A 434,602-nucleotide genomic window follows, 5' to 3' on the forward strand; every position below is an offset into this window, starting at 1 on the left:
TGAGGGAGGAGCTGGTGTAAGCATGAACGAGTTCCAGAGACGGGTGGATGAGCTCATAGAGGAGTTCGGCGGCTACTGGGAGCCTTTCCAGATGCTCGCGGCGCTGGTGGAGGAAGTTGGAGAACTCGCCGATGAACTGCTGAAGGTCGAGGGGGTTAAGGGAAACGGCGGTCGGGAGGGGCTCGAGGAGGAACTCGGCGACGTTCTCTTCGCGCTCGCCTGCATAGCCAACCACTACGGAATAGACCTACTGGAGGCCCTCGATAAGAGCGTTGGGAAGTACCGTGAGCGTGACAGGGAACGGTGGTCCAACCGCACGTGATGCTTCCAGAGGTATGGTCCATAAAACTTTACATAATGTAACGCTACAGGATTAAATTGTGCCAAATTAGGTCATAAAATAAATGACCAAATGATTAAAAATCTTCCAAATTATCGAAACATTTTTATAATGGATCCCGTACATTCTTATAATGGATCCCGTTAACTCCCAGTGTAAGTTGGGGGTGTGGAGACATGGTGGATAAAATAACCGAAATTGACGTGAAGATCCTGAAGCTCCTCGCCAAGAACGCCCGTCTTACCTACAAGGAGCTCGCTGAGATCCTTGGCACCACAAGGCAGAGGGTATCCCGGAGAATGGACCGTTTGGAGAGGAAGGGAGTCATAAAGAAGTACACGGTGATACCCGACTACGATGCCCTCGGCTACGCCCACGTCATCCTGGGAATAACCATCAAGCCCTCTGTCAACGTAGATGAGGTGATCCCCGCCCTTCTCGAGGACGAAAACGTCAAGATAGTTGAGCGCGCCCTCGGTTCGCACAACCTCGTCGTGCACATCGTCGGACCCAAGGACATGAAGGAGATCGAGAAGACCATAACGGACGTGTCCAGGAAGATACCCGGAATAGACGAGCTTGACATAACCTTCGTCACGGAGATACTTAAGTTTGATGTCCTTTGACATCTCCCCACTTTTTATCAGAGGGAAAAGAGTAATAAAGCATACCTCGCACTCTTCCAGGGTGTCAGAGATGCTCGAGAAAGTGGCAGTGGACGTAGCAGTGGTCGCGGGACTCGGTGTTGGTGCGTACATTTTCAGGGCCCTTGACGTTAAAGGTACGGTTGCCGCCGCACTGCTTGGGCTTCTGGTCATGGAACTCGGGGGGTTCTATCCGTTCCTTGCCCTGCTGACCTTCGTTATTCTCGGCGTCCTGGCCACCAGGTATAGATTTCATGAGAAGAGCCTCCTGGGCGCCGCCCAGAGCAGGGGTGGGATAAGGAGCTGGGGGAACGTTCTCGGCAACGGTCTGGCGGCCCTGATCTTCCTCACCTTTGAGTACTTCTCCCGCCAGGACGTCTTCTGGGCTGCGAGCTTCGCGGCGATAGCCACGGTCAACGGCGATACGCTGGCGAGCGAACTCGGCAAGGTCTTTGGGAAAAACCCGAAGCTCATCACGACCCTTAAACCCGTCAAACCAGGCGTTAACGGGGCGATCTCCTGGGCGGGGGAGCTCTTCGCCCTCCTTGGATCGGTAGTCATTGCCTTACTTGCCATTCCCCTGACGAAGGCGAAGGTTACGATGCTGCTGGCGGTTACCATCGGCGGGTTCATCGGCGTCAACCTGGACAGCCTCATCGGAGCGACCCTCGAGAAAGAGGGGATAACGGACAACAACTCGACCAACTTCCTCGCGAGCCTCTTCGGGGGCTTCATCGGCGCGGGCCTCTTCCACATACTGGCGTGAAGTTTTAAAGGTCGGCGGATGATGAAACGGCGGATTCCCGAGCGGTGAGGATGACCTTAGGGCCTGACGCCGTGGCGTTTTGGAATCAGTCTCCTTCCTCCAAGTTCCGGGCGTACTCCTCGTAGATCTCCCAGAGGGAAACGAGCGCCGCCGGGATACCGTGCTCCGTGGCGAAGGTCATGTAGGGGGCGAGGTCAACGACGTAATCGGCGAACCTGAAGAGACCGCGCGGGATGCCCTCCCTGGAGCCGACGAAGATGACCACCTCCTTAGCGTAGAAGGCGTCCCTCGCGAGGTCGGCCTTGACCTCCGCGAGCGTCGGACCCTTGGGGTCGGTTATTATCAGCAGCCTCTTGGGCCGTCTCTTGTCGCGAACCACTTGGTAGAGGTCCCAGACGCTCACGGGAACCTTCTCGACCTTCCAGGGGTAGGCCTCGCGCTGTATCCTGTGCCTGCTCTCCTGCCCAATCCTCACGCCCTTCAGGAACTCGGCCAGCTCGAAGGCGTCCATCTTCTCCTTGGGGGCAATTATCAGCTCCTTCACCTCGAAGGCCTGCGCCGCCCTCCCTATCTTCTCGCCGAAACTCCTGCAGGCTTTGTAATCCCCCCAGTAGGGCATCTGAACGAGGGTGACCTTGCGGAAGAGCTTCCTCGCGTCTATCTTATCCGGGGTGAACTTCCGGAACTCCTCGCCGGGAAGGACGGATACGTAAGCCCTGTCACCTATTATCTCCACCTGAACGACCTTATCAGGCCAGCTCAGGTTCACGTCGGAGTTCGTGAGTTCCCTTATCCTCGCGCCGAGCTCGCGGTTAACGTCAACGCTCGTGAAGCCGTGCTTCCCACGCCTCTTGGTCTTCACGGCGAAGGTCTCATCCTCACCGATGAGGGAGGCGATTTTTTCCGCGGAGGAGACGATGGCCTCGAGCTCCGCCGGAACCTCGACGAGAACGGGGATTATCCTCTCCACCTCGGGGATCTCGAGTATCCTCTCACCCGCCCCTTCATCTCCGGCCTCGACTATCACGAGCCCCGAGTATCCCATGGGAGATATCCAGATCTTCGCATCGGGCAGGGCTTCCTTAACGTAGTTCGCGGCAACGCCTTCCATACCCCTCTGGGTTTTGACGATGAACTTCATAACGGCACCCCCTCTGGAGAAAAGATCGCAGGTTTAAAAGCCTGCCGAGAACGGCTGCACAGAAGAGGAGTTGAGAGGCCCTCAGGCCTCCGGCTCGGCGAGGACCTTTATCTTCCTTATCTCGGCCCTCTTTATCGGGTATATCCTCCTGGCTTCCTTGGCTATCTCCGCGGCCATCTTGCCACTGACCGCCTCGAGCACGAAGTCCCTGTAGTTGAGCTCCTCTGCCTTCTTGTAGATGATGTCCCTGATTATCTCCCTGATGGCCCTCTCCTGGCTGGTCTGTATCCTCCTGTAGGCTATGACCATGCCCATGACGCGGAGTTTGTAGCCGTCCTTGGTGGTGACGTTGAAGATACCGTCGATCCTGGTGGTTCTCCTCCTGACGAGCGAGCGGATGTAGCTCCTCGCGAGGGTGTGGCCCTTGAACTTGGTGTAGGCGTTCTGCCCCTTGACGTCGTAGATCTGGAAATAGAGCTTGACCTGGCCCTTGGTGAAGTCGCCGGTGAGGTCCCTGAGGGTGGTCTCTATGACACGACCGATGACCTTTTCGGGCTCGTCAGCGGGGGTGAGTCCTATCTCTTTGCTCCCGAAGAAGTCCGGAGCGTAAACCACGTACCACTCTTTCATCTTCCACTTATCCTTGGTGGCAGCAGCCCTCTTCCTTGGGTTACCCTTCGCCATCTTCACACCTCCAGTTCACACGTTTTCGGTAACATCTTCGGCGATTTTGACTGAAAACACCAAATCATCCAGCGCTTTGATGAGTGTCTCAATCTCACCCGAGTATTTAACCTTTGTTATGACGTCCCCATCTTCCCATCGGGTTATCACATTTAAACTTTTCTTCAGGCCGTCGGGAAGGTTCGCGTTGTCAACCTCCAGTGCCTCTGCTATGGCCTCTGCCCTCGTGGCTTCGCCGTAGTGCCAGACTATCTCTGCCTTCGCCTCAATCCTCACCGTCGTTACCTCCGATCTGCTTTCTGAGAGCCTCGTTGAAGAGCCTTATGAACTCGTCGATCTTTCCCCTGGGGAAGCGGATTCCCGCGGCTATGGCGTGTCCGCCGCCCTCTCCACCGAGTTTCTCGGCGACCTCCCTGAGCGCCTCTCCGAGGTGGTAACCCTTCGCCAGCGCCTTCTCCGTGGTCCTGGCGGAGCCCTTCACGAGGTTCGGATCCTCGTCGCTGTCGGCGAGCACCACGACGGGCTTCTCCGGGCTGGCGAGACCGGCGTTTATCGCCATGTTGGCGGCTATCCCAACGAGGGTGTCCCTGATGTTTCTGCCGGCGTAGAAAACGTAGGCGTGTTCTCCCTCCTCGGCCATGCTCCAGTTCTGGATGAGGAACTTCCTGGCCTCTATCTGCTCCCGCTTGTAGTCGTCCAGCATCTTCCTGGCCCGTTTGAAGGCTTCCTCGTCGCCGAGGCAGATGGCAACGCCCAGCGTTCCCGCGTTGAGCCTTCCGGTGGCGTTGAGGAGCGTCGCGAACTCCCTCGCCTCGTGCCTTGGATCGCCCTCGGGGTAAAGCGGGCTCACCACGACGTCCCCGATAAGCCTGTCTATGGCCTCCTTGGGGGCACCGTGCTTTATCAGGTGTATGACCAGCGCATCGTGGAGCCTCCTCTTCTCCTCCTCGCGGAGCTGCCAGTACCTCATGTCCGGGTCGAAGTCCCTGGAGCGAAGCCACTCGATGGCCTTCCTCTCGTCCCCGGTTATCTCTGGAATCTCCGGGTTGGTGGCGTAGGCCAGCATCTTGTAGAGCGGGCGGCTCTCCCTTCCGAAGAGGCGGAGCTCCTTTCTGACCTCGAGGATACCGAGCTTCTTCCCGTCTTCGATTATATCAAGGTTGAGGCCGTGGAAAGTTCCGTCTATCTCCTGCATGTCTCCGACCGCGCCCACGAGGGCAAGGTACGAAAGGTCTTTGTTTTTCCCGTCCATCTCCTTCGCAACGAAGTAGGAGACGCCGGAGCCGCTGAGGTCCCGAACGCTGTTGGCACCGAAGGGAACGGGGTTCACGAGCAGGTGCGAGTCCGTTGAGAACCCCTCCCTCTCGGGCGGGTGGTGGTCGGCAACGACGACCGTGGCGAAGTCGAGGTACCGCTCTATCAGGCTTATGGAACCGCTCCCGAGGTCGGAGAAGACGTACACCTCCCGTTTTTCCGAAGCGAGTTCCTTTATGAGCTCTTCGCTGAGCTGCTTGACTATGCTGAGCTGGAAACTCCCGCCTTCCCGGGCAACGGCCCTGGCGAGAATCGCCCCGGCGGTGATACCGTCGGCGTCCCGATGGGATATCAGCCGGATGGTGTGCCCTAACTCTACGTGCATCCTGATTAGCTCCGCTCCCTCGCGGACCCTCTCCAAGAAAGCGCCCCTGTCCATTTTACCACCTTATAAGAAGGAAAGGGGGTCAGCGAACCAGGAGCTTGGCCTGCTCCGGGTCGTAGCGCCACTTGGCGGGCAGCTTTCCGGTTCTCCTGTAGTACTTGACGAGCCTCCTTATCTTGCTCTCGGTGAGCTGGAGGCCCCTCATTGAGTGCCTGTCCTTTGGGTGCATCTCGAGGTGCTTCCTGAGGTTGACGGCCTTCCTAATGAGGGCCATGAGGTCCTCCGGGATCTGCGGCGCGAGGCCGTTCTCCTCGAGGATCTTCGTTATCTTCTTGCCCGTGATGAGCTTGACGCTCGGGATGCCGTACTGGTCCCTGAGGATGGTCCCTATCATCGCCGCGCTGTAGCCTTCCTTCCTGAGCTTGACGACGAGCCCCTCGACCTCCTCCGCCGTGTACTCGACCCAGGTCGGCGGAGCGGTCCTCGGTGGCCTCTTAGAACCGGACTTACCCCTCTTTCTCGCGTGCATCCTTGCCATACCTTACACCTCCCGGTGACGGCCAGCTCCCGCCAGCCGCCCCTTCGCATCGGCGTAGAGGAAGGAGTTTAAAAAGTTTCCGTCAGTGGCAGTCCACAGCCCCGCCCTCTTTTCCTGTCCAGCTACACTTGTCAACGAGATTCCCGTCCGCATCGTAGAGGTAGGCGGTGTCACCGTTGTTGTTCCATACCGCGCTTCCCCTGCCCCAGTAAAGGTCGGTGGCGGTGTCCTCGCCGCTACCTGTGTGAACCTTAACGCTCGCCCCAGCCTTCAGGATAAAGCCAGAGGGGAAGGTATAGACGTGGTTCTTCTCGTCCATCAGTTTCCATCCGCTCATGTTAACGTCCTCAAAGAGCTCTCCGTTCGTTATAACGACGTATTCGCCCTCCACATCGTCCCCGGGCGGATCGTACTCCACGCGGGAGATGAAGACGTGGTGGCCCCCGAGGTCCCTCGGTAGGATCTCGCTCACCGCATATATCGTAACGAGAACTATCCCGAGCGCAACGGCGATCATTAACAGATACTCGATGCTCGAGGCCCCCCTTTTCATGCCCTCCACCGCATTTTCAGAATATGTTTCCGTCGGTAATAAGGATTTCTTTGGCGCCCGTTGTCATGAGGCAACACGTTCACCAAAAACCAGAGAACGTTGCTTTTAAGTTCAGGCCCGCAACAGGGCCGTAAACTAACTGCCTGGTAACTGGTAAAGAATCCCGAATTCCTCGGGGCAGCAGAGGGAACTTCGCCGTGTTAAAAGGCCTCATAAAATGGACCCTGCATATGATGGGAATTGAGAACCGCAGGAACCCAGAATGGCTGGTAGCGGGGGGAGGATTTGAACCTCCGACCTCCGGGTTATGAGCCCGGCGGGCACTCCTAGCTGCCCCACCCCGCTGCTCGACCCGTAGTTAGTGAACCGTGGAGGGTTTATAAATCTTGCGGCGGGCGAGGACTTATAAGAAGAGAATCCCAATCGGGTAAGGGTGATGGAATGTACCTGACGAAGGAGGAAGAGCTCATTCTAACCGGCGAATACGGTTACGCCCTCCAGAAGGCGATGGAGATCCTCGTCGCCCTCGGCGAGATCTACGGTGCCGACCGGCTGATTCCCATCAAGAGTGCCCAGGTCGCGGGAGTTTCATACAAGAACATCGGCAACGCTGGAATCGAGTTCCTGCGCGACTTCGTCGACGCCGGGGCGAGGGTGAGCGTCTACACGACACTCAATCCAGCGGGAATCGGCAACGACGAGTTCATGGAGAAGCAGGCGGAGGTCCTCGAGCTCTACAGGAGGATGGGGATCGAGGCAACCTCCACGTGCACCCCCTACTACGGCGCCAACCTCCCGAAGTTCGGCGACCACTTAGCCTGGAGCGAGAGCTCGGCTGTTTCCTTCGCCAACTCCGTGATAGGCGCGAGAACCAACAGGGAGGGCGGACCTTCGAGCTTGGCCGCCGCCATCGTCGGGAAAACGCCGAACTACGGCCTACACCTCGACGAGAACCGAAAGGCCACCGTGAAGGTCAAGGTGGAGGCCGGGGTTAAAACGTTCGTGGACTACGCGGCGCTCGGCTACCACCTCGGGAAGAGCCTCGGAAACGACGTGCCCTACATCACGGGACTAAAACCCGAGATGAGCGAGTACCTCAAGGAGATGGGCGCGGCCATGGCCGCCAGCGGTTCCATAGCCCTCTACCACGTGGAAGGCGAGACACCCGAGTGGAGGGGCGCGGTGGTCGATAAGGTCGAGACGGTAACGGTTGAGGACTCCGATTTGAGGGCCGTCAGGGAGGCCTTCAGCGACGACTGGAGCGGGATAGACATGATTCTCATCGGCTGTCCCCACGCTTCCCTTCCGGAGATAAAGGAGGTTGCGGAACTCCTCAGGATGCGCGGGAAACCGCTCAAGATACCGCTCTTCATAACCGCGAGCAGGGCGGTGAAGGCCCTCGCCGATGCCCTCGGGTACACCGGGACGATAGAGAGGTACAACGGGAGGATCATACCCGACTCCTGTTTCGTGGTCTCGCCGATAAAGGGCTGGTACCGTGGTGTGGCCACCAACAGCGGGAAGAGCGCCTTTTACTTCCGCTCCTTCGGCTTCAGCGTGCGGCTGGACGACGTGGAGAACCTAATTAAAGAGGCTCCGTGAGGTGGGATCATGAAGCTCAGGGGAAGGAAGATAGTCGGTGGAAAGGCCGAGGGGGAGCTGATAGTCTCTCAAAAGCCCCTTTCGTTTCTCGGTGGTGTTGACCCCGAGACCGGCATAGTCACGGACGCCGAGAGCGACATACGGGGCGAGAGCGTGGCAGGGAAGGTACTCGCGTTCCCGCGCGGTAAAGGCTCGACCGTCGGCTCGTACGTCATCTACGCGTTAAAAAAGAACGGTAAGGCGCCGAAGGCCATAATCGTCGGAGAAGCCGAGACGATAGTCGCGACTGGCGCGATAATAGCCGGCATCCCAACGGTGGACGGGATAGACGTATCAAAGCTCAAGACCGGAAAACGCGTCCGCGTCGATGCCGACGACGGGCTGGTCGAAGTTGAGGAACAGGGTTTTTAAGCCGTCCACACTACTTGGCCTTAGGGGAGTCAAATGGGAAAGGGGATCTACGAGTGCGTCAACTGCGGCCACAGGGAGGTTCTGGACTCCAACGAGCCCATCATCGAGAAGGGCTGTCCTGTATGCGGGGGCGACATGGTCCTCGTCAGCTTTCAGGCCGAGACGCAGGGGCCCGCCTTCGAGGTAGCCCCCCCTCTAAGGCCCACGGGCCCGCCAGAAGCCCTCGAGAAGAAACTCAAGGAGTTTTACTCCCTCGAACTCGAGGGGGTGGAGGGCGACGTCTTCGTTTTCAAAGTTCGCGAGGTTCTGGAGAGGAACTTCGAGAAGGTTCTCGGAGAGCTCGAAAAACTGGGCTACTGGGCCGCCCTCAAACGACGCCATGGGGACCCCACCCTCTTCGTGTTCCCGGCGGGCGAGATCAAAGAAGATAGAAAGTGGCTTCCGTGGGTACTTCTGATAATCACCATCTTCACGACCTTCCTCGCCGGCTACTCCCTCTCGCTGAGCTACATCCAGACCCTGAACGACTACGGCCTCCCCGGGATAAGGAACCCCTACGTCAACGCCCTCGCCTTCTCGGTGAGCGTCATGGCGATACTCGGAACCCACGAGCTCGGCCACAAGATAGCCGCGGCCTACCACGGTGTCAGGGCCACCATGCCCTACTTCATCCCCTTCCCGAACATCCTCGGAACGCTGGGGGCGGTGATACGGGTCAAATCTCCCCTCCCAACGAGGGACGCCGCCGTAGACCTCGGGGTCAGCGGTCCCATTGCAGGGTTCCTCGTGGCGATCCCGGTCAGCATAATCGGCCTCAGGCTCTCCGTCCCGGTGCCCCAGCACCTGATTCCGCCGGCGGAGCAGGGAATATCCTTCGGAGAGAACCTCTTCTTTTTGCTCATCGAGAAGTACCTCGTCACGTTCCCCAAGGACAGCGTCGTGTTCCTCCACCCCGTGGCCATCGCCGGCTGGGTCGGGATCCTGGTCACGTTCCTGAACCTCATCCCCGCGGCCCAGCTGGACGGGGGGCACATCGCCCGCTCCTTCCTGAGCGACAGGGCCCACAGGTACTTCACCATGGCCGTCGGCCTCCTCCTCGTGGGCATGAGCTTCCTCTGGGTTGGCTGGCTCATCTGGGGAACCCTCGTCCTATTTATGGGCTCTGTGGGCAATCCCGGGGCCCTCGATGAGGTTTCCCCGATCTCAAAGAAGCGGCTCGCACTTGCGGTTCTGGCGGTTGTGATCTTCGTGCTCTCCGCGACGCCGGCTCCCCTATCGGTCAGCGGATAGGCCGTTTTTTCCTCTCCTTCAGTATCTGCTCTATGTCGTAGTAGATCGAGTCCCTCGACACCCCGAACATCCTCGCTATCTCCGAGATGTTGAGAACCTTCGGGTTGTAGTTGAAGCTTTTGAGGACCTTAGCGAGAAGTTCCCTGCGCTCTTTGAGCTGGTATTCGTTAAACGGCCTCGTTTCAAGAGGGGCGTTATAGACGATGACCCCGACCGCGTACGTTCGCCTCGTCACGGGGGTTGTGTAGGTTCCAACCTCGAAGTCCAGGACCTGGGCCCCCTCGGGCAGTAACGTGTTCAGCTTTTCCAGCGCCTTCTGGATCGCGTCCTCCTTGCTCTTTCCGTGCGCGTAATCGGCAAGGACACCCTTTCGAGCGTTGCCGCGGGGATCGAGGAGGAGGGTTATCGTGAGGTTCATGAAAGCTCCGAAGGTGAGATGGATCTTTGATGATTTTATAACCCCTGGTTTAAACGATAGGAGATTCCTTGATTTGACTACCACATTGTTTACACAATCCTCAATATCAACTGATTCGGATTGGATAGCCACCAGCTCCACACGATCACCCCTGCGCTTTCCACATTATTGGGGAGATTTCACGTAAATTTGAGGAAAAAACTATATAAGCTTTTCAGCCAAGAAGGGTATGAAGTAACTCTCCGGAGGTGAAATGAAATGAAGAGGAAGGCGCAGGGTGCCATCGAGTACCTGTTCATGATTGCGGCCGCCCTGATAATAATTCTGATAGTGGTCAGACAGCTCCAGGGCAGGGGAAGCACCGCCAAAAGCACTATCAACACGACAGAGGGGGAGATAAACAAGACCCTCGAGAATATGAAGGGCAGCTGATGGGCAGCGGTAGTTGAAGTTTTTATTATTTTATTTAATTTGATTATTCTATTCTTTCGAATGTTAACTGATGGGGTGGGATAATGAGAAGAAGTGCACAGAGTTCACTTGAGTACATATTAATGTTCGCGACAGGGTTACTTTTGGTGTTATTTGTAGTCAAATTTCTGAAAACAGACCCCCATCGGACAGGCAGCCAACTTCTTGAGAATGAAATTAGCGGAGTATCCCAGGCTCTTAGTGAGCTTCAAAATGGGGGTTAACCAGTAAGCTCAACCTCAAACCCGTTCCCGGTTATTTTTAATTCGGTTTGGGAAACTTTTTGAACCGTGGCATTAGCCCCTGCAATTTTAAGATGAAGGTCCCCGCAGTACACATCCACTGGAGCGTTTGTTTCCTGGTGGAGTTTTAGGTGTCTTGCCCCGGCAAAAATTGTTATCTCATGGGTGAAATTGAACACAAGTGGCAAACTCACCGAGGATAAAAGGATCTCGCTCCCGTTTAGAGACAGTTCAAACGTTGTCTGCTCAGAGGGAACATTGGAGTATTGTGTTACAAGGTATGTGCCATTATTGAGATTGAGCCTCATCAGAGTGCGGAAGTCTAAGGTTACATTATGATCAACCGCATAAAGCTCTGCAATTTCCGTTGAGTTTACCCAAACAATCACCCTACCATTATAAGTGCCTATATAAAGTGGACCTTTGGGGTTGCTGACAATTGATTGTGAATACATTTCCAAGACATCTTTGTTATCATAAGACTCGCCGTATAACAATGCTGAGCTCATTCTCACCGCCGATATAAAGCTCCGAAGTTGATCTCTGAATTCCTTGTTAACCCACTTGTAATATGCCCAAGTGCTAATGACGAAATGTTTAACCCCCTCCTCTTTAAAGATCTTAAGCATCGTACTGGAGTTGAGACCTTTGAGTAAAATTAAACCAAACGCATCAGTGTAATATGGAACGGTATTTGTGCCCAAGTAATATGTATTCATTGGATTCAGAGAATAAGTTGTCTCTGGATTGATGTTCACGGAGGAAAGGTAGCCCCTGAGGTCATCCCTCATCGTTTTTGTGTGAACTGCATAGTTAAACTTTAGATTTCCGTGGGGATACTGGTAAATGATTCCAAAATCCGCCACCAAGAACAATAGGATAATGAGAAATTCCAGAATGTGCGTATGTTTCCTGTGTACTATGGTGGGAAGAGCGTAAAGAATGTCTGCAAGCAGGATATTCACTAACAATAAGAGAGGCAGGATAAATCTGGCTGTGATGATAGATGGGGACACCCCAAAATACACAAACGCTGTTATCATTGACAGGACAACTATGGATCTGCCAAGCGGAGATATGGGAACCTTCTTGGAAAATGCCCATATGGCCAATACCAAGAGTGCCAATAAAACAACTGGAAGAACGAACATCCAGAACTCCAGAGTGTTCCTATAAATGTCCTTGAAAAGGTCACTGGCAAATACAAAGAGATTTATTATCGGAAAATGTCTCCTTCCCTGTATCAGATACGTCTGAGATAGATAGTCTGGGCTAATGGCTATTCCCAAAGATCCCTCTACTACTATTTTTGGCAAAAAGACTGCAAAAGCCAGAAGCAGGACGCGTTTTAGGTTATGAAGTGAAAAGCTAATCATATCCCTTACTTGGGGAAGGTACGAGGAGTTGAATATTTTTAAAGTCAAACTACCCCAAATGAGGAGAAGGATCATTATGGGGATAATCTGGTCCCAATAAGTAACTCTATGAATAACCGGCACCACAACGACAGCTCTAACGTACCAGCTCGGCCATAGAATGATCGTGGCCATCACCAAAAGAGTCATTACGAGGTAAGCTGTCGCCAGTATAAAGACCTGACGTCGGTTGAAGATAACCCTCACCGCTCCTTGAAGGTGTGAAACAATGAGCTCGCTCCTGCTGAACAATATCACGATGTAGAGAGCAAGTGCATACGGGAGGATGGTGAACTTGGATGCACTCCCGAGGCCTGCCCAGAATAATGCTATGTATGCATATTTATCATTTCCTGTTTTTTCGTACCGAATAAAATGGTAAACGGACAGCAGCGTGAAAAATTCAATAGACGATTCATGGAAGACCAAGGAGTTCACTTCAATCAAGAGAGGATCGAGGGTTAACAATCCCGAGAGAATAAGACCCAATTTCCAGTCTCTAATCTCTTTGCCGATGTAGTATGCCACAATCAGTGACAGAAGACCAAAGAGAACTGATAGCATCCGGCCGGCTACATAACTGTCTCCGAATACCCGTAACCAGAGGGAAAGGAGGTAATAATAGAATGGAGGGTGGACTGCGAAGATATCTCTGTATGGTAGATAGCCATGGTTGATCAATCGGGCAATTAGAAGATACGTACCCTCGTCATAGTCGAAGTATTCACTCATAAACGTGAATGCACAGTAAATTCGCATCAGGGCATAGAGTGCCAATATCAATAGCATGCCCATCCACTGATGCGCTCTTCTCATTATCATCCCTCACTCTTTGATTAATCACTAAATTCAGAGAGCTTATTAGGAATAATCATTCTTTCCTCCATTTCTTTGTTTCTATTACGTTCAGAGTTCTAACTGAACGTCTACTGGCAATGGATAGACATCGTCGCCTGGATTATCAATATCCTGCCGCATCAGCCCAACACAGATTTCAGATTATTTATAAACTTGCCTACCTCTAATTTCATCTTTTTAAGGGCTCTCGCGGAAATCAACATCAGTGCAATATCATCAGATCACCCAATCACTCTTCCGCTGGTGGTGAAGCTCCATTGCCTACTATTCGAAATTATCAGGCAAAAAACTTAATACACCCAAATAGATAACCCAACTTTAGAGGTGATACCATGGGCTTCCTTTCATTCGGCTCGAAGAAGGGCAAGATCAAAAAGCTCATAGAGGAAGAGCGCTTCGACGAGATCGTACCGATGGTTGTAAAGGACAAGAAGGCCCTGAACGCACTCATAGAACTCCTGGACGACCCGGCCCCGGGTATACGGGGGGACGTGCTTCTACTGCTGGGGAACGTGGTCGAGCAGAGAAGCGACGTTATCGAATCCCGGGTGGGGACGATATTCCCGAAGGCCATCGAGCTGACAAAGGATAGGAACCCCTACGTGAGGGAAAACGCGATGGTACTGTCCTACGAACTGGCCCGCAGGTTCCCGGGGGCCATGAGGGGTCTGAACGATTCCATAGTCAACACCGTAATGGAGGAACTCCGGGACGGTGACAAGAACACGAAGGGGTTTATCCTGATGCTCCTCGGCGAGCTGGGGTCGAGTGAGGCCAGGAAGTACCTGGGGGATCTCATCGAGGGAGTAAGGGGATACGTTGAGGAACTCGTGGACGTCGAGGACAAGGTCATACTGCCCTTCGAGGGTAAGAAGTGGGTCTCGCTTGGGGAGATAGCCAAAGAAACCCTCGAAAAGCTCTCTTGAGGTGTCTTCATGATTGGGGCGTTGCTGTTTCTAATCCTGCTGGTGGTGGCCGTTTACCTGATCATCAAACTAACGGTGGCGATCCTGAAGTACCTGATAACCAACGCGGTCGTGGGTCTAATACTCCTCTGGATACTCAACACCATTGGGGTAACGCACGTCCGGTACACCCCCCTCAACATCCTCATCGTGGCCGTGGGCGGCGTCCTTGGGGTTCTTCTGCTGGTTATCCTCTCGTGGCTGTAGTCCTTGCGGATTTCCACCCCCGTCTGACCCCATCTAAATCTTTATAAGTTCCCTTTCCGTGCCCCTTCTGGAGCGAGAAAGCTTTGGAGGGTGATGCTCATGTCTCACAAGTCAGCCGAGATGTACGAGCTCAAGAAGAAGGTGGAGGAACTGAAGGGTTATCGAGGTCGGGCGACCGAGCTCGTGAGCCTTTACATCCCCGACGGTTACGACATAAACAAGGTCATGCAGCAGCTCCGAGAGGAGTACGGGACGGCCCAGAACATAAAGTCCAAGTCCACCCGAAAGAACGTTCTCGGGGCCCTTGAGAGGGCGATGCAGCACCTAAAGCTCTATCGAACGACACCGAAGAACGGCCTCGCGCTCTTCGTCGGCAACGTCAGCGAGCAGGAGGGGGTGAGCGACATAAGGCTCTGGGCAATAGTTCCCCCCGAGCCCCTCAAGGTTCGCCTCTATCGATGCGACCAGACGTTCGTGACCGAGCCCCTCGAGGAGATGCTTCGGATCAAGGACGCTTACGGCCTGATAACCGTCGAGAAAAACGAGGCCACGATAGGACTCCTTCGCGGCAAGCGCATCGAGGTGGTAGAAGAACTGACCTCCAACGTCCCGGGTAAGACCCGAGCCGGTGGTCAGTCGGCGAGGCGTTACGAGCGAATTCGCGAGCAGGAAACCCACGAGTTCATGAAGCGCATAGGCGAGCACGCCAACGAGGTCTTCCTCCCGCTCCTCGAGAAGGGTGAGCTGAGGGGCATAATCATTGGGGGGCCCGGGCCGACCAAGGAGGAGTTCGTCGAGGGCGAGTACCTCCACCACGAGCTCAGGAAGAAGATAATCGGTGTCGTGGACATAAGCTACCACGGTGAGTACGGCCTCAAGGAGCTCGTGGAGAAGGCCAGCGACATACTCAAGGACCACGAGGCCATCAAGGAGCGACACCTCATCCAGAAGTTCTTCAAGCACCTCGTGAAGGACACGGGAATGATAACCTACGGCGAGAGGGAGGTCAGGAAGGCCCTTGAGCTCGGCGCGGTGGATACGCTCCTCATAAGCGAGGGCTACGACAGGGTTCGCGTTAAGGCGGTGTGCAACAACTGCGGCTGGAGTGAGGAGAAGACGATGAGCGAGGAGGAGTTCCACGTGTACAGGAAGAGGCTCACCCACTGCCCCAAGTGCGGGAGCCAGAACATCGGCTTCGAGAAGTGGGACGTCGCCGAGGAACTCATAAAGATGGCCGAGGAGAGCGGTGCCGACGTCGAGGTGATCTCGCTCGACACGGATGAAGGCCAGCAGTTCTACAAAGCCTTCGGTGGCATCGGGGCGTTTCTTAGGTACAGGATTCAGTGAGAGGGTAACCCCGTTTGTATATTCCTTCTACCGTAAATTCATAACCCTTGGAACACCCACGCGGCTTTTGGGGTGGAGAACTACTCGAGCCCCCTTTACGAGGAATTTACGATGAGATAGAGCTGAAGCCTTTCAGCAGGGAAGTGTCGGAGGCGTTTCTGAAGAGGGGTTTCGAGGAGGTTGGGCTGACGTTTCCGAAGACGAAATAAGGGAGCGGTCAACGAGCCCGATCGCATTCCCGGGTGGCCGGTTGAATTCGGGGAAAGAAAACGAGCGATACGGAATAATCGATCCCGTGGTGGAAAGAGTATTAAAGAAGTGACTACATCCTCTCCGGGGCCTCCACGCCGAGCAGTTCGAGCGCGTTCCTCAGGACTACCTTCACCGCGAGCACGAGCAACAGCCTCTCCTCGACCACTCCGCTCCCGGCCTTGAGCACCGGGTGATCCATGTAGAACCTGTTGAAGAGCGAGGCGAGCTCGTTGGCGTACCACGGGATCAGGTGGGGTTTGATGTCCCTTCCGGCGCTCTCCACGACCTCGGGGAACTTGGCGAGGAGCTTTATGAGTTCCTTCTCCCTGTCCGTGAGCCTCGAGAAGTCGGCCCTCTCGAGCAGGACATCCCATGAGGTATCTATCCCCTGCTCCGCGGCCTTCCGCAGGATCGAGGCACAGCGGGCGTGGGCGTACTGGATGTAAGGAGCGCTCTCCCCCTCGAAGTTGAGGACGTCCTCCCACCTGAAGGTTATCACCTTGTCCGGGCTGTACTTGAGCAGGTTGAAGCGGACCGCCCCGACGCCCACGGCCTCGGCTATCTCATCCTTCTCCTCGTCGGTCAGGCTGGGGTTCTTCTCCTCCACGAGCTCCCTTGCCCTCTGGACGGCCTCGTTGAGGACCTCGTCGACGGTGAAGCCGACCCAGGTCCCCTTCCTGCCGGAGAACTTGCCCTCGGGCCGGACGACGTGCTCATACGATAGGTGATGGAAGTTCTCGGCGGAGTCTTCGAAACCGAGGAGTTGCAGGGCGTACTTCACGGCCATCTGCGGGTGCCTCTGCTCGGCGCCGATGACGTTGACAACGATGTCCGCGCGCCCGAACCTTCCGGGCATCTCCTCCCCATCCGGAGCGGTTGTCCAGGTCTCGTCGTCCCAGGGCCTGTAGAGCATGTCGGCGCTCACCTTTCCGAACTTCCAGAGGTGGTAGGCTATGTCCTTGCCTGTGTAGGTCGCGGTTCCGTCGCTCCTCCTCAGGACGAGGAACGGGTTCTTCATGTCGGGGAAGAGTTTCCTGAGGTCCATCACGAAGGCCCCTTTGTACTTGCCCTCCGTGACCCAGAAGAAGTTCCCGTTGTTCTCGATGAGTTCGTAGGCCTCCTCGAAGATCCCGCTCCTCACTATGTCGCTCTCCCAGCTCAGCAGGTCGTAGCTCACGCCCATGCGACGGGTGGTCGCCATCTGGGCCCTGACGACGCGTTCCGCGAGCTTCCTGCCGATTTCGGCGATCTCGTTATTTCCTTCCTCCAGCTTCTTCATCAGCTCGCGAACCTCCCCTTCAATCTCGGGGTTCTGGGCCATGCGTTCGTTGACCTCGACGTACAGCAGACCCATCACGTGGTCTATGAAGTCCTCCTTCAGGCCCCTCTCCCTGAGCTCCGCTTCGAGCCTCTCGAACTCGTCCCTCAGGGCCAGGTAGCCCCAGAGAACCTGGGCGAACTGGACGCCGAGGTCGTCGATGTAGTTCTGGACCTCCACAGTGTAGCCGAGCTTTCGCATTATCCTGGCGGTGGTATCGCCCAGAACCGCGTTCCTCGCGTGGCCCATGTGGAGGGGCTTGGTCGGGTTCACGGACGTGTGTTCCACCACCACTTTCTTTCCGGCCCCGACGTTCCCCTCACCGTAGGCCTCTCCCCCCTCGAGTATCTCGCGGACGAGTCCCTTCCCAAAGGTCTCGTAGTCCAGGTAGAAGTTCACGTAACCGTTCACGGCCTTAACCTCGGCCACCTCGTCCGGCAACTTCCCCCTTAACCTCTCGACCAGCTCCTCGGCGATGAGCTTCGGTGCCCTCCTGAAAACCCTCGCGAGCTGGAATGAAACGGCAGTTCCAAAGTCTCCGAGCTCGATGCTCGGGGTGTCGTCGAGGGTTACCTCGCCGTCCCACTCCTTTCCTGCCTCGTCCAGCATTTCCTTTAGGGTTTCCTGAAGGATGAGCCTGATCCTCTCCTTAACCCGGGCGTATCCCATTCCGATCACCGGGACAACTTGGGCCCAACCTTTAAAAAGTTCTCCGGAGAATTTACTTTGGGGATGGGTATGAGACACCACGTTGGGGAGCACAAGGCTAAGAAGGGACTGATAAGGATAGAGTTCGACGAGAGGGACGGGAAGGCTGAGAGAGTCAGGATCACCGGGGATTTCTTCATGCATCCGGAGGAGGCTGTTCAGGAGCTCGAAAGGAAGCTTGAAGGGCACAGGCTGGAGGAACTGGAGCAACTTATAGACGAGTTCTTCGCGGTTAGGATGGACTTGGAGACCCCCTACGTTAACGTCGAGGACTTCAAGATAGCCCTTAAAAACGCCCTGAAGGAGTGAGGTGAAGCCATGTCCCGGCCCAACGTGGAAATGCCGTGGAGAACCTTCGGTTACCTGCTTCTCCTGTTCCTCGCGGCTTTATTAGCCGGGTATCTCTTCGCCACCGGGAACCCCGATGCGGCCACGGAGGGCGTTAGAAAACTGGCCGGGCGGATGGGGCCCCTCTCGAACTCCAGCTTCCGGAACTTCATCAGGATATTCACGAACAACTCCCTGGTGGCCCTCTTCATGTTCCTCTCGGGCCTCTTCTTCGGCCTGGGACCGTGGGTGATAATGGCGTTCAACGGTTTCATGGTCGGTCTCGTCGTGGAGGCCGTTCAGAAAAGCGGCAGGCTCTCAACCCATCAGATAATCCTCGGCCTCCTGCCCCACGGGGTCATCGAAATACCGGCGATAGCCCTCGCAGGGGTCTCGGGCATCGTCTGGTACCGGGAGCTGATAAGGGGCGAAGGAGAAACAGGGGAGAGGTTCAAAAGGGGAGCGAAGGAGGGTGCGAAGATACTCGCGGTTTCAGTACTGCTCCTCCTCATCGCGGCCGCCATCGAGGCCTACGTAACCCCGCGCGTTGCCGGCCTCTGAGGCCGCCTTTGATGTTTCTTCCAGTTTCACCGCCCTGAACGTTCCCAGCTCCTCGTAGGTTTCTATCTCCTTGAGGATGACGTCCATGGGGTTCTCAAGACCGCTCACGACGCTCCTTATGTAGGCGCGGTAGCTTCCGTTCATCTCGATCATGCGTTCCGCCGTCCTGGCGACCTCCACCGGATCCGTTGAGTGGAACTCCAGATCGTTCTCCACGAGCCACTTGGTAACGGCGAGAAGCTTTCCCGGGTAGGTTGAGATGGTGGGGGTTCCGAGGGCTATGGCCTCCCTGTTCATTGTTCCCCCCGCCCCTATCATGAGTTTGGCATAGTAGAGCAGGCTGAGGCTGTCAACGGGTCTCTCAGGCATTATCACGTTCTCAAAGCGTTCAAAGCTCTTCCTCTGCTCCTCGGTTCTCGGGAACAGCACCACGGGCATCTCCGGCAGGAGAGGAACCACGTCCTCGAGGACGCTCCTCGGGGGTCCGTGGAAGTAGTTGGCCTTCACCGGCTCGGCGCGCATAACTATGTACCCCCCGGCCTTCAAACCGAGTTCCCTCAGGACACGTCTGTTCGGAAGGAAGCCGTAGAGGTGGGCCAGCTCGGAGAAGCCCTTTACAGGGCGCATGCCGTTGGGGTCGGCACCGCATCTTAGGAGTTCGTAGGCGTCTATGGCGGTTGGATAGAGGAGGAGGGTAGTGTAGGGCAAGATTAGCTTGTTCTGGGCGACGGCGGTGTCGTTGTCGACGAAGCCAATTGATGGTATCTGAAGGCCGAAGGCAACCCTCGGTGCCTCGGTGGAGTGCTTGTAGAGTGCCAGGTCGGGTTTTTCCTCGATGATGAGCTTGGAGAGTTTGTACATCCTCTCACTGCTCGCAAGAAGCTTGCCCTCGAGCGTCGCACCACCGTGCTTTCCCACAACGTAGTAGTCGATTCCGAACATGTCAAGGATACCGGTCAACCCGTCGAACTCCCGGGCCGTGACGAGAACCTCGTGGCCGGCCTTCTCGAGCTCCCTTATTATACCCTTGAAGAAGTGAACGTGAGGAGCGTTCGTGATGTCGATCCATACCTTCATCCCATCCACCGTTTTACTGGACAGTTCTGTTCAATATAAGGGTTTCCCAAAAACGGTTGAGAAGCCTTCTTTTTGAAGCTTTTTAAAGGTGTCAAAAGGCGAAAGAACGTTTAAGACGCTTTCTTTCGATGAAATTGAGGACATGACGGTTCAATGCATCCCTACGGGAAAGGAAGGGAGGATGGATAGGTTTCGAGTTTTGTAACCCCTGAAATCGGTTCGGAAACCGTTTTCTGGAAAAGACTTTTATTCGGTGTTACCACCCAGGATAAAGGGGAAGGAGCATGCTGGAGAAGATAGAGAACAGAACAGCGGAGATAGCCGTAGTCGGTCTGGGTTACATCGGCCTTCCAACGGCCATAACCTTCGCCAACGCCGGTTTCCGTGTCACGGGTTACGAAATACGGAAGGAAGTCGTGGAGAGGATAAACTCGAGAAAGGCCCACATCGTCGAGCCCGAGATAGACGAGCTCCTCAAGAAGGCGGTCGAGAGCGGAAACCTCCGCGCCACCTCCGATCCCGATGATATCAGGGGTAAGGACGCCTACATAATATGCGTCCAGACGCCCCTAAACGAAGATAAGACCCCAAACCTCGGTTACCTCGAGGACGCGGTGAGAACCGTCGCAAGGGCCATGAAGAGGGGCTCCCTGATCGTAATCGAGAGCACGGTCCCCCCTTTGACCACCATCAAGATGGCAAAGCTCATCGAGGAGATAACCGGTCTCAAACCCGGGGAGGACTTCTACATGGTCCACGCCCCGGAGAGGGTGATGCCTGGGAGGATTTTCGAGGAGCTCGTCTATAACTCGCGCATCTTCGGTGGGATAACCCCTGAGAGCGCGGAGCTCGCCGAGAGGCTCTACCGCTCCTTCGTGAAGGGGCGGACCTTCAAAACGAGCTCAACGGTTAGCGAGGTCGTCAAGCTCATGGAGAACACCTTCAGGGACGTCAACATAGCCCTGGCCAACGAGTTCGCCTACCTCGCCCACCAGTACGGCATAGACGTCTTCGAGGCCATCGAGCTCGCCAACACCCACCCCAGGGTCAGGATCCACACGCCCGGGATCGGCGTCGGGGGCCACTGCCTGCCGAAGGACCCCCACCTCCTCGTCTGGCCCGCGAGGGATGACTTTGGCCTGATAAGGCTCGCGAGGGAGATAAACGACGGCATGCCACTGCTCGCGAAGGATCTCCTGTTCGATGCCCTTAAGACGGTCAACCTTCCTCCCGAAAAGGCGGTGGTCGCGGTCCTCGGACTGGCGTACAAGGGGGACAGCGACGACACGAGGAACTCCCCGGCTCTGACCTTCGTGGATGAGATCAGGGACGAGGTTGCGGAGGTCAGGACCCACGACCCCCTCGTCGGTGGAACCCATGAAAACCTTGAGGACGCGCTGAGGGGGGCGGACGCGGCCGTCATCGCCACAGACCACACCGCCTTCAAATCCCTCGACTGGGAAAAGCTCGGAAGCCTGATGAGAACGAAGATCCTCGTCGACGGAAGGCACGTCGTTGAAAATCCGCCCGTGGGCTTCGTATTCAAAGGCGTAGGGAGGGGCGGGTATTGAGGCCGGCCTTCGTCTTCGGAACGAGGCCCGAGATAATCAAGCTCGCCCCGGTTGTGCGGGCCTTCGAGGAGAGGGGCGTGGAGCCCCTTTTGATCCACACGGGCCAGCACTACGACTACGAGATGAGCAGGGTCTTCCTCGAGGAGCTCGAGTTGGACGGCATCGATTACCACTTGGAAGTCGGTTCCGGTACTCAGGCGGAGCAGACCGGAAAGGCCATGGTGAAGATAGAGAGGGTCTTGATGGACGAAAGGCCGGACGTCGTGCTCGTCCAGGGCGACACCAACACGGTCCTGGCCGGTGCCCTTGCGAGCGTCAAGCTCAGGATACCCGTCGCCCACGTTGAGGCAGGTCTCAGGAGCTTCGACAGGACGATGCCGGAGGAGATAAACAGGGTTCTGGCTGACCACGCGAGCGAGGTTCTCTTCCCGCCGACCGAGGATGCAAGGAGGAACCTCGAGCGTGAGGGGATAACCGAGAACGTTTACGTCGTGGGCAACACCATCGTTGATGCGGTCCTCCAGAACTCGGAGATAGCTGAGAGGAAGAGCGACGTCCTCGAGAGGTTCGGCCTCAAACCTAAGGGTTACGTCCTCATAACCGCCCACAGGGCCGAGAACACCGAGAGGGGAAGCCTGGAGAGACTCGTCCGGATACTCGAAGACCTCCCGATGAAGGCCATCTATCCCATGCACCCGCGCACGAGGAGGAGGCTGGAGGAGTTCGGCCTCTGGGGGAGGGTTGGCTCCATCGAGAACCTGATCGTGACCAAACCCCTCGGCTACCTCGATTTCCTGAGGCTGGAGCGGAACGCCTTCGCCGTGATGACGGACTCCGGTGGGGTGCAGGAGGAGAGCATAATCCTCAACGTGCCGTGCCTCACGCTCCGCTACAACACGGAGAGGCCGGAGACGGTTAAGGCGGGGGGCAACGTCCTCGTCGGCCTCGAGAGGGAACGGGCGGTGAGGTACCTCCGCAGGCTCATGGAGGACGGGGAGTTCTACAGAAGGATGGCGGAGGCCCCGAATCCCTTCGGCGACGGAAAGGCAGGTGAGAGGATAGCGGAGATACTGCTAAGGCTCCACGAAAGAGGAGAGCTGAGGGTTAAGGGCTCAAGGTTCATCTGAGGGCTCAAGAGTTTGGGCCCATTCTTCGATTTCCCTTCCAATTTCTCCCGCCAGAACGTCCCAGCAGTCCCCACCGGCCAGTTTGCCGTGTCTCACCTCGAGGACGTTCCAGTATGCCACCTTCAGCGAGTAGGGACTTTCACTTGCATAGGCGGTGGAGTTGGCCCTTTGGAAGAGGTCCGTGGCGAAGTTCCTCAGGTCATCTGTCCTGCTGGAGTCACCGGAGTATTCCCTCTCCACGGAGAGGTAGCTTCCGACGTCACCGCTGGAGCTCATGTAAACGAGCACGCTCGCGTAGCAGTTTCTGTAGTAAATCCTGTTTTCATGTCCGTAAAACGGGACGGAGATTAATTACCCTAAAAAGTTATCGCGTCAGACCTCGGTTCCGATGTAAATGCCGTGCCTCGTCCTCACTATCCTCACCCTTATCCTGTCCCCAACCGCCGCGTCCGTGTTGACGACCTCTATAAGGCGGTCCCTCGCCCTGGCGAGCATCTCGCCCTTGATCCTGCCCGGCAAAACCACCTCAGCCTTGACCACCTCACCCGGACGAAACGCCAGGGGGATGAACTCGCGCTTCTCCATCCCGAAGTGCTTCGGCTTCAGAACGAGGGGTCTCATCCCGGTTTTCTCCTCGAGCTTTCTGAGCCAGGCGTAGAACTCCTTGAAGGGAACCAGTTTTGCTATGGTCGGGTTCCTCCCGAACTTGTAAGGGATGTAGTTCTGGAAGCCGAGGGCCGGCCAGCGCTTTCCCGCCCCTATCCTCCTCGCGAACTCGACGAAGGCCTCGGCCTCGTCGTCGTTTATCCCAAAGATTATGACCGGTGCTATGAGAACGTCTATCCCGGCGTTGACCAGGGCCTCCGCCATGTCGAGGACGTGCTCGAGGTCGTAGCTCTTCATACCCATCAGCATCTTCGCCTTCTCCGGGTCGAGGGAGTGGAGGGAGAGGTTCACCCGGTCCAGCCCGGCCTCGGCCAGCTCTTCAACGAGCCTGTCGTTGAGCAGGGTTCCGTTGCTCTGCATCGAGATAACCGAGACGTTGGGGTGCTCGCGGAGGGCTTGCACCAGCTCCACCCTGAAGGGGTAGATTAAAGGCTCCCCCTGGCCGTCTATGTGGGCCTCGAGCCCCCTGCCCTTTATTCGCGCGACCTCGTCGAACCACCTCATCAGGTAATCGACGTCAACGACGTAGTCGAGCTTTCTCGTCCTCGAGTACGGCCCCTCGTCAACGGAGCAGAAGATGCAGCTGAGGTTGCAGCCGCTCACTCCCCTGACCTGAATCAGGTTCGTTCCCCTGTCTATCAGCCCGAAGGCGTTGTAGCCGAGGAGGGGGACGTCCATGCCCCCGTGGATGTAAAGGACCTTCCTTCCGGTGTAACGGTTCCTGAGGAGTGCCCCGAGGTTGTTCTGGATGTAGATGGCGATGTACTTCTCGAGACCGGGGTAATCCGTCTCGATCACCATGGCGCCGTCCTTCGCCGTTATCTCAGCTGATACCCGGTATCTCCGCCTGATGGCCCTGAAGAGCTCTTCCTTCTCAAAGTCCGCGTAGAGGGTCTCTCGCCAGATCAACCTGATGGTCTCACCGGTGTCCTCAAAGCTGGCGTTGGGGAGCCTGACTTCTACCATGTTCCCGAGTTCCCGGGGAATCTTAAAAAAGCGCCGATGGATAAAAAATCCGGCCTTGATGAAACTTCGGGGCCTTTCTTCCCCAAAGGTTTTTAAAGGAAGGCCCGCTGGAACCATGCGGGCATGGAAACATTTTAATATCATTGGATTAAAGGGTCTATTGATGAACTGATATGGGTGAGGATGATGTGGGGGAAGATAGAGCACTACTTCGATGAATACCCCGTCAGGAAGCAGATAGCCAAGACACTCCTCAGGTACGGTCTCAAGGTCTCGGAGGATATGAAGATCAAGGCCGGGGACATAGAGGTCCCGTACACAAAGATCGCGAAGGCCATCGACGTTGACAGACGCGTTGTGAAGGAGACCGTGGGGATGATACTCAAGATACCCGAGCTGAAGGAGATATACACCAACCTCGAGCCGACGGTCCACATGAAGCACGTTGGCAGACACGTTGGATACGGCGTCATCGAGATAGAACCGGAACCGAGGGCCATAGGAATACTCGCGAAGATAGCCCAGAAGATAGCCGAGAAGGGCATCAACATAGTCCAGGTCGTCGCAGAGGATCCCGAACTGTACCCCGAGGCAACGCTCACGATAATCACGGAGAAGCCCATCCCGGGGGACCTCATCAACGAACTCTCCAAACTCGAGGGCGTCAAGAGGATATCCATCTACTGATGGCCCCCTTCTTTTTATGAAATCTTCCATATGAAATCTTCCTAATTTTCCCATTCGCCGTACTCAGATTTGGGAACTTTGTGGCGTTTTCAACTCCTGCGCCGTGAAGAACCCTTTTTAACATCAGAGGACAAACCTGGGGCCCCCATTTTAACCAAACGTTTTAAACCTTTGTTCTTCGTAGGTAACGTTTATAAGCCATTGTTTTGAACCAAAAATTAGCTTCGTTTAAAACTCTGTGGAAGCACTTCCATCAACCTGTGGAGGGTTGCCGAATGGGAGAGGCAAGCAAAATAAGCCGCTATCTGTACACGGTTATCGTGCTGTTCCTTATATGGCTGTTCCTGACGGCCAGTTTGGACCCGCAGGAGCTGGAAGTTGGCCTGCTGCTGGCACTCATCGTTGGTGCCTTCACCTACGAGATATTCACCACCAGCGGCCTCGCGAACCTCCATCCCAGGAGGGTCGTCTACGCCATAGCCTACGTTCCCTACTTCCTGTGGGCCATGATAATGGCGAACCTCGACGTCGCCTACAGGGTTCTGCATCCCAAGAGACCCATAAACCCGGGGATCGTTGAGTGCAAAACCGTTCTCAAGAGCGACGTGGGAAAGCTCGCCCTCGCGAACTCGATAACGCTAACGCCCGGAACCATCACCCTTGACGTCGACGATGACAGGTACTTCATACACTGGATAAACGTCACGGACGACTCCGTTGAGGGCGCGTCCATGAACATAACCGCCCCCTTTGAAAAGTTCCTGAAGGTGATCTTCGGATGATAGGGATAAACGTCTACCTCGCCCTGATAGCGATAGCGACGCTCCTCAGCATGTACAGGGTCTTCGTGGGTCCCACCACTGCCGACAGGCTCGTCGCGGTTGACATCATGACGACCATAACCACCGGACTAATGGTTCTCTTCGCGCTCTACTACAAGCGGATGATATTCCTCGACGTCGCGCTCGTTTACGCCATACTCGCCTTCGGTGGAGTCATAGCCTTCGCGCGCTACATGGAGGGAGGCCTATGAACGCGCTCACGGCCACGGGTGAAGCTCTCGTCCTCATCGGAACGTTCTTCTACTTCCTATCGGCCCTCGGTCTCATCAGGATGCCCGACGTCTACAACAGGATGCAGACCTCCACCAAGAGCGCCACCCTCGGCTCGCTCGGTGTTATGCTCGGCGTCGGAATCTGGGCTCTCGGAACGGACTTCGGAAACGTCGCCTGGCTCACCAAGACCATAACCATCGCGATCTTTCTCCTGCTGACCAACCCGATAAGCGCTCACACGCTCATAAGGGCCGCCTACAAGAGCGGCATCCCCCTGTGGGAGGGCAGTGTAGTTGACAGGTACCGCGAGCACCTCGAGAGCAGGAAGGCAGAGGTTGAAGAAGCGGAGAAAACCCCCGAGGAGGGTGGTGAGGAATGAACGCGATAGCCATTATCGAGTACCTAATAGTTGGTATAATGATACTCTCCGCGGTACTCGCGGTGGAGTGGAGGGACCTGCTGGCGGCCGCCGTCGGAATGGCCGCGGTGAGCCTGTTCGCCTCGATACTGTTCTTCATGTTGCAGGCGCCGGACGTCGCGATGACGGAGGCGGCTATAGGCGCGGCCCTCAGTGCGGCGGTGTTCATCTTCGCGATAAAGAGAACCCAGCGCTTTGAGACGGAGGAAGAGGAGAAGCCCGGCTGGTGGGTGAGGTGGTGAAGATGCTCAAGCGCTCGCTTGCGATACTCACGCTCCTCATAATCGGCTACTGGCTCGCCCAGGGCCTCGCAGGGGTGCCCTTCGGCCAGGACAGGATGCTCGTCGGACACTACTACCTCGAGCACGTGAAGGAGCAGACCGGCGCGGTCAACGCGGTAACCGCCATAGTCGTCAACTACCGTGGTTTCGATACGCTCGGTGAGGTCACCGTCCTGTTCATAGCCTCAACCGGTGTCGCCGCCCTCCTCTGGAGGAAAAAGAAGAAGAGGAGCGCCAAGACTGAGGGCTCTGTGGTCCTCACAACCGGAACGAGACTTTTGGTTCCCTTCGTGATACTCTTCGGTTCGTACATCTTCATCCACGGGCACCTCACCCCGGGCGGAGGATTCCCCGGTGGAGCCACCATAGCGACGGGCTTCCTCCTGCTGTACATGGCCTTCACGACCTACGAGATACCCCACAGGGGCTTCGAGAAGACCGAAGGAATCGCCGGAATGAGCTACGTCCTCGTGGGCCTCATCGGCCTTGGAATAGGCGGTTACTTCCTCTTCGACTGGATATGGCAGACCTGGCAGTTAGGCACTGACAACATCGGCAGGCTGTTCAGCGGCGGCTTCATACCGATAATCTACATCCTGATAGGAATCAAGGTCGGCACGGAGCTCAGCGGAATCATCGACAACATGGTGAAGGAGGAGGTGAGCGAATGATCAGCGTCTACTACTTCGGTGCCATCTCGCTCATCCTCATAGGCCTCTACGCCGTCCTCGTCAAGAAGAACCTGCTCAAGATACTCATAGGGCTGAGCATAATGGAGACCGGTGTCAACCTTCTCCTCATCAGCATCGGTTACGTCTCGGGGAGGAGCGCACCAATACTGAGCGAGGGGATCGGGCCGAACCAGGCAGTTGACCCGATACCGCAGGCCCTCGTCCTCACGGCCATAGTCATAGGCGTAGCAACCACCGCAATGGCCCTTAGCGTCGCCATGCTGATTTACGAGAAGTATGGAACGCTCAACATCGAGGAGATAAGGAGGTTGAGAGGATGAACGGACAGTACGCCTCCCTGCTCATAGCTTTGCCTCTCATAAGCGCGTTCTTCGTGCCCCTGATCAAGGGCGCCGGAAAGAACGCCATCAAGTCATACCTCGTGCTGATAACGGCCCTTCAAACCGGAGTGGCCGCGTGGGTGTTCCAGGAGGTTTACTCCACAGGGAAGCCGATGATCGTCATGGCGGGTGGCTGGAAACCGCCCGTTGGAATCAACCTCTACATCGGCCACTTCGCGGCGCTGTTCGTGCTGATAGTAGCGGCCGTCAGCTTCCTGATGGCGATCTTCAGCTTCAAAGCGGTTAACGTCGAGCCGATAGACAAGTACGCCATGCTGTTCCTGCTCCTCATGCTCGGTGCGACGGGCATGATAGCGACGGGCGATATCTTCAACCTCTTCGTCTTCATGGAGATAACCTCAATCAGCGCCTACGCCCTCACGGCCTACAACAAGACCGGAGAGGCGGCCGAGGCCTCGATGAAGTACATAGTCCTCGGCGGAATCGGCTCGAGCTTCTTCCTCGTAGGAGTGGCTCTGATCTACGGCGCCCTCGGAACCCTCAACATGGCCCAGATAGCCCAGCTCGCCTCAACGCTGAACCCGACCGTCGCCCAGGTGGGACTGGCGCTGGTAGTCTTCGGCCTGGCGGTTGAAGCCGAGATCTTCCCGCTCAACGCGTGGGCACCTGACGCCTACCAGGCGGCACCCCACCCGATAACGGTGATGTTCTCGGCCTTCGTCGTCAAAGCGGGCCTCTACGCCATGGCCAGGATCGTCTACCTCATGAAGGACGTCGGGAGCTGGAGTTCGATCCTCAAACTGCTCGTCATCCTGGCGACCCTCACGGTCATCGTTGCAGAGCTTGCCGCACTCAGGCAGAGGAACGTCAAGAGGATGATAGCCTACTCGAGCATATCCCAGATAGGTCTTATCGCCCTCGCCTTCGCTCTCGGAACCCAGAGCGGCGTCGATGCAGGGGTATTTCACATGATAAACCACGCCATAGTCAAGGCCCTCCTCTTCTTGGCCGTGGGCTACGTTGCGGTGGCCCTCGGTGGGGCGGAGATGGAGAACTTCAGGGGGCTCGGAAAGAGGATGCCCGTCACGGCCTTCACCATATCCGTTGGCGCCATAGCCACCGTCGGGGTACCGCTGTTCAACATCTTCTGGAGCAAGATAAGGATAATACTCGCGACGCTCTCGGTCGGCTACACCTGGGCCGCCGCGCTCGTTCTGGCGGCGAGCGTTGTGGAGGCGGTCTATTACTTCAGGCTGCTCCACGTCATATGGTTCGAGGGGACCGGCGAGAGGATGCACGAGAACATGGCGATGGGCATCATGTTGCTGTTCCTCGCCGCGCTGGTTATCGTCATTGGGGTCTATCCAAGCTACGCCTGGAACCTCGCCCAGAAGGCTGGAAACGACATCTTCAACGTCGCCCAGTACGTTAAGAACGTACCACTGATGGGGGTGGGAGCATGAGCAACGAACTCCTTATCATACTTCTTAGCCCATTAATAGCGGGAGTCCTGGCATGGGTGCTCGATATAAAGGGAGTTAGAGAACTCATCGGCCTCGTGGGTGCCGCCGTGCCGGTGGCCTACCTCGCCAAGCTTTACTCAACTGTTACAAATGAGGCCATCACCTATTCGATCAAGGTGAGCGGTTTCAACCTTGGATTCCAGCTCAACACCATAACCTGGTACTTCGCGGCCATAGCCTCACTCGTGGGGCTCGCGATGGCCCTCGGCATGGTCTCCACCTCAAAGAGCTCCTACGACTGGCTCTTCGCGCTCATGAGCTACACGGGAGTCCTCGGGGTCTTCCTGAGCCAGGACTTCGTGGGCTTCTTCCTGTTCTGGGAGATAATGACCTTCGCCAGCTTCATGATGGTCCTCAAGAGGAACAGGCACGAGTCACTAAAGTACTTCGTGCTGAGCGTCATTGGAGCCTACTCGATGCTGATAGCGATAGGCATCCTGTACGCCAAGACCGGAGCCCTCGACTTCGCCACGATAGGCAAAGTTCTCTACATGGACGCGAGCCTCGGAACGATAGGCACCGGTGAAACGGCCCTCATCTTCGGGCTGTTGCTTGCGGCCTTCGGTGTCAAGGCGGGTATGTTCCCGCTCTATGTCTGGGCACCGGGAGCGTACAGCGAGAACGACCAGAGCTACACCGCCTTCTTCAGCGGCGTCCTCAGCAAAGCCGGGGTCTACGGTTTCCTCCTGCTCTACATGCTTATGTTCTACAAACTCTACGCGGCCCTGGGGACGTTCCACGGACACATGACGTTCGCGTACATAATAGCCTGGCTGGGCGCCATAACCGTCGTGGTGGCGAGCTTCCTCGCGGTTCTCCAGGAGGATATCAGGAAGCTCTTCGCCTACTCGTCCATCGGGCAGGTCGGTTACATACTGCTCGCCTTCGGAATCGGAAGTGGCCTCGGCTTCGCTGGAGGTCTCTTCCACGTGCTCAGCCACGCGGTCTTCAAGGGCCTCTTCTGGCTGGTGACCGCGGCCATAATCCTCAGGACTGGAAAGACCCAGTTCAAGGACATGGGCGGCCTCGCCGAGAAGATGCCCTACACGTTCGCGATGGGCATGATAGCGGTCCTGAGCCTCGCGGGCATCCCCCCGATGGCGGGCTTCGCGAGCAAGTGGCTCATCTACGAGGCGGCCATAAGCGCCCACATGCCGCTCGTCGCTGGTTCAATATTCCTCGGAAGCGCCCTGGCCTTCGCCTACGTCGTCAGGTTCCTCTACGCCGTCTGGTTCGGCCAGAGGCCAAGCGACCTTGAGGACGTTAAGGAAGCTCCACTCCCGCTCCTGATAGCCATGACGGTACTCGCCATCCCGAACGTGCTCTTCGGTGTTGCACCGGGAATTGTCACGGGGTACATCAACAAGATGCTCGGAGGAGAAGTCGTTACCGGCAACTACTACAAGCTGGTCACGCCCACGGGAACCTACAACGCCCTGCTCATAGCGATAGTCCTTGTAATCGGTTTAGCCATAGCCGGGCTTGTATACCTCTACGGGGCAAAGGTGAGGAAGATAAAGGTGACGAACACCTATCAGTCGGGTAACCCGGTCACCGAGGAGTTCAACCTCAGCATCAGGAAGAACTTCTACAGGCCGCTGGCAGAGGCCCTCGGTTTCTGGCTCAGGTACAGCTGGGACAGGTTCTACGAGCGCCTTGCCGGTGTGGTGGAGGATTTCGCGGATACGCTGAGGGAGAGTTCCTACAACGGCAACGTCCAGAGCTACTCGTGGTACCTCGCGATAATACTGCTGATACTCGCGCTGTGGGGGGTGTTGTGAATGGTCAACTGGATGCTCAGCCTTGAGGTCATTGGGATACTGATCTACGCCACCATCGTGGGATTCATATTCATGGGTATCGAGAGGAAAGCGATGGCGAGGATACAGCGCCGCGTCGGACCGCCCATTTACCAGCCGATAATAGACACCCTCAAACTGCTCGGAAAGAAGGAGAGCGTGAGCCACGGCATCATCTACGACTTTGGACCGGTGTTCGCCCTCGGGGCCACCATCCTCGCGCTCCTCTTCCTCCCCATCGCGAACTTCAGGCTCTTCAGCACCAACGCCGATTTGATAGTCGTGGCCTACCTCCTCGAGGTGCCGATGCTCGGAATAATGCTGGGTGCCATGAGCTCAGGCAACCCCTACTCCGCCCTCGGTGTTCAGCGTGGCCTGCTCACCATGGTGGCTATGCAGCTGCCCTACGGTCTGGCTTTAATAGCCCTCGTCCAGCACTGGGGAACCTTCAAGCTTAACGAGCTGGTGGCGCTCCAGCAGGCCCACGGGTGGAGCATCCTGGTTCCGGCACTGTTCCTTGCCATGATAGTCTTCGACATAGTCTTCCAGGCGATGCTGGGCCTCGAGCCCTTCGACATCATAACAGCCCCGGCGGAAATCTCCATGGGTCCGATGGTCGAGTACGGCGGCAAGCATGCGGCCCTGCTCTTCACCCAGCACGCGGTTCAGCTCTTCGCGGAGACGGCGTTCTTTACAATACTCTTCCTCGGCGGTGCAAGCAACCTCCTCGAGCTCTTCATCAAACAGCTGGCGGTGCTCTTCATAGCGATATTCGTGGCCAGCATCTACCCGAGGTTCACCATCGACCAGGCCGCGAAGTTCTTCTGGAAGTGGCCGACGATACTCGGAATAATAGCCGTCCTGTTGACGATGTGAGGTGATGTGGATGGGCGAGATGGAGAATAGGAAGAATGACGGGTTCATCAGCTACGAACTCCAGGAGTTCAAGGTCTTCGAGCCCCTGTTCAGGTGGGCGAGGAAGAAGAGCCTCTGGATAGTGGCATTCTGTACGGGCTGCGGCGGTATCGAGATGCCGCCCTTAGCTACCGCCCGCTACGACTTCGAGCGCTTCGGAATAATGCCCAATCCGGCTCCGAGGATGGCTGACCTGTTCCTCATCACGGGCTACGTGACGCCGAAGACCCTCAAGAGAATCATCATCACCTACGAGATGATGCAGGACCCCAAGTACGTCCTGGCCCACGGCTCGTGCCCGATAAACGGCGGCGTCTACTGGGACTCCTACAACGTTGTGAAGCAACTTGACAAGTACATTCCCGTTGATGTCGTGATAGCGGGTTGCATGCCCAGACCGGAAGCGGTAATGGACGGAATAACCGAGATAATGCGCAAGATAGAGGACGGAACCGCTGACGGGTGGAAGAGGTACAGGGAGAACTACGAGTGGTATAGGAAGAACCAGGACGAGCTCTTTGGAGAAGGCTGGCGTGAGAGGGAAGCCAGGAGGTGGCTGGCATGGATATGAACGAGAAGCCGAAGGTCGAGGAGAAGGTTGAGGAGGTCCCGAAGCTTCCCGACACGAAGGAAGGTAAACTGGTCGCCGAGATACTCGAGAAGGCTCCCTACGTGGAAGGAAGTGTTAAACGCGAGAGGCGCGTTGAGTTCAAGGTCCCCGCGGACAGGATAAAGGAGTTCCTCGAGGTCGCAAGCGGGAAGTTCGAGATGCTCATGCAGATAAGCGTCGTCGACTGGCTCAAGGAGGGGGAGTTCGAGCTCGTATACCAGCTGTGGAGCGTAAGCGAAAGCGTCCACGCCTTCGTGAGGACGAGGATACCGAGGGAGAACGCCAGGATGCCCACGGCCATGGGCATCTGGCCGGTGGCGGAGACCTACGAGAGGGAGGCGCATGAGTTCTTCGGGATAATCTTCGAGGGCAACCCGAGGCTCGGTCCCTTCATCCTTGAACCGAGGGAGTACGAGAAGCACCCGCTCAGGAAGGACTTCAACATGCTGGGCTACGTCAAGGCTATTTACGGCGAGGATTTCGACAGGTACGATGAGAGCAAGACCAACTACGTGATATGAGGTGGTGATCATGGCGAATTTGGAAGTCCCGAGGGAACTTAAGGAAGAGGCAAAGGCGCACGACATGTACCTTCATCCGATAGACAAAGACACCTACGAGCTGTTCTTCGGTCCGCAGCACATGGCCACCGAGAACTTCAGCATAATCCTCAAGATGGACGGGAACAGGATTGAGAAGGCCATCGTCAACCCCGGCTTCCTTCACAGGGGCTTTGAAAAGCTGGCCGAGCAGAGACCGTACTTCACCAACATCGCCCTCCTCCTCCGTATATGCGTTCCGGAGAGCGACGTTCCCGAGAACATCTACTCCATGGCCGTCGACGAGATAGTCGGCTGGGAGGTTCCTGAGAGGGCGCAGTGGATAAGGACGACCGTCCTCGAGATGGCGAGGATGAGTGCGTGGATGTTCTGGATAATGGGCTTTGGAAACGAGATAGGCCTCTACACCGCCGGACAGTGGGCGGCCGCTTACCGTGAGAGGTTCATGCGCCTGTACGAGGAACTCACCGGTGGAAGGGTCTACCACATCTACACGGTCCCCGGCGGCGTCAGGAGGGACATACCGGGCGACAGGTGGCTCAGGCAGCTCCGCGACACCGTTGAGTACATCAGGTCCAAGCTCAAGGACTTCGACGAGATACTCTTCGACAACTACATCACCTTCGCGAGGACGGAGGGCGTCGGTGTAATGGACAGGAAGTTCGCGCTGAAGCACGCGGTGACCGGGCCAAACCTCCGCGCCACGGGCGTTCCCTATGATGTCAGGAAGGACGACCCCTACCTCCTTTATCCGGAGCTCGAGTTCGAGGTCCCGGTTCTGAAGGAGGGAGACAGCCTCGCGAGGGTTCTCGTGAGGAGGTACGAGATGGAGCAGGATCTCTACATCCTGGAGCAGCTCCTCGACATGGGGCCGCCCAGCGGGCCCTACATGGTGAAGGACGCGAGACTCAAGGCATTGCCGAGGTTCAGACCACCTAAAGGGGAGGCCTACGCCCATGTCGAGAGCACCAAGGGCGATTTCGGAGCGTACGTGGTCAGCGATGGGACGCACAAGCCCTACCGCGTCCACATCCGCGGCCCGAGCCAGAGCCACGGCGTTACCGTGCTTGAAGAGCTCCTGAAGGGAGCGCGCCTCGCGGACGTGCCGGTCATACTGAAGACCCTCGACAACTGTCCGCCGGACATAGACAGGTGATGAAGATGGAGAGCGTTGAGAAGCCCAAGGTTAGGGTCGTCGGCGAGGAGAAGGTCAGGCTCAAGAAGTCATTCGTAAAGCCGTGGATGGGCGTAAAGTACCTCTTCAAGAAGCCGGTCACCATAAAGATACCCTTCGAGAAGATAGAACCGGCACCGAAGTACAGGGGATTCCACACCCTTGACTGGAAGAAGTGCGTCGGCTGTAACTTCTGCGGCCAGATATGCCCCGCAAGGGCCATCGAGATGACGTGGATCGAAGGGGAGAAGAGGCCGCATCCAAAGATAGACTACGGAAGGTGCACGTTCTGCCAGTTCTGCGTTGACGTGTGCCCGACCGGGGCTCTGGGGTTCAGCGAGAACTACTACCTCACCACCGGCGGCTTCGAGGAGGACCTGGAGCTCTACGACTGGGTGCCGATAAACCCGAACAAGGTAAAGGAGCTCAACGAGAAGTTCAGAGACTACCGCTTCCCGGTCGAGAGGATCGAGAAGCGCGAGGACGGCACCCGCATCTACCGCCTGCGCGACGGAGAGAAGATAGAGTTCAAGGTACTCGGCTACGGCATCAGACCGCCGAAGAAGCCGACACCGACAAAACCCGCAAAAACGGCCGAGAAAAAAGACGAAACGTCCGCAAAGACCGAAGGAAAGAAGGAGTGAGCTTTTCTTTTCTCTTTCCCACCTCCATATTTCAGCATAACCTTTTAAAGTTATAATTCAACTTATTATCGGTGGTTACATGGGTATGGAGCTGAGAAACGAAAAGAACCTTGGGCTTATAGGTTCCATCTTGGTTCTGGTAGGTGGTTTCACGGGCGTTATCCCTTACTGGGGGACGATAGCGGCCGGTATATCGCTCGTCGGGGAAATACTCGTGCTCATAGCCCTGAATGGAATAGGCGACAAGCTCGGAGACGACAGACCCTTCAGGTACTACCTCTACTCCGTGATAGCGACGATAGGCATACTCGTCGTTGCGGTGATTCTGATAGTAATGGGCGTTCTTGCAATGGCGAGCACGGGCATGACCTTCAACGAGACTCCGGAGCAGGTCCTCGGGGCCATTGGAATGGGAATGATGTTCATTGGACTTGCGCTCGTACTTGTGGCCGTCGTGGTCGGTTTCTATTACGCCGTGAAGACATGGAGGGTCACCTACGAGCTCACGGGCGTCGAGGAGTTCGATGAAACGGCCACCTTCATAAAGTGGGGCGCCATAACCGCGGTGATCCTCGTGGGAATTCTTCTCCTCCTCGCTGCGGAAATCTACCAGATAATAGCCTTCGCGAACCTGCCGGAGGAGATGGAGAGGGAACCCGAGATTACCCCTACCTAATTTTTCCACTTTTTCAGGTAAACCTTTTAAGAACAAACGCCGTTTTATTTTTGGTGATGCCTTTGGGTATAGACGTCAGCGGCGAGCGGAACCTCGGGCTGTGGGGTTCCGTGCTGGCCCTGCTCGGTGGCTTCGTGCCCTACCTGAGAAGCATCCTCGGGCTAATTGGGTTCGTCATGGTCTTGATGGCGCTCAAAGGGATAAGCGATAAGGTCGGCGATGACAGACCCTTCAGGAACTACCTCTTCGTCTTCGTGTCTGGGGTCGCGGTCGTCGTCCTCATCCTCTTCCTGATCTTCGGGAGTCTCTCCGGGCTCTGGAGGGCCGAGATCCACGAGGAGACGCACTGGGGAGCTCCTGGTGGAAGTACATCGGCAGACTACGAGATGCACGTTCCGCTCCCCATCATCAGCGGCATCGTCCTCCTCTTTATCCTCATGGTGGTCGTCATGGCCTACTTCGAGATAAAGACATGGGAGGCGATGTACGAGATAACCGGCACCAGGGAGTTCGGGGACGCGGCCAACTGGTTCAAGTGGGGGGCTGTAACCTCAATCGTGCTCGTCGGTCTCCTGCTCCTGTTCATAGCCAGGATATTCGTCATACTGGGCTTCCACAGCATGCCCGATGAACTGGAAGAAAAAGGAACCACAGATTTCGCCATCGACTCTCCGATAGCTTGAGGCCGCCCGGCCTTGTTCTTATCCGTCCAAGAAAATTGGAGATAGGGTCAGAGTACCCTATCGAGGACTATCGCCGTCAGGGCGCCGACAGCCATCCCTGACTCCAGTATGCTCGATACCACCTTCGGGAAGGCCGCGAGGAACTCCGGCGGAAGCTGGGGGGCGCCCAGACCCGCTATGAGCGCCGCCGCGAGGATAAGGGTGTTCCTGTCCGTGAACTCGACCCTCTCCTTTATCAGCCTCAATCCCGTGACGCTTATCATCCCGTATAGGGCCAGGGTCAAACCGCCGAGAACCGGGGCGGGCATCGAGGCCAGCACCCCCGCGAACTTCGGGAGGAGGGAGAGGAGTACCAGCATAACGGCCCCCATCTGCACCACGTACCTGCTACCCACCCGGGTCAGGGCCACAACACCTATGTTCTCGGAGTAGCTCGTCGTTCCGCAGGCCCCGAGGACGCCCGCCACGGAACAAGCCAAGCCCTCGCTTCCTATGCCCCTCGCTATTCTCCCCTCGGTTATCTCGGAGCCGGTTACGGCCGCTATGGCGTGGTAATCGCCGACGCTCTCGATTATGCTCACCATGAAGGCGAAGAGGAGCAGGACTACCGCGGTGGTGTCGAAGACGGGAGCGCCCCACGGGAAGGGCCGCGGAATGCCCACAAGTGGCATGTCCCGTACAGTCCCGAAGTCCACGAGGCCGAGTGGAACGCTCAGCAGGTAGCCAACCGCCGCGCCCACAACGACGGGCATCGCCCTGAGACTCCCCTTTGCCCTCAGCGCCACGAAGACCGTCGTCAGAAAGGTCACCGCGGCCACGAGGGTTGCCCTCGGAATGGTCCCCCCTGACGGATCCGCGTAGAAGTTGAAGAAGTTCTTGACGGCGACGTCGGCGAGGCTGAAGCCGATGAGGGTTATCGTAACGCCCGTGACCAGAGGGGTGAAAAGTTTCCTCACCTTCCCGATTATCCCGAGCCACCCTACGGCGGCCTCGATGAGCCCCCCAACTATCAGGGCGCCCTGGACGGCGGCCATTCCGAGGCTCGAACCTATGGTTATCAGCCCGGGAATGAAGGCGAAGCTCGACCCCTGGACTATGGGATACCGCGACCCGATCGTCGTCTGGAGTAGTGTCGCTATTCCCATCGCCAGCAGAACCGCCTGGATCATGAGGGCAACCTCGGAGCCACCAAGGCCGATGGCACCGCCAACGACGAGCGGTACCGTGACGGTGGCCCCGAACATCGCCAGAACGTGCTGGAGTCCGAAAACCAAAGCCTTCACGGGCTCGACTCTTTCCTCAATTCCAACCTTTAGAACCTGACTTTCAACAGCTTCCATCCTTTCCATTGAAGCCCGCTCATCCTGTGTAAAAATTAGTTTAAAAAGCTTTCGGAAGAGATGAAAATAAACAGAAAAATGTTAATCACCATCCCTGAACCTTCGTCAGAACCTCGTCCGGGACCCTGCCCTCCTCAACGTCACCTACGGCCCGCTCCAGCCTGTCCAGGCCCTCATCGAGGAGCTCCTCCTCTATCGTGAGCGGTGGCTGTATCCTCAGGACGTTGCCCTGGAGGAAGGCAACTATTAGACCGAGCTCGTAGGCCCGCCACACAACCTTTCTCGCCTCTTCATAGGCCCTTTCCTTCGTTTCCCGGTCCTTGACGAGGTCAACACCGAGCATCAGACCGAGGCCGCGGACGTCGCCTATGAGCTCGTGCTCCTCCTTCATCCTATCCAGCCGCTTTTTCGCGCGTTTTCCCAGTCTCTCGGCCCTCCTCAGAAGGTCTTTCTCCTCAATTTCCTCGATAACGGCCAGGGCCGCCCTGCTCGCCACGGGGTTTCCGCTGAGCGTGAACGCGTGCCCGAGGGGCGGCAGGGAATCGAGGATTTCTCCCCTACCGATTATCGCGCTTATCGGGAGTCCCCCGCCGAGGGGCTTCGCCAGGGTTATTACGTCAGGTTTAACTCCGAAGTGCTCTATCGCGAACCACCTCCCCGTTCTCCCGAGTCCGCTCTGAACCTCGTCAACCACCAGGAGGATACCGTGTTCATCGAGGATCCTCTTCAGCCTTTTGAAGTAATCCTTAGGAGGAACGATCATGCCGGCATCGCCCTGTATCGGCTCGGCGAAGAGGGCGGCAACCCCGTCCGCGTAGACTTCTCCCTCGAACTTGGATTTCAAGTAGTCGAGGCACTCAAAGTGACAGCTCCCGGGCTCTTTGCCGAAGGGACAGCGGTAGCAGTTCGGGTAGGGGATGTAGTGAACGTCACTCAGCTCGCCGACGATGGAGCGAACCTCGAACTCGAGGCCGGTTACGCTCATCGCACCGTAGGTTGAACCGTAATAACTCCTGAGATAGCTCAAGATGGCCCTTCTCTTAGTATAAGCCCTCGCGAACTTTATCGCGCCGTCGTTGGCGTCGCTCCCTGTCAGTCCAAAGCTCACCTTTGGATTCTCAACCGGCGCTATCTTTGCCAGCTTCTCGGCCAAAAGAAGGGGCTCAAGGGGAAAGCCGTAGATGAACGTGAAGTGGATTAACCTTTCCGCCTGCTCCTTTATCGCCTCTACAACCCGCGGATTGTTGTGACCGACGTTCTGAACCGCCGCATCGCTCAGGAAGTCTATGTAATCCCTGCCTTCAACGTCCCAGACGAGGGCGTTCCTGGCTTTGACCCCGACTATGGGCGCGTACGTTACGCGCGCCGCCCTTGGAAAAACCCGTGAATAGCGCTCCAGAACCTCCTCCTTACTCGGTGAACCCATACCCTCACCGTACTGCTATACGCGTTTGAAATTAATATGGATTTCGCCTAAATTTTACTGATTTAGCGGAAATATTTAAAAGATTATCAATAAATCAGCAAAAATGGTGGTAAATAATGCTGAATAATGGGCATATCGACGAACTCGACAGGAGGATACTCCACGTCCTCCAGGAGGACGGGAGGGCGAGCTACTCCGAGATAGCCAGAAGGCTCAAGGTCCCCGAATCAACGGTGAGGCTTCGCGTGAAGAAACTCCGAGAGAAGGGCGTCATCAGAAAGTTTGCGGCGCTGATAAACCCCTTCAAGGCCGGTTACACCATAGTCGCCTTCATAGCGGTGGACGTTGAGCCGAGCAAAATCAAAAAGGCCGCTGAGGAGCTGAGCAAACTGCCAGAGGTGGACGTCCTCGGCATAGCAACGGGAGCGCACGACATCCTTATGCAGGTGACCGTGAAAGACCTTCAGGAGCTGGAGAGTTTCCTCATAGAAAAGCTCGGAAAGGTGGAGGGAATAAGGAGCACGGAAACATCGATCCTGACGAGCGTGAAAAAGTGGGGCTACGCGAGGGTGTTTTAGGTAACCCTCTCCAGCCCGTCCTTCTTCACTATGTAAGTGTCCTCATGCTTTATCGCGCCCTCGGGGATCATGAGGGGTGAGTGTATAACCGTCAGAACCATGTTCTCCCGAACCTTCGCGGCCCTCTGGGGAACGACTATCGTGGCTATCGGCGGCTCCTCTATGAGGAGACCGACGCCGTGGGTGTAGCCCGCTATGTAAGAACCGCCAAAGCCCCTCTCCCTGTAGAACTTCTCGAGCTTCCTTTCCACCGCGTTCAGCGTAACGCCAACCCGGGTCTCCTCGAGCGCCATCCGGTATGCCTCCTCCTTGACCTCTATGGCCTTCTTAACCCTCTCGCCCGGCTCCCCGACGACGAAGGTCCTCGCGGTGTTGGCGTAGTAGTGGTTGTAGTCGGCGCCTATGACGACCGTAACCACGCCGTTTTCGGGAACCTTGAGGTCTCTGAAGGGCTCGGCGTGGGCCCTCGGCGTCGTCGAGACGTAGACCTTCGGATCCTCGCTCCCGCTGAGCATGAGCTCCCTGACCACCTCAGCCGCCACCTCAAGCTCGCTTAGTCCGGGTTTTATCGTCTCCTCCGCGACCTTCATGCCCCTTGCCGCTATCCTCCCGGCACTCCTGATGTTGTCGAGCTCCCACTCGTCCTTCACCATTCTAAGCCTCATGGTCAGGTCGAATACGTCAACGACCTCGACCGTCGGGTTGAGGCGCTCGAATATCTTCAGGAATATGAGGTAAGCGTCCCTCTCGATCCCGAACTCGAGCCCGACCCTCCCAAAGCCGTTCCTGCCTATCCAGCTTACGACGCCCGCCATGAGCTCCTCGGCGCGCTGGAACTCCACGACGTTCTCTATCCAGCTCCTCTGCCTGAAGAGCTCGGCCTCACCCTTGACGGTGTAGACGATGGGCTCCCCCTCAGCCGGGATAAGGAGGCTCGGCCGCAACCACTTGATCCCCGTGAAGTATATGAAACTCGAGAGGGTTCTTATCACCGCTCCGTCTATATCGTTCTCCCTCAGGAGCTCCTGAAAGCGCTCAACGCGCCTTTTAAATATCTCGGGTTTTCCCATCATCATTCACACCCGTATTATGTTAGGTGGTTTCCCTTTTAACCTCAACCCTCCAGTCGAGGAGCCTCTTCTCACCTTCAATCTTCCTGTACTCGGCGATGTCCATCGTCATCTCAAGCGTCCCCATGTAGTTCCCGCCCTTATCGAAGAGCGGCACGTACTTGATGTAAACGTACTTCGGACCGAGGTGGAGCCAGAAGGTCGCCTCGCTCTTCCTGCCCTCCTTGAAGGCCCTCAGGATCCTGTTGACGATATGGACGCTCTTCGGCGGGTGGCAGAGCTGGACCGGCCTTCCGAGCACGGAGAGGGTTCTGTCGAATATCCTCTCGCCGGGTGAGAAGAACCTGACGCGGTCGTCCCTATCGATGAACGTCACGTCAACGGGGAGTGCCTCGAATACCGCCCTGAGCTCTTCGACGTTCATATAACCAGTGCCCATGTCTACGTCGCCCTCGCGCTTGAGCTCCGATTTATCGAATTCCAGCGGTTTTCCCTTCAGTGCCTGCTGGACCTCCTTTGGAAGGCCTAGGAGCTGTTCAACGCTGAGCTCCGGGTCTATCTCCCAGGGATGGAGGGGCTTGACGTCCTCGCCGGGATCCCATGCGGGCGGGTTAACCTTGTAAAAGCCCATCTCCTCTTCCTGCTCCCTGATGGCCTTCCACTCGCCGTCTGTGAGTAGGGCCTTGAGGGTTGGGTAGTAGATGTTATTCTCCCTGAATACCATATCGCTGAGAGCGAAGGAGAGCTTCCCACCTTTCTCCACCAATCTGGAGGTGAACTCGTCCCAGGGGAGCTCGTTCTTCCTCTTCAGAAGCTCCGCAAAGTGCTTTATCATAAACCTTATCTCGTCGTGTTTCGTCCAGAGGACGGTGGCTATCGCGGTAAGTCCCCTGCGCTCGATGTACGGGAAGATCAGCATCTCCTCCCTGTTGTAGTGGGTGAAGCCGACCCCCCTGAGGTCACTGATCAGCTCCTCCAGAACGCCAAGGATCTCCTTCCCCATCCTTTCGTCCTTCGTCGAAGCTAATGTTCTCGCGTAGAGGTTCAGCATCTCGGCGTCCTTCATTATCTCCTTATTCTCAGCGTAGAGCGTCTTGAGAGGGTGGCCGTCCGGCAGGTCCCTCTCCTCGAGTTCGTCCGTTCCGGCCACGGACTCCCTGAAAAGCTCGACGTGGAGGTCGCACATCTTCGCTATGTCCTTGGCAGAGACGCCCTCCTTAACGAGTTCCTGCTCTACGATTGGAATCTCAAGGGGCGAGATACCGCTCAGAACCTGGCGGAACTCCTCTTTAAGGGTGTTAACGTCTTCCCCGTTGTGAATCCTGAGGATGAGCTTCTTCAGTTCCTCCTTCTTGTGTTCACGATTGTTTAGTAATTCGGTCACTTTATCACCTTCATGACAAGTGTCATATTAGGTACTTTTAAGTGTTTCTGGACATAGTTGCCCAGCAACGTTTATATGTCGCATGTCATAAAAGGAACGGTGATAAAAGATGATGCTCGACGTCCGTGGAGTACAGCCTCCCCAGCCGGCGATTAGGATTGCGGAGGCCCTAGGTAAGCTCAAAGTAAGAGAGACCCTCGAGGTGATAGGCGACAGGCCCTTCGTCGATTTCATTCCAGGGCTCGAGGAAGCGGGTTACGAGATCGAGGTTAAGGAGGTCGGAGGGGCGTTCGTCCTCAGGGTAACGAAGACCGAGAACTCAAGGGAGCTCTCGATGGAAGTCAGGGAGTGCGACGATAAGCTGGACGAGATAACGGAGAATACCAACGTGGGCAAGCTCCTCAAGGCCTACCCGGAGTCGTTGAGGGTACTCGTGAAGTACGGTTTCTCGCCCCTCGAGACCCCCGGGACGAGGAGGAGCCTCGCAAAAACGATAACCCTGAGGAAGGCGAAGGAGCTCATCGGGATGAGCGACGGGAAGTTTGAGGAGATGATGGAGGAACTTAGGGCCATCAAAAGGATCAAAGCCTGAACTTTTCCTTGATTCTTTAATTATTGAAATAGCTAATTAAACACTTCCATTTTTCAAGAGGTAGGAAAGGAGAAAAGGGAGAGGAGATCAATCTACATCCTTCGCAAAGGCGGAACCCTCCTCCACTTTACCCCCTTCCACATCATATCCTGAACGTCAGCCCCGGGTTGTGGTGAGTCCGATAGCAAGGGACCCTTGGAATCCCAAAATCTCGTGGAAACCCTTAAATATTCCATCCGTCATAAACTCTACCATGAGGACCAACGCCTTCGAGGTGGCCTCGCGCTACGTTTACCCCTCGCTGAGAAGGAGACTCGTCGAGATACTCCGCGAGAAGGGGCTCAAACAGGTAGAGATAGCGGAGTTGCTCCACATAACCCAGTCCGCCGTTTCTCGATACCTCGGGATGGACAGGGGCGCGCTGGTGGACGTTTCCCGATACCCCGATATAGACGGGGAACTCCGGTCTCTCGTGGAGGAGGTCATCGAGAGAAAGCCCGATGAATACTATATTCACAGGCGTTTGGTTGAGATCTCCCTGGAGATGCTCGGAAAGGGTTACGTCTGCTCTTTCCACTCAAAGATCGACCCCGAGGTAAACCCCGAGGAGTGCCGCGTCTGCCTCGAACTTTTCGGGTGATCTAAGTCCCCTCGGCCCGGCTAAGACAAAGTTTAATACGTTTTGAGGAGATTCTCAATGAGGTGGTTGAAATGAAAAGGGCCCTCGTTACACTCACGCCGCCTGAGGGCAAGAGGCTCATCGCCAGGGCCGTTGCGGCGATGCCGGAAGTTCAGGACGCCCTCAAACACGGTTTCGTGTACATAGCCACGGGTACCACCGCGGCCTACGTGGCCGAGGAGATACTCGGCGAGGACATCGAGAAGGAGAAGTGGACGGTCGGAGTTATAAGCAGGGGTAGAACCTGCGTCACACCGAAGGAGACCTGGCCGAAGCACCTCGTCCTCTACAGGGGCGAGCCCTTCGACGACCCGCTCGAGGCCCTCAAAAGGATGGGGCCGAGGGATGTCTTCATCAAGGGCGCCAACGCGATAGACATCAACTGGAACGTGGCGGTTTTCGCGGCCGCCCCCGACGGCGGGACGATAGGGAAAACCTACGGCTGGACGATAACCAAGGGGGTCTTCACGATAACGCCGGTGAGCCTCGAGAAGTTCGTGCCGACGCCCGTGGAGGAGAGCGCCAGGCTCACGGGCATACACTCCTTCGACTGGGGGACGGGCCTCTACGCGGCGCTCGTGCCTATACCCCACTCCCACCCGGTTACCGAAGTTGAGGCCTACAGAATTCTTGCGGGCGTTGAGGCCATCCCGATAGCCGCAGGAGGTGCCGGGGAAGCCGAGGGGAGCGTTACCCTCGTCCTCGAGGGGGACGAGGAGGCGATGGAGCGGGCGAGGGAGGTAACCAAAGAGGTTAAAGGGGAACCCTACCTCAGGCCCTACACGGAGGACTGCTCGGTCTGCCCCTTCGCAAAGATATGCGGCCCTGGAAGCGGTGCCCTCTGAGATGGTGCCGGTGAAGCGCTTTATGGCTTTCTTTTTATCGACCCTTTTAATGGCCCCGCTCGTCATGGCGGAGGGTGAAGGAGAGCTGGAGGCGGGATACGGAGGACTGACCGCCCTCGGGGTGGGCCTCATAGCGGTTGGCGTGGTCTATTACTCGCTGACGAAGCGGAAGCTCCTTATAGTCCACAAAAAGTCAAGCGAGTGGGGATTTGAGATAAGACCCGCCCATCCCTACGTAACGGTGTTCGGTCCCGTTTATCCCATCACCATTCACCACTTCCTCACGATAACGGGGACGCTGCTGGCCTTCGTCCACTTCCTCTCATCCCCCACGTACAGCGGACTCCGCGGGGGCACGGGTCTGGGTATGGCCATTCTCCTGATACTCCTGAACCTGAGCGGTTTCTTCGGTAGATACGTCTACGGAAGGATTCTCATCGCGGCAAAGAAGCACGACAGGAGGAAGGCAAGGAGGTTCGTCGGGCTGCTGGGCTACTGGAAGACGGTCCATACGGCCCTTGCCGTCCTGTTTGCGATACTGCTGGCGGTGCACCTCGCAATCGGGGATTGACTTCGATGAGGCTCCCTTCATAGAATCCTTTTAAATTCCCATGAGTTCCGTTATTCGGGGGTGAGGGTATGGACGAGCTCGAGATGATACGGAGAAAGAAGATGCTTGAACTCATGAAGAGGGCGGGAATGATCGAGGAGAAGCCAAAGGGGCCCAAAGTCGTCATCGAAGTTATAACGTCGCCCGGCTGTCCTTACTGCCCGATAGCCTGGGCAATGGCTCAGGAACTCGAGAGGAAATACAAAGGGGTCGTGGCGAGGGAACTGAGCGTTGCGACGCCGGAAGGCCGGAGGAAGGCGATGGAGCACAACATCCTTGGAACGCCGACGATACTCATAGACAACCGCGTGGAGTTCGTGGGGGTGCCTAACTTCGGGGAGTTCGAAAGGCGGGTGAGGGAAAAGCTTGGCCTAAGGTGACGCCCCCGAGAGAACCCAGAGGCCTATGGCCACCAGCAGGGCTCCGGCCACAACCGAGAGCTCCCTGCTCCTCCTCACCATCGCCTGGGAAAAGCGCTTGCTCTCGGTTACGCTCCCCATCGCCAGCAGTATGACGACCAACGGAAGGACAAAGACCACGTTGTAGAGGGCGAGGAGGAGGAAAGCGAGCGCCTTCCCGGTCCGCGAGATTATTATCGCGTAGACGAGGTAGCTACCAGCGGAGCACGGCAGGAGGGTGGTCGAAACTATAACCCCCAGCGTGAAGGCCCCCAAGGCCGTTGCATCGCTCCTGAACATCCTCCTTCTGATCTCACCTTTATCCCCGATGCGGGAGCGCTCCATCAGGCCCGTGACCATCGTGTATAATCCAAAGGCTACCGCCGCTATTCCCGCGACCCAGAGGGGGAGATGGCCGGCGAAGTAGAGCAGGCCGACGCCGAGAAGGTAGTAGGAGACGTAAACGGCCAGGATAAAGGCGGCGCCGATGAGGTAAAGCCGTCCCTTCGACACCTCCCTGACTGAGAGCGCTATGAGGAGCATCGTGTATATCACGAAGGTGCAGGGGTTAATGGAGTCGCTCAGGGCCAGGGCGAAGAACTTGGGGATAAATCCCACCATCCCGAGGAGGTAGAGCGCGAGCGAGCCCACTCCAAAGGATGCCAGAAGGATAATCGCCAGTCCCTTCACCTCGGCCTTCATGAGGGTCAGTTATCGCCGGGTCTTTTTGTGGATTTCGAGAACAAAAAGTTGGAAACGAAAGGTTAGCGCCGTTTCCTCCGTAGAGGCGTGAAACGGGGGCGAGAGAAGCCCCCAGAAAGTCTCCTTCCAATCCCACCGAAGCACTACCTGAAATTCTTCAAGGTCTGTTTACGGACCACCTGATTCCGGTAAGTCTTTTATAGAAGCCAGCTTCAATTGTCCCGGTGGGAACCATGGAGAGACTCGAATACAAAGCGGAACTCGAATGGGACGGAAACGTGGGAAGCGAGGCCAGGGTCAGGGAATTTGCCTTTTTCATAGATACGAACACCGATGGGAACAACAGGGGTCCGAACCCGACGGAGATGCTCCTCTCCGCTATCGGTGGATGTTTGATGGTCAACTGGGGGAGGCTCATTAAGAAAATGCGGCTCGATGTTAAAGCCCTGAACGTTGAAGTTAGGGGGTGGCGCGGCTTAGAAGAGCCTCAGCTGAAGGAGATTACTTATAAAATAACCATAACCACGGGAGAAGACGAGAAGAAGATTCTAAGGGTGAAGGAACTCGCCGAGAAGTACGGGACCGTGTTCAACACGGTTGGGGCGGAGAAGATAAAGGGGGAAGTTGAGATAGTCCGGCCTTGATCCCCTCATCCCCTTAAAAGGCCCTCGATTATCAACTCCGCCGCCTCGTCCTCGGTTAATCCCTTCGCCATGAGCTGAACGAGCTGGGCCTCGTTTATCCTGCCTATCGATGCCTCGTGGGTGAGCTCCGCCTTGTCGTTCCTCACCCTGAGGAGGGGTATCGTCTGGACGTCCGCGTTTCCCTTCACCACCTCGTGGCACTCCACGTGCCCCTTTGCGTAGTCACCAATGCCGTAGGCCTCGTTTATCACGTTTGCCTTTGCATCGTCAAAGGCTATAACGGTGCTCTTCAGGTTTGCTCTGGAGGATTTCCCGTTGAGGCGGGCTATCTCTTTTACCTCGACGGAGTCGTCCTTAACGGCCTTTATCTTCGAGACGAGCTCGGCAACGGCGTAATCATCGAGGTTAACGTTCATCTCGAGCTTGAGTTCCTTCGCGCGGTGTTTGCTCAGGGAGAACCTTCCGACGTACCCTCCTTTCTTCCCGACCTCCACATCGGTCCTGCTTATCATCCTGACGCCCTCGCCGTGAACGTGCTCGTCCTCGTAAATAACAGTCGAACCCTCGCCGATTTTAATCGTGGCGTAGGCATCGTGGGTGAAGTCTTTGGCGTAGGGGAAGATGCAGTGCGAGAGGAACTTAACTTTTGAGTTCTTTCCGGTGGTTATATCAAAAATCACCCTCTGATAGCCCTCGTTCTTCAGGAAGCCGGTGCAGAGATGTACCGGGAAGGGGAGCTCAATGTTATCATCGATCTTCACAGTCGCCTTGACGCCGTCCTCTATCTCCTCGCCGACTATCTCAACACCCTCAACGTTGTTCACTCCAAGTATTTTGTCCCCGCTGATTATTATCGCCGCTATCCTGTTCCCAAAGAGGGAGGTATCCAGGCCCTCATTCTCGTAAACCTCGACCAGGGCCTCGTACTCCTTCACCCTATCCATCTTAATGACCATCTCTCATCCCTTCCAGAAGCGGACATTTTCCACATGCCCTCTTGTAGTACTCAACGACCTCCTCAGAAAACCCTTTCCGCACAACCCTTCCCCCGCAGAGGAAGTAGCTGAAGTCGGTTTTCCTTGCGATTTCCTCGTGGTGCGTGATCAGAATCACCGTCGTGCCCGTCTTCTTCAAATATCTCAGGGTTCTGTCTATCAAATCACTCGCAGTTATATCCAGTCCTGAGTCAGGTTCGTCGAGGATGGCGTACCGCGGTTTCAAAAGCAGGATAGAGGCGAGCTCGATCCTTTTCCTCTCCCCTCCGCTGAGCCCCTTGTCCACGAATCTGCGGAGGTAGAGGTCATAGGACAGCCCAACTATCTCAAAGACTTTCCTCAATTCATCCTCAGTCACTTTCAGCTTTTCCCCGAGGGTGAGGTATTCCCCGACGGTTATCCCTTCATAGCGGGCCGGTTCCTGCCAGAGTAAAGAAATCCCAAGTTTGGCTCTCTCCGTCACACCCAGATCGGTGATGTCCCTCCCATCGAGCAGAACCTTTCCCTCGCTCGGCTTAATTACCCCCATGAGGATGCGGGCTATTGTGGATTTCCCGGCCCCGTTGGGCCCCAGAATGGAATAGCTCATGCCCTCCTTGAATTGCATGTTAACCTCGTCGACTATCCGCCTGCCGTCTATGGAGTAGGTAACGTTTCTGAGGATCAGCATATCCATCAATACGTTCTCATATGAAGAGGGTTTTAAATGTTTGGAAAGCCCCCGGTTGGGAACCTTCGGTTGAAAATAATTACATATGAAAAAATTTTTAAACAAGGGTTTCCCAGTTATTAGCGAGGTGATAACAATGAAAGGAATGAAAGGTTTAATCCTCTGTGTATGTCAGGGCACCTGCCCATCCTTTCAAAAGATGAATGTCTTTGAGATCCTGAACCACTTTAGAAGGGAGGGGAAAGTTGATTTTGTGGCAATACACCCGCAGCTTTGCGCCACGGACGGGGACAACTTCTGGAAAACCCTCCTAAAGAACGGAGAAGACATAGAAAAGCTCTTTGTAGCGGGTTGCGACCCTGTTATGCAGAAGAAGATGTTCGGATGGACGTTTAAGGAGCTTGGCTTTGATGAGAAAAAATTCATTGGCATTGAGATCAGGAACATGACCACTGACGAGGCCATTAAAGCGATAGAGGAAGCTATGCCCAATGGAGTTAAGGAGTGAGGAAACATGGCCAAGAACTGGTATCCCATAATAGATTACGAAAAGTGCATTGAATGCTTAACTTGTGCCAACTTCTGCCCCCACGGGGTCTACGAGGTTCCCTCCAATCCCGGAAAACCCAGAGTTGCCAACCCCGAAAACTGCGTGGAGTTTTGCAGGGGCTGCCAAAGAATCTGCCCGGCGGGAGCGATATCCTACTCCGGCGACTCCTGAGACCTCTTTGTTTTTGATTTTCAAGACCACCGCTCATTGCAATCAAGATGTTCATGGCATAGCTGAAGTTGTGAATCCAAGAGAACAGGACTATCCGAAATTAGATTTGTGATGAACAGGAATTAAAAGTCAAGTGTTAAGTCGGAAGCAAAAATGAGGGGCATGCACGGAGCCCTAAGAGGACTCAGAAGAACTTCCCGAACATGTACTGCGGGATGGGGCAGAAGATTAATCTCCTCGCCCAGAGGCAGTCGGCGCAGCTCGGTTCGTTCCCCCAGCAGTCGATGTCGCTTGTCTTCACGAAATCGCACGCGTCCCTGAGCTCGCAGTCGGTGCACGAGGGGTACATGTAGTTCTTCATGGTAAAACGGAACCAGGTGTATTTCTCGCTTGTCCATATCTCCGCGAGGCTCTTCTCACGGACGTTGCCGAAGGAGTAGGCGTTTACCTTCTTCTTCCTGCCGAAGATGTACTCATAGTAGGTGTGGAGGAACCTGTAGCACGGCGAAACCTCCCCGTCCCACCTCACGACGGCGACGTTGTTCTCGTCGAAGTCACACTGCCTCTCGGTCTTGAGCTCGAACTTTGGTATCTTTATGTAGAGCCCGGAGTTGGCTATTTTCTGGAGCTTGTCAACCACGGGCGTCATGTCAACGCTCCCATCGTAGACTATATCCTTAACTTGTTCCTCCGCCATGGGAATGAGGTTCGAGACGAGCATTGCGTCAACGTTCAGATCCCGTAAGTACCTCGCGAGCGCCGGAAGATCTTTGTAGTTCTCCTTCGTCACGACGACCTCAACGCCTATGCTTGGTTTGTGGGTTCCCATCTCTTCACGATACTTCACGAGCTTCCTAATCTTCTCCGCAGTTAATGCAGATGTTATGTGACCGAGGGTTATGGCGTTGGCGGCCGTCGGGACCGTGTCCATTGAGAAGTAGACGAGGTCGACACCGAGCTCCGCGAACTCCCTCAGCATCTCATCCGTCAGCAGGGTTCCGTTGGTGCTCATCCCGAGGGCAAAGCCCCTCCTCTTCACCTCGCGGACCATGTCCATGAAGCGCGGGTGAACCGCCGGCTCCCCTATCCCACCGAAGTAGATCATCCTGAGGTTCGGGAACTCCCCCGCATCGTCGAGTATCTTGAGGAAGAGCTCATAGTCCATGTCCCCCTCGGTGTCTTCCCAGTACTGCTTGAAGCACATCTCGCACTTGAGATTGCACCTGCTCGTTATCTCTATGTAGAGGTACTTCATGTCGAGCCTGGGTTTCACGATGACCTTACCGTCCCAGAGGGTGAAGGTGTACTCCTTTTCCATTTCAGCCCCCTCCGGCAGGGGGGAAGATGCTCACAACGTCGTTCTCCTCAAGCGGTGTCTGCAGACCCTGAAGGTGCTCGATGTTCTTCCCGTTGACCAGTATCATGAAACCCTTCTCGAGCTCCTCTTTGAAGCCGGGATACGTCGCGTAGAGCTTTTCCAGAAGCTCCCCCACGTTCCCCGCGGGGACCTCCAGGATCCTCCGTCCAGTTATCTCTATAAGAGTGGCAAAAACCTTGACTTTAACCATGGCCTACCACCGTTTTATGAAAGTGGAATCCCAACTTAAAAAAAGTTTTCGAGTGAAAAAATTTTTAAAAGGGCCAAAAGCGGGATCAGAGGAACTCCCCGATGCCGAGTTCCTCGGCCTTCTCCTTCGGAACCCTTCCGTCCTCCGTCCAGCCGCGGAGCTTGTAGTAGCGCGGTAGCATCTCCTTGAGCCTGACCACGTGACCCTTGTTCGGGCCCTCCGGCATGGGCTCCTCGAGGAAGCGCTTTGGAAGGGAATCATCCCTCTCCGGGTCGAGGCCGGCCTTGAGGTTGAAGATGCGCTCGGCGTTCCATATCCTCTCGCCTATCTTGAGGTAGTCCTCTGTGGAGAGGTCCCAGCCGAGGGCCGCGTTGAGCATGTCGCGGTAGTCATCTGCTCCCAGGCCGAAGGTCGTGAAGAGGCACAGACCGGCCGCATCGATGAGGGCGCTGAGGTCCTGGAAGAGTATCAGCATCTTGACCTTATCATCGCTCACATCATGGGGATCCATCTTGTAAGGATAGCCGAGGATCTCGGGGCTTATCATGTAGTTCTTTATGTGGCATCCACCGCGGTTGTTGGTCGCGTAACCGAGGCCGTGCCCTTCAGCACCGCGCGGGTCATAAGCCGGAAGCTCGAGCTTCTTGACGCTCATGGAGTACTCGGGGTGTCCGTAGCTCTCCGCGAGGCGGTAGCCACCCTCGGCGAGCTTATCCCCAAATCCCTCTCTCCTCGCGAGCTTATCGATGTAGTAGTGGAGGACCTCCGTGTTGCCCCACCTGAACGGTGGAGCGTCCCCAAGCTCCTCGTCCTTTATGAACCCCTTCTCGTAGAGCTCCATCGCCGTTGCGAGGGTTCCACCGGTTGAGATGGTGTCGAGACCGAGCTCGTCGCACATGTGGTTTGCCTCGATTATGCTCGCGAGGTCGTTTATACCGAGGTTCGCCCCAAGGGCCCAGGTGCTCTCGTATTCCGGCCCCTCGGTGACTCCAACGGTCGGAAGCTTGTTGACCCTGCCACAGCCAATCGGGCACGCGTAACACGGCTGGTTCCTGATCAGGTACTTCGCCGCCATCGCCTCACCGCTCTGCTCGTAGGCGTGCTCATAGACACCCGTCTGGAAGTTCCTCGTTGGGTAAAGGCCGTTTTCGTTGATTATGTTGACGAGAACCGCGGTACCGAACTTCGGGAGTCCGCCTCCCGCGACCGGGTCGTTCCTCAGCTTGTTGATCTTCTCCCTAACCGTTAGCATGAACTTCTGCTTGTCCGCTACCGGCACGGTCTTGCTTCCCTCGACGGCTATGGCCTTCAGGTTCTTGCTTCCCATCACGGCACCGACGCCCGCCCTGCCTGCGGCCCTGTGTCCATCGTTCATGACCGCAGCGAACTTAACGAGGTTCTCTCCAGCCGGACCGATCGAGGCTATCCTGAGCCTCTTGCTTCCGATCTCCTTTCTTATCGTCTCCTCGGTCTCGCTCACGAGCTTGCCCCAGATGTGGGACGCATCCCTGATCTCGACGTCATCGTCCTTTACGTAGATGTAGACGGGCTTCTCGGCCTTGCCCTCCACGACGATGGCGTCCCATCCGGCGAACTTGAGCTCCGCTCCGAAATATCCTCCCGAGTTGGACATCGTTATGAAACCCGTTGCTGGGCTCTTCGTGACGACGTTATACCTACCTCCGGTTGGAGCGCTCGTCCCGCTCAGCGGGCCCGGGGCTATTATCAGCTTGTTCTCCGGGCTCAGCGGGTCGACCTTTGGATCCATCTCCTTGAGGAGGAGATATATCGCAAGCCCCCTGCTCCCGAGCCACTTCTTGGCCAGCTCCTCGTCGTACTCCTCAACCTTCACCTCTCCGGTGGAGAGGTTTACGCGCAGAAACCTTCCCCAGTTGCCATACATGGGCATCGCCATATAGATGTGAACATTCATGCCTAATAACTTTTGGCGAAAATGAACAATGTCACGAGAATATTCGAAGTTAAACATTATCGTTAACGCCAGACGTTGGCACCGGAGGAACCTCCAGGGCCAAGTCCAGCAGTCCATAGAAAACTCAAGGAAATAATTCAAAAAATCATGGAATCAAAGGAGCCCCTCTATCAGCTCCCCGACGTTCCCCCTGGCCTTGCCGCGGAGCCTCTCGAGGTGGCCACTCAAAGCTTCGCCGATGCCGTGGACGAACAGGCTGAGCGCCTCGTCGCTGTCCAGGCCCCTCGAGCGGAGGTAGAAGAGCGCATCCTCGTCGAACTGCCTCACGGTGGAGGAGTGGAACGCGGCCTCGACCTCACCGGTGTCCACCTCGAGCATCGGCACGCTAACCCCGAGCGAGCCCCTGTCCATCACGGTGACCTCCGAGACCACGCCGCTGGACGCGTTTCTGGCACTCTCGAAGACCTTCGCGGTGCCCCTGTGAACCGTCCAACCGTTCTCGTAGGAGAAGCCGTGAACCCTCGTCTCGCTCCTGCTCCTTTTACCGTACTGAAGGACGTTGGTGACGTAGTCAACGGCGTTACCTACCGCCATCGGCATGCCCCTGAGGATGAGCTCGCTTTCCGGCCCCTCGAGGGAGTAGTCCTCGCGGTGGTGGCTCATCTCCCCACCGCTTACCACCGTGAACGCCCTGACCCGGCTTTTGCCGCCGAGGCTCGCCCTGAGGAGGTAATGAGAGAGCCCCCTGTGCCTTCCAACGGTCAGGATCTCAAGCTCCGCATCCTTCGCCTTGAGCTCGACCAGGAGGGACTTCGTGCCCCCTTCGGCCATGTCGTAGATTACTATCGGGGCCCTGACGTTCTCGGCCTCGATGCTGATGTGGTGGCTGACGAAGGCCTTCCCCGAGAGGTGGGAGACTATCACGAGCGGCTCAAAGAGGTCCCGGGTGATCCTGAGCCTGTAGGCTTTCTTGAGGGCGTAGAAGTGGAAGCCGAGTATCCTCGACTCCCCCGGCTGAGAGAGGCCCAGCGTCCCCTCGTCCAGCTCAACTCCAGCTGGAAGGCTGAACTCAGCCCCGCTTCCCGAAAGGAGGACGTTACCCTTCACCGGAACCTCTCCCGGCTCCGCTTCCGTCGGGAGTCTGAGCGGTGAGTTCTCCTCAAAGAGTTTCCACTTGGTGTAGCTCTTAATCGTCGGGCTGTCGCCGTACTTCTGGTACTCGAGCCTCTCGAGAAGCTCCTGAGTTACCCCAAACATCATCCGACACCCCCAACCTCGCTGAACTCAAGCTCTATGACCTTCTTGAGGACCTGAACGTACTCGAAGGGCAGTCCCTCGAGGACCTCACTGATGAAGCCGATGACTATGAGGCTCTTCGCCTCCTCCTCGCTTATGCCCCTCTGGTTCATGTAGAAGAGCTTGTCCTCGCCGAGCTTTCCGGTCGTCGCCTCGTGGATTATGCTCGCGCCCGGCTCGTCGCTCTGGTTGTGCGGGTAGGTGTAGGCCTTGCTCTCCTCATCGAGGATGAGCGAATCGCACGAGACCGCCGCCGTCGAGTTCACGGCCCCCTTGACTACCCTCACCATCCCGCGGTAGATGTTTATCCCGCCGTTGGCGCTTATGCTCTTTGAGACTATCTTTGAGCTCGTGTTCCTGGCGAGATGCCACGTCTTGGCCCCGGTGTCCTTCAGGTAGGGACCGTTGCTGAGCGACACAACGTACTGGGCAGTCCTCGCCCCCTCTCCCTTGAGGACGCTTGAGGGGTAGGTGTAGGTTACGTGGCTCCCGATGCTCCCCTCGACCCACTCGACGTAGGCGTTGTCTTCCACGATGGCGCGCTTGTTGTTGAAGTTGATGACGTTCCTGCTCCAGTTCTGTATCGTCGTGAACTTGACTGTGGCGTTCTTGTGGGCGTATATCTCGACCATGCCGTCGTGGAAGGAGAAGCCCTTGTACATCGGTGCGCTGCAGCCCTCGATGAAGTGGACGTAGCTCCCTTCATCCGCGATTAGCAGGGTGTGCTCGAACTGCCCCTCCAGAGCAGAGCCTATGACGAAGAAGGCCTCTATCGGAAACGGAACCCTGACCCCCTTCGGGATGTAAACGAAGGCCCCTCCGCTCCAGAGGGCGTGGTGTAAGGCTGAGAACTTGTGGTCCCCGGGCGGGAACACCTTGCCGAAGTACCTCTTCACGAGGTCCGGGTACCTCTGCACGGCCTCCTCCATGGGCATCATGATTATGCCCTTCTTTTCGAACTCCTCCTTGAGCTGGGAGTAGACGCTCTCGCTGTCGAAAACGGCCGTGAGACCGGACAGGAACTTCTTCTCTATCTCGGGGATGTTGAGACGCTCAAATGTTCTCCTGATGTTCTCGGGCAGATCATCCCAGTCCCTGACCTCATCACTCACTTCGGGCTTTGAATAGAGGGAGAAGCTTTCGAGGTCAAGTTCGTCTATCCCGACCACCCATCTGGGCATCGGGAGCTTCTGGAACAGCTCGAGAGCCTTGAGGCGGTGCCTGAGCATCCATTCCGGCTCGTTCTTTATGCGTGACAGCTCCCTGACCGCGTCCTCGGTTAGCTCGCCGCGGAGCTCTATCTCCTTGGGATACGGGACCGCGGTGCCGAGGATCTCCTCGAGGGAACCGGCCTTCAGTATATCCTCAAGCTTTGAGCGCTGTTCCATTTTCGGTCACCGCCGCGAAGCCCCTCTCCTCTATAAGCTTCACGAGTTCCATTCCGCCGGAGACGGCGAGCTTTCCATCCTTCAGAACGTGCACCCTCTGGGGGTTCAGGTACTCCAGGATCCTGCCGTAGTGCGTGATTAGAAGGATGGAGGTCCCCTCGCTGTGCAGTCTGGCAATTAACCCCGCGATCACCTTGAGGGAGTCAACGTCCACACCGCTGTCGGGCTCGTCGAGGATCAGCAGTTTTGGCTTCACAAGGTAGGCCTGGAGCATCTCCAGCTTCTTTCTCTCCCCGCCGGAAAAGCCCACGTTGAGCTCCCTCGAGAGCATCGTCTTATCAAAACCGAGTTCCTCCACCGTCTTGAAGACGAGGTCGTAGGCCTGAACCTCGTCCATACCCCTGAGGTTCTTCAACGCCCTCTGGAGGAAGTTTATGACCTTCACCCCCTCGACCTCAACCGGCTGCTGGAAGCTGAGGAAGATGCCCTTCCTAGCCCTCTCCTCGGGTTTCGCGTCCGTTATGTTCTCTCCCTCAAAGAGTATCCTCCCCTCTGTGACGTTGTACCGGGGATGCCCCGCTATCGTCAGGGCAAGGGTTGACTTCCCCGAGCCGTTCGGGCCCATGACGACGTGGAGCTCGCCGGCCGGGAGTTCTAAATTCACCCCTTTGAGGATTTCCTTTCCATCCACCTCAACGTGAAGATCTTCCACCTTTAACATGACCATCACCGTCCATTATCTACACATTCTTGTGTAAGAGAAGTCAGTTTTAAAAGTTTTCTACCCATCCCTGGGTAGCCAAGGGTTGGTGAACTCGGGAGAAGGGGATATAAAAATCGACGCCGCCCACGTTAAAGTGTTATCAGGGCCGTCTTCCCGATTATCTCTTCCCGGGCCTTTCCGCTCTTCAGGTCTTCGATCAGTTTCAGGACCCTCCGCCTTATCTCGTCCCTTACCTCACGGTACTTCTCTATGGGCTTTCCGTAGGGGTCGTCGAGGCCCCAGTCCCAGGTTTTTTCTGGTGGAGCGTAGGGACACTTGTCGAGGCAGCCCATGGTTATCACGATGTACGCTTCATCGGCCATCTCCCTCGTGTAGAGCTTGGGCCTCTGGCCGTCGAGGGATATCCCTATCTCCTCCATCACGGCCTTCGCCAGCGGGTCTATCGTCTCTGCCGGTTCGGTTCCGGCGCTCATGGCCTTGAAACGTGGGTCATCGTTAAAGTGGTTGAAGAACGCCTCCGCCATCTGGCTTCTTGCGGAGTTTTTAACGCACACGAAGAGAATGGGCTTCTTCACGTTATCATCGCCTTTCCCTTGAGGAGGTGGTTTAAAATTTTTCCGGGCTGGGTTCCCACCCGAAACAGGAAATAAAAACGACAGGCGGGAATTTACTCCCCCGCCATCAAAATCCCCGGGAGCTTTGGAGCCCTCGCGCCAAGTTCCCTGTCGAGCATGAGGAGTACCTGCGGGCTATCCCCGGCGAACTTGAGCTGATCCAAAACCCTCTTTACGTTGGCCTCCTCCTCGACCTGCTCGTTGATGAACCACTCGAGGAAGGCCCTCGTCGGGTAGTCCTTCTCCTCCTCGGCGAGGGCGGCGAGCTCGTGGATGGATTTGCTTATGAATTTTTCGTGCTCGTAAGTCGCTTCAAAGGCCTTGACCGGTGATTCCCACTCCTTCGGCGGCTTGGGGATCTCACTCAGCTCCACCCTTCCGTTCCTCTCGTAGATGTAGTTGTAGAACCTCAGGGCGTGCCCGAGCTCCTCCTCTGCCTGGGCCTTCATCCAGCTGGCGAATCCCTCGAGGTTCATGTCCTCGAAGTACGCCGCCATTGCGAAATAAAGATATGCTGAATACAGTTCCCTGTTCAGCTGCTCGTTGAGGGCCTTCAACATTCTTTCACTCAACATCTTCCATCACCACCATTAATTCTGGTCTCGAACTATTTAAGGCTTAGTTCAAACCAATCCCTCCCGTTCCAGCACCCGGATCACCCGCTGAAACTCCTCAAGCTTCCCACCCGTGACGACCCTTTCCGGCCGGAAGGGGCAGTCGCAGTGGGGATACTCAAGGAACGCCTCGTACGTCCCTATCCTCCTCGCTATGGCCACTATCTCCTCCTTGTCCATCCCAAGGAGGGGTCTATGAACGGGAAAATCGACGCTCATCGTCTCAAAGTAGAGGTTGGTCAGTGTCTGCGACGCCACCTGCCCGAGGCTATCTCCCGTCACCACACCGAGCGCCCCCATATCCCTCGCTATCTCCGCAGCCCTCCTGAGCATCGCAACCTTGCACACCACGCACGTCCATCTCTGCATCCCCACCTCGGCGAGTGCCCTCACGTAGGGCTTGAGTATCTCAAAGTGGTTCTCGATTACGAGTTCTATCGGCTCCGGGGAGTAGTCCTCGAGGACCTCAACGACCTTTTCCACAACGCTCCTCGCGTTCATGCCCTGGTCAAAGTGAACCGCCACGATTTCGGCACCGCGTTTGAGCATGAGGAAAGCGGCAACGGGGGAATCTATGCCCCCGCTCAAAAGAGCCACGACCTTCCCTTGAGTGCCAACGGGCAAACCGCCAACGCCCCTAATTTTTTCAAAAAATACGTAAGCCTTCCCGGCAATAATCTCGATTCCGATGACGAGGTCGGGGTTCTCGAGGTCCACCTTCCATCCAAATTCATTCACAACAAACGCTCCAATCTCCCGGTTCACCTCAACGGACGTTCTCAAGAAGGTTTTATCAAGCCTCCGGGTCTCAACTTTAAAGCTCTCCGGTGATTTGTCCTTTAAGGCTCTACGGAGGTATTCAGGAATTTCCTCGTACTCCATCACCCTCGCGGGAGATACGGAGACCACGCCGGGCACTTTGGCGATTATTCCGGCCGCCTCGTCAGGGGCGTCCACGAGTAACCTTCCCCTGATTATTTTGACCTTACATTTCATCCCTTTTCTCCGGAGTGCCTTCTCTATGTTTTCCTTAAGTTTTCTCTCGAACTCCCTTCTCTTGCCGCCTTTTATTGCTATCTCTCCGTAGCGAACGAGAAGCATTTCAACCACCCAGATAGCGGGCGAAGAAGTTCTTTGCCTCCTTCCCGTCCTCGACACCGCGGATTACCATCCTCCCCGTCTTGAACACCAGTATCTCAGCGTAGTCGTCCTCGAACTGGATGAACTGGCTCGTCTTCAGGTACTCGATGCCGAGCTTTTCGAGCCTCTCCGCGAACTCGTCGAGGTCTATGCTCATTCTCTCGGGCGGCGTCACCTGGATAGAGCCGTCACACATGCGCTCGACCTTTATCCGCTTTTCGAGGAACGTGAGTTCTTTCCTCACGCAGGCAGGGCAGTCCTCCCTCCTCGGTATCCTTATCTTCTCGAAGTCCATGCTCCTGAGGTCAAAGAAGAACAGCTCGCTCCCCACCTCCTCGCCGAGCAGGATCTTCGCGGCCAGCGCGACGGCCAGGGAAGCGGCGAAGCTCGGGACGTAGCTCATTATGCCGGCCATCGCACAGGTCGGCATGGGTCTCTCCGGGAGTTTGGGCATCAAACAGCGGAAGCAGGTGGTTTTTCCCGGAATTACCGGCATTACGTTGCCGTAGGTCGAGAGGACGCCGACGTAAATCCACGGCTTGTTCTCCCTTATGGCGTAGTCGTTTATCACCATGCGGGTGTAGATGTTGTCGGTTCCGTCTATTATGAGGTCTGCCCCGTCGAGCAGGCCCACCGTCCCGGGGTTGAGGTCCTCGAAGTGTCCGACGACCCCAAAGCGCTCCCTCAGAGCCTCCACCTTCGGCTTCCCGACGTCCTCTTTGGTGTATACCGTCCTCGGGAGGTCGCTCTCGTCAACAAAATCCCTGTCGATGACGATGATCTTCCCGACACCGAGCTTGTGGAGGAAGTAAACCTCCCAGCTCCCCAGCGCGCCGGCCCCGACTACGGCGACGGTGCTCTCACCCAGCTTCCTCTGGCCTTCAATACCAATGATTGGGAAGTGTCTCGAAAAGTCCATCTCTACCTTCATGCTCCCACCACATTCCCCTTGGGCGGGAGGATAAAAAGGGTTTTGGAAACCAAAGGTTGAGGTTCAGAAAGACCAAAAGAAATTTCTACCCCGACAACTAACCCACGGAGGGGATCAAAAATGCATCGCTTCAACCCGAAACATGCGCACGTCCTGAACTCCGGGTGGAGGCAGAAAGTTTTTCCAGCGGAGGAGGTCGTGGAGTTCGCCCTCAGCGAGATGCGGAGAAAAGAAGTCGCCGTGGACGTCGGCGCCGGCACCGGCTACCTCACCGTGCCCCTTGCGAGGGCCTTTGGGAAGGTCTACGCCATCGAGATAAACCCGGAGATGGCGGGGAAACTTGAGGAGAGGCTCAGACGGGAGGGTTTAACCAACGTGGAGGTGATGGTGACGGGGGAACCGCCCGAGCTGGAGGACTTTGACCTGGCGGTTTTCTCAAGCGTTCTCCACGAGATGGAGGACCCCCGGGAGTACCTCCGCTGGGCCGGAAACGCCCTCGTCCTCGTCGCGGAGTGGAAAAAGGAACCCATCCCCTTTGGACCGCCCGTGGAGGAGAGGCTCTCGCCGGAGGAGGTCATGGAGCTTGCCGAAAACTTCGAAGTGATAAAATACCGGGAGCTCGAGTACCACTACCTGATGCTGCTGAAACCGAAGGTGTGAGGTGGTAACATGGAGTTTTTTGAGGTTCTCAGAAAGAGGAGGAGCGTAAGGAGGTTTCAGGACAAACCCGTACCGCGTGAACTCGTGGAGAGACTCCTCGAGGCGGCGTTCTTGTCCCCGAGTTCCTTCAACAAAAGGCCGTGGCACTTCATCGTGATCGATGATAGGGAAAAGCTCAAGGCCCTGTCAAAGGCCAAGCTTGGGGCCGCAGGTCTGGCCACCGCACCGCTGGCGATAGTGGTGACGGCCGACGAGAGCCGGAGTGACGTCTGGGTGGAAGATGCAAGCATAGCGGCGGAGCACATTCAGCTGGCCGCCTTCGACCTCGGACTGGGCTCCTTCTGGGTGCAGATAAGGAACAGGATGCACGATGAGGGAAAGACCGCCGAGGACTACGTGAGGGAACTGCTCGATATACCGCCGAACTACCGCGTCCTCTGCATTGTAGGAATCGGCTACCCGGCGGAGAAAAAGCCACCCCACGGGGACGAGGTCTTCGAGCCGGAGAAGGTGAGCCGGAACAGCTTCGGCAAACCCTGGAAGTGATTCCAGGGCGAAGTATTGCGGTAGCGTAGAGTACCCCTTTCAGGTTTGCAGTATGGAAAAGATAAACGTTATAACGTGCACAGGAGTAGATGGCCCGGTGATGGCAATGGTCAAAGCACTTGTCATAATATCGAGCGACGATGATAAAGCCCTCGTTGGCTTCATGTGGGCCACCAACGCCCTCAAACACGGGTGGGTGGAGGATGTGGAGGTTATCCTCTTCGGTCCCATCGAGAGGGCGGTGGCGGAGGGAGACGGGCGCTTTCTCCCGTGGGTGGAGAAACTTAAGGAATCCGGAAAGCTCCCGATAGCGTGCAGGAGACTTGCCGAGATGGAGGGCTTTGAGGTCTCCCTAAAGAAGTACACCAGAGTCGAGTACGTGGGAAAGATAATAGCGGACTACCTCGAGAAGGGCTACGTCCCGATGACGTTTTAAATCCCCTCTTCAATCCTTTTCAGGTGAGAATAATGCGCAGGATGCTTCTGATGCTCGCGGTTCTGTCGCTGTTCGTGGGGCTCGTAAGTGCGGGGACTGTAAAGTACGGAAATCTATCTTTCCACGAGGTCGATAATTCTAAGGAACTTCAGGAACTCGTTTCATCACACAACGGGGAGTACTTCTTCCTCTTCTACAACTCCCAGACCTGTCCCGCCTGCGGATACATGAAAACGGACGTCTTTCCAACACCAACCGCCGAAAAGGCGTTGAAAAACCTCGTCCTGGTGTCCATCGACGTTTACAGGGGGCGGGAGATAACAACGCTCCGGTACAGGGTCTACGACCCCGTGCTGGTCATCCAGCCGGAGAACGCCGGCTACTACAAACCCCAAAAGCCGGGGGAGGAGATAAGCGTCGGCGTTCCCGGGACTCCGACGATGGTGATCTTCAAGGCCGTCAACGGAACGATGGTCCTTAGAGGAGTGGCCGTCGGTGCCCTGAACCCCCAGGGGCTGGCTTACTTCGTCGATAGGGCAACAGGAGGTGAGATGAAAAGAACGCCCGCCAGGCCCACCTCGGATACCGGCGGTTCATCAGAACCAAAACCCTCAAACGGGAAGACCAACCTCGGCCTGGCCGTCCTGCTTCCGGTGTTCTCGGCCGGGATCCTCAGTGTCTTCTCTCCCTGCGTTCTTCCCGTGATAATCGGAACCCTCTCGCTCACATTCGCGAACAGGAACGTAGGAGCCGTAGTGGCGGGGATGGTCGCGTCCTTCGCCCTTCTCGGTGCCCTCGTTGGTGGTCTCGGGGAGTACGCCGCACAGATACAGGGGGCGCTTTACCTCCTCGGCGGGCTTGGTTTCATCGTTGTGGGCGCGAGCCTCGTCAGCGAGAGGGTGAGCGAAAGGATAGAGCGTTTTCTCAGCTTCTCCCCAGCGGATGGGGTGGCCAGGAAGAGGGGATTGGTCTACGATTTCTTCCTCGGCTCCGCGCTGGGGGCAACGTGGCTCGGCTGTATCGCGCCCTACGTGGGCTTTGCCGTTATAACCGCCGCCCTAAGCAGGAACACGCTGAGCGGGGTAATCGTGATGGGAACCTACGGGCTCGGTATGGGACTGACCGTCTACCTGCTGACGGAATCTAAGGAGCTCGGTGGGTGGGTAAACAGGAAGTTCCTCTCGGGGAGGCTCTCCCTGAGCGGCGGAGGAAAAGTCAGGTGGGAAATAGCCCTTGGAGTGACACTGATCGCCCTGGGCTTGCTGATGCTTACGGAGCTCACCCCACTCAAGCTCTGGAGCGGCCTTTTTGAATCGCTCTCTAAGCTGTGAGGGACGTTAAAAAAGAAGTCAACCAATCCTCCTCAACCTTATCATCCCAAACAAATTCTTAAAACCACTGACAATCAAATCAATAAGGCTCCCATCATCACTGTAGTAAGTACCCACATAACCCCCTCCTTTTTTATATTCTTCAATTCTGGCAATAATCCAGCCTGGGGCATAATACTCACTGAATACTGGCTTTGGGTTCTTAATGAACTCTGGTGGGTTCTTCTTTTCAATGAATGGGTTGATGCTCATGACTTTCTGGAGCCTGCCCTCCTTGGCCAGCTTCTCTTTAAGCATGTTATAACTGACCACTTCCCACCATCCATACACATCCTCAGCCTTCACTTTGAAAGTCTCCACTTCTCCATTTCCAAGAGGAACAGTGTAAGTAATGTATTCTTCTCCTCCAGTTAAAGCAGTCACATTCTTTCTAAGTATTACATTGTGAATGTATGGGTCTTCAGGTGTTGGAAGCTCCATAAGAGAAATCACAACATATAAATTACCAAACTCATTAAATGCATCAGGGGATTTCCCATCATAACCATGCTTAAACCAGTAGAATAAGCCTCCACTATGGTGTTTAAAGTCACTGTAAATGTACCAGAAGAGTGCCTCATCAAGACTGTCAAACTGAATCATGCCAGCAGGAACATACACTTTAGTCCCCCCATCCACAGCAAAAATGCTCTCAGAAGTTCCAAGATAATATTCAAAATTTTGAACAGATGTGATATACTTAACTCTTGCCTCTTTAGTATATAAATACCTTTTGTAAGCAGATGAGTTGATGCCATCTGAGTATATGTAAAAGTAATTTGTAACAGCCCATTGGCTATAAATTTCCCACTTTCCAGTGTCAGGATAATAAACAAGTAAGTCAACATGGCCAACACCATAAACATTACCATCCTTGTCTGAAGGAAAAATGCTAAGTTCAAAGTATTTTGCATTTATCCCCATTAGCTTATTCAAATGATAAAGCATTGAATACTCAAACAAGTCAGTACCATCACAGTCAATACTCTTTCCCTTAATAGCATCACTTGGCAATTTAGGAGATGTATCTGAGTATGAAATTCTCCAGAACATACTGGTGCTGCCAATGATGTAAGTCCTCATGACTTCTGGAGTGTAGGGAAGCCCAAGCTCATTAAGGTCATAAAACATCCACTTTAACACATCCCTCTTGTCAACACCCATCCACTTGTTAGCCTCACCTCTTATATCCAAAATTTTGGAAAGAATCTCAGCATCATCCTTAGTATACCTCCCATACATTCCATCCAGACTAATCTTAAAAGTATCAAGAACCAATTCACTATTTAAATCCTCAGCAAGCTTTTTAGAATCAAAGTACTCCCAGAGTGAATGGTGTGTGCCATTGCCATGAATTTCAGGTTTTGAGTTTACTGGTGATTTGGGTGGGTTCACAGGCTTTAAGAACTCATACTCATTACCCATGAATTCAAACTTACTCAAAGTGTAACCTTCAGGTGGAGCAGGAACAGCAGACCTCTTACCAAACATTACAATATCATAGTCATTATTATTCTATTCTCAAAAGGCACTACAATAAACTTACCCACATGATAAAAAGCACCCATCACACCATTAGCCTCAACATCATCAGCAGTCAATGAAGCAGGAGCAGTAACATTACCCACTATGAGAAACACAATAAACATAACAGCAAACAACTTCACCACATACCTGAACATTGCCATCCCATTGTTTGACAATATCTTGAAACTTATATACTTTATCTCCAGGGCATGTTTTTTTAATGATGGATCCAAACTTGCAACCAGTAGGGCCTGCCGGATATTCTCCCACCACTGAAGGTTCCGGGATTCTTTTTTAGGATTCCAGAAGAAAATTATATAAACATAATTAGCAAACCTTATAATGTCAAAAGTCGAACTTATGGGGAGTGATGTCACATGGTGGAGTTCAAGGAGGACGTTTCTATAGTTCTCGGCGGAGCGGCCGGGCAGGGCATCCAGACCGTCGAAGCTATTCTGACGTACGCGCTCAAGCGCTCGGGCTACCACGTCTACGCCAACAAGGAGTACATGTCCCGCGTCAGGGGCGGCATAAACACGACGGAGATAAGGGTCTCGTCCAGGCGTGTCAGGGCCTTCGTGAGGAGGATAGACATCCTCGTCCCATTCAAGCAGGGCGTCCTGAGCTGGGTCAGGAACAGGCTGTCGGAGAGCACCGTAGTTCTCGGGGAGAAGGGCAACGTCGAGGAGGACTTTTTAGGTAAGGTAAACCTCGTCGAGGTGCCGCTGACGAAGCTCGCCCTCGAGACCGGCAGTCAGCTCTACCTCAACACCACCGCCGCTGGCTTAATCGTTGGGCTCTTCCACGGCGACTTCGAGGCGGTGGAGGAGTACGTAAGGAAGCGCTTCGAGAGCAAGGGCGAGAACGTGGTCAGGAAGAACATAGAGGCGGCCAGGAAGGGCTACGACCTCGGGGTTAAGCTCTGCGACGAGGGAACCATCAGGGTAGAGGTCGAGAGGGACGAGAGGGTTAAGGACGAGATACTCCTCACCGGAACTGAGGCGGTGGGGATAGGCGCCCTCGCGGGTGGCATGAACTTCCTGAGCTTCTACCCGATGAGCCCGTCAACCGGCGTTTCCACCTTCGCGGCCCAGCACGCGGAGGAGTTCGGGATAGTGGTCGAGCAGGTCGAGGACGAGATATCGGCGATAAACATGGCCCTTGGGGCGTGGTTCGGTGGAGCGAGGGCCATGGTGAGCACATCTGGCGGAGGCTTCGCCCTCATGAGCGAGGCCATGAGCCTGGCGGGAATGGCGGAGAACCCCGTTGTGGTGCACCTCGCCCAGAGGCCCGGGCCCGCAACCGGTCTGCCCACGAGGACGATGCAGGGCGACCTGAACCTCGTTCTCCACGCCGGACACGGCGACTTCCCGAGGATAATCCTCGCCCCCGGAACGCTGGAGGAGGCCTTCTACCTGAGCGCCGAGGCCTTCAACCTGGCTGACAGGTATCAGGTTCCCCTGATAATCCTGACCGACCAGTACTTCGTTGACACCTACTACAACCTGTCCAAGCCCGACGTTGGGAAGGTGAGGTTCGAGAGGTACATCGTCGAGGCGAAGCCCGGCTACCGGCGCTACGAGCTGACAGAGGACGGGATCTCCCCGAGGGCAGTTCCTGGTTACGGCGAGGAGGTGGTTGTCGCCAACGGCAACGAGCACGACGAGTGGGGCGACATAACCGAGGACGCGGAGTTAACGGTTAAGATGCAGGAGAAGAGGGCGAAGCTGAAGCTCGGGACCATAAGGAAGAACGCGCCCCTGCCGAAGCTCATCGGAAGCGAGGACGCGAAATACATCGTCGTCAACTGGGGCTCGACGTTCCACGTCGTCGAGGAGGCCATAAGAGAGCTCGGAAGGGACGACGTCGCCCAGCTACACTTCAGCTGGCTCTATCCATTGAACCCGGAGGCGAGGCGGTTCTTCGAGGGCAAAACGGTGATAGTGGTGGAGAACAACATCACCGGCCAGTTCGCTGACCTGCTTGAGAAGGAGCTTGGAGTTGAGGTCCATCACCGCATCCTGAAGTACGACGGGAGGCCCTTCTCCGTGGAGGAGGTTCTTGAGAAGCTCAGGGGGGTGGTAGAATGAACCTTCCAACCGGCTCCGAGATATTCGAGCCCAAGAGGCCGGGGAGCGAGGACGTCGCCTGGTGCCCCGGATGCGGTAACTTCGGCATAAGGAATATACTCATCTCCGCTTTAGCCGAGCTCGGGTTGAAACCTCATCAGGTCGCCATCGTCAGCGGTATCGGGCAGGCCGCCAAGATGCCCCACTACATCAACGCCAACGGTTACCACACGCTCCACGGCAGGGCGATCCCGATAGCCACCGGCCTGAAGGCGGCGAATCCCGAGCTGACCGTCATAGCCGAGGGCGGGGACGGCGACATGTACGCCGAGGGCGGCAACCACCTGCTCCACGCCACCAGGAGGAACCCGGACATAACCGTCCTCATCCACGACAACCAGATATACGGCCTCACCAAGGGACAGGCGTCGCCGACGACGATGGTGGGCATGAAGACGCCGACCCAGCCCTGGGGTGTCTTCGAGGAGCCCTTCAACCCCATCGCCCTCGCGATAGCCATGGACGCCTCCTTCGTGGCGAGGACCTTCATGGGCTACTTCAGGGAGAGCGTCGAGATAATCAAGAGGGCGATTCAGCACAGGGGTCTCGCCGTAGTCGATATCCTGCACCCCTGCGTCAGCTTCAACAAGGTGAACACCTACGCCTGGTACAGGGAGCACACCTACTGGATGGAGGACGGGCCATTCGACAGGGAGGAAGCCTTCAAACGCGCCATAGAGACCGACCCGCTTCCGCTCGGTATATTCTACGTGAAGGAGAAGCCCACATTCGAGGAGAGCGTTCCAGCATACGGGGTCGAGAAAACACCATTGTGGAAGCGTGAGCCGAAGCTCGACCTCGTGGACGGCTTTTTGGAGGGGAAGAAGCTCTAAAAAGCTTTCATTTTTTGTTTCTTTCGGGTTTGAGAAACCGGAGGTGCACAGTCATGGGGGTTGCTGAAAACGCCCCGGATTTCGTTCTGAAGGATCAGAAGGGTGAGGACTTTAGACTGAGCGATTTCAGGGGAAAGAAGGTCCTGCTGTCGTTCCATCCACTGGCCTGGACCGGTATATGCGAAAAGCAAATGAAGGCCCTCGAAGAGAACCACGAGCGCTTTGAGAGGCTCAACGTCGTCCCGGTCGGGATAAGCGTTGATCCCGTGCCGAGCAAGAAAGCCTGGGCCGAGCACATGGGACTTAGAAAGCTCAGGATTCTGAGCGATTTCTGGCCGCACGGCGAGGTTGCGAAGCTCTACGGGCTGTTCCGCGAAAAGGAGGGCTTTTCGGAGAGGGCGAACGTCCTGATAGACGAAGAGGGAAAGGTGGCGTTCTTCAAGGTCTACCCGATAACGGAGGTGCCCGACCTGAAGGAGATATTCACCCTCCTTGAGGGAGAGTAAAATCCTTCGAACCGGATTACCCAGCTCTGTCCTTAACCTTCCGTTGGGAAAGCCTTTTTATGCCCCCGCACCAAGTAGGTTCGGTGGTGGAAATGCCGAGGATATGGGTCGAGAAGATACTCGACGAACCCGAACTCTACATAATGAGGATCGATGACGACAGGATAAGGTACTTCGAAGCCACGTGGGACATCCCCGAGGGGATAACCTACAACGCCTACCTGATGAAGACGGGCGATGCGGTCGTTCTCTTCGACGCGTGGAAGGGGGAGTACACGGAGGAGTTCCTCGAGACGCTGAAAAAGCTGGTCGATCCAAAGGAGATAACCCACATCGTAACTCACCACACCGAACCCGACCACAGCGGCGCCATCCCCGCGCTTCTTGAGGCCAATGGGTACAGGGCCAAACTCATAGGAACCACCTTTGCCAAACGCTTCATGGAGGGCTTCTACGGGAAGAAGGTCGTCGAGAACTTCCACGCCATCAAGGACGGCGAGGAGATGCGGATAGGGGGACGGACATTCCGCTTCATAACCGTCCCCTGGCTCCACTGGCCCGACACCATGATAACCTACGTCGTCGAGGACAAACTCATCTTCAGTTGCGACGCGGGCGGCGGCTACGGGATGCCCGATGCAATAGACGACAGCGACGAAAAGGTCGTGCAGGAGTACCTGCCCCACGTGACGAAGTACGTCGTTACTGTCATCGGCCACTATCACAAGTACATCGTCCAGAACATCAAGAAGCTCAGGAGCCTCGGGATAGTCGAGGAGGCGAGGATGATACTGCCAGGCCACGGCCTGATATGGCGGAGGAGCCCGACGAGGATATTCGAACACTACGAGGCCATCGGAGCCGGAAAACCGACGAAAGGCAAGGTCCTCGTCGTATACGACTCCATGTACGGCTTCGTCGAGAAGAGGATGAGGATAGTAATCGAGGAGCTCAAGAAGAACGGCCTTAACCCGGTCGTTTACAGGTTCACGGACAAGGAGGCACCGGCCGTGAGCGACGTTCTCGGAGAAGTGCCGGACAGCGAGGCTATAGTCATAGGCGCTTCCACCTACGAGGCCGAGATACACCCGAGGATACGCTACACCCTTTACGAGGTACTCGATAAAGCGAACTACGAGAAGCCCGTCCTCATCGTTGGAGCCTTCGGCTGGGCTGGCGTGGCCGGCAAGAAGATAGAGACCCTCATCTCGAGGAGCAAGTTCGACCTCGTTGACACCGTCGAGAGCCGCGGCATGCCCACGAAGGAGGACGAGGAGAAGCTCAGGGAAGGCGTCAGGAAGCTCATCACCTGGCTGGCCTGAACCTTTCATTTTTCTCGTTTCCCCAAGTATGCTTAAATACCACGGATAAGATAACTAAGTGTGGTGATGCGTATGGAAGATATTCTTGAGAAGCTTGCCGGACTTTCCCTCCGGGAAGTGCTGGGCTATGCGATTGCCTCGGAAGAGGGGGCAAGGGACTTTTACACACACCTCGCGTCAAAGAGCGGCGCCCTCCTCGGGGAGTTCTTCAGGGACCTCGCCAGGGCCGAGGAGAACCACAAGAGGATACTCCTCCGGCTGTATAGCGGACTCTTTGGAGAGGAAGAATACCCCGTCCCAGAGGGGATCCCCCTCGCGGAGACGAGCGTGAAGGTCGATACAGTCGCAAACCTCATAGAGGCCATGAGAGTTGCCCTCGAGAACGAAAAGAACGCGGAGAGGATCTACTCCCACCTCGCCGAGAGAGTCCCGGAAGAGAGGGGCATATTCAAATTCCTGGCGGCCCAGGAAAAGGCCCACTATGCGGCAATACGGAGCCATACGGAGTACCTGGAGGACGTGACCCAGGGAGAGGCTGAGTACGTGAACGCGCCGGTTGAGTTCCTCAACACCCAGCTGGAGCTCTACCTCGGCCCTCACACCAGGCCGTGAGGTGGTAGTGTGGGGGTCGTCGTAGTCGGCAACGGACCCGGTGGCCTCGAGCTGGCGAAGAACTTAAGCGGAGAATTCGACGTGACCATAGTCGAGAGGGAGAGCCTCCCCGGTTACTCCAAACCGATGCTGAGCCACTACATAGCTGGCTTTATCCCCGAGGAGAAGCTCTTTCCTTATCCCCTTGACTGGTACGAGAACCGGGGAATAAAACTCCTTCTCGGTACAGAGGCGAGGCTCATCGATAGATCCCGGAAGGTTCTCGTTACAGATAGAGGTGAGGTGCCCTACGATGCCCTCGTGATAGCGACCGGTGCAAGGGCCCGGGAGCCCTCCGTTCCGGGGGGAGAGTACATCCTGACGCTCAGAACCCTCAGCGATGCCAAACGGATAAGGGCGCGCCTCGAGGATGAGGGCGAGATAACCGTCCTCGGCGGAGGTTTCATAGCGCTCGAACTCGCCGGGAACCTCGCCAAAGCTGGCTACACCGTGAAGCTAATTCACAGGGGGAGAACCCTTCTACGCTTGGATGAAGAGCTGAGCGAAATCATAAGGGCGAGGCTCGAGAACGCTGGAGTCGAGTTCCACCTTGAGACGAGCGTCCTCGGGGCCGACGAGACCGGGCTGAGAACTGATAAAGGCTACATCCCCGGAAGGCTGAAGGTCTGCGCCTTCGGAATAGTCCCCAACAGGGAACTGGCCGTGAGGAGCGGCATCCACGCCGGCAGGGGAATAATGATTGATGACCACCTTCGGACATCCGCAAAGGACGTCTACGCGGTGGGGGACTGCGCCGAACTTAACGGCTTTATCGGTGGAACGGCCAAGGCGGCCGTGGAGCAGGCGAGGGTTCTCTCGAGGATACTGAAGGGTGAAGACGAACGTTACGAGCCCTTCCGCTCGGCGTTCTTCAAGTTCGCCGATTTAAACGTCGCCATCATCGGAAAGACGGAGGGGCGCGGCGAGTGGCTCGATGGGAAGGCCAGGGTTTTCCGCGAGGGGGAAAAAGTCGTTGGAGCCGTCGTTTTCGATGACCTAAGGGAGGCAATGAAGCTCGAAAGGACCATCAAAGAGGGTTTACCCGTTAACTGAATCAAGGGGTTCATTAAACCTCTGGTTTGGAAAATCGTTATATACCCCCTGCACCGAAATACCAATGCAACGACTCTGCAGGTGGGACTTATGGTTGTGAAAAAGAAGATGACCCGGAAGTTTCTGGAGGAAGCCTTCGCCGGCGAAAGCATGGCCCACATGAGGTACCTCATCTTCGCAGAGCAGGCGGAGAGGGAAGGGTTCCCCAACATAGCCAAGCTCTTCAGGGCCATCGCCCACGCCGAGTTCGTCCATGCCAAGAACCACTTCAGGGCCTTGGGAAACATCGGGAAGACCCCCGAGAACCTTCAGGCGGGCATTGACGGCGAGACCTACGAGGTCGAGGAGATGTACCCCGTCTTCCACAACGCCGCCGAGTTCCAGGGCGAGAAGGAAGCGGTTAGGACGACCCACTACGCCCTCGAGGCGGAGAAGATACACGCCGGGCTCTACGCCAGGGCCAAAGAGATGGCCGAGAGCGGGAAGGACGTCGAAATAAAGAAGGTCTACATCTGCCCCGTTTGCGGATACACCGCCGTTGACGAGGCCCCCGAGTACTGCCCGGTCTGCGGGGCACCAAGGGACAAGTTCGTGGTCTTCGAGTGAACTTTTCGCTTTTTCATTTCTCGGGTTTGAGGCGCAAACCTTATAAGGTTGGACTAATAACATTAGGGTGGTGAAAGGAAATGGCCAAGTGGAAATGCATAGTCTGTGGATACATCTACGACGAGGACGAGGGCGACCCCGACAGTGGGATCGAGCCCGGAACCAAGTTCGAGGACCTCCCTGACGACTGGGTCTGCCCGCTCTGCGGGGCCCCGAAGGACATGTTTGAAAAGATAGAGTGAGGTGGTGGAGATGCTGAGCGGAACCATAAAGAGTGGTGATTGGACCGGGGAGAAGCACGTCCCCGTTATAGAGTACGAGAAGGAGGGGGACCTCGTCAAGGTCGAGGTTCAGGTCGGCAAGGAGATACCGCACCCGAACACCCCCGAGCACCACATCGCATGGATAGAGCTCTACTTCCACCCCGAGGACGGAAACTTCCCGATACTCGTCGGCAGGGCCGAGTTCACGAACCACACCGACCCGCTCACCGAGCCGAGGGCGGTCTTCTTCTTCAGGACTGGCAAGAAGGGCAAGCTCCAGGCCCTGAGCTACTGCAACATCCACGGCCTCTGGGAGAACGAGGTCGCGCTCGAGTGATCTTTCGTTTCGCCCCAACCCCGTTCTATTTTTGTCTTTCCGGAAGGTTTATCTACGGCGCCGTTGAAGTATCCTAAATCGTTACGGGATGAAGATGATGAACCCATACCACGTTATCATGAGCATCGGGGGACTCCTCGTCCTCACGGGCATTTTTCTAACCTGGAACCTATCCCGGGAGATCGAGAGGTTCCGACTTGGGACCAGGCGCGTCTCAGCCTTCATGTTCCTCGGCGGCCTTCTGACGGCACTGGCGTTCGTTGAGCTGATGGCCGGAATGGGAACGGAGACGATGGCACTTCCCGCCATCCTCGGGCCGGCACTGATAGTCTACGCCCTCTCTGAGAGCGGTCTCGTGAGGGCAAAGCTCGAAATGCTCCTTCAGGTGGCCGTAATAGTGGGCTCGCTCGTGCTGGGCGGGAACGGGACCCTCTACCTAATCGAGTCGTTCTCGGCGATGGCCATCGTGGTTCTCATGGACGCGGTGGCGTTCTACGTCCACACGCCCGAGCGGTACGGAAGGCTCGCGAGGCTCTCGGCATGGACGTTTACCCTCTTCGTACCGTTGAACATGCTGGAACCCGGAAACGTGGCGGCCATGGTGCTGTACCTCTCCTCGACGGTTCTCTGGGTCTCGATACTCGCTGGACTCCACGGCGTCCTGAGGGAGCGCTTCCCCAGAACTGTCCAGGAAAGCTTATAACCGTGCAATCCAACGTTCACAGGGTGAGAAGATGAAGGTTTACATGCCGGGTAGGGAGTGGCCGGAGCACTACAGGGCCGTTTTAAACGAGCTCGCGGGGATAATCGACCCCGTAACCGGGGGGGACATCCTGGATTCAGGGGTCGTTGCCGGTCTGGAGGTTGGCGATGATACCCTGAAGGTCTGGCTCAACTTCGAGAGCCACGCGGAGTACAACATGACCGGGGAGAGCGCGATAGCTTACTCAAAGATAATCGGCGACATAATCGAGCGCTTCGCCCTTGTGAAGTTCCAGAACGTCTACGTTTACGACCTCAAGAACAATCCGGTGGGGGTTTTTGAGAACAGGGGGAGATACACCATCGAGGAAGTAACCCCGGAGAGGGTGTGACATGGGCCTTTTCGGATTCCTAAAGAAAAAGGCGCCCGAGAGGGGACCCAAGAAGGAACTGCCCCCTGAGGTCTCGAGGGTCGTTGAGACCCTCCGGAACGTTAAAGATCCTGAGACGGGACTGGACATAGTGGATGAGGGCCTCGTTTACGGACTGACCGTGAACGGCGATGAAGTTGATGTTTTCCTCCTCCTGGCCCGCTCAACGCCGGAGTGCCACTTCTGCCAGGTGCTGGCGGTAAACGTTCAGAGGAGGATCCTCGAGGACACGGTCCGGATTCTCAAGGAGGAAGGGTTTAAGAGGGTTAAGATCTATAATGAACTCGGACTGCTGCTTGAGGAGGGATAACTATGGTTCCAGAACTTGATGAGGGGCTTCCCCTCGAGAGGATTAAGGACTTCTCCCTTGAGGAACTCCTCGGGATGGCCATAAAGGCCGAGATAGGCGCCAGGAAGTTCTACGAAAGCCTCGCCGAGAGGATTGATATCGAGGCCCTGAAGGAGAAGATCCAGTGGCTGGCAGGGGAGGAGGGCAAACACGAGGCCCTGCTGAGGAGGATGTACGGGACGATGTTCCCGGGGAAGGAAGTCGTCTTCCCGAAGGAGCACATAGGGCCCGAACTGAGACCCGTCGCCAGGGAGCTCCATGGCGTACAGGACATCATAGACCTCATCCGCTGGGCCATGAAGGCCGAGGAGATAGCCGCCCACTTCTACGAGGAGCTTGAGAAGATAGTTGACACGGAGGAGAAGAAGAGGCTCATGCGCTACCTCAGCGACATGGAGAAGGGCCACTACTACACCCTCAGGGCGGAGTACGAGCTCCTCCTCGACTGGGAGATGTACGGCCAGATGATGCACGTCGGCCCGTGATCGGGCGTTTTTTGAATTTTATCGAAATTTTGTAAACCGTGAACCATCTAAGGAAAATTTTAAAGAAGAGCGGTTCACTCTTTATACTTCGCTATCAGCTCGGCCAGAATCCTGTGGTGCTCCCTCTCGTTCTCGACGAGAGCCTCGGCGATACCCTTGAAGAGCGGGTGGGTCATCTTCTCGGCCATCTTCTGGTAAGTTTTTATCATGTCCTTCTCTATCTCGAGGTGCATCTCGGCGAAGCGCTTGACGAGGGCCCTCTGCTCTGGGGTGAGCTCCACCTCCTTAAGCTCTGAAACGGCCCCTTCTCCGGCGAGCTTCTCCAGCTCCTTTTGGGCCTCCAGAATGGCCTGCATCAGGTGCTTGTGGATCACCGTGTCGACCGCTATCCTGCCGACGCCCTCCTCTACCTTCGTATACCTGAGACCCTGCCCTCGGATGAGGCCGAGCCCATCGGTGTAGCTCGCGGCGGCCTTCTTTTCTATCTCGTAGGCCTTCTTAACAAGGGGTTCAACCATGGACATCACCATAACCATATGAACATCGAACCCTAATAACGTTTTTCATTGGCCACAACGGTTCATCAAGATGAGTTCAATGGACGGGAATCGAAGGAACGGCACAGAAAAGGGAAGGGAGAGCTCACAGTTCAACCTTTATGCCCGTCTCCTCCTCGACTTCCTTAAAGCCGCCCTTCATGTACCTCGCGAGCTCCTCGTCGACGGTGAAGAGGGCCGCAAGGAACTCCCCAAAGTGCTCCTTCTCCTCGTTGGCAACGTCGTGGAAGATGTGCCTTATCCTCTCGTCCTCTATGTGATCGGCCAGCTGTTCATAGAAGCTTATCGCGTCGAGCTCCGCCTCAACGGCCCAGCGCAGGGCCTGGGCGATCTCCCTCTTTGAGAGGGGCCTGTCCTTCGGGAGTTCAAAGGGGTACTTCGCGAGCATGGTATCACCTCCCATCAGTCCACCTCGAGGCTGAAGTCCTGGTAGTCCATCCATATGCCCGTCTTCATGACGGCGTCGTACTGGGCCTTCAGGAGCTCGTAGTGGGCCTTCTCAACCTTAGCCAGCTCCTCGAAGACCCGCCTTACTGCCTCGTGCTCCGCCTCCTTCGCCGCCCCCTCATAGAACTCCCACGTGAGCTTTTCCTGCTCCATCCCTATCTTCACCGCGTCGACCTCGCTCAGGCTCTCCCCGTCCGTGCCGGGGACGAGCTTCTCCAGCATGGCCTTATCAACGGCCGGGAGCTCGCACTCTTCCACGAGCTTCTCGACGAACTTCTCCTCGAAGATGTCCCAGTGCTCCGCCTCCTGCCCCGCGAGGAACAGGAACATCTTCCTCGCCCTCTCGTCCTTCGCCCTCTTCGCGAGCTTTATGTAGAAGTTGAGCTCCGCCTTCTCAACCTCGAGTGCCAGGGCCAGTGCCTCAAGTTCGTTCATGGTATCACCAAAAGGTTTTAGCCCCCCTGGCCTAATTAACCTTTGGGGGTAAAGGTGAGGATCGAACGGGTGGAGGAGCCACTGGCCCTCAAGGAGGAACTGGTTCACTTCGTCTTCCGCGTCTACCGCGGGACGGGTGGCGCTTACCCAGCGCTGGAGTGGGTGGAGGAAAAGCCCTCCGTGGACGACTTCGAGGGATTCAGGAAAGTGTACGAGCCCTTCCTGGAGTTCCGGCTCGGGAAGGAGTTCGATGAGCTCTACATCCTGAGGGACAACGAAGGGAAGATAGCGGGAACGGTGGCCCTCGTCTACAACCTCGAGGGGAAGGACATCCCGTGGGTGCCCGAGGAGATAAAGAACGAGAGAACCGGGCTGATAGAGTTCTTCATGGTCGACCCAGCCTATCAGGGCAAGGGCTACGGCTCAAAACTCCTCGAGTTCGCCGTGAGAAGGTTAAAAGCTCTCGGCAAGACCCCCTACGTGGTAACCTTCCCGGAGCTTGAGGCTTATTCATACTATATGAAGAAGGGCTTCATCAAGGTGATGGACTACAAGGAGTTTGTTGTTCTGAAAAAGGGTTAAAGAACAAAAAGCCGGCGTTACCCGAGAACGAAAAGGTATAACCCCAGAGCTATCTGAAGGAAAAGAAGCAGGATAGCGGAGAGGGCGATAGCCCTGTGGGTGTTCCTGGAGAGCTTCCCTTTCAGGAAAAGCTTCCCGCTGAACGCCGTCAGGACCACGTAGGCGTAGATCACAAGCCCAAGGGCTCAGTGGGGTGTGCGAACGCCCCCAACGGTGTACAGCATGTAGGCGACTCCGATGGTCAGCAGGAGAACCGCACTGTAAACCATCAGGTGGTGCACCTTAAGCCTGTGGTCACGGGCGTAGTACGCACCCAGCAGGAAGAGGAGGAGGGCGGAGATCTGGACTATCGCGTGAACCTGGAAGGGCTCCATCGTCATCCCTCCAGGGTTAATTTGCCGTATCCCTTGGCGATGTTGTGCTTCGCAGTGAAATCGTCCGAATCGGCCATGGCGTAGATGAACTTCACGGTCTTCCCGGGCGTTAGTACCTTGTCGTATTTATCCCCCGTGTTGAGCTTCCTCTTGAACTCTATGACGGTGTAGCCGTTCTCCTCCCTTCCGGCTTTTTCGAGTATGTCGTCACTTCCCCCGAGCTTTGTATCGGGAGGATGCGGGCCGTAGGTTCCGGTGGAGTACGCATCGATCACGACTACCCCTCCATCCTGAACCCACCGATTACCATGTCAGCGTCCTTCATGGCGTAACTCGGCTCAAAGCCAATCGCAACCCAGCCCGTTGTTTTTCCCTTAAGAGCCATGTAGAGGTACTCACCGTCGTTCCTCCAGTAAACCTCCAGCTTTCCTTCCGCCAGTGAAAGGCTGCGGGAGTATTCGTTGGCCCCGATAACCCCGTCGGTCTTCCAGGGGGAGAGCGCCTTAGTAACCGGGGGTGTATTTGTCCCGGTGGTTGGTGTAGTGGTCTGCGCCGTGGCCGGCGTAGTGCTCGACTGTGAACTCCCCATGCACCCCGCCACCAGAACCACCAACAGCAGGGCAAATATTGGGAATACCTTCTTCATGCAATTCACCTGATTCGTTCTTTGTCTTTATTCTACTTAAGATTTTCCATTTGTGTTACATTTGTACCCAATTTATACCCAAATAATGTAACATAACTAAAAAATACTTTTATATTAATAAAACGAATAGTTCCACGAAGGAGATGTTAAGAATGAACGAAAAGTTTTGGGCAATGCTTGTTGTGGGCCTCGTGATCGGGGGTCTCCTCGGCTACGGGCTCGCGCCCAAGGGAGTAAGCCAGGCCGAGTACCAGAGCGTCGAGAAGAAGGTCTCGGACCTTCAGAGTCAGCTCAGCGACCTTCAGGGAAAGGTTCAGGACTATCAAAGCCAGGTAAACCAGCTCCAGAGCGAGGTTTCGAAGTATAAAGCCGAAGCAATGGCCCTCGAAAACAGGAACTACACCGTGATGATAGCCTACGACGGGAAGGTCGGTTACTACCTCACCGACGGCAACGGTCGGACCCTCTACTACTTCGCAAAGGACGTGCCCGGCTCGGGCAAAAGCGCCTGTTACGGGGCATGCGCAGAGAAGTGGCCCGTATTCTACACGGACAAGCTCGTTCTTCCGCAGGGCCTGAAGGCCAGCGACTTCTCGGTGATAACGAGGGAAGACGGCAAAAAGCAACTCGCCTACAAAGGATGGCCGCTCTACTACTTCTTCAAGGACGAAAAAGCCGGCGACATAAACGGTGAGGGAGTTAAAGGTGTCTGGTTCGTGATGAAGCCCGACTACACGCTGATGATAGCCTACAAGGAGGGTATAGGGACCTACTTCGTTGACCCGAAGGGGATGGCACTCTACTACTTCGCAAAGGACGTAAACGGGAGCAGCGTCTGCTACGGTGACTGCGCCCAGAAGTGGCCTACATTCGGTCCGGAGCACGTCTCGGTGCCATCAACGCTCGACTTGGCGGACTTCAGCTACGTTGAGAGGGAAGACGGAACCTATCAGCTGGCATACAAAGGATGGCCGCTCTACTACTTCTTCAAAGACGAGAAACCCGGGGACACCAACGGCGAGGGCGTCAAGGACGTCTGGTACGTCATGAAACCGGACTACGCCGTGATGATAGCATATAAGGAAGGCCTCGGAACGTACCTAACCGACGACGAAGGCAGAACGCTCTACTACTTCGCCAAGGACTCGGTTAATATGAGTGCGTGCACGGGTGGATGCCTGGAGAAGTGGCCGCCATTTTACAGGGCGAACCCGGTTGCCCCGTCGGTCATCCGGGGATACTTCGGGGAGCTCGACGCCAACGGCACGAAGTTCACGACCTTCAGGGGCTACCCGCTCTACTACTTCTTCAAGGACGCGAGGAGGGGTGAGACGAACGGACAGGGTGTAAAGGACGTCTGGTTCGTCGTGGATCCGTTCAACTTCCCGTGAGCCAAACCTTTATTTATTTTTTAATTAAACAATGAAACATGGACAGAGACCTCAGAAACCTCATCCTGTGGCTCTTCGTGGGATCAAAGGGCGGGCCGACCCGGGCAAGGATTCTCTTCCTGATAAGAGAATCGCCGATGAACGTTCATAGAATAGCCAAGGAGCTTGAGCTCAACTACCGAACCGTCAAGTACCACCTGGAGCTGATGCGGGAGCACGGCATCGTCGAAAGGGTCGGGAACGATTACGGGGCCATATACGTGCCGAGCGAGGTTGTGGAGAAGAACTGGGGAGAGATAGAATCCATATTAAGGAGGAATGGTCTATGATGGGACCTTACTGGATCGGGAACATATTCATAGTCTTAATTGAACTCGCACTGGCCCTCATGCTACTCAGGAACTACCACCCCCTGAGGAGAACGGGGATAGGGAAGAGACTCTTCGGGGTGGCCCTCGTCTTCGTCTTCCAGAGCATCCTGGCGATAGTCTTCTACGTCCACTGGGCCGAGATGGGGTTTGGAAAGAGCGTCGCCGGGCCGTTGCTCGTCCTCTCGCTGAGCGGCCTGGTTGGAGTTGGATTACTCTATTCGATATCGAGGATGTGAGGTTATGAGAAAAGAAATCTTTGCAGTTCTGGTTCTTCTCCTCCTGCTCGGCGGTACCTACCTGTTCAAGGGCGGGGGAGAAAAATCCGGGAACGATAATACTAACCCTCCTGACCAGATGACGGGGGTTATTCAGGTTACGGGACTGGTCGAGAAACCCTACAACGTAACCTACGAGGGGCTCTCAAAGCTCCCCTCGCGGGAAGTTAACGCGCCGCTCTACTGCGTCGGTGCGCCGGGAAAGGTACTGAAAAACGGAACCTGGAAGGGCGTTCCGTTGAAGACCCTGCTTGAGCTTGCGAAGCCGACCGGAGGGGCGTTCAAGGTGGCCCTCTACGCGAGTGATGGCTACACGACCGACTTCTACTTCGACACAGTGATGAGGGAGGAGGACATAATCGTGGCCTACGAGTTCAACGGCAAGCCGATAACGCCGAGGGTGGTAGCTCCTAACAGGTGGGGCTACAAGTGGATAAAGGGCCTCACCAGGATCGAGCTCGTGAGCTACGACTTCAAGGGCACGTGGGAGAGCTCGGGTTATCCTGACGATGCCCGCATAACCGGGGACTCATCGCCGGGCAGGTGAGGGCATGAGGGCAAAAACGGCCGTGGCGATAGTTGAGTGGACCTCCCTTCCTTTGCTTCTCTTTGCGGGGCTCATGGTGATAAGCGGCTACGGGCTGACGAGCGAAGCGGCGAGGAACGCCTCCCTCGGCCTTTTGACATTCTCCCGCTCCCGGGTCATCCACCTGAGCAGGATGGCAAGGCTGAGCTTCGTCTCCCTCCTCCTGCTCCACACCTACGCGGGGACGGAGATACTGGCGAAGAAGGTGGAGAAAAGCAACGGAAGGCTCGCGAGACTCGTGGAGTACTCCGTGCTCGCCTTCCTGCTCTACGTCGGCTGGATAGTGTTTAACGGGGAGCTTGACTGAGTAAAAATAGAAAGCGAGGGCTCAGAAGTTGAAGTTTATGTCCTTCATCAGCTGGTCGTAGAACTCCTCCCTGTAGACGTCCGGGTAGCGGGTTATGTAGTCGTACTGCTTGCGGAGGATGTTGTAGTGGTTCCGTTCCATGTCCGCGAGCATCTCGAGGAGGAGCTTCGTCTTCTCGGTGGCGGCGTAGCCGGCGAGCTCCCTGTAGAGCTTCTCGCTGACGAGCTCGGCCTCCATGGCTATCTCGTAGATCTCGTCGAGGTTGACGTCGGGCTTCTTAATGGCCTCGGCCATCTTCTCCGCTACCACCTTGAACTCCGCCATGACGTCTATCTCTATCTTCCGGGGTTCAGCCTTCTCACCCTCGAACCTCTCGGCCATCCTCTCGACTATCTGGCGGTGTTTGTCCTCCTCCTTCGCCAGAAAGAGAAGCTCGTCCCTTATGATGTCGCTCTTGGTCAGCGAGGCGAGTTTTTCGTAGGCCTCCTTGGCCCTTATCTCGGAGTTTACGGCAATCTCAAAAACTTCCTTGTCCGTCACTTCCATCAAGAATCACCGTTACATTATACGCGCGGGGGAATATTAATCTTTTGGAACAATTCTGGAACGTCTTTTAGACGGATGGAGGCTTCTATAGGGACAGGAGGCTGACATAATAACGTTAATCCAACAAAAAATTGACTAAACGTCTAAAAATTCTGGGATAGGTTATTAAATCCTTCCAGCCTACGGGCACCGATGGGGGTAAACGAGATGTTCCGGAAAAAGACGACGGTTGGAAAGGACTTTGGGGAGTTAAAGGCGAGGTTCCTTACCCTACCCGCCCTTTCGGTGAGCTACCGCCATCATTGACTCTTCTGAAACTTCGTTAACCCCGGATAACCCAGTTGCGGCGTGTTCTGTGGACAAAAATCAGGAGGGGTTAGTGTGAGAAAGGGCTTACTCGCCGAATCCGGGAGGCTATCCGGTATCGGAATGTACCTCAGGAGAACCTTCGAACTCTGGGGCTACCGTGAGGTTTTCCTTCCCACCATCGAGGAGTATCGCGAGGGCCTGAGGAAGGGAACGAGGTTCGCGTACAACAACGGCTTCTACGTCATAAAGCCCGACGTAACCTCGCAGATACTCGGGAGCATCAGGGAGCTGGACGGAAGGCTCAAGCTCTACTACATCGGCGAGGTTCTGGATGGGGGAACCAGGGGACGGTGGCAAGCCGGCGTGGAGTACATCGGGGGCGAGCCGACGAAGATGGCGGTGGAGGTTATCCTAACGGCGATAACCGGCCTCGAGGCCCTCGGAATTGAGGAGTTCTACGTGGACGTCGGGAGTCTGAAGGTCTGGGAGGAGGCGACCGAAGGGATAAGCGAGTTCCGGGGGGAGGTCCACCGGGCGCTCGTGAGGAGGAACTTCGAGATGGTGGAGCACCTTCCCATCGCCCGGGAGAAGAAGGAGGAGCTGTGGAAGCTCTTCAACTTCCGGGGAAAGAGGAGCGGCCGCGAGAAGCTCGACAGAATAGCCGATGCCGTTGACGACGAAAGGGTCTTCATAGACTTCGGCACGGTGAGGCCCCTTCCCTACTACAGCGACGTCCTCTTCGAGGTCTACTCACCGGAGCTCGGAAAGCCCATCGGCGGAGGCGGGGAGTACACCTTCAGGGGAAAGCCCGCCTTCGGTTTCGCCTTCGACATGGGGGCGCTCTCGAGGCTCTCCCGGAAGGAAAGGGGCGGAAACAGGAAGAGATTGAGCGGGGAGCCGAAAAAGGTCTTCGCCGAGGCAAAGAGACTCGTGAGGATGGGCGTCCCGGTGGAGGTGGTGTGAGGATGCTCTCCAACGGTTCGCTCATAAGATTCGTCCTTCCCAAGGGACGGCTCCTCAGGGGCTCGCTGGAAGTCCTTCAAAGGGCCGGGATCGAGCTGAGACCACCGGGCGAGAGGAGGCTCGTCGAGAGGGTTGGCAACCATGAGGTTCTCCTCGCAAGGGCCTTTGACGTTCCCGTTTACGTTGAGTACGGGGTCGACGTCGGCATCACGGGGAGCGACGTCGTTGAGGAGAGGGGAAGCGACGTCCTCGTGCCCCTCGAACTACCCTTCGGGAAGTGCAGGCTCAGCCTGGCAATGCCCAACGAGAACAGGGTTGATCCGGAGGACATGGACGGTTACAGGGTGGCCACGAAGTACCCAAACGTAACGGGGCGCTTCTTCGAAAAACTCGACGTGGAGGTTGATATACTGAGGCTCAGCGGGAGCATCGAGCTGGCGCCCAAGGTAGGAATCGCGGACGCGATAGTCGACATCGTCGAGACCGGGACCACGCTCCGGGCGAACGGGCTCGTCGAGGTTGCAAGGGTTATGGACGTCTCGGCACTGCTCCTCGTCAACAGGATAGCCCAGAAGACGAAGTTCGAGGAGATAAACGGGCTCGTCCTTGGGATAAAGGAGGCGATTGAGAATGGAAGTTGAACTTGAGGAATACGTGGGGAAGATCCTGCGGGATATCCGCAAGAGAGGAATCGAAGCCGTGAGGGAGTACTCGGAGAGGTTCGACGGCTACTCCGGAGACTTCCGCGTGAGCGAGGAGGAGTTCGAGGAGGCCGTGGAGAGCGTGCCCGAGGGGGACCGCGAGGTGATCCTGCGCACCGTTGAACGCCTCTGGGAGTACCACGAGAGGCAAAAACCGAAGGAGGAGCTCTTCATCAAGAACGGCTCCCTCTACGGCCTGATTTACCGCCCGATAAGGAGGATAGGGATCTACGTCCCCGGCGGGAAGCCGCTCCCATCGACGCTGATGATGGTCGGGGTGCCCGCCAGGATAGCCGGGGTTAAGGAGATGGCCGTAACGACGCCGCCGAAGGACGGAAAGGTGAACCCCTACGTGCTCTACGTGGCTCAGCTACTCGGGATAGACGAGGTCTACAAGCTCGGTGGGGTGCAGGCGATAGGGGCCATGGCCTACGGGGTCGGAATGAAGAAAGTCGACAAGATATTCGGTCCCGGGAACAGGTTCGTCAACGAGGCGAAGAGGCAGGTCTTCGGCGTTGTGGGCATAGACGGCCTCGCCGGCCCATCCGAGATAGCGGTGATAGCGGACGGAAGCGCCGAGGGGGAGTACGTCCTGGCCGACCTGCTCAGCCAGCTCGAGCACGGGAGGGAGAGCAGGGCGTGGCTACTGACGACGTCGCGGGAACTCGCGGAGTACTGCTCGCGCGATGGGGTGGAGGTCGTCCTCTGCGGAACCCTCGAGGAATGCGCGGAGAAGGCCAACGAAATTGCCCCAGAGCACCTCGAGATAATCACCGAGAGGCCGATGGAGCTCGTTGAGCTAATCGAGAACGCGGGGGCGGTGTACCTCGGCCCATACACGCCCGTCCCTGCGGCCGACTACTTCCTCGGCGTCAACCACGTCCTTCCGACGGGAGGGGCGGCGAGGTTCGGCGGCGTCCTCAAGGTGAGGGACTTCGTGAAGCCGGTGAGCCTCGCGATGGTGGGCAGAGAGGAGTTCCTGAGGGAGAGGGAACTCGGGATCCGTCTGGCCGAGGTTGAGGGTATGGAACTGCACAGGAGGAGCATGGAGGTTCGGAGATGAGGCGCGAGACGGGGGAGACGGAGGTAACGGTGGAGCTCGACGTGGCGGGCGGGATAAGGACGGGCGATGGAGTTCTCGACCACCTGCTCACCGCCCTCTTCTTCTACATGGGGCGGGAGGCGAGGGTCGAGGCGAGCTACGACCTCAGGCACCACCTCTGGGAGGACGTCGGGATAACCCTCGGCGGGGAGTTGAGGGGAAAGCTCCCCGAGAGGTTTGCGCGCTTTGGGAACGCGGTGATGCCGATGGACGACGCACTGGTACTCGTGGCGGTGGACGTCTCGGGGAGGCCCTACGCGGCCGTTGAGCTTTCCTTCGAGGAGGGCGAGGAGGGTTTCGAGAAGGCCCTCGTCCGGGAGTTCCTCTGGGGGCTGGCGAGGGGTCTGAAGGCAACGATTCACGTGAAGACCCTGAGCGGAACCAACGCCCACCACGTCATCGAGGCGGCCTTCAAGGGGCTCGGCGTGGCGCTCGGAAAGGCCGTTCGGGAGAGCGGGAAGGTGGAGAGCACGAAGGGCCTGCTGGAGGTGTGGGATTGATAGCGATAGTGGACCTGGGGATAGGCAACCTCGCCAGCGTGAGGAAGGCCCTGGGGGGAACCGTAACCAGCGACCCCTACGAGATGGAGAGGGCTGAAAAGCTCGTCCTGCCCGGCGTCGGGAACTTCGGGGCGGTCGTTGAGAGGCTCGAGCCGCTGAGGGGGGTCATACTCGATGCCATCAACGACGGAAAGCCCTTCCTCGGGATATGCCTCGGTCTCCAGCTCCTCTTCGAGGGGAGCGAGGAGAGCCCCGGGAGCGAGGGGCTTGGTGTCTTCAGGGGCAGGGTAGTGCGCTTTAGGGGGGTCAGAACCCCCCACATCGGCTGGAACCAGCTCTGGAAGAGGAAAGAGTGCCCGCTCTTCGAGGGGATCCGCGACGGGGCTTACTTCTACTTCGTCCACTCCTATTATGCTGTTCCGGAAGAGGGGGACATCGTCGCGGGAGTCACCGACTACGGGTCGGGGGGCAGGAGGGTCGTCTTCACCTCGGCCGTCTGCAGGGAGAACGTCTACGCCGTCCAGTTCCACCCCGAGAAGAGCGGGAGGAACGGACTGCTCGTCATGAGGAACTTCAGGGGGCTCTGAGATGGAGGTTTACCCGGCGATAGACCTGATGGGCGGAAGGGCCGTGCGGCTGTACAGGGGGAGGAGGGATTCGGTTAAGGTCTACGGCGACCCGGTGGAGATAGCGGAGCGCTTCGCGGGGCTGATCGATAAAATCCACGTGGTGGACCTCGACGGTGCCTTCGGGGGCTTTCCGAGGAACCTCGACGTGGTGAAGGAGATAATCAACGAGACCGGCCTCAGAGTCCAGTTCGGCGGCGGGCTGAGGAGTTACGGGGCGGTGGCGAGGGCCTACGAGATCGGGGTGGAGAACGCCATAATCGGAACGCGGGCCTTCGACGTTGAGTTCCTCGAACGGATCACGGGGGATTTTGACGGGATAACCGTAAGCCTCGACTCCAGGGCCGGAAGGGTGGCCGTGAAAGGCTGGCTCGAGGAGGGAATGGACGTCAGAGAGGCCTACGATTTCCTGAGGAAGCACGTGAACAGGTTCATCTACACCTCTGTGGAGAGGGACGGAACGCTGACCGGAATAGAGGAAATCGAGCGCTTCTGGGGGGACGGCGAGTTCATCTACGCCGGGGGCGTCTCGAGCGTCGGGGACGTGGAAAAACTGATGGAGATAGGCTTCTCGGGAGTGGTCGTGGGGAAGGCCCTCTACGAGGGTAAAATTGGACTGGAGGAGCTCCTGGAGGCGGTGAGATGTTGGCCAAGAGGATAATCGCGGCCCTCGACGTGAGGAACGGCCGGGTCGTGAAGGGGATAAGGTTCGGGAACATCAGGGACGCCGGGGATCCGGTGGAGCTGGCGAGGCGCTACGAAGGGGAGGGGATAGACGAGATAGTCTTCCTCGACATAACCGCCTCGCACGAGGGGCGGGGGATCCTTCTGAGGCTCGTCGAGAGGATAGCGGAGGAGATATACGTCCCCTTCACGGTCGGGGGCGGAATAAGGACGGTGGAGGAGGCCAGGGAGATAATCAAGCGCGGCGCCGACAAGGTCTTCATCAACACCGCCGCGGTGGAGAGGCCGGGGCTCGTGAGGGAGATAGCGGAGGTGGTTGGAACCGCGAACCTCGTCGTCGCGATAGACGCGAAGTGGAACGGGAGGTTCTGGGAGGTCCACACCCACGGCGGAAGGAGGGCGAGGGGAATAGATGCCGTGGAGTGGGCCAGAACCGTTGAACAGCTTGGGGCCGGCGAGATACTCCTGACGAGCATGGACACCGACGGAACGAAGAACGGCTTTGACGTACCGCTGACAAGGGCGGTCGTCGATGCCGTTGACATCCCCGTGATAGCCTCGGGAGGCGCTGGAAAGCCCGAGCACTTCTACGAGGCCTTCAAGGCTGGAGCCGAGGCGGCGCTCGCCGCTTCCATCTTCCACTACGGCGAGTACACCGTCGGCGAGCTCAAGGGGTTCCTCGCGGAGAGGGGAGTCCCGGTGAGGCTGGACTACTGAGGTGATGGCATGGATGACTTAATCGAGAAGGTCGACTGGGAGAAGAACAATGGGATCGTCCCGGTCGTCGTCCAGGATACGAACGGGGAGGTTCTAACGCTGGCCTACGTGGACAGGGAAGCGTTGAAGAGAACCCTCGAGACGGGCTACGCCCACTACTACTCGCGGAGCAAGAAGCGGGTAAGGATGAAGGGGGAGGTCAGCGGGAACACCCAGAGGGTTCGGGAGGTCAGGGTGGACTGCGACAGCGACGCCCTGCTCTTCATAGTGGAGCAGAAGGGCGTTGCATGCCACACTGGGAACTACTCCTGCTTTTACAGGAAGCTGGGCGAGCCCGAGCGGGTCCTGCCGATGGACTACTCGCTGGAGGTCCTTCGAGAGCTCGAGGAGCTGATAAGGGACAGGAAAGGGAACCCGAAGGAGGGTTCCTACACGTCGAAGCTCTTCAGGGAGGGCAGGGAGAGGATATACAAGAAGTTCGGGGAGGAGGCGGTCGAGGTTCTCGTGGCGGAGACGAGGGAGGGCCTGATATACGAGACCGCTGACGCGCTCTACCACCTGCTCGTTCTCCTCGCCTACAACGACGTTTCCCTCGGAGAGGTGATGGCCGAGCTCAGGAGGCGGAGGGGATGATAGACCCGCTGGTTAAGTCCTTCGAGCCCTACCGCGTCGTTGAGGGGAACTACAGGATACGGCTCGACAAGAACGAGAACCCATACGACCTGCCGGACTGGGTGAAGGAGGAGATGTTCGAGGAGCTGAGGGAGCTTTCCCTCAACCGCTACCCGCACGTAACCTCAATGCCGGCGAGGGAGGCGATAGCCGACTTCTACGGGCTCTCACCCGAGAACGTCGCCGTGGGAAACGGCGGAGACGAGCTGATAGGCCACCTCGTCAGGCTCTTCAGGGGAAACCACGTTGTCGTGACGCCGCCGACCTTCGGCATGTACACCTTTTACGCAAGGCTGAACGGCTTCCCCCTCGTCGAGGTGCCCCTGAGGGAGGACTTCACGCTGGACGGTGGAGCCGTGGCGGAGAGGTCGAAGAACGCGAAGGTCATATTCATAGCCTCACCCAACAACCCAACCGGAAACCTCCAGCCAGAGGAGGAGATAATCGAGGTGCTCGAGACGGGAAAACCCGTGGTGCTTGACGAGGCCTACGCCGAGTTCGCGGGAAAGAGCCTCTGGAGGCTCATCGAGGAGTATCCCAACCTCGTGGTGCTGAGGACGTTCTCCAAGGCCTTCGGTCTGGCCGGCGTCAGGGCGGGCTACTTCCTCGCGGGAGAAGAGGTCGTGGAAGCGCTCTACAGGATAAAGTCCCCCTTCAGCGTTGGGGTGATGACAATGGCCGCCGTAGGAGTCGTTCTCAGGCATCCCGCCCTCATGGAAAAGCGCGTGGCTAAGATCATCGAGGAGAGGGAGAGGATAAGGAGGAAATTCGGGGAGTTCACCTACCCGAGCGACGCCAACTTTCTGCTGATGCGGCTGAACGCCCACGGCTTCCTTCTAAAGAGGGGGATAGTGGTCAGAAAGCTCGCCGGAAGGCTGGAGGGGCACATACGGGTCACGGTCGGGCGGAGGTGGGAGAACGACGAGCTCATCCGGGCCCTCAAGGACTACCTGGAGGCGGAAGGGTGTGGGTAGTCTTTGACGTCGACGGCGTTCTCATAGACGTGAGCGGGAGCTACGACCAGGCGGTAAAGCTCACCGTCGAGTACCTCCTGAGGCTGTTCGGAATCGAAAGGGAGGTAAAGCCCGAATGGGTCAGGGAGCTAAGGAGAAAGGGCTCCTTCGGGGACGACTTCAAGGTCAGCGAAGCCTTAATACTGTTCTCCCTCGCGGGGGACGTGGAGGAACTCGTGGAGGAGTTCCCGGCGGGGGGGACGATAGACTGGGTTCGGGAGAGGTTCGGCTTCGAGGTTCACGACGGGAGCATCGAGAGGGTCTTCAACACCTTCTACCTCGGGATGGAATACGGTGGGAGGATCTTCGACTTTCCGGGGCTGTGGAGGCGGGAGAGGCCCATCGTTAAAAGGGAACTCCTCGAGGAGGCGTCGAAGCGCTTCAAACTCGGGGTGGTCACTGGGAGGAGTTCCCTCGAGATGGAACTCGCCGAGAGGGTAATCGGTTTCCACTTCGAGAAGGCCGCCACGCGGGAGCTCTACCTGAAGCCCGACCCGCGAGCGCTCCGGGAGCTCGTGAATGGCGAGCCGGGGGTTTACGTGGGCGACACCCTCAACGACGAGCTCTTCATCGAGAACTACAGGAGAAAGTACGGGGAGTTCGATTTCGTGATGGTCGGACGGGAAGTTGGGGACGTTAACGAGTTCCTTGAAAGGATACTGGAGGGATAGGAACGAGGATAGCCGTTGTAGGTGCCGGAACGATTGGAGGGGCCATCGCGGTCGCGCTGAAGGAGGCGGGGCACGAGGTGGTGGCGACGAGGAGGAACGTGGAGAAGGCCTCGTGGCTGAAGGAGAAGGGAGTAACCGTTACCCGGGACAACAGGAAGGCCGCAGGGGAAGCGGACGTCGTCTTCCTCGCGGTCAAGCCCGGCAAGGTCGGGGCCGTCCTCGGGGAGATAGCGGACGTCGTCGAGGGCAAGCTCGTGATATCGGTTGTCGCGGGCGTATCGCTGAAGGAACTCAAGAGGCTCGCCAGCGCGAAGTTCGTCAGGGCCATGCCCAACATAGCCATCCTCGCCCGCGAGTCCTTCACGGCCTACTCCACCGACGACCTCGATGGGGATGAGGTGGAACTCGTCGAAAGGCTTTTGAGGACGTTCGGGGCGTGCGTAAGGGTCGAAGAGGAGCACATGGATGCAATAACCGGACTGAGCGGCTCCGGACCGGCTTACGTCACGGTCTTCCTCGAGGCGATGGTGTACGGCGGCCTGAGGGTGGGCCTGCCGAGGGACGTGGCGAAGCTCGCCGCGCTCCAGACCCTGCTCGGGACGGCCAAACTGCTCATGGAGACGGAGGCCCATCCCGCGGAGGTCAGGGAGTGGGTCATAACACCAGAGGGAACGACAATAGACGGCGTCTTCGAGCTCGAGGAGGGGAAGATACGGACGGCGGTGATGAAGGCCGTCGACGCCGCTACCAAGAAGTCGAGGATACTCTCAAAGAAGGTATGAGAAGCCTTAAAAACCCGGCCGGAAAGCTCCACCCATGCTCTACGTGGAGATACTCGGGAACCTCCCGGAGATGGCGCGGGACGAGGTAAGGGCGATGCTCGAGCTCGCCGGCGGGGAGATAGTCAGCCGGGACTACCTCCTTCTCGGGGTTAACGCCGGCGAGGAGGCCCTCCCCTTTCTGGACAGGCTCGGCCTCTCCCACGAGTACGGGAAGCTCGTGATCGAAGCCGATTCCGTGGAGGAGCTCCTCGAGAAGGCGAGAGGGGTGGAGTGGCCCATTGGGGGAACCTTCAAGGTGGACACCGAGACGATGGCCAACTGCAGGCACAACGTCCTCGACCTTCCGCGGAAGCTCGGGGCGGTTATCCACTCGAAGGGCTTTCGGGTTAACCTCTCAAGGCCGGACACCCTCGTGAGGGTCTACTGCGGCGAGAGGCTCCACGCCGGGGTAAGGCTCCGCTTCTTCGATCCCAAGGACTTTGAGAGGAGGAAGGCCCACCACAGGCCCTTCTTCCGGCCGATTTCACTCCACCCGAGGATCTCCCGCGCTCTGGTGAACCTGACTAAGGCCAGGCGCGAGCTCCTCGACCCCATGATGGGGGCAGGTGGGATACTCATCGAGGCCGGCCTCCTCGGGTTGAGGGTCTACGGCGTTGACATAAGGCCCGAGATGGTCGAGGGGGCAGGGATGAACCTGAGGCACTACGGAATAACGAACTACGAGCTTAGACAGGGGGACGCCACGGGACTGGCGGGGCTCTTCCATAAACGGTTCGAGGCCGTCGCGACCGACCCGCCCTACGGCACATCCGCGACCTTGGCCGGAAGGAAGAGGGACGAGCTGTATCGCGACGTTCTCGGGAGCATCCACGACGTTCTCGAGCCCGGCGGCAGGCTGGCGATAGCCTTTCCGGCCGACTTCGACGGGGAAGAAGAGGCGGAGAGGGTTGGTTTTAAACCCGTAGGCAGGTACTACCAGCGGGTCCACAAGAGCCTTGAGAGGTACTTCTACGTTTTCGAGCGATGAGGCCGCGGTGGCATCCTCGGAAAGAAGAGGAATTTAGCGGGCGTTGGCGACCGACGGGTTTCCTGTCTGATTGGAACACAGTATCATTGTCTTTTTCACGCCCCGTTTCCAGTTTAAAGTGCCCGGGAGTCGGTTTCCTTCTCGATTACCTACCCGGTGGTAATTTTTCTTCAGATGTGTGCATTTTAACGTGGGAGGTTACACGGAGCCCAAATAGCGAACGGGGCATTTTCGAGGCATTTTAGATGGTAGAGAATCAACGGGAGGGGACCGTTAGTCTCCCCATCTCCTGTTTGGACGTTAAATCCGGTGAAGGGGATTTCGATTTCCCTGAATTGTTTAAGAACCTCCACCGTGCCACCACCCGGTTAACGAGGAATCGTAAGGCCTTTGAATTTTTGCGGATACCTTTTTAAATGAAGCGCGTTGACACGGGTTCCCGGAGAAAGTCTTAAATAGGAGTTACTGCATTCCTCTAATTGCCAGATGGAAGGTAAAAGTCAAGGGTTTCCGTAGAACGGTATCGTGTGGAAAGGTTTTCAAAGTTTATAAACTTTTCGATCTTTGGCAAGAAGTTTCCGTAGAACGGTATCGTGTGGAAAGTAGTCCCCTATCGAGATTATGTCCGCCCTCTTGACGAGAGTTTCCGTAGAACGGTATCGTGTGGAAAGGTGGAAATACCGCAGTGGTCGATAGATTTAGTTTTTGGCTTTCCACACGGTTTCCGTAGAACGGTATCGTGTGGAAAGCTCATCACCTCAATACTCAACAACTTCACCATCAACCTGTGTTTCCGTAGAACGGTATCGTGTGGAAAGCCGCTTTTCCCGTTGATCCGTTCCATTACGTCGAAAAGTTTCCGTAGAACGGTATCGTGTGGAAAGATGAGCTCATCTATCCGCTCTTCATATATCAGATCTAAGTTTCCGTAGAACGGTATCGTGTGGAAAGGAATAGTCAACAAATTACCACCGTTATAGGAGAAAAGGTTTCCGTAGAACGGTATCGTGTGGAAAGCGAGATAAAAACCTCCAAACACATGCTTGAATGTCACAGTTTCCGTAGAACGGTATCGTGTGGAAAGGGGTCCCGGGTAATCATATATATATGGCCCGGGTAAGTTTCCGTAGAACGGTATCGTGTGGAAAGACCACGACCCCCCCAGCGAGGCGGGGGTCGTACGTGGCCAGTTTCCGTAGAACGGTATCGTGTGGAAAGTTAATTCTTCCCGTTCCTGCATTTGCGAGTACCGCCGGAATGTTTCCGTAGAACGGTATCGTGTGGAAAGTGCGATACCGATATACCCTTTCAATCAACTGTAGGTTTCCGTAGAACGGTATCGTGTGGAAAGACTTCGTCGTGGGACGGGAGTAATCCCGTTCCCATGTTTCCGTAGAACGGTATCGTGTGGAAAGTCTCCTCCCCCCAATCGCAGCAGTTTACGAGATCCCAGGTTTCCGTAGAACGGTATCGTGTGGAAAGGAGCTGGAATCAGCTCGCACTTAGGGGTCCTTCGGGCAACAACGTATAATCACGCCTGCTGGGGAGGGGTTTAACTCCGAGGATAACCACCGGCAGGTTTCGACATTTTATCCGCGCTCAACAGGCGCCCTTGGAGGACGAAACTCCGTAAACAAGCGATTCAAAGATTAAACCCAAAAATGAGACTAACCACATAGATGCACTAAAATTTCCGCCATCCACCAGGATGTTCGGTGAGAAGGGCGCTTGCGAGGCAGGCTGTTAAGGGGGCCTTTCCGTGAAGAAGCCGTATTACATCACCCGGATGGGGGTTCTCGAGAGGAGGGGGAACACCCTCTTCTTCGAGAACGAGGAGATGAGGAAGGCCATACCCATCAACTCGACGAGCGAGGTGCACTGCTTCAGGCCGGTTACCCTGACGAGCGGGGCGATAAAGCTCCTCTCCGAGAAGAACGTTCCGGTCCACTTCTACAACAAGTACGGCTACTACCGCGGCTCCTACATGCCGATCGAGGGGCAGGTGAGCGGGACGGTTGTGATAAAGCAGGCCGAGCACTACCTCAACCCCGGGAAGAGGATGTACATAGCCAAACAGTTCGTGGAGGGGATAAAGGCATCGATGGTGGCGCTGCTCAGGGCCCACAAAACCGACTACGGGGCGATCTCGGAGGTCGAGGTTGAGGGCTACACTCCAGCGGAGCTCATGGGTGTCGAGAGCACCCTATGGAAGGAGTTCTACGGCCTCTTCGCGTCCCTGCTGAAGCACTTCGAGTTCAGGGAGAGGAACAGGAACCCGCCGAGGGACGAGGTGAACGCGCTCATCAGCCTCGGAAACTCGGTCCTCTACACCGTGGCCCTCTCGGAGATACGGAAGACCTACCTCCACCCCGCCATAAGCTTCCTCCACGAGCCCCTCGAGCGGCGCTACTCCCTCTCCCTCGACCTCGCGGACGTCTTCAAGCCGGTTACGGTCTTCCGCGTGATCCTCCGCCTTGTGAACAGGGGGCAGATCCGGGAGGAGCACTTCAGGGACGACGTTGGCGTGATGCTCACCGACGAGGGCCTGAGGCTCTTCATCTCGGAACTCAACTCCGAGTTTTCCCGAAAGGTTCTCCACCCCCGATTCAGGAGGAACGTCTCCATCCGCTACCTGATGCGCCTTGAGGGGTACTCCCTCGTCAGGCACTTCCTGGGGGACTCCACCTACAGGTCGCTGAGGGCGTGGTGGTAATGTACGTGATAGTCGTCTACGACGTCGACGTTAAGCGGGTCGCGAGGGTTCACCGCTTCCTTAGAACGCACCTCCACTGGCGCCAGAACAGCGTCTTCGAGGGTGAGGTAACGAGGAGCCAGCTCTACGAGATAAAACAGACCCTGGCGGAACTCATCGACGGCGACGACTCGGTCCTAATCTACGAACTTCCGCGGGAGAACTTCAACCTGCACGTGATCGGAACCGACAGGAACCCAACGGGGGAGATAATTTGAGGGTAACCGGCGTTATGGTTCAGTACTACTTCACGTGTCCAAGGGAGCTGTGGTTCTTCTCGAGGAGCATAACATTCGACTTTGAGAACGAGGACATGCTTATCGGCCGGTTGATCCACGAGGAGAGCTTTGAACGCGGCTGGAAGGAGGTTTCACTGGGGGGCGCGAAGCTCGACGTCGTCTTTCAGGGTGAGGGGGTTAGGGTGGTGGAGGTTAAGAAGAGCTCGAAGCTGAAGGAGCCCGCCAGGTGGCAGCTTAAGTACTACCTCTACCTCTTGCGGAAGGTGGGGGTCGAGGCGGTCGGGGTTATTTCCTACCCGAAGGAGGGAACGCGCGAGGAAATTGAACTCACGGATGAGGATGTAAGGACACTTGAAGGGGCCCTGAAAGAAATAGAAAGGATTATATCCCTTGAGAATCCACCCCCTGCCGAGAAAAAGCCCTACTGTCGGCGCTGTGCGTACAGGGACTTCTGCTGGGTGTGAATCATGGAACGGGATGAACTCGAAAAGCTGATGAAAGAAAAACTGGCGAAGCCGGACAGGAGCCTATACGATCACTCCCTCGGGGCCATGAGGATAGCACGTGAACTGCTGAGGAAAATCCCCCACGACCCGGAGCTGGAAGACTGCCTCCTCGAGCACGTCTTCCTCCACGACGTCGGCAAGCTTGACGACAGGTTCCAGGAGAAACTTCATGGGGAAAGAAAAAAGGCACCACCCCACGCTTACCTCGGGATGGAGCTGGCGTCCCGCTTCCTCGACTGCCCCGAGCCTTACAGGACGGTGGCGCTGGCATCTATACTCACCCACCACACGGACCTTCATCCGATGCTCTACAGCGATGAACTCGATGGAAAGACCACACTCTTGATCAACCGCATCACCGTCTCAAACCCCACCGAGGTCGCAAGGAACGTCCGCAACAGCCTCACGACGGGCAAGCTCGCGAGGAAGCACGGGTTCAAGGGACCAGAGGGGAAGGTTAAGTTCAGGGCCCTCTACACCCTCTTCAACGGCCTCCTGAGGGTCTCGGACTGGCTCGACAGCGCGGGCCTAACTGCCAGCTCCTATCACCTCGAAAGCGGCTCAGCCGTGAGGCTCGCCGTCTTGAACTACCTTAAATCAAGGGGCTTCACACCGAGGGGCTACCAGGTGGAGATCACGGGAAGGGGCGGTGGCTACTTCCGCCTCCCGACGGGCGACGGGAAGACCGAGACGAGCCTGCTCGCAACCCCAGACGAAGCCTCGAAGGTGGTTTACTCCCTCCCCACGATAACCACGACCGAGGCTATGAGAAGGCGCTTCGAATCCATCTTCGGGAGGGACAACGTCTCCTTCTCCCACGGGATGCTCTTCCTAAGCCTCTATCACCGTGGAGAGCTCGATGGGAAGTTGATTCACCGTTACGCGATGAGGCCCGTCTTCGTGTCGACCGTCGACCAGGTCCTGCTCGCGTTCCTCAACTACCCGCGCTTCCCCGTGAGGGAGTTCGCCCTCCGCGGGGCCCACTGGATAGTGGATGAGATCCACGCCTACACCCCCTTCACCCTCTCCCTCATCCTCGACGGAATCGAGTACGCGGCGAAGCACCTCGGAACCAAAGTTACCGTCATGTCGGCCACCCTCCCGGGGCCACTGAGGGAGGAGCTCGAGAAGAGGGGCCTGAAGGAGCTCCTGCCCCCACGGGTGGTGGAGCCAAGGTACGGCTCCAGGAAAAGGGTGAAGGTCAAAGTCCGGGATGGAAGCCTCCTCGATGCCGTCGATGAAATCGCCCGGGCGAGGGGAAAGGTTCTGGTGGTGGCCAACACCGTCGGCAGGGCAAGGAAGGTTTACGAAGAGCTGAGCAAGAAAAGGAAAGACGTCCACCTCCTCCACTCCCGCTTCATAAACGCGGATAAACGGAGAAAGATGGAGCTCGTGGAGTCCATCGAGAGCGGAATCCTCGTGGCCACCCAGGTGGTCGAGGTCTCCCTTGACATAGACTACGACGTCATTTACACGGAGGTCGCCCCGATCGACGCGCTCATCCAGCGTTTCGGGAGGGTCAACCGGCGCGGCAGGAAGAATGGGGTAGCCTACCTGTTCGAGCCCGAGGGAAAGGAAAAGCACCTCCCCTACGATAAGAGAGCCTTCGAGGAAACCCTTACCCTCCTGAGTGAGCTTGAAGGGATCGAAAACGAGCTCGACCTCCTGAAACTGAACGACCGCTTTTACGAATCCATCTGGGGCGGGTACGAGAAGAAGCTGAAGGAAAGGTTTCTCTGGAGGAGCACGGACGGACTGGGCAGGATAACGAGGTGGTCGAAGGGAGGAAAACTGCTCTCCACGCGGGACACCTTCATAAGCCTCCCCGCGGTTCCGGAACCCTTCCTGGAAAAGGCCATAGAGTGCGCGAGCATGTGGGAGGAGATGAGTAACGAGGAGAGGCTCAGAGCCACGGTCTACGTCATCGAGCACACGGTGAACGTCCCCATCTGGACCTTGAGGGGACACCTCCACGACAACGACGATCTAAGAGAGCACTTCGGGATCTTTGGAATCAATCTGGGATACGACGAAGATAAAGGCTTGCTGGAAGAACCCTGACCCCCAGAATGGCGGACAACCCGCACCGGAACCGAAGGTTTTATCGGGAGAAGCCACAAAGGACAACCGTTACGCCGGTGGTAGCATGATGGAGTACATCGTGGGCTTCATCGGATTGGTCCTCATAATCGGCTTCATTCTACTCTTCATAGCGACCCTAACGGCGTGGGTGGAGGAGTTTCTGGGTTCCCTCCTGAACTGTCTCATGGACGGAAACGATGAGGAATGAGGGAGGGGCGAAGATGGGAAACGAAGGACGACCCCGGGCCTTCAGTCCTCGAGCCACAGCTCAAGCCTCTGCTTCCCCTTCCCGAGACTGGAGCGCTTGAGCTTCCTCAGGTGGCCTATCTCCTTTATGTCCCTCACGTGCGTCCCGCCGCAGGGTATGACCTCGAAGTCCCTTATCTGCGTGTACCGCGTTTCCCCCTCCCACCATATCCTCATCTCGCCGCCCTCGTCGACGAAGCGGTTGAACGTCTCGATTATCTCGTTCTTCCACTGGTTAACGTTCTCCGGATAGAGGATGTCGTACCTGCCCTTCTCGGCGCTCATGCCGCTCCCGTAGAGCTCCCACTCGCCGGGCAGGACGACGTTGAGGACGTGCTCGAGAAGGTGCATGGCGGAGTGGATCCTCATCAGTCTGTAGCGGTAGCCCCAGTCTATTTTAAGCTCGACCTCGTCCCCAACCTTGAACCTCTCCGGTTCAGAAACAACGTGCCAGACGTTTCCGCTCTCGTCCTTGTAGACGTCGAGGACCTCGACGCCGTTTATCGTCCCCCTGTCGTGCGGCTGGCCACCGCCGGTCGGGTAGAACACCGTCTGGTCGAGGAGGAGGGCGTTGTCCCTTATCTCGAGAATCCTCGCCTTCGCCTCCTTCAGGTATGCGTCCTCGTAGTAGAGCTTGCGCGTCATCTCCATCACCCCGGAAGAATTGGGCCCCGGCATTTAAATGAATATCGAAAAAGGCCGGAAAGGCGGAATGGAAGATGGAAGGGCTCAGCGCCTCTTCCATAAGACGACCGCACCCACGAGGAGCACCAGGGCAACGGCCACCGCTATAGCCTGCATTGTCTCGCTTGGACGTCCCTTCTCCTCGGGAATCGTGTACCTTATCGTCGCGGTGGTGTGGTTGGAGAGCAGTTTGGTCACGTCCTCCGCCGGGGCGCCGTAACGGATGAAGACGTTGGAGGTGATCCTGAGGCTCCTCCCTTCTTCCACAACGGTCACCGTGAGCCTGTTGCCGTTGAGTTCCTCGCTTAATTTGTCCGGCACCTCAAGGAACTTCCCACCGTCTGGGAGGTTTATCGTGAGGTAGAGCGTGTGGTTGACCTCGTACTCAAGCCTGCCGCTGAGCCCGTTCGCAAGGCCGAGCGTCGGGTCGAACTGGTAAACGTAGGAGCCGTTCTCGAAGGTCGTGAAGTTCCTCAGCATATACTCGGCATCGACGACCAGCGGGGCATCCGTCTCGTTGAGGCCGAGTATCTTAACTTTTCCACCGTCCACAAGGGCCCCCCTGTAGCCAAGGGCTATCGAGTACGTCCGCAGGATGTATTCGGTGGCGTTCTCAACGCCGTAGGCGAGTATCTCCTGCTTTCTGGCCTCGACCTCTGACTTGGGCCCGATGTACTCGTCCCTCATGTGGAGTCTCACGCTGCCGTTGGTGTAGACGTCCAGAGTGACGTACTCGTTCATCACGCTGCTCTGGTAGTGTTCCTGGCCCTTATACGGGGCCCTGTAGAGGATGTAGTAGTCCTGGTAGTCCCCGAAGAGGGCTTTGTAGCCATCGGGCGGAAGGAAGGGCTCGAGGTAGATGTACGAGTTCACCACAACGGTGTCACCCCTGACCTCCGAGCTCACGAAGAACTTGCTCGTGTTGTACTGCCGGGCGAAGGGTTTGGGGTACCCGATCAGGGTCGCGTTCTCCGGGAGCTTGACGACGAAGGTGCTATTGATGTCCACCCCGAAGGGGAGGCCCGTATCGGGGACGTTCATCGAGGCGTAGCCCCTCGTGGGGTCTATGCGAACCTCCCAGTGGTCGTCGTAGGAGTAGTACCTTGAAAAGTTGAGGGCTATGGCGTTGAAAACGATGGTTATGTTGTCGCCCCCGGCGATGCCGTAGGACTTAAGGCTCTCGTTGGTGAGGCTCATCCCTGACTGGGTGAGGCTCTGGACGTACCCCCGGAGCTGTTCCTCCTCGAACTTCGCTATGGCCTCCTCCACGGTTACGTTGCCGCTATGGGTCTCGTTGAGGATCTTTTCGATCTGCTTCTGAATCTCGTCCCTGGGCCCGAGCCAGGTGGTTTTGAGCGTGATGTTGGCGTTCCCGTTGGGCATAACCTCTATGGTAAAAACGAAGGCCTGCCTGTAAATTTTCGGCTGAAAATCCTCCGCAAGTCCGAGATTTGAAGCGATGAGGGGAGCCATGATGATCACGGCGAGAATGGTCGCAAGCACCCTTTTCATTACGCTTTACCTCCTTTCAATTCCTATGCATAACAGCGCCACGTTGGAGTATTTAACTTTATCCCAGGGACGGGGAAGAAAACCGGATAAAGGGACAAGAAAAGGCAGAAGGAATCGGAAATCACTCCTTCCACTTGGAGGTATCCAGCTCCCCTTCCGTTTTGGCCACTATGGTTGTCCCTGTTAAATCGCCGGTGACGTTGACCATCGTCCTGCCCATGTCAAGGATGGCGTCGATGCCGAGTATCATCGCATACGCAAGGGCAACTGGACTTCCCTCGGTCAGGTTAAGGCCGACGCTCTGGAGGACCATGGCGAGCATTATTGCACCAGCCCCGGGAACGCCGGCGGTTCCTATCGAAGCCAGCACGGCCGTGAGTATAACCACGAGCTGCTGCCCGAGGGTGAGCGGCTGGCCGATGGCGTAGGCCACGAAGAGCACCGTGACACCCTGATAAAGCGCTGTGCCGTCCATGTTTATCGTCGCACCGAGGGGCAGGGTGAAGGAGTATATCCCCTTGTCGATACCCATTTCCTCGTCGGCAACGCGCATGGTGACCGGCAGGGTTCCGCTGGAGCTCCTCGTAACGAAGGCCGTAATCATGGCATCCTTGGCCTTCTTGAGGAATTTAACGGGGTCGAGGCCGAAGACCTTCAGGAGGAGGCCGTAGACGAGTACTATCTGGAGCGTGAGACCGATGTAAACGGCAACCACAACCTTGACGAGGGGGCCGGCCACGTTCGGTCCGAACTTGCCAATGACGTAGTAGATGAGGGCAAAGACACCTATCGGGGCGTACTGCATAACCCCTGCGACTATCCTGTACATCGCCTCGGCGGAGGCGTCAACGACCTTGTAGAGGGTTTCGGACGCGGTTCTGAGTCTCTCGTCCTCGCTGTTCATGAGGTAGCTGATGGCTATGCCGAAGACTATGGCGAAGAATATCGTGGGAAGAACCTGGCCCTGAGAGAGCGCGGCGAAGGGGTTGGTAGGCACTATGTTGAGGAGGGTCTGAACGAGGGAAGGTGATTGGGCCTGGATGGCCTTTCCTGCACCGGTTCCGAGCTCTATGCCGCTGCCCGGCTTGAAGATGTTGCCCATCAGCAGGCCAAAGAACACGGCGAAGGCAGACGTGAGGAGGTAGTAAACTATTATCTTAACGCCGACCCTTCCGAGCCTCGCCGGGTTGATGCTGGCGGAGCCGACTATCAGGGAGAACAGCACAATTGGCATCACCAGCATCTTCAGCAGGCGAACGAAGAGGTCGCCGAGGGGCTTGAGGGTGCCCGCGTAACCTGGCACCAGGATCCCTGCCACGATACCCAGAATCAGCCCCGCGAGGATCTTCTGAAGCACGGGTACGTCCAGATACGCCCTGAGTACACCCTTTTCCATTGGATATCACCCCGCTCAATCGGATCTAAACATCAACAAAAGACTTGTATTTGATTAGATATTAATCTTTCGGGTAAAATATGGATAAAACAACAAATAGCTTTAAAAAAATCTTAGCGAGACATCCCCGTAAAGAACCCGCCTCAACTCTCCGTTAACATCGAGCAACAGGGAGCCGTCGTCCAGAACGTCCAGAGCACGCCCCACGAGTTCATCGCTGTCCTCGATAACCCTTACCGTCCTCCCGAGGATGAAGGTCCTCTCGCGAACCTTAGCCATCATCAGCTCCGGTCTCCCCTTAAAAACGCGGTACCAGCCGTCCAGATGGAAAAGGAGCCTCTCACGGACCCGTTCCAGTGGCAGTGGCCTACCGATGAAGTTAACCATGGCCGTCGCGCTCCCCTCCAGCTCCTTCGGGATCGGGTTGTTCACGTTCAGGCCGATACCGAGAACCGCGTACTCGCCCGCCTTTCCCTCCGTCAGAAACCCGGCTATCTTCCTGCCCCCCACCCAGACGTCGTTCGGCCACTTTATTCCCGAGTCAATGCCGAAGTCGGCTAGGGTGTCCGTAACCGCCAAGGCCCCGACGAAGACGATCCTCCCGTCAACCCGCGGGGGCTTCAGGATCACGCTCAGCCAGAGCCCGCCCTCGGGAGAGGCCCAGCTTCGCCCCTTCCGACCCCTCCCGGCGGTCTGCCTCTTAGCCACCACCACCGTGCCCTCCGGAACCCCCGGGGCGATTCGCCTGGCGTACTCGTTGGTCGAGTCCACCTCGTCGAGGGTGATGACTTTGAGGCCCACTATTCGATTCATCTTCTCCATCCAATCACCGTTAAGAACTCGGGCCCCATCTTAAAGGCCTTTGCCCAAAAACCTTAAATCCTCAATGGATATATCACTCCCGGTGGTTAAGATGGACGCGTACCAGAACGTTGGTATAAAGCGCAGGCTTGGCAGGTTCTTCCGCAGGGACGGGAGGGCCCTCATATTCGCCATGGACCACGGCTTCGAGCACGGGCCGACCGACTTCGAGGAGCACTGGGAGCACGTTAACCCGAGGGTCATCATAAAGAAGGTCATGAGGGCGGGTGTGGACGGCGTCATGATGCTCCCCGGAATCGCCAGAATCGCAGGAAACGATGTAAGGCCCGACCGCGGGTTGATGATAAAGCTCACCAGCAAGACGAACCTCCGCCCGAAGGACGCCCAGCTCCTCCAGAGCCAGCTGGGCTTCGTTGAGGATGCTATAAAGCTCGGGGCGGACGCCATAGCGGCTACCGTCTACTGGGGCTCCCCGCAGGAGGACGTCATGATGCGCCAGTTCGCCGAGATAGCGAGCTACGCCCACGACCTCGGCTTCCCCGTCGTCCAGTTCGCCTACCCGCGCGGCCCCTACATCGACGAGAAGTACGGAAGCAAGGAGGACTACCGCGTCGTCATGTACGGGGCGAGGGCGGCCGCCGAGAGCGGAGCGGACATGATAAAGACCTACTGGACGGGCTCGAGCGAGACCTTCGCGAAGGTCGTCGACGCCGCGGCCGGCGTTCCGGTTCTCCTCAGCGGCGGCGCCAAGGCCGAGAACCCCGTCGACTTCCTGAAGGTCGTCTACGGCGTTGTCGAGGCGGGCGGAGCCGGGGCCGTCGTCGGCAGGAACATCTTCCAGCGCGAGAACCCAGAACCGCTTATAAAGACCCTCATAAGGGTCATCCACCGCAACGAGGAACCTGAAGAGGCCGCGAAAGCTGAGGGGCTCATCTGAACCTTTTTTGACCCCTTTTTCTCGATCGAGGTTTTTACCCATAACTGGGTCATTAGGCTTTTATATCGGCGCGCTTACCATCCGTTATACATGAGGAGGGATGGCAATGACAAGGGTTGAGATCATCGACACGACCTTTAGAGACGCTCACCAGTCGCTGATAGCAACGCGCCTGCAGACCGAGGACATGCTGCCGATAGCCGAGAAGATGGACAGGATTGGCTTCTACTCGATGGAGGTCTGGGGAGGGGCGACCTTCGACGTCTGCATCCGCTACCTCAACGAGGACCCGTGGGAGAGGCTGAGACTCCTCAGGGAGCACATCAGGAAGACGAAACTGCAGATGCTCCTCAGGGGGCAGAACGTCGTAGGCTACCGCCACTATCCCGACGACGTCGTTGAAAAGTTCGTCGAGCTGGCGCACAGGAACGGCATAGACATCTTCCGCGTCTTCGACGCCCTGAACGACGTCAGGAACATGGAGGTTGCGATAAGGAAGGCCAAGGAGGTTGGAGCCGAGGTTCAGGGTGCGATAGCCTACACGACGGGGAAGGTGTTCACCACCGAGTACTACCTGAAGAAGGTGGAGGAACTCCTCGCGCTCGACGTCGATGTAATAACGATAAAGGACATGGCGGGCCTGCTCACCCCGTGGAAGGCCTACGAGCTGGTGAGCGAGATAAAGGAGAACTACGGCGTTCCAGTCGATGTTCACACGCACTCGACGACTGGAATGGCGGTGGCGACCTACCTCAAGGCTGTCGAGGCCGGGGCGGACTACATAAACACCGCGATAAGCCCGCTGGCCTTCGGAACCGCCCAGCCGGGCATACAGACGATATGGCACGCCCTTCCCGAGGCGATCGGGACTCACCTGGACAGGGAGCTGATCCACGAGGTCTCGCGCTACCTGAAGAGGCTCTTAGACGAGAAGTACTCAGGGATGTTATCGAAGGAAGCGCTGATGGTGAACCCCTACGTCCTCAGGTATCAGGTTCCCGGGGGCATGTACTCCAACCTCATAGCCCAGCTCAAGGAGATGAGGGCACTGGATAAACTCGATGAGGTCCTTAACGAGATTCCAAGGGTCAGGGAGGACCTCGGCTGGCCACCGCTCGTCACCCCGACGAGCCAGATAGTCGGAACTCAGGCGGTGCTAAACGTCCTCTTCGGGAGGTACGAGAGAATAACGGAGGAGGTCAAGAACTACATCAGGGGACTCTACGGGAGGCCGCCGGCGGGGATAAACCCCGAGCTTAAGAGGAGGGTCCTCGGGGAAGAGGAACCGATAGGCGTGAGGCCGGGCGAGCTCCTTGAGCCACGGCTGGAGAAATGCAGAAGGGAGCTCGAGGAACTCGGCTACCTTGAGAAGGAGGAGGACGTCCTGACCTACTGCCTCTTCCCGCAGGTGGCGAAGGAGTTCTTTGAGGCCAGGAAGAGAGGGAGAAAGGGCCCGAGGGTGCCGTCGGGCGTTCAGAGGTTCAAGCTCCACATCAACGGTGTCGAGTTCGAGGTCGGCGTCGAGGGCGTTGACCTGAGCGCGCTGAAGTATCTACCCCAGATTTCGAGCGGGGCCACCGTCCCGGCGCAGGTTCAAGCCTCCCCATCTGCCCCGGCTCCCACGCAGACTCAGGTGGCGGCTCCTGGTCCGGCTTCCACAACCCCGATTACCCCGACCACGGTTCCAGCAACTCCTTCGGCGGCTCCGGGTGGTGAGGGTGTTGTTACGGCTCCGATGCCGGGGAAGATCCTCAGGATCCTTGTTAACGAGGGGGAGAAGGTTAAAACCGGGCAGGGGTTGCTCGTTTTAGAAGCAATGAAGATGGAGAACGAGATTCCATCCCCAAAAGACGGCGTAATCAAAAAAATCCTCGTAAAAGAAGGCGACACCGTGGACACAGGACAGGCACTCGTGGAGCTTGCATAACGCCCTTTTCTCACCATTTTATTCCAACATGAAATGGAACTCATATTTTTCGGGTCTATAAGAGAAGTTCGAAACCATCAGTTTAAAATCGAAAATGCTTCAGCTTTCTGCCGAAAAGCATTTATATTTATATCCTGTACATTGAAGTGCAGAACTTAAATGGAGGTGCAACAATGAACTCTGCTGTAGCCGTATTGATAGCGGCGGCCATATACCTTGGAATGTATTTCACATATGGAAAGGCTCTGCAGAACAAGGTCGTTAGAGCCGACCCCAACAGGCCCACACCGGCCCACAAGCTCTTTGATGGAGTTGACTACGTCCCAGCGCACCCGCTCGTCCTCTACGGCCACCACTTCGCGTCGATAGCTGGAGCAGGCCCGATAGTGGGCCCGGCCGTGGCAATGGCGTGGGGCTGGCTTCCGGGTCTCATCTGGGTCTGGTTCGGAAACGTCTTCATCGGTGCGGTGCACGACTACCTGGCCCTCATGTCATCGGTTCGCTACGATGGCAAGTCCGTCCAGTGGATCGCAGGAAAGCTGATGAGCAGGAGGACGGGAATAGCCTTCGAGCTCTACATATGGTTCGCCCTGTTACTGGTTGTGGCGGCCTTCACGGCGGTCATCGCTGGAATCTTCAAGGGAACTCCAGAAGCGGCAACGGCTTCGATACTGTTCCTGATCTCGGCGGTTATCGTCGGCTGGCTGATGTACAAGACGAGCCTCCACTTTGCCGGCGCAACGCTCGTCGGACTGATACTCCTCGCCATATCTGTATGGCTTGGCTTCAAGTACCCGATACAAGCTTCCTACCATACGTGGGCACTGTTCCTCCTGGTGTACATCATCATCGCGGCATCGCTCCCGGTGTGGGTTCTGCTCCAGCCAAGGGATTACCTCAACGCCTATATCCTCTGGTTGGGACTCATCCTGGGTGCGGTTGCGTTCACCCTCCTCGGTTCCAAGGGAACCTTCACCGCCCCCGCATACACCACCTGGTCAGCGAACGTCGTCGGTGGAAAGCCCTCACCCTTCTGGCCAACGATACCACTCGTCATAGCCTGCGGTTCCCTCAGCGGTTTCCACTCCATCGTGGGTTCCGGAACCTCATCAAAACAGCTTGACAACGAGATCCACGGCCTCATGGTCGGCTACGGTGGAATGTTCACCGAGGGCTTCCTCTCAACCATAGTCATAGCCTCGATAGCCATCTACGGATTCAAGGTCTTCGCGGACGCCGGAGTTGACATCACCGCCTCCAACTGGGGAGCGATCTACGCCCCCAAAGTCGCGAGCGTGGTTGGTAAAGTTGGCATCTTCTCCAAGAGCTACGCCTACGGCCTGCAGGACGCCCTCGGAGTGCCCTTCAAGACGGGTGCGGTGTTCGCGAGCCTCTGGGTTTCAGCGTTTGCCCTGACCAGTCTCGACACCGCCACCAGGCTCGGAAGGTTCGCCTGGCAGGAGCTCCTCGGCATGGTAACCGACACCAGCAAGGGGACTGGAAAAGCGCTCGCTAACAAATGGCTCGCCTCTACGGTGATAGCGATCCTCGGTGTCTGGCTCGCCTGGGGCAACAACTGGCTCATCCTCTGGCCGGCGTTCAGCGGTATGAACCAGATGCTGGCCAGCATAGCCATGATGACCGGTGCGCTCTGGGTCACGAAAGTGCAGAGGGCAGGCAAGTGGAGCTACGCCGTCCTGATTCCGGCGCTGTTCCTCTGGATAACGGTGACGCTCGCCCTGCTCTGGTTCCTTGTGGTGGTTGTTCCGGGAATCGGAGATGTCGGAACCAAGTACGCCGTCGGCATCATAACCCTGACGGGTCTGCTGCTGAACTTCCTGCTGGCCTTCGACTTCTATGCGGCCTGGAAGAAGCCAGCGGAAGAGTACGCGGCGGCTTCATGACCTCTTTCCCTTTTTTACAACCTTTTGAGGGGAGAGGAATGAAAAAACTGCTCCGGGATGTATTCTCCTCGTTATCACTGCCATTTAGAGTACTGCTGGAATTCCACAAGGGTTTTGAGCTCCACTACCTTCAGGGGATCAAATGGGAGGAGGAAGAGCTCGAGAACGTGTTCGCGCTCATCCTGTTCGGGGACTACATAGGGCTTCCCCATCCCCCAACCGAGCTGAGCTTCAGACTGCTTCCCCACGTTATAAGGGAGCTCTACGTGATGGAGGAGAAGAGCACCAAGGAGGTCTCGATAAAAACCGGCTGGATAGGCGTATGAGGAGGAATAAGGAATGGTGAAAAAGATACTGGATGATGTCCGGGCCTTCCTGAAGGGGTTCGGAAGCTCGTTTAAGGATCAGTCAACCGAATACATCGAGTTTGAGGAGAGAGAACTCGAGAACGTGTTCGCACTCCTACTAATGGGTTCCTTCGTTGGCATACCTTCACCCCCCACGACCCTCGTGGTCAGGCTCATGCCCCACATGATAAGGGAGATGCACGTGATGCAGCAGAGGGCGATCGATCTGGACGACGTCTTCGGGGAAGTGGCGGGAATGTTCGATATAGACTGAGGTGATGGCATGAGGGAGTTCCTGATTCCGAAGGAAGGTTTCAGAACGATCTTCGTGATAGGCAAAGGGGGAGTCGGTAAGACGACCACCAGCGCCTCCCTGGCGATGGCGCTCGCTAAAGCTAAGTACAGGACGCTCATAGTGTCCCTCGATCCAGCCCATAACCTCGGCGACGTCTTCATGGTGAAGCTCTCCGACAAACCGAAGAAACTGGCGGAGAACCTCTACGCGAGCGAGCTCGACATGGATAAACTCATAAAGGGCTACCTCAAGCACCTGGAGAACAACCTCAAGAACATGTACCGCTACCTCACGGTGATAAACCTCGAGAAGTACTTCGAGGTCCTCAGCTTTTCCCCGGGAATAGAGGAGTACGCGACGCTTGAGGCCATAAGGAACATCCTCCTCGAGGGAGACGAATGGGACGTGATAGTCTTCGACACACCCCCCACCGGCCTGACCCTCCGCGTTCTGGCCCTACCGAGGATATCTCTGATATGGGCCGATAAGCTCATGGAGATAAGGCGGAAGATACTCGAACGGAGGAGGATGATCGCCAAGATTCAGGGGGAGCAGAGGTTCCAGGTCGACGGCCATGAGTTCGTTCTGCCGAAGGACGAGGAAGAGGATCCGGTCATGAAGGAGCTCCGCGAGTACCGGGAAGAGGTGAAGTTCGTGGAGGACGTGATAACGAACCCCAACAAAACCAGCGTCGTTGCCGTCATGAACCCGGAGATGCTCCCCCTCTACGAGACGGAGAGGGCCCACGAGAGCCTCAGGAAGTTCGGTGTCTCCCTCAACATGGTGGTGGTAAACAAGGTGATAACCGTCGAGAAGGACATCCCGGAGATAAGGGTCAAGCTCGAGGCTCAGAGGAAGGTTCTCGAGGAAATCGAGAAGAAATTCCGTGGAATCGAGATAATCAGGGTCCCCATGTTCCCCGAGGAACCCAGGGGATTGGACTGGCTTGAAAAGCTTGGGGGCATGATAGTTGAGGGCTGAGGAAATCCTCGAGCTCCTGAGGAAGGTGGAGAACCCCTTCACGAACATGGACATAGTCAGCGAGGGGCTGGTTAGCAAGGTCGTCGTTGAGGAGGACAGGGTTACCATCTACGTTGCCTTCGCACGCAACACACCGGTGCATCCCTTCGCCATGGCCGTCAACTGGCCCCTGCAGGCGAGGATCGTGAGGGACATGGTAAAGGTTTTAGAGGACAAACTCGGATACTTCGAGATAGTCGATGACACCTCTCTGCAACGATACTACCCGCTGGATGATGAAGAGGAGGTATAACCATGGAACTTTCGTCCGCATGGATACTGGCCATAATGGTCCTCGCGGCCATAGCCTCGCTCCAGTTTTACAAAGGAAGGAAGCTGAACCTTCAGCTTATGTACCATTACCTCCAGACCATCGAGGAGGTCGTCAAGCCGGAGGACAAGGAGTACGTGTGGCTCGGCGGTTACATAGGATTTCGGGCTAACTACAAGGTCAACCGGGACAACGTAAGGAAATTCGAGTACACCCTGACGTTGCTCCCGAGGCACAGCATCCTATACTTCCCGATAGCGCTTGTAACGAGCAGGCACGACAAGCTCTACATCGTGGTGAGACCCTTCGCCGGGATAAAGCGCGAGGCCCACCTGATCCAGAAGGGTTACTATCGCCTGAAACCGGAAATAGAGAACGAGCCCCTCCTCCAGAGGGAGGTGGTCGAGATAGCCGGAAAGAAGTACGAGGCGCTCTACGAGAAAAGGAGGGACATCGACAACCTCAAGGCCCTCATCGAGAGTCTCTCAAAACCCCACAACGTCAAGCACGTCGCGTTAACCCCGAAGACGAACGTGTTCTACGTGCTCATGAAGCCAGAGCCGGACACGATAAAGGAAGACGTGGAGAGAATCGTCCGCTTCACCAACGAGAAGATAAGGGAGAGCCCGTTCTCCTCATGATCACCCTTTTTGAGGTTGCACCAGCGCATACCTCACCTTTTGTTGGTATGTCCCGTTAATCAGGAGCCCAAGACAGAAACACGCGGACGGCTATGGGGCGATGGTTTTAAGATCATCAACGGAAAATACGATACGGTGGTGGTATGGAGGTTTATAAGGCCAAATTCGGGGAACCGAGGCTCGGCTGGGTGGTTCTCGTCCACGGCCTCGGTGAGCACAGCGGGAGGTACGGGAGGCTAATCCGGGACCTAAACGACGCTGGCTTCGCCGTCTACGCCTTCGACTGGCCCGGCCACGGGAAGAGCCCGGGAAAGAGGGGCCACACGAGCATCGAAGAGGCAATGGAAATCATCGATGGAATAATCGAGGAGATCGGGGAAAAGCCCTTCCTCTTCGGTCACAGCCTTGGCGGCCTGACAGTCATCCGCTACGCCGAGACGAGACCCGCTAAGATAAGGGGGGTAATTGCCTCGTCGCCGGCACTCGCCAGGAGCCCCGAAACGCCGGGCCTCATGGTGGCCCTCGCGAAGTTCCTCGGAAGGATCGCCCCCGGCGTAACCCTCTCCAACGGCATCGACCCAAAACTTCTCTCAAGGAACCCGGAGGCCGTTAAAAGGTACGTGGAGGATCCACTCGTCCACGACAGGATATCCGCGAAGCTCGGGAGGAGCATCTTCGTTAACATGGGGCTGGCGCACGAAGATGCCGGAAGAATAACAGCCCCCATCCTTCTCCTGGTCGGCACCGGCGACGTCGTAACACCTCCCGAGGGCTCGCGGAGGCTCTTCGAGGAGCTAAGGGTTGGGGATAAAACGATAAGGGAGTTCGAGGGAGCCTACCACGAGGTATTCGAGGACCCTGAATGGGCGGACGAGTTCCACAAGGCTATAGTCGACTGGCTTGTAAAAAGGGCGGAGGGGACTAAATGACGTCCCTCCTGTCTATTATATGCTCAAGCCCAGGTCCCGTTTTGATGAGACCAACCGGGACGCCAACGCGCTCCTCTATCTCCTCTATGAACTCCTTGGCCTTTGCCGGCAGTTTATCGTAGTTGGTGACCCCGAAGGCGTCTTTGTCGTACTTGTCGAGCATCGTTATCGCGAGCATCGTGGCCCCGTTCACCCGGGCGGAGTAGCGGGCGAAGTCGAAGTCGAAGCGGCCGACCCTTCTTCTCCTGCCGGTCACCGTCCCGTACTCGATGAGCCCCAGCCTCTCCGCTTCCTCCTCGCCCATCTCCGTTGGGAACGGACCGGCCCCGACCCTCGTCGGAAAGCTCTTGAAGACGACGATGACGTCGTCGACCCTCGTCGGCCCTATCCCAACGTCGCTCGCTATGGCCGAAGCGGTGGTGTCTTTTGAGGTCACGTAGGGGTAGGTTCCGTAGTAGAGGCTAAGCCCGAAGCCCTGGGTCCCCTCCACCAGCACGAGCTTGCCCTCGTCGAGGGCATCGTTCACCTCCCGCGCCACGTCCGTCAGATAGGGCCCGAGCTCCGGAACCTCCCTCGCAAGCCTCGCCCGCCTCATGACCCTGTCGGCGTTCGCCGGCCCGCAACCGCTCCCGGTCGTACCTATCTCTTTGTGAAGGTGGCCGTTGGTCCTGTCGAGTCTCCTGTGCTCCTCCTCGATTATGGAACAGCGGTAATCTATGCCCACCCTCCCGGCAACGTCGAAGTCCCTCAGGTGCTCAAGCTCGTGGAAGAAGACCTCCGGATCGACGAGAACCCCGGCGCCGACGAGAAGTCTTGCCTTCCTCTGAACGAAACCGGTCGGAAGCTGTCTCACGGCGTACTTTTTTCCACCGATAAAAACGCTGTGCCCCGCGTTGGTTCCTACGCCGCCGCGCGCTATCACCTCGGGCTCGTCCTTCAGGGCGAGGTACGCTATGATAGCGCCCTTGCCCTCGTCACCCCATTGACCGCCAACGACGATGTAACCCGGCATGGCTCCTTACCCAGGTTTAAGTCAATAGGGGGCTTATAACAGTTTCGAATTTGATAAAAATCAGTCAAAAAATTGGGTCCTGGTTGGCGAAAGGTTAAAACCCCCTGCAAACACTATCAACGGGGGTAGCGATGAGGAACAAGCTAATAGTCGTCACGGGTGGCGCGGGCTTCATAGGCTCCCACATAGCCTGGGAGCTGGTGAAGGACAACGAGGTAATAATCATCGACAACCTCTACACTGGAAAGGAGGAGAACGTCCCGCCCGGGGCGAAGCTCGTTAGGGCCGACATAAGGGACTACGACGCGATAGCCGAGTTGATAAGCCACGCCGATTACGTCTTCCACGAGGCGGCGCAGGTTAGCGTCGTTGAGAGCGTGAGGGACCCGGTCTTCACGGAGGAGGTGAACGTCCTCGGGACCATCAACGTCCTCAGGGCGCTCCTTGAAGGGCACGGAAAGCTGATATTCGCCTCTTCAGCGGCGGTCTATGGCGACAACCCCAACCTGCCGCTGAGGGAAACGGAGAGGCCGAGGCCCCTCTCGCCCTACGGGGTCACGAAATGGGCCGCCGAGGAGTACCTGCGCGTCTTCCACGAGCTCTACGGTCTTCCGGTCGTTGCCCTCCGCTACTTCAACGTCTTTGGCCCGAGGCAGGGCGCGAACCAGTACGCGGGGGTCATAAGCATCTTCATCAACCGCGCGCTGGGGAACGAGCCGCTTGTAATCTTCGGCGACGGAAAGCAGACGAGGGACTTCGTCTACGTGAAGGACGTGGTTAGGGCCAACGTACTCGTCGCGGAGAGCCGGCGGAGCAACGGGCGGGTCTTCAACGTCGCGACAGGAAGGGCGACGAGCGTCCTCGAGCTCGCCACGAAGATAATCGAGATAACCGGGGCGAACACGTCGATAATCTTCGATAAGCCGAGACCGGGTGATATAAGGCACAGCCTCGCTGATATAAGCGAGATAAGGAAGCTCGGCTTCGAGCCGGAGTTCTCGTTGGAGGAGGGGCTCAAGAGGACTGTGGAGTGGTACAAAAATATCAGCCATTAGAAGCAGAGCTCTCTTCTTTCAGTTTTTCCATTACCTCCCTTCTGGCTTTGTGGACTATCCCTTTGATAAAGGGAGATTCCCTAACAACAACGGGAAGGTTACCCAATTCCTGACGGGGGCATTCAGTTCCTTCTGTGAAATCAAGGGGTACTGTGTCATTTCCTGGCTTAACCCCATTATCCAGAATCAGTAAGGCGGGCCCCAGGCTTACAGCACCTCCGGCTGAGAGGGCAGGGGGCACAAAGAGCAACCCGTAACATCTCAATACAATATACACCCGGTACAAACCGCCATCGTAGGCGAGTACCGCGTAATCGTTGTACCTCCCCGTAGGTTTACCGGTGCCAATTTCCTGGATCAGGAGGGACACGATCCCCGCTGAGGAGGACGTGTAGTTCGGCGGTTGAACCGTCACGTGAAAATCACTGTTAAGTGCCTGATTTCCGTCAATTGACGGGTTGATGCTAACGTTAGTGTAGTAACCCACCTGAAGGGTACCAGCCAGAGTTTTGGTTCCTGTTGAGATCAAACTTGAAGAACTATAGATGGCCACGGAGACGTTCGTTCCCGTGTAGAGGGAAGCCGTGAAATTACCGGGGTATACCTCCGAGATGTTGCTAAGGAGATACGGACCGAACCATCGGCCGAAGAGGGATATGTAAATCAGGTATCCATAGGGCACACAGATGGTTCCCGTTGAGGCAGGGCTAAAAACGTTCCCTCGGCCGCTCCCGAGCCCCTGAACGTTCACCGTAACCGCGGGCACGGCTAACCCAAAGCCCGCAAGGAGCACGATTAGAACCAGCAGGATTGAAACGAGTCTCAGTCGGTCGTTCATACCAAATTCCGGTTGAGGTAAAAAGTTTAAACGTTATCTCCAGAATTTTGGAGGGTTTTCAATAAAATTTGGGGGTCACTTCTTCAGGCTGAAGCCCATCGCCCCCTTCTGCTGGAGCTCCTGCGCCTTCCTCGCCAGCTCCCCAAGCTGGGCCTCGAGCTTCTTCAGGCCCTCCTGGGTCCTGGCTATCGCGTCGTCGTACTCCCTGATGCGCTCCTCGAGGTAGCTTATCGCATCGTCGAGGTTCTTCTCTATGGCGTAGCCTGCGCCAACGCTGACTATCGCGTTTTCCCTGTCCTCGATCCTCGCCTTCAGGAACGAACCGGCACCGAGGGGCAGGAGAACCTCCGGCTTCTCCCCTTCCACCCTCTTAAGCCCTTCCAGCGTCTCCTTAACCGCCTGGAACTCATTCCTCCCCATTGTGAGCAGTTCGAGGTTCTGCGATAACAGCTGGGCCTGGGCCTGCAGGAGCTGGTACTCGTAAGCGAGCCTTTCAAGCTGCTCGTTGCTCTCCGCCATTTCACACCACCGGAAGGACTACGCCGGGGGGCTTTTAAGGTTTGGGTTGTCACCACCCATCCGGGGTTAAACGTAAAACCTTAAACCAAAAATTAAGGGGAAGAAGGGCCTTTGAGGGGAATCCAGGTTTACCCAAGGATCTCCTCCTTCACCCTCTCCGCTATCGCCCTCATCGCATCGGCCGCCTTTGAGTCCGGGAACGCCTCAACGAAGGGCTTTAACATGCCCATGCTCTCCGGAATCGCCCTGTCGTAGGGAATCTCACCGAGTATCGGGATCCCCTCTGCCTCGGCCCACTCCCTCAGGGCCGTAAAGCCGGGGTTTAGGTCGGCCTTGTTGATTATCAGGTGGGCGGGCTGTCTGAAGTGCTGGACGACCCTGTAAACGCGCTGAACGTCGCTCAGGGAAGCGGGCGTCGGTTCCGCAACGAGTATCGTCAGATCCGCCCCGCCCACGCTCGCTATGACCTGACAACCGATTCCAGCGGCGCTGTCCACTATCATGTGCTCCAGGCCGAGTTCCCTCATAAGACTCTTTGCCCACTCTTTCTCCTTGGTGACGAGCTTTCCGCTCTCGGGCCTCCCAACGTCGAGCTGGGCAGAGACCAGGGGAAAGCCGTAGCGCGTCATAGCCTTCCTGACAATACCTGAGCGCACTTCCTCGAGCGTTATCGTTCCCGGAACCGGACAGACGAGACCGCAGACGTTGCAACCCTCGCAGGTGAGCTCGTTGACAACGTAGTCCCCGTCGATTACCTTGATGCAATCGTAGGGGCACCTCTCGGCACAGATGCCGCACCTCACGCAGCTCTCCGCGTTTATCCTCGCCACCTTTGCGCCTATGAGTTCCCTCTCCTCTTCCCACTCACCAACGCCGAGGAGCAGGCCGAGGTTCGGGGCGTCGGCGTCGGCGTCGACCGCCACCAGTCTGTACTCGTCCTTCAGGAGGTAGAGGAGTGATGCCGTCACCGTGCTCTTTCCAACGCCGCCCTTGCCGCTCGCTATCGCCACCTGCATCATTCACCACCCCTGAGAAACTCAACGACCTTCGAGGCGATGTCCCTGAAGAGGCCCGCCTCGGGATGGTGAGTAAGGACTATGGGCCTTCCCTCAACGTAGCTCCGGATGATGTTCTCGCTGTAGGGTATCTCCGCTATCACCTCGGCACCGTGCCTCTCGGCCACCTCGCGAACCCTGCCCACGTCCCCGAGGTCGGAGCGGTTCACGACGACCACAGCCGGAACCTCCATAAGCTCCGCCAGCCTGAGTATCAGCTCGCCGTCGTGGATGCCGAGGGGGGTTGGCTCCGTTACGGCCACGATAAGCCTCGAATCCTCGAGGGCCTTCGAAACGGTGTTGCCCGTTCCAGCGGCGGTGTCCACCACCAGGAGCTCCTTTCCAAGGCTCTGTGCGCGCCTCTTGGCCCACGCAACCACTGGCATGGCCCTGTCCTCGCCTTCCCTGAGCTTTCCGGTAACGAGGGGGAAACCGTAGGGCGTCTCGGTGAGGTAGGTGTGCCCCATGAGCTTTTTGCCCGGCAGGATCGCCCCCGGAACCGGGCAGGCTATCTCACAGGCGGCGCAGCCCGAGCAGAGGTTCGGCATCAGGAAGGGCGTCCCGTCCTGCATCGTTATTATCGCGTGCTCCTCGCAAACCTCCGCACACTTCCTGCAGCGGGCACACCTCTGGTAGTCAAAGCGGGGCATGAAAAGTTCGACCGGTTCCTCGTTGGTGGGTTCCAGGCCGAGGAGAATGTGGTCGTTCGGCGCCTCGACGTCGAGGTCGGCCAGAGCGAGGTCGTATCTTTCCGCTAAGGCTATCGTCAGGTTGATCGCGACCGTTGATTTCCCCGTTCCTCCCTTTCCACCGCTCACCGCTATCTGCAAGCTCTCACCTCCGGAGTTAGGGCGGCCTAAAAGCTTTTAAGCTTTGTGCATACGCTCAAGGGGTGATAACTTGAGGTGCCTTAAGGTGGCCTTCGGGATGGAGAACGACGAGACGCTCGTGGACGCCCACTACGGGGATTCCGAGTTCTTCGCGATATACGAGGTCTGCGAGGACGGGAGCGTGAGGTCCCTCGAGAAAAGGATCAACGGAGCGAAGAATTTCGAGGAAGAGGACGACGGGCACGGCGACCCGAGGAAGTTCAGGGCGGTGATAGGTCAGCTGCTGGACGTGGACGTCTTGGCGGCCTTCAGGATGGGCCCCAACTTCCTGAGGATACGGGATGGAACGAACAAGGTGGTCTTCTTCACGAGGACGAGGGAGCTGAGCGTGGCGCTCCAGCGGCTCCTTGAGAACTTCGATGGGCTGTGGGAACAGGTTCAGGAGAAGAATCGGGGAGAGGAGGCCTAAACCAGCTTAACGACAACCGTCCATTGACTCCACAATTACAGTTTCATCACCAGGGAAACCAACTTTCGATTTGGAACGACCGAAAACTTTAAATACTGTGCATATGCACATAATAATCGAAAGTGAGGAGGTGAGGAGTATGAAGATTGCGATACCCACGAACGGTGGAGGGGTTGGGGACACCGTTGCCCCCGTCTTTGCGAGGGCGCCGGCCTTCCTGATAGCGGACGTCGATGAGAACGGCAACGTCATCAACAGTAAGGTCGTTCAGAACAGCGCCGCCATGGCCGGTGGAGGCGCGGGACCCATGGCGGTGCAGACCCTCATAAACGAGAAGGTCGAGGGAGTGATAGTCCCGCAGCTCGGGCCCAACGCACTCGGAGCGCTTCAGGCCGCGGGAGTAAAAGTCTACCAAGTTGCCCCAGGAACGCCAGTTGGGGAGGCCATAAAAGCCGTTGTCGGGGGTAGGGTTCCCCAGTTCGCCGTACCGCAGCCGGTAGCTCCGGTCGCTCCAGTACCAGCCCCTGCATACCCGGCTTATCCAGCCTACGGCTACGGCTTCGGTCCCGGCAGGGGCTGGGGCCGCGGCAGAGGATGGGGACGCAGGAGAGGATGCTGGGCCCGCGGCTGGTGGTGAACACCGATTTTCTCTCTTTTTTAATAATTAAGGAGGGAGCGAGCAATGCCAAGGGGAATATGGAGGGGTTACGGCCGGGGTTACAGGGTAGGCCCGCATTCCCTCGGGGGATTTTACACGCTCTTAGATCTGCTTATCCTTATCGGGATCCTGTACTTCCTGATCAAACTCTTCCTTGTGGCCCTTCCCTACGCCCTCGGTTTAACCGTACTCCTTGTCCTGAGGGCCTTCCTGAGGGGCCCGGGGTTCCACAGGTTCTTCTGAGATTATGCAAACTTTTTTAAGTTAGGGAACCCTAAATCAGGCGGAGGTGACGTGAATGAGGGTCATCGTGTCCACGACAAACGGGGGACTTGAAGACCGTGTTAATCCAGCCTTCGGCAGAACCCCGACTTTCACGATAGTCGACGTCGAGAACGGGAGCATAATCAACGTTCAGGTCGTTCCCAACCCGGGTTACAGCCAGCCCAAGGGGGCGGGCGTTACCGCGGCCCAGTTCGTGATAGATCGGGGTGCCAACGCCGTCATATCCGGCCAGTTCGGGCCGAACTCCTCGAGGGTTCTCCAGGCGGCCGGGATAAGGATGGTCTCCGCCCCGGCAACCATGACCGTGAGGGAAGCCGTCGAAGCCTTCCTCAGGGGCGAGCTAACCGGGGCCACTTTCGGTCCCGAGGGCGGAGGCTACGGAAGAGGAATGGGTAGAGGCATGGGAAGCGGCAGAGGAAGGGGAATGGGACGGGGCGGAGGATACGGTCCCGGTAACCGGTGATTCGACCTTTCCCCTGATATTTTCTTGTGAACCGACTTCTGCGGGCGGAAGGTTCTTATGTGACGTCTTCTATACTCCCTCGGTGATGCCGTTGGCGATTATGAGACTCTGGCACGGAAGGGTGCCCCTTGAGAAGGCCGATGAGTACGAGAGGTTCCTCATCGAACGCGCCGTTCCCGACTACGGCTCCGTTGACGGGCTTCTGAAGATCTACTTCACGAGGAAGGACGAGGAAGGCGTTGCCCACTTCCTTCTCGTGACGGTATGGGACTCAATGGAGTCCATCAAGAAGTTCGCCGGGGAGAACCCGGAGATGGCGAAGTACTACCCGGAGGACGACGATTTCCTGCTGGAGAAGGAGAAGTACGTTCAGCACTACAGGGTCTTCTACGAGGGGTGAGGGACACAGCTGTCCAGAAAAGTTATTCAATACCAAAATCAACAACGAAACGGTGGGTACCCATGCTGACCATCGACCTGTCCGGACGGCTCGCCTTCACGACCGCATCGAGCAAGGGCATAGGCTTCGGGGTCGCCAGAACGCTGGCCAAAGCCGGCGCGGACGTCGTGCTCCTCTCGAGGAGCGAGGAGAACCTGAAAAAGGCCAGGGAGAAAATAAAGGCCGAGAGCGACGTCGATGTTCATTATATAGCGGCGGACCTGACGAAGAGGGAGGACCTTGAGAGAACGGTGAAGGAACTCGAAGACATCGGGGAGCCGGATACGTTCTTCTTCTCTACGGGTGGACCAAAGCCGGGCTACTTCATGGAGATGAGCATGGAGGACTGGGAAAAGGCCGTCGATTTACTCCTCTACCCGGCGGTTTACCTCACGAGGGCCCTCGTGCCCGCCATGAAACGGAGGGGCTTTGGAAGAATAGTCTACTCCACCAGCGTCGCCATAAAGGAGCCGATACCCAACATAGCCCTCAGCAACGTGGTCAGGATCTCGATGGCGGGCCTCGTCAGAACCCTGGCCAAGGAGCTCGGACCGAAAGGGATAACCGTCAACGGGATAATGCCCGGAATCATCCGAACCGACAGGATGATCCAGCTCGCCAGAGACAGGGCGGAGAGGGAAGGGAAGACGGTCGAGGAAGCCCTCAGGGAGTACGCCAGGCCCATACCCCTCGGAAGGCTCGGGGAACCCGAGGAGATAGGCTACCTCGTGGCGTTTCTCGCGAGTGAACTTGGGGCCTACATAAACGGTGCCATGATCCCGGTTGACGGCGGGAGGCTGAACTCCGTCTTCTGAGAAACCTTTATCTATTTTCCCACCCATCCAAGAAACATGAGGAAAGACCAACTCCTCGCGGGCATCCTCTCACCGCTCATAGCCCTTACTGGAATAGGTGCCGCCATAGCCATAAACCGCTCCTGGTGGCGGCTCACGGACAACGCGATAAGCGACCTGGGAAGGGTCGGCCTCCAATACAACTGGGTGATGAACGTCCCCCTGCTCATCACGGCACTCCTGGCGATCTACTACGCCACAGGCCTTCTCAAAGAATTCAAAAATCCAGTTACGAGGGTCGGGGTGGGCATTTTCATACTCGGCCTTGTCTTTCTGGCAGGGATAGCGCTCTTCCCCGAGGGAACCGAGCCCCACTATTGGGTAAGCTGGGGCTTCTTCATCGCCGGGAGCGTGGGGTTTCTGATAGCTGGAATCGGGCTGTGGATGGAAGGCCTGGGGAAGTTCGGGTTGTTCACCGTTCTGCTCTTCACCGCAGAGGTCATCCTCGCGAAGTGGGCCTTCGGGGCTTTCAGCGGGGTCGCCATACCGGAGTTCATCGGGGTCTTCGCAATAGCAGCGTGGCACTACGCGCTGATATGGAGCGTGTTCTTCCCGAAAAGAAGATGAAGGGTCAGATGCGGGTTTCGTCCCACAGTGTCAAGCCGTTTCCCTGAGGTTTTCTCTCGAGGGGTTCCCCAAGGAGTTCCCCGATGAAGACCTCGGCCACGAAGACCTCGCCTTCGATCAGATGGCCGCCGTGGAGCTTCCCACTGGAATCCCCGAGGGCAACGTGGATGTGCGCGAAAGGTTCGCCGTCCTTCACGCTTATGTTGCCCGAAAGGGAGACCAGCTCGTAGGTTCCGCTGAGCGAAATAACCCTGTACTTCCCGGCCTTTTCGTCGAAGTAGCCGATCTTCGGGTTCCTCAGGCTGCCTATCGCGCTAACCGTACCTATGAGGACGTTGTTCTCCTTCACGAATCGATTGATAAAGCTAAGGAGCTCCTCCCCCTCGGGAACTCGGAAGAGAAAGTTCCGTCCCCTTGAAAATCTCATACGCTCACCTCAAAGCTAATAAGCACACCACGATTTAACCCTTTGGGTGAAGGGAATGGAGATCAAGAAGGCCATTATGGCAGTACTCCCCGAGATTCCCGAACTTGAAGAGGTTGACTTTTCGAGGTATTCGACCCCCTTACCGGGACTTCTTGAGGGTTTCGAGAGGTGTGGTGGAAGGGGACTCCCCGAGTTCCAGAGGTTCGTTGAGGAGAAGAGCGATAAGTCAGTCGTTGGCAGGTTTCTGATTTCCCTCCTTCAATACCTGCTCATCAGGTACCGGCGCTACGGTGAGTACTCCACGGTAAAGCCCGCCATCAAGATATTCATAACCCTCAAGGGCTGGCTCAACGAGAACGGCTATGGGAAAGACTGGCTTAACCTCCTCCACAGCTTTCTGGGTTATCTCGTGGACATGATGCCCGCCATAGCTGAACGCGAGGAATGTGACGTTGCCAACGCCTACCTGACGCTGATTCACGACCTGACTCTCGAGGCGAAGAAGGCGTTTCCGGAGCCATACTACGGGGAGCTCGAAAAAAAGGCCATCAGCAACCTCAGGGACCTACGGGAGAGGTGCGGCATTCAAGAGGAGACCTCGAGGGAAAAGATGAGGGGCTGTTAAGCAGAGCTACCTCTCGAGGGTTACCTCGGCGTAGCTCCGGGGGTCCTCCCATATCTTCACCCGGATTCTCCTCACGTTGTCGCCGGCCTTCTCGGCGATCTTTTCGGCGAACCACTCGGCTATGTACTCGGCCGTGACGTTGGGCTTATTGAGAACGACCGCCTCCCCCTCGGGAAGCTCGAGCCTCTTTCCGTTCTTCTCCACGACGATCCTGCCGTTCGCCCTATCCACAACCCATCTTTCGCTCACGAGGATCCTGTGGTCGAGGAGCTTTACGAGGTTACTGAGGTGGTTAAAGTCGAATATCATGCCGTTCTCGTTGAGCTCGCCCCATATCTCGACGTCGACGTTGTACGTGTGCCCGTGGATCCTGAGGCATTTGCTCTCGTAGGGCAACGATAGAAAATGCGAACTGTCGAAGTCCTTGTGCCATCCTATCTTCCTCTCGGTCGGATGGAAGTTCACGTCTCTCACCTATAGGTGGTTCGCTGGAGTGGTTATAACCGTTACTGGAAGGGGAAGGCATATAAACCCCAAAGCTCAATGGCCTATGATAACGATGCCGATGGGGATGGGACCTGGATGGGGGCCCAGACGGGGCAGAAAAAGGAAGATGAGGATGATAGGGGTTATCCCCGAGGTTAGACATTTCTATCCGGCGTTACCGCCGATGGGTCAGCCGAAACCACCGATTTTCATGACCTACGAGGAGTTCGAGGCCCTTCGGCTGGTGGACCACGAGGGTCTAACCCAGGAGGAGGCCGGGAAGAGAATGGGCGTCTCCCGTGGCACCGTGTGGAGGGCCCTGAGCTCGGCCAGAAAAAAAGTGGCACAGATGCTGGTGGAAGGCAGGGAGCTCGTGATACTGCCCCAGGGGAATGAGGTCCCTAGGAGATCGGATGAAGAAGAGCCTTAATGGATTATTCGTCTTTTTGGAGCTTCTTCTGTCCACTGTTACTTTATCGGGGGTATTTTGGACCTTTTTTGAATTTTAGGTTTCCCTAATTCGCGTCTCCATTTCATCCCTCAAAATTTCCGGTGAATTATTACGTTCTTATAGCAATATAAAACTTTAAACTTAAAATATTACATAAGAATCATTTTAAAATAAAATTTTATATCAAGACTAAACAATCTAAAGACTGTTATAAACTAATATCGCGTTAAAAATACAATTATAAATATTAAAAAATTCCAAAAATTTACTATTCCACATTTAAATATAAACCTTGGATACACATAATTGGTACTCGATGAAGAGGAGGCGAAAAACTCACCTATGCTAAGGGCCCGAATAAACTCTTTTCCGGCGTATTCAAGAAGATAAACCGACGGGGTTCGGTCGATGAGGGTAATGATGTCCGCTTCCTAAAGGGAAATGGGCCTGAGGAACTGGCCTGGAATGTTCTCGTATCTTTGGAGAAAGCCTGCGAACATGTGTCTGTGGAGGGTGGACAACGACCCTGGACGGCCACCCGTGAAGTCCTCGATGTTTATATCAAACTTCTCTTTCGAGTTGCCCCCGGCAACATTGTTGTCGCAGGTTTCGAACGTCCGACAGACGCTCATGAAGGTGTCATGAAAGCGTATCCATCGGCACCCTGAAAGGCTTCAACGATAGCGGGTCGCTTTCATGGTCCCCCCCAAATCTTTGCCTCTTCGTGATTATTTGTGTGCAGTAATTTTGGATATAATGTACCTTATATCCAAAATAGGCGCACTAACATGTACATAAAAGGGGACCGTAAGCACCCCCAAGTCTAAACTCAGGGCCCTCATCCCAGATGCCACTAAATCACCGCTAACCGGCCATCACTCACAATGACGGGCCAAAGGCCGGAAGGTATCCAGAGGCTATACGCTTACAGGGCAGCCCTAAGATCCATCCCCGCAGGGGGTTAACAGGATCTTCCTTCAAGATCCCGACCCGTATATATACCACCTTTGATTGTAATCAAATTTTGTCCCATGAAAGCCCGATCTCGGAACAAACTTTTGGCGCTCTGAGAAACCGGTCGACAACATCGGTACGGCCCTTTAGGGACTTCATACAAAGGAACAGCATCGCGAGGCAACCGTTCTGGCCACTGTATTCTGAAAGTTTATATTCCATAGTGGATGACTTCCACCCCTCGGTTTTGGGAGGCTTCCCGGGGCATTGATTCACCATGCCTTGTTTCCAGGTCCCGTTGTTTAACCTGAACGTTTCTACACACTTAGTCGGGATAATACTCTTGTTGATAGTTAGAAATAGCAAAAATTTAATCTTTTAATACGTATTTTATAACCCATCTTTAATTCTCAATAAAATGAATATGTTAAATCTTAATAAAATAACTAATAAAATCCATTTAACTAATAACTAATCTAACACGTAACAAATCACCGAAAAATTTGAGAGTCAGCCGACATCTTACCACCTAAAATCTAAAAGGGATGGAAAATGCCCCAAATAGAGAGAAAAGAGATTAAAAACCTTCTTTCCACTCTTTCTCCTCTATTCGCGCTATTACATTTTCGACTATCCGTGGCGCGAGGCCTATGTAGTTCTCGGGCTTCAGACCCTCAAAGTCCTCCTCATTGAGGAACTTCTTAACCTCTTCACTCTCCTTTGCAACTTCTATTAGGTCCCTTCCCTCCTCAAAAGCCTTCATCGCCAGCTGTCTGACGAGTTCGTGGGCATCCTGCCGCCCCATGCCCTTTTCGGCCAGCTTCAGCATCAGGGGTTCGGCCATTATCAGGTTGTTGGTCAGGTATAGGTTCTTCTTGATGTTCTCAGGGAAGAACTCCAGGCCGGAGAGAACCTTCTTGATGCTCTTGAGTATCTCATCTAAGAGAACGAAGCTCTCGGGAAGGATTACCCGCTCAACGGAGGAGTTAGTGAGGTCCCTCTCGTGCCAGAGGGGGTTGTTGAGCAGGGCTGGGATCACGTTCGAGTAAAGAACCCTCGCCAGACCGCTCACCTTTTCGCTCCTTACGGGGTTCCTCTTGTGCGGCATCGTCGACGAACCGACCTGCCTCCTGCCAAAGGGCTCGCTGACCTCGAGTATCTCCGTCCTCTGGAGGTTCCTTATCTCCAGAGCGATCTTGTCGAGGGTCGAGGCGATCAGCGCGAGGACCATTATGAGCTCCGCGTAGACGTCGCGCTGGATTATCTGGGTGCTTATAACCGCGGGCTTCAGGCCGAGGTCCCCCATGACGAGGCGCTGTATCTCGAGGCCCTTCTCCCCGAAGCTCGCCATGGTTCCGACGGCCCCGCTCATCTGGCCAACCAGAACCCTTTCTTCCAGTTCCCCTATCCTGTCAAGGTGCCTCCCCATCTCGTCGAGCCACACCGCGAACTTCATTCCGTATGTCGTCGGAACAGCGTGCTGGCCGTGGGTTCTCCCTATGCACACGGTGTACTTGTGCTCCTCCGCGAGCCTTTTGAGGATCGAGATTATCTCCCCGAGGTCCCTCTTCACTATGTTCAAACTCTCCCTTATGAGAAGGGCGTTGGCCGTGTCGATTATGTCGTTGGAAGTGGCGCCGAGGTGAACGTACTTTCCGTGCTCGCCGCAGACCTCGCTCAGGGCCTTAACGACGGCCATTATATCGTGGTGTATCTCGGCCTCTATCTCTTTGACCCGCTCGGGCCTGACCCATTCGGTGCTGGCCCTCTCGCTTATGACCCTCGCGCTCTCCTCGGGGATGTTGCCGACCCTCGCGTGTGCCCTCGCGAGCGCGGCCTCAACGTCCAGGAGTTTCTGGAGCTTGTTCTCCTCGTCCCATATCCGCCTCATCTCCTCGCTCCCATAACGGTAGTCAATCGGGTGAACGGCCATCTTATCACCATCCTTATGGCAATTTTTGACTCTTAAAATCTTTTGGTTGACAGAGATTTGTCGGAGCATGAACGAACATTCGATCAATCCTTCGAGGCCACAGGATTGTCCAATAACGCTAAGAGAATACCGAAAAGTATTTAACCGAAACACCACGATAGCCTAACGACAAAACTTCCGGAGGTGCCAGAAATGGCTGAGGAGCACGTCGTCTACGTTGGAAAGAAGCCGGTTATGAACTACGTCCTCGCCGTGATAACACAGTTCAACGAGGGCGCTAAGGAGGTCAGCGTCAAGGCTCGCGGTAGGGCCATCAGCAGGGCCGTCGATGTCGCCGAGATCGTCAGGAACAGGTTCCTCCCAGAGGTCAGGGTCAAGGAGATCAAGATCGGCACCGAGGAGCTCCCGACCGCCGACGGCAGAACCGCCAACACCTCGACCATCGAGATCATCCTTGAGAAGCCGTGAGTTTGAGCTTCCTTTCCTTTTACTCTCACCCACTCATACCATAACTTCAAATGAAGTTAAAGCCGTGGAAAGCTTTAATATATCCGGGCCCTATTCTGCTTTGGGTGGCGTTGTTTGGAGCATAACACCATAGACATCCACGATGAGAAGGCAAAGGAACTGGCCCAGATTCTTATGAACGAGAAGGCGATAGCTATTCTTCACCTCGTGGAAGACCGGGCCCTCTCGATAAGCGAGATCTCGAGGGAGCTCAACCTCCCGATCTCCACCGTTTCGTACCACATCGATAAGATGCTCAAGGTCGGACTCGTCGAGGTGGCGGGGAAGAAGTACGGGAAGAGACTGCAGGAGGTCAAGCTCTATCGGGCGTCCAACAAGCCCATCCTCCTGGTTCCAAGGAAGAGCGTCCACAGCGTTCGGAAGAAGGCGATACCTGGCCTCGAGATGCTCCACGTTATCAGCCTCGGCTTAGCGGGGCTTATCTCCGCGATGGTGTACGCGGCCTCGAAGAAGGTGCTGACTCCGGTTGGAATCTCCGGTGCAAACGCCACTTACAAGGGGGGCAACGTGAGCGTGATGTCCACGCCGGAGAGGATGCCTTTCATAGCAACCAACACCAGCACGGCGGCCGTTCAAACTGCAACAAACGCAACATCCACCACCCCAGCCTCCAGTGGTTCGGCCCTTCCAGCGGTCCTTGCCGTTGCGGCGTTTATCTTAACGTTTCTCCTCGCCTCGTACCTCCTGAGGCGCCGTTCCTGAGAAAAGCTTTTTAAGTTTCCTTCCCAACCCCCGCTGCAGAGGTGATAACATGGCACCCAGGATAGCCGTGGGACAAGTGGTTAAGAGGAAGGCAATCATCGTCAAACCGGACGACACCGTCCACAGGGTCGCCAGGATCCTCTCGAGGAACAAGGTTGGGAGTGCGGTCGTCGTTAAGGACGACGAGATAGTCGGAATAATCACGGACCGCGATATACTCGACAAGGTCGTCGCAAAGGGGCGCGATCCAAAGACCGTTAAGGTTGAGAAGGTCATGACGAAGAACCCCGTAACGATAGAGGACGATTACGACGTCCAGGACGCGATAGACAAGATGATGGACAAGGGCATCAGGAGGCTCCTCGTTACGAGACTCGGAAAGCCGATAGGCTTCGTCACTGCGGCCGACCTCCTCGCGGCGTTCAACGCCTACAACAGCGAGGAGGAGGTGGGCGAGGAAGAGGCCGAAGAGACGGAGGTCTACGGCATCTGCGAGCTCTGCGGCCAGTACGGGCCTCTCTACCGGGTTTACATAGGCGGCGAGGAGAAGTGGGTGTGCGAGAGCTGTAAGGATGATCTCAACCTCTGATCCCTTTTAGTTCCCTCATTATCTCATCCAGGATTATTCCAAACTCCGCGTTCCTGTTCGCGAGGCTCAGCGTGTGGAGCTTTCCCAGCGGCCTGAACCTGTCGACGAACCTCCTGTGGACGACCGCCAGGAGGGGCTTCTCCGACTTCAGGACCTCGCCGATTGTCCTGACGAATTCGTCACTCCCGTACTCCATCGGGCCGATTTCGTCTACGACTATCAGATCGGCCTCCGTCAGCGCCCGCCTTATCGCGGAGAGGCCCACGCGCTCGAGCTCGTCCACGTGGACGATGTACCTCCCGAAGGGAACACCCGGAAGGCGGGAGGTCCCCCTGAGGCTGGCGAGGGTTCCCTCTTCTCCCGTGTCGAGGGCGGTGATTTTAAAACCCACGCGCCTTCCGTTCCGTCTAACCTCCCGGGTTATCATGCCGCCGACGAGGTAACCCCAGCGGTCGGCTTCTTTAGCGACCCGCTCCACGAGCGTCGTCTTTCCAACGCCCGGCGGACCCGTAACGAATATTCTCAGCGTCATCTCAACCACCGAAGGAGATTTAAGTTCCTCCCTTAAACCCTTTGGGGTGATCATGATGGAGGTAAGGTACAGGCCGGAGGAGCTGACGAGGCTCCCGAGGAGCGTGGAATACGAGAAAGGGAAGGTCATCATGATAGACCAGACGTTACTCCCCGCGGAGTTCAAGACGATTGAGCTGAGAACGGTCGACGGGGTGGCGGAAGCGATAGTCACGATGAAGGTTCGCGGTGCCCCGGCAATAGGCGCCGCCGCGGCCTTTGGACTGGCCCTTTACGCGGACACCACCAAGGCGAGGACGAAGGACGAATTCATGGACGGCTTTTACTCCGCCTACGAGAGGCTGAAGAACACCCGCCCCACGGCCGTGAACCTCTTCTGGGCCCTCAACCGAATAAAGAGACTCGTCGAGGAGAACCTTGAGAGCCCCCTCGAGGAAATCAAGGGGCTAATCGTCGAGGAGGCGAGGAGGATAGCGGACGAGGACGTCGAGGCTAACCTGCGGATGGGCCACTACGGCGCCGAGGCCCTGCCCGCGGGGAACGTCCTCACCCACTGCAACGCCGGAAGCCTGGCGACGGTTCAGCTCGGAACGGTCGGCGCGGTCCTCAGGGTGATGCACAGGGACGGGAACCTGAAACTTCTGTGGGTGGACGAGACGAGGCCCGTTCTCCAGGGTGCCCGACTGTCAGCCTGGGAGTACGACTACGACGGGATACCGCTCAAGCTGATAGCAGATAACGCGGCCGGCTTCGTTATGCAGGGAGGGAAAGTTGACGCGATAATAGTCGGCGCCGACAGGATAGTGGCCAACGGGGACTTCGCCAACAAGATAGGGACGTACAGCCTCGCGGTTCTCGCTAAGGAGCACGGGATTCCGTTCTTCACCGTTGCGCCGCTCTCCACCATCGACCTCTCGCTCAGGAGCGGGAAGGAGATACCCATCGAGGAGAGGAGTAGAGAGGAAGTTTTAACCTGCGGAGGGTGCAGGATCGCCCCGGACGTCGACGTCTACAACCCTGCCTTCGACGTCACGCCGCATAGGTACCTGACGGGGATAATAACTGACAGGGGCGTGGTTTACCCGCCCTTCGAGAGGAACCTGAGGAGGCTTTTCAAAGGGGAGGAATGAACCTTTTTTCATTTTCCCTGCGAGTCTTTTTCCCGAGCCTGCAGGGGTTTTTCAAGGATTAATGCCCTCTTCCGGTACCCTCTCTTCAGGTACCACGTGAGAAACGGGTTGCCGAGTTCCACACGCAGGGAGACCTTTCTGGCGCCCTCCAACCTCGCCCACTCCTCCGCCCGTTCGAGGAGGGCAGATCCTATTCCGACCCCCTGTACCAGGGTCTCTATGTCGAGGACGTAGGCAGTCGGCACGAAGTCAACCGCGTCCTCGGTGATGCGAACCCACACGTGGCCGAGGTAGCGGTCGTACCGGTCGACGGCGACGAAGAACTTGTGAACCCCAAAGGAGAAGAGGTTGTTCACCACCCGCGAGTAGGCCGCTTTGTATTCCTCCTCCGTGAGCTCACTCCGGGCGAAGCCCCTGCTGATATCCCTGTCGTGTTCGAATATCTCATCGAGGTAAGGCTCACCGTCAACCACCCTGAAGTCCCTCGCGGTCTCCTCAACGGGGGGAAGTCGATTCTTATAACTCCGGCGGAACATCCCCCAGTGCCTCCTCGCGCGTTATCCTGATCCACCTATCACCCTTCAGGTAGACGTAACCCTTCGTGTACCCCTCGAAGATAGAGTAGAGTGCTCCCCTGAACCGCGGGGGAACGTTATCGATGTGGGAGTTCTTCCCATCGAAGTGGATCATCTCGACGTGCCAGTGGGGCTTTCCCTTGAGCGGAAATTCGGGGAAGTTGCGCTTTATGAGGTGGAGCGAGTGCTCAAGTTCATCCCTGTCGAGGCGGACGAGTCCCTTCCTCAGCCTATCGGGCAGGGTTGACACGTGCCAGTCCCTGTAACCTATGAGCCCCAGGTCTATCCCGTTGGCGAGGAGGAAGGTCATGATCCCATTGCACTTGAAGCAGGTCCCGCATGGCAGGTAATCATCTCCCTCTTTATGGACGGAGTGGCAGCTCCTCTGGAGGCGGAAGAGATGGGGGTAGCGGTCATGGAGGATCCTCTCGACTATTAGGCCTGTCAGGGGCCTGACGGCGGACCACTGCCTGACTTTGAGTCCCCTCTCGTTGAACCACCGGGTCATGTACTTCTCGAAGTCCTGGCTCTGGTCGTAGGTGGCGTTGTAGTGCTCTATCCCGTGGAACGGAGCGTACCCCCTGGGATCGTCGTACTCGTTGCCGAAGAGGACGTTTCCGATGCCGTACTTGTAGATCAGAGGCAGGAAGGCGAAGGCGTACCCCTCAAAGAAGAAGAGCCTTATAGGATAGACCTCCGACTTCCGCTTCCCAACCCCCCTGAGGATCCTCATGTTGCGCTCTATGAAGCTGTAGAGCCTGTCCACGTTGCTCCAGACCCTTTTAGTGTTCGGTTCGTTCTCTTTGAACCATCTGTAGGCAGGAATCGCCACGTGCCAGTGGGCGCCTGACTCGTTGTAGAAGAGGGGATAGACATCATTGCCGAGCTCCTTCATGAGCCCGTAGGTTAAGAGGCTCTCCTTCCCGCCGCTCAGCATGACGGCGGAGCTTGAAGGGTCTGGCTCAAGATCGAGCCCCTCCTCCTCAACCCCGAGGGGGACGAGCTCCGCCATCGGCTCGGCCATCCCGGGACTTAAGCTCTTTGGCACAACCTCGGGCCTTACGAACTCGCTCGGGTTCGCGATCCTGTTAACGAAGATGTCCTTAGCCGTCACCTCCATCATGTCGCGGAAGAACCTCATGTCACGCGGGTCGAGGGTGAAGTCGAACCTTATCTCCGGGGTGAAGAGGCCGTAGTTTATCGCCGGGACGATGCTCATCAGCTTCGCGAACGCTTCAATCCTCGGAATTCTCTCCTCGTAGGTATGCATTAGCTTGTAGGCGCGTTCTTCTCCATCGATTCCGAGGACGTAGCGGGCCGAGATCCTCCTCGATGAAATTTTCGGGCGTTCGATGAGGAGATAGTCAAAGCACCTCAGCTCTGGAAGGCTCAATGCCCTTCACCTCCACCCTGGATAGGAGCGCTATCCGCTTTGCAACGTCATCGAGTCCCTGAAGGAAGGGAACGCGGGTCATTATCCCAGTTTCGGCCTCTATCCTGCCGGCCCACTCGAGGGCATCCTCGTCGCTGAGCCCCTCGGAGTTTATGGTTATCGCAACGGGTTTTTTACCGCTCAGGAGCTGGATGAGCTCTACGTAGGTCTCGAGCGGTGGAATCGGAAAGTCCGGGAAGTCGTCGAAAGCTTTTCTCGCGGGGGCGTGCTGGAGGACCACGAAGTCCGGTCTCGCCGCGGCCATAAGGTCGAAACCGCCCGGAAACGCCGGATGGAGGAGCGAGCCCTCACCGTGGGTCACTATAACATCGGGTCTTTCCTCGACCCATGCCCTGTAAAAGACGTCCTCTATGGCACCGGAAACGAAGTCGTCTATTATCGAGTCCGTCACTATCGCGTACTTGAAGCCCTGCATCCAACCCGTCTGGCCCATGGCTATGAAGACGCTCCTCAGGCCGAGCCTCCTGAAGGACTCGTGGAGCATTATGGCGACGGTTCTCTTGCCGATGGCCGCGTCCGTGCCGAGAACCGCGACCTTGATCGCTTTTACGTCGTTTATCCTGCCCGTGAAAGGGATCCTCGTGTTGTAGAAGATCTTGCGGACGTCGATTATCCCAACGCCGTAGCGCCTCGCGAGGTGTTTCAGGTAGGGATCGTCGCTGAGGAAGTGGTGGAGTCCGTTCACAACGCCGAGACCGTTCCTTATCGCCTCGACCACCGTTTCCTTGTAGTCATCGGGAAGTTTTCCGCCCGGCGTTGCAACACCTATTATGAGCCACTTCGCGTTGGGGTTCTCCGAGAGGGCCTCCTCGAGGGTGGCGTAAATCGGTATGCCCCTCCTTCTCCCGTCGAGGACCTCCCCGGCGTCGAGACCCGCGAGCGTCGAGTCTATGACACCAACTATCCTGAATCTCTTCGAGTAGCGGACGAGGCCGTGGGCGGTCTTTCCGTCGGAGGTTTTGTAACGGCCCTCTGCGAGGATAAGGGCCTCATCCAACGTGAACACCCCCTGTAACGACGAGGACGAACCTTCCATCCGTGATACCGAACTTCCGGACGAACTTCACCAGTCCTGCCAGAACCAGGGCCGAGGCTGGAAGCGGATTAATCCCTGCGGTCGAACGGAGCAACTCGGTGTATCTCAACGCCACGTCATCGGGGAAGCCAAAGACGTAGCCGCGGGATTCCTTAATGGCCTCGAGGGCTTCCTCGGCATCGAAGGACCTCTCCGAAACGAGAGGCTCGTTGAAGACCGTCTCGGCGAAGTCCCCCTCCGATTCGCCGTAGAACCTCCTCAGGATCTCGTTTCCAAAGGCCGTGGTCACCCCCACCATGGTCGGTGTGATTCCCAGTCCCCTGAAGCCCTTCCAGAGCCCACTCAGGGTCGTTCCGTTGCCGAGGGGTACGAAAACCGCCGTCGGCCTCACCCGGGACGCTATCCCGACCGCCATGTCGGAGTAGGCTTTGAAGTCGACTTCCCTGTTGCTTCCGGGGTTGGCGTCGTAGAAGCCGGTAAGAAGGGCGAAGTGCCTGCTCGCCTCAACCGCGTCCTCGTAGCTTCCGGGAACCTCGACGACTTCGGCACCGAGGGACCTCATTTCTGGAAGCCTCGCGTTGGTGTAGCCCGCGGGAACGAATACCACAGCCCTTAACCCGTGAATCGCCGCGTGGTAAGCGATGGACGCGCCATAGTTCCCGCAGGTGCCGACGGTTATCCCGGAGAAACCTTCCTCAAGGGCCTTCTCAACGTGGGCCCTCGCGATCCTGTCCTTGTGGGTTCCGGTTGGGTTCCCCCCTTCGTAATCAACGTAGATCTCCCCCACCCCGAGGAGGTCCTCGAGGATGGGAACACGGAAGAGCTTTCCAAGGCCACCCGGGGGCTCATCGGCCTCAGAGCCCTCAGCGTAGAGGCCTTTTTTGGACCTATACTCGACAGTCCGGATAGTTTTCACGGTTTCCATTGCCTTCTTCCCCCAATATTTGGAATGGGGCATTGTCAACTTGGGCAAAGGTATATAAACCTTTCTATCGCGAGAACTGCTTAGCCTGTCTCTAAAGACGTTTTTTCGGCCTAACTATTTTTTCAGCCCATAAATTTTTTAGACAACCTAATTATTGCCGCGAAAATGGAAAAGAAAAGTTTTTAAACTATTATTCGACCATAGGGCGCCCCAGAAGGGGGCAGGTGATGGAGATGTACCCACCGAAGAAGAAGGTACACCCCAAAGTCGGGGAGGAAGAGGAACTTGAGGAGGAGTTCGACCCACTCAGCGAAGTTGAGGTGGCCTACGAGGAAGACGAAGAGTGGGAAGAGGAGGAAGGGTGGGACATAGAGGAAGACGAGGAATGGATCCCCGACGAGGACGAGGAAGACTGGGACGTGGATGATGACGAGGAGTGATTTCTCTTCCCCCGATTTTTTCATGGTCATTTCTCCCCTTCTTTACTCATGACACCCGCGGAGGATGGAGGACTTGAGGGGACATCCCCGGAAAAGAGAGAGGGCGGCGTTGAAGAGCATCGAAAAGGCCAAGCAGATGCGCCGTAGGCCCGATTCCGCCAGGTGGTTCTATTCGTTCATCCCCTTCAAGGTATCAACGGGCGGAGCCGCTCCGCTGATACCCCTGCTCACGATGGCCCTCGGTGGCGGTCCGTCCGACGTTGGAATCGTAAACGCCATTGGAAGTACGGCTTCAATGCTCGGCGGTCTCTTCTGGGGGAAACTCAGCGATAAACTCAACAGGAGGAAGGTGTTTCTCATAGCAGGTTTCCTGGGGACGGCAATCTCAACCCTTCTGTTCCCCCTCGCCAGAAGTGTGTATCAGGTAATGGCCATCAACGCGGTGTACACCTTTTTCATAGCGGCGACGATTCCACTACCCATCCTAATCATCACGAAGGCGTTTCGTCTTGAGGACTGGGACTGGGCGATAGGGCGCTTCAACGAGATAAGTGGATGGGCGTGGGTTGGGGGAATGGTGACAGGCCTTCTCCTCGGCCAGTTCCTGAGTCTAAGAGGGATATTCGTCTTTCTCGGGGTAATCGGATTGCTCTCGGTTCCTTACGGACTCCACACCATCAGGGAGGTTCCCCTCCACCTCAGCAGGGAAAAACTCGGTGTTTACACCGGCTACGTGGTGGAGAAGTTCCGCTACATCCCAAACATGATAACCCACCTCCCGCGCTTTTCCACGGGTGGCTTTGGGGCCCTGTACCTTTCATCCCTGCTCTTCTGGGTGGGCGCGATGCTCTACTTCACCCAGTTTCCCGTTCTGCTGAAGGCAAGGGGATTCACCACCTCCGGGATTTACCTGATGAGCATCGGCAACTCCGCCGTCTCGGCGTTCATGTACACGAGGGTTGGAAAAAAGCTGAGAAACGGGAGCGGCTACGGGGTTCTCATCAGGGGCCTCCTATTACGTGCCCTTGCCTTCGCCCTCGTGCCCCTGGCCATACATCTGGATTCGATGTTCGGAGTTCTCACCTTCCTTTCCTACCTGCTCGCGGGATACACCTGGGCCTTCATAGGGATATCCACCACGTCCATTATATCGCGCGAGGCAAAACCAAAGGAGAGGGGTGCCCTCATAGGAACCTACAACATGGTCAGTTCGGTGGGTGCAATCCTCGGGAACTTCGCCAGCGGCTTCGTAACCCAATCCCTCGGGTTCTCCGCGGAATTTTCCCTGGCTTCCCTGCTCATCGTACTCTCGATAGTCCCACTCCTCTGCGAGAAGGTTAAAAGTCAGGGGGAGTAACTTTAGGTGGTGACGTGAATGTTCTGGCTGAAGACGAGGCTCGTTGAGGGGGAGGGGAGCCTGAGCCAGCTCTCCCGGGAGGCCGAAGGACACGAGCGCGTTCTCATACTCTCCAACAGCTCAATGAAGAGGCACGGTTTCCTGAGCGAGGCCGAGGACTACGTGGAGGATGCGGGCGCCGAGGTCCTCTCGATAGCCGGTCTCCCGGCGGAGCCGAGAGTCGAGGTCATAGAGGAGTTCCTGCCCAAGGTGCGCGAATTCGAGCCAGACCTGCTCGTGGCCATGGGTGGTGGAAGCGTCATCGACACGGCTAAGGCCCTGAAGGTCTTCTACGACGCCCCGGAACTGGAGTTTGAGAGGATAGCGTTCATCGACAGGTTCTCGAAGCCGGAGCCCGTCCCGAAGCTGAGGACGGGGCTGATAGCCATACCCTCGACCAGCGGGGCTGGGAGCGAGGTGTCCGCCGCGAGCGTGCTGAAGAAGGGCTGTTTCTTGGTTGGTGGTTTTCGTAACTTTTGTTGTCTTTCATCACCGCAAGGTTTAAATACTACAACTTAGTATTCCCTTGACGGGTGTTAGTAATGCCTAAAGCGACTTTTGTCATCGACAGTGAGACGCTTGAAGAATTCAAAAGGCTGGCCAAAGAACGCTATGGGAACAAGAGGGGAGTCCTAAGCATTGCAGTTGAGGAAGCGATAAAAGATTGGATTAAGAAAACAAGAAAGGAACTCGAAAATGCCGAATGAAACGATAAAACTCGCCGCAAAATTCAAGCTCAAAAACCCTCCAAACGGGTTAGACAACCTCATCCAGACTTACCGTGAAATAGTGAACACCCTCATCGCTTACGCTCACGAGAACAACATCACAAGCTTCTACAGGCTGAAAAAAGAAACGTACAAAAGCCTTCGCAAAGAGTACCCGGAACTACCAAGCCACTACCTCTACACGGCCTGCCAGATGGCCGCGTGGATTTACAAGAGTTACAGGAAGAGGAAGAAGAAGGGAAAGGCAAAGGGGAGGCCAGTCTTCAGGAAGGAAGTCATAATGCTGGACGACCATCTCTTCAAGCTCGACCTCGACGGAAAGATAATAAAACTCTCCACTCCTAACGGGAGGATTTCGCTGGAGTTTTATCCCGCAAGGTACCACGAGAAGTTCCGGGGCTGGAAGGTTGGGCAGGCCTGGTTGGTTAAAACCCCAAAAGGCGTCTTCGTGAACGTTGTCTTCTCCACGGAAGTTGAAGTTCAGGAACCAAAGTCTTTCGTCGGCGTTGACCTGAACGAGAACAACGTAACCTTAAGCCTTCCAGATGGTGAATTCGTGCAAATCATCACTCACGAGCGGGAAGTTAGGACGGGTTATTACGTGAAGAGGAGGAGGATTCAGAGGAAGCTGAAGGCTGGAAAGAGGCGGGAGAAACTCCTCGAGAAGTATGGGGGAAGAGAAAAGAACCGGCTGAATGACCTTTATCACAAGGTGGCTAATAAGATCGTCGAGCTGGCGGAAGAATACGGTGGGATAGCTTTGGAGGACTTGACGAACATTCGGGATTCGATAAGGTATTCGGCTGAAATGAACGGGAGGCTTCACCGCTGGAGTTTTCGAAAGTTGCAGTCGATCATCGAGTACAAGGCGAAGTTGAGGGGTGTGAGTGTTGTTTTTGTTGACCCGGCTTACACTTCTTCCCGGTGCCCGGTATGTGGGGGAAAGTTAAGCCCGAATGGGTACCGGCGGGTGAAGTGTGAGTGCGGTTTTGAGGCGGATAGGGACGTTGTTGGTTCGTGGAATGTTCGTTTAAAAGCCTTGAAGATGTGGGGAGTTTCCGTTCCCCGAAAGCCACTCGATGAAGATGGGAGGGTGGAAGGTTGGCCGTAACGATGTTTACAAAAGTTACGGCTAACCAGAACGGGACGTCAAGTACAACGTAGTTACCCCGGAGATAGCGCCCGACGTAGCCATCCTCGACCCGAGGCTCCCGAGAACGATGCCGGCGGAGGTCGCGAGGAACTCGGGGCTGGACGTTCTCGTCCATGGAATCGAGGCCTACACTACCAAAGTTGCCGGCCCATTCAGTGATGCAATGGCGATTGGGGCGATAAAGACAGTCTACCGCTGGCTTCCCCTTTCAGTTAAAGGCGACGGGGAGGCGAGGGCGAAGGTTCACTACGCGGCCACTATGGCCGGAATCGCCTTTCTCAACGCCCGCCTCGGCCTCTGCCACGCGATGAGCCATAAAGCGGCGTGGATAGGTCCTCACGGCCTTCTGAACGCGATACTCCTCCCCTACGTCATGGAGTTCAACATGAGGAGCGACTACGCGAGGAGGCGCTACGCGGAGATAGCGAGGGAGCTCGGCTTCCGGACGGCAAAGGACCTCCTCGAAGTTGTTAAGGAGCTCAACGAGATGCTAAACGTTCCAAAGCTGAACGAACTGGTGGATGAGGAAACCTTCTCCGAGAGGGTCGAGGCGATGGCGGAGAAGGCCTACCGCGACGGGCTCGTCGCCTTCAACCCGATCGAGCCGACGCCCGAGGAGATAAGGGAGCTGTACCTGAGGGCTTACAGGGGAGAGTGAAGAAAGGAAGAAACGGGCGAAGGGCGAACCTCATTCGCCGGGCCCGACGGTTATCTCCTTTTCTCCCCCGTTCTCGACCTCGCGTATTTTTCCGCCCTTCATGACCTCGACTATGGCCAGGCTGAGGAGGGCGAGGAAGAGGTAGATTCCTGCGGAGGTTCCAAAGAGCACCTCGTAGGCCTTCGTGGTGGGTATCCTTATCTGAACCCAGCTCGGGGCACCCGGCGGGTGGAAGAGGATGTAGTAGGTGCTCATCACTGTTCCGGCTATGGCCGGGCCCCAGGTCGAGCCGAAGTTCCTGAAGAGGCTGTTGGCGCCCGTGGCAACCCCCATGGACCTCGGCGGGACGCTGAACACGAGCACGTTTATGAGGGAGATGTTCATGAGGGTTATTCCCGCCCCCACGTAGGTTATGAGGCCGACGAAGGCCCAGAGGTGGTTGGGTGGAAACTCGGGGGCGTACTTCGCGAGGAGGGCGAGGCCGGAGCTCGCTATGATGGCGCCGGTTATGGCGGTGGGTTTCGCGCCAACCTTCGGCATCAACCTGCCGCCCAGCGGGGCCACGACCAGCATGACCGCGGCCATCGGGGTCATCAGCAGGCCGCTCTGGAGTATGGTCTTGCCGAACCCGTAGGGCGGCTTCATCTGGAAGATGTAGGTGTTCGCCTGGCTCATCATGGAGATGCCGAAGGCCGCGAACATTATTCCTATGTTCACTATGGCCGGGTTCCGGGAGGAGATTATGGAAATGGGTATCAGCGGGTTCTCGGCCCTCTTCTCCCAGAGGTAGAGAGCTATAACCCCAACGATGGAGGTCCCGAAGAGTGCGAGCGTCTCCCGAGCCCCCCAGCCGACGTTCGGGGCGCGCGTCACCGCAACCAGGGCCGGGACGACCGCCCAGGTGAGGAAGATGGCCCCGGGCCAGTCGAGCTTTCCGGGGTTGATGTAGCGGCTCTCCCTCAAAACCGCCCAGGCGAGGATGAACATGAGCACCGCGAAGGGGGCGGCGGAGTGGTACGTCCAGCGCCAGCCCCAGTGCTCGGTGACGTAGGCCCCGAGCGGGAGGGCTATAACCATACCGACGCCGAACATCGCGCTTATCATCCCCTGAACCTCGGGGACCATCTCGGGCGGGAACTCCTCTCGGACGAGGCTGAAGGCGAGCGGGAATATGGCCATTCCAAAGCCCTGGATGCCCCTGGTGAGGAGAAGCCACTCGAAGCTCGGCGCGAAGCCGTTGAGGATGACGCCGAGGGTGTAGAAGCCGAGGGCCACCAGAAACATCTTCTTCTTGCCGTACATGTCGCCGAGCTTCCCGAAGATGGCGACGCTCACCGTCCCGACGAGGAGGTACATCGTGAGGATCCAGCTGACGTCGTTCGGGTTTATCGCGAACTCCCTCTGTATCGTCGGCAGAGCTGGAGTTAGCATGGCCTCCGTGTACATGACGAGGAGCGGGAGGATGACCACCACGAGCATAGCCCTCCTGGCGTAGGCGATGTCGTAGGTCTCACCCTTTCTCTCAACCTTCATTTTCAATCACCAATATATCGAGTGATATATCGTTTATAAACCTAACGGTGGTTGGCCTTATAAACCATCACCCCCATTCTCCACCATGCACCCCCTCCTCAGGAAGACCATCAGGGAGCGCTTCAGGAGGCTCAACGACCTTCAGATGAAGGCCTTCCGCGAGGTTAGCTCGGGGAAGAGCGTTCTGATAATAGCCCCCACCGGCTCAGGAAAGACAGAGGCGGCCGTCCTGCCCGTTTTCAACGAGATCCTCAGGGGCGATCTCAAGCCCATCTCGGCCCTCTACGTAGCCCCCCTGAAGGCCCTGAACAGGGACCTGCTCGAGAGGCTCGAGTGGTGGGGGGAAAGGTTGGGGATAAGCGTCGAGGTGAGGCACGGCGACACCTCGGCCTACAGGAAGGCAAAGCAGACCAAGAACCCGCCGCGGATGCTCATCATAACCCCCGAGACCCTCGGCGTTATCCTGACGGTCAAATCCCTAAGGAAGCACCTCGAGAACGTCAGGTTCGTTATAGTCGACGAGATAGCCGAGCTCGTCGATAACAAGCGGGGGGCCCAGCTTCTTCTGAACCTCGAGCGCCTGGCGGAAATAGCCGACTTCAGGCGGATAGGCATGACGGCAACCGTCGGCAACGAGGACGAGGTGAGGGAGTGGCTCGGTGCAGACACGATAGTAAAGCCCGGCTGGAGGAAGAACTACCGCTTCCACGTGCTCTACCCTTCCCCGACGGAGGAAGACGAGAAACTCGGGGAGGAACTGAGCCTCTCTCCCGAGATAGCGGCACGTTTGAGGCTCCTGTGGGGGATAATCGAGGAGCACGGGAAGGCCCTGATATTCACGAACACGCGCCAGTTCGCCGAGATCCTCGCCCACCGCCTCAAGGCGTGGGAAAAACCCGTGGAGGTCCACCACGGCTCGCTCTCGAAGGAGGCGCGCGTTAGGGCGGAGAAAGCCCTGAGGGAGGGCAAGATCCAGGCGCTCATCTGCACCTCGTCGATGGAGCTCGGGATAGACATAGGCGACGTGGATGTGGTGATTCAGTACATGAGCCCCCGCCAGGTTAACCGCCTGGTTCAGCGCGTCGGGAGGGCGAGGCACCGCATAAACGAGGTTAGCGAGGGGTACGTCATAACCTCCAACGTGGAGGACTATCTCCAGAGCCTCGTAATAGCGAAGCACGCCCTCGAGGGTCGCTTCGAGGCGGTCGAGCCCGTCGGGGGCCTCGACGTTCTGGCCCACTTCATAGTTGGCCTTCTGATCGAGTATAAACGCCTGCCCCGGGAGAAGCCCTACGAGATGGCGAGGAGGGCCTACGTTTACAGGAACCTAAGCTGGGAGGACTACACGGACACCCTGAGGATCCTCGAGGATGCGCGGCTGGTGGGCTACGACGGGGAGAGCGGCCTTCTCTATCTCAGGAGGGGGGCCTTCAAGTACTACTACGAGAACCTCTCGACGATTCCGGACGAGGTTTCGTGGCGCGTTTTCGACGCCGGGAGCGGGCACGTGGTCGGGAGGCTCGACGAGCGCTTCGTGATGGATCTCGAGGAGGGCATGGACTTCGTCATGAGCGGGAAGAGCTGGATAGTCCTTAAAATCGATGATGAGGCGAAGCTCCTGAAGGTCCGCGAGAGCCGGAGCCTCGAGAGCGCGATACCGAGCTGGGAGGGCGAGATGATCCCGGTTCCCTTCGGCGTGGCCCTCGAGGTCGGCAGGCTGAAGAGGGAGCTGGCTTTCAACTTCGAGAGGGCCAAAGAACTCCTCGACGGTGTCGAGTTCCGAGAGGATGAACTGAGGAAGGCCCTCGAGGAGATAAAGGGCGAACCCTTCTCGACCGACAGGGACATCGTAATCGAGAGCACGCCAAAGGCCCTCGTTATCCACGCTGACTTCGGAAACAGGGCCAACGAGGCCCTCGGGAGGCTGGTTCACTCCTTCCTGATCTCCCGCTACGGGAGGGTCTTCTCGGTCAGGGCGGGGGCCCACGCCGTGGTCTTCAAGACACCCTTCCAGCTGAACCCAACGGAAGTGAAGCGCTACCTCTACGCGGAACCTGAGAGTCTGGGGTTCGTGGTCTCCCGCGCGATGAGGGACTCGCACGCCTACCGCTGGCGGATGCTGAACGTGGCGAAGCGCTTCGGGGCCCTTAGGAGGGACGCGAGGATACGGCGGGTGGAGAGGCTCTTCGAGGGAACGGTGATAGAGAGGGAAACCCTGAACGAGCTCTACCACGACAGGGTGGACGTGAGGAAGGCCCAGCTTGTCCTCGAGATGCTCAAGCGGGGCTCCCTCAGGGTGAGAACCGAGCTGAGGAGGGAACCATCGAAGCTGGCGAGACTCAACACCACCGTTGGGGGAGAGTTCCTGCTCTCGGGCGTCCTTGAGAGGGACGAGGTTCTGGAGCTGTTTAAGAACAGGTTGCTCGACCACGAGGTCGTTCTCGTGTGCACCAACTGCGGCTGGCACTCGAAGACGAAGGTCGCGCGCCTGAGGAACGTGGAGCTCCGCCGCTGTCCGCGGTGCGGCTCGAAGATGCTGGCGGTGGCCCATCCCATAGACGCGGAGGGGTTTCTGCCCGTCCTCGAGAAGGTTCGCCACGGTGAACCGCTGGAGAGGAAGGAGGAGAGAACCTACAGGAAGCTGTTGAAGGCCGCCGACCTGGTGGATACCTACGGGTTCGAGGCGGTTCTGGCCCTCGCAAGTTATGGAACCGGGCCGGACACGGCGGCGAGGCTCCTGGGGCAGTACAAGGGGGACGCCCTGCTCGTCGCCCTGATGGAGAGGGAGAGGCAGTTCATAAGGACGAGACGGTTCTGGGTTGGCGGGAAGGAGGAGACGGAAGGAGAAAAGGGAGGGGCCGGGGGGTAACCCGCTCATCCGGCCTTGCCGTATATCTCGTTGAGGGCCTTCAGGAACTCGCTCGCCGTAACGACGTCCCTGACGTCTATGCGCTCGTTCCTGGTGTGGGAGATGTCGAGGTTGCCGGGCCCGAAGACTATCGTCCTCGTCCCGTTGTACATGAAGTTTATCGCGTCCGTCCAGCTGCGCATTCCCCCGAACTCGTCTATATCCGTAACCTCCATCGCCTTCTTGGCGAGCTGGACTATCTCCTCGTCGGGGTTGAGCTCGTAGCCGTCCCATATCTCGGTGTACTCGTACCTCAGGGCGTACTCGTCGAATATCGGGTCGAGGAGGTCGAGGACGTCTTCAACTTCCTGCTCCGGAAGAAGCCTCGCCTCGAGGCGCCCCCTGCAGAGGGCCGGGATGAGGTAGACAGGGTTCTCGCATACGAGCTCCTGTATCCCGATGTGCGGGTCGAAGTACTTTCCCTTGGCGTTGAAGGGCTCGAGCTTCTTCATCTCCTCGAGCATGCGGTAGGTCTCGTCTATGGCGTTGATGCCGCTCTCGGGGCAGGCTCCGTGCGCCTCCTTGCCGTCGACCTCGAAGGAGGCCTCGATGTTGCCGGCGTGGGCGATGTGAACCTCCAGGTCGGTCGGCTCAAGAACGACCGCCATCTTCGGCTTGTAGCGCTCCATGAAGAGCGCCGAACCCCTTCCGCCGTACTCCTCGTCGCTGACGAAGACGATTCCAACGTTGAGGTCCCGCCCCTCCCTGTGGAGGTTCTCGAGCATCAGCAGAATCGCCGCCGCCCCGCCCTTGATGTCGCTCGAACCTGTGCCGTAGACGATGTTTCCCCTCACGAAGGGCTCCGCCCTGACGGGTATGGTGTCGACGTGAACCTCGTAGAAGAGGTCGGCCCCGGGGTTCACGACGAGGTCTATTATCTGGCCGTCGCTCTCGATGTGGACGTCGTAGTCGAGCCTGTGGAGAAACTCCATGATGTGGAGCATTATCCTGTCCTCCTGACCGGAGGGGGAGGGTATCCTCAGGAGCTGAAGGAGTATCTCCTTCGCGCGTTCGGTTTTCATTCGGGTCACCGAATTAATATCGCGGGTTGGGTTTATAAACGTCCCCGCGTAAGGTGGAAGGGCGATGAAGAGATTCATCCCTTCCGATGGTTCCCGGATGAGGAGGCGGTCCCCCTCGAGCCCCTTTGGAGGTGAGAGCTTGAGGATAGGCTCCCTAAGAGGGTCCACCGCGCGTGGGGTACCTGTTGAGATCCCCCCGCACACGGTTATGCTGAGGGGAGCCGGGCTGGACTCCAACGTTTACCTGGTGAGGAGCGGAAGGGAAGCGCTGGTCATAGACACCGGAACCGGCCTCCACTGGCACGCCTACGCTGAGGTATGGAAGAGGGAGGGTTACCTCGACGGCGTTGATAAGGCGATAATCTTCAACACCCACGAGCACTTCGACCACGTCGGGGGAAACTGGGCGTTAAAGGGGTGGTTCGAGGGGAGGGGGATCGAGGTTCTCTTCGCGGCCCACGAGGAGACGGCGAGAACCCTGGAGAGGGGGGACGATTACGTTATTCTATCTCACTTCTACGGGAGGAGATTCGAGCCGCAGAGGGTTGATATCCACCTGAAGGACGGGGATAATCTTGAGGTGGGCTCGCTGGAGCTCGAGCTCGTCCACACGCCCGGTCACACGGCGGGGAGCGCCTGCCTCTACCTGAACGGTGAGGTCAAGCTCGCCTTCACGGGCGACACGCTCTTTAAGGGAACGGCGGGCAGAACCGACCTGCCGACGGGGAACGCTGGGGAGCTTAGGAAGAGCCTCGAACGGCTCCTCGGCTACGACGTCGACTTCGGACTGCCCGGCCACGGGTGGGTCATAGAGGACTGGCGGGGAAACCTTGAGGGCGTTCTGAGGTGGCTCCGATGAGGAAGGGGTCCGTCAAGGAGGTTCTGGCCAAGATAAAGTACGACCCGCGGGAGAGGGAGGGCGATTACTACATCGTTATCGAGCACCGCGGGGCCTACGGGGACGTCAAGCGAATCCCGGTCGAGATGATAGAGCTCGGCCACGGCTACTTCTTCGTTGATGAGACCCAGATACCCTACCACCGCATCCTCAGGGTCGTGAGGAAGGATGGAAAGGTGGTCTGGGAAACCAGAAAGCGGGAGTTATGAGACCCGCCTGAGCTCCGAGGTCAGAAGGGCCCATTCCTTCCGCTCAAAGGAGTCTTTGGGCGCGGTGGCTATCAGGTAGCCCCCGCCGAGGACCGCGCAGTCCTTCAGGTAGAGGACGACGTCCATCATCCCCTTGAAGCCGAGCTCAACAGCGAGGTAACCGAGGTTCTGGATGAAGACCGCCCTCTTCTCGCCGGTTTCGAGGCCCTTTCCGATGAAATTGCAGAGCTTCTCCCTGAGGGCCGGCACCTCCGCAGGCGGCACGGAGTTCCCCATCCCCGTCTTCGTTATCCACAGGACCTTGACGTCGAGTCCGAGAAACATCCTCAGGAACTTCTCGGGGTTCTCCCTGACAAGGGTGTAGAGCTTCACGCCGCTTCCCGCGAGGTCTATGAGGAAGTACCTCGCCTTCGTCTCGTCGGTGAAGAGGTATCCCCCCGGCTCAAGTTTTGAGGGCGTGATTTTTTGCTCCTTCTCGGTTATCATGAGCTCGTACATCTTCCGTATCTGCTCGTAGTGCTTCTCTTCCACAGCGGCCAGGGTGAGGGCGAGACCGCGGGTCTCCTCGTCATCGGCCATCCTCGCCAGAAGCTCGTAGGTCCTCTTCGCGAAGAGCTCGCTCTCCATGCAGTAGTTGAGGGCCGAGAGGTAGTCCTCAACGCTCTCGAACTCCGGATAAAACGGGGCGACCTCAACGGGCGGAGCGTCGACCTTCACCGGTTCCTCGGCCGGGTACAGCTTTTTAAACAGGTTGTAAAGCCAGTCACGGTGGTATTTGCTCTCCTCGCTCATCTTGATGAAAAGCGCTTTGACGCTCGGCCTTCCGGCCTTCTCCGCCAGTTCCGCGTAGTACTTTGCCTCATCCTTCTCGTTGAAGATGGCGTAGCTCAGGAGCTCCTTCGGGGACTTGTCCCTGAGCTTCTCCACTATCTCCCTCATTATCTCCCCGGGGTCACGATCAATCTCCACCTTTAACCCTCCACCGATAATAAGCCCTCAACTACGAAAAACTTTTCTGTTCCCCGCGGAACTTGGAAGCATGATAGACGGCCACGCCCACTTCGAGCTTTACAGGAAGGACGCACCGCGCGTTATAGAGGAATGTCGGGGGAAACTGAAGGCGGTGGTCGACTCGATGACCGAGTACCGCAAGGCCCACGTCTGGAAGAGCTGGGAGCTTTTAAAGCCTCACTTTGGGTTCGTGGTTCCAACGCTGGGTTACCATCCCAACGAAGCGCGAAGGGGCAACTGGGCGAAAGTTGGGAGGGTTGAGAACTTCATCCGCGGGCACGCAGAGGAGATAACCGCGGTCGGGGAGATAGGCCTCGACTACCACTACGCCGAGAACGAGGGTCAAAGGGAGAACCAGAGGGCAATATTCAAGCACTTCCTGGGGCTCGCGGCCGAACTCGACCTTCCGGTTGTGATACACGCGAGGGAAGCTGAGAGAGAGGCCTTCGAGCTCGTCCAGAGGTGGGGAGTTAAGGCTTACTTCCACTCCTTTACGGGGAGCGTTGAGCTGGCGAGGGAGATAGCGGAGAACGACCATCCCATCGGAATAAACACCGGGATAGTCTTCATTCCGGAGATGAGGGCGGTCGCGGAGGCCCTCGACCTGGAGAGCGTCATCGCGGAGACGGACTCGCCCTACATGAGCCCCGTGAAGGGGGAGAGGAACACTCCCTGCAACGTGGGGGTCGTCATCGAAGAATTGGCAAAGCTTAAAGGCCTCGACTTCGAGGAGGTCGAGTGGATAACCGAGAGGAACGCGGTGAAGTTCTTCGGACTGAGGGTTTAACGGGTCGAGTTTGATCGATAATTCGGAGGCGATGGCATGGCGGTTGATGTGCCCGAGGTTCAGGAGGTTAGGGGGTTGCTCGAGGAACTGGGCGAGAGGGCGCTCGTGGCGAGGATCAACTCGTTCGTGAGGCTCAACGAGGGTCTGGAGAGCAAGAGGGGGAAGGAGTTCATCGAGGTGGCCATCCTCGGGTTCCTCGAGGGGATACTCGTGACCCTTAAGTCAAGGCACCCCTCCGACGAGCGGATAGCGGAGCTCTACGAGAAAATTGTCAAGAGGAGGGAGGAGCTGGACGCGCTCTTCAGAAAGCCGAACCCACCGATATTCGAAGACATGGGTTGAATCAGAGGATCCCCACCTCTTTGAGCGTTTTCCTTATATCCTCGATGGCTTCCTTCTTCAGAGGCAGGGACGGAAGCCTCGGCCTCCCGGCTTTCCAGCCCCTCAACTCCATGGCGGCCTTTATGGCGCTCACCTGGCTGTACCTCTTCACGACCACCTCGTTGACGAGGTTTACCTTGAGCTGGAGCTCCCCGGCCTTCTGATGATCTCCTTCCCTGAACGTCCGGTAAAGCTCGACGCAGAGCTCGGGAACGACGTTCGCAACGGCCACGACAGCTCCCTGCGCACCGAGGAGCCACGAGGGGTACATGACGTCAGCGGTTCCCGCCAGAACGGCGAACCTGTCACCCATGCGCCTCAGGAGCTCGGCGATCCTTCCAATGTTAGCGCTGGAGTCCTTGATGCCGACCACGTTCGAGTGCTCTTCTCCAAGTTTCTCGACGACATCCAGAGGAATGTTGAGCCCCGTGAACTTGGGGACGTTGTAGAGGAGTACCTGACTGTCCAGGGAGTCCGCTATAATGGAGTAGTGGGCGTAGAGCTCCTCCGGAGAGGGTTTGAAGTAGTAGGGCGGGCCGATGAGGAGGGCATCGGCTCCCACCTCGAGCAGTTCCCTCCCGAGGCGCAGGGTTTCCCTCGTCGAGTTCCCGGTGGCTCCGGCTATCAAAGGAAGCGACGTCTCCTCCCGGACGGTTTCAACGACGCGGATCTTCTCCTCGAAGCTCAGATAGGGAAACTCGCCATTGCTCCCCAGTGATACCAACCCGTCAAGGCCGGCCTCCTCAAAGGTGTGAACCAGACCTTTCAGGGCCTCCCAATCTACCTCCCCCTTCCCATCGAAGGGCGTGACGTGAGGAACGAAGACTCCCCTCAGCATAGGCATCATAGGGAGTTGACCCCTCTGGAGTTAAAGGTTGCGATCCTCGATGTAGAAATCCGGGAAGAGCTCGACCTCCTGGACGTAGCCCCTGCCCAGCCTCAACGCGGTGTAAGCTCGCTCGAGCTCCCTGCCGAGGTAGAAGGCGTGCCTCGGGGAGATGGGGAAGCGCTCGAGGATGGTATCGATTACCGCGTTCGGCTCGTCCCCCACCACCGTGAGGACAACTTCAGTCCCGCGGTGGGCGTTGACCCATATTCTGCCGTCCTCGAGCCATACCCTGAAGTAGACCGGCTCGAGCTCCACCTGCTTTTCCCTCGCCTCAACCACTTCCTCAGCCCTCCGGAACCTCCAATCGGTCCTTCTCTTCTCCTTCAGGATGAGCAGGTCGAAGCCCAGGTCCTTCGGCGTATCGAAGAGGTTCATGTCGACCGCCCGCCTCAGCTCCCTCACGGAGCCCCTCGCCTTGGCACTCACCTCCGTCGTCAGCAGGAGGTTTATCGAGAGCTCCTTCGCGATTCCAGCTAACAGGGCGTTCATCCCGACGCTGTCGGCGTCGTAGAGCTCCACCACGTTCCCTACTCCAGCGAGGAGAACGTCATTCGGGTTCCTCTCGCGGTATAGCTGGAAGGCGGTTACGGAGCGGGCCAGATGGGGAACGCTTTCAAGGATTAAGTCCGGAATCACCGTTTTGTAGCCCAGACCGAGGGCCCTCTCCTTCAGCCCCTCGAGGAAACGGACCCGCTCGTCGGGTTTTGCCGGGAAGAAACCCTTTTTCTGGTCCGTTGGGATCAGCACGACGGGCTTGTCGGTAACGAGCTCTTCGAGGTTGCCAGCGTCGATGCTCAGGAAGAGGTCGGCGTGATCGAGGGCCGTCTCGAGTTCAGCTGTGTTGAGGGAGTCGAAGCTCAGGGGGACGTCGAAACCCCTCTCCCTGAGCGCATCCCGGATTTTGGGAATCTCCTCGACGAAGTCAAGGTTCCCCTCTCCAGCCACCATGCCGATGTCGATTACGTCCGCCCCCTCGCGGAGGTAGTAGAGGGCCTTCTCGACGACTCCCTTGGGGCCGAGCCTTGGCGCGTCGACGACCTCCGCGAGTATCCTCGCCGGGAAGTCCCTCCCAGCTGGAAGGTTGCCGATGAGGACGTTCCACGGTCTTTTGAGGGCCTTCTCGATGTACCTTTTGTCACGGGTTTTGTTCCTGATGTCCTCGACGCGCTTCAGCGAGTCAAGGGAGAAGAGGTCGTCTGCCGGAACATCCCTGCTGAGCCTGAAACCTTCCCTTATTGCCCTGAGCGTCTGCGGGAGGTCCATCGCGTTCCTCGGCCCCTTGAAAGTGGGGATTCCGAGCTCGTCCTCGATGATTTGAGCCGAGCCCCTCACGAGGCCGGGGATGAGGACGAGGTCGTAGTCGTCGCTCTTCACCCCGGCCTTCTTCAGGTAGCGGGCTATTAGGCCCGGGGTGAGGAAGGCGGCGACGCTAACCGGCGTGACGAAGACGTCGCAACCCTCCCCGTACTTCCTCACGAGGGGCTCGGCGAGCCTTCCGGTGACGAGGAGAATTCTCAGAGATTGCCCCATGAGGTTAAGTTATCCCGAAGGTATTTAGGCTTTTGGAAGGGGCCGTAAGTGGATGCACTCGCAGGTGGAACAAAATTAAGTTCCCTTCCACAGAGTTTTATTGAGGCTCTCGCCTGCCAGTTTAAGGAGATCACGGGGTGTCAGGACTTCAATTCCAGAGGGTTCCCTTTCAAGAACTCCGTAATCCGGAACGACGAGAACTCTTCTGCAGTCAAAACGGGAGAGCTTTTCCTCGATTTTCCGGATCTCTTCCCTACTTACTCCTTCTTTCCATTTTACCTCACCGACGAGCTCGATCCGTTTGAAACCTTTGAGGACTATGTCCAGCTCAAGCTCTGGGAGCTCAACGCTTACCCGCCTCAATCCGTAAACCCTCGCGAGGAGGTCGGCGATGAAGTCTTCCACGTGTCTCGGGAGCTTCTGATCCACCGCTTTTCGAATGAACTCCCTGGATGTTTCAAGCTCCGTGTAGGCGTACTTTGTCTCGAGGTAGAAGTGCAGATCGAGGAGGGGGGATGCATGCCTGTAAACGAACTTTTTACGTCTCTTCCCGTGGACCAGGAACTTTCGCAGGATGCCCATGTCCGTCAGTATCGAGAGGTACTTCTGGAGGGTTCCGGGGTTGTCTTTCTCCAGCAGGCCCCTTGAGAAGAGCGCCGAGGAGAGTTCCGTGCTCGTCCCCTTTCCGTTGGCCACTTCCATCATTATTCCGAGGTAAACCCTCGTTAACTCACGGCCCTCTTCTCCGAAAGTTTCCCAGACGAGCTCGCTCACAAAGGGGCCCGACGAGAACAGGAACCCGGACAGGAACTCCCGGAGCGGGGGAGAGTAGAGGGGTACGAGGAGGGGCTCCCTGAGATAAACCGCAGCCTCGATCAACTCCTTTCCCTTCAGTTCCTTCGACAGTTCAACCAGGATCTCGCGCTCATCAATGAGTCCAACTCTTACGGGGGAAACCACTCCGAGGAGGGGGCTTTCCGCCATGGAGAGGAGTCTCTGAGCAAGCCAGAGCGTGGACGTTATCAGGATGACCTCACCCTTTGCCTTCGTTGAGTGTGCGTGGAGCAGATCAAGAAACTCCCCAGGAAGACGGTGAAATTCATCTATGACGACTTTTCTTTCAAGGAGCCTTGGAAAAAGCCTCGCAAACTCGGAGTAGGTCATTTTCTCGCCGTTCAGCCTGTCGTGAACCGTTCCGTCCCTGTTCACGAAGAAGAACTCATCGTAGTCGATGAAATGGTCCACCAAAAAAGTCTTGCCCGTTTTCCTCCTGCCGTACAGCATCTTCCACCCGGGGCCGCTTAGTTTGTCCAGTTCTATTCTTCTGGGAATTATTCTCATGGGAATAATTCCTGCTGGAATAGTTATAAAGGTTTCGGACGGGGTAACTCTACCGCAACGTACGACAAAAAGCAGGGAAAGGTAGCGGAGAGGCTCGGTAAAAGTCATCATCCCTTAGTCGAACCCCGGTTTCCTGACCTCAACCACCTCCCGGTTGACAAGCGTCGGGGGAATCTCACCGTTCTTGAAGGCTATGAGGTTTACCGCCACAAGCTCGGCCATACCCTCCCTCGCGCCGTGGGTGGCGCTCCCGATGTGAGGCGCCAGAACGACGTTCTCCATGGCAAAGAGCTCCCCGTTGTAGTAGGGCTCCTCCTCGTAGACGTCGAGGCCTGCCCCCGCGATCCATCCTTCCTTGAGGGCCTTCACGAGGGCTTTCGTGTCGACGACCTTTCCCCTCGCGATGTTCACCAGGATCGCCGTCCTCTTCATGAGCCTCAGGCGTTCCTCGTTGATCAGGTGATAAGTCTCCTCCGTCAGCGGGACGGCCAGAACCACGAAATCGCTCTCGCGCAGGAGCCCTTCCAGGGACCTGAACTCCGCTCCGAGTTCTTTCTCAGCCTCGGGCTTCCTCGTGCGTGAGTTGTAGAGTATTCTCATCCCGAAGCCCCCGGCCCTTCTGGCTATCGCCTTCCCTATCCTGCCGAGGCCGACTATCCCTATCGTCTTCCCGTAGACGTCTCTACCGAGGAACATCAGCGGATGCCAGGCAACGCCGCGCCTCTTCCACTCCCCGGAGCGGGTAAACGCGTCCGCCTCCACGAGCCTCCTCGCGGTGGCGAGGAGAAGGGCCCACGCGAAGTCCGCCGTCGCGTTGGTGAGAACGTCCGGCGTGTTGGTCACGTAGATCCCCCGCCGCGTTGCCTCCTCGACGTCTATGTTGTCGTAGCCGACGGCGTAGTTGGCCACCATCCTCAACTTCGGCGCCGAGTCCATCAGCTCCGCGTCTATCCGCTCGCTGACCATCGTGACCAGCGCATCGACGTCGCGGACCCTCTCGAGCAGAACCTCCCGCGGGATCTCGCGCTCATCCTCCCAGACCTCAACGTCGAAGTGCTCCCGCAGGAGCTCAAGGCCGTTCTCCGGAATCCTCCGCGTCACCAGAACCTTCGGTCTCATGGTACCACCCAAACAGGTTTATATATCATTTCGACGTAAATTTAAATGTCGAGGTTCACGTTGAGGTGAGGTACATGGATCAGATAAAGTTTCTGGCCGGAAGGGCCAACTGGATTAGGGGGTCGGCTCTGGCGGAGGTCATGAAGAAAGCCGCGGAGCTCAGGGCACAGGGAAGGCACCTCATAAGCCTCTCAGCGGGCGACCCGGATCCTAACCTCATACCCCGCGAGGCTCTCGGTGAGCTCGCCGGAGAGATCCTCCAGGAGATCCCCCAATCTGTGATGTACACTCCTGCAAACGGTATCCCTGAGCTGAGGGAAGAACTCTCGAGCTTCCTTAAGAAGTACGAGGGTTACACGACGGATCCGTCCGAGATAATCATCACCGTTGGAGGAACCGGCGCGATAGACCTCCTGGGAAGGGTTCTGCTTGATCCCGGCGATGTGGTCATAACCGAGAACCCGAGCTACATCAACAGCCTCCTCGCCTTCGAGCAGCTCGGAGCAAAGGTCGTCGGAATCCCTGTTGATGGGGAGGGTATGAAGGTCGAGATGCTGGAGGAAAAGCTCAGGGAGCTCGAAAACCGGGGGGAGAAGGTTAAATTCATCTACACCATCCCCACGGGACAGAACCCCCTGGGAATCACGATGAGCCTGGAGCGGAGAAAGGCCCTTCTTGATGTGGCGAAGGAACACGACCTCCTCATCGTGGAGGACTCGGCCTACAACTTCATGCGCTACGAGGGTGAGGCTAGGCCCCTAAAAGCCCTCGACGATGAAGGGCGGGTTATCGTGGTCGGGACGTTCAGCAAGATCATGGGGACGGGGTTCAGGGTCGGCTGGCTCATAGCTGGGAACGTCATAGGAAAGAAGGTTCTCATGGAGAAGTCTCCCATAGACTTCTGCGCCCCGACGATTTCCCAATACATAGCCCTTGAGTACCTCAGGCGTGGCTACTTCGAGGAGTACCACCTCAAAAGGGCACTGCCGGGATACAGGAAAAAGAGGGACGCCATGCTGAATGCCCTTAAGGATAACCTGCCGGACGCTGAGTTCACGAGACCCATAGCCGGGATGTTTATTATGCTCTTTCTCCCCGAGGGGGCCGATGGGATGGCCTTTGCCACGGAGCTTATGCAGGAAACCGGCGTCGTGGTGGTGCCAGGGAAGCCGTTTTACACGGACGGGAGCGGGGAAAACGCGCTTCGCCTGAATTTCTCCCGGCCGGAGGAGGAAGAGATACTGGAGGGCATAGAGAGGCTTGCGGCGTTCTATCGCCGGAAGTTCTGATGGCTTTTCCTTTATTCTCTCCGTCCCGGGAAACCCTCTTAAAGCTTGGGGGATAGGAGCAGGCCATGAGGGCGGGCAGGATAGGGGACGTCAGCACCGACGGCCTCGGCGTGCTAAGGGAAAACGGCCGGACCGTTTACGTGCCCTTCACCTATCCGGGTGATGTGGTGAGGGTTGAGAGAACGAAACGGCGCTTTGGCAGGGGAATCGCGACGGACTTCGAGGTTCTCGAGCCCTCCCCGTTCAGGCAAAAACCCCGGTGCCCGCACTTCGGAACCTGCGGCGGCTGTCTCTGGCAGGGGCTAAAGTACAGGGAACAGCTTCGCCTTAAGGCCGAACTCTTCGAGCGGGTAACCGGCATAAGCGCGCCCATCAGGGGCTCGCCGAGGGTCTGGGGGTTCAGGAACGTGAGCAACTTCATCGTAACGACCGCGGGAATCGGCCTCAAGGAGTACGGCAACCCCATCGGCGTGGCCGGTCTCTCCGAATGCCCCGTCTTCTCGAAGAGGACTCCGGAGTACCTCCGCGCCCTGAGGGCCTTTTTGGACGAAACCGGTTTACGGCCGTGGGATTTAAGGAAGAAGAAAGGTGATGTCCACTACCTCCAGGTCAGGGAGGGCAAGTTCACGGGCGAGGTCATGGTGAACCTCGTGGCCCATTTGAAACCGTCGGAGGACGTAGCCGGGGCGTTCCGGGACTACTTCTCCTTCGCCGACTCCCTCTACTGGAGCGTTAAAGGAGATGGGAGGGACGACCCGCGCGGGGAACCCGGGCTCATCGCCGGAAAACCTCTGGTACGCGAGAGGATCGGCGACGTCACCTACCTCGTCCACCCGAACGGCTTCTTCCAGACGAACAGCTACGCCCTCAAATCCCTCCTCCGCTCCGTCGAGGATTTCACGGACGGCGAAAGGGTTCTCGACCTCTACTCGGGCGTTGGGACCTTCGGCGTTCACCTGGCGAGGAGGGGTTTTAAGGTCGAGGGGGTCGAGGTCAACCCCTTCGCGGTCGAAATGGCAAATAAGAACGCCGAACTCAACAACGCCGAAGCGACCTTCAAGGTTGGAAGGGCCGAGGAAACTCCCCTCGGCGACTACGACACCGTAATAGTCGACCCGCCGAGGAGGGGACTGAGGGAGGCGGGGGAGCTCCTCGTGAGGAGCAACGTCGAGCGGATCGTCTACGTCTCCTGCAACCCGGAGGCCTTCAGGCGCGACTACGAGAACCACCTGAGGAAGGCCTACAGGCTCAAAGATGCGGTCCTGGTGGACATGTTCCCGCACACGCCGCACGTTGAGGCGGTCGTCCTGCTCGAAAGGGTCTAAGGGCGACCGGATGGAACAGCGAGAAAGACTAAGGGGCGTGGAAACCCGCCGAGAAATGGGGAAGAGTGGATAAACGGCGGGTCAGACCGCCTTCCAGAAGGGGTCCTTCTGGGCCTTGACCTTCGCCGTCATCTTGAGGGCCTTTATATCGGTCTCGTCCAGCTCGTCCCTCAACTGCTTGGCGAGGATGACGACGTCGTTCTTGCTCAGGTCGACGTAGAGCGTCTCACCGGGGTGGATGTGCCTGCCCACCATCGCCCCCTCGATGGCCACCGCGACGGCGTCCCCCCTCCTGGCCTCCTGGACGAAGTCCTTGCCGCTCTTGATGGACTTTATCACGCCGACCTTCTGGCCGTTCTGCTTGATGAGCGTTACTCCGGGTTTAATTCTACCCTCGACCACCTCGACGCCGACTATCGCGGGGTGGCTCCTCCTGAAGACGTAGCGCTCGTCCGGGTAGAGCCTTATGACGCCCGGGAAGGTTACCCCCTTAAGGAGCTCGCGCTTCTTCCTCTCCTCCTCAGCCTTCACCCAGGCCTCGTAGTCTTCTATCAGCTTGTAGATGACGTTGCCCGTGAACACCGGCACACCCTTGGCCTTGGCGACCTCTTGAGCGTCCTCGTTGACCTTCACGTTGAAGCCGAGGACAACGCCGTACTTGGGCTCCTCCTCGCGGACGCTCAAAGCCTCCATGACGTCCGTTTTGCTCACGTTCCCGACGTCGGCCTTCCTTATGGGTATCCCCTTCTCCTGCAGTTCCTTGCTGATGGCCTCGAGGCTCCCGAGGGTGTCGGCCTTGACTATGACGCCGACCTTCCCGGTGCTCACGACGACGCTCTCTATCTGGCTCAGTATCTCCCGCTTTGCCCTCTCGATCTCTTCCTCGTTCCTGGCCGCTATGACCGGAGAGCCCGCCAGCGCTTCATCGAGACCCGGGGCGGCTATCTTGATGCCCGCGGCCGCCACCACTTCATCCACCTGGTCGAAGCGGAACCTCGGGTCCCTTATCTCGTCAAGGGGTTTGGGCTTCAGAAGGGCACGGATTCTGGTGACTATGGCCTTATCCTTGCCTCCAACCACTATCGTGTCGTCCCTGCGGAGGGTTCCGTCGTAGACGATGACGTCTATCGTTGTCCCGAGGCCGACCTCCTCCCTGACCTCAAGGATGGTGCCCCTGGCCGGGCCCTCGACCTCTATCTTGAGCTTCTCCTCGAGGTACTTCTGGCTCAGGCCGGCGATGAGGACGAGGAGCTCGGGAACGCCTATCCCGTACTTGGCGGAGATGGGTACGATGGCGAGCTCCCTCGTGAAGTTCTGAACCCTGTCGAAGCGGTTGGCCTGGAAACCCATCTCGTAGAACTTCCCTATAAGCTCCCAGAGCTTGGTCTCGAGCTCGTTCTGCGCCCTCTGGTCCTGCTTCTTGATGTTGACGAGGAAGGGCTCGTCCTCTTTAACCTTCCAGCCCTTTATCCTGTCTATCTTGTTGGCGGCGACTATGAAGGGCGTCCTGTTCTTCCGGAGTATCTCGATGCTCTCTATCGTCTGCGGCTGGAAGCCCTCGTTGATATCAACGATTAAAACCGCGAGATCGGCCAGGCTCCCTCCCCTCGCGCGCAGGCTCGTGAAGGCCTCGTGGCCGGGGGTGTCTATGAAGAGCAGACCGGGGAGCTTTATCTCGCCCTTCCATATCTTGATGAGCGGGCCGGCCAGTTCCTTAACGACCTCTATCGGAACCTCGGTCGCGCCTATGTGCTGGGTTATTCCACCCGCTTCCTTCCCGGCGACGTTCGTCCGCCTTATGCGGTCGAGGAGCGTGGTGTTGTGGACCAGCACGCCGTTCGCGACGAAGCTGTGGGTCTCCGTCGTCAGGTCGTAGACGTAGCCGTCGTAGTTGAACTCCTCGATCTCCTCAACTGGGACAAAGATGAGGTTCTCGGCGATGTTGCGAACGTACCCAACGTCCCTCGAGTCAAACTCCCTGTTGCGCCATACCTCGAGGAGTTCCCTCCCGAGTTCGGTTGGCCTTCCGTCCTTCAGGAGACCGTCCTTCTCGAGGGCCATGAGGTAGTTGCGGTCTCCGCTCCTCCCCTCGAGCACGGCGAGCTTTCTATGGAGCGTTGGTGAACCCCTCTCAATCGCGTCGAGGATCCTCATCAGGGTCTCGTAGCTCGGGGCCTCGCTCGACTCGTACTTCGAGTAGAACGGCACGTAAGCGTTGAGCTCGGTCCGCGTAAACCCGAAGAGGAGCCTAAGCCTCTTGAGCTCCTCGTGGATGGGATAAACCTCGCTCTTCCTGCTTCTCTCGATTATCTTTCCAAGGTCCTCCGCCTTCTTCTCGACGGTGAATCCGATGAAACGCTCGAAGGCCCTCAGGTTCCTCCTGCCGGAGATCACGAGGGTCGTGTAGTCGGAACGGTAGAGCTTTGAGACTATGCCGAACCTCAGTAAGAGGAGCGAGAGGCCCTCTATGAACTCCCTCGAGGCGCTTGTAGCCTCTATTCTAACGCTCCCCGTGTTAACGTACCCGTCCGTGTCGAAGTACCCCCTGATGAACTCGGCCACGTACTCGCGCGGTGCAACGAAGAGAACCTCAGGGACTCTGATGTTCTTTGCCTTTTGCTTCTCGGGATAGTCAAAGAGAATGTGGAGGAGCCTTATTAAAGCGTTGCCACCCTTCCTGATCTCGATCTCCCACGAGGTCGTCCGCCTGACGCGTTTCAGCTCGACGCCCAGAGACTCGATTCTCCTGAGGCGCTCGAAGACCTCGACGTCGTTGTTTGCTATCTTCCCCTGACTCCCGTCGCCGAACATAACGCCGGCGAAGTAGAACAGCGATTTCCACTCCTCGTCCGTTTTCGGGAGCCTGATGTAGTAAAGGGGCTTTCCGGAGCGATGAACCCTCGGGGTGAACGCTATCCTCTCGACCCTATCCCAGAGGTTGAACCCCTCGATGTCCTTCACCCTGAAGACGTTTCTCCGGACTTTGTAATCCCTGGCCCCTTTGAAGTGCTCCCTGAGTTCCTCAAGGTGCTCCGGGTTCAGTCTCGCTATGAGCTCCTCCACCGCAAGCTTTCTCCTGACGAAGCCCTCAAAGTCCCCCGCCGTATCAGGGATCTTCCTCGGAACCGCGATGTAATCGCCGGGTTTGAGCTCATCGGCCCTTACCCAGCCCCGCGTGGTGAGGAACGGGTGCTCGGGCGTCACGCTGACCGAGTGCCAGTTCCTTAATTTCACCCTGAGCATCTTCCCCCTGTGCCTGAGGCGCCAGACGTGCGTCCCCTGCACGATACCAATCTCGCCGCTGGAAACGGCCCCCGGAACGGGCAACTCCAGCCTCCGGATCTCCTTCTCGGAGTCCCTGTGGACGACTTCCCCCGAGCGCTCGAAGAGCTTCTCAAGCTCCACCGAACCAATGCCCGGCAGAAGAACCCTCTCGTCCGGCATGAGGCACTTGCCGTGATCTACATGTCCGAGAACCGCTATGATCGGCTGTCTAATCCTCTTCATCCTTCTCACCCTGAGCTTAACTCCGGCGTGGCCTTTTAAAGGGTTCGGCGATGTGAGGGAATAACACTCCATGGGGCGACTGGGTAACGAACGAAATACAACGAGAGAAAAGGAGTTAAAAGTCGGATCAGTCCAAAAGTGATCCGAATATCATCATTCCATGTACTCCTTCCTTCCATTCGCGTGGGTGCGGTAGAACCAGTCCGCCGCCTTCCAGTACTCGAAGAGTTCCTCGGGCCTGAAGTAGAGGGCAATTTCACGCTCAGCGCTCTCCGGGCTGTCGGAGGCGTGGACGACGTTGTAGATCGCGTCGCCGACGTCGAGGCCGTAGTCGCCCCTGATGCTTCCCGGCTCCGCGTCCTTCGGGTCGGTGGCACCGGCCATCTTCCTGACGACGCTTATTGCGTAGCGGCCCTCGACGACCATGACGACGCTCGGGGCCTTGGTGATGTAGTCTATCAGGCCCTCGAAGAAGGGCTTGCCCCTGTGCTCCTCGTAGTGCCTCTCCGCCAGCTCCCTGTCTATCCATATCATCTTCATTCCTACGATTTTGAGCCCGCGTTTCTCGAAGCGGCTTATGATTTCGCCCATCAGACCCCTGACGACCGCGTCGGGCTTTAGAATAACGAGGGTTCGCTCTATCCTGTCCTCCGCCATCGGCAACACCGGGGGATGATGGGTAATGGGGTTAATAGGGTTTTTGGAGGTATCACCGTAGAAACGACGAACCGAAACTGGAAAGGAAAGAAAGAGATCACTTCGTCCTCTTGGCCCTCTGGAGCCTTGCCTCCTGGAAGGCCTTGGTCCACTTGAGCTTCCTCGGGTTTCTGCCCATGAAGTAGTACTTCTCGCACTTGCTGGAGCAGAAGAACAGGACCCTGCCGTCGTTTCTGACGTACATCTTGCCCGTCCCCGGCTCGAACTCCTTTCCGCAGTAGGAGCAGACGTTCCACCTGGCCATCGCGATTACCTCCTCGCCCTGATCTCCCTCGCCTCACGCTCGGTCTCCCTGAGTATGACTATGTCACCGACGCGGACGGGGCCCTTGACGTTCCTCCTTATGACGCGCCCCTTGTCGCGTCCTTCTAAGATTCTGACCTTTACCTGAGTAACGCCACCTGTGACGCCGGTTCTGGCAACGATCTCAATAACCTCAGCCGGGTATCCTTCGTCGCTCATTTCTCACACCCCTTAACCTAAGAATCCCTCGCCCTGCTTAACTTAAACCTTTTCGTTGAAGGAAGGAAAAGGAGCTCACTTCATGAGCTCCCTGACCTTCGCGGCGATGTCCTCAACGAGCTCACGGCCCTTACCGGGCTCGAGGATGGCGACGCTCGCGGCCGGAACTTCGATGCCGGCGGCGGCGCCGAGCTCCTTCTTGCTCGGGACGTATATGTACGGGATCTCCTTCTCCTCGCACAGCGGCGGGAGGTGGGCAACTATCTCCTCCGGGTCAACGTCCTCGGCGATGACAACGAGCTTGGCCTGACCCCTCTCAACGGCCTTGGTGGTCTCGTTGGTGCCCTTCCTTATCCTTCCGGTGTCGCGGGCGAGCTCAACGGCCTCAAGGGCCTTCTCGGCAAGCTCCGCTGGAACCTCAAACTTGACGTAGCTTGGCTTCGCCATCTTTCATCCCTCCGAAACCTCATCGTTCATCGAGTTTGCGTGCTGAGTTCTGGGGGATGCTTTAAAAGGATTTCGATGAAAGAGAAATCTCGCTCCATCAAATCCCTGACACGACGTATTCGCCCAAAGGTTCCCTACCGGACCGTGAGAACTGTTGATTCTCGACATTTACAAACCTTCGAGAATTAATAATCCTCATGTGGTTGGATGAAGCTCGGCGACCTCTCCCGTATGAACCCGTGGTGGGAAGGAGGAGAGGACTACCCCGTGAGGTGCTGAGCAGAGGGTTCGCTGGGTGCCGGGATGGATAAAAAGGCTTTCCCTTGAGCCGTTCTCCCTTAACTTCGTTCTCGGACCGGGCAGGTTGGAAAAACCACAGGGGGATAAAGCTCCGAGTGGATGGTGCGGGAGCACTTATACCGGAGGTCTGGGGAGGTTTACCATTACCGCAACGGCTACGGGGTGGGCGCAATAGCGGGTGAAATAAGGATAGAGGTCAAAGCCGGAAAGGCCCATCGAAGATACCAAAAACGTTAAGGTGCTGGAGAGAGACGAGATCCCGTTTTTTCTTCTCACGCTCCATGGGGATTGGATGCTCCTAGGCCCATTCTCACCTGTTCCGGTCGTGATGGTCTGCATATACGGGATGCCTTCCGTTGGCCCGCATCCCAATAGTTTTCAGCCCGATTCCTTTGAATAACCCCTGTATATCTCCAGCTTCCGTCTGGCGCGGGCGCGCGGGATGTGGTGGCCCATTATCGCCACTATCTCGTCCGCCTTCGCCTTCCCGTGGTGGAGCATCTTCCGCTCGGTCTTTATCTTCTCCACCCTGAAGGTGTAACCCCCAACCTCGAGGACCTCACCGACCACGAACTCCTCGTCCCGCGGAACCTTAACCTTAAACGCCTGCGTCGTTCCTCCCGATAAGTAGATGGAGGCTTTTATGACCTTGGGGTAGGTCAGGCTCTCGCCCCAGAGGGTCTTTATCTCACCGGTTACGGCCCTCTCCACCCGCTTATCGCCCTCGAGCTCTATCCCTGTTATTCTGACCTCGTCGTCCTCGGTCTCGACGATGTCCCCGACCTTAATCTCCTCACCTCCGGGGAGCTCTACGGAGGTCTTAAAGCTCCTCTCGTGCTTGCTGACGATGAGCGGGACCTTGATGGGCTTCGGGAGGGTGACCATCCAGACGTTGCCGCACTCGTTGCACCTCAGCGTTACCTCCCTTCCCCTCTCCCTGATGACCTCGACGTCGTCGCTACCGCACTCGGGACACGTGAACCACTCCATATCTCTCACCGGATGGGGAAGGAAAAAGGCGTTTATAAAGGTGTGCACCTTCAGGTTTTGAGGAGCCAGCGCCAGAGGGGGACGAAATCAACGGTTTTTCCGTCGATGGTGAGGACGTCGTCGTGGTCCCACGTTACAACGGTCAGTTTTTCAGCCCCCAGGGAATCGGCGGCCCTGATGAGAGCCTTCAGCTCGCGGTTCATCGTCGTGGAGTCCTCAACGTCGTAGCTGACCTGGATGAGTTCTGTGACGTTGAATCCCCTCGAGACCACGAAATCCACCTCGCCCCTCCCGTCGTCCCAGTAGTGAACCTCAAGCAGGGGGTCGTGGTAATGCTTCCTCCTCAGGAGCTCCGTCGCCACTATGTTCTCCACCCTGTAACCGATGTCCTCCACGCCGAACACGCTCGCAAAGCCGACATCGGCGAGGTATAACTTTGGGGTACTCCTCAGCGACTCCACTTCGCTCGGATGGTACTTCCTTATCGGGATCACAAAACCCACGTCTTCGAGATAGGAGAAGTACTCAGAGGTCGTTGGCCTGCTCAGCTTTGCCCCCGTCGAGGCAAGGAGACCGTTGAGTTTTCTCATCGAGAGCTTCCTGGCAAAGTTCTTCACGAGAACACGAATCAGGGCCTTCATCGCGCCGGTTTTTTCAATTCCGTACCTCTCTATCAAATCGCGGTAGATCACGAGGTCGAGGTACTCCTGAACGGTTCTGATTTTCATGAGCCCTGGATAATCGACTATCCCCGGAAAACCACCGTATCTGATGTATTCCTCCAGAAGGCCCTTCAACCTGCCCCGCCTGGCCTCGGTCAGAGGTCCCGAGTAATCGAAGCCCTTGAAGGAGAGGAACTCCCTAAACGACAGGGGAAACAGCTGGAAGCTCAGACTCCTTCCCCTTAGCGATGTGGCCATCTCCCTCGAGAGGAGCCTGGATGAAGAACCCGTCAGAAACACCTTCGCCCTCTTCCCCTCGAGGAGCCTCCTCACGAATCTCTCCCAGCCCTCTACCTCCTGAACCTCATCGAGGAACAGGTACATGACGTCAGCATCGGGATTCAGCTTGTAGTACAGCTCCACAACCCTGGAGAGGTCATCGGCTTTTAACCCGCTAAGCCTCTCATCCTCGAAGTTGATGTAGAATAGCCTCCTAATGGGCAGTCCCTGCTCAAGGAGCTTTTTCATGATGTTGTACAGAAAATGGGTTTTCCCGACCCTTCTTAAACCGTACAAAACAACAGCCAAGTCCATGTTAGTGGGTACCTCAAGCTCCCTCTCCTTCGTCTCCGGTATCCCGAGCTCATGGAACTCAACCACAACTTCCTCAAGGGACATTGCCGCCACGTGGCAAACTCAACTTTACCATATTTAAAAATTTTGGTAAAGCTAACCTCACAGCTTTACGCCAATTTTGGTCAACTTAATTTTATCACATTAAAAAATTTTGGCAAACTCGACTTTACCATTTTCGCATCATTCCCTCAGGAAGACCCTGTAGGTTCTCCCCTCCTTCACGCGGGTTATCAGGCCCTTCTCCTCCATCTCGCGGAGGGTTATGCTGACCTTGGCCTTCGAAACGCCCAGCTTCTCGGCCAGCTCGCTCTGGAGAACCGGGCCCTCCCTCAGGATGGCGAGTATCTTCTCCTCGTCGCTCCTCAGGTGGCCGGATTCTTCCCTGAGCTTCCGCTCGCGGTAGAGGAGGTACCCGTAAACGCCCCCGCCACCGGTTAGGAGGCCGATGAGGAAAACGCCGACGTAGAGCCACGGTGAAGGTGCTTCCGGAACCACTATCTCCCCGGAGAAGCCGACCACGAAGTAGAACTCGTCCCCGGACTGAACGTCCTCCCTCTGCCACTCAAGCAGAAGCCTGTCGGTTGAGCTCTCAACCCTGTCCGGCGAGGGAATTATCGGCGAGAGAACCGCGTAGCCCTTCGGGACGAGCAGCTGCATGTGGAAAACTCCCACCGGCTGGCTGAACTTTACGTAATAGGCGAACTGGCTCTTTCCGTTGCTTTCGGTCACCATGCCCCGCGTCGTGAAGCTCAGGCTTATCCTCCCGCTCTGGCCGGGCTTGAGGACCGGAAAGCTCAGGTAAACCGCGTTTGTTCCCCCCAATACCTTCCTGACGGTAACGTTGACCCTTTCCACGGTGCCGCCGAGGTCGATCACGGCGCTCGCGTTCTCCACAGGGTAGTCCGTGTAGATGACGTAGCGGGTGAGGTTGGTGTGGGACGTCAGGTCTATCTCGATGTTCTCCTTCACGTTGTCCGGGCTCGTTACCTCAAAGTAGAGCGCGTAGGCGTTTATCGTGTAGTCGTACTCCTGCGCACCCGCCGGCGGAAAGAAACAGAGGGACAGAACCAGAAACAGAATCAGGAATAACCCGATTACAGCTGGCTTCCTTCCTCTGGATTTTTGATCTTCAGGAGCGGGCATACTTCCATACACTCCCCGCAGTGAATGCACGAGTCGTAGTTCACGACGATTTTTCTGCTCCTCGGGTCGATGCTGAGCGCCCCCTCGGGGCACTTCCCGACGCAGACGCCGCAGCCGACACATTCATAGGCCCTCTTGACGAGATAGTAGGCCTGAATTGCCTCTTCTGGGTCGTCCGTGTAGGCGCCATCCGGTTTAAACGTAACGTCGCTCGCTCTTATGTAGTTTTCGCCCTCCTCGACCTCACCGAGGATGGAGGCGACCTCCCGAATCCTCTTCAGGTTCACGACGGTGTTGAAACGAACCGCAAAGCCCTCGTCGGTCTCCTCGATTGAGTACTTCACCGGCTCCCAGGAGCGCTTCTCCGGAACCTCAACGCCGAGCTCCCTCGCGAGCGCCTTCTCACCCCTGCTCAGCTCCTTCCAGCGCCAGAAACCGTAGGTTATCCATTCCTCCGGCATCCCGAAGCGCCTCTGCCAGACCCTGAGTTCCCTCTCCCACTTCTCCCACAGCTCGGGTTTTTCCTCCTTCAGCGTGTAGATCTCGGCCAGGGATGAGCTCGGGCAGAGGAAACAGCCGATCCTGTCGAGGCGGTCCTCGTAGAGCGGGTTGTAGGGCAGGCCACGGCTGAAGATGTAGAGCCAGACCTCGAGGGCACGCCAGTGGAATATCGGAGACGCCCCCGTCTCGTTCGGCACCCACGGGTTCTTCCACACCCTCGGCTGTTTGAAACGCTTTATGCTCTCGTACTTCCTCTGGCCGACGAACATCAGCACTCCAGACGGATAGTTCTCCTTTATCGCGAGGGTGATCGGCCCGAGCTTGGTGACCTTACAGCACCAGCGGTAATCGCGACCGGGCGGAGAGAAGACGTGGATGGCGCGCCAGAACGCGTCCCCGGCATCCGCAACTATGAACTTAACGCCCTTCGGTTCGAGTTCTTTCCTGAGTTCTTCGACGTATTCAAGCGTCTCGGGAAACTCTATGCCCGTGTTGTTGAAGAAGACGGTGAAATCTCCCCCAAACTCCTCCAGTGCCAAACCGAGGACCGCCAGGCTGTCCTTTCCGCCGGAGAAGGCCACCGCCACCGGGAGGTTGTGTTTTTCTGAAACCCTCCGCATGAAGCGCCTCGCCTCCTCGACCTTCCTCTCGAGTTCCGCCGAGTTGGCGCGGAGGACGTCCTCCATCGTGGCCTTCCGTCCCTCGCGGTAGTGGACGTTCCTTTGCCGCCTGACCTTAACGCCGGTTCCGCGCTCCCCCTTAGCGAGCCCCTCGTAGTCCTTCTTGGCTATTCCGGTGGCTATAACTTCCCCGTCTTCCGAGACGAGGATCACGTCGTCGTTTCTCCGTATGCTCGGCTCGGCCTCGATTATCCCGACCGGGAGAAGGTTTGAGCCGTTGAGGATGGGCTCCACGGCCCCGTTATCGATTATAACCCATTTCCTCATGGATTTGCCGAAGCGCTTCCAGAGGGCTACGGCACCTTCGACCTTCAGGCCGGGCTTCCACCTCAGCTCGAGCGGGTCAAAGCGCACCCAGCCGAAGACGTAGCCGTCGAGGATTATCTCGTAAACGTCGTCCTCTCCGGGCGTCTTGTTGAGGAGAACCACCTTGCCGTCGAAAAGCTCCCCGACGTCAACGCCGTAGTGCTCCCCAAAGACGGAGCGGATGAACTCGATGTCCTTCTCGAAGGCGAACCTCAGATCGCCGGGCGGGGTGATGTTGAGGCGAAACACTCCTTCCTTCCCGTGAATCGCGCAGCTATCACCGATGAGCGGGACGTTGCACTTCTCGCACCAGTTTACGTACGCCTTACCGAGGTAGACTGGCCTCCCCATTCTTCTCTCACCGGGCTTAAGAGGGGGCGAGGGTTTATAAAGGCGAGCCCAGCCGGTCAGAACTGCATGCGATAACGTTGAGGAATGAATTGAAGACTGGAGTCGAGATCACACCAACCCAAAACCTGTGGACTGCCCAATCTGGTTGTTTTTGACATCCTGCGAAGACCGCTGATTGAAGAACCAGCCGAAAGGTTTAATATCACAGAAGACACTAAAGCCCGGATAGAGGTGATGATTGTTGAAACCTTACCATGTGTTGTTGTTCCTCATGACGTGGTTCCTTGTGCTATCCTTCCTGAGCCTGGTGGCCCTCAGACACGAGGCGGGCTCACCTCCCTTCGTGGCGGCGTTGACGACTTTTTCGCTGTCCCTCGGGGGAATGGCGTGGGCCTTAATAAAAATAAGAAAAAAGCTAATAGAGGAACTAATCCTGGAGGAGGGGCCTTAAATCGGACAGGTGGCTCAATTCCTCGGGAATCGCTTTTTGAGTTGCTATCTCTTTGAAGACGAGAGCGCTCGGCCTGATGTATCGCCTCTTGGACTCCCAATCGACCTTCAACAGTCCGAACTTCATCTGAAATCCTTTGGCCCACTCATAGTTGTCGGTTAGCGACCAGTGGAGGTATCCCCTGATGTCGGCGCCGGCCTCGATGGCGCTGTGAATTGCCCTGAGGTGGCTCACAAGGTAGTAGGATCTATACCTGTCTGCCTCATCGGCCATCCCGTTCTCGGTTATCATCATTGGAAGCCCGTACCTCTCGTTGAGCTCCCTGAGGAGTTTTTCCAGGCCCTCTGGATAGATTTCCCATCCGAAATCGCTGCAGGGCCTTCCGGATTTTGCATAGCCCTTTCTAACCCCTGAAAATCCGTATCCAGGTAGGGGTACTACGTGTCCGTTTACTCTATCGAAGGCTATCCTTGAGTAGTAGTTCACTCCAAGCCAGTCAACCCTTCCCTTCAACTCTTCCCGTCCCTCGCCGACGGTTCTTGATTCACCAAAGTGAACTGAATCGACGAAGCTGTATAGCTCATTCTCCCGTATCTTCCTAACGTCTTCGGCAATTTCCTCGCTGAGGGGGTCGAGCCAGGTGTAGGCGTAGATTACCCCGACCGGCTTTTCTGAGAACTCCTTTATCGCATCGTACGCCCTTGCATGGGCGTATATGAGGTTGAGCTTTGCCTTCTCTACCGCCTCAAAGCTAAGGTACCCCGGAGGAAATCCCGAGTTGGGCCGGCCGTAGCCGTTTTCGTAGACCACGTTCGGTTCGTTCATGGTGCTCCACGAATCCACGAAATCGTTTAGGTGGTAAGCCACGAAAGCCGCAAACTTCGCGAACTCGACGACGCTCCTATCGTCAAGCCACCCGCTTGGAGCCCTATCCGGTCCGAACCTGCGTACCTTTATCGGGTCGTGGAGCCACAGAGGAAGGGGCCAGTGGTAGAGGTTCAGGATGAAGACCTTTCCCCTCTCCCTCCAGTCCGAGTAGATCCTTTTATAGTGCTCGAGGGCCTCCAAGTTTGCCCTCTTTTCAAGCTCTTCTATCGCGCTCTCCGGGACGTCAACGGATGTTATCCTGCCCTCCTCGTCCCTCTCCACGGTGACCCTCACGTCGAAGGTCGGCTCCGGAAAGATGCGCGCCCACTCTATTCCTCCCCTTATGGCGTCCATGCCGAGCTTCTCCGCCATGTCGTGGTCCTTGGAGTAAAGATGCCAGTAGGCGGGCCCGTTTTCCGGCAAATCTCCACTTACCAACCCCGTCATTATGTTCTCCATGTCATGAACCCAGACCCACCAATCACTGTTGGGGACTTCGCTTCCTTTCAGGCCCATCTCGAACTGGAAACCCGACCAGGAGTAGCCGAACACAAAATCCCTGGGGAACTTATACATCTTTCACACCTCCTCAAAGTCCTCCCATCTCCTATAAATCGTGGGGACACTCTCAATCAGGAGCCGGGTGTAGTCCTCCTTCGGGTTGTCAATGACCTCCTGCGGGGTTCCCCTTTCGACGATTTTTCCCTTGTACATTATGAACAGTCTGTCGGAGATGAAATAGGAGAGACCTATGTCGTGGGAGATGAAGATGATGGAACTGCCCAGTTTGTTCCTGAACTCGTTGAATATCTCCATTATCTTACCCCTCGTGGAAACGTCGAGCATTGAGACCGCCTCATCGGCTATTAGGAGCTTGGGTTTGAGGATCCAGCTCCTGGCTATCATGATGCGCTGGAGCTGTCCTCCCGAAAGCTGGTGGGGGTACTTTCCAAGTATCTCGTCAGGGTTCAGGTCAACGGCCTCCAGAGCCTTTGCTTTGAGTTCCTTTCCCTCTTCAGACTTTGGCTCGATCTCCAGGAGTTCCAGGGCTTGATCCAGAACCCTATCAATCTTGTAAAACGGGTTGAAGCTTCCCATCGGGTTCTGGAAAATTGCGTGGACCTGCCTCCAGTAATCCTTGAGTTCCTCCCTCTTCTTTATATCCTTCCATATGTCCCTGCCGTAGAACAGTATCCTCCCCGAGGTGGGTGGGAGCAGTCTGAGTATCATCCTGCCAAGGGTGGTTTTACCCGAGCCACTCTGGCCGACGAGCGAGATTATCTCGCCTTCCCTGACGGTAAACGAGACGTCGTCAACGGCTTTTACGGTTATCTTGCTGAGGAAGCCAGAGGTAAAGACTTTGCTGACGTTCTCGCAGACCAGCATTTCTTTACTCACCCTTCTCACCCCCGTAGAGCCAGCAAGCCACTATACGATTCCCGTTAATTTTCATGAGCGGGGGAGCTTCCTTTCTGCAGATATCCATGGCGTGGGGGCACCTCGGATGGAACCTGCAACCGGCGGGGGGATTGATCAGATTGGGGGGATGGCCAGGAATGTAAGAGATGCCTTTCTCCTTGCCCTCCAGCTCTATCGATGGCACAGAGTGGATGAGACCCTCGGTGTAGGGGTGTAAGGGCTCGTTTATTACCTGCTCTGTAGAGCCAACCTCGACTATCCTGCCCGCGTACATGACGGCTATGCGGTTGGCTATCTGTCTCACCGTTGAGATGTCGTGGGTTATGAAGACGATGCTATCCACAAAGCCGAGCTTTTTGAGCTGAACCAGTGCCTTCAGCACTATCTTTTGCGTGATAACATCCAGTGCCGAGGTTGGCTCGTCCACTATCAGAACTTCTGGAGTTAGCAGGGTCGTCATCGCCAGAACTACCCTCTGCCTCATCCCACCGCTCAGCTGGAAGGGATAGACGTCGATAACGTACTCTGGAAGGTCGAGCTCGGCCAGCCTTTCCTTCAACAGTTCAATGGTCTTCTTCAGTGTGATGCCCTTTTCATGAGACCTGAGGATGTCGTAGGCTATTTTCTTGATCTTTATAGTCGGCATCAGGGCGTTGAGTGCATCCTGGGGGACGTAGGCTATATGCTTCCCCCAGAGGGTCTTCTTCACCGTATCTATGCCCTTAAACTGGGACGCGTTGAACCTCTTCCCATCCCGGGTGATCAACTCAATCCGCCCGCCCTTGAACTCAAGGGGTGGATGGAAATCGAACATGAGTGCCTTCGCGAGGGTTGACTTCCCGCAGCCGCTCTCTCCCACGAGGCCTATGATATCTCCATCGTATATGGTGAAGTTAACCCCATCGACGGCCTTCACAAAGTACTCAGTGGTCCCCTTAAGCTGTCTGTAGTAGGCCCTCACGTTTTCTAAAATCATCCTCTCGGACATGTCGCTATACCTCCCTCAGTCTTGGGTTGAACACCTGCTCTATACCCTGGGATATCAGGAGCAGTGCCGTGGAGAGTGCCACGAGAAGAATTCCCGGGGGTATGAACACCCACCACTGGCCCAGGAAGTAGGCCTGGGTGACCGCCGCAAAGTAGAGCATTTTTCCAAGCGTCATTATCTTTATTGGCGTCAGTCCGAGTATGCTCAGGCCGACCTCGGCATTTATGCCTATGTTCATGAACGTGACAAAGGACACCACTATGTAGGTGGCAACCTGGGGAAGAATATCGAACACGGCTATTTTTATGTCACCGTAACCTGCCATCTTGGAAAAGCTGACAAAGTCCCTTTCTCTAAGGCTCAGGAACTGAGCTCTGATTGCCCGCCCAAACCAGGGCCAGGCCGTCAGGGATATTATGACCGCAACCACGGTCAAACCAGACTTCTCCAGACCGAGGTAGGTTGCTATTATTATTGCCAGCAGGACGTTGGGTATGGTGATCACCACGTTGGTAAATGCCATGAGGCTCTCGTCTGTAAGCCCTCCCTTTATTCCAGCCACAGCTCCTATAATTAAACCTATGAGGACCGAGAAGATGCCCGTCAATACGCCCACGTAAAGGGAGTTCCTTATGCCTATGATGATCTGTGCCAGAATGTCCCTGCCAAACTGGTCCGTTCCGAGGAGGTACTGAGTGCTTGGGGGGACCGCCGGGGGCCCGGATGGGGCGAAGGGATCAACAGGATACATATATGCTCCAAAGATCGACAGCATGAATTCAAACATCAATATGCTGAGTCCCAGTGTAAATCGCTTGTTTCTGAATAGAACGTAGAGTATTTCCTTGTCCATAGTCTCACCTCATTCCTCTCTTGCTCCAAGCCTTATTCTCGGGTCTATCAGCACGTACAGGAATTCCACAATGAAGTTAGCAATCAGCAGGGTTCCGATTAATATAAGGAATATACCCTGTATCATTGGGTAGTCCCTCGATCCGAGGGCCCTGGCCAGCAGAATGCCCATTCCCTGGTAATTGAATATCTGTTCCGTGATTATCTGCCCGGCCATGACGGTTCCAAGCTGTATTGCAATTCCAGTAATCTGCGGGAGCAGGGAATTCCTCAGGACGTACCTGAATATTATCTCACTATTAACGTTAAGTCTCTCAGCAAACGTAACGTAGGTCGAACCCAGCTCCATGGCCGCCAGAACCCTCATGCCGATGATCCAGCCTCCGGTGCTTACCAGCGCTATGGAGAGGAACGGCAGTATGTAGTGGTAGAGGTAGCTCTTTAGGAACGTCCAGCTCAGGGAGGGGGTGAGTGTGGGGTCGTATGCCGAGCCCGTGGGGAGCCAGCCCAGCTTTATTGCGAATACGTATATCAGCACCATCGCCATCCAGTAGTAGGGTATCTGAGAGAGCACTATTCCCGTTGAAACGATGCTTTTCTCAAAGAGGGTGCCCCTCCTGTAGGCCGCCCTTGCTCCAAGGTAGTTGCCGATGGTCCAAGAGACGAGAGTAGCCGGCACAAGCAAGAGAAGGGTCCAGGGCAGGTGCCATGCTATGAGGTCTGTGACGGGCTGCCGGAAGGAGGATATCGAATACCCCAGGTTCCCTGAAAATGCATTTTTGAGGAATTCAAGGTATTGAACGTGGAGGGGCTTGTTCAGCCCGAACTCCTCTATGAGTCGTCTCTGGTAGTCACTCAGAAGTTCCGGTGAGATGGAACCCTGGGAGTATTGTGCTATTATCTGCTGCACCGGGTTTCCAGGTGCTATCCTAGGAAGCAGAAAAGCTAGACTCGTTGCAACAAAATAAGTGGCGAGTAAAAAAGAAATTTTAATGAGGAGATACCTGTATACTGGCCTCACTTCGTTTCCCTCCTATCACTTCAGGACCTTTCTAATGCCTACCATTACGGCAACGACCAGGAGGATAATTATTCCGAGCCCAATCAGGAACCTCGAGCTGTTTACTCCTCCTCCAGTCGTGGTGGTTGTTGATGGTGAAGAAATGGTTTCAGAGGGCGTTGACGTTTCCATGGTTTCGGTCACGTTGAAAGTCGGCACGAAGGCTCCCGAGATCTGGGAAAAGACCTCTGTATTCGGTATCAGCAAGCCACCTTCGTCGACCGGCTTTGCCCACTCCGGAGCTTTGACCGTCTCCCCTGCCTTTGAGAGTCCAAAGAGCAGCCACAATGCAAGAGAATACTCCCTGTACGGTGCCACTTCCGTCCACCACGGGTTATTCTCATTGGGCCAGCCCTTCCAGTATCTCTCACTGTAGGCGTACCACTGAACGGAATATGCGATTGGGACGGATGGTACTTCCTCGTAAATGAGCCTCTGGATCTTCGTGTAGTAATTCATAAGTTCATCCTCTGATTTGGCCTTCGAAGCATTAACGAGTAAATTCAAAGCCTGCGAGTTGTTGTAGTACTCCCAGTTTCCCGTCGGAGGGGCTAACCTGGGATCCAGGACGTACCTGTAGGTATCCCATGGATGGTAAAATGAGGGGGATGCCGTCCATCCAAGTGCTAAGGTGTAGTCCCCACCCTGTATGTAGCCCCAGTACGCACCGTAATCAACGGGGTTTGCGACAACGTTTAGCCCAATATTCTGGAGATCGCTGGCGATGAGGTCAGCGGCAATCATCCAGTCGGTCCATCCAGTGGGGATTATTATGTTGAGTTCGATCTTTTTCCCGTCGGGCGTCTCCAGGAAGCCATCCCCATCAACATCTTTGTAGCCTGCCTTCTGAAGTATCTGCTTGGCTTTCTCCGTATCAGTCAGAACCTTGCCCTCTGGGTTTCCCCAGTACTCTTTAGCCAGGGTGGTGTTAAGCCACCTCCGGTAATGCGGGAAGACGGTAAAGACCAGTGACATGGAGGGCTGCTCCGAATAACCGTAGAAGGCTTTGGTGAGGACCTCCTGGTAGTCTATGGCATAAGCTATTGCTTTTCTGAGGTTTTTATCGCTTAGAATCTCGTTCTTGTTGTTCATGTAAAGCATCACAAAGGCTCCCGGCCTGAAATAGGGTGGACTCTTATAGAAGGTCCCAACCTCCTTGAATTTCCCGACGTTTGGTATGAATATTCCGGACCAATCAACGTTGCCTTGTCTCAGATCCAGAAGGGCCTGCTCGTTGCTCAGGTATATCCTGTGAACGAGATACTTTGGAGCTGGCAGTCCAAAGATCTCCTTGCCCCACCAGTCGTCGATCCTCTCGTAGACTATCCTGAGCTCATCGAAGTAGTACAGCTTATAAGGGCCAGAAACAACCTGGGGAAGGTTCATTGCCACGTCCCCTTCGTCGGTAGAAACCACGTCGTTACAGACGTTCCCGCAGTTCCTCCAGTTTATTACGTATGATCCCAATTTTTCGTAAGCTTTCTCATAGACGTGCTTTGGAGCCGGGGCTAACTGAAGGGAGTACTGAAGGAACATGGGTAAGTTGCCCTCAGGACCGATTGTAAACTCAACCGTATGTTCGTCTATGGCCTTCACATCACCTATGTAGGGCTCGGAACCTGCCGCAGGACCGGAGCCGAGTTCTCTTGACATTTGGAAAGTCCAAACCACATCCTGAGCGGTTATGGGTGTCCCATCACTCCATTTTGCTTCGGGGCGCAGGTGGACTATCAGACTCGTCTGGTTCACAAGTGTGAAGTCTTTCCCTATTATTGGTAGCCATAAGTTCAGGCCTGCGATATACTGGAACAGCGGTAGGTACATAAAACCGCCGGTAAAGTAGGTGCCCCATGTCTGGGAAGGTGAAAGCAGGTTCCATGTGGATGCAGGAGCCCACTGTGCTCCGGTAACGAAAACTGTGTCCTCTCTGGGCAGGGAAATCTGAGCGCTTGCCTGGGGAAGCGTTGCGAGAAACCCCATAAGCAAAACAAAAATCACCATAAAGCTCGCGATTTTTTCTAATTTTCCGGGCATGGTTAAGCCTCCAGTTGCTTTTTATACTTCATCCTATCCATTATATCTTAGTGGTTACTTATAAGTATTTCGTGTAGCCACACAATTATACAAATAGAAAAATATTTATATGTAGCCACCCATGTTATTAACGGGTGATCCCATGACAAGAGCAGGAAAACTGTTGGTGGCAGTTTTTGTTTTTGTGATTTTTCTTTCGGGCTACGCCTCGGCGATGTCACTTTCCGAGATAAGGGACGTTGCAGCGGCTCCCGCCCAGGAAGGGGACGTGCAGTTCACCTGGTGGGACCAGTACCTTAATAACAGCATTCAGTTGGGCGATGGTAGAACAGTGTGGATGCAGACCAACTTCTGGAACATCGTTGGCGGAGATGGAGAAGTGTTTATGAAGTTCACAAAGTCCACGGAAGACTTCGCCTTCTACGTTAACCTGAAGAACGTCAAGACCCAGTGGGGAGGGATAGCCTGGGCTACTCCCGAAGTCATAATAGACGGAAGGGCCCCCGCCCAGTGGTGGGGTGACAAGCCCCCGGTCGGCGGTTACGATTACGCCCAGCTTCCAATGCCCGCCTCCAACCTGTCTAACTATGACCACATCTGGGTAAAGGTGAAGTACGACATCGCTAAAGACAACAATGCACTCGTGAGATTTGGAATAAACATCTGGTTCGAGAGTACCGAGGGAGCACCGCTCGGAGAGGTCTATGTACCCTTCATGGATGACTTTGGAGGTATAGTTGGGGACAGAACAGAGGTGGGAGAGCTCACCTCCACCGTAATAGTCAACGGAAAGCTTTCAAACATGAAGTTCACAATCCAAAGGGCGCTCTCAGGCGGTGGATGGGGAGTGCTTCTCTTCATGCCGGAGGAGCAGCTGCCGGCCTCAGGAGAAGTGTTAATTGACATTGCACCTATGGTGAAGAAAGTTTCGGAACAGCTCGCTGATTTCTTTGGAATACCCGTCGAGAACCAGGCTTGGGCTTCGATATCCATTGGTTCTTACAGCGGTGGAAGTTACTGAAACCACCACGGAGACGACAACGGCCGGAGGAGGAATATGCGGTCCGGGAATCATAGTGGCCCTCGCAGTGGTGCCTCTCCTCTTGAGGAGGAGAAGGTGATCTCCCTTTATTTATTTTTACGGTGATATTATGGAGAGAAAGCTCTATAGCATGGTTATGGCCCTCACGATCATCATTGTATTCCTCTCAGCGTGCATAGGGGGCACTCCGAAGGGGGGTTCCCCCACCTCCCCCATTAACCAGACCTCTACCGTAGGCAGGGAGGTTGAGACCTCAAACTCGACAACCCCATCCGGAGAGGATGTTATGAAGCCGAAACTTAATTTTCCCGAGGGATACTCCGATTTTGGCGGCTGGGAAGAGAAAAAGTTTAAAGCCAGTGGTTACTTTAGGGTCGAGATGGATGAAAACGGCGTTTACTGGCTCGTTGATCCCGAAGGTTATGCCTTCGTCTCAAAGGGCGTTAATGCCGTCAATTACATGGGTGACTATTCGCCAGCCATTGGCTACGCTCCCTACTACTCCAACGTTTTGAGGAAGTACGGGGGCATTGATGAGTGGGTTAACTTGACCTCTCGCAGGCTTGTTGAGTGGGGTTTTAATACCGTTGGGTCTTGGTCATCAAAAGAGTTGTACTACCTGTTTCCCAGCACCCCAGTCCTGGATATTGGGGCAAACTACGGCTTTAACTGGGAACATGGAACCATGCCGGACATATTTGGAGAGGATTTTGAGGAATACGTGAGGAAGTTTGTCTATTTCAACATTGAGTCGATGAAGGACAACCCCCTGATAATTGGATATTTCACCGATAACGAGCTCCGTTGGGGCCCTGATTGGAGATCCGGAAACCATCTGCTGGACGATTTTATAAAGCTTTCACCCGATGCGCCCGGGAAGAAGGTGGCCGTCGAGGTGCTGGAGGACGTTTTCGACGGGGACATAGGTCGGCTGAATCGGGAGCTAAAAACTGAATACAAGAGTTTTGATGAGCTCTTGAATTACACCGGAGAGCTTCCATCAACGGAGGTTTTCAACGAAGCCCGGAGGGAATTCGCCAGAAGGTACGCCGAGAGGTATTTCAGTGTGATAACGGGTGAGATCAGGAAAGTTGATCCGAACCACCTTATTCTGGGGGTGAGGTTTGCGGTTTCTCCTTTCATCAGGCCTCCTGAGGTGGTCTTTGAAGTTGCCGGGAAATACGTGGATGTCATATCCCTGAACCTCTACAATTTCCAGGTGGCGCCGAAGGATTACCTCGACCGCATCCACGAACTCTCGGGGAAGCCCATAATGATAACGGAGTTCTCCTTCAGGGCCATGGATTCAGGTCTTCCAAACACGAAAGGAGCGGGGATAACGGTACAGACCCAGAAGGAAAGAGCTGAATATACAAAGAGGTTCATAGAGAGCTTGATGGAGCTCCCATATGTGGTTGGCTACCACTGGTTCAAATACGCCGATGAACCTAAGGAAGGAAGGTGGGACGGAGAAAACAGCAACTACGGGCTCGTAAATATTGAGGATGAACCCTACGAAGAGATGGTGGTTATGTTCAGTGAGCTGAACAGAAACGTTGAAAAACTGCACTCTGAAGGGAAAACGGAGGGTGAAAAATGAAGGAATTTTTCTGGGGCGTTTCACAATCCGCATTCCAGTTTGAGATGGGTGATATCTTCCACAGAAACATAGACACCCGTAGCGACTGGTGGACGTGGGTCAGGGATCCTATAAACCTGAAAACGGGCCTCGTGAGTGGCGATCTCCCGGAGGAGGGCATCAACAACTACGAACTTTACCCACTGGACCATTCCCTCGCCAAAGGTCTCGGCCTTAACGCTTATTCGTTGAGCGTGGAGTGGAGTAGAATCTTTCCGTGTCCGACCTATGGGGTGGAGGTTGAGTACGAGACGGATGGGAACGGTCTCATCAAGGCGATAAAGATAACTAAGGATCACTTAGAAGAACTCGACAGGATTGCAAACAGGAAGGAAGTGGAGCATTACAGGGAGGTGCTCTTGAACCTTAAGAAACTGGGGTTTAAGGTCTTCCTGACATTGATACACTACAGCCTTCCCGTATGGCTTCATGACCCGGTGGAATCCCGCGAGAGAAATCTCGAAAACGAAAATAATGGGTGGGTCAACCAGAGGGCGGTACTGGAGCTGGCCAAGTTCGCGGCTTATATGGCATACCGCTTCGGTGACCTCATCGACATGTGGGCCACCTTCAACGAGCCGGCAGTGATGGTTGAGCTGGGCTATCTGGCGCCCTATTCCGGTTTCCCCCCAGGTGTGAGCAATCCCGCAGGGGCAAAGAAGGCGATTATAAACATAGTGAACGCCCATGCGAGAGCTTACGATGCTATAAAACAGTTCTCCGGAAAAGATGCCAGAGTCGGGATAATAATGAACAACATCCACACCACCTACCCCAAAGACCCCGACGACCCAAGGGATGTTAAGGCGGCAGAGATGAGCAACTTCTTCAACAGCGGCTTCGTCCTTGAGGCCATAACCAAGGGTAACCTCAACGCTGAATTCGACATGGAAACCATGACAAAAGTGCCCCATCTAAAGGGACTTGACTGGATAGGGATGACCTATTATTCGAGGGACGTTGTAACCCATTCTGAGGTTAGATTCAAGGAGATACCGATAACCGCCTTCAAGGGGGTTCCCGGGTACGGGTATTCATGCCTGCCGAACACACTCTCGGCCGATGGGAGATACGTGAGCGAGCTTGGCTGGGAAGTGTTCCCTGAGGGACTCTACAACAGCCTCGAAGCGGCCTCCGCCCATGGGTTGCCCATTTACATCATGGAAAACGGGGTAGCGGACTCAAAAGACATCCTGAGGCCGTACTTCATAGCCGCTCACGTAGCTCAAGTTGAGCGAGCCATTGAGTCAGGCATTGACGTGAGGGGATACTTCCACTGGTCTCTGCTGGACAACTATGAGTGGGGAATGGGGTTTGGGATGCGGTTTGGCCTCTACAAGGTCGATCTGATAACAAAGGAAAGGATTCCAAGGAAGGAGAGCGTGAACCTTTACCGGGAGATCGTGAAGAATAACGGGCTGACCAGAAGGATTAGAGAGAACTATCTCGGAGGTGGTAAACCTTGAAGACCATAGCGGTTGATGAGGACACCTGGAAGGCCATAAAGAAGCTCAAAAGAAAACTGGATGTTAATTCCTATGACACTGTGATTAAGATCCTGCTGAAGAAGTGGCACTCCAGTGAACTGGAAGAAAAGCTTGATGAGATGGGCCTCGATGAGGAGGAGAGCGAAACGGCCCAAGAGTTGCTGAACATGCTGAAGGGGTAAGGAGTTGATGTTATGGTAGTGTCAGAAAAGATAATGTTCGACAGTTCCGTCCTTTTGAAAATACACACAAAGAAGAACAGCCCCCTGCTTGAGATGGTACTGCTAAAATTCGAGCCGTTAGTCTCTGAAATCACCCTCTACGAGTACCTTTCCACGAAAGCCGCCCTTGGAAAGGACCCTTACAAGCAGCTTCTGATACTGAAAGAGATGTACCAGATACTCCCGCTGGATGAGAAGATAATAGTTAAAGCCAGTGTGATAACAGGGAAACTCCTGAGGAAGAGGGTGAAACTCCACACAAACGATGTTCTTGTCGGCGTGACGGCAATAGTCCATGACGCCCTGCTCGTGGTCGATGAGCCCGGGAGATATAAGCCGCTGAGGAAGTACGGGCTCGATTTAATAGATTTTAACAGTTTTGCCCGGGAAATGGAGCATCTTGCAGAGGACTTTACAGAATCCAAAGAGACTCAGGGGGTGTACTGACTATGAATAAAAGAACCGTGGCACTTTCGATGGTCTTAATGTTGTTGATGACCGTGGTGGCGGGTTGCATAACATCTCCCCAGTCCCAATCAACATCAACGATGGAACCTTCCCAGACCGGAACCTCGATAACTCAAACATCCTCCCAGGTTCAGAACACGACTGAAACAACCCCGGTAGAGGAAGTTCCCCAAGTCCTGCATGAGGGCAACAGGACGTGGGAGCTGATATGGCACGATGAGTTCAACGGGAATGCAGTAAACGAGGAATACTGGACCTTTGAGATAGGAAACGGTCAGGCCTACGGAGTACCCGGCTGGGGAAACAACGAGCTTGAATACTACACCCCGAACAACACGGTGATAGAAAATGGTGTGCTCGTGATAGAGGCAAGGAAAGAATGGGTAACCGACCAGTACGGCACCTACATGTACACTTCCTCCAGAATGAAGACCGAAGGAAAAGTCGAGTTCGAACCTCCGGTGAGAATAGAAGCAAGGATGAAGTTTCCCAAGGGCAAGGGGCTCTGGCCGGCCTTTTGGTTGCTGGGAGCGAACATTGGAGAGGTTGGATGGCCCCAGTGCGGGGAGATAGACATAATGGAGTTTCTCGGTCATGAACTCAAAACAGTGCACGGAACGATCCACGGGCCCGGGTATTCTGGTTCTAAGGGGATAACCAAGAGCTACACTCTACCGGAGGGGGTTCCGGATTTCACGGAGGATTTCCACGTCTTTGCCATTGACTGGTTCCCGGACAGGATAGAATGGTACGTTGATGGGCATCTCTACCACGTGGTGACGAGGAAACAGGTTGAGGATATGGGGCATGAATGGGTCTTCGATGGGCCCTTCTACATCATACTCAACCTCGCCGTTGGCGGGAACTGGCCCGGTAGGCCGACCGCCACCACCAAATTCCCCGCGAGGATGTACGTTGACTACGTTAGGGTTTACAGGCTGGTTGAGGGGTGAAGGCCATGAAGCCCGGGAACTTTGATGAAGAGGGTAGATTCGTGATGGAGAACTACAACTCCTCAAGGCCCTTCGCAAGCTTTTTACCGGGCATAGGGGGTAAAAAGAGCATCCCCATGTGGGTTTTCTACGTCAACAGGGCCCAGTGCGTCACCTCTTTTGGCATAAGCGACAAGGATCACGCCATAATGGAGTTCAACTCGGCGGTCAAAGCCTATCAGTCCGTGAGGACTCTGGGTTTTAGGACGTTCATAAAACTTCCCTCTGAAGGAGTTTTTTACGAGCCCTTCACTCTTCAAGAGAGCGAAAAGGTTATCCAGAGGATGTACATCGGTAGAAACGAGCTTGAGATAGAGGAAATCAACGAAGAGCTCGGTCTGAAGATAAACGTCCTCTACTACACGATACCGAACGAAAGAATCTCCGCACTGGTCAGGAGGACCACGATTAAAAACATCTCCGGATTAACCAGAGAGCTCGAGATGCTCGACGGGATGCCCATTGTGGTTCCTTATGGCACAAACGACTTCGTGCTGAAGAACATCCTGACGACGATAAAGGCATGGATGGAAGTCTACAACCTCGAAAACAACATGCCCTTCTTCAAGCTCAAATCCTCAACCGAGGACGTTCCAAAGGTTGAGGAGCTCACCGAGGGCACTTTTTACATAACGTTCGTGAAGAAAGGCGGAAAGAGCCGGCTGGTCAGGCCGATAGTTGACCCTGAAATCGTCTTTGGGCCCGACACCTCCTACCTAAGACCGGAGGAGTTCATCAAAAAGCCCTTGTCCGATCTCACCGAAGCCGAACAGGCAACGTTCAACAAAATCCCCTCAGCCTTCACGCCGCTTAAAATCGACCTCAGCCCGGGTGAAGAGGTGACGATATACTCCGTGATAGGTTTCGCCCCCCACATCTCCCTCCTGGATGAATATTCCCGCAAGTTCGCGGACGAGGAATACCTGAGAAGAAAATACGAGGAAGCCCAGGAAGTGATAGAGGAAATCGTGGAGGATATCCACACGGAAACCTCTTCCAGACTTTTTGACGAGTATTCCAAGCAGTGCTACCTTGACAACGTCCTCAGGGGAGGTTATCCCCTCATCATGGAGTCATCAAAGCCACTGGTTTATTACATCTACCTGAGGAGGCACGGTGACCAGGAGAGGGACTACAATTACTTTGTGCTGACGCCTGAGTACTACTCGAGCGGCAACGGCAGCTACCGTGATGTCAACCAGAACAGAAGGGAGGACGTTTTCTTCCATCCCGGGGTAAAGGAGTACGACGTTAAGTTCTTCGTGAGCCTGATACAGGCCGACGGTTACAACCCGCTTTTAATAAACGGCGTAAGGTACCGTCTGAAGGACTCCCCGGAGTTTTTGGATCGTCTCGTGGATAAGAGCGAGGAGCTGAGGGAGTTCCTTAAGGAACCATTTACCCCTGGAAAGCTGATAATGTTCATGGAGGAGAAGGGCATAAACCTGAAGGTTTCGGAGGAGAAGTTTTTCGAAGAACTCCTTGGACACTGCGAGGAGGAGGTCATCGCGGAGCACGGGGAAGGGTACTGGTGTGACCACTGGACCTACAACCTCGACCTCATCGAGAGCTACCTCGGGGTGTACCCGGAAAACAAGAGGAAACTCTTCTTCGAAGACCATGATTACACTTACTACGACAATTACATGGTGGTCCTTCCGAGGGGCAAGAGATACGTGGTTGAAAAGGGGAGGGTCAGGCAGTACAACTCACTGGCCCCGGATGAGGAAAAGAGGGCTCTGATAGAGTCCAGAAATGAACCCAAACACCTCATGAGGACCAAAAAAGGTAAAGGGGAGATTTACAGGACCAACCTCGCAACAAAACTCCTCAACCTTGCCCTGATAAAGTTCGCCACCCTCGACCCTGAGGGAATAGGAATAGAGATGGAGGCAGGAAAACCGGGGTGGTACGATGCCCTCAACGGGCTCCCGGGGCTCTTCGGCTCGTCGGTAGGGGAAAGCGTCGAGCTCGTGAGGCTCCTTAACCTGCTCATGGGCGTATTTCAGGAATTCCCGGAGGAGACCCTCAGGGTTCCCGAGGAAGTCTGGTGGCTTTTCAGAGAGGAGCTCAGACTCGTTGGGGAGTATCTTGAGAGAGGAGATCCTGGGAGGGATCATTGGCTTTGGAATGCCCTCTCCACTCTGAGGGAGGAGTACAGGGAGAGGACAAGGCTGGGATTCGAGGGCTCGGAGGTTGAAGTCAGGGCGGGTGACCTCCTCGATGGGCTGAGAACCCTGAGGGAAAAACTGATGGGGAAGCTCGAAGAGGTCATCAAAGAGAACAATGGACTGATGCCGATGTATTTCTACTACGAGCCCATTGAATGGGAAATCGGTGAAGACAGTGAAGTGAGAATCCTCAGGTTCAGGAGAAAGGGAATGCCGCTCTTTTTGGAGGGCATCGTCAAACAGTTCAGGCTATTCAGGGAAGACAAAGGCTACCTCAAGGAGCTCTATAAAAAAGTTAAGGAGAGTGACCTTTACGACAGGAAGCTAAAAATGTACAAGCTCAACTCCTCCCTGAAGGATCAGCCGATTGAGATAGGGAGGGCAAAGGCCTTCCCCCCCGGCTGGCTGGAGAACGAGTCCATCTGGCTCCACATGGAATACAAGTACATGCTCGAGCTCATAAAGAGCGGTCTGTTCGAGGAGTTCTACGAGGACTTCAGGAACGTCATCGTGGCCTTCCTTGACCCCCAGATTTATGGAAGGAGCCCGCTCGAGAACTCGTCCTTTATAGTCAGCAGCGCCTACCCGGATGAGAAGCTCCACGGGGGCGGCTTTGTTGCAAGGCTAACCGGGGCAAACGCCGAATTCCTGAGCATGTGGAAAATTATGTTCATCGGTAAGGGGCCCTTCAGGCTGGAAAACGGCGAAATAGCGCTCGTCTTTAGCCCGACCCTTCCGGGGTGGCTTTTTGATGAGGAGGGCAGGGTGGCGTTTAACCTGTTCGGGAGGGTCAGGGTCGTTTATCACAACCCCTCCCGGAGGAACACCTGGGAGATGCCGCTCGAGGAGTCAACCGTGGTGATTGACACCGGGAAGGAGAAGATAACGGTGGAGGGCAACAAAATCAAAGGAAAATACGCCGAGATGGTAAGATCCGGTGACGTTAGGAGGATCGATGTGTATTTCCCTGGAGAGGAGGTGGAAAAATGAAGGTTGCCGTCGTTACCGGGGCCTCGAGGGGGATAGGTGAAGCCATAGCCCGGGCCCTGGCGGAGGAAGGCTACGCCCTCGCCATTGGGGCGAGGAGCGTTGAGAGACTCAAAAAACTGGCGGAAGAGCTTGGAGGGGAGGTCTTCTACCACCACTTAGACGTCTCCAGGCCGGAGAGCGTCGAAGAGTTCGCAAACAAAACCATAGAACGCTTTGGGAAGGTGGACGTGGTCGTGGCGAACGCCGGGCTTGGGTACTTTGGCAGACTCGAGGAGCTCGGGGAAGAGGAGTTCCACGAGATGATAGAGGTCAACCTGCTCGGGATGTGGAGGACGATCAAAGCCTTTCTCAGGAACCTGAAGGAGACCAACGGGGTCGTTGTGGCGGTTACCTCCGACGTCTCTGCAAGGCTATTGCCCTACGGGGGCGGCTACACGGCCACCAAGTGGGCAGCCAGAGCCCTCGTAAAGACCTTCCAGATCGAGAACCCCGACGTAAGGTTCTTTGAGTTGAGGCCCGGGGCAGTGGATACCTACTTCGGCGGAAGCAAACCGGGTAAGCCAAAGGAGAAGGGCTTCCTCAAGCCGGAGGAGGTTGCCGAGGCCGTGAAGTACCTCCTGAGGCTTCCAAAGGACGTAAGAGTCGAGGAGCTCATGCTCCGTTCGATGTATCAGAAGCCGGAGTACTGAGCCCCGTTCTTTTTTTATTTGAACAACAATTCACGCCCAGTTGGCCAAAAATTAATTCTGGAGCATCCTCAGGTATCGACGATTCTCGCGTTATCTTCGGCGCTCCGGGGTGTCGATGCCGTCCAGTTGTGTATCTGGCCCCAACTGGCCCGCTAATGCAGGGCAACATTTATAAGGACTTCAACCCTCCAAAATTTGAATAATGACTGGAGGCGATGGTAATGGAACCCTTCGCAGGTGCGGCTTTGCTGATACTGGGCGTTTTTCTTTTGCTGATGCTCCTGCTGAGCGTAAAGGTGATACGGCCCTACCAGAAGGGACTCGTCGAACGCCTCGGAAAGTTCAACAGGATCCTCGAGCCGGGCATACACTTCATAGTCCCCTTCATGGAACGCGTCAAGGTCGTGGACATGCGCGAGCACGTCGTCGACGTCCCGCCGCAGGAGGTCATCTGTAAGGACAACGTCGTGGTAACCGTCGATGCCGTTGTCTACTACCAGATACTCGACCCGGTCAAGGTGGTCTACAACGTCAGCAACTTCCTCATGGCGATAATCAAGCTGGCCCAGACGAACCTCCGTGCCATCATAGGCGAGATGGAGCTCGACGAGACCCTCTCGGGCAGGGACATAATCAACGCCCGCCTCAGGGAGGAGCTCGACAAGACGACCGACCGCTGGGGCGTCAAGATAACCCGCGTCGAGATACAGCGTATAGACCCGCCGAGGGACATCCAGGACGCGATGGCCAAGCAGATGACGGCCGAGCGTGAGAAGAGGGCCATGATACTCCTCGCCGAGGGTAAGAAGGAGTCGGCCATCAAGGAGGCGGAGGGCCAGAAGCAGGCGGCCATACTCCAGGCGGAGGGTGAGAAGCAGAGGCAGATACTCGTGGCGGAGGGTCAGGCCGAGGCCATAAGGAAGGTCCTCGAGGCGCTGAGCCGGGCCGACGAGAAGTACCTGACGCTCCAGTACATCGAGAAGATGCCCGAGCTCGCCAAGTACGGCAACCTGATCGTCCCGTACGACACGGAAGCGCTGATAGGCCTGCTGAGGATCCTCCAGAAGGTGAGGGAGACGCCCCTTCCCGGGTCCAGACCGCCGGAGGAAGGGAAATCCTGGGATGGGGATGAAGGAGCGGCCCTTTCCGAGGAAGAGCTGAAAAAGCTCAAGGACATGACGGAGTGATGGGAGGTGGAGGGGATGGACCTCCTCCCGATTTCCCTTTTGATCCTCGGGTTGCTAACCATAGCACTCGACATGATGGTGACGGCCTTCATAACTCCCATCGGCGTTGCCCTGGCCTTGATGGGGCTCCTCCTTGGATTCGGCGTCGGCTTTGAGGAGAGCCTCGTGGTGGGCCTCATAGCGGCAGTGGTCACTTATATGGCTGTGGGCAGGTACGTAAAGAGGGACGTTCAGGACGCTGGAAAGGCCAAGTACACCTTCGAACTGAAGGGCAAGCGCGGGAAGGTGGTGAAAATAGGCAGGGAGAACTACATAGTCGAGCTTGAGGGGGACAGGTGGATAGCCCTCAGCGACGATGAGTTGAAGATAGACGATACCGTTGAGGTCGTTGACGTCGACGGCGTCAAGCTCATCGTTCGGAGGGTCTGAACCCCTCCCACAGCTCCTCCAGCGTTTTTCCAAGCGTTACCAGCGTTCCGTTTTTGTAAACGATCTCACCGTTAACCATGACAAGCTCGACGTCGCTTCCCCTCGTGGAGTAAACGACCTGGGAGTAGGGGTCTTTGCCCGGGAGAAACTGGAGCTTCCTCGCGTTTACCAAGACGAGGTCGGCGAGGTAGCCGGGCTTTATCAGTCCCGCTTTCAGCTTCAACGCCCGCGCACCTCCCAGCGTTGCCCAGCCGAAGACCTCCCCCGCGGTGGCAACGTCCGTCCTCCTCCGCCAGACCTTGTTGAGGACCGCGGCAAAGCGCATCTCCTCGAAGGGATCCATCAGCCCGACCGGGTTGGGCGAGTCGTTACCGAGGGCTATGTTGGTTCCCCTCTCCGCCAGCTCGATTACCGGCGCGACCCTTCCCTCGAGCTTCGCCATGCTCAGGGAGCAGTGGACGAGCGTCGCCCCGCTTTTTGCGTAGAGGTTTACCTCACCGGGAGAGAGGTAGATCCCGTGCACCCCTACGAGGTCCTCACCGAGAACGCCCGCCCTCTCGAGGTACTCAACCGGGGAAAGGCCGTAGCGTCTTTTTACCTCCCGCACCTCCCCCGTGCTCTGGGATACGTGGACGTGGATGATGGCGTTCCTCTCGCGGGCGAACTCACCTATCTCCTTCATCAGCTCGAGGGAAACCGTGTTCGTGGCGTGGGGTGCCAAAGTCGGGCGGACGAGCTCGTCTTTCCCCTTCCAGCGTTCGAAGAACCTGAAGCCCTCTTCGGGCCTGGCTATAGGGAAATCCACTAAATCCATTACGGTCTGGCCGATGAAGGCCCTGATTCCGAGTTTTCTCGCCGCTTCGGCTATCTCATCGGCGAAGAAGTAGTGGTCGTTTATCGTCGTCGAGCCGTTGGATAGGGCCTCGGCCATGCCGAGAAGGGCCCAGCGGCCTATCTCCTCTGGCGTCCACTCGAGTTCCGCCGGCCAGATAACGTCCTTGAGCCACCGTTCGGTTGGAAGGTCCTCGCCGAGCCCTCTGAGTTTCGCCATCGCCACGTGGGTGTGGGCGTTGACCAATCCCGGCAGAATTAGATAACCGGTTCCGCCGTAGGTTTCATCAACATCGTAATCGCCGAGCCTCTCGACGGGAACAACGCCCCTTATCGTGGGGCCATCTATCAAAACCGCGGAGTTCTTCCTAAAGCCTTCCGGGTCCACGACGGTTCCGACGAGTGCCTTCATTTTCTCCACTTCTCCACAATAACTGATTCAGTTGGGAGTTAGATTAAAGTTTCGGTCGTTGCCCCGCCCTTACCCGTTGTTCCCACGCGGTAAAACCCTCCGCGCGTCGTATTTCTGAACTTATCCGATAGTCGATGGAGAGGTGTGTTGTCATAATTGAACCAAAAAAAACCAATTTTATGATAAAATGACAATCAAACCGGCAAAGAATTTAAATTGGGCCTTTCGAAACCCCTCCCATGCCCCTCCTCATAGTGATCAGACAAAGGATTGGAGCGTTTCCGCTCTGGATGAATTGACGCTCTTCTGGTCAGTCCTCAATCGCTACCGTTATAAAGGCCGTTTCAAAGCCCCTGGAGGTGGTAAGGATGATCGATAAGGTTTATTGCGCCGACGTTCGGCCCGATATGGAAGGTAAGCGCGTTAAACTCGCCGGATGGGTTTACAGGAAGAGGGAAGTCGGAAAGAAGGTCTTCATAGTCCTCCGCGATTCAAGCGGTGTGGTTCAGACCGTCTTTAAGAGGGAAGCCAGCGAGGAGGCCTACGCCGAGGCCAAAAAGGTTGGCATCGAATCGAGTGTCATCATCGAGGGAACGGTCAAGGCCGACCCCCGTGCGCCCGGCGGCGCGGAGGTTCAGGCAGATAAAATGGAGATCGTCCAGAACGTTGACTTCTTCCCGATAACGAAGGACGCGAGCGACGAGTTCCTGCTCGACGTCAGACACCTGCACCTGCACTCGCCGAAGGTCTCCTCCATAATGAAGGTCAAAGGGACGATGATGGCGGCCGCCCGCGAGTGGCTCCTTCAGAACGGCTGGTACGAGGTTTTCCCGCCGATACTCGTGACCGGAGCGGTAGAGGGCGGCTCGACGCTCTTCAAGCTCAAGTACTTCGACAGGACAGCCTACCTGAGCCAGTCCGCCCAGCTGTACCTCGAAGCGGCAATCTTCGGCCTTGAGAAGGTGTGGTCGCTAACGCCGAGTTTCAGGGCCGAGAAGAGCAGGACGAGGAGGCACCTAACGGAGTTCTGGCACCTTGAACTCGAGGCCGCCTGGATGGACCTCAACGACATCCTGAAGGTGGAGGAGGAACTTGTGAGCTACATGGTGCAGAGGACGCTCGAGCTCAGGAGAAAGGACGTGGAGACCTTCAGGAAGGACTTGAAGACGCTCAGGAACACCGTCCCGCCGTTCCCGAGGATAAGTTACGACGAGGCTATAGAGATCCTGCAGAGCAAGGGCGTGGAGATAGAGTGGGGCGAGGACATGGGTGCCGACGAGGAGAGGATCTTAACCCAGGAGTTCGAGAGCCCGTTCTTCGTCTACGGCTACCCCAAGCACATCAAGGCCTTCTACATGAAGGAGGACCCCGAGGACCCGCGGAAGGTTCTCGCGGCCGACATGCTCGCGCCCGAGGGGTACGGTGAGGTCATCGGCGGCTCCCAGCGTGAAGACAGCTACGAGAAGCTCGTCCAGCGCATCCTTGAGGAGGGCATGGACCCGAAGGACTACGAGTGGTACCTCGACCTGAGGAAGTACGGCAGCGTTCCGCACAGCGGCTTCGGCCTCGGTCTGGAGAGGCTCGTCGCGTGGGTGCTGAAGCTCGACCACGTCCGCTGGGCCACCCTCTTCCCGAGGACGCCGAGCAGGCTGTATCCGTGAGTATCTGGCGGACAAAGATAGCAACGTTTGGCGGCTTCTCTTTAATTTTCCAGTATACGACACAAACGTTTCAAATCGCATGCACTATGAGGTTCTACCGGGGATGCTCATCAAGGCCCTCTAAGGGAGATAAAGAAATGGTAATGACAAACGGGATTGAGATCGAGAAAAGGGATTATCAAGAGGTCTGCTGGGAATGGAACAGCCACTAAATGTTTTCAATTTATTTGGAAAAGTATATTGCCCTCCTTCTCTTTATGATGACAGAATTACAACCTTTCCGCCAGCGCTTTTTAAAAGGGCTGAATGGTGCGGGGGCGGGGATTTGAACCCCGGAACCCCTACGGGACAGGACCCTCAATCCTGCGCCTTTGACCAGGCTCGGCAACCCCCGCGTTGCCAAAGTATAACGCTCGGAGAGGCTTTATAAATTTTGCGGTGCCCCGGGCGGGCTTGGAGGCGTTACCCTTTTATCCAGCTGAATTCCCTCTCAAGCATCGCGAGCTGTCGCTTTTCCAGGGCCTCGGGATCGACCACCAGCAAAACGCCCGCACCCCTCTCGAGGAGGGCGTCCTTGAGTGACAGGAGGAACTTAAAGGTTGGTTCAAATCCGTTGTGGAGCACCAGATAGTCGATCCCGTCCAGAACGACGAAAGCGTCTTCATCAACACTGTTTATCACACTGTGGAGGAGAGGGGCGAGCCTCGTTGGGGATATGGCCCGCGGATGATCCAGGTTCGTTATCCAGATGTAAGGGACGTTGAGGACCTCGTAGGCATGGGGACTTCTCGTTACAGCGAGCACCTTCTTGCCCGAGAGGAGGCTCAGAATCCTTCCGGGGGACGCGGGCTTAACCATGTAAGCACCACGCTGAAGCTTCGATTCGCCATTGAGAACAACGCTGGGTTCCACCCCCATCCTTATCTGCCGCCTGACCCCCACAAGCGAGAAAGCCATCACCACCATCCCGATAGCGACGATAACGTCGTCCAGCACCTTCATGAACTCGAACGGAAAAACGTCGTTGAGGACGTTCGTGAGGTAGCCCAACCAGAATATCAGCACCCCGGCCCAGATCCACCTGGCCGTGGAGGTCCCGAGGAGTTCCCTTATCATAGCCCTAAATGTGCTCAGCACATAGACTACCCCGGTTATGGAAGCGAAGGCCACTACCTCGGCCGCGAGTTTAATCCCTTCGTAGGTGACCATCGTTCCTAATGTGTATCCGCACCTTTATATCTCTTTCTCCGACGTAACTCCCGAGGCACCCTCCCCCCAACCAAAAAACTTATAAATGCACTCCCCGTCTATGACTTCGGGTTGAGGGCCGGTAGCTCAGCATGGTTAGAGCGCGGGACTCTTAATCCCGTGGTCGGGGGTTCGAATCCCCCCCGGCCCGCCAAATCGCGTTTCTTCTCGACGCGTTCCGCTTGGGAAGGAATGCGTTTGAGTAACGTAAGGAGTTAAGAAAATGAGTTTTGAAAACTTGGGCTTATCCGAGGCCACGTTAGTGGCGGTTAGGGAGAAGGGTTTTGAGACCCCAACGGACATTCAGAGGGAGGTGATCCCGCGTCTTCTATCTGGCGACGTGGATATAATCGGCCAGTCCCAGACAGGGACGGGAAAGACGGCCGCTTTCGCCTTGCCGATAATCGAGGCCATCGACCCGAAGATGCGGGCCGTTCAGGCGATTGTGCTGACCCCAACGAGGGAGCTCGCCCTTCAGGTGGCGGATGAAATCAAGAGCCTCCGCGGGAGGAAGAGGGTCTACGTCTACGCCGTCTACGGCGGTCAACCGATAGGACCGCAGATAAGGGCGCTCGAGAGGGGAACCCACGTCGTTGTTGGAACCCCCGGAAGGGTTCTCGACCACATAAGGCGCGGAACCCTCGATCTAAGCTCGGTGAAGTTCTTCATTCTCGACGAGGCCGACAGGATGCTCGACATGGGCTTCATCGACGACATAGAGGCGATCTTCAGGGAGACCCCGAAGGAGAAGCGCGTGCTCATGTTCTCCGCGACCATGCCCCCGGAGATCAAGAGGCTCGCGAGACGCTACATGAGCAACCACGAGGTGATAAGCGTCAGCAGCGACGAGCTGGTTCCCGAGATGGTGGATCAGGAGTACGTGGAGGTCGTTCCGGCGAGGAAGTTCGGCGTGCTGAAGAAGATCTTGGACGACGATTTCTACGGCATAGTCTTCTGCGCGACCAAGCGGGAGACCCGGGAGCTGAGCGAGAGGCTCAGGAGGGCAGGCTATTCCGCCGAGGCCCTGAACGGCGATATGAGCCAGGCCGCCCGTGAGAGGGCCTTCTGGCGCTTCAAAACCAGGCGGACGAGGGTTCTCGTGGCGACCGATGTGGCCGCCCGCGGACTGGACGTCCAGGACATAAGCCACATCGTCAACTACTCCCTGCCCATGACGGCCGAGGACTACGTCCACAGGATAGGCAGGACCGGCAGGATGGGGAAGAGGGGAAGGGCGATAACCTTCACGATGCCCGGCGAGCTCAAGAGGCTCCACTACTTCGCCCAGCAGGCTGGTGTGGAGATAAGGAAGTCCGAGCTCAGCGAGGAGATCCCCAGGGAGTACAGGGAAAGGTACGAGCGCGGCCGCTCCGATGGCTACTGGAGAGGGAGGAGAAGAAACTACGGGGGCTACTCTAAGAGCTCCCGAGGTAGATGGTGAGGATCAGGTCCTCGCCCTCTGTTTTGACCTCTATCCAGAGCGCGTCGCTTTTCTCGAGGTAGTCTTTGAACTCCGCGTTCGAGAGCATCTGGGAGACCAGCCACCCCGCGTATTCTCCTCGGAAGAAGGGATGGTAGTAGTCGGCGAGGTTGGGGTACGTAACCCCCCACGTCCAGCCCGCTTTGTAACCCCTGGGAAGCTTCCCGGTGGAGAGCTCGATCAGGGATCGGTCGACTTTTAATCCGAAATCCTCATGCAGAACGTTCATCATCGAGGCGGCGAGGTTCCTGGCGTCGGCATCGCTCATGCTGTAGTCCTGATTGAGGAACTCCTCGCCGGAGAGGACGCCGAGAACCTTCACGTCGGCCTTCCCCTCCCCCGGCGTTATCTTGTAGAGCGTCGCGTTGACTATCCTGCCCCCCTGCCCCTCCCAGTAACGGTAGTACGCCCCCAGATCCATCGGTGGAAGGTGCTGATCGAGGGCGAAGTACCAGCCGTTTATCTTCACCAGGGCCGTCGCGTGGCCGGAATCGGTCAGGTTCAGAGCCATAGCGTAGACCGGTGAGTAATTCATGGCGAGGAGCAGTGCATCCGTGAGAACTGTGTAGTCGGTGCATATCCCCTTTCTCCTCATTATCGTCTCGTAGGGGGTCTGGATCGTGTTGTTCTGCCCCTCAACGACCTCCTGACGTCCGTCGGGGTATACTATGACCCTGGCGAAGGGTTGCCTGGCCTTCTCCCGGTCGTAGCTCAGCCATTCTCCCTCCCACGCAAGGACGTTCCAGGAGCTCTGGGTGAGGTCTTTCCCTTTTAGCTCGCCCGCGAGCGGCGATATAACTCTGAGCTCTTTCCGATCCAGCATGCAGGTGAGGGCATCTTTGAGGACATAGCGCCATAGAATTCCGGGGCAGTCAAGCGAGGCGTCGTGAGTTGGAAGGGATACGCTCGCGTTCCCCCAGCTCACCAAGGGATTTGTCCAGCTTGCGGGGGTACCTCCCGGTATCGGAGTTGAGGAGGACGTCGTTTCCGAAGTTGATGGATACATCGCCCCGCTTGATCTCCCAGTCTGTGGGATCGTTGAGAGACAGCCAGCGGTAAGGACCATGAAGGCAACTATGAGCGCCGTGATGAATCGTTTCATCATGGGATTAACTCGGGGATGGTATTATAAAGGGCTTTTGGGTCAACAATTTATCTCATCTTTAAGGGCAGGGAACAACTTTTGATAAACATAAGGATTACAAATTCGTGAGGATATAAACGTAATAAAAGGTAGAAACCTCTGTGGGAAGTGCAAGTGAGCCAAGATCTCCGGAGGCAAGCTCCAGAGAGTGAAGAAGAGAGATAATTACTTTTTTTCTTTGTAATTTTAATTCAATTAATTATTTTGCCGCTCCATATTTTTTAGAGAACGAAACTTTTAAATAATATAACATTGCAATTGCTATTGACGATTCTATTGGAGGAAAGTAGAATGAGACAGAAGATGACATGGTTCATACTCGGTGTTCTGGTTGGGAGTCTATTCCTTGTTTCGGCGTATCCCACAACGGGAAATAAAGTCCAGAAAACCGTCAACATCCACCCAAAAATTCAAGAGAATGATCCATCACTGAAAAACAGCTCTTTAGACCTCGTGCACGGCATTTCCATGGAGGAGGCTCAAGAACTGATAAAGGAGGGAGGATTTATTCTGGTGGACTCCAAAGGCCTGGAGATCCTTAAGGATGCGAAGCTCCTTCCGTACGTCATAAGATTCGGAAACGACGGCGTGTACGCGGTCAAAATCCTCCCCGGAGGGCGGTTCTTCGTTTACGGTGCCCCAAGGGGATACGCCATGAGGGATCTGAAAAAGTTCAAGGAGGAGGCGCTTGAGGAGTTCATGAAAGCCCGCTTCGTCAAGTACACCGTCTCCGTCGAGATCCCAGTCAACTACTCCTGGAAAGTCGTGGCCAACGGGAAAACGTTCTCCAATTTTTCAACCGAGGCCGTCTCTGGCTCAGCGAAAGCGTACCTGGAGAGTACTATAACCTGGACATCAGGCGACAACTGGTATCCTCACGGCCGGTTGAAGCTGGTTTACAATGTTTACAAACTGGCCGACGTAAACCCATCCTACGACTGGCGCGTCGTTGAGATGCAGACGTACGTTTACGCCGGCCGGTATCTTTGGGGTCCAAAACACGACTCAAAGATCCGTACTAACTCGAGGAACGTAATCCCCTGGCCAGTGTACTGGGAGTTCGAGAAGGTCACGATCAAAGCCGACGTGAGGCCCGACGGAAACGATGTTTTCTCCATGGATTCGTTCAAACCCTCTTACGATGTGGATTACTACAACGACGAACATTCTCAGACTATCCAGTACACCCTGGGCAACGCGGGGGCGAGCGTCACGATCACCAACAGGCTCAAAGCCGTCAAAATCACCGTTGATAACACCGGTGAGAACTGGGTTCGCTGGAGTTACAAGTTCAACAGAAAGCTCGGCGTTGGGGACAAGTTCGTCGTGATCGAGCCCGCCTACACCTTCTCGTTAAGGATCCCGCGGGGACACAGGGAAGCCACTCAGAAGTTCGTCGTGACGGTCAACTGGGTGGGCAACATCCCACTATCTCGCGACGCCCATGCATCGAATACCATCGACTATTTCTGGGAGTGGGGCATAAACTGAAGGAGACCCTATCTTTATGGGCTCCTCTTTATTTTTGAGTTTTGATTGGGTAGAACGGTTGAAGGCGTTTATTAAACTCCGGAGGGGTGTCGTGGTCTTTGATGCACCTTCGTCCTATCGAAAGATTTAAAAATGCCCCCCGGGAGGTATAACCCGAGCGCTCGGGTCGTGCCGGGGTAGCTTAGCCTGGTCAGAGCGCTCGGCTCATAGGGCCGCTCCCCTTCGGGGGAGCCTGAGAAACCGAGAGGTCCGGGGTTCAAAGCCCCGCCCCGGCACCATTACAAACTTTTAGAAAAAGTTTGATCAAAAGAGTGTAGCTCGCTTTTATCAATCTCAAACAAGCGGGTTTTTACTTTACAAGCGTTCATTCGGTAGAGAACACTTTTACTTGCCACTGAACTCAGGGTTTTTACTCTCCCCGGCGCCCTTCGGGCGCCTTTCAGCCTTTTGGGAAAAGGCTGGCGAAAAGGGTGTTTTCTTTTGAAAATTCAAAGAATGATAAGCGTGCGCTTTAAAATTGGGGATAGGATAGTGGATTAACCTTAAAACAAGATATTAGGCAGGTTTCACGGTTATTCTAGCGCCCGGAGGGCGCCTTGTGAGAGTGAAACCATACAAAACGGGCCGATTAAAAGTAATCCAACTTGATAGCTGGCGTCTCTGAGAAGCACCTGAACTTCCGCCATCCGTCAGGATGTTCGAACGATAGTGAGAACAGCGCTTGCGAAGCAAGGGCTGAAGGCTGGCGAAAAGCTTGTTATTCCTTCAGGGGGCTGTTTAGTTGTGTTTGCGCTGTTAAAAGGCGTTTAAAACTCGAATTCGAGATTAAAAGGGCAAATTCAAGGGGTTTAGGATTCTCTCGCGCTCCGAAGGAGCGCTATCCAAAAGTAAACCACACCATAAAAGCTTTCTTAAGAAGAGTGAATTCAAAACCCAAGAGCAGTCTTTACCTTAGCAAACACATCACAACCACCCTAAAAGGAGTCACGCCTATTTCCGCCAGCGCTTTGCGGAGCAGGAACCTGTTCCGGGGTGTGGGGGCGTTAGCCCCTCGAAGTTTTAGAGGGGAGAGGGGTCGTGGGGCAAAGCCCCACTACGGGGGTTTGAGAGTACAGAGAGATAAGGGGGCGGAGCCCCCTTGTCTTTCGTTATGGCGGGCCCGGCGGGATTCGAACCCGCGACCTCCGGCTTAGAAGGCCGGCGCCCTATCCTGCTAGGCTACGGGCCCTCGCTCCCAGGTTCATGGGCGTTCTTATAAAAGTTGCGGTGAAGGGAAGCCGGGAAAAAAGAGAGCTCAGCGCCTCCTCCGGAGGAGGGGCACCAGGGCGAGGGCTGCCACGAACGCCGGACCGCAGATCCCGCCGCCCGATTCCTTCGTGTCGCTCCTCGTACCCGTCTTCCCGAGTATCTCGTCAGGGCTCTTGCCCTCCACCATAAGCTGGGTCCACTGGTCGAGCCAGGTCTTGTAGTTCTTCTCTATCTCCGCAGGGTCAACGGTGGCGGGCTTGTCCACCCTGACCGCGTACTTGAAGACCTCGGGTAGCTTGACGTCCCTGTTGACCGGGTACATCCACTGGTTGAGCGGGAGCTTCTCCTGGGCTTCCCTGCTGATGAGGAACTCGATGAACTTCTTTGCCAGCTCGGGGTGCTTGGCGCCCTTGACGATCCCGGCACCCTCGATCTGGAGGTAGTTACCCTCCTTAAAGGCAACGGCCCCGACGTTGGTCTTGTTGTCGTAGTAAACGGTGGCGGCCGGTGAAGTGGCGTAGCTGAGGACGAGCGGGTACTCACCCTTCATGAAGGCCTCCCACGCCTCGCTCCAGCCCTTGACAACCTGAACGTCGTTCTCCTTGAGCTTTTCCCAGTAGTTGAGCCAGTCGTCGCCGTAAACCGCTACCGTCCACAGGAGGAAGGCCATCCCCGGCGAACTGGTCCTCGGGTCCTCGATTATCAGTTTGCCCTTCCACTCGGGCTTGGTGAGGTCCTCAAGGCTCTCCGGAGGGTTCTTAACCATGTCCTTGCGGTAGTTTATGGCTATGTAACCGTAGTCGTAGGGGGTGAGGTGGAAGGTCGGGTCGAACTTCTGGATTATCCAGTCCGGTATGACGTCGGCGTTACCCGGCTTGTAGGGCTCCAGTATCCCGGCGTCGATGGCCTTGGCCAAATAACTGTTGTCTATGCCGACCACAACGTCGGCCTGTGGGTTGTCCTTCTCGAGGATGAGCCGGTTGAGTACCTGGCCGGCGTCGCCTATCAGGACGAGGTTCACCTTAACGTTGTACTTCTGCTCAAAAATCGGGATGATCTCTTTCATCCACCACTCTATGCTGTCGTAGGAGTAGACCGTCAGCGTCTCCTCGGCTTTAACGGGTTTTGCCGTCCAGAGAGCGCCGAGGAGCAGGAAAGCAAACACCAGCGCCGCGAGCTTCCTCATTCTTTCACCTCCATGAGCGGGTTTTTGTTTCTCATAATATGGTAATGGAGGGAATTAAAAAGCTTTACCTCCCAGAAATGTGCCCCGGAAGTTCGAGAAAAATCCAAATAAAGGGTCATCCCCCGGGCAGGTTGACTCCACCGGTGAAGTACACGTAGAGGAAATAGGAGTAGATGGCCAGGAACACCGTCCCCGTTAGCCTGTTTATCCTTCCCGTGAGGCGAAGAACGGCCGTCAGTATGGCCATGACGAGGAGCGTGAGGGGCAGTGTGAATGCGTAGATGGAGGGGTCGACGCGTATGGGGTGTATGACGGCCGCCACGCCTATCACCATCAGGATATCGAGTATATCCGCGCCTATCATGTTGCCGACGCCTACGTTGTGGAGACCCTTCAGCGTTGCCGTGACGGAGTTCGTGAACTCCGGGAGGGACGTCCCGATTGAGACCATCGTGAGGCCTATGACCACCTCCGGAACCCCAAAGGCCCTGGCCATCTTAACGGCGCTGTCCACGACGAACTCCGCGCCGATAACAACGAGGATACCGCTCACCAGCATGATAAGGCCGTCCCTCCTTGGGTCTCCGCGTCCCTCCTCGGGGAGATCCTCAAGTGTCATGTGTTTCTTGTAGAGGTAGTAAAGGAAGCCGAAGTATATCGCTATCAGGCTCGCACCGTCGAGCCGGCTTATGGTCCCATCGTACATGAGAAGTCCGGAGTAGGCCGTGACGGCTATCATGAAGAGGGAATTCCTCCAGGCGGTTTTTTCCACATCGAGGGGGTGAATCAGGGACGACACGCCCAGGATCAGGGCGATGTTGGCCAGGGCACTCCCGATGGCGTTGCCGAGTGCCACGTCGGGGTTTCCATGGTATGACGAGATGGCCGACACCGTGAGCTCGGGGAGGGTCGTGGCTATGCTCGCCAGAACCAGCGCTACAAGGAACTCGCTAACGCCGAAGCCTTTCGCAAACCGGGAGGCGGCCTCGACGAAGTAGTCACTCCCCTTGATGAGCAGGACGAGACCAAGCGTGAAGACGATGATTTCAACCATCACCCTTTACCACCAGAAGGGGCTGGAAAGGGGGCTTAAAAAGTTTATTTGAACTCCCTTCCCTCATCCTTTCCCTCCATCTTGATGACGTAGTCCGCCGCGTTCTGGAGGGCAACGGAGAAACCGGGCTCCACGCCTACGACTATCGTCTCCTTACCCCTGCGCTTGGCCTCGTTTATTATCGGGAGGAAGTCTGCATCCCTCGTTGCCAGGGCTATGACGTCAACATCGGAGTTGTAGATGAGCTCCATGGCCTCGATGGCGATCCTCACGTCGGTATCTCCTGCCACGATTATCGGCTCCAGCCCCTGGTTGACGACGGCCTCTATGAGGCCCTGGGGTGCGTACTGGTTGAGAACCACCTTGGCAACGCGAAGCTTCCCTATCCTCCCGAGGGCCTCCACTATGTCCTCCAGCTTTATCCCGAACTCCTTTCGGAGGATGTTTGGACCGTCTATTATGAGGCCGATGCTCCTCTTCTTCTGTGGCCTTTCGAGGGCACCGGCTTCCTTGACCTCCTTCTCCCCCCGCCCGATGATCCTGAAAAAGCGCTCTTTCATTCTCCCTCACCGCCCCCAAGGATTATGACGTAGTCGGCGGCGTGCTTTAACGCGGCTGAAAAGCCCGGTTCGATGCCGATAACCACCGTCTCCTTGCCGCGTTCCTTCGCCTTGAGGATGACCGGGAGGAACTCCGCGTTCCTCGTTGCGAGCGCTATCACGTCTATGTTGGGGTTGTAGATTTCCCTCATCGCCTCGACGGCCAGCTTCACGCCCGTCTCCCCCGAGACGACGACGGCCTCAAAGCCCTGGTTGGACACCGCCTCTATGAGGCCCTGGGGAGCGTATTGATTGAGGATCACCTTGGCAACGCGCAGGTCGCCCAGATCCTCGAGGGCCTCCACTATGTCCTCCAGCTTCACCCCGAACTCCTTCCTGAGGATGTTCGGACCGTCGATGAGCAGTGCTATCTTCTTTCCCCTGCTTATCTTTCGCCTCATCGTTCCTATGATCCTCATCCCGTCCTTCGTCATCGAGATTATCCTTTCCCAGTTGCCGCCCGGCATAGGAGTCACCGTTGAAATGGATACACCGGAGATACGCCTGAGGGAGTACGTACCAATCCTATAAAAAGTTAGTTCAGGGTTTGGAAATAATCCTCTTGTAATAGTACCAGAGTCCCCGGATGACGTCCCTGACCTCGATCATCGTGAAGGTCTCCGTCCTGTCTATCAACTCCGCCGCCTCCTTCCAGCTGTGGGCCTGCAGGACGCGGTAGATGAGCAGTTTTATCTGCCTCTCGTCGAGGTAGGGCTTCATCCAGCCGTCGAGGAAGTAGAGCTTGACGATGGGCTTGACCGCGTCAACGACCGTGTCGTAAGTCAGGACCTTTCCTGTGAAGGCGTCGAGGCGCTTCCTCTGGACGTCCGTCAGGTAAACAGGGTAATCAACGGCCTCGCCGAAGGGCGTTTCGAAGAGCCAGCGCGCTATCTCCGGCTCGAGCTCACGGTGCGTATCACCCAGCCACTCCGTCAGCCTTACCCTGAACTCGTCGTTGGCCTTTTTTATGAGCTTCTCGGCCCTCTCGCTTATCGGCTTCAGGACTATGGCGGTGAACTCGCCGCTCACGGGGTTCCTCGCCGGGCTGAGGTGGACCACGGCGAAGCCGTTCCTGACCCAGAAGCGGACCAGTTCCTCGCTCGCCCCGAAGCCAGAGCCTATCCAGTCGAGGCCCCTCTCCTTGGCCTCCTTCTCGAGCAGTTCGAGGGCCCTGCTCCCGAGCCCCATGTCCATGGCATCGGGGTGTGTCGCTATCCTGACTATCCGGTAACCCCTCAGCCTCGCGAACTCCTTGGCCATGTGGTGCTTGACCATCATGTCGGGAATGATGTTGCCGCGCGGCTTGTAGCCCTTCACCATCTTCTCGATGACCTTCCTCGGGATGTTGCCCTCCTCCGCTATCTGCAGGGCCGTGACTATCTTTCCGTTCTTCAGGCGAAGGACCCTCGCCTTATGATGGGGAGCGTCGGCGAGGAGGGCAACGTCGCTCGGTCTGTTCCTGTAGTGGGCGAGGATGTATATCCCGACGAAGTTCCTGAGGTCCTCCCGGTCGTTCTCGAACCAGTCGTCCAGGTCGGGCTCCTCAAGGTATACCTCCTTGTTCTCTATCAGCTTGTAATCCTCGTCCGTGAGCTCAACGGGTTCTGCATCCAGGAGGAGGACATCGAAGAGCCACCTCTCTATCGGGTCGCCCCCGGCGTAGCGGATCGGCTCGTCCATGTGGAGTTCCTTGAAATCCCTCTTCTCCCTGGCTTTCTTGAGGAACTTGACGGAGAAGCCCCTCCCGGCCCCCTCGTAGCCGTGAACGGTCGAGGAGTAAACGACCCTCCCCTTGTTGAGGTACCTGTGGAGTATAGGCACGTGGATTCCCGCGGCCTCGTCGAGGATGTAGAGGTCGGCGCTCTCCCTGTAACCCTCGACGGGGCGGTAATAGCGTAGCTCCACCCCTTCGGCTTGAACGCCCTTTATGATGCCCTTCTCCTCGACAACCCGCGGCTCGAAGCCGAGCCTTTCGAGGGCCTTCTCAGCGAAGCGGAACAGCGACTGAACGTTCTCCGGCTCGGGAGCGGTTACGACTATCCTCGTGTGCTTCTTGAGGGCCAGGGCGAGTCCAATCGCGGCTATCCCGACGGAGACGCTCTTTCCCCTCCCCCTATCGGCGGTGAGGACGAGCATGCCCTTGTTCCCGACGAGTTCTTCAAATGCCCTAAAAACCTCAACCTGCCCCTCGGTGAGGGCCATCTCGTAGAGCTCGCGCGGGAAAACGGTCTCATCAGGGATGGGGACGTTTTTCCTGGCCCTGATACGGGCCTGGCTCTTCGAGCGCCTGGGTTTCTTTTTCGCCTTTCCGGCCTCGGTGATGATGTAGATGCCCTCGTGCTCCGTGAACTTCCTGATGAGGCGCCGGTTGAACCTCTTCTTGACGTCGTCGATGGTGTAAGGGGGTGTCACGAGGCTCTTGTGGAAGCCCGTCCACATATTCTTCCACTTCTCGAAGGGGTGGGCAAGGATGAATATCAGCCCGCCGCCCCTGACAGTCTCGATTATCCTGCCGAGGTCGTTCGGCGAGTAGTCGTAGCTCATGTCGAGGACGAGGAGGTCGTAGGTTCTACCCAAGATATCGCGGGTGTGCTTGAAGGTAACCGCCTGAACCTCCACGTTGGAACCGGCCAGGACGTCGAAGTGCTTCCTGAAGGCCTCGTAGCGCTTCCGCCCGAAGGTCTCCTCCCCGAGGGCGTCCGTCGCGTAGAGAACCTCGATCCTGTCCTCGCCCTCGTCCCTCAGCCTCTTCCTCACGAGCTCGTCGATGATTCCGTTTAGGGTTCTGGCCGCGGCTCCTGCGAGGATCCCCGCCAGCTCGGCCTTCCTCGTCGTGTCTCCCTCTATCACTATCATTCTTCTATGGAATCCCTCGAGTGCCTGGGCCAGAGCGGTCTCGGTGAGCTTTAAAATCGAGTCCTTAACCTTCTCGCCCTTCGCGTACTCTCTCACTTCCCCATCAAAGCGAACCTTAACGGTCATGGTGACCCCCTGATGAGAAGAGGAGGGGCGGCTTAAAAAGTTAGTTCCGCACTCTGTTGCGGCTCGCAGTTTACGGGATCGGCTTGATGATAAACTTTTAACCACTTCCAGCGATCAACCGTATCTATCAGGTCTCCCAGATGGGTGAGGCTATTGAGCCCGGCGAAACCCCCCAAAACCCTTTACCCGGCCGATGAGCTGTTCGTCCCGAAGATTACCTTCGATGCTAAGAAAGCGTCGATACCCGAGGTGTTCCCGTTCAGGGAGGTCATCCTTCAGTCGTTAATCCGAAAGTTCCTTGAAAGTGTCCCCGAAGATCGTGGTTGAAGCGAAGAGGGGAACTGCGAGGAGAAAAGACGTAGAACAGCTGGAGGGGTACGTGAACGAGCTCGGCAACGAGTGCGCTGGAGGTGTTTTGATAGCGAAATCATCTCCCCCAGGCTTTCAGATCTTCCCGGAAACATGCTGTTCCTGAGTTACGGATTCGACGATATGAGCCGGAACGAGCTCTACACGTACGACGAACTCCTCGAAAGGCTCACCCTAACTTCCCCGCAGGGGGAGTGCAATACCTCACACCCTCGATAACTATCGAAACGCTAAGCTTTTATACGAAAAGAGCCAAGTTTCATCGGTGGTTTCTATGGCCGTGAAAGGTCTAACCGAGAAGGATCTGGAAAAGTTCAGGCTCGTCGGGAACGTCGATGCTCGGGGGAGAAAGCTCGTCTTCCAGGTGACGGAGATAAGCCTTAGGGAAGACGACTACTTCTCAAGGCTCTACCTCTACGACGGGAGGAGGGTTAAGCCGTTCACCTCCGGCAAAAAGGACTCCGGCCCGAGGTTCTCGCCGGACGGAAAGCTGGTGGCCTTCGCCTCGAAGCGCGATAGGGAGAGCAAGGAGGCCGAGCTCTACGTTATTCCAACCGATGGCGGTGAAGCGAGGCTCCTCACCAAGTTCAGGTACGGGATCAGGAACCTCCGCTTCACGGAGGACGGGAAGGGCATAGCCGTCGTTACGCCGATAGACGTCGAGAAGAAACCAAAGGACGACGTGCACGTCATCAGGGAGATACCCTTCTGGTTCAACGGCGTCGGCTGGGTCTACGGCAGGAGGAGCGTCGTCTACCTCGTCGACGTCGAGACGGGCAGGAAGAAACGTCTGACTCCAAAGAACCTCGACGTGGGCCAGATACGCTTCAGGAACGGCAAGCTCTACTTCGTGGCCCAGGAGGACCGCGAGAGAAAGCCGCTGGTGAGCGACCTCTACGTCCTCGAGGGCAGGAGGGCGAGGAGGTTAACCCCCGGAAAGTGGGGCATAAACGACTTCATCCCGCTCGACGACGGAACCTTCATCCTCAAAGCCAACACCCGCGAGAGGGGCATCCCCACCAACACCCACATCTACCACTACAACCCGGAGACGGGCGAAATGAGGAAGCTGACCGCCGGCCTCGACCGCTCCGCCTACAACTCCCTCAACTGCGACGTCCGCGGAAGTCAGAGGGCCGAGTTAATATACAGGGACGGCTGGGTCTACTACGTCGCCACGGACGGCCCGAGGGCGAGCCTTTTCAGGGTGAACCTGGAAGGCAAAATCGAACGCGTCGTCGGCGGCGATAGGAGCGTCGAGAGCTTCGCCATCGGAGATTACGTGGCCTTCACGGCCCAGGACACGATTACGCCAACGGAGCTTTACGTCCTGCGCGACGGAAAGGAGAGGAGACTTACGGACTTCAATGGCTGGATTAAAGAGTATAAACTCTCGAAGCCGGAACACTTCACGGTTAAGGCCAGCGACGGCGTCGAGATAGACGCCTGGGTGATGAAACCCGTTGACTTCGAGCCCGGAAGGAAGTACCCGGCCGTCCTTGAGATCCACGGCGGGCCGAAGACCGCCTACGGTTACTCCTTCATTCACGAGTTCCACGTTCTAACGGCGAAGGGCTTCGCCGTGATCTTCTCGAATCCGAGGGGAAGCGACGGCTACGGCGAGGAGTTCGCGGACATAAGAGAGCACTACGGTGAGCGCGATTATAAAGACCTCATGGAGGTCGTTGACGAGGCGGTTAAGCGCTTCGACTTCATCGATGGGGAGAAAATTGGAGTCACTGGCGGCTCCTACGGCGGGTTCATGACCAACTGGATAGTCGGGCACACGAAACGCTTCAAGGCCGCGGTTACCCAGCGCTCCATCTCCAGCTGGGTGAGCTTCTTCGGGACGACGGACATAGGCTACTACTTCGCTCCCGACCAAGTGGGCGGCGACCCGTGGAGCAACGCCGACGGCTACTGGGATAAATCGCCGCTGAAGTACGCGCCGAACGTGGAGACCCCCCTGCTCATAATCCACTCGATGGAGGACTACCGCTGCTGGCTGCCGGAGGCTCTCCAGTTCTACACAGCTCTAAAGTACCTCGGAAAGACCGTTGAATTGGCGCTTTTCCCCGGTGAGAACCACGACCTCAGCAGGGGCGGGAAGCCGAAGCACAGGGTTAAGCGGCTCGAGCTGATAGCGGGATGGATGGAGAGGTGGCTGAAGGGATAGTAACTCCTGTTCTCATCTCCTTTTAGTTGTCAGCTCAATCACGCCCGAATATCATTTTCCATTCAAAACTCTGGAGGCCAGATTTGGAGGGGCGAGGAGAGCATTTTTAAACCCCCTCTCGAACCCGGCCCCATGCTCGGGGTAATCCTCGCCTTCCCTGAAAAGCGGTGGGAGAACTACACGGTTCCAGTCCTCGATGAGCCCGTCGTTAGGATCACCGAGAGAAGGCTCTCGCTGAGCAAGAGGATCGACGGGGTGATCACCGTGGTCAGGAGAGACAGACTGAAGACATACTCGCTCCACGTCTCGAATCCCGTTCCCGTCACGGCGGGGGGCAAGATGGAGGCGCTCCTCAGGGCCCTCCCGGACGGGCCCTTCTTCCTGGCGGAGGGAAACATGTCCCTGATAATGCCCTTCCTCGTCAACTACATGGTTGGACTCTTCTACGAGGGAGAGCCAGAGGCGTTGATACCCCTGTGGAAGGACGGGACGGCCGAGGTCACCCACGCCATCTACGAGCCCGACGCGCTGAGGGATGCGGTAAGTGCCGCCCTCGCCGAGGGTTACAGGAGCCTCTCCCGGATCACGGAGTTCCTCGATTACGAGCCTCTCCCCGTCGAGGAGCTGGCGAAGAGGAACCCGAAGGTCACGCTGAGCTTCTTCAGGGTCAAGAGCCCCATCGACGTCGGGTTCGCGGAGGAGACCCTCAAAAAGCTGAAATGATGCCGACGGGATAATTGAAGAGGAGAAACGACAGATAATCACCCCAGATCCACCGCTTTTCGCACCCTGTACGCGGTGAGAACCGCGAGGGCTGCCTTCACCAGGTCAACCGGGACGAAAGGCGCCACCCCGAGGAGGAACGCCTTGTGAAAGTCTCCTCCGAGGAAGAGGCCGAGCCTCAGCCAGCCGAGGAGGTAGACGACCGCTATCCCGACGAGCGAGCCGATGGCCATTCCGGTGAGGCTCCGATACCTCTCGCTCAGGTAACCTGCTAAAAGGGCCGCCAGCGGAAAGGCGAGTATGTAACCTCCCGTCGGCCCGTAGATGGCCGCCAGCCCGCCGTGGAAGTTGGCGAAGACGGGAATTCCGAGAGCGCCCGTGAGGACGTAGGCCAGCTGGCTCAGAAAACCGAGCCTCGCCCCGAGGAGGAGGCCGCTGAGGAGGACGAAGAAGACCTGGAGGGTAACGGGGACTGGCCCTATCGGGATACTAATTTGGGCCCCCACGGCCGTCAAAGCCGCGAAGAGACCGGCGAAAGCCACGTCGCGCGCGTTCATTCCACCACCGTTAGGGCACCCGGGTTAACCTTTAAAACGTTTTAGCTGAAAGTGGAAGACGATGCTGAGGGCCGAGAACGTCTGGCACACCTACGAGAACGGGAGAGAGGCGCTGAAGGGCGTGGACTTCGAGATGGGCGAGGAGATAGTGGCCTTAGTGGGCCAGAACGGGAGCGGGAAGACCACGCTGGCGAAGCACTTCAACGGCCTCCTGAAGCCCACGAGGGGAAGGGTCACCGTCGACGGGATGGACACGAGGGAGCACACGGTGGCGGAGCTGTCGAGGGTCGTTGGCTACGTCTTCCAGAACCCGGAGCACATGTTCTTCGAGGAGAACGTCTTCAGGGAGGTCGCCTTCGGGCCGAGGAACCTCGAACTGAGCGAGGAGGAGATAGAAAAGAGGGTGAAGTGGGCCCTCCGCGTCGTGAACCTCGAGGGCTACGAGGATAGGGTGCCCTACTCCCTCAGCGGCGGCGAGAAGCAGAGGCTGGCTATAGCCTGCGTCTTAGCTATGAAACCGAAGTACCTCATCCTCGACGAACCAACGACGGGGCTGGACGCAAGAAACGCCGCGGGGGTTATCAAGGTTATACGGGAACTCAGGGAGGCGGGTCATGGGGTCCTCCTGATAACCCACGACATGGACCTCGTCCTCGAGCTCGCCGAGCGCGTCGTCCTGCTTCAGGAGGGCAGAAAGGTCTTCGACGGCCCCACCGAGGAGTTCTTCTCCATTGACCTCCACGACTACGGTCTTGAAAAGCCCGAGCTCCTAAGGATAAGCGAGAAACTCGGGATAGGGTTCGTCAGAAGTGTTCCAGAGGTTGTAAAAGCCCTTCTGGGTGGTTCGCGATGATTTACCCCATCTACGTTGATAGGGACTCCTTCCTGCACTTCCTTGACCCGCGGGTCAAGATACTCGGAACCCTGCTCGGGATAGTCGCGATAATGCTCTACAACGACCCGCTCGTCCTCACCGCGCTGTTCATCCTCACGTTCGCCGTCGGCCGGGCCCTCGGAAAAATCGGGGTCGGGGAGATGCTCCACCTCCTGAAGCCCCTCGTCCCAATAGTCATCATAACCCTCGTCCTCTGGCCAATAATCTACAAACCGCGGCTCCAGGGGCTCCTCTTCGGCGTCTCATTCTCCATGCGCCTCCTGACCTTCGCCCTGCTGACGTTCCTCCTCCTCATGACCACGAGCCAGCGTGACCTCATCCTCGGCTTCGTGAGGCTCGGCATGCCCTACGAGTTCGGCCTCACCATCTCCATCTCCCTCCGCTACATCCCGACGCTCTACGCCCTCACGAGCAACATAATGGACGCCCAGAAGAGCAGGGGCTGGGAGATGGAGAAGGGCAACTTTCTGGTGAGGATGAAGCGGATGAGTGCGGTTCTCATTCCCCTCCTCGTCGCGTCCCTCAAGACCGCCCACGAGCTGAGCATCGCGCTGGAGAGCAGGGGCCTCGGCGCGGCCAAGAAGAGGACCTTCCTCCACGACATCGAGATGCGGAGAAGGGACTACGCGGCGATGGCCGTTATTCTGGTTCTCTTCGGGCTGGCACTCTACGTCCGCTATGGCCTGGGATTCGGCCACATCAACATGTACGGGTAGGCGACTAAAGGAGCGGTTTTACCAGGGAATCCACCGGGATCGAGTGGTCGCCCACCGCCGAAACGTATTCGGGAGGAGCCCTTAGAACCGTCGCGTTGAGGCGGTGGTGGCCGCGGTAGGAACTGGTTCTAAGAACGGCGAGCGCCTCGAAGAGCTCCGGGACATCGAAGAAGCGCCTGAATTCCCCGGGAAGGTCGAGCTCGTTGAGGTCAATGGTGGAGTGCCCCAGAACGAGTACGAGCCCCTTCCCATCGACCAGTTTCCTTACCTCGACCAGCGTCTCGGCGGAGCGGTTGAGGAGCGTGGGGAAGGGCGAGGCGACCACGAGGGAGCCATCCTCGACGAGGTTTAAAGCCTGAACGAGCTCCTCGAGGGAGTAGACGTTGCCGGTGTAGAGGTTGGAAACGTCCTCGGTGAGGCGCTTCAGAACCTTTACGGAAAACGAAGCCCCGGGCCCGACGTGGTAGACTGGACCATCCTTAAGGGCGTTCGCGACGAGGTGGTACAGGAAAACCGTCTCGGCCAGCTCGTCTGTGAAGATGACCCCGGCTAAGCTTCCCTCCGCGAGGCCGAAGGGGAACCCTTCGAAGGGCTTAACCTCCCTCGATTGGAGCTCCGCCGGTTTGAAGAACATGGTTATCACACGATTTAGCGCGCTGGGGGTATTTATACCTTACCCAAGCGGTTCAAAAGGAAAAGGGGGGAAGGGGTCAGATGCCGGCGAGGGCACCGAGTGCGCCGAAGGTGAGGAGGCCCAGGATCACGAGGATGAAGAGCACGAGCACCACTATTACCCCTGATAGCAGCCACGCCAGGAACGCCCTGAGCCAGTCGGTGTTGAAGACCACCTTTATGACCCAAAGCTCTGTGATAAAAGCCATTATCGGCCCGAGGGGATGCAGGAATATCCCGAACAATGCGCCCACGATCATCCCGAGGATGCCCCCGCCGAGTATCGCCACCATTGCCCTCCCTATCGACGCATCGCGGATTCCTATCAGCTTCGCCGCCATCCAGAGGAACAGCGCCGCTACGAAGAGCGCCAGGAGAAAGGCGAGTACGGCCACCGCGCCCATACCAAAAAACATCGCGTGCCAGTACGGCATCGTATCACCCCCCATCTTTTGAAAGCCCATCCTTTTCCGGGTGGATTCGGTAATCCACCAACGATCCATAGTTGATTAAACCCATATAAATACATATCACATAACGCCCTGAGGGGGAAGCCATCGTCGGTGATTTGTGTTTCAAGCTCAGCATTAATTTTATATTCTTTTGGGCTTAATTATGTCCATGGTTTCGCGGGTGGGAATTGGGAAAAGTCACGCTGGAGAGCGTAAGGATAAACCCCTCAAGCGTTACTTTTCACTCGTGTTAATCATGCTCCTCATCATCGCGAGCGGTTGCCTCAGCGGCCATCACCCCAACCCAACCACTTCAACCATAACCCAGCAAGCCACGGAGACCCGGCAAAGGGATACTGCTCCCCCCGAGGTGATCCTGGAGAGCGTGAGCAAAAACCCGGACAACGGGAGCATAACAATAAAACTCGCGATAAGGGACGACTCCACCGTGAAAACCGCCCGCCTAACCTACGATAACGTTAACCTAACCCTAAACAAGACCGGTGAGTATTACAAAACCACGCTGAAACTCGAAAACCCGGATGAAGCGAAGGAAGCATGGTTAAAAGTAACGGCCACGGACGAGTACAACAACACTGCCCAAAAAACCATTAGAATCGAGTGGAGCTTACGGGACGCTTACGTTTACTTCCTCAACGAGAACAACCTTGATGACAACTTCTTCCTCGAATTCTTCAATCAGAGCGAGGGCTTAAGGCATATGTTCGACGTGAGCAAAAACCTAACGCGGGAAATCCTCCTCGTGGCGAATAAGAGCAGTAAGAACCTCGAGGACAACATCGCCTTCCTCGCGCTGAATTACACCGAAACCTCGCGGGAGGCGAGGCTCTACTTCAACATCCTATCCAGCACGGGAACGTATAACGCTAAACCGGAAGTGGTTCGAGCCTTGTACTACTACGTTAAGGCCGTGACCGGCCAGGATCTGCCGTTGCACGATTACGCGATTTTGAAAACCTTCATCAACGCGAGCGATGAAAACCCGGAGTTAATAGACTTCCAACCTATTGTATTGCATGATAACTATCGCCACTGGATTAAAATATATTGGTACAATAAGCCGCGGGACACGTGGATGATAGTAGAATTCATAAGGAGGAATCCTTATGTTGTTGAAAACGAAAACTTATACCTACCTGTAAACATGCTGATAAAAGAGACTGCGTGGAATTTCTTTGACAATAAATTTGGACCCAGGTACGCTGATAAACACCATAACAATCTAACAGAAAAACAATTAGATGCAATATACAATCCAGAGAGTGAAGACGTGTGGTATGTTATACAAAAACTCTGGGATTATTATTACCAAGGCATAAACAAGAGATACCAATACATTAAATGGTGGGATAAAGAAGAATTCGCTAAACAGTATCCGGATATAACAGAAAGAAAGCTTATACTGCTTGGTTTATGGGATGTACCAAACCAAGTACCGGATTTGAGTCATACTCATAAAGACGAAAGAAACAATGATGTTTACAACGTTGTTTGGGGTATGGAAGCACAAAGAAGGCTTGTTGATGAACTAGAAGAAATGTATAAAATACTTGATAATGCAAGTAAAACAAATGAAGGTAGATGGCAATACCTTTTAGCTTGGTATCAATGGATAGTGGATAGAGGACATAATGGTTTGCCGAACATGCACGAGCAGTTCGTCGGGGCGAAAGTGGGGGAAATAAAAATAGCTTTAAGAGTACAATTCGAGAGATGGACGGAGCAACAAAAAGAAGATTGGTATAACGACATCATGAACCACAACGGAGTAGATCAATTTCTGACAAAAATCTTTCCAGATTATGAAAAAGTGAAAGCGGCTTATGGATACGTAAGGTATAATGGAGGAGATTTCGGCGGAGAAATAGGAACTTATTATTATGGATTAAACCTAGCTTTCAAGGCATATGGGATACCAACTAGAATAAATTCTCTTGCTATAAATAAGGGTAGATCTGCATATTCATCTATTTACATATACAAAGCACCTTTAAGTACAATAGGTGGCGAATTCATTTTCCCATTACCAAAAAACATAAGGGATTTGCTGAAACAAAAATATGGTGATGGTATAGTATTTTCTCCAGAAGGAGGATTTAGCATGTATGGCTTAAAAGATGGTTTAGAGAAAGATGGGATGCTTGAAATAGGAACATGTTTTTACAGAATAACAAAAGACGTAAAAGTGATAGACCCAGAGAAACACAAAATAGTTCTCTGGAAAAAGAGCTAAGAACTAAATGGATTTTCTATCAACGATCTTAACAATAAAGAATAGTTGTATGCCCATGTTGGTTCATCGCATAAAGCATTACCCTGGTTGAACACAAATACCGGACCCACCGCGCGGGAAATTTCCGCCATAGTCTTGTGACGCGATCATCGGAACCATCGGCTCCATCGTCACGATGATAATTTTCATCACGCCTTTTTCCATTCCACCGCTGAGGGATCAACTTTCGGCAGAGTTGAGGAGGATCCTTAACCCCCAAATTAATTGCAGGTGGTTAACCATGGAACTCCCTGAACACACAAAAGGAGTTGCATTTTTAGAACCTCACCACTTATCAGCTTTTCCGTCCCGAAACCCCTTTAAACCCCGGGTATGAGGGACTCGGGGGGAGAAGCATGACTGGAATATGGCAGGCGATCTGGGAGTTCTTCTACACCTACTTCTGGCACCCGATGTTCACGAGGAGCGGCTACAACGCGGTCAACACGTTCGTGTACGCACTCCTGTTCGGGCTGGGAGTGATATACTCATATAAGTATATAATCAAACCTCTCGGGATAAAGGTGGACGAGAGGCTCTTCCTGGCGGTTACGCCGATGGTGGTCTTCGGCTCGACGGTGAGGGCCCTCGTCGATGGCGGGATCCTTCCGGAGAACCCGCTCATACTGACGCCGGGGATAGTCTTCACCGCGTTCCTCCTGATAGTGCCGGCCATCATGGCCGACGCAAAACTGGGAACGTACCCAAAGGTAACGATTGCCTGGGGCTCGGTTCTGGCCCTCTGGGCCATCTACGTCTGGGTCACCCACGCCAGGAACTGGGAGCCCTATGCGCTCACCCTCCTCCACACCGCGGTGAGCTTCGCCGTTGTCCTCGCGTTCTACCGGTGGAAACCCTTCGACAGGCTCTACCTCTACCCCACCCTGGCTCATTACTTCGACGTAGCCTCCACCGTCGTGGCCATCCACTACTACGGCTACCGCGAGGTTCACTGGCTCGAGAACATCCTGGTGAACCACTTCGGGGCCTACTTCTACTACCCCTGGATAACGGTGATACTCATCGTTGTCTACTACGGCCTCAAATACCTCGTGCCGGATGAGGAGGAGAGGCGGTTCTGGTACCTCGCGGTTTACATCCTCGGCCTCGGACCGGCCATAAGGGACCCGGCCCAGCTGGTTCTTCAGCTTTGAGGCCCGTCCCCAATTCTTTTGTTTTTGATTTTGTCTTTTCATGAAGACAAAATTCGGCGATTTTGTCTTTGCGTGAAGACAACATTTTCAAGCATTGGGCCCAATGAGATACGGTGGGGGGAATGGAGGAGAGGGTTCTTTCGTCGATAGTCTCAACGAGCAAGAGGCTCATGAAGTGGGCCTCAAGGTTCCCGAGGAGGAGGTTCCTTTACGATGAGCTAAAGGGGGTAGACGAGGAGTACTACGTCGGGATAAAGGGAATCCGCGGCGTTGGGAAGACCGTGCTCCTCCTCCAGCTGGCGTTTGAAACCGAAAAGAGCGTTTATTTTTCGGCGGATTCAACCCTCTTAAAGCCCTACTCCCTGTACGAAGTCGTTAATGAACTCGCAGGAATGGGTTTTAGGAACGTCTTCATCGACGAGATTCACAGGAAGGCCGGATGGGAGGAGGACCTGAAAACTCTTTACGACGAGCACGGGGTCAGGGTCTTTTTCTCGGGCTCTTCTGCCGTGGATATAGTCCATTCCTCGGCCGACCTGTCCAGAAGGGTGGTTCTTAAGGAACTTCCCCCGGCGTCCTTCAGGGAGTGGCTCAACGTAAAGAGGGGAACCGACCTCCCCCGACTATCGCTCGATGAAATCCTCTCGAACACGTTCGAGGCAACAGAGTTGTACATGGAATACGCATCCGCCTGGAGGGAGTACATGCTCAGAGGCGGGGTTCTTTATCCGGAGGGGGGATTCTTTGACGCCCTTGAGAACTCCATCCGGAAGGTCATCCTCGAGGACATGGCCTCCATGAGGGAGGTGAACGTCAAGTACGAGGAGGACGCCTTCAGGTTGCTCTACCTCATAGCGAAGTCCAAACCCTTCGAGGTCAACTACTCGAAGATAGCCAGGAACCTCGGGGTGTCGAAGACCCTCGCCGTGCGGCTCGTCTCCGACCTGGAAAAAGCCGGGCTGGTGATCAGGGTCCTTCCATGCGGTAACGTCCGGAAGGAGCCCAAGCTTTACCTGACGGTACCGGTCAGGCGATTCTTCGAGAGGAAGGGCTTTTCCGTGGAGCTGGGGGCACTCCGCGAGGAGTTCTTCGTGAACCACGCGCGGCACCTTGGGCTCTGCTATCCCAAGGGTTCCGGAACAGGGAGAAAACCCGACTTCGTGGTGAATGGGAAAGTCTTCGAAGTCAGTGGCCCCGGTAAGGGGAGGGGACAAAGGCCGGACTACGTGGTCTCCGAGGGCCTCCTCACCGGGGGTAACCGCGTCCCCCTCTTCCTCTTCGGTTTTCTATACTGACCCTCCCCTCCTCGATCTCCCTCCTGAGGGTCCTCGCTTCTTTTTCGGCCTGCGCAACGCGGAAGACCCTCGCTATCCTCTCGATGGCCTCCAGCTTCCTCACGACCCCGTCGAGCCAGGTGAAGACGTCGCCCGGGTAGACTATCAGCCCGTAGACCTTCCTGAAGTGCTCCGCTATCTGCGTGGGGTGCCTCCCGCTCCGCCTCAGCTCGATTACGAGGTTGCTAACCCGCTCCATCGCGTGGTCGGTGCAGTCCTCCTCCGGGCACATGAAGAAATCCTGGTAGAGGGTGAAGAGCCTCTCAGCCGCGCCGGGGCTCAGCTCCGGAATTACCTTATCCAACTCGTCGAGTATCGAGGCGAAGCTCGGGGAGAAAACGTTGGCGCTCAGCCGCCCTCTCACCGCCCCTTCAAGCTCCCTCTGGAGCGTCCCGCTCAGGTAGAGGTTCTCGAAGGGGAGGAGCTTAACCGCTATCCATTGGGCGGGCTTCTTTCCGAGGTTCTCTCTTATGAAGGCCGCCTCCTTCGGGAGTAGGAAGCTCATGCTGACGGCCCTTCCGTAGGGCGTGACCTCGACGACCGGCCTTCTGAGGCGGACGAAACCGAACTCCTCGAGCTTTTGGAGGACGTTCTCCGCGCTCTGGTTGGCGCCGAGGCATCTCCCCTGCACCTCCTCTATGACGTCGAGCCTATCGAAGACGCAGGAATGGGCCAGGACATTGTCCTGCTCCAGCTCGTCGCTCCACTCGACGCTCACAGGCTCTATCGGGGCCGTCAGGAGCTTGAAGGCGACCTCATCCTCGGAACCGTCCATCCCTGCGGAGTACTTTCTCCCGGGCTCGACTATCAGGTAGACCTTCCCCTTCTCGTGATAGAGCGGCCTTCCGGCCCTTCCGAGCATCTGGTGGAACTCCCTAACCGTAAGCCACTTGTTGCCCATAGCGAGGCTCTCGAAGATGACCTGCGAGGCCGGGAAGTCGACGCCCGCCCCCAAAGCCGCCGTCGTGACGACCACGTCCAGGCGCTGGGCCAGGAACTCCATCTCGGTTAACTTCCTCTGCTTGTAGGGGAGGCCGGAGTGGTAGGGCTTGGCCTTCAGACCCTTACCCGTGAGGTAAGCGGCCAGCTCGTGCGTTCTCTTCCTTGAGAAGGTGAAGACTATCGTCTGCCCTTTATAGCCCTGCCTCGACTTCCCCATCGCCTCGGCCCTGCAGAGGACCGCTATGTGGCGCCACTTCTCGGACTCGTTTCTCGCTATGATGACGTGCCTCTCGAGGTCAACGGGCCTCTCGTCGTAGAGGACCGGCTTAAGTCCGAGCCCCCGGGCCAGCTCTCCCGGGTTCCCGACGGTCGCGCTCAATCCGATAAACTGGGCTTTCGGGTAAAGCTTCCTCAGGCGGGCGATGAGGCCGTCAAGCCTCGGCCCGCGCTCCTCGTCGTCCAGCGTGTGTATCTCGTCTATGACTATCGTCCCGACGTTGCCGATTTTCCTGCCCGCCCTCAGCAGGTAGTCTATACCCTCGTAGGTTCCGACGATGATGTCGGCGTCTATGCCCGTATCGACCACCACGAGCTCGTCCCTCGTCTTGATCCTGCTCATGCCGACGCGAATCGCGACCCTCAGCCCGAGCCTGGAATATCTCCGCTTGAAGTCCTCGTACTTCTGATTCGCCAGGGCCACGAGCGGGACGAGGAAGAGGAACTTCTTGCCCCTCAGGGCCTTCGGGACGCCGGCCAGCTCGCCGATGAGGGTCTTGCCGCTCGCCGTCGCCGAGACGACGAGCAGGTTTTCGCCCTCAAGAAGGCCGTTCTTCACCGCGAGACTCTGAACCGGGAGGAGCTCGTTTACCCCTTCGGCCTTGAGAACCGATTTGAACTTCTCCGGGAGGGGAAGCTCGTCGATGCGGATCCTCTCAACGCGCACGTGCTTGGCCTTCAGCTCGTCCCACTTCGTCACCTCCGGATGTTTCGTCGGGTCGAAGCGGGGGTCGAAGGCGTAGAGAACTTTGTCGAGGTCGCGGAAGCGTTTGAGAAGCTTCTTCGCCTGGTCAAACATGGCCGTGCTCTTGAACCTGAAGCGGAGCTCCCTCTTAAGCTCGTCCTCCGCACAGCGCTCGCATACGTACTCGTTCCCGTACTTAATCCGGTTGCCCTCCGTGAGAACCGTTATCCTCCCCTCGAGGAGGCAGAGGCGGCAGAGCTCGGCCTTCTCGATTCGCCTGTTCTGGAGCCTTCTCCTGAAGTAGTCCTCCCATTCGTCGGCGTTGACGAGGACTATCCTCGCCCCCCTGAGGAGCTTCTCCATCTCCTTGGGATTGCGATACTGGCTCCCCTCGAGGACCTTGAAGAGCCTTCCCTCGCGCATTACGAAGCGGTAGACCGCGTCGGCATTGAGGTTCCCCATCGCCGAGAGCTTCTCCGGCTCGTTCTCGATGAAGAAGGCCTCGAGCTCGTTTCTCTTTCTACCCGGTCGAATCACGAAGAGCATCTCTTTTCCTCCGTTACCCGCGCTTCTCCAGGGAAATCCAGTTATCCTTGAACGTGTCTATGATGAGGGTAACCTCGACCCGCTCGAGGTTCTTGCCGAACAGTCGTTTCAACCTCCCGGCGAAGGCCTTGATCTCATCGGTATCGCGGAAGCTCACCCTTATCAGTATCTGTTTCTCCCCGCTGCGCCTGTAAATGGCCTGGACCTCATCGAAGCCCGCGATTCTCCTCAGGATCGGGTCGACGGTGTGGTCGTCTATGGCCAGCCTTAGCTCCAGAAACGCCTGGACGTACTCGTCGAGGAAGGCGGGGTCAACGACGGCGGAGTAACCCCTAATGGCCCCGAGCTTCTCCAGCTTCTCCATCCTGTTCTTCACACTCGCCGGGGAGAGGCCTATCCTCCTCCCGAGCTCGGTCAGGGTTATCCTGCCCTCCTTCCTGAGGATCCTTAGAATCTCCCTGTCCTTCTCGTCCACGCCGGGCATCGGTTCCACCAGCGAAGATAGGAAAATCAGCGGGTTATCTTTATCTCCCGCATCAGCTCGAGGGGCTCCGGGTGCCTCTCGAAGTAATCCCTGACCGGTTTGAGGAGGTCGATCAGGTACTCGGCAACGGCGTTCTTGAGGTCGAGCGGGTGGAGCTTTCCGGCCGCGAAGTCCCTCTTCAGCTCTTCAATGGTTGTGTAAGTGACGTCCCCACCGAACTTCGCCGGGCGGTGAACGGTAAACTCCGCCGGCTCCTCGCGGAAGATTATGTGCTCGGCCCAGTCGAGGACAGGGTTGTAGTTGACCTCCCTCGCTGGACAGAAGGCCTTCCTGAGCTTCTCCTTGATCTCCTTCGGGGAGTCGTGGATGAAGACGGCAGAGTAGGGTTTGCTCTTGCTCATCTTCATCTGGGTCTTGAGTTCTTTGAACTGCTCTTCGCTCTCTATGGGCCACACCGGCGGCTCCTGAAGGCCGAGGAGGAGGTGGTGGTGCAGCGCCACCGGCTTGAGCTTCTCGCCCTTCCACTCGAGGGCGTGGTACCTGAGCTTCTGGGCGACGTCTATCGCTATCACGTGGGCCTTCCTCTGGTCCATGCCCGCGTGGGCTATCGTGACGCCCTGGTAGTAGATGTCCGCGACCTGCATCGCAGGGTAGATGAGCTTGGCGAAGTCTATGCCCTCGCCCATCTGGCGGCCCATTATGGTTATCGAGCGCATCATCCTCGCGAGGGTGACGTTCTTGGAGATGTCTATGACGGTCTGCCAGTAGTCGCCCTTCTCGAGTATCTCGCTGGCCAGCACGAACTCGACCTTCTCCGGGTCGCCGCCCATGACCTTTACGCTCTGCTTCATGCCCTCCTTGAAGTAGCTCAGCGCCACCTTCTGGATTACCTCGAGGTCGCCGCCGAGTTTGTCGTTTATCCAGCTGTGCCAGTCGGCTAAGAAGATCCTCGTCCTGATTCCAGCCTTCTGGAGGTCGGCTATCTTCGCCCCCGCCATGAGCCCGGTTCCGAGGTGAATGTAACCGCTTATCTCGAACCCGATGTAGTGCCGCATCGGAACGCCGACCTCAAACAGGTGCCTCAGGTTCTCCTCCGTCAAAAGCTCCTCCGTGGGCTTCCTCTTGATGAGCTCGATCTTCTCCTCCACGTCCATCAACACCACCTGAAGCTTGAACGGTACGAGCCTTTAAGGACTTTGCGGAAGTTTTTCTGAGCTGTTAAAGTTCGGATTCATAAGATTTATAACCCCGCAGGGCATAAATAACCCGGTGATACCATGAAGAAGGCTGCGGTGATAATAGCCGTGTTTGTGTTCTTTGGGATTTTTGGTTTTGCCATGGCAAGCGCCACGACGATCGGTGTTGACCTCTCCCACGGGGAGAGCGACAAGGGACTGACAGCTTTAACAGACAAGGATGGCAACGTTCTCGCCGAAGGGATGATAAAGACCATCAGCGACGTCACCTGGGCCTACATCGGTCCCGCCGAGAAGGCTGACACCCTTGGAATCAAGCAGCTCGGCGACAAGATAACCTACGACGCGATTAAGGACGTCGACTTCCTCATCTTCGGCCAGCCGACCCAGGCGTTCAGCCCCGACGAGATCCAGGCCATCGTTAAGTGGTGGAACGACGGCAACAGGATCCTCTGGGTTGCCGCCGATTCCGACTACGGCGACGGCCCGCAGAGGATTGACTTCGCCGACGCGGTCCTCGACGCCATCGGAGCGAACCTCCGCATCGACCAGGCTTCGGTTGAGGACTCCACCAGCAACGCCGGAGCGGGCTACCGTGTCGTTGGCCTCGTCAACCCCGACTCGGCCACGCCTGAGAAGGACATGCTCACCAAGAACCTCGCCAACGGTGGAAAGGTCCTCTTCCACGGCCCGGGCGTCGTCGCCTACTACGATGAGAACGGTAACTGGAAGGCCCTCAAGCCGAACGCCGGCATTAAGAACGTTTACGTTATAGTCACCAGCAGTGAGAACGGTCAGATAGTCGAGAACACCGACCCGGCTGCCAACGCTTATACCGCCGGGGACACCGGCCAGTTCCCGCTCATGGCGGTTCAGCTCTTCCCGGACAAGAAGAACGTGCTCATCGTCAGCGGTGAGACTCCGTACGGTGGATACGAGCCGATGTGGGCTCCTGAGTACCATGGCGTCAAGCTCGACGGCCCGCAGTTCGTGAGCAACTTCATCCACTGGGCTGTAAGCGTCCAGAAGGAATCCGGTGGGAGCACCTGCGGTCCGGCGGCTCTCGTTGGACTCGCCCTCGTCCCGCTCCTCCTCAGGAGGAGGAAGTGAGCGGTTTTCTTCTTTCTTTGTCTATTGAACCATTAATTTTTTATTGCGTTTTGCGAAGGTTGAGAAGGTGATGGACATGAGAAAGCTGGCTTCAATTGGCGTGATCCTTCTTCTTGCACTCAGCGTAGTGGCCAGCGGATGCATCGGCGGTGGAGGAACTTCCACGGGGACTTCAACCGGTTCCTCGGGCGAGGGTATAACCCTTGTTGTGATCACGAGGCACGACGCGACCATCCAGTACATGGTGAAGCAGGCCTTCCTCAAGAGCGATATAGCCAAGCAGTACAACATTAAGGATCTTAAGTTCATCAAGGTTCCCGAGAGCCTCTGGCCGAGCTACATCCAGAAAGGCGCCGACGTTGGATGGGGCGGCGGCCCGACGCTCTTCGACGACCTCTACAAGGCCAACTACCTCGCCCCGATAACGGATCAGAGAGTTCTCGGTCTCCTCGGCAACCCAATACCTACCGAGCTCGCCGGAATGTCCATGATCAGGAAGGACGGCGATAAGGTGTACTGGATAGCGGCCGCGCTTTCCTCCTTCGGTTTCACGGTCAACAAGAAACAGCTCGCCAAGTGGAACCTCGAGATGCCCGAGAAGTGGGAGGACGTCGCCAGCGAGAAGTGGGCCCTCGATCCCCCGCAGTACGGCATAGCCGACCCGACCAGGAGCACCTCGAACACGAGGATATACCAGATCATCCTTCAGGCCTTCGGATGGGACAAGGGCTGGCGCATCATGACGCTCATAGCGGCCAACTCCAAGATTTACATGGCGAGCGACGCCGTCAGGGACGCCGTGATAAACGGTGAGATAGCAGCAGGAAACACCATAGACTTCTACGGTTACACCGCCATGCAACAGAACCCGGACTGTCTCTACGTTGTCCCCAAGGGTGAGAGCATCATAAACGGTGACCCCATAGCACTGCTCGCCAAGGCACAGCACCCCGAGGCCGCACAGGCCTTCATCTACTGGGTTCTCACGGAGGGGCAGGCGGTATGGATGAGCCCCGACATCAACAGGTTGCCGATCAACCCGCAGATATTCGACATGAAGGTGACCAAACTTTACGCAGACGTCGTGTTCAAGGGCAAGTACGAGGGCCAGACGTTTGGCGAGGCCAGGCCGGCGCTCAAGAAGGCCTACGAAGACGCCACCAGCGCCCAGGGAATCCCCTTCGACGACAAGCGCGCCCTTGAGACCGTCAGTGCACTCCAGTACTACTTCAAGGCAACCCTAGTTGACCCGAACCAGCAGCTCCACAGCGCGTGGGTGGCCATAGTCAAAGCCTACAAGGACGGCAAGATAACCAAAGAACAGTTCGAGCAGCTTAAGGACGAGCTCACCGCGCCGATAGAGTTCAAGGATCCGGAGACCGGCAAGACCGTTACCTTCACCGAGGACTACGCCAAGAGCATCAACGACAAGATAGTGAAGGACAGGAACTTCCAGGATCAGCTCGTTCAGGAGTGGCGTCAGGGGGCCATCGACAAGTACAACAAGGTTCTTCAGGACCTCAAGAAACTCACGGGATGATTTTGACATTTTTCTGAAAACTTTCTTCTTCATTTTCCCGGGAGTTCAAACGTAAAAAGCACAAGCGGTTTTGGAAACGTTTAAATAGGCCTCCCCTTAGACCATGCGAGAAGCGAGGAGTGTCACATAATGAGAAGGAGGTTGGTAATCCATGAAGGTTAGCAAATGGAGCGAGAATCTCTTTGGAACCCCAATTTTCGATCCCGTGGTAACCGCTTCATTCCTGATACCCCTTCTGTACATGGTGACCTTCCTGATAATCCCCGTCCTCGCGATGTTGGCCATAGCCTTCGAGTACAACGGACACCTTTCCCTGCACTGGTTCGCAAGCCTGAAATCTGATTACTACTTCAGCCTCCACCCCCAGGGAACGTTCTCGCAGCTAATAACAATGGGTAACGGCGAGAAGATCTACTACGTTCAGGGCCTGGACTTTGGGGTCATCCTGAATTCAATAATAGTCTCCATCAGCGTCATGATACTGACGACGATTCTGGGGACGGTCTTCGCCTTCGTCATGGCCCGCTACAACTTCCCCGGAAAGAACATCGTCAGGATCCTCCTCTTCGTTCCCCTCCTCGTCACGCCCTTCGTTAACGTCTTCGTGGTCAAGAAGATGTTCCTTCCGAACGGGCTCATCAACTGGATCTTCTACGACATCCTTCACGTGTTCCCGCATAGGATAGTTATCGATGGTCTCGTGGGCGTCATAGTGGCCCAGACGATGACCTACTACCCGATAGTCTACCTCAACGCCTACGCCAGCTTCATCAACATAGACCCGACCCTCGAGGAGCAGGCCGAGAACCTCGGGAGCGGTGGGGTCCACCTCTTCAGGACGGTAACCTTCCCGCTCGCCCTCCCAGGAATAGCGGCCGGGGCTACCCTCGTCGGAATATTCAGCCTCGAGGACCTCGCCGCGCCGATAGTCTTTCAGGGCAACCCCCTCGCCAGGAAGCTCATGTCCTTCCAGATCTACAGCGCCTTCACCAGCGGCTTCAACGTGGGGAGCCCACAGTTAGCCGCCCTCGCCCTCGTAATGCTGACCATAGCCCTCCTGATGTTCCTCGGCATCAGGAAGTACGTGAGCATGAGACAGTACGCCATGCTAAGCAAAGGTGGACGGTGGAAGCCCCGCGTTGCCAAACCCAAGCGGTGGCAGGCGGTTCTCATATACCTCGTCGTTCTTCCGATGCTCCTCATCTCGATCTTCCCGCAGATTGGAGTTGTTCTCCTCGCCTTCAGCAGGAGCTGGGCCGGCACGTGGCCCTCCGGCTTCACGACCGCCCACATAAAGAGCATAGTGACCCAGCCCGACATCGAGAGGGTCATACTCAACAGCGTCACCTACTCCACCATAGCCATAGCAGTCATCATCCTCCTGTCGCTCACTGCCTCCTACGCTTCCAGCAGGTTCAAGAAGAGCAAGCTCGGCCCCGTCCTCGACAGTCTCGCCACGATACCCATAGCGGTTCCCGGAATAGTCATCGCCATGAGCTACTTCTTCTTCTTCGCCAAGGTGTTCCCGGACACGCCCCTCGATCCCACCAACCTGCTCGGCTTTAACCCGGCCATGGTTCTGGTGCTGGCGTACTCAATAAGGCGTCTGCCCTTCGCGGCGCGCTCAATATCCGCGGGAATCCAGCAGGTCCACGTATCGCTTGAGGAAGCCGCTCTGAACCTCGGAGCGAGCAGGTGGAAGGCCCTGACGGGCATACTGATACCCCTGATACTGCTCAACCTCCTTGGTGGGGCAATGCTCAGCTTCGTCTACTGTATGAGCGAGACAAGCGTAGGCATCACCCTCGGTTCTATAAACCCCGACTACTACCCAATAACCGCCAGGATGGTCGAGCTGATGACGAGCGCCGTCGGAAGTGCTAACTTAGCGGCCGCGCTTGGCGTCTTCCTCATGACCGTGCAGATCATAGCCATAGTCCTTGCCAACGTGATAACCAAGCAGAGGTACTCCTTCATAGGTCTCACATGAGGTGGTTGGAATGGTTGAGGTCAGACTTGAGAACATCGTCAAAACCTTCGGGGAAACCGTCGCCCTTAAGGGTATAAACCTTCACATAAGGGAGGGGGAGCTCTTCACACTGCTCGGACCGAGCGGTTGCGGAAAGTCAACGACGCTCAGGATAATCGCGGGTCTCGACTTCCCGGACAGCGGGACCATCTACTTCGGCGACGAGGAGGTCACGTACCTCCCCTCCAGCAAGCGCGGAGCGGTACTCGTATTCCAGAACTACGCCCTCTGGCCGCACATGACCGTCTTCGACAACGTCGCCTACGGCCTCAGACTCAGGAAACTGCCCAGGGAGGAGATAAAGAAGAAGGTGGAGTGGGCCCTCGAGCTCGTCAAGCTGAGGGGCTTTGAGAACCGCTACCCGACCCAGCTCTCGGGTGGCCAGCAGCAGCGTGTCGCCATAGCCCGCGCTCTCGTTGTGGAGCCCAAGGTTCTTCTCCTCGACGAGCCCTTGAGCAACCTCGACGCCAAGCTCCGCCTCGAGATGCGCTCGGAGATAAGGAGGATCCAGCGCGAGCTCGGGATCACCGTCATCTACGTCACCCACGACCAGGAGGAGGCCATGGCCATAAGCGACAGGATAGCCGTGATGAACGTCGGAACCGTCGAGCAGGTCGGAACACCGAAGGAGATCTACGAGAGCCCGAGAACGGAGTTCGTGGCCAGCTTCATGGGCAAGACAAACGTCATCCCCGCCAGGGTCGTGGAGAGGGACGGCGACCGCGTTTCCGTTGAGTTCGAGGGGATGAAACTGGATGGCCTTCACTACACGGGCGAGAGCGACGACGTCGTCATAGTCATCAGACCCGAGAGGATAAAGCTCAAGCCGGCCGAGAACACCGTTTCCCTAACCGGAACGGTAGACCTCGTAGAGTACTACGGTTTCTTCGTCGAGGTCGTTGGCCTCTTCGGGGAGACGAGGATCATAGCCAGGACCATCAGCGACAGGGAGGTCGTGGGATTAAAGCCCACGCAGCCCGTGACGTTTCACGTGGACAGGGACGATATCATAGTCCTTCCGAAGCAGCAACTTTAAACCCCTTTTCTTATCCACATTCGGTGATGACATGGGGATCCTGGAGTTCTTCAACGAGGGCCAGGTTTACGAGGTTCTCCTGATCACCCGCTCAAACGTGGCCCCCGTCGGCGTCGTGAGGGCCGGTAGGGTCCTCTCGTTCAGGCTCTTCGGGGGAAGGAGCGCGGGAGAACTGGGGGAGTATCCGTACGCGTCAATTCAGATAACCAACGATGCCGAACTCCTCGTAAAACTCGCCCTGAACTTTGAAACCCACCTCGAATTCGGAGGGGATGGGAGGTACCGCTGGATCAGGGGTCTTCCAGGGGTGTACGGCGAGGTTAAATCCCGGGAGAAGGAATACGTGGACGAAATCGGGAAGACAAAGATACTGGAATGCTCCCTGGAACCAAAGGGGTTCATCGAGGGGAACCTGCCACCGAGGCCCCTCAGCAGGGCCGACTTCCACCTCATCGAGATGGCCGTCCATCTTACGAGACTCCTCCCGGCCGTTGAGGGTGGAAAGGAGGAGGTCGTGGAGAGGCTCTACGACGAGGTCATCTCGAACTACCGCATGTACAAACGCTTTGGGGGCCGCTCGAAGGTCGCGGATAGGATGGTGAAGATGGCGAAGGCCGGCCTTGGTGAGAGCCCCAAAAATGTCCGGTGAAGGAAAACTTATAACCCCCTTTTACCACGGTTCTCCGGTGATGCCATGTTCGGCAGGAAAATAATATCCCTGTTGATAGCCCTTTTTGCCCTGGCGGCGATTCCAGCCACCACGGTCTGGGGAGCGACTCCATCCAGCCCCGGTGAAATTCTGATCCAGCCCCTCCCGGGGGTGCCGGCCATAGGAATGCCCGGCGACGTCATAGAGATACACCCTGCGGAGGGCGTTACGATCCAGGGACTTCAGATAGTCTCGATACTCCACGGACCGTACGATCTTAAGATCCTGGGTACGGAGAACGGCGTTGTTAAGGCCAGGATACCCGAAGACGCGGTGCCTGACGATTACTTCCTCGTTGTTAAGAGCAACAAAGGTGAAGTGACCATCCCCAACGGAGTGTGGGTGATGAAAAGTGCTCCCACGGTTCTCAGGATAGCCCATGGCAGTGACCTCCACGTCACGAGCGGTTCTAAGATGGGTTTCGTCTGCGGGGACTACTTCCAGAAGAGCATCCCCGAGATACTCAAATACTGCAAGCACCCCTACGCGATGCACAGCTACACGGCCCAGGACAGCTTCATGACGTACTACGCCATGGTCGGAAGCGGCGAGAACGTTGTGAACCTGATAATAAGCACCGGCGATGACGTCGACACCAGCGGGGACAGCCAGGGGTACATGATGTTCGATAGGGGCATGACGCACGCCACCGCTGCCGGCGTGCCGGTTATAAGCGTCAAGGGCAACCACGATGATCCGCCGACATATTACAGCAAGTACATAGGCCCCAGATACTTCTACGAGGTCATAGGGAACTTCCTCATCATAGGACTGGACAGCCGCGGCGATGAGGCGCATCCAACCATGGAGCAGCTCCAGTGGATGGAGGGGGTTCTGAAGGACCATCCAGGTAAGACCGTTATAGTCCTCGTCCACCACCCCTTCTGGTACAGCACACAGGATGGCAAGTGGGGCGGGACGATAAAAGGTTACACGGCCTTCGATGACAACGACTGGAAGGAGATGACCAAGTTCGTGAGCTGGTACTGGGAGGGCAACAAGGGACAGTACGACGAGATAGCCAGAACCTTCCTCCAGATGGTGGAGAAGTACAACATTCCCCTCATCCTCGCCGGGCACATCCACAAGGACAAGCCGGTTCTCTACATCGACAAGGAGGGTCACGAGCACTGGTTCTACACCCTCACCACAACCGGTGCCCCGGACAAGACCAGCAACCCACCGAGCGAGGCGGACAAGAAGAAGGGGTACACCGTTCCGAGCTGGTACGGCTCCCAGGTCATATACGTCCATGAGGATGGAAGCGTGGAGTTCCCGCTCGCCGGCAACGTCCTCCACGAGGGCATAGACTCCCTCCCGGTTCCACAGAAGTTCATCGTGTACAGGCAGGTCGGAACGGAGGGAAGCGCGGTCAAGTTCGTCAACGAGCTTGGCAAGACGGTGAGCGGGCCCTTCGTCCTTGAGATACCCGCCGGGGCCAAGGTCGACCCGGAGCACACCAACGTAACCTACAAGGTCCTCGGGGAGAGGGAGATCGGCGGAACAGACTACCTGCTCCTCAACGTCACCGTCCCAACAGGGGTAAGCCAGGTAACGGTTGTTAAAGGCACCGATACGCAGGCACCAAAGGTTAGCGTGGGATACCTAATGCCGAGCAAACCCCGGGCGGGCAGGCCCTTCAAGGTCTACATCACCGCCGGCGACAACGTCGGGATCAGGGACGTGAAGGTGCAGATAATAAGCGACGGCAAGGTCGTAGCCGAGTACCCGGCGTTCTCAATGAAGCCCGCCGAAGTCTCGGCCACCTACTTCACGGAGATCCCCGGCGTTAACGCGACCAGCTTCACCATAAAGGTCATCGCGACCGACTTCTACGGAAACAAGGGTGAGGCGGCATACACCGTCGGGGGAGCGACCAAGACGAGCAGCCCATCGGAGAGCACCACCCAGAAATCCGGTGGGAGCACCTGCGGTCCGGCGGCCCTCGTTGGACTCGCCCTCGTTCCGCTCCTCCTCAGGAGGAGGAAGTGAATCTTTCCCTCCTTTTTATATCCTACCTCGTTTTTTCTGACCCATCCCCGGGAGGGAAGAGTTTTTAAGCCATCCCCATAAGCCCCCCATGGTGATGAAGGTGAAGTTCAAGGGCAAGGCCTTCGGTAACATCGTGAGGATGGAATTCGATATCCTCACCCTTGGCGAGCTTAAGATAGACGACCTGCGAGACTTCGATACTGACTCAATCAAGATCGAGCTCAAACCCACCTCCTCAGGTATAAAGGTTATCGGCATCTGGGAGGGCACCATCCAGGACGCGGGTGAGGGAATACGGAGGGCCCTTGAGGAGAGCTACAGGCTCCGCGAGAGGATACTGAACCGGATAAAGAGCAAGACCGAGGCGATAAGGAGCACCATGCAGCAGCTTGGCTTCAAGGAGGAGGTGGAGGGCTACGGAAGCGTCCTCAGGTTCACCAAGAACATAGGGGCCTACGAGGTGATGGTGATAGCCTCGACCACCGAGGATCTCGTGCGCGTTGAGGTCTACGGCAACGACAGGAAGATAATCAGCCCCGAGATAGAGAGCATATTCGAGGACGTCGAGGTCGAGGAACTCGAGGTCTACGACTTCGAGGAGGGCAAGGAGGAGAAACTCGTCATCAACCTGGAGATCCCGAAGAACGAGGACAAACCCGAGAGGAAGATAGTCGAGGCCATAAAGATGATAGAGAACATGCTCATGGCCTGATCACTTGTACTTGTTCTCGAGCTGGAACTGCTTCAGCTTTGCCGTTATTCCCCTTATGGGTGCGGAGTCCTCGCTGATTATCTCCCCGGTTTTTGTGTCTATCCTCGCGTAATAGAGCTTTTCCCTTCCGGCGACCTTGATGTGTATGTATCCCCCCTCCTTGTAGTGGGTGAGCCTCTCGGTTTTCAGGGTTTCCTCGCCAAAGGTCTTCCTCAGGTGTCCGTGGTACATTTCCTCGATGGCCCTCTCCGTGAAGTGCACGTCCTCCTTGAGGACCTCCCCCGTCGCCCTGTGGAGAACCAGGGTTCCCACCTTGGTCTTTCCTGTGAACTCAACGTTCCAGTTTTCGTCCAGGGAGATCGAATCTATCCTTGCTTCTTCGTCTATATCCCTGGCACGTTCCATGGCCATCTTTTTCACCAGCCCCTCCTTGAGAACGCGGTCAACCTCCTCCATCAGCTTCCCGTCCCTGCTCAACCTCACGGTTATCAGGTGTCTGTCGCTCCCCGCATTCACCCTGTACTCCGTCTCGTTCTCCTCCACGGAAATTATCTCAAAACCCGGATACTTCTCCGCCACGAGCTCCCTTGCCCGTTCTTGGCTTATCTCAACGAGGTAATCGAGAACGTCCCCCGTGGCACCGTCCATCTTCACGATCGCCTTTCCGTCGGGGCTTTCGAGGGTCAGCTCAAGGTACTTGTGTTCGAGCACCCTGTAGGACTTCATCGTAAGGTCTCTGAGCGGGAAGTTGGCCTCCATAACTTTCCGTCCGCTGTTGAAGACCCCTTCGGGAGAGAGAAGCTTTTTAGCCACCTTATACGTGCCCTTCGTCATGTCGACCTCGACGACCGCTATCCCGTCGCCAAGGAGGACGTCCGCAACGGCCACTTTCCTGCCCTTTTCCAGGTTCAGGACGGTTCCTTCGGGATACTCCTTCTCAAACAGCTCCTTCAACGCCTCATCGCTCAGAAGGGCCTCAAAGTTAAGTATCTTCCCTGTGTAGGGGTTGAACGAAGCCTCAAAGGAGAACCTCAGGGTTTTACCGGACACCTTTACCCTATCCTTCTCCCTCCGTAGCTCCCTCTCAACCACTTCCTCCCCCGTCTGCTTTAGCACTGCCCCCTCGGTTTTTCTGATGAAGTGCTCATCCGGCAGGGGATTTATATCGAACTGAACCTCGCCGGTTTCCAGGTTAACTGTGGCCTTCGCCGTGTTATCTCCCACCTTGAGGTGGAGCTTCGCGAACTTTGGAACGTAGACCTTCTTTCGTTCGTTTATGGATATTTTTCCCTCCGCTACACCAAGTTCCCTGGCGGCCCGCTCCTTGAGCAACAACACCGCCTCGCTCGGACTTATCGGAACCTCGATGTTCCTCTCGGTTGCCCGTATTGACGACGAATCGTTGAGCATGGCCTTGGTCACGGCGACACCGAGCTTCTTGTCTTCGGTCGCACGCAGGACTATCTCATCATCCGAGAACACCACGGCCCTGTCCCGCTCGTCTGACTCCCCCACGGACCAGGAAAAGATGTAGGCGGTTGAAAGCGCTACGGACAGCGTTTGAATGCTCATCTCAGCGGGCTTAATCGGATACTTGAGAGATGCAAAATTGGCAACCCTCTCGAAGACGTCCTGGGCCGAGAAATCATAGAGCAGTGGGGCATCGAGCTCAAATTCTTTCAGGGGATTTTTCTCCCTGGATTCCTCTGTGTTTTCCGGGATATTGAGAAGCTCCTCTGGGGGCTCAATCCCATAGTTGTGGAAGAGGGAGACAAGTTTCTTACCATCCCAGGGGACTATCTTTCCCCTGTACTCCTTCGAGATGAGCACCCTGGCGTCCTTGGTAAAGCCCGCGGTTGATATGAGTATCCCCTTATCGGCCTTGTACCTGCTCACGAGGTCCGCGAAGACGTTAACGTCGCGTGATGAGGCCAGTCCTTTGCGGTGAAGAGCTATAACGAGCTTCTCCATTCCCGCGATGGGGTCGTCCCTTATGGCGACGATGTCTATCCCCCATTCCTTCCCGCTCGAAACCCTCTCGTAATCCCTGAAGCCCATCCTCCTGAGCAACTCGATTATGTTTTCAAGGAGAACGTCCTTGGGTGCGCGCATTATTGTATCCTTGCTCCACGGCATCATCCTCACCTATGAGGTTGAAATCCGGTACAAAAATATCTTTGGCTCCTCATTTTATAAATCTCTTTCCCCCGGGAGTTGGTTATCACTCCAAGTGTTCAAAACAAGTTTTTAATGGGGTAACTTTAACATTCGCGTGGTGATTGAATGTTCAGGCTCACCGATTTCGATTATCATGGGAAGACGGTGTTCCTGAGGGTTGACCTCAACTCACCCGTCAGGGATGGCAGGATACTGAGCGACGCGAGGTTCAGGGCGGTTCTACCAACCGTTGAATACCTTCTGGAAAACGGGGCGAAGGTCGTTGTGGGAACCCACCAGAGCAAGCCCTACAGGGGAGATTACGTAACCACAGAGGAGCACGCTGGGGTTCTGAGCGGACTTCTGGGCCGGGACGTCGAGTACGTGGAGGATATATTCGGGAGGTGCGCCCGCGAGAGGATAAAATCGCTGAAGCCCGGAGAGGTTCTTATGCTGGAGAACCTCAGGTTCTCGGCCGAGGAAGTGGAGTATCGGCCCATGGAGGACTGCGAGAGGACGTTCTTCGTGAGGAAGCTGGCGCCGCTAATCGATTACGTCGTGAACGACGCCTTCGCGGCCGCCCACAGGAGTCAGCCGTCGCTGGTGGGCTTCGCGAGGCTCAAACCCATGATACCGGGTTTTCTGATGGAGGCGGAGATCGAGGCCCTCTCGAGGGCCTACGACACCGAGGAGGGGCCCAGGGTCTACGTCCTCGGCGGCGCGAAGGTCGGCGATTCCCTCCGGGTTGCGGAGAACGTCCTGAGGAGCGGGAGGGCGGACTTTGTGCTTACGGGCGGCCTGGTAGGGCAGCTCTTCACCCTCGCCAAGGGCTTCCACATCGGGGACGCCAACCTTGAGTTCATGGAGCGAAAAGGTCTCCTGAAACTGGTGGACCGGGCAGAGAGGATACTTGACGGGTTCTATCCCCGCGTGAAAACGCCGGTGGACTTCGCCGTCGATTACAAAGGAGAGCGTGTCGAGATCGGCCTCCTGAGCGGGGGGAAGTGGCTCCTCGACCGTCTTCCCATCCTCGACATCGGTTCAAGAACAGTGGAGAAGTACCGCGGTATCCTCATGAAGGCAAAGGTAATCGTCGCCAACGGGCCGATGGGAGTCTTCGAGAGGGAGGAGTTCGCCCTCGGAACGGTCGGTGTCTTCAGGGCCATCGGGGAGAGTTCCGCGTTCAGCGTGGTCGGCGGGGGTCATTCCATAGCGAGCATCTACCAGCACAACATAAAGGGGATAAGCCACGTCTCCACGGGTGGTGGGGCCATGCTGAGCTTCTTCGCAGGGGAAAAGCTTCCGGTCCTCGAGGCGTTCAGGATAAGCTACGAACGGTTCAGGAGCAGGATGGGAGGGATTAAGGATCAGTAACCCATCATCACCCCGAAGACCACCGCGACCCACCATACCTCGAGGAAGGCGAAGCCGAGGGTTGCGGTTCCCGCGATGAGCCAGGCCACGAATATCGCGTAGGCCAGGAACGTTACCGCCACGTGGAGCATCAGGAAGGTTCTGTCTATCTCCCGTCCCGCCTTCATCCAGCCCGTTGGCAGGGGCAACCAGTCGAAGAAAGCCCCGGCGAGGGCGAAGATCGGGCGGTTAAAAAAGACGGCGGGGATAAAGAGGGAGCCCGCGAGGGCCACGCAAAGCATCGTCAGGGATTTCTTCCTCACCTTTATCACCCCTCAGTCTATCGTCGCCTTCCTGAACTCCAGGGCCGCGATTCCTGCGAAGAGCGCGGCCAGACCCGCGAGCACCAGCCAGTCCGTTGCGAGTCCGAAGGTGGGCTCGACCCCGGCCAGGTAGTGGCGCGAGGCGTCCACGGCGTAGGTTAGCGGGTTCACCTCGGCCAGCCACTGCATCCAGTTGGGCATCGTCTTCACGGGGTAGAAGGCGCCGCTGAGGAAGGTCATGGGGAGCATCAGCATGGTCACCACCATCTGGAAGCCCTCCATGCTCGTCATCCTGAGCGCTATCGCGACGCCCATTGCCGCTATCGCGACCCCTACGAGGAAGCTCAGCCCGAGCACGGGGATGACCCCCGCCACTTTGAGGTCCGCCAGGAGGAAACTGAGCGCGAGTATGATGACGCCCTGTATCATGGCCATTAGCGCTCCCCCCGTGATCCTGCCGAGTATGGCCTCTACCCTGCTGGCGGGGGCGACTAAGATCTCCTTCAGGAAGCCGAACTGCTTGTCCCATATCAGGGTTATCCCCTGCATGAAGCTCATGGTGAAGACCGTCATGGCTACCACGCCGGGCACGAGGTAGGTCATGTAGTCAACGCCCCCGAACAACCGTGACGCGAAGGGGTTGTTGAAGACCCCGCCCCAGCCCTTTCCGAAGAAGATGAGCCAGATCAGCGGGTTGATTAAAGTGCCCGCGACCCTCGAGCGGGAGCGGGAAAAGCGCTTCAGCTCGCGGTATATCATCGTGAGGAAAACTTTCATGGTATCACCTCCTCCTCGACCTCATTATCATCCTCATCACGTTCTGCTCTCCTCCATCCTCCCTGATCTCCCTGCCAGTCAGGTGGAGGAAGACGTCGTTCAGCGTCGGCCGGTGGTAGGTCACCTCGAGGATCCTCACCCCACTCCCGCTTGCGAGCTCGAAGAGCCTCGGCAGTGCTTCGGCGGCGTTCTCCACGTCGAACCTAACCCGCCCGTCCGGGAGCACCTTGCATCCCCTGATGAAATCCCCCTTGAGGCATCTGAGCTCTTCCCTGCCCTCGAGCTTCAGGTAGACGACCTCGTTCCCAACGAGCCTCTTCAGCTCCTCGGCCGTGCCCTCCGCTATTATCCTGCCGTGGTCGATTATCGCTATCCTGTCGGCGAGCCCCTCGGCCTCGTCCATGTAGTGGGTGGTGAGGAATATCGTCATGTTGTGCTCCTCCTTCATGGCCCGGATGTAGTCCCATATGTGGGCCCTCGTCTGGGGGTCGAGGCCTATCGTCGGCTCGTCGAGGAAGAGCACCTCGGGCTCGTGGAGGAGCGATCTGGCTATCTCGAGCCGCCTCTGCATCCCGCCCGAGAAGAACTTCACCTGCCTGTCCCTGAACTCCCAGAGCTCCACGAACCTTAGCAGACGCTCTATCTTCTCCCTCAGTTCGTTTCCGCTCAACCCGTATATCCTGCCGTGGATGAGCATGTTCTCGTAGGCGGTGAGCTCCCGGTCGACGCTCGGGTCCTGAAAGACTATCCCTATCTTCCTCCTCACCGCCATGGGCTCCTCAACGACGTCGTGACCCGCAACGACGGCCTTACCCGCGGTCGGCTTTAGGAGGGTCGTGAGGACGTGGACGGTCGTGGTCTTCCCGGCCCCGTTGGGCCCGAGGAAGGCGAATATCTCCCCCTTCTTAACGCTGAAGGATACGCCCCTAACGGCCTCGAAATCGCCGTACTTCTTAACGAGGTTCTCGACCTCTATAGCCTCCATCTCACTCACCCCCGAGGAGAATCAGGCGTAGCTCCCTGGCGCAGTCCCTGAACAGGCCCCTAATCTTCTCTCTCTGCTCCCCGCTCAGTTCATCTATCGACTCGAAGAGCTCCTTAAAGGCGGACTTGAGCTCATCCCCGCCGAGCTCGAGGAAAATCCTGTAGGCCCTCATCCTGCGTTTAGCCTCCTCAAGCTCCTCCGAGTGCTCCTCGAGGTACCTCTCCCCTTTTTCGGTGATGATGTACGTCTTCTTCTCCTTCCTGCCCTTTTCCGCTATCTCGATGAGGCCGCTCCTCCTCAGGGAGGCAAGGAGGGGATAGATCGTTCCGGCGCTGAGTTTTACCCCGTACCTCTTCTCCAGTTCCTCCATTATGCCGTAGCCGTGCTTCGGCTCGTGGAGGAGCTCGAGCACGAGAACCTTCATGTAACCCCTGAAGCTTGGACGCTCCATTTCTTTCACCGATATATCGTTCGATATGTTATCCTTATAAACCTTGCCCACGAAGGTCATGGGGTGGTGGAATGAGGCTTATTCTCAGGCCCCTCTTCGAGGCCGAACTACCGGCGGACTTCGACGAGGTGGTGAGGAGCAAGCTCATCGGAAGGGAAGTCGAAACCGGTCAGGAAATCGAGATCGACCTCCTCGGAAGGCCCCTTCGCTTCAGGGTTATTCTCGCCGAGCCGTCGCCCCTAAAAGTCAAAAAGGGCACGAAGATAGAGTTCTCGACCGGAAGCATGGAGGTCATAGACTTCGAGTTCGATGAGCCGGTTAGGGACGTGGTTCCCTTCGATATGGGCTTCGTCATCGTGCTCGATAGAAAGGTTCTGATTTTGAACCGGAACGGGCAAAAGATTTATAGCGATGAGTTCGAGGACCTTAACGGAGTTAGGGTTTCCAAAGATGCAGTGGTGATAATCCATGGGGAAGGGAAGATCAGGATCGTTAAGCCTTGAGGGGTTCCCCTTTGAGGAGAGCTGGGAGGAGAAGAGGAAACGCGCGGAGAGAATCGTCGAAATTCTGATGGAGACCTACCCGAGGGAGAGACTCCTCATAGGAGATCCGTACAGAACGCTGGTGCACTGCATAATCTCGCAGAGGATGAGGGACGAGGTAACCTACAGGGTCTGGAGGGAGCTCTTCGAGAGGTACGGGGACATGAGGAGAATAGCGGAAACGCCCGTGGATGAGATGCGTGAGTTCCTCAGGAAGAGGGGGGTCGGCCTCTGGAAGACCAAGGGCGAGTGGATAGTCAAAGCCTCCAAGATGATCCTCGAGAGGTACGGGGGAAAGGTCCCCGACGATATAAGCGAGCTCATGAAACTGCCGGGCATCGGTAGGAAGTGCGCCAACATAGTCCTGGCCTACGGCTTCGGGAGGCAGGCGATCCCGGTTGACACCCACGTGAACAGGATAAGCAAGCGCCTCGGACTGGCCCCGCCGAGGGTTCAACCCGAGAGGGTCGAGGAGTACCTTATGGAGCTGATCCCGAGGGACAAGTGGATATACGTGAACCACGCGATGGTGGACCACGGGAAGACGATATGCAGACCGATAAGCCCGAGGTGCGACTCCTGCCCGCTGAGGGAGCTCTGCCCATACGCGAAGGGCCTGGTGACGGACGGGGATATAAAGGGAAACTCCAAGAACCCGTGATCACTCCTCCTCTTCCACTTCCTCGCCCGCGAGTTCCCTCAGCCTGTCGAGGTCGGAGCCGACCGCTATCAGAACGTCGCCCTCCATTATCCTGTCGTCCTTGCCGGGGTTGTAGATGTACCTCTTCCCGCGCTTTATCGCCAGTATCCTCGTCCCGATCTTGCTCGGGAGCTTGAGCTGGGCGAGGGTTTTGCCGTGAAGGACGGAGCCGGGGTGAACCGTCACCCTCCCGAGTTCCTCCTCCGTGTCCTCCATTATCCTCCGGATTATCGGGTGGGGCTCGACGTCCCTCAGCACGAGGTCGGATATCTTGTAGGCGGCGTCGCTTATCTGCTCGTTTATCTCGGCCATGTCTATGACGCTGAGGAGCTTCAGCGGATCCTCCTCCTTCTTGGCGAGCCGGAGGGCCAGCTTCTTGACCTTGAGCGTCAGGTCGTCCATGCGCTCCTCAAGGATGTAAACCTCCTCGGCTATGTCCTCGCTGTTGTACATGACCGAGGAGAAGGCCAGGTCGACCATGAGGGAAGAGAGGTCCTTCATCTCTATGAGGCAGTTCCTTATCTCCTCAAGCTCGTCCATCGCCCATCACCTTGATGTTGCCCCTCGCTATCTCCTTGAGGTAGTTTATAGAGGTGTCCGTGCCCCTTCCAATGAGAACGTCCCCGGGGAATATCTTGAAGTCCCCGTCGGGGTTGAATATCCAGCGCTTGCCCCGCCTGACGGCCACTATCCAGACGCCGGTGTTGGTGGCGAGGTCGAGCTCCTCCAGGGTCCTGCCCACGAGTATTGAGTCGGCGGAGACGTATATCTTGCCTATTATCTCCTCGCTCCCCAGTATTGCCTCCGTGATGACGGGGTGGAGTTGGACCCCCTCGAGAACCATCTTGGCGAGGTCGGCCGCGGCGTTGGACATGTCGTCTATAGCGTGGGCCATGTGGAGGATGGACGTTATCTGCTCCGCCTCCCTCGGACTTCTGGCCGCCAGAACCGCGTGGACCATGAGGTGGTAGTTCAGCAGGTCGAGGTACTCTTCCAGCTCCAGAACCTCCTCCGCCATCTCCTCCTCGTTGAAGAGCAGCGAGGAGTAGGCCAGGTCAACCATCAGTTCGGCGGTGTTCTTCATCTCAACGAAGATGTCCTTAACGTTCCTGGGAACCTCTATTTCGTCCCACTCTTCCACCCGACTCTCACCGGGGAGAGATGGTAGGGAAATCTTATTTAACTTTTGCTCGAAAGGTTTAATACCACCCTGACGAACATCCCCGGGGTGAAACGCATGGAGAGTGATGGCGGTGACGGTTCAGGGGTTCAAGGAGCGGGTGAAACACGCCTACAGGGTCTCACTGCCGTCCCTGATAACCTCCCTGGTCATCGGCTTCTTCGGCGGCACCTTTCTGGGTAAGTACCTCGACATGATAAGAAGGGATTACCCCGGTCTCCTCGTGATTCTGCCGGGCATGATGGGCCTCCGCGGGAACGTCTTCGGTTCGATGGCCTCCCGCTTCTCCACGATGCTCTACCTCGGTGACCTCGAGCCCTCCCTGAGGGAGAAGAAGGTCCTGAAGCACATAGTCATCGCCATGATGCTCTCCCTCATCCCCGTGACGATCCTCTGGGCCATCGGAATTGTGAGCGGGATAAAGTACCATGCCCCCGAGATACTCCTCATAGTCATTGGCTCAACGATCCTCGTCTCCCTCATCCTCGGTTACTTCACGGGTTTCGTGACGATATTCGCCTTCCGGAGGGAGGTTGACCCCGACAGCATGGCCGCCCCCCTCGTGGCCTCCATGGGGGACCTTCTGACGGTTCCTTTTCTCGTGTCGTTCATTCTCCTGCTGGAGAGGTCAAGGGGCATGTTCTGGGCCGGAAACGCGGCCATTATCTCACTGTTCGTCTTCCTGATCTCCGTTTCGAGGGTTAGAACGTCAGAGGTTCTGCAATTCAAGGATTTATTCACCACGGTGACGGGCCTGGCCCTCCTCTCGCTGGTATCCGGCTTCACCCTCCAGCGCTTCAGCGGGCTGATAAGCGCCTCGGTACTCCTCGGGTTCGCTTACCCCTCGGTCCTGAGCTCCTTCGGAAACTACGGCTCGATAATGGCGGCCAAGACCTCGACGGCGCTCCACCTCGGTGAGATTGAAGGGTACTTCTCGAGGAACCCCTTCACGGAGATGGCATCGCTCTTCCTGACGGCCCCCATAGTGGGCGTCCTGATAAACCTCTTCGGTGTCGCGGTGGTCTACCTGGTTTCGGGCCTAAAGATAGGGTTGTCGTATCCACTAATCCTCAGCTACCCTTTCATGGCGCTCTTCATAATGCTCTACTCCTACACGATATCCTACTTCCTCTTCAGGTGGAACATCGACCCGGACAGCGTTGCCATCCCCCTCATCTCGAACAACAGCGACATATTCGGAACCATCTACGTTGTCTTGATAGCGAAGATGATGGTGGGTTGAGATGCTGGGCCTCTCCATGACGGCCTACCGCAGAAAAGACCTCGGGAACTTCGAGCGGTGGGTTGAAGAAGTCAAGGGAGCGGGATTCGACTTCGTGGAGGTGGTGAGCGAGTGGCCCCACTATTTGACCCGGGAGACCGCGAAACTCTTTGGTGAGGTGGTGGATTCGTACAAAATGGAACTAACGGTTCACGCCCCCTTCAGCGACCTCAACGTGGCCTCCTTCAACGAGAGGGTAAGGGAGATCTCCCTTCAGATAATCCGGGAAACCCTCGAGCTGGCGGCGAAGATTGGGGCGAACCCCGTCACGGTTCACCCCGGCCACTGCTCGCCCCATAGCGTAAGGAACAGGGAGAAATACCTCGAGATCCACCGGGAGTCCCTGGGGAAGATGGCCCGCTGGAGCGAGGAGTACGGGGTGAGAGTGGGTGTCGAGAACATGCCCAGCTTTCCGATCCTGGACGCCCAGACCTGCGAGAGGCTCCGGGAGCTGGTGGAGGGGATTGGGATAGGCGTAACCTTCGACGTCGGCCATCTAAACACCACAACGGGAAACTTCGGGAGGTTCCTGGAGGTTTTTAAGGGCAGGATAGTTCACGTCCACCTCCACGACAACCACGGGGAGCGGGACGAACACGGGGCACCCGGAGAGGGAACGGTTCCGTGGGGGGAGGTGCTCCCAAAACTTCCGAAGGTGAAGTGGGCCCTCGAGGTTAACGACATCGAAGCCGCCCGGAGGGGCCTCGAATTTTTGAGAAAGCTACACCGGTGAACTTTTAAGTTCAGCGGCGTCCAGTTTTTACAAAGCGCAACCCTTTTATACATCCGGGCTGAAGTTTCTACGAGAGCACTTTCTGCGGAGGGATAACAATGGGGAAGAGTATAGTCGAGGAGATGAGGCCCTTCTTCAACCCTAAGGCGGTGGCTATCATCGGCGCAACCAACAAGAAGGGCAAGGTTGGAAACGTCATCTTCGAGAACTTCAGGATGAACAAAGAGAGGGGAATCTTCAAGGGCAACGTTTACCCCGTGAACCCCAAACTCGACGAGATAGAGGGCTATAAAGTCTATCACAGCGTTAAAGAGCTTCCCGATGACACCGATCTGGCGGTGATATCGATTCCCGCGCCCTTCGTGCCGGCCACGATGAGGGACATCGCGGAGAAGGGAATAAAGTCCGTCGTGATAATCACCGGTGGTTTCGGTGAACTCGGTGAGGAGGGCAAGAAGCTGGAGCGGGAGATACTCAGGATAGCCCGCGAGAACGGGATAAGGGTAATCGGTCCCAACTGCGTTGGCGTCTACGTTCCGGATACGGGCGTTGATACGGTCTTCCTGCCCGAGAGCAAGATGGACCGTCCAAAGAGCGGGCCCATAGCCTTCGTCAGCCAGAGCGGAGCCTTTGCGGCGGCCATGCTCGACTGGGCGGCCATGGCGGAGATAGGTATAGGGAAGATGGTCAGCTACGGCAACAAGATAGACGTCGACGACGCCGACCTCATGGACTACTTCATCCAGGACGATAGCATAAACGTCGTCACCTTCTACATAGAGGGCGTCAACGACGGAAGGAAGTTCATGGAGGCCGCAAAAAGGATAACCAGGGTTAAGCCGGTCATCGCTTTGAAGAGCGGAAGGACGGAGTACGGCGCCAAGGCCGCGTCGAGCCACACGGGTTCGCTCGCGGGTGCGGACACAATCTACGACGCGGTCTTCAAGCAGACCGGGATAATCCGCGCCGAGGACTTCGAGCACATGTTCGACCTGGCAAAGGCCTTCGCCGCGCTGAAGGACAAGCTCCCAAAGGGCGACAGAATCGGCATAATCACCGACGGCGGTGGAGCTGGCGTCATGGCCAGCGATGCCGTGGCCAGGTTCGGGCTGAGGATGGCCGACCTCAGCGAGGAGACGCTCAAATTCCTCAGGGAGAGGTTCCCGCCGCACGCGGTTCCAGGAAACCCGACCGACGTCGTCGGCGACACGGACGCGGAACGCTACCGGGTGGCCCTCGAGGGCTTCGTGAACGACCCGAACGTCGACGCGATAGTCATCATCGTCCTCTTCCAGGTTCCGCTCCTCGAGGAGGAGAAGATAATCGATATCCTCGCCGATTACCAAAAGAAGAGCGACAAGCCGATAGTAGCGGTCGCAATGGGCGGCAAGAAGACCGATTACTACGCGAAGATGCTCGAGGCTAAAGGCGTTCCCGTTTATCCAACCCCCGAGAGGGGCGTTCGCGCCATGGCCGGTCTCGTCAGGTACGCCGAGTACCTGAGGAGGGGTGACTGACACCCCAACTTTTAGGTGGTGGTATCATGAAAGAGGAAGCCCTTAAGGTTATAGAGGAGGTCCTGGCCTCAGGCAGGACCGCCCTCGTCGAGTACGAGGCGAAGCAGGTTCTCAAGGCTTACGGCCTTCCCGTTCCAAACGAGAAGCTCGCAAAGACCCTCGATGAGGCGCTCCGCTACGCGGAGGAGATAGGCTACCCCGTGGCGATGAAGCTCATGTCGCCCCAGATCCTGCACAAGAGCGACGCCAAGGTCGTTCTCCTCAACATTAAAAACCCCGAGGAGCTGAAGGAGAAGTGGGAGGTCATCCACGAGAACGCGCGCAGGTACAGGCCCGATGCGGAGATCCTGGGCGTTCTCATCGCGCCGATGCTCAGGGTCGGAAGGGAGGTCATCATAGGAGTCACCGAGGACCCGCAGTTCGGCCACGCTATAATGTTCGGCCTCGGCGGGATCTTCGTTGAGGTCCTCAAGGACGTCACCTTCCGCATAGTGCCGATAACCGAACGTGACGCCAGGAAGATGATACGGGAGATAAAGAGCTACCCGATTTTAGCGGGAGCGCGCGGCGAGGAGCCGGCCGACATAGACGCCATAGTCGACCTCCTCCTCAAGGTCAGCGAGCTCGTCGACGACCTCGACGAGTACATAAAGGAGATGGACCTCAACCCGGTCTTCGTCTACGAGAAGGGCAGGGGCGCGGTCGTCGTTGACGCGAGGATAATCCTGAAGGCGTCTCAGTGACTTTCTTTTTCAAATTTGTCCCTAACAGCCGATCCTGGAATTTGAGGATTTGAATGGATGGGACGAGTGATCAACTCACTCCTCACCCGCTTTTTCGGATTCGGCCTCCTCTTGCTCCTTCACGACGGCCCTGATGTAGCCCATGATGTCGTGGAGTATAAGGAAGCTTACCACAACCTCAACCAGGGCGAATAGGTTGCCAGCCATCAGGAACAGGAGGGTGAAGAAGAACGTGATGGCCGCGTATATCAGGGCGACCTTGATGGCGGTCTTGTTCTCCATCCCAACACCGTAGGCGAGCCCCATGTTGAAGATGGCGAATGTAAGATAAACGGGAGAGCTCAGGTAGTAGGCGTAGTAGAGGAACATGAAGCCGCTGAGGGAGAGGAGAAAAGGGGAGATCCTGAGCCGTTTCATACCATCCCCAGGTAACCCTCAAAGACCTCCACGTATTTAAACCCATCGTCCGGGAAGATCAGGACATGGGTTCCCTCCCCGAGCCCGTCCATGACTTTCTCGAATGCCCTGACAACCGCCCCAGAGCTCAATCCTATAAGAAGCCCGTCCCTGCGTGCGACTTTAACTGCACCCTCAATGGCTTCCTTCTTCGTAACCTCGACCACCTCATCAATCTCCACCTGGAAGAACCACTTTGGCTTCGTTTCAAGACGCTTTATGCCCGGTATCTTCTCGCCCTTTGCCGGGACAACACCGATAATCTGAGTGTCGTAGCGCTCTTTGAAGTACTTCGCCAGCCCTCCGATGTGGCCCGAAGTTCCTATTCCCGCTATTATTGCTTTGGGCTTCTTTCCAATGCTCTTAAGCTGCTCGTCTATTTCCCTGGCCGTGTACATATAGTGGGCCTCGAAGTTGTCGTCATTCTCAAACTGGTTCAGGTTCACGGCTCCCGCCTTTCTTGCCTCCTCCACGACATAGCTCACCATTGTGGGGTCTATCGTCTCAAAATCTGTCCTGACGACCTCGGCACCCAGGACACCAAGCAAAACTTCCGTGGTCTTTGGCGTGGGCTTCGGCAGGTACGCCCTAAACCCGATTCCAAAGACGTTGCTCAGGGCCGCCATGGAGATCCCGACGTTGCCGGAAGTTGCCTCAAAAAGCCGCTTCGTGCCGTTGATGTCTCCACGCTTCAGGGCGTTCATGAGCATGTTAAAAACGGTTCTGTCCTTTATGCTCCTGCTGAAGGGGTTAAAGAACTCCAGCTTGGCAAAATACATCCCCCCTCTCGGCCGAAAGCTTAACCAGGGGGGTGGGTTTGTACATCTCGAAAAGCTCGAGGGTGCTGTTGAACACGTTCATTTGCCATCACCGGGAGTTGCTTGGGTGACACATTTAAAAGCCTTCCGTAAACGTTCAGTTATGGACAAAATTGTATAATCAAAGGAGGCCTTCCTCCGCAACCTCTCCCTTATCCTCTCGAACTCCCCTGACCACGGGGTGCCCCGGCACGAAGGGACACGTTCCTCGAGCTCAACGCTTATATCGAACGTCCCTATGTCCTGCAATCCTCACTATCTCCTCCTTGTCCAGCCCAATGACCGGCCCGAGGATTGGTAAATCGCTCACGGCGCTTATTATGTGGCGGGTTACGAGGGTCTGTGAGACCACCTGACCGGGGGAATCACCGGTGATTATCGCCATCGCCCCCATACGGTGCGCCACCCTGCAAGCTTTCCACGACCCTTATGGTTGAAAAAACGGGAAATGATATAGGAAGGTTTCCTGAACTCAGGGTTTGAAACCACGGAGTTCGAGCAGGCCCACGTAGACGAACCACGCCATTATCGTGGCGGCCCCCACGAGCTCCGGAATCGCCAGACCCCTGAAGATCCTCGCTTTAACAAGGTACAGCATCAGGGCGAAGGTTACGACCGCCAGAACGGACCAGAGATAGCCCACCGATAGACCCCTGGCCCCCAGTTTTACACCGACGATCGCGATATCGGCCAGTGCGAGAACGTAGAAGAGCACCGCCGACGGCCCGTGGGGCGCGTACTCCTCGGGGAAAACGCCCACGAGGAACAGAAAGACCATCGCGAGGGGCATTGCGTAACTCAAACCGTTCCTGAGGGCGCCGACCGCCGCGATGAAGCCCAGGATCGCCAAAATCATCAGGAAGCCGTTGAAGTAGTGGTTAACCGGGTTCCCTATCGACCCCATGTCGCTCAGGGCGTTTTCCGTGAAGGAGAACCACGGGTTCCGGCTCAGGACGATGGCCAGCCCCAGGATGAAGATAATTGGAAAGGACAGGCTTACGTAAGCCGACAGCCTCGTGAGGTCCATGGAACCACCCCCTTTGTGAACTTAGCATCCCCTTTGCTTTGGCTCCTCCCCGAAGACCGCCCGATAGATCTTCCTGAACTCCTCCCAGGAGCCCCTTATGACGGGGTGCTTCGGGATGTAATCTATCTCGTCCTCGGGAAGGATGGAGAGCTCGAACGTGCCTATCCTCTTGGCTATGGCCACTATCTCCTCCTTGTCCATCCCTATGAGGGGCCGGTAAACCGGCAGATCGGTCGCCTGGCTGACGATGTACATGTTCTCGAGGGTCTGCGAGGCCACCTGACCGAGGGAGTCGCCCATGACGACCCCTTTGGCCCCGAACTCCTTAGCTATTCTGTCAGCGTGCCTCACCATCATGTACTTGCAGAGAACGCAGGTGTACTTCTCCTTCTTCATCTCCCTGAGTTTCTGGACGATCCTATCGCGCTCCCCCGGTTTAACCACTATCAGCTCGGCCTTGCCACCGTAGCCGTACCTCTTCAGCTGGTTCCAGATCTTCCTTACCTTCTCAAGGGTCTTCTCGCCGTTGTAGATGTGAACAGGGATGACCTCGACGCCGCGCTTCATCATGAGGAAGGCCGCAACCGGCGAGTCTATCCCGCCGCTGAGTAAGGCGACGACCTTTCCCTGCGTCCCTATCGGAAGACCGCCCCAGCCCTGAACTTTATCGACGAAGACGTAGGCTTTTCCCTCCATGAGCTCAACGCCCACCTCTATATCGTAGTCGTGCAGATCTACCTCACCCTCCTCGTTCTCGAGGATGTACTCGCCGACCTTCGCCTGGATTTCGGGGCTCTTGAGCGGGAACTCCTTGGTTATCCTCCTCGCAGTGACGCGGAACCTCGGCCTTTCGATCCCCAATTCGCGCTTTTTCCTCCTGAAGAGCCTGAGGGCAATTTTGTTTATCTTGTCAAGGCTGGCGTCGACCTCCATGGCCGGGGAGAGTGAAACTATCCCGAAGACCCTCTTGAGGGTTTCAACGGCCTTTTCCGGCTCGTTCGTCCTCACCAGGACCCTGCCGTGCTTCGCCTCGACCTTTTTAAACCCCACCCCCTCGCTCACCAGGGCCTCGCGGATATTGTTCATGAGGATGTTCTCGAACCATCTCCTCGTCTGTCTTGCCTTAGTCCCTATCTCACCGTACCTGACCACCACAACGTTCATGCTCTCACCCCATCACGTGCGGAACCTTGATGACTATCTCCACGTACTTCTGGATGACGACGTAGAGGACCACGGATATCAAGTATGACGACAGGAGGATGAGCTCGTTCATCTCGAATATGTGGGCCGCTATGGCCTTCGCCCTTGGCGTCGCATCCACTATGGCGCGCATGTACTTCCCTTTGAGCCAGTGGTTAATCTGAATCGCCAGGATTAGGAGGAGCACCCCGGCCAGGCCCCACATCTTTCCCAGGGCCAGCATGAGGAACAGCGTCGACGCCACTATCACCCAGCCGCCGATGACGCCGAGGAGTATCACGAACTCTATCATCCTTCCACCGGTTGGGGTTGGAGAGAGAGGATAAAAAGGTTTAGATGAACCTGGTGACCTCTTCGAAGGTCTTTCTCCTTTTTCTGGGACGGGGTTCGGCACGCGGGTACCCCACCGGGATGACCCCGACGAGGTAGTGGTTCTCATCGAGCCCGGCCAGCTTCCTGACTTCCCCCTCTATCCCGGGGAGGCTGGTAACGCCGATGTAAACCGTCCCAAGCCCCAGCTCCACAGCCCTGAGCATGAGGTTCTGGATGGCCATGGCGGCGCTCTCGACGCTCCATATGAATTCGAGTTCGTCAAATTCCTCCCCCGGAAGGAACCTAACGCGCCTGTCGATGAAGACGGCTATGTAAACCGGGGCCCTGAACATGCCTTCCTCGTATATTCTTTTCCCGAGCTTCGCTATCTTCTCCTCCGGCAGGTTCACGGCGCGGTAGTAGGCCTCCATGCCCTTTGCTATGAGGTTATACAGCTTTTCCCTGGCCTCCTCGCTCCTGAAAACCACGAAGAGCCAGTTCTCCAGACCGCTCGCGGTTGGGGCCCTTACCGCGGCGTTAATCAGTGACTTCACCTGCTCATCTGAAACGTCCCTCCCTGAGAAATACCTGATCGAGGTTCTCCCGAATATCGCGTCGTCCAGTTCCACGCTATCACCGCGGGTTATTCCTCGGGACACTTAATGAGCTTTTCCGAAACCAAAGGTTTAAGAGAATCCAGGAGTAATCCCCAGGAGGTGAAAACATGTACGGATGGAGAGGCAGGCTCGGACTCATAGTTCCATCCTCCAACACCACGATGGAGATGGAGCTTCACTCGGTTCTTCCGGAGGGGGTCTCGCTCCACACCGCGAGGGTTCCGCTCGGCAACGTCACGGAGGAGGAGCTCGTGAAGATGAACACCTTCGCGGTCGAGGCGGCGAAGCTCCTCCGCGATGCGGGCGTCGAGCTCATACTCTACGGGTGCACCAGCGGGTCGTTCATAGGTGGAAAGGACTACGAGAAGGAACTCGAGGCGAGGATCGAGGAAGAGGTTAACGTTCCTGTCGTGAGCACGAGCACCGCCGTCGTCGAGGCCCTCAGGATACTCGACGCGAGGGATGTACTCGTTGTAACACCCTACACGGATGAGATAAACCAACGGGAGAGGGAGTTCCTCGAGGCGAACGAGTTCAACGTGTTAGACATACGCGGGCTCGGGATCGAGGACAACACCAGAATCGGAAAGCTTGAACCTCATGAAGCCTACCGCCTCGCCAAGGCGAGCTTCATGGACGAAGCAGAGGCGATCTTCATCAGCTGCACCAACCTGAGGACGTTCGAGATAATCGAGCCCCTCGAGGAGGACCTCGGCGTCCCGGTCGTCACGAGCAACCAGGCGTCGCTCTGGCTTGCCTTGAGGCAGATGGACGTCATGGAGAGGATTCCGGGCCTTGGAAGGCTCTTCACGGAGTTCTGAGCCTTTGATGTTTTATCGATATCTCCGAAACCCTTTTAAGAACCCCTGCCGTCTCTCACCTGTTAGTCACTTAGGGTGATACAAATGAGGCTCCTCGACGAGGCGAGGGAACTCTCGATGTACACCGCGTACAACACGAACGTGGACGCGATAACCTACCTCAACGGAGAGACCGTGCAGAGGCTCATCGACGAGTTCGGGGCCGATGCGGTCAGGAGAAGAATGGAGGAGTATCCAAGGGAGATAGACGAGCCCCTTGACTTCGTAGCGAGACTGGTTCACGCGCTGAAGACGGGCAAGCCCATGGCGGTTCCGCTCGTCAACGAGGAGCTCCACGGCTGGTTCGATTCCCATTTCAACTACGACGTCGAGAGGATGGGCGGTCAGGCGGGCATAATAGCCAACATCCTGGCGAACCTCGATTTCAGGAAGGTTATCGTCTACACGCCCCACCTCGCGAGGAAGCAGGCCGAGATGTTCGTGGATAAGCCGAACCTCCTCTACCCCGTCGTCGAGGACGGAAGGCTAACCTTCAAACACCCGCGCGAGGCATACCGCGAGGGGGATCCGCTCAAGGTGAACCGCATCTTCGAGTTCCGCGCCGGGACGAGGTTCAAACTCGGGAACGAGACGGTCGAGGTTCCCTTCTCCGGGAGGTTCATAGTGGCCGCGAGGTTCGAGAGCATAAGGATATACACCGAGCCCGAGCTGAAGCCCTTCCTGCCGGAGATAGGCCTCGAGGTCGATGGTGCGATTCTCTCGGGCTATCAGGGCATAAAGCTACGCTATTCCGACGGGAAGGACGCCAACCACTACCTGAGGGAGGCTAAGAAGGACATCCTCCTGCTCAAGCGCGAGAAGGACGTCAAGGTTCACCTCGAGTTCGCCTCGATACAGAACCGCGAGCTCAGGAAGAAGGTCATCTACAACCTCTTCCCTCTGGTGGACAGCGTCGGCATGGACGAGGCGGAGATAGCCCACGTCCTCAACGCCCTCGGTTACTCCAAGCTCGCGGACAGGATATTCACCTACAACCGCATAGAGGACACGGTTCTCGGCGGCAAGATCCTGGTTGACGAGATGAACCTCGAGGTGCTCCAGATACACACGATTTACTACATCATGTACATCACCCACTCGGACAACCCGCTGAGCGAGGACGAGCTGAGGAGCAGTCTCGAGCTCGCGACGACCCTTGCCGCCTCCCGCGCCTCCCTCGGCGACCTCAGGAGCCCGGAGGACGTAAGGGTCGGGATGAACGTCCCCTACAACGAGCACGGCGAGTTCGTGAAGCTCCGCTTCGAGGAGGCGAAGAGGCGGTTGAGGACGAGGGAGTACAAGGTCGTTATAATCCCGACGAGGCTCGTCAAGAACCCGGTCTCGACCGTCGGCCTTGGAGACACCATCTCCACCGGGGCGTTCACGAGCTACCTCGCGATGCTGAGGAAGAAGGGCGCGCTGTGATTTCTCCCCTGGATTTTTACCTTTGTCTCCTGTTCAGATTATTCAGAACCCATTATCGGGAATCCGTCACTCAATTAAGCCCTCCATCAGTCTCGCCTTCTCCTGGGCCTTCCTGAGGTGCTCGACGGTTACCTTGGTGTATATCTGCGTCGTCGAGAGGTTCGAGTGGCCGAGGAGCTCCTGGATGGCCCTTATGTCCACGCCGTTCTCGAGCATGTGGGTGGCGAAGCTGTGACGGAGGGTGTGGGGAGTCACCTTTACCCCCGCCTTTTCACCGTACCTCTTGAGGAGGTACCAGACGGTTTTGGTGGAGAGCCGATCCTTCCTCTCCCGCCTGTCCTCGACGATGAGGTACTCGCTGGGGTCGCTCCTCGTCTCGAGGTACGATTTTATCTCCTCCATCAGAAAACCCGGAACGGGGATCATCCTGTCCTTCGCGCCCTTGCCGCCGCGGACGACTATGAGCGAGCGCTCGAAGTCGACGTCGGACCTCTTGAGGCTGCACAGCTCGCTCACCCTGAGCCCCGTCCCGTAGAGGAGGAGAAGTATAAGCCTGTCGCGCTTCTTCGTTGGTGGTATCACCGAGAGCAACCTTCTAACCTCTTCTTTGGTCAGGGCCTTCGGCAGGCTCCTCGGAACCTTTGGGGGTTTGAGCTTCTCAGCTTCGTCCTCGTGGCCCTCGAAACGGAAGTAGGAGCGCAACGCCTGGACAACGAGGTTGAGGCTCCTGTTGGAGTAGCCCTCTCTCCTGAGTCTCGCCAGAAAACGGAGGGCGGAGCGGGCGTTGAGCTTTCCGCCCCACTCGAGGTAGCGCCTCACGTAGTAGGAGTACATCCTTATCGTGTTCGGGCTCTTCCCCTCGAGGTCGAGGTAGGTCTCGTACTCCTCAAGGGTCTCGTCGATGCCCATATCACAGTCCCTTCGGGAGTTCCTCGATGTCTTCGGGCCTTACCTCGGGGTTCTCCACTATATCCGGCCCCTCTCCAGCCTCCGGCTCAGGATTTTGTGGTTCCTCGGTTGGTGGCCTGGGCGGTTTCAGGGGCTCCTCCTTTATGACCCTGCTGAGGTACACGGTCTTGAGGAGCTCATCGACGAGCGCTTTGTCCTCGGCGAAGATGTAGCCCTGCCCCACTATCACCTTGCCGGCCAGACCGAGTCTCTCGACGGCCCTTCCGATGTATCCCTCATCGGGAACCGGCTCCGCCGGGAAGAGGGACTTCCAGGCTTCCTCAATTGTGTACACGTTCTTTGAATTCTCAAGGAGCGCCTTGAGCCCCTCGTTCTCCTCCTTCAGTTTCTCGTTTTCCTCCTTCAGCTCCTCGTGGGCCCTCAGGAGCGCGTCGTACTCCCCTCTGAGCTTTTTGTACTCCTCAACGAGACCATCGTAGCGTCCCTTGAGGTCGAGGAGCTGGTTTCTGAGCGCCATGTACTCCGGGAGTATCTGGAGGCTCTTCAGCCCGGCCCTGATGAGGGCGTTCTTCAGTTCCTTCCTCACGAGCTCGACGTCAACGTGTTCCAGATCGTGGCCGAGGGGGAGCTTCATCCTCTCGACGTGCCCGACCATCTCCCCGAGCTCGCTGAACAGCCTCTCGGCAAGGTCCCTTCCAACCCGGTCGGCGTCGGTCGCTATTATCAGGAGGTCCGCACCGGCGGCCGCGCTCTTCGCTATCTCGATGTTAGTGGTCGGAATTATGGAGGAAATCGTTACGTTGTACTCGCTCCCAAGGGCCAGGCCCTGGAGGGCTTTGCTTACCACCTCAACGTCGCTCGCACCTTCGACGAGGATCCTAACATCAACTATGGTCATCTTCATCACCCGAGTCTTTCCCGTTGTAACTACGGGGATGCCCTTAAAAATCCTCCTAATCCGCCTCAAGCTCGACCTCGAGGCTCGGCCTATCGAGAACGACCCGTCCGTCCGGGAGGAGGGAGAGGCCGAGGGCGTGGATTTCAACGCCTGCCTTTCTGGCCTCGAGGAGGAGCCGGGCTATCTCTGGATCTCCCCCCCTGTAAGGCCGGAACTTCTCAACGCCCGGGAGCGCGCCCACGAAGAATATCATTGCCCTCTTCCCTTCCTTGGAGAGGTGGATGAGCTCACGGATGTGCTTCCGCCCCCTGACGCTCGGGCAGTCGGGGTACATTGCGTATTCCCCGTTATCGCCGCCGCGAAGGACCGCGCTCTTCATCTCGGCGTAGACCCCTCCGGAGGGGCATTCGAAGAGGTAATCGAGCCTCGATTTCCCGACGGTTACCTCCTTTCTCCTTATCCTGCAGTCCCTTAGCCACGGGACCAGGCCGAGCTCCACCGCCCGTTCGAAGGCCTTGGCCTGGGTTCGCGTGTCTACTATCGCCCCCCTCCCGTGGAGGTCCTCGAAGGCAACGAGAACGAAGTCAGTCTTTCCACCGCTCTTTGGCGTGCAGAAGGCCTTCCTTCCGGGAACCATGAACTCCTCCAGCCTGCCTGTGTTCGTGACGAGGGCCTTCCTGACCTCACCATCGACTTCCATTAGGGCCACGAAGCGGTTTAGTCTCTCGAGAAAGGTGCACTCGATTACCGGGAGCTTCAGCAACATGGATGGACTTGCCCCATAAACTAAAAAAAGTTTGCGAGTGGGAGAGAGTTTAACCGTTCTGGTTAGCCGTGACTTTTGTAAACATCGTTACCGGTTAACCTTCCCTCCCCAGGCTTCATTGGAGGGCTTTCGGGGGGAACGGAAACTCCCCACATCTTCCGTTTCCAACCCCCATTCGGGCTTACAACCCCACATACCGGGGATTCCCAGAGGGAAAATCCCTTCGCAAACTTTGAACATCCCTGAACTTTGAACTTCCAGCGAACTTAACTCCGAGATGAAATCAAAAAAGATTTATATCCAAAAAATGAAACAGACTCCTTAGTGAGGCAAAATGAGCAACGAGTCTATTAAAATGATGCTTCTGGGGATTATGATAATGCTATTTGGTGGATTTATCATGCTGGAGCCATCGGGGCGCTGGGAGGGTGTTGGGGTTTTCACCCTCTTGATTGGACTGGCAATTGGGATTTTGGAAGTTATCAAAAAAGAAAAATAGCTTAAGTAGCTTCGCTGAGGGCTATAAAACGGGGAATTACAAACAGGTATCTGCAGAAACCTAAAACCTTAAATATCCAGCTTCCAACCATTCAGATGATAATCTAAACGGAAGGTGATCGGAATGGTGGACTACGAGCTTCTCAAGAGGATAGTCGAGGCGCCCGGCGTCTCCGGGTACGAGTTCCTTGGCGTTAGAGACGTCGTCATCGAGGCCTTCAAGCCCTACGTTGACGAGATAAGGGTTGACAAGCTCGGCAACGTTATTGCCCACAAGAAAGGTGACGGTCCAAAAGTTATGCTCGCGGCGCACATGGACCAGATAGGCCTCATGGTGAACCACATCGAGAAGAACGGCTTCCTCAGGGTTGCGCCCGTCGGCGGAGTCGACCCGAGGACTCTAATAGCCCAGCGCTTCAAGGTCTGGCTCGACAAGGGTGAGTTCATCTACGGCGTAGGCGGTTCCGTCCCGCCCCACATCCAGAAGCCGGAGGATAGGAACAGGGCCCCGACGTGGGACCAGGTCTTCATCGACGTCGGAGCGGAGAGCAGGGAAGAGGCAGAGGAGATGGGCGTCAGGATAGGCACGATAATAACCTGGGACGGGAGGCTCGAGCGCCTCGGAAAGCACCGCATGGTTAGCATAGCCTTCGACGATAGGATAGCGGTTTACACCCTCGTCAAGACCGCCCAGGAGCTTAAAGAGAGCGACGCCGACATATACTTCGTGGCGACCGTCCAGGAGGAGGTGGGGCTCCGCGGCGCGAGGGTCTCTGCCTTCGGGATAGACCCCGACTACGGCTTCGCCATCGACGTCACCATAGCGGCGGACGTTCCCGGCACTCCAGAACACAAGCAGGTCACCCAGCTCGGCAAGGGAACCGCGATAAAGATAATGGACCGCTCCGTGATCTGCCACCCGACGATAGTCCGCTGGATGGAGGAGCTGGCCAGGAAGCACGAGATCCCGTACCAGTGGGACATCCTCCTCGGCGGTGGCACCGACGCGGGTGCGATACACCTGAACAAGGCCGGCGTTCCGACCGGTGCGATAAGCGTTCCCGCCCGCTACATCCACTCCAACGCCGAGGTTGTGGACGGGCGCGACGTCGACGCCGGCGTCAAGCTGATGGTCAGGGTTCTCGAGGAGATACCGAACTTCAAGCTTTAATTCCCCTTTTCTTCCACCAACTTTAAAAACCGGTGTGAGTATTCCAGGTGAAGGGAATGTACAAGGGTGCGCCCTATGGAATCAGAGGTTGCAGAGGTGCCCTTCTCGGGCCACTGGAAGGCCATGGTAGAAATCGCCAGGAAACCCGAGGAGCTGTTTCTCTCCTTTCCGTACCGCGCCCGCGTGTTCTCGAGCGGTGAGAGAACCCTCGTCAGCCTGTCTTTCAAAAGGTTACTTGCCAGATTCGATTTCGATGGCGTCCTCGAGTTCACCTTCGGCGAGCCCTTCGCCACCTACGTTATGAAGGGGGAGCGGGGGCTCCTCATACTCTCCTTCGCGGCCGGGGATGGAACCCTTCTTTCCAGGGCATCGGCGGATATCCCCGGCGAACGGCGGTTGAAGGGGAAGTTGCGCTTTCTCGCGCTCCAATCGGGCAAAACCGTGGCCAGAATGGCGGAGAGCTATGAAAGCGTGGCCCCAAGAATCGTTGGCTCTCCACTGGATTTCGTCCTCCGCGACCTGGATCCCTCACTCCTGCCCCACGTGATAAGGTACGTGAGGTTGAAGCTGGCGAAGCCTTCCTTCAGGCTCGTGGGCAACGGCGGAAGCGAAAGGTTCTCGATATCCGTGGAGAACGACGTCGTCAGTGGGATAGAACACGAGGGGCCGAACGGGAGCGCCATAATCGAAATAGGAAAGGACGTCCTGGAGGTTGCCAAGGAGGATTTTCAGGGGGTGGATGTAAGGGGAAGGTACGAGGTTAAGGCTATCCTCCCTTCTTCACCGTAACGTCCCCGTCCTCCCCATCACCGGGATCTTCGCCACCTTCCTTTTCCCCGCCGTTGGGGGCAATCGACCGGGCCACCGGGGGACGAGTTTCGCCCTCCGTTTCAAGCTCCCTCTCGAGCTTCACCAACTCGTACCAGAGGAACATGCCCCCCGTGACGATTCCAAGTAGTGCAAACGGCCACCTTGACGGCAAAGGCAACCCGCGGTGCCATCTGTAAAGCAGGAAGTTCTGGTAGAAGAACAGGTACGCGAGCCAGGCCATTATAACCGCTTCCACGGAGTACTCGATGAGTCTCTTGTCCCTCTCCTCCAAATCGCTCACCTGGGAGAAAGGTTAAAAGCGAGCCGTTAAAACTCTTTCCCATGGGTGAAACCACGACGCCGGAATACTTTCCCTACGAAAGCCTCAGGCCCCATCAGAGGGAGTTCATAGAGCTCGTCTCGGAGGCGGTTAAAAACGGCGAGAACGCCATAATCGAGGCCCCCACGGGTTTCGGAAAGACGGTGAGTGTTCTGGCCGGGATACTGCCCCATGCCAAAGAGATGGGCTACAAGGTTCTCTACCTGGCGAGGACGCACAGGCAGATGGACCGCGTCATTGAGGAACTGAAGGCGATAAACGCGAAAAGCCCCGTCTCGGGGGTCGAGCTGAGGAGCCGGAAGGACCTCTGCCTTCACACCTACCTCACCCAGTTCACGAGCGACGCCTACACCGCGATGGTGGTCTGCAGGAACCTCAAGAAGCTCGGCAAATGCGAGTTCTACGAGAACGAGAAGAAGAAAAAGCGGGAGTTCGACGAGGTGGTGAGGTTCTTCCTGCGGGAACCGAGCCATCCGGCGGAGATACTGAGCTACGCGGAGACCCTCGAGCTGTGCCCCTACGATCTGACGAAGAGGGTGGCGGAAAAAGCCGACGTGATAGTGGCCAGCTACCTCTACCTCCTCAACCCAACGATACGGGAGAACTTCGTAAGCTCCCTCGACGTCGACTACTCCGACCTTGTGGTGGTCTTCGACGAGGCCCACAACCTGCCGGACCAGGCGATTTCAGCCTTAAGCGACAGGATAAGCATACACACCGTGAACAGGGCGATAAAGGAGGCCGATGAGTACAACGAGCACGAGATAGCGAACTTCCTGAGCGTGTTCGGCCGGGGACTGGAGATACTCCACGGGGAGAAGCTCGGGGACAGGGAGATCCAGGAGACCCCTGTTCAGCCGGAGCTTATCTTCGCACACGTCCTTGAGGTGCTCCGCCTCGACACCAGGAGGCTCGTCAGAATGCTCAACGACATGATCTCGGTCGGTGACGCGATAAGGGAGGACAGGATAGAGAAGGGCAAGCCGCCGCGCTCCTACATCGGCAGGATAGGCGAGTTCCTGCTCCTCTGGCTCTCCCTTATCGGCAGGGAGGATTACCTCTTCCTGATGAGCAGAGATAAAGGTTTGAGCCTCGAGCTCGTGGCGCTGGACCCATCGAAGGCGCTCGGCTTCCTCAAAAACGTCCAGAGCGCGGTCTTCATGTCAGGGACACTAACTCCCCTTGAGGCCTTCCGCGACGTCATGGGCATCGAGAACGCCAGGATGAAGAAGTTTCCCCGGATGGTGAAGAGGGAGAACGCCCAGGTTCTTGTCGCCAAGGACGTCTCGACGAGGGGCGACGAGCGTTCACTCCAGGTTTACAGGCGGATGGTGGATTACATCGTCGAGGCGGCCATGGTGATACCGAAGAACGTCGGAGTTTTTACGGCCTCCTACGAAGTCCTCCAGGGACTGCTCTCCGCCAACCTCCAGGTTCGCCTTGAGGAGACGGGGAAGGCTGTGTTCATTGAGAAGCAGGGGGCCTCATCAAAGGAAAACGACGCGATGGTGGCGAGCTTCAAGGCCCACGCGAGGGGTAAGGGAGCGGTTCTGCTCGGCGTCATGGGTGGCAGGAACAGCGAGGGGCAGGACTACAGCGGCGACGAGATGAACGGGGTCGTGCTCGTTGGGATACCGTACGCGAGGCCGACGCCGAGGGTTCAGGCCCAGATAAGGTACTTCGAGAGGAAGTTCCCGGGGAAGGGGCGTTACTACGGCTACTACCTCCCTGCCCACAGGAAGCTGGTTCAGGCGGCGGGACGGGTTCACCGTTCCGCGGAGGAGAGGGGCTCGATAATCGTGCTGGACTACCGCCTGCTCTGGAGGTCGATAAAGAAGGACCTGCCGGACTGGATGCGCGAGGATATGAGGCCCGTCGACCTTCAGAGGATGAGGCTTTACCTGAGGCGGTTCTGGGGATGACGTCTCCTCTTTTGGAAATCTGGAGCGGAGGGCGTGCGCTCTAAAGTTGGTGAGGGAAAAGGGATTAATATTAAGGCCGATCCCCGAACAGGTTTCACTTTTGTTCTGGCGCCCTTTGGGTGTCTTTCAGCCTTTCCAAAAGGCTGATGGACGGCCTTCGGGTGTCAAGGGAGAGTAAACCCCTTTAAGGGGTCCATCTCGAAGATTCTTCGTTGGGAATGTGAACTTCACCCAGAACCTACCCATAACAACCCCCTGATGAGGAGCCACAAACTTTTGATCAAACTTCTCCTGTGAAAGTTTGTTGGCCAAGCTTTTCGCCGCTCTTTTCCAAAAAGGTTGCCCGCCGTATTCCCCACGTTTACCAGAACCGCACTCCACCCTTCACGTTGAGGTGGAGTGAAACTGGACCCTCCTTTGACTTCGGAATGACAACCAGGTACAGCGGACCGTTTTTGGGGAACCGCCACACCCTATCCACATTGGTAGCCCCGTCAACCTTGAAGAGGCATATAGCCTCCCCACCCGAATACAGCGCATTAAGTCCCGTACCATCAGTGATACACACGGTCACGGGTCCCGTAGATCTTATAGTAAACTGGAGTGTAGTCCACGAGTAGCCGTCGAGTTCGTAGACGTAACGCTCCCCCGGGCGTACGACGACGCTCTCCTGGAACCTGTAGGAGCTCCCCAGCACCACGACAAGCAAAACGGCCATAACAACGAGAACCGTGAACCCTACGGCCCCAGCACGTTTCATCCTTGTCGCCGTCACCCGCGAACACCGTTTGAACTTATGTTAATTAAATATTTAAACATTGTGACCGTATGTTTTATTGTTACCTTTTTTCGTTACCATACTTTCCATTATCTGGATCAACAGCATGGTCTTGGGAAAAATACAATATCTGGAAAAATTTCTGCCCGGTGTAATCCGGTCCCTTCCGATGAACTTTTTAAGATCCGGGGAGAGGGTGTCGTATGCAAAGAGAATCCATTGGAGTACTCCTTGCGATGACCGGAACCTTCATCTACGGCCTCGAGCCGGTGGTGATAAAGTCCAATCCCTCGAACCCGATAAGCTTCGCGGCCTTTTCCGCCCTCGTGGCCTCACTCGTCCTCTGGTTCACGGTTATGGCCTCCGGCAGGCTGGAAGAAATCCGGGAAAATCCGGGAGGCCTCAGGGGCGCCTTTTTCATGGGTCTCTTCGGCACGACCCTCGCCTACCTTGCCTACTCCTTCGGGGCGCGGATGAGCACAGCCATAAACGCCGCCCTGATAACCCGGAGCGAGGTCCTGTTTTCCTTCGTTCTCTCCTGGCTCTTCCTGGGGGAAAGGATAACCCGGAAACTTGTCGCGTACTCCCTCGCGATCATAGCAGGCCTGGCCCTCGTGATACTCCAGGGACGTTCCCCTGAGCTCCACCTTGGAGACCTCCTTCTCCTCCTCGTCCCTCTCTTCTGGCAGTTCGGCCACGTGATAGCCAAGAGACTGCCCTACAGCCCTCCAACGATAGCGGCCCTTAGAAACACCTTCGGCTTCCTCCTGCTTCTACCCCTTGCAATCACCACGGGACCGGAATTCTCGGCCTTCGTTATAGCCGAGGGGCTGATAATCGCCGTCGGCCAGCTGGTCTGGTACGAGTCAATAAAACGCATCAACCTGTCCAAGGCAACCGCGATAATAACGCCCGCCCCGGCGGTTGCGATTGGCCTGGGGCTTTTCCTCGGCGAGAGCTTTACGGTTTACCACGCCCTCGGCTTTGCCCTCATCACGCTCGGAACCCTTGGGGCAGTAAAGGTGAAGAGCGAGCTCAGAACCTGAAGAGCGCCCAGAGGAAGCGGAGGACGTCCCTCAACCCAAAGCGCCCCTCCCTGTTCGGGTCGTATATCATGCTCACGGGCACTTCCTTTATCCGCGCCCCCCTCTTCGCGGCCTTTATCAGCATCTCCGTCTCGACCTCGTAGCGGTCGCCCTCTATCTCCGGGAGGAACTCCCGCCTGAAGGCCCTGAAGCCGCTCTGGGTGTCGTAGACGTACCTGCGGAGCTTGAGCCTTATCAGGCGGGTCGTTATCACGTTGCTCAGTCGCCTCTGGATGGGCCGCTTTCCGGCTTCCTTGACCTTTCGAGCGCCTAAGACCAGATCCGCCTCCCCTGAGACCACCGGCTCAACGAGCTTGATTATCTCCTCCGGTCTGTGCTGGCCGTCGGCGTCCATGAATACCACGACGTCGCCCGTGGAGACCTTAACCCCCTCTCGCATCGCGCACCCTTTGCCGCAGTTCCTCTCCAGCCGTATGACCTCTATCCTCCCGTCCCTCTCGGCCGCTTTCCTTGCCGCCTCGTACGTCCCGTCGCTCGAACCGTCGTCAACGACTATAACCTCATCGACGAACTCCGGAATCCTTTCAAGGACCTTCGGAAGCCTCCCTGCCTCGTTGTAGGCCGGCACGACGACCGTGATTCTCTTATCCCTTAGCACTACCCATCCTCCTCGAGTTTTTCGAGGGCCCTTCCGGCCTTCCTCCTGAAGTCGTCCTTGTCGAGGAACTCCCAGTAGTGCTCCTTCGCCGGGAACTTCCCCCCCTTCACGTCCTCCCTGTAGTTCTCGAGGGCGAGTCGTATCATCCCGCCGATGTCGGCGTACTTCTTGACGAAGGGGGGCACGTTCTCGTATATTCCAAGGAGGTCGTGCCAGACGAGAACCTGACCGTCAACGTACGGCCCGGCGCCGATTCCGATGGTTGGGATCGACACCTCTTCCGTCACGAGCCTGGAGACGTCTGCCAGCGTGAACTCAAGGACGACGGCGAAGGCACCGGCCTTTTCCAGCGCCCTGGCGTCGCGGAGTATCTCCTCGATTTCCTCCTCGGTCTCGCCCATAAGCCTGTAACCTCCGAGGCGGAGGTACCTCTGAGGCGTCAAACCCGTGTGCCCCATAACGGGGATGCCCATGCGGACGAGCTTCCTCACAAGCTTTCGGTGGTCGTAGCCGCCCTCTATCTTGACGGCATCTGCCCCCGCTCTTATGAGCCTGACCGCGTTCCTGACGCCCTCTTCAACGCTCACCTCGTAACTCCCGAAGGGCATGTCCGCCAAAACGAGCGCCCTCTTAACCGCGCGGGCAACGGCGCGGGTGTGGAAGACCATCTGCTCCATCGTGACGTTCAGGGTGTTCTCCTCGCCGTAAACGACCATCCCAAGGGAGTCACCGACGAAGATTATGTCCATTCCGGCCCTGTCGGCTATGAGCGCGGACGGATAATCGTAAGCCGTTACCATCGCTATCCTTTCCTTCCCCTTCATCTCGATTATCTTCCGAGGCGTTATCTCCCTCATGCACTCACCCCCCGACCTTTGGGCTCGGGTCTAATTAACGGTTTCGATAGCGTTATATACCAATGTAGGTAATTACCTATGGGTGGTGACATGGGAAGGGTTAAGACGAGCGTTTACATAGACGAGGAGCTGTGGCGGGAGTTCAAAGAACTCGCCAGGGAGGAGAGCAGGGAAGTGAGCAGGCTACTCGAGGAGGCGATAATGAACTACGTTGTGGGCGAGCTCATCGACGTTGACGAGTCCAAAGTCCCCCTTTGGGTTGAGCCCGTCAAGCTCCGCGGAGAGGAGACATCAAAGGTGCTGAGGGAGATGAGGGATGAACGCGAGGAGAGTTTACTTGGATAGCAGTGCTCTGCTGAAGAGGTACGTCCTGGAAAAAGGCACGGAAGAGGTTGAGAGGCTCTTTCGGGATGCCTATTCCAAAAGGGTGGTACTGATAATGAGCGCCTGGAACCTGGGGGAGGCCGTCGGCGTTCTCGACAGAAAGAGAAGGCGGGGGGATATGGAGGACGACGTCTTCAACAGCCTAAAGGTGGCCCTCCTCGGGGACGTCAAGAGGATGGTGGCCCTGGGGATAATGAAACTGGTCCCCGTACACACGATGCTCCTGGTCACCGCTTGGGAGCTCATCGAGAAGCACCACGTATATCAGGCGGATGCGCTCCAGATAGCCTCCGCCAGGTACGAATCGGCCCAGGAGTTTTACACCGCGGACAGAAAACTGCACGCCGTTGCCCTCGCCGAGGGCCTTAATTCGATCCTTCTGGGGGTGGACGGATGAGGGAGTGGGAGCACTACGAGCACACCGCTGACATAGGCATCAGGGGCTACGGCTCAACGCTCGAGGAGGCCTTTGAGGCCGTTGCGCTGGCCCTCTTCGACGTTATGGTCGACGTGAGGAAAGTGGAGGGTAAAGAATGCCGCCGGATCGAGGTCGAGGGCGAGGACCTGATGGCGCTCCTCTACAACTTCCTCGAGGAGCTCCTCGTGCTCCACGACGTCGAGGGGCTCGTCTTCGGGGACTTCGATGTGGAGGTGGAGAAGGCCGGTGAGGGCTACAAACTAAGGGCCAGGGCCTGCGGGGAGCCGCTGGACTACGGCAAGCACGAGCCGAAGGAGGAGGTTAAGGCGATAACCTACCACGAGATGAGGATAGAGAGACTGCCGGACGGGAGATGGATGGCCCAGCTGGTTCCGGACATCTGAGGTGATCCCATGAGCGCGAGGGACAGGGTAAGGGAGGCAAACCCGGCCTTTTACGAGCGCTATTCGATGCTCGAGGACACGGACGAGTTCTGGGAGTTCCTGATAAAGCCTCTCAGGCAGAGCGTAAGGGTGAACACCCTCAAGGCGCCGCTCGAGGTGGTGGTTGAGAGGCTGAGCGAGGAGTTCAAGCTCGAGCCGATCCCCTGGGTTCGCGAGGGGTTCTTCATCGACGTTGACAACCTCGCGAGGGTTCCGGAGCACGGGCTGGGCCTCATCTTCGGGCAGGAGGCCAGCTCGATGATACCGCCGGTGGTTCTCGGGCCAAGGCCCGGAGAGCTGGTCCTCGACATGGCCGCGGCCCCCGGCTCGAAGACGGGCCAGATAGCCCAGTACATGGAAAACGAGGGGTGTATAATAGCCAACGACCCCAAGTTGAGCAGGGCCAACGTCCTCATCGCGAACCTCAACAGGATGGGGGTTCTGATAGCGCGGGTGACGACGAGGGACGGGGCCTACTTCGGCCGTTTTGAGAACCTCTTCGATAGGATCCTGCTCGATGCTCCCTGCTCGTCCGTGGGGATGATAAGGAAGAGGTGGAAATTTTTGGAGGGCTGGCGGCTGAAGGGCGTCATCAGGTACATGAACGTCCAGAAGAGGCTCATTCTGGCGGCTTATAAGGCCCTTAAGCCGGGCGGAACGCTGGTCTACTCGACCTGCACGATAGACCCGCTCGAGAACGAGGAGGTGGTGGACTACATCCTTCGGAAGACGGACGCGAGGCTCGAACCGATAGACCTGCCCGTGAAGACCAGCGAGCCCGTTCTGGAGTGGGAGGGAAGGGAGTACCCGGAGGAGCTGAGGAAGGCCCTCAGGATACACCCGAACGACAACGACACCGAGGCCTTCTTCGTGGCGAAGATAACCAAGCCGGAGGGAGAGGGATGAGCGAAAACCCGCGCGGGGAGATAGGGAAAACAAACGATACCGAGCTCGTCAGGAGGCTTCTAATGGAGAACTACGGGTACGCGCCCGAGCTCGTCTACGAGATACGGGGGAGGTACCACAGGGTCTACGCCTGGAAGCCCTGCCGGCTCGAGGTCAAAGGCCCTGACAGAAACGGGGTGTACTTCGGCAGGGTGGAGAGCGACGGGATAAGGCTCAGCATCGAGGGCAGTTTCCTGGTGGGGCCGCACGCGACCAAAAACGTCGTCGAGCTGGACGATGAGAGGGCGAAGATGTACTTAGCGGGCGAGAGCGTTGAGATAACCGAGCGGGAACTCCACGGCTGGGTGATAGTCCGCTGGCGGGACTACTTCCTCGGCTCGGCCAAGGCCAAGGATGGAAGGCTGATAAACTACGTGCCGAAGGATAGGCGGCTGAGGCTCGAAAGCTTAAAATAATTTTAGGGATACCTAAGAGGGGGTGGGAGAATGGTACCGCTGAAGAGGATAGACAGGATAAGGTGGGAGATCCCGAAGTTCGACGAGAGGATGCGCGTTCCGGGCAGGGTTTACGCTGACGACCAGCTTATAGAGAAGATGAGGGGCGATAAGACCCTCGAGCAGGCGGCAAACGTTGCCATGCTTCCCGGAATTTACAAGTACTCGATAGTCATGCCCGACGGCCATCAGGGCTACGGCTTCCCGATAGGCGGCGTCGCGGCCTTCGACGTCAAAGAGGGCGTGATAAGCCCCGGAGGCGTCGGCTACGACATCAACTGCCTTGCTCCCGGTTCCAAAGTTCTAACGGAGCACGGCTACTGGGTCAGGGTCGAGGAGATGCCGGAGAGGTTCAAGCTCCAGGGACTGAGGGTTTACGACGTTGACGAGGGCCACAACGACTTCTCGGGGGTTGCCTTCGTCGCTGAGAGGGAGGTGGAGCCGGAGGAGCTCGCCGTCAGGATAATCACCGAGTCAGGAAAGGTCATCGAGGGGAGCGAGGACCATCCGGTTCTCACCCCGAAGGGATACGTCCACCTCGGCAACGTGAAGGAAGGGGAGGAGGTTCTCGTCTATCCCTTCGAGGGCGTTGAGTTCGAACCCGGGACGGGAATCCTTCTGAGCGAAGGGGACTTCGACGGCGAGGACGCCCGGATGGTCCGCTTCCTGAAGGATAGGGGACTGTTACCGCTCCGCGGGGAGGACCCGAGGGTGGGGACGCTCGCGAGGATCCTGGGCTTCGCCTTCGGGAACGGACACCTCGGCGAGATGGATGGGAGGCTCTACCTGAGCTTCTACGGAAGGGAGGAAACGCTCAGGGAGCTCAAGAAGGACCTCGAGAGGCTCGGGATAAACGCGGACCTCTACGTCAGGGGGAGGAACTACGGCATCGAAACGACCAGCGGCTCCTACGGGGCGGCCGAGCTCAGGGTCACCTCGAGGGCCTTCGCTCTTCTGATGGAGAAGCTTGGGATGCCGCGGGGAAGGAAGACCGAGAAGGCTTACGGCGTCCCCGGGTGGATTAAGGACGCCCCCCTCTGGGTAAAGAGGAACTTCCTGGCCGGACTCTTCGCGGCGGACGGAAGCATCGCCGAGTTCAAAGGAACTACGCCGTTGCCGATAAACCTCACCCAGTCGAAAGCTAAGGAACTCGAGGAGAACCTCGTGGAGTTTATGAAGGAGATTGGAGAGCTCCTCGCGGAGTTCGGAATCAGGACAACCCTCTACAGGGTCAGGTCCAGGAAAGGCGTTACCTACCGGCTCGCACTCGTCGGCGAGGAGAGCATCAGGAACTTCCTCGGGAGGGTAAACTACGAGTACGACCTCGAGAAGAAGGCCAAGGGCCTGGTAGCATACGCCTACCTGAAGTTCAAGGAGCGCGTTAAGGGGGAGAGGAGAAACGCGGCGGAAACCGCCAGCTTCGTCGAGAGGGCCGTCTACGAAGGTCCAAAAGAGCCGCGCGTTCCAGAGGACTTTCCAACCTTTGAGGAGTTCGCGAGGGAGAGGGGCTACGAGGGCGGCTTCGTGGCCGAGCGGGTCGTTAGGGTCGAGAAAGTCAAGCCAAGCTACGACAGGTTCTACGACGTCGGGGTTTACCACAGGGCCCACAACTTCATCGCCAACGGGATAGTCGTCCACAACTGCGGCGTCCGCCTGATAAGAACCAACCTGACCGAGGAGGAGGTCAGGCCGAAGATCAAACAGCTCGTCGACACGCTCTTCAAGAACGTCCCGAGCGGCCTTGGGAGTAAGGGAAGGGTGAGGCTCCACTGGAGCAAACTCGACGACGTCCTGGCGGATGGGGCAAAGTGGGCCGTCGATAACGGCTACGGCTGGGAGGAGGACCTCGAGCACCTCGAGGAAGGCGGGAGGATGGAGGGGGCAGATCCAGATGCGGTCAGCCAGAAGGCCAAACAGCGCGGGGCTCCACAGCTTGGCTCCCTCGGCTCCGGAAACCACTTCCTCGAGGTTCAGGTGGTCGATAAGGTCTTCGACGAGAGGATAGCGAAGGCCTACGGTCTCCACGAGGGCCAGGTCGTTGTCATGGTGCACACCGGATCGAGGGGGCTCGGGCACCAGGTGGCGAGCGACTACCTCAGGGTGATGGAGAAGGCCAACAGGAAGTACAAAGTGCCGTGGCCCGACAGGGAGCTCGTCAGCGTTCCCTTCCAGACGGAGGAGGGACAGAGGTACTTCAGCGCGATGAAAGCGGCCGCGAACTTCGCGTGGGCCAACAGGCAAATGATAACCCACTGGGTAAGGGAAAGCTTCGAGGAGGTCTTCAAACGCAAGGCTGAAGACATGGAGATGGGGATAGTCTACGACGTCGCCCACAACATAGCGAAGGTCGAGGAGCACGAGGTGGACGGAAGGAAGGTCAAGGTGGTCGTCCACAGGAAAGGTGCCACGAGGGCCTTCCCAGCGGGCCATCCGGACGTTCCGAGGGCCTACCGCGATGTAGGTCAGCCCGTCCTGATTCCGGGCTCGATGGGGACGGCGAGCTACGTTCTGGCCGGTGCCGAGGGCTCCATGAGGGAGACCTTCGGCTCGAGCTGCCACGGCGCCGGGAGGTTACTAAGCAGGCGCGCGGCCACGAGGCGGTACCGCGGCGATAAACTGAGGAACGAGCTGATGGGGAGGGGAATCTACGTCAGGGCGGCGAGCATGAGGGTCGTCGCCGAGGAAGCCCCCGGTGCCTACAAGAGCGTCGACAACGTGGTGAACGTGGTCCATCAGGCCGGGATAGCTAACCTCGTGGCGAGGATGCGCCCGATGGGCGTTGCGAAGGGCTGATTTCGTCTTTTCTTCATTTTCATTGAACCATTCTTTCCTTCAAGTGAAAAGGAGACGGGCAATCGGTCAACCTTTCTCTGCCATCCCCCACTCACCCGGCGTCGGAGGTCTTTTTAAGGGAACGCCCCATTAGGCTCCGGTGGAGGATATGCGGGAGCTTACCCACGTCGATGAAAGGGGCGTCAAGATGGTTGAGGTGGGACACAAGGAGGAGGTTTTCAGGAAGGCCGTGGCGAGGGGCAGGATAAGGCTGAGGCCCGAAACGATAGAGCTGATAAAGTCCGGGAGGACGAAGAAGGGCAACGTCATAGCGGCCGCCCAGATAGCCGGTATCCTGGCCGTCAAGAGGACTCCGGAGCTGATTCCTCTCTGCCATCCGATACCCCTGACCGGCGTTGACGTTACCTTCGAGTTCGGCGAGGACTACATCGAGGCGACCTGCGAGGTTCGCGCCCACTACAAAACGGGCGTGGAGATGGAGGCGCTGACGGGCGTGAGCGTCGCCCTGCTGACGGTATGGGACATGGTCAAAGCCGTAGAAAAGGACGAGAACGGCCAGTACCCGTTCACGAGGATCGAGGACATCCGCGTCGTGGAGAAGGTGAAGGAACTCACTCCCGGCAGTAGCCAAGGGTGAGGTATTGGAGGACCTTTTCCACGTCCGTCAGGAGAAAGCCGAGGAAGAACATCAGGAACGTGGCAAAGGGGTTGCCCCTCAGGTACATCCAGACAAACCACAGTACGGTTCCCCAGATCAGTGCCACGGACGCGCCCGTCAGGAGCATTGCCCTCTTCGATGTCTCCTGCAGGAGGATGCGCCTGAGCCCGCTTTCATCTCGAACCATGTACCTCTTCGGAGCCTTCCAGTTCTTTTCCTCGATGGGTTTCGTGTGCCTCGCGAGAAACGTTCTTCCATTGAACTTCAGGACGTAGACGTAATCCCCATAGCTCGAGGAGAGGAAGGCATCGACGGCCAGCCCGGGGTCGAGTTCTCCCGACAGCGGGCTAACATGGGCCCCCTTTCGTTTGAAGGCTCCTATTATTCCCTCCGGCTCAAACTTCTGGAGGTCAATAACCGCAACGCGGTACCGGGGTTTTAGGAGTCTCTCAGCCATCATCCGTTCTCACCCAGTGGTATTGTTCACAGGTTACTCTCAGGATTTATAAAATTTGCCGTCCCGGTTCATCAGGTAACTTTTTTAGCCCTTGGTCCATCTTCTCCCTGATGACGCTCAGGCTCAACCGCGAGGCCAAAGAGGTATACCGCTCAATCCGGGGGGAGATAGAGAGGAGGTTGATCCTTCCGGAGAGTTCATCCTTCCTTGAGAGGTTCGAACCAACCTCCGACGGGAAGGAGATCCTCCGCAGGCAGGCCTATTTTAAAGAGAGGCTCTCCAAAATCGGTTTGGGGTTGGGGGAGTGGATAGGGCGGGTTAAGCCGATAAAGTTCCGCCGCGACTACCTCCACGACAGGATCCTGATAGTCGATGAGAACGAGGTGGAAAAAGCCCAGAAACTCGGACTGTGCGAGGTTTCAACGACCCCGGAGGATGCCGAAGGTTACCCCCTCGTCCTGAGCACCGTTGGTTACGGCCTCGACGTCGAGCTGACCCCCTCGCAGATCGCCCCCGAGCTCTACGTGATGCCCCTCTGGGAGAACCGGGAGACGCTCGAGGCCCTGGCAAGGATAGGGGAGCTAACGGGAGAGGGAAGCGTCGCCTCCGAGGTACTCCGCGGGCTGGGGGAGCTTGAGGGGGTCATGGAGAGACGAAGACTCCTCGACGGGCTGGAGGAACTGGTGGCGGAGAAGGAGCGGGAGCTCAACGGGGCGATAGAGGAGAAGCTCGAGAGGTTCAGCCTCACGCTGAGCGGGCGGGAGTTGCTCGACTTCCTCGGTGAACTGAAGTCCGGGAACTACGAGGCGGTATTCAGGCACTTCGGCGAGGTCGAGGGTGAGATCCTGGATCTGATAAACGGGGCCGAGAGGGAGCTGAGCGAGAGGCTCGGCATCACCGTCGAGCTCTTCTCCCGGGAGGAGCTCTACCCCGTGACAGTTCCACCGGAGAGGGTGGAGCTACTGCGGGACGCTCTCGAGAGGGAGCTAAGGGTCGAGCTCTACCTGAAGAGCAGGGAGGTGCTGGAGCGGATAATGCCCCTCCTTCCGAAACTGAGGGAAGAGCTCAACCGGGTTCACGAGCTCGACTTCCTGCTGGCGGTGAAGGGGTTCACGGGCGGCTTCTCCTTCCCCGACCTCTGGAGGGGTGGAATCGCCTTCCTCAACGGCCGGCACCTCTTCATCGAGAACCCCCAGCCCGTCAGTTACGTCGTTGGAAGAAGGCCCGCCGGATTTTCGGTTGAGGGATCGGAGCAGATAGGGGGCGAAGGGGTGGTAATACTGACCGGTGCCAACAGCGGCGGGAAGACGAGCCTGCTGGAGCTGATTTCCCAGGTAACGATACTGGCCCACATGGGCTTTCCAGTTCCGGCGGAGAGGGCGTGGGTTGAGCCTCTCGATGAAGTTTTCTTCTTCAGGCGGAAGAGAAGCGTTTACGGGGCCGGGGCCTTTGAGACCGCCCTCAGATCCTTCGTCAGGGCCCTCCGCGGAGAGGGGAGGAAGCTCATCCTCATAGACGAGTTCGAGGCCATCACCGAGCCCGGTGCGGCCGTCAGGATAATCGGCGAACTTTTGAAGATAGCGCACGAGAGGGGCTTTTACGTCGTCATTGTATCCCATCTCGGGGATGACCTTCGGAAGGAGCTTCCCTTCGCGAGGGTCGACGGGATAGAGGCGAAGGGACTGGACGAGAACCTCAACCTCATCGTGGACAGACAGCCGGTCTTCGGGAGGCTCGGCAGGAGCACCCCAGAGCTCATCGTGGAAAGCCTCGCACGGAGAAAGCGCGGGAAGGAGAGGGAGATCTTCGAGAGGGTTCTGAGGGCCTTCAGGGAGTAGCCGGCACAACTATCCCACCCAGCTCCTCTCCCTGTACCTCCCACGGCTCTCTATCTCCTCGATTTTCTCCTCGATTTCCTTCCTAACATCGTCCCCGCGAACCTCGGCGTAGCCCTCGAGAACGGCCTCGAAGCCCCTCTCGAACCAGGTGTAGTGGGTGCTCTCCATCGCCCTCTTGAGGAGGTGCAGGTCAACGCCCCTGGCCTCGAGCGTTGCGTCGAAATCCGCCAGCCCGAAGTCTATGAGGTAGACCCTTCCATCCCGCAGTATCATGTTGGAGGTCGTTAAATCCCCGTGCACTATCCCCGCCTCGTGGAGCCTCCCGACCTGCCTCCCGATCTCCCTGCACAGTCCGAGCCTCTCCCCCATCGGTAACCTTTCAAGGAGCTCCTTCAGGCGCTCCCCCTCGATGAACTCCATGGCTATCTTCATGTTCCTCATGTCCACCTCGTAGACGTAGGGGCAGTTCACGCCGAACTCCTTCGCCCTGTGGAGAATCCTCGCCTCCCGGACCGTCCGCTCCTTCCTCAGCTTGAGGTCTATCTCCTCTATCCGGTAGCGTTTCGGTATCCTGTGCTTGACCGCGATCCTTTCTCCGGGCAGGAGGTCGGCACCGAAGTACTCCGCAAAGTCCGCCAAGTATATCTTGGCCTCCGCGCCCTGTTTTATCAATTCCATCGAATCACCCCATGGCAAGTCCTAACGCATTGAACAGCCCCCAAGTGATCCCAGCGGTGACCGTGTTTCCGCCTTGATAACGAAAACTTCTCCGAATTTTTTGGATCTACTGGATGTATCGCCTGCATCATGAGCCTCAAATGCCATTTTCCCTGAAGGTTTTAGCCTTTTCCCCCATTTTCACACACTGCTTCTGTCATTCATTCATTTTTTTGCCTATTTTTTGAAATTTTTGACCCAAAACCTTATATGTAGTGCTGACGAAGCGTCTCTGCAAAAATAATCTGAAGGAGGAATGTCAAATGGCTCAGCTTAGCGGACAGCCGGTTGTTATTCTGCCCGAAGGGACTCAGAGGTACGTTGGAAGGGACGCGCAGAGGCTCAACATTTTGGCCGCAAGAATAATAGCCGAGACCGTCAGAACCACCCTCGGCCCCAAGGGAATGGACAAAATGCTCGTCGACAGCCTCGGAGACGTCGTCGTCACGAACGACGGTGCCACCATTCTCGACAAGATAGATCTTCAGCACCCGGCCGCGAAGATGATGGTTGAGGTTGCGAAGACTCAGGACAAGGAGGCCGGTGACGGTACCACCACGCTGTGGTTATCGCTGGAGAGCTCCTCAGGAAGGCTGAGGAGTTACTCGACCAGAACATTCACCCGAGCATCATAGTTAAGGGTTACACGATGGCCGCCGAAAAAGCCCAGGAAATACTCGACGGTATGGCTATTGAGGTCACCCCCGACGACGAGGAGACCCTCCTGAAGATAGCCATGACCTCGATCACCGGCAAGAACGCCGAGAGCCACAAGGAGCTCTTCGCGAAGCTCGCGGTCGAGGCCGTCAAGCAGGTCGCCGAGAAGAAGGACGGAAAGTTCGTCGTTGACATCGACAACATCAAGATAGAGAAGAAAGCCGGGGAGAGCGTCGAGGAGAGCGAGCTCGTCCGCGGCGTCGTCATCGACAAGGAGCGCGTCCACCCGAGGATGCCCACGAGGGTTGAGAACGCGAAGATAGCACTCATAAACGAGGCCCTCGAGGTCAAGAAGACCGAGACCGACGCCAAGATAAACATCACCAGCCTGACCAGCTCTACCAGTTCATCGACCAGGAGGAGAGGATGCTCCGCGAGATGGTCGACAAGATAGCGGCGACCGGCGCAAACGTTCTCTTCGTTCAGAAGGGAATCGACGACCTCGCCCAGCACTACCTCGCCAAGTACGGCATCCTCGCCGTGAGAAGGGTCAAGAAGAGCGACATGGAGAAACTCGCCAAGCCACCGGGGCCAAGATAGTCACGAACGTCAAGGACCTCACGAGCGAGGACCTTGGAGAGGCCGAGCTCGTCGAGGAGAGAAAGGTCGCTGGGGAGAACATGATCTTCGTTGAGGGCTGCAGGAACCCGAAGGCCGTCACCATACTCATCAGGGGCGGTACGGAGCACGTCGTCGACGAGGTCGAGCGCGCTCTGGAGGACGCCATCAAGGTCGTCAAGGACGTCATGGAGGACGGCTACGTTCTTCCGGCGGGCGGCGCCTCCGAGATAGAGCTCAGCATCAAGCTGGACGAGTACGCCAAAGAGGTGGGTGGTAAGGAGGCCCTCGCCATAGAGAACTTCGCCGAGGCCCTCAAGATAATCCCGAAGACCCTCGCCGAGAACGCCGGCCTCGATACCGTCGAGACCCTCGTCAAGGTCATCAGCGAGCACAAGAACAAAGGAAAGACCATCGGTGTCGACGTCTTCGAGGGCGAGCCGGCCGACATGCTCTCCAAGGGCATTATCGCTCCCGCCAGGGTTACGAAGCAGGCCATCAAGAGCGCGAGCGAAGCCGCGATAATGATACTCCGCATCGACGACGTCATAGCCGCCAAGGTCAGCAAGCCCGAGGGCGGTAACCAGGGAATGCCCGGCGGTATGGGCGGAATGGGTGGAATGGGCGGCATGGACATGGGCATGTGACGCCCTCTTTCTCTTCTCCTTTCATACCGGTTGGTGCACCGAAAGGTTTTATTGGTTGGATTTGAGGGTGAGAGTCGGGAGGTGAGAGGATGGGATTGTTGATGTGGCTGAGAACGGGCCTGCTGATGGCGGTACTAACGGGCCTGCTCATGGCGATAGGCTACGTCTTCGGCGGGCCGAACGTGGCGTTCCTCATGTTCCTGTTCTCGCTGTTCTTCAACTTCATCACCTACTGGTACAGCGACAGGATCGTCCTGAGCTGGTACAACGCGAGGATAGTGGACGAGTACGAGGCCCCCGAGCTGTACGCGATAGTGAGAAAGCTTGCAGAAAACGCAGGTTTACCGATGCCGAAGGTCGCCATAGTTCCGACCGAGACGCCCAACGCCTTCGCCACTGGGAGAAGCCCGAAGCACGCGGTCGTCGCGGTTACCACCGGTCTCCTCAGGCTCCTTAACAGGGACGAGCTCGAGGGGGTCTTAGGGCACGAGCTTACCCACATAAAGAACCGCGACATGCTCATCGGAACCTTCGCCGCCGCCATGGCTGGGGCGATAATACAGTTAGCCTACTGGGCCCGGTGGATAGCGATATTCGGCGGCTTCGGCAGGGACGACGACAGGGGGAACAACGTCCTGGTGGCGATACTCGTGGCGATCCTCGCACCCATAGCGGCCATGCTCATCCAGGCGGCGGTGAGCAGGTCGAGGGAGTTCCTCGCGGACGAAGGCGGGGCTAAGATCAGCGGCAAGCCGCAGGCCTTAGCCAGCGCCCTTATGAAGATAGAGAACGCCGTCCGCTACAGGCCGATGCGCGAGGGAAACCCGGCGACGGCCCACATGTTCATCGTCAACCCCTTCAGGGGCGGCATGGCGAGCCTCTTCTCCACCCACCCGCCGACCGAGGCGAGGATAGAGAGGCTCAGGAAGATAGCGGAGGAGATGGGGATATACTTCTGAGGTCGCCTCCCCCACTTTTTTCTGGCAGGGACCCCTGCGGGGGCTGAAGGAAGTTTCAGCCCTCGAGCTTCCCGTACGGTTCATTGGACGGTTAAAGGTTCACTCCCCTCGTCATCGCGCCGTCGATGACCACCGTCGAGCCGAGGGTGTACTCCGCCTCATCGCTCAGCAGGAAGGCCACCAAGGAGCCGAGCTCCTCCCACCTCCCCGTTCGGTGGAGCGGCGTTCTCCTGAGAACCTCGCGCTCCCACGTTTTTTCGAAGTCCTCTCCCCTTTCCTCGGCGAGCCTCTTGAGGTTCTCCCTCGCCCCCGGTGTATCGAAGCTACCGAGCAGGACGCTGTGAGCCCTTATCCCGCGCTTCCCGTAGGTCCTCGAAACGCTCTTCGCCAGCTGGACGAGGCCGGCCCTCGAGACGTCCGCCAGAACCAGCGGTGGCATCGGCTCCTTTATCGAAACCGAGTTCAAATAGACGAGCGTTCCCCTCATTCCCTTCTCGAGCCACGCCTGAACGAGGAGGGTCGTCAGATACCCCGGGGCGACGGTGTGGAGGGCCGCCGCCTCGACCCAGTCGATGTAGTTAGCCTCGTGGAGGAGGCAGGGCTCGCAGGCGACGTTACCAGCGTTCCAGACGAGGGCGTTAACCCCACCCAAGAGCTCCCAGCCCTCTTTGACGAGGTTCTCGAGATCCCTCTGGTCTAAGAGGTTGGCCCTGACCGCGTAAACCTCGCCGTAGCTCGAGAGCTCGTCCGCGGCCTTCCTCAGGTTGTCCCCGGCCCGCGAGCTTACGACCACCCGGGCGTTCCTCTTCAACAGCTCCCTCGCGACGTTGAAGCCTATCCCCCTCGACGACGCCGTGACGATGACGCCGAGTCCGTTGAGGTCTATCTTCACGCCCATGGTGGCCCGTTGGTTTCGGGATTAATAAACGTTGGCTCCCGTCCCCTTGGCCGGCGGAGCCGTTGCGAACACCCTATCCGTAGGTGCTGGGCAAAGTTTATACGTCAGCTCTCCAACCCACGCCCATGACGGAGCCGAAGGATATCGTTCTGAAGGAGAGCGAAGAGGTCGGGGGGGTTCCGGTAGAGGGGCCCTGGCCCGACGAGGTCTCAAGCCTCGAGGAGGTTCTCGATTACTACGAGCGGATAGGCTTTCAGGCGACGCACCTCGGCAGGGCGATAGGAATATGGCGAAAGGTCGAAGAGAAGCGGGCGAAGGGCGAGGAGGTCAGGGTCTTCCTCGGCTACACCTCAAACGTAATCTCGTCCGGGCTGAGGGAGCTCGTCGCGTGGCTCGTGAAGGAGGGCAAGGTCGATGTCATCGTGACGACCGCCGGCGGAATCGAGGAGGACTTCATAAAGGCCCTGAAGCCCTTCGTCCTCGGCGACTGGAACGTCAACGACGCCCAGATGCGCGAGAAGGGGATAAACCGGATAGGCAACATCTTCGTGCCCAACGACCGCTACATCGAGTTCGAGAAGTACATGATACCCTTCTTCGAGCGGGTCCTCGAGATGGAGAGGGAGAGCGGAAAACCGCTGACATCGAGTGAGTTCATCCGCGAGATGGGCCGCTTCATGGACGAGAAACTCGGGAAGGAGAAGGAGAGGAGCGTCATCTACTGGGCTTACAAGAGAGACGTCCCGATCTTCTGCCCGGCCATCACGGACGGCTCCATCGGCGACATGCTCTACTTCTTCAAGGAGGAGCGGGGGGACAGGGAGTTAATCATAGACATCGCCAACGACATAGTGAAGCTCAACAACCTGGCCGTTACGGCCAAGGAGACCGCCTCGATAATCCTCGGTGGTTCCCTGCCCAAGCACGCGATAATAAACGCCAACCTCTTCAGGGGCGGCACGGACTACGCGATCTACGTCACGACCGCTGTTCCGTGGGACGGCTCGCTGAGCGGTGCGCCGCCGAGCGAGGGCGTCAGCTGGGGCAAGATAAAGGCGAGGGGCGACTACGTCGAGATATGGGCCGACGCCACGCTCGTCTTCCCCCTGCTGGTGTGGAAGGCAATGAAGGGATAGTTTGCACTCAGACTGCAAACTCTTTTCAATTTCTTTGCAGTTGAACTGCAAAATCTTTATAAGTACCCTTGCACTATTAATGCACATGATTGAGTTGCAGAACCCTTGGTGGTTCGACGAGCCCGACAGGGACTGGGAGCTCTTCGATAAACTCACCTATCGCCTCAGGCCGGGATGGCTCGATGGGCTCTCCCTTAGACCGTTCTCGCTCAACTTCGTCGTCGGCCCGAGGAGGGTCGGAAAGACCCTCGGGATAAAGCTCCTCATCAGGGAACTTCTCGAAAGGGTCAAAAGCCCGTACGGGGTCTTTTACTTCAGCTGTGACGTCGTCGAGGATTACAACGGGCTCCTGGAGGTCCTCAACGAGTACCTCAAGGTGAAGAGGAGGAAGAAGCTCGGGAGCGCGTTCATATTCCTCGACGAGGTGAGCCTCGTCAGGGACTGGTGGAGGGCCCTGAAGTTCCTCATCGACAGGGGAGAGCTGAGGAACGACGTCGTTACGGTGACCGGCTCGATTTCCCTCACCCTCGGGAGGCACTTCGAGACGTTCGGAGGGAGACGGGGGAGCGGAAGGACGGTCGAGGTGATGCCGCTGAGCTTCCACGACTATTACGGCCTCTTTTACGATGACTTCTTCCCCTCAAAGGCCGAGGAGGTGTTTGAGAACTACTTAGAAACGGGCGGTTATCTGGCCTACCTCAACGGGACGCTGAAGGTCGAGGAGCTCGTCGGCTTCCTGAAGGCCGATATACGGGCCCTGGACCGTTCCACGGACCTCGCGAGGGAGCTGATGGGTGCGTTACTTGATAAGGCCCCGTCACCCCTTTCCTTCAACTCACTGGCCAAGGCCATCGGGATCTCCCCCCACACCGCGAGGGATTACGTGGAGCTCTTCGAGGCCCTACACGTTCTCCTCCAGGTTCCCTACCTCGGGGGCGACGGAAAGGTCTACCCCAGGAAGGAGCGGAAGCTCATCCTGCGCGACCCGCTGATAGCCCGGGCCATGGGGCTCTGGACGGGGAAGGGCATCGACAGGGCCGTTCTCTACGAGTGGCTCGTTCAGGAGCACCTCCGGCGGAAGTTCGGCGAGGTCTACTATTACAGAAACTCCCACGAGGTCGATGCGATAGCCGGGGGGATTAAGGTCGAGGTCAAGTCCGGGGAGAGGAGGGGGCGTTATCCGAGGGACGTTAGGGTTCTCGCGGGTAAGGACGTGCCCGCCTTTCTGTACTCCCTTTAGTCCCTCGAAATCTCCAGTGCATCTAAAATCTTCTCCTCTCCCCCCGGGAGAACCAGCGGCCGCGAAAGGTGCTTCCTCGCGTCGGGCGGCACCTCGTAGATCTTCCTCTTTAACCCGCGGGGAACCTCGACTGGAATCAGCTTCTTAGGCATCTTGTAGCCACAGCGCTTGCACTTCAGGTAATCGCCCTTGCTCTTCATCGTCCCGCCACACCGCGGGCACCTCGGCTTCTTATACTCGATCTTGGGGACGAGTTTCACCGGATAGAACTTCTCGAGGTTGAGCGTCAGAACGCCATCGTGCTCCTTAACCCCGCCAGCGGCTATGATCTCGTCCCCCGGGAGGAGTTTCCTGACGTGGTTCCTGAACTTCTTAGTGGGCTCGAAGGCCGCCACCCTGATCCTCCCGGTGTCGTCCTCGAGCTCAAAGAAGACGTGCCTCCCGCGCTCCCAGTAGGGGGTTACGACTTTACCCCTCACGACCGCGCTGTCGTAGAGCTTTAACTCGCCGATCTTCTTTGGAGTGAGGTGGTCGTCGGTGTTCTGGTTCGTCTTGTAAAGCTGGTAAAAAGCTATTGGCTCCTCGAACTCCACCATCTCGAAGGTCTGGAGGACTTTTCCCCTGTCGGTCCCCCGGATTCCGGCGAGAACCGGGTCCCTGCCGTGGGGCGTTATCAGGACGGTTCGTTTTTGAGGATCCACGTTGTCGTGGGTGAATGGATAGCTCCACCTGTCGGCCAGGAAGACGCTCTCTTCGTTAACCCTCCGCGGCGTCCCCCAGTTCTCCGGCTCCCTGTAAACGAGTAGCTCGTAGGTGAACCTCTCCAGGGGGTAACCGATGGAGGCCAGCGCCCCGATGATGCCGCGACCGAGCTTGAACTTGAAGACCTCGGCCCCGACATCCCCCGCAACCCTCTCGGCCTCTTCTATGCTCACGTGCTCCCTCAGGGCCCTGAGCGAGAACTCCCGCAGTTTACCAGGAACATCCCCCTCGAGGAAGGCAACACCGGGGTTGGTGTTCCCGTGGGAGAGGTCGGCGAGCCGGCTCACGTAGAAGAGGACGGTGTCCTTGATCTCGGGGATAACCTCATCACCGGCGTCGAAGGTCATCGTCACCGCTCCGTTGCCGCGGGTTTTGTAGGGTACGTTTGGATTCAGCCTGATGAGCCTCGGCAGATCAACGGGCTCCGCCAGGCGGGAGAGCTCGCGGTACAGGAGGGCGCCGAGGTAGGTGGTGCACATCCCGTTTGGAGAATCCGTGTCGTCGATGCCGATGTGGAGCCTCATGGTTGGAAGAAACGGAGGGGGGTTTAAAAATCAACCGCCCGGTCCCTAAACCGTTCGTAGCAGAGCACGTCGACGAAGCCCTCCCCGGGAACGTGCTGATGCCTCCTCCAGCGGCCGGCGAGGGTGAAGCCGTTCTTCTCCAGAACGCGGATGGATGGGGCGTTCGTCTCGAAGACGTGGGCGTAGACCTTCCGGAGGTTGAGCCACTCGAAGGCGTAGTCGAGGGCGAGTCTAACAGCCTCGCTTGCGTAGCCGTGACCCCAGTACTCCCTGGCGAGGAAGTAACCGAGCTCCGCCCGTCCGTTGTGGTAGTCTATCCTGTGAAGCCCGATGAGGCCGACAACGGAGCGCGAGGAGTTCTCCACGATTGTGAACACCTTCTCGTGCTTCTTCTCCTTCCTCAGCGCCTCGTACCACTCAAGCTCATCCTCGTAGAAGAACACCTCCTCGGGATAGGAGAGGTATTTCCTGACGTCCCTGTCGTTGTACCAGACCCATATGTACCTCAGGTCCTCCCGGAGGAGAAGGCCCAGGGAGACGAGGTTGCCCTTTAGTATCACTGGTCGCATGCGAACACCTTAACTTTATTAAGCCTTTCGCGTATTTAAAAATGATGGAGAGGGAGAGACTCATCAGAACGGTCGAGGCGATACTCAGGGGCACGGGGTACAGGACCGCCCGGATGGACTTTCGGGGGTCGTGCTTCGATGTGGTGGCGAGCGGGTTATTCCTGTTGCTCTTCATCAAGGTGGCCACCAACATAGACACGGTTACCGAGGAGCAGGCGGAGGATTTAAAACGCCTGTCCCGCTTCTTCAGAGCTTCTCCGCTGATAGTCGGCGTGAAGACGAAGAACACCGAGCTGGAGGAAGGGGTCGTTTACGAGAGGTTCGGGATCTACGCTCTAAGGCCTGAGACCCTCTACGACATCCTCGTTGAGAACGAGTTGCCCGCCATCTTCGCGGAGCGCGGCGGTTTCTACGTCAGGATAAACGGCGAACTCCTGAGGGAGCTGAGGGAGAAACACGGCTACTCCGTGAACGAGCTCGCCCGCATTCTCGGCGTTTCAAGAAAGAGCCTTATAAACTACGAGCGCGGCGAGCAGGCGGTCTCCCTCGAGGTCGCGGTTAGACTGGAGGAGCTCTTCGACGAGCCGCTGGCGGAGCCGATAGACGTCCTTCACTCTGCGGTCGAGGCCAGACTCGACGTAACGCCCGAAACCCCCCTCGAGAGGGAGATACTCGAGCGCCTCAGGAACCTCGGTCTCGGCGTCGTGAAGGTCAGGAAGGCGCCCTTCAACGCCGTGACGAAGGAGGACGAGTTCAGCATCCTGACGGGCATAGACGAGAAGAAGACCCGCTCGATGGTTAGAAGGGCGGAGATGGTGGCGGAGGTGGGTCGGATAATCAACAGCGACGGCGTTTTCATACTCGAGAAGACGAGGACGGAGGTCGTCGGCGAGGTCCCCCTGATACCCAAGGAGCGGCTTAAGGAGATCAGGGACGCGGACGAGCTCATAGAGATGATAGAGGGGCTCAAGAAGGAGATAAGGAAACACGGCGTTTAGCGTTTCGTAGTACCGCCCCTTGTGGAACCCCTTCCACAAAAGTTGAGGGGGGCTCTCAGCCGAAGATGACCCTCTTCCAGACCTCCCTCACCTTCCCGACGTACCCCTTCGGCGAGGCGATGAGTATCGCCCAGCGCGGGGTCTGGCGCCTCTTGAGGGCGTTGGCGAGGGGGGTAACCTTCGTAAGCGGCTGGAGCTCCCCGCTGTCGAGGAGGACGTTTATCTCCGTGGCCTTGAGCCTCGGCTCGCTGAGCATGAGGTCGGCGATGCTGAACTCGAGGATGACCTCGCCCTCGCGTGCACCGACCGCGTCCGCGAGGTTCCGCTCTATCTCCTGCCTTTTTCTCACGTTCCTGTAGGCCGTCAGTAACTCCCTCTTCTCCTCCCCCGTCAGTTCATCGGCGCCCGCCAGAACGGCGGCCTTGTAGAGGTCGCGGTACTTCACGCGCCTCACCATCTCCGCAGGAAGCCCCTCGAGATCCTCGAGCTCCACGAGAACCCGGCAGTCGGACATCCTCCAGAAGTCCCAGAGGTGGCCCTCCTCGAGGGCGAACTCCAGGGCGCGGGTGAGCATCCCCTCGGCTATCTTGACCGTGTGGTGGAAGTAGACCCTCGAGTACATGAGGGCGCGCGCCACCATCATGCCCTCCACAGCTTCCACGCCCTTCTCATCGACCACGAGCTCGTTATCATGCACCCTCAGAACCTTCATCAGCCTCTCGAGGTCTATTATCCCGTGGGCAACGCCCGTGTAGTGGGCGTCCCTCACGAGGTAGTCCAGCTGGTCGACGTCAACGTCACCGTGGAGCATCTGCCCGAGGTAGCGCTTCCCGTGCTTCCCGAGTATGAGGTTCGCAACGTCCACGGGAGTGAAATCGTAATCATAGCTCTCGATTATCTCCGGGATTCTTCCCCCGTTCTCGCTCCCGGTTAGGTTTACCTTCCCCAGAACTATGTCCTGGCCGAGGCGCATGTGGTCGTGCTCCTTGACGTAGTGCTTGTATATGCTCTCGAAGGTGTGGCTGAAGGGCCCGTGGCCGATGTCGTGGAGAAGGGCCCCAACCTGGAGGAGCATGCTCTCGTCCTCGTTGAGTCCTATCTCCTGCGAAAGCCTCCTTGCGATGTGCCACGCGCCGAGGGAGTGCTCGAAGCGCGTGTGGTTCGCTCCCGGGTAGACGAGGTAGGCTAAACCGAGCTGTCTTATGTTCCTGAGCCTCTGGAATTCGGGGGTTTTAACGAGGTCGAGGATGAGGCCGGTTATCTTCATGCTGCCGTGAACGCCGTCGTGAATGATTTTTCCATCCATTTCCACCACCGCTGAAGATTTGAGAATGTCTTTTTATAAATTTTCAGCGTTGTGACGAAATCGTGACTGGAAAGAAAGATGAAAAAGTGGAATCAAAGGTCCCTGCCGACAACGTATATCCTCTTGGTTTTCCCGGGTTTCGTTGGAAGCCCTTCCCGGAGCTTCTCGAGGGGAACCGCCTCGATTATCAGCTCCGCCTGCCTGGACTCCTCGACCTCGTAGCGAACCGGGTTGTTCGCCTCGTAGATGAGTTCCCGTACCTCGTCCTCTATTCCCGCGGGCTTTGCACCGCTGTAGGCGACGCGAAGGACGACCTTCGGCCTGGGGTTCTCAGGGGAGAGCGGATGGTAGATCATCACGAAGTCCAGCAGGTCCGGGTGGTTGTAAACTATCTCCATCACCTGATCTAAGTGTAGCTTGGCCCCCGCGAGGCTCACGACGTCCTTGATGCGGATTATGTTCCTCACCTTCCCGTTCTCGACCCTCGCGAGGTCGCCTATCCCGTAGTTGAAGAGGGGCAGGCCCGTGAGTTCTCCGTCCCTCATGACCTTGGTTATGTAGACCTGCTTGTAGTCGTCGTAGCCGTCGCCGTTGTCCTTGAGAACAACTATGGACTCCTCGAAGTGGAACTCGGTGGCCTTCTTCCTCGTGATGACCCGGTAGCCTGTTATGGCGTCCTCGGTCGAGCCGAAGTTGTCTATTATCACGGCGTTCTCGAAGAGCCCGAGAGTCGCCCTCGCGAGCTCAGGGGTGAGGGTTTCTCCCCCGACGACGATGGTCTGGATGTCCTTCTTTATGGATTCGGGGAGGGTAAGACCGAGGTTGTAGGCGGTCGCCGTCAGGCAGAAGAGCGCGGTGGGCCGGATGGACTCAAGTTCCCTGAGGAGCATACCCCTGTCGAGGAGGTACTGAATCGGCATCTGATAGTAGGCGGACTTCGCGTTGAGCGCCTCAAAGCTTCCGAAGGCGAACATTCCAGAGGACGAAGGCAGCGGGGGGAAGAAAGAGGCTATCCTGTCACCTCTATCCATGTACTCCCTGATCCACGGCTCCACCTGACGACCCGTTCGGAGGCGGTCGTCCCGGGTGTAGGGTACTCGCTTGGGCCGTCCGGTGGTTCCACTCGTCCGCATCACAGCGTAAAAGACCCGCGGTTTTAGGATGTAGTCCGGCCAGACCCTATCGACGGAATAGAGGTCGTGGGGTGTTATGTTCACCTTATTCGTAAGGGAAGCGAGGTCTTGGGGGGTTATTCCTTCGGGATCGATTCCTGAGAACTTCTCCCTCCAGAATTCGGTCGTTTCCAGGGCCTTGCTGAGGGTATACCTCAAGTCGGCGATGCCTTCCCTGTCGGTTCTCCCGACCACCAGAGACATGGTGCCCACCAGCTTAATAAATTAAAATCACACTATATAATTGTTGGGGTTATTTAACTGTGTTGGATACAACAGGAAAGGTTTTTATACGGCTTTCTTTAACTTAACTTCATGAAATACGAGGAAATTGTGGATGAAGTCTATAATGATCCCCTACGTGTTAAGGATACGGACTCGATAGATTACCTCAGGGAGATCTTTGAGTTTCATCTCCGGTGGACCCCCTACTGGAGGGGGGTTTCCAGGGAGTTGAAGCCGAACCTCGATGAGATCTTCCAGGGAACCCTTGAGGAGGTCTTTGAGAATATTTTTAATTCTGGACTGATCGTGGACGAGGATTACCTAAGGAACAACTGGCTGGACTTCGTACCCGAGCGATATCCCGGCAGGATAAGGTTCTACCAATCATCGGGAACGACAAGGGAAAGGGCCATCGGACACTGGGACAGGGATTACCTCATGGTAAGCCACAGGTACCTGAGAAAAGCCCTCGACGAGGTCTACGGCCTCGATGAGGTTTACAACGAGGAGCATATGATGAGGACGATAGCGCACGGGCCGTACGGGTGGTTTCAGGAGGAGATAAGCGAGCTCGTGTGGAGCTACAGTGGAATCCTCTACTTCATAGGAATGGAGACGGACGGCCTGAAGAGGGTCTACGAGACCCAGGGCCTGGAGGCGGCCCTTAAACTGCTGGAGCCACTCGTGAAATACACCAACCGCGTCATGGAGAAGGACAGGATAAACACGGTGCGCTCCGCGCCCCCGCTCATGGTACTTTTCGAACCCTACAGCGAGAACATCGAGACGGCGATAATAAGCGGGGTGGGAATAGACAACGCCTTCTTTGAGGCACTTAGTGAAAAGTTCGAGGATACAAAACTTATACCCCTCTACGGCTACTACCTGTTCGGTGATCTGGTAGGGGTGCACAAAGGGAAGGAGTTCTGGTACTACCCCAACCGTCCGTTTACACTGATCTTCCCGATGAAGCCCGGGGTGGATGGATACAGGATAGTCAAGCGCCGTGAACGCGGACGGCTTGCGATGGTGATAGCCAGACCAGAGGTGCTGGTCGTTAAATTCGAGAACGAAACGGTGCTCAGAACGCCTCCGCATGGACCGTTTAAATGGGACGGGTTTGGAGACCCCGAAAGGAGATTGGGGTGAGACACGTTGGATGGCGTCCAAACACTCGTACTCGCCGAGGCTTTGATGGTTTTGATAGCCGACCTGGTGGCGGCGGGGTTGATATTCAGGATATACCTCCGTAACAAGCGAAAATCTGCCATGGCCTTCTCTCTTGCATGGATGTTCGACTTCCTGGCGATGCTCTCGATGGTCTCCACGAACCAGACGCTCCAGATGGCGGGCATGCTCTTCCTCCCCACGTTCTCGGGCTTTCTGTTCTACGGTGCGGTGAAGTTCCTTGAGGAGGAGTCGATGGCAGTCGGATACAAACCCCTCAAGATACTTGCGACAATGCCTCCTGCATTCATGGCCTATATGCTCGGGGTGTACGTTTACACAGGGGACGCGTTCTGGACGACCACCAGCGCCGCCACCCTCGGCATAAGCGGGGTGTTCGTCACGGCCGGCGGCCTTTTGCTCAAGGAAACCGAGGAGATCTACAAGAGTGCGGTTAAGTACCTCTACATCAGTGTAATACTGTTCGGCCTCCACCTGATTCCGGCGGCGCTGTTTGGAGGGGAGGAGTGGTACCTGCCGATAGGCTTCAGCCTTTCCACGATTCTTATAATAAGCATGGTAGTAGCTATGGTGAAGCTCACCTCGTCGGAGTCGTTCATACCCCGGGAAGTGGGACCAATCCGGCCCGTTGACCTTAAGCCGGGTGTTATGGTGGTCAACGGAAAGGAATACCAGAAGCTCATGGAGAAACTCAAGGAAATGTCGGTTCTGGCGTTCGTCAGGGAAGTCACCCAGCTTCCGGAGGGGTGGCAGTACTACTTCGTGACGACCGTGCCGTTCCGTGGAAGGTTCAAGAACACCATAAACCCGACGGACCTCGCGAGAATAACCGAAATCTCGTACAAATACCTCGAAGAATCCTCCCGGAGGGGGGAACAGGGCGTAATCGTAATCGACTGCCTTGAGTACCTTATCGTCTACAACTCCTGGGAGAGCCTCATGAAGTTCCTCTCGAAGCTCAGGGACTTCGTTGTGGTCAACAGGGGTACCCTAATACTCGTCATCGAGAAGGAGAGCCTTGAAACCCGACTCTACGCCCAGCTCAGGAAGCTCATGGAGTGAGGGCAGATTTATATACTCCCCTCTTCTATCCCCTACTGCCCCCGCGCGAGGACCCCGGGGAGGATGAACCGGGGGGCGATGCGGGGGCTACAGCTCGGCCCCAGCGAGGTCCCCGCGGGAGGGCCTTCCGCGTTACGGAGCACGATGGCCGCGGGAAACCCGGGCCGAGTACAGCACGGCCCGCCTGGGTTAACCCGCCCGAGTTCGCCGTGAGGCACCGATGGGGGCGGGGGTTACGGGCGGGCCATAGCCAATTTCCCTTACCTTCGGATTGAACCACATATTTTTGGTTAAGGTCCACGGTTTTCAAACTCGATACGTCCAATGTACCGAAAAGGTTTAAAATGATGAGTCAATATTTACATAAGTGGTACCATGATAATTGCCGGGAGGGATAAATGGAAGGTACTCCTCAGGTACTACCCTCCCTGGGACGGTCGTCCCCTGAAGAGGAGGAAGAAAAGGAAGGCGGAGGTCACCGAGGTACTCGGGATGCTCGGTGATCCGCGGAAGCTCAAGGACCTCCCCGAGGACGTGCGTGCCCTCTTGAGATCCCTCTATTCCGAGGCCCTCCTTCAGGAGGCATAGCTCAGTAGAGCACTACCTCCACGGTTTCTCCCTCGAGGTAGCCCTCGCTGTCCTCAGGAATCCCTATGTATCCGTTGCTCTCCACCACCGAGCTTATTATTCCGCTACCCTTCTTCTTTATCGGCCGTGCAACGCCGTTCTCGTACCGCACTTTGACGAACTCGTAGCGCCCGAGCTGGCTCGGGACCCGCTCGGTGAGCTTTGCCTTGACCCTGACCTCGTAGTCCCTTGCTCCCGTGAGCTTCGCGAGGGCGTGCTTGACGTAGAGGTGAAACTGGGCGAAGGCGCTAACCGGATAACCGCTCATCACGAAGACCCTCTCGCCGTACCCCATCGGCCGGCCCGGCTTTATCGTCGTTCCGTGGAAGAGGAGCTTCACGAAGCGGTGGGCGAAGTCCTTATCGCCGAACGCAGAGCCGCCGGTTATCAGAACGAGGTCGTTCTCCTCCTTTGCTTTTCCCAGCGTCTCCCCTATAACCCCCTCGTCATCTGGAAGGACGCCGTAGAAGACGGGTTCCCCGAAGTACCTCTTGACGAGCCCCTCGAGCATTATCGAGTTGCTCTCCATGATCTTCCCCGAATTAAGGGCCTCCTCGTCGAACTCCTCCACCAGCTCGTCGCCCGTGATTATTATCCCGACGCGGGGCTTCCTCTTGACCTCCACCTTTTTGAAGCCAAGGCTTTTGAGCAGTGCCAGATCCTGGGGCCTTAGAACCTGCCCCTTTCTGAGAACGACTTCCCCCTTCCTGACGTCCTCGCCGGCGAAGGCCACGTTCTGGCCCGGTGCGACAGGCCTCAGAACCCTTATGACGTCTCCTTCTCTTTCGGCCATCTCCTGCATCAGTACCGCGTTCGCCCCCTCAGGTATCTTCGCCCCGGTAGTAAGTTTCACCGCGGTTCCCGGCTCGACCTTCACTTTGCTCGCTTCCCCCGCGGTTATCTCGTCTATTACCTTGATTTCGACCGGTCTGTACTCCCTCGCCTGGAACGTGTCCTCAGCCCTCACCGCGTAGCCGTCCACGGCCGACCTGTCGAAGGGCGGGCTATCGATGGGGGAGACAACGTCCTCCGCGAGCACCCTTCCCAGCGCTTCCCCGAGCTCAACCTCTTCCGTCTCCGGGATCTCGCTCAAGTCTTCGAGCAAAAGTCGCAAAGCCTCGCGATAGGGCGTGAGGCTCTTCAGTTCCTTCATCTCACTCCCTCCCGTGCTTGAGGACGTGACCCGCTTCCCTCAGGATTATCTTTATCCCGGTTTTGGCCGCTCCGAGGCTCCCCGGCAGGCAGAAGACCGCCATGGCCCGTCCCGAGCTCCTGATGATCCCGGCGGTCGCCCTCGTCATGACCGCCGCGGTTCCTATCTCCTCGTAGCTTAACAGTCTGAAGACCTCGCCGAAACCCGTCAATTCCTTATCGAAGAGCGGTCTGACGCTCTCTATCGTCACGTCCCTGCTCGTTATCCCCGTTCCCCCCGAGGTAACCACCACATCGGCACCCTTCTCGAAAGCCTCGACTACCGCCCCGATTATCCCCATCCTCTCGTCGGGGACTACTTTATACAGAACCCGCTCGTGTCCTGCCTTCTCCAGCTCCTCAACGAGGAACCTCCCGCTTCCGTCCTCCTTCTCGCCCCGGCTCGCGGTGTCGCTGACCGTTATGACGGCGAAGCGAAACCTCTTCGGGGCCTTCTTCCTGTGCTCCTCGACGCCCATACCATCACCCCGGTTAAACTCGACCCTGGACTTAATAGGCTTTAGGCAAACGAAGGCGTTTAACGGCGCAAGCGTTATATCCCCCATAACCGATGTGCCCCCATGGAGTCGGAGCATTTCATCCTGCCCTTCGATGGATCGATGCTATCCTTGAGCAACGCGCCCCACAGAGGGGGTTTAACACGGGCAAACGGCTTCTTCTTCATGAGGGTCCCGAAGAACTACTCCGGCGATTATAAGCGGGACTGCGCGGAATTCGAGGAGAAACACAGGCTCAGGGACTTCGTGGGCTTCATGACGGCCGCCGAGGTAAGGAACGTCCTGGCCGTCGCGAGGAGCGGGAGCGTTAAAGCCTACGTGACCGCCGGGATCACGAACCCCGCCATCGCAGGCGAGGAACCGCCTCCCTGGAAACCGGGGACGATAAACGTGGCGCTCGTGATAAACGAAGGATTAACGGTGGGGGCGATGGCCAACGCGATAATGACCGCGACCGAGGCAAAAACTTACACCCTGCTGAGGCTCGGCTACAACGCCACGGGCACGACGAGCGACGGCATCGGGGTCTTCGCCTTCGAGGGCGAGGTGGAGTGGGCGGGAACTGCCACGGCCCTCGGGATGAGCATCGGAAGGGCCGTCAGGAAAGCGCTCGAGGAGAGCCTGCGGAGATGGGAAAGGACAAGGCGGAAATGACAGACTGAATAGGCCGAAGATAAGTATAAGAGCAGAAAAAACGTCATTAAGCCCCCTTCATCTCCATGAGCCTTTCGTAGAGCTCATCGACCTTTCTTGAAACCTCTTCCGGTGAGTAGCCGGCCTTAACGGCGAGCCACGTGGCCCCACCGGCCCCGACGCCTTCCTTGACGTAGCCTTCCTCGTAGGCTCTCAGGCCCGGAAACTCGCTCCCCGAGAAGTCGAGGTCGGCCGAGTAGGTTATCACCCCTATCCCCTTCGCAGTTTCGAGGAAGGTAGCGCTCGGGTCGTTCACCACCCACTTGGTGGTTGCCACCATGAACCTGCCCAAGTCCTCGCCGAGGGCTTTGAGGAGCGCCGAAACCGCCAGCATCTGGGTTCCGCCTGCGAGGACGACGCTTCCCCTAAATCCGAGGGAGAGGCCGATGAGGGTGGCCATCATCGGGTCGCCGAACTGCCTCAGGGCCTCGAGCGGGTTGTCCTTCAGGTCTCCCTTCGCTATTCCCAGCCTGTTGAAGGCCTCTGTGATGACCCTCTCCTTGAGGGCCTGCGGGTTCTCACTGGAGGCGGAGGAGGTTCTCGCCTCGTAGCCGAGCGCCCAGAGGACGGCCTGGGCCGTCGTCGTTCCCCCCGGCGTGGACTCCCCGATGACGAGCTCCTTCACCGGCAACCTGCCCAGTTCCTCGCCGAGGAGCTTCGCCCGCTTGATTATATCGCCGAACTCCGGGAGGGCCGGCCCCCTCCTGAAGTCCCGGCCGACGGCGTTGCTGACGTGGACGTGAGGGACGAGGGGTGCCAGATAGGTCCCCCCGCGAACCACCAGAATCGGGAATCCCGCGAGCTCCCTCGCGGCCTTGGTGATTATCGCCGGCGTTGGATACCCCTCGGGGGTTACGGGGATGACGTCAACGGTCAGGGGCTTCTCGTGGAAGAGATACTCGGCATCGGCTATCGGTGTGAGCTTCGTGAGCTCGGGCGTCGCCCCGGCAACGCTTATCCCGGGGACGGTGCTTATCTCGGTGTTTCCGAGGACGAGGAGGAAGAGGCTCTCCATTCTATCACCACTGGACTTTTTATCCAAGGATTTATATGCCCTTCGGCGAACCGTAAACCCGGTGACCCCGTGACGAACGTTTACCATAAGGGGTATCGATAAATGCAAAAGAAAAAGCGGAGGGTTATGAAAAAAACACCTTCAGCCCCCGATGCCCCCTTCGGAGGTCGCACACATGCCCGTCCTCGGATCACACGGCGGAGACGGGGATTTGCCATCCGTTATAACACTGAACACCAGAGGCACATTAACCTTTGACCCACTCGATCCCACCTTAACACCCAGAACACTGTACATCGCATAACAATCCTTTCCAGGCTTAACATTAACGCTGTATTTTGCAATTGAAACCGCGTTCGTGTATTTATGGAATCCAATCGTCAGGCTGAGCGCGTTAGCCAGTCTTCCAAGGGTGGGGTTTATGCCCGCGAGGTACCTTCCTCCTGCATAACCTATCGGAACGCTCAAACTGGAGCTCGAGGAGAAGGCACTGCTTTGAGATTGCCTGACGTAGACGGCCCCCTCCCAGCTTCCGGCGTTTAGCCACTTCCTCCTCCATTCCGCCTCCTTCGAGATCCCCCACATGTTGGGGGTCGTGGTGATCCTCGGAGCGTTCTCCCCCTGTGATTCTGTAAAGTAGGTGCCCCCCGTGGCAGACTCCCATATCGTGTACTTTCCGGTGGTGTGGATCTTCACCGGGTACACCTGGGCCATATCAATATCCACGTACTCCCCCATGAGCTTGTCGTAAGCTGAAACTCTGGCGTGGGCAACAATGTACTCCACTTTAATGTTAAGGTACCTCTCCCAGCTGGCAGAATTAACGGGAAGGTCATTGAACGATTGGTAGTCTACGTCCAGCCCCCAGCCGTCGAAGTGCGCTCCCCTGGATACGCTGAGGAGTGTGAAGGGTCCGACGTCGATTCCGACCGTCCAGTAACTGTAAGTACTCCTGCTGAGCACGAGAATCCAGTCGAAGTTCATTTTTTCTGCCACGTTGTTCTCCACTTTTAGGCCCATGACTGATATCCATTCGTTGAAGGTTTTTGTTTTTGCGGTGCTTTCGAATTGCAGATCCCACTGCGGGTTTAGGCAGTACCTGCCTCCGAAGTCCATCCAGCCTCGCGGGCACGAGGTGGTGGTTTGGACTCCAATGTTTCCCTTCGGGCTTGTGTTTCCTTTCAGGTCGAGTGCGTTCTCTTCGTCGAGTTTGATCTTGCTGGTGGTCATGCTTTTGATTCCGAGTTTTCCGTTTTTGGTGACGTAGAGTATGAGTGGGGTTGGTGGGGCGTAGAGGGCTTTTTCATCGTTTGAGAGGGCTTTAACCCATTCTCGCCTTGGTACTTTCACGAAGGTTGGGAGGAAGCCTGGTTTTCCTTTTTTGAGGATTTTGACGCTTCCGTTTGGGAGGGGGTAGTAGATGATATAATTGCCGGAGCCTTCTATCTTGTACACGTCGTAACCGAGGATTCTGGTTACGGATTCATCATTGCTCGCGGTGTAATTCAAGGCTCCCGCCAGGGTCCCTCCAAGGAGAATCAACACTAAAACTACTAACAGAGATTTCTTCCTCACCAGATAATCACCATAGTATTTTGCCCTTTATTGATTTATAAAATTTACTATTTGAAATCCGGAGACGGTCGAGACAACTTGATACCATCCAATAAAAACCTCAAACCTCAAAGAAACTCTCCATCCATCTTTGAACCTAAAAGGGGATTGGTAAGAAACATGTTCCAAAACCTTTAAGTCGCACCATCAGGAGAGAAAAACATACGGAAGTGAGCGAAGTAGGTAACACCCGGCTCATTTCCTGTCCGAACCCAACCCAAGACAGGGAGAAGAGACTAACAGGTAAGGCACTCAAGTATATTGAATTTGGTGAGTGAAATGGGAAAGGCCCTGATGGTGCTCGGAACCTCGTCCGGTGCCGGTAAATCTCTCCTCGTGACGGCCCTTTGCAGGATTCTCTCCAAGAGGGGCTACGACGTCGTTCCATTCAAGAGCCAGAACATGAGCCTCAACTCCGCCCCGAGCATCGAGGGCGGCGAGATAAGCCGCGCCCAGTACCTTCAGGCGATAGCCTGCGGAAAGAGGCCGAGCGTGAGGTTCAACCCTATTCTCCTCAAGCCCGAGGGAGGGATGCGGAGCCAGGTCGTCTTCATGGGAAAGCCGATGGGGAGCGTCTCCGCGCGCGATTACATGCTCTCGCGCAAGGAGGAGCTATTCAGGAAGGCGATGAAGGTTCTCGACGGGCTCAAGGAGGAGCACGACCTCGTGGTAATTGAAGGGGCCGGGAGCCCGGTCGAGATCAACCTCAAAGACTACGACATAGCCAACACCCGCGTTATGCTCCACGCGAAGGCCAGGGGGCTCCTCGTTACGGACATCGACAGGGGCGGGAGCTTCGCGAGCATCGTCGGCACGATGGAACTGCTGAGGCCCGAGGAGAGGGAGGCGATTATGGGCTTCGTCTTCAACAGGTTCCGCGGCGATGCGTCTCTCCTCAAACCGGGCCTCGATTACCTCGAGGAGCGCTACGGAAAGCCCACCCTCGGCGTCATCCCCTACACGGAGCACCGCCTTCCCGAGGAGGACTCCCTCGCCGAGTTCCCGAAGGCTAAGGGCGAGCTCCACATCCAGATAATCAAACTCCCGCACATAAGCAACTTCACGGACTTCGAGCCGCTCCACTGGGCCAACGGCGTTGACTACGTCACGAGGCCTGAAGAGCTGAAGGGAGACGTCATCATCGTCCCGGGGAGCAAGAACACCGTCGAGGACCTTCTCTGGATGAGGGAAAACGGCTTCGATGACGCCCTCAGGGAGGCCCACCGCGAGGGTTCCTTCGTCGTAGGGGTCTGCGGCGGCTTCCAGATGCTCGGGAAGGTGATAATCGACGAGGTCGAGTCGAGGAGGGGGGCCGTTAAGGGGATCGGCCTTCTACCAGCCAGGACGGTCTTCGAGAGGACCAAGAGGACGAACCACCTGAGGGCCGAAATTTTGTGGAAACCGGCACTGGGGATGGGCGTTGAGGGCTACGAGATCCGCTTCGGCAGGAGCTTCTCAAGGAGACCCTTCTCGGTCATAAGGGAGGTGAACGGGGCGAGGACCTTCGAACCCGAGGGGGCGGTCGGGGAGCGGGCCTTCGGGACTTACATCCACGGGATATTCCACAACTTCGCCTTCACCGGGAGGTTCCTCAACCTCATCAGAAAGGAGAGGGGCCTCGAGCCCGTATCGGTCGAGCGCTGGAGCATAGAGGAGGAGATAGACCGGTTCGCCGAAGTGGTGGAGCGGAACCTCGACGTGGACAGGATACTGAGCGAGCTGGGGCTCTAAAGGTAGTCCTCGGCCTTCGGTGGATGCCTCTTCGCCCACCAGAGCTTCAGGCGCAGGTATGCGTAGAAGCCGATGAAGAGCAATAGACCAACCGCTATCAGAACCACCGCGAAGAGCAGGAAGCCGAAGAACAGCACCCCCACCAGGAGCAGGAAGAGGAAGAAGACCAACGCGCCCTTAACCTCGCTCCCCCTCATCTTCCCACCAGCTTCGCTATTCTATCGGCGAGCTTTAAGTCTTCCGGCGTGTTCACGTTCAAAGCTAAAAGGGGATTGCTCAGCTCGAGGAACCGCTCCCCTTCTCCTCCGACTGCATTTAAACCCACCACCGCGTAGCCCCTGTAGGTCACGGGGTTTAAGTCTCCGGGAACCAGCTTCAGCGGAAGAACCCCGGTCAGGCTCGTCCGCCCGTCGAAGGCCCTCTTCATGGCCCGGAAATCGCCACCCTTAACGAAGGGCAGGTCCGAGGAGACGCTGATGAAGGGGCCGAGCTCGCGGAGAAGGTACGTTACATCCTCGACGTAGCCCTTCCCGGGCGTTTCCACGAAGGGAAGTCCCTCGCGGAGGCACAGCTCCCTTGTCCTTGGAGTGTTCCGCGAGAGGGCCACAAGGACTTCGTCCACCTTCCCTGCCTCGCGGTAGACCCTCAGGAGCATAGGGACTCCACCGACGCGAAGGACGGGCTTCTCCGCTCCCATCCTGCTCGACCGCCCGCCGGCCATGATGACTATCATGAGAATCAATAGGGGATAGGTGTTAAAAGGACTTCCGACTGTCGTCCGTGATTTCGCAGGGAACGCGGAAAAAGATGGAAAGAAAGAGGGTGTTCGCCCTCGTGGACTTCAATCCCGATGTCCCTTCCTTCTCACAGCCAGCGGCACTAAGGCCAGCAGTCCCACGAAGCCGGGCCCGCAGATTCCCGATCCGCCGCCCGTCTGGCTCTGTGGCGGATTCGTTGACTCCTCCCCGGTCTGGGACTGAGTTGGGGTCGTTGAGGACGGAGTGGAAGATGTAGAGGGCTTCCATATCGTCTTCAGGTTAACGCTGGTGTCGTGAACCTCACATCCCACCTCACCGGCCCCCGCCGTTCCTTCCCCTGCGGGGCCACTCGCGGGCGTGACGGCGGGATGGGCATCGTGGATCTTGAGTCCCGCATCGTGCCATCCTTCTTTCTCTGAGTAAGCAGAGGCGGTTGCGACGTCGAACCTCGCAACGACGAGACCGTCCGTTCCCGGCGCCACGAGTGCCACGCTTCCATCGGGGGCCATCTTCACGTCGGTCCACGCTATCACGTCGGGATCGGGGGCAAAGTTCCAGTAGCCGCGTTTGGCCCACTTCAGTTTCCCGTCCGGCGAGAGGAGGAAGAGGTAGCTCCCGGACACCAGAACGTCCCCGTTTTTGGTGATGACAAGAGATGTGGCGTCGTTGTCGTAACCTTCCACCCCCAGGGCCTTCGCCCACTCGACGCTTCCGTTTCCGTCGAGCTTCATTATCAGGGCGTCGTTAAAGCTGTCCTCTTCGCTCACTCCTCCGACTATTATCCCGCCGTCGGGGGCGATGGCGATGGAGTAGGCCTCGTCGAAGTCCTCTTTGCCGTAGGCCTTTCCCCACTTTAGGTTTCCCTCGGGATCGAGGCGGAGAACCCAGAAATCGTAATAACCCGCTCCGAAGTTGGTGGTTCCCCCCGCGACCACGATGTCCCCGTTTGGAGCCACCGCAACCGCCCAGGCCACGTCGTTGTCCCTTCCGCCGTATACCTTCTGCCACCGGATGTTGCCATCCGGATCCAGGCGGGCCACCCACACGTCGGTGGTTCCGCCCCCGCTGGGGGAGTTGGTGGAGCCTGCAACCACGATGTCCCCGTCCGGGGTAAGCGCAACGGCGTTAGCGTAGTACGCGTATTTCTCACCGTATATCCTCTGCCATTTGACGTTCCCGTCCCCGTCCAGGCGAAGGAGCAACGCATGGTCGGCCTCGCCGAAGCTTCTGGTCCAGCCCGCGGCTACGATGTCCCCATCGGGAGAGACCGCGAGCCCCTCCACCTCATCCCACATACCGCCACCGCAGGTCTTTTGCCACCTCACCGCGCCGTTTTTATCAAGCCTCAGTATCCAGGCGTCTCCATCGCCGGCCCCGAAGTTCTGGGTATAGCCGCCGATGACCACGTCACCGTTTGGGGCGACCGCAACGGCCCAGGGACTGTCGTAGCTCTCTCCGCCGTAGAGCTTTGCCCAGTAGTTCAATTCTCCAGCCGTCGCACCGGGCAGTGCGAGGGCGAGGAAAACCAGGAGGGTAACCAGCACGAAGGGGGTTGACTTTCTCATATCGACCCACCTCACATCGGATCTGCCAAAAACGAAAGGTTGCGTCTTCCCGTTCTCGATCTTTAAATCACCGAGTTGAGTTGGGCTCTAAGTTAATCAATCCGCGTTGATTCTATAAAAACGTTGTACTTCGCTACAATCCCGTTTGAAGTGAGAGATCCCTACTCTCATTAAAACCGAAAACACCGGTTGGATATGGCGAGCCATTCGGGAGGCAGTGTTACCCACCCAGGTAAGCCCACGCGAAGGCCATCCCGATGAGCGCTCCGGCCCTCGCCACCTCTGCAGTCGCTCCGAGGCAGTCGCCGTTCAGACCCCCAAAGTTTCTCAGGGACAGGTGGACGACGTAACCACCCGTTAAGAGTCCGAAGAGCGAGGAGAGCGAGAGGGGGTTGTAGATGACCGGCGGGAGGAGCAAGGAGACGTAAAGAAGGGTTCCGATGGAGAGCTGTTTTCTGTTCATCCCTTCCATGAAGTAGGCCCCTAAACCGTTTCCGAGGGGTTTTTTGGTTGCCATTGCCAAGAGGGTGGCGAACTTGGAGTTCAGCTCCGCCAGGAAGAGACCGTAGAACGGGAGGAAGGGGAGCGCGTAAACCTGCAGGAGGAGAACCGTCACCACGGCGAAAACACCGGCTATCCCTGTGTTAAGGTCCTTCATGGCCCTTACCTTCCTCTCGCGGTCTCCCTTGACCATTATCCCGTCGGCCCAGTCCGCCAGGCCGTCGAGGTGGAGGAGGCCGATGGTGAGGTAGAGTGCCAAAACCGCCAGGATGTTCGAGAGGGGGAGCCTCATATAGAGGATGAGCGTTGGGAGGGCGGAGCTCACCAGGGAGATAAGTGGGAAGCTCCAGAGCTCCCTTCGGGCCATCTCGAAGTCGCCCTCAACGGGCACCCGCGTCATGAAGGGCAGGACGTTTCTCATACCAATCCCCCGAAAGGAGCCTCGTCATGCACCCCGCTATGAAGCCGCCGATGGCGTCGTCCAGGAAGGGCGGGAGCTCCGCCAGGATCCCCGGTTTTCTGGTGTCGTAGTAGAAGAAGTTGAAGAGCGCCATCTTCCCGCCCACGTACTCCGCTATGTCTATCCCGATGAGCTCGTCCGCCACGAGGTTAACCGGATCGCCCTCGACCTCGAAGCTCTCCTCGAGGAGGAGCGCCGCCATCAGGAGGGACTGGACGTTTACATCCTCGAGATAGCGGAGCATCGTCTCCCTCAGCGATTCCCTTACCCCATCTGGATTCTCGCCGATGTAGAGCTCCATCGCGGCGTCGAGCATTCTCTCGAGGGTTACGCCGGCGGATTCGAGTTTCGCGAGGATCTCCTCAACCTTCATCCTCTCACCAGCTCGAACTTCAGCCAGTGATACGTCTCGCTCTCGCGCCTCTCCTTGGCCCTCAGCCCAAAGCTCCCCCCAAAGAGTGGACACCTCAGAACGACCGTGTGGAACTCGGCGAACTCCCCGACGGGGTCGATGCCCGGGTTCGCCTCGAGGAACCGCTCTAAATCCCCAACCGAGCGGAAGGTGTAGCCGAGCCATTCTTTTGAGAGCTTCTTCCTGTTGACGGCGATTATCGCGTACTCGAACCCTTCGTTGAGCATCTCCCCCGCGAGCTCGAGCGTGTCCCGGCCCCAGAGCGGCTCCAGAGCCTCGACGCCCGCCCTCTTCGCCAGCTTCTCCACCCACCTCAGGTGGTCCTCGAGCAGAACGTCACCCGCGATGAGGTAATCGACGCCGAGCGAGGCTATGAACTCCGCTAAAGCTTCGCTCCCCCTTGCCATGTCAAAAACAAGAAGCTCCTTTCCCATAGCCCGGGCGAGTTTCTCCAGCTCGCTCAGGTTCTCGTAGTGAGGCGAGAGCCCTATGGTCGTCCTGAGGACGAGCAGGTATGGAACTGTTATCCCTTCCTTCTCGGCCAGGTGGGTCGCGTAGAGCCCGTCCTTGCCGCCCGAGAAGAAGGCGACGCCCCTTGAATTTCCGTCGGTTTCCATTCGACCACCAAACCTATAAAGGCCATGGACTTTTTATCCATTATGTTCCTCAGTTTCAGAAAGCTCCGGAGAATCGGCGGAGTTTACCTAAACCCCGACAATCTCAGGGTTATGCCCCTGGCCATCAGGGACTGGAGGGACTTTCTGGCTCTGGACGAGAAGACCTACGGGACCTACGCGAGAACGATATACAACCCGCGGGAGCGCTTCCTCGTCGTTAGCGAGGGGGACAGAAGAACCGCGGAGGAACTCGAGTCCCTCTACCGGGAGTTCCTGAGGGAGCCACTGAGGTTCTGCCGCAGGGAGTACCACGAGTACCAGCTCGAGATTGGAGAGTTCGAGGGACTGCCCTTTGCCAGCGGCTGGGCGGGTTCCGGCGTCGTTCTAATCGGCGAGGCACCCGGGAGGAAAGGCTGTGGGAAGACGGGGATACCCTTCTACCGGGACGCATCCGGCATGCTCCTCAGGAAGACGCTCTTCGCCCTGGGCGTCAACCCGGACTTCGTCTACATAACCAACGTCGTGAAGTGCAACCCGCCGGGCAACAGGCTGAGGGGCTTCGGGGAGGGAGCGCTTGAGCTCCTTCGGCGGGAGCTGGAGATCGTGGGGCCGAAGGCCATCTTCGCCGTCGGGAAGACCGCGGAGAAGGCCATGAAACGGCTCGGCTTCGGGTTCACCTACCTGCACCATCCCGCCTGGTACGTGCGGAGGGGTGTAAGGGAACCGAACGGGGAGCTCGTTGAGGAATACTCAGCGGTTAAGGAGGTTTTCGGGGAATGGAAGCTTTAGTCGTCTTTGCCCTCGCGCTCCTCTGGGACCTGCTCCTGGGCGAACCGCCCTCTTTGGTCCACCCGGTAGTGTGGTACGGCAAAATAGTGGGCTTTCTCGATAAGCGATGGAGGAGGGGCCCGCTCCCGGACTTCTTTGCGGGAACCCTGCTGACGCTGGTTGTGGTGGCCTTCGCGCTCGCCCTCTCGCTTCTGCCGTTCCGCCTTCCCCCTCCGCTCAGCTACGCGTTGGCGCTCTACTTCCTCAAGAGCTCCTTCGCGGTAAGGAGTCTCCACGAGCACGTGGCGAGGACGGTAACGGACGACCTCGGCGAGAAGAGAAAGGCCGTCTCGATGATAGTGAGCAGGAACACGAGGGAGCTCGATGAAACTCATTTAAACTCGGCGGCGATAGAGAGCCTCGCGGAGAACCTGAACGACTCGGTCGTCGCCCCGCTGTTCTACTTCCTTCTCCTCGGCCTTCCCGGGGCCATGGTCTACCGGGCCGTTAACACGCTCGACGCCATGATCGGCTACAGGAACGAGCGTTACGAGTTCTTCGGCAAGTTCGCTGCGAGGCTGGACGACGTCCTCAACTTCATCCCGGCCCGCCTGACGGTTCTCCTCTACCTGCCCTTAGGCTGGAGGAGGGTTCTCGGGCATTACCGCCTCGCCCGCTTTAAGATCAACTCGGACAAGCCCATCGCCGCCATGGGCGCCGTTCTGGGCGTCATGCTCGAAAAACGTGGAGTCTATCGCTTTCCCGGGCGGGAACCGACCAACGACGACATAAAGCTGGCGTTGAGGGTTTACAGGATTGTTGTTGCAGAATGGATCCTCATCGTCGCTTCAATCATCGCAACGGGGGTGTGTCCATGCTTGAACCTTTGAGATTCTCGACCTACCACGGGGGTGCGAGGGAGGAGGGTTTACTCGACTTCTCTGCCTCACTGAACCCCTACGAACCCGAATGGCTCGGGGAAATGTTCGAACGCGCCGGGGAGATAAGCAACCGCTACCCCTACTACGAAAGCCTTGAGAGGGAGCTCGAGGCACTCGTCGGCGAACCGCTGACAGTGACGGCCGGTATCACCGAGGCGCTCTATCTCCTCGGCATACTAACCTTCGCGCGCGGGGGCTTCAAGAAGGCGATAATCCCGCGCCACACCTACGGCGAGTACGAGAGGGTCGCGAGGCTTTTTGGGGCGGAGGTCGTCAGGGGACCCAACGAACCGGGGGAACTGGCGGGGCTCGTCGAGGATGAATCCGTGGTCTTCTTCTGCAACCCCAACAACCCTGACGGGAGGTTTTACAGGGTTAAAGAGCTCAAACCGCTCCTCGACGCGGTGGAGGAGGAAAACGCTCTCCTCGTTCTGGACGAGGCCTTCATAGACTTCGTTCGGAGGCCGGAGAGCCCGGAGGGAGATAAAATAGTCAAGCTGAGGACCTTCACCAAGAGCTACGGCCTGCCAGGGATAAGGGTCGGTTACGTCGTGGGCTTTAAGGGGGCATTTAGAAGCGTGAGGATGCCCTGGGGCATAGGCTCAGCGGGCGCGGCCTTCCTTGAGTTTCTCCTCAGGGACGGCTTCGAGCACCTGCGGAGGACGATGCCGCTGATATGGCGCGAGAAGGAGAGGCTTGAACGGGCCCTCGGGGTTGGGAGCGACGCCAACTTCTTCGTCAAGCGCGTTGGGGACGCGAAAAGGTTCGTCGAGGCCATGAAGGAGAGGGGCATCCTCGTGAGGGACTGCGGGAGCTTCGGTCTGCACGAGTTCGTCCGCTTCTCGGTCAGGAAGCCGGAGGAGAATGAGGTGCTCATCGAGGCGTTTCGGGAAGTTGAGAACGTCTTTGAGCAGGAGCGGGGAAATTACAGAAAGTCATTTAGATAATTTGACTTAGGTTAGTCTAAAAATCGTTGGTGTTATTTTCGAATTTATGGGGCTGAAGGATTGAGGTAAGTTCCTTTAAGCAGAGCTAAGGAGTACTTTAGATCACAACTGATCGATAACTTGAAGTAATCGATGGGCAAATAATTTGAAGGAGGTTTAAATTAGAAGGAGGTTTAACCGGTGTACGAGGACTTCACCGTGCCCAGCAGACTCCTGCTCCTCTCCTTTGCACCTATTAGGGACCACGAGGGAGTGATCCACTCGGGGGAGGCGGTCTTCCTCGTGGAGCCGCTGAACGTGAGGGTAAGCGTTTTCGTCCCGCTGGGGGAGCAGGCAGAGGAAATCTCAAAACTCGAGGGTCGATACGTGGATATGGACATCGAGCCGCTGGGTTTTAAGGCTTTTAACGCAGAGAACCCCGGGAAACCGCTCATAGCCCGGGAACCGCCGGATTCCGAAACCGGTGCGGAGCGCTACCGCCTCGTGGGTCTCTTCAGGATCTTCGAGCCCGAGGGAGGAATATTCGAATGCGGGAATCTCAGGTTCCCCCTCTACGGGCAGATGGAGGCCCGGAACGGGAGGAGGTTTTTCATACGGGATGCCCTCAGGATAGACATCTCCGAAGTGGACTGGCTCGAGAGGCTGGAGCCCGATACAAGGCCCGCGAAGAGCGTGTGGGTCGAGCTCAGGAGGGTCAGGTTCTACGGTTACCTGATGGAAGGGGAGGGGTGACGGAGGCGTGGACGCTGTGATAAGCAGGCTCAAACTGCTCTCTCTACACCCCTTCACCGATTACAGGGGGATGGTTCACTCGGGGGAGGCGGTCTTCCTCGTGGAACCGGTTGGGAAGGCGATGGTGATTTTCGTTCCCGATTCAAGGGACGTTTTGAGGCTCGTTGGCCGGGAGAACTCGTACGTGGACGTGATTATCGATCTACAGTACTCCCGGGCCACGAGACCCGCGCGAGAAAGGAGGTTCGAGATAGAGGAAGAACCACGGAACGGGGGCCTTCCGAAGTACCGGGTCGTTGGGCGCTTCAAAAAGGTCGAGGGGAACTGCGGGGTGCTCGAGTGCGGGAACCTGCGGTTCGAGAAGTGCTTCGACGGCGGGGGCGGATGGGTCGAGGAGGTGGGGGCCCTGTTCTACGCCCATCTGCCGGGGGAGGATTGAAAGGCAGGGCACCCCAAACTTTTTAAACCCCTGCCCACTTCTATACGCTGGTGGTGCCTATCGTCCACCGTAACGCCGATTCCGACCCTTAGTTTCGCGTTCCGCGCTTCTCGGTTAGCCCGCGCTCCGGCACCGCCATCGCCAAGGTTTTTAAAAGTCCCTTCTGAGGTTAGTCCATCTTCAGAAAACGGAGAGGTGGTAACATGCTTCCCAAGACCTACGAGCCCGAAAAGATAGAGCCGAAGTGGCAGAAGTTCTGGCTGGACGAGAAGGTATACAAGTACGAGCTGGACGAAAAGCGGCCGAGCTACGCGATAGACACGCCCCCGCCGTTCACGAGCGGAACGCTCCACCTCGGCCACGTGCTCAGCCACACCTGGATAGACATAATCGCCCGCTACAAGAGGATGACAGGCTACAACGTGCTCTTCCCGCAGGGCTTCGACAACCACGGGCTTCCGACCGAGCTCAAGGTCGAGAAGGAGTTCGGAATCGGCAAGGACGAGCCCGAGAGGTTCCTCGAGAAGTGTGTCGAGTGGACCTGGCAGGCCATCGAGGCCATGCGCAACCAGTTCATAAGGATAGGCTACTCCGCCGACTGGGACCTCGAGTACCACACGATGGACGACTACTACAAAGCCGCCGTCCAGAAATCGCTCCTCGAGTTCTATAAGAAGGGCATGCTCTACCGCGACAAGCACCCGGTCTACTGGTGCCCGCGCTGCAGGACGAGCCTCGCCAAGGCGGAAGTGGGTTACGTCGAGGAGGACGGTTACCTCTACTACATCAAGCTCCCGCTCGCCGACGGTTCCGGTCACGTCCCCATAGCCACGACGAGGCCCGAGCTCATGCCTGCCTGTGTGGCCGTCTTCGTCCACCCGGACGATGAGAGGTACAAAGAGGTTGTCGGCAAGAAGGTGAAGCTCCCGATATTCGAGCGCGAGGTTCCGGTTCTGGCCGATAAGGACGTCGATCCATCGTTCGGAACGGGAGCGGTCTACAACTGTACCTACGGTGATGAACAGGACGTCGTCTGGCAGAAGCGCTACAACCTGCCCGTCATCATAGCCATCAACGAGGACGGGACTATGAACGAAAACGCCGGGCCGTACAGGGGCCTCAGGACGGAGGAGGCGAGGGAGGCCATCGCGAAGGACCTCGAGAGGATGGGCCTGCTCTACGACAGGAAGAGGATACACCACCGCGTGCTGAGGCACACCGAGAGGAGCTCCTGTATGGCGCCCATCGAACTGCTCCCCAAGACCCAGTGGTTCATCAAGGTGAGGGACTTCACGGACGAGATAGTCAGGGTGGCCGAGGAGATAAACTGGTACCCGAGCGACATGTTCCTCCGCCTGAAGGACTGGGCCGAGTCGATGGACTGGGACTGGGTAATAAGCCGCCAGAGGGTCTTTGGAACGCCCATCCCCTTCTGGGTATGCAAGAACGGCCACGTGATCCCAGCCAGGGAAGAGGACCTTCCCGTCGACCCGCGCTTTGACAAGCCCCCCGTCGATAAGTGCCCCGTCTGCGGCGCCGAACTCGAGCCCGTAACCGACGTCCTCGACTGCTGGGTCGACTCGAGCATAACGCCGCTTATAATAAGCAGGTGGCACGAGGCCATCAAGGGCAACGAGGAGGCAAAGCGCTGGTTCGAGCACAACTTCCCGACCGCGCTGAGGCCCCAGGGAACTGACATCATAAGGACGTGGGCGTTCTACACGATATTCAGGACGTACACCCTCACCGGCGAGAAGCCCTGGAACGACGTCCTCATCAACGGAATGGTGGCCGGCCCGGACGGCAGGAAGATGAGCAAGAGCTACGGCAACGTTGTCGCCCCGGACGAGGTGATTCCCAAGTACGGCGCCGACGCCCTCAGGCTCTGGACCGCCCTTGCACCGCCCGGAGAGGACCACCCCTTCAAGTGGGAGACCGTTGACTACAACTACCGCTTCCTCCAGAAGGTCTGGAACATCTACCGCTTCGCCGAGAGACACCTGTCTGACTTCGACCCGGGCAACGCCCCGGAGGAGCTCGAGCCGCTCGACCGCTGGATACTGAGCAGGCTCCACCGTCTCATCAGGTTCGCCACGGAGGAGATGGAGCGCTACCGCTTCAACCTGCTCACGAGGGAGCTTATGAACTTCGTCTGGCATGAGGTCGCCGACGACTACATCGAGATGATAAAGCACCGCCTCTACGGGGAGGACGAGGAGAGCAAGCTGAAGGCTAAGGCGGCGCTCTACGAGTTGCTCTACAACGTTATGCTCCTGCTCGCGCCCCTGACGCCCCACATAACCGAGGAGCTCTATCAGGAGATCTTCAGGAACCGCGTCGGTGCGAAGAGCGTGCACCTCCTCGAGTGGCCGAAGTACGACGAGGGCAGAATAAGCGAGGAGGCCGAGAGGCTTGGAGAGCTGGCGAGGGAGATAATCGGCGCCATGAGGCGCTACAAGAACGGTCACGGCCTGTCCCTTAACGCCAAGCTCAAACACGTGGCCATCTACGCCACCGAGAGCTACGGGGCATTAAAGAGCATCGAGGGGGACATCGCGGGAACCATGAACATCGAGAGGCTCGAGATCATCAAGGGCGAGCCCGAGCTCGAGGAGCGCATCACGGAGATAAAGCCCAACTTCAGGACGGTCGGGCCGAGGTACGGAAAGCTGGTGCCGAAGATAACCGCATACCTCAAGGAGAACGCGGTGGAGGTCGCGAAGTCACTTAAGGAGAACGGAAAGGTCGAGTTCGAGGTCGACGGGCAGAAGGTCGAGCTCAGCAAAGACGACATCGTCATCAGGAAGGCGGTGTTCAGCGAGGGTGAAGAGGTCGAGACCGCCGTTGTCGGGGACGCGGTGATAGTGTTCTTCTGATTCCCCGCCTTTCCCCCGGTTTTCTTTTGCTTCCCGTCTCGTTTGAATTTCCACTTATACGGAAGGATTCAGCAGTTGTAGCACAGCATCGCGGCCTTTTTGAGGAGGATGACGCGGTGGAGCTTTCCGTTTATCACCCGAGGGTTCGATATCTTGTTCAGGTGGTGGATCCGTCTCCGCTCGAGGGCCACCAGGTCGAGCTCTTGCAAAACCTTAACGAAGTCCTCCCACCGTATCCTTAGCCAGCGTGAGTACTCGTCGAAGAGCTCCTTCTCGACGACCCGGTAGGTTTTGCCGTTGATTTTGTAGCGAATCGCCCGCCGCGGAAGTTCCTTCCTGAGGCGCCAGCGGGCGTGGAGCGGCTCCTGGAACCCGTAAACGGCCTCGTCCATCGACTTCCCTTCCACCATCATGGCGAGGATTATCCCGACGATTCTGTTTATCCTGTCCGGGACGCCGATGACGTCCCCCTTCAGGACTATCTTCCGCCTGCGGACTTTAATTCCCCCTCTCTCGAGTTCCTCGCCTATTTTCGGTGTGGCCCCCCTCTTCTTTCCGGAGGTGTCAACTATGCCGCCTATGACGAACGCTTTGGCCCTGAGGTCGTCCTCGCCTAAAACCTCGTCCGCCCAGGGGTCGAGGAGGACGACCTCGTCGATGCCGTTCTCCTTCAGGAACTCAGCAGTGGAACCTTCGTAGGCCGTTATCCTGTCGAGTGGGCCGTAGAAGAGCCTCTTAAACTCCTCGTTGGCGGGGGCGACGACGAGCTCCCTCCCCGTGAAGCGCTCCTTCAGGAGACCGTAGCTCTGGATCACCTGGAGGCATACCTTGCCCTTTTCCTTTTGAGTGTGCTCCCCCCAGAGCGAGAGGTCGATCACGAAGCGGGGCCACTCCGGGAGCCTTGAGCGGAGCTCCTCCGGAGAGAGAACGATCTCGAATTTCTCCGCCATGCAGAGGGGCGCGTAGGCGTAGTGGGAGCCTTCCACGCGGTTGCCGTTCAGGTCCCAGGCGACCGAGGTCTTCTCCGGAACGCGGAAGATGGCGCCCTTGCCGTTGATCATCTCAAGCGCGACGTCCTGGAGTTTGTTCCTTGACTTCCGGAACCGCTTTGAGAGCACCCCGAAGCTCTCGATTCCCCTCTCCCTCAACGCGTCCCTGAGAACATCGGCGAGCGTTTTCATGGTCATCGGTTGGGGGTCGGACTGGGGTTTAAAAGGTTTGCGCGGTTTGGGCCAAGTTTTTAATACTTTAATCCCAGTTCGCCTGTGATGAGGTCAAAGAATGAAGGTTTCAAGGGTTTAATGGAGCAGGAGCTAACCGTGCTTTTGGCCTACCTTCTTGGCTTAGCCGCCCTCATAACGTTCCCCTACTTCCTGACCCGTAGGACTCCTCCCGGTTACATTATCGGGGGTGACACCCTCGTCCACGCCGCGATCTCAAGGGGGATACTCCTCGGGAGAAACCCCTTTCTCGATCAGACCTACAACGTTCCGCCCAACTGGTACCCCTTCCTCTATCACCTCATCGTGGCAGGAACCTCAAAGGTTTTGGGGTTCTCAATAGAGGAGAGCATGATATTCCTCCAGGTGGTGTTCACGATCTCCATGCTTCTCGTTGTTTTCTACGTGGCCAAAGAGCTGTGGGGAGGGCTGGCTGGAATCGGGGCTATGGCCCTTTCGTTTCTGCTTTTGACTGCACATAGATACCCGAACCCCAAGGAACTGGCTCCGTTGCTCGGTCTCATCTCTTTCTTCCTCTTCGCAAGGTCGAGGTTCTGGCTCTCCGGGCTCGCCATGGGGTTCGCGTTCTGGACGCACTTCGGGTTCGTTCTCCCGATCGCTGGCCTTCCTTTGGTTATGTTCATGATCAAGCGCGATAAACGCTATTTGATCCCCCTTCTTGTCTCCTTCCTTGTATTCCTGCCGTTCGTAATCAACGCAGCGCTCCACGCCCAGAATCCACCCCGAATAGAAGACATATACCGATTCTGGGAGACCGATACACCTGAGAAAAAGCTTCTTAGCCTTATGCCATCCCTTTATCTCCTTCCTTTTGTTGGCGTTGGCCTGTTAAAGTGGGCCAGACGGAGAGATCCTTACGCTGACGAACTCCTGATCTTGATTGTCCTAATCTGGCTCGCGAGACTCTCTCCCATACTCCTGAAGCCATTTGGAATCGAGCTCTGGTCGTCCAGATTCACCGGACTTCTCCCTTACTCCTACATCCTGCTGTCGGCTTACGGCATCTCGGGGGTTGATGTCTCCAGCATTAAAGTTAAAGCCGTAGTCCTCGGCACTCTGCTTATTGTGCTCCCGCTTGCGGGGGCATTGAACTTTTGGGACTCCGTGAACGGTGATGGCTTCGTGAAGGTATCGGAGATGGATTTCGATCACTACTATCCACCGGAGCATTTCCCTGAAATCGCCAGTTGGATCATCCAGAACACCGGGCGCGATGACGTTGTGGCGACCAGTGAGGAAGCTGGGATGATGCTAAACGCCATGACGGGCAGGCCGATAATTGCAACGCTCTACGGACACGGCAACGTCTTCCTCAACAACGAAAAACGAAGACATGACCTTAGAACATTGTTCGCGGGGAACTGCAAGGAGAAGGAATCGGTAATAAGAAGGTACAGAGTTAAGTACATAGTAGTTGACCCATTCGTGCTTCAAAAGTGGGGAAGGACTAACATGTCGTGCGTCGCCCATCCCGTTTATACTGTGGGAGATGTGGTAGTTATGGAGGTGAGGTGAGTGAAGCTCCTGTCGTATGGTGTTTTGGGAACCTGCATACTGATCAGCGGTGTTACCCCCATACTGTTCAAGGTGGGGATGAACGCGGTCGGAAGTCTCGATACCATGGACCGGCTGTTGTCCCTCAGGACGGTTAAACTCGTGCTCTCCAATAAGTACATCCTGGCCGGCATCGCCCTTTATCTGGGATCCTCGATCCTGTGGCTAATTGGCCTCTCGATGCTGGATGTGAGCCTGATGTATCCTCTTTTGAGCCTGGCCTACGTTGTAACCACCGTGCTGGCGGTTTTGGTTCTCAATGAACCGGTGAGAATGAGCCGCTGGATGGGGGTGATCCTCATAATACTCGGAAGCATCCTGACGGGGCTTAACAGGTAGTAAATTCGGCAGAATTCTGGTGCCCCGGCCGGGATTTGAACCCGGGGCGCGGGCTCGAAAGGCCCGCATGTTTGACCGGGCTACACCACCGGGGCAGTGGCGCGTCCACTCTCCTAACCCTTGGCAGGACTTAAAAGTTTTTCGGTATTGTCATGGGAGAGAGTCCGATTTAGCACCAAACGTACGCCGTAACGCCTCAGATGTTGGCGTATAACCTCAAGCTCTCCGTTTGGGGAGCAATGAACACCGCACCACCCTTCATCCCTCGGGGAGACCATTGGGGGACCTATCAGGGGGTTCAGAACCACGTAGAAATCCCCGTGTCCCTCGAGATGGCCGAGGGCCTCGTCGATGTACCTCAAGACCTCGCCCGCGGGGAAACCCCTGGGCACCGGGATCCTGAGTTCCAGGGGAATCGAGCTGTCGGTTATAATGTCGAGACTCCGGAGGAAAAGCCCCCAGAGTTTCCAGCTTACCTCTTCCGGGAGCCCGTAGAGGTGGAACGGCGGGGATTTCAGGTCGGTGGCCACGTGGTCAATCAAACCCTCATCCACAAGCTTTCGCAGGGGCCCCACGAGCGTTCCATTAGTGTTCAGGCTGATCCTAACGCCGGTTTCCTTGACCTTCCTCAGCAGGGGCACCAGCTCCCGCCACTGGAGGAGGGGCTCTCCCCCGGTTATGTGCAGGTAGTCGATCAGAAATGCGCTTTCCCGCAGGTCTTCCATGAGTCGGGCCTCGTCCAGCCCGGTGCACCCTTTCCCTTCAGCTATCACCCAGTTGTGGCAGAAGGGGCACTCCAGGTTGCACCCGCAGAGCCACAGGGTGAAAGTGACTTTTCCGTGGACGTCCACCATACTGACGCTCTTCCACCCTGCCGTGAGCATGGGCATCACCCGACCAAAATTCATAGGAAATCAGGGGGAGTAGTGCCTCCTCGTCCAGAACTCCCTCTTTCTGAATGGATTCCAGTTCCTCAACGGCCTGTAGTAACCGATTATCCTGCTCCATATCTCCACGCTATCGCTCCCGCAACGCGGACAGTGGGTGTAGAGGCCAGTCGTCGAGTATCCACATCCGTTGCACACCGTTACCGCAGGGGTGTAGCTCCAGTAGACGAGCTCCGTTTTAAGAAGCCGTTTGGTGAGCCTCGCCAGGGCCTCCGGGTCGGGTTCCTCTCCGAGGAATATGTGCATCATGACTCCACCGGTGAAGGTCTTCTGGACCCTCTCCTCTATCCGTATCCTGTCCGCCAGCTCGAGCTCCCCGTAGTAGGGGGCTATGCTCGTTGAATAGATGGGGTTCTCCACGTCTGTGAGGTAGTCTTTAAGGTCGGGGAACTCCCTCAGATCCTTTATCGCGAGCTTTGCCGCGGCGCTCTCACCCGGCACTTCCTCCACGTTCCAGGGGGTTCCCTCCTCCTTCATCCATGTCCTTGCCCTCTCCGTGGCAAACTCCACCATTTTAGCCATGAGCTCCGTGGCTCTGGCCCACTCCTTTCTCGTTCCCTCCGTCCACAGCTCGGGGCTGTTGAGGTAGATGGCCGCGGCCTCCGGGAGTCCCAGAATGCCTATTGTGTTGAAATGACTCGACGGGAACTCCTCGAGGTATCTCAGTATCATCCCGTACACCAGGGGGTAGTTGGTTAAAAGCCTAACATAACGCTCGCGGAACCACGAGGTGGTATCGTGTGCCATCGACAGGGTTCTCTCGTACTCCTCCCAGAATCTATCGTCGTCGCCCTTCGATTTGAGCGCCAGCCTCGGAAGGTTCACGGTGGTCACGTTCACGGAGCCGGTGATGTCGGGCATCGCCCAGAGACCCCCGAAACGCTGACGTTCCATCCGTTCCATGGCCGTTTCTTCCACACCCTTTCCAATGCCGAAAGTGTAATCCATCTCGTTCTTGTCTATCACGATCCTGCAACACATGGCGTAGCTCGCATCGGGGTCAACAACGTTTGTGTTGAGCCAGTAAAAGCTTCCCCGCTTGGCGGCGGTTGTGAAGACCGCTTCGAAGACCTCCGGATCGTTCCAGATCATATCCGCGGTCGTCATTATGGTGGGTATCGGGAAAGTGAAGGGCTGACCCTTCGCGTCGCCCTCTTTTAGGACGTTCGTCAGCGCTATCACGAACTTCTTCGCTTCCTCCTCGTACTCTCCAAGCGGCGCGATGTTTTTGCCTCCGTAAACCGCGTAATCGCCTTCCAGCATCTTCCGCGGGGCGTCCAGTGTCATGGTGAAGTTCGTGAAGGGGGTTTGCATGCCGATCCTCGACGGGTAATTCAGGTTGAAGACCAGCCTCTGTATCTGCTGTTCTATCCGCCGCTCATCCAGGCCGTCCTTCCTGATGAAGGGCCCGGCGTACCATTCCACGCTCGAGAGCGCCTGTGCCCCGGAGAAGTAGTGTTGCATGGTTACGAGGTAGTTGGCCACGTGATCCACGAAGGTATCGAAGTGCCTGGCGGGCCTGGAGCTCACGGTGGGTGTACTGAGGCCCCTCTCAAGGAGCCTGGAGACACTGTGTCCCGAACAGTAGGGTATGTAGAGGCTGTAGGGCAGTTTGTGGATGTAAACGTCGCCCCCGGAATGTGCCCGCAGGTACTCCCCTGGAATCAAAGAGAGGTGTTCCTTCAGGGCACCCTCCATAACGTGGGCGAAAAAGCCTGTGGGCCCGGGATATCGGTTCGCGTTCTCCAGAACGTCCAGACTGCCCCACCTTGAGTATTCCGCCATAACCCCATCAAATGCCTTTGGCTCCTCGCTCATCGTTCTCACCTATTGGATATTTTATCCAGATAGTAGGGGAGGCGAGAGGTTAAAAATCGTTTCCATTTACTCATGCTAATAGTTGACAACGGCCCGAGAAATCCTTGAGGAAATGACGGTTATGGATGCCAAGCTCGTAACCGCACACGTGCAAACACGCAAACTTTTTAGACTCAACTACCGCCATACCCTTGATGATGGGGGTTAGGGTCCACAGGCGGGATGGGGAGAGGGTAAGGAGACTGCTCGCAGAGCTCGGTCTCCTGGATACTGGGCGTAAAATCAGGAGAGAGGGTGAATTTTTGATCTTCCCCGTAAAAGGGCCTATCGAAGGGTTCGAGATCGTCGAGACGGAGTTCGAACCCGCTGAGAGGAGAGCCCACAGCTACCGCGAGGTCGTTGAGGTTCCGGAGGAACTGAAACCCCTCCTCCCGAGCTCCTTCGACGTAATCGGGGATATAGCCATAATCGAGCTCCCCGAGGGGCTGATGGAATACGGAAAGGCCATCGGCGAGGCCATCCTAAAGGTCCACCGCCACATAAGGGCCGTCTTCGCCAAGGGGGGTAAAGTCTCCGGCGAGTACAGGGTTAGAGAGCTCGTTCACCTCGCGGGAGAGGAAAGGACCGAAACCCTCCACCGCGAGAACGGAATAAGGCTGAGGCTCGACGTTTCCAGGGTTTACTTCTCCCCCCGCCTGGCAACGGAGAGGATGAGGATTTTTAGAAAATCCCGGCCGGGAGAGGTTGTATTCGACATGTTCGCGGGCGTCGGTCCCTACTCGATACTCCTGGCGAAAAAAGCTGAACTCGTCTTCGCCTGTGACATCAACCCCTGGGCCGTCCGCTACCTCGAGGAGAACGTAAGGCTGAACAGGACTAACAACGTCGTGCCCATCCTCGGGGACGTTCGGAAGGTCGCGGGGAGAGTCGAGGCCGACCGCGTCGTAATGAACCTCCCCAAGTTCGCGGACCGCTTCCTGCGGGAGGCGATGCTGAGCGTCAGGAACGGTGGCATCGTCCACTACTACGGCTTCGGCCCCGAGGAGGATCTCTTCTCGGAGCATGAGGGGAAGATAAAGGCCGTCGCCGGAGAGCTGGGGTTTGGGGTTGAGATCCTCGAGAGGCGAAAGGTCCGCCCATACGCGCCGAGGCAGTTCAACATCGCGGTGGACTTCAGGGTTCTGAAGTAGCGTTTCGCCGAAAAGCGTGGATTAAATCAGACTGTGGATGAAGTCTGAACTACCATTTAACAGATCGTCAAGAGCTTAAACCTCACCTCCCTAAGGAGATACATCGTGTCCTTATCCCAGGAGGAATAGCCTGCATCAACATCGGCGATGCGACAAGAAAGCTCAACGGAAACTTCAGGTTGTTCCCGAATCACGCTAAGATCATTGAACATTTTGAGGATATTGGAGTAGGTTATCAAGTAACCTTCGAGTTTTTCGGGCAGATGTTTCTCCTGTTTTGAGGTAGGTTTCCGGTTTTATTGAAACAGGGATTCTCTGCTCTCCAATTATGATGAATCCATCGATTCCCTTTGACTCGTCCTTGGGTTTGGCGGGCTCGTAACTCCCATTGAGTTCCTCTGCGACCTTCTTTAGCTTCCTCGATCGCTTCTGGATGCTTTTGCAGGTACCATTGCCTCCACTCCTCAAAAGTCCCGCCGCTCTTCTTGAACTCCTTAAATATCACCGGTTATGAAATAGGATGGGACGATTAAAATAGGTTACGTCCTGAGCGCTACCCGGAGAGATACTTAACAGACCATAAAAGCGAATAATAAAAAGAACACAAAGGCCAAAAATCACTTCCCGGCTATCCTCACGTTCTCGAACCTCACGAAGGGCGTTATCATGGTCGTCATGAAGGGTATCACCGTCTGCTCCCTCGAGGCCTCGCTCGCCTCCTTAAGCAGGTCGTAGACGTTTCCCGCCATGAGGAAGACGCTCGCGCCCTTGACCTCGCCGTCCTCGATGAGGAAGGCCGGGTTCGCCGTCACCGCGAAGTTCCCGTTGTCCGGGTTGCTGGAGTGGGCCCCCTGGAAGCCGTCCACGAAGTAGCCGCGGTCGATCTCGGCTATCATGTCCTCAAGGGAGCGCTTTCCTTTCTCTATGACCACGTTGTGGAAGCCTATGCTTATCCCGCCGCTTCTAAGGTCGCGCTTTCCGTTTCCGGTGCTCTCCGTGCCGTGGACCTTCGCCCAGTAATTGTCCCAGACGAAGCCCCTGAAGGTTCCGTTTTCGATCAGAACGTTCTTCCTCGTCGGCACTCCCTCGCCGTCGGCTATCACCGGCTGTATCGAGAGCTCGTGGAACGGGTCGTCGTACATCGTGAGGGTTTCGCTCGCTATCCTCTCACCTATTCTTCCGGCGAGCGGCGTCGTCTCCTTCACCAGCCTCTCACCGCTGAAGGCCGGGAGGAGGGCGTAGCTGAAGAGCCCGGCGATGGCCCAGGGCCCAAGTATCACCGGAACCTCCTCGTTCTTGCTTGCTTTCACGCTGTAAGCCCACTTGACCTTCTGGACGGCCTTCTCCACGATTCCCTCGACGTCGAGGTTCAGGTCCCTTCTCGCGTCGAAGTCGAAGATTCCAGGGGTCACGACGTCCCCTTTCCTTCCCACGAGCTCGAGGAACAGGAAGGCCGCGCCGCCCTCCTGCGAGACGTCTACGCCATGGGAGTTGACGATACGCTCCTCCCTCCAGGAGACGCCGCCCTCTCCTCCCGCGACGACCGCGTTTGGGTCCTTCTCGCGGGCGAGCTTTATGCCCCGAACGAGCATCTCAACGAGTTTGTCAGGAGAGGCTTCCTTAAGCTCGTAGTTCGGCTTCGGCGCTTCCCTGTACTTCCCTGGATCGGGGAGGGAGACCCACTTCTCGTCCGGGCTGTTGAGCCTCGCCATCTCCCTCGCCAGGTCTATGGCCTTCTTCACCCTCTCCGGCTCGTCGCTGTCGATGATGGCAAGGCCGAGGCGCCTGTTCTTTATCCCGCGGATTACGGTCACGGCCCCGCCCCTCGTGGAGGCCATCGATATCTCGTTGAGCTCGACGCTCGCGCTAACGTCCCTTGAGCGGTAAACTGCAATCTCGAGCTCGTCGAAAAACCTCTCGCCGTACCTTATCAGGTTCTCCATCTTCACCACCTCACCCGATGAGGATTCCCCCGTCGAAGCGCATGTGCGGGCCGCCCGAGCTGACGAAGGCCGTCTGTCCCTTTCCGCAGAAGCCCGTCTCGATGCCGAAGTCCTTTCCGACGGCGGATATCTTCCTGAGGGCCTCGATGGCCACCCCCGTTATGGACGTGTCCCTTATCGGCTCGGCTATCTCGCCGTTCCTGATGACGTAGCCCTCCTGGACGCCGACCTGGAAGGCGCTGTTGAGCTGGGCCTGGCCGCCGCGGAAGTCCACCACGTAGTAGCCGAACTTGATGTCCTCGATGAGCTCCTCGAAGGAGTGGTCGCCGGGCTCGAAGACCGTGTTCCTCATCCTGATTATCGGCGGGTAGCGGTAGCTCTCGGCCCTCGCGTGACCGTTCGGCTCCATGCCCCACCTGTGCGCGTACTCGCGGTTGAGCATTATCTCCTTCAGCACGCCGTTCTCGATGATGTGGATGTCCCTAACCGGAACGCCCTCGTCGTCGTATTTGTCGTTTCCGAAGCCGCCCTCGACGTAGCGCTCGCTCATCGTCACGTACTCGGGCGCTATTTGCTTCCCTATGAGGTCCTTGAAGGGCGAGTTCACGGTCAGATCCGCCTCGGCCAGATGTCCGAGGGCCTCGTGCGCTATGATGCCGACTGTTATCGGCCCCGCGACTATCGGGAACTCGCCGCGCTTCGGGGCAACGCCCCTTAGCTGGCTGTGCATCTTCCTCAGCAGTCTCTCGGCGACCTTCTCGTTCGGCTCCTTCTCGGTCATGAGCTCCCAGCCGTAGTCAACGGCCCCGATGCCGTCCCTGGCCATCGCCAGCTTTCCGTCGGCCTTTCCTGTAACGTACGTCCCCTGGTAGAGGTAGTTGTAGTCCCACTCTATCCTCGTGCCCTCGCTCGTCAGCAGAAGCTTTTTGCCGCCGCCGTCCTCGTACCTCACCTGGACGCTCTTGACGGCCTTGTCCTCCTTGAGAAGTTTCTCCAGCTCGATTAGGTGGGCGACCTTCTCCTCGACGTCAACCTCCCGCGGCCTGACCCTCATCCTGCTGACCACGAAGTCCTGGACCGGCTTCACCTCGGCCAGCTCTATCTTCTCCTTCTTCGTCTCCGCGGCCGCCCTCGCCAGCTTGTAGGCCTCCTCGATCTTCTTCTCGAGGTTCTCGAGTTGGGTGGTCGACGCGAACCCCCAGGCGCCGTCCGCCAGAACGCGTATGGCGACGCCCCTGTGGAGCTTTCCCGTGAAGCTCGTGAAGACACCGTCCTTGAGCCCGAGGGTGGTCTTCCTCAGGTCCTCGTAGCGGAGCTCCACGTACTCGGCCTTCAGGTTCTCCTCCGCCCAGCGGAGAGCGTTCTCCAGCTCGTCCATGGTCACCACCGTTTTCATCCGTTCATCGGTGCTTCCGCTTTGAACTATAAAAGTCTTTTGAGCATTTAGATGGCGGTCGAAAGAGAAAGCTTTTCAATCGTCTTTGGGTATTCCTATGTGGGGGGAAGAGATGAAAGCCCATATCAAGAACCTCATCGACAGGGGGACCTATCGGAAGCTCCCACTCTTCGAGGGCGAACTGCCCGAGGGGAGCTACGCCCAGATCGTCGAGGTCAAGCCGGGGCGGACGGTTGGGAAGCACTACCACCTGCGCCAGTACGAGCTGTTCTACATAATGAGCGGCGAGGCGAGGCTCGGGATAGGCGAGAGGGAGTACATCGCGAGACCCGGCGACGTCTTCCTGGTGAAGCCAAAAACGGTTCACTGGGTGATCAACGAGAGGGACGAACCCTTCAGGCTCTTCGTGGTGAAGCTGAACTACCGCGGCGATGACTCCGTGTGGCTGGGGGAATAGCGATGCCCGAGAGGACCATCGGCATCCTCGGCGGAATGGGGCCTCTGGCAACGGTCGAACTCTTCAGGCGGATAGTGGAGAAAACGCCCGCCAGAAGAGACCAGGAGCACCCGAGGATCATAATCTACGACAACCCGAAGATACCCGACAGGACCGCCTTCATCCTCGGGAACGGCGAGGACCCGCGGCCCGAGCTCATCGACTCCGCCAAAAAGCTCGAGAGCTGGGGGGCTGACTTCATAATAATGCCCTGCAACACGGCCCATTTCTTCGCCGAGACGATTCAAAGGGCGATAAGCATCCCTCTCGTCAGTATGATAGAGGAAACGGCGAAGCTCGTGAGGGAGCTGGGGTTGAGGAAGGTGGGCCTCCTCGCCACCGACGGCACCATCAAGGGACTCGTCTATCACAGGGCCCTCCTCAACCACGGCATCTCCATAGCCGTTCCCGGAAGGAAGGATCAGGAGCTCGTGATGAGGGCGATATACGATGGTGTGAAGGCCGGAAACGTCGAGCTGGGAAGGGAACTCCTCCTGAAGGTCGCAAAAAAGCTCGAGAAACGCGTAGACGGAATGATAGCAGGATGCACGGAGGTCAGCGTTGCGTTGAGGCCCGGGGATCTGAGCGTTCCCCTCATCGATCCCCTCGACGTGGTGGCGGAGAAAGCGGTGAGGCTCGCCCTCGGCGAGGAGTTCTAAAGCCAGCCCTTTCTCCTGAAGTAGGCGAGCATTCCGACGGCTATGGCGAGCATCGTGATGAGAACGAGCGGATAGCCGTACCTCCAGTAAAGTTCGGGCATGTAGCGGAAGTTCATCCCGTAGAGCCCGGTTATGAAGGTCAGCGGGATGAATATCGTCGAGACCACCGTGAGTATCCGAATTATGTCGTTGGTCTTCATCGAGATGGTAGAGTAGTAGAGCTCTATCAGACTGCCGGCGAGCTCTCGCTGGCCCTCGAGTACCTCAAGGACTTCAAGGACGTGGTCGTGGAGTTCCCCCACGTAGTTCCGGGTTTCCTCGCTGAAGAACTCCTTTCCCTCGAGTTCAAGCTTCCTGAAGGCCTCCAGCAGGGGAAATATCGTGCGGCGCATGAAGAGCGTCTGCCGCCTGAGGTTGTGTATCCTCCTTAGAACGCCTTCGTCCCCCCGTGAGAGTATCTGCACTTCGAGTTCCTCCATCTGGAGCTTATGCGCTCTATTATCGGGACGTAGTTCTCAACGACCGCCTCGAGGAGGGCGAAGAGCAGGTAATCCGCCCCACTCTCCCGCAGGAGACCCTCGCCCTCCCTTATGCTCTCCCGAACGGGGTTGAAAACATCGCCCCGTCTCTCCTGGATCGTCACCACGATGTTGTCCTTCAGTAAAATTCCTATCCTTTCCCTCTTCAGGTTCCCCTCCATCTCGTACACCTGATGGAGGAGGATGAACAGGTAATCCGGAAACACGAAGACCCTGGCACGAGATCCTGCCTTCCCGAGGTGCTTGATCGGCCGCTCGTGGACGCCAAGGACTTTAATGACGTCCTGGAGAAGGGAGAGGGTGTCAACGTTAACCCAGACGACATCGTATTCCCCAATCTTCAGGGCCTCGCTCAGGCTGGAGACCTTCGCGCTGGTGAATCTATCCTTCGAGTAGGCGATGACGGTTATCGTGGGGTTCTCGGGTTTATCGTTCATTCTACCACCTCACGTATGAAACCTCTGTTTGGGATGAAAACTTCCCCGCACTTCATCCAACACGAAAGGGGCCTGCGATTGGTTATGATTTCGGCCGAAACCCCTTAAAACCTTCCCGCCAACTTAGCCCGGTGGTGGCATGGAGATAGGAGTCGTTGGAAAACCAAACGTTGGGAAGTCTACCTTCTTCTCGGCGGCAACGCTCGTCGACGTTCAGATTGCCAATTACCCCTTCACGACCATCGACGCCAACGTCGGCGTAACCTACGCGATAGCCGAGCACCCCTGCAGGGAACTCGGATGCACGCCGAACCCCCAGAACTACGAGTACAGGGACGGAAAGGCGCTGATCCCGATAAGGATGATAGACGTCGCCGGCCTCGTGCCGGGGGCCCACGAGGGACGGGGGCTCGGCAACAAGTTCCTCGACGACCTCAGGATGGCCTCGGCCCTGATCCACGTCGTCGATGCCACGGGTAAGACCGACGCCGAGGGCAACCCCGTGGAGCACCACGACCCGGTGGAGGACATGGAGTTCCTCGAAAAGGAGATAGACTACTGGATATACGGCATCCTGAGGAAGAACTGGGAGAAGTTCGCGAAGCGCGTCAAGCTCCAGCACCTCAAACTGGCGGGGGCCATCGCGGACCAGCTGACCGGGATAGGCGTCACGGAGGAGGACACCCTCGAGGCCATCCACAGACTCGGCCTGAGCGACGACCCAACGGAATGGAGCGAGGAGGATCTGCTCGCCTTCGTCCGCGAGTTGAGGAAGGTGAACAAGCCCATCATCATCGCCGCCAACAAGGCGGACGCGGCCGCCGACGCCCAGATAGAGCGCCTCATCAGGAAGGGGAAGAGCAGGGGCTACATAGTGGTTCCAACCTCGGCGGCGGCCGAGCTCACCCTCAGAAAGGCCGCGAAGGCAGGCTTCATAGACTACGTTCCCGGCTCGAGCGACTTCAGGATCCTGAAGCCGATGAGTGCCAAGCAGGAGAGGGCCCTGCAACTGATAAAGGAGAGGGTTCTCGACAGGTTCGGCTCCACGGGCGTGCAGGAGGTCATAAACAGGGCCACCTTCGAGCTCCTCAACCTCATCCCGGTCTATCCTGTCGAGGACGAGCACAAGCTCACGGACCAGTTCGGCAACGTCCTGCCTCACGTTCACCTGCTCCCCAAGGGCTCTACGCCCCGCGATTTGGCCTACAAGGTCCACACGGACCTCGGAAAGACGTTCCTCTACGCGGTCAACGCCAGAACCCACCGGCGCGTCGGGGAGGACTACGAGCTAAAGTTCAACGACATCATCAAGATCGTGGCTACCGCAAGATGAAGCGGCCGAGCAGTATCAGCGGAAGGAAGAACGCCGGCCCGCAGACGGCCTTTCCGTTCTTACCTTTGGGGCTCTCCTGAGGTGTACGGTTCACGGTACCGGTCGCGTGAGGTTCACAGGGGTCGAAGCCCATCCGCTGAAGGCTTAGGTCGGCGAGGTAAACCTCGGAGACGTTGTACTCCTTCGCGTACCCGCATATTAGCTTTGAGAACTCCTCAACCTGGGATTCGTCCGCCAGGTTGGCGTAACTCAGTGCGAGTATCGAGACGTTGAGGGATCTGAGCCTTTTAACCTGATCGAACTCCCATTGAAGGTCGCTCCCATCGAAAACCGCGTAGCGGCCGCTCGAAAAGTCGTAGTAGGTCACGAAGTCCTCGAAGAGGACGTGGTCAACGTACGGGGCTATCCCACTGGCTATCGAGAAGCCCCTGTTGGCGATTATCGTGATGTTCGGATAGCGCTCCCTGATGGCCCTCACGAGGTCGACCATTCCCTCCTTTTTGTCCGGGTACTGATCCACGTAGTCGAGGTTGTCGAGGAAGACGCCGTTAAAGCCCCTGGAGAGGATGTAAGGGACCGCCCTATCCAGGATTACACGCCTCCATTCGGGCGACGAGAAGTCCACCACCCTCTCGTCCCAGTTCGAATCTTTTCCGATAATTAAGTTCTCAGAAACGTCCTTCGCCCACGGTTCCCAGCCGCCGATGGTGGCGAGGCTGACATAGCCGACGACGGTGTGGTTGCGGGAGAGCTTCGAAACGTAGGTTTCGTCCACGGTGGGGGAGAGGATTATCACATCGAAGCTATTCAGTTTGGAGTACACCGACGAATTCATCTGACCGTAGTAGACCGCGAAGCTCGCCGAGGCGAGTGGCGTGAAAACCAAGGCGAAGAATAAAACGAAAAACCGGATCCGCTTCATCATATCAGCCTCGTCCAGACGGTAACCTCTATCCTGCAGGGAAATTCCTTCCTGTAAACGGGTGTCCAGTAGTTCGCCCAGTAATTCACCGGCTCCAACGAACCGTGCTCACCTGAAGCTGGGTTGGGGTGTGTAATCGGCCCCTTACCGGCAACGTCCTTTAAGGAGCCGAAGCAGACCAGCTCGACATTTGCTCGGGTAATGGGCTTCTTGAGGGCCCATATACGATACAGAACCTTGTACGTGCCGTCAGTGCTGTTCTCTTCAACCCAGGCTTCAACCTTGAAATTTCCTCCATCATACACCACAGGGGTTCGGGTATCCGGAAAAACGGTAAGTATCATTGGATGAGATATAGATATGCCCCCCAGGGCCCGGAATACCATCAGGACTATCACCAGCACGGCCGCTATCATGAATAGGTACTCGAGGGAGCCCTGTCCTTTGTTGATCCCCATTTTGACCCCTCGTGATGTTTTGGAGCTCAAACTATTTAGGTTTTGCTCCCTCTATTGGCCTCGCGGAGGAGCTCCCGGTACAGCCTCGGCTCGACGTCCCTCTCCGTGAGTCCGAGTTCCCGGGCCACCTCCCAGATCCTCCGCTTTGCATCCTTCACGTCGTCGGAGATGACCTCTACATCGAGGAAACCGCCGAGCCCCTCAACGTCGTTGAGCTCGAAGGTAATCCCTCCCAGCCTGTACACGAGGCGACGCTTTCTGACCCAGATGTCTTCTTCATACCCGAGGCACTTCATTATCTCGAGGGTTTTCTCGAAGTCCGAAACCTCGACCTCCACCTCGTCGAACTCCTCGTTCCTTCCGGGGTCCTCAATGCGCTTGTAGGTCAGAAAAGAGCGGTTCAGGTTGCGTATCCGTCTTATCCTCAGGAGCTGTGGCAAAGGAATTGAGAGGTAGAGATCCTCCTGCACCTCCTCCCTCACGAACTCGGCCCCGATGGACTCTATCGCCCGCTTAGCCTTCCAAAAGTCGACGCGGAACTTGACCTCTATCTCCATTTAGACCCCCACGAGGAAACCCGTGAGATCCTGCCCTTTTATGAACTGGTCCACCGTGAATACCTCGACCCTTTTGAGGGTTGGGAGGCTCCTGATGGTGTCGTCAACGAAGCGGTTGAGCTTCTCAGGGGTGTCATCCCCGATGATGGCCACTATACCATCCTTTCCACTTCTGGCAACGGCCAGCACGTTGGGGAGAAGGGAGAGCGTCTTCATTATGTGGCTAATGTACCTCTCGAGAAAATCCTCTATGATAGGGGTCTCCGCCTGGATGTAGACGATGGCGAGGCTCTTTGGCTGGAGCTCCTCGCCCAGGATTATGGTGTATTTATCGATTACGTTTCGCTCCTGGAGTTTTTTAATCCTGAAATGAATGGTGGACTCGGGTCGGTTGAGTCTCTCCGCTATCTCTGAGATCGTTAACCTCGCATCCTCCTTTAGAATGCGGAGTATAGCCCTATCAAGGTCATCGAGCTGGGCCATGTTAACTCCTCCATCGGGGATATAACTGGTTCTCAATACCAAGAAGGTCTAAGATTTTTCCAATTATAAAGTTTACCATATCGTCCAAAGTTTTGGGTTTTATGTAAAATCCTGGGGAGGCTGGCATGACGATACCGCCCGCCTGCGTGACCCTCACCATGTTTTGAAGATGTATCAGGTTCAGCGGCGTTTCCCTGACGAGCAGGATCAGCTTCCTGCGCTCCTTAAGCGCCACGTCGGCCGTTCTCGTTATCAGGTTGTCGGCGAGTCCGTTCGCTATGGCGGCGAGCGTCTTCATCGAGCAGGGGGCTATCACCATGGCATCGAAGGGGTTAGATCCGGAGGCTATCGGGGCGAAGAGGTTCTCCTCCGTGTAATCGGGGCGAAAATCCACTCCCGTCTCGTGCCTTGCAACCGCGAGCCCCGTCCTGGAGGCGACCGTGACGACCTCGTGGCCGAGCTCCCGAAGAACCTCCACCAGCCTGAGACCGTAGATCGAACCGCTGGCACCGGTTATCGCAACTATTACCTTCATTCCCCACACCGGAAAACTTAAGGCCGACCGTATTTTAACGTTTTCCCAGGACGATAGATTTTTATACCGCAGGAATGATAGCCTTATGGTTGATTGTATGGACAGGAAAACCCCCGATGTTCTAATCAAGGGTGCCGTTGACATCGTTAAGGAACTCAACTGTAAGGCCCTCGTTATTCTCGAGGATGTGAAGCCCGGGGTTATCCCCAAACTGGACGTTCCGGTCGTCATCGTCGGTTCATCCTTCGATGTGGAAGACGATAGGATAAAGAGGATCTCGATTCCACGGAACCTCGATATAAACAACGTCCTCAACCTCATCTCCGCGTTTTTAATCGAGCACGAGATACTCGGGGAGGGGGACTCCTTCGTTTACGTTACCGATGAGCTCATCGGGGTCAAGACCGTCAAAAAAGGCATCTCAGCAATGAAGGGCTTCTTCGCTCAGAACCAGAGCGTCCTCCAGAGGCTCCTGGAGATAGCCATCGAGCTCAGCATAGAGGGGAGGGAGGGCACCCCCGTTGGGACGATCTTCGTCATAGGGGACACGAGACGGGTCCTCAGGCATTCCCGCCAGCTCATACCGAACCCCTTCAAGGGACACAGGATAAACGTCCTCGACAGGGACAGCAAGGAGATAATAAAGGAGTTCGCCCAGCTCGACGGGGCCTTCATAATCAGGGACGACGGCAAGATATCCGCCGCCGGTAGGTACCTCGAGGTCGAGCCGAAGGTGATAGACCTGATGCTCCCGCCCGGTCTGGGAAGCAGGCACATAGCCGCCGCGGGGATAACGAGGCTGACCAGGGCCATCTCCATAACCCTCTCCGAGAGCGGCACGATAAGGATATTCAAGAACGGTCTCATGCTACTCGAATACAACCCTCGGATGAGGTATTGAGGGGCCTAACATCCTCAAGGATGGAAAAGAAGGAATCAGAAGAGCCACTGGTTCTCTATGCACTCGTCGCAGGGCGGCTTCTCCCCGGCTATCGCTTTGAACTTCTCGTAGATGCACTCGGGCAGGCCGAGCGGACAGCGCTCCGGTGTGAGGCCCGGTCTGACCTTCGTCGGGTCGAGCTTTATCTTGATGTAAGCCTCGTACTCCTCAACCTTCTTCCAGGGCAGGACCTTTGCGCCGTATATGACCAGGTTGTCGTGTATCCTCGCGTAGTCGCCGATGACCGCGTTCTCCTTCAGGATGACGTTCTTTCCAACGACGACACCCTCTCCGAGGATGGTGTCCTTGAGCTCGGAGCGCTCCCTGATTACGTCGTTGCCTATCAGGATGGATCGCTTGAGGTACGCCTTATCCCCCATCACCGTGTTCGGGCCGATGTAGGTGTAGGCCTTTATCTTGACGCCGTGGCCTATCTTGACCCCTTCGTCGATGTAAACGGGCCCCTGGATCTCGACGTCTTCCGGAACCTCGGCACTCTCCTTGATGGTCACGTAGCCGTTGTTCCTGGCTATCTCGTCGAGGGCTATCTGGTGGGCGTAGAAGAGGTCGTCGGGGGTTCCGAGGTCAACCCAGTGGTACTCCCGCGGGATCTTGTAGGCGTACACCTCACCGCTGGAGACGTACTTAGGAAGGATCTCGCGCTCGAAGTACACCTCCTTCCCCTTCGGGATCCCCTCGAGCACCTTCTTGTTCACCACGTATATTCCAGCGTCCACGAGGTTGCTCCTTGGCCTGTGGGGCTTCTCCTCAAAGTAAACGATTCTGCCCTCGTCCTCGGTCTCCACGACACCGTAGCGCTCCGGGTCGTAGACCTTGGTAACGGCAACCGTCACGAGCCCGTCGTTCTTCCTGTGGGCCTCTATCAGCTCGCTGAAGTTGAAGTTCGTGAAGACATCCCCGTAGATCACGAGAAAGTCCTCGTCCACGTAATCCTCGACGTTCTTGAGCGCTCCACCCGTTTCGAGCGGCATGGGGTCGTTGACGAAGCGTATGTCCTTCGGGTAGTCCGCCATCTTCTCCTCCACGAACTCCCTTATCTCCCCGCGCATGTAGTGAACCGACAGGATGACCTCGTCTATCTCAGGTATCTTCTCCAAGCTTTCGAGCAAATACTGAAGGTTGGGCTTTCCGAGAACAGGGATCATGGGCTTGGGTCTGGTGGATGAGAGCGGCCTCAACCTCGTTCCAAAACCACCGGCAAGAATAACGGCCTTCATGGTATCACCGTTTAATCCTCCGACCCGGAACTTATATATTTTACGGCCATTAAATATGCGGCGGTAGACCCAAAACCCAGAAGAATAAATAACGGACTCATCCCTTTTTCTCTTTGTCCAGCTTGAAGTCAGTAACCGTGTAGGCGTTCCCCTTGAACCTGTAGCACGAGCCCGGGCAGAAGTTCCTGAGCGGGCAGCTCTCGCAGGGAGAACTCCCCAGCTCCACCTTCTCAACGTACCCCATGCTCTCCAGGATCTTTAATGCCCCCTCCGCCTCCGCCTTTGGAATAGAGAGCTCTCTGGCTATCTCGTCGATGGTCTTTCCGGCTTTTACGAGTTCGAGTACCTTATCGAGCATGCTTCCACCTCAGTACCCTAACGCCAGACCGATGTGCCAGATTATTATTCCCACGATGCTCGCCAGGGCTATCATGTATGTGGTGGCAAAGGCCGCCCATTTCCAGTTGCTCTCGGCCCTTATCGCCCCAATCGTCGCTATGCACGGCATGTAGAGGGTCGTGACGAGCGCCAGCACGTAAGCCTGGAGGGGGGTTATGGAGCTCACCATGGCCGCTGTGCTTCCGTAGATCACTCTGAACGTCGAGATAACGTTCTCCTTGGCTATGATTCCGAAGAGCAAACTAACCGCGGCCCTCCAGTCCAGTCCCATGAGCCTCATGTAGGGCTCGAAGAGGGCCCCGAGCCTCTCGGCGTAGCTCTGGCCCGTCCCCATCTGAACGGGGTAGGAACTCAGGTACCAGATGATGACCGCACCGAGCAGTATCACCGTCCCGGCCTTTTTGACAAACTCCTTGCTCCGCTCCCATGAGTGGATGGTTACGGTCTTCCAGGAGGGTATCAGGTACTCGGGTAGCTCTATGATGAACGGGCTCTCCTCGCCTTTTATCACGAACCTGCTCAGCACCCACGCCACGGCCAGTGCGAGCAGGATCGCGGTGGCGTAGATGCTCACCGCAACGAGGGCCTGGTTACTCTGGAAGAACGCGCCCGCGAGGAAGCCTATAACGGTCAGCCGGGCGCTACAGGGGATTAGGGGGTTAACCAGCATGGTGACGAGCCTCTCCTTCTCGTTGTCGAGCGTCCTCGTGGCCATGACCGCTGGGACGTTACAGCCGAAGCCGAGCACGAGGGGTATGAAGCTCTTTCCGGGCAGGCCGAACTTCCTCATTATGCGCTCCAGCACCGCCGACGCCCTCGCCATGTAGCCGACGTCCTCGAGGACGGCCAGCGCGAAGAACATCAGGAAGACGAGCGGGAAGAAGCTGAGGACAGAACCGACACCGCCGATTATTCCGTCGACTATCAAACCCCGGAGCACCTCGTTGGCGATGTGGGGCGCCAGCCACTCGCCGAAGGCAGAGAACTCATCGTCCAGCCAGCCCTGGAGGGGAAGTCCAATCGCAAACACGAACTTGAAGACGACGTAGAATATCGCAAACAGCGCCAGGAGACCGTAGACGGGGTGGGTTAAATACCTGTCGAGTTTGTCGCTGAAGGTCTCCCCCTGCTGGGGGGGATACTTGATGAAGCGATGCATCAGGTTGTCTATGAACTCGTACTTCTGGCTGGCTATTACGAGGTCCATCGCCCGCTTGTAGCGTTCCTCGACCTCGGAGATGTGCCCCAGTATCTCGTCGAGTTTCTCCTTTCCGAGATGGCGGAGGACGAGCTTCATAACACCGTCGTCCCTCTGGAGGAGCTTTATAGCGAGCCAGCGGAGATGATACTTCTCTGCCAGCGATGTGCTCTCCAGGACCATTGTTATGTGCTCTATCTCCCTCTCGACCTCCTTATCGTAGGTTGGAACGACGGGGCGGGTTTTGATCAGACCACTCGCCATCCGCGATATCTTTTCCTTGAGCTCGTCGATGCCAACGCCGTCCTTGGCGTTGAGCGGAACGACGGGAACCCCGAGAACCTCCTCCATTCTCTTTACGTCTATCTTAATCCCTCTCTTTTCTGCGAGATCCATCTTGTTCAGGGCGATGATGACGTTCTTCAGCCCCATCTCGAGGATCTCCATGGTCAGAAAGAGGTTCCTCATCAGGGCGGTTGCGTCGACGACGTCCACAACTACATCGGCGTTTCCATTGAGGAGAAAGTCCCTGGCGACCAGCTCGTCGAGGGAGTGGGCGGTGAGGGAGTAGGTTCCGGGCAGGTCCACCACGAGAAACTTCTCACCCCGATACTCCATCACACCCTCCTTCTTCTCAACCGTCACGCCGGGCCAGTTGCCGACGTGCTGTCGCATCCCGGTCAGCGCGTTGAAGAGCGTGGTCTTCCCCACGTTTGGATTTCCGGCGAGTGCAACCGTTTTCATCATGAAGGACACCTCATAGCTTCCTCACGACGACCTTGCCCGCGAGTCCCCTGCCCACGGCAAAGCGCACGCCACTGACGGAGATTATTATCGGCCCTATGGCGTACGATTCGAGCACCTGAACCGTCGCCCCCGGGGGTCAACCCCATGGAGACGAGCTTCTGCCGGGCGCTTTCGCCGCCAAGAATGTCCACGACGATCCCCCTCTCCCCCGGCCTCATCTCATTTAAATGTACGATCATAGTCATCACCGTTAGGCTTTCCTAATTCGATATCCGAATCCATCGAGAACCTTAAAAAGCTTTGGTGGGCCTAACAAAACTCAGTGGTTCGAAATCAGAAAGCTTTAAGTTCAAAGAGCTTCCCCTTCATTCCCGGAGACGTTTCCGGGTTTTAGGTTTTAGAAAGGTATTTAAAGAATCGCGTAGAATACAACCGATTGAATTCGGAGGTGTACTGCCATGGAGGGAACTCCACCTGAAGGACCGAAGAAAACATCTCTCGGACTGGACGAGAACGTAGAGGGACTGCTCGCCTACCTGCTTTTTTGGGTTACAGGGATAATATTCCTGGTGCTTGAGAAGGAGAGCGATTTCGTCCGTTTCCACGCCATGCAGTCAACGATAACCTTCCTGGGGTTGATGGTGCTGAGCTACATCTTTGCCATCATACCCATCATCGGAGGCATTCTAAGCTATCTCCTATGGCTTCTCGGTCTGGTACTCTGGATACTCGGCATGCTCAAGGCCTACCAGGGCGAGCGCTACAAGTTCCCCCTCGTGGGCGACCTCGCCGAGCAGTGGCTCGAAAAGGTCAACATCTGAGGCTCAGATTTTTAAGCCTCCCACCTATTTTTTCCTATGATTGAGGATGCCATCGAGGACGTTCGGAGATTCTCAGAGGAAAACGGTCTCCACGAGATGCAAATCCTCCTCCTTTTTTCCGGGGGCAAGGACAGCTCACTCGCCCTCTACCTTCTGAAAGAGGCTGGGCTCAACGTTTCGGCCCTGACCTTCTTCCACCGCTGGAGCTGGAGGGAGACGCTCAACTGGGCGATGGGGTTCACCAGGAGGCTCGGCGTTGAGCACTTCCTCGTGGACATAACGGACGGTCTTCTGCGCGAGGCCGTCGGACGGAAGGGACCCGTATGCATCAACTGCAAGAGGGTCATGCTGTGGAACGCGAAGTGGTTCGCCCTCAACGGCGGCTTCGACATCATAGCTAAAGGGGACAACGCCAACGATAAGATCATAGGCGCCCTGCTGGACCAATGTAAAGGGGACATACGGCTCTGCGGGTTGCCAAAGATAGGCGTTCCGATCTTCAGGCCGCTCATAATGTACACGGCCGAAGAAGTCGAAGGACTCGCGCGGGAAGCGGGTATAAAACCCTACCGCATGTACGAGCACGCACGCAGGAGGCAGTGGCGCGAGGGCTGTCCGCTCCAGTACATAGACGAAGATGAAAGAGTAACGCCGGAACTCATGGACTTGGCCTACAGGGTCAACTACGAGGTGAGCAGGCTCGCCCGGCGGAGGAAGGTGAGGATGAGCGTCAGGGTTCCGAGCTTTGAGATAATCTGCTGGAACTGCGACGACGAAACGCTGAGGGAGGCGGAGGAGATCGTCTCCCGGTTTAAGGGGGGTGGAGAATGAGGCTCCCGCCCGGAAAATTGAGGAACGAGCTTTTGAGGGAGGTGATCTTCCCCAACCTCGGGGTAGAGAACGGTAAGGTGCTCTACGGTCCGAAAGCGGGCTTTGACTCGGCGGTTCTCGAGTACGATGGGGAGCGTTACCTGGTAATCGCGACGGACCCAACCTTGGGCGTCCCGGAGGAGACCTTCGGCTTCTTCACCTACCACTTCGCTTCCAGTGATGTGGCGGTCTTCGGGGCGAGGCCGAGATGGCTCGTCGTTGATTTCGTCCTTCCACCCGGAACCTCGAGGGAGTTCCTGGAGGAAACGATGAGGACTTTAAACGCCGAGTGCCGGAGGTACGGGAGCTCGATAATAGGGGGCCACACGGGCGTCTATCCCTCGGTTGGAGAACCGACCGCAACGACCACCGCCATCGGGCTCGTGCGGAAGGACGAGCTCAAACTCCCCATCGCGAAACCCGGCGACAGGATAATCGTCACCGGCAAGGTGGCCCTCGAGTTCGCGGTCTCCGCCGCCCACTTCAGGGCCGACGAGCTTAAAAAAGTCCTGACTCCCACAGAGATCGCGGAGTTAAGGGCGATGTACAGGCTCGAGACCGCGGTTCCGGACGCTTTGACGGCGAGGCCCTTCGTGAGGGGCATGCACGACGCGACCGAGGGCGGTCTGACGGCCCTGCACGAGATAGCCGACAACTCGGGCCTTGGCTTCACCGTTTACGCCGGGAGACTCGAGCTGAACCCCCTCGTCCGGAAGGTTCTCGACCTTTACGGGCTCGAACCCTGGGACGTCTCCTCAACGGGAACCCTGATAGCTGTAGCCCCTCCGAAAAAATCTGACCAACTGCTGGCCGAGTTTAGGGGGAATGGAATTAAAGCCTTTGAGCTCGGCGAGTTCACCGAGGAGAGGGAGAGGGTTTTGATCGAAAACGGTGGTGAGAGGGACTTCCCGACCTTCGAGGGCGACCCGTACGTAACTCTCTACGGCTCACCTGATCCTGAACCTTAGGATCGCCGCCAGACCACCGAGGGCCCTCAGCTTCTCCCCGCCCTCGTGCTCGGAACTAACCACCACGACCTCCCCCCTCGAGTGGCGAACGGTCTCCATGAGCTCCTCTATTCTCTCCCGGTTCTCGCCCTTGAGCAGTTCGTCCAGAACGAGCAGGGTCTCGACCGCGCCGTAGTTCACCGCCTCCTCGACCTCTTTGAGACCGTAGGCGGCGAGACCGTTGTTCCGCCCTATGTTCTCGAGCACCTTCTCGACGAGCTCCACCTCCCTGGCAACGCGGTTCTCGCGGTAGACCTTCTCGACCGTCCCGCGTTTGATGACCTCGTATATCCCCGTCCTTCCGGTCACGCTCGTGTCCTCTACAACAACCCTTCCCGCCAGCTGGGGGTAGTTCTCGCGCAGGAACTTGTGGAAGTCCTCCTTGACGAAGCCGGGACCCGCCACTATAGCCTTCTCAACGCCCTCCCTGTTCATTACCTCCTCCATGCTCTTCGCCACGTCGTGGAAGAACCTCTTCTCCTCGCCCTCGCGGTCCGTGCTGTACCTCTTTCCCCCGAGGTTGTAGTGTATCCCCTTGAGGATCTCGACGCCGTACTCCCGAATAACCGCCATGTCCGCCTCGCCGTCGTCGATGACTACTATCATGACCTTCGCGCGCTTAGAGGCCTCGACCGCCTCCCTCAGCCTCTCAAGGTGGTGCTCCCTCCAGCGGGGCTTCTGGATCGTCACGACCTTTCCCGTCTCTATCGCGATGGTGTGGTACTTGCCGAGGGGGACGTCCTCCCGGGAGGCGTACACTATCGGGCCTGTGACCCTGAGCTGGTTGGCGAAGCGGTGGAAGTTTATCTTCTCCGCCCTCACCCCGAGGAAGACCGGAATGACCTCCACCTTCTCGGCCCTGAGGGAGTCGGAGCGCTGGGCCTGCTTCCGGAGGGTCTTCGCGTAGACGGTGTCGCCGGGGTCTATGATGTGGTAAAGGTGCCAGAGGTCGTCGAGGGTCTCGGCCTTGACCTTTACCTTGCCCTCCTTGACGTCCCGATGGATTATCTGCATCCCCTCACCTCCGGAGAAGGTTGGTGTTCCGGTTTAAAAAGTTGCTAAGGATTGTTGGGAAAGAACAGGAGAAGCTCAGATGAGCTCCCTCTCCGTCCTGGTCAGCCTGACCGCGCCGCCCTCAGTGATCAATATTGTGTCCTCGATCCTGACCCCTCCGAATCCCGGGATGTATATTCCTGGCTCTACCGTTATCACCATCCCCGGCCTGAGCTCGGTGTCGTCGGTCTGGCTGACCCTCGGCCACTCGTGGATCTCCAGCCCGACGCCGTGCCCGGTCGAGTGGATGAAGTAATCCCCGTAGCCGTACTCCGCTATGACGTCTCTAACGACCGTATCGAGCTCCTTCGCGGTCATCCCGGGTCTCGCCACCTCAACCCCCTTCCTCTGGGCCTCGAGGACGGCGTAGTAGATGTCCTTCTGCTTCTCGTTGGGACTGCCGACGACGATGGTTCTGGTCATGTCGGAGTTGTAGTGCCTGTAGAGCGCCCCCTCGTCGATGACCACCAGGTCGCCCCTCTCTATCCGCCTGTCGCTCGCTACCCCGTGGGGAAGGGCCGAGCGCGGGCCGCTCGCCACTATGGTGTCGAAGGCCGGCTTTTCTGCACCGTTCATCTTCATGACGTACTCCATTCGGGCGGCGACTTCCCTCTCCCTTTTACCCTCGCTCGCCTCCTCGAGCGCCGCCATCATGGCCATGTCCGCTATCCCGCAGGCGGCCTTTATCGCCTCGATCTCCCCGGCTTCCTTGATTATCCTCAGGTCCCTTATCACCTCGTCGATGGGGACAAAATCCTTCGCCCCGGCCTTCTCTTTGAGTGTCTGAACGGTTGAAAAGCTGGTCTTTCCTTCGATGCCGAGTTTTCTGGGCCTGAACGAGGAAAGCCTCTCGTAAAGCTCCTTCCCGGTTTTGAACTTCTCGACCGGGACCTTTGAATTCGCCTTGGCCTCCTCGTACTCGAGCTCGGGAACGATGAAGAGCGCATCGTCCGGGGTGACGACAAGGTAACCGCCGAGGACGGGAGCGCTCCCCGTGAAGTAGAAGAGGTTTTCCCTCCGGGTTATCAGAGCGGCATCGAGTTCATGTTCATTTATAAACTCCTGGAGTCTTTTAATTCTCATCGGCAACCACCCGCTCTCTGTAACGGGTGAGGGAATAAAATCCTTTCGGGGGTCACACCTCGGAAGGAATATAAACCCCCGGAAGAAAACCTGCACGGGGATCGGAGTGACGGTTTACCTTTTCGATTTTGACGGCACCCTCGTGGACAGCACGGGAGCGGTCGAGAAGGCCCTGAGGATAGCGATAGAGAAGACGATCCCGGCGGTGATAGAGAGCGACCTCTACGACGACTACTACAAGGCCCTGTTTCTATTCATCAAGGGCAAGCTCACATACCGCTATCTCGGGGTCATCCACGAGCTCGTCGCCCAGGGCACCATCCACGAGTACTACAAGCTCATGCCCGGCTACATCAAGGACCTCCCCTTCGCCAGGGAGGTTATCAGGGAGCTCAGAAAGCGCGGCAGGCGCGTGATAAGCTTCTCCGGCGAGCACACCTATCCGGGCGGGAAGGTAATCTTCATGAAGAAGACGAACTGGTACGACGAGTTCGACGAGGTCATAACGTTCAAGGGGACGAGGGACATGCTCACGAAGTTCGGGGCACTGAGGGAGCTCCATCCCGAGGAACCGTTCGTCTGGATCGACGACAGCCCGAGCAGGTTCACCTACGTCCTGGACGACAACACCCTCTTCGTCCAGAAGTTCTCCCCCCACAAGAGCGACGTTGCCCTCCTCTCCGAGAGGATGAACTTCATCAAGATAAAGAACCTCCGGGAAGTTCTGGATATAGACGATGGGCTGGGCCAGTTCCTCGGGGACGATAAACCTTAAAAATCCCCTCCCGCTTAACCACGGGTGGAGGTGGGGACGATGGTCAGGGGAAAGGCTCTCGTCCTCGCCTACGCAGGTACCAAGGAGCACCAGGACAACCACCACATGATTCTCAAGCCCCTCGGGATCGACGAGAGGGGAAGCGCCGCCCGGCTGATCGGCAGGAAGGTTCTCTGGAAAACGCCGACCGGGAAGAAGATGTACGGCAAAATTCTTAGAACGCATGGCAACGGCGGAGAGGTGGTGGCCTACTTCAAGCCCGGACTTCCGGGGCAGGCCCTTGGAGACCACGTCGATATCCTTTAGATAAACCCTTTAAACCCTCCGTCCTTTTCTTCCTTCGGTGAGAGAATGGAGTTCGTTGAGATGAGGGAGGGCCTCGCGAGGATCCTCGTTCCGAAGGCGGAGAGAATCTACGACGCCCCGGTCTTTTACAACCCGGTGATGGCCCTGAACCGGGATTTGAGCGTCCTTGCAGTTGATATTCTAAAACCCCGGAAGGTTCTCGATGCCCTCTCCGCCACGGGGATAAGGGGCGTCCGCTACGCCCTCGAGACCCCAGCGGGAGAGGTCTGGCTCAACGACATAAGCGAGGAAGCCTTCAACCTCATCCTGAAGAACGTCCGGCTGAACCTCGGCGTCGAGGGGGTTAGGATAGGGGATGGAAGGGTTTCCTTCCGCAACGGTAAAGAGGTCGTGGCCAACCGCGACGACGCCAACAGGCTCATGGCCGAGAAGTTCAGGTACTTCGACTTCCTTGACCTGGACCCCTTTGGCTCGCCGGTGGGGTTCCTCGACACGGCCTTGAGGAGCGTGAGGAGAAAAGGAGTTCTGGCCGTTACCGCGACCGACACCGGGGTTCTGTGCGGGGCCTACAGGAACGCCTGCCTGAGGAAGTACCTCGCCGAGCCGCTCAGGGGTGAACTCTGCCACGAAGCCGGCCTCAGGATCCTTATCGGGACGGTCGTGAGGTACGCGGCGAAGTACGACCTCGGGGTTGAGGTGTTACTTGCCTACCACCGCGACCACTACTTCCGCGCCTTTCTGAGGCTGAAGAGCGGCGCGAGGAATGCCGATGAGAGCCTCTCCAACCTCGGCTACCTCTGGCAGAAGAAAAACGGGGAGTTCGGGTACGAAAGGGCGGTTCTACCCAAAAAACCGGGTGCCCACGGCCCCCTCTGGCTCGGGCCCCTTAAGGATGAGGACTTCGCCCGCAGGATGCTGACACTGGCGGGTGAGAAAACCCTCGCCCACGGGAAGACCCTCCTGTTCCTCGAGCTCCTCGCCGGGGAACTTGACGTGCCGTTCTTCTACGACACCCACGCCCTCGCGAGGAGGAACGGCCTCGGGGTTATGAAGGTGTCGCGCCTCATAGAAGCTTTGGAGGAACTGGGCTACCGCGCCACGAGGACGCATTTCTCGCCCACCGCGGTGAAGACGGACGCGCCGTTTCAGGAGGTCGTTGGAGTTCTGAAGTCCACTCGGTGAGCCCCTCGACATCTATTTAATCCCTTGCGATAACTTGGATGGGGTGTGGGATAATGGACGGGATGGTAAAACTCGCCGAGAACTTCTACAGGGACGAGTACTCCGATTCAGTGCTGTACGCCCGTCTCGCAAAAGGTGAGGGGGACGGGGAGATAAAGAAAGAGCTCCTCCGGCTCTCGAAGATAGAGGCCAAGCACGCCAGGTTCTGGTACGAGTTCGTAAAGAAACGCGGGGGGAAGACCCCGAAACCCTCTGTGGGGAAGCTCAAGGTTTTTAGTGTTAAACTCCTCAGGAAGGTTTTTGGGCCGGCATTGGTGGTCTCCCTGCTCGAGATGGGCGAGAACAGCGCGATACAGAAGTACTTCAGGTACCTCACGACCTACGCGGGGAACCTCAGCGAAGAGGAAATAGGGGCCATGAAGGAGGTCATCCTGGACGAGCTCGAGCACGAGAGGTTCTTCAGGGAGGAGGAGAAGCGCTTCCACGTCGAGAACATCCGGGACCTCATCTTGGGCATGAACGACGGCCTGGTCGAGCTCCTCGGTGCCGTAACGGGTCTCTCCGCGGTCTATCCGAACAATCCCCAAATCGTTGGGATAAGCGGACTCATAGTGGGCGTCGCGGGGGCGCTCTCCATGTCCATCGGAACCTTCGTCTCCGTCCGCTCCCAGAGACAGGTGAAGGAGTCGATTCGGGAGAGGATGGAGGTTCTCTTCAGGGTCTCTCCGGAGAAAGTCTCTGGAGAGCTCATCGACAGGCTCGTCGAGGGTGGGATGCCCGAGGAGGTGGCGAGGGACGTGGCCGAGAAGCTCGCCGGCAGGGGTGAGGCGATAATGAAACTCCTCCTTCCCGAGGCCGAGGAGAACGAGGTGAGGGCGGCGCTCTACACCGGCCTCTCCTATCTGCTCGGCGTCGTCTTCCCCGTCACGCCCTACTTCCTCACGTCAAGCTCCCTGGTGGCCCTTCCGGTGTCAGTACTGCTGGCCGGCTCCGCCCTCGCGGTGGTGGCGACGCTCATCTCACTGCTCTCGGGTATCTCAATCCGGAAAAAGGTAGCCGAGATGGTTGCCACGGGTCTCGGCGCGGCTTTCCTGAGTTACCTCTTCGGTCGCCTGATGGAGGCGTTCTTCCACGTCTCGGCGCTTTAAACGGGGGCATGTCTTCTCCCCTGCTATTTTCTTGATTTATTGCCCCCATTTACCCAGATTTTAGAAACGGTCGGGAAAGGCATCTTCATACCTTCACGTACTTCCACTTCCCCCTCCTGAAGGCCCACCAGAAGAGGGCCGCCGTGGCGAAGGTCTCGAGGCTCATGGCTATCCAGGCCGCCACAACACCGAGGCCAGCGAAGTGGAGGGCCCCGAGGGTGAAGCCGAACCCGAGAAGGTATGCGGGGATTATGCGGAAGAGGAGCTTGCTGACGGCGGTGATGTACATGGGCGTTTTCGTATCTCCCGCACCCCTCAGCGCCCCGCTGAGGACGAAGAGCCATCCGAGGGGGACCTCACTTATACCGACGATTATCAGGTAGATGCTCGCGAGCCTCATGACCTCCAAGCGATGAGGGTCGCTCGTGCTTATGAAGGGCATGACGAGGTAACGCGGGAAGGCTATCAGGATGAAGGCCATAACGGCCATGAAGAGGCCGACCATCTTGAGGGCCTCGTGGACGATTCTCTCCGCCTTTTCGGGCCTTCCCTCACCGAGGCTCTGACCGACGAGGGCCGAAGTAGCTACGTTGAAGCCGAAGGCTGGCATGTAGGCTATGCTCTCAACGCGGAGGCCCACCTGGTGGGCGGCCAGGGCCACCGTTCCGAAGCGGGTCACTATGCTCATGTAGAGGAAGTTGTAGAAGCTGAAGAGGCCGCGCTCCACCATCGTCGGCACGCCGATGCGGAGGATCCGCGTGGCCATCTCGGGATGGAAGCTCCAGCTCGGTTTAAAACGGAGTACGAGCCTTCCGCTCCAGAGGAGGTAGAGGCCCATGATGAAGGAGACGGTTATCCCCATCCCCGAGGCCCATGCGGCGCCGACCGGACCGAGCCTGGGAAAGCCGAACTTCCCGAACACGAGAAGGTAATCGAGAACCGCGTTGATAACGTTCATCAGGATGCCGAGCTTCATGGGGGTTTTTGTGTCCCCCGCACCTCTCAGGGCGGAGAAGGCCGTGAAACCCGCGAACCGGAGGGGGTAGAAGGCGAACACCACCTTGATGTACTCGTAACCCAGGGCGACCACATCCGGTTTTGCGCCCATTATCCTGAGGACGTCGTCTCCAAAGAACCATCCGAAGAGGGTAACCGGAATCCCGAGGAGGAACGCCAGGTAGAGGCTCTGCTCCAGAGTCAGCGTGGCGTTAATCTCGTCCCGGGCGCCCGTGAACCTCGCGACGAGGGCGAGGGTTCCGGTCGCGACCGCCGCCATGATGGGCATCATGAACCAGCTAACCTGACCGCCGAGGCCGACGGAGGCGAGGGCGAGGGCGCCGAGCTGGCCGACTATCATCATGTCCACTAAGTTGAGCAGGGTCTGGGAGATGTTGCCGGTTATGGCCGGCCAGGCAAGGCTCCAGAGGCGGCGCTGCTCCTCGTTCAGGCGAACCATTAAGACGTCCCTCTAAACGGGGAGAATAACATTTGAGTTAATAAGGGTTGTGGTGAACGAACTTCCGCTGGATAACTCGATGAAGAACCCGCCGGGTGAGGGTTAAAAAGAAAGGTCAGTAGCGGAGGTTCCTCTTCTTCCTCCAGCTGTGGGACCAGCTGTACTTCCTCATGCGTCTACTCCTTCCGAAGCCGCACGCGGCGCAATAGCCCTTCTTGACGTTGTAGGCGCGCTTTCCGCAGCGCCTGCACTTGATGTGAGTTGGAGTGTGATTTCTCCTGCCCTTCGGTGCAGTCCCGCTTCCCATCCTATCACCCCGCTATCTCTCGCTTCACTCAATCTCGACCGGGGAGATGGCCAGGACGTTGTCTCCCCTGATGACGATTTTACCGTAACTCTTAACGGCCTCGCCGTCCTGTATGAGGGACGCGTCGGCGAGGACGATGTTCAGATGGATGTCATAACCGATGAGCCTGCCCCTGAACTCGGAACCCCTCTTCAGGAGCACGAGCACGTCCTTGTCGAGCGACCTGTGAATAACGTCGAGTGGTCTTTCCGCCATTTTCACGCACCTCCAAATAATCAAAGCTCGTAACGATAACGAGGGAAACGGTTTATAACTCTTTCCCTGCGCTTTGTGTGCCACCGAACCTCACGGGAAAACGCTATAACCGTGTATCACCAACGGTGAGCAGGTGGTATCATGAAGAAGACGGCATTACTACTTGTGGTGCTCGTTCTCACCGCCCTGGTAAGCGGGTGCATCTCGGCGGGCACCTCCACTCCAACGTCAACAACAGCGCGGAATTCCTCCCTTTCTCCCGCCTCCACAGTCTCTACCGCCCCATCCACTGTCCCCACTTCCACAGCCGCTCCAACTTCCACGGCATCCCACACGCCCACGCACTCCCCCCCGCAGGGAGGGCTTGAACTGCCGTCCGGCAACTACACGCCCATCTACACCGGCTCCGGCGGGGCTTACTCAACCGGGAAGGTTCCCGTCAGGTTCACCTATCACCCCGGAAACGGGACCGTGAAGTCCGTCAGCCTGCGCGGGAGCTTCAACAACTGGGCCGAGTTACCGATGAAGGAGGAGAACGGAACCTGGAGCGTCACGGTTTTCCTGAAGCCTGGAAAGTACGAGTACAAGTACTTCATCAACGGTCAGTGGGTCAAGGATATGTCGGACGACGGCACGGGAAGGCCCTACGACCCCGATGCCGATGGCTACGCGGACGACGGCTACGGCGGAAAGAACGCGGTTAGGATAGTGAAGGGGAACTCCACTTTCTCTGTAGAGTTCGACCCCGGCGACCCGGCCTACCTCAGCGTTGCCGACAACCGGACGGTCATCAGGTTTAAGGCGGAGAGAAAGGGCGTGAGCTCGGCCGTTCTCGTAACGGAGAAGGGGAACTACACAATGAGACTTCAGGTCTGGTGGGACTCGGGGGAAATGTGGCGGGCCGAGGTGCCGTCCGTTGAGCCCACGAGGTACTACATCGTTCTGAACTCCACCGACGGGGAGGGCTTCGTAATCCTCAACACGAGCGAGAACCCCCTCTTCAGCTTCGACGGCGTTGACCGCTTCCCCCAGGTGGAATGGGTGAGCAACGGGATAGCCTACCAGATATTCCCGGAGAGATTCAACAACGGCAACGAGAGCAACGACGCCCTGGCTTTGGACCACGACGAGCTCCTCCTCAACCAGGTCCATTCGGGAAAACCGATACTCTCCAACTGGAGCGACCCGATAACCCCCCTCCACTGCTGCCACCAGTACTTCGGCGGGGACATAAGGGGAATAACCGAGAAGCTCGACTACCTCAGGAGCCTGGGAGTTACGATAATCTACCTCAACCCGGTCTTCCTCTCTGGGAGTGCCCACGGCTACGACCCCTACGACTACTACAAACTGGACCCAAAGTTCGGAACCGAGGAAGACCTCAGGGAGTTCCTCGAGGAGGCCCACAGGCGCGGCATGAGGGTAATCTTCGACTTCGTGCCCGACCACTGCGGCATCGGGAATCCGATGTTCCAGGACGTCTGGAAGAGGGGAACTCAGAGCCCCTACTGGGACTGGTTCTTCGTCAAAGAATGGCCGTTCAAGTTGGGAGATGGGAACGCGTACGTCGGCTGGTGGGGGCTCGGCAGTCTTCCAAAGCTCAACACGGCCAACCCGGAGGTGAGGGAGTACCTCATAGGCTCGGCCCTTCACTGGCTCGACTTCGGGTTCGACGGGATAAGGGTCGACACCCCGGGCGATGTTTTGGATCCGGGAACCTTCTTCGGCGAGCTGAGGGAGAGGGTGAAGGAGAAGCATCCGGACGCGTATCTGCTCGGCGAGATATGGACGCTGTCGCCGGAGTGGGTTAGAGGGGACCGCTTCGACTCCCTCATGAACTACGCCCTCGGGAGGGACATCCTGCTGAACTACGCGAGGGGTTACCTGAGCGGGGAGGCCGCTATGAAGATGATGGGGCAGTACTACGCTTCCTACGGGGAGAACGTCGCCGCAATGGGCTTCAACCTCGTTGACTCCCACGATACCTCCAGGGTCCTCACGGACCTCGGCGGTGGAAGCCTCGGCGATAGACCGGGCAACGAATCCATCCAGCGGCTCAAACTGCTCTCCACTCTCCTCTACACCCTCCCCGGAACCCCGGTGACCTTCCAGGGGGACGAGAGGGGCCTGCTGGGCGATAAGAGCCACTACGACGAGCAGCGCTATCCGATACAGTGGGACCACGCGAACGAGGACGTGTTGAACCACTACAGGGCCCTGGCGAGGCTCAGGGAGAGCGTTCCCGCCCTAAGGAGCAGTGCCATCAGGTTCTACACCGCGAAGGACGGCGTTATGGCGTTCTTCAGGGGGCACGACGATGAGGTTCTGGTGGTGGCCAACGCCTGGAAGAAGCCCGCGGAACTGGAGCTTCCGGCAGGGGAATGGAGGGTCGTCTGGCCCGAGAACTCCACGCGCCGGCTCTCCGGAACCTTAGAGGTGCCACCCATCGGCGTCCTCGTGCTGGAGCGGGGTTGAAGCTGAAGCCATCCTCTCTCATTTTTTGACGTCCCGACGACTCCCTCTCCAAAAGCTTTTTATGAAATGGCCTTACTCCAGTTTCAGGTGGTGAGAATGGCGGATAAGTACGGGATTCTTCAGGATTTGATGAGGAGGAGGGGCTTCGCCTGGGGGAGCTTTGAAATCTACGGCGGTGCGAGGGGCTTTTACGATTACGGCCCGCTGGGGGCCACGATAAAGAGGAAGATCGAGCGGAAGATAAGGGAGGCCTTTCGGAGGGAGGGCTTCTTCGAGCTCGAGACCCCGGACATAACCCCCGAGAGGGTCTTCATAGCGAGCGGCCACGTTGAGAAGTTCGTTGACCCGCTCGTGGAGTGCAGGAAGTGCGGGGCGAGGTTCAGGGCCGACCACCTCGTCGAGGAGGCCCTCGGGATAGACGCGGAGGGTATGAGCGCGGAACACCTCACCCAGCTGATAAGGGAGCACGACATCCGCTGTCCGGAGTGCGGCGGTGAGCTCTCGGACGTGTGGTACTTCAACCTGATGTTCGAGACCAAAATAGGGCCCTACGGCGACCAGAAGGGCTACCTGCGGCCCGAGACGGCCCAGGGCATCTTCGTGAACTTCAAGCGCCTGAACGCCTTCGCGAGGAACAGGCTCCCCTTCGGCGTCTTCCAGATAGGCAAAGCTTACAGGAACGAGATATCGCCGAGGCAGGGGATGCTCCGTCTGAGGGAGTTCACGCAGGCCGAGGCGGAGATATTCTTCAATCCCAACGAGACCGAACATCCTCACTTCGACGAAGTCAAACACGAAGTCCTAAGGCTCTACCCGATAGAGCACCAGCTCAAGAACCTCGGTATGATCGAGATAACGGCGGAAGAGGCCGTAAAGAAGGGCTACATAATGAACACCCTCTTCGCCTACTACATGGTCATGGTCAAGAGGGTTCTCCTCGACATCGGCATCCCCGAGGAGAAGATCAGGTTCCGCCAGCAGCTCCCGGAGGAGAGGGCCCACTATTCAAGGGACACCTGGGACGCTGAAATCCACAGCGAGCGCTTCGGCTGGGTCGAGTGCGTTGGAATAGCGAACAGGGGCGACTACGACCTGAGCAGGCACATGAAGATGAGCGGCGCCGACTTGACAGTCCTCATTCACTACGACGAGCCGAAGATCGTGAAGAAGCTTGAGGTAAGCCTCAACATGAAGAGGGTCGGACCGAAGCTGAAGAAGGACGCCAAGAGAATAAACGAGCTGATCAAGGACTGGGACGAGGAGAAGAAGCGCGGACTCGTTGAGCTCCTCGAAAAGGACGGGAAAGTTACCATCGAGGGCTACGAGCTTGAGAAGGACGACTTCATAATCAGCGAGGTCGAGGAGAAGATAACCGGTGAGAAGATCGTCCCGCACGTCCTCGAGCCGAGCTTTGGTATAGACAGGCCGTTCTACCTGCTCCTTGAGAACAGCCTCGTCATCGAGGAGGACAGAACCTACCTGAGGATCAAGAAGGACATGGCGCCGATTGAGGTAGCAGTGCTTCCCCTTGTTGCCAAAGAACCTCTCAAGAGCATAGCCTACGATATCTTCAGGACGCTCCAGAAGGAGGGCTTCATAGTCGTCTACGACGAGAAGGACACAATTGGGAGGAGGTACCTCCGCTACGACGAGATTGGAACTCCCTACTGCGTAACCGTCGACAACCAGACGCCCGAGGACGGGACCGTGACGATCAGGGACCGCGACACTAGGGAGCAGGTCAGGGTGAAGATCGAAGAACTGCCGGGGAAGTTGAAGGAACTTATTTTTGGAGGTTAGCACTCCCCCTGGATTATCCGTTCTACTTCCTCTTTTAGTTCTCCAATCTGAGAGCTGACGATGACCCATACTACCGAAAGGTCAACGCCGAAATAGTGATGGACAACAACGTTTCTCAGGCCAACCACCCTTCTCCAGGGAATGGACGAATATTTCTCCCGGATACTCTCTGGGATGTTCTTCGCAGCTTCTCCGATTATTTCAAGGTTTCTCAGAACTGCGTCAACAGTTTTTCTATCCTTTACGAAGGTTTCAAAATCATAGCCCTCGGTATATTCTTCGATTCTCTCGATGGCCTCCAGGATATCGGTAAGGAAGAGACACGGATCACGCTTAGACATAGACAAGTTCCCCCTTTATATGCTCCCAGAACTTCTTCCGGCTCATTGCGGCGTTCTTTGTTATGAGATCAACCTTTACCCCCAGCAGGGACTCGAGGTAGTCCTTTAAATCTACTATCTCCCAGCCTATCGGCCTCTCAAATTCGACGAGAATATCAAGGTCGCTGAGCTCGCCCTCCTCGCCCCGTGCGTAGGAGCCGAATATGGCTATACTACTGACCCCGAAACGCGTGCGGAGCTCATGTTTGTGTTCCTCCAAAGTCCTCTTGATGTCTTCCAATTTCCGCTTCATCATTTTAACGTATAGGCCTTCATAATAAAAATGCTTTGCCAACACCCAACAACCCTTTAAGGGCTTTCACCAACTTGGGCATATGAGAACCCTGGTGCTCGCCATCGTATCCCTCTCCGCGGGCTTCATAGGCTCCCTCATGAGTGGCGGGAGCATCGTGATATTCTCCCTGCTGACCTTTCTCGGAATTCCCGTGCAGAGCGCCGTTGGAACGCTAAAGGTGGCTATAGCGGCGTTAACCCTTGTCTCTGCTCTGACTTACTACCGCGGCGGTGCCGTTGAGGTGAGAACCGCCCCGTACCTTGCTATCTTCTCTATAGCAGGCGCCCTTGCCGGCAGCTACTTCTTTGCATCAATCCCTGAGAAAACAGCGGGAATCGTGGTGCTTCCCCTTCTCTTTGTCGGCATCTACCTCTCTATCCGGGGCGAGCCGGAAGAAATGCCACCCAAAAGCGGGAGCGCGAGCTGGATGCACGTTTCGGGAGTGGGCTTCATCATAGGTGCCTACATCGGGATCCTCGGCATAGCGTCCACGCTCGTAGTGATAGCCGCTTTGAGGGCCTTTTTCGGAATGGACATGCTTAGGGCCAACGGAACGGCCAAGGCGATAATATTCGCCAACAATCTCGTTGCTGCCATCGTCTACGGGCTGGGAGGGAAAATCAATGGCGAACTGCTTCTCCCGATACTCATCCCGGTATGCCTGGGGGCGTGGCTCGGCGCCAGGGTCGCCCTAAAGCTTGGAAGCGAGAGGCTCCGGTGGGTTTATCTTATCCTCGGTTCCGTAACTGCCTTAAAGCTTCTGGGTGAACTCGTTTGAGGGGGAGAATGAGGAGGGTTCGCCTCATATACAAACGCATTCCGAACAGGGTTCTTGAGCGTGAAGACGAGGTCATAGCAGATTTTGGAAACATCGTTGTTGCAAAGTCGGAGTTTTCGGGCATGCTTGCCCCCCTTCTTGTGAACGGAGTTAAGGTCATAGACAATGGCTATAGGATGGTGTACTTCGCCTTCATTGGGGAGAACTATGACATCCTCAAGGTTTACGATAAGAATGGAAACTTTAAGGGGCTTTACATGGACGTTTTAGCTTACACGAAGCGGTACGGGAACACGATTGAGATGCTTGACCTGTTCCTGGACATCTTCGTCTTCCCCAATGGAGAGGCCTTCCTCCTCGACGAGGACGAGCTTGAGATGGCGCTCAACTACAGGCTGATAGACAAGGAGACCATCGACTTCGCCTACTCTGTTGCAAATGAGATACTCGAAAAGCTTAAACGGAAGGAGTTCCCGCCGGAAATAGTCTGGAAGTACGAGTGGGGGGACTGAGATGAAGTTCATCAAGGAGACCAAGGATGGAGTTCTGCTCCTGATCCACGTCCAGCCGAAGGCTAAGAAGAACGCGATTGAAGGGGTAGATGAGTGGCGCGGGAGGCTGAAAGTTAGAATAGCGGCTCCGCCAGTGGAGGGCAAAGCCAACAAGGAAGTTGTGAAGTTCTTCTCGAAGCTCCTCGGAGCCGAGGTCAGCATAGTGAAGGGAGAGACGAGCAGGGAGAAGGACCTCCTCGTTAGGGGGCTGAGTGGGGAGGAAGTGAAGAGAAGGCTGGGGACCTAGCTTTTTCGGCCCTCAGCCCTCCCTTAAGGTGGAGTGCTCCCCTCTTGATAAGGGAAAGGTCTTCGACGACTTGAGGAGGGAGTTGATGAGCTTAACCTGCTCGCTCTCTGATTCATCAGAACCACACAATTGTAATTAATTACAACCCTTATTTCCCAGTTTTATATGCGCCAAGTTCTAATAATACCAACATAAAAAGAAAAAGCTTATAAGGTTAAACTACCACAACAATATGCCCATCCACCGTAATGGGGGGGGGGGGGCAAATGGAGATAAGCAGAAAATACCTGATGGGGTTGTTTGTTGGGCTTGTCGTACTAGGGCTTTTGAGCCCGGCAGTATCCGCAGGAATTCCTGGAAGCGTGACTCTGAAGATAAAGCAGGAAACCTGGTGGGCTGAAGCAGATGTATACACCACTATATACTACCGTGTTGAGACTGGATCCTATGGAATGGTCAAATTCTCCCCATTAGGGCCCCCGTATAACTATATCCACTTTGGAAGCCACTCGGGAACAGGCAGTGATGCATATTGGAGATCCATGACAGCGGCTACTTCAGAGTACAAACACTATGCATCAGGCAACTGGCATGTTGAAGCATTGTGGAATTCTGCAGATGGAACCATGGAAATGTGGCTATGGATCGAATACTCCGAAGCAAGCATTATGGGCACTAAGGACTTTGGGATAGAGTCTCTTGGAGAGCCATATTTAGCAGTAAGATACACTGTTGATAGCAGTGGGGGAAATACCCTTGCAGATGAGATAAAGAACATCGCAATAGGAGTTGTCACGAGCTATGTTGTTTCAGCGTGATATTTTTCTATCTCTTTACTTTATAACATCAATCAAAGGGGGTATATGAGATGGAGAAACGGAGGACATATCTAATCTCCGGCCTTATTTTCATCCTGCTGGCGTTTGGAATCGTTCTCTATCCCATAGCAACGTACTTCTTTGGCATCTACCTCGGCTCAAATCACGATATTCACAAACCCGGAGCGTATTTCACATACGCTGGGGCACTGCTCACCGAGCAGTACGTTTACCATTTTGAAGTTCTGGAAAACGGCAGCTACAACTTCACAGCTATCCTCTACAAAGGTTTGAAACTCCCAGGGTACGGGTACAGCCAGGACAGAAGCCCTCCGAAGGACTGGAGGTGGCCATTCTTTGGCTCAAAGCCTTCAACAGTTACCAAAGTTTGTGAAGTCCACAGAGTACTGCCAGAAAACGACAGCCTCGTCCAGTTCCTCTTCCCGGAGAAGACCGTCTACGTACTCAATGAGAGTCGCGAAATCGTGCCCCTGGTTGGACTTGATGAAGATGGCGGATATGTGAACTGGTACTTCCTGCCCCGCTATTTGGGATTTCCAAGGCTTTATGCCCCAAAAGGCCTCGAACGCTTTAACCGAACCTTGGCCATAAAATTGAATTCCTCGGTATATTTCCCAGTAGTGAGATATTTGAAAGGAGAAAATGGATACTATGCAATTGCAGTTCATCCCAAACTTCCTGAAGTTCTTGATCGTCTTGGACTTAGAAGGTTCTTCAACGAGTCGTGTCTTACCCGCGATCTCGATAGGTACTCTAGCCCAGGAGGCTTCCCCCAGGTCATGCTAGTCCGTACGAACGTCCAGCCCTTCTCCCAGGACTGGGGAGAGGCCTTCAAGTACAGCTTCACCCACTATGCGGCACCGGTGGACTATGTGCTTCTCCTTGCGGGCATAATACTCCTGATCCTCGCGGGGAGGGCAAACGGATGAGGGTGGAGGCAGAGAACCTAAAGGTCAGCTACGGGAGGGTCTGGGGGCTAAAAGGAGTCAGCTTCAATGCCAAGGCCGAGAGAATAGCCGTCGTGGGGCACAATGGAAGCGGAAAAACGACTCTGCTTTCAGTTCTTTCTGGTCTGAGAAAGCCAACGGAGGGGAGGGCCACTATAAACGGTGAGGAACCCTACAGCAGAAAAGACAAATGGGTCGCCATAAGGTACTCCTTTGAGAAGCCTCAGTTTTCTATTCCCATTAAGGTCAAGGACTTAGTCGAGACTCTGAGAGTAAACGACAGGTGCTCTCTTGTTGACGAACTCGTCGAAGAGCTTGGAATAAAAGAGTTCATCGATCAGCGCCTCGACGGTCTCTCCAGCGGTCAGGCACAGCTGTGCAACCTTCTCATGGCCCTTTCCTGCGATGCAGAGGTGGTCATTCTGGACGAGCCTACAGCCCATCTTGACTCATACAGGGCAGGGATAATAGATGATCTGCTTTCCAAGAGGAAGGGGCTCATAATAGCGACCCACGACCCGGAGGAAGGAGAAGCGGTGGCGGAGCACTTCCTCATACTGAAGGAGGGAAGGCTCGTATGGGAAGGTAGCAGGAGGAAGCTTTTTGCAGAGGGGGTCTATGAAATAACCCTGGCCGAAAACGGGGGCAAACTCCCGGAGGAGGTTCAAGTCGTCCACAGCTTTGGGGCAATAGTAGTAGCCCGGGCTGATGAGGAGCTTTTAAGTGAACTCTTTAGAAAGGGAATAATAGCGGGCTTCAAACGGGCGGGGTTGCGCTATGCTTACGCGGAAAGCCGTTAAATGGTACCTGAAGGGGCTCTTTCCTCCTGCCGCAACTTCTGTTCTCCTACTGCTCACCTTCATTGCCGCAGATTCATCCCTGAAGGCGATAAAGACCTACGGGCCGGGCCAGTTCATCTCCCTCATGGAGTATATCTTTTTTCCGATCTATGCCCTCCTCATAGGTTCCCATGTGTTCCGGGACTCTAGGACAACGATATTCGAGCTCTCAGTGTTCAACGGTCCAAAAAGGGTGTTCATCGGCAGACTTACATCAGTGACCATCGGCCTTCTACCGGGGATTGCAGGTGTTGCACTCTTGGCCTGGTGGAGGGGATATACCTACTTCGTTTCGCCCCTGCTCCTCAAAATCCCCATCTACATTGCATTCATAGCCGTGCTCATGACCTACCTCGACTCCCTAGCCGGAACGCTTATACTCTTCGTCCTCACCTCCGCCGTTCCTATGTCCTTCAGCGTGCTCCTTGGAAAGCCCAACGGGGACACCGTGAACACTCTCATGAGCGGCCTCGCATACCTTTTTGCACCTATTACAGCAACAAAATATGAACCCTTGTTGAGCATCGGAAACTCCACCGGCTACAGCCTGGCGATAATTCTCTCAATATTGCTGATTTTATGGGCATACACCGCCTTTTCAAGAAGGGAGTTTGTTCCCTGATCTTTTCTTTTTATACCCACAAGCTCAGTGGTACTTCAGAAAGGCCATGTAGAAGAAGGCCCCGCCAGCAAGGGCAAGCCCGCCGGCGAAAACGTAGAGAAAGCCCTGCCCTTTGTACCTGATTTTGACGGTGTAACATCCGCTGTCAGGCGAATACGAGTAATCAAGAGGAACCCTGCGCAGGATAACGTTCTGCCTGTAGGCGACGAAGGCATCACCGCTCTCCCCAGAAACCCGGAGGAAACCGTCCGAGACGCTGACGTAGTAGTCCCCCAGCTTTCCGTGGGATCCCTCGCAGAATTCACCACTTAACGTCTGCCCGGGATAAACGAGGGCAAGAACCGCCAGTGCCAGCCCGAGCAGGAGAAGGTACTCTTCGGCTTCCATCTTCCATCAAAAAGGAATTGGGAGCGAGTTTAAAGACATTTCTGCTCACTTCAGAATTCCAAGGCTCTTGTTCGTCTTCTTTATGCTCTCCCACTTGCCGGCCATCTCGAACATCGCCCTTATGGCATCCACGTTCTCCGGAACGACGTCGCTCTCCTGGTGGACGGCCTGGATGTAGAAGAGCCTGTTGCCCTTCACGCTTATGCTCTCCTTCCAGACTGCTATCTCGTAGAGGTTGTTCCACTCGCGGTGGAGATCCCTTGCGAACTCTATGAGCTGGGCGGTGCTCTCAAAGCCCCTCTCCTTCTCGAAGAGGAGCACGCGAGTTGTATCTTCAAAGATATCGATGACGTCCTCCCTCGTGAGGGGCTCCTTCAGCTCGACCATCACGCTGTGGACGTGCATGAGCGTCGTCGGAACCACGAAGGCCGTCGTCTCTATATTAACTGGAATAACCGTCTGGACGTCCGGCCCGTGGTGCGACGGCACCTCTACGGTCGGCTTTATGGCGTTGACCGGGCCGCGCCTGCTGTCGTCAGGGTCGGCGGCCCTCCGTATCATGACGGCGTAGGCGTAGTCGATGTAATCCTTTATGGCGTTCAGCGTCCTCGTTAGGCCCGTCGTGTTGCAGGAGACGACCCTGACGTAGTCCCTTCCGAGAGCTTTTTCGTAGTTTGCCTGGGCCACGAAGGAGACCTCGGCGGTGCTCGCCTTCTCGCCGCCTTCAAAGACCGCCTTGACGCCGGCCTTTTCGTAGAGGGGCCTGTTCTTCGCCCCCATGCCGCCCGGGGTGGCATCGATCACAACATCGACCTCCTCGAGGAGATCACCGAGAGTTCCCGCGACCTCAAAGCCTGCTTTCTCGAACCTCGGCAGGAACTCTTCGCTCGCGGCGTAAACCGGGATCCCGAGTTCCTTCGCGCGGTAGGCCTCGAAGTCCGGCTTCGTCTTCGTCACGCCCATGAGCCTCATATCTTTCTGCCTCATGACCGCGTAGGCCACGCGCTTCCCTATCGTTCCGTAACCGTTGACCCCGACCTTCACCTTCACGGTACCACCGGGGATTTTATGATCATAAAATACTTAAGCCTTGTTTTCACTCCCGGTGAAAAGTCGCCGGTGGGATTATAAGGCCCCACGCCGAAAGAGCCCCGGGTGGTGAAGGTGTTCGCCGAGGTGCTCACGATAGGCGACGAACTGCTGACCGGGAACACCGTGGACAGCAACTCCGCGTTCATCGCGAAGAAGCTCACGGAGAGGGGCTACTGGGTGAGGAGGAAGACGACCGTTGGAGACGACGTCGGGGAGATAGAGGGCGTCATCCGGGAGATCCTCGAGAGGAAACCCGAGGTTTTGGTGATCTCCGGCGGTCTCGGGCCGACACACGACGACGTCACGATGCTCGCGGTTGCCGAGGCCCTCGGAAGGAAACTCGTTCTCTGCGAGCCGTGCCTCGAGAGACTGAGGGAGTTCTACAGGGAACTCCACGAGAGGGGCATGATAGACGACCCCAACCTGAACGAGGCCCGGAAGAAGATGGCCTACCTTCCGGAGGGCGCGGAGCCCCTTGAGAACACCGAGGGGGCCGCACCCGGCGCTTACATCGAGCACAGCGGTGTTAAGATATTCGTGCTCCCTGGAATGCCCCGCGAGATGAAGGCCATGCTCGAAAACGAGGTGCTCCCGAGGATCGGGGAGAGGAGGTTCATCCAGAGGAAGCTCCTGGCGGAGATAACGGACGAGAGCAAGCTCGCGCCGATACTCAGCGAGGCCCTAAGGCGCTTTGAGGTCAGGATACACTCCTCACCCAAGGGATTCGGCAGGTACATCGGGATAATACTCTTCGGCGAGAACGAGGGGGAGATAGAGAGGGCTAAGACGTTCATGGAATCGCGGGGAATCCGCTTTGAGGAAGGCTGGTAACGAAAGGGTGATAAGGAGAAACGTCTGGATTTTCATCCTTCCCTCCAACAGGACGCGGTGATAACCATGCTTCCGGCGGAGGTTCGCTCTATACTCGAGGAGATGCGCGCCGAGCGCGTAAGGGGGGCAAGCTGGCTCGCCAGAAGGGGCGCTGAGGCGTACATCGTCCTCTCCGGGTTGCTCGAGGGGGAAGAACTCAGAAGGGCGCTCGAAGAGATGAGGAAGGAGATCCCGGACGTCAACAGGACGATGGCGTCCCTCTACAACCTCTCACGCTTCATGCCGGTAACCGGAGATCCAGAAGTGGTGAGGGCAAAAGCGGAGGAGTTCATTCGCCTGAGTGAGGAGGCGAAGCGCGAGATAGGCAACATAGGGAGCGAGCTGATAGACGACAACGAGGTTGTAATCACTCACTCCTTCTCATCGGCGGTCCTCGAGATCTTCAGGGTTGCGAAGCGGAAGGGCAAGCACTTCAGGGTTATACTGACGGAGAGCTCGCCGGACTTCGAGGGGCTCGCCCTCGCGCGTGAACTTGAGTCCCTCGGCGTTCCCTTCGAGATCATAACCGACGCTCAGCTCGGCCTCTTCGCAGGTAAGGCCACGCTCGCCTTGGTCGGGGCGGACAGCGTGACGCGCGACGGGGCGGTCGTTAACAAGGCCGGGACCTACCCCCTCTCCCTCTCCTGCCACGACAACCGGGTCCCGTTCTACGTCGCGGCCGAGGGCTTCAAGCTCCATCCGGAGCTGAGCTCCGATGGGGTTGAGATAGTCGAGAGGCCCTACGCGAGGAGGGGCTACCGCGTCAGGAACTACCTCTTCGACGTTACACCCTGGAGGTACATCCGCGGAATAATCACCGAACTCGGAATCCTCGTGCCCCCGAAGGAGATTTGAGGTTATTCCATTGCCCTTTCATGGCTCCCCTCTGCTCTTCCGATTCGGTGACGGTGTCAAAGAACAGAAAAGATGAAACCGAAGGAAAGAAAAGGATCAGATCTCGCGGGCGAGCCATAGGAGGGCGCCCTTAACGAACGGCCAGTTGCTGTTTATGTACTTGCTGTAGTAGGTGTCGCTCAGGGCCTTGCTCGAGCCGTAGGCTATTATTCTGCCCTTTCCGACCTCTACGGCGGCCGCGACCACGGGGTTGGTGCCCTTGGCGTTGACCACGTTTCCGTCGGCATCAACCGAGTAGGAGGTATCGTATGCCTTGATCAGCCACCTGGCCTCGCCGCCGATGGTAAGGGTCTGGCCGTTGTAGTAGATCTTCCAGTCCTCCGGAACGAACTTCATCGCCGGGTGGGCGGTGTTGTAGAGCCCGACGAACGGATAGTATGGCCTTCCGCTGTTCACATCGTCGTCCATAAGTTCATCGGCGTTGAACTTGATGCCGTACTTCTCAGTCAAGGCGTTGAGGCTCTCGATGTTGGAGTACTTGTACCAGTCCCCGGCTATGAAGAGTCCGCCACCGTTCTCGACGTACTCCTGAAGCGCCGCAATCTCGCCCTGCGTCAGGTCGTCCTTCGGGTTGAGGATCATCACGACATCGTAGTCTTTAAGCAGGTCGTAGGTGAGCGGTAGCGTGTTTACCTCCACCTCCCAGCCGAGCTCGTCCTTGATCTTCTCGACGAGCCCGCTGACGCCGACCTGCTCCACGTAGTACTGCCCGTGGGATGCGTCGATGAGGACTTTGGTTATCTTAATCGTTATGTTGGTCGACGGGGTGACGTTCGTCTGGTTCGTGGGGACTCCACCGGTTTCGTTTCCGGGTGTTGTTTCGTTTTCCGGTGCCGGCGGGTGGCAGAGGGGCTCCACCTGAGAGTAGGTCTTCTGAAGGATGGGAAGCACGTACTCGAGCTCACCCTTCACTTCCCTGCTCATCAGCGCGGCCCTTCTGATGTGCACCATGACGGGGTAGTAGTGGAACTTCCTGTATGGGTTCTGTTGGACGAGCAGGCCCTTGAGGGCCTCGTATATGGAGTACTCCTTCTCTATCTCCTCCATGGTGGCGTTGATCCACTCCACGCTGGACTCGAGGTCTCCAAGGTTAACGCCGCAGGAGGCGAGCTCGTTGACAAGTCCCGTGAAGTTCTCGTAGAGCGGGGTCACTTTCTCCATTTCCCTGCTGTAGAGCATCTCGTAGTAGGGTGTCAGGCCGTAGGCGATCTGGTACGGGTTGGGGACGACCAGGTAATGGTAGTACCTCTCGTCCGCTATCTCGCCGGTTCCATCGAGGACGCGAACGGTTACGGTAAGGTCGCCCGTGAAGTCCGGAGTGTACGTGAACTCGTAAACAGCGGTCCCGTTGACCTCGATAACCTGAGTCTCCCGGCCTATTTCCTTTCCGTTGGCGAGTATAACAACTGTAACGTTGTCCTCGAGGGTTCCGTGGTTGTAAACCTTGACACTCAGCTCCCGTGGAATCCCCCTGAGCATGGGGCCCGAGACCTCGAAGGTCTCCACACCTATCTTCGGGACGTAGGGTTTCACGTCATCGGGGGAGCGAGGCTCTATCTTGTAGTCCCCGTAGGAGTACCACAGGATCCCCCCGATGTACTCGTACCTCGCGTGGTCCGGGGCATAGTCATAGAATTTGTCGTCTATCCTGACCGGGCCGCTTCCATCATCGACGAGCCACTCGCCGTAGCCGAGGTCGGGGTCGACGACCCTAACGTCCCTGACCTCAACGAGTACCCCTTCCCACTTCTCCTGCGAGACGTTACCAGTTGGGAGAACCACGGGGTCGGGAACATCGGCGGTCCCCATGACTTTTATCTCTCTCTGGCCTTCATCCGTACCCGCATAGTTGAGCTCCGTGAAACCATAATACTCGTTGACCTTCGCCCGAACCAGTACGTAATCTCCAACGCTGACGTCAACCCCGGATTGGCTTCCGGTGTAGACCCAGATTCCGCTCCACGGCCCCGTGCCGTTCTGGATGGCAAAGCCGCTGGAAGTAACGAAGGTCACCACACCCACCGTACTCACGACCTGACCCTCGTAGGCCGAGGCGTCCCCGTCGGTGGTGTTGCCCTGGATCTCCTGAATCGGGACTACCGGCAGGATATCGTTTTCGTCCCTCGGTTCGATCTTGAAGTTGCCGTACGAGTAATACAGCACACCCGTGATGTAATCGAACATCTGTCCCTCACTGGGGGTGTAGTGATACATCAGGTCATCGACCCTGACGGGACCGCTGCCGTCGTCAACCTCCCACTCGCCGTAGCCAAGGTCGGGGTTGGTAACGATGACGTTCTCGATCCTGACGAGGACGCTCTCCCACTTCTCCTGGGAGACGTTACCAGTTGGAAGAACGACTGGATCCGGAACCTCGGCGGTTCCAAGGACGGTTACACTTGGATCCGTTATCTCGGTTAAGCCATATGACTCCGAGACCGTCCCGGTCACCCTGACGTAGTCGCCGATGTCCACGCTTGGAGAAGTCCCAAGATAGACGTAGATTGCACTCCATGGCCCCGTGCCGTTCTGGATGAAGAAGCCTTTTGAGGTGGTTGCGGTAACGACCCCCTCGGTGGTGACGGTCTGACCCTCGTAGGCCGAGGCGTCCCCGTCGGTGGTGTTGCCCTGGATCTCCTGGATAGGAACCAAAGTTCCCGAAGATCCGGAGACTTCATAAACCACTTCGAGGTAAGGATGATTTCCATAACTGCTCTCCTTGGAGTTATAACCTATGCTCTCCGTGACCGACCCTTCACCGTCTGAGATTAGAACAAAGCTGATGATCTTGTCGCCCGAGAACTCCGCCTTGACGAAGTCCGTGACGTTCCACGCAGACCAGTGCCTGCCATCTGTATCAACAAGGTCCTTATCGAGGAGCTCCCCGGCGGGAGGCTTATTGTTCCAGGTTATTGTGTCCTCGCTCCATGAATCGTCGGAGACCGCGTATGCACTGATGTTAACTGGGGTGGAGTACGCCCCACTGTATGTGTACGCGTAGAGGGTCGCGTTGATTATAACGGCGTTTTCGGGGAGACCTGAGAGATCGAATTTTAGATACGCCCTTTCGTTGGAATTGTCCCGAGAGTACGTGCCAACGTACAGGGAGTCGTAGGAGCCGTAGTTTGAGTCGGGGGTCGAATCCTTGACGTACACGTCGTCGCTGGGGGCTATCTGAGTGGTCTGGATGTTCGTCCCCGAGTCCGCGTGGACCGCATGGAACGCTGTTGGGGGCACTATGCTCAGTATCAAAATCAGCGCTATTATCATCCCTGCCTTTCTCATGGGATCACCCAAAAAAAGAAGGCGTTGGGGTATAAATAAGTTTTGCCATCCCTCCCAGCCCTGTTTTGCCATCTATAGTGCGCCATATAGCCCAAAAAAGATAAAACCCTTGACCTCGATGCGTTTCCGGTGATACCATGTCGATAACGACCAAAACTGGAGACAAAGGTTTGACCGGCCTCTTCACGGGCGAGCGGGTGGCGAAGTACTCACCGGTTATGGAGGCCAACGGCACGATAGACGAGCTGGACAGCTTCATCGGGGAGGCCAAGCACTACGTTCCCGAGGACATGGCCGGGACCCTCGAAAGAATCCAGGTTCACCTCTACGACCTGATGGCCGAGCTGGCGAGCAAGGGAAAGTACTCCAAGATAGGGGATGAGGAGGTGAGGTGGCTCGAAGGCCTCATCGAGAAATACGAGGCGGAGTTCCAGTTCAAGGCCTTCGTCCTCCCCGGCTCCACCGTTGCGAGCGCCAAGCTCGACGTCTGCAGAACGGTGGCGAGGAGGGCCGAGAGGAGGGTCGCGAGGCTCGTCCTCGACTACGGCTTCGGAGATACCGCCCTGGTGTACCTCAACAGGCTCAGCGACCTCCTCTTCCTGATGGCCAGGACGATAGAGAAGAGGGAGGGAAAGCTGAAGGAGGTCAAGGAAGTTCAGTGACGGTTTTCGCCTCTTCCCTTTCCCCGCCGAGCAGGACCTCCCTGTGACGGACGTAGTAGTGGACCACCACGACGGCCTGGGCCACCCATATTCCGAGGGAGACCCCCCAGGCGGAGTAGCGATCTACCAGCGGTCCGACCACAACAAGGCCCAGGGGTGCCGAGGCGTTCACGAGGAGGGCCAACGCAGAGAAGACCCTGCCCCTGAGCTCCGTCGGAACCGCCCTCTGGATCTTCGAGTTGAGGGGGACGTTTATTATCGCACTGCTCGCTCCAAGGAACACCGCGGTAACGGCCAGCGTCACGAACGCCGAATCCCTTGAGACGCCGGCCAGGGGGGAGACGACCCAGACGAAGATCAGCATCAGGAGGCCGTTGACGGCCATGGCCTTGAAGAGGTACCTCCCCGCTCTCCTCCCGAGCTTTATCGCCACTATGAGGTTTCCAAAGAGCATACCGCCCATGAAGGCGCTCTCGAGTAGTCCGAACTGTTCGCTCGTGAACTTTAGGACCTCCCTGAATGCGTAGGGCATTACGACCGCGTTGAAGGGCTGGCCGAGCGCGTTCATGAAGAGGGCGAAGCTCATAAGCACCACGAGGTAGCGGCTGGAGCGCAGAAACACCAGGCCTTCCTTAATGTCCTCGATGACCTGCCCGACGCTCTCGAGCTCCCTCGTCTTCCATTCGTACCGTATCAGGACCTCGAAGAGGCCGGAACCGAAGAAGCTGACCGCGTTTATTAGAATCGCCAGTTTTATCCCGCCGAGGGCGTAGATAACTCCGCCGAGGGCCGGACCGACGAGCCGGGCCACCACGGTGAACGAGCTGACGGTCGAGTTGGCCCTCTCAAGCTCGTCGGGTTCGACGAGATCCGGAAACATCGCGCTCGTTGCCGCGCCGAAGAACGCCCCCATGACCGCCATGACGACCTGAACGGTAAGGAGCTGGTAGATACCGAGGAAGTTGAACGCGATGACGCCGAACAGGAGAAGTCCCCTCGCGAGGTCGAAGCCAACCATGAGCCCCTTCCTGTTGTAGCGGTCACCGACCACGCCGGCGAAGGGCATGATTATCAGGGAAGGGATCACGTCCGCCAGAACGAAGAGGGTCATCATCGAGCCGCTGTGGGTCTTGTCGAGAACGTAGAGGGGCAGCGCAACCTCCTGCACCGCCCAGCCGAGCTGGCTGACGAATCTTCCAAAGGCGAAGAGCCAGAAGTTTCTGTTGAGCCCCCTCTCGAGCATTTTGAGCAACCCCCATCTTCCCCGCCGGTTCACGCGTAGTTGTCGGATTAAAGAGAAAAGTTAAACCAGCTCCACGCTCACCCCGCCGTTAACGGTGCTCACCCTCACGGTGTACGTTCCGGCGCCGATGACCGGCTCCTCCGGGTCGATGCCGACGAACCTCACCGTCCCGTTGAACCTGCTGACAGCTACCCTCGCGTCGCAGAAGTCGGAGAGTCTAACCACGAGGTTTCCGTTCACGCTCGCGACCTCAACATCGCCCTCCAGCTCCTCTATCTCAAGCACCATTCTCCCGTTAACGGTGGTGGCCTTCAGCGGGCCGGCGGTGGAGAGGTCCGCCTTCGCCCTGCCGTTGACCGTCGTTATCAGCTTCGCCTCGCAGTCCTTCAGGTCGAGCTCGCCGTTAACGGTCGTGGCCTCAGCGAAGCGGACGTTCTCGGCGCGAAGCTCTCCGTTGACGGTCTCGGCGCTTACCACGACCGCTTTAGGAACGCTGACCTCTATTTCGGCCCACCCTTCCTTCCGGAGCAGGTTCAGGAACCTCTTCTTCGGCTCTTCCCTGATGATGAGTTTCCCATCCTTCTCCTCAACTTCAACGTCCACCTCACCGTGAGGGGTGTAATCCACTTCCACGTGCTCTCTTTCCCAGCCCTTAAGCCTGATGTGGCCGTTAACGGCCCTTACCTCCACTTCCCTGACGTTTTCGAAGATCATCGGCATCACCCGATGTACCCCGTCAGTTCATCGAGGAGCTCCTTCACCCGTTTGTTGAGGAGCGCCCTGTCCACCCCGAGGCCCTCTATCAGCCCGGCGCTCTGCTCCTCGACGATTTCCTTGGCCTTTTTCACCACGAGCTTGAATGCGTCGGGGTTCTCAATCGTGTAGGTTTTTCCGCCGGCCCTTATCTTTACCTTGCCGTCCCTCGCCGAGATGACAGCGTCCTCTATCCTTATCCTGGCCCTTCCCCTGCCGACGCCTACCGAGACGTCGCCCGAGCGCAGGGACACTGTCTCGCCGAGGCTCAGGGTCTCGTTTCCGCTCCTGTAGGTTACCCTCTCACCTTCGACCTCGATGGAGTACTCCTCCGTCCGGATCTTCAGCCTCTCGCCGACCTTCGTCAGCTGGAAGCCGTTGCGGAGCTCCCTGATGGTCAGCATCTCCTCCGGAGGCATTCCGGGGTTGCCCTCGTGAATCCTTATGGGGCCGACCCTGACTTCCTCACCGGTCGGGGTCTGCATGACCTCAAGGAAGGGCAGCCTGACGTACTCGAAGTCCTCGCCCTCGTAGACCTTGATGAAGCCAAGATCGACGGTGCTCCCCTTCCCCCTGTACATCCTCTCGGGGTTCAGGAGCCTGTTAACGCTCCCCACGAAAGCAGGATCGGCCGGAACCTTTTTTCCGGCTACGTTCTCCTCCGTCCAGACCACGACGGGGCTCAGGAGTTTCTTCGTTATTTCTCCGAGGGGTGTCCTGGCCTTCACCATCGCCTCGCCGTCCAGCACCCATCCTACCCTCTTCCGTCCGAACTTCACGGGGTAGGCCTTTCCCTTCCCCTCAAGCTTCACGTCGCCGAAGTCCGCCCCCTTGAATTCGTAGGCCTTCCCTTCAACTTTGAGGTCGAGCCTCCTCTCGTCGAACTTCGCCAGCAGGAGCCCCGCAATGGTTAAAACCACCGCGTAGGCGAAGGCGGTCCCGGCGTATCCGGTTAGGGCCTTTGACATGCCGAGCCACTTCCCGAAGAACAGGAAGACGCTCGTCCAGAAGAAGCCCCTGGCGAGTGCAAAGACCACCCCGCTTACCGTTACCCCGAACCACTTCCCGACGCCCAACAGTTCGAAGGCGAAGAGGAACGCCACTATCGCGTAAACCAGCCAGTCGTTGTAGGGTTCGAGCCTCAGCGGCCCCTTGAACAGCCAGACGATGAGCAGTACCGCGGTTAGTGCCTTAAGGTACTCCGCGAGCCTGAACCTCGGGCCTTCGCGGTGAAGGGCCCGGTGCCTCCATCCAGACCTCATTCTTCCACCTCCTCCAGGGCGGTTATTATCTCAAGCAGGCGCAAAAACAAACGTCCATCGGGCGATATCTCGTACCTCTCGCCTTTCCTTACCATCCGGGTTTTCACGAGGAGCTTCAGGTGATGGGAAACGGTGGGGCTCTCGACACCTAAAGCATCCTTTATCTCCTTGAAGCCCATCGGTTTCTCGGAGAGCATCCTGAGTATCCTTATCCTGTCGGGGTTGGCGAGGGCCTTGAGGGTCTTCGCCGCCTTTTCCTCATCGACCTCCGGAAGGGCCCCACCCTCGAGTTTTCGCCTGAGACGCGCCTTTACGGAGAGCATTACCTCGTCCACGGGATCGATGCTCTCCTCCAGCACTTCCAGGCGCTTCTTCAGCTCCTCAAGCTGAACCCTAAGGTCGTTCTCCATGCTACCACCGGGTACAGATTTTTGTAGTACATTTTTCTGTACTTAACTGGCACCGTAGGTATATATAAGTTTATCGGTCAAGGTTCAAAAAGGGATGTTCACCACCGTTCGATTCGATCAGTGGAACAACAATGATGAAACGGGAAAAAGAAATCAGTTAGTCGCCGAAAGTTCGGCCTCAATGGCCCGTATCTCCTCATCGAGTATGCCCCTTATCTTTTTGAGGAGTTCGAGGTAGGCCTTAACGGTCTCCGGGTCCATGTTCCTCTCGAGGTTCATCTCCTCGAGCTTTCTCTTCAGGGCCTCGTGGTACCTGATCGAGGTGTACAGGATCCTGAGGGCGAGGTCGTTCGAGGTCCGCAGGTAGTTCCACCCCCTGTCCGTGAGGCTGTACTTAACCCGCCTGACCTTCCCTCGATACTCCTCCCTGGGTTCAAGAAGGCCCTCCTCAACCATCTTGCCAAGGATCGTATAGAGGTTGCTGTGGCTGGGCTTCCACAGGCCGATCGCCAGCTTCTCAAGCTCCTTGAGTATTTCGTAGCCGTGTGCTTCACCCTTAAGCCCGACTATGACCAGTATTAGGTTCTTCAGGGGCACGGTGAACAGCCCCTTGCTCGACAGACTTTTAAGCGTTAAACTGAAGTTCTCACCATGGACGTCTATCGGATGCTCGCCCTCATAGCCCTCGGCTACGTTCTCAAAATGCTCGTGAGAAGGGATACCTTATTCAGATGGCTCAACCTCTTCTCAACCCGGGTTCTCCTCACGCTCTTCGTCTTCGGCAACGTGGCGGGCAAGGACCTGGAGTACCTCGTCAGCATAAGACTGGTTTTCCTCTACGTTTTCCTCATAATCGGGCTCAGCCTCGGCCTCTCCTATCTCTACGCCCGCCTTCGCGTTGAGGACGAGGACTGGGCAGGGGCGCTCATGATACTCTCCACGTATCCGAACACGGCTGCCATGGGCTTCCCGATAGCGAGCCTCTTCCTCAAGGACATAACCCCCGCCATACTCTACTCGACTACCAACAGCCTCGTCGTCCTCCCGCTGGCGACATTCATAGCGGCCCACTACTCCAGCGGAAAGGCCTCGATAAGGAGGAGCGTCCTCAGGGCCCTGAAGTTCCCTCCAACGGCCGCCAACCTCCTGGCGCTCGCCCTCGTCCTGCTTGGAGTAAGGTTGCCGGGATGGATCATCGAACCGATAAAGTCCATCGGCTGGTGGAGCATACCCCTGCTCCTCATCTACTTTGGCTCCATAATGAACCTTAGGGAGTTCAGGTGGAGGCACTTAGCCGAGGTCGGCCTTTTCAGGAGCGTCATCCCGTTCCTCTTCGTCTTCCTGACGCTGAGGGGAGCAGGAAATATCTACTACGCGGTCCTCGTAGAGGCCTCGATGCCACCGGCGATAATGGCGAACGTGATACTCGCCCACTACCGCCTGAAGGCCGAGGAGGCCATCGGCGTGACGGTGATTCAAACGCTCCTCGTTCTGGCGTTTTTCCTCGCCTTCGCCGCTTTCGTTACCTGAGACCGATGGCCTTTTCAACCCTTCGACCCTTCTTTTAACGGTGGTTTCGATGGAGAGAGTGATCGAGATTCTGAGGGAGATCCTTGAGATACCGTCCCCGACGGGCTACACGAGGGAGGTTATGGAACACATCGAAGGGAAACTTAACGAAGCTGGCATAAAAACGCGCTACACCAACAAGGGCGCCCTGATCGCCCACAACCATCCGGAGCCGGAGCTCGTGATCGCGGCCCACGTCGACACGCTCGGGGCGATGGTGAAGGGAATTCTCCCGGACGGGCACCTGAGCTTCACGAGGGTGGGTGGACTGAACCTTCCCGCCTTCGAGGGCGAGTACTGCACGGTAATCACCCGCTCGGGCAGGCGCTACCGAGGGACGCTTCTGCTCAAGAACCCGAGCGTTCACGTGAACAAAGATGCCGGGAAGAAGGAGCGCAAGGAAGAGAACATGTACATCCGCCTGGACGAGCCCGTGGAGAAGAGGGAGGACACGGAGAAGCTCGGCATTCGGCCCGGCGACTTCATAGCCTTCGACCCGAAGTTCGAGTACGTCAACGGCTTCGTCAAGGCCCACTTTTTGGACGACAAAGCGAGCGCCGCGATCCTCATAGATTTGATGCTCGACATGGGAGCGGAAACCCTCGAAAGGCTCCCGGTGGCTTTCTTCTTCTCCCCCTACGAGGAAGTCGGACACGGCGGCTCGGCGGGTTATCCCGAAAGCATGAGGGAGCTTCTCGTCGTTGATATGGGCGTCGTCGGTGAGGGCGTCGCGGGAAAGGAGACGGCGGTCTCGATAGCGGCCAAGGACTCGAGCGGCCCCTACGACTACGAGATGACGACCAAGCTCATAGAGCTGGCGGAGAAGCGCGACATCCCGTACGTCGTCGACGTGTTCCCCTACTACGGCTCCGACGGTTCCGCCGCCTTGAGGGCTGGCTGGGATGTGAGGGTTGCACTTATAGGCCAGGGCGTCCACGCGAGCCACGGAATGGAGAGAACGCACATAAAGGGCATCCTCGCGACGAAGGAGCTGATAAGGGCTTATATCGAGGAGAGGTTCGAGGGTTGATCCCCTCTACCTCTATTATCCCATTTCTCACGCTCCCTCGTCTTCGGGATACGGAATATCCGAAAACCTAACCTAAGAGTTCGTGCTATCTTCCCATAGGGCGCACCCCCAAATAAACCTCTCTGGGACTTCTTTGTATACCTATCGTTCGAAATGTTTACTAAAAATATTATAACCTTATTTTTGGTAAACCTAACCCAGACAGTAGACACAGCCCAGTGTGGATCATTGGTACGGAAAACAAGCGAGAGTGTCCAAAACCCGAAACCAAATGTTTAAAAATCAAACTTTCGTTATTAAGAATATAAAAAGAGATTGGATTCGGAGGTGTGTGGGATTGCTTGCAAAAAGTGTGGTTCCGGCGGTTCGGAGCATCCAGTGGGGAGTCACCCCCCTGGAAGTTATATACTCCGCGTGGGGTACTATAAGCGCCATGAGCGATAACAGGGCAAAGCTTCACCTGGGAGGAAGGATGAAGCTCAGAGACAACACGGTGGTCGAACTCGAACTGTGACCAGCCCTCTATGAGGGAGAGCTCGAGCTGACGTTCAGCGATGGGAACGAGGTGTTCTTCCTCCGCCCGTTCGACGTGAATACGGGCGTTGAAGGGGCATACCTTAAACTCCTCGAGGTTCTGGGTGAGCTGAGATGAAGCGCAAGAGTGTAACGGTCGAGGTAGAGGCTCCCCTGGATTCCATCAGGGAGGTCCTATCGGACCCGCCCCAGTTCATAATGAACTGGCCGTACGTGGTGAAGATAAACACGAAGAACGGAATCTCCGCGGAGATAAGGCTACCGCGTTTCTTCCTCAAATTAGGGGACGTGTACACCTTCACATCCCACGGAGACTCGTCGAGCTTCATCTACGATGGGACAGGCAGAAGGAGCAATCTAATCGTGACGGTAACGTTAAAGGGATGGCGGAAGAGCGTAACGGCCGACGTTGAAGTTGCGTATAATGGTAGGGGTGAACATTTTCTGGGAAAAACCCTGGAGCGTTTTGCCGAGGGCATAGGGAAGACACTCAAAGGGCTGGCCGAGAGTTATTCGCCGCCCAAGCCCGTGAAAAGCTCCGGCGAGGTTATCCTCCAGGTTGACTTCTCCGACCCGATGAGCGTTGCCAACTTTCTGGCGAAGGCCAAGATGGTCCACAGCGGTCTTCACATGATAGAGGGCGGAAAGTTCTTCGACGTCCTCATGGAGCTCAGGAAAACCGCCAACAACGATGTCCTTTACGTCTCCGGGGTGACTTCAGACGGCGCCAGGTCGTTTAAGGCCCTTCTCCAGGGCAGTCGGATACTCGCGATTGAATACAGGGAGGGAGCCGATGGCCAGGTGGTAAAAGTTGAGGACGAGGAGACGGCGGCGGAGGCCCTTAGGCTCGCCTCAAGTATTGAAGGTGTGTACATGATCAACGTCTGGGTGCCAGTTGGAGGTGTTTGAGATGATAAGGAACATGAACAGCTACCCGCTCTACGACGATGGAGAGCACAAGGTTTACTGGCTCGGGATCGAGGAGGCCGAGGACGAGAAGGGCATACTCACCAATCAGTACCTCGTAATCGACGGAAAAGAGGCCGCCCTGATAGAGCCGGGCGGGTTCTTCGTCTTTTCGCGTGTCCTGAAGAACGTCTCATCGCTTGTCCCGCCGACCCAGATAAAGTACCTCATGTACTCCCACCAGGATCCGGACGTCATCGCCGGATTGAACCTGTGGTTCGAGTACGCACCGCTCGCCAAGGTTGTTATCTCAAACCTCTGGGTTCGATTCCTTCCGCACCTGGCCGTCCTGAGCGCGGGTAGAGCGATAGGAATCCCAGATAAGGGGACGGACTTTAAGATCGGCAACTCCGTGATAAAGGCCGTCCCAAGCCACTACCTCCACAGTCCCGGAAACTTCAGTTTCTACGATGAGAAGAGCGGGATCCTCTTCAGCACGGACATCGGGGCGGCGGCGTTCCCTGAGGGGGAGTGGTATCTCTTCGTCGAGGACTTCGAGGACCATGTAAAGTTCATGGAGGGCTTCCACAGGAGGTACATGAGCTCAACGAAGGCCCTTAGGGCGTGGGTTCGCTCCGTCAGGCGACTCAATCCCAAAATCGTAGCACCCCAGCACGGCGCCATCTTCAGGGACGAGAACGTCGGGAAGTTCCTCGACTGGCTCGAGGGCCTTGAGGTTGGGATAGATATCTTTGAGAAGGAGTTCTACGGGGACTGAGCCCCTGTCCCCAGCATTCCCTTTACAAGCCCGACCAGTTCCTTCAAGTTTTTAACGTAGTAGTCCGCCCCCTCGCTCCTTCCGAAGCGGGTGACGTTGACCACCCTGACTCCGGCCCTCTTTCCGGCCAGCACGTCGTGGTAGCTGTCGCCCACCACCATGGCCTCATCGGGCTCCAGCCTTAGGGCCTTCAGGGCCTTCCGGACGAGGTAGGGGCTGGGCTTGACCCCGTCGAGGTTCGAGTAGTCCTTACCGAAGACCGCCTCGAAGTGCTTCCTCAGGTCGAACAACCCCAAAACGAACTCCACGCACTCCTGGGAGGCGTTGCTAACGGCGGCGAGTTTCAGGCCCATGTCCCTGAGCTCCTTTAAGGCATCGACGTCGGGAAACACCTTTATCCTTCCCCTCCGGGCCATCTCCTCGCGGTAGCGGAGGTTCACCTCGTCGACGAGTTTCCAGAACTCGATGGCGTTCACGCCGAACCGCTCAACGTACGTCCTCGGGAGTTCGCCGGTCACGGTCTTTCTGTAAGTCTCGTAGTCGAGCTCGATGCCGCGCCTCATCAGCTCGGGAAGAACCCACCCCTCGTACCACTCTCGATGATCGTAGCCCTCGTAGTAAATTAGAGTTTCGTCGACGTCGAATATCAGACCTTTGAGCATGCCTCGGCCTCCTGGACTGGTCATCACCCATCAGCCGGTTGATCCCTCGTCATCGGCGTGGAAAGTAGGGAGAAGGGGTTAAAAACCTTCAGAAGAGCTCCTCGAGCTTGACGTCTATCTTGTCAGGGTTGAAGGGCAGGACGTGCCTGGTGGTCTTCGGGGAGTAGACCTCGCCGCGCCTGACGAGCTCCATGACCTCCTCCTTGGTCGGGGCCTTCCTGATGAAGACGTAGTCTATCTCGCCCTTCGCCATGTCCTCCCTCGCGTCCTCCTTGAGACCGTAGTAGATGAGCTCGATGCTCCCCTCAACGCTCATCTCGTCGAGAACCTTGCTGACCTTCTTCTGCTCCTCCAGCCCGCCGGGTATGGCAAAGCTCCTCTCTCCGACGAGGGCGAAGGCTATCTCTCCCCTCTCGGCCTTATCCTCCGCCTCCGGGTCCTCTATAACCTCGAGGCCCTCCGCCTTGAGTCTCTCGATGACCTCCTCGAGGTTTCCCTTGAACGCCGGATACCAGGTGTAGACCTTGACGTCGTCGCTGAAGTAGTCGAGGATAACCGAAGGGGCGCGCTTGGCGCCGAGCTTCTGGAGACCGGCCCAGCGGTGGTGGCCGTCAACGATGAGGTATAGATCCTCACCCGGGACCTTGGCGAGGAGCATAGGCTTCCAGAAGATTCCGGAGCCCGTAACGCTCTCGATGAACGCCTCGAGCTCCTTCTGGACGAGCTGTTCGTGGGGCTTCATCTTGTCGAGCTCGATAAAAACGTAGTCAACCTTCCTGGTCGGGATATCGTACTTTGGGACCTTCTCAACTCCCATGAGCATACCTCCCGTGGGTTTACGATGGGGTAAACGTCGCGGGGGATAAAAAGCTTGTGGCAAAGGTTAAATCGTTTTGATGCGAACACAAGGTGATGGGAAGATGAGGAACATCGCTGATTTACCTCTTCACGGCGGTCACGTTCCGGCGTGGCTGGCCCGGAGGATGAGAAGGCTCACGCGGTTAGTGCTACTTCTGGCGGTCGAGGAGTACGGAACGAAGGGTCTCCTGGAGAGGCTCTCGGACCCGGTGTGGTTTCAGGCCTTCAACAACGTCATCGGGATGGACTGGGACTCCTCCGGCTCAACCACCGTGACGGCGGGAATGATAAAGGACGCCCTCTGGAGGGAGGAATTAGGAATCAAAGCCGCCGGAGGGAAGGGGAAGAAGAGCAGGAGGACTCCGGATGAGCTTAGGAGGATAGCGGAATTATACGAACTCGATCCGGAAGCCTACATCAGAACCTCCAGGCTGGTCGCGAAGGTGGACACGGTGGCGCTCCAGACGGGCTATCAGCTCTACCACCACGTTTTCTTCCTTGATGAGGATGGCAACTGGGCGGTTATACAGCAGGGAATGAACGAGACCGAGAGAATGGCGAGGCGCTTCCACTGGTTCGACGCCGAGACCTTCACCATCAACCCGCACAAGGCCATCTCCGGGCTCAGGAGGGATTTTGCCCTTAACACTGTCTCGAAGGAATCGAGGGAGTACCAGAAGACGCTCGTGGATACCGTTCAGGATGGGCCGGGAAGGATAGAGCGCGAGCTGGAGAGCCTGAAGGCCATAGCGAAAGGCTATCGCCCGCTGGTTTACTACAAACCGAGAGACGTCGACGAGGTTTCAATTATAAGGCGCTACGAGAGCCTCGGGAGGCTTGAGCTTAACAGGAGGGCCCTGGAATTCGCCAGGGAGCTGAGCGTGAGCAACTACGAGGAGTTCCTTCTCCTGAAGGGCCTCGGGCCGAGCACCCTGAGGGCGCTTTCCCTCGTCCTCGAGCTTGTCTACGACGTCCACCCGAGCTGGAAGGACCCGGTGACCCACCCCCCTGACCCGTTCAAGTTCACCTACGCGGTCGGCGGAAAGGATAGGGTTCCCTTCCCTGTAGAGGGGCAGGCCTACGACGAACTCATCTCCTTCCTCGAGGAGCTCGTCTTTAGGCATCCCGAGGAAAGGGCCCTCGTTAGAAACGTGACCAGGATAACCCGGAACTGGAGGTTCCCGGAGGGAGAGAAGAGGGCGACGTGAAAGGCACTCTTTTAACTATCGGGGTGGTAGTTTGTACTTCGATGAGAGACCGAAGTCCAAAAGGGAGGACCTTTACGACAGGGAAAAAGAGCTGGAGGAGCTCCTGAGCGCCATCGATTCGAGGAGGCCCCGGGTACTGCTCAAGGGGATACGCAGGCTCGGAGCTTGACCAACAAACTTTGCTTCGCAAAGTTTGATCAAAGACGGTAGCTCGCTCTCAATTAGCCTGAAAACGAGTGGGTTTCACTTTGCAATTAACCTTCACACGGGAGAACACTTTAAGATAACCCACTGACCCCTGGTTTGACGTAGTTAGACGCCCTTCGGGCGCCTTTCAGCCTTTTGGGAAAAGGCTGGCGAAAAGGGTGTTTTCTTTTGAAAATTCAAAGAATGATAAGCGTGCGCTTTAAAGTTGGAACATGGAAGGAGGGATTAACGTTAAGACCTGCTATTAAACTGGTTTCACTTTTTATTCTGGCGCCCGAAGGGCGCCTTGCAGCCTTTTGGGAAAAGGCTGGCGAAAAATGGTGATTCCTTTTAACTGCCCTCCCGTGAGTGTTTGCACCCTCAAACGGCCATTGAACCCCGAATTCAAGATTAAAAAGGCCAAATCCAAGGGGTTTGCAATCTCCCGCGCTCCAAAGGAGCGCCATCCAAAAGCAAACCCCATCATAAAAGCTTTCTTAAGAAGGGTGAATTCAAAACCCAAGAGCAGTCTTTATCTTTAGCAAACACCCTTAAACTGCTCCTTGAAAAAAGAATCACCCTTTTCCGTCAACGCTTTGAGAAACAAGAACCTGTTCCGGGGGGTGTGGGGGCGGAGCCCCCTTGTCTTTCGTTATGGTGGGCCCGCGGGGCTTCGAACCCCGGACCTTCGCCGCGTGAGGGCGACGTCATAACCAGGCTAGACCACGGGCCCATCCGGGATTAGTGGAGGGGGGAGGAAATATAAATCTTTCGCTAAACCTCTTTGAGTATCTCCTCTGGAGCCCCGGCGAAGGCCACCAGGTACTCCGCTTCAACGATGTGGAGCCTCCCGGGGACGACCATGACGTGCGGCTGTTTTCCGAAGTCCTCCTTAAGCATGTCCCGGACGTAGCCCGCTTTGAGCGTGGGGTTGAGCGACCCTGCCCTCGCCAGGACGACCACCAGCGTGTCCCCCGTAAAGACGTTCTCCTTTTTCATATCCTCAACCCGAAGGAGTATCTCCATGGCCTCGTTGGCGGTCATGTAACGGTTCTGCTCCGCCTTCACGTCGAGGAATAGCATCGTGTGGAGACCCCTCTCCCGGTTCTCTCTTATCACGTCGTAGTGGCTCGTCGGGAACCAGTTCTTCTCGGGGTAGGCGACGGTCGCGCTCTTGCCGAACTTGTATATCTGCAATCCGGTTATCGCTACCGCCGAGTAGATGCTCGGGGCGTGGATGACGTAGCTCTCGATTCCAAGCTTCTTGGCCCTTATCCTGAGGTCGGAGTGGGTCGTCGCGACCATCGGGTCGCCGGCCGTCAGGAAGGCCACGTCCTTATCCCTGGCCTCGCTCAGGACTATCTCCTCGAAGTTGAGCTCAACGTCCTCCCTGCTCAGCCTCCTGATGGGTTTTCCTATGAGTTCCTCAATCCTCTCCAGCGTTGTTCCGGCCATTAAGGACGTGTAGAACTCCGCGAAGACCTTTTCGCACTTCCTGGCCGTCTCGAGGCCCTTGAGGGTAACATCCCTCTCATCGTAAAGACCGAGACCTATGAAGTATATCGCCATGAGCATCACCGGGGAGCATAGGGTGGAAGGCTTTTAAGCTTGCGCTCACGGCGATTAGGCGATTGCCGAAAAGCTTATAATGATTGACGAATACTTGTGAGCATGCTTGAAAAGGAGAAAGAAGCCCTCGCCAAGAGGATAGCGGGGGAGATAACCCTCTCCTCCGACCCGGGAAAGACCATGCGCAAATGGCGCGAGATCTTCGGCATCAGCCAGACCGAGCTCGCCGATTACCTTGGGGTATCCTCCTCGGTCATAAGCGACTACGAAGGCGGAAGGAGGAAGAGCCCCGGTGCCTCGACCATAAGGAAGTTCGTGGAGGCCCTGCTCGAGATCGACGAACGTCGCGGTGGAAACGTCATCAGGGCCTTCAGCAAGACCCTCGGAAGCGAGCTCCCCACGAGCGCCATACTCGATATCAGGGAGTTCGCCCTTCCCCTCACAATTAGGGATGTTGTAAACGCCGTTAAAGGGGACGTTGTGGCAAACATACACCTCCTGGACAGGAAGATCTACGGCTACACAGTAATCGACAGCATAAGGGCCATCCTCGAGATGAGCAGCGAGGAGTTCCTCAAGCTCTACGGCTGGACCACGGAGCGGGCGCTCGTGTTCACCAAGGTAACGACCGGCAGGAGCCCCATGATAGCGGTTCGCGTCCAGGGGTTAAAACCGGCCGTCGTTGTTCTCCACGGCGTTAAGAAGCTCGACGAACTTGCAGTAAAGCTGGCCGAGCGCGAGAGGGTCCCGCTGGTTGTCTCCCGCGCTTCCAGCGAGGCAGAGCTCATAACGGGCCTCAGAACGCTCGTGGAAAAAACCGAGAAGGAGCTATGAGCTCAATCGAGCTTCTTCCTCCTCCACACCCCTTCCTCGGCGAGTCTGGTTAGCCTGTCCCTAATATGGAGGAGCACGTCGCTCAGGGTCTTTCCGTTCTCGTAATCGGCGATTATCCTGAGGAGCTCCTCCCTGCTGTAATCCTTCATCTCCCTCGCCAGCTCGGTCATTCTGGGGTAAGCGCGGACCACGTTGTCTACGATGGTTACATCCGCCATCCTCGCGCTCCTCGAGAGCGGGTTGAGGTCGACGGTCACCACGAACTTGCCCATCCTCACCAGCGCCTCCGTCCTGTCGCCGTCCTCCAGCGGGACCAGCACGACGTCCGCCTTCCATATTCCGTTCTCATCAACCCTTCCCCTCTCGTGCTCCAGGCCCGGAATGCGCTTCGTGGGGTTTAATCCGAGGAGCTCATCCGCCCCGTACTTTCTCAGCTCCTCCGCTATCGCCCTCACCCTCTCCTCCGTGCGGTAGAAGAGGTTCACCTCGAGTCTGGCATCCAACGCCTTCGCCAGCTCGACCGTCTCCTTCGGGACGAGGGCGGCGACGTTCCCGTTGACCGAGATGACGGGGTGCTCCGCCAGCAGGAACTTCGCCACGGCCGCCCGCATAGCCCTCTCCGCGGGCTCTATGGTTCTCTCTCCGATCAAGTAGTCGAAGGCCTCTCCGCGGCCATGGGCTATGAGGCCGGCTTTGGCGGTCATGCCCATCTCCATGCCCTCAATGATCCTCTCCCTGTAGTACAGACTCCAGTATCGGGGATGACTCCTCGGTATCTCCACCATCTTCAACACCGGAGGGGGTACACTTCAACCGATAAAAAACCTTCGCGCTCTCGAGCTATGGGGTTCTCAACCTTCGGTTTAAAAAACGGTTATAACTCAAAAGTTCAGAACATTAAGTGAACAACTTTGATCGCGTGAACAGGGTGATGCATCATGGGATACCCGATAACGAAGAAGGAGAACCTGAGCGCCATCGACTTCTTTATGGAAGTCGAGGCGCCACACGTGGCCCGCTCGTGGAAACCGGGCCAGTTCGTTGTGCTGATTCTGGATGAGAAGGGTGAACGGGTTCCGATGTCTGTATACTACGCCGAAAACGGTAAAGTTGGCATGTTCATCAGGAGGCACGGAAAGACGACCCTCAAGCTCTGGTACGAGTTCGACGTTGGTGACGAGCTCCTCAGCGTTACCGGCCCCCTGGGGAGGCCCATCAAGGTGAAACACTACGGGAACGTTGTCTTTGTCTCCGATGCCGTCTGCGCCCAGGCCGAGAGCTACGCCACTCTGAAGGCTATGAAGGAGGCCGGCAACTACACCATAGCCATCCAGAGCTTCGAGAACAAAGCCAACGTCTATCCCGAGAGGTACCTCGCAAAGCCCGTCGCGGACGAGCACTACCTCACCACCGAGGACGGGAGCGTCGGGATCAAGGGGCACTACCTGGACGTTCTGAAGGAGCTCATAGAGAAGGACAGGGTCGATATCGTCTTCGGCGGCGGAAAACTGGGCTCGTTGAAGAAGCTCGCCGAGCTCACGAGACCCTACGGGATCCCGACCATCGTAACCGTCAGGCAGATAATGGTGGACGGAACCGGGATGTGCGGCTCGTGCAGGGTTCTCTACGGTGGGGAGATAAAGTTCGCCTGCAGGGACGGACCGATGCTCGATGCCCACAAGATAGACTGGGACGACGCGATAAAGAGGAACGCACGCTTCACAGAGCAGGAGAAACTCGCCAAAGAAAGGTACATAGAGGAGCTCAAAGCCCGGGGGGTGATCTGAATGGCGGTCAGGCCAAAGCTGATTAAGGAGCGCGTCCCAACGCCGGAAGTGCCGGTGGAAGAACGCGTTAAGAGCTTCGTAGAGGTCAACCTCGGCTACGACTTCGCCTCCGCGCTCAAGGAGGCGGAGCGCTGTATACAGTGTCCGCCCGAGTACGCCCCGTGCATAAAGGGCTGTCCCGTTCACATCAACATACCCGGCTTCATCAAGGCCCTCCGGGAGAAGCCGGACGATCCGGACGAGGCGGTCAAGAACGCCCTCAGGGTGATCTGGAACGACAACACCCTCCCCGCTGTGACGGGGCGCGTCTGCCCGCAGGAGGAGCAGTGTGAGGCCCCCTGTGTCATGGGCAAGGTCGGCGACCCGATAAACATCGGAAAGCTCGAGCGCTTCGTGGCGGACTACGCGAGGAAGCACGGTATAGAGGAGGAGTTGCTCAAAGAGTTCATGGCCGGTGGGGATGGAAGGAAGGGAAGGGTTGCCGTCGTCGGGAGCGGCCCGGCCGGTCTGACCTGCGCTGGAGAGCTCGCCAAGAGGGGTTACGACGTTACCATCTACGAGGCCCTCCACAAGCCGGGAGGCGTTCTCATCTACGGGATCCCGGAGTTCAGGCTTCCGAAGGAGATACTCGACAGGGAAATCGCAAAGCTCCGCGAGCTTGGCGTTGAGTTAAAGCTCGACCACGTCGTTGGAAAGACCGTCACGCTCGAGGAGCTCCTCGAGGAGTACGACGCCGTCTTCATCGGCACCGGCGCCGGAACGCCAAAACTTCTCAACATCCCGGGCATACTCTTGGACAGGATCTACACCGCGAACGAGTTCCTGACGAGGGTCAACCTCATGAAGGCCTACCTCTTCCCCGAGTACGACGAGCCCATAGCCATCGGGAAGAAGACGGTAGTCATAGGTGCGGGAAACACCGCCATGGACGCCGCCAGAACCGCCCTCAGACTTGGCTCTGAGGTTACCATTGCCTACCGCCGCGGAAGGGAGGACATGACGGCGAGGGTTGAGGAGATCAAGCACGCAGAGGAGGAGGGCGTTAAGTTCGAGTTCTTCCTCACACCGGTGGAGTTCATCGGAGACGAGAACGGCAGGGTGAAGGCGGTTAAGTTCGAGAGGATGAGGGCCCTCGAGGAGAGGGACAAACGGGGCAAGAGGAAGATAGTTGGAACGGGCGAGTACGTCACCATCGAAGCCGACACGGTAATCATAGCCATAGGGCTCGAGCCCAACAGGATCATAAGCGAGGAGGCGATGGCTCTAAAGACGAACCCCGACGGAACGCTCGTCGTCGACAAGAACCTCATGACCAGTATCCCGGGCGTCTTCGCGGGCGGTGACGCTATAAGGGGAGAGGCAACCGTCATCCTCGCGATGGGAGACGGAAAGAGGGCCGCGAAGGCGATGGATGCATACATCCGGGAAAAGAGGGCAAACGCCTAAGCCATCCACCTTTACCCTTTTTCCGTCTTCGGGTAACTACCATCCCTTCTTCCTGTCCCCCCAGAAGAACTTCATGAAGCCCGAGAAGTCCTCGCCGCGGAAGGCCGCGTAGAGGCTCTGGGTCTCCTCGGGGGTCAGCCATTCGATGTACTCTGGGATCCCCTCCTCGAAGTTGTAGAGTACTTCATCGTCCTTTTTCGCCACGTCGAGGGTGTAGATCTTCTTTCCCTGCTTTCTGGCTATCTCAATTTCCCTGACGACGAGGGAGGTGAACTTTCCGAGCACGGCTATCGCCACGAATATCTCGGCCTCGGGGATCAGGTGATCCGTTGTTTTAAGGCCGTAATCGGAGGGAACCACGAAGTTGTTGGAGTTGAGCCTTTCCTCGAGTATTTTCAGTATCGCCCTCTCGGTTCGGGTGTGGTAGAGTATCGTGGGCTCGCTCAGATAAACGAGAGGGCCGTACTTTTCTTTCTTCTTTCTCCGGAGGAACCCGAGCATCGAACCACCTCAGGTGGGGATAATGTCATCATCCATCAGGAGGGATGACACTCATCATCGGCCGGCTTTCCTTAACAGGGCAGAACTTATTAAGGTTTGGCCCCGAGGGTTTACGGGGGAAATAACATGCGGATCATCCCCTTGGCCTCCGAGAGCCTCGGGGTCAGGAGCCTTGCCACCTTCGTCGAAGCGGGAGGGATAAGGGTCCTCATCGACCCTGGCGTGGCGCTGGGGCCGAAGAGGTACGGCCTTCCACCGGCGGGGGTCGAGCTTGAAACTCTGAGAAGGATGAGGCGGAAGCTCCAGGGCTACGCGCGGAGGGCTGACGTGGTAACGGTCTCCCACTACCACTACGACCACCACACGCCCTTCTTCGAGGGCCTCTACGAGAGCTCGAGCGAGGAGTTTGCACGGGAGATATACGCGGGTAAGCTCCTGTTCGTAAAGCACCCGCGCGAGAACATCAACTTCAGCCAGAGGAAGCGGGCCTGGGCCTTTCTCAAGAGGGCCGGGCCAATAGCCAGGGGTATCGAGTTCGCCGACGGGAGGAGTTTCGACCTCGGAGGCGTTACCCTCGAGGCCTCGCCCGCGGTTCCCCACGGCAGGGAGGGCTCGAAGCTCGGCTTCGTCGTGATGGTTCTCATAGACGACGGCTCCAGAAGGCTGATCCACGCGAGCGACATCCAGCTCCTCAACAGGAGATCCGTGGAATGGATAATCGATAAGGTTCCCGACGTTCTCATAACCGGCGGGCCGCCGACCTACCTCGGCAAGAGGGCCGAGGGGAGCTGGGAGACCGGGATCAAAAACCTAAACGAGATAATCCGCGAGACGAATGCCGAGATAATCCTCGACCACCACATCGTCAGGGACAGGAGGTACCCGGAATTCTTCGAGGGGCTGGAGAAGAGGCCGGAGACCTTCGCGGGCTATCTGAAGGTTGAGGACAGGCCCCTCGAGGCCTACAGAAGGGAGCTCCACGACATGGAGAGAGGGAAAGGGGTGGAACTGCCGTTCAGGCTACGTTGACCTCGTGCCGTCATCTTCCGGAATCGTCCGGAGACCCACACCCTCTAACCGTCAAAATGAAGAAACCCTTAAATCGAGGGAATGAGAGGTTGTCTCAGGTGAGGGGGAAATGCGGGACTTCTACATCGCCCACGAGGACGATATCAAAGCCGGAAAGACCACGGACGTTTACTTCATCAGAACGAGGAAGGTACTCGAGGAGAAGGGGATACACAGGAGGGTCTTCGCGGACGTGACGACCACGTCCCTTCCGCACGGCTGGAGATGGGGGGTCTTAGCCGGGATCGAGGAGGTCGCGAGGCTCCTCGAGGGACTGCCCGTAAACGTCTACGCCATGCCCGAGGGGACGGTATTCCACCCCTACGAGCCGGTTCTCCAGATTGAGGGTTACTACGAGGACTTCGGCATCTACGAGACGGCCTTACTCGGAATGCTCAGCCAGGCGAGCGGCATAGCGACGGCCGCCCTCAGAACCAAGATAGCCGCGAAGTTCAAGCCCGTCTACTCCTTCGGCATACGGCACATGCACCCGGCGATAGCGCCGATGATAGACCGCTCCGCTTTCATAGGCGGTTGCGACGGCGTTTCTGGAGTCTTGGGTGCTGAGATGATGGGGGAAAAGCCCGTTGGGACGATGCCCCACGCGCTCGTCCTCGTGGTCGGCGACCAGGTGAAGGCCTGGAGGTACTTCGACGAGGTCATCGAACCCGAGGTCCCACGGACCGCCCTCGTTGACACCCTCTGCGACGAGAAGTTCGAGGCTTTAATGGCGGTTGAGGCGCTCGGTGAGAGGCTCAACGCGATAAGGCTCGACACGCCAAGTTCAAGGAGGGGCAACTTCAGGCGCATAGTTGAGGAAGTCAGGTGGGAGCTTGATTTAAGGGGCTACGAGCACGTCAAAATATTCCTCAGCGGGGGACTTGACGAGGAGAGCTTAAAGGAGCTTGCTGACGTTGCGGATGCCTTCGGCGTTGGAGGGAGCATAGCGTCGGCAAAGCCCGTTGACTTCTCGTTGGATATAGTCGAGGTCGAGGGGCAACCGATAACCAAACGTGGGAAGCTGAGCGGGCGGAAGCAGGTATACCGCTGCGAGAACGGCCACTACCACCGAGTCCCCGCTGACAAAAAGCTCGAGCGCTGTCCGGTCTGCGGTGCGAGGGTCGAGCCCCTCTTAAAACCGCTCATTGAGAACGGTGAGATAGTGGCCGAACTCCCGAAGGCGCGGGAGATAAGGGGATACGTCCTCGAGCAGGCCGAGAAGTTCGGGTTGAGTCTGGAGTGAGAACCGCGGGGATTCTTTTTCACTTATTCTTAAATGTTCTTACGGGGTGCTCACGTTTATAGAGAAGGTTCGCGAAGGATTACGGGAGAAGATGAGAAAGGAAACCGAAAAAGGCCATCAGGCCTCTTCGATGTAGATGCAGCTGACCGGGCATGCTTCAGCGGCCTCTTTGGCGCAGTTGTAGAGCTCCTCGTCCTCGATGACGTCGACGATGGGGGTGCTCTTGCCCTCGTCGTTCATCTCAAAGACGTCCGGGCAGAGGCTTGCACAGATGGCATCTCCGATACAAACGTCCTGGTCAACCCTAACCTTCCACGCCATGGAACATCACCGGATTTAGATGAACCCAGGGGAATATAAACTTTTCGTCGGAAAAAGAGCCCTATAGGGTGAAGATCCGGGTAAGAAGGAAGGACGTGGCCCCTTGATGAACAAAAATCGACAGGATGGGTCAGAGAAGCCCCAGCTTCTTTTTGTACTCCTCGCTTACCATGTCCGGGTTCCAGGGTGGGTCGAAGGTCAGCTCTATCTCCGCGTCCTTAACCCCTGGGATCTCGAGTATCTTGTCCTCCACCGCCCTGAGGATCCACATGGTGAGCGGGCAACCGGGGGTGGTCATGGTCATCTTTATGTAGACCGTGTTGTCCGGCCTTATCTTGAGCTCGTATATAAGCCCCAGGTTGACGACGTCGATCCCTATCTCGGGGTCTATGACCTCCTTGAGCTTTTCAAGTATCATCTCCTCCGTGAGCTGAACGTTTTCCTCGTTTCCTTCCCTCCGCCTCTCGCGGTCTATGGTTATCATGCCGACCCCTTCGAGTTTCCCTATCTCCGAATGGAGCTTTATGAGCACGTCGTCGATGTTGGGGGTGTCCTTTGCGAGCGTTACCCTCACGTTGCCCTCCCCATCAACCTCAACGGATTTCACGAACTTCTCGTCAACGGTCTCCCTGATGACCCTCTCAACTTCCTCCTTTGTTACCATAATCACCACCCGAGTGGAGTTCAGGGAGACACATTTAAACCTTTTGGGTCAGAAATGAGTATCAATCGGAGAGGATATCGAGTATCAGCCTCTCCGCCATCTCGGGGGTTAAAGCCCTCGCGCGGAGCTCCCTGAGGACGCGCTGAATGCCGAACCTCTTTATGGAAGGCGCCTCCCTCGCGGCCCTCCTCAACAGGGGACAGCCAAAGTGGAGGTCGTATTTTCCCCCGATGATACCTATCGCCTCCCCCTTGTCCATCGCCAGAAACGCGGGAAGGTTGAGGGTTACCAGATCGTTCTTTTGGTATATCGAGATGAGGCCCGAGCTCAGCAGGTCGCCCGAGGCGACAATCTTCACCCCCTTCTCTCTTGCGTAGTCCTCAACGGCCCGCATAACCATCGCATGGCAGCGGCCGCAGATCGGCGCCTTCTTCCTTATCTGGGCCTCCATTTCGTCCATGTAACCGGGCACATCAACGAGAACCGCCCCCCACTCCTTCGCCCTGGCTAGAACATCTTCCCCCATCTGGGGGAGCTTCGCCATAATCGGAATCGCATCGAAACCGGCCCAGCGGAGAATTTTGAGCGTCGCGGTGCTGTCGGAGCCGGCCGAGAAGGCCACGACCACCTTAACACCAACCGGCGAGCGGTCGAACTCCTTTCCACTGAGACGGTACTCCAGGAGGCTCCTCAGGCGGGAGTAGGCTTTCTCGCCGATGTCTTCCCTAACCCCCTCGAGGGCCTCGAGGTTGTACTCGAGCCTGTACCTCTTGACGAAGTCGTCTCCAACGGGGGCTATCATGGGGGTCGGGAGGAAAGCCAGCCTATTAAACCTTCCGCCGGGAAAACCTTAAAAGAGGCCCGTCCTAACCCCGTTCACGAACGAATACTTCTGGAGGTGCTTGCGATGAGGGGGATAGTTGAGAGGGTCAGGGAGAAGACGAGCATTCCGGTTTACGAGAGAACCGTTGAGAACGTTTTGAGCGCGATTCTGGCGAGCGGCGACGTCTGGCGCATCGTCGACCTCAGTGAGGAGCCCCTTCCCCTCGTGGTCGCGGTCATCACGGCGCTCCACGAGATGGGTTACGTGGCCTTCGAGGGCTCCAGCGTCGTTCTCACTCAGAGCGGTAAGAAGCTGGTGGAGAAGTACGGAATCGGGGCGAGGAGGGACTACACCTGCGCCCACTGCAGGGGCAAGACCGTTGAGCTTGACGCCTTCAGGGACCTGCTCGAGGAGTTCAGGGAGATAGTTAAGGACAGGCCGCAACCGAAGCACGACTTCGACCAGGCCTACGTCACCCCGGAGACGACCGTGGCGAGGATAGCGCTGATGCACACCCGTGGCGACCTCGAGAACAGGGAGATCTTCGTCCTCGGCGACGACGACCTGACGAGCGTGGCGCTCATGCTCTCCGGTTTGCCGAAGAGGATAGCCGTCCTCGACATAGACGAGCGCCTCGTGAGGTTCATCGAGAGAACCGCCGACGAGCTCGGTTACTCCAACATAGAGACCTTCACCTTCGACCTCAGGGAGCCGCTCCCGGACTACGCGCTCCACAGGTTCGACACCTTCATCACCGACCCGCCTGAGACGGTCGAGGCCATAAGGGCCTTCATCGGAAGGGGGATAGCGACGCTCAAGGGACCGGGTTGCGCGGGCTACTTCGGGATAACGAGGCGCGAGAGCTCGCTCGACAAGTGGCGGGAGATTCAGAGGCTCCTCCTCAACGAGTTTGGCGTCGTCATCACCGACATCATCCGGAACTTCAACGAGTACGTCAACTGGGGTTACGAGGAGGAGACGAGGGCCTGGAGGCTTCTGCCTGTCAAGGTCAAGCCATCGTACAACTGGTACAAGAGCTACATGTTCAGGATCCAGACGCTTGAAGGCTCGAAGGGCTTCGAGGACAGGATAACCGTCGGCGACGAGCTCTACAACGACGAAGAGGCCTCAACCACATGAGAGATGTAAAACCTAAAAACTCAAAAAGCTGAAACGAGGGTTACCTCCGCTTTTTCTTCTTCCCGCGTTCCCTTTCCCTCACTACGAAGGCCACCAGCGCTATGAGGGCAATCCCTGCACCGATGTAAACGTAAGCGGTCCCATCGTTACCTTCGGTGCTTTTCACCGCCTCAAAGCCCTTCACGGCACGGGCCTCTATCGCTAAGGCATTCTTTCCCGGATAGAGCACCACGTAGCCGTCGAGGTTTTCGATTTCCGCGGTGTCGTTCGAGCTTCCCACGTACCTCGAACCCTTAATCAGCAGGAACGTCGCGTTGGCGAGTTCAACTCCGCCACCGCTCACCCTCGGCTCGGGGATGTCCGCGTAGAGGACGCTCCTGAGGAAAGAGACGCCCTTGGAGTAGGGGGTGGTGTTCGTCAGTCCCGCTTCCTCCAGCGCCCAGACCGCCTTCGCAGTCGAGGTCAACCCGGCGATCGAGCCCTGGGTGTAGGGGAAGGCACCGTTCGGGTACTGCCTTTCGCCGAGGAGCCGGAGGGTCTCGTTGAGCTCCCTTTCCATGCCGAAGTCCTTGAAGACGAGGAGGGCGTAGGCGAGGTAGTAGGTCGGGACGTTGTAGTAAACAGGATTGCCGGTCTTCGGGTCCTTCGTTGAGGTCATCCAGGTGAGGTTCCCGGAGAGGTAGCCCAGCGAGGCGTCGTAGTCGTATGTAACGTTCAGGCTCCTGAGAACCCACACCACGTACTCCGTGTTGTAGAAGTCCCCCCAGACGCCGTCCCGCGAGACCTTCAGGAGGTAGGCCACCTCGCCCGAGTAGTCCTTCCCGAGGGAGGCCTTCACCCGGGCGAGCTCGGCGACCTGCCAGGGGAGCATCCCGGAGTAGTTGGAGGGGAGCCGGGGCGTTTCGTTGCAGAGGAGGTAATAGTCAGCCAGAACGGCCTTCTCCCAGTTCGTCCCCGGGGTTATCCTGTCGAGGTACGGGCAGGCGATGGCCCTCAGGCCCTCGAAACCGTTTATCTGGGAAACGCTCAGCAGGTCGAGGACGCGGTAGTGGAGGGTCCCCCAGAAACCGAAGTGCTCCCTCTCAAGCAGTTCCCTCCGGTAATCCTCCTTCCCGGTTGCGTAGAGGGCCATCGCCGTGGCCACCGTGGAGTTGAAGTCCCCGCTGAGCTCGACCCTCTCCCCGAGGTAGGCAAGTGCAAAGGCGCGGTAGGCCTTCAGGTCACCGGAAGGGTTCATCTTTTTGAGTTCGTCCTTTTTACCGAGGGCGAGGTAGCCGAATATTCTATCCGCGTCCGTTTTTGGCTCCGCATCCATCAGCCAGCCTTCCCCGCGGTTTACGGCCTCTTTAACCTGCTTTTTGAAGCCGGTCAGGTTCGCGTTGATGTACCCGCCCTTAAGGAACTCCCCGAGCGCGATGACGGCCAGCGCCGTTCCGGTGTAGTCCTCCCACGAGCCGTCCGGGTTCTGTTTGTATATTAACCAGTACGCGGCGTCGTTGAGAACATCCCTGTAACGCCCCCTCGCCACGTTCTCGCCGCGCATGAGGGCCAGCATCGCCATTGCCGTGTACTTGGCCATGTGCGTTTCCCCGCGGGAAACCCCCCACGAATCGAAGGGAGTCCTCATCTGGAGGAGCCACTCGCATCCCTCGAGAACCCGGGCGTAGTCCCCGGTCCTGTACAGGGCGAGAACCGCGAAGGCGGTATCCGGAACGGTGGGGCTGTAAACGTAGGGCTCGATTTTAGCACTTCCGGCAGGGAATGATAATCCGATGAGCATGATTACAAGGATCGCCGCAAGAACCCGCTTCATCCCAACCACCTCAAAAGGGGAAAGAAAAGGGGATTAAAAACCTTCAGCCGTAGTAGACGACGGCCTTGAGCTGGTAGTCCGCCCAGCCGTAGGTGCTGTAGGCGTAGACGAGGAACGTCCAGGTTCCCGGGGCGGGGTTGGCGTACTCGACGTGCTCGTAGCTGTTGCTCGACGTGGACCTGTCAACGAGGTTGCCGTTGGGGTCGTAGAGGTAGAGGTCGAGGTCGTTGTAGGAAGTATCGAAGGTCAGGTCACCGGTTATCTTGGTGGCACCGCTGTTGACGTTCATGGTGAAGGTGTCGCTGGTGTCCCAGTAGTCGTTAACGGAGCCGGTGAAGGTCTGGGTGTCGGTGGTCGGGGTTGGGTTCGGGTTGGGGTTTGGATTCGGGTTGCCGCCGCCGGACTGGCTGAGGCTCCCGTCGCTGACGACGTCGACCTGGTAGTTCGCCGCGCCCTTGTAGCTGACGACCTTGACCGTCCAGGTTCCGGCGGTCGGGTTGTAGTAGCCGACCTTCTCGAAGCCGTAGTAGGCGGTGTAGGAGTAGTCAACCTCGTTCCCGTTGGGGTCGTAGAGGTAGAGGTCGATGTCGCTCGAGCCCGTGTCCCAGTAGAGGGTGGCGGTCACGAAGGTGGCGCCGCTGACGTCGAAGGTGTGGGTGGCGCTTCCCTTGTCGGCGACGGAGCCGGTGAAGGTGAGCTTGGCGTAGTCGTCGTACTTGATGGCCTTGTAGACGTTCACCCTACCCGCACCGTAGGCGATGTCCGCTATCTCCTTGGGGGCGACTATGTCGGCGGTCTCGATGAGGGCGGTCTTCACCTTGTCCGGGGTCCAGCTCGGGTGGGCCTGGAGGATGAGCGCGGCAACGCCCGAAACGTGCGGGGTGGCCATGCTGGTTCCAGAGGCCTTGGTGTAGTAGTCGTTTATCGGGGTGCCCATGCTGGTTCCGCTGGCGCGCGGGGCTATGATGTCAACGCCGGGGGCGACGACTTCCGGCTTGAGCCTTCCGTCCGCGGTCGGTCCCCTGCTGGAGAAGCTGGCGATGTTGTCGTTGCTGTCAACTGCACCGACGGTTATGACCTTGCTCGCGGCGGCGGGTGAGCCGACGGTGTAGGTGTTCGGCCCGCTGTTGCCGGCGGCGACGCAGACTACTATACCGGCGTCCCAGGCGTTGTTGACGGCCTGACTGAGGGAGTCGGTTCCGTCGGAGCTCTGGGAGGAGCCGAGGGAGAGGTTGATGACCCTTATCCCGTACTTGTCCTTGTTCTGGACGACCCAGTCAACACCCGCGATGATGGTGGAGACGCTTCCCGAACCGTCGGCACCGAGAACCTTGACGCCGACGAGCTTCGCGCCGGGGGCGACGCCTATGTACTGGGAGTTAACGCTGCCGGTTCCGGCAACGATACCCGCAACGTGGGTTCCGTGTCCCTGGTCATCGTAGGGGGTCGACCTGCCGTTGACGGCGTCGTACCAGCCTATGACCTTGCCCTTCAGATCGGGGTGGTTCGCGTCTATACCCGTATCGACGATGGCAACCACCACACCGCTTCCGTCGTAGCCGAGGGAGTTCCAGACGGTATCGGCCCCTATCTGGGAGACGGAAGTGGCGTCGTCAACCTGAACCTTGTAATCCTCCTGTATGAACTTTATGCCCGAGACCCTTGTGTTACCGAAGTAACCCGTGTCTATCATGCCCGCGATCAGCAGAAGGTCCCTGGCCTTTATTTTAACCGCGACAGCAGGGATTATCTTGTAGGAGTACTTGACCTGGGCGCCCATGAGCCTCAGTACCTTAACCGCCCTGTCCCTGTCTCCGTAGCTCCCGAACATTATGACGGTGTCCACTTCCTGGTTCCAGTTCATCCTCTGGACTTTCTTGAACAGTCCCGGGGTCAGCAGTCCGTAGTTCTTCTGCTGAACCGCGTTGTTCCTGACAACCGGTTTTACGGGTGCCGCAAGGGCCGTTCCGGCCAGAAGACCCACGAGCACCAGTGCCAGCACCACAGCACCTAACCTCTTCATTCCAGTACCCTCCTATCCAACATGTCCCATATCGGGACATCGAAGTACTGATATTGGATACATTAAAAAGTTTACGCAACAGTGTTTCTTCCATTTATATACATTACAGTAATGTACATCTTTATGTAACATAAAGAAGCCAACTCCGTTTCATAAATTTCAGCAAACGACACAATTCCTTAATGCCCGGTCACCCAAAACCATCAACGATGAACGATAAGCGCCCGTTTCAGCAGTTAATTAGGACGATAAAAATATAACGTAGGGTAATGTTTGAAACCCACAAAGTTGGGGATAAGATGGTGAATATCGACATAATGGACATCAACCCGTGGCTCGGAGGGGTCCAATTAACCCCATCCCTAAACGCGAAATTGTCATGAGGAGGTGTAACATTAAGCGGAAAAGCATTAAATACCAAAACATAGCATGGAACATGAGGACGCTCCTTATAGCACTTCTCTCTTTTGGAGGGGGATTCATAGGCTCCATGATGAGCGGAGGGAGTATGGTAATCCTTTCAATTCTCACCTTCGCCGGGCTCCCCATAAAAGAAGCCGTTGGGATCCTGAAGGTCGTCATAGCGGCCCTAACCTTCGTATCCACACTCACCTACTTTAGAGGTGGAGCGCTCGATGTTAAGCTTGCGCCACTCTTGACGATCTCGTCAATTTTTGGCGCATTTATCGGGACCTCACTTTTTCTATCCCTTTCTCAGGAACTGGCTAATTTCATAGCTGCTGCACTCCTGCTGGCGGGGATGTACTTCACCGTAAGATTCAAGCCGGGAAGTGAGGGCAAGCATGGAAGGAAGAGTAAAGCGGAGATCTCAATAGTGGGGCTGCTCATAGGGGCCTACATTGGGATCCTCGGAATAGCATCCACCCTGGTGGTTATCTCAGCCCTGGAGATATTCTTCAGGCTGGACATACTCAAGGCAAATGGAACCGCGAAAATGATAATCTTCCTGAATAATACAATGGCGGCACTCAACTATGGACTGAAGGGAAGCCTGGATTACTCCATGATGTGGCCCATTCTGATCCCCGTGATGGTGGGTTCGTGGCTGGGGGCCAAAAGCGCTTTAAGGATGGGGAGCGAGAAGCTCAGGATCGTTTTTATCGCGATAGGAGCTCTAACGCTTTTGAGGATACTCTTTGGATGAGGGAGGGTTTGAACCGGATTATCCGCCTAAAATCTTAAGTTTCACCGTCCCCCTCATGGGGTCGGCTGGAAGTTTAACCTGTCTTTCCCATGGTTTAACCAACGAGCTTTTTCAGACCCTCCGCGAACTCGCGTGCATCCCTCTCGAGGGACTTAACGTAAAAGATGCCCTCCTTCATCGGTTCCTTCCCGAGAATTTCCCTCATCTGGGCGAGACATCTTCTGGATCTCCCGGCACAGGTGGTGAAAAATGCGGCCCTCCCAATCTTCTCCCTGTTCTTTAGCAGGTACGTTCTGACCGCCGGAGTCACCCTGCCGTTCCACGTGGGCGTGCCTATCACGACGAGGTCGTATCCAGAGGGATCTTTATGAAACTCTATCTCCGTGGTCTTCCCGCGGGTGGCGTCGTAGCCGGCCCTGAGAAAGCCCAAAATCCCCCTCCGGTTCTTTTTATCGATTATCTCGTCCATTTCGGCGCCCAGGGTTTTGGCTATTATCCCGGCCGCCCTTTTGGTGTTGCCGCTACGCGAGTAAAAGGCCACGAGGATTTTCATTTGACCACCCCCCTATAACCGTGTGCCCTCCATAGGTAACTTCTATTATCTCCATAAAGACACCTACAATAAGTTTTTGACTGGAAAATATCAACTTTGCGATGCAGTTTTTGGGTCCACTGCCAACCGGTAGGCCAAGACGGGCCACCATATGTTTTGGTGGCTCTATAATCAGAATCATCAACGCGTGCATAAAACTATAGGAGTCGGCTGAAGTAGCACTCCACCATATTAAATTGGTGCGGTGGCCGGGATTCGAACCCGGGTCACCGGCTTGGAAGGCCGGTGTCCTAGACCAGGCTAGACTACCACCGCAGAGAAGTGGTGGGGCGAGGGGGATTTGAACCCCCGACACCCGGATCTTCAGTCCGGCGCTCTCCCAGGCTGAGCTACCGCCCCGCGCTCAAAATTAGGGGGGACGGCGGATTTATAAATCTTGCGGTGGGTGAAAACGGGCCCACCCCATGGCCACCCCGGAGGTAAATCGAAAGGCCTACAGCCTCGGTTCGACCGCGTAAACCGTCCTGTCCTCTCCGATTCCCTCGATGAGACCCCTGTGACGCCGCACACAGCTCTCGCACTCCCCGCAGTGTATCGGCTTTCCGTCCTCGGTAAAACCTTTGGGCATGTAGCAGGAGTTCGAGTACTCGTATCTGGCGTTTAGTTCCTTCAAAAGCCTCGCTATGCCCTTCTTGTCGAGGTCTATGAGCGGTGCCACGACCCTGACCTCGGCCATCGTGCCGTAGCGGAGCATTTCGTTCATTCTCTCGACGAACTCGGGCCTGTTGTCCGGGAAGGTCGCCCCCTCCTCCGCGTTGAAGCCGACGATTATATCGCCGCCGCCGAGGGCGTCGAGGAGAGATGCGGCGACGCTTATGAGGACGACGTTACGCGCGGGAACCCAGACGCTCTTCGCGGTTTCCCTGGCAACATTCATGTTCTCCAGCTCCCGCGCCGTTACCCTTGGCGTCTCCCCACCGACGAGGGTCGTTCCCCTCAACCTGGAGAACTCCTCGAGGAAGTCGAGTTTTACGATCCTCAGCGGAACGTCGAGTTCCCTTGAGAAGAACTCCGCCACCCTGTTCGTAACCTTCTCCTCGTTGCTCCCGTAGTTCACCGTGAGCATCATGACCTCGTCGTAGTTCCTCTTGGCCCAGTAGAGGCAGGCCGTCGAGTCCAGTCCGCCCGAAAACAGCACCACAGCGCGCTTCATTCCAGCACCTCCGGAATCAGTTTAATTCCAAGTCTCGTGGCCTGGTTTCTAAGCTTTTTATCGTAGGTGGCGAGGGCCCCCGCTTCCTTTCCGATGGCCAGGATCACGGAGTCGATGTAGTGTCTGAGGCCCAGCTCTTTAAGGAGCTCGAATCCCCCGAGGAGGTACCTCCTGTCGTCCACGAGCGAGGTCCTCGGGTCGAACAGTATCTGCTCCACGAGCTCCCTCGCCTCCTCCGTGCCGAACCCGAGCTTCCTGAAGTTCCAGACGGTCTCGTAGATGACTATCGTGGGCACGATCCAGCCGTCTAACGAACGGATGACGTTCATGGCGCTTTTATGGTACTCGGAGTTCTCAATGGCCGCGTATATGAAGACGTTGGAGTCGATCACCGCTCCCATGACATCTCCTCCTCGAGGGCCTCCTCCGAGATCCTCTCGAGCTCCTCCGCGGTCAGCTTCCTCCCGAGCCTGAAGGTTTTCCACTCCCGCCTCGCCCGTCTGAGGACTATCGCGTCCCCCTTCAGCTCGACCGTCAGGTACTCCCCCTCCTTTATCCCGAGGGCCTTTCTGATCTCCGCGGGGATGGTTATCTGGTAGTTCCTCGTCACCTTGGTTACCGGCATGACCCCCACCGGAACTTAGTAGGATTTTCTCCTATAAATGGCTTACCCAAGCGCGAGGCCGACTATCTCCTCCACACTCGAAAAGCCCTCGCTCTCGAGGTAGGCCTCGATGCCCGTGCTTATCTCCCTGAAAACCCCCCAGCCGCGGAGCGAGACGGCTGTTCCTATCTGCAACGCCGATGCTCCAGCTAAGAGGAACTCGACGGCGTCCCTCCAGGTCGTTATGCCGCCGATCCCTATGACCGGGATCTCGAGGGTTCTCGCAAGGTCGTAGACGGCCCTCAGCGCCACGGGCTTCACCCCGGGCCCGGAGTAGCCGCCGACCCGGTTGCTCAGTATCGGCCTCCTCGCGTAGACGTCTATCGCCACCGCCTTAAGCGTGTTTATTGCCGAGACCGCATCGGCGCCCGCCCTCTCCGCCGCCAGACCGAGCCTCGTGATGTCGTCCGTGTTGGGGGTGAGCTTCGCGATAACCGGTCTGTCCGTCGCCTCCTTGACCGCCCTGACTATCTCGTAGACGTTCTCCGGCTTCTGGCCGATCTCCATGCCGTAGCCCTTCGCATGGGGACAGCTGAGGTTCAGCTCGAAGGCATCCGCAACGTCGCTCAGTTTCTCGGCCAGGAAGGCGAACTCCTCCCCGCTTCCACCAAAGATGGAGACGATGAGCGGGAAGTCGAAGGTGTAACCTTCAACCATCTTTAGAAAGCCCTTCCAGCCGGGGTTCGGAAGGCCCATCGCGTTTATCAGGCCGTAGGGGAGCTCGACGATGGTGGGGTTGTCGTAGCCCTCCCTCGGCTCCACTCCGATGGACTTGGTTACCACGCCGCCCGCCCCTTCCTCGTGGGCCCTTATCCACTGCTCCGGCGTTTTGTCGTCGATTCCCGAGGCGAGGATGAGGGGGTTCTCGAAAGTTAAGCCGAGGAGCTTGACCCTGAGGCTCACCATTTTGACGCACCGAAGGCAAAAGAGACCGTCTGTTATTAAGGTTTTTGCCAGAATTCTAACGGCGGCGGGCGCGCCCGGGGGTGGGGACCCTCCACCGTCCCCTTCCACCGGGGCTCGCTCACCCCCGCTACCCCACGAGCGCCGAACGTCCCGCCTACCGCTGCTCCCTTCCGGGCCTGACGGGGTTCGGCGGGCAAAGGGCGTTAGCCCGGCCCTCCAGCCGGACCCCGCCCACCGCCGGCCCCGTGGGACGAGGGATCACCGTTGTGCCCCGGCTTCCGGGAACGGCTTCGGGAACCGCCCCCCGGGCTTCGGCCCCGGCGTATCGACGGTTTCCGGTTACAGGGGACGCCGAACCCCCCGGCCTAGCCCGCCGCCAGTTACTCTATTCCCCCGTCGATATATAAAGTTTTGGCACCTAACCAAAGGTTGCCCACCATTGGATTGAAAAATTTTCATAAGTTGGTGCGCGAAGGGGTACACGGGTGACACGACGTGCGCTTAACTGAGCACCCCCTTCTGCGTTTTGAGCGGGGGAGGGAGGTTACGATATATTTCAACGGTCGGCCGATAAAGGCGTACGAGGGGGAGACCATCGCGACGGCCCTGCACGCCGCCGGAATTCGAGCCCTCAACTACTCCGTGAACAAAAAACGCCCGAGGGGCCTCTTCTGTGCCATAGGCAAGTGCTCTTCCTGCCTGATGGTCGTGAACGGGATCCCCAACGTCAGGGCCTGCATAACCCCAGTCGAGGACGGCATGAGGATACAGCCCCAGCACGGAAGGGCCAGATTACCCGAGAAGGCCAAACCGCCGGAGTTCAGGGACGCGAAGGTCGTAAGGGCGGACATCGTGATAATCGGCGGCGGTCCCGCGGGGCTCATGGCGGCCATCCACGCGGCCGATGCCGGTGCCAGTGTCGCTCTATTGGACGAGAACCCCCGCCTGGGCGGCCAGCTCATCAAGCAGACCCACAAGTTCTTCGGCAAGCGCGAGCAGTTCGCCGGAGTAAGGGGAGTGGAGATAGCAAAGATCCTCAGTGAGGAACTGCGGAAAAGGGAGAACGTCCAGGTCTTCCTTGAAACCTCCGCCGTCGGCATCTTCCAGGAAAAGGACGAAAAGCTCGTTTTTGCCGTCAGGAAAAACCGCGAACCGGTGGAATTCCGGGGGAGGGCGATAATCGTCGCCACCGGCGCGATGGAGAGGAGCATACCCTTCGAGAACAACGACCTGCCGGGGATCTACGGTGCCGGGGCCATCCAGACGCTCATGAACACCTACGGCGTAAAGCCCGGCGACAGGGTTTTGATAGTTGGTGCCGGAAACGTGGGGCTCATCTTAGCTTATCAGCTCATCCAGGCGGGCGTGGAGGTGAAGGCGATAGTCGAGGCCATGCCTAAGGTCGGTGGCTACTTCGTCCACGCGGCCAAGGTCAGGCGCCTGGGCGTTCCGATTTTAACGAGGCACACCATCCTGCGCGCCGAGGGGAAGGAGAGGGTGGAGAGGGCGGTGGTGGCTCAACTCGACGGGAACTGGAAGCCAATTCCCGGAACGGAGGGGACCTTCGAGGTCGACGTCATAGCCCTCGCCGTCGGCCTGAGGCCCAGCATCGAGCTTCTTCAGCAGGCGGGCTGCGGGGTTCGCTACGTCCGCGAGCTCGGCGGTCACGTTGCCGTCAGGGACGGGTGGATGGAGACGACCGTGAGGGGGATCTTCGTAGCCGGCGATTCTGCTGGCATAGAGGAGGCCACCACGGCAATGCTCGAGGGCAAGATAGCGGGAATAGCCGCCGCCCTGAGGCTCGGGATAGCCGGGGAGGAGTGGCTCAAGGAGATTGAGGGGGCCCAGAAAGCCCTGGACGAGTTCCGTTCGGGGCCCTTCGGACGGCACGTGCTGGAGGGCATAAAGAAGGCTATGGTGGTGGGAGGATGAGTGAGATTCCGGACTACCTTAAGAGGGGTTACATAACCCCCGGGGAACTCTTCTCGATAATCCCAAAGCCGAGCGAGGACAGGCTGAGGGAAAGGCCCGTCGCCGTTCCCGAGTGCCCGCAGGAGATTCCGTGCGCCCCGTGCAGGGAGGTATGCCCGACCGGGGCGATAAACATGCCCACCCCGAACGATCTGCCGGTTGTGGATTACGACAAGTGCATCGGCTGCTCCCTCTGCGTCCAGGTCTGCCCGGGACTGGCCTTCTTCATGGTGCAGTACGTCGGTGATAGGGCCAGGATAACGATGCCCCACGAGCTTCTCCCGCTCCCGGAGAGGGGCGAAACCGTGGTTCTTCTCAACCGCGCTGGGGAGCCCGTCGGGAGGGGAAAAGTCGTCACGGTCGTCCCGAGGGAGAAGAGCCGGGGGGACACGCCGATAATCACCGTTGAGGTGCCGATGGAACTGGCCTGGGACGTCAGGGCCGTGAGGGTAGAGGGGTGAGGAGGATGGCGGGAAAGAGGATAGTCTGCCGCTGTAACGACGTCACCGCCGAGGAAATCGAGGCGCTCATCGATTCCGGCGTCACGGACATCGAGGAGATCAAGAGGCTCCTTCGCGTTGGGATGGGGCCCTGCCAGGGGAGGACCTGTCTCCCCATCGTCATCGGAATACTCGCCAGAAAGACAGGGAAAAGGCTGGAGGAGATACCGCTACCCAAAGCGAGGGTTCCCGTCCGGCCGGTTCGCGTGGAGGCCATAACGGGTGGTGCCGATGAGTAAGATAGCGGTCATCGGCGGCGGGATAATCGGCGTCGCGACCGCCTACGAGCTGGCGAAGCTGGGGGAGGATGTGATCCTCTTCGAGAAGAACTACTTCGGCTCGGGTTCGACCTTCCGCTGCGCCACGGGGATCCGCGCCCAGTTCACGGACGGGGCGAACATCCGCCTGATGAAGTACTCCGTTGAGCGGTGGGAGCGGCTCGAGGAGGAGCTCGAAAGCGAGATAGGCTTCAGGCAGACGGGCTACCTGTTCCTTGCCACGAGCGAGGAGGAGGTCGAGGCGTTTAGGGCCAACGTAAGGCTCCAGAACAGGTTCGGCGTCCCGACGAGGCTCATCGATATGGCCGAGGCGAAGGAGATAGTCCCCATCCTCAACACCGAGCCCTTCTTAGCCGGAGCCTGGAACCCGAAGGACGGAAAGGCCAACCCGTTCAAGACACTCTTCGCCTACCTCAGAAAGGCGAGGGAGATGGGCGTCGACGCACGGGAACACACCCCAGTAATCGGCCTTGAGCGCGAGGGGGATGAAATAACCGCGGTTAAGTTCGGGGGTAACGGCGGGATGGAGAGCATTAAAGTGGACGCCGTCTTAAACGCCGCCAACGCCTGGGCGCCGCTTATTAACGCGATGGCGGGCCTGAGGCCGGATCTCGTGCCGATAATCCCCTACAAGCACCAGCTCGTCAAGACCGAACCCCTCGAGGGCGGGCAGGTGGAGCCGCTGGTGTGTCCGCCAAGCTGGAACGACGCCTACATAATCCAGGACGGGGAAGACGGGGGAATAATCTGCGGTGCAGGGATAGAGCACGAAGCAAAAAGCCTGGACGACTACGAGCCGACCTACGACTTCCTTCGCGGCGTTCTCCGTTACGCGGTTAAAATAGCCCCACCGCTTCGCTACGCGCACGTGGTGAGGCAGTGGGCGGGTTTCTACGCCAAAACCCCCGACAGAAACCCCGCCATCGGGAGGCTCCTCGACAACCTCTACATCGCCGCCGGTTTCTCCGGGCACGGCTTCATGATGGCCCCCGCGGTGGCGGAGGCGATGGCGGAGCTCATCTCAAAGGGCCGCTCAAAGGTCCCTCTCGACTGGGAGTGGTACGACCCCTACCGCTTCGAGCGCGGTGAGCTCAGGACGGGGGCGTTCCAGATCGGATAACCACTCCTTTACTTTTTCTCTCTTGACACTTCCGCGGCAAGAAAAAGGTTATAAAGGGGCCCCGATTAGCATCGTGAGGGTCGTCATGAGGATAGTCTTCGACGTGGGCGGCTCGGTTCTCGTACCGGATGATCCAGACGTCGATTTTATCGGGAAAATCGCCTACGAGCTCATTAAGATAAGCGAGGATCACGAGGTCGCGGTGGTGGTCGGCGGCGGCAGGGTCGCCAGGAAGTACATCCGGGCGGCGAAGAGCTTCAGCCCCAACGAGACCTTCAAGGACTACATTGGCATCCACATAACGCGGGCCAACGCGATGCTCCTCATAGCCGCGCTGGGCGAGAAGGCCTACCCCTTCGTCATCCAGGACTTCAGGAAGGCCTGGGAGGTCATACAGCTCAAGAAGATACCGATAATGGGAGGAACCCATCCGGGCCACACCACGGACGCGGTCTCGGCGCTCCTCGCTGAGTACCTTCAGGCGGACCTGCTCGTGGTGGTCACCAACGTGGACGGCGTCTACGACTCCGACCCGCGGAAGAACCCCAACGCCAGGAAACTTGACAGGATAACCGTCGACCAGCTCGTCGAGATAGCGATGGAGAGCGAGAGCAGGGCCGGCGGGAGCGGCGTCGTCGATGCCTTAGCGGCCAAGTTCATCCAGCGCGGGCGGATAAAGACCTACATCGTCGGCAAGGAGGACGCCTACCATCTCTTCGACGTTGTCAGGGGGAAACACAACGGAACCGTGGTGGAGCCTTGAGGTTCCCTTCGAGGGCCCGGGTGCCCTTTTCGATTTTGTCCCGTAACGTTTGTATCTTCTGTCAGACTATAGTCCTACGGTGAGGGTATGTCCGCCACCGAGAAGGTTTCGGTCCGCTTTCCGCCGGCCATCATGAGGGAGATCGACGAGCTCGTGGAGAGCGGCGGGTTCTCAAGTCGGAGCGAGCTCATCAAAGAGGCCGTGAGGTTCTTTCTCATGCACTACGAATCGCCGCAGGAACTCTGGGAGTCCTACAAACTCCTCGCGAGGGTGAGAAAGCTTCCGTCCGAGAAGGAACTCGAAAAGCTCCTCGAGGAAGTGGACAGGAAATGGAAGCGCTCAAGGTCGTCTTAGACACCAAAGTCGTCATAGCGGCCGCAATAAACCCCTTCAGAAGCTCCGGTAAGGTTATGGATCTTGTGGTTCGGGGAGAGGTTCTGTCCTACACCTCAGAGGCAATACTCGAGGAGCTTCGCTTCAAGCTGACGAGCGAGAAGGTTCTCAGATACCTTGAGAGCAGGGTCTACGCCCTCTGGGTTTATAGAATATTCCGCGCCTCTTCAATCCCTGTTGAGCCGGACGGGCATTTCGACCTTTCGCCCGAGCCGGACGACGACAGGTTCTTTGACGCGGTTTACGCGGCCAAAGCCAACTTTCTGGTGAGTCTCAATAAACGGCACGTGCCGAGGCTGAGGGACGGGGGGAGGAAATTCTCCCTGGCGGGACACGAGTTCCTCATCCTGACGCCCGCCGAGTTCCTCGAGTTGGTTGGAGAGGATAAGAACGCGAGCGCAGTTTAAAACTTTCGTGGAACCATTTGGGTAGCTCAGGATAGCTGAATACTCGAACGAACGTAACCCTTTTCAGGGCCCACCTTTTTATACCTCACCACCCTTCTTTCTCCGGTGGTGCAAGTGAAGGTCGTCGTCATCGGTTCCGGAACCGCCGGAAGCAACTTCGCGCTCTTCATGCGCAAGCTCGATAGAAGGGCCGAGATAACCGTCATAGGAAAGGAACCCACTATGCAGTACTCCCCCTGCGCCCTGCCGCACGTGGTGAGCGGAACAATAGAGAAGCCCGAGGACGTCATCGTCTTCCCGAACGAGTTCTACGAGAGGCAGAAAATAAACCTCATGCTCAACACCGAGGCGAAGGAGATAGACCGCGAGAGGAAGGTCGTCGTAACCGATAGGGGCGAGGTGCCCTACGACAGGCTCGTTCTGGCGACCGGCTCCAGGGCCTTTGTCCCGCCGATAAAGGGCGTCGAGAAGGAAGGAGTCTTCACCCTCAAGAGCCTCAACGATGTGAGGAGGATCAAATCGTACATAGCGGAGAGGAAGCCGAAGAGGGCCGTCGTTGTGGGGGCCGGCTTAATCGGCCTCGAGGGGGCGGAGGCCTTCGCGAAGCTTGGCATGGAGGTCCTCGTCGTCGAGCTGATGGATCACCTCATGCCGACGATGCTTGACAGAGACACGGCCAACCTCGTCCAGAGGGAGATGGAGCAACACGGCGTTTCCTTCCGCTTCGGCGTCGCGGTGAGCGAGATAGTCGGGGACCCTGTCAGGGCCGTTAAGGTGGGCGACGAGGAGGTCCCGGCCGAGCTGGTTCTCATCGCCACGGGCGTAAGGGCCAACGTCGATCTGGCCATAAAGGCGGGCCTCGAGGTGAACCGGGGTATTATAGTCAACGAGCACCTGCAGACGAGCGACCCGGATGTATACGCGGTGGGCGACTGCGCCGAGGTCATAGACGCGGTAACCGGGGAGAGGACCCTCAGCCAGCTCGGGACTTCCGCGGTGAGGATGGCGAAGGTCGCGGCCGAGCACATCGCCGGGAAAGAGGCTACGTTTAAGCCCGTCTTCAACACGGCCATAACCGAGCTCTTCGGCCTCGAGATCGGAACCTTCGGGATAACCGAGGAGAGGGCGAGGAAGGCGGGAATTGAGGTGGTCGTCGGAAAGTTCAGGGGGAGCACGAAGCCCGAGTACTACCCGGGTGGAAAGCCGATAACCGTCAAGGCCATTTTCAGAAAAGCCGATGGGAGGCTCGTGGGCGCCCAGATAGTCGGCGGAGAGAGGGTCTGGGGCAGGGTAATGACGCTCTCGGCCTTAGCCCAGAAGGGGGCCACCGCCGAGGACGTCGCCTACCTCGAGACGGCCTACGCACCGCCGATAAGCCCGACGATAGACCCCATCGCCGTGGCCGGGGAGATGGCCCTGAGGAGGTTCCGGTGAGCTTTGCCATTTCTTTCATGTTTTTACAACAGAGAAATGGATTGCAGTTATTTCTCTAAAGCATTAACCCCAATGAATTCGGTTTCAACTGGCGGGTTCTCCAATCATAGAGAGCGGTCCATCACTCCGGCAGCCCAAGGGTCAGGACGAAGGCGAGGCCGAGGGGAATCAGGGTTGAGAGGAAATTCACGGAGAAGCCTATCCCCGAGAGGTATCCACCTATCAAAGGCCCCACCACCCAGCCGAGGCTCATCATCGCGTTGAGCAACCCCATGGCCTGACCGCGTTCGTTCGCCCTGACCCTTTCGGCGACGTAGGTCGAGGTTGCGTTCAGCGTCATGGACCACTTGAGGCCGGATAACAGGGCCACCGCGAGCATCAGGTAAGGGCTCCCAGCGAGCGCATAGCCCGCGAAGGTGGCGCCGTAGCCGGCTATAGCCGCGAGGTAGAACCTCTTGGCCCCGTACCTGTCGATGAGCTTTCCTATGTGGTAACCGCTGACGGCCGCGGCAAGGGAATCCACGCCGAATATGATTCCAACCCACTCCTGGCCAAACTTCTCCCCAAAGTAAACCGACACCACGGAGTACACCTGACCGCTCGCCAGCATGACCACGAACACCGTCAGGTAGAATAGGCCGAGGGAACCGCGGGTGAGCCTCCTGAAGGCCGCCCCGCTGAATATCACCCTCTCACTCTCCCTGCCTTCCTGAGGGAGGAGCGGAAGCCTCGGCGCCCGTCTTGGCCTCGGTCTCTCCCTTATGAACAGCACCATCATGGAGGAGAGGGCAAGGAGGGCAGCAGCGAGCAGAAATATCCCCCTTATCCCCACCCTTCCAACGAGGAAACCGCCGAGGAAGTTGCCGACCATGTAACCGGCGTTCTCAACGGTCGAAAAGAGACCGTAGGCCGAGCCTATCCTCGACGAGAGCTCGGCTATCAGGGCCGATTTCGCAGGCATCATCGCCGAGCCGAGCGCCCCCTGCGCCGTTCTGAGTGCGAGGAGCGTGAGGGGGGTCGATACGAGGGCCATCGTCGCATAAAAGAAGCCCGTGGAGAAGAAACCCAGGGCGATAAAGGCCTTCCTGTTTCTGGTTGAGTCGGAGAGGTAGCCGAAGGGGTACTGGAAGATGGTAGAGGTCAGGTTGAAGGCGACGCTCAAAAGCCCGACCATCATCATGGTTCCGCCGATGAGGCGCATGTAGACGCTCAGATAGGGGAAGGCCATGCCGAAGGCGGCGTTCGCGAGGAACGCGGAGACACCTAACAGGAAAACGTTTTTCCGCTTTATCCTGAGCCTCCTGAACTTCCCCGCCTTTTCCCGGTTCCCCTGGAGGAGTGCCCGTTCCCGCCTCATCGTTCAGCCGTACAGGGAGGCGCTTATAAAACTTCTCCCGATGGAAGGCAGATAAAACGGAAAAAGACGCAAAAACGATAGAGAAAAACCGTCAGCCCATCTGCAACGCCTTTCCGCGCAGTTCGCCGCGCTCGAAGCGGTAGGGGTCGTACCACTCCACCGGGAGGTCGGTTCTCCCCTTGGTGATGAGGTCGGCGACCATCTCCGCCACCGCGGGGGCCATCATGAAGCCGTGCCCGGAGAAACCAGCGGCAATGTAGTAGTCGCTCAGCTCCTCTATCTTCCCTATGGCCGGGTTGCTGTCGGGCGTTTTCGCGTAGTAGCCGGCCCACGTCCTGAGTATGAGGAGCTCCCTCAAAGCCGGGATTATCCGGGTAAAGTAACGGCTCACCTCGCGCATGAACTCGTAGGTCGGGTTGAGGTCGTAGGTTGGCCCGAGCTCGTAACCGACGCCGCCGACGACGCCGCCGTGGGCGGTCTGGGTGAGGTAGGCGTGGCCATACTTGAAGGAGATGACCATCGGCTTAATGGCGCCCTTCCTGATGGGCTGGGTTATGACCGCCTGATGCTTGTAGGGCTCTATCGGGATGTTAACCCTTATCCCGGCCATCGCGTTGGTGAGCTTGGCCCAGGCGTTGGTGGCGTTCACCACGATGCCGGTCTTTATCGTCCCCCTGTTCGTCTTGAGCCCCCTTATCTCCCCGTTCTCCGTTACGAAGTCCTTGACCTCGGTGTACTCCACGAGTTTTGCCCCGAGCCTCTCGGCGTTTATGGCGAAGGCGGACGTGGCGTGGAAGGGGTCAGCCTTTCCGTCCGTCGGGTTCCAGGAGGCGGCCACGACCTCGCTTATATCGAGGAGGGGGACTATCTCCTTCGCCTCCTCGGGAGTTATCAGCCTCGTGGGGACGCCGAAGCGGTTCTGGATCTCTATGTTACGCTTGAACTCCTCCACCTCGTCGTCATCGTAGAGCAGGAAGAGGTAGCCCGTCTGCTCGAAGGAAAAGCCGTACTCCTCACTATAGCGCTTCCACAGTTCGACGGAGCGCTTCATGACCTGGACGTTGGCCTCATCGCTGAACTGCTGCCTTATTCCCGTCCCGCACCGGAAGGTCGAGCCCGAGCCGATGAAGCGCTTCTCGATCACCGTAACCTCCTCGCCGCGCTTCGCCAGCTCGTGGGCGAGGGTCACACCGATTATTCCCCCGCCGATGATGACTATCTCGCTCCTCTCCGGGAGTTCCCTGCTCGGCATCTCACTCACCCCCCGCGGGAACCTTCATCCTGACGTTCTTCAGCGGCGGTCTCGCCACCGGGAGGTCGATGTGGCTTAAATCGGAGCCCGTTCTCTGGGCGACGACCACCGCGCCGTTGAAGAGGCAGAACCTGCCCTGGCAGAAGCCCATCGCGAGGTGGGTCAGCCTCTTGATTATCTGCAGGTCCGTTATCCCCTTCCTGACGACGTCGTCGACCTTCTTCAGGGAGACGCCGCAGCCGCATATGTGGACGTCCTCGAGGTTGAGGCTCTCGAAGGGTATGCTCTGGATGGTCATCGGAATCGGTTCGTACTCCCTAAGCCTCTCCTCGTAGACGCAGGGGGTCGCGTCAAAGCCGAACTCCTGCAGAAGGTACGCTCCAACGAGCCTTCCCTCGAGGTAGTTCGCGTAGTGGGGCTTTATCGAGACCGCGCTTCCGGCGACGTATATCCCGTCCCGTATCCTGTGCTGCGAGTCGAGAACGGGCATGTAGTAGCCCCTCTTGAAGACCAGCTTTCCCCCCGCCTGGGTTACCGGGTTGATGTCGGGCCTCCTTCCCTCGGCGGTTATAACGGCGTCGACCTCGTAGGTGTTCCCGTTCATGTCGATGAGCCTCTCCACCTTCTCCCTACCCTCGGCGCGCTTGGGGTTGGGCACGATGATGTAATCGATGCCCCAGCGCTCCAGCTCTGGAACGATATCCTCCGGCCTGCTCCCGACGACGGCCACCTTCCTGCCCGGGGCGACGCCCCAGATGTTCATGACCTCGAGGGCGAAGTCCCTCCTGAAGACCCCCGGGAGCTCGTTGTTCTCGAACAGGACGATGTTGTCAACGGCGCCGGTTGCAAGAACCACGCGCTTGGCCATTATCTCGATGAGCCGGTCCCCCTTCACAACCGGAACGAGGAAGTATTCACCCTCCTCAAAGACTCCGAGGGCCACCGTCCCCTTAAAGAGCCGCACGTTCCCGTTGAACCTTGAGGTCATCTCCTCCACGACTTCGTGGGGGCTCTTCTCCCCGAACCCCTCCTGCGGCAGGCCCTTCAGCCAGAGGTCCCCGCCGAGCCATCCTCTCTCCTCGATTAACGCCACAGTCAGGTGTTCCTGAACCTCGAGCACCGCCCCTATGCCGGCTGGTCCACCACCTATGACCGCCACGTCGACGACGACCCTCTCAACGGGCTTGCCCTCGTCTATCTCCACCGTCTCCTGAAACTCATCGTACCTCTGGCGCTCTATCCTCATGCCGTCCTTAACCCGCGTCTTCCGTCCGTTGACGTTCCTGACACCGTTGAGAACCATCGGAACGGGACCGAAGGTGAACGCCCCGCGCTTTCTGCCCTCCGTGCTGGTCGTCAGCCAGTATATCCCGTTGGCGAGGAGTGCAACCGGGAGTTTCTCCCCCTCGTAGGCCTCCAGGGGTTGACCCTCGAAGTAAATCGTGACCTTCTTAGAAGGATCCTTTTCGGTAAGGTCGAGCGGTCTCATGCTACCACCTCGAGAAATCCAGTGTTCGTTCGAAGGTGTACCTCGGTGCTTATAAACGTTAGGATGACCAAAAATGGTTTAAACCATAGGCTGCTCATTTGAGTTTGGAGCAACAGGGGAAATAGCAGAAAAAAGGAGGAACTCAGGCCAGTCCCCTGCCAAGAACGAACTCGGCAACGTTCTCGACCTGGCTCTTGGCCCTGGCCTCGGCGAGGGTCTTCCCGCCGGCCTCAACCGGGACCTTTCTGAATATCTCCTCGTGGAGCTTCACGACGTCCTCAGGCGGCCTGGTTAGGAGGCTGACGATTATTATGACAAGCAGCGTAACGAAGAAGTTTACGAAGAACACGGGCACGTCCTGGAACCAGCCGCCTATCGTCCCCCAGATTCCGGGGGCCTTGCTGGTGAACGCCCAGCCGTATATCTTCGCCTCGAAGATGACCTCGCTGATCAGACCGTAGGCCATGCCGACTATCGCGCCCTCCTTCGTGGTTCTCTTCCACCAGAGGCTCAGCGTGAGTATCGGGCCGAAGCCGACCGCCAGGCCGCCCCATGCGGTAGCCACCATCTGGTAAATGACCTTGGGCCCGCTGATTGCGAACCACAGGCCGACGATTGCGACACCGAAGACGACCAGCCTTGAGATGTTGACCATCTGCTTCTTGCCCACCTCCTGTCCGAGGACCTTGTGGTAGAGGTCCCTCGCTATAGCCGAGGAAGCGACGAGCAGCTGGGAATCCGCGGTGCTCATAACGGCGGAGATTATTCCAGCTATGACGAAGCCGGCCAGCCAGCCCGGCATCAGCTCCACGGCCATCGCAGGAATCACCTTCTCGGGGTCGCTGACCTGCAGTATCCCAGCTTTGACCATAGCGAAGCCGAGGAAGCCGGCGAAGAACGCCCCCCAGAGGACGAGGATCGTCCACGTGCCGCTGATGAAGATACCCGGTCTCCTGAGCTTCCGCGGGTCCTCAACGCTCATGTAACGCGTAACGATGTGCGGCTGTCCGAGGTAGCCGACTATCCACGAAGCGTAACCTATGGCGAAGATCACCGCGGCGAGTCCGGTCGCTCCCCCGAAGGGGTGGAGCTTCGTCGGGTCAGCCGAGGCTATTATCTCCGTCGCCCTCTCGAAGCCCCCTATCTTCGACAGCGCGAGGAAGGGGACTATGATCAGTGTCAGCAGCATGAAGAGAGCCTGAACGACGTCCGTCCAGACAACGGCGAAGAAGCCACCGGTGATGACGTAGGCCGTCAGTATGATGACCGTTATCAGGATGCCCGCGTTGTCGCTTATCCCGAAGCCCTCGGCGAAGGTTTTGCCGCCGGCCGTGAACTGTGCCGCGACGTAGGCCGTCATGAAGATGATGATTATCAGCGCGCTCAGGATCCTTATCAGTTTGGTATCGTCCTTCAAGCGGGCCTCGAGGTAGTCGGGAACGGTTATGGCCCTGAACTTGCCCGCGTAGATCCTAAGCCTCGGCCCTATCAGGACGTAATCGGAGAGGGTCCCGAACAGGCATCCTATCGCGGCCCAGAAGGCTCCGAGACCGCTCTTAAAGGCCGCCCCGGGATAGCCCAGCATCAGCCAGCCGGAGAAGTCGCTCGCCTTGTCCGATAGGGTCGCGGCGAGGACGTGCACCCTCCTGCCGCCGACGAAGTACTGGTCCTCGGTTTTCGTGTAGCGGTTGGCCCACCAGCCTATGTAGGCGAGCAGGGCGAGGTACACAAGGAACCCGAAGAGTATCCCGCCGTTCATACCTTACCCTCCCCCTTGAGCGTTTCGATAAGGTCCTCGTCGTAGGCCAGAATCTCGTCGTCCACGTAGTACTCCTTGCCGGTTATTCTGTCCCAGTAGCCGTACAGCAGCATCGTCAGAATTCCCAGAAGGGTTGGCACAAGCAGGGTTGCCCAGGCCGAACCACTCAAGCCCATTTCACTTCACCTCGATACATCGATGTGAATTAAAGGACATCAATCTCCTCTCATTCCAGTTCACGGTGTAGATAACGCGGTACCCGCCAATTCGAACCCGATAGACTCTCTTCTTTGTAATGGTGCCGTAGTTAATTGCTTCCGCCATGATATCACCCTTCAATGAAGTTCGCCACAGAAGTTGTTTATTGATTTTCTGAGAGGTGTGAAAGGTGGGGAGGAACCCGTTAAACCGGCCTTTACCTCGCGTGTATCTCCACGATGTCCCCGTCCTCGAGAACGTGGTCGGCGCCGACCCTCTGACCCGGGAACTTGACGCTCTTGCCCCAGACGCGGGCGTAGCGGAAGTTCTTCGCGAAGTCCTTGTGTATCCTCTCTGCCAAATCCATGACCGTTGAGCCCCTCTTGAGCGGTACCGGCGGGTAGGCCGGCTCCTCGCCCGGGCTCTTCGTGAAGACCCTTATTATCCCCGCCAGCTCGTAGAGCTCGTCCTTGAGCTTATCCAGCTGGATCTTCCTCTTCGCCGAGACCGGGATTATCTTAAATCTCTCACCGTACTCCCTGACCAGTCTCTCGTAGTTCTCCCTGCTCCCGGGGGCGTCGCCCTTGTTGGCTATTATTATCGCCCTCTTCCAGACGAGGCTCTCGTCGAGGGCGTCCGCGAACTCCTCAAGCGTCACCGGTTCTTTGACGGTTATCTCGGCCGAGTGGATCCGCTCCTCGCGGAGCATCTTCATGACTTCCCCGATGTCCCCCCTGATGTTCTCCCCCCCGTTGATGACGATCCCGCCCATGGCGGTCCTCTTTATCTCCACCCTCGGGCGGCGTTTGTTCAGCTTTATCCCCGCCCTCTCGAACTCCTTGAGCAGGGTCTCCATCTGCTTTATAGGGTCCCGCGAGAGGTCCACCACGATGGCCACCGCATCGGCGTTCCTTATAACGCTCAAAAGCTGTGGCCCCATCCCCTTTCCGAGGGCGGCTCCTTCGACGAGGCCGGGAACCTCTACGAGCTGTATCTGCACGTCCTTGTGGTGCATCATCCCCGGGATAGGCTCAACCGTGGTGAAGGCGTAGTCCGCGACGTCGATGTCAACGTTGGTGAGGGCCTTCAGAAGGGAGCTCTTCCCGACGTTTGGGAGGCCAGCGAGGGCTATCTGGGCCGCACCCTCCTTCCTCACCGCCATCGAGGGCCCGCCGCCACCCTTCTTCATCTGCCTCTGCTTCTCAAGCTCCTTCCTCAGCTCGGAGAGCTTCCTCTTTATCTGGAGCCTGAGCTTCTCCGTCCCCTTGTGCTTCGGAACCGTGGAGTACATCTTCTCGAGGGCCCTTATCTTCTCTGGAATGGTCCTGGCGTTCCTGTACTCCTCCTCGGCCGCAAGGTACTCCGCCGTCACGTTGGTTGGCATCGCTGACCCCCCAGAATTCCTGAGATAAAAGGTGAGCGGCATTTTATAAAAGCTATGGTTTCGTGGATGTGGTTCAGAAATCGGCAAGTTTATAAGACCATCCGAAAATTTTTTCAGGGACGGTGATGCTCATGCGAACGGGTTTGGACGACGTTGACAGGAAGATCCTCTCCATCCTCCAGAAGAACAGCAGAACTCCCCTGAGGGAGATATCCAGGGAGGTTAACCTCGCCGAATCCACGATTTATGAGAGGATTAAAAAGCTGAAGGAGAGGGGCGTAATAAAGAAGTTCACCGTTATACTCGACCCGGATTCTCTGGGCTTCGGCATCCTGGCGTTCATACTGATAAAGGCGAAGGCCGGGAAGTACTCCACCGTCGCCTCTGAGCTCAAGAAGTACCCCGAGATAGTTGAGGTATACGAGACCACCGGGGACTACGACATGCTCGTGAAGATAAGAACCCGGGGAAGCGAGGAACTGAACGATTTCCTCGACAGGATAGGGGAGATAGAGGGCGTTGAGGCCACCCACACCATGGTCGTCCTCAAGGTTCACAGGGAGACCACCGAGCTTCCAATCTGACCATTTATGTCCAAAAAGGTTTATAAGTGTGCCATTTCCATTTCTCTCTGATCGTTACTATGGGGGTGTTGCTATGAAGGTGCTGTTTCTCAGCGCGGACGGTTTTGAGGACCTGGAGCTTATCTACCCCCTCCACAGGCTGAAGGAGGAGGGCCACGAGGTCTACGTCGCGAGCTTCGAGCGTGGAAAGATAACGGGAAAGCACGGCTACTCCGTGGAGGTTCAGCTCTCCTTCGATGAGGTTGACCCGGACGAGTTCGATGCCCTCGTTCTGCCCGGCGGTAGGGCGCCCGAGGTGGTCAGGCTCAACGAGAAGGCGGTTGCGATAGTCAGGGCTATGTTCGAGGCCGGAAAGCCGGTTGCGAGCATCTGCCACGGGCCGCAGGTTCTCATCTCCGCGGGAGTGCTGAAGGGGAGGAAGGGAACGAGTACGATAACCATCAGGGACGACGTCATCAACGCCGGCGCGGAGTGGGTCAACGAGGAGGTAGTGGTGGACGGTAACTGGGTTAGCTCGAGGCACCCCGGGGACCTCCACGCCTGGATGAGGGAGTTCGTGAGGCTCCTCCGCTGACCTCTAACCATTTATTTTTGGCTCCCGTTTTGAGGCGTCGACCCCTCTGTGAAGATTTGGTGGTGTGAATGAACCGCTGGAAGATCGTGAGGGCGTTCACCCTGGGGCCGTTGCTCGAGGCGACCGTTCCGAAGCCGGGCAACGTGAACCGCCACCGGGACTTCGAGGACCTGACGCTCTACAACTTCCTGTTCGCCGATACCGCCGTCGTCGGGGTTTACTACGAGGCCGTGAAGACGGCGGAGCTGTTAAGGAAGGGGGTTCTGTCCTTCAACGAGGCCGGTCTTGGGGAGCTGATAAAGAGGGCCGTTGCGGCGTCGCGCGAGGCCCAGGACGCGAACCCGAACTTCGGGGTTGTAGCCCTCTCCGTTCCGCTCGTAATGGGGCTGGCCCTCGGCAGGAACATGCTCGATGCCCGGGAGAAGGCGAGGCTCCTGATAGAGGAATCGACCGTCCGCGACAGCATGGAACTCTACCGGGCGATAAGACTGGCCAGCCCGAAGGGGATTCCGGGCGGCGTTAAGTACGACGTTTACAGCGAGGAATCCTTCAAGGAGCTTTTCCGGGATGGCATCAACCTCGCGAGGCTCGCGGAGATGAGCTGCGAGCGGGAGTTGATATTCTGCGAGTGGCTCAACGGCTACGAGCTTAGCTACTCCACCTTCGGGCGGCTCTACGAGCTGATAAAGGAGCTTCCCCTTGAGGAAGCCGTCGTGAGGGCCTTCATCGAGCTCCTGAGCGAGAACCTCGACACGCTGATAGTCAGGAAGGCCGGCGTTGAAGAGGCCAGGCTCGTTCGGGAGAAGGCGAGGGGAGTCCTCAGCGGGGAGCTCGGCATCGAGGAGTTCGACTCCTTCATGTACGAGAAAGGTGATCTAAGAAACCCCGGCAGTCTCGCGGATATTATGGCGGTCGCGCTCAGTCTCCTCGTTCTGCGGGGGCTGAGGATGGAGGTGAGAAACGGAAGGGCCTGGGGGGTTATAGGACGACCCTGAACCTCTTCGCGCCCCCAGGACCGAGACCGATGGCTTTGCTGTCTATCACCACCGCATCGCCCCCGAGCTCTTCAACAACCCTCACCCTAAGCCCGGACAGCTCGGAGACCTCCTCCTCACCACCGAACTCTTCGTTGACCTGCTCCCTGACGAACTCGTAGGCCTCCCTTCCGAAGAGCACCACGTCGGGCTCGTAGCCGTCGAGCCTCAGCTCGTTCGCCTTCTCCTCCACCGAACTCAGGACACGAATCAGGTCGCCGCGCACCTTGAACACCACCATTCGTTGGATTGGATGGATATTAAACTTTCCCTAAAGCCCGAAGGCACCTTTTATGCCGTTTATCATCATCTGAACGGCCATCGAGGTAAGTATGAGGCCCATCATCCTGGTCATGGCTTTGATCCCGACCCTGCCGAGCCTCCGCTGTATTCTTCCAGAGGAGCAGAGGACGAGCCAGACAGTAACGCCTATCGCGAGGATGCTCGCTATCACCGTGGCCTTCCCGGGGATGTCCGTGCTCCGGGCCATGTAGAGCATGACGGTGGTTATCGCACCGGGGCCGGAGATGAGGGGTATGGCGAGGGGGATTATGGCCACCTCCTCGAGGGTTACCGCCTCCCCACCGAACTCCTCCGTCTCCTCCCTGCTTATCTTCACCGTGGAGATACTGCCGGAGAGCATCTCCATGGCCATCTTGAAGAGCAGTACCCCGCCGGCTATCGCGAAGGCGTTCACGCTCGACCCGAAGAACTCAAATATCCACTCCCCCACGAGGGCGAAGAGAACGAGGGTTACGACGACGGTCAACGCGGTCTTCCTCGCTATCTCGCGTCTTTCCTCCCTGCCCAGGTCGTGGGTAACGCCGAGAAAAACCGGAACGGCCCCGATGGGGTTGGTTATGGCGAAGAGGCCACCGTAGAGCAGAACGAAGTACTTGAGATACCAGAGCAAGGTATCACCCCGAACGATAGGTAAAGGGAAGCTAAAAGGTTATCCCCTGACCACCTCGAAGGAGTAGGTGAGCTCGGCGCCGCTGAGCTTTACGTGGGCCGAGGCGGAGCAGTACTTGTCCTGGCTCAGCTCTATCGCCCTCCTGGCCTTCTCCTCGTTCACGTCACCGTATATCCTGTAGTGAATGTGAACCTTCCTGTATATCCTCGGGTGCTCCTCCCGCCTCTCCCCGCTTATCTCGACCTCGAGGTTCTCTATAGGCTCGCGCATCTTCTGGAGTATCATGACGACGTCGTAGGCGGTGCACCCGGCGACGCTCATGAGGAGGAGCCTCATCGGACTTATCCCGCCGTCCCCGAGGATCACGGCGCAGTTATCACCATCTATCCTCCCGATGAACTGGGTTCCCCCGGTCCACTTCACCCTTCCCTTTATCTCGTCCCCCACCTGCTTCACCTCTCAGGGGGAAGGGCAATCCCTTTTAAGGCCTTTTCGTAGGAATGAACATGTACATCCGGCCCTTCGACCCCTGGAAGTCGAAGCTCTGCACCTGCCCCTTCAAGTACACGCTGAACGTCTACACCGGCTGCGACCACGCCTGCGTCTACTGCTACATAACGGCCTACATCCCCAACGCCTTCAGGGTCAGAACCAAGGAGGGCCTTCTGCCGAAGCTTGAGGGGGAACTCAGGAGGTTCGATAAGCGCTACATAATAGCCCTCTCCTACTCCTCCGACCCGTATCCGACGGTGGAGCGCGAGCTGGGGATAACGCGGAGCGTTCTCGAGCTGTTCAGGAGGCATGATGTCAGGTGCATGATACTCACGAAGTCCGACGTATTCGAGCGCGATATAGACCTCCTGAGCGAACTCAGGTGCGCCGTCGGGATAACCGTGACCACGGTGGACGAGCGGAAGGCAAAGCTTCTGGAGCCGAACGCACCCTCACCCAGAGCAAGGATAAGGGCCCTGAAGAAGGCGAAGGAGGCCGGCATTCCGGTTTACACCCGAATAGACCCGATAATCCCTTTCTACACGTGGGAGGATTTTGACGAGACGCTCGAGGCCCTCGACTTCGTAGAGCACGTAACCGTCTCCACGCTGAAGCTCAGACCTGACTCAAAGAAGCGCATGTTCGCCAAGTTCCCGGAACTCATGAAAAGGCTGTGGCCGCTCTACGGGAGGGGTGAGCGGATAGGCGGCTATTACTACCTGCCGCGCGAGCTCAGATTTGAGATCCTTAGGGAGGCCGAGAAAAAGATACTGGAGAGGGACATCACGTTTGGCTCGTGTCGGGAGGGCTATCACTCGTTTCCAACGTGTGACGGTTCTCATCTCGTTCCCCTGTGAGCCCCTCCCTGAGTTCGGCATCTACCTCGAGCTTCTCCATCTCGAGCTTCTTCATACGGTAGTCGGCGGCGGCCCTCACGAACGCCTCGAAGACCCTCCTCATCTCGGACAGGTACTCGGGCTGCCACTGGAGACCGAGCACGAAACCCTCCGTTCCCTCGATGGCTTCTATAAGGCCGTCCACGGCGTAGGCCACTGGTTTTATCCCCTCACCGACCTTCTTTACTGCCTGGTGGTGGAAGCTGTTGACCTGGAGGTAGACCTCGTTCGTCCCGTTGATGTCCAGTTCCTCCTTAAGTATCTCGTAGAGCCTCGAGCTGGTCTTTATCCTGATCCCGTGAACCCTCTGACTCGGCCCCACCAGTTTGATGTCCCAATCGTGCTTTATCGCCTTCGGGATGTCCTTCAGATCCTGGTAGAGCGTCCCACCGAGGGCCACGTTTATCACGTGCATCCCGCGGGAGATGCCGAGTACGGGAACCCCCATCTCAACGGCCTTCCTGACGAGGCTTATCTCGAACTCGTCCCTCTCCACGTCAACGTACTTTATGGCGCTTGAGGGATCCTCGCCGTAGAAGTATGGATGAACGTCCGGGCCCTCTATCAGGAGCACCCCGTCCACGTGCTCGAGAACCTCCTCGGGGGAGGAACCAACCTTGAAAACCGCAGGCATGCCACCGGCTTCGAGTATCTTTTCGACGTGCCGTCCGTCCAGAAAAAGCCTGTTCGTTGAGGGATCCATCTGTCCGATTATACCTATCAGTGGCCTCATGAGTATTCACCACGTAGCGATACGCCCATAAGGATAAAAAGCTTTGCAAGAAGGGAAAAGAAGTCAGGCCTTAAGGGCCCTTATCTCTTCCTCGATGACCTCCGCGAGCCTCTTAACGCCCTCGCGTATGGTCTCCTCCGGCACGTAGGTGAAGTTGAGGCGCATGGTGTTCTTCACGTCGCGGTGGGCGAAGAACGCCTCACCCGGAACGTAGGCCACGCCTTTCTTTATGGCCTTTTCCGCCATGAGCTTGGTGTCTATCCCCTCGGGCAGGGTGACCCAGATGAACATTCCCCCATCGGGCTTCGTCCACTTAACCCCCTCGGGCATGTACTCCTCGAGGGCCTCGAGCATCGCGTCCCTCCTCGGCCTGTAGAACTCTATGACCTTCGGAAGGTGCCTGTCGAGGTGCCCATCGGCCACGTACTTCCAGGCCATGACCTGCCCGAAGGTGTTGGCGCAGAGGTCGACGGCCTGCTTGGCTATCTCTATCTTCCTGATGAAGTGCGGCTCTCCTGCTATCCATCCCAGCCTGAGCCCGGGGGCGAATATCTTCGAGAAGGTGCCGAGGTAAAGGACCCGTCCCTCGTCGTCGAAGTGCTTGATGGGCGGTACCGGTTCCCCGGAGTAGCGGAGCTCGCTGTAGGGGTTGTCTTCAACGATGAGGAAGTCGTACTCGCTTGCGAGTTCCACAAGCCTCTTCCTCCTCTCGAGGCTCATCGTAACCCCCGCGGGGTTCTGGAAGGTGGAGACCGTGTAGACGAACTTGACCTTCTTCCCCTGCCTTCTGAGCTCCTCAAGCTTCTCCTCGAGGAGGTCAACCCTCATGCCGTCGTCGTCCATTGGTATGCTGATGAACTCGGGATCGTAGTACTTGAAGGCGTTGAGGGCCGCGAGGTAGGTGGGTCCCTCGACGACGACTACGTCGCCGGGGTTTATGAATACCCTGCCTATGAGGTCGAGGGCCTGCTGCGAACCTGCGACTATCATTATCTCGACCTTGCTGGTCGGGATGTCGTAGCGCTTCTTCATCCAGTCGGCCAGCGCGAGGCGGAGCGGGGTGAAGCCCTTCGTCGTTCCGTACTGGAGGGCCTTGTCCGCGTGGTGGGCCAGGACATCCTCGGTTATCTCCTTGATGATCTCAACCGGAAACGTCTCGGGGGCGGGGAGACCGCCGGCGAGGGATATGACGTCGCCGGCCTCGACGAGCTTGAGGAGCTCCCTTACCTCCGATGCCTTCATATCCAGCGCCTTTTCCGAGAAGTACGACTCGAAATCCAGCGAACCTGAACCCAGCTTGCGCATGAGTTTCTCCTCCAATTCCGTTCCCCCCATTTAATGAACATTTTTGAACACGTCACCAGACCTATACACTTAAAGAATAGCGGCGATTGTTTATAAACCTTCCTGCAATGGTCGTTAGTACCATTTACATTTATAAAGTTGAGTCGGGGTGCATTATAAAAACACCAATGTCTTTGATGGGACAGTGATGAACACGAAAATCTCTATAAACCCCTCCGCCCTAACCTGACTTTACCAGAAAGAGGTGATGGAGATGCCAGTGGTGAAGGAAGTCCTTGAAATAGCCGAGCAGATCAGGAATATGGAGATACGCGGTGCCGGGAAGATAGCCCGCTCCGCGGCGTACGCCCTCCGGCTGCAGGCCGAGAAGAGTCGAGCGAAGGACGTCGATGAGTTCTGGAAGGAGATGAAGCAAGCGGCCAAGATACTTTACGAGACGAGGCCGACGGCCGTTTCCCTGCCGAACGCGCTCCGCTACGTCATGTACCGCGGTAAAGTCGCGTACTCAAGCGGTGCAGACCTGGAACAGCTGAGGTTCATGATAATCAACGCCGCCAAGGAGTTCATCCACAACTCCGAGAAGGCCCTCGAGAGGATAGGCGAGATAGGGGCAAAGCGCATAGAGGACGGCGACGTCATAATGACCCACTGCCACAGCAAGGCCGCGATAAGCGTCATGAAGACCGCCTTCGAAGGGGGAAAGGACATAAAGGTCATCGTCACCGAGACGAGGCCTAAGTGGCAGGGCAAGATAACCGCGAAGGAGCTCGCGAGCTACGGGATCCCGGTCATATACGTCGTCGACTCGGCCGCGAGGCACTACATGAAGATGACCGATAAGGTCGTCATGGGCGCCGACTCGATAACCGTCAACGGCGCGGTCATAAACAAGATAGGAACCGCCCTCATAGCGCTCACCGCGAAGGAGCACAGGGTATGGACGATGATAGCGGCGGAAACGTACAAGTTCCACCCGGACACGATGCTCGGCCAGCTGGTGGAGATAGAAATGCGTGACCCGCACGAGGTCATCCCGAAGGAGGAACTCGATACCTGGCCCAAGAACATCGAGGTCTGGAACCCGGCCTTCGACGTCACCCCGCCGGAGTACATCGACGTCATCATAACCGAGCGCGGCATTATCCCGCCGAGTGCGGCCATCGACATCCTCAAGGAGGAGTTCGGCTGGGCCCTCAAGTACAAGGAGCCCTGGGAGGATTAAAGGAGCCCTTCGAGTCTCTTTCTTTCGTTTTCATCCTGAAGGTTGAGCAAGTACACAACCACCCCTCCCCGTTCCTCGCCTCCCTACCGCGATATGCATCCCGGGCAAACCTCAGAACAACATCCGAGGTCATCGGGAAAAACTCGGCGAGCTCGGACTGTAGCTTTGGGTGGGGGTGCATCTCCGAATTTTAGTCATGGTTCTCACTCTCATATCCTCCCGTCCGTGTGAGCGTGGTCGATGAACGTCCAGCGGGCACTAACCTTTTAAACCCCCGCCCGGAGCACCATTAGGTGAACCTAATGAGCAAACTCGTTTTGTTGAGGCACGGCGAGAGCATGTGGAACAAACTGAACCTCTTCACCGGATGGGTGGACGTGCCGCTGAGCGACCGTGGTATAGAGGAAGCGCTTAGAGCTGGAGAGCTTTTGAAGGACTACAGGTTCGACGTCATATTCACGTCCGAGCTGATAAGGGCGATTCAGACGGCGATGCTCGTCATGAGCCGGAACCGCTCCGGAGTTCCGAAGGTAATCCACGAGGACGGGAAGATGAAGGAATGGGGCGTCGTTTACGGAGAACACGGGAAGAACTACGTTCCCGTCTACAAGAGCTGGCACCTGAACGAGCGTTACTACGGAAAGCTCCAGGGCTGGAACAAGGATCACGCGAGGAAAGTTTACGGGGAGGAGCAGGTCCACCTCTGGCGGAGAAGCTACGACGTAGCGCCGCCCGATGGTGAGAGCCTGAAGGACACCGCCGAGAGGACGGTTCCCTACTTCAGGGAGCGGGTAATCCCGGAGCTCGAGAAGGGCAAGAACGTCCTCGTGAGCGCCCACGGGAACAGCCTGCGCTCCATAGTCATGCACATCGAAGGGCTGACGAAGGAGGAGGTTCTGAGGCTCAACATACCGACGGGGGTCCCACTCGTCTACGAGTACGAGAACGGGGCACTGAGGAGGATCGGCTACCTGAGGAAGAACGGTTTCGACGACGACCTTCACATCGGGCGATAACTTAGGTTTTCCGTGTGTTTCCAACTTTTCTGCTCCCCTTCACCTCCCGGATGAACACCACAAAGAGGATTTCAATGGTGTGGCAAGGGTTTAAAACCGCTAACCCTTTTATACTTCCGGGACAAAAGCTGAGAGGGTGATGACGATGAAGGCTTACCTGGCTGAGAACGTCATCGGCATCTACGCCTTTGACGGGGACGGTAATCTCATCGATAGAAAGGCTTTCTCCGAAAAACCGGAGGTGAGCATCGACAGGCTCCTGAAGGGCGAGCCGAGCGAGGAGCTGTTAGCGTTCCTCAACGAGCTCAAAGAGAAGGGCTACGACGAGTTCGTGGTTGAGGAGGCCGAGCTCGCCAGGAAACTGAAGGAGATGGGTTACGTCGTCGCGGCGGAGTTCCCGAACGTGGCGGGGGAGACGCTCCGTTCGAGCCCTGAGGAGTTCGTGGGCGAGAACTGGTTCGAGGAGTACTACTCGGTCGGCGTTGCCCTGACGAGGCTCCGCATACAGGAGCAGAGCGGGGCGAGGGACAAGATGATAATCCAGGCCATTGAGGCGCTGGACGACATCGACAAGATCACCAACCTCCTCGTTTCCCGCCTGAGGGAGTGGTACGGCCTGCACTTCCCCGAGTTAGACGAGCTCCTTCCGAAGCACGAGCAGTACGTGGCCTTCGTCAGGGAGATCGGCCCGAGGGAGAACGCGAGCGAGGAGAGGCTCAGGGCCCTGGGCTTCCCCGATAGTAAGGTCGAGAGGATCCTGAAGGCGGCCGAAGGATCGATGGGCGCCCCCCTCGGAAAGTTCGACGCCGAGATCATTATGAAGCTGGCACGCGAGATAAGCGACCTCTACAAACTGAGGAGCCAGATAGAGGACTACCTCGAGACGGCGATGGACGAAGTTGCTCCGAACCTGAAGGCCCTCGTTGGTGCGAAGCTGGCCGCAAGGCTCATGAGCCTGGCCGGTGGACTGAAGGAGCTCGCCATGATGCCGGCATCGACCATCCAGGTCCTCGGTGCCGAGAAGGCCCTCTTCAGGCACCTGAGGAGCGGTGCGAAGCCGCCCAAGCACGGCGTCATCTTCCAGTATCCTGCCATAAACCGCTCACCGTGGTGGCAGAGGGGTAAGATAGCGAGGGCCTTGGCCGGGAAGCTCGCGATAGCGGCGAGGGTCGACTACTTCTCGGGCGAGTACATAGCCGAGGAGCTGAAGCAGGAGCTCGAGAATCGCATCCGGGAGATAAAGGAGAAGTATCCGAATCCGCCGAAAAAGAAAGCAAAACCTGAGAAGAAAAAGGCGAAAAAGAAGAAGTTCCGGGGCAAGGAGAAGAAGGGCAAAGGTTTCTCCGGCAAGAAAAAGGAGAAAGCGGGGAAGGGACGGAAGGGTGAGAAAGGCGGGAAGAAAAAGAAGGGGAGCAAGAGGTGAGGTAGATGAAGATCAAGGCTTACAGGTTCCCGGGCGTTTACCTCTTCGTCGACGAGGAGGGTAACAAGAAGATCGCGACGAAGAACCTTGTTCCGGGCCAGAGGGTCTACGGCGAGAGGCTCGTCAAGTTCGAGGGTGAGGAGTATCGCGTCTGGAACCCGAGGCGCTCCAAGCTGGCCGCGGCCATACTCAACGGTCTCGAGAACTTCCCGATAAGGCCTGGATCGAGGGTGCTCTACCTTGGTGTGGCGAGTGGAACCACCGCCTCCCACGTCAGCGACATTGTGGGCTGGGACGGGGCGGTGTTCGGTGTCGAGTTCTCGCCGAGGGTCCTGAGGGAACTCGTTCCGCTCGTTGACGAGCGCAGGAACCTCGTGCCCATACTCGGCGACGCGACGAAGCCCGAGGGCTACCGCGCGCTCGTCCCGAAGGTTGACGTCGTCTTCGAGGACGTCGCCCAGCCATCGCAGGCTAAGATACTCATCGACAACGCGAAGGTTTACCTCAGGAGCGGCGGCTACGGCATGATATCCGTCAAGAGCAGGAGCATCGACGTGACCAAGGAGCCCGAGCAGGTCTTCAACGAGGTCGAGAAGGAGCTCGCGACGTATTTCGAGGTCGTCGAACGCCTCAGTCTTGAGCCCTACGAGAAGGACCACGCGCTCTTCGTCGTCAGGAAGCCGTGACTCTTTTTAATCCCATGACACTTTCTTCTTAACTTCTCGGGTTTTCCCTTTGTCCGGCCCATACCGGACAAAAGTAAAGGGGCGGGTCAATCCTTCTTTGGGAGATACGGAACGAGCCAGCCCACGAAGTCGTCCATGCTCCTGGTTTGAATGTAAAGCGTTCCGGTGCCGTAGAACTCCGCCACCAATCCCTCTCCGCTGAACAGGGTGCTCTTCAGCCCGCCAACGCGCTTTACTTTGAAGTTCAAACCCTCGCTGAAGGCCACCATGTGTCCGGTGTCCACGATGAACCTCTCGTTCCGGAGCTCCTTTCTGTATATCCCGCCGAAGCTCGAGAGGAAGACGGTTCCGCTCCCCGTCATCTTGAGCAGGAAGAGCCCCTCCCTCCCGAAGAAGCTCCTGGCCCCGCCCCACTTCGTGTTTATATCGACGTTCTCCGAACTGGCAAGGAAGGCCCCGCTCTGAGCGTACAGGGTGCCGTTCAGCTCGAAGGCCTCTATATCACCCATGTACGGCGGCGCGAACCCTATGACGCCCCTTCCGCCTTCCGCCCGGAACTTGTTTATGAAAAAGCTCTCACCGGCGAGTACGGAGCGCTTGAGGGCGCCGAAGATGCCGCCCTTGGCCTTCGTTTCGATGGCTATGTTCGGGCTCATGTGCACCATGGCCCCGGCTTCCGCCTGCACGGCCTCTCCATCCTCGAGCTCGACCTCGACGAGGCTGAAGCTCGGCCTGTTCAGAATCTGGTATCTCACATGTGTTCACCTGTGGATATTTGCGAGCAGGACCTTTTAGACGTTCCTATCGTTAATCGCCGAATTTCCCTTTTACTTTTACCGAAAGACTTTTATAACCCCCTCCGAACCTTATCCGAAGTTACGTTCAGCTTTTTGCAGGTGGTGCCCATGAAGAAGCTCCTGAAACCAAGGCGCGAAGTCGGCATAGTCGGCTACGGTGCCTACGTCCCGATGTATAGAATCAAGGCTGAGGAGATAGGGAGGGTCTGGGGGGTCTCCCGCTTTCCGGTCCAGGAGAAGTCCGTCCCCGGACTCGACGAGGACGCGCTCACGATAGGAATTGAAGCGGCGAGAAACGCCCTCCGGAGGGCAGGAATCGATCCCAAGCTCATCAGGGCGATATGGTTCGGCAGCGAGAGCAAGCCCTACGCGGTCAAGCCAACCGGAACCGTCATAGCCGAGGCGATAGGCGCGACCCCCGATGTGAGCGCCGCCGACTTCGAGTTCGCCTGCAAGGCCGGAACCGAGGCGCTCCAGACTGCGATAGGCTTCGTCGGCTCGGAGATGGCCGACTACGCGATGGCCATCGGCGTTGACACCTCTCAGGGAAGGCCCGGCGACCACCTCGAGTTCACCGCCGGCGCAGGGGGCGCGGCATACATAATCGGTCCGAAAAGCTCCGATACCGTGGCCTACTTTGAGGGTAGCTATTCCTACGTCACGGACACGCCGGACTTCTGGAGGAGACAGCACGAGCACTACCCGAGGCACGGGAACCGCTTCACGGGCGAGCCGGCCTACTTCCACCACGTAATCAACGCGGCGAAGACCCTCATGGAGGAACTCGGTTTAACCGCGGACGACTTCGACTATGCCGTCTTCCACCAGCCCAACGTCAAGTTCCCGCTCACGGCCGCCAAGATCCTCGGCATACCGAAGGAGAAGGTCCTGCCGGGGCTCCTCAGCAACTACATAGGGAACGCCTACAGCGGCGCCACCCTGACCGGCGTCTCCGCGGTTCTCGATATTGCCAAGCCCGGCGACAGGATCCTGTGGGTCTCCTTCGGTTCCGGAGCCGGAAGCGACGCCTTCAGCCTCGTCGTCCAGGATGCGATAGAGGAGAAGCGCGACCTGGCGCCGAAGACGATGACCTACGTGAACAGGAAGAAGTACATCGATTACGCGCTCTACGCCAAGGCGAGGAGAAAGCTCATAATGTGAGGTGGTCGAGATGAGGAAGGCAGTCATAATAGGTGCGGGCATGACCCCGGTTGGCGAGCACTGGAAGCTCGGACTCAGGGATTTAGCCGTTGAGGCCCTCTTCAACGCGATGGAAGATGCCGGTGTTGACAAGGTCGACTCCCTCTACGTTGGTAACATGCTCTCGGGCTCTTTCGTCGAGCAGGAGAACCTCGGGGCGCTCATAGCGGACTGGGCGGGATTGGGCAACATCCCGGCGGTAAAGGTCGAGGCGGCCTGCGCCAGCGGCGGTGCCGCCGTTCAGGAGGGGGTTAAAGCCGTTCTCAGCGGTCTCGAGGACGTCGTTGCCGTCGTCGGCGTCGAGAAGATGACGGACGGCTGGCCGAGCGACGCCACGCGCTACCTGGCCTACGCGGCGGACGCCGAGTGGGAGCTCTTCCACGGGGCGAGCTTCGTGGCCCTCAACGCGCTCGTGATGCGCTACTACATGAAGACTTACGGCTACACCGAGGAGGACCTCGCCCTGTTCTCGGTAAACGCCCACGCTAACGGCGCCAAAAACCCCTACGCCATGTTCAAGAGGCCGATTAAGGTTGACACCGTCCTCAACAGCCCGTACGTCGCCGATCCCATCAAGCTCTTCGACGCTTCACCGGTCTGCGACGGAGCGGCCTCGGTTATAATAACCACGCCGGAGAAGGCCAGGGAACTCGGGGTTCCGAAGGAGAGGTGGGTTGAGATCGCTGGAATGGGAAGGGCGATAGACACGATAAACCTCGCCAACAGGGAGGACCTGCTCACCCTGAGGGCGGCCAGGATCGCGGCCGAGAAGGCCTACAAGATGGCGGGCGTTGGGCCGGAGGACATCGACTTCTTCGAGATCCACGACGCCTTCACTATCATGGCGGCTTTAAGCCTGGAGGCCATTGGCGTGGCGAAGAAGGGTGAGGGTGCGAAACTCGCAAAGGAGGGCCAGATAGCCATCGACGCCGGCTACCCGATTCAGACCATGGGTGGGTTGAAGGCCCGCGGCCACCCCGTCGGTGCCACCGGGCTCTACCAGACCGTCGAGGCGGTTCTCCAGCTTCGCGGCGAGGCGCCGAGCCAGGTGCCCGATGCGGAGGTCGGACTCACGCAGAACATAGGTGGAACAGGCTCAAACATAACAGTTAACATCTTCAGGAGGGTGTGAAGATGGCCCGTCCCATGCAGGTTGCCCGCTACTGGAGGCACTTCAGCGAGAAGTACAGGCTCATCGGTGGGAAGTGCGAGAACGGACACGTTCACTTCCCCAAGAGGCCGGTCTGTCCCGTCTGCGGCTCAAAGAACATCGAGGAGGTCCAGCTTAGCGGAAAGGGCAAGGTCATCAGCTGGACCATAGTTAGAAACCCGCCGAGCGGCTTCGAGTACTACAAACCCTATCCGCTGGCGCTGGTCGAGCTTGAGGAGGGACCGATAGTCCTGGCGCAACTCACCGACGTGGAGCCGGATGAGATAGACTTCGGCATGGAGGTCGAGGTCGTTACCAGAAAGTTAAGGGAGTTCGAGGAGGACGGAATAATCCTCTACGGCTACAAGTTCAGGCCGCCCGTGGAGTGACGGCCTTTCCGGTTCTTTATTTCCCCTATGCTTTTTCGATGCGCATCCTGTCCCCGTTCTCGAATTCCATCTCGAGCCTTCCACGCTTCGCCCGGACCTTCACCCCGTCCACCACGGCGTCGATCTTTCCCTCCTTCACCTCGACCCCCAGCATCTCCGCCATCTCATCGACGCTCTTCAGGGAACCGCTGATGGTCGTTTCAATTTTCTCCCCTTCGCTTTCCACGATGATTTTCAGTCTCCCCTTGCCCTCGCGTATGAAACTCTCCTCGTTCAGGTCTCTAACGGTATCGGGGTTAGGGGCTTTTATGCACGGCATCAAACCACCTCCTTCATCTTCTCCGGCCCCGTATCCTCCTTCCGGACGTCTTTAACCATGCGTACCCATATCCCGCTCTGGCCGACCCTCCTGAAGCCGTATTCCTCGTAGAACTTCATCGCATTCTCGTTCTTCTCCCCGACCCACAGCTCTATCCGGTCGTTGTGCTTTTTTAGGTACTCCAGGCATTTCTCCATGAGTCTGTGGCCTATCCCGTGTCCCTGGAAGCGCCTGTCCACCACGAACTCGTGGATGGCCCCGACGGTTCTTCCCTCGTACTTGCTGTACCAGTCGTCGTCGCAGACTATGAAACCCGCTATCTCGTCGCCGACCTTCGCGATGAAAAAGCCGTCCTTTGCTTTCTCCCAGCACCACCGGAGATAGCGCTTCGCGTAACCCACTCCCTCGCCGCCGTACTCGCGCATGCCCTCGTAACCGCGCATGTATATCCCTATGAGTTTCTCCAGCGTCTCCTGGTCCAGCCTTTCGAGCCGCTCTATCGTTACCCTGGCCATCAAGGTAAGTTCATCGAGGGGTTTAAAAATCCTGACTTCGAGCCTTGAGTGGAGCAGGAAGGTGATTGAGATGGGAAAGGCCAAACCCAGATACTGCGAGATATGTGGGGCCCCAATACGCGGACCGGGCCACAAATTAAGGATAGAGGGGGCGGAAGTCCTCGTCTGCGACCGCTGTTATGAGAAGTACGGTGGAAAGAAGCCCGGAACGTTCAGTATCATGCCGACCGGGAGGCGACCCGCTCGGAGAACGTACCCGAGAACCTCGAAACCGAAACCATCGAAGCCGAGGGCGGAGAAACCCCTCTACACGGAGGAGATAGTCGAGGACTACGCCGAACGCGTCTATAAGGCCATCCAGCGCTCCGGGAAGAGCTATGAAGAGCTGTCTCACGAGATCGGCCTCTCGATGAACGATCTAAGGGCGATAGCACACGGCCACCGTGAGCCGACGGTGAAGGAGGCCCGGAAACTGGAGAAGTACTTCGGAATAACCCTGATCGAGCGCGCCGAGCTCGATGTTGATAAAAAACCCGTGATCCCAAAGGATTACGAGCCGACGCTCGGCGACATGGCCAACGTTCGGATACGGAAGAGGAAGAAGTGACTAAAACTCCCCCTCTCCCTCCTTCTTTCCCCCTTCTCCCTTCCTCCTCTTGGGCGGGTGGAAACCTCTCAGCTTCTCGAACGTGTTCCAGAGGCGTATGAGCTCCTCCCAGACCTCGGAATCGGGGGGGATGACGAGGACGTGGGCGGGGGGGTGTATATCCGTGAGCCTGCCGATGGCCTTGGCCGGAGGGAGATCCACCTGGGCGATTACGTGGGCCCTGAACTTTCTCCTCGGCTTCTCACCGCTTATCTTCTCGAAGGCCCAGTCGGAGAGCGCCGGCGGGATTATCCTCGGGTCGCCGCGGATCTCCATCCCCCCGTAGCGGACCAGATCCGCCAGCGCTACGCTCGCCTTCTGGAAGTTGTCCGTCCTTACCAGAACTATCGTGTTTCTCATTCGATGTCACCGCCTTCCCGTAGTGCGAGCGCCTTTTAAGCCTTCACCCGATTCCAGTTTAAGCTTCACTTTTAGAACCTAAACCTTTAAAAACTCCGCCAGCCCATTTATAAAGGGTTTTTAAACCCACCATCCGGAGGTGTAAGCCTTGGTCGACATGAGCAATGTAAAGCTCAGAATAGAGAACATCGTCGCTTCTGTGGACCTCTTCACGCAGCTGAACCTTGAGAGGGTCATAGAGATGTGCCCCCACTCCAAGTACAACCCCGAGGAGTTCCCGGGGATAATATGCCGCTTCGACGAGCCGAAGGTGGCCCTGTTGATATTCAGCTCCGGAAAACTGGTCGTCACAGGCGCCAAGAGCGTCGAGGACATAGAGCGCGCCGTCAACAAGCTCATCCAGATGCTCAAGAAGATAGGGGCGAAGTTCAGCCGCGCCCCGCAGATAGACATCCAGAACATGGTCTTCAGCGGGGACATCGGTATGGAGTTCAACCTCGATGCCGTTGCCCTGAGCCTCCCGAACTGTGAGTACGAACCCGAGCAGTTCCCTGGCGTCATCTACCGCGTTAAAGAGCCGAGGGCCGTTATACTGCTCTTCTCCTCCGGAAAGATAGTCTGTTCGGGAGCGAAGAGCGAACACGACGCCTGGGAGGCCGTCAGAAAGCTCCTCCGCGAGCTGGAGAAGTACGACCTCATCGGAGAAGGGGAAGAAGAGGAGTGGTGAGCCTTTTTATCCTCGAACCTTTCAATCTTACCTGCTGTTACGCTTCTGATAGGGGAACCTCGGCGGTGAAGGGACTTACCCCACCGTAAGTTACTTACCCGGGGTAAGTTATCAAGGAAGGGGTCAGCGGGAAAACAGAAACGCCGCGAGGGGTTTTCAAAACTAAGAATAAAAGAAGGGCTCGCCGGGCTTCAAAGCCCCAGCACGTCCTTGGCGGCCTTAACGCCGAGGTCGAAGGCCCTCATGTTCATGTCAACCGCCTTGGGCGGGACGCTGAGCCTTATAACTTCCCTGACGTGATCCTCGCCGAGCGGGAACTCGGGTATCTGGGTCAGGGCCCCGATGAGGACGGTGTTGGTGGTTATGACGTGGCCGGCCTTAACCGCCAGCTCCTCTGCGTTGAAGCCTATCCACTTGGCCTTCCAGTCCTCCTCAAATACCCTCCTGATCTCCTCTATCTCAGGGTAGCGGGCCTGACCCATCGACACCTGGACGGGAACTATCGGCTTGGTGTTCACCACCGCCATCCCGCCCTGCTTGAGGTAGTTTACGTAGCGCAGGGCCTCCACCGGTTCGAAGCTGAGGATTACGTCGCCCTTCCCCTCGGGAACCATCGAACCGTAGACCTCCTCACCGAAGCGGACGTAGGAGACGACGCTTCCGAAGCGCTGGCTCATCCCGTGGACCTCTCCCATCCTCACCTTGTAGCCGGCGTGGAGGGCCGCCCAGCCGAGGATGCTCGCGGCGGTTAGGACGCCCTGGCCACCAACACCTGAGATGACTATGTTGTACTCCTTAACCTTCATTCCTCTCCCTCCTCAACGGGCTTGAAGGCGCCGAACGGACACACCTGGGCGCATCCACCGCAGCCCCAGCACATACTGGGCTCTACCCTCGCCTGCTTCTTCTCCTCGTCCCAGTAGATGGCCGGACAGCCGTAGGCGTTGATACATATCTTACAGCCCGTACAGGCCTCCTCGTCCACGTAGTATATCGGCCACTTCTCGCCCCTTCTCCTCATCTGTCCTACCTTGTAGAGGGCGCAGACCTGCCTCGACACGACGACGCTGACCCCCTCGACCTCGAGGGCCTTCTTCATGACCTCGTAGGTTCTCTTTATGTCGTAGGGGTCGACGACCTCGACGAAGTCGGCTCCCATCGCCTTGGCCACGTCCTCTATCGGGATCCTCTTACCCATGCCGTGCGGCGTCCTCCCCGTGCTCGGGTTCGGCTGGTCGCCGGTCATGGCCGTGACGAGGTTGTCGAGAACGACTATAAGCACGTTGGAGCGGTTGTATATTGCGTTCGCGAGGGCCGGAAGGCCCGTGTGGAAGAACGTGGAGTCGCCTATCGTCGCCACGATGACCTTCTTCTCCTTCTTCCGCTCCTTCTCGCTCAGGGAGCCGTGCTGGGCTATCTCCAGGCCGTGGGCTATGCCTATAGAGCCACCCATGGCGACCGTCGTGTCAACCGTATTTAACGGCGGGAGCACGCCGAGGGTGTAACAGCCTATGTCGCTCGGGTAGATACCCCTCGCCCTCGTGGCCTTCTTTATGGCGTAGAAGCTGTTCCTGTGCGGGCACGCCGGACAGAGGCTCGGTGGCCTCGGCGGGACGAGCTCGAGGGCCTTTTTGTACTTGGCGTCGAGCTCCCCGTAGTCCAGCGGCGTCTCAATCCCGAGGAACCTTGCTATGGCTTCCACAGCCCTCCTCGTCGTCATCTCGTAGACCCGCGGAACGAGGTCCTTCCCGTGGATCGGTATCCTGAGGCCCTTGTCGTACGCCCAGGTCTTGACCTGCTCCTCAACGACCGGTTCGAGCTCCTCGACGATGAGGACCTTCTCGAGGCCGTCGAAGAACTTCTCGAGCAGGCCGTAGGGGACGGGGAACGGCGTTCCGAGCTTGAGGATCCTGACGTTCTCCACGCCGAGCCAGTGAAGGGCCTCCTTGACGTAGGAATATGACAGACCCGGGGCGATTACGCCGACCTTCGCGTTCTCGTCGCCCTCTATCCAGTTGAACGGCACCTCGTTGAACTCCTCCCGGATCTTCTCTATCTTCTCGAGGACGAGCGGGTGGAACTTCCTGGCGTTCGAGGGCACATCGACGAACCTGCTCGGGTCCTTCTTGAACTTCCCGAACTTTCTCTTTCCGGCTTTTATCTCCTCTGGAAGCTCGCCGAGGACGACCTCCCCCCTCGCGTGGGAGCTCCTCGTTGTGGTTCTCAGGATAACGAAGTGCTTGAACTTCTCGCTCAGCTCGAAGGCGTACTTCGCCATGTCCTTGGCTTCCTGCGGCGAACTCGGCTCGAGGACGGGGACGTTGGCAAACTTCGCGTAAACCCTCGTGTCCTGCTCGTTCTGGCTGCTCCACATGCTCGGGTCGTCGGCCACCATGATCACGAAGCCGCCCTCAACGCCCATGCCGACCGAGCTGAGGAAGGTGTCCGCCGCGACGTTGAGGCCGACGTGCTTCATGGCCGTCATGGCCCTCAGACCGCTCCACGCGGCGGCCAGGGCCGTCTCAAAGGCGACCTTCTCGTTGGTGGAGTACTCCATGTAAACTCCTGCCCTCTCCGCCACAACCGCCATGGTGTCCGTCAGTTCGGAGCTCGGGGTTCCCGGGTAGGCCGCGTAGACCGCCACGTTGGCCTCCAGTGCCCCCCTCGCTATAGCTTGGTTGCCGAGGAGGAGCACCTTCTCCCCCGGCTTGTCCCACAAAACCATGTCCGTAACCTTCGCCATTCACACACCTCCAGGTAACTCCTTGTAAAACCTTTCAACATCCGTTTCGTCCAAAATGTAAAAAGCCCTCACACCTATCTTCCCGGCCCTCTTAACCATGTCTTTATCGGATGAAAGAAGGATTGCGTTGAACTTTTTGGCTCCGGTTAGTCGTTTAATCAGGCTAACGGTTTCAACGACCCCCAGTCGGGGGATTACCAGAGGTTCTCTTCTGCTTTCCGCGGCGGAGATAACCCCTCTGGCCAGTTCGTTTCGTTTTTCCTTCCCCCTAACCGGAATCGTAGCGTCTATGAGGACAGACGTATCAACCACGAGCATCTCTCATCTCCCTGAGGACCTTGTGAGGGTCTTCCTCGATCTCCCCGATTAACTCTTTAACCTTCATGTAAACGTCGTCTATGGTGGGCGGCGAGGTCTCCTTCGGTTGTAACCCCTTCTTGACCCCCTCCGTTTTCACGGGCATCCTCACCCCTTCAAAACTCCCCTTGCCTTCGCAAACTCGACGAGCGCGTATGCACCGGCGGCGACATCTTCTGGCCTCTCGTAGCTCGGGATCCCGTTCCTTTCGAGAAGCTCCTTGGCCTCCTCGCTCACGTAGCCTGCCATGAACAGGCCGAGGACGGGCTTCCCGTTGTTCACCTCCTTGACTGCCCTGATGACCCCCTCCGCGTGCTCCGTCGGTGTCATGCCCGCGAAGGTGGGAACGACGCAGATGCTTATCAGCAGGTCAACGTTTTTGTCCTCGAGGAGAGCCCTGGCGGTTCTGTAGTAATCCTCGCCACGGGCGCTCGCTATCATGTCCACGGGGTTTTTCACCGCAGCCATCGGCGGGAGGAACGAGCGGAGCTCCTCTATGGTTTCGTCCTCGAGGTCGGCGAGCTTGAGGCCGAGCCGGTCTATAGCGTCCGCCGTCAGAACCCCCGGGCCGCCGGCGTTGGTCATTATCGCGACGCGCTTGCCCTTGGGCAGTGGCTGGGTGAACGCCCTTGCCATGCTGAGCATGTCGTCTATCGTGTCGGCGATGATAACGCCGCTCTGCTTGAACGCCGCCTCGTATATCCTGTAGGAGCCGGCTAATGAACCTGTATGAGAAGAAGCCGCCCTCGCACCGCTCTCGCTCCTTCCGGCTTTTAAAACGATGACGGGTTTCTTCCGGGTGACCCTCCTGGCCACATCCATGAAGCGCCGCCCGTCCCTGAGACCCTCGATGTAGAGGGCGATGGCCCTGTCCTCCTCGGTGTCGGCCAAGTACTCCATGAACTCGGCGAAGTCCACGTCGGCCATGTTGCCTATGCTGACGAACTTGGAGAAACCTATCCCCTCCTTGACCGTCTTGTAGATTATGCCCGCCCCGAGGGCGCCGCTCTGACTTATGAAGGCTATGTCGCCCCTCTTCGCGTTCATGACGAAGGTGGCGTTCATGTCGTTGTGGGTGTTCATTATCCCGACGCAGTTCGGTCCGACTATCCTCATGCCGTACCTACGGGCTATCTCGACGAGCTCGCGCTCCTCCCTCTTCCCTTCCTCCCCGACCTCGCCAAAGCCCGCGGTTATGAGGATTATCCCCTTAACGCCCTTCTCGCCGCAGTCCACTACCGTTTCCTTGACGAAGCGCTTCGGAACGACGATGACCGCCAGGTCGACCTCGCCCGGAATCTCCTTCACGTTCCTGTAAGCCTTAACCCCCTGGACGACCTCGTCCTTGACGTTCACTGGGTAAACCTTCCCTTCCTTATAGCCCTTCAGGTTCTTGAAGACCTCGTAGCCGAGTTTGAGCGGGTCGTTGGACGCCCCGATGACGGCTATGCCCTTTGGCCTGAAGAAGTAATCGAACGTCATCGCATCACCGGTCTAAAGTCCACGGGATTCTATATAAGCTTTCCCAAAAAGGACAGCGAGACAAATATGGGCACGGAAGAGAAAAAGTAAGGCTCCGATGGGCTAAAACAGACATTACTGAGCATAACTCCACCCCCCGAAAGACTTAAGTGAGCCATGGTTATTATATTCGCGGGGTGGTACCATGGTGAAGGTGAGGTTCCTGGGCCACGCGGCGTTTCTGATAGAGGGGAGCAGGAGGATCCTGATAGACCCGTTCCTGACCGGGAATCCCGTGGCGGCCGTCAAGCCGGAAGAGGTGGACGCGGATCTCATACTCGTGACCCACGCCCACGGGGATCACATCGGTGATGCGCCGGAGATAGCCAGGAGAACCGGAGCGAAGATCGTCGCGATGTACGATATAGCCAACTACCTCGTTGAGAAGGAGAAGGGGATAACGACCATCGGCATGAACTACGGGCCGACCGAGATCGATGGGGTCAAAATCGTTCAGGTCCCCGCCTGGCACTCCAGCAGCGACGGCAAGTACGGCATCGGAAACCCCTGCGGCTACATAGTCACCCTCGACGGCGTTACGGTGTACCACGCGGGCGACACCTTCATCTTCGGCGACATGAAACTCCTCTCCGAGCTCTACGGGCCCATCGATGTTGCCCTCCTTCCGATAGGCGGACACTTCACGATGGGGGTTAAGGAGGCCGCCAAGGCCGTGGAGCTCCTCAGGCCGAGGAAGGTCGTCCCGATGCACTACAACACCTGGCCGCCGATCTCAGCGGACCCCGAGGAGTTCAGGAGGCTCGTGGGGGGCAAAGCCGAGGTTGTGATCCTCAAACCCGGCGAGACCCTGGAGCTTTGAAAAACCTTTTAAGGGGCTTTCCTTACCCTTTTTTCAGGTGGTGGAATGGTCAAAAGGGCTCTGGCGTTGGTACTAATCTTCATAGCGTTCTCATCCTTCCTCATCCCCCTCTCCTCGGCCCAGGGAGGCGGGAACGAGGGTCCCAAGTACGATTTAATCATCGTCAGGAACGACGATCTGATCGATTACATCGTCGCGCTCCCCTACGCGAAGATGCTCGACGTCCCGATTCTTCCGGTTAACCCGAAGGAACTCGATCCCGGTACCATGGCCCAGCTCCAGAGCTACTCCCAGTTCGGGTGGAACCACGTGCTCATAATAGGCGACTCCCAGGCGGTGAGTGACACCGTCCAGGACGAGCTACTCAGGATGGGCTTCACTGTCGAGAGGATAGGCGGTGCGGTTAGAACGGAGACGGCCGCAAAGCTGGCGCTGTACTTCTATCCGAACGGTTACGATACCGTCGTCGTCGCCAGCTCCAGCGATTACGGCTCGGCCCTGGCGGCGGCGAGGTGGGCCATGATATACGGCTACCCCCTGCTTTTAACGCAGGAGGATGCGCTCTCCGATTCGACGGCCAGCGCGTTGAAGAAACTCCACCCGGATCTCGTCCTCCTGATGGGGGCGGGCATGTCAAAGGACGTCCAGACCAAAATAGAGAGCATGGGTTACCAAACCTACTGGGTCAAGGAGACCCTCAAGATAACTGTGCCCAAGCAGCCCAAGGAAACTAACTGGGTAACGGTGGTGGCCGCGGTGTTGCTCTCGCTCGCCGTTGCGGTTCCGGTCTCGCTCTACTACGCCAAGAAGAAGTGGTCCTCCAACAGGGTTCCCATCGAGGTCCTAACCGAGAAGGAGCGCATAGTTGTTAAGGCCATCCTCGAGAAGGGCGGCGTCGTCAAGCAGGAGGAACTGCCGGAGCTCACGGGCTATTCCCGGCCGACCATAAGCAGGATCATCCAGGAGCTCGAGAAGAAGCAGCTCATTGAGAGGAAGAAGGTCGGGAAGACCTTCACCGTCAGGCTCACGAAGGAGATAGTCATGAGGGAGTGACGGTCGGTAAGCCCGAAACCGTTCATCACCTTTCAGGCCTGGCCGTCCTCCTCATCCCAAAGAAAAAAGGGGTTATTTCTTGAAGAGGTGGCCGTGGGACTTGCTCACGTGTCTCGCGTAGTCTCTGGACTTTCTAAACAGCATGCCACAGCGCGGGCAGCGGTAGTAGCGGGTTCCGTCGCGGTCGTAGAACACAACCGCCTTCAGCTCCGCCATCGCCACCACCCGGCCGCTATATGGGGAGGGCCCTTTTTAAAATTTTACGGGGGTAAGTCGGGTGGATCAGACCCACACCCTGTTGCCCTTGATTTTCAGGTAACCGAGCCTCTGGAGCTCTTTGAGAAAGTCCTCCACTGCGTCCTCGTCGAAGTAAACGTTGAGCCTCCCACCTCCGCTCTCCACGACGATGGGTTCCCTCTCGAGAAGGGCCTCTATCAGCTCTTTCTTCTTCCCGTGCTTCTCCGCCAGCTTCACGACCACTCCCGCCAGAACGGAGCGCGCTATGCCGTCGAACATCGCCTCCGTTACGCTTTCCTCCGTGGCGTACTCCCCGGCTATCTCAAGGGCGGTTTCAATGAGCTCCCTATCCACCTCCACCACCTCAACGAAGTACCTCTTCTCCATGACGTATTCGGTTATCATCCTCGTTTCGAAGTGCTTCTCGAGTTCCTCAATGTACTCCTCGACCACCTCTATGGGAAAGCGGAGCTCCACCTTCAGGTTATCCAGAACCGGTTCCTTCACGAGCACGAGTTTTCCGTCCTCCTCGACCACCTGACCGCTCTCCATCAGGGCCTTGAGCACCAGGAGCCTTCCGAGGTCGGACTCATCGAGGAGCTCATCCAGTTCTTTCTCCTGCCCCGGCTCCCAGTTCTCCATTATCTCCTGGAAGGACAGCTTTAACTCGTCGAGGTTCTCCCCCAGGGGGCCTATCCCCGCGGCCTTTTCAACGAGTTCGGCGTACGTACCTTCCACAACTACGTAGTGGGAGATATCGGGCGTTACCTCCTCGCGGGTTCGGTTCATTATACCCGCCCGGCTCAGCTCCCTCGAGAGTGCGTTCATGTCCTCCTTCCTCAGAACTTCGAACCTCAAATCCCTCACCCGATAAAACAACGCGTCATTTGTTATAACCTTAGCCCTCGATGAGCCCGGACAGGAGAGCCCTCATGGGTCCATTGCCGAGGCTTGAGAGGGCCTCCCTCACCTCCCCCTCCAGCTCGGGGCGGAATCTGGTGTAGAGGTACAGGGAGTAGGCCATAACCTTTGGGTCGCCCTCCCCCATCCTCTCAACCGCCCCGGCGAGCAGGGAATCGTTGAGTAGCTCCTCCGCCAGAGCCTCCATCGCCTCCCTGTCATCCTTCTCGACGGCCTCGCGCAGGGGCTTGTAGAAGCGGGAAAGCACGAGCCTCGCGAGCCTCTCCCTTTCCTCGAGCTCGTCCATGGGTGTTTTTGGTTCCGCCCTCCTGCCGAGCCAGTAGTAGGCAACGGATAGCACGATTACAACGAGGGTTACGAGAAGGTACGGGAGCACGGGAAGGTTGAAACTGTAGGGGAGGCGGTGCCCGACGGCGATGAGTGAGAGAAACCCGAGAAGGATCCAGATGCCCATGAGAACGAGGTAGTAAAGAGAATAATCGTCCCTCCTGATGACGTTGTACCTTGACGGGGAACCCACCTCCTCAAGGTAGCGGAGCCTCTCCTCGGCTATATCGATCTCAGCCTGCAGGCGTTTTATGCGCCTGTCTATCTCATCGAGAACCGCATCACGTCCCATCGTTCTCCCCCGCTATCAGGCGGGCTATCTTCTCGCTGACGACGCTCAGAATGGCCTCCCCCTTCTCGGCCGTCGCCCCGGATGGGTCATCGTTCACACCGTCCGGGAACAGCTCTCTCCCTACGTCCCTCTTGATTACCCTGACCTTCGAGCGTCTCTTCCTTCCCCTTGCCTCTTCCATCCTCACGAGCCCGGGTCTTATCGCGAGCATCACGGACGTTTCGTCCTCTCCGGCGTGCCCCTGGCTTGAGCATACGCTGAGGATGTCCTCTCGGAAGTCCAGCCACCAGTTTACGAGCCATACCTCCGTTTCGGGAAACTCCTGGGCCACTTCCTCGGCCGCCAGGACCAGCGGGGAGTAGTTTCCGCCGTGTCCGTTGAGGAGGACTATTCGCCTGAAGCCCTCAACCGCGAACTCCCTCATTATCTCCCGGACGTAGGCCATGAACGCCCCTCCACCCACGTTCACGGTTCCGGGGTAGGCGTTGAGGACGAAGGTGTGCCCGTACCACACGGGCGGGGCCACGAGGACACCAAAGCCGAGCTCTTGGAGTCTCTCCTCGACCCGCTTCGCTATCTCGAGGGGGGCGAAGGTATCGGTTCCGAGCGGGAGGTGCCGCCCGTGGGCCTCGACGCTCCCAACGGGGAGTATCACGGTGTCAACGCTCCCCTTCAGTTTCTCAAACTCCGGCCAGGTTAACTCTTCCATGCGCATGGTCATCACGGGGGTTGGTGGGCGCGGGACCTAATAAGAATTTTCTATGGTTTATGGGAGACCGTTAAGATAAGTTGGGCATCATTTCCAGAGAATTATAAAGCGCAAAAACCAGCCAGCTTTGAACTGAAGTAAAAGAAGACCTGTACGGGAACCTGTTCCAAAACCTCTCAGTCCTCATCTTCAGCAAAGAAAAAACAGACTCAACAACACTCCGCTCACTAAACTGCTTAAACCTCAACCCTAACCTCTGAAAAGCCCACAAACCCTTTATCAATCACAAACTCAGGCTCACCCCCAGTACTTAAGAACCCTATGCAAGAACAGGTAAGCGTCCAGACTAATCCTCCCCTGGAGAGGTGAACAGATGTGACCCCTTCGAGTGCTGAAAGCACAACCATAACCTCATTGTTTTCATAAAGTCTCAAAACAAACTCTAAAGCCTCATTAAAAGAGTCTCTAATAGAGCTTCCTCCAAATTTAACAACTATCCTTCTGTTGGAGAGAGTTTGTAAATCACCTATTTGAATCACCTCTCCTTGGGCTTTTCCTTCTCAAATATAAGGTTTTACAAAAATTTTTTGAATCCCTGATGACCTTTACTTGAATTCAGGCCCCGATGTTGCCACTTTAAACAAATAAACTTTAGTTAATACATACCAGTAAAGCGGAAAAGGAGAAGAGAGGCTTGGATTTTCAATCTAGGATGATTCTAACCTGATATACACAACTGATGGTAACTGGGGTGAAAAAAAGGCATTCTACTGTTGTCAGCTGAGCTAATACAGCATCTTTTTACGTGTGATTCACGTGGGCAGTTTAAGTTTACAGGAAAGTTCTAACCATCCACTCCTATTTTTAGCTCTTTGACTTTTTCTTCAAGCTTTTCCGTAGCGTCTTCCCCGTACTTTTCTATAATTTTCACCAGAGCGCTACCAACGACAACCCCATCAGCCCCGGCGTTTATCAATTCTGAAACGTGTTCGGGTTTTGAAACACCAAAACCCACAGCTAAAGGCTTATTGCAAACTTCTTTCGCTCTTCTAATCAGATCGAAAGCAGACTCCGAAACTCGCTCCCTTGCTCCAGTTGTCCCATAGAGAGAGACCAAATACACGAAGGCTGAGCTTGCCTCATCTATCAGCCTTAACCTCTCTTTAGAAGTGTTTGGAGCAGCTAAAAATATCGTCTCCATTTTGTATCTCCTGCAGATGTTCAAGTATTCTCTCGCCTCCTCCACCGGGAGATCCACAACTATCAATCCGTCAACACCCACTTCCTTGGCCTCTTTCACAAAGTTCTCAACACCTCTCCTGTAGACGGGATTGTAGTATGTCATGAGCACCACTGGAGTCTCTGACTGATCCTTGAATTTTTTGACAGTTTTAAACACATCCCTGACTTTTGTTCCATTTTTCAGTGCCCTTTCATTTGCCAGCTGTATCGTTCTCCCATCAGCCATCGGATCGCTGAAGGGTATGCCAAGTTCGATTACATCCGTATATTTGGATAGGGAGGACATAAAATCGAGAGTTGCGGTTATATTTGGGTCTCCAGCTGTTATAAACGTTATCAGGGCAGGTTTTCTTATCATCCTAACGCCCCCCTAACAATCCCAAGATCCTTGTCTCCCCTACCGGATAAATTAACCACTATTATCTCATCCCGGCTCATTTCCTTAGCAAGCTCCATGGCATGAGCTAAAGCGTGAGAGGATTCCAATGCTGGTAAGATTCCCTCAGTCTTTGAGAGTTCGATAAAAGCTCTTAAAGCCTGCTTATCATCCACAGCCACGTATTCAGCCCTACCACTCTCCTTGAGCCAGGCATGTTCAGGTCCAACACCCGAATAATCCAAACCCGCAGCAATGCTGTGGGTTGTAGCTATCTGCCCGTCCTCATCCTGCAAGAAATAGGATAGCATTCCATGCAGAACACCCCTCTTTCCGGCGGAGAGTGATGCCGAATGCTTACCGGTACTCAAACCTTTTCCGGCAGCTTCAACACCGATGAGTCTCACAGGGTCTTTTATGAAGGGGTGAAATATCCCCATAGCATTGCTGCCTCCCCCAACACAGGCAACGATGGCATCCGGCAAAACTCCTTCGATTTCAAGAATTTGCTTTTTAACCTCTTTACCGATAACGGACTGGAAGTCCCTGACTATTGTTGGATAAGGATGTGGGCCCACAACGGAGCCAATCAGGTAATGGGTGTATTCAAAGCTCGAAACCCAGTCTCTCAGAGCTTCATTTATTGCATCTTTCAGTGTTTTTGAACCGATTTCCACTGGAATGACGTTTGCCCCAAGCAATTGCATGCGGAAGACATTCACTTTCTGCCTCTCCACGTCTTCAGAACCCATGTAAACATCCACTTCCATGTTGAAGAGTGCTCCCGCCATCGCCGTAGCCACTCCATGCTGTCCTGCACCAGTTTCTGCTATAACCCTGTTTTTTCCCATAAACTTCGCCAGCAAAGCCTGTCCAATTGTGTTGTTGATTTTGTGTGCCCCTCCGTGCAACAGGTCCTCACGCTTCAGATATATCCTTGCCCCCCCGAGCTTTTTGGTTAGATTTTCAGCATAGTAGAGCGGTGTTGGTCTGCCTGCGTAGTTTTTAAGGTAGTAATCCAGCCTCTCCTTAAACTCCTCGTCATCCTTAAATTTGCTGTAAGCCCTCTCCAGCTCTTCAAGCGGTGGAACAAGGACTTCGGGCACAAATCTTCCGCCAAACTCACCAAACCTCATTTTTCGCCCTCCTTACAAATTCCCTAACAAGTTCCTCATCCTTTAAGCCATCTCTCTCAACCCCGGATGAAACGTCCACACCCACAGGCTTAACGATGTTTATTGCCTCCACAACGTTTTCCACATTCAGCCCACCAGCGAGAAAAACTTCATACTTTCTTGCTACCTCCCTGCTTATTCTCCAGTCATGCACTTCCCCGCTCCCATATCCCGAGTCGAGCAGTATGAGATGGGGAGAGTAAATTTCAATCAGTCCTGATATCTCATCCGCGGGTTTATCAACAATAAAAGCCTTCATAACCTTAACAATACCCTTCAGCTTCTCAAACTCCTCTACAGGCATATCTGAATGAACCTGAACCATGTTACATTCGGTTTTGGCTATTATTTCCTCCCACTCCTCATAGCTTCTGGCTGTTGAGACGGCAAAAACCGGGATCGTGGACGAATCAATAATCTCCTTTGCTTTATCCAGATCAACGCGTCTCCTCGAGTTGCTTTTAACAACAACCCCCGTTGCATCGGCATACCTCTCAACAATCTCAAGCTCTTCAAGACTTTTTATGCCACAAACCTTAACGATCATGGCAGATCCCCACGAAATTTCTGATAATTTTCAATCCATCCTCAGTAAGAACGCTCTCCGGGTGGAACTGAACTCCGAAAATATTCCCTCTCTTTATCCCCATAATCACCCCATCTTCAGTCCTTGCATTAACCTCAAACCCCTCGGGCGGCTTTAATACGGCAAGAGAATGGTATCTACCAGCCCTAAATGGATTTCTAACTCCCCTGAAAATATCCTTCCCATCATGTTTTACAAGTGAGGTCTTTCCGTGAACGGGCTTAACCTTCCCCACTTCTCCACCAAAAACCTCTGCGATAATCTGATGGCCAAGACACACTCCCAGAACCGGAACGTTATAATCAAAAACAAATTCGAGACTTCTGTCGGGTTTTCCAGGACCGGGGGAGATCACAATACCATCAAAATCCAGTCCTTCAATATCTCTTGCATTGTCCCTGTCAACCACCTTTACTCTGTCAAATAACGAAATGTATTCAACCAGATTGTAAACGAAGGAATCTTTACAGTCTATAACCACAATCATAATCCCACCGCCCTCAGAACCCTCACAATCTTATTTTCGGTCTCATAGAACTCCTTTTCCGGATTCGAGTCTGCAACTATCCCTGCTCCAGCCCTTACCCGTGCTTTGCCATCAAACTCAATCATTCTTATTGCTATTGCCAGATCAGAGAGGTTCTCGGAAAAGTATCCCACCGCCCCGGCATAAACCCCTCTGTTATCTCTTTCAATTTCATCAATAAGTTCTATCGCCCTCAGTTTTGGTGCTCCCGTAACTGTCCCAGCAGGAAAAGCAGCCTTCATTGCATCGAAGTGGGTCATACCAGCCCTTAGTTCTCCAACAACCTCGCTCTCAATGTGAAGAACACTCGGATAGCTTATGACATCCATGAACTTGGACACCCTTACACTCCCGGATCTGGAGACCTTCCTTACATCATTCCTCGCTAAATCAACGAGCATGACGTGCTCTGCCCTCTCCTTCTCATCGTTGAGTAATCTATCTGCTATTTCTGCCTCTCTGCCCTTTTCTCTCTTTGCTGTTCCCGCTATGGGGTTGATTATGAAGTTCCTTCCCTCAACCCTTCCCATCGTTTCAGGGCTTGAACCTATCAAAGCCCTGTCAAATTCAAGCAAGAACATGTACGGGCTTGGATTTGCCTCCCTCAAATTAAGATACATCTGAAATGGATTGAGATCTGTCTCAATCACGTATTCTCTTGACAGTACAATCTGGTAGACCTCACCCTCAAAAATCTGCTCTTTTCCCTTTTCAACCATCTCCATAAACTTCTCTTTACTTCCTGCCTTTACAATGCTTGAATTTCCTTTTCCTCCCTCAATCTCCACCCTCTTTGCCCTCTCAACAAGCCTGTCTGCATTATCTACATTAACGCTGAAGAGCTTTTTCAGGTAGTGGTCATAGACAAAGTAGCTGTCATAGCAACCAAATACCGATGGCGTTTCTGGTTTTTTGCCAATATAGTTTTTCGCAGCATCATATGCTATATATCCCACAAGAAGCCCCTTTACGTGAATTTCTTTAAGTGCATCAAAGGGATCAGAGATTTTTGAAACAACACTACCGTCCACCTCTGTTCTGCTACCCACCTTCACAGTGTAAAGCGGGTTGAAGGAGATGTAGGTGTACCTTGCTCTGCCACTCTTTTCGGCAGATTCAAGGATGAAGGGATAGCTTTCATCCCTGATGACAGCGTAGAGCTTTACCGGACTGACATACTCGTGCTTTTGCATACGATCTCCTCCAGCTTTTTTGAAAAAGCTCCGCTTTCAAGCTTTTCCTTAAAAATCTCCATGTTCTCCTTCAGGTCTTCGTAGCCAATGGCGTAAAGGGCTGCGGCGAAGTTGATGCCTATGAACGTTCGGTCCTCCTCGTGACCTTTGCCGTTGAAAACCGCCCTGATCCTCTCCGCTGATTCCTCTTTGCCATAGCATGGGATGACCTTTGTTCTCTTAACCCCAAAATCTTCTGGCAGCAGTATGATCCTTTCAATGCTACCGTTATCCACTAGTAAAGCTGTTGTTTTATCCGAGGGACTTACCTCATCCATACCGCTTCCGTGAACGACCAAAGCCCTTCTGTTGAGCAGTGAAAGGGTCTCCGCGACCTTTGAAAGCAAGCTCTCATTCGCAACACCAACAATCTGCATTTCAGGATTTGCAGGATTGGTTAAAGGTCCGAGGATGTTGAATATCGTCCTGATTCCGAGCTTCCTTCTAACAGAAACAACCCTTGCAAAGCTTTTGTGATAGAGCGGAGCGAAGAGGAAGGCGAAACCGACATCTTTAACCATCTTCTTCGCCATGCTCTCATCCATCTCGATGTTGATGCCCATTGCCTCAAGCACGTCTGCAGAACCGCTCTTGGAGCTCATGGCCCTGTTACCATGCTTTGCCACAGGATGGATCGTGGAGAGGGCCAAGGCAACGGCGGTGCTTACATTTATTGTGGCGGAGCCATCTCCACCGGTCCCGCAGGTATCAGCAACTCTGCCAAGATCAATCCTCGATTTCTCCACGATTCCTTTGGCAAATCCTGCTATAATCTCCGCATCATATCCCCTACCTTCCATCGCCCCAAGTATGGCTGCTATCTGTATCTCATCAAGCTCAGGTAAGCTGCGGGATAACTCGTAGGCTTTTTCAAAATCAAGGCCTTTAATGACCTCTCCAATCATCTTCCCGCCTCCACAAATGCCCTAACAAACTCCTCGGTGTTTTCAGCCATCATGAAGGCTGTTCCGATTAAGGCCGCATCTGCGCACTTTAATGCCCGCTTAAGATCATCAATACTTCTTATTCCGCTCTCGCTGACTCTCACAACGTCCCCTCTCACGTGTCTGCACAGCCGCTCCGTAAGCTCAACGTTCCCGTCATCCCTTTCAAGGATCGCTATATCCCTATTGTTTATCCCTATCATAGTCGTGTTGGTTTCGTTTGCGATCCTCGCCTCTTCGATACTATGGACCTCGACAAGTGTATCGAGTCCATGGTCCAAGGCGTAATCAACGAATTCAGCAGTCTTTTCCCCGAGAATCCTTGTAATGAGTAGAATCGCCGACGCTCCAACCTCAGCCGTCCTTTCAATTTCCCCCTTACTCGTTATAAAGTCCTTCCTCAGCACGGGAAGGTCCGTTTCGTTGCATATCTGCCTTAGCGTGTCAAAGTTCCCCTTGAATTCATTCGCGGTTATATACGAAATTCCCGCGACCCCGGATCGTTCATAGATCCTCAGTATATCGAGGGGGTCTCTACCCCTGAGTAAATCGCCATGCTTTGGAGAGTAGACCTTTATCTCAGCTATCACCGGGTTCGCTCCTTCCTTTTTTCGAAGCTTTACCATATTGCTAAGGTTCATGTAGTACACCCCCACCATTATGCCCGAATCTTGGAATTTACATAAAAATATTTGGACAGCTTACCCTGGCCAAAGGTTTAAATATCAATTTTACACTGTAAACTCCGGTGATGGTGATGTCCCGCCAATGGGTGATGCCCTGCCAATATCTGTAACCCAAAACGTGGAGATTAGAAGAGATGGGTTAATGGTGGTCAAAAGGCTCCTCTTAAGGGCTTTGAATGGAAATCAGGTATTGATTTTACGGAGAATAAACGGGAAGCATCGCTCCCTGAATGCCCTTTTGGAGGATATAAGCAGGAGCACCGGAAAGCCCATCTCTACGTTAAAGCTCAACGCCAGGATTCTGAAAGAGCTTGGACTGATAGACTACGGCGAAAAGAACATTCCAAAGCCCGTGGAATTGACGGAGCATGGGAAGCTCGTTCTAAAAATTCTTGAGGTGGTAGAATGAGCTCATCCATACAATATAAGCTCAGGGAAATGCTCTCGGAAGTGAACAACTTCCACCTCGGCTCTTCCATAACATGCCTTGAGATCCTAAAGGCGGTGATGGCAAAGAAGGGAGAAAACGATGTGATAATACTGAGCAAAGGACATTCGGCGCCGGCGTTTTACGTAATACTCTCGGAGCTCGGCTTTTTAAGTGATGAGGAACTTTGGAGTTTCGCAGATCTAAATGGGCTACCAAGCCACGTCATCAGGGGTTTGCCCTTCGTTGAGGTCTCAAGCGGTTCGTTGGGACAGGGGCTGTCGATTGCCAACGGAATAGCACTGGCATCGAAGATGGAAAGGAAAATCTATGTGATTTTGGGCGATGGGGAGCTTGACGAGGGGCAGATCTGGGAAGCGGCGATGACCTCTTCGCATTATAAACTTGACAATGTCATAGCAATCATTGACAGGAATTTCAGACAGCTTACCGGGAAAACAGAGGAAACCATGTCAAAAGAGCCCCTGAGGGAGAAGTGGGAAGCCTTTGGCTGGGAAGTGTTTGAAGTTGAAAACAGAGCCGGGAAAATCCTTGAGCTACTGTTCGAGCTTGATGAAGTAAAGGGAAAACCGAAGGTAATAATAGCAAAGGCGAAGGCGGTGGGAATTGATGGTAGGTAAAACCATCGAAAGCTTCAGGGAGGCCTTTGGAAGAGCCCTTGTTGAAATAGGAAAAGAGAACGAAAACGTCGTGGTCCTTGATGCGGATGTAAAGAGTTCAACGAAAACGATATACTTTGAAAAAGCGTTCCCAGATAGGTTCTTCCAACTCGGCATAAGCGAGCAGGATTTAGTTTCAACGGCTGCCGGCTTTGCGATAGCAGGCAGGGTCCCAGTGGCCTCCGCTTTTGCAGCCTTCATGATGAGGGCCTGGGAGCAGATAAGAAACACCATAGCAAGGGACAATCTGAACGTAAAGATCGTTACAACCCACTCGGGATTTTCGGACTTCATGGACGGCTCATCGCATCAATGCTTGGAGGACATAGCTTTAATGAGGACTCTACCGAACATGGGGGTTATCGTGCCGGCGGATGCTTATGCAACCAGGACGTTACTCCGGCAGATTATCGAAAATGAGGGGCCCTTTTACATGCGCCTGGGAAGGGATCACGCTGTAAGGGTTTATGACGATGAAGAACTTGAAATCGGAAAGGCAGAAATCCTGAGGGAAGGGGAGGACATTTTTTTAATTGCCTGTGGACCCACGGTCCCGATAGCCTTGGAAGCTGCTGAAAGGCTCAGGGATCTGAGCGTTGGGGTGGCGGATTTTCACACGATAAAGCCCATGGACGAGGGGACGCTTCTCAAAATAGCAAAAAAGGCCAACTTAATAGTCACGCTGGAAGAGCACAGCATTTTTGGGGGGCTTGGGGGAGCTGTGGCAGAGGTTTTGGGTGAGAAGATGCCAAAAAGAGTCATCAGGATTGGAACAAGGGATTTTGGAAGAAGCTCGAGGAGCTACCTAAAGTTACTGGACTTCTACGGCTTAAGTGCGGAAAAAGTTGTGAAGAGGGTAGCTGAGGCAGTTGGGAGGTGATTTAATGTTTAAATTCAGCAGGGAGTACAAAGCTAAAACCGTTGTTAAGGTTAAGGGGGTTAAATTCGGAAAGGGGTTTACGGTAATAGCCGGCCCGTGTTCCGTTGAAACAGAGGAGCAGATAATGAAAACCGCGGAATTTTTGAGTGAGCTTGGGGTCAAGGTCCTAAGGGGTGGGGCTTTTAAGCCCCGCACAAGCCCCTACTCCTTCCAGGGGCATGGAGAGAAAGCCCTGAGATGGCTCAAAAAAGCCGGAGAAGAGTTCGGGTTGGTCACGGTCAGTGAGGTCATGGATACAAGGAAGGTTGAGCTCGTGTCCAAATACGTTGATATCCTCCAAATCGGGACGAGAAATGCTCAGAACTTTGATCTCCTCAGGGGAGTCGGCAAAACGGACAAACCCGTTATTCTAAAGAGGGGATTTGCCAGCACGATTCAGGAGTGGCTCTATTCGGCGGAATATATCTTATCCGGGGGAAATGAAAATGTAATCCTCTGCGAGAGGGGCATTAGAACGTTTGAAACCTCAACGCGCTTCACCCTTGACATCTCAGCGGTTCCGGTCGTTAAAGAGCTGTCCCATCTTCCGATAATAGTTGACCCCTCTCACGCAGCCGGAAGGAGGAGTTTGGTTAAGCCTTTAGCCAGGGCTGCCCTTACCGTCGGGGCGGATGGAGTTATGGTTGAGGTTCACCCGGAGCCCGAAAAGGCGCTCTCGGACTCAAAGCAACAGCTGGACTTTGATGGATTCAAAGAGCTCATGGAGGATCTGAGAAAATGGGGGTTGTAATCGGAAAAGGCAGCATTAAGAAGCTGAAAAGTTTTGTCGATGAGCTTTCCCCCTATAAAACAGCGATAATAACGAATACAACCCTTGAAAAGCTCTGGCTTGGGAAAATCCTGGAGCAAGTAAGTGCTACTCCAATCGTTATTCCCGATGGCGAGGAATTCAAAAGCCTTGAAACCGCCCGGCAGATATGGAAAGAGCTACTTGAGATTGGTTTCACAAGAAAGTCCTTGATAATTGGGCTTGGAGGCGGAGTTGTAACTGATCTGGCGGCTTTCGTCGCCTCTACCTTTATGAGGGGAACGTATCTGGGTCTGATTCCCACAACGCTCTTAGCTCAGGTTGATGCCGCCATAGGGGGGAAGACGGGGATAAATTTCGAGGGCAAAAACATCATCGGAACCTTCTATCTTCCAGAATTCGTTATAACCGACCCGGAAACACTGAAAACTCTCCCGGAGGTTGAAATCCTGAACGGACTCGGTGAAGTCGTCAAGTATGGGATTCTTGATTCAGGGGTTTACAGGAAGCTCAAATTCTTTAGAGGAATCGATGAAGGGTTAATTGGGGAATGCGTAAACGTGAAGCTAAGAATCGTTGAGAAGGATATGAGGGAAAGGGGAAGGAGGAGAATTTTGAATCTCGGTCACACCGTTGGGCATGCGATGGAAAAGGTTTCGGGTTACAGGATAAAGCACGGCTTTGCTGTCTCCATCGGCTTGATGGCAAGTGCACTGATAGCGGAAAAAATCAACGGCTTCGATTCTGGAAAAGTCGAAGAGTTGTTGGACAGATTTAATCTCCCAAAGAAGCACAGCTTTGAACCAAAAGAACTTCTGAAAGTCATGAAAATGGACAAAAAAGCCTGGTATGGGAGATTGGTTTTCGTCCTTCCGGAGGACATCGGAAAAGTTGCCGTAAGGGAAGTTGATGAGAAAACAGTTTCAACCGTTCTCGAGGCGATGAGGGATGATAGCGGGCACAATTAAAGCAGAAAGCATCGATGAAGCAATTAGACTCATCGAAACCGGTACGGCTGACCTCTATGAGCTCAGAGTCGATGCCCTGAAAAGCCCTGAAGGAATTGAAAAACTTGCGCCCTTCTCTGAGAGGCTTATAATCACCGTGCGCTCAAAGGAAGAGGGAGGGTTCAGGGAGATCGATGATGAAGAGAGGCTGATGCTCTTCAAGGAGTTAATGGACATAAAACCGGCGTTCGTTGATGTTGAGTTTAAATCAAGCATCGTGAGGGATGTTATTGAACTGGCAGGGAAGATGGGAGTTGGGATCATCGTTTCATACCACGGTTTTGAGGGAACCCCGAGCTTCGAAAGACTCAAAGCACTGTTGGATGAAATGAGAGAGCTCAAGGGGGATATCATAAAAATAGTAACCTTTGCGGAGCACTACATCGATAACATAAGGGTTGTGAGGCTCTACGAATACGAAAAAAACCTCATCGCCTTCTGCATGGGTGAAAAGGGAAAGATTTCACGGGTCTTTAGCTTGGTTTTAAGCCCTTTTACGTACGCCTCCCTGGGTGAGGCAGCCGCACCTGGACAGCTGAGCGTTGAAGAAATGAGGCTTCTCTCGGAGATGATAGGTGGTGGAGATGATTAACACCCAACTTTATGGATTAATCGGAAAGCCCGTTGAGCACTCCCTGAGTCCGGCAATTCACAACGCCTTATTCAAGAAACACAAAATCAACGCTGTTTATCTGCCCTTTGAAGTTGATGATTTAGAGTCGGCGGTTAAAGGGGCAAGGGCTTTGGGGATTCAGGGACTAAACGTTACGATGCCCTACAAAGAGCGAATTCTGGAGTTTTTGGATGGAATTTCCGACGATGCCAAGGTGATTGGGAGCGTGAACACAATAGTGAATAGAGAGGGGAAGTTCGTTGGATACAACACAGATGGCATCGGGGCATTAAAAGCCCTAAAGCGCTTTGTGGAAATTAAGAACAAGCGCATCTTAGTTTTGGGAGCTGGAGGGGCGGGGAGGGCAATAGCTTATACTCTCTCAAAGCTAACGGAAGTTGTGGTGCTTAACAGAACGGAGAGGAAAGCGAAAGAGCTTGAAAAGTTCGGTGTCAAAGGGGAGAAGCTGAGCAAGGGGAGACTGGAATACTACTCGAGCTGGGCAGATATCGTGATAAATGCCACACCCATTGGGATGAACGAGGATAGGAGTCCAGTCCCCGGGGAACTTTTGAAGAAAAACCAGGTTGCCTTTGATATCGTCTACTCCCCCCTGGAAACCAGACTGTTAATGGAAGCAAGAGAAGCCGGCTGTTTGACCATTGACGGATTGTGGATGCTGGTATACCAGGGAGCCGAGAGCTTCAGGCTATGGACCGGAATAAAACCAGACGTTGAATTCATGCGTAATGTTGCCCTTGAGGTGCTTAAAAATGTGCAATAGCGCGGTAACGGTAGTCAATGCCTTTGCCACTGGAAAGGGGGGCGCGGTTGGGATAGATTTAAGGGTCAGTGCCAAGGTTAAGCTGATCGATGAAGGGGTTGGCGGTGAAATCCGGGTTAGAAGGGAGAGATTTGAGGATTTTTCACTTGTTAAAGCAGTTGTGGAGACGATCAAAGATAAATTCGGTTTGGATTTCGGTGTTAAGGTTAGAATAGACTCAGAAATACCGGTGGGGAAGGGGTTAAAGAGCAGTTCAGCCGTGGCTAACGCTTTGACAGGGGCGATTTTGGGGGAGCTTAAAATTGAGCTGCCCGATATTGAGGTTGTTAAGCTCGGCGTTGAAGCTGCCAAGAGGGCCGGTGTAACTTTAACGGGGGCGTTTGATGATGCCTGTGCTTCCTATTTCGGGGATCTATGCCTGACGGACAATCGAAAGCTCGAACTCCTGAAAAGAGAAGAAGTCGAGAAAAAATCCGTGGTTTTGCTGATTCCCGAAGAAACCGTTCTGACGTCAAGTTTAAAGAACAAAAACTTCAAAGTCCTCGCCCCATACGTTGAGGAAGCCTTTAGGCTGGCATTAATGGGAGAATGGGAAAAAGCCCTGGTTTTGAACGGACTGGTGTACGGATCTTTCTTGGGGTACGACCTTGAGCCCGTTGCCAAAGCCCTGGAAGCCGGAGCAATTGCCGGACTTTCTGGGAAGGGTCCCGCAATGTTTGCCATAACTGAGGAGCCCGAAAAAGTCGCGGATGTTTGGGAGGATCATGGGGAGGTTTTAATAACAACGCTGAGGTGAGCAGATGATAGAGATCACGCCGATAGAAACCATAGACGGAAAAATCAGGGCTCCCCCCTCAAAGAGCTATACCCATAGGGCACTGTTTCTGGGATTGCTCTCGGAGGGGAAAACGAAAATAGAGAACCCGCTGATATGCAAGGATACCCTCGCAACGCTAAACGCCATAAGGAAGTTTGGATCAGAGGCAGAATGGAACCTTGTCGAAAGTTCGGGGAAAGTTAAGCCGGCTGAGATCAACGCCCTTGAATCGGGAACAACCGCGAGGTTATCCATAGGGATCAGTGCCCTGGCGAATGGAGAGAGCGTGATAGATGGAGAGGGATCCTTAAGAAGGCGCCCCATGGGCCCTTTGCTCAAAGCTCTGAACGATTTGGGAATAAAAACTAAAACTAAATCAAGTGGTTTTTTGCCGGTGAGGGTTTTTGGTGGAGAAATAAAAAGGGATTACGTGAGGGTTGATGGGGGCATTTCGTCACAGTTCATCACCGCCCTTCTCCTTTTGGGGGCCAGGATTGGGCTCAGCATAGAAGTTCTAAACCCCGTCTCAAAACCCTACATTGAGGTAACGCTCAGAACACTAAAGCGGGCCAACGTTAAGGTTAGAAGGGACGGTGGAGTGTTCCACGTTATCCAGGGAATAAAAGCCAGACATTTCTCGGTTCCCGGTGATTATTCATCGGCATCATTCTTTTTGGTGGCCGGGGCGATATTCGGCAAAATCAGAGTTGAAGGACTTGATAGGAATGACGTTCAGCCTGATAAGGCTATCCTTGACCTCTTGAGGGATTTTGGGGCCAAAGTGAAAGTTGCCCGGGGTTACGTTGAGGTTGAAAGGGATGAGCTGGTCGGTCAGGAAGTTGACTGCAGGGACTTTCCCGACCTCTTCCCCATCTTGGCGGTTTTAGGAGCTTACTCCGAAGGAAGGACGGTTTTGAGGGCGAAACATTTGCGCTACAAAGAGAGCGACAGGGTAAGGGCTATGGCCCTAAATCTGACAAATATGGGTGCAAAATTAAAAGAGCTCGACGATGGTCTAATGATAAGCAAGAGCGAGCTTAGAGGCGCTGTATTAAATCCACAAAATGACCACAGGATTGCGATGGCGCTGACAATTGCCGCCCTGGGTGCAAAGGGAAGAAGCCTCATCTTGAACGAGGGATGCGTCAAAAAGTCTTACCCGAAGTTCTTTGAGGATTTAAAGGGGTTGATTGGCGATGATGGGAAAAATGCTTAGATTTTCGCTCTTCGGCGAGAGCCATGGAAAGGCCGTCGGCGTCTTGGTTGAGGGAGTTCCACCGGGGATTAAAGTTGATATTGGAAAGATGAAGGCCGAGCTTGAGAGGAGAAGGGGTATTGAGAGGTTCTCAACCAAGAGGAAAGAGAAGGACGAGCCGGTGATTCTCTCGGGCGTTTTCAACGGTTTTACAACTGGCTCGCCCATAGCCGTAATCATTGAGAACCGGGATGTTGATTCGTCTTATTACGAAAAAATAAAAAACACCCCAAGGCCCGGACACAGTGATTATACGGCCGGAATCAGGTATTTTGGATTTAACGATTACAGGGGCGGGGGATTTTTCTCCGGCAGATTGACGGCGGGGATGATGATAGCCGGCTACTTCGCGAAGGAAATTTTATCAAAAGCCGGGATAGGGGTGAGAGCATACATAAAATCCATTGGAAAGGTAAAGGCAAAGGATTTGAGTGTCGAAGAGGTTTTTAGCTCAAAACTTTGTCCGGATGAGGAAGCTTTCCAAAAAATGCTCGAAGAAATGGAAAGGGCAAGGAATGAAGGAGACAGCGTTGGGGGCGTTGTGGAGGTTATTGCTATAAACGTCCCCCCCGGCATTGGCGGTCCTTACGACGAAGACTTAGAGGGAGACTTGGCCAAAGCCTTCTTTGCAATTCCAGCTGTGAAAGGGGTTGAATTTGGTCTGGGATTTAGAATAGCCGAGCTTAGGGGAAGTGAAGCAAACGATCCCTTTGTTATCAAAGACGGGAAAATCATGACGAAGACCAACAACTGTGGCGGCATTTTGGGCGGGATAAGCAACGGAATGCCTATAGTTGCGAGAATTGCCTTTAAGCCGGTCCCTTCAATTTACAAGCCACAAAAAACAGTTGACATAGAGCGGATGGAGGAGACCGAAATAAAGCTCACCGGGAGGTTTGATTCCTGCATAGTTCCAAAGGCTCTGCCTGTTGTTGAAGCCATGATGGCTTTTGTTCTGGCAGACCATTTGCTGAGGTGGTTGGGTTGGAAAGGATTCATGAGCTTAGGAAAGAGATAGATGAGATTGATAAACAAATAGCCGAGCTCTTGGAGGAGAGGGTCAGGGTTGTCACGGAGATTGGGAAAATAAAGAGGGAGCTGGGTTTGCCCATAAGGGATGAGAAAAGAGAGGAGGAATTACTCAAGAGAGCCGGCAGATTTAAAGAGGTTTTCGAGAAGATACTGGAGGCTTGCAGGGATGTTCAACGTGTATGAGTTTTTTAACAAAATCTCCTCCCTCAAGCCCGGGATAAGGCTGGATGCGGGTCAGCCGGATATAAGTGTGGATAAAAGGATAATAGAAGAGGCAGTGGGTTCTTTAAGAAGGGGTGAAACGAGCTATACGAAAACCCCCGGATTGGACGAGCTCAGGGAGAAGATAGCAGAGGTTGAGGGTGTTGGGAAGGATGATATAATAGTAGGGAACGGCTCGAAGATTTTAATCGCTTCCCAAATTTTAAGGGCTAAGCGGGTTGGTATAATCTCCCCCCACTGGCAGGCCTATGAGAGCATAGCCAGGGAGTTTGGAAAAGATGTCAAAATTTTCAAAACTTCCTTTGAAGATGGCTGGGAGCCGGAAATGGAAAGACTGGATGTTGACCTGCTCGTTCTAAACTATCCAAACAACCCAACCGGAAAAATTCTTCCAAAAGATAAACTCAGAGAAATTCTTGAAATGGCTGAAGAGGAGAAAGTTAAAGTTCTTTCCGACGAGATTTATTCTGATATAGCCTTTAAACCCTTCACACCGGCGAGGGAACTTTATGATAATGTTGTAACCGTTAAGGGCTTCTCAAAGCTCTTCGCCATGACAGGATTTAGACTGGGATATGCGATAGCACAGAGAGAGGAAATTAATGCCATGAGGAGGTTTCTTGAGGCAACAACTACCTGTGTTCCAGTCTTTGTTCAAAGGGCAGGTGTTAAAGCGCTGGAGATTAGAGAAGAGGTCAAAAAAAGAGTTGTCAAGATCTACAAAGAAAGGGTGAGGCTCGCTTCAAGGATACTGAGAGATTTTAAATTTTACGAGCCCGATGGAGCCTTTTACCTTTTCGTTAAGACGGAGGTTGATGGGCTTAGCTTCGCTGAAAGGCTCTTGGAAAGGGGCGTTTCCGTCTTCCCGGGGGTGGCCTTTGGTGGCTACAGGAATTTCATCAGGATCTCTCTCGTTGACCCAAGGCTCGGGGAGGGGCTTAGAATAATCAGGGAGGTTAAGGAATGCGCATAGGAATAGTAGGCTATGGAAAAATGGGAAAACTGTTTGCCAGAGAGTTCGGTAAAAAACATGAAGTTGGAATATACTCGAGACATGCGGGCGGGTTTAAGTTCTTTGGCTCGATTGAGGAACTTTTTAAGTGGGCCGAGGTGATTGTAGTTGCCAGATCCCTCGAAGAGACACCACGGGTTTTGGAAAAGCTTGCGGAATTGAGTGAAAAAAGCGAAGGGAAGGTTATTTTCGATATCTCAACATTCAAAAGGGATGTGATGGAGACCTACAAAAGATTTCCGGAGGGGGTTAAGGTCTGCAGCGTTCATCCGATGTTCGGTGCCGGGGCTAAGAGCTTCGAGGGGATGAGGTTTATAGTGGTTCCGGTCGAGGGCAGGGAAGAAGATGTTAATCCCGTGATAAAGATTTTCAAGGAGTTCAATGCCGAGGTTTTCACCGCGGATGCAAAAATCCACGATGATATGATGAAAGCAGTCATCGGACTTCCCTACTTCATTGGTATCTCCTTCCTAAGCTTTGTTTCGGAATTTGAAGGAATCGAGAATTTCGGAGGTACATCCTTTGAATATTTGACCACTTACGCAAAAGCCCTTCTCAACGACTCTCCGGAGTTCATCAATGAGATTTTGGAGCTCTCAAAGGACAAAATTGAAGAATTTCTCAGATTCGCTGAAAAAGGAGAATTTGATATTGAAAAGCTTAGAGAGAAGTTTGAACATGAAATTGGGAAGAGCTATGAGGAGTTTTACAAAGTACTAAACAAAACATAATTGGAATCCCTGAATACCCTATTAAAGGATTAGAAGGTATCTAAGAGATTTTCTATGACATCGTTAACATCCTTGGCATCCCTCCCTATCATTATGAACTCAAAATCAGCACCATATTCTTTTTTGTAACCATCCACCATAAGGCCGTCGTTTACTGTATCGCCGATATAAACTCCGTTCTCTCCTTTAGCAAGGTGCCAGAGTGCCAGGGGGCCCGGCTTTACATAAAGCTCCCTTGTTACGGCGTTCTCAAAGTGAAACTCCATGAGCTCCTCGGCTAACTTAAGCTCAAGTTTGCTCCTTCCCGTTATGACGCCGAGCTTAAACCTCTCTTTAGCCTTTTCAAGGAGCTCTCTCCTTACGATGGGTCTCTCCCTCTTCCAGAGGCCGTCGAAATTAAAGGCCCTCCCTTTATAATGCTCGCCCAGGTAGAAGGTGTTGGATATTCTTTCGATTTCCTCCGGTTCAACAATGGTTCCAAACTTTTTCCTGACCCATTTTATTCCCTTTCCTTCCGGAAAGCGCTCGACGAGTCCTTTCACATCGCCGCTCATTGCGAATGCGATTAGGGCCTCGCTGACCTTAAAGTCATCTCCAAAAGCGCCTTTTCTTCTCAACGTCCTTATACTCTCCACGTCGATTTCCATTTCCCTACCGAGCTCCTTTAGGAAGTATTCAGCGGTCAGCTTTGTCGCCAGGTCGTAACTCTCGCTCACATCTTCCTCATCTTCAGCAAAGAAAAAACAGACTCAACAACACTCCGCTCACTAAACTGCTTAAACCTCAACCCTAACCTCTGAAAAGCCCACAAACCCTTTATCAATCACAAACTCAGGCTCACCCCCAGTACTTAAGAACCCTATGCAAGAACAGGTAAGCGTCCAGACTATCCAGCCTGCTCACACCTCATGACTCATTGTCTGGAATACTCATGAACTTTTTTCTGAGGGAGATTCCAAGGTAGTACAGAATTGCGGCCAGAACTTTTAATCTGATGTCTTTCTTATTTCGCTTGAAGATTCTTCTACCCTTAATCCCCCCAATTAATACTTCACTGTTATCTTGACAGTCTCGTTTATGGAAAGGAAGAAAGAGAACCTCAGGCCCTCTCGAGGAGTTCCCTGACGTACCTCGGCATCTGGAAGAGTGTCTCGTGCCTCTCCGGGTCGTAGTAGTGAAGCTTCAGTTTCCCGGCCCTCTCCCCCTTCACCTTCGTGAAGTCAACGTCGCCCTTAACCCCCACCAGAAAGCTCCAGGGGGAGGCGTAGCCGATGACGGGGAAGCTGAAGTAGTAGACCTTATCGAAGACCTTCTTCATGGCCCTGTAGGCGTCGAGGAGCTCGTTGGTGAAGAGGTAAACGCTTCCCGCCTGGGTGACGTAGAGGCCCCTCCCGTTCAGCTTCTCGTACGCCGAGCGGTAAAACTCCTCGCTGAAGAGGAGCTTCGCCGGGCCGACGGGATCCGTGGAGTCCACGATTATGACATCAAAACGTTCATCGGTTTCTTTTAGGTACTTCACGCCGTCATCGACCTTAACGTCGGCCCTTGGGTCCTCGAAGGCCCCCTTTGCGACGTCGAGGTAGAGCTTCGAGACCTCTATGACTTTCTCGTCTATCTCGACCATCGTGGCCTTCTCAACGGTCTCGTGCCTCAACACTTCCCTGAGCGTCCCGCCGTCGCCACCGCCGATTATGAGAACGTTCCTCGGATTTGGGTGGGCCAGCATGACCGGGTGAACGAGCGGCTCGTGGTAGCTCTCCTCCCCCCTCTCAACGAGCTGAACGGTACCGTCCAGAACGAGGAGCTTGCCGAAGCCCTCCGTCTCGTACAGCTCAAGCTTCTGATACTCCGTTTGGACCTCAAACAGCTTCCTTTTGACCTTAAAGCCGACACCGTAGCCGCGGGGATACCACTCTACGAAGGCTCTCTCCCTTTCGTTGAATCCCATCGCTCTCACCGCCCTTAGGTACGGCAAGGGGTTTTAAACCTTGAGGTCTCTATCGTTTCGAAAGTTTTTTAATATAATTTCCCATTAAGTTACCTAATGATGAACTGGAAGAAAATAGATAAGGATTTGCTGAGGTTCCTCGAAGACGCCGTACCGAGGACATACGAGGATACAAGATACGGAGTCCCACACCTCGTGGGCGAGATAGAACTTTCGAACGATGACCCCCGGGTTGATCTCTCCACCGTGATTTTCAACGGGAGCAGGTACCCCTTGGCCTTCCTTGATGAAGGTTTTTTCAAATTCATGTACCCGATTGAAGATGCCAACCCCTACGTTGTCTTCCTCGAGGTAAGGAACTTTTTCGAAAAGACTCTGGGGGATTCCAGTTTTAGGGTCGTTCTCCGGACTTCTCCCCCGGAGTTTCTCAGGGGCATAGGGCTTGAAGTCCTGTGGACGAGCGAGTACATGATGGGCGGCTCTGAATTCGTTCAGGTATGGGCCGTCTCTGAAACTTCTAGATACAACCTCCTCTTTGAGAAGAGGGGGGACTCCTTCCTCTTCAGGGATATAAAAAAGGTGGACGAGCCTCAGTAGGGGAACATCACAACGGCGGCTATCGCGGCGGCCGGTTTTTCTCTCACGGTTACGCTCGCGCTCGCGACCTTGAACTCGGCCAGCTTCCAGCCGCGCACGGCGAAACCTTCCTCGACCATCCTCCTAACCATCTCCTCGGCCTCTTCCCGGGTGCAGTAACCGGAGTACTCGTAGATGAGGCCGCCCTCGTTGTTCTCACTTATCCCGACACCCAGGGCCGCGCTGATGGTCATGCCTGGCTCGTCGCTCTCTATGTGGGCGTAGACGGTCGGAAGAAGCATCCCCGTCGGGACGTCGTGGACCCTGTCTATCCACTCGATGTGCGCCGGAATCACGCTGCTGAGCTTGACGAGGTTGACGTTCCCTATGCCGAGCTTGAGGAGTGCGTTGTCGAAGGCGTTTAGCTTTGTGCCCCCCTCTGCTGTGGCGGCCCCAATGAAGGCCCTCCTGGGCGTTGTCCAGCTCATCCCGGTTTCCCCCTTATCTTTTTTGAGTTACAAGGGTACAGGTCAAAGTCACGTTTTCTATCGCTACTTCGGACTGCACTTAAAAACGTTTCGTTATGCCGAACGGCGGAACGACGATTGGAATTCTGATGAAACGGCCACAAAAATGGGAGTTTCGCTTAATCCAGCGGCTCTCCGGCCCTGTACCTGTAGTGGTTTATTACCCTGCCCAACGTGGCCGAGGTGAAGACACCGAGGACGCTGGCGAGGGAGGCTATGGCGTAGGCGTGCTGGCTTAAAACCCCCGAGACGAAACCTATCTCACCAACGAGAAGGCCGAGGACACCGAAGCTCGCTATTCCGGCCCCCCGTGCGAGTGACGTGGGGACGCTCCCGTGCCTAACCATAACCGACGAGAGGAGCAGCCTTACCGAGTACACCACCACGAAGAACTCCACAACGACGAAGGACAGCTCCGTCTCAAAGTTCAGGCCGCGCCAGGCGAAGAATATGGGGGCAAATATCCCGTAGGTAACACCGCTGACGATCGTCGTGAGCCTGTCGTACTGCTTCGTCCCCACCATGTCGCTGTGCATCATCAAGCCGGCCATGAAGCCACCTATGCTGAAGTGCAGGCCTATCTCCTCGCTGATGAAGGCAAGGGAAGTGGAGAACACCATGAAGAGACCGAAGACCGCCTCATCGCTCTTTAGCCTGCGGAGGAACCTTATTATCATGACCTTGTGCCTGATTCCTATTACGTAGTTGAGGTACAGCAAAATCCCAATGAAGATCGCATCCTTGAGCACCGTCTCGAAGACCGGTAGGTAGCTCCCGGGTTTCTCGTGCAGTCGCACCATAACGTAGACGATGAAGAGGCTCATTATCTCGCTTATGACCGCGTAGGAGAGGGCAACGTGGAGGAAGTCCCCGCCGAAGAAACGCCTGAGCCTAAGAACCACGGGTGCCGAAGCCGTCGAGATTATGGATGCAACGATGAGGGCGTCGGAGTTAAGCCTCCATCCCGTAAAGGGCAGGGTCACGAGCAGCATTACGAGGTACGTGACGACATAGAGCGGCAGGGTCTTCTTTCCGCCGTAGTGGAGCTCCTCCGGCGTTACCTCCAGACCCGCCGATATCATCAGGAAGAATAGACCGAGCTCCGCCAGCAGTGAGGTCTGCTCCCTCGGCATCTCGACCAGGAGGGCGCTGAGTATCATCCCTGCGGTTATCTCCCCGAGGAAGCCGGGGTAGCCCACCCTCTCAAAAACCTCCGCAAGGAGCCTCGCGAACGCTATAATGACGAAGATGTAGCCTATGATTTCCATACTGGAATCTTACGGCGGCAGGGTTAATAACGCTTCCGCCGACAAGGTTTTATGGAGATTGATGTTACTTCCAAGCATGAGGCACTATGAGATAGTCAGGATAAGAGAGACTGGAAAGGTTGAAATACCGAGGGATTACGCCTACGAGCTCGGTATCGTGGAAGGTGCATACTTCCTCCTGGAGATGGACACCGACCTCAACGAGGTCCACATGGAGCGCATAGCCCTTCCGGGAAAGAAGCTCGTCGAAGCCGAGCTGATAGTTGAGGACAAACCCGGTGTCCTTGCAAAAATAAGCGGGCTCTTCGGAAGACATGGGGTGAACATACTTTTCAGCGAGGCCGAGGAGCTTGAGGGCATAGGGCTGGCTGGAATAGCTGCGGTCATAGATGTGAGTGGACTGAAGGGCACCCTTGAGGAACTTAAAGGGGAGCTTGAGGGGCTGAACGTCGTGAGGGAGGTTACCCTAAGACCACTGGAGTAGGAGCATTATCAGGAGGAAGAAGACGAAGAACCCCGTGAGTACATTGACTTCTCGCCCGATTTCCATTGTGTATCCTTTCGGCTCTTTTTCGAGTACTCCCGCTCTTTTGAGCGCCCAGAAAATCACCAAAGCCAGACCTATGTAGATAAGCTCCACCGGCTTTGGCCTTGATCCGAGGTAAATACCGAGGAAAAGGATGGTGAGGGCGAGAAAGAGGGAGCACACAAGGGGAACGCCCCCTGTTTTCCCAGCTCTGCCTTTTGAGAGGTGGTAGTTGAGCTTTGAAAGTGAGACCAGCGTTCCGAGGGTTCCTATCTGGATAACCCATCCCCAGGCCGCGGGGAGTCCAGCTGAGAGGAGCCCCTTGGCGTGGGAACCCATCAGCGGTGAAATTCCGCCCAGGGCAAGGCTGAGCGTCAGCACCGAAAAGGCTATCATCGGAGCGTTTCTGTATCCGAACTCCCCGAGCTTTCGTGACTTCCCTCCGAGGCTTCCAACGCTCAGGAAGAGGCCCCCCTTGGCCAGAGAATGCGCCAGCGCGTAGTAGGCCGCCCCCGTGAAGTTAAGGGTGCCTATCCCGAGCAGGACGTAACCCATCTGCGAAACCGTTGAGTACGCCAGGAAACGCTTCGCCTCCGCCTGAAGGAGCATCATAACCACGCCGAAAAAGATGGAAGCGGTGGCCACCGTTAACGCCGCGGTTTTCAGGCTCTCCCCAACCGGCAACGCCGAGAACAGGAGCATCATCCCGTAAGCTGGGGCATTCACAACGGCCCCGCTGAGCATCGCACTGACGGGCGTGGGGGCCTTTGAGTGAGCATCCGGGAGCCAGAAGTGGAGGGGGAAGACTCCGGCCTTCATGATGAGGGCCGTGAGCGCTATCCCCAGTGCGGCGTTTAACTCTCTGCCCGGGAGTGCAGTCCCGGCAACGAGCTTAACGTTGAGGTACCCCGTCTCCATGTACACCAGTCCGAGGGCGAAGATGAAGAGGTAGGAAGCTAAGAGGGAGAGGATGAGGTACTTGAAGGCGGCCCTTTTAGCTCCCTTCTCCCCCGAAAACGCAACCAGCGCGAAGGCCGAAACCGAGGCTATCTCCATGTAAATGTAGAAGTTGAAGAAGTCCCTCGCCAGGAACGCCCCCAGTAAGCCGGCGTGCATGAGGAGGAGAACCGCCAGAACCTTGGGGGTCTTCTTCTCCCTGAAATCGAAATAAGACAGGGAATAGAAGGCCACCGTGATGAAGAGAATCAGCTCACCGGCGATGAGCGGGGCGTTTACCCCACCGATTCCAACCTCTATACCGGCCACCTTGCTCCAACCACCGACCACTTCCTCCCTTCCGTTTTCCATAAGGAAGATCCCCGCCGGGAAAGCCGCCCCGAGGAGGAAGGAGGTCTTTATCAGGGGTTTTCTCGCCCGTAGAGTGTCCAGGATGACGGTTATGAACGCGAACAGGAGTGGAAATGCCACCATAAGAGGAATCACCGGCCATCCCTCCCCATGCGGATTA

The 434,602-nt window shown here is 56.7% G+C and carries 468 protein-coding genes, 9 tRNA genes, 1 other RNA gene, 8 pseudogenes and 1 CRISPR repeat array (2 of these 487 cut by a window edge); of the genes and pseudogenes, 264 read left to right on the forward strand and 222 right to left on the reverse strand.

The features are described 5' to 3' along the window. The 4 genes from A3L02_RS02445 to A3L02_RS02460 all read left to right on the forward strand — a co-directional run. Positions 1 to 20 carry the 3' portion of an ArsR/SmtB family transcription factor gene (locus A3L02_RS02445; protein ID WP_088862460.1) on the forward strand. The gene continues 358 nt to the left of window position 1, outside the view, so only the last 20 of its 378 coding nucleotides appear in the window; its start codon lies off the left edge, out of view; its stop codon occupies positions 18 to 20. A 2-nt stretch (positions 21 to 22) separates the two neighbouring features. Continuing rightward, a complete protein-coding gene (locus A3L02_RS02450; protein WP_088862461.1) occupies positions 23 to 322 on the forward strand; it encodes a MazG nucleotide pyrophosphohydrolase domain-containing protein in 300 nt (99 codons plus the stop codon). 194 nt (positions 323 to 516) lie between these two features. After that, positions 517 to 966 carry an Lrp/AsnC family transcriptional regulator gene (locus A3L02_RS02455; protein WP_088862462.1) on the forward strand — a complete coding sequence of 150 codons (450 nt, stop codon included), beginning with the start codon at positions 517 to 519 and terminating at the stop codon, positions 964 to 966. A gap of 70 nt (positions 967 to 1,036) precedes the next feature. After that, positions 1,037 to 1,750: a DUF92 domain-containing protein gene (locus tag A3L02_RS02460; RefSeq protein WP_088862463.1), complete on the forward strand. Its 714-nt coding sequence runs from the start codon at positions 1,037 to 1,039 to the stop codon at positions 1,748 to 1,750. Positions 1,751 to 1,835: 85 nt separating this feature from the next. On the opposite strand, the gene A3L02_RS02465 is transcribed toward A3L02_RS02460, so the two are convergent. The 7 genes from A3L02_RS02465 to A3L02_RS02495 form a co-directional block, all read right to left on the reverse strand. Then, entirely contained in the window at positions 1,836 to 2,891 is a 1,056-nt protein-coding gene (locus A3L02_RS02465) for an SPOUT family RNA methylase (protein WP_088862464.1), read from the reverse strand. An 81-nt stretch (positions 2,892 to 2,972) separates the two neighbouring features. Then, positions 2,973 to 3,575: a 30S ribosomal protein S3ae gene (locus tag A3L02_RS02470; protein ID WP_088862465.1), complete on the reverse strand. Its 603-nt coding sequence runs from the start codon at positions 3,573 to 3,575 to the stop codon at positions 2,973 to 2,975. A gap of 15 nt (positions 3,576 to 3,590) precedes the next feature. Beyond that, complete coding sequence (locus tag A3L02_RS02475) at positions 3,591 to 3,851, reverse strand: KEOPS complex subunit Pcc1 (RefSeq protein WP_088862466.1); 261 nt, start codon at positions 3,849 to 3,851, stop codon at positions 3,591 to 3,593. Continuing rightward, entirely contained in the window at positions 3,841 to 5,268 is a 1,428-nt protein-coding gene (locus A3L02_RS02480; protein WP_088862467.1) for a single-stranded-DNA-specific exonuclease RecJ, read from the reverse strand. Before A3L02_RS02480 ends, A3L02_RS02475 begins: the two co-directional genes overlap by 11 nt. Positions 5,269 to 5,296: 28 nt before the next feature. Continuing rightward, entirely contained in the window at positions 5,297 to 5,752 is a 456-nt protein-coding gene (locus A3L02_RS02485) for a 30S ribosomal protein S15 (protein WP_088862468.1), read from the reverse strand. Between the two features lie 82 nt (positions 5,753 to 5,834). Beyond that, the gene (locus A3L02_RS02490; RefSeq protein WP_088862469.1) at positions 5,835 to 6,305 is read right to left on the reverse strand and encodes a lamin tail domain-containing protein; all 471 of its coding nucleotides are present in this window, start codon (positions 6,303 to 6,305) and stop codon (positions 5,835 to 5,837) included. A 267-nt stretch (positions 6,306 to 6,572) separates the two neighbouring features. Next, a tRNA-Met gene (locus A3L02_RS02495) sits at positions 6,573 to 6,650 on the reverse strand. Positions 6,651 to 6,746: 96 nt separating this feature from the next. Between A3L02_RS02495 and A3L02_RS02500 the strand changes: the two genes are divergently transcribed. The 3 genes from A3L02_RS02500 to A3L02_RS02510 are packed head-to-tail and all read left to right on the forward strand — an operon-like array spanning position 6,747 to position 9,608. Then, positions 6,747 to 7,907 (forward strand): aconitase X catalytic domain-containing protein, encoded by a 1,161-nt coding sequence (locus A3L02_RS02500; RefSeq protein WP_088862470.1) that lies wholly within the window; start codon positions 6,747 to 6,749, stop codon positions 7,905 to 7,907. Between the two features lie 9 nt (positions 7,908 to 7,916). Continuing rightward, entirely contained in the window at positions 7,917 to 8,318 is a 402-nt protein-coding gene (locus A3L02_RS02505; RefSeq protein ID WP_088862471.1) for a DUF126 domain-containing protein, read from the forward strand. 33 nt (positions 8,319 to 8,351) lie between these two features. After that, positions 8,352 to 9,608: a site-2 protease family protein gene (locus A3L02_RS02510; protein ID WP_088862472.1), complete on the forward strand. Its 1,257-nt coding sequence runs from the start codon at positions 8,352 to 8,354 to the stop codon at positions 9,606 to 9,608. Here the strand turns inward: A3L02_RS02510 and A3L02_RS02515 are convergent. After that, entirely contained in the window at positions 9,598 to 10,026 is a 429-nt protein-coding gene (locus A3L02_RS02515; protein ID WP_088862473.1) for a hypothetical protein, read from the reverse strand. The genes A3L02_RS02510 and A3L02_RS02515 overlap by 11 nt on opposite strands. 258 nt (positions 10,027 to 10,284) lie before the next feature. Between A3L02_RS02515 and A3L02_RS02520 the strand changes: the two genes are divergently transcribed. Next, a complete protein-coding gene (locus tag A3L02_RS02520) occupies positions 10,285 to 10,458 on the forward strand; it encodes a class III signal peptide-containing protein (RefSeq protein ID WP_088862474.1) in 174 nt (57 codons plus the stop codon). Positions 10,459 to 10,717: 259 nt separating this feature from the next. On the opposite strand, the gene A3L02_RS02530 is transcribed toward A3L02_RS02520, so the two are convergent. Next, complete coding sequence (locus A3L02_RS02530) at positions 10,718 to 12,976, reverse strand: ArnT family glycosyltransferase (RefSeq protein WP_088862476.1); 2,259 nt, start codon at positions 12,974 to 12,976, stop codon at positions 10,718 to 10,720. A 368-nt stretch (positions 12,977 to 13,344) separates the two neighbouring features. On the opposite strand from A3L02_RS02530, the gene A3L02_RS02535 reads away from it, so the two are divergent. The 3 genes from A3L02_RS02535 (at position 13,345) to prf1 (ending at position 15,531) form a co-directional block, all read left to right on the forward strand. Further along, the gene (locus A3L02_RS02535) at positions 13,345 to 13,938 is read left to right on the forward strand and encodes a HEAT repeat domain-containing protein (protein WP_088862477.1); all 594 of its coding nucleotides are present in this window, start codon (positions 13,345 to 13,347) and stop codon (positions 13,936 to 13,938) included. 9 nt (positions 13,939 to 13,947) lie between these two features. Next, positions 13,948 to 14,184, forward strand: coding sequence for a pro-sigmaK processing inhibitor BofA family protein (locus tag A3L02_RS02540; protein WP_088862478.1), 237 nt, complete (start codon positions 13,948 to 13,950; stop codon positions 14,182 to 14,184). Positions 14,185 to 14,283: 99 nt separating this feature from the next. Beyond that, positions 14,284 to 15,531 carry a peptide chain release factor aRF-1 gene (gene prf1 / locus A3L02_RS02545; protein WP_088862479.1) on the forward strand — a complete coding sequence of 416 codons (1,248 nt, stop codon included), beginning with the start codon at positions 14,284 to 14,286 and terminating at the stop codon, positions 15,529 to 15,531. A gap of 322 nt (positions 15,532 to 15,853) precedes the next feature. Here the strand turns inward: prf1 and A3L02_RS02550 are convergent, their stop codons facing one another. Next, entirely contained in the window at positions 15,854 to 17,770 is a 1,917-nt protein-coding gene (locus A3L02_RS02550; protein WP_088862480.1) for an arginine--tRNA ligase, read from the reverse strand. 69 nt (positions 17,771 to 17,839) lie between these two features. Between A3L02_RS02550 and A3L02_RS02555 the strand changes: the two genes are divergently transcribed. Continuing rightward, positions 17,840 to 18,118, forward strand: a complete 279-nt coding sequence (locus tag A3L02_RS02555) for a lipoate protein ligase C-terminal domain-containing protein (protein ID WP_088862481.1) — start codon at positions 17,840 to 17,842, stop codon at positions 18,116 to 18,118. A 9-nt stretch (positions 18,119 to 18,127) separates the two neighbouring features. Continuing rightward, positions 18,128 to 18,697 carry a stage II sporulation protein M gene (locus tag A3L02_RS02560; protein WP_088862482.1) on the forward strand — a complete coding sequence of 190 codons (570 nt, stop codon included), beginning with the start codon at positions 18,128 to 18,130 and terminating at the stop codon, positions 18,695 to 18,697. Here the strand turns inward: A3L02_RS02560 and A3L02_RS02565 are convergent. Next, on the reverse strand, positions 18,629 to 19,774 hold the full coding sequence (locus tag A3L02_RS02565; RefSeq protein ID WP_088862483.1) for a DUF354 domain-containing protein: 1,146 nt from the start codon (positions 19,772 to 19,774) through the stop codon (positions 18,629 to 18,631). The two genes, A3L02_RS02560 and A3L02_RS02565, sit on opposite strands and share 69 nt — an antisense overlap. Positions 19,775 to 20,058: 284 nt before the next feature. Between A3L02_RS02565 and A3L02_RS02570 the strand changes: the two genes are divergently transcribed. Beyond that, complete coding sequence (locus A3L02_RS02570) at positions 20,059 to 21,345, forward strand: UDP-N-acetyl-D-mannosamine dehydrogenase (protein ID WP_088862484.1); 1,287 nt, start codon at positions 20,059 to 20,061, stop codon at positions 21,343 to 21,345. Continuing rightward, positions 21,342 to 22,472 carry a non-hydrolyzing UDP-N-acetylglucosamine 2-epimerase gene (wecB, locus tag A3L02_RS02575; protein WP_088862485.1) on the forward strand — a complete coding sequence of 377 codons (1,131 nt, stop codon included), beginning with the start codon at positions 21,342 to 21,344 and terminating at the stop codon, positions 22,470 to 22,472. Before A3L02_RS02570 ends, wecB begins: the two co-directional genes overlap by 4 nt. Here the strand turns inward: wecB and A3L02_RS02580 are convergent. Beyond that, positions 22,458 to 22,760, reverse strand: coding sequence for a hypothetical protein (locus tag A3L02_RS02580; RefSeq protein WP_088862486.1), 303 nt, complete (start codon positions 22,758 to 22,760; stop codon positions 22,458 to 22,460). The genes wecB and A3L02_RS02580 overlap by 15 nt on opposite strands. An 84-nt stretch (positions 22,761 to 22,844) precedes the next feature. Next, positions 22,845 to 24,104 (reverse strand): radical SAM protein, encoded by a 1,260-nt coding sequence (locus A3L02_RS02585; protein WP_088862487.1) that lies wholly within the window; start codon positions 24,102 to 24,104, stop codon positions 22,845 to 22,847. A gap of 186 nt (positions 24,105 to 24,290) precedes the next feature. Between A3L02_RS02585 and A3L02_RS02590 the strand changes: the two genes are divergently transcribed. From A3L02_RS02590 to A3L02_RS02665, 16 genes are all read left to right on the forward strand, one after another. Further along, the gene (locus tag A3L02_RS02590) at positions 24,291 to 24,791 is read left to right on the forward strand and encodes a regulator (RefSeq protein WP_088862488.1); all 501 of its coding nucleotides are present in this window, start codon (positions 24,291 to 24,293) and stop codon (positions 24,789 to 24,791) included. A 275-nt stretch (positions 24,792 to 25,066) separates the two neighbouring features. Further along, positions 25,067 to 25,573, forward strand: a complete 507-nt coding sequence (locus A3L02_RS02595) for a Na+/H+ antiporter subunit E (protein WP_088862489.1) — start codon at positions 25,067 to 25,069, stop codon at positions 25,571 to 25,573. After that, on the forward strand, positions 25,570 to 25,824 hold the full coding sequence (locus tag A3L02_RS02600) for a monovalent cation/H+ antiporter complex subunit F (RefSeq protein ID WP_054833975.1): 255 nt from the start codon (positions 25,570 to 25,572) through the stop codon (positions 25,822 to 25,824). The genes A3L02_RS02595 and A3L02_RS02600 overlap by 4 nt, the downstream gene beginning before the upstream one ends. After that, the gene (mnhG, locus tag A3L02_RS02605; protein WP_088862490.1) at positions 25,821 to 26,225 is read left to right on the forward strand and encodes a monovalent cation/H(+) antiporter subunit G; all 405 of its coding nucleotides are present in this window, start codon (positions 25,821 to 25,823) and stop codon (positions 26,223 to 26,225) included. The genes A3L02_RS02600 and mnhG overlap by 4 nt, the downstream gene beginning before the upstream one ends. Beyond that, positions 26,222 to 26,506: a DUF4040 domain-containing protein gene (locus A3L02_RS02610; RefSeq protein WP_054833976.1), complete on the forward strand. Its 285-nt coding sequence runs from the start codon at positions 26,222 to 26,224 to the stop codon at positions 26,504 to 26,506. Before mnhG ends, A3L02_RS02610 begins: the two co-directional genes overlap by 4 nt. A 2-nt stretch (positions 26,507 to 26,508) precedes the next feature. Continuing rightward, positions 26,509 to 27,216 (forward strand): Na(+)/H(+) antiporter subunit B, encoded by a 708-nt coding sequence (locus A3L02_RS02615; RefSeq protein ID WP_088862491.1) that lies wholly within the window; start codon positions 26,509 to 26,511, stop codon positions 27,214 to 27,216. Then, a complete protein-coding gene (locus A3L02_RS02620) occupies positions 27,213 to 27,557 on the forward strand; it encodes an NADH-quinone oxidoreductase subunit K (protein ID WP_088862492.1) in 345 nt (114 codons plus the stop codon). Before A3L02_RS02615 ends, A3L02_RS02620 begins: the two co-directional genes overlap by 4 nt. After that, positions 27,554 to 29,041: a proton-conducting transporter transmembrane domain-containing protein gene (locus A3L02_RS02625; protein ID WP_088862493.1), complete on the forward strand. Its 1,488-nt coding sequence runs from the start codon at positions 27,554 to 27,556 to the stop codon at positions 29,039 to 29,041. The genes A3L02_RS02620 and A3L02_RS02625 overlap by 4 nt, the downstream gene beginning before the upstream one ends. Next, positions 29,038 to 30,882, forward strand: coding sequence for a proton-conducting transporter transmembrane domain-containing protein (locus tag A3L02_RS02630; RefSeq protein WP_088862494.1), 1,845 nt, complete (start codon positions 29,038 to 29,040; stop codon positions 30,880 to 30,882). Before A3L02_RS02625 ends, A3L02_RS02630 begins: the two co-directional genes overlap by 4 nt. Continuing rightward, positions 30,883 to 31,776 carry a respiratory chain complex I subunit 1 family protein gene (locus tag A3L02_RS02635; protein ID WP_088862495.1) on the forward strand — a complete coding sequence of 298 codons (894 nt, stop codon included), beginning with the start codon at positions 30,883 to 30,885 and terminating at the stop codon, positions 31,774 to 31,776. It abuts the gene before it with no gap. A 19-nt stretch (positions 31,777 to 31,795) separates the two neighbouring features. Continuing rightward, on the forward strand, positions 31,796 to 32,386 hold the full coding sequence (locus tag A3L02_RS02640; RefSeq protein ID WP_088863807.1) for a NuoB/complex I 20 kDa subunit family protein: 591 nt from the start codon (positions 31,796 to 31,798) through the stop codon (positions 32,384 to 32,386). Next, positions 32,377 to 32,946 carry an NADH-quinone oxidoreductase subunit C gene (locus A3L02_RS02645; protein ID WP_088862496.1) on the forward strand — a complete coding sequence of 190 codons (570 nt, stop codon included), beginning with the start codon at positions 32,377 to 32,379 and terminating at the stop codon, positions 32,944 to 32,946. Before A3L02_RS02640 ends, A3L02_RS02645 begins: the two co-directional genes overlap by 10 nt. A gap of 10 nt (positions 32,947 to 32,956) precedes the next feature. Beyond that, on the forward strand, positions 32,957 to 34,141 hold the full coding sequence (locus A3L02_RS02650) for an NADH-quinone oxidoreductase subunit D (RefSeq protein ID WP_088862497.1): 1,185 nt from the start codon (positions 32,957 to 32,959) through the stop codon (positions 34,139 to 34,141). 5 nt (positions 34,142 to 34,146) lie between these two features. Then, on the forward strand, positions 34,147 to 34,803 hold the full coding sequence (gene nuoI / locus A3L02_RS02655; RefSeq protein WP_088862498.1) for an NADH-quinone oxidoreductase subunit NuoI: 657 nt from the start codon (positions 34,147 to 34,149) through the stop codon (positions 34,801 to 34,803). Between the two features lie 79 nt (positions 34,804 to 34,882). After that, the gene (locus A3L02_RS02660; RefSeq protein ID WP_088862499.1) at positions 34,883 to 35,479 is read left to right on the forward strand and encodes a DUF996 domain-containing protein; all 597 of its coding nucleotides are present in this window, start codon (positions 34,883 to 34,885) and stop codon (positions 35,477 to 35,479) included. A gap of 56 nt (positions 35,480 to 35,535) precedes the next feature. Further along, on the forward strand, positions 35,536 to 36,162 hold the full coding sequence (locus A3L02_RS02665; protein ID WP_088862500.1) for a DUF996 domain-containing protein: 627 nt from the start codon (positions 35,536 to 35,538) through the stop codon (positions 36,160 to 36,162). A 47-nt stretch (positions 36,163 to 36,209) separates the two neighbouring features. Here the strand turns inward: A3L02_RS02665 and A3L02_RS02670 are convergent, their stop codons facing one another. Further along, positions 36,210 to 37,511, reverse strand: coding sequence for a uracil-xanthine permease family protein (locus A3L02_RS02670; protein ID WP_088862501.1), 1,302 nt, complete (start codon positions 37,509 to 37,511; stop codon positions 36,210 to 36,212). A gap of 76 nt (positions 37,512 to 37,587) precedes the next feature. After that, positions 37,588 to 38,928, reverse strand: a complete 1,341-nt coding sequence (locus A3L02_RS02675; RefSeq protein WP_088862502.1) for a leucine/methionine racemase — start codon at positions 38,926 to 38,928, stop codon at positions 37,588 to 37,590. Positions 38,929 to 39,044: 116 nt separating this feature from the next. On the opposite strand from A3L02_RS02675, the gene A3L02_RS02680 reads away from it, so the two are divergent. Next, positions 39,045 to 39,506, forward strand: coding sequence for an Lrp/AsnC family transcriptional regulator (locus A3L02_RS02680; RefSeq protein ID WP_088862503.1), 462 nt, complete (start codon positions 39,045 to 39,047; stop codon positions 39,504 to 39,506). Here the strand turns inward: A3L02_RS02680 and A3L02_RS02685 are convergent. Both A3L02_RS02685 and A3L02_RS02690 read right to left on the reverse strand, forming a co-directional pair. Next, on the reverse strand, positions 39,503 to 40,579 hold the full coding sequence (locus A3L02_RS02685; protein WP_088862504.1) for a M24 family metallopeptidase: 1,077 nt from the start codon (positions 40,577 to 40,579) through the stop codon (positions 39,503 to 39,505). The genes A3L02_RS02680 and A3L02_RS02685 overlap by 4 nt on opposite strands. 19 nt (positions 40,580 to 40,598) lie before the next feature. Beyond that, positions 40,599 to 41,960 carry a DUF438 domain-containing protein gene (locus tag A3L02_RS02690; protein WP_088862505.1) on the reverse strand — a complete coding sequence of 454 codons (1,362 nt, stop codon included), beginning with the start codon at positions 41,958 to 41,960 and terminating at the stop codon, positions 40,599 to 40,601. A 109-nt stretch (positions 41,961 to 42,069) separates the two neighbouring features. Here A3L02_RS02690 and A3L02_RS02695 point away from each other — a divergent pair, with 109 nt between their 5' ends. From A3L02_RS02695 to A3L02_RS02715, 5 genes are all read left to right on the forward strand, one after another. Next, complete coding sequence (locus tag A3L02_RS02695) at positions 42,070 to 42,552, forward strand: DUF1858 domain-containing protein (protein WP_088862506.1); 483 nt, start codon at positions 42,070 to 42,072, stop codon at positions 42,550 to 42,552. Positions 42,553 to 42,805: 253 nt separating this feature from the next. Further along, positions 42,806 to 43,192: a transcriptional regulator gene (locus A3L02_RS02700; RefSeq protein WP_088862507.1), complete on the forward strand. Its 387-nt coding sequence runs from the start codon at positions 42,806 to 42,808 to the stop codon at positions 43,190 to 43,192. Positions 43,193 to 43,263: 71 nt separating this feature from the next. Next, the gene (locus A3L02_RS02705) at positions 43,264 to 44,076 is read left to right on the forward strand and encodes a sugar phosphate isomerase family (RefSeq protein ID WP_088862508.1); all 813 of its coding nucleotides are present in this window, start codon (positions 43,264 to 43,266) and stop codon (positions 44,074 to 44,076) included. 49 nt (positions 44,077 to 44,125) lie between these two features. Further along, the gene (locus A3L02_RS02710) at positions 44,126 to 44,647 is read left to right on the forward strand and encodes a hypothetical protein (protein ID WP_237268626.1); all 522 of its coding nucleotides are present in this window, start codon (positions 44,126 to 44,128) and stop codon (positions 44,645 to 44,647) included. Positions 44,648 to 44,715: 68 nt separating this feature from the next. Continuing rightward, positions 44,716 to 45,066 carry a thioredoxin family protein gene (locus A3L02_RS02715; protein WP_088862509.1) on the forward strand — a complete coding sequence of 117 codons (351 nt, stop codon included), beginning with the start codon at positions 44,716 to 44,718 and terminating at the stop codon, positions 45,064 to 45,066. Here A3L02_RS02715 and A3L02_RS02720 read toward each other — a convergent pair. Beyond that, positions 45,058 to 45,786: a cytochrome C biogenesis protein CcdA gene (locus A3L02_RS02720; RefSeq protein WP_088862510.1), complete on the reverse strand. Its 729-nt coding sequence runs from the start codon at positions 45,784 to 45,786 to the stop codon at positions 45,058 to 45,060. The two genes, A3L02_RS02715 and A3L02_RS02720, sit on opposite strands and share 9 nt — an antisense overlap. A 233-nt stretch (positions 45,787 to 46,019) precedes the next feature. Here A3L02_RS02720 and A3L02_RS02725 point away from each other — a divergent pair, with 233 nt between their 5' ends. Beyond that, positions 46,020 to 46,430 (forward strand): OsmC family protein, encoded by a 411-nt coding sequence (locus tag A3L02_RS02725; RefSeq protein WP_088862511.1) that lies wholly within the window; start codon positions 46,020 to 46,022, stop codon positions 46,428 to 46,430. 5 nt (positions 46,431 to 46,435) lie between these two features. Here A3L02_RS02725 and A3L02_RS02730 read toward each other — a convergent pair whose 3' ends face one another. Together A3L02_RS02730 and A3L02_RS02735 are read right to left on the reverse strand one after the other, a co-directional pair. Next, positions 46,436 to 47,386, reverse strand: a complete 951-nt coding sequence (locus tag A3L02_RS02730; RefSeq protein WP_088862512.1) for a SufB/SufD family protein — start codon at positions 47,384 to 47,386, stop codon at positions 46,436 to 46,438. Beyond that, a complete protein-coding gene (locus A3L02_RS02735; protein ID WP_088862513.1) occupies positions 47,376 to 48,095 on the reverse strand; it encodes an ATP-binding cassette domain-containing protein in 720 nt (239 codons plus the stop codon). Before A3L02_RS02735 ends, A3L02_RS02730 begins: the two co-directional genes overlap by 11 nt. Before the next feature lie 136 nt (positions 48,096 to 48,231). Here A3L02_RS02735 and A3L02_RS02740 point away from each other — a divergent pair, with 136 nt between their 5' ends. After that, positions 48,232 to 48,603: a heterodisulfide reductase subunit A-like protein gene (locus A3L02_RS02740; protein ID WP_237268670.1), complete on the forward strand. Its 372-nt coding sequence runs from the start codon at positions 48,232 to 48,234 to the stop codon at positions 48,601 to 48,603. A gap of 6 nt (positions 48,604 to 48,609) precedes the next feature. After that, entirely contained in the window at positions 48,610 to 48,816 is a 207-nt protein-coding gene (locus A3L02_RS02745; protein WP_088862514.1) for a 4Fe-4S dicluster domain-containing protein, read from the forward strand. 184 nt (positions 48,817 to 49,000) lie between these two features. Here the strand turns inward: A3L02_RS02745 and A3L02_RS02750 are convergent, their stop codons facing one another. The 10 genes from A3L02_RS02750 to A3L02_RS02795 form a co-directional block, all read right to left on the reverse strand. Beyond that, positions 49,001 to 50,134 carry a tungsten cofactor oxidoreductase radical SAM maturase gene (locus A3L02_RS02750; protein ID WP_088862515.1) on the reverse strand — a complete coding sequence of 378 codons (1,134 nt, stop codon included), beginning with the start codon at positions 50,132 to 50,134 and terminating at the stop codon, positions 49,001 to 49,003. 1 nt (position 50,135) lies between these two features. Beyond that, entirely contained in the window at positions 50,136 to 50,384 is a 249-nt protein-coding gene (locus A3L02_RS02755) for a MoaD/ThiS family protein (protein ID WP_088862516.1), read from the reverse strand. 85 nt (positions 50,385 to 50,469) lie between these two features. Then, complete coding sequence (gene aor, locus A3L02_RS02760) at positions 50,470 to 52,287, reverse strand: aldehyde ferredoxin oxidoreductase (RefSeq protein WP_088862517.1); 1,818 nt, start codon at positions 52,285 to 52,287, stop codon at positions 50,470 to 50,472. A 183-nt stretch (positions 52,288 to 52,470) separates the two neighbouring features. Further along, a complete protein-coding gene (locus tag A3L02_RS02765; RefSeq protein WP_088863810.1) occupies positions 52,471 to 53,574 on the reverse strand; it encodes a SufD family Fe-S cluster assembly protein in 1,104 nt (367 codons plus the stop codon). Beyond that, positions 53,574 to 55,001: a Fe-S cluster assembly protein SufB gene (sufB, locus tag A3L02_RS02770; RefSeq protein ID WP_088862518.1), complete on the reverse strand. Its 1,428-nt coding sequence runs from the start codon at positions 54,999 to 55,001 to the stop codon at positions 53,574 to 53,576. Before sufB ends, A3L02_RS02765 begins: the two co-directional genes overlap by 1 nt. After that, the gene (gene sufC / locus A3L02_RS02775) at positions 54,979 to 55,722 is read right to left on the reverse strand and encodes a Fe-S cluster assembly ATPase SufC (protein ID WP_088862519.1); all 744 of its coding nucleotides are present in this window, start codon (positions 55,720 to 55,722) and stop codon (positions 54,979 to 54,981) included. Before sufC ends, sufB begins: the two co-directional genes overlap by 23 nt. Positions 55,723 to 55,853: 131 nt before the next feature. After that, complete coding sequence (locus A3L02_RS02780) at positions 55,854 to 56,300, reverse strand: arsenate reductase ArsC (RefSeq protein ID WP_088862520.1); 447 nt, start codon at positions 56,298 to 56,300, stop codon at positions 55,854 to 55,856. Positions 56,301 to 56,392: 92 nt separating this feature from the next. Beyond that, positions 56,393 to 56,914 (reverse strand): ferritin, encoded by a 522-nt coding sequence (locus A3L02_RS02785; RefSeq protein ID WP_088862521.1) that lies wholly within the window; start codon positions 56,912 to 56,914, stop codon positions 56,393 to 56,395. A 48-nt stretch (positions 56,915 to 56,962) separates the two neighbouring features. Continuing rightward, complete coding sequence (gene thiI, locus A3L02_RS02790) at positions 56,963 to 58,054, reverse strand: tRNA uracil 4-sulfurtransferase ThiI (protein WP_088862522.1); 1,092 nt, start codon at positions 58,052 to 58,054, stop codon at positions 56,963 to 56,965. Between the two features lies 1 nt (position 58,055). Further along, a complete protein-coding gene (locus A3L02_RS02795) occupies positions 58,056 to 59,024 on the reverse strand; it encodes a ThiF family adenylyltransferase (protein ID WP_088862523.1) in 969 nt (322 codons plus the stop codon). 120 nt (positions 59,025 to 59,144) lie between these two features. On the opposite strand from A3L02_RS02795, the gene A3L02_RS02800 reads away from it, so the two are divergent. The 4 genes from A3L02_RS02800 (at position 59,145) to A3L02_RS02815 (ending at position 61,997) form a co-directional block, all read left to right on the forward strand. Further along, a complete protein-coding gene (locus A3L02_RS02800; RefSeq protein WP_088862524.1) occupies positions 59,145 to 59,684 on the forward strand; it encodes a class I SAM-dependent methyltransferase in 540 nt (179 codons plus the stop codon). Between the two features lie 9 nt (positions 59,685 to 59,693). Next, positions 59,694 to 60,230, forward strand: coding sequence for a nitroreductase family protein (locus A3L02_RS02805; protein WP_088862525.1), 537 nt, complete (start codon positions 59,694 to 59,696; stop codon positions 60,228 to 60,230). Positions 60,231 to 60,330: 100 nt separating this feature from the next. Further along, a complete protein-coding gene (locus A3L02_RS02810; RefSeq protein ID WP_237268671.1) occupies positions 60,331 to 60,666 on the forward strand; it encodes a hypothetical protein in 336 nt (111 codons plus the stop codon). 32 nt (positions 60,667 to 60,698) lie between these two features. Continuing rightward, positions 60,699 to 61,997, forward strand: coding sequence for a cytochrome c biogenesis protein CcdA (locus tag A3L02_RS02815; RefSeq protein ID WP_088862526.1), 1,299 nt, complete (start codon positions 60,699 to 60,701; stop codon positions 61,995 to 61,997). Positions 61,998 to 62,015: 18 nt separating this feature from the next. On the opposite strand, the gene A3L02_RS02820 is transcribed toward A3L02_RS02815, so the two are convergent. Both A3L02_RS02820 and A3L02_RS02825 read right to left on the reverse strand, forming a co-directional pair. Further along, the gene (locus A3L02_RS02820; RefSeq protein ID WP_157895721.1) at positions 62,016 to 63,527 is read right to left on the reverse strand and encodes a hypothetical protein; all 1,512 of its coding nucleotides are present in this window, start codon (positions 63,525 to 63,527) and stop codon (positions 62,016 to 62,018) included. Further along, entirely contained in the window at positions 63,527 to 63,940 is a 414-nt protein-coding gene (locus A3L02_RS02825; protein ID WP_157895722.1) for a hypothetical protein, read from the reverse strand. The genes A3L02_RS02820 and A3L02_RS02825 overlap by 1 nt, the downstream gene beginning before the upstream one ends. Here A3L02_RS02825 and A3L02_RS02830 point away from each other — a divergent pair, their 5' ends adjacent. From A3L02_RS02830 to A3L02_RS02890, 13 genes are all read left to right on the forward strand, one after another. After that, a complete protein-coding gene (locus A3L02_RS02830; protein WP_088862529.1) occupies positions 63,941 to 65,653 on the forward strand; it encodes a 2-oxoacid:acceptor oxidoreductase subunit alpha in 1,713 nt (570 codons plus the stop codon). After that, the gene (locus A3L02_RS02835; RefSeq protein WP_088862530.1) at positions 65,650 to 66,525 is read left to right on the forward strand and encodes a thiamine pyrophosphate-dependent enzyme; all 876 of its coding nucleotides are present in this window, start codon (positions 65,650 to 65,652) and stop codon (positions 66,523 to 66,525) included. Before A3L02_RS02830 ends, A3L02_RS02835 begins: the two co-directional genes overlap by 4 nt. A gap of 53 nt (positions 66,526 to 66,578) precedes the next feature. Beyond that, positions 66,579 to 67,031, forward strand: coding sequence for a peroxiredoxin (locus A3L02_RS02840; RefSeq protein ID WP_157895723.1), 453 nt, complete (start codon positions 66,579 to 66,581; stop codon positions 67,029 to 67,031). A 92-nt stretch (positions 67,032 to 67,123) separates the two neighbouring features. Further along, a complete protein-coding gene (locus A3L02_RS02845) occupies positions 67,124 to 68,353 on the forward strand; it encodes an FprA family A-type flavoprotein (RefSeq protein ID WP_088862532.1) in 1,230 nt (409 codons plus the stop codon). A gap of 66 nt (positions 68,354 to 68,419) precedes the next feature. Then, positions 68,420 to 68,965 carry a ferritin family protein gene (locus A3L02_RS02850; protein WP_088862533.1) on the forward strand — a complete coding sequence of 182 codons (546 nt, stop codon included), beginning with the start codon at positions 68,420 to 68,422 and terminating at the stop codon, positions 68,963 to 68,965. A 9-nt stretch (positions 68,966 to 68,974) separates the two neighbouring features. Further along, positions 68,975 to 70,057, forward strand: coding sequence for an NAD(P)/FAD-dependent oxidoreductase (locus A3L02_RS02855; RefSeq protein WP_088862534.1), 1,083 nt, complete (start codon positions 68,975 to 68,977; stop codon positions 70,055 to 70,057). Between the two features lie 90 nt (positions 70,058 to 70,147). Next, a complete protein-coding gene (locus A3L02_RS02860; RefSeq protein ID WP_088862535.1) occupies positions 70,148 to 70,663 on the forward strand; it encodes a rubrerythrin family protein in 516 nt (171 codons plus the stop codon). An 80-nt stretch (positions 70,664 to 70,743) separates the two neighbouring features. Beyond that, positions 70,744 to 70,905: a rubredoxin gene (gene rd, locus A3L02_RS02865; protein ID WP_088862536.1), complete on the forward strand. Its 162-nt coding sequence runs from the start codon at positions 70,744 to 70,746 to the stop codon at positions 70,903 to 70,905. 10 nt (positions 70,906 to 70,915) lie between these two features. Continuing rightward, positions 70,916 to 71,263 (forward strand): class II SORL domain-containing protein, encoded by a 348-nt coding sequence (locus A3L02_RS02870; protein ID WP_088862537.1) that lies wholly within the window; start codon positions 70,916 to 70,918, stop codon positions 71,261 to 71,263. 97 nt (positions 71,264 to 71,360) lie between these two features. Then, positions 71,361 to 71,966, forward strand: a complete 606-nt coding sequence (locus A3L02_RS02875; RefSeq protein ID WP_088862538.1) for a hypothetical protein — start codon at positions 71,361 to 71,363, stop codon at positions 71,964 to 71,966. A 31-nt stretch (positions 71,967 to 71,997) separates the two neighbouring features. Beyond that, positions 71,998 to 72,357 carry an iron-sulfur cluster assembly protein gene (locus A3L02_RS02880; RefSeq protein WP_088862539.1) on the forward strand — a complete coding sequence of 120 codons (360 nt, stop codon included), beginning with the start codon at positions 71,998 to 72,000 and terminating at the stop codon, positions 72,355 to 72,357. Position 72,358: 1 nt separating this feature from the next. After that, positions 72,359 to 72,706 carry an iron-sulfur cluster assembly protein gene (locus A3L02_RS02885; protein WP_088862540.1) on the forward strand — a complete coding sequence of 116 codons (348 nt, stop codon included), beginning with the start codon at positions 72,359 to 72,361 and terminating at the stop codon, positions 72,704 to 72,706. 2 nt (positions 72,707 to 72,708) lie between these two features. After that, positions 72,709 to 73,230, forward strand: coding sequence for a ferritin family protein (locus A3L02_RS02890; RefSeq protein ID WP_088862541.1), 522 nt, complete (start codon positions 72,709 to 72,711; stop codon positions 73,228 to 73,230). A gap of 74 nt (positions 73,231 to 73,304) precedes the next feature. On the opposite strand, the gene A3L02_RS02895 is transcribed toward A3L02_RS02890, so the two are convergent. The 3 genes from A3L02_RS02895 to A3L02_RS02905 all read right to left on the reverse strand — a co-directional run bounded on the left by A3L02_RS02895 (position 73,305) and on the right by A3L02_RS02905 (position 74,669). Further along, positions 73,305 to 73,754 (reverse strand): ferritin family protein, encoded by a 450-nt coding sequence (locus tag A3L02_RS02895; RefSeq protein ID WP_237268627.1) that lies wholly within the window; start codon positions 73,752 to 73,754, stop codon positions 73,305 to 73,307. A gap of 118 nt (positions 73,755 to 73,872) precedes the next feature. Beyond that, positions 73,873 to 74,175: a ferritin family protein gene (locus A3L02_RS02900; RefSeq protein WP_088862543.1), complete on the reverse strand. Its 303-nt coding sequence runs from the start codon at positions 74,173 to 74,175 to the stop codon at positions 73,873 to 73,875. 14 nt (positions 74,176 to 74,189) lie between these two features. Continuing rightward, positions 74,190 to 74,669, reverse strand: a complete 480-nt coding sequence (locus A3L02_RS02905; protein WP_088862544.1) for a ferritin-like domain-containing protein — start codon at positions 74,667 to 74,669, stop codon at positions 74,190 to 74,192. A gap of 54 nt (positions 74,670 to 74,723) precedes the next feature. On the opposite strand from A3L02_RS02905, the gene A3L02_RS02910 reads away from it, so the two are divergent. Next, positions 74,724 to 75,251: a GNAT family N-acetyltransferase gene (locus A3L02_RS02910; protein WP_088862545.1), complete on the forward strand. Its 528-nt coding sequence runs from the start codon at positions 74,724 to 74,726 to the stop codon at positions 75,249 to 75,251. Between the two features lie 17 nt (positions 75,252 to 75,268). Here the strand turns inward: A3L02_RS02910 and A3L02_RS10375 are convergent, their stop codons facing one another. The 3 genes and pseudogenes from A3L02_RS10375 to A3L02_RS10510 all read right to left on the reverse strand — a co-directional run bounded on the left by A3L02_RS10375 (position 75,269) and on the right by A3L02_RS10510 (position 76,271). After that, positions 75,269 to 75,424: a hypothetical protein gene (locus A3L02_RS10375; protein WP_237268628.1), complete on the reverse strand. Its 156-nt coding sequence runs from the start codon at positions 75,422 to 75,424 to the stop codon at positions 75,269 to 75,271. Between the two features lie 12 nt (positions 75,425 to 75,436). Then, the gene (locus tag A3L02_RS10380; RefSeq protein ID WP_237268629.1) at positions 75,437 to 75,631 is read right to left on the reverse strand and encodes a hypothetical protein; all 195 of its coding nucleotides are present in this window, start codon (positions 75,629 to 75,631) and stop codon (positions 75,437 to 75,439) included. Continuing rightward, positions 75,628 to 76,271: pseudogene (locus A3L02_RS10510) on the reverse strand (DOMON domain-containing protein). The gene A3L02_RS10380 and the pseudogene A3L02_RS10510 overlap by 4 nt, the downstream one beginning before the upstream one ends. 152 nt (positions 76,272 to 76,423) lie before the next feature. On the opposite strand from A3L02_RS10510, the gene A3L02_RS02925 reads away from it, so the two are divergent. The 5 genes from A3L02_RS02925 to A3L02_RS02945 are packed head-to-tail and all read left to right on the forward strand — an operon-like array spanning position 76,424 to position 79,201. After that, positions 76,424 to 77,662: a hypothetical protein gene (locus tag A3L02_RS02925; protein WP_162287192.1), complete on the forward strand. Its 1,239-nt coding sequence runs from the start codon at positions 76,424 to 76,426 to the stop codon at positions 77,660 to 77,662. Positions 77,663 to 77,700: 38 nt separating this feature from the next. After that, positions 77,701 to 77,991, forward strand: coding sequence for an ArsR/SmtB family transcription factor (locus A3L02_RS02930; protein WP_088862547.1), 291 nt, complete (start codon positions 77,701 to 77,703; stop codon positions 77,989 to 77,991). Beyond that, positions 77,991 to 78,269: a hypothetical protein gene (locus A3L02_RS02935; RefSeq protein ID WP_157895724.1), complete on the forward strand. Its 279-nt coding sequence runs from the start codon at positions 77,991 to 77,993 to the stop codon at positions 78,267 to 78,269. Before A3L02_RS02930 ends, A3L02_RS02935 begins: the two co-directional genes overlap by 1 nt. Before the next feature lie 4 nt (positions 78,270 to 78,273). After that, complete coding sequence (locus A3L02_RS02940) at positions 78,274 to 78,855, forward strand: molybdopterin-dependent oxidoreductase (protein ID WP_088862549.1); 582 nt, start codon at positions 78,274 to 78,276, stop codon at positions 78,853 to 78,855. A gap of 4 nt (positions 78,856 to 78,859) precedes the next feature. Further along, entirely contained in the window at positions 78,860 to 79,201 is a 342-nt protein-coding gene (locus A3L02_RS02945; protein WP_088862550.1) for a hypothetical protein, read from the forward strand. A gap of 21 nt (positions 79,202 to 79,222) precedes the next feature. Here A3L02_RS02945 and A3L02_RS02950 read toward each other — a convergent pair whose 3' ends face one another. Continuing rightward, complete coding sequence (locus A3L02_RS02950; RefSeq protein ID WP_088862551.1) at positions 79,223 to 79,747, reverse strand: ferritin-like domain-containing protein; 525 nt, start codon at positions 79,745 to 79,747, stop codon at positions 79,223 to 79,225. A 381-nt stretch (positions 79,748 to 80,128) separates the two neighbouring features. Here A3L02_RS02950 and A3L02_RS02955 point away from each other — a divergent pair, with 381 nt between their 5' ends. The 17 genes from A3L02_RS02955 (at position 80,129) to A3L02_RS10170 (ending at position 95,301) form a co-directional block, all read left to right on the forward strand. After that, positions 80,129 to 81,019 (forward strand): ATP phosphoribosyltransferase regulatory subunit, encoded by an 891-nt coding sequence (locus A3L02_RS02955; protein ID WP_088862552.1) that lies wholly within the window; start codon positions 80,129 to 80,131, stop codon positions 81,017 to 81,019. 23 nt (positions 81,020 to 81,042) lie between these two features. Continuing rightward, entirely contained in the window at positions 81,043 to 81,660 is a 618-nt protein-coding gene (gene hisG / locus A3L02_RS02960; RefSeq protein WP_088863811.1) for an ATP phosphoribosyltransferase, read from the forward strand. Beyond that, on the forward strand, positions 81,650 to 82,783 hold the full coding sequence (hisD, locus tag A3L02_RS02965) for a histidinol dehydrogenase (RefSeq protein ID WP_088862553.1): 1,134 nt from the start codon (positions 81,650 to 81,652) through the stop codon (positions 82,781 to 82,783). The genes hisG and hisD overlap by 11 nt, the downstream gene beginning before the upstream one ends. Beyond that, positions 82,780 to 83,322 (forward strand): imidazoleglycerol-phosphate dehydratase HisB, encoded by a 543-nt coding sequence (hisB, locus tag A3L02_RS02970; RefSeq protein WP_088862554.1) that lies wholly within the window; start codon positions 82,780 to 82,782, stop codon positions 83,320 to 83,322. Before hisD ends, hisB begins: the two co-directional genes overlap by 4 nt. Then, entirely contained in the window at positions 83,313 to 83,909 is a 597-nt protein-coding gene (gene hisH, locus A3L02_RS02975; RefSeq protein WP_088862555.1) for an imidazole glycerol phosphate synthase subunit HisH, read from the forward strand. The genes hisB and hisH overlap by 10 nt, the downstream gene beginning before the upstream one ends. Position 83,910: 1 nt before the next feature. Further along, positions 83,911 to 84,609, forward strand: coding sequence for a 1-(5-phosphoribosyl)-5-((5-phosphoribosylamino)methylideneamino)imidazole-4-carboxamide isomerase (hisA, locus tag A3L02_RS02980; protein WP_088862556.1), 699 nt, complete (start codon positions 83,911 to 83,913; stop codon positions 84,607 to 84,609). Continuing rightward, positions 84,591 to 85,349, forward strand: a complete 759-nt coding sequence (gene hisF / locus A3L02_RS02985) for an imidazole glycerol phosphate synthase subunit HisF (protein WP_088862557.1) — start codon at positions 84,591 to 84,593, stop codon at positions 85,347 to 85,349. Before hisA ends, hisF begins: the two co-directional genes overlap by 19 nt. A gap of 9 nt (positions 85,350 to 85,358) precedes the next feature. Beyond that, complete coding sequence (gene hisIE / locus A3L02_RS02990) at positions 85,359 to 85,982, forward strand: bifunctional phosphoribosyl-AMP cyclohydrolase/phosphoribosyl-ATP diphosphatase HisIE (RefSeq protein ID WP_088862558.1); 624 nt, start codon at positions 85,359 to 85,361, stop codon at positions 85,980 to 85,982. Beyond that, complete coding sequence (gene hisC / locus A3L02_RS02995; protein ID WP_088862559.1) at positions 85,979 to 86,995, forward strand: histidinol-phosphate transaminase; 1,017 nt, start codon at positions 85,979 to 85,981, stop codon at positions 86,993 to 86,995. Before hisIE ends, hisC begins: the two co-directional genes overlap by 4 nt. Continuing rightward, a complete protein-coding gene (locus A3L02_RS03000) occupies positions 86,986 to 87,705 on the forward strand; it encodes an HAD family hydrolase (protein WP_088862560.1) in 720 nt (239 codons plus the stop codon). The genes hisC and A3L02_RS03000 overlap by 10 nt, the downstream gene beginning before the upstream one ends. After that, positions 87,702 to 88,487: a pyrroline-5-carboxylate reductase gene (gene proC, locus A3L02_RS03005; protein ID WP_088862561.1), complete on the forward strand. Its 786-nt coding sequence runs from the start codon at positions 87,702 to 87,704 to the stop codon at positions 88,485 to 88,487. The genes A3L02_RS03000 and proC overlap by 4 nt, the downstream gene beginning before the upstream one ends. A gap of 34 nt (positions 88,488 to 88,521) precedes the next feature. Next, a complete protein-coding gene (locus A3L02_RS03010; RefSeq protein ID WP_088862562.1) occupies positions 88,522 to 89,514 on the forward strand; it encodes a TIGR01177 family methyltransferase in 993 nt (330 codons plus the stop codon). Between the two features lie 506 nt (positions 89,515 to 90,020). Continuing rightward, a CRISPR array of direct repeats spans positions 90,021 to 90,996; the repeat unit is 29 nt; unit sequence GTTTCCGTAGAACGGTATCGTGTGGAAAG. 277 nt (positions 90,997 to 91,273) lie between these two features. After that, positions 91,274 to 92,227, forward strand: coding sequence for a type I-B CRISPR-associated endonuclease Cas1b (gene cas1b / locus A3L02_RS03015; protein ID WP_088862563.1), 954 nt, complete (start codon positions 91,274 to 91,276; stop codon positions 92,225 to 92,227). Next, positions 92,227 to 92,484 (forward strand): CRISPR-associated endonuclease Cas2, encoded by a 258-nt coding sequence (gene cas2 / locus A3L02_RS03020; protein WP_088862564.1) that lies wholly within the window; start codon positions 92,227 to 92,229, stop codon positions 92,482 to 92,484. Before cas1b ends, cas2 begins: the two co-directional genes overlap by 1 nt. Further along, a complete protein-coding gene (gene cas4 / locus A3L02_RS03025; protein WP_204247213.1) occupies positions 92,481 to 92,969 on the forward strand; it encodes a CRISPR-associated protein Cas4 in 489 nt (162 codons plus the stop codon). The genes cas2 and cas4 overlap by 4 nt, the downstream gene beginning before the upstream one ends. Positions 92,970 to 92,972: 3 nt before the next feature. Next, positions 92,973 to 95,072: a CRISPR-associated helicase/endonuclease Cas3 gene (locus A3L02_RS03030; RefSeq protein WP_088862565.1), complete on the forward strand. Its 2,100-nt coding sequence runs from the start codon at positions 92,973 to 92,975 to the stop codon at positions 95,070 to 95,072. A gap of 85 nt (positions 95,073 to 95,157) precedes the next feature. Continuing rightward, positions 95,158 to 95,301 carry a hypothetical protein gene (locus tag A3L02_RS10170; protein WP_157895725.1) on the forward strand — a complete coding sequence of 48 codons (144 nt, stop codon included), beginning with the start codon at positions 95,158 to 95,160 and terminating at the stop codon, positions 95,299 to 95,301. Between the two features lie 41 nt (positions 95,302 to 95,342). Here A3L02_RS10170 and A3L02_RS03035 read toward each other — a convergent pair whose 3' ends face one another. From A3L02_RS03035 to A3L02_RS03050, 4 genes are all read right to left on the reverse strand, one after another. Then, on the reverse strand, positions 95,343 to 95,984 hold the full coding sequence (locus tag A3L02_RS03035; RefSeq protein WP_088862566.1) for an alanyl-tRNA editing protein: 642 nt from the start codon (positions 95,982 to 95,984) through the stop codon (positions 95,343 to 95,345). Between the two features lie 84 nt (positions 95,985 to 96,068). Beyond that, positions 96,069 to 97,535: a hypothetical protein gene (locus tag A3L02_RS03040; protein ID WP_088862567.1), complete on the reverse strand. Its 1,467-nt coding sequence runs from the start codon at positions 97,533 to 97,535 to the stop codon at positions 96,069 to 96,071. A gap of 121 nt (positions 97,536 to 97,656) precedes the next feature. Further along, positions 97,657 to 98,931: a dicarboxylate/amino acid:cation symporter gene (locus tag A3L02_RS03045; protein ID WP_088862568.1), complete on the reverse strand. Its 1,275-nt coding sequence runs from the start codon at positions 98,929 to 98,931 to the stop codon at positions 97,657 to 97,659. A 102-nt stretch (positions 98,932 to 99,033) separates the two neighbouring features. Further along, the gene (locus A3L02_RS03050) at positions 99,034 to 99,753 is read right to left on the reverse strand and encodes a biotin--[acetyl-CoA-carboxylase] ligase (RefSeq protein WP_335755133.1); all 720 of its coding nucleotides are present in this window, start codon (positions 99,751 to 99,753) and stop codon (positions 99,034 to 99,036) included. Between the two features lie 91 nt (positions 99,754 to 99,844). Between A3L02_RS03050 and fba the strand changes: the two genes are divergently transcribed. From fba to A3L02_RS03095, 9 genes are all read left to right on the forward strand, one after another. Next, positions 99,845 to 100,690 (forward strand): class I fructose-bisphosphate aldolase, encoded by an 846-nt coding sequence (gene fba / locus A3L02_RS03055; RefSeq protein WP_088862569.1) that lies wholly within the window; start codon positions 99,845 to 99,847, stop codon positions 100,688 to 100,690. A 106-nt stretch (positions 100,691 to 100,796) separates the two neighbouring features. After that, positions 100,797 to 102,617: a pyruvate/oxaloacetate carboxyltransferase gene (locus tag A3L02_RS03060; protein ID WP_088862570.1), complete on the forward strand. Its 1,821-nt coding sequence runs from the start codon at positions 100,797 to 100,799 to the stop codon at positions 102,615 to 102,617. A 173-nt stretch (positions 102,618 to 102,790) separates the two neighbouring features. Then, positions 102,791 to 104,521, forward strand: coding sequence for a carbon starvation CstA family protein (locus tag A3L02_RS03065; RefSeq protein WP_088862571.1), 1,731 nt, complete (start codon positions 102,791 to 102,793; stop codon positions 104,519 to 104,521). A 38-nt stretch (positions 104,522 to 104,559) separates the two neighbouring features. Continuing rightward, on the forward strand, positions 104,560 to 104,847 hold the full coding sequence (locus A3L02_RS03070) for a hypothetical protein (protein WP_088862572.1): 288 nt from the start codon (positions 104,560 to 104,562) through the stop codon (positions 104,845 to 104,847). A 13-nt stretch (positions 104,848 to 104,860) separates the two neighbouring features. Beyond that, complete coding sequence (locus tag A3L02_RS03075) at positions 104,861 to 105,142, forward strand: hypothetical protein (protein ID WP_204247214.1); 282 nt, start codon at positions 104,861 to 104,863, stop codon at positions 105,140 to 105,142. Between the two features lie 9 nt (positions 105,143 to 105,151). Next, complete coding sequence (locus A3L02_RS03080) at positions 105,152 to 106,144, forward strand: ArsA family ATPase (protein WP_088862573.1); 993 nt, start codon at positions 105,152 to 105,154, stop codon at positions 106,142 to 106,144. After that, positions 106,134 to 106,436, forward strand: a complete 303-nt coding sequence (locus A3L02_RS03085) for an iron-sulfur cluster assembly protein (protein ID WP_088862574.1) — start codon at positions 106,134 to 106,136, stop codon at positions 106,434 to 106,436. The genes A3L02_RS03080 and A3L02_RS03085 overlap by 11 nt, the downstream gene beginning before the upstream one ends. Positions 106,437 to 106,438: 2 nt before the next feature. Beyond that, the gene (locus A3L02_RS03090; RefSeq protein ID WP_088862575.1) at positions 106,439 to 107,095 is read left to right on the forward strand and encodes a hypothetical protein; all 657 of its coding nucleotides are present in this window, start codon (positions 106,439 to 106,441) and stop codon (positions 107,093 to 107,095) included. Between the two features lie 143 nt (positions 107,096 to 107,238). After that, complete coding sequence (locus tag A3L02_RS03095; protein WP_088862576.1) at positions 107,239 to 108,024, forward strand: alpha/beta hydrolase; 786 nt, start codon at positions 107,239 to 107,241, stop codon at positions 108,022 to 108,024. Here the strand turns inward: A3L02_RS03095 and A3L02_RS03100 are convergent. Next, complete coding sequence (locus A3L02_RS03100; RefSeq protein ID WP_088862577.1) at positions 108,017 to 109,036, reverse strand: adenylosuccinate synthetase; 1,020 nt, start codon at positions 109,034 to 109,036, stop codon at positions 108,017 to 108,019. The two genes, A3L02_RS03095 and A3L02_RS03100, sit on opposite strands and share 8 nt — an antisense overlap. 131 nt (positions 109,037 to 109,167) lie before the next feature. Between A3L02_RS03100 and A3L02_RS03105 the strand changes: the two genes are divergently transcribed. Continuing rightward, positions 109,168 to 110,091, forward strand: a complete 924-nt coding sequence (locus A3L02_RS03105) for an SDR family oxidoreductase (protein ID WP_088862578.1) — start codon at positions 109,168 to 109,170, stop codon at positions 110,089 to 110,091. Here the strand turns inward: A3L02_RS03105 and A3L02_RS03110 are convergent. The 4 genes from A3L02_RS03110 to A3L02_RS03125 all read right to left on the reverse strand — a co-directional run bounded on the left by A3L02_RS03110 (position 110,081) and on the right by A3L02_RS03125 (position 113,333). Continuing rightward, entirely contained in the window at positions 110,081 to 110,929 is an 849-nt protein-coding gene (locus A3L02_RS03110) for a hypothetical protein (protein ID WP_088862579.1), read from the reverse strand. The two genes, A3L02_RS03105 and A3L02_RS03110, sit on opposite strands and share 11 nt — an antisense overlap. Before the next feature lie 75 nt (positions 110,930 to 111,004). Then, positions 111,005 to 111,448: a prefoldin subunit alpha gene (pfdA, locus tag A3L02_RS03115; protein ID WP_088862580.1), complete on the reverse strand. Its 444-nt coding sequence runs from the start codon at positions 111,446 to 111,448 to the stop codon at positions 111,005 to 111,007. Between the two features lie 128 nt (positions 111,449 to 111,576). Then, positions 111,577 to 112,464, reverse strand: a complete 888-nt coding sequence (locus A3L02_RS03120) for a nucleotide-binding protein (RefSeq protein ID WP_088862581.1) — start codon at positions 112,462 to 112,464, stop codon at positions 111,577 to 111,579. Continuing rightward, the gene (locus tag A3L02_RS03125; protein ID WP_088862582.1) at positions 112,464 to 113,333 is read right to left on the reverse strand and encodes a nucleotide-binding protein; all 870 of its coding nucleotides are present in this window, start codon (positions 113,331 to 113,333) and stop codon (positions 112,464 to 112,466) included. Before A3L02_RS03125 ends, A3L02_RS03120 begins: the two co-directional genes overlap by 1 nt. 70 nt (positions 113,334 to 113,403) lie before the next feature. Between A3L02_RS03125 and A3L02_RS03130 the strand changes: the two genes are divergently transcribed. The 7 genes from A3L02_RS03130 (at position 113,404) to A3L02_RS03160 (ending at position 117,068) form a co-directional block, all read left to right on the forward strand. Next, positions 113,404 to 113,802: a NifB/NifX family molybdenum-iron cluster-binding protein gene (locus A3L02_RS03130; protein ID WP_088862583.1), complete on the forward strand. Its 399-nt coding sequence runs from the start codon at positions 113,404 to 113,406 to the stop codon at positions 113,800 to 113,802. A 139-nt stretch (positions 113,803 to 113,941) separates the two neighbouring features. Further along, positions 113,942 to 114,439 (forward strand): NifB/NifX family molybdenum-iron cluster-binding protein, encoded by a 498-nt coding sequence (locus A3L02_RS03135; protein WP_088862584.1) that lies wholly within the window; start codon positions 113,942 to 113,944, stop codon positions 114,437 to 114,439. Positions 114,440 to 114,484: 45 nt separating this feature from the next. Continuing rightward, positions 114,485 to 114,703, forward strand: a complete 219-nt coding sequence (locus A3L02_RS03140) for a hypothetical protein (RefSeq protein WP_088862585.1) — start codon at positions 114,485 to 114,487, stop codon at positions 114,701 to 114,703. Positions 114,704 to 114,758: 55 nt separating this feature from the next. Beyond that, complete coding sequence (locus A3L02_RS03145; protein ID WP_088862586.1) at positions 114,759 to 115,208, forward strand: NifB/NifX family molybdenum-iron cluster-binding protein; 450 nt, start codon at positions 114,759 to 114,761, stop codon at positions 115,206 to 115,208. Between the two features lie 85 nt (positions 115,209 to 115,293). After that, positions 115,294 to 115,608 (forward strand): antibiotic biosynthesis monooxygenase, encoded by a 315-nt coding sequence (locus A3L02_RS03150; protein WP_237268632.1) that lies wholly within the window; start codon positions 115,294 to 115,296, stop codon positions 115,606 to 115,608. A gap of 62 nt (positions 115,609 to 115,670) precedes the next feature. Beyond that, positions 115,671 to 116,462: an SDR family oxidoreductase gene (locus A3L02_RS03155; RefSeq protein WP_088862588.1), complete on the forward strand. Its 792-nt coding sequence runs from the start codon at positions 115,671 to 115,673 to the stop codon at positions 116,460 to 116,462. A gap of 36 nt (positions 116,463 to 116,498) precedes the next feature. After that, a complete protein-coding gene (locus A3L02_RS03160) occupies positions 116,499 to 117,068 on the forward strand; it encodes a DUF998 domain-containing protein (RefSeq protein WP_088862589.1) in 570 nt (189 codons plus the stop codon). A gap of 4 nt (positions 117,069 to 117,072) precedes the next feature. Here the strand turns inward: A3L02_RS03160 and A3L02_RS03165 are convergent, their stop codons facing one another. Continuing rightward, entirely contained in the window at positions 117,073 to 117,495 is a 423-nt protein-coding gene (locus tag A3L02_RS03165) for a PPC domain-containing DNA-binding protein (RefSeq protein ID WP_088862590.1), read from the reverse strand. 55 nt (positions 117,496 to 117,550) lie between these two features. Here A3L02_RS03165 and A3L02_RS03170 point away from each other — a divergent pair, with 55 nt between their 5' ends. Further along, complete coding sequence (locus tag A3L02_RS03170) at positions 117,551 to 118,120, forward strand: hypothetical protein (protein ID WP_088862591.1); 570 nt, start codon at positions 117,551 to 117,553, stop codon at positions 118,118 to 118,120. A 6-nt stretch (positions 118,121 to 118,126) separates the two neighbouring features. Here the strand turns inward: A3L02_RS03170 and A3L02_RS03175 are convergent, their stop codons facing one another. Next, positions 118,127 to 118,585 carry a 6-pyruvoyl trahydropterin synthase family protein gene (locus tag A3L02_RS03175; protein ID WP_088862592.1) on the reverse strand — a complete coding sequence of 153 codons (459 nt, stop codon included), beginning with the start codon at positions 118,583 to 118,585 and terminating at the stop codon, positions 118,127 to 118,129. Between the two features lie 94 nt (positions 118,586 to 118,679). On the opposite strand from A3L02_RS03175, the gene A3L02_RS03180 reads away from it, so the two are divergent. Continuing rightward, positions 118,680 to 119,036: a DUF134 domain-containing protein gene (locus tag A3L02_RS03180; RefSeq protein ID WP_088863815.1), complete on the forward strand. Its 357-nt coding sequence runs from the start codon at positions 118,680 to 118,682 to the stop codon at positions 119,034 to 119,036. A gap of 1,552 nt (positions 119,037 to 120,588) precedes the next feature. On the opposite strand, the gene purB is transcribed toward A3L02_RS03180, so the two are convergent. Further along, complete coding sequence (purB, locus tag A3L02_RS03185; protein WP_088862593.1) at positions 120,589 to 121,944, reverse strand: adenylosuccinate lyase; 1,356 nt, start codon at positions 121,942 to 121,944, stop codon at positions 120,589 to 120,591. 192 nt (positions 121,945 to 122,136) lie between these two features. On the opposite strand from purB, the gene albA reads away from it, so the two are divergent. The 3 genes from albA (at position 122,137) to A3L02_RS03200 (ending at position 123,763) form a co-directional block, all read left to right on the forward strand. Continuing rightward, a complete protein-coding gene (gene albA, locus A3L02_RS03190) occupies positions 122,137 to 122,412 on the forward strand; it encodes a DNA-binding protein Alba (RefSeq protein WP_054834012.1) in 276 nt (91 codons plus the stop codon). A gap of 114 nt (positions 122,413 to 122,526) precedes the next feature. Beyond that, positions 122,527 to 123,174 carry an ArsR/SmtB family transcription factor gene (locus tag A3L02_RS03195; protein WP_088862594.1) on the forward strand — a complete coding sequence of 216 codons (648 nt, stop codon included), beginning with the start codon at positions 122,527 to 122,529 and terminating at the stop codon, positions 123,172 to 123,174. 49 nt (positions 123,175 to 123,223) lie between these two features. Continuing rightward, a complete protein-coding gene (locus A3L02_RS03200; RefSeq protein ID WP_088862595.1) occupies positions 123,224 to 123,763 on the forward strand; it encodes a CBS domain-containing protein in 540 nt (179 codons plus the stop codon). Here A3L02_RS03200 and A3L02_RS03205 read toward each other — a convergent pair. After that, on the reverse strand, positions 123,753 to 124,295 hold the full coding sequence (locus tag A3L02_RS03205; RefSeq protein WP_088862596.1) for an NTPase: 543 nt from the start codon (positions 124,293 to 124,295) through the stop codon (positions 123,753 to 123,755). The genes A3L02_RS03200 and A3L02_RS03205 overlap by 11 nt on opposite strands. Before the next feature lie 55 nt (positions 124,296 to 124,350). On the opposite strand from A3L02_RS03205, the gene mtnA reads away from it, so the two are divergent. Then, complete coding sequence (mtnA, locus tag A3L02_RS03210; RefSeq protein WP_088862597.1) at positions 124,351 to 125,424, forward strand: S-methyl-5-thioribose-1-phosphate isomerase; 1,074 nt, start codon at positions 124,351 to 124,353, stop codon at positions 125,422 to 125,424. An 8-nt stretch (positions 125,425 to 125,432) separates the two neighbouring features. Here the strand turns inward: mtnA and A3L02_RS03215 are convergent, their stop codons facing one another. From A3L02_RS03215 to A3L02_RS03230, 4 genes are read right to left on the reverse strand one after another with little or no spacing between them, the layout of a single operon-like run. Next, positions 125,433 to 125,960, reverse strand: a complete 528-nt coding sequence (locus tag A3L02_RS03215) for a GNAT family N-acetyltransferase (RefSeq protein WP_088862598.1) — start codon at positions 125,958 to 125,960, stop codon at positions 125,433 to 125,435. Next, positions 125,941 to 127,392 carry a hypothetical protein gene (locus tag A3L02_RS03220; protein WP_088862599.1) on the reverse strand — a complete coding sequence of 484 codons (1,452 nt, stop codon included), beginning with the start codon at positions 127,390 to 127,392 and terminating at the stop codon, positions 125,941 to 125,943. The genes A3L02_RS03215 and A3L02_RS03220 overlap by 20 nt, the downstream gene beginning before the upstream one ends. Beyond that, on the reverse strand, positions 127,364 to 128,449 hold the full coding sequence (locus A3L02_RS03225; protein WP_088862600.1) for a DUF1611 domain-containing protein: 1,086 nt from the start codon (positions 128,447 to 128,449) through the stop codon (positions 127,364 to 127,366). The genes A3L02_RS03220 and A3L02_RS03225 overlap by 29 nt, the downstream gene beginning before the upstream one ends. After that, the gene (locus tag A3L02_RS03230) at positions 128,442 to 129,446 is read right to left on the reverse strand and encodes a pyridoxal-phosphate dependent enzyme (protein ID WP_237268652.1); all 1,005 of its coding nucleotides are present in this window, start codon (positions 129,444 to 129,446) and stop codon (positions 128,442 to 128,444) included. The genes A3L02_RS03225 and A3L02_RS03230 overlap by 8 nt, the downstream gene beginning before the upstream one ends. 194 nt (positions 129,447 to 129,640) lie before the next feature. Here A3L02_RS03230 and A3L02_RS03235 point away from each other — a divergent pair, with 194 nt between their 5' ends. The 6 genes and pseudogenes from A3L02_RS03235 to A3L02_RS03255 form a co-directional block, all read left to right on the forward strand. Further along, the gene (locus tag A3L02_RS03235) at positions 129,641 to 129,853 is read left to right on the forward strand and encodes a hypothetical protein (protein ID WP_157895726.1); all 213 of its coding nucleotides are present in this window, start codon (positions 129,641 to 129,643) and stop codon (positions 129,851 to 129,853) included. A 64-nt stretch (positions 129,854 to 129,917) separates the two neighbouring features. Next, positions 129,918 to 131,210, forward strand: a complete 1,293-nt coding sequence (locus tag A3L02_RS03240; protein ID WP_204247215.1) for an MFS transporter — start codon at positions 129,918 to 129,920, stop codon at positions 131,208 to 131,210. Between the two features lie 18 nt (positions 131,211 to 131,228). Beyond that, a pseudogene (locus tag A3L02_RS03245) lies at positions 131,229 to 131,696 on the forward strand (iron-containing alcohol dehydrogenase); the annotation flags it as partial. Positions 131,697 to 131,782: 86 nt separating this feature from the next. Further along, positions 131,783 to 131,956 carry a hypothetical protein gene (locus tag A3L02_RS10175; protein WP_157895711.1) on the forward strand — a complete coding sequence of 58 codons (174 nt, stop codon included), beginning with the start codon at positions 131,783 to 131,785 and terminating at the stop codon, positions 131,954 to 131,956. After that, positions 131,946 to 133,113, forward strand: a pseudogene (locus tag A3L02_RS03250) (RNA-guided endonuclease InsQ/TnpB family protein). Before A3L02_RS10175 ends, A3L02_RS03250 begins: the two are co-directional and overlap by 11 nt. 12 nt (positions 133,114 to 133,125) lie before the next feature. After that, positions 133,126 to 133,788, forward strand: a pseudogene (locus tag A3L02_RS03255) (iron-containing alcohol dehydrogenase); the annotation flags it as partial. 30 nt (positions 133,789 to 133,818) lie between these two features. On the opposite strand, the gene A3L02_RS03260 reads toward A3L02_RS03255, so the two are convergent. Further along, complete coding sequence (locus A3L02_RS03260) at positions 133,819 to 135,321, reverse strand: MFS transporter (RefSeq protein ID WP_088862603.1); 1,503 nt, start codon at positions 135,319 to 135,321, stop codon at positions 133,819 to 133,821. Between the two features lie 85 nt (positions 135,322 to 135,406). Between A3L02_RS03260 and A3L02_RS03265 the strand changes: the two genes are divergently transcribed. After that, a complete protein-coding gene (locus A3L02_RS03265; RefSeq protein WP_088862604.1) occupies positions 135,407 to 138,190 on the forward strand; it encodes a DEAD/DEAH box helicase in 2,784 nt (927 codons plus the stop codon). A gap of 5 nt (positions 138,191 to 138,195) precedes the next feature. Here A3L02_RS03265 and A3L02_RS03270 read toward each other — a convergent pair whose 3' ends face one another. Beyond that, the gene (locus tag A3L02_RS03270; protein WP_088862605.1) at positions 138,196 to 139,251 is read right to left on the reverse strand and encodes a M20/M25/M40 family metallo-hydrolase; all 1,056 of its coding nucleotides are present in this window, start codon (positions 139,249 to 139,251) and stop codon (positions 138,196 to 138,198) included. A gap of 139 nt (positions 139,252 to 139,390) precedes the next feature. Between A3L02_RS03270 and A3L02_RS03275 the strand changes: the two genes are divergently transcribed. Then, the gene (locus tag A3L02_RS03275; protein WP_394335149.1) at positions 139,391 to 140,110 is read left to right on the forward strand and encodes an MBL fold metallo-hydrolase; all 720 of its coding nucleotides are present in this window, start codon (positions 139,391 to 139,393) and stop codon (positions 140,108 to 140,110) included. Next, positions 140,107 to 140,358, forward strand: a complete 252-nt coding sequence (locus A3L02_RS03280; protein WP_088862606.1) for a DUF504 domain-containing protein — start codon at positions 140,107 to 140,109, stop codon at positions 140,356 to 140,358. Before A3L02_RS03275 ends, A3L02_RS03280 begins: the two co-directional genes overlap by 4 nt. Here A3L02_RS03280 and A3L02_RS03285 read toward each other — a convergent pair. Then, positions 140,353 to 141,327 (reverse strand): DUF835 domain-containing protein, encoded by a 975-nt coding sequence (locus tag A3L02_RS03285; RefSeq protein ID WP_335755134.1) that lies wholly within the window; start codon positions 141,325 to 141,327, stop codon positions 140,353 to 140,355. The two genes, A3L02_RS03280 and A3L02_RS03285, sit on opposite strands and share 6 nt — an antisense overlap. Before the next feature lie 70 nt (positions 141,328 to 141,397). On the opposite strand from A3L02_RS03285, the gene A3L02_RS03290 reads away from it, so the two are divergent. Together A3L02_RS03290 and A3L02_RS03295 are read left to right on the forward strand one after the other, a co-directional pair. Then, positions 141,398 to 142,156: a YchF/TatD family DNA exonuclease gene (locus A3L02_RS03290; protein ID WP_088862607.1), complete on the forward strand. Its 759-nt coding sequence runs from the start codon at positions 141,398 to 141,400 to the stop codon at positions 142,154 to 142,156. A gap of 36 nt (positions 142,157 to 142,192) precedes the next feature. Continuing rightward, on the forward strand, positions 142,193 to 142,498 hold the full coding sequence (locus tag A3L02_RS03295; protein WP_088862608.1) for a DUF3216 domain-containing protein: 306 nt from the start codon (positions 142,193 to 142,195) through the stop codon (positions 142,496 to 142,498). Between the two features lies 1 nt (position 142,499). On the opposite strand, the gene dapA is transcribed toward A3L02_RS03295, so the two are convergent. The 4 genes from dapA to gyaR form a co-directional block, all read right to left on the reverse strand. Further along, positions 142,500 to 143,381 (reverse strand): 4-hydroxy-tetrahydrodipicolinate synthase, encoded by an 882-nt coding sequence (dapA, locus tag A3L02_RS03300; RefSeq protein WP_237268633.1) that lies wholly within the window; start codon positions 143,379 to 143,381, stop codon positions 142,500 to 142,502. 24 nt (positions 143,382 to 143,405) lie between these two features. Further along, a complete protein-coding gene (locus A3L02_RS03305) occupies positions 143,406 to 144,956 on the reverse strand; it encodes a dihydropteroate synthase-like protein (RefSeq protein ID WP_088862609.1) in 1,551 nt (516 codons plus the stop codon). A gap of 75 nt (positions 144,957 to 145,031) precedes the next feature. Further along, positions 145,032 to 146,297 (reverse strand): AAA family ATPase, encoded by a 1,266-nt coding sequence (locus A3L02_RS03310; protein WP_088862610.1) that lies wholly within the window; start codon positions 146,295 to 146,297, stop codon positions 145,032 to 145,034. Positions 146,298 to 146,411: 114 nt separating this feature from the next. Continuing rightward, the gene (gene gyaR / locus A3L02_RS03315) at positions 146,412 to 147,416 is read right to left on the reverse strand and encodes a glyoxylate reductase (protein WP_088862611.1); all 1,005 of its coding nucleotides are present in this window, start codon (positions 147,414 to 147,416) and stop codon (positions 146,412 to 146,414) included. Between the two features lie 74 nt (positions 147,417 to 147,490). On the opposite strand from gyaR, the gene A3L02_RS03320 reads away from it, so the two are divergent. Together A3L02_RS03320 and rlmD are read left to right on the forward strand one after the other, a co-directional pair. Further along, positions 147,491 to 148,705: an aminotransferase-like domain-containing protein gene (locus A3L02_RS03320; protein ID WP_088862612.1), complete on the forward strand. Its 1,215-nt coding sequence runs from the start codon at positions 147,491 to 147,493 to the stop codon at positions 148,703 to 148,705. Positions 148,706 to 148,770: 65 nt separating this feature from the next. Then, positions 148,771 to 150,030, forward strand: coding sequence for a 23S rRNA (uracil(1939)-C(5))-methyltransferase RlmD (gene rlmD, locus A3L02_RS03325; protein ID WP_088862613.1), 1,260 nt, complete (start codon positions 148,771 to 148,773; stop codon positions 150,028 to 150,030). Between the two features lie 81 nt (positions 150,031 to 150,111). Here the strand turns inward: rlmD and infB are convergent, their stop codons facing one another. The 9 genes from infB to A3L02_RS03370 all read right to left on the reverse strand — a co-directional run bounded on the left by infB (position 150,112) and on the right by A3L02_RS03370 (position 160,732). Next, positions 150,112 to 153,537, reverse strand: a complete 3,426-nt coding sequence (gene infB, locus A3L02_RS03330) for an intein-containing translation initiation factor aIF-2 (RefSeq protein ID WP_088862614.1) — start codon at positions 153,535 to 153,537, stop codon at positions 150,112 to 150,114. Between the two features lie 153 nt (positions 153,538 to 153,690). Further along, positions 153,691 to 154,194 (reverse strand): nucleoside-diphosphate kinase, encoded by a 504-nt coding sequence (ndk, locus tag A3L02_RS03335; protein ID WP_088862615.1) that lies wholly within the window; start codon positions 154,192 to 154,194, stop codon positions 153,691 to 153,693. A gap of 97 nt (positions 154,195 to 154,291) precedes the next feature. After that, on the reverse strand, positions 154,292 to 154,498 hold the full coding sequence (locus A3L02_RS03340; RefSeq protein ID WP_088862616.1) for a 50S ribosomal protein L24e: 207 nt from the start codon (positions 154,496 to 154,498) through the stop codon (positions 154,292 to 154,294). Positions 154,499 to 154,503: 5 nt separating this feature from the next. Continuing rightward, positions 154,504 to 154,716 (reverse strand): 30S ribosomal protein S28e, encoded by a 213-nt coding sequence (locus tag A3L02_RS03345; protein ID WP_088862617.1) that lies wholly within the window; start codon positions 154,714 to 154,716, stop codon positions 154,504 to 154,506. A 75-nt stretch (positions 154,717 to 154,791) separates the two neighbouring features. Beyond that, positions 154,792 to 155,163: a 50S ribosomal protein L7Ae gene (gene rpl7ae, locus A3L02_RS03350; protein ID WP_088862618.1), complete on the reverse strand. Its 372-nt coding sequence runs from the start codon at positions 155,161 to 155,163 to the stop codon at positions 154,792 to 154,794. Between the two features lie 678 nt (positions 155,164 to 155,841). Continuing rightward, positions 155,842 to 156,453, reverse strand: coding sequence for an HVO_0476 family zinc finger protein (locus A3L02_RS03355; RefSeq protein WP_088862619.1), 612 nt, complete (start codon positions 156,451 to 156,453; stop codon positions 155,842 to 155,844). A 50-nt stretch (positions 156,454 to 156,503) separates the two neighbouring features. Then, positions 156,504 to 157,793 (reverse strand): ATP-binding protein, encoded by a 1,290-nt coding sequence (locus A3L02_RS03360; protein ID WP_088862620.1) that lies wholly within the window; start codon positions 157,791 to 157,793, stop codon positions 156,504 to 156,506. Positions 157,794 to 157,931: 138 nt separating this feature from the next. After that, positions 157,932 to 158,894 (reverse strand): helix-turn-helix transcriptional regulator, encoded by a 963-nt coding sequence (locus tag A3L02_RS03365; RefSeq protein WP_088862621.1) that lies wholly within the window; start codon positions 158,892 to 158,894, stop codon positions 157,932 to 157,934. Continuing rightward, positions 158,846 to 160,732 carry a phosphoadenosine phosphosulfate reductase domain-containing protein gene (locus A3L02_RS03370; protein ID WP_088862622.1) on the reverse strand — a complete coding sequence of 629 codons (1,887 nt, stop codon included), beginning with the start codon at positions 160,730 to 160,732 and terminating at the stop codon, positions 158,846 to 158,848. The genes A3L02_RS03365 and A3L02_RS03370 overlap by 49 nt, the downstream gene beginning before the upstream one ends. Positions 160,733 to 160,973: 241 nt before the next feature. Here A3L02_RS03370 and A3L02_RS03375 point away from each other — a divergent pair, with 241 nt between their 5' ends. Then, on the forward strand, positions 160,974 to 161,183 hold the full coding sequence (locus tag A3L02_RS03375) for a hypothetical protein (protein WP_088862623.1): 210 nt from the start codon (positions 160,974 to 160,976) through the stop codon (positions 161,181 to 161,183). Here A3L02_RS03375 and bgaS (A3L02_RS03380) read toward each other — a convergent pair. From bgaS (A3L02_RS03380) to A3L02_RS03405, 6 genes are all read right to left on the reverse strand, one after another. Beyond that, the gene (gene bgaS / locus A3L02_RS03380) at positions 161,160 to 162,626 is read right to left on the reverse strand and encodes a beta-galactosidase BgaS (RefSeq protein WP_088862624.1); all 1,467 of its coding nucleotides are present in this window, start codon (positions 162,624 to 162,626) and stop codon (positions 161,160 to 161,162) included. The genes A3L02_RS03375 and bgaS (A3L02_RS03380) overlap by 24 nt on opposite strands. Before the next feature lie 3 nt (positions 162,627 to 162,629). Further along, a complete protein-coding gene (locus tag A3L02_RS03385; protein WP_088862625.1) occupies positions 162,630 to 163,448 on the reverse strand; it encodes an ABC transporter ATP-binding protein in 819 nt (272 codons plus the stop codon). After that, positions 163,441 to 164,457 (reverse strand): ABC transporter ATP-binding protein, encoded by a 1,017-nt coding sequence (locus A3L02_RS03390; RefSeq protein WP_088862626.1) that lies wholly within the window; start codon positions 164,455 to 164,457, stop codon positions 163,441 to 163,443. Before A3L02_RS03390 ends, A3L02_RS03385 begins: the two co-directional genes overlap by 8 nt. 4 nt (positions 164,458 to 164,461) lie before the next feature. After that, a complete protein-coding gene (locus A3L02_RS03395) occupies positions 164,462 to 165,310 on the reverse strand; it encodes an ABC transporter permease (RefSeq protein WP_088862627.1) in 849 nt (282 codons plus the stop codon). Positions 165,311 to 165,319: 9 nt separating this feature from the next. After that, a complete protein-coding gene (locus A3L02_RS03400; protein WP_237268654.1) occupies positions 165,320 to 165,988 on the reverse strand; it encodes an ABC transporter permease in 669 nt (222 codons plus the stop codon). Positions 165,989 to 166,345: 357 nt separating this feature from the next. Then, positions 166,346 to 168,403 (reverse strand): ABC transporter substrate-binding protein, encoded by a 2,058-nt coding sequence (locus tag A3L02_RS03405; protein ID WP_088862629.1) that lies wholly within the window; start codon positions 168,401 to 168,403, stop codon positions 166,346 to 166,348. Between the two features lie 142 nt (positions 168,404 to 168,545). Between A3L02_RS03405 and A3L02_RS03410 the strand changes: the two genes are divergently transcribed. The 11 genes from A3L02_RS03410 (at position 168,546) to A3L02_RS03460 (ending at position 179,718) form a co-directional block, all read left to right on the forward strand. Further along, on the forward strand, positions 168,546 to 169,424 hold the full coding sequence (locus A3L02_RS03410; RefSeq protein WP_088862630.1) for a hypothetical protein: 879 nt from the start codon (positions 168,546 to 168,548) through the stop codon (positions 169,422 to 169,424). Next, positions 169,411 to 169,524 carry a CGP-CTERM sorting domain-containing protein gene (locus A3L02_RS10450; RefSeq protein ID WP_257789354.1) on the forward strand — a complete coding sequence of 38 codons (114 nt, stop codon included), beginning with the start codon at positions 169,411 to 169,413 and terminating at the stop codon, positions 169,522 to 169,524. The genes A3L02_RS03410 and A3L02_RS10450 overlap by 14 nt, the downstream gene beginning before the upstream one ends. Positions 169,525 to 169,554: 30 nt before the next feature. Then, positions 169,555 to 171,045: a glycosyl hydrolase gene (locus A3L02_RS03420; RefSeq protein ID WP_237268634.1), complete on the forward strand. Its 1,491-nt coding sequence runs from the start codon at positions 169,555 to 169,557 to the stop codon at positions 171,043 to 171,045. Next, positions 171,042 to 172,550, forward strand: a complete 1,509-nt coding sequence (gene bgaS, locus A3L02_RS03425) for a beta-galactosidase BgaS (RefSeq protein WP_088862632.1) — start codon at positions 171,042 to 171,044, stop codon at positions 172,548 to 172,550. Before A3L02_RS03420 ends, bgaS (A3L02_RS03425) begins: the two co-directional genes overlap by 4 nt. Continuing rightward, the gene (locus tag A3L02_RS03430) at positions 172,547 to 172,753 is read left to right on the forward strand and encodes a hypothetical protein (RefSeq protein WP_088862633.1); all 207 of its coding nucleotides are present in this window, start codon (positions 172,547 to 172,549) and stop codon (positions 172,751 to 172,753) included. Before bgaS (A3L02_RS03425) ends, A3L02_RS03430 begins: the two co-directional genes overlap by 4 nt. 12 nt (positions 172,754 to 172,765) lie before the next feature. After that, the gene (locus A3L02_RS03435) at positions 172,766 to 173,239 is read left to right on the forward strand and encodes a type II toxin-antitoxin system VapC family toxin (protein ID WP_088862634.1); all 474 of its coding nucleotides are present in this window, start codon (positions 172,766 to 172,768) and stop codon (positions 173,237 to 173,239) included. A gap of 2 nt (positions 173,240 to 173,241) precedes the next feature. Continuing rightward, positions 173,242 to 174,213, forward strand: coding sequence for a glycoside hydrolase family 16 protein (locus A3L02_RS03440; RefSeq protein ID WP_088862635.1), 972 nt, complete (start codon positions 173,242 to 173,244; stop codon positions 174,211 to 174,213). A 5-nt stretch (positions 174,214 to 174,218) separates the two neighbouring features. Then, positions 174,219 to 177,413 (forward strand): cellobiose phosphorylase, encoded by a 3,195-nt coding sequence (locus A3L02_RS03445; RefSeq protein ID WP_088862636.1) that lies wholly within the window; start codon positions 174,219 to 174,221, stop codon positions 177,411 to 177,413. Further along, a complete protein-coding gene (locus tag A3L02_RS03450) occupies positions 177,410 to 178,102 on the forward strand; it encodes an SDR family oxidoreductase (RefSeq protein WP_088862637.1) in 693 nt (230 codons plus the stop codon). The genes A3L02_RS03445 and A3L02_RS03450 overlap by 4 nt, the downstream gene beginning before the upstream one ends. Positions 178,103 to 178,323: 221 nt before the next feature. Then, positions 178,324 to 179,289, forward strand: a complete 966-nt coding sequence (locus tag A3L02_RS03455) for an SPFH domain-containing protein (RefSeq protein ID WP_088862638.1) — start codon at positions 178,324 to 178,326, stop codon at positions 179,287 to 179,289. A 15-nt stretch (positions 179,290 to 179,304) separates the two neighbouring features. Then, the gene (locus A3L02_RS03460; RefSeq protein ID WP_088862639.1) at positions 179,305 to 179,718 is read left to right on the forward strand and encodes an NfeD family protein; all 414 of its coding nucleotides are present in this window, start codon (positions 179,305 to 179,307) and stop codon (positions 179,716 to 179,718) included. On the opposite strand, the gene A3L02_RS03465 is transcribed toward A3L02_RS03460, so the two are convergent. Next, positions 179,699 to 180,961, reverse strand: coding sequence for an amidohydrolase family protein (locus tag A3L02_RS03465; protein WP_088862640.1), 1,263 nt, complete (start codon positions 180,959 to 180,961; stop codon positions 179,699 to 179,701). The genes A3L02_RS03460 and A3L02_RS03465 overlap by 20 nt on opposite strands. Positions 180,962 to 181,329: 368 nt before the next feature. On the opposite strand from A3L02_RS03465, the gene asnS reads away from it, so the two are divergent. Beyond that, a complete protein-coding gene (gene asnS / locus A3L02_RS03470; protein WP_088862641.1) occupies positions 181,330 to 182,622 on the forward strand; it encodes an asparagine--tRNA ligase in 1,293 nt (430 codons plus the stop codon). Positions 182,623 to 182,929: 307 nt separating this feature from the next. Here asnS and A3L02_RS03475 read toward each other — a convergent pair. Further along, a tRNA-Leu gene (locus tag A3L02_RS03475) sits at positions 182,930 to 183,017 on the reverse strand. 67 nt (positions 183,018 to 183,084) lie between these two features. Further along, complete coding sequence (locus A3L02_RS03480) at positions 183,085 to 183,831, reverse strand: DUF835 domain-containing protein (protein WP_088862642.1); 747 nt, start codon at positions 183,829 to 183,831, stop codon at positions 183,085 to 183,087. A gap of 115 nt (positions 183,832 to 183,946) precedes the next feature. Here A3L02_RS03480 and A3L02_RS03485 point away from each other — a divergent pair. Continuing rightward, positions 183,947 to 184,024: transfer RNA gene (locus tag A3L02_RS03485), tRNA-Lys, on the forward strand. Positions 184,025 to 184,093: 69 nt separating this feature from the next. After that, a complete protein-coding gene (locus A3L02_RS03490; RefSeq protein ID WP_088862643.1) occupies positions 184,094 to 185,311 on the forward strand; it encodes a DEAD/DEAH box helicase in 1,218 nt (405 codons plus the stop codon). Here the strand turns inward: A3L02_RS03490 and A3L02_RS03495 are convergent. After that, positions 185,286 to 186,452, reverse strand: coding sequence for a transglutaminase-like domain-containing protein (locus tag A3L02_RS03495; RefSeq protein WP_088863820.1), 1,167 nt, complete (start codon positions 186,450 to 186,452; stop codon positions 185,286 to 185,288). The two genes, A3L02_RS03490 and A3L02_RS03495, sit on opposite strands and share 26 nt — an antisense overlap. 510 nt (positions 186,453 to 186,962) lie before the next feature. Here A3L02_RS03495 and A3L02_RS03500 point away from each other — a divergent pair. Together A3L02_RS03500 and A3L02_RS03505 are read left to right on the forward strand one after the other, a co-directional pair. Then, positions 186,963 to 187,985, forward strand: coding sequence for a hypothetical protein (locus A3L02_RS03500; RefSeq protein WP_157895727.1), 1,023 nt, complete (start codon positions 186,963 to 186,965; stop codon positions 187,983 to 187,985). 170 nt (positions 187,986 to 188,155) lie between these two features. Beyond that, positions 188,156 to 188,263: transfer RNA gene (locus A3L02_RS03505), tRNA-Met, on the forward strand. Between the two features lie 873 nt (positions 188,264 to 189,136). On the opposite strand, the gene A3L02_RS03510 is transcribed toward A3L02_RS03505, so the two are convergent. The 6 genes from A3L02_RS03510 to A3L02_RS03535 all read right to left on the reverse strand — a co-directional run bounded on the left by A3L02_RS03510 (position 189,137) and on the right by A3L02_RS03535 (position 195,054). Next, a tRNA-Arg gene (locus A3L02_RS03510) sits at positions 189,137 to 189,213 on the reverse strand. 66 nt (positions 189,214 to 189,279) lie between these two features. Beyond that, positions 189,280 to 190,419 (reverse strand): thiamine ABC transporter substrate-binding protein, encoded by a 1,140-nt coding sequence (locus A3L02_RS03515; RefSeq protein ID WP_088862645.1) that lies wholly within the window; start codon positions 190,417 to 190,419, stop codon positions 189,280 to 189,282. A 115-nt stretch (positions 190,420 to 190,534) separates the two neighbouring features. Continuing rightward, a complete protein-coding gene (locus tag A3L02_RS03520) occupies positions 190,535 to 191,476 on the reverse strand; it encodes a calcium/sodium antiporter (RefSeq protein ID WP_088862646.1) in 942 nt (313 codons plus the stop codon). A 41-nt stretch (positions 191,477 to 191,517) separates the two neighbouring features. Then, the gene (locus tag A3L02_RS03525) at positions 191,518 to 192,033 is read right to left on the reverse strand and encodes a TIGR00288 family NYN domain-containing protein (protein WP_088862647.1); all 516 of its coding nucleotides are present in this window, start codon (positions 192,031 to 192,033) and stop codon (positions 191,518 to 191,520) included. Continuing rightward, complete coding sequence (locus tag A3L02_RS03530; protein ID WP_088862648.1) at positions 192,030 to 192,539, reverse strand: TIGR00288 family NYN domain-containing protein; 510 nt, start codon at positions 192,537 to 192,539, stop codon at positions 192,030 to 192,032. Before A3L02_RS03530 ends, A3L02_RS03525 begins: the two co-directional genes overlap by 4 nt. A gap of 73 nt (positions 192,540 to 192,612) precedes the next feature. Next, positions 192,613 to 195,054, reverse strand: a complete 2,442-nt coding sequence (locus A3L02_RS03535; protein WP_088862649.1) for a tRNA(Met) cytidine acetyltransferase TmcA — start codon at positions 195,052 to 195,054, stop codon at positions 192,613 to 192,615. A gap of 153 nt (positions 195,055 to 195,207) precedes the next feature. Between A3L02_RS03535 and A3L02_RS10185 the strand changes: the two genes are divergently transcribed. The 3 genes from A3L02_RS10185 (at position 195,208) to mobA (ending at position 198,322) form a co-directional block, all read left to right on the forward strand. After that, entirely contained in the window at positions 195,208 to 195,381 is a 174-nt protein-coding gene (locus A3L02_RS10185) for a hypothetical protein (protein WP_157895728.1), read from the forward strand. Between the two features lie 316 nt (positions 195,382 to 195,697). Beyond that, positions 195,698 to 197,599, forward strand: a complete 1,902-nt coding sequence (locus tag A3L02_RS03540) for a S9 family peptidase (RefSeq protein WP_088862650.1) — start codon at positions 195,698 to 195,700, stop codon at positions 197,597 to 197,599. A 132-nt stretch (positions 197,600 to 197,731) separates the two neighbouring features. Beyond that, positions 197,732 to 198,322, forward strand: a complete 591-nt coding sequence (gene mobA, locus A3L02_RS03545; RefSeq protein WP_088862651.1) for a molybdenum cofactor guanylyltransferase — start codon at positions 197,732 to 197,734, stop codon at positions 198,320 to 198,322. 38 nt (positions 198,323 to 198,360) lie between these two features. Here the strand turns inward: mobA and A3L02_RS03550 are convergent, their stop codons facing one another. Continuing rightward, positions 198,361 to 198,879, reverse strand: coding sequence for a biotin transporter BioY (locus A3L02_RS03550; protein ID WP_088862652.1), 519 nt, complete (start codon positions 198,877 to 198,879; stop codon positions 198,361 to 198,363). A 61-nt stretch (positions 198,880 to 198,940) separates the two neighbouring features. Between A3L02_RS03550 and A3L02_RS03555 the strand changes: the two genes are divergently transcribed. Both A3L02_RS03555 and A3L02_RS03560 read left to right on the forward strand, forming a co-directional pair. Continuing rightward, positions 198,941 to 199,732 carry an energy-coupling factor ABC transporter ATP-binding protein gene (locus A3L02_RS03555; RefSeq protein ID WP_088862653.1) on the forward strand — a complete coding sequence of 264 codons (792 nt, stop codon included), beginning with the start codon at positions 198,941 to 198,943 and terminating at the stop codon, positions 199,730 to 199,732. Beyond that, positions 199,729 to 200,490 (forward strand): energy-coupling factor transporter transmembrane component T family protein, encoded by a 762-nt coding sequence (locus A3L02_RS03560; RefSeq protein WP_088862654.1) that lies wholly within the window; start codon positions 199,729 to 199,731, stop codon positions 200,488 to 200,490. The genes A3L02_RS03555 and A3L02_RS03560 overlap by 4 nt, the downstream gene beginning before the upstream one ends. Positions 200,491 to 200,494: 4 nt before the next feature. Here A3L02_RS03560 and A3L02_RS03565 read toward each other — a convergent pair whose 3' ends face one another. Continuing rightward, complete coding sequence (locus tag A3L02_RS03565) at positions 200,495 to 201,124, reverse strand: hypothetical protein (protein WP_088862655.1); 630 nt, start codon at positions 201,122 to 201,124, stop codon at positions 200,495 to 200,497. A gap of 76 nt (positions 201,125 to 201,200) precedes the next feature. Beyond that, positions 201,201 to 201,596, reverse strand: coding sequence for a hypothetical protein (locus A3L02_RS03570; protein ID WP_088862656.1), 396 nt, complete (start codon positions 201,594 to 201,596; stop codon positions 201,201 to 201,203). A gap of 187 nt (positions 201,597 to 201,783) precedes the next feature. Between A3L02_RS03570 and A3L02_RS03575 the strand changes: the two genes are divergently transcribed. The 3 genes from A3L02_RS03575 (at position 201,784) to A3L02_RS03585 (ending at position 206,356) form a co-directional block, all read left to right on the forward strand. Continuing rightward, positions 201,784 to 203,868, forward strand: coding sequence for an Ig-like domain-containing protein (locus A3L02_RS03575; RefSeq protein ID WP_157895729.1), 2,085 nt, complete (start codon positions 201,784 to 201,786; stop codon positions 203,866 to 203,868). Between the two features lie 395 nt (positions 203,869 to 204,263). Beyond that, positions 204,264 to 205,061: a DUF63 family protein gene (locus A3L02_RS03580; RefSeq protein WP_088862658.1), complete on the forward strand. Its 798-nt coding sequence runs from the start codon at positions 204,264 to 204,266 to the stop codon at positions 205,059 to 205,061. Positions 205,062 to 205,183: 122 nt separating this feature from the next. After that, positions 205,184 to 206,356, forward strand: coding sequence for an ATP-binding protein (locus A3L02_RS03585; protein ID WP_088862659.1), 1,173 nt, complete (start codon positions 205,184 to 205,186; stop codon positions 206,354 to 206,356). Here the strand turns inward: A3L02_RS03585 and A3L02_RS03590 are convergent. The 3 genes from A3L02_RS03590 to A3L02_RS03600 are packed head-to-tail and all read right to left on the reverse strand — an operon-like array spanning position 206,307 to position 210,482. After that, positions 206,307 to 208,844 (reverse strand): DEAD/DEAH box helicase, encoded by a 2,538-nt coding sequence (locus A3L02_RS03590; protein WP_088862660.1) that lies wholly within the window; start codon positions 208,842 to 208,844, stop codon positions 206,307 to 206,309. The two genes, A3L02_RS03585 and A3L02_RS03590, sit on opposite strands and share 50 nt — an antisense overlap. A 13-nt stretch (positions 208,845 to 208,857) precedes the next feature. Continuing rightward, positions 208,858 to 209,328 carry an Lrp/AsnC family transcriptional regulator gene (locus A3L02_RS03595; protein WP_088862661.1) on the reverse strand — a complete coding sequence of 157 codons (471 nt, stop codon included), beginning with the start codon at positions 209,326 to 209,328 and terminating at the stop codon, positions 208,858 to 208,860. A 26-nt stretch (positions 209,329 to 209,354) separates the two neighbouring features. Beyond that, positions 209,355 to 210,482 (reverse strand): tyrosine--tRNA ligase, encoded by a 1,128-nt coding sequence (locus tag A3L02_RS03600; protein WP_088862662.1) that lies wholly within the window; start codon positions 210,480 to 210,482, stop codon positions 209,355 to 209,357. 123 nt (positions 210,483 to 210,605) lie between these two features. Here A3L02_RS03600 and A3L02_RS03605 point away from each other — a divergent pair, with 123 nt between their 5' ends. The 7 genes from A3L02_RS03605 to A3L02_RS03635 all read left to right on the forward strand — a co-directional run bounded on the left by A3L02_RS03605 (position 210,606) and on the right by A3L02_RS03635 (position 219,652). Next, on the forward strand, positions 210,606 to 211,634 hold the full coding sequence (locus tag A3L02_RS03605; RefSeq protein WP_088862663.1) for a CGP-CTERM sorting domain-containing protein: 1,029 nt from the start codon (positions 210,606 to 210,608) through the stop codon (positions 211,632 to 211,634). 76 nt (positions 211,635 to 211,710) lie between these two features. Continuing rightward, on the forward strand, positions 211,711 to 213,174 hold the full coding sequence (locus A3L02_RS03610; RefSeq protein ID WP_088862664.1) for an ABC transporter substrate-binding protein: 1,464 nt from the start codon (positions 211,711 to 211,713) through the stop codon (positions 213,172 to 213,174). 151 nt (positions 213,175 to 213,325) lie between these two features. After that, on the forward strand, positions 213,326 to 215,164 hold the full coding sequence (locus A3L02_RS03615; protein ID WP_088862665.1) for an ABC transporter permease: 1,839 nt from the start codon (positions 213,326 to 213,328) through the stop codon (positions 215,162 to 215,164). A gap of 10 nt (positions 215,165 to 215,174) precedes the next feature. Beyond that, positions 215,175 to 216,239: an ABC transporter ATP-binding protein gene (locus A3L02_RS03620; protein WP_088862666.1), complete on the forward strand. Its 1,065-nt coding sequence runs from the start codon at positions 215,175 to 215,177 to the stop codon at positions 216,237 to 216,239. Between the two features lie 31 nt (positions 216,240 to 216,270). Continuing rightward, complete coding sequence (locus A3L02_RS03625) at positions 216,271 to 216,888, forward strand: DUF447 domain-containing protein (RefSeq protein WP_088862667.1); 618 nt, start codon at positions 216,271 to 216,273, stop codon at positions 216,886 to 216,888. 45 nt (positions 216,889 to 216,933) lie between these two features. Beyond that, positions 216,934 to 218,940: a metallophosphoesterase gene (locus A3L02_RS03630; RefSeq protein ID WP_088862668.1), complete on the forward strand. Its 2,007-nt coding sequence runs from the start codon at positions 216,934 to 216,936 to the stop codon at positions 218,938 to 218,940. 88 nt (positions 218,941 to 219,028) lie between these two features. Continuing rightward, positions 219,029 to 219,652 (forward strand): hypothetical protein, encoded by a 624-nt coding sequence (locus A3L02_RS03635; protein ID WP_088862669.1) that lies wholly within the window; start codon positions 219,029 to 219,031, stop codon positions 219,650 to 219,652. On the opposite strand, the gene A3L02_RS03640 is transcribed toward A3L02_RS03635, so the two are convergent. Then, the gene (locus A3L02_RS03640; protein ID WP_335755138.1) at positions 219,653 to 221,791 is read right to left on the reverse strand and encodes a restriction endonuclease; all 2,139 of its coding nucleotides are present in this window, start codon (positions 221,789 to 221,791) and stop codon (positions 219,653 to 219,655) included. A 144-nt stretch (positions 221,792 to 221,935) separates the two neighbouring features. On the opposite strand from A3L02_RS03640, the gene A3L02_RS03645 reads away from it, so the two are divergent. Beyond that, a complete protein-coding gene (locus A3L02_RS03645; protein ID WP_088862671.1) occupies positions 221,936 to 223,183 on the forward strand; it encodes a phosphoglycerate kinase in 1,248 nt (415 codons plus the stop codon). Here the strand turns inward: A3L02_RS03645 and A3L02_RS03650 are convergent. Genes A3L02_RS03650 through A3L02_RS03665 form a run of 4 tightly spaced genes read right to left on the reverse strand, consistent with a single transcriptional unit; the run spans position 223,177 to position 225,698 of the window. Then, a complete protein-coding gene (locus tag A3L02_RS03650; protein WP_088862672.1) occupies positions 223,177 to 223,485 on the reverse strand; it encodes a hypothetical protein in 309 nt (102 codons plus the stop codon). The genes A3L02_RS03645 and A3L02_RS03650 overlap by 7 nt on opposite strands. 12 nt (positions 223,486 to 223,497) lie before the next feature. Next, on the reverse strand, positions 223,498 to 224,262 hold the full coding sequence (locus A3L02_RS03655; protein ID WP_088862673.1) for an ABC transporter permease: 765 nt from the start codon (positions 224,260 to 224,262) through the stop codon (positions 223,498 to 223,500). Between the two features lie 4 nt (positions 224,263 to 224,266). Further along, a complete protein-coding gene (locus A3L02_RS03660; protein WP_088862674.1) occupies positions 224,267 to 225,247 on the reverse strand; it encodes an ATP-binding cassette domain-containing protein in 981 nt (326 codons plus the stop codon). Between the two features lies 1 nt (position 225,248). After that, positions 225,249 to 225,698 (reverse strand): PadR family transcriptional regulator, encoded by a 450-nt coding sequence (locus A3L02_RS03665; RefSeq protein ID WP_088862675.1) that lies wholly within the window; start codon positions 225,696 to 225,698, stop codon positions 225,249 to 225,251. Positions 225,699 to 225,769: 71 nt separating this feature from the next. Between A3L02_RS03665 and A3L02_RS03670 the strand changes: the two genes are divergently transcribed. Then, the gene (locus A3L02_RS03670; protein ID WP_088862676.1) at positions 225,770 to 226,201 is read left to right on the forward strand and encodes a DUF6849 domain-containing protein; all 432 of its coding nucleotides are present in this window, start codon (positions 225,770 to 225,772) and stop codon (positions 226,199 to 226,201) included. Next, positions 226,167 to 226,901 (forward strand): endonuclease III domain-containing protein, encoded by a 735-nt coding sequence (locus tag A3L02_RS03675; protein ID WP_088862677.1) that lies wholly within the window; start codon positions 226,167 to 226,169, stop codon positions 226,899 to 226,901. The genes A3L02_RS03670 and A3L02_RS03675 overlap by 35 nt, the downstream gene beginning before the upstream one ends. Here A3L02_RS03675 and A3L02_RS03680 read toward each other — a convergent pair whose 3' ends face one another. Both A3L02_RS03680 and A3L02_RS03685 read right to left on the reverse strand, forming a co-directional pair. Beyond that, positions 226,902 to 227,480: a potassium channel family protein gene (locus tag A3L02_RS03680; protein WP_088862678.1), complete on the reverse strand. Its 579-nt coding sequence runs from the start codon at positions 227,478 to 227,480 to the stop codon at positions 226,902 to 226,904. Further along, complete coding sequence (locus A3L02_RS03685; protein ID WP_088862679.1) at positions 227,467 to 228,081, reverse strand: potassium channel family protein; 615 nt, start codon at positions 228,079 to 228,081, stop codon at positions 227,467 to 227,469. The genes A3L02_RS03680 and A3L02_RS03685 overlap by 14 nt, the downstream gene beginning before the upstream one ends. Positions 228,082 to 228,187: 106 nt before the next feature. Between A3L02_RS03685 and A3L02_RS03690 the strand changes: the two genes are divergently transcribed. The 4 genes from A3L02_RS03690 to A3L02_RS03705 all read left to right on the forward strand — a co-directional run bounded on the left by A3L02_RS03690 (position 228,188) and on the right by A3L02_RS03705 (position 232,395). Further along, positions 228,188 to 229,363, forward strand: coding sequence for a magnesium transporter (locus tag A3L02_RS03690; protein WP_088862680.1), 1,176 nt, complete (start codon positions 228,188 to 228,190; stop codon positions 229,361 to 229,363). Between the two features lies 1 nt (position 229,364). Beyond that, positions 229,365 to 230,135 (forward strand): sugar phosphate isomerase/epimerase family protein, encoded by a 771-nt coding sequence (locus A3L02_RS03695; RefSeq protein WP_088862681.1) that lies wholly within the window; start codon positions 229,365 to 229,367, stop codon positions 230,133 to 230,135. Between the two features lie 98 nt (positions 230,136 to 230,233). After that, positions 230,234 to 231,652 (forward strand): acetate--CoA ligase family protein, encoded by a 1,419-nt coding sequence (locus A3L02_RS03700; RefSeq protein WP_088862682.1) that lies wholly within the window; start codon positions 230,234 to 230,236, stop codon positions 231,650 to 231,652. A 26-nt stretch (positions 231,653 to 231,678) separates the two neighbouring features. Next, entirely contained in the window at positions 231,679 to 232,395 is a 717-nt protein-coding gene (locus A3L02_RS03705; RefSeq protein ID WP_088862683.1) for an acetate--CoA ligase family protein, read from the forward strand. A 75-nt stretch (positions 232,396 to 232,470) separates the two neighbouring features. On the opposite strand, the gene A3L02_RS03710 is transcribed toward A3L02_RS03705, so the two are convergent. The 7 genes from A3L02_RS03710 to A3L02_RS03740 all read right to left on the reverse strand — a co-directional run bounded on the left by A3L02_RS03710 (position 232,471) and on the right by A3L02_RS03740 (position 236,840). Beyond that, the gene (locus A3L02_RS03710; protein WP_088862684.1) at positions 232,471 to 232,812 is read right to left on the reverse strand and encodes a hypothetical protein; all 342 of its coding nucleotides are present in this window, start codon (positions 232,810 to 232,812) and stop codon (positions 232,471 to 232,473) included. After that, entirely contained in the window at positions 232,809 to 233,630 is an 822-nt protein-coding gene (locus A3L02_RS03715; protein ID WP_088862685.1) for a cysteine synthase family protein, read from the reverse strand. Before A3L02_RS03715 ends, A3L02_RS03710 begins: the two co-directional genes overlap by 4 nt. Before the next feature lie 253 nt (positions 233,631 to 233,883). Continuing rightward, complete coding sequence (locus A3L02_RS10400; protein ID WP_237268635.1) at positions 233,884 to 234,063, reverse strand: adenine nucleotide alpha hydrolase family protein; 180 nt, start codon at positions 234,061 to 234,063, stop codon at positions 233,884 to 233,886. A gap of 78 nt (positions 234,064 to 234,141) precedes the next feature. Then, positions 234,142 to 234,696, reverse strand: coding sequence for a DUF998 domain-containing protein (locus A3L02_RS03725; RefSeq protein ID WP_088862686.1), 555 nt, complete (start codon positions 234,694 to 234,696; stop codon positions 234,142 to 234,144). A gap of 21 nt (positions 234,697 to 234,717) precedes the next feature. Next, a complete protein-coding gene (gene thiI, locus A3L02_RS03730; RefSeq protein WP_088862687.1) occupies positions 234,718 to 235,860 on the reverse strand; it encodes a tRNA uracil 4-sulfurtransferase ThiI in 1,143 nt (380 codons plus the stop codon). A 4-nt stretch (positions 235,861 to 235,864) separates the two neighbouring features. Further along, on the reverse strand, positions 235,865 to 236,191 hold the full coding sequence (locus A3L02_RS03735) for a hypothetical protein (RefSeq protein WP_088862688.1): 327 nt from the start codon (positions 236,189 to 236,191) through the stop codon (positions 235,865 to 235,867). A 40-nt stretch (positions 236,192 to 236,231) separates the two neighbouring features. Beyond that, on the reverse strand, positions 236,232 to 236,840 hold the full coding sequence (locus tag A3L02_RS03740) for a nitroreductase family protein (protein ID WP_088862689.1): 609 nt from the start codon (positions 236,838 to 236,840) through the stop codon (positions 236,232 to 236,234). A gap of 95 nt (positions 236,841 to 236,935) precedes the next feature. Here A3L02_RS03740 and A3L02_RS03745 point away from each other — a divergent pair, with 95 nt between their 5' ends. Beyond that, positions 236,936 to 237,649 (forward strand): maleate cis-trans isomerase family protein, encoded by a 714-nt coding sequence (locus tag A3L02_RS03745; protein WP_088862690.1) that lies wholly within the window; start codon positions 236,936 to 236,938, stop codon positions 237,647 to 237,649. Positions 237,650 to 237,733: 84 nt separating this feature from the next. Next, the gene (pfkC, locus tag A3L02_RS03750) at positions 237,734 to 239,113 is read left to right on the forward strand and encodes an ADP-specific phosphofructokinase (RefSeq protein WP_204247217.1); all 1,380 of its coding nucleotides are present in this window, start codon (positions 237,734 to 237,736) and stop codon (positions 239,111 to 239,113) included. Between the two features lie 66 nt (positions 239,114 to 239,179). On the opposite strand, the gene xerA is transcribed toward pfkC, so the two are convergent. Genes xerA through sfsA form a run of 3 tightly spaced genes read right to left on the reverse strand, consistent with a single transcriptional unit; the run spans position 239,180 to position 241,686 of the window. Continuing rightward, entirely contained in the window at positions 239,180 to 240,022 is an 843-nt protein-coding gene (gene xerA, locus A3L02_RS03755) for a site-specific tyrosine recombinase/integron integrase (protein ID WP_088862691.1), read from the reverse strand. 1 nt (position 240,023) lies between these two features. Then, positions 240,024 to 240,920 (reverse strand): toprim domain-containing protein, encoded by an 897-nt coding sequence (locus A3L02_RS03760; RefSeq protein ID WP_088862692.1) that lies wholly within the window; start codon positions 240,918 to 240,920, stop codon positions 240,024 to 240,026. A gap of 55 nt (positions 240,921 to 240,975) precedes the next feature. Next, entirely contained in the window at positions 240,976 to 241,686 is a 711-nt protein-coding gene (gene sfsA, locus A3L02_RS03765; protein ID WP_088862693.1) for a DNA/RNA nuclease SfsA, read from the reverse strand. A gap of 334 nt (positions 241,687 to 242,020) precedes the next feature. Between sfsA and A3L02_RS10190 the strand changes: the two genes are divergently transcribed. From A3L02_RS10190 to A3L02_RS03775, 3 genes are all read left to right on the forward strand, one after another. After that, positions 242,021 to 242,185 (forward strand): hypothetical protein, encoded by a 165-nt coding sequence (locus tag A3L02_RS10190; RefSeq protein WP_157895730.1) that lies wholly within the window; start codon positions 242,021 to 242,023, stop codon positions 242,183 to 242,185. A gap of 123 nt (positions 242,186 to 242,308) precedes the next feature. Continuing rightward, positions 242,309 to 243,355, forward strand: a complete 1,047-nt coding sequence (locus A3L02_RS03770) for a M42 family metallopeptidase (protein ID WP_088862694.1) — start codon at positions 242,309 to 242,311, stop codon at positions 243,353 to 243,355. A 75-nt stretch (positions 243,356 to 243,430) separates the two neighbouring features. Next, positions 243,431 to 244,144, forward strand: a complete 714-nt coding sequence (locus A3L02_RS03775) for a hypothetical protein (protein WP_088862695.1) — start codon at positions 243,431 to 243,433, stop codon at positions 244,142 to 244,144. Here the strand turns inward: A3L02_RS03775 and A3L02_RS10325 are convergent. Next, on the reverse strand, positions 244,122 to 244,466 hold the full coding sequence (locus A3L02_RS10325; protein WP_204247218.1) for a hypothetical protein: 345 nt from the start codon (positions 244,464 to 244,466) through the stop codon (positions 244,122 to 244,124). The genes A3L02_RS03775 and A3L02_RS10325 overlap by 23 nt on opposite strands. A gap of 41 nt (positions 244,467 to 244,507) precedes the next feature. Between A3L02_RS10325 and A3L02_RS03785 the strand changes: the two genes are divergently transcribed. Next, the gene (locus tag A3L02_RS03785) at positions 244,508 to 246,427 is read left to right on the forward strand and encodes a helicase C-terminal domain-containing protein (RefSeq protein WP_088862696.1); all 1,920 of its coding nucleotides are present in this window, start codon (positions 244,508 to 244,510) and stop codon (positions 246,425 to 246,427) included. Positions 246,428 to 246,788: 361 nt separating this feature from the next. On the opposite strand, the gene A3L02_RS03790 is transcribed toward A3L02_RS03785, so the two are convergent. Next, the gene (locus A3L02_RS03790; protein WP_237268636.1) at positions 246,789 to 247,202 is read right to left on the reverse strand and encodes a hypothetical protein; all 414 of its coding nucleotides are present in this window, start codon (positions 247,200 to 247,202) and stop codon (positions 246,789 to 246,791) included. A gap of 206 nt (positions 247,203 to 247,408) precedes the next feature. On the opposite strand from A3L02_RS03790, the gene A3L02_RS03795 reads away from it, so the two are divergent. Then, positions 247,409 to 248,251, forward strand: a complete 843-nt coding sequence (locus tag A3L02_RS03795) for a DMT family transporter (protein WP_088862697.1) — start codon at positions 247,409 to 247,411, stop codon at positions 248,249 to 248,251. Here the strand turns inward: A3L02_RS03795 and A3L02_RS03800 are convergent. Then, positions 248,241 to 248,909, reverse strand: coding sequence for a glycosyltransferase family 2 protein (locus A3L02_RS03800; protein WP_088862698.1), 669 nt, complete (start codon positions 248,907 to 248,909; stop codon positions 248,241 to 248,243). The two genes, A3L02_RS03795 and A3L02_RS03800, sit on opposite strands and share 11 nt — an antisense overlap. Beyond that, entirely contained in the window at positions 248,909 to 249,766 is an 858-nt protein-coding gene (gene panB, locus A3L02_RS03805; RefSeq protein WP_088862699.1) for a 3-methyl-2-oxobutanoate hydroxymethyltransferase, read from the reverse strand. Before panB ends, A3L02_RS03800 begins: the two co-directional genes overlap by 1 nt. A 90-nt stretch (positions 249,767 to 249,856) precedes the next feature. Between panB and A3L02_RS03810 the strand changes: the two genes are divergently transcribed. The 7 genes from A3L02_RS03810 to moaC all read left to right on the forward strand — a co-directional run bounded on the left by A3L02_RS03810 (position 249,857) and on the right by moaC (position 255,841). After that, a complete protein-coding gene (locus tag A3L02_RS03810) occupies positions 249,857 to 250,111 on the forward strand; it encodes a ribbon-helix-helix protein, CopG family (protein ID WP_054834125.1) in 255 nt (84 codons plus the stop codon). Then, on the forward strand, positions 250,083 to 250,547 hold the full coding sequence (locus tag A3L02_RS03815; protein WP_088862700.1) for a type II toxin-antitoxin system VapC family toxin: 465 nt from the start codon (positions 250,083 to 250,085) through the stop codon (positions 250,545 to 250,547). Before A3L02_RS03810 ends, A3L02_RS03815 begins: the two co-directional genes overlap by 29 nt. Then, positions 250,544 to 250,972 (forward strand): archease, encoded by a 429-nt coding sequence (locus tag A3L02_RS03820; RefSeq protein ID WP_088862701.1) that lies wholly within the window; start codon positions 250,544 to 250,546, stop codon positions 250,970 to 250,972. Before A3L02_RS03815 ends, A3L02_RS03820 begins: the two co-directional genes overlap by 4 nt. A gap of 9 nt (positions 250,973 to 250,981) precedes the next feature. After that, positions 250,982 to 251,917, forward strand: coding sequence for a tRNA (cytosine(49)-C(5))-methyltransferase (locus A3L02_RS03825; protein ID WP_088862702.1), 936 nt, complete (start codon positions 250,982 to 250,984; stop codon positions 251,915 to 251,917). Continuing rightward, positions 251,914 to 252,372, forward strand: coding sequence for a methyltransferase RsmF C-terminal domain-like protein (locus tag A3L02_RS03830; protein ID WP_088862703.1), 459 nt, complete (start codon positions 251,914 to 251,916; stop codon positions 252,370 to 252,372). Before A3L02_RS03825 ends, A3L02_RS03830 begins: the two co-directional genes overlap by 4 nt. Positions 252,373 to 252,402: 30 nt before the next feature. After that, positions 252,403 to 255,204, forward strand: a complete 2,802-nt coding sequence (locus tag A3L02_RS03835) for an RtcB family protein (RefSeq protein WP_088862704.1) — start codon at positions 252,403 to 252,405, stop codon at positions 255,202 to 255,204. Between the two features lie 148 nt (positions 255,205 to 255,352). Beyond that, entirely contained in the window at positions 255,353 to 255,841 is a 489-nt protein-coding gene (gene moaC, locus A3L02_RS03840) for a cyclic pyranopterin monophosphate synthase MoaC (protein ID WP_088862705.1), read from the forward strand. On the opposite strand, the gene A3L02_RS03845 is transcribed toward moaC, so the two are convergent. Then, a complete protein-coding gene (locus A3L02_RS03845) occupies positions 255,816 to 256,322 on the reverse strand; it encodes a hypothetical protein (protein ID WP_088862706.1) in 507 nt (168 codons plus the stop codon). The two genes, moaC and A3L02_RS03845, sit on opposite strands and share 26 nt — an antisense overlap. A 107-nt stretch (positions 256,323 to 256,429) precedes the next feature. Here A3L02_RS03845 and A3L02_RS03850 point away from each other — a divergent pair, with 107 nt between their 5' ends. Then, complete coding sequence (locus tag A3L02_RS03850; RefSeq protein ID WP_088862707.1) at positions 256,430 to 258,157, forward strand: P-loop NTPase family protein; 1,728 nt, start codon at positions 256,430 to 256,432, stop codon at positions 258,155 to 258,157. Positions 258,158 to 258,166: 9 nt separating this feature from the next. Here the strand turns inward: A3L02_RS03850 and A3L02_RS03855 are convergent, their stop codons facing one another. Then, on the reverse strand, positions 258,167 to 258,835 hold the full coding sequence (locus A3L02_RS03855) for a Kae1-associated kinase Bud32 (protein ID WP_088862708.1): 669 nt from the start codon (positions 258,833 to 258,835) through the stop codon (positions 258,167 to 258,169). Between the two features lie 302 nt (positions 258,836 to 259,137). Here A3L02_RS03855 and thsB point away from each other — a divergent pair. Together thsB and A3L02_RS03865 are read left to right on the forward strand one after the other, a co-directional pair. Then, positions 259,138 to 260,796 (forward strand): annotated as a pseudogene (thsB, locus tag A3L02_RS03860) (thermosome subunit beta). Between the two features lie 89 nt (positions 260,797 to 260,885). Next, complete coding sequence (locus A3L02_RS03865) at positions 260,886 to 261,755, forward strand: zinc metalloprotease HtpX (RefSeq protein WP_088862709.1); 870 nt, start codon at positions 260,886 to 260,888, stop codon at positions 261,753 to 261,755. Positions 261,756 to 261,846: 91 nt separating this feature from the next. Here A3L02_RS03865 and A3L02_RS03870 read toward each other — a convergent pair whose 3' ends face one another. Continuing rightward, on the reverse strand, positions 261,847 to 262,653 hold the full coding sequence (locus tag A3L02_RS03870) for an SDR family oxidoreductase (protein ID WP_088862710.1): 807 nt from the start codon (positions 262,651 to 262,653) through the stop codon (positions 261,847 to 261,849). Between the two features lie 125 nt (positions 262,654 to 262,778). Here A3L02_RS03870 and A3L02_RS03875 point away from each other — a divergent pair, with 125 nt between their 5' ends. Together A3L02_RS03875 and A3L02_RS03880 are read left to right on the forward strand one after the other, a co-directional pair. Continuing rightward, entirely contained in the window at positions 262,779 to 263,789 is a 1,011-nt protein-coding gene (locus A3L02_RS03875; RefSeq protein WP_088862711.1) for a deoxyhypusine synthase, read from the forward strand. 85 nt (positions 263,790 to 263,874) lie between these two features. Continuing rightward, positions 263,875 to 265,029 (forward strand): ATP-binding protein, encoded by a 1,155-nt coding sequence (locus tag A3L02_RS03880; RefSeq protein ID WP_088863823.1) that lies wholly within the window; start codon positions 263,875 to 263,877, stop codon positions 265,027 to 265,029. On the opposite strand, the gene tiaS is transcribed toward A3L02_RS03880, so the two are convergent. Together tiaS and A3L02_RS03890 are read right to left on the reverse strand one after the other, a co-directional pair. Next, complete coding sequence (tiaS, locus tag A3L02_RS03885; RefSeq protein ID WP_088862712.1) at positions 265,026 to 266,315, reverse strand: tRNA(Ile2) 2-agmatinylcytidine synthetase TiaS; 1,290 nt, start codon at positions 266,313 to 266,315, stop codon at positions 265,026 to 265,028. The genes A3L02_RS03880 and tiaS overlap by 4 nt on opposite strands. 23 nt (positions 266,316 to 266,338) lie before the next feature. Further along, positions 266,339 to 266,884, reverse strand: a complete 546-nt coding sequence (locus A3L02_RS03890; RefSeq protein WP_088862713.1) for a GNAT family N-acetyltransferase — start codon at positions 266,882 to 266,884, stop codon at positions 266,339 to 266,341. Positions 266,885 to 266,928: 44 nt separating this feature from the next. On the opposite strand from A3L02_RS03890, the gene A3L02_RS03895 reads away from it, so the two are divergent. After that, the gene (locus tag A3L02_RS03895) at positions 266,929 to 267,882 is read left to right on the forward strand and encodes a transcriptional regulator (RefSeq protein WP_088863824.1); all 954 of its coding nucleotides are present in this window, start codon (positions 266,929 to 266,931) and stop codon (positions 267,880 to 267,882) included. 55 nt (positions 267,883 to 267,937) lie between these two features. Here A3L02_RS03895 and A3L02_RS03900 read toward each other — a convergent pair whose 3' ends face one another. Both A3L02_RS03900 and A3L02_RS03905 read right to left on the reverse strand, forming a co-directional pair. Next, on the reverse strand, positions 267,938 to 269,188 hold the full coding sequence (locus A3L02_RS03900) for an HD domain-containing protein (RefSeq protein WP_088862714.1): 1,251 nt from the start codon (positions 269,186 to 269,188) through the stop codon (positions 267,938 to 267,940). A gap of 92 nt (positions 269,189 to 269,280) precedes the next feature. Further along, on the reverse strand, positions 269,281 to 270,564 hold the full coding sequence (locus A3L02_RS03905; protein WP_088862715.1) for a phenylacetate--CoA ligase family protein: 1,284 nt from the start codon (positions 270,562 to 270,564) through the stop codon (positions 269,281 to 269,283). 111 nt (positions 270,565 to 270,675) lie between these two features. On the opposite strand from A3L02_RS03905, the gene A3L02_RS03910 reads away from it, so the two are divergent. From A3L02_RS03910 to A3L02_RS03920, 3 genes are all read left to right on the forward strand, one after another. Beyond that, a complete protein-coding gene (locus A3L02_RS03910; protein ID WP_088862716.1) occupies positions 270,676 to 271,734 on the forward strand; it encodes a hypothetical protein in 1,059 nt (352 codons plus the stop codon). A gap of 6 nt (positions 271,735 to 271,740) precedes the next feature. Next, complete coding sequence (locus tag A3L02_RS03915; RefSeq protein WP_088862717.1) at positions 271,741 to 272,835, forward strand: DUF835 domain-containing protein; 1,095 nt, start codon at positions 271,741 to 271,743, stop codon at positions 272,833 to 272,835. A gap of 375 nt (positions 272,836 to 273,210) precedes the next feature. Then, positions 273,211 to 273,423: a hypothetical protein gene (locus A3L02_RS03920; RefSeq protein WP_088862718.1), complete on the forward strand. Its 213-nt coding sequence runs from the start codon at positions 273,211 to 273,213 to the stop codon at positions 273,421 to 273,423. Between the two features lies 1 nt (position 273,424). Here A3L02_RS03920 and A3L02_RS03925 read toward each other — a convergent pair whose 3' ends face one another. Next, a complete protein-coding gene (locus A3L02_RS03925; protein ID WP_088862719.1) occupies positions 273,425 to 274,615 on the reverse strand; it encodes a molybdopterin molybdotransferase MoeA in 1,191 nt (396 codons plus the stop codon). A 1-nt stretch (position 274,616) separates the two neighbouring features. Beyond that, complete coding sequence (locus A3L02_RS03930; protein WP_088862720.1) at positions 274,617 to 275,132, reverse strand: MogA/MoaB family molybdenum cofactor biosynthesis protein; 516 nt, start codon at positions 275,130 to 275,132, stop codon at positions 274,617 to 274,619. Positions 275,133 to 275,234: 102 nt separating this feature from the next. Between A3L02_RS03930 and A3L02_RS03935 the strand changes: the two genes are divergently transcribed. Continuing rightward, the gene (locus tag A3L02_RS03935; protein WP_088862721.1) at positions 275,235 to 275,825 is read left to right on the forward strand and encodes an adenosylcobinamide amidohydrolase; all 591 of its coding nucleotides are present in this window, start codon (positions 275,235 to 275,237) and stop codon (positions 275,823 to 275,825) included. A 46-nt stretch (positions 275,826 to 275,871) separates the two neighbouring features. Here A3L02_RS03935 and cobT read toward each other — a convergent pair whose 3' ends face one another. Further along, positions 275,872 to 276,879, reverse strand: coding sequence for a nicotinate mononucleotide-dependent phosphoribosyltransferase CobT (gene cobT, locus A3L02_RS03940; protein ID WP_237268637.1), 1,008 nt, complete (start codon positions 276,877 to 276,879; stop codon positions 275,872 to 275,874). 141 nt (positions 276,880 to 277,020) lie between these two features. Beyond that, entirely contained in the window at positions 277,021 to 278,454 is a 1,434-nt protein-coding gene (locus A3L02_RS03945) for a hypothetical protein (RefSeq protein WP_237268638.1), read from the reverse strand. A 318-nt stretch (positions 278,455 to 278,772) separates the two neighbouring features. On the opposite strand from A3L02_RS03945, the gene A3L02_RS03950 reads away from it, so the two are divergent. Continuing rightward, the gene (locus tag A3L02_RS03950; RefSeq protein WP_088862723.1) at positions 278,773 to 280,224 is read left to right on the forward strand and encodes a cobyric acid synthase; all 1,452 of its coding nucleotides are present in this window, start codon (positions 278,773 to 278,775) and stop codon (positions 280,222 to 280,224) included. On the opposite strand, the gene A3L02_RS03955 is transcribed toward A3L02_RS03950, so the two are convergent. The 6 genes from A3L02_RS03955 to A3L02_RS03980 all read right to left on the reverse strand — a co-directional run bounded on the left by A3L02_RS03955 (position 280,221) and on the right by A3L02_RS03980 (position 284,537). Further along, the gene (locus A3L02_RS03955; protein WP_088862724.1) at positions 280,221 to 280,421 is read right to left on the reverse strand and encodes a hypothetical protein; all 201 of its coding nucleotides are present in this window, start codon (positions 280,419 to 280,421) and stop codon (positions 280,221 to 280,223) included. The two genes, A3L02_RS03950 and A3L02_RS03955, sit on opposite strands and share 4 nt — an antisense overlap. Continuing rightward, positions 280,418 to 280,957, reverse strand: coding sequence for an NTP transferase domain-containing protein (locus A3L02_RS03960; protein ID WP_088862725.1), 540 nt, complete (start codon positions 280,955 to 280,957; stop codon positions 280,418 to 280,420). Before A3L02_RS03960 ends, A3L02_RS03955 begins: the two co-directional genes overlap by 4 nt. 108 nt (positions 280,958 to 281,065) lie before the next feature. After that, a complete protein-coding gene (locus A3L02_RS03965) occupies positions 281,066 to 282,547 on the reverse strand; it encodes an NHL repeat-containing protein (protein WP_088862726.1) in 1,482 nt (493 codons plus the stop codon). A gap of 220 nt (positions 282,548 to 282,767) precedes the next feature. After that, positions 282,768 to 283,469 carry an adenosylcobinamide-GDP ribazoletransferase gene (cobS, locus tag A3L02_RS03970; protein WP_088862727.1) on the reverse strand — a complete coding sequence of 234 codons (702 nt, stop codon included), beginning with the start codon at positions 283,467 to 283,469 and terminating at the stop codon, positions 282,768 to 282,770. Then, on the reverse strand, positions 283,429 to 283,881 hold the full coding sequence (gene cobZ, locus A3L02_RS03975; RefSeq protein ID WP_088862728.1) for an alpha-ribazole phosphatase CobZ: 453 nt from the start codon (positions 283,879 to 283,881) through the stop codon (positions 283,429 to 283,431). Before cobZ ends, cobS begins: the two co-directional genes overlap by 41 nt. Continuing rightward, positions 283,878 to 284,537, reverse strand: coding sequence for a PAB0415 family putative ATP pyrophosphatase (locus tag A3L02_RS03980; protein WP_088862729.1), 660 nt, complete (start codon positions 284,535 to 284,537; stop codon positions 283,878 to 283,880). The genes cobZ and A3L02_RS03980 overlap by 4 nt, the downstream gene beginning before the upstream one ends. Before the next feature lie 42 nt (positions 284,538 to 284,579). Between A3L02_RS03980 and A3L02_RS03985 the strand changes: the two genes are divergently transcribed. The 6 genes from A3L02_RS03985 to A3L02_RS04010 all read left to right on the forward strand — a co-directional run bounded on the left by A3L02_RS03985 (position 284,580) and on the right by A3L02_RS04010 (position 291,240). Next, positions 284,580 to 285,326 (forward strand): uracil-DNA glycosylase family protein, encoded by a 747-nt coding sequence (locus A3L02_RS03985; protein WP_088862730.1) that lies wholly within the window; start codon positions 284,580 to 284,582, stop codon positions 285,324 to 285,326. Next, positions 285,314 to 286,195, forward strand: coding sequence for an adenosylcobinamide-phosphate synthase CbiB (gene cbiB, locus A3L02_RS03990; RefSeq protein WP_088862731.1), 882 nt, complete (start codon positions 285,314 to 285,316; stop codon positions 286,193 to 286,195). The genes A3L02_RS03985 and cbiB overlap by 13 nt, the downstream gene beginning before the upstream one ends. Next, positions 286,180 to 287,193, forward strand: a complete 1,014-nt coding sequence (locus A3L02_RS03995) for an aminotransferase class I/II-fold pyridoxal phosphate-dependent enzyme (RefSeq protein ID WP_088862732.1) — start codon at positions 286,180 to 286,182, stop codon at positions 287,191 to 287,193. The genes cbiB and A3L02_RS03995 overlap by 16 nt, the downstream gene beginning before the upstream one ends. 180 nt (positions 287,194 to 287,373) lie before the next feature. Then, complete coding sequence (locus tag A3L02_RS04000) at positions 287,374 to 287,925, forward strand: hypothetical protein (RefSeq protein ID WP_088862733.1); 552 nt, start codon at positions 287,374 to 287,376, stop codon at positions 287,923 to 287,925. A 7-nt stretch (positions 287,926 to 287,932) separates the two neighbouring features. Next, positions 287,933 to 288,364 (forward strand): hypothetical protein, encoded by a 432-nt coding sequence (locus tag A3L02_RS04005; protein WP_088862734.1) that lies wholly within the window; start codon positions 287,933 to 287,935, stop codon positions 288,362 to 288,364. Positions 288,365 to 288,567: 203 nt separating this feature from the next. Further along, entirely contained in the window at positions 288,568 to 291,240 is a 2,673-nt protein-coding gene (locus tag A3L02_RS04010) for a valine--tRNA ligase (protein ID WP_088862735.1), read from the forward strand. A 68-nt stretch (positions 291,241 to 291,308) separates the two neighbouring features. On the opposite strand, the gene trm10 is transcribed toward A3L02_RS04010, so the two are convergent. Next, a complete protein-coding gene (gene trm10 / locus A3L02_RS04015) occupies positions 291,309 to 292,421 on the reverse strand; it encodes a tRNA (guanine(9)-/adenine(9)-N1)-methyltransferase (protein WP_088862736.1) in 1,113 nt (370 codons plus the stop codon). Between the two features lie 87 nt (positions 292,422 to 292,508). Between trm10 and A3L02_RS04020 the strand changes: the two genes are divergently transcribed. Both A3L02_RS04020 and A3L02_RS04025 read left to right on the forward strand, forming a co-directional pair. After that, the gene (locus tag A3L02_RS04020; protein ID WP_237268639.1) at positions 292,509 to 293,996 is read left to right on the forward strand and encodes an ArnT family glycosyltransferase; all 1,488 of its coding nucleotides are present in this window, start codon (positions 292,509 to 292,511) and stop codon (positions 293,994 to 293,996) included. Then, complete coding sequence (locus A3L02_RS04025; RefSeq protein ID WP_088862738.1) at positions 293,997 to 294,374, forward strand: EamA family transporter; 378 nt, start codon at positions 293,997 to 293,999, stop codon at positions 294,372 to 294,374. It begins immediately after the preceding gene. Between the two features lie 17 nt (positions 294,375 to 294,391). Here the strand turns inward: A3L02_RS04025 and A3L02_RS04030 are convergent. From A3L02_RS04030 to A3L02_RS04040, 3 genes are all read right to left on the reverse strand, one after another. Beyond that, a tRNA-Glu gene (locus A3L02_RS04030) sits at positions 294,392 to 294,469 on the reverse strand. An 18-nt stretch (positions 294,470 to 294,487) separates the two neighbouring features. Beyond that, positions 294,488 to 295,258, reverse strand: coding sequence for an anaerobic ribonucleoside-triphosphate reductase activating protein (locus tag A3L02_RS04035; RefSeq protein WP_088862739.1), 771 nt, complete (start codon positions 295,256 to 295,258; stop codon positions 294,488 to 294,490). 30 nt (positions 295,259 to 295,288) lie between these two features. Continuing rightward, the gene (locus A3L02_RS04040; RefSeq protein WP_088862740.1) at positions 295,289 to 297,139 is read right to left on the reverse strand and encodes an anaerobic ribonucleoside triphosphate reductase; all 1,851 of its coding nucleotides are present in this window, start codon (positions 297,137 to 297,139) and stop codon (positions 295,289 to 295,291) included. A 194-nt stretch (positions 297,140 to 297,333) separates the two neighbouring features. On the opposite strand from A3L02_RS04040, the gene trm5b reads away from it, so the two are divergent. Beyond that, positions 297,334 to 298,329 carry a tRNA (guanine(37)-N1)-methyltransferase Trm5b gene (gene trm5b, locus A3L02_RS04045; protein WP_088862741.1) on the forward strand — a complete coding sequence of 332 codons (996 nt, stop codon included), beginning with the start codon at positions 297,334 to 297,336 and terminating at the stop codon, positions 298,327 to 298,329. Between the two features lie 201 nt (positions 298,330 to 298,530). Here the strand turns inward: trm5b and A3L02_RS10330 are convergent. The 3 genes and pseudogenes from A3L02_RS10330 to A3L02_RS04060 form a co-directional block, all read right to left on the reverse strand. Further along, positions 298,531 to 298,834, reverse strand: a pseudogene (locus A3L02_RS10330) (MjaI family restriction endonuclease). Between the two features lie 112 nt (positions 298,835 to 298,946). Beyond that, on the reverse strand, positions 298,947 to 300,272 hold the full coding sequence (locus A3L02_RS04055; protein WP_088862742.1) for a TldD/PmbA family protein: 1,326 nt from the start codon (positions 300,270 to 300,272) through the stop codon (positions 298,947 to 298,949). Positions 300,273 to 300,282: 10 nt separating this feature from the next. Next, on the reverse strand, positions 300,283 to 301,650 hold the full coding sequence (locus A3L02_RS04060) for a TldD/PmbA family protein (RefSeq protein ID WP_088862743.1): 1,368 nt from the start codon (positions 301,648 to 301,650) through the stop codon (positions 300,283 to 300,285). A gap of 130 nt (positions 301,651 to 301,780) precedes the next feature. On the opposite strand from A3L02_RS04060, the gene A3L02_RS04065 reads away from it, so the two are divergent. Both A3L02_RS04065 and A3L02_RS04070 read left to right on the forward strand, forming a co-directional pair. Then, positions 301,781 to 302,125, forward strand: coding sequence for a cupin domain-containing protein (locus A3L02_RS04065; protein WP_088863826.1), 345 nt, complete (start codon positions 301,781 to 301,783; stop codon positions 302,123 to 302,125). Positions 302,126 to 302,127: 2 nt separating this feature from the next. Then, entirely contained in the window at positions 302,128 to 302,823 is a 696-nt protein-coding gene (locus A3L02_RS04070) for a cysteate racemase (protein WP_088862744.1), read from the forward strand. Here the strand turns inward: A3L02_RS04070 and corA are convergent. After that, positions 302,820 to 303,799: pseudogene (gene corA, locus A3L02_RS10515) on the reverse strand (magnesium/cobalt transporter CorA). The gene A3L02_RS04070 and the pseudogene corA overlap by 4 nt on opposite strands. A 139-nt stretch (positions 303,800 to 303,938) precedes the next feature. Here corA and A3L02_RS04080 point away from each other — a divergent pair. After that, a complete protein-coding gene (locus tag A3L02_RS04080) occupies positions 303,939 to 305,132 on the forward strand; it encodes a redox-regulated ATPase YchF (protein WP_088862745.1) in 1,194 nt (397 codons plus the stop codon). On the opposite strand, the gene A3L02_RS04085 is transcribed toward A3L02_RS04080, so the two are convergent. Genes A3L02_RS04085 through A3L02_RS04105 form a run of 5 tightly spaced genes read right to left on the reverse strand, consistent with a single transcriptional unit; the run spans position 305,119 to position 308,087 of the window. Beyond that, entirely contained in the window at positions 305,119 to 306,054 is a 936-nt protein-coding gene (locus A3L02_RS04085; RefSeq protein WP_237268642.1) for an endo alpha-1,4 polygalactosaminidase, read from the reverse strand. The two genes, A3L02_RS04080 and A3L02_RS04085, sit on opposite strands and share 14 nt — an antisense overlap. After that, positions 306,054 to 306,512 (reverse strand): class III signal peptide-containing protein, encoded by a 459-nt coding sequence (locus A3L02_RS04090; RefSeq protein ID WP_088862747.1) that lies wholly within the window; start codon positions 306,510 to 306,512, stop codon positions 306,054 to 306,056. Before A3L02_RS04090 ends, A3L02_RS04085 begins: the two co-directional genes overlap by 1 nt. A gap of 35 nt (positions 306,513 to 306,547) precedes the next feature. After that, on the reverse strand, positions 306,548 to 307,069 hold the full coding sequence (cyaB, locus tag A3L02_RS04095) for a class IV adenylate cyclase (RefSeq protein WP_088862748.1): 522 nt from the start codon (positions 307,067 to 307,069) through the stop codon (positions 306,548 to 306,550). Then, complete coding sequence (locus tag A3L02_RS04100) at positions 307,070 to 307,552, reverse strand: Lrp/AsnC family transcriptional regulator (protein ID WP_088862749.1); 483 nt, start codon at positions 307,550 to 307,552, stop codon at positions 307,070 to 307,072. A gap of 1 nt (position 307,553) precedes the next feature. Further along, positions 307,554 to 308,087: a UbiX family flavin prenyltransferase gene (locus A3L02_RS04105; protein ID WP_088862750.1), complete on the reverse strand. Its 534-nt coding sequence runs from the start codon at positions 308,085 to 308,087 to the stop codon at positions 307,554 to 307,556. Between the two features lie 85 nt (positions 308,088 to 308,172). Between A3L02_RS04105 and A3L02_RS04110 the strand changes: the two genes are divergently transcribed. Then, the gene (locus A3L02_RS04110; RefSeq protein WP_394335150.1) at positions 308,173 to 308,988 is read left to right on the forward strand and encodes a DNA integrity scanning protein DisA nucleotide-binding domain protein; all 816 of its coding nucleotides are present in this window, start codon (positions 308,173 to 308,175) and stop codon (positions 308,986 to 308,988) included. 35 nt (positions 308,989 to 309,023) lie between these two features. Here the strand turns inward: A3L02_RS04110 and A3L02_RS04115 are convergent, their stop codons facing one another. The 5 genes and pseudogenes from A3L02_RS04115 to A3L02_RS10490 form a co-directional block, all read right to left on the reverse strand. Beyond that, positions 309,024 to 310,265, reverse strand: a complete 1,242-nt coding sequence (locus A3L02_RS04115; RefSeq protein WP_088862752.1) for a sugar phosphate nucleotidyltransferase — start codon at positions 310,263 to 310,265, stop codon at positions 309,024 to 309,026. A gap of 97 nt (positions 310,266 to 310,362) precedes the next feature. Continuing rightward, a complete protein-coding gene (locus A3L02_RS04120; RefSeq protein ID WP_088862753.1) occupies positions 310,363 to 310,623 on the reverse strand; it encodes a helix-turn-helix domain-containing protein in 261 nt (86 codons plus the stop codon). Positions 310,624 to 310,632: 9 nt separating this feature from the next. Beyond that, the gene (gene feoB / locus A3L02_RS04125; RefSeq protein WP_088862754.1) at positions 310,633 to 312,609 is read right to left on the reverse strand and encodes a ferrous iron transport protein B; all 1,977 of its coding nucleotides are present in this window, start codon (positions 312,607 to 312,609) and stop codon (positions 310,633 to 310,635) included. A gap of 10 nt (positions 312,610 to 312,619) precedes the next feature. Continuing rightward, positions 312,620 to 312,724 (reverse strand): hypothetical protein, encoded by a 105-nt coding sequence (locus A3L02_RS10485; protein WP_335755135.1) that lies wholly within the window; start codon positions 312,722 to 312,724, stop codon positions 312,620 to 312,622. A gap of 61 nt (positions 312,725 to 312,785) precedes the next feature. Continuing rightward, positions 312,786 to 312,854, reverse strand: a pseudogene (locus tag A3L02_RS10490) (FeoA family protein); the annotation flags it as partial. A gap of 213 nt (positions 312,855 to 313,067) precedes the next feature. Between A3L02_RS10490 and A3L02_RS04135 the strand changes: the two are divergent. The 3 genes from A3L02_RS04135 to A3L02_RS04145 are packed head-to-tail and all read left to right on the forward strand — an operon-like array spanning position 313,068 to position 315,268. Continuing rightward, a complete protein-coding gene (locus tag A3L02_RS04135; protein ID WP_088862755.1) occupies positions 313,068 to 313,430 on the forward strand; it encodes a DUF4870 domain-containing protein in 363 nt (120 codons plus the stop codon). Between the two features lie 36 nt (positions 313,431 to 313,466). Next, a complete protein-coding gene (locus tag A3L02_RS04140; RefSeq protein WP_088862756.1) occupies positions 313,467 to 314,261 on the forward strand; it encodes a 7-cyano-7-deazaguanine synthase in 795 nt (264 codons plus the stop codon). After that, entirely contained in the window at positions 314,258 to 315,268 is a 1,011-nt protein-coding gene (locus tag A3L02_RS04145) for an AIR synthase family protein (RefSeq protein WP_088862757.1), read from the forward strand. The genes A3L02_RS04140 and A3L02_RS04145 overlap by 4 nt, the downstream gene beginning before the upstream one ends. Here A3L02_RS04145 and A3L02_RS04150 read toward each other — a convergent pair. Then, on the reverse strand, positions 315,248 to 316,321 hold the full coding sequence (locus A3L02_RS04150) for an mRNA surveillance protein pelota (protein ID WP_088862758.1): 1,074 nt from the start codon (positions 316,319 to 316,321) through the stop codon (positions 315,248 to 315,250). The two genes, A3L02_RS04145 and A3L02_RS04150, sit on opposite strands and share 21 nt — an antisense overlap. Before the next feature lie 75 nt (positions 316,322 to 316,396). Next, on the reverse strand, positions 316,397 to 317,443 hold the full coding sequence (pepQ, locus tag A3L02_RS04155) for a Xaa-Pro dipeptidase PepQ (protein WP_088862759.1): 1,047 nt from the start codon (positions 317,441 to 317,443) through the stop codon (positions 316,397 to 316,399). A gap of 106 nt (positions 317,444 to 317,549) precedes the next feature. Between pepQ and A3L02_RS04160 the strand changes: the two genes are divergently transcribed. From A3L02_RS04160 to A3L02_RS04175, 4 genes are read left to right on the forward strand one after another with little or no spacing between them, the layout of a single operon-like run. Continuing rightward, a complete protein-coding gene (locus A3L02_RS04160) occupies positions 317,550 to 318,218 on the forward strand; it encodes an HAD family hydrolase (protein ID WP_088862760.1) in 669 nt (222 codons plus the stop codon). Between the two features lie 39 nt (positions 318,219 to 318,257). Further along, complete coding sequence (locus tag A3L02_RS04165) at positions 318,258 to 318,524, forward strand: 50S ribosomal protein L35ae (RefSeq protein ID WP_088862761.1); 267 nt, start codon at positions 318,258 to 318,260, stop codon at positions 318,522 to 318,524. A 45-nt stretch (positions 318,525 to 318,569) separates the two neighbouring features. Then, positions 318,570 to 319,706 (forward strand): tRNA (guanine(10)-N(2))-dimethyltransferase, encoded by a 1,137-nt coding sequence (locus A3L02_RS04170; protein WP_088862762.1) that lies wholly within the window; start codon positions 318,570 to 318,572, stop codon positions 319,704 to 319,706. A 53-nt stretch (positions 319,707 to 319,759) separates the two neighbouring features. After that, positions 319,760 to 320,854 carry a VIT1/CCC1 transporter family protein gene (locus A3L02_RS04175; RefSeq protein ID WP_088862763.1) on the forward strand — a complete coding sequence of 365 codons (1,095 nt, stop codon included), beginning with the start codon at positions 319,760 to 319,762 and terminating at the stop codon, positions 320,852 to 320,854. A gap of 85 nt (positions 320,855 to 320,939) precedes the next feature. On the opposite strand, the gene A3L02_RS04180 is transcribed toward A3L02_RS04175, so the two are convergent. From A3L02_RS04180 to A3L02_RS04190, 3 genes are all read right to left on the reverse strand, one after another. Then, complete coding sequence (locus tag A3L02_RS04180) at positions 320,940 to 322,310, reverse strand: MATE family efflux transporter (protein ID WP_088862764.1); 1,371 nt, start codon at positions 322,308 to 322,310, stop codon at positions 320,940 to 320,942. A gap of 115 nt (positions 322,311 to 322,425) precedes the next feature. Continuing rightward, complete coding sequence (locus A3L02_RS04185; RefSeq protein WP_054834096.1) at positions 322,426 to 322,617, reverse strand: 50S ribosomal protein L37e; 192 nt, start codon at positions 322,615 to 322,617, stop codon at positions 322,426 to 322,428. Positions 322,618 to 322,641: 24 nt separating this feature from the next. Beyond that, the gene (locus A3L02_RS04190; RefSeq protein WP_088862765.1) at positions 322,642 to 322,872 is read right to left on the reverse strand and encodes an LSm family protein; all 231 of its coding nucleotides are present in this window, start codon (positions 322,870 to 322,872) and stop codon (positions 322,642 to 322,644) included. Positions 322,873 to 323,013: 141 nt separating this feature from the next. On the opposite strand from A3L02_RS04190, the gene A3L02_RS04195 reads away from it, so the two are divergent. Together A3L02_RS04195 and glyS are read left to right on the forward strand one after the other, a co-directional pair. Next, positions 323,014 to 325,347, forward strand: a complete 2,334-nt coding sequence (locus A3L02_RS04195) for an alpha-amylase family glycosyl hydrolase (RefSeq protein WP_088862766.1) — start codon at positions 323,014 to 323,016, stop codon at positions 325,345 to 325,347. Between the two features lie 96 nt (positions 325,348 to 325,443). Further along, positions 325,444 to 327,147 carry a glycine--tRNA ligase gene (gene glyS / locus A3L02_RS04200; RefSeq protein WP_088862767.1) on the forward strand — a complete coding sequence of 568 codons (1,704 nt, stop codon included), beginning with the start codon at positions 325,444 to 325,446 and terminating at the stop codon, positions 327,145 to 327,147. On the opposite strand, the gene A3L02_RS04205 is transcribed toward glyS, so the two are convergent. Together A3L02_RS04205 and A3L02_RS04210 are read right to left on the reverse strand one after the other, a co-directional pair. Beyond that, positions 327,144 to 327,488, reverse strand: coding sequence for a HepT-like ribonuclease domain-containing protein (locus tag A3L02_RS04205; protein ID WP_088862768.1), 345 nt, complete (start codon positions 327,486 to 327,488; stop codon positions 327,144 to 327,146). The genes glyS and A3L02_RS04205 overlap by 4 nt on opposite strands. After that, positions 327,481 to 327,780, reverse strand: a complete 300-nt coding sequence (locus A3L02_RS04210) for a nucleotidyltransferase family protein (protein ID WP_088863827.1) — start codon at positions 327,778 to 327,780, stop codon at positions 327,481 to 327,483. The genes A3L02_RS04205 and A3L02_RS04210 overlap by 8 nt, the downstream gene beginning before the upstream one ends. An 82-nt stretch (positions 327,781 to 327,862) precedes the next feature. Between A3L02_RS04210 and A3L02_RS04215 the strand changes: the two genes are divergently transcribed. The 7 genes from A3L02_RS04215 to A3L02_RS04245 all read left to right on the forward strand — a co-directional run bounded on the left by A3L02_RS04215 (position 327,863) and on the right by A3L02_RS04245 (position 332,645). After that, the gene (locus A3L02_RS04215) at positions 327,863 to 328,600 is read left to right on the forward strand and encodes a sulfite exporter TauE/SafE family protein (RefSeq protein ID WP_088862769.1); all 738 of its coding nucleotides are present in this window, start codon (positions 327,863 to 327,865) and stop codon (positions 328,598 to 328,600) included. An 8-nt stretch (positions 328,601 to 328,608) separates the two neighbouring features. Next, entirely contained in the window at positions 328,609 to 329,112 is a 504-nt protein-coding gene (locus A3L02_RS04220) for a DUF402 domain-containing protein (RefSeq protein ID WP_088863828.1), read from the forward strand. Between the two features lies 1 nt (position 329,113). Next, complete coding sequence (locus A3L02_RS04225; RefSeq protein WP_088862770.1) at positions 329,114 to 329,398, forward strand: DUF167 domain-containing protein; 285 nt, start codon at positions 329,114 to 329,116, stop codon at positions 329,396 to 329,398. Between the two features lie 266 nt (positions 329,399 to 329,664). Beyond that, positions 329,665 to 330,216: a hypothetical protein gene (locus A3L02_RS04230; RefSeq protein WP_088862771.1), complete on the forward strand. Its 552-nt coding sequence runs from the start codon at positions 329,665 to 329,667 to the stop codon at positions 330,214 to 330,216. A 50-nt stretch (positions 330,217 to 330,266) separates the two neighbouring features. Then, positions 330,267 to 331,166: a hypothetical protein gene (locus A3L02_RS04235; protein ID WP_088862772.1), complete on the forward strand. Its 900-nt coding sequence runs from the start codon at positions 330,267 to 330,269 to the stop codon at positions 331,164 to 331,166. Next, positions 331,163 to 331,984: an ATP-binding cassette domain-containing protein gene (locus tag A3L02_RS04240; protein WP_088862773.1), complete on the forward strand. Its 822-nt coding sequence runs from the start codon at positions 331,163 to 331,165 to the stop codon at positions 331,982 to 331,984. Before A3L02_RS04235 ends, A3L02_RS04240 begins: the two co-directional genes overlap by 4 nt. Further along, positions 331,962 to 332,645 (forward strand): hypothetical protein, encoded by a 684-nt coding sequence (locus A3L02_RS04245; protein WP_088862774.1) that lies wholly within the window; start codon positions 331,962 to 331,964, stop codon positions 332,643 to 332,645. Before A3L02_RS04240 ends, A3L02_RS04245 begins: the two co-directional genes overlap by 23 nt. 24 nt (positions 332,646 to 332,669) lie before the next feature. Here the strand turns inward: A3L02_RS04245 and A3L02_RS04250 are convergent, their stop codons facing one another. Next, positions 332,670 to 333,032, reverse strand: coding sequence for a hypothetical protein (locus A3L02_RS04250; protein ID WP_088862775.1), 363 nt, complete (start codon positions 333,030 to 333,032; stop codon positions 332,670 to 332,672). 45 nt (positions 333,033 to 333,077) lie between these two features. Next, the gene (locus A3L02_RS04255; RefSeq protein ID WP_088862776.1) at positions 333,078 to 334,082 is read right to left on the reverse strand and encodes a phosphorylating glyceraldehyde-3-phosphate dehydrogenase; all 1,005 of its coding nucleotides are present in this window, start codon (positions 334,080 to 334,082) and stop codon (positions 333,078 to 333,080) included. Positions 334,083 to 334,196: 114 nt separating this feature from the next. Between A3L02_RS04255 and A3L02_RS04260 the strand changes: the two genes are divergently transcribed. Further along, positions 334,197 to 334,955, forward strand: coding sequence for a molybdopterin-binding protein (locus tag A3L02_RS04260; RefSeq protein ID WP_088862777.1), 759 nt, complete (start codon positions 334,197 to 334,199; stop codon positions 334,953 to 334,955). 66 nt (positions 334,956 to 335,021) lie between these two features. Beyond that, entirely contained in the window at positions 335,022 to 335,849 is an 828-nt protein-coding gene (locus A3L02_RS04265; protein ID WP_088862778.1) for a translation initiation factor eIF-2B alpha/beta/delta subunit family protein, read from the forward strand. Between the two features lie 96 nt (positions 335,850 to 335,945). On the opposite strand, the gene A3L02_RS04270 is transcribed toward A3L02_RS04265, so the two are convergent. Beyond that, entirely contained in the window at positions 335,946 to 339,194 is a 3,249-nt protein-coding gene (locus A3L02_RS04270) for a DUF4350 domain-containing protein (protein ID WP_237268643.1), read from the reverse strand. A gap of 137 nt (positions 339,195 to 339,331) precedes the next feature. Here A3L02_RS04270 and A3L02_RS04275 point away from each other — a divergent pair, with 137 nt between their 5' ends. Further along, complete coding sequence (locus A3L02_RS04275; RefSeq protein ID WP_088862779.1) at positions 339,332 to 339,856, forward strand: cob(I)yrinic acid a,c-diamide adenosyltransferase; 525 nt, start codon at positions 339,332 to 339,334, stop codon at positions 339,854 to 339,856. Here the strand turns inward: A3L02_RS04275 and A3L02_RS04280 are convergent. From A3L02_RS04280 to A3L02_RS04300, 5 genes are all read right to left on the reverse strand, one after another. Then, positions 339,840 to 341,099 (reverse strand): MFS transporter, encoded by a 1,260-nt coding sequence (locus tag A3L02_RS04280; protein WP_088862780.1) that lies wholly within the window; start codon positions 341,097 to 341,099, stop codon positions 339,840 to 339,842. The two genes, A3L02_RS04275 and A3L02_RS04280, sit on opposite strands and share 17 nt — an antisense overlap. A 60-nt stretch (positions 341,100 to 341,159) precedes the next feature. Beyond that, complete coding sequence (locus tag A3L02_RS04285) at positions 341,160 to 341,819, reverse strand: DUF4097 family beta strand repeat-containing protein (RefSeq protein WP_335755136.1); 660 nt, start codon at positions 341,817 to 341,819, stop codon at positions 341,160 to 341,162. Then, a complete protein-coding gene (locus tag A3L02_RS04290; RefSeq protein WP_088862782.1) occupies positions 341,819 to 343,114 on the reverse strand; it encodes a hypothetical protein in 1,296 nt (431 codons plus the stop codon). The genes A3L02_RS04285 and A3L02_RS04290 overlap by 1 nt, the downstream gene beginning before the upstream one ends. Further along, positions 343,111 to 343,524 carry an ArsR/SmtB family transcription factor gene (locus A3L02_RS04295; protein ID WP_088862783.1) on the reverse strand — a complete coding sequence of 138 codons (414 nt, stop codon included), beginning with the start codon at positions 343,522 to 343,524 and terminating at the stop codon, positions 343,111 to 343,113. The genes A3L02_RS04290 and A3L02_RS04295 overlap by 4 nt, the downstream gene beginning before the upstream one ends. A 153-nt stretch (positions 343,525 to 343,677) precedes the next feature. Then, positions 343,678 to 344,121, reverse strand: coding sequence for a PadR family transcriptional regulator (locus tag A3L02_RS04300; protein ID WP_237268644.1), 444 nt, complete (start codon positions 344,119 to 344,121; stop codon positions 343,678 to 343,680). A gap of 54 nt (positions 344,122 to 344,175) precedes the next feature. Between A3L02_RS04300 and A3L02_RS04305 the strand changes: the two genes are divergently transcribed. The 5 genes from A3L02_RS04305 to A3L02_RS04320 all read left to right on the forward strand — a co-directional run bounded on the left by A3L02_RS04305 (position 344,176) and on the right by A3L02_RS04320 (position 348,341). Beyond that, entirely contained in the window at positions 344,176 to 345,054 is an 879-nt protein-coding gene (locus A3L02_RS04305; protein ID WP_088862785.1) for an AEC family transporter, read from the forward strand. Between the two features lie 49 nt (positions 345,055 to 345,103). Further along, positions 345,104 to 346,123, forward strand: coding sequence for a M42 family metallopeptidase (locus A3L02_RS04310; RefSeq protein ID WP_088862786.1), 1,020 nt, complete (start codon positions 345,104 to 345,106; stop codon positions 346,121 to 346,123). 337 nt (positions 346,124 to 346,460) lie between these two features. Continuing rightward, entirely contained in the window at positions 346,461 to 346,637 is a 177-nt protein-coding gene (locus A3L02_RS10195; RefSeq protein WP_157895731.1) for a hypothetical protein, read from the forward strand. A gap of 134 nt (positions 346,638 to 346,771) precedes the next feature. Next, positions 346,772 to 347,566 carry a hypothetical protein gene (locus tag A3L02_RS04315; protein WP_088862787.1) on the forward strand — a complete coding sequence of 265 codons (795 nt, stop codon included), beginning with the start codon at positions 346,772 to 346,774 and terminating at the stop codon, positions 347,564 to 347,566. Between the two features lies 1 nt (position 347,567). After that, a complete protein-coding gene (locus A3L02_RS04320; RefSeq protein ID WP_088862788.1) occupies positions 347,568 to 348,341 on the forward strand; it encodes an oxygen-binding di-iron domain-containing protein in 774 nt (257 codons plus the stop codon). Here the strand turns inward: A3L02_RS04320 and A3L02_RS04325 are convergent. Both A3L02_RS04325 and serK read right to left on the reverse strand, forming a co-directional pair. Further along, positions 348,329 to 349,003, reverse strand: coding sequence for an HAD family hydrolase (locus A3L02_RS04325; RefSeq protein ID WP_088862789.1), 675 nt, complete (start codon positions 349,001 to 349,003; stop codon positions 348,329 to 348,331). The genes A3L02_RS04320 and A3L02_RS04325 overlap by 13 nt on opposite strands. Positions 349,004 to 349,091: 88 nt before the next feature. Next, on the reverse strand, positions 349,092 to 349,820 hold the full coding sequence (serK, locus tag A3L02_RS04330; RefSeq protein WP_088862790.1) for an L-serine kinase SerK: 729 nt from the start codon (positions 349,818 to 349,820) through the stop codon (positions 349,092 to 349,094). Positions 349,821 to 349,923: 103 nt separating this feature from the next. Between serK and A3L02_RS04335 the strand changes: the two genes are divergently transcribed. Next, positions 349,924 to 351,069 carry a DUF763 domain-containing protein gene (locus tag A3L02_RS04335; RefSeq protein ID WP_088862791.1) on the forward strand — a complete coding sequence of 382 codons (1,146 nt, stop codon included), beginning with the start codon at positions 349,924 to 349,926 and terminating at the stop codon, positions 351,067 to 351,069. A 31-nt stretch (positions 351,070 to 351,100) separates the two neighbouring features. Further along, complete coding sequence (locus tag A3L02_RS10200) at positions 351,101 to 351,238, forward strand: hypothetical protein (RefSeq protein WP_261340868.1); 138 nt, start codon at positions 351,101 to 351,103, stop codon at positions 351,236 to 351,238. 672 nt (positions 351,239 to 351,910) lie between these two features. Here A3L02_RS10200 and A3L02_RS04345 read toward each other — a convergent pair. Both A3L02_RS04345 and dph5 read right to left on the reverse strand, forming a co-directional pair. Next, a tRNA-Val gene (locus A3L02_RS04345) sits at positions 351,911 to 351,988 on the reverse strand. Between the two features lie 41 nt (positions 351,989 to 352,029). Then, positions 352,030 to 352,824, reverse strand: a complete 795-nt coding sequence (gene dph5 / locus A3L02_RS04350) for a diphthine synthase (protein WP_088862793.1) — start codon at positions 352,822 to 352,824, stop codon at positions 352,030 to 352,032. Between the two features lie 102 nt (positions 352,825 to 352,926). Here dph5 and A3L02_RS04355 point away from each other — a divergent pair, with 102 nt between their 5' ends. Beyond that, positions 352,927 to 353,658: a helix-turn-helix domain-containing protein gene (locus A3L02_RS04355; protein WP_088863830.1), complete on the forward strand. Its 732-nt coding sequence runs from the start codon at positions 352,927 to 352,929 to the stop codon at positions 353,656 to 353,658. 2 nt (positions 353,659 to 353,660) lie between these two features. Here the strand turns inward: A3L02_RS04355 and A3L02_RS04360 are convergent, their stop codons facing one another. Then, on the reverse strand, positions 353,661 to 354,443 hold the full coding sequence (locus tag A3L02_RS04360) for a 4-phosphopantoate--beta-alanine ligase (protein WP_088862794.1): 783 nt from the start codon (positions 354,441 to 354,443) through the stop codon (positions 353,661 to 353,663). A gap of 153 nt (positions 354,444 to 354,596) precedes the next feature. Between A3L02_RS04360 and A3L02_RS04365 the strand changes: the two genes are divergently transcribed. Both A3L02_RS04365 and gltA read left to right on the forward strand, forming a co-directional pair. Continuing rightward, the gene (locus A3L02_RS04365; RefSeq protein ID WP_088862795.1) at positions 354,597 to 355,445 is read left to right on the forward strand and encodes a sulfide/dihydroorotate dehydrogenase-like FAD/NAD-binding protein; all 849 of its coding nucleotides are present in this window, start codon (positions 354,597 to 354,599) and stop codon (positions 355,443 to 355,445) included. Then, positions 355,446 to 356,891, forward strand: a complete 1,446-nt coding sequence (gene gltA / locus A3L02_RS04370; protein ID WP_088862796.1) for an NADPH-dependent glutamate synthase — start codon at positions 355,446 to 355,448, stop codon at positions 356,889 to 356,891. It abuts the gene before it with no gap. Between the two features lie 36 nt (positions 356,892 to 356,927). Here the strand turns inward: gltA and A3L02_RS04375 are convergent, their stop codons facing one another. Then, on the reverse strand, positions 356,928 to 357,392 hold the full coding sequence (locus tag A3L02_RS04375; RefSeq protein ID WP_088862797.1) for a hypothetical protein: 465 nt from the start codon (positions 357,390 to 357,392) through the stop codon (positions 356,928 to 356,930). Positions 357,393 to 357,518: 126 nt separating this feature from the next. On the opposite strand from A3L02_RS04375, the gene A3L02_RS04380 reads away from it, so the two are divergent. Together A3L02_RS04380 and A3L02_RS04385 are read left to right on the forward strand one after the other, a co-directional pair. Beyond that, positions 357,519 to 358,421 carry an MBL fold metallo-hydrolase gene (locus A3L02_RS04380; RefSeq protein WP_088862798.1) on the forward strand — a complete coding sequence of 301 codons (903 nt, stop codon included), beginning with the start codon at positions 357,519 to 357,521 and terminating at the stop codon, positions 358,419 to 358,421. Between the two features lie 109 nt (positions 358,422 to 358,530). After that, positions 358,531 to 359,703, forward strand: a complete 1,173-nt coding sequence (locus A3L02_RS04385) for a nicotinate phosphoribosyltransferase (RefSeq protein ID WP_088862799.1) — start codon at positions 358,531 to 358,533, stop codon at positions 359,701 to 359,703. 117 nt (positions 359,704 to 359,820) lie between these two features. Here A3L02_RS04385 and A3L02_RS04390 read toward each other — a convergent pair whose 3' ends face one another. The 3 genes from A3L02_RS04390 to A3L02_RS04400 all read right to left on the reverse strand — a co-directional run bounded on the left by A3L02_RS04390 (position 359,821) and on the right by A3L02_RS04400 (position 361,490). Beyond that, positions 359,821 to 360,024, reverse strand: coding sequence for a ferredoxin (locus tag A3L02_RS04390; protein WP_088862800.1), 204 nt, complete (start codon positions 360,022 to 360,024; stop codon positions 359,821 to 359,823). Positions 360,025 to 360,154: 130 nt separating this feature from the next. Next, complete coding sequence (locus tag A3L02_RS04395; protein ID WP_088862801.1) at positions 360,155 to 360,688, reverse strand: metal-sulfur cluster assembly factor; 534 nt, start codon at positions 360,686 to 360,688, stop codon at positions 360,155 to 360,157. 61 nt (positions 360,689 to 360,749) lie between these two features. After that, complete coding sequence (locus tag A3L02_RS04400) at positions 360,750 to 361,490, reverse strand: ATPase (protein WP_088862802.1); 741 nt, start codon at positions 361,488 to 361,490, stop codon at positions 360,750 to 360,752. 105 nt (positions 361,491 to 361,595) lie between these two features. Here A3L02_RS04400 and bpsA point away from each other — a divergent pair, with 105 nt between their 5' ends. Next, positions 361,596 to 362,651, forward strand: a complete 1,056-nt coding sequence (gene bpsA, locus A3L02_RS04405) for a N(4)-bis(aminopropyl)spermidine synthase (protein WP_088862803.1) — start codon at positions 361,596 to 361,598, stop codon at positions 362,649 to 362,651. Between the two features lie 40 nt (positions 362,652 to 362,691). Here bpsA and A3L02_RS04410 read toward each other — a convergent pair whose 3' ends face one another. Continuing rightward, entirely contained in the window at positions 362,692 to 364,464 is a 1,773-nt protein-coding gene (locus A3L02_RS04410) for a prenyltransferase/squalene oxidase repeat-containing protein (protein ID WP_088862804.1), read from the reverse strand. Between the two features lie 43 nt (positions 364,465 to 364,507). Then, positions 364,508 to 366,487, reverse strand: coding sequence for a S8 family serine peptidase (locus tag A3L02_RS04415; protein WP_088862805.1), 1,980 nt, complete (start codon positions 366,485 to 366,487; stop codon positions 364,508 to 364,510). 436 nt (positions 366,488 to 366,923) lie between these two features. Here A3L02_RS04415 and A3L02_RS04420 point away from each other — a divergent pair, with 436 nt between their 5' ends. Beyond that, positions 366,924 to 367,652: a sulfite exporter TauE/SafE family protein gene (locus tag A3L02_RS04420; RefSeq protein ID WP_157895732.1), complete on the forward strand. Its 729-nt coding sequence runs from the start codon at positions 366,924 to 366,926 to the stop codon at positions 367,650 to 367,652. Positions 367,653 to 367,746: 94 nt separating this feature from the next. Here A3L02_RS04420 and A3L02_RS04425 read toward each other — a convergent pair whose 3' ends face one another. The 8 genes from A3L02_RS04425 to ffs all read right to left on the reverse strand — a co-directional run bounded on the left by A3L02_RS04425 (position 367,747) and on the right by ffs (position 371,364). Continuing rightward, positions 367,747 to 368,205, reverse strand: coding sequence for a flavodoxin family protein (locus A3L02_RS04425; protein ID WP_088862807.1), 459 nt, complete (start codon positions 368,203 to 368,205; stop codon positions 367,747 to 367,749). Positions 368,206 to 368,442: 237 nt separating this feature from the next. Then, positions 368,443 to 368,520 (reverse strand) — tRNA-Gly (locus A3L02_RS04430). Positions 368,521 to 368,527: 7 nt separating this feature from the next. Continuing rightward, a tRNA-Phe gene (locus tag A3L02_RS04435) sits at positions 368,528 to 368,604 on the reverse strand. A gap of 94 nt (positions 368,605 to 368,698) precedes the next feature. Further along, positions 368,699 to 369,418, reverse strand: a complete 720-nt coding sequence (gene queC, locus A3L02_RS04440) for a 7-cyano-7-deazaguanine synthase QueC (RefSeq protein ID WP_088862808.1) — start codon at positions 369,416 to 369,418, stop codon at positions 368,699 to 368,701. Then, entirely contained in the window at positions 369,415 to 369,819 is a 405-nt protein-coding gene (locus A3L02_RS04445; RefSeq protein WP_088862809.1) for a PIN domain-containing protein, read from the reverse strand. The genes queC and A3L02_RS04445 overlap by 4 nt, the downstream gene beginning before the upstream one ends. Next, on the reverse strand, positions 369,807 to 370,043 hold the full coding sequence (locus A3L02_RS04450) for an AbrB/MazE/SpoVT family DNA-binding domain-containing protein (RefSeq protein ID WP_088862810.1): 237 nt from the start codon (positions 370,041 to 370,043) through the stop codon (positions 369,807 to 369,809). The genes A3L02_RS04445 and A3L02_RS04450 overlap by 13 nt, the downstream gene beginning before the upstream one ends. 42 nt (positions 370,044 to 370,085) lie before the next feature. Then, a complete protein-coding gene (locus tag A3L02_RS04455; protein ID WP_088862811.1) occupies positions 370,086 to 370,988 on the reverse strand; it encodes a dihydroorotate dehydrogenase in 903 nt (300 codons plus the stop codon). Between the two features lie 62 nt (positions 370,989 to 371,050). Beyond that, positions 371,051 to 371,364, reverse strand: an RNA gene (gene ffs / locus A3L02_RS04460) — signal recognition particle sRNA. Between the two features lie 119 nt (positions 371,365 to 371,483). Between ffs and A3L02_RS04465 the strand changes: the two genes are divergently transcribed. From A3L02_RS04465 to A3L02_RS04500, 8 genes are all read left to right on the forward strand, one after another. Further along, on the forward strand, positions 371,484 to 372,920 hold the full coding sequence (locus A3L02_RS04465; protein WP_088862812.1) for an FAD-dependent oxidoreductase: 1,437 nt from the start codon (positions 371,484 to 371,486) through the stop codon (positions 372,918 to 372,920). Next, positions 372,917 to 373,420 (forward strand): 4Fe-4S dicluster domain-containing protein, encoded by a 504-nt coding sequence (locus A3L02_RS04470; protein WP_088862813.1) that lies wholly within the window; start codon positions 372,917 to 372,919, stop codon positions 373,418 to 373,420. The genes A3L02_RS04465 and A3L02_RS04470 overlap by 4 nt, the downstream gene beginning before the upstream one ends. A 5-nt stretch (positions 373,421 to 373,425) precedes the next feature. Continuing rightward, positions 373,426 to 373,698: a (2Fe-2S)-binding protein gene (locus tag A3L02_RS04475; RefSeq protein ID WP_088862814.1), complete on the forward strand. Its 273-nt coding sequence runs from the start codon at positions 373,426 to 373,428 to the stop codon at positions 373,696 to 373,698. Continuing rightward, positions 373,691 to 374,857 carry an NAD(P)/FAD-dependent oxidoreductase gene (locus tag A3L02_RS04480; RefSeq protein ID WP_088862815.1) on the forward strand — a complete coding sequence of 389 codons (1,167 nt, stop codon included), beginning with the start codon at positions 373,691 to 373,693 and terminating at the stop codon, positions 374,855 to 374,857. Before A3L02_RS04475 ends, A3L02_RS04480 begins: the two co-directional genes overlap by 8 nt. An 85-nt stretch (positions 374,858 to 374,942) precedes the next feature. Then, positions 374,943 to 375,620, forward strand: a complete 678-nt coding sequence (pyrH, locus tag A3L02_RS04485; protein ID WP_088862816.1) for a UMP kinase — start codon at positions 374,943 to 374,945, stop codon at positions 375,618 to 375,620. 87 nt (positions 375,621 to 375,707) lie between these two features. Next, positions 375,708 to 375,974 carry a ribbon-helix-helix domain-containing protein gene (locus A3L02_RS04490; protein WP_054834351.1) on the forward strand — a complete coding sequence of 89 codons (267 nt, stop codon included), beginning with the start codon at positions 375,708 to 375,710 and terminating at the stop codon, positions 375,972 to 375,974. Then, positions 375,950 to 376,420 carry a putative toxin-antitoxin system toxin component, PIN family gene (locus A3L02_RS04495; protein ID WP_088862817.1) on the forward strand — a complete coding sequence of 157 codons (471 nt, stop codon included), beginning with the start codon at positions 375,950 to 375,952 and terminating at the stop codon, positions 376,418 to 376,420. The genes A3L02_RS04490 and A3L02_RS04495 overlap by 25 nt, the downstream gene beginning before the upstream one ends. Before the next feature lie 114 nt (positions 376,421 to 376,534). Next, positions 376,535 to 377,854 (forward strand): NAD(P)/FAD-dependent oxidoreductase, encoded by a 1,320-nt coding sequence (locus A3L02_RS04500; protein WP_088862818.1) that lies wholly within the window; start codon positions 376,535 to 376,537, stop codon positions 377,852 to 377,854. A gap of 121 nt (positions 377,855 to 377,975) precedes the next feature. Here the strand turns inward: A3L02_RS04500 and A3L02_RS04505 are convergent, their stop codons facing one another. The 6 genes from A3L02_RS04505 to A3L02_RS04530 all read right to left on the reverse strand — a co-directional run bounded on the left by A3L02_RS04505 (position 377,976) and on the right by A3L02_RS04530 (position 385,293). After that, positions 377,976 to 379,211: an MFS transporter gene (locus A3L02_RS04505; RefSeq protein ID WP_088862819.1), complete on the reverse strand. Its 1,236-nt coding sequence runs from the start codon at positions 379,209 to 379,211 to the stop codon at positions 377,976 to 377,978. Between the two features lie 91 nt (positions 379,212 to 379,302). Beyond that, positions 379,303 to 380,463: an NAD(P)/FAD-dependent oxidoreductase gene (locus tag A3L02_RS04510; protein ID WP_088862820.1), complete on the reverse strand. Its 1,161-nt coding sequence runs from the start codon at positions 380,461 to 380,463 to the stop codon at positions 379,303 to 379,305. A 1-nt stretch (position 380,464) separates the two neighbouring features. Continuing rightward, positions 380,465 to 381,952: an FAD-dependent oxidoreductase gene (locus tag A3L02_RS04515; protein ID WP_088862821.1), complete on the reverse strand. Its 1,488-nt coding sequence runs from the start codon at positions 381,950 to 381,952 to the stop codon at positions 380,465 to 380,467. A gap of 142 nt (positions 381,953 to 382,094) precedes the next feature. Continuing rightward, entirely contained in the window at positions 382,095 to 383,711 is a 1,617-nt protein-coding gene (locus A3L02_RS04520) for a sodium/proline symporter (RefSeq protein WP_088862822.1), read from the reverse strand. Continuing rightward, positions 383,708 to 383,887, reverse strand: coding sequence for a hypothetical protein (locus A3L02_RS04525; protein WP_088862823.1), 180 nt, complete (start codon positions 383,885 to 383,887; stop codon positions 383,708 to 383,710). The genes A3L02_RS04520 and A3L02_RS04525 overlap by 4 nt, the downstream gene beginning before the upstream one ends. 239 nt (positions 383,888 to 384,126) lie before the next feature. Beyond that, complete coding sequence (locus tag A3L02_RS04530; RefSeq protein ID WP_088862824.1) at positions 384,127 to 385,293, reverse strand: OBG GTPase family GTP-binding protein; 1,167 nt, start codon at positions 385,291 to 385,293, stop codon at positions 384,127 to 384,129. A 131-nt stretch (positions 385,294 to 385,424) separates the two neighbouring features. Between A3L02_RS04530 and A3L02_RS04535 the strand changes: the two genes are divergently transcribed. The 3 genes from A3L02_RS04535 (at position 385,425) to A3L02_RS04545 (ending at position 387,446) form a co-directional block, all read left to right on the forward strand. Next, the gene (locus tag A3L02_RS04535; protein WP_088862825.1) at positions 385,425 to 385,877 is read left to right on the forward strand and encodes an Lrp/AsnC family transcriptional regulator; all 453 of its coding nucleotides are present in this window, start codon (positions 385,425 to 385,427) and stop codon (positions 385,875 to 385,877) included. Between the two features lie 73 nt (positions 385,878 to 385,950). Further along, complete coding sequence (pfpI, locus tag A3L02_RS04540; RefSeq protein ID WP_088862826.1) at positions 385,951 to 386,451, forward strand: deglycase PfpI; 501 nt, start codon at positions 385,951 to 385,953, stop codon at positions 386,449 to 386,451. A gap of 68 nt (positions 386,452 to 386,519) precedes the next feature. Further along, positions 386,520 to 387,446: a triphosphoribosyl-dephospho-CoA synthase gene (locus A3L02_RS04545; protein WP_088862827.1), complete on the forward strand. Its 927-nt coding sequence runs from the start codon at positions 386,520 to 386,522 to the stop codon at positions 387,444 to 387,446. Here the strand turns inward: A3L02_RS04545 and A3L02_RS04550 are convergent. Genes A3L02_RS04550 through A3L02_RS04560 form a run of 3 tightly spaced genes read right to left on the reverse strand, consistent with a single transcriptional unit; the run spans position 387,430 to position 388,845 of the window. Beyond that, on the reverse strand, positions 387,430 to 387,711 hold the full coding sequence (locus A3L02_RS04550; RefSeq protein WP_088862828.1) for a family 4A encapsulin nanocompartment shell protein: 282 nt from the start codon (positions 387,709 to 387,711) through the stop codon (positions 387,430 to 387,432). The genes A3L02_RS04545 and A3L02_RS04550 overlap by 17 nt on opposite strands. Before the next feature lie 45 nt (positions 387,712 to 387,756). Then, positions 387,757 to 388,398: a neutral amino acid NAAT transporter SnatA gene (gene snatA, locus A3L02_RS04555; RefSeq protein WP_088862829.1), complete on the reverse strand. Its 642-nt coding sequence runs from the start codon at positions 388,396 to 388,398 to the stop codon at positions 387,757 to 387,759. Positions 388,399 to 388,437: 39 nt separating this feature from the next. Then, positions 388,438 to 388,845 carry an OsmC family protein gene (locus A3L02_RS04560; protein WP_088862830.1) on the reverse strand — a complete coding sequence of 136 codons (408 nt, stop codon included), beginning with the start codon at positions 388,843 to 388,845 and terminating at the stop codon, positions 388,438 to 388,440. A gap of 59 nt (positions 388,846 to 388,904) precedes the next feature. Here A3L02_RS04560 and A3L02_RS04565 point away from each other — a divergent pair, with 59 nt between their 5' ends. Beyond that, entirely contained in the window at positions 388,905 to 389,747 is an 843-nt protein-coding gene (locus tag A3L02_RS04565) for an SPL family radical SAM protein (protein ID WP_088863831.1), read from the forward strand. On the opposite strand, the gene A3L02_RS04570 is transcribed toward A3L02_RS04565, so the two are convergent. Both A3L02_RS04570 and A3L02_RS04575 read right to left on the reverse strand, forming a co-directional pair. Next, positions 389,674 to 390,519: a gamma-glutamyl-gamma-aminobutyrate hydrolase family protein gene (locus A3L02_RS04570; RefSeq protein WP_088862831.1), complete on the reverse strand. Its 846-nt coding sequence runs from the start codon at positions 390,517 to 390,519 to the stop codon at positions 389,674 to 389,676. The two genes, A3L02_RS04565 and A3L02_RS04570, sit on opposite strands and share 74 nt — an antisense overlap. Before the next feature lie 63 nt (positions 390,520 to 390,582). Further along, positions 390,583 to 391,839: an aminotransferase-like domain-containing protein gene (locus A3L02_RS04575; RefSeq protein ID WP_088863832.1), complete on the reverse strand. Its 1,257-nt coding sequence runs from the start codon at positions 391,837 to 391,839 to the stop codon at positions 390,583 to 390,585. Between the two features lie 238 nt (positions 391,840 to 392,077). Here A3L02_RS04575 and A3L02_RS04580 point away from each other — a divergent pair, with 238 nt between their 5' ends. From A3L02_RS04580 to A3L02_RS04595, 4 genes are all read left to right on the forward strand, one after another. Further along, positions 392,078 to 393,046, forward strand: coding sequence for a ribose 1,5-bisphosphate isomerase (locus tag A3L02_RS04580; RefSeq protein ID WP_088862832.1), 969 nt, complete (start codon positions 392,078 to 392,080; stop codon positions 393,044 to 393,046). A gap of 302 nt (positions 393,047 to 393,348) precedes the next feature. Continuing rightward, positions 393,349 to 394,062 (forward strand): 2,3-bisphosphoglycerate-dependent phosphoglycerate mutase, encoded by a 714-nt coding sequence (locus A3L02_RS04585; RefSeq protein WP_088862833.1) that lies wholly within the window; start codon positions 393,349 to 393,351, stop codon positions 394,060 to 394,062. A 145-nt stretch (positions 394,063 to 394,207) separates the two neighbouring features. After that, the gene (locus tag A3L02_RS04590; RefSeq protein ID WP_088862834.1) at positions 394,208 to 395,485 is read left to right on the forward strand and encodes a C/D box methylation guide ribonucleoprotein complex aNOP56 subunit; all 1,278 of its coding nucleotides are present in this window, start codon (positions 394,208 to 394,210) and stop codon (positions 395,483 to 395,485) included. A 5-nt stretch (positions 395,486 to 395,490) separates the two neighbouring features. Further along, positions 395,491 to 396,171, forward strand: a complete 681-nt coding sequence (locus A3L02_RS04595; protein ID WP_088862835.1) for a fibrillarin-like rRNA/tRNA 2'-O-methyltransferase — start codon at positions 395,491 to 395,493, stop codon at positions 396,169 to 396,171. Positions 396,172 to 396,257: 86 nt separating this feature from the next. Here A3L02_RS04595 and A3L02_RS04600 read toward each other — a convergent pair whose 3' ends face one another. Further along, positions 396,258 to 396,926 carry a TIGR00266 family protein gene (locus A3L02_RS04600; protein ID WP_088862836.1) on the reverse strand — a complete coding sequence of 223 codons (669 nt, stop codon included), beginning with the start codon at positions 396,924 to 396,926 and terminating at the stop codon, positions 396,258 to 396,260. A gap of 150 nt (positions 396,927 to 397,076) precedes the next feature. Here A3L02_RS04600 and A3L02_RS04605 point away from each other — a divergent pair, with 150 nt between their 5' ends. Genes A3L02_RS04605 through A3L02_RS04615 form a run of 3 tightly spaced genes read left to right on the forward strand, consistent with a single transcriptional unit; the run spans position 397,077 to position 399,707 of the window. Then, the gene (locus A3L02_RS04605) at positions 397,077 to 398,129 is read left to right on the forward strand and encodes a hydroxymethylglutaryl-CoA synthase (RefSeq protein ID WP_088862837.1); all 1,053 of its coding nucleotides are present in this window, start codon (positions 397,077 to 397,079) and stop codon (positions 398,127 to 398,129) included. Between the two features lie 10 nt (positions 398,130 to 398,139). Continuing rightward, positions 398,140 to 399,300 (forward strand): thiolase domain-containing protein, encoded by a 1,161-nt coding sequence (locus tag A3L02_RS04610; RefSeq protein ID WP_088862838.1) that lies wholly within the window; start codon positions 398,140 to 398,142, stop codon positions 399,298 to 399,300. A 2-nt stretch (positions 399,301 to 399,302) separates the two neighbouring features. Further along, complete coding sequence (locus A3L02_RS04615; protein WP_088862839.1) at positions 399,303 to 399,707, forward strand: Zn-ribbon domain-containing OB-fold protein; 405 nt, start codon at positions 399,303 to 399,305, stop codon at positions 399,705 to 399,707. Positions 399,708 to 399,732: 25 nt separating this feature from the next. Here A3L02_RS04615 and A3L02_RS04620 read toward each other — a convergent pair whose 3' ends face one another. After that, on the reverse strand, positions 399,733 to 400,026 hold the full coding sequence (locus A3L02_RS04620; RefSeq protein WP_088862840.1) for a hypothetical protein: 294 nt from the start codon (positions 400,024 to 400,026) through the stop codon (positions 399,733 to 399,735). Continuing rightward, on the reverse strand, positions 400,026 to 400,541 hold the full coding sequence (locus A3L02_RS04625) for a GNAT family N-acetyltransferase (RefSeq protein WP_088863833.1): 516 nt from the start codon (positions 400,539 to 400,541) through the stop codon (positions 400,026 to 400,028). Before A3L02_RS04625 ends, A3L02_RS04620 begins: the two co-directional genes overlap by 1 nt. 70 nt (positions 400,542 to 400,611) lie before the next feature. Here A3L02_RS04625 and A3L02_RS04630 point away from each other — a divergent pair, with 70 nt between their 5' ends. Beyond that, complete coding sequence (locus A3L02_RS04630; protein WP_088862841.1) at positions 400,612 to 401,148, forward strand: multiprotein bridging factor aMBF1; 537 nt, start codon at positions 400,612 to 400,614, stop codon at positions 401,146 to 401,148. Here A3L02_RS04630 and A3L02_RS04635 read toward each other — a convergent pair whose 3' ends face one another. Next, complete coding sequence (locus A3L02_RS04635; protein WP_088862842.1) at positions 401,149 to 401,547, reverse strand: DUF356 domain-containing protein; 399 nt, start codon at positions 401,545 to 401,547, stop codon at positions 401,149 to 401,151. A gap of 148 nt (positions 401,548 to 401,695) precedes the next feature. Between A3L02_RS04635 and A3L02_RS04640 the strand changes: the two genes are divergently transcribed. Next, positions 401,696 to 402,274 carry a TATA-box-binding protein gene (locus A3L02_RS04640; protein ID WP_088862843.1) on the forward strand — a complete coding sequence of 193 codons (579 nt, stop codon included), beginning with the start codon at positions 401,696 to 401,698 and terminating at the stop codon, positions 402,272 to 402,274. A gap of 191 nt (positions 402,275 to 402,465) precedes the next feature. On the opposite strand, the gene A3L02_RS04645 is transcribed toward A3L02_RS04640, so the two are convergent. From A3L02_RS04645 to A3L02_RS04660, 5 genes are read right to left on the reverse strand one after another with little or no spacing between them, the layout of a single operon-like run. Continuing rightward, positions 402,466 to 403,080, reverse strand: a complete 615-nt coding sequence (locus tag A3L02_RS04645; RefSeq protein WP_088862844.1) for an indolepyruvate oxidoreductase subunit beta — start codon at positions 403,078 to 403,080, stop codon at positions 402,466 to 402,468. Continuing rightward, complete coding sequence (iorA, locus tag A3L02_RS04650) at positions 403,077 to 405,017, reverse strand: indolepyruvate ferredoxin oxidoreductase subunit alpha (protein WP_088862845.1); 1,941 nt, start codon at positions 405,015 to 405,017, stop codon at positions 403,077 to 403,079. Before iorA ends, A3L02_RS04645 begins: the two co-directional genes overlap by 4 nt. After that, positions 405,018 to 405,335: a type II toxin-antitoxin system VapC family toxin gene (locus A3L02_RS04655; protein WP_088862846.1), complete on the reverse strand. Its 318-nt coding sequence runs from the start codon at positions 405,333 to 405,335 to the stop codon at positions 405,018 to 405,020. It lies immediately after the preceding gene. Then, positions 405,322 to 405,480 carry a hypothetical protein gene (locus A3L02_RS10335; RefSeq protein ID WP_204247222.1) on the reverse strand — a complete coding sequence of 53 codons (159 nt, stop codon included), beginning with the start codon at positions 405,478 to 405,480 and terminating at the stop codon, positions 405,322 to 405,324. Before A3L02_RS10335 ends, A3L02_RS04655 begins: the two co-directional genes overlap by 14 nt. 2 nt (positions 405,481 to 405,482) lie before the next feature. Beyond that, entirely contained in the window at positions 405,483 to 406,856 is a 1,374-nt protein-coding gene (locus A3L02_RS04660) for an acetate--CoA ligase family protein (protein WP_088862847.1), read from the reverse strand. Between the two features lie 184 nt (positions 406,857 to 407,040). Between A3L02_RS04660 and A3L02_RS04665 the strand changes: the two genes are divergently transcribed. Together A3L02_RS04665 and A3L02_RS04670 are read left to right on the forward strand one after the other, a co-directional pair. Beyond that, a complete protein-coding gene (locus A3L02_RS04665) occupies positions 407,041 to 407,715 on the forward strand; it encodes a metal-dependent hydrolase (protein ID WP_088862848.1) in 675 nt (224 codons plus the stop codon). 45 nt (positions 407,716 to 407,760) lie between these two features. After that, positions 407,761 to 408,768 carry a cell wall-binding repeat-containing protein gene (locus A3L02_RS04670; protein WP_088862849.1) on the forward strand — a complete coding sequence of 336 codons (1,008 nt, stop codon included), beginning with the start codon at positions 407,761 to 407,763 and terminating at the stop codon, positions 408,766 to 408,768. A gap of 72 nt (positions 408,769 to 408,840) precedes the next feature. Here A3L02_RS04670 and A3L02_RS04675 read toward each other — a convergent pair whose 3' ends face one another. The 12 genes from A3L02_RS04675 to trpC all read right to left on the reverse strand — a co-directional run bounded on the left by A3L02_RS04675 (position 408,841) and on the right by trpC (position 417,976). Beyond that, positions 408,841 to 408,984 carry a DUF7128 family protein gene (locus tag A3L02_RS04675; protein WP_054834357.1) on the reverse strand — a complete coding sequence of 48 codons (144 nt, stop codon included), beginning with the start codon at positions 408,982 to 408,984 and terminating at the stop codon, positions 408,841 to 408,843. 66 nt (positions 408,985 to 409,050) lie between these two features. Then, complete coding sequence (locus tag A3L02_RS04680; protein ID WP_335755137.1) at positions 409,051 to 409,872, reverse strand: hypothetical protein; 822 nt, start codon at positions 409,870 to 409,872, stop codon at positions 409,051 to 409,053. 31 nt (positions 409,873 to 409,903) lie between these two features. Continuing rightward, positions 409,904 to 410,545: a hypothetical protein gene (locus tag A3L02_RS04685; protein WP_088862851.1), complete on the reverse strand. Its 642-nt coding sequence runs from the start codon at positions 410,543 to 410,545 to the stop codon at positions 409,904 to 409,906. Further along, on the reverse strand, positions 410,535 to 411,260 hold the full coding sequence (locus A3L02_RS04690; protein WP_088862852.1) for a creatininase family protein: 726 nt from the start codon (positions 411,258 to 411,260) through the stop codon (positions 410,535 to 410,537). The genes A3L02_RS04685 and A3L02_RS04690 overlap by 11 nt, the downstream gene beginning before the upstream one ends. Positions 411,261 to 411,490: 230 nt before the next feature. Continuing rightward, positions 411,491 to 411,793 carry a hypothetical protein gene (locus A3L02_RS10205; RefSeq protein ID WP_237268645.1) on the reverse strand — a complete coding sequence of 101 codons (303 nt, stop codon included), beginning with the start codon at positions 411,791 to 411,793 and terminating at the stop codon, positions 411,491 to 411,493. A 305-nt stretch (positions 411,794 to 412,098) separates the two neighbouring features. Further along, complete coding sequence (trpA, locus tag A3L02_RS04695) at positions 412,099 to 412,854, reverse strand: tryptophan synthase subunit alpha (protein ID WP_088862853.1); 756 nt, start codon at positions 412,852 to 412,854, stop codon at positions 412,099 to 412,101. Next, positions 412,851 to 414,008 (reverse strand): tryptophan synthase subunit beta, encoded by a 1,158-nt coding sequence (trpB, locus tag A3L02_RS04700; protein ID WP_088862854.1) that lies wholly within the window; start codon positions 414,006 to 414,008, stop codon positions 412,851 to 412,853. The genes trpA and trpB overlap by 4 nt, the downstream gene beginning before the upstream one ends. Next, positions 413,995 to 414,594, reverse strand: coding sequence for a phosphoribosylanthranilate isomerase (locus tag A3L02_RS04705; RefSeq protein ID WP_088862855.1), 600 nt, complete (start codon positions 414,592 to 414,594; stop codon positions 413,995 to 413,997). Before A3L02_RS04705 ends, trpB begins: the two co-directional genes overlap by 14 nt. After that, the gene (locus A3L02_RS04710; protein ID WP_088862856.1) at positions 414,584 to 415,120 is read right to left on the reverse strand and encodes an anthranilate synthase component II; all 537 of its coding nucleotides are present in this window, start codon (positions 415,118 to 415,120) and stop codon (positions 414,584 to 414,586) included. The genes A3L02_RS04705 and A3L02_RS04710 overlap by 11 nt, the downstream gene beginning before the upstream one ends. After that, positions 415,117 to 416,352 carry an anthranilate synthase component I gene (locus tag A3L02_RS04715; RefSeq protein WP_088862857.1) on the reverse strand — a complete coding sequence of 412 codons (1,236 nt, stop codon included), beginning with the start codon at positions 416,350 to 416,352 and terminating at the stop codon, positions 415,117 to 415,119. The genes A3L02_RS04710 and A3L02_RS04715 overlap by 4 nt, the downstream gene beginning before the upstream one ends. After that, positions 416,322 to 417,296, reverse strand: coding sequence for an anthranilate phosphoribosyltransferase (gene trpD, locus A3L02_RS04720; RefSeq protein ID WP_088862858.1), 975 nt, complete (start codon positions 417,294 to 417,296; stop codon positions 416,322 to 416,324). Before trpD ends, A3L02_RS04715 begins: the two co-directional genes overlap by 31 nt. Then, complete coding sequence (gene trpC / locus A3L02_RS04725; protein WP_088862859.1) at positions 417,293 to 417,976, reverse strand: indole-3-glycerol phosphate synthase TrpC; 684 nt, start codon at positions 417,974 to 417,976, stop codon at positions 417,293 to 417,295. Before trpC ends, trpD begins: the two co-directional genes overlap by 4 nt. A 127-nt stretch (positions 417,977 to 418,103) precedes the next feature. Here trpC and A3L02_RS04730 point away from each other — a divergent pair, with 127 nt between their 5' ends. The 13 genes from A3L02_RS04730 to A3L02_RS04790 are packed head-to-tail and all read left to right on the forward strand — an operon-like array spanning position 418,104 to position 428,289. Continuing rightward, the gene (locus A3L02_RS04730; RefSeq protein WP_088862860.1) at positions 418,104 to 418,430 is read left to right on the forward strand and encodes a hypothetical protein; all 327 of its coding nucleotides are present in this window, start codon (positions 418,104 to 418,106) and stop codon (positions 418,428 to 418,430) included. Next, positions 418,427 to 419,089, forward strand: a complete 663-nt coding sequence (locus A3L02_RS04735; protein WP_088862861.1) for a thiamine pyrophosphate-dependent enzyme — start codon at positions 418,427 to 418,429, stop codon at positions 419,087 to 419,089. The genes A3L02_RS04730 and A3L02_RS04735 overlap by 4 nt, the downstream gene beginning before the upstream one ends. Continuing rightward, positions 419,079 to 420,008, forward strand: a complete 930-nt coding sequence (locus A3L02_RS04740) for a transketolase family protein (protein ID WP_088862862.1) — start codon at positions 419,079 to 419,081, stop codon at positions 420,006 to 420,008. Before A3L02_RS04735 ends, A3L02_RS04740 begins: the two co-directional genes overlap by 11 nt. Positions 420,009 to 420,012: 4 nt before the next feature. Continuing rightward, positions 420,013 to 420,798: a 3-deoxy-7-phosphoheptulonate synthase gene (gene aroF, locus A3L02_RS04745; RefSeq protein WP_088862863.1), complete on the forward strand. Its 786-nt coding sequence runs from the start codon at positions 420,013 to 420,015 to the stop codon at positions 420,796 to 420,798. Continuing rightward, complete coding sequence (gene aroB / locus A3L02_RS04750) at positions 420,786 to 421,784, forward strand: 3-dehydroquinate synthase (protein WP_088862864.1); 999 nt, start codon at positions 420,786 to 420,788, stop codon at positions 421,782 to 421,784. Before aroF ends, aroB begins: the two co-directional genes overlap by 13 nt. Then, complete coding sequence (gene aroD / locus A3L02_RS04755) at positions 421,765 to 422,415, forward strand: type I 3-dehydroquinate dehydratase (RefSeq protein ID WP_088862865.1); 651 nt, start codon at positions 421,765 to 421,767, stop codon at positions 422,413 to 422,415. The genes aroB and aroD overlap by 20 nt, the downstream gene beginning before the upstream one ends. After that, positions 422,408 to 423,220, forward strand: coding sequence for a shikimate dehydrogenase (locus A3L02_RS04760; protein ID WP_088862866.1), 813 nt, complete (start codon positions 422,408 to 422,410; stop codon positions 423,218 to 423,220). Before aroD ends, A3L02_RS04760 begins: the two co-directional genes overlap by 8 nt. Then, positions 423,195 to 424,016, forward strand: coding sequence for a shikimate kinase (locus A3L02_RS04765; protein WP_394335151.1), 822 nt, complete (start codon positions 423,195 to 423,197; stop codon positions 424,014 to 424,016). Before A3L02_RS04760 ends, A3L02_RS04765 begins: the two co-directional genes overlap by 26 nt. Positions 424,017 to 424,020: 4 nt before the next feature. Beyond that, a complete protein-coding gene (gene aroA / locus A3L02_RS04770) occupies positions 424,021 to 425,253 on the forward strand; it encodes a 3-phosphoshikimate 1-carboxyvinyltransferase (RefSeq protein WP_088862868.1) in 1,233 nt (410 codons plus the stop codon). Beyond that, a complete protein-coding gene (gene aroC / locus A3L02_RS04775) occupies positions 425,234 to 426,310 on the forward strand; it encodes a chorismate synthase (RefSeq protein ID WP_088862869.1) in 1,077 nt (358 codons plus the stop codon). Before aroA ends, aroC begins: the two co-directional genes overlap by 20 nt. Then, the gene (locus tag A3L02_RS04780) at positions 426,268 to 426,507 is read left to right on the forward strand and encodes a chorismate mutase (protein ID WP_237268646.1); all 240 of its coding nucleotides are present in this window, start codon (positions 426,268 to 426,270) and stop codon (positions 426,505 to 426,507) included. The genes aroC and A3L02_RS04780 overlap by 43 nt, the downstream gene beginning before the upstream one ends. After that, complete coding sequence (locus A3L02_RS04785) at positions 426,491 to 427,519, forward strand: pyridoxal phosphate-dependent aminotransferase (RefSeq protein WP_088862870.1); 1,029 nt, start codon at positions 426,491 to 426,493, stop codon at positions 427,517 to 427,519. The genes A3L02_RS04780 and A3L02_RS04785 overlap by 17 nt, the downstream gene beginning before the upstream one ends. Beyond that, positions 427,510 to 428,289, forward strand: a complete 780-nt coding sequence (locus tag A3L02_RS04790) for a prephenate dehydrogenase (protein ID WP_054834477.1) — start codon at positions 427,510 to 427,512, stop codon at positions 428,287 to 428,289. Before A3L02_RS04785 ends, A3L02_RS04790 begins: the two co-directional genes overlap by 10 nt. A 29-nt stretch (positions 428,290 to 428,318) precedes the next feature. On the opposite strand, the gene A3L02_RS04795 is transcribed toward A3L02_RS04790, so the two are convergent. Together A3L02_RS04795 and speE are read right to left on the reverse strand one after the other, a co-directional pair. After that, positions 428,319 to 429,005, reverse strand: coding sequence for an HAD family hydrolase (locus tag A3L02_RS04795; protein WP_088862871.1), 687 nt, complete (start codon positions 429,003 to 429,005; stop codon positions 428,319 to 428,321). A 383-nt stretch (positions 429,006 to 429,388) separates the two neighbouring features. Then, entirely contained in the window at positions 429,389 to 430,237 is an 849-nt protein-coding gene (gene speE / locus A3L02_RS04800; RefSeq protein ID WP_088862872.1) for a polyamine aminopropyltransferase, read from the reverse strand. 96 nt (positions 430,238 to 430,333) lie between these two features. On the opposite strand from speE, the gene A3L02_RS04805 reads away from it, so the two are divergent. Then, a complete protein-coding gene (locus A3L02_RS04805) occupies positions 430,334 to 430,834 on the forward strand; it encodes a hypothetical protein (RefSeq protein ID WP_088862873.1) in 501 nt (166 codons plus the stop codon). Here the strand turns inward: A3L02_RS04805 and A3L02_RS04810 are convergent. Both A3L02_RS04810 and A3L02_RS04815 read right to left on the reverse strand, forming a co-directional pair. Continuing rightward, complete coding sequence (locus A3L02_RS04810) at positions 430,828 to 431,301, reverse strand: pyruvoyl-dependent arginine decarboxylase (protein WP_088862874.1); 474 nt, start codon at positions 431,299 to 431,301, stop codon at positions 430,828 to 430,830. The two genes, A3L02_RS04805 and A3L02_RS04810, sit on opposite strands and share 7 nt — an antisense overlap. 158 nt (positions 431,302 to 431,459) lie before the next feature. After that, positions 431,460 to 432,608 (reverse strand): cation:proton antiporter, encoded by a 1,149-nt coding sequence (locus tag A3L02_RS04815; protein ID WP_088862875.1) that lies wholly within the window; start codon positions 432,606 to 432,608, stop codon positions 431,460 to 431,462. 76 nt (positions 432,609 to 432,684) lie between these two features. On the opposite strand from A3L02_RS04815, the gene A3L02_RS04820 reads away from it, so the two are divergent. Next, positions 432,685 to 433,092, forward strand: coding sequence for an ACT domain-containing protein (locus tag A3L02_RS04820; protein ID WP_088863834.1), 408 nt, complete (start codon positions 432,685 to 432,687; stop codon positions 433,090 to 433,092). Here A3L02_RS04820 and A3L02_RS04825 read toward each other — a convergent pair. Together A3L02_RS04825 and A3L02_RS04830 are read right to left on the reverse strand one after the other, a co-directional pair. Further along, positions 433,075 to 434,565, reverse strand: coding sequence for a proton-conducting transporter transmembrane domain-containing protein (locus A3L02_RS04825; RefSeq protein WP_237268647.1), 1,491 nt, complete (start codon positions 434,563 to 434,565; stop codon positions 433,075 to 433,077). The two genes, A3L02_RS04820 and A3L02_RS04825, sit on opposite strands and share 18 nt — an antisense overlap. Positions 434,566 to 434,573: 8 nt before the next feature. Beyond that, positions 434,574 to 434,602: the end of a cation:proton antiporter subunit C gene (locus A3L02_RS04830; RefSeq protein WP_088862877.1), read on the reverse strand. The gene runs 262 nt beyond the window's last position; only the last 29 of its 291 coding nucleotides appear in the window; its start codon lies beyond the right edge, outside the window; the stop codon is at positions 434,574 to 434,576.

It is taken from the genome of Thermococcus celer Vu 13 = JCM 8558 (assembly GCF_002214365.1).
GTDB lineage: Archaea > Methanobacteriota_B > Thermococci > Thermococcales > Thermococcaceae > Thermococcus > Thermococcus celer.

Excerpts from the sequence above, each read along its gene's own strand:
- A3L02_RS04240 (WP_088862773.1), top strand. The coding sequence starts at position 331,163 with ATGAGGGTGGAGGCAGAGAACCTAAAGGTCAGCTACGGGAGGGTCTGG.
- A3L02_RS03695 (WP_088862681.1), top strand. The coding sequence starts at position 229,365 with ATGCTGGGCCTCTCCATGACGGCCTACCGCAGAAAAGACCTCGGGAAC.
- A3L02_RS04820 (WP_088863834.1), top strand. The coding sequence starts at position 432,685 with ATGAGGCACTATGAGATAGTCAGGATAAGAGAGACTGGAAAGGTTGAA.
- A3L02_RS04140 (WP_088862756.1), top strand. The coding sequence starts at position 313,467 with ATGATTGAGGATGCCATCGAGGACGTTCGGAGATTCTCAGAGGAAAAC.
- fba (WP_088862569.1), top strand. The coding sequence starts at position 99,845 with ATGGACGCGTACCAGAACGTTGGTATAAAGCGCAGGCTTGGCAGGTTC.
- A3L02_RS02485 (WP_088862468.1), bottom strand. The coding sequence starts at position 5,752 with ATGGCAAGGATGCACGCGAGAAAGAGGGGTAAGTCCGGTTCTAAGAGG.
- A3L02_RS03830 (WP_088862703.1), top strand. The coding sequence starts at position 251,914 with ATGAGCGAAAACCCGCGCGGGGAGATAGGGAAAACAAACGATACCGAG.
- A3L02_RS03435 (WP_088862634.1), top strand. The coding sequence starts at position 172,766 with ATGGTAGTGTCAGAAAAGATAATGTTCGACAGTTCCGTCCTTTTGAAA.
- nuoI (WP_088862498.1), top strand. The coding sequence starts at position 34,147 with ATGGAGAGCGTTGAGAAGCCCAAGGTTAGGGTCGTCGGCGAGGAGAAG.
- albA (WP_054834012.1), top strand. The coding sequence starts at position 122,137 with ATGGCTGAGGAGCACGTCGTCTACGTTGGAAAGAAGCCGGTTATGAAC.
- A3L02_RS03985 (WP_088862730.1), top strand. The coding sequence starts at position 284,580 with ATGTTCCTCAGTTTCAGAAAGCTCCGGAGAATCGGCGGAGTTTACCTA.
- A3L02_RS02675 (WP_088862502.1), bottom strand. The coding sequence starts at position 38,928 with ATGGGTTCACCGAGTAAGGAGGAGGTTCTGGAGCGCTATTCACGGGTT.
- A3L02_RS02520 (WP_088862474.1), top strand. The coding sequence starts at position 10,285 with ATGAAGAGGAAGGCGCAGGGTGCCATCGAGTACCTGTTCATGATTGCG.
- A3L02_RS02635 (WP_088862495.1), top strand. The coding sequence starts at position 30,883 with ATGGTCAACTGGATGCTCAGCCTTGAGGTCATTGGGATACTGATCTAC.
- A3L02_RS03590 (WP_088862660.1), bottom strand. The coding sequence starts at position 208,844 with ATGCTCTTCGTGATTCGACCGGGTAGAAAGAGAAACGAGCTCGAGGCC.
- A3L02_RS02860 (WP_088862535.1), top strand. The coding sequence starts at position 70,148 with ATGGTTGTGAAAAAGAAGATGACCCGGAAGTTTCTGGAGGAAGCCTTC.
- A3L02_RS04060 (WP_088862743.1), bottom strand. The coding sequence starts at position 301,650 with ATGGACGAGCTGGAGAACGCTCTCCGCTGGGCGGAGGAGAACCTGAAG.
- A3L02_RS02650 (WP_088862497.1), top strand. The coding sequence starts at position 32,957 with ATGGCGAATTTGGAAGTCCCGAGGGAACTTAAGGAAGAGGCAAAGGCG.
- A3L02_RS04450 (WP_088862810.1), bottom strand. The coding sequence starts at position 370,043 with ATGCCGGTAACCAAGGTGACGAGGAACTACCAGATAACCATCCCCGCG.
- A3L02_RS03955 (WP_088862724.1), bottom strand. The coding sequence starts at position 280,421 with ATGAGGGGGAGCGAGGTTAAGGGCGCGTTGGTCTTCTTCCTCTTCCTG.
- A3L02_RS10170 (WP_157895725.1), top strand. The coding sequence starts at position 95,158 with ATGATGGAGTACATCGTGGGCTTCATCGGATTGGTCCTCATAATCGGC.
- A3L02_RS03785 (WP_088862696.1), top strand. The coding sequence starts at position 244,508 with ATGGGTGAAACCACGACGCCGGAATACTTTCCCTACGAAAGCCTCAGG.
- A3L02_RS02820 (WP_157895721.1), bottom strand. The coding sequence starts at position 63,527 with ATGTTTGGTAAGAGGTCTGCTGTTCCTGCTCCACCTGAAGGTTACACT.
- A3L02_RS02795 (WP_088862523.1), bottom strand. The coding sequence starts at position 59,024 with ATGAAGGTAGAGATGGACTTTTCGAGACACTTCCCAATCATTGGTATT.
- A3L02_RS03775 (WP_088862695.1), top strand. The coding sequence starts at position 243,431 with ATGGAATCAGAGGTTGCAGAGGTGCCCTTCTCGGGCCACTGGAAGGCC.
- A3L02_RS04420 (WP_157895732.1), top strand. The coding sequence starts at position 366,924 with ATGAGGACGCTCCTTATAGCACTTCTCTCTTTTGGAGGGGGATTCATA.
- A3L02_RS03835 (WP_088862704.1), top strand. The coding sequence starts at position 252,403 with ATGGTACCGCTGAAGAGGATAGACAGGATAAGGTGGGAGATCCCGAAG.
- A3L02_RS04385 (WP_088862799.1), top strand. The coding sequence starts at position 358,531 with ATGCGGGACTTCTACATCGCCCACGAGGACGATATCAAAGCCGGAAAG.
- A3L02_RS03345 (WP_088862617.1), bottom strand. The coding sequence starts at position 154,716 with ATGAGCGACGAAGGATACCCGGCTGAGGTTATTGAGATCGTTGCCAGA.
- A3L02_RS02490 (WP_088862469.1), bottom strand. The coding sequence starts at position 6,305 with ATGAAAAGGGGGGCCTCGAGCATCGAGTATCTGTTAATGATCGCCGTT.
- A3L02_RS04490 (WP_054834351.1), top strand. The coding sequence starts at position 375,708 with ATGTCCGCCACCGAGAAGGTTTCGGTCCGCTTTCCGCCGGCCATCATG.
- xerA (WP_088862691.1), bottom strand. The coding sequence starts at position 240,022 with ATGGGCATCGACGAGACCCTTGAGGAGTACGAGACCTACCTCGACCTC.
- A3L02_RS04020 (WP_237268639.1), top strand. The coding sequence starts at position 292,509 with ATGAGGTCAAAGAATGAAGGTTTCAAGGGTTTAATGGAGCAGGAGCTA.
- A3L02_RS04150 (WP_088862758.1), bottom strand. The coding sequence starts at position 316,321 with ATGCAGATAATCCATCGGGACGTCAAGGAGGGCAAGGTAAAGGTCAAG.
- A3L02_RS02630 (WP_088862494.1), top strand. The coding sequence starts at position 29,038 with ATGAGCAACGAACTCCTTATCATACTTCTTAGCCCATTAATAGCGGGA.
- A3L02_RS03825 (WP_088862702.1), top strand. The coding sequence starts at position 250,982 with ATGAGCGCGAGGGACAGGGTAAGGGAGGCAAACCCGGCCTTTTACGAG.
- A3L02_RS04170 (WP_088862762.1), top strand. The coding sequence starts at position 318,570 with ATGGAGTTCGTTGAGATGAGGGAGGGCCTCGCGAGGATCCTCGTTCCG.
- A3L02_RS04705 (WP_088862855.1), bottom strand. The coding sequence starts at position 414,594 with ATGATCGTTAAGGTTTGTGGCATAAAAAGTCTTGAAGAGCTTGAGATT.
- rlmD (WP_088862613.1), top strand. The coding sequence starts at position 148,771 with ATGAGGGCGGGCAGGATAGGGGACGTCAGCACCGACGGCCTCGGCGTG.
- bgaS (WP_088862624.1), bottom strand. The coding sequence starts at position 162,626 with ATGTATAAGTTCCCCAGGGATTTTGTGTTCGGCTACTCCTGGTCGGGT.
- pfkC (WP_204247217.1), top strand. The coding sequence starts at position 237,734 with ATGAGGCTCCTCGACGAGGCGAGGGAACTCTCGATGTACACCGCGTAC.
- A3L02_RS03090 (WP_088862575.1), top strand. The coding sequence starts at position 106,439 with ATGGAACTTTCGTCCGCATGGATACTGGCCATAATGGTCCTCGCGGCC.
- A3L02_RS04320 (WP_088862788.1), top strand. The coding sequence starts at position 347,568 with ATGATAAGGAACATGAACAGCTACCCGCTCTACGACGATGGAGAGCAC.
- A3L02_RS04585 (WP_088862833.1), top strand. The coding sequence starts at position 393,349 with ATGAGCAAACTCGTTTTGTTGAGGCACGGCGAGAGCATGTGGAACAAA.
- A3L02_RS04645 (WP_088862844.1), bottom strand. The coding sequence starts at position 403,080 with ATGAAGGTTAAGGAGTACAACATAGTCATCTCAGGTGTTGGTGGCCAG.
- A3L02_RS04495 (WP_088862817.1), top strand. The coding sequence starts at position 375,950 with ATGGAAGCGCTCAAGGTCGTCTTAGACACCAAAGTCGTCATAGCGGCC.
- A3L02_RS03745 (WP_088862690.1), top strand. The coding sequence starts at position 236,936 with ATGTACGGATGGAGAGGCAGGCTCGGACTCATAGTTCCATCCTCCAAC.
- A3L02_RS04120 (WP_088862753.1), bottom strand. The coding sequence starts at position 310,623 with ATGCTCGATAAGGTACTCGAACTCGTAAAAGCCGGAAAGACCATCGAC.
- A3L02_RS03235 (WP_157895726.1), top strand. The coding sequence starts at position 129,641 with ATGGAGATGTACCCACCGAAGAAGAAGGTACACCCCAAAGTCGGGGAG.
- A3L02_RS04090 (WP_088862747.1), bottom strand. The coding sequence starts at position 306,512 with ATGGGGATCAACAAAGGACAGGGCTCCCTCGAGTACCTATTCATGATA.
- A3L02_RS02950 (WP_088862551.1), bottom strand. The coding sequence starts at position 79,747 with ATGGAAGTGACGGACAAGGAAGTTTTTGAGATTGCCGTAAACTCCGAG.
- A3L02_RS02500 (WP_088862470.1), top strand. The coding sequence starts at position 6,747 with ATGTACCTGACGAAGGAGGAAGAGCTCATTCTAACCGGCGAATACGGT.
- A3L02_RS03420 (WP_237268634.1), top strand. The coding sequence starts at position 169,555 with ATGGAGAGAAAGCTCTATAGCATGGTTATGGCCCTCACGATCATCATT.
- A3L02_RS02905 (WP_088862544.1), bottom strand. The coding sequence starts at position 74,669 with ATGAACGAACTTGAGGCACTGGCCCTGGCACTCGAGGTTGAGAAGGCG.
- A3L02_RS04285 (WP_335755136.1), bottom strand. The coding sequence starts at position 341,819 with ATGCCGATGATCTTCGAAAACGTCAGGGAAGTGGAGGTAAGGGCCGTT.
- A3L02_RS02875 (WP_088862538.1), top strand. The coding sequence starts at position 71,361 with ATGAACCCATACCACGTTATCATGAGCATCGGGGGACTCCTCGTCCTC.
- A3L02_RS03855 (WP_088862708.1), bottom strand. The coding sequence starts at position 258,835 with ATGGAATTGATAAAACAGGGCGCGGAGGCCAAGATATACTTGGCGGAC.
- A3L02_RS03010 (WP_088862562.1), top strand. The coding sequence starts at position 88,522 with ATGCTCTACGTGGAGATACTCGGGAACCTCCCGGAGATGGCGCGGGAC.
- sfsA (WP_088862693.1), bottom strand. The coding sequence starts at position 241,686 with ATGTTGCTGAAGCTCCCGGTAATCGAGTGCACCTTTCTCGAGAGACTA.
- A3L02_RS03145 (WP_088862586.1), top strand. The coding sequence starts at position 114,759 with ATGAGGGTCATCGTGTCCACGACAAACGGGGGACTTGAAGACCGTGTT.
- A3L02_RS03480 (WP_088862642.1), bottom strand. The coding sequence starts at position 183,831 with ATGGTCACCTACGAAGGGATTAAACTCGCGGCCGAGGTAGTGGCCTTC.
- prf1 (WP_088862479.1), top strand. The coding sequence starts at position 14,284 with ATGTCTCACAAGTCAGCCGAGATGTACGAGCTCAAGAAGAAGGTGGAG.
- hisB (WP_088862554.1), top strand. The coding sequence starts at position 82,780 with ATGAGGCGCGAGACGGGGGAGACGGAGGTAACGGTGGAGCTCGACGTG.
- A3L02_RS02840 (WP_157895723.1), top strand. The coding sequence starts at position 66,579 with ATGGGGGTTGCTGAAAACGCCCCGGATTTCGTTCTGAAGGATCAGAAG.
- A3L02_RS03705 (WP_088862683.1), top strand. The coding sequence starts at position 231,679 with ATGAAAGAGGAAGCCCTTAAGGTTATAGAGGAGGTCCTGGCCTCAGGC.
- A3L02_RS03550 (WP_088862652.1), bottom strand. The coding sequence starts at position 198,879 with ATGAACGCGCGCGACGTGGCTTTCGCCGGTCTCTTCGCGGCTTTGACG.
- ndk (WP_088862615.1), bottom strand. The coding sequence starts at position 154,194 with ATGGCGGAGGACAGGATAGAGCGAACCCTCGTTATTCTAAAGCCCGAC.
- panB (WP_088862699.1), bottom strand. The coding sequence starts at position 249,766 with ATGAGGGAGATAACGCCTCGGAAGATAATCGAGATGAAGGGGAAGGAA.
- A3L02_RS03625 (WP_088862667.1), top strand. The coding sequence starts at position 216,271 with ATGGGGATCCTGGAGTTCTTCAACGAGGGCCAGGTTTACGAGGTTCTC.
- A3L02_RS04100 (WP_088862749.1), bottom strand. The coding sequence starts at position 307,552 with ATGGCCCAGCTCGATGACCTTGATAGGGCTATACTCCGCATTCTAAAG.
- A3L02_RS04270 (WP_237268643.1), bottom strand. The coding sequence starts at position 339,194 with ATGAGAAAGGCAGGGATGATAATAGCGCTGATTTTGATACTGAGCATA.
- A3L02_RS02670 (WP_088862501.1), bottom strand. The coding sequence starts at position 37,511 with ATGGAAAGGATGGAAGCTGTTGAAAGTCAGGTTCTAAAGGTTGGAATT.
- A3L02_RS02680 (WP_088862503.1), top strand. The coding sequence starts at position 39,045 with ATGCTGAATAATGGGCATATCGACGAACTCGACAGGAGGATACTCCAC.
- A3L02_RS03930 (WP_088862720.1), bottom strand. The coding sequence starts at position 275,132 with ATGGGCGTCGAGGAGCACAGGAAGAAGGCCCCGAAGAGGTTTCGCTTC.
- A3L02_RS02925 (WP_162287192.1), top strand. The coding sequence starts at position 76,424 with ATGAACGAAAAGTTTTGGGCAATGCTTGTTGTGGGCCTCGTGATCGGG.
- A3L02_RS04580 (WP_088862832.1), top strand. The coding sequence starts at position 392,078 with ATGCCAGTGGTGAAGGAAGTCCTTGAAATAGCCGAGCAGATCAGGAAT.
- A3L02_RS03925 (WP_088862719.1), bottom strand. The coding sequence starts at position 274,615 with ATGAAGGAACTGAAGAGCCTCACGCCCTATCGCGAGGCTTTGCGACTT.
- tiaS (WP_088862712.1), bottom strand. The coding sequence starts at position 266,315 with ATGAGGCTCCACATCGGCATCGACGACACGGATTCTCCAAACGGGATG.
- A3L02_RS02640 (WP_088863807.1), top strand. The coding sequence starts at position 31,796 with ATGGAGAATAGGAAGAATGACGGGTTCATCAGCTACGAACTCCAGGAG.
- A3L02_RS02890 (WP_088862541.1), top strand. The coding sequence starts at position 72,709 with ATGGTTCCAGAACTTGATGAGGGGCTTCCCCTCGAGAGGATTAAGGAC.
- A3L02_RS03050 (WP_335755133.1), bottom strand. The coding sequence starts at position 99,753 with ATGGAGAAGATGAATCGAATAGTGGGCCTCAAAGTCATCACCCTCGAC.
- A3L02_RS03035 (WP_088862566.1), bottom strand. The coding sequence starts at position 95,984 with ATGACGCGCAAGCTCTACTACGAGGACGCATACCTGAAGGAGGCGAAG.
- A3L02_RS03630 (WP_088862668.1), top strand. The coding sequence starts at position 216,934 with ATGTTCGGCAGGAAAATAATATCCCTGTTGATAGCCCTTTTTGCCCTG.
- A3L02_RS03570 (WP_088862656.1), bottom strand. The coding sequence starts at position 201,596 with ATGCCGTACTGGCACGCGATGTTTTTTGGTATGGGCGCGGTGGCCGTA.
- A3L02_RS03525 (WP_088862647.1), bottom strand. The coding sequence starts at position 192,033 with ATGAAAGAGCGCTTTTTCAGGATCATCGGGCGGGGGGAGAAGGAGGTC.
- gyaR (WP_088862611.1), bottom strand. The coding sequence starts at position 147,416 with ATGAGACCGAAGGTTCTGGTGACGCGGAGGATTCCGGAGAACGGCCTT.
- asnS (WP_088862641.1), top strand. The coding sequence starts at position 181,330 with ATGATCGATAAGGTTTATTGCGCCGACGTTCGGCCCGATATGGAAGGT.
- A3L02_RS03360 (WP_088862620.1), bottom strand. The coding sequence starts at position 157,793 with ATGTCCCTTGAGGAAGTTGTGGTTGAGTTCCATGAGCTCGGGATACCG.
- A3L02_RS02745 (WP_088862514.1), top strand. The coding sequence starts at position 48,610 with ATGGCCAAGAACTGGTATCCCATAATAGATTACGAAAAGTGCATTGAA.
- A3L02_RS04785 (WP_088862870.1), top strand. The coding sequence starts at position 426,491 with ATGTTCAACGTGTATGAGTTTTTTAACAAAATCTCCTCCCTCAAGCCC.
- A3L02_RS02785 (WP_088862521.1), bottom strand. The coding sequence starts at position 56,914 with ATGTTGAGTGAAAGAATGTTGAAGGCCCTCAACGAGCAGCTGAACAGG.
- A3L02_RS03965 (WP_088862726.1), bottom strand. The coding sequence starts at position 282,547 with ATGAGAAAGTCAACCCCCTTCGTGCTGGTTACCCTCCTGGTTTTCCTC.
- A3L02_RS03445 (WP_088862636.1), top strand. The coding sequence starts at position 174,219 with ATGAAGCCCGGGAACTTTGATGAAGAGGGTAGATTCGTGATGGAGAAC.
- A3L02_RS02900 (WP_088862543.1), bottom strand. The coding sequence starts at position 74,175 with ATGCTCGCGAAGTACCCCTTTGAACTCCCGAAGGACAGGCCCCTCTCA.
- A3L02_RS04615 (WP_088862839.1), top strand. The coding sequence starts at position 399,303 with ATGGCCCGTCCCATGCAGGTTGCCCGCTACTGGAGGCACTTCAGCGAG.
- A3L02_RS04410 (WP_088862804.1), bottom strand. The coding sequence starts at position 364,464 with ATGAAGCGGGTTCTTGCGGCGATCCTTGTAATCATGCTCATCGGATTA.
- mtnA (WP_088862597.1), top strand. The coding sequence starts at position 124,351 with ATGGAGGTAAGGTACAGGCCGGAGGAGCTGACGAGGCTCCCGAGGAGC.
- A3L02_RS04110 (WP_394335150.1), top strand. The coding sequence starts at position 308,173 with ATGGTTGATTGTATGGACAGGAAAACCCCCGATGTTCTAATCAAGGGT.
- A3L02_RS03155 (WP_088862588.1), top strand. The coding sequence starts at position 115,671 with ATGCTGACCATCGACCTGTCCGGACGGCTCGCCTTCACGACCGCATCG.
- A3L02_RS02530 (WP_088862476.1), bottom strand. The coding sequence starts at position 12,976 with ATGATAATGAGAAGAGCGCATCAGTGGATGGGCATGCTATTGATATTG.
- cas2 (WP_088862564.1), top strand. The coding sequence starts at position 92,227 with ATGTACGTGATAGTCGTCTACGACGTCGACGTTAAGCGGGTCGCGAGG.
- A3L02_RS03075 (WP_204247214.1), top strand. The coding sequence starts at position 104,861 with ATGGTGAAAAAGATACTGGATGATGTCCGGGCCTTCCTGAAGGGGTTC.
- cbiB (WP_088862731.1), top strand. The coding sequence starts at position 285,314 with ATGGAAGCTTTAGTCGTCTTTGCCCTCGCGCTCCTCTGGGACCTGCTC.
- sufC (WP_088862519.1), bottom strand. The coding sequence starts at position 55,722 with ATGTTAAAGGTGGAAGATCTTCACGTTGAGGTGGATGGAAAGGAAATC.
- A3L02_RS02800 (WP_088862524.1), top strand. The coding sequence starts at position 59,145 with ATGCATCGCTTCAACCCGAAACATGCGCACGTCCTGAACTCCGGGTGG.
- A3L02_RS02895 (WP_237268627.1), bottom strand. The coding sequence starts at position 73,754 with ATGTCCATGGTTGAACCCCTTGTTAAGAAGGCCTACGAGATAGAAAAG.
- A3L02_RS03440 (WP_088862635.1), top strand. The coding sequence starts at position 173,242 with ATGAATAAAAGAACCGTGGCACTTTCGATGGTCTTAATGTTGTTGATG.
- A3L02_RS02880 (WP_088862539.1), top strand. The coding sequence starts at position 71,998 with ATGAAGGTTTACATGCCGGGTAGGGAGTGGCCGGAGCACTACAGGGCC.
- A3L02_RS03950 (WP_088862723.1), top strand. The coding sequence starts at position 278,773 with ATGGGAAAGGCCCTGATGGTGCTCGGAACCTCGTCCGGTGCCGGTAAA.
- A3L02_RS03655 (WP_088862673.1), bottom strand. The coding sequence starts at position 224,262 with ATGAAAGTTTTCCTCACGATGATATACCGCGAGCTGAAGCGCTTTTCC.
- A3L02_RS04205 (WP_088862768.1), bottom strand. The coding sequence starts at position 327,488 with ATGTCTAAGCGTGATCCGTGTCTCTTCCTTACCGATATCCTGGAGGCC.
- A3L02_RS04035 (WP_088862739.1), bottom strand. The coding sequence starts at position 295,258 with ATGCTCACGGCAGGGTGGAAGAGCGTCAGTATGGTGGACGTCCACGGA.
- A3L02_RS03390 (WP_088862626.1), bottom strand. The coding sequence starts at position 164,457 with ATGTCCGAGAGGATGATTTTAGAAAACGTGAGGGCCTACTACAGACAG.
- A3L02_RS03555 (WP_088862653.1), top strand. The coding sequence starts at position 198,941 with ATGCTGAGGGCCGAGAACGTCTGGCACACCTACGAGAACGGGAGAGAG.
- A3L02_RS02665 (WP_088862500.1), top strand. The coding sequence starts at position 35,536 with ATGCCTTTGGGTATAGACGTCAGCGGCGAGCGGAACCTCGGGCTGTGG.
- A3L02_RS03995 (WP_088862732.1), top strand. The coding sequence starts at position 286,180 with ATGCTTGAACCTTTGAGATTCTCGACCTACCACGGGGGTGCGAGGGAG.
- A3L02_RS02465 (WP_088862464.1), bottom strand. The coding sequence starts at position 2,891 with ATGAAGTTCATCGTCAAAACCCAGAGGGGTATGGAAGGCGTTGCCGCG.
- A3L02_RS02835 (WP_088862530.1), top strand. The coding sequence starts at position 65,650 with ATGAACCTTCCAACCGGCTCCGAGATATTCGAGCCCAAGAGGCCGGGG.
- A3L02_RS03810 (WP_054834125.1), top strand. The coding sequence starts at position 249,857 with ATGGGAAGGGTTAAGACGAGCGTTTACATAGACGAGGAGCTGTGGCGG.
- A3L02_RS03340 (WP_088862616.1), bottom strand. The coding sequence starts at position 154,498 with ATGGCCAGGTGGAACGTCTGCTCCTACTGCGGAAAGGAGTTCGAGCCG.
- A3L02_RS03460 (WP_088862639.1), top strand. The coding sequence starts at position 179,305 with ATGGACCTCCTCCCGATTTCCCTTTTGATCCTCGGGTTGCTAACCATA.
- A3L02_RS03620 (WP_088862666.1), top strand. The coding sequence starts at position 215,175 with ATGGTTGAGGTCAGACTTGAGAACATCGTCAAAACCTTCGGGGAAACC.
- A3L02_RS02715 (WP_088862509.1), top strand. The coding sequence starts at position 44,716 with ATGGACGAGCTCGAGATGATACGGAGAAAGAAGATGCTTGAACTCATG.
- A3L02_RS04010 (WP_088862735.1), top strand. The coding sequence starts at position 288,568 with ATGCTTCCCAAGACCTACGAGCCCGAAAAGATAGAGCCGAAGTGGCAG.
- A3L02_RS04455 (WP_088862811.1), bottom strand. The coding sequence starts at position 370,988 with ATGGTGAGCCTCAGGGTCAAGCTCCTCGGCTTAACTTTCGAGAACCCC.
- A3L02_RS04625 (WP_088863833.1), bottom strand. The coding sequence starts at position 400,541 with ATGGCCAGGGTAACGATAGAGCGGCTCGAAAGGCTGGACCAGGAGACG.
- A3L02_RS04210 (WP_088863827.1), bottom strand. The coding sequence starts at position 327,780 with ATGAAGCGGAAATTGGAAGACATCAAGAGGACTTTGGAGGAACACAAA.
- hisA (WP_088862556.1), top strand. The coding sequence starts at position 83,911 with ATGGAGGTTTACCCGGCGATAGACCTGATGGGCGGAAGGGCCGTGCGG.
- A3L02_RS10190 (WP_157895730.1), top strand. The coding sequence starts at position 242,021 with ATGAGCAACGAGTCTATTAAAATGATGCTTCTGGGGATTATGATAATG.
- A3L02_RS04380 (WP_088862798.1), top strand. The coding sequence starts at position 357,519 with ATGCGGATCATCCCCTTGGCCTCCGAGAGCCTCGGGGTCAGGAGCCTT.
- A3L02_RS04590 (WP_088862834.1), top strand. The coding sequence starts at position 394,208 with ATGAAGGCTTACCTGGCTGAGAACGTCATCGGCATCTACGCCTTTGAC.
- A3L02_RS04655 (WP_088862846.1), bottom strand. The coding sequence starts at position 405,335 with ATGCTCGTGGTTGATACGTCTGTCCTCATAGACGCTACGATTCCGGTT.
- A3L02_RS03845 (WP_088862706.1), bottom strand. The coding sequence starts at position 256,322 with ATGATGGCTGAGAGACTCCTAAAACCCCGGTACCGCGTTGCGGTTATT.
- A3L02_RS03170 (WP_088862591.1), top strand. The coding sequence starts at position 117,551 with ATGGAGATCAAGAAGGCCATTATGGCAGTACTCCCCGAGATTCCCGAA.
- A3L02_RS02540 (WP_088862478.1), top strand. The coding sequence starts at position 13,948 with ATGATTGGGGCGTTGCTGTTTCTAATCCTGCTGGTGGTGGCCGTTTAC.
- A3L02_RS03875 (WP_088862711.1), top strand. The coding sequence starts at position 262,779 with ATGACGGAGCCGAAGGATATCGTTCTGAAGGAGAGCGAAGAGGTCGGG.
- A3L02_RS04390 (WP_088862800.1), bottom strand. The coding sequence starts at position 360,024 with ATGGCGTGGAAGGTTAGGGTTGACCAGGACGTTTGTATCGGAGATGCC.
- pfpI (WP_088862826.1), top strand. The coding sequence starts at position 385,951 with ATGAAGGTGCTGTTTCTCAGCGCGGACGGTTTTGAGGACCTGGAGCTT.
- A3L02_RS04290 (WP_088862782.1), bottom strand. The coding sequence starts at position 343,114 with ATGAGGTCTGGATGGAGGCACCGGGCCCTTCACCGCGAAGGCCCGAGG.
- A3L02_RS03370 (WP_088862622.1), bottom strand. The coding sequence starts at position 160,732 with ATGGGGAGGCCAGTCTACCTCGGTAAGGCGTACGTAAACTGGTGCGAG.
- A3L02_RS03215 (WP_088862598.1), bottom strand. The coding sequence starts at position 125,960 with ATGTTCCGCCGGAGTTATAAGAATCGACTTCCCCCCGTTGAGGAGACC.
- A3L02_RS02570 (WP_088862484.1), top strand. The coding sequence starts at position 20,059 with ATGCTGGAGAAGATAGAGAACAGAACAGCGGAGATAGCCGTAGTCGGT.
- aroC (WP_088862869.1), top strand. The coding sequence starts at position 425,234 with ATGATGGGAAAAATGCTTAGATTTTCGCTCTTCGGCGAGAGCCATGGA.
- pepQ (WP_088862759.1), bottom strand. The coding sequence starts at position 317,443 with ATGAGAATTAAAAGACTCCAGGAGTTTATAAATGAACATGAACTCGAT.
- A3L02_RS03305 (WP_088862609.1), bottom strand. The coding sequence starts at position 144,956 with ATGGGGCAATCTCTGAGAATTCTCCTCGTCACCGGAAGGCTCGCCGAG.
- hisIE (WP_088862558.1), top strand. The coding sequence starts at position 85,359 with ATGGATGACTTAATCGAGAAGGTCGACTGGGAGAAGAACAATGGGATC.
- A3L02_RS04275 (WP_088862779.1), top strand. The coding sequence starts at position 339,332 with ATGTCGATAACGACCAAAACTGGAGACAAAGGTTTGACCGGCCTCTTC.
- A3L02_RS03670 (WP_088862676.1), top strand. The coding sequence starts at position 225,770 with ATGAGGCTTATTCTCAGGCCCCTCTTCGAGGCCGAACTACCGGCGGAC.
- A3L02_RS03725 (WP_088862686.1), bottom strand. The coding sequence starts at position 234,696 with ATGGACCTCACGAGGCTGTCGGCTTACGTAAGCCTGTCCTTTCCAATT.
- A3L02_RS02765 (WP_088863810.1), bottom strand. The coding sequence starts at position 53,574 with ATGTTTGGGGTAACTCAGGAGCTTCTCGAGAGGCTCGAGTACCAGAAG.
- A3L02_RS03095 (WP_088862576.1), top strand. The coding sequence starts at position 107,239 with ATGGAGGTTTATAAGGCCAAATTCGGGGAACCGAGGCTCGGCTGGGTG.
- A3L02_RS03290 (WP_088862607.1), top strand. The coding sequence starts at position 141,398 with ATGATAGACGGCCACGCCCACTTCGAGCTTTACAGGAAGGACGCACCG.
- A3L02_RS04715 (WP_088862857.1), bottom strand. The coding sequence starts at position 416,352 with ATGCAAAAGCACGAGTATGTCAGTCCGGTAAAGCTCTACGCTGTCATC.
- A3L02_RS02850 (WP_088862533.1), top strand. The coding sequence starts at position 68,420 with ATGCGTATGGAAGATATTCTTGAGAAGCTTGCCGGACTTTCCCTCCGG.
- A3L02_RS02595 (WP_088862489.1), top strand. The coding sequence starts at position 25,067 with ATGGGAGAGGCAAGCAAAATAAGCCGCTATCTGTACACGGTTATCGTG.
- feoB (WP_088862754.1), bottom strand. The coding sequence starts at position 312,609 with ATGATGAAAACGGTTGCACTCGCCGGAAATCCAAACGTGGGGAAGACC.
- A3L02_RS04520 (WP_088862822.1), bottom strand. The coding sequence starts at position 383,711 with ATGAACGGCGGGATACTCTTCGGGTTCCTTGTGTACCTCGCCCTGCTC.
- A3L02_RS03575 (WP_157895729.1), top strand. The coding sequence starts at position 201,784 with ATGGTTTCGCGGGTGGGAATTGGGAAAAGTCACGCTGGAGAGCGTAAG.
- A3L02_RS02505 (WP_088862471.1), top strand. The coding sequence starts at position 7,917 with ATGAAGCTCAGGGGAAGGAAGATAGTCGGTGGAAAGGCCGAGGGGGAG.
- rpl7ae (WP_088862618.1), bottom strand. The coding sequence starts at position 155,163 with ATGGCGAAGCCAAGCTACGTCAAGTTTGAGGTTCCAGCGGAGCTTGCC.
- A3L02_RS03580 (WP_088862658.1), top strand. The coding sequence starts at position 204,264 with ATGACTGGAATATGGCAGGCGATCTGGGAGTTCTTCTACACCTACTTC.
- A3L02_RS03535 (WP_088862649.1), bottom strand. The coding sequence starts at position 195,054 with ATGACCGTTAAGGTTCGCTTTGATGGGGAAGTGAGAGAGTACGCGAAG.
- A3L02_RS03495 (WP_088863820.1), bottom strand. The coding sequence starts at position 186,452 with ATGAAACGATTCATCACGGCGCTCATAGTTGCCTTCATGGTCCTTACC.
- gltA (WP_088862796.1), top strand. The coding sequence starts at position 355,446 with ATGGCGGTCAGGCCAAAGCTGATTAAGGAGCGCGTCCCAACGCCGGAA.
- thiI (WP_088862687.1), bottom strand. The coding sequence starts at position 235,860 with ATGAACGTTGTGGTGGTCAGGTACGGTGAGATAGGGACTAAGGCAAGA.
- A3L02_RS04355 (WP_088863830.1), top strand. The coding sequence starts at position 352,927 with ATGCTTGAAAAGGAGAAAGAAGCCCTCGCCAAGAGGATAGCGGGGGAG.
- A3L02_RS02930 (WP_088862547.1), top strand. The coding sequence starts at position 77,701 with ATGGACAGAGACCTCAGAAACCTCATCCTGTGGCTCTTCGTGGGATCA.
- A3L02_RS04220 (WP_088863828.1), top strand. The coding sequence starts at position 328,609 with ATGAGGAGGGTTCGCCTCATATACAAACGCATTCCGAACAGGGTTCTT.
- trpA (WP_088862853.1), bottom strand. The coding sequence starts at position 412,854 with ATGATAAGAAAACCTGCCCTGATAACGTTTATAACAGCTGGAGACCCA.
- A3L02_RS04545 (WP_088862827.1), top strand. The coding sequence starts at position 386,520 with ATGAACCGCTGGAAGATCGTGAGGGCGTTCACCCTGGGGCCGTTGCTC.
- A3L02_RS04510 (WP_088862820.1), bottom strand. The coding sequence starts at position 380,463 with ATGCCGAGCAGGGAACTCCCGGAGAGGAGCGAGATAGTCATCATCGGC.
- A3L02_RS04055 (WP_088862742.1), bottom strand. The coding sequence starts at position 300,272 with ATGGAGAACCTGATAAGGTACGGCGAGAGGTTTTTCGACGAGCTCGAG.
- dph5 (WP_088862793.1), bottom strand. The coding sequence starts at position 352,824 with ATGGCGATATACTTCATAGGTCTCGGTCTTTACGATGAGAGGGATGTT.
- A3L02_RS04505 (WP_088862819.1), bottom strand. The coding sequence starts at position 379,211 with ATGAGGCGGGAACGGGCACTCCTCCAGGGGAACCGGGAAAAGGCGGGG.
- A3L02_RS04175 (WP_088862763.1), top strand. The coding sequence starts at position 319,760 with ATGGACGGGATGGTAAAACTCGCCGAGAACTTCTACAGGGACGAGTAC.
- A3L02_RS03140 (WP_088862585.1), top strand. The coding sequence starts at position 114,485 with ATGCCAAGGGGAATATGGAGGGGTTACGGCCGGGGTTACAGGGTAGGC.
- trpB (WP_088862854.1), bottom strand. The coding sequence starts at position 414,008 with ATGAGGTTTGGTGAGTTTGGCGGAAGATTTGTGCCCGAAGTCCTTGTT.
- A3L02_RS03710 (WP_088862684.1), bottom strand. The coding sequence starts at position 232,812 with ATGAAACGGCTCAGGATCTCCCCTTTTCTCCTCTCCCTCAGCGGCTTC.
- A3L02_RS03105 (WP_088862578.1), top strand. The coding sequence starts at position 109,168 with ATGAGGAACAAGCTAATAGTCGTCACGGGTGGCGCGGGCTTCATAGGC.
- A3L02_RS04190 (WP_088862765.1), bottom strand. The coding sequence starts at position 322,872 with ATGGCGGAAAGACCACTCGACGTTATTCACAGGTCGCTCGACAAGGAC.
- A3L02_RS02535 (WP_088862477.1), top strand. The coding sequence starts at position 13,345 with ATGGGCTTCCTTTCATTCGGCTCGAAGAAGGGCAAGATCAAAAAGCTC.
- A3L02_RS02830 (WP_088862529.1), top strand. The coding sequence starts at position 63,941 with ATGGTGGAGTTCAAGGAGGACGTTTCTATAGTTCTCGGCGGAGCGGCC.
- A3L02_RS04265 (WP_088862778.1), top strand. The coding sequence starts at position 335,022 with ATGCTTCCGGCGGAGGTTCGCTCTATACTCGAGGAGATGCGCGCCGAG.
- A3L02_RS02735 (WP_088862513.1), bottom strand. The coding sequence starts at position 48,095 with ATGCTGATCCTCAGAAACGTTACCTACTCCATAGACGGCAGGCGGATA.
- thiI (WP_088862522.1), bottom strand. The coding sequence starts at position 58,054 with ATGCTTCTCGTTCGCTACGGAGAGATAGCAATAAAAGGCGGCAAGAGA.
- A3L02_RS04620 (WP_088862840.1), bottom strand. The coding sequence starts at position 400,026 with ATGCCGTGCATAAAAGCCCCTAACCCCGATACCGTTAGAGACCTGAAC.
- A3L02_RS02700 (WP_088862507.1), top strand. The coding sequence starts at position 42,806 with ATGAGGACCAACGCCTTCGAGGTGGCCTCGCGCTACGTTTACCCCTCG.
- A3L02_RS03540 (WP_088862650.1), top strand. The coding sequence starts at position 195,698 with ATGGCCGTGAAAGGTCTAACCGAGAAGGATCTGGAAAAGTTCAGGCTC.
- A3L02_RS04760 (WP_088862866.1), top strand. The coding sequence starts at position 422,408 with ATGATTAACACCCAACTTTATGGATTAATCGGAAAGCCCGTTGAGCAC.
- A3L02_RS04815 (WP_088862875.1), bottom strand. The coding sequence starts at position 432,608 with ATGGAAATCATAGGCTACATCTTCGTCATTATAGCGTTCGCGAGGCTC.
- A3L02_RS04065 (WP_088863826.1), top strand. The coding sequence starts at position 301,781 with ATGAAAGCCCATATCAAGAACCTCATCGACAGGGGGACCTATCGGAAG.
- A3L02_RS03615 (WP_088862665.1), top strand. The coding sequence starts at position 213,326 with ATGAAGGTTAGCAAATGGAGCGAGAATCTCTTTGGAACCCCAATTTTC.
- trpC (WP_088862859.1), bottom strand. The coding sequence starts at position 417,976 with ATGAACCTTAGCAATATGGTAAAGCTTCGAAAAAAGGAAGGAGCGAAC.
- A3L02_RS04690 (WP_088862852.1), bottom strand. The coding sequence starts at position 411,260 with ATGCGCATGGAAGAGTTAACCTGGCCGGAGTTTGAGAAACTGAAGGGG.
- A3L02_RS03820 (WP_088862701.1), top strand. The coding sequence starts at position 250,544 with ATGAGGGAGTGGGAGCACTACGAGCACACCGCTGACATAGGCATCAGG.
- A3L02_RS03120 (WP_088862581.1), bottom strand. The coding sequence starts at position 112,464 with ATGCAGGTGGCGATAGCGAGCGGCAAGGGCGGCGTTGGAAAGAGCACG.
- A3L02_RS02870 (WP_088862537.1), top strand. The coding sequence starts at position 70,916 with ATGCTGAGCGGAACCATAAAGAGTGGTGATTGGACCGGGGAGAAGCAC.
- A3L02_RS04245 (WP_088862774.1), top strand. The coding sequence starts at position 331,962 with ATGCTTACGCGGAAAGCCGTTAAATGGTACCTGAAGGGGCTCTTTCCT.
- A3L02_RS04685 (WP_088862851.1), bottom strand. The coding sequence starts at position 410,545 with ATGGGACGTGATGCGGTTCTCGATGAGATAGACAGGCGCATAAAACGC.
- A3L02_RS02695 (WP_088862506.1), top strand. The coding sequence starts at position 42,070 with ATGATGCTCGACGTCCGTGGAGTACAGCCTCCCCAGCCGGCGATTAGG.
- A3L02_RS02805 (WP_088862525.1), top strand. The coding sequence starts at position 59,694 with ATGGAGTTTTTTGAGGTTCTCAGAAAGAGGAGGAGCGTAAGGAGGTTT.
- A3L02_RS02585 (WP_088862487.1), bottom strand. The coding sequence starts at position 24,104 with ATGGTAGAAGTCAGGCTCCCCAACGCCAGCTTTGAGGACACCGGTGAG.
- A3L02_RS04565 (WP_088863831.1), top strand. The coding sequence starts at position 388,905 with ATGTACATCCGGCCCTTCGACCCCTGGAAGTCGAAGCTCTGCACCTGC.
- A3L02_RS04605 (WP_088862837.1), top strand. The coding sequence starts at position 397,077 with ATGAAGAAGCTCCTGAAACCAAGGCGCGAAGTCGGCATAGTCGGCTAC.
- A3L02_RS03880 (WP_088863823.1), top strand. The coding sequence starts at position 263,875 with ATGATTGAGTTGCAGAACCCTTGGTGGTTCGACGAGCCCGACAGGGAC.
- A3L02_RS04610 (WP_088862838.1), top strand. The coding sequence starts at position 398,140 with ATGAGGAAGGCAGTCATAATAGGTGCGGGCATGACCCCGGTTGGCGAG.
- A3L02_RS03935 (WP_088862721.1), top strand. The coding sequence starts at position 275,235 with ATGGAGTCGGAGCATTTCATCCTGCCCTTCGATGGATCGATGCTATCC.
- A3L02_RS02515 (WP_088862473.1), bottom strand. The coding sequence starts at position 10,026 with ATGAACCTCACGATAACCCTCCTCCTCGATCCCCGCGGCAACGCTCGA.
- A3L02_RS10400 (WP_237268635.1), bottom strand. The coding sequence starts at position 234,063 with ATGGGGGCGATGGCGATAATCACCGGTGATTCCCCCGGTCAGGTGGTC.
- A3L02_RS02510 (WP_088862472.1), top strand. The coding sequence starts at position 8,352 with ATGGGAAAGGGGATCTACGAGTGCGTCAACTGCGGCCACAGGGAGGTT.
- trm5b (WP_088862741.1), top strand. The coding sequence starts at position 297,334 with ATGATGGGGGTTAGGGTCCACAGGCGGGATGGGGAGAGGGTAAGGAGA.
- bgaS (WP_088862632.1), top strand. The coding sequence starts at position 171,042 with ATGAAGGAATTTTTCTGGGGCGTTTCACAATCCGCATTCCAGTTTGAG.
- A3L02_RS03165 (WP_088862590.1), bottom strand. The coding sequence starts at position 117,495 with ATGAGATTTTCAAGGGGACGGAACTTTCTCTTCCGAGTTCCCGAGGGG.
- A3L02_RS03110 (WP_088862579.1), bottom strand. The coding sequence starts at position 110,929 with ATGAACGACCGACTGAGACTCGTTTCAATCCTGCTGGTTCTAATCGTG.
- A3L02_RS04165 (WP_088862761.1), top strand. The coding sequence starts at position 318,258 with ATGGTCAGGGGAAAGGCTCTCGTCCTCGCCTACGCAGGTACCAAGGAG.
- A3L02_RS04400 (WP_088862802.1), bottom strand. The coding sequence starts at position 361,490 with ATGATAGCCCCCGTTGGAGACGACTTCGTCAAGAGGTACAGGCTCGAG.
- A3L02_RS04135 (WP_088862755.1), top strand. The coding sequence starts at position 313,068 with ATGGAGGGAACTCCACCTGAAGGACCGAAGAAAACATCTCTCGGACTG.
- A3L02_RS03910 (WP_088862716.1), top strand. The coding sequence starts at position 270,676 with ATGAAATACGAGGAAATTGTGGATGAAGTCTATAATGATCCCCTACGT.
- mobA (WP_088862651.1), top strand. The coding sequence starts at position 197,732 with ATGCTCGGGGTAATCCTCGCCTTCCCTGAAAAGCGGTGGGAGAACTAC.
- A3L02_RS04710 (WP_088862856.1), bottom strand. The coding sequence starts at position 415,120 with ATGATTGTGGTTATAGACTGTAAAGATTCCTTCGTTTACAATCTGGTT.
- A3L02_RS03150 (WP_237268632.1), top strand. The coding sequence starts at position 115,294 with ATGCCGTTGGCGATTATGAGACTCTGGCACGGAAGGGTGCCCCTTGAG.
- A3L02_RS04310 (WP_088862786.1), top strand. The coding sequence starts at position 345,104 with ATGGAGAGAGTGATCGAGATTCTGAGGGAGATCCTTGAGATACCGTCC.
- aroD (WP_088862865.1), top strand. The coding sequence starts at position 421,765 with ATGATAGCGGGCACAATTAAAGCAGAAAGCATCGATGAAGCAATTAGA.
- A3L02_RS03320 (WP_088862612.1), top strand. The coding sequence starts at position 147,491 with ATGGATCAGATAAAGTTTCTGGCCGGAAGGGCCAACTGGATTAGGGGG.
- hisF (WP_088862557.1), top strand. The coding sequence starts at position 84,591 with ATGTTGGCCAAGAGGATAATCGCGGCCCTCGACGTGAGGAACGGCCGG.
- A3L02_RS02945 (WP_088862550.1), top strand. The coding sequence starts at position 78,860 with ATGAGGGCAAAAACGGCCGTGGCGATAGTTGAGTGGACCTCCCTTCCT.
- cyaB (WP_088862748.1), bottom strand. The coding sequence starts at position 307,069 with ATGGAGATAGAGGTCAAGTTCCGCGTCGACTTTTGGAAGGCTAAGCGG.
- A3L02_RS02460 (WP_088862463.1), top strand. The coding sequence starts at position 1,037 with ATGCTCGAGAAAGTGGCAGTGGACGTAGCAGTGGTCGCGGGACTCGGT.
- A3L02_RS03645 (WP_088862671.1), top strand. The coding sequence starts at position 221,936 with ATGTTCAGGCTCACCGATTTCGATTATCATGGGAAGACGGTGTTCCTG.
- pyrH (WP_088862816.1), top strand. The coding sequence starts at position 374,943 with ATGAGGATAGTCTTCGACGTGGGCGGCTCGGTTCTCGTACCGGATGAT.
- A3L02_RS02730 (WP_088862512.1), bottom strand. The coding sequence starts at position 47,386 with ATGGTCATTAAGATGGATAGGGTGAAGGAGTACGAGGCCCTGGTCGAG.
- A3L02_RS04480 (WP_088862815.1), top strand. The coding sequence starts at position 373,691 with ATGAGTAAGATAGCGGTCATCGGCGGCGGGATAATCGGCGTCGCGACC.
- glyS (WP_088862767.1), top strand. The coding sequence starts at position 325,444 with ATGGCGGATAAGTACGGGATTCTTCAGGATTTGATGAGGAGGAGGGGC.
- A3L02_RS03395 (WP_088862627.1), bottom strand. The coding sequence starts at position 165,310 with ATGGACAAGGAAATACTCTACGTTCTATTCAGAAACAAGCGATTTACA.
- hisC (WP_088862559.1), top strand. The coding sequence starts at position 85,979 with ATGATAGACCCGCTGGTTAAGTCCTTCGAGCCCTACCGCGTCGTTGAG.
- A3L02_RS03060 (WP_088862570.1), top strand. The coding sequence starts at position 100,797 with ATGACAAGGGTTGAGATCATCGACACGACCTTTAGAGACGCTCACCAG.
- A3L02_RS03605 (WP_088862663.1), top strand. The coding sequence starts at position 210,606 with ATGAAGAAGGCTGCGGTGATAATAGCCGTGTTTGTGTTCTTTGGGATT.
- purB (WP_088862593.1), bottom strand. The coding sequence starts at position 121,944 with ATGGCCGTTCACCCGATTGACTACCGTTATGGGAGCGAGGAGATGAGG.
- A3L02_RS04180 (WP_088862764.1), bottom strand. The coding sequence starts at position 322,310 with ATGGTTCGCCTGAACGAGGAGCAGCGCCGCCTCTGGAGCCTTGCCTGG.
- rd (WP_088862536.1), top strand. The coding sequence starts at position 70,744 with ATGGCCAAGTGGAAATGCATAGTCTGTGGATACATCTACGACGAGGAC.
- A3L02_RS02815 (WP_088862526.1), top strand. The coding sequence starts at position 60,699 with ATGCGCAGGATGCTTCTGATGCTCGCGGTTCTGTCGCTGTTCGTGGGG.
- A3L02_RS03045 (WP_088862568.1), bottom strand. The coding sequence starts at position 98,931 with ATGGAAAAGGGTGTACTCAGGGCGTATCTGGACGTACCCGTGCTTCAG.
- A3L02_RS04530 (WP_088862824.1), bottom strand. The coding sequence starts at position 385,293 with ATGCCAACCAACGTGACGGCGGAGTACCTTGCGGCCGAGGAGGAGTAC.
- A3L02_RS04105 (WP_088862750.1), bottom strand. The coding sequence starts at position 308,087 with ATGAAGGTAATAGTTGCGATAACCGGTGCCAGCGGTTCGATCTACGGT.
- trm10 (WP_088862736.1), bottom strand. The coding sequence starts at position 292,421 with ATGAAAACGCTCGCCGATGTTCTCAGGGACGCGTTGAGGGAGAGGGGA.
- A3L02_RS03660 (WP_088862674.1), bottom strand. The coding sequence starts at position 225,247 with ATGGAGGCTATAGAGGTCGAGAACCTCGTTAAGAAGTACGGCGATTTC.
- A3L02_RS03595 (WP_088862661.1), bottom strand. The coding sequence starts at position 209,328 with ATGCCCGGCGTGGACGAGAAGGACAGGGAGATTCTAAGGATCCTCAGG.
- A3L02_RS04665 (WP_088862848.1), top strand. The coding sequence starts at position 407,041 with ATGGTGAAGGTGAGGTTCCTGGGCCACGCGGCGTTTCTGATAGAGGGG.
- dapA (WP_237268633.1), bottom strand. The coding sequence starts at position 143,381 with ATGCCTATGCTGAGGGGAGTCTTCGTTCCTCACGTCACGCCCTTCGAT.
- A3L02_RS03100 (WP_088862577.1), bottom strand. The coding sequence starts at position 109,036 with ATGCCGGGTTACATCGTCGTTGGCGGTCAATGGGGTGACGAGGGCAAG.
- A3L02_RS02450 (WP_088862461.1), top strand. The coding sequence starts at position 23 with ATGAACGAGTTCCAGAGACGGGTGGATGAGCTCATAGAGGAGTTCGGC.
- queC (WP_088862808.1), bottom strand. The coding sequence starts at position 369,418 with ATGAAGCGCGCTGTGGTGCTGTTTTCGGGCGGACTGGACTCGACGGCC.
- A3L02_RS03980 (WP_088862729.1), bottom strand. The coding sequence starts at position 284,537 with ATGGAAACCGACGGAAATTCAAGGGGCGTCGCCTTCTTCTCGGGCGGC.
- A3L02_RS04250 (WP_088862775.1), bottom strand. The coding sequence starts at position 333,032 with ATGGAAGCCGAAGAGTACCTTCTCCTGCTCGGGCTGGCACTGGCGGTT.
- A3L02_RS04810 (WP_088862874.1), bottom strand. The coding sequence starts at position 431,301 with ATGAGCTGGACAACGCCCAGGAGGGCCTTCATTGGGGCCGCCACAGCA.
- A3L02_RS10380 (WP_237268629.1), bottom strand. The coding sequence starts at position 75,631 with ATGACGATGGAGCCCTTCCAGGTTCACGCGATAGTCCAGATCTCCGCC.
- A3L02_RS02550 (WP_088862480.1), bottom strand. The coding sequence starts at position 17,770 with ATGGGATACGCCCGGGTTAAGGAGAGGATCAGGCTCATCCTTCAGGAA.
- A3L02_RS04570 (WP_088862831.1), bottom strand. The coding sequence starts at position 390,519 with ATGAGGCCACTGATAGGTATAATCGGACAGATGGATCCCTCAACGAAC.
- A3L02_RS04225 (WP_088862770.1), top strand. The coding sequence starts at position 329,114 with ATGAAGTTCATCAAGGAGACCAAGGATGGAGTTCTGCTCCTGATCCAC.
- A3L02_RS04115 (WP_088862752.1), bottom strand. The coding sequence starts at position 310,265 with ATGAAGGCCGTTATTCTTGCCGGTGGTTTTGGAACGAGGTTGAGGCCG.
- A3L02_RS03815 (WP_088862700.1), top strand. The coding sequence starts at position 250,083 with ATGAACGCGAGGAGAGTTTACTTGGATAGCAGTGCTCTGCTGAAGAGG.
- A3L02_RS02845 (WP_088862532.1), top strand. The coding sequence starts at position 67,124 with ATGCCGAGGATATGGGTCGAGAAGATACTCGACGAACCCGAACTCTAC.
- A3L02_RS03030 (WP_088862565.1), top strand. The coding sequence starts at position 92,973 with ATGGAACGGGATGAACTCGAAAAGCTGATGAAAGAAAAACTGGCGAAG.
- A3L02_RS03700 (WP_088862682.1), top strand. The coding sequence starts at position 230,234 with ATGGGGAAGAGTATAGTCGAGGAGATGAGGCCCTTCTTCAACCCTAAG.
- A3L02_RS04235 (WP_088862772.1), top strand. The coding sequence starts at position 330,267 with ATGGAGAAACGGAGGACATATCTAATCTCCGGCCTTATTTTCATCCTG.
- A3L02_RS03410 (WP_088862630.1), top strand. The coding sequence starts at position 168,546 with ATGACAAGAGCAGGAAAACTGTTGGTGGCAGTTTTTGTTTTTGTGATT.
- A3L02_RS04425 (WP_088862807.1), bottom strand. The coding sequence starts at position 368,205 with ATGAAAATCCTCGTGGCCTTTTACTCGCGTAGCGGCAACACCAAAAGG.
- A3L02_RS03240 (WP_204247215.1), top strand. The coding sequence starts at position 129,918 with ATGGAGGACTTGAGGGGACATCCCCGGAAAAGAGAGAGGGCGGCGTTG.
- A3L02_RS04375 (WP_088862797.1), bottom strand. The coding sequence starts at position 357,392 with ATGCTCGGGTTCCTCCGGAGAAAGAAGAAAGAAAAGTACGGCCCTCTC.
- iorA (WP_088862845.1), bottom strand. The coding sequence starts at position 405,017 with ATGGCGAAGGTTACGGACATGGTTTTGTGGGACAAGCCGGGGGAGAAG.
- A3L02_RS03450 (WP_088862637.1), top strand. The coding sequence starts at position 177,410 with ATGAAGGTTGCCGTCGTTACCGGGGCCTCGAGGGGGATAGGTGAAGCC.
- A3L02_RS03640 (WP_335755138.1), bottom strand. The coding sequence starts at position 221,791 with ATGATGCCGTGGAGCAAGGATACAATAATGCGCGCACCCAAGGACGTT.
- A3L02_RS02480 (WP_088862467.1), bottom strand. The coding sequence starts at position 5,268 with ATGGACAGGGGCGCTTTCTTGGAGAGGGTCCGCGAGGGAGCGGAGCTA.
- bpsA (WP_088862803.1), top strand. The coding sequence starts at position 361,596 with ATGAGGGGGATAGTTGAGAGGGTCAGGGAGAAGACGAGCATTCCGGTT.
- A3L02_RS03920 (WP_088862718.1), top strand. The coding sequence starts at position 273,211 with ATGATAATTGCCGGGAGGGATAAATGGAAGGTACTCCTCAGGTACTAC.
- A3L02_RS03680 (WP_088862678.1), bottom strand. The coding sequence starts at position 227,480 with ATGGACGAGCTTGAGGAGATAAGGAACTGCCTCATAGAGATGAAGGAC.
- A3L02_RS03265 (WP_088862604.1), top strand. The coding sequence starts at position 135,407 with ATGCACCCCCTCCTCAGGAAGACCATCAGGGAGCGCTTCAGGAGGCTC.
- A3L02_RS03160 (WP_088862589.1), top strand. The coding sequence starts at position 116,499 with ATGAGGAAAGACCAACTCCTCGCGGGCATCCTCTCACCGCTCATAGCC.
- A3L02_RS03675 (WP_088862677.1), top strand. The coding sequence starts at position 226,167 with ATGGGGAAGGGAAGATCAGGATCGTTAAGCCTTGAGGGGTTCCCCTTT.
- A3L02_RS03850 (WP_088862707.1), top strand. The coding sequence starts at position 256,430 with ATGACGCTCAGGCTCAACCGCGAGGCCAAAGAGGTATACCGCTCAATC.
- A3L02_RS04325 (WP_088862789.1), bottom strand. The coding sequence starts at position 349,003 with ATGCTCAAAGGTCTGATATTCGACGTCGACGAAACTCTAATTTACTAC.
- A3L02_RS04145 (WP_088862757.1), top strand. The coding sequence starts at position 314,258 with ATGAGGCTCCCGCCCGGAAAATTGAGGAACGAGCTTTTGAGGGAGGTG.
- A3L02_RS04040 (WP_088862740.1), bottom strand. The coding sequence starts at position 297,139 with ATGAGCGAGGAGCCAAAGGCATTTGATGGGGTTATGGCGGAATACTCA.
- A3L02_RS03500 (WP_157895727.1), top strand. The coding sequence starts at position 186,963 with ATGGAGGAGGCTCAAGAACTGATAAAGGAGGGAGGATTTATTCTGGTG.
- A3L02_RS02615 (WP_088862491.1), top strand. The coding sequence starts at position 26,509 with ATGCTCAAGCGCTCGCTTGCGATACTCACGCTCCTCATAATCGGCTAC.
- A3L02_RS02565 (WP_088862483.1), bottom strand. The coding sequence starts at position 19,774 with ATGAAGGTATGGATCGACATCACGAACGCTCCTCACGTTCACTTCTTC.
- aroF (WP_088862863.1), top strand. The coding sequence starts at position 420,013 with ATGTTTAAATTCAGCAGGGAGTACAAAGCTAAAACCGTTGTTAAGGTT.
- A3L02_RS02705 (WP_088862508.1), top strand. The coding sequence starts at position 43,264 with ATGAAAAGGGCCCTCGTTACACTCACGCCGCCTGAGGGCAAGAGGCTC.
- A3L02_RS03735 (WP_088862688.1), bottom strand. The coding sequence starts at position 236,191 with ATGATAGAGTTCGTGATACTCCTCGGCGTCATCGGCGGCTGGGTGATA.
- A3L02_RS04395 (WP_088862801.1), bottom strand. The coding sequence starts at position 360,688 with ATGGTAACAAAGGAGGAAGTTGAGAGGGTCATCAGGGAGACCGTTGAC.
- A3L02_RS02620 (WP_088862492.1), top strand. The coding sequence starts at position 27,213 with ATGATCAGCGTCTACTACTTCGGTGCCATCTCGCTCATCCTCATAGGC.
- A3L02_RS02645 (WP_088862496.1), top strand. The coding sequence starts at position 32,377 with ATGGATATGAACGAGAAGCCGAAGGTCGAGGAGAAGGTTGAGGAGGTC.
- A3L02_RS02625 (WP_088862493.1), top strand. The coding sequence starts at position 27,554 with ATGAACGGACAGTACGCCTCCCTGCTCATAGCTTTGCCTCTCATAAGC.
- cobZ (WP_088862728.1), bottom strand. The coding sequence starts at position 283,881 with ATGAAGGTTGAGGAGATCCTCGCGAAACTCGAATCCGCCGGCGTAACC.
- A3L02_RS04730 (WP_088862860.1), top strand. The coding sequence starts at position 418,104 with ATGGGTGATGCCCTGCCAATATCTGTAACCCAAAACGTGGAGATTAGA.
- A3L02_RS03230 (WP_237268652.1), bottom strand. The coding sequence starts at position 129,446 with ATGCCCCATTCCAAATATTGGGGGAAGAAGGCAATGGAAACCGTGAAA.
- moaC (WP_088862705.1), top strand. The coding sequence starts at position 255,353 with ATGCGGGAGCTTACCCACGTCGATGAAAGGGGCGTCAAGATGGTTGAG.
- A3L02_RS04080 (WP_088862745.1), top strand. The coding sequence starts at position 303,939 with ATGGAGATAGGAGTCGTTGGAAAACCAAACGTTGGGAAGTCTACCTTC.
- A3L02_RS02590 (WP_088862488.1), top strand. The coding sequence starts at position 24,291 with ATGTGGGGGAAGATAGAGCACTACTTCGATGAATACCCCGTCAGGAAG.
- A3L02_RS03600 (WP_088862662.1), bottom strand. The coding sequence starts at position 210,482 with ATGGACGTGGAGGAGAAGATCGAGCTCATCAAGAGGAAGCCCACGGAG.
- A3L02_RS03180 (WP_088863815.1), top strand. The coding sequence starts at position 118,680 with ATGCCGATGGGGATGGGACCTGGATGGGGGCCCAGACGGGGCAGAAAA.
- hisD (WP_088862553.1), top strand. The coding sequence starts at position 81,650 with ATGGAAGTTGAACTTGAGGAATACGTGGGGAAGATCCTGCGGGATATC.
- A3L02_RS03490 (WP_088862643.1), top strand. The coding sequence starts at position 184,094 with ATGAGTTTTGAAAACTTGGGCTTATCCGAGGCCACGTTAGTGGCGGTT.
- sufB (WP_088862518.1), bottom strand. The coding sequence starts at position 55,001 with ATGGAACAGCGCTCAAAGCTTGAGGATATACTGAAGGCCGGTTCCCTC.
- aor (WP_088862517.1), bottom strand. The coding sequence starts at position 52,287 with ATGTATGGCAACTGGGGAAGGTTTCTGCGCGTAAACCTCTCCACCGGA.
- A3L02_RS02750 (WP_088862515.1), bottom strand. The coding sequence starts at position 50,134 with ATGGAAAAGGAGTACACCTTCACCCTCTGGGACGGTAAGGTCATCGTG.
- A3L02_RS03355 (WP_088862619.1), bottom strand. The coding sequence starts at position 156,453 with ATGGAGTGGTTCACGTGTCCCGAGTGCGGTAGCGACGACGTCGAGGTC.
- A3L02_RS03690 (WP_088862680.1), top strand. The coding sequence starts at position 228,188 with ATGGCGGTGACGGTTCAGGGGTTCAAGGAGCGGGTGAAACACGCCTAC.
- A3L02_RS04215 (WP_088862769.1), top strand. The coding sequence starts at position 327,863 with ATGAGAACCCTGGTGCTCGCCATCGTATCCCTCTCCGCGGGCTTCATA.
- A3L02_RS02725 (WP_088862511.1), top strand. The coding sequence starts at position 46,020 with ATGGAGAGACTCGAATACAAAGCGGAACTCGAATGGGACGGAAACGTG.
- A3L02_RS04635 (WP_088862842.1), bottom strand. The coding sequence starts at position 401,547 with ATGAGAAACACGATAGTTCTGGTAAGGACGGACAACTTCCAGAAGGCG.
- A3L02_RS02935 (WP_157895724.1), top strand. The coding sequence starts at position 77,991 with ATGGGACCTTACTGGATCGGGAACATATTCATAGTCTTAATTGAACTC.
- A3L02_RS04825 (WP_237268647.1), bottom strand. The coding sequence starts at position 434,565 with ATGGTGGCATTTCCACTCCTGTTCGCGTTCATAACCGTCATCCTGGAC.
- A3L02_RS04470 (WP_088862813.1), top strand. The coding sequence starts at position 372,917 with ATGAGTGAGATTCCGGACTACCTTAAGAGGGGTTACATAACCCCCGGG.
- A3L02_RS02600 (WP_054833975.1), top strand. The coding sequence starts at position 25,570 with ATGATAGGGATAAACGTCTACCTCGCCCTGATAGCGATAGCGACGCTC.
- A3L02_RS04070 (WP_088862744.1), top strand. The coding sequence starts at position 302,128 with ATGCCCGAGAGGACCATCGGCATCCTCGGCGGAATGGGGCCTCTGGCA.
- A3L02_RS04630 (WP_088862841.1), top strand. The coding sequence starts at position 400,612 with ATGGGAAAGGCCAAACCCAGATACTGCGAGATATGTGGGGCCCCAATA.
- A3L02_RS04295 (WP_088862783.1), bottom strand. The coding sequence starts at position 343,524 with ATGGAGAACGACCTTAGGGTTCAGCTTGAGGAGCTGAAGAAGCGCCTG.
- A3L02_RS03895 (WP_088863824.1), top strand. The coding sequence starts at position 266,929 with ATGGAGAGGGAGAGACTCATCAGAACGGTCGAGGCGATACTCAGGGGC.
- A3L02_RS04335 (WP_088862791.1), top strand. The coding sequence starts at position 349,924 with ATGAGGAACATCGCTGATTTACCTCTTCACGGCGGTCACGTTCCGGCG.
- A3L02_RS03770 (WP_088862694.1), top strand. The coding sequence starts at position 242,309 with ATGGTGGACTACGAGCTTCTCAAGAGGATAGTCGAGGCGCCCGGCGTC.
- A3L02_RS02885 (WP_088862540.1), top strand. The coding sequence starts at position 72,359 with ATGGGCCTTTTCGGATTCCTAAAGAAAAAGGCGCCCGAGAGGGGACCC.
- A3L02_RS02720 (WP_088862510.1), bottom strand. The coding sequence starts at position 45,786 with ATGAAGGCCGAGGTGAAGGGACTGGCGATTATCCTTCTGGCATCCTTT.
- A3L02_RS03365 (WP_088862621.1), bottom strand. The coding sequence starts at position 158,894 with ATGCCCGCTCCTGAAGATCAAAAATCCAGAGGAAGGAAGCCAGCTGTA.
- A3L02_RS03565 (WP_088862655.1), bottom strand. The coding sequence starts at position 201,124 with ATGTTCTTCAAACCGGCGGAGCTCCAATCGAGGGAGGTTAAGCCCTTC.
- A3L02_RS02755 (WP_088862516.1), bottom strand. The coding sequence starts at position 50,384 with ATGGTTAAAGTCAAGGTTTTTGCCACTCTTATAGAGATAACTGGACGG.
- A3L02_RS03295 (WP_088862608.1), top strand. The coding sequence starts at position 142,193 with ATGGCGGTTGATGTGCCCGAGGTTCAGGAGGTTAGGGGGTTGCTCGAG.
- mnhG (WP_088862490.1), top strand. The coding sequence starts at position 25,821 with ATGAACGCGCTCACGGCCACGGGTGAAGCTCTCGTCCTCATCGGAACG.
- A3L02_RS04085 (WP_237268642.1), bottom strand. The coding sequence starts at position 306,054 with ATGAAGCGGATCCGGTTTTTCGTTTTATTCTTCGCCTTGGTTTTCACG.
- A3L02_RS03795 (WP_088862697.1), top strand. The coding sequence starts at position 247,409 with ATGCAAAGAGAATCCATTGGAGTACTCCTTGCGATGACCGGAACCTTC.
- A3L02_RS03890 (WP_088862713.1), bottom strand. The coding sequence starts at position 266,884 with ATGCGACCAGTGATACTAAAGGGCAACCTCGTCTCCCTGGGCCTTCTC.
- A3L02_RS04185 (WP_054834096.1), bottom strand. The coding sequence starts at position 322,617 with ATGGGAAGCGGGACTGCACCGAAGGGCAGGAGAAATCACACTCCAACT.
- aroB (WP_088862864.1), top strand. The coding sequence starts at position 420,786 with ATGGGGGTTGTAATCGGAAAAGGCAGCATTAAGAAGCTGAAAAGTTTT.
- A3L02_RS04525 (WP_088862823.1), bottom strand. The coding sequence starts at position 383,887 with ATGGGCTTGAGTGGTTCGGCCTGGGCAACCCTGCTTGTGCCAACCCTT.
- A3L02_RS04515 (WP_088862821.1), bottom strand. The coding sequence starts at position 381,952 with ATGAGACCGCTCGACCTTACCGAAAAGGATCCTTCTAAGAAGGTCACG.
- A3L02_RS03610 (WP_088862664.1), top strand. The coding sequence starts at position 211,711 with ATGAGAAAGCTGGCTTCAATTGGCGTGATCCTTCTTCTTGCACTCAGC.
- A3L02_RS10335 (WP_204247222.1), bottom strand. The coding sequence starts at position 405,480 with ATGCCCGTGAAAACGGAGGGGGTCAAGAAGGGGTTACAACCGAAGGAG.
- A3L02_RS04360 (WP_088862794.1), bottom strand. The coding sequence starts at position 354,443 with ATGGTGGAGATACCGAGGAGTCATCCCCGATACTGGAGTCTGTACTAC.
- A3L02_RS03530 (WP_088862648.1), bottom strand. The coding sequence starts at position 192,539 with ATGCCGGGCGGCAACTGGGAAAGGATAATCTCGATGACGAAGGACGGG.
- infB (WP_088862614.1), bottom strand. The coding sequence starts at position 153,537 with ATGAAGAGGATTAGACAGCCGATCATAGCGGTTCTCGGACATGTAGAT.
- A3L02_RS04670 (WP_088862849.1), top strand. The coding sequence starts at position 407,761 with ATGGTCAAAAGGGCTCTGGCGTTGGTACTAATCTTCATAGCGTTCTCA.
- A3L02_RS04535 (WP_088862825.1), top strand. The coding sequence starts at position 385,425 with ATGCGAACGGGTTTGGACGACGTTGACAGGAAGATCCTCTCCATCCTC.
- A3L02_RS02940 (WP_088862549.1), top strand. The coding sequence starts at position 78,274 with ATGAGAAAAGAAATCTTTGCAGTTCTGGTTCTTCTCCTCCTGCTCGGC.
- A3L02_RS02555 (WP_088862481.1), top strand. The coding sequence starts at position 17,840 with ATGAGACACCACGTTGGGGAGCACAAGGCTAAGAAGGGACTGATAAGG.
- A3L02_RS03070 (WP_088862572.1), top strand. The coding sequence starts at position 104,560 with ATGAAAAAACTGCTCCGGGATGTATTCTCCTCGTTATCACTGCCATTT.
- A3L02_RS04230 (WP_088862771.1), top strand. The coding sequence starts at position 329,665 with ATGGAGATAAGCAGAAAATACCTGATGGGGTTGTTTGTTGGGCTTGTC.
- trpD (WP_088862858.1), bottom strand. The coding sequence starts at position 417,296 with ATGATTGGAGAGGTCATTAAAGGCCTTGATTTTGAAAAAGCCTACGAG.
- A3L02_RS03040 (WP_088862567.1), bottom strand. The coding sequence starts at position 97,535 with ATGAAAAGGGTGCTTGCGACCATTCTCGCCGTGATCATCATGGCTCCC.
- A3L02_RS03080 (WP_088862573.1), top strand. The coding sequence starts at position 105,152 with ATGAGGGAGTTCCTGATTCCGAAGGAAGGTTTCAGAACGATCTTCGTG.
- A3L02_RS03280 (WP_088862606.1), top strand. The coding sequence starts at position 140,107 with ATGAGGAAGGGGTCCGTCAAGGAGGTTCTGGCCAAGATAAAGTACGAC.
- A3L02_RS03900 (WP_088862714.1), bottom strand. The coding sequence starts at position 269,188 with ATGGATGGAAAAATCATTCACGACGGCGTTCACGGCAGCATGAAGATA.
- A3L02_RS03865 (WP_088862709.1), top strand. The coding sequence starts at position 260,886 with ATGGGATTGTTGATGTGGCTGAGAACGGGCCTGCTGATGGCGGTACTA.
- A3L02_RS03200 (WP_088862595.1), top strand. The coding sequence starts at position 123,224 with ATGGCACCCAGGATAGCCGTGGGACAAGTGGTTAAGAGGAAGGCAATC.
- A3L02_RS03560 (WP_088862654.1), top strand. The coding sequence starts at position 199,729 with ATGATTTACCCCATCTACGTTGATAGGGACTCCTTCCTGCACTTCCTT.
- A3L02_RS03310 (WP_088862610.1), bottom strand. The coding sequence starts at position 146,297 with ATGAGAATAATTCCCAGAAGAATAGAACTGGACAAACTAAGCGGCCCC.
- A3L02_RS03635 (WP_088862669.1), top strand. The coding sequence starts at position 219,029 with ATGGTGATGAAGGTGAAGTTCAAGGGCAAGGCCTTCGGTAACATCGTG.
- A3L02_RS03905 (WP_088862715.1), bottom strand. The coding sequence starts at position 270,564 with ATGTCTCTGGTGGTCGGGAGAACCGACAGGGAAGGCATCGCCGACTTG.
- A3L02_RS04415 (WP_088862805.1), bottom strand. The coding sequence starts at position 366,487 with ATGAAGAGGTTAGGTGCTGTGGTGCTGGCACTGGTGCTCGTGGGTCTT.
- A3L02_RS04660 (WP_088862847.1), bottom strand. The coding sequence starts at position 406,856 with ATGACGTTCGATTACTTCTTCAGGCCAAAGGGCATAGCCGTCATCGGG.
- A3L02_RS04735 (WP_088862861.1), top strand. The coding sequence starts at position 418,427 with ATGAGCTCATCCATACAATATAAGCTCAGGGAAATGCTCTCGGAAGTG.
- A3L02_RS04595 (WP_088862835.1), top strand. The coding sequence starts at position 395,491 with ATGAAGATCAAGGCTTACAGGTTCCCGGGCGTTTACCTCTTCGTCGAC.
- A3L02_RS04365 (WP_088862795.1), top strand. The coding sequence starts at position 354,597 with ATGGGATACCCGATAACGAAGAAGGAGAACCTGAGCGCCATCGACTTC.
- A3L02_RS04475 (WP_088862814.1), top strand. The coding sequence starts at position 373,426 with ATGGCGGGAAAGAGGATAGTCTGCCGCTGTAACGACGTCACCGCCGAG.
- A3L02_RS03455 (WP_088862638.1), top strand. The coding sequence starts at position 178,324 with ATGGAACCCTTCGCAGGTGCGGCTTTGCTGATACTGGGCGTTTTTCTT.
- serK (WP_088862790.1), bottom strand. The coding sequence starts at position 349,820 with ATGGGAGTTGAGAAGGTCCCAAAGTACGATATCCCGACCAGGAAGGTT.
- A3L02_RS03515 (WP_088862645.1), bottom strand. The coding sequence starts at position 190,419 with ATGAGGAAGCTCGCGGCGCTGGTGTTTGCTTTCCTGCTCCTCGGCGCT.
- A3L02_RS02610 (WP_054833976.1), top strand. The coding sequence starts at position 26,222 with ATGAACGCGATAGCCATTATCGAGTACCTAATAGTTGGTATAATGATA.
- A3L02_RS04675 (WP_054834357.1), bottom strand. The coding sequence starts at position 408,984 with ATGGCGGAGCTGAAGGCGGTTGTGTTCTACGACCGCGACGGAACCCGC.
- A3L02_RS04305 (WP_088862785.1), top strand. The coding sequence starts at position 344,176 with ATGGACGTCTATCGGATGCTCGCCCTCATAGCCCTCGGCTACGTTCTC.
- A3L02_RS03260 (WP_088862603.1), bottom strand. The coding sequence starts at position 135,321 with ATGAAGGTTGAGAGAAAGGGTGAGACCTACGACATCGCCTACGCCAGG.
- A3L02_RS04315 (WP_088862787.1), top strand. The coding sequence starts at position 346,772 with ATGAAGCGCAAGAGTGTAACGGTCGAGGTAGAGGCTCCCCTGGATTCC.
- A3L02_RS02740 (WP_237268670.1), top strand. The coding sequence starts at position 48,232 with ATGAAAGGAATGAAAGGTTTAATCCTCTGTGTATGTCAGGGCACCTGC.
- A3L02_RS04280 (WP_088862780.1), bottom strand. The coding sequence starts at position 341,099 with ATGCTCGAGAGGGGGCTCAACAGAAACTTCTGGCTCTTCGCCTTTGGA.
- speE (WP_088862872.1), bottom strand. The coding sequence starts at position 430,237 with ATGGGATTCAACGAAAGGGAGAGAGCCTTCGTAGAGTGGTATCCCCGC.
- cobT (WP_237268637.1), bottom strand. The coding sequence starts at position 276,879 with ATGGAGAGCCTCTTCCTCCTCGTCCTCGGAAACACCGAGATAAGCACC.
- A3L02_RS03760 (WP_088862692.1), bottom strand. The coding sequence starts at position 240,920 with ATGACCATAGTTGATGTTAGGATCCTCGTCGAAGGTGCGAGCGACGTT.
- A3L02_RS03960 (WP_088862725.1), bottom strand. The coding sequence starts at position 280,957 with ATGATAGTCATCATGGCCGGCGGGCGGTCGAGCAGGATGGGAGCGGAG.
- A3L02_RS03715 (WP_088862685.1), bottom strand. The coding sequence starts at position 233,630 with ATGTATTTTGCCAAGCTGGAGTTCTTTAACCCCTTCAGCAGGAGCATA.
- A3L02_RS03465 (WP_088862640.1), bottom strand. The coding sequence starts at position 180,961 with ATGAAGGCACTCGTCGGAACCGTCGTGGACCCGGAAGGCTTTAGGAAG.
- A3L02_RS04740 (WP_088862862.1), top strand. The coding sequence starts at position 419,079 with ATGGTAGGTAAAACCATCGAAAGCTTCAGGGAGGCCTTTGGAAGAGCC.
- A3L02_RS04195 (WP_088862766.1), top strand. The coding sequence starts at position 323,014 with ATGAAGAAGACGGCATTACTACTTGTGGTGCTCGTTCTCACCGCCCTG.
- A3L02_RS03205 (WP_088862596.1), bottom strand. The coding sequence starts at position 124,295 with ATGACGCTGAGAATATTCGTTACGGGTCCGCCGGGCGTTGGAAAGACG.
- A3L02_RS02710 (WP_237268626.1), top strand. The coding sequence starts at position 44,126 with ATGGCCCCGCTCGTCATGGCGGAGGGTGAAGGAGAGCTGGAGGCGGGA.
- A3L02_RS03405 (WP_088862629.1), bottom strand. The coding sequence starts at position 168,403 with ATGCCCGGAAAATTAGAAAAAATCGCGAGCTTTATGGTGATTTTTGTT.
- A3L02_RS03135 (WP_088862584.1), top strand. The coding sequence starts at position 113,942 with ATGAAGATTGCGATACCCACGAACGGTGGAGGGGTTGGGGACACCGTT.
- A3L02_RS02810 (WP_237268671.1), top strand. The coding sequence starts at position 60,331 with ATGGCAATGGTCAAAGCACTTGTCATAATATCGAGCGACGATGATAAA.
- A3L02_RS02660 (WP_088862499.1), top strand. The coding sequence starts at position 34,883 with ATGGGTATGGAGCTGAGAAACGAAAAGAACCTTGGGCTTATAGGTTCC.
- cobS (WP_088862727.1), bottom strand. The coding sequence starts at position 283,469 with ATGAGAAACGTCCTGCCCTTCATGACGCGGGTGCCCGTTGAGGGCGAC.
- A3L02_RS03870 (WP_088862710.1), bottom strand. The coding sequence starts at position 262,653 with ATGGGCGTGAAGATAGACCTCAACGGACTCGGCGTCATCGTCACGGCG.
- A3L02_RS02560 (WP_088862482.1), top strand. The coding sequence starts at position 18,128 with ATGTCCCGGCCCAACGTGGAAATGCCGTGGAGAACCTTCGGTTACCTG.
- A3L02_RS02455 (WP_088862462.1), top strand. The coding sequence starts at position 517 with ATGGTGGATAAAATAACCGAAATTGACGTGAAGATCCTGAAGCTCCTC.
- aroA (WP_088862868.1), top strand. The coding sequence starts at position 424,021 with ATGATAGAGATCACGCCGATAGAAACCATAGACGGAAAAATCAGGGCT.
- A3L02_RS03065 (WP_088862571.1), top strand. The coding sequence starts at position 102,791 with ATGAACTCTGCTGTAGCCGTATTGATAGCGGCGGCCATATACCTTGGA.
- pfdA (WP_088862580.1), bottom strand. The coding sequence starts at position 111,448 with ATGGCGGAGAGCAACGAGCAGCTTGAAAGGCTCGCTTACGAGTACCAG.
- A3L02_RS03585 (WP_088862659.1), top strand. The coding sequence starts at position 205,184 with ATGGAGGAGAGGGTTCTTTCGTCGATAGTCTCAACGAGCAAGAGGCTC.
- A3L02_RS03270 (WP_088862605.1), bottom strand. The coding sequence starts at position 139,251 with ATGAAAACCGAACGCGCGAAGGAGATACTCCTTCAGCTCCTGAGGATA.
- A3L02_RS04805 (WP_088862873.1), top strand. The coding sequence starts at position 430,334 with ATGATGAACTGGAAGAAAATAGATAAGGATTTGCTGAGGTTCCTCGAA.
- A3L02_RS04445 (WP_088862809.1), bottom strand. The coding sequence starts at position 369,819 with ATGGGAGCGGTGATCGACTCCAACGTCTTCATATACGCGGCCATTGAG.
- A3L02_RS03665 (WP_088862675.1), bottom strand. The coding sequence starts at position 225,698 with ATGGAGCGTCCAAGCTTCAGGGGTTACATGAAGGTTCTCGTGCTCGAG.
- A3L02_RS02685 (WP_088862504.1), bottom strand. The coding sequence starts at position 40,579 with ATGATGGGAAAACCCGAGATATTTAAAAGGCGCGTTGAGCGCTTTCAG.
- A3L02_RS04790 (WP_054834477.1), top strand. The coding sequence starts at position 427,510 with ATGCGCATAGGAATAGTAGGCTATGGAAAAATGGGAAAACTGTTTGCC.
- A3L02_RS02470 (WP_088862465.1), bottom strand. The coding sequence starts at position 3,575 with ATGGCGAAGGGTAACCCAAGGAAGAGGGCTGCTGCCACCAAGGATAAG.